This is a genomic window from Polaromonas sp. P1_F1, from assembly GCF_056405795.1.
On record NZ_JBFUBJ010000001.1, the window covers coordinates 277,216 to 730,003 of the forward strand.

A 452,788-nucleotide genomic window follows, 5' to 3' on the forward strand; every position below is an offset into this window, starting at 1 on the left:
CTGACCTGCCTGAAGCCTGGTATCACCTGGGAACCGCATTCGGTGGGATGGGCAGAAAACCTGAGGCGGTAGACGCCCTTGAAAAGGCCCGGGTTCGGACACTCAATTCTGCGGACGCACAAAACAGCATCGGCCTGCAGCTGACCGAATTGGGGGCATACCTTAAGGCGGAGCAATGTCTGAATCAGGCGCTGGCATTGGCGCCGGACTATGCTTTTGCCCACTCCAACCTGGGCAAACTCCGGAGCAAACAGAAACGGCTGGACGATGCCGAAACGGCTTTCAGGAAGGCAATTGCACTGAGTCCGGATCTGGCTCCCGCTTATGTCAATCTTGGTGGCGTATTGAGTGACCAGAAAAATTACGAGGCCGCCGAAGCCGCCTGCCGCAAGGCAACCGAGCTGGCGCCGGATTCAGCCGAGGCCTGGCTCAACCTGGGGATCGCGTTGAACGGACTGAAGCAGCATGAGGCAGCCGAATCCTCTTACGCGAAAGCGATGGCGCTTGCACCGCATTGGCCCGACGTGTGGATCAACCGGGGAGTCGCTCTCGATGAGATGAAACGGCATGACGCGGCTGCCGACTGTTACAAGCGGAGCATGGAGCTGGATGCAAACGTCGAATTCGTGTTTGGTTCGCTGTTGCACGCAAAAATGAAGGTTTGCGACTGGCATTCACTTGCCTCCGATCTGCCAAAGATTTTCCAGGAAATCGAGCGTGGGAGGAATGTGGCAATACCGTTCGAAATCCTGGGACTCACTACGGATTTGGCGTTGCAGGCGCAAGCGGCCGCTATATGGGTCAAAGACAGATGCCCAAACTCAGCCACCGTCAGCCCCATCCCCAAACGCCAGCGACACGAAAAAATTCGGATCGGGTATTTTTCCGCTGACTTTCACAACCATGCAACCATGCATTTGATGGCTGAGTTGTTTGAGAGACATGACCGGTCCAGGTTCGAGCTATACGCCTTCTCGTTTGGGCCCGACAAGAAAGACACGATGAGGGACAGGGTTTCGGCGATTTTTGACAAGTTTTTTGATGTACGCCTTCAATCCGACAAAGCCGTCGTACAACTTTCAAGAGATCTGGAGGTAGACATTGCCATCGATCTGAATGGCTACACGCTAGGAAGCCGGCCAGGAATTTTTAATCTCAGAGCTGCGCCTGTTCAGGTGAACTATCTCGCCTATCCGGGAACGATGAGCGCCGATTTCATGGACTATCTCATTGCAGACAAAACGGTCGTTCCAGAAGCCAGTCAACAGCAGTACACCGAAAAGATCGTCTACCTTCCCAATAGCTACCAACCAAACGACAGCAAGCGCTTAATTTCCGACAAGGTATTGAGCCGCAGAGAAGCTGGCTTGCCTGAGACAGGTTTTGTCTTCTGCTGCTTCAACAACAGTTTCAAAATTACACCCGAAGTTTTTGGTTGCTGGATGCGGATATTGAAGGCTGTGGAAGGAAGCGTCCTCTGGCTTCTTCAGGACAACCCAAAAGCAGCCATCAACTTGTCTGAAGAAGCATTGCGAAGAGGCATTGCCTCGGAGCGGCTGATTTTTGCGCAGCGGGTGCCCCCCGCCGACCACCTTGCAAGGCATCGCCTGGCCGACCTGTTTTTGGATACGCTGCCTTACAACGCGCACACAACGGCCAATGATGCACTGTTGACGGGGCTGCCCATATTGACGTGCATGGGTGAATCTTTCGCCAGCCGGGTGGCCGCAAGCCTGCTGAATACGGTTGACTTGACCGAGCTGGTTACCTCGAACGTGACGGACTATGAGGCCTCTGCGATTGAGTTGGCGACCGTCCCCCGGCGCCTGGCACAGATCAAGGAAAAGCTGGCTCGAAACAGGCTGGCAACACCGCTGTTTGATACGCCCTTGTTCGTCAGTCACATCGAGGCGGCTTACACGGCAATGTATGAGCGCTATCAAAGCGATCTGCCGCCTGCATGCATTTACGTTCAACAATAGTTCTGCAGCGGTCATTGCCGAACTGAAGGTATCCTGAAAATCAACGGCTGGTGCGATCCTGGGCTTTTTTCATTCATAGCCGCCGATGATTGCAACACAATGAGTACCTTGGTCGTACCGGGAAAGTCATCCCCCCGCATTGTTTGCGTGCCTGGGCCTTTTACATAAGAATCAAACCCAGCAACAGGGGGATTCGTATGGGGATAATTCCGCTTCGTCCTTTTCGACAACGGCTGTTTCCGGCCGTCCTGGCTATAGCGGCGATTGCCGTACCGCAGTGGGCTCAAGCGCAGGCCACACTGGAGAAAATCAAGAGCCGTGGGCAGATCAATGTCGGCTACCGCGCAAACTCCGCGCCTTTCTCGTTTCACCAGACTGCAGAAAAGCCGCTGGGTTATAGCATCGAATTCTGCAAACCCATCATCGAACGGCTCCGCCAGGCTGTCGGCAAGCCGAACCTGCCGGTACGGTATATCGAAACGTATGTGGACGCCCGCACACGCTTGCTGTCTGAAGGCAGTGTCGATTTGCTGTGCGAGAACGTGACCGACACACCGGAGCGCCGGACGCGGATGGATTTCTCGACACCGATTTTTATCGAAGCTGTCCAGGTGGCGGTGCGGACCAAAGACAAACTCAGCGCACTCGACCAACTGCAAGGCAAAAGCATTGTGGGCATTGCCGGCACCACCGTGGTTCCCGCGCTGGATCTTTACGCGCAGCAGCATTCATTGAAGTGGCAACACGCCAAAGCAGTCAACGCGGATGCCGCCCTCGGACAGTTGCAACTGGGCTGGGCGGCAGGGTACGCCCGCGACGGTGTTGCGCTCGCCGCGCAATTGGCGAGCCTGCCCAATGCAGGCGATTACCTGATCCTGCCCGAACGCCTGTCCGTAGAACCTATTGCCATCGCCTACCGCAAGGGGGATGCAGTCATGGGTGACCTGGTGAACGCCTCTATCAAGGAATCCATGCGCAGCGGCGCAGCGCAGGGCTGGTATGAACAATGGTTTTTAAAACCCATGAAACCGGGCGGCAAACCGCTGACAACCGTGATGCCGGCGGAAACGAAGGCATTGTTTGACACCGCGAAAGCAAATTGAGTAGAGCCTGAAGGCCGCAACACCGCTACGGCTTTAAACGTTCAGGCGTTGGTGCCGTTCGGCGTATCCGGCTCTTCCGGTGTGATGAAAGAGTCTTCCCACTGCACAGCAAAATTGTGGTCGGCATTGTCATGAACAATGCCTGAACCGGTACTGAGCGGGTCGAAATTGGTGAACCGTATCCTGCGGTTGCGTTCCAGCTTGGCTTGCAGGCTGCTTCGGGCTGCCGCGATGTCCATGCTGGCGACTTTTGGCGCGTCCTCCAGGAGGGTTCCGTTGGCTGCACGCATGGTATCGGGCACGGTGGCCATGGCATCGGCGTCGGCATCCACCTCAACTGGCAAGGCCAAGGGAGGCTCGCCCAGCACGGCGGGTTCGTCGTCCGACAGGTCGATTTCTCCGAGGAACGCCGCGCGAACATCTTCCAGGGAGGGAAGGTTGCTCGCACGCACGACGGCGTAGGCAATCCCGCATTCTTCAAACAGCTTGCGCTTGAGGTCGCGGTTACTGGCCTTGAGCCCACGGGGACCGGGAACATCCAGGCAACCAATGACGGTTCCATCCGCGGCGCATACAGTGAAAGTGYAGTAAACGGTTTTCAGCAATTCAAAGGAACGCTGCCCTTCGGCTTCGGTTCGCGGCGAGACAAAGCGGATGACAGGGACTTTGATCAGGACATGGTGGTCAAAAAAGGCCCGCTGAAGCCAATGCCACACGTCCTGTTCGGCCTCCAGTAGCAGTGGCCTTGGCTGCAGGTGCCAATGCGCGGGAAGGCGCCGTTTTTTGCGCGCGGAACGCGCCAGCCAGCCATGGTGGCAGGCTGCTCCCGTCGCCATTGCAGACACCGCCGTCGCAGTGAGCGCCAACACAAAAACATCAAACATGAGTGCCTTAACTTTTTTTCAGTTTAAACACAGCCCCGTTAAGTTACAACTATTTACGTATGAAGGTGTTGTGAACGCGACTCATATTGAATCCAATCTACCTAAAAGCGGCCTTTTTTCACATATATGTTCCGCCAATACAACCCAAGTGGTCTACTGGTAGAAACAGATATTTACATATTGGGATCGACCGGGATGGGGCTGGCCAGGATCTTGTCGATCCGCTTGCCATCAAGGTCAAGAACTTCGAAGCGCCAGCCCGCGCATTCCACCCGCTCGGCGGTTTTCAGCAACCGCCCCGAAACGCTTTGAAGCAGGCCGGCCACCGTGTTGTAACGCCCCCGGCCTTCCTCTGGCAGTTCCCTGATATCCAGACGGGCCTTGAGTTCGGAGACAGGCATGACACCGTCAATGAGCCAGCTGCCGTCCTCCCTTTCGGTCGCCCACGCGTCCATCTGCGCGCCGGGCTGCAATTCACCGGTGATGGCTTCCAGCATGTCCATGGGCGTCATGAGACCCTGCACAACCCCGTATTCATCGACCACAAACACAATGCGGGTGGAGCGGGCCCGGAACTGCTCCAGCAATTCCATGCCCGTGAGCGTTTCCGGCACGAAGACCGCCGGCACTGCATAAGCGCCGATACGGTCGGTCACTGAAGGCACTGCGCCTGCGCCCTGGGTTGATGGCACAGGCTGGATCTGGCCGCGCAGCGCGAGCAACTTGGCCACATTGACCACGCCCACCACGTCATCGAGGCTGCCGCGGCACACGGGATACCAGGAGTGGCCGGTGGCGCCGGCCTTGTCGATGGCTTGGGCAATGGTGTCGGAAGCATCGAGCCACTCGATGTCGGAACGCGGCAGCATCAGTGAAGTGAGCAGGCGGTCATCCAGCAAAAACACGTTTTGCACCATCTGGTGTTCATGTTCCTCAATCAGGCCGGCGTCCACGCCCTCCTCCAGGCTGGCTGCGATTTCTTCTTCAGTGACGGCCCGGCCGGCGCTGTTGTCGATACGCAGCAGCTTGAGTACCGCCTGCGTGCTGATGGACAGCAGCCTGACGAAGGGCTTGAAGCCCGTCGCCACCCACATCATGGGCCTTGAAACCAGGCGTGCGACGGTTTCCGGGTAGAGCTGCCCGATGCGTTTGGGCACCAGCTCGCCAAAGACGATGGTGATGAAGGTGATGACTGTCACTACCAGCGCGGTGGCAGTAATCTCGGACGCGCGCGGCCGCACGCCGAAGGTCTGGATCCACGCTGCCAGGCCGCTGCTGAAAGCCGCCTCGCCAATAATGCCGTTGAGCATGCCGATGGAGGTGATGCCGACCTGCACCGACGAAAGAAACTGGGTAGGGTTGTCCAGCAGCCCCAGCGCCGCCTGCGCGCCCTTGTCGCCGGATTCGCCCATGGCCGAGAGCCGGGCTTTGCGGCTCGAAGCCAGTGCCATCTCCGACATGGCAAACACACCGTTGAGCAAGGTCAGAAAAGCAATCAGGAAAAAGTCCATGGGGCCTGGCGCAAAATAAACACATGTCACTTTACTGTATCGGCGACCTGCAGGGTTGCCACGCACCTTTTCAGCGATTGCTGGACAGGATCGATTTCTCCCCCAGCCGCGACACTCTCTACATCCTTGGCGACCTGGTCAACCGCGGCCCCGGCTCCCTTCAGGTGCTGCGCAGCCTCTCGGCATTGGGCGACGCTGCGCAATGCCTGCTCGGCAACCATGACCTGCACCTGCTGGCTGTGTGGCAAGGCGTGCGCAAGCCGGGCCGCAGCGACACCGTACAGGACATCCTCGAGGCCAAGGACAGCCACGCGCTGCTCGACTGGCTGCGCCACCGCGCCATGGCCATCCATCGCTACGGGTGGCTGATGGTGCATGCGGGCGTGCTGCCGCAATGGGCTGCGGCGCAAACCGTGGCGCTGGGCTCAGAGGTGGAGCAGGTGCTGCGCGGCAGCCATCTCAAGGACTTTCTGCAGGCCATGTACGGCAACACGCCTGATCACTGGAGCGACAGCCTGCAGGGCGCCGACAGGCTGCGGGTCATCGTGAACGCGCTCACGCGCCTGCGTTTTTGCACACCCGAAGGCGTGATGGACTTCAGCAGTACCGACGGCCCCGGCAGCGCGCCAGAAGGCCACCTGCCCTGGTTTGATGTTCCCGGCCGGGCCACAGCAGATACGCCGGTGGCGTTTGGCCACTGGTCTACGCTGGCCAGCAGCAAGAACAGCACACCCACCCTGCGCAACAACACCTTGCCACTCGACACCGGCTGCGTGTGGGGCGGCTGCCTGACGGCGGCCAGATTGGGGGCGGCGCCCGGCGAGTTTGAACTGGTCAGTGTGCAATGCGAAGAAGCGCAAAAACCTGGCAAGGCCGGCAAGTCGGCTTAAACCGGTTGCCGCGCGGCACTTGCCTCATCCGCCCAGGCCCGGGCCATGCTTGCAGCCAGCAACAGCACAGCCGACGAAAAGTAAATCCACATCAGGATCACCACCAGTGAGCCCGCCGCGCCATAGGCCGACACAATCGCAGCGGTCGAAAGATAAAAAGCCATCAGGTGCTTGCCGACCGCAAACAGGATGGCCCCCGCGGCGGACCCCATCACCAGATAGCGTAAAGCGGGCTTGGGGCCCACGCTCATTTTCATGAGCGCCACAAAGAGCACCACGCAAAAGCAGAAAGACACGACCTCATTGAGGACCCAGGCGATCTTCTCAATCGGCAAATAACTGCCCGCCCAGCCTGAGAGAAGACTCAGAAAAGTCGAGATCGCCAGCGAAACCAGCAAGAGAAAACCGAAGGCCAGGATGTAGGCCACACCCCGCAACCGCAAAGAAGCGCTGTGCCACCATTTCTGCTGCGGGAGCTCGCCACTGCCTTGCCGCCACAAGCGCTCAAACGCATCCTGCAGTTCGGCAAAAACGCCGGTCGCACCCGACAACAGCAGCGCAAAAGCAAACAGCGAAGCCGTGATGCCCTCTGAAGGAGCCTGGGCACTTGAAAGTGCCTGCTGTACCACCTGTGCGCCCTGCGCGCCGATAACGCTGCGGATTTGATCCACCAGACTGGTTTCGATATACCGGCGGTCCAGCCACCAGCCAAGCACTGCCACCATCAGCACCAGCAACGGCGCCAGGCTGAGGATGCCGTAGAACGACATGGCCGCGCTCATGCGCATGCCGCCTGCATCAATCCAGTGGTCGATGGCCTGCCACAGGGGCCGGTAAAGAGGCCTGAAAATCTTCTGAAGGGAAGAAAGCGCGAAGGCCGGCGAGGCCTGAACATGCGGATCGGGTTTCTCCATCATCCCGGAAGCTTAGGAAACCCGCAGCAAAGACCCAACCGGACAGCAGCTCCCCGCACCGTAGGCGTGAACCGACGGGAATATGGAAACTGGTAGAGAAAATCGGGTAGAGGCGCTGCTCAGCGCCCCGCAATGAACCGGTGCTGGACCGGCTCACCCTGGCCGGTTGTCTTAACCGGCTGTCTTGAACAGCGCTGCGACTTTTTTCTTCGGCTTGATATTGGCCGACACACTGCTGCGCGCGGGGGCAGCTTTGGCGGCGGCTTCCCAGGCGGGCGTGGCATCGGGCGCAGCGGTTGGTTCGTAGGGCTGGTCAAAAAACGGGTCACGCGGCGCCGCCGGCTGGCGATGCGGCGTGTATTCGCGCCGCTCCCGCGGCTGGCGCGCTTCACGCGCATGGCCGCCCTCTTCACCTTCACGGTACATGCGGCGGCCGTCATTGATACGGCCCTGCTCGCTGATACGGGGCTGGTCTTCCTCGAACTCGATGGGCTCCAGTTCGATCTTGGTCTTGATCAGTTTTTCAATATCAGCCACCAGGCGCTGGTCGCTGCTGGCAACAAAACTCACTGCCAGGCCCGATGCGCCAGCCCGGCCGGTACGGCCGATGCGGTGCACGTAATCTTCGGCATTGAAGGGAACATCGAAGTTGAACACTGCGGGCACATCCTTGATGTCCAGGCCGCGCGCCGCCACGTCGGTACACACCAGCAGGTCGACTTCGCCCTTCTTGAAGGCTTCCAGCGCTTTCAGGCGCTCGTCCTGGCTCTTGTCGCCGTGCAGCGCCGTGGTCTTGAGGCCTTCACGTTCCAGGGAACGCGCCAGCCGTGCGCAACCGAGTTTGCTGTTGACGAACACAAAAGCCTGCTTCATGCCGCGCTGTTTCAGGATCTGGTGCAGGGCGCGGCGTTTGTCGTCGGCGCCCACGCTGTAGAAATGCTGCTCGACGGTGGAAGCTGTAGCGTTGGAACGGGCGACCTCGATCGTGACCGGATCCTGCAAATAGCTGGAAGCCAGGCGCTTGATTTCAGGCGAAAAAGTCGCCGAGAACAGCAAGGTGATGCGCTGCTTGGGCAGGTAGCTCAGGATGCGCTGCAGATCGGGCAAAAAGCCGATGTCCAGCATACGGTCGGCTTCGTCGAGCACCACGTATTCGACCTGATTGAGTACGGCGTTCTTGGCTTCAATGTGGTCAAGCAGCCGGCCCGGCGTGGCCACCAGCACTTCAACGCCTTTTTTGAGCTCGGCCGTCTGCGGCTTCATGTCCATGCCGCCAAACACCACGGTGCTGCGCAGATTGGTGTATTTGGCGTACAGCTCGACTTGCTGGGCCACCTGCACGGCGAGTTCGCGCGTGGGCAGCAGCACCAGCGCACGCACCGGGTGGCGGGCTGGCGACGTCGAGGCGTTCTCGTGCTTCATCATGCGCTGCAGCAGGGGCAACGCGAAAGCCGCAGTCTTGCCGGTGCCGGTTTGCGCGGCGCCCATGACGTCTTTACCCTGCAGGACGACCGGGATGGCCTGTTCCTGGATGGGGGTCATGGTTTCGTAGCCCATTTCGGCTACGGCGCGGGCCAGCGGTTCTGCCAGCGAAAGATTGGAAAAAGAGGATGTCATAAAAGGCTCGGCGGTACTCTGCGGGTTGTCTTGCGAAGGGCGCGCGGACCGGCGCGCTGGCAGCCAACGGCACCGCTGCACCATTGACAAGAAAGGGAGCGCGGCAGGCCGCCCGGCGTGGCACGGTCACCGACCGTGATGGGGCTGTTGCAGCGCTTCCTCAGCCTTCTATTGTCGCACTTTAGGCCCCGATGCCGGTTTTGCCGGCCCACTGCGCTTTCAGGGCCATTTGGGCCAGGGCAGCCACTGGGGCAACACCCCTTTATTGCTATCTATTTTATAGCTGTTTGCGCGCGTCAGTAAAGGGCTACAGCCCGATTTCACTCTTAATTGTTGGCTGCCGGCTAAATACTGCGGGCGCTAAAGGTGTCGCAGGCCTTCACGCTGCCGGTTTTCAGGCCCGTGTCGAACCAGCGCTGGCGCTGGGCGCTGGTGCCGTGGGTGAAGCTTTCGGGCACCACCGCGCCGCCGCCGGCCCGCTGCAGGGCGTCGTCGCCGATTTTGGCGGCGGCGTTCATGGCCTCCTCCACGTCGCCCTGCTCCAGTATCTGGCGCGCGTTCTGCGCGTTATGCGCCCACACACCGGCAAAACAGTCGGCCTGCAACTCCAGGCGAACGCTCAGGGCGTTGTATTCGGCTTTGCTGACGCGGCCACGCATCTGGTCCATCTTGCCGCTAATGCCCAGCAGATTCTGCACATGGTGGCCCACCTCATGCGCGATCACATACGCCTGGGCGAAGTCGCCGGGTGCTCCCAAACGGTTACGGAGGGTTTCGTAAAAGCCCAGGTCGATGTAGACCTTCTGGTCGCCCGGACAGTAAAACGGCCCCATGGCGGCCTGGCCCTGGCCGCAGGCAGTTTGCGTGGCGCCACGAAAGAGCACCAGCCGCGGCTTCTGGTAAGTGCCGCCGCCCTTGGCAAACACGTCGGTCCAGACATCTTCGGTGTCCGCCAGCACGGTCGAGACGAATTTCGCCATGCGGTCATCGGCCGGCGGCTTGGGGGCCGGGCCCTGCTGCACCTGTGCGGGGGATCCGCCGCCGCTGAGCAGGCTCAGGATGGTCATCGGGTTGATGCCGAAGATCCAGCCGCCCACCAGCGCAACCACGATGGTGCCGATGCCGACGCTGCGGCCCCCAAAGCCGAAGCCGCCTCCCCCGCCACCGCCGTCGCGCCGGTCTTCAACATTGTCGGATTCGCGATTGCCTTCCCACTTCATGGTGTCTCCCTGTCTGTCATCCGTGCATACTGGCCTTTCCGGCCCGCTGCGGCACCTGCCCCAAAGCCCGGTCCGCTGTCAGCGCATGCGCCGACTTTACTTGAGCGGCCCCCCGCCGTGGAACAAAATTGAACCTTGGTGTATCCATTCGTCATGACTACTTTTGCCCACCCAACGCCCGCGGGCCCCGGCACCCAGGGCGGCGCCATTTCCGTGTTTTTCCCGCTGCGCCTGGCGCTTGCGTTGCTGCTGGCCGCGCTGCTGACGGCCTGCGCCAGCCCCATCACCACCCGCGTGACCAGCTTCAACCAGTGGCCGGGCGATACGGCGGGCGCCACTTTCAGCTACATCACGCCGGTGGACACGACACGGCAGCTGGAACAAGCCACCTATGAGGGCTATGTGCAGGCCGAACTGGAGAAACGCGGCCTCAGGCGCGCGCCGGAAGGCCAGGCAGGGCGGCTGCAGGTTGACGTAGCGGCCAGCAGCCGCAGCGAAGAGAAAACCTTTCTGCAGCCGGTTTACCAGGACAACTTTGTCTTCCTGCCGCCTTACCGCGACGCCGCGGGCCGCGTATACGCGGGCGGCTGGGTGCCCGACCCTTTCGGGCCGCGCTATGTCGGCGACAGGCCGCTCAACATGACGATTTACACCAACAGCCTGCGCGTGCGGTTACTTGACACCCAGGGCACGCCACCCGGCAAGCCGCCGCGCACGGTGTTTGAATCGCGCGCTGTGTACGAAGGCGGCAGCGGCGACCTTCCGCTGGTCGTGCCTTACCTGGTTCGCGCGGTGTTTGACAACTTTCCCGGCCAGAACGGCCAGGTGCGTGTCGTGAAGTTCGACAGCGAAACCGGCGCGGTGATCAAAAAATAGGCCCGGCGCGCGGCGCTTATTCGAACCGGACCGTCAAGCCCTTGAGCGAGCCGGCCACCGGGCCGGACGCTTGCAGTTCGGTATGCCAGGTCTGCCTCGCCTGCACCGGCCAGGCGTCAGTCAGCGTGCCGGTGGTGATGACGTCGCCGGCCCGCAAAGCCGGTGTGCCGGGCGTGGCGCGCAATTCCTGTACGAAATGCAGCAGCGCCTCTACAGGACCGTCCAGCACATTGGCGCCCTCACCTTCATCTTTGAGCACCCCATCGCCGTAGAGCTTGAGCCGCAGGCCCGCCAGGGCTTGCATGAGTGCCGCGGGCGCCAACCCGTCGGGCAGCTTCACGGCATGGCCCACCAATAACCGGCCGTGCAACCCGCCGTCGGCCACCGCCTGCGCAGCCGTGAACTTCCATCCCGGGAAATGCGTGTGCACGATCTCATAGCCGTGCGCGACCCAGTCTATGGACGCAATCAGTTCTGCCGCCGAACAATCGGTCGGCGGCGCTTCGCGCAGGCCGAACACCACCTCGGGCTCAATGCGCGGTTCACACAGGCCTTTGAGCGACAACACTCCCTCGTTGGGCCCGGAGGCATCGACACGCGCCAGGCTGCTATGCCACACCGTGCCCCAGATGGGGCCATAGACTTCATAACGCGGCCAGATGGTGCGGTTGGTAAAGCCAACCTTGTAGCCTACCGGGCTGTCGCCCTGCGCGCTTCGCGCGGCGCGCACGGCCAGCGCGGTGGCATAGGCCAGCGGCACGTCAGTTGGCACGGTGGCGGGCCAAGGCAACGGGCTGGCTTCAAGACGGGCGCGGGTGAGGTCGGTGGCCAGCGCGGAAATGTCCGGATGGGTTGGGGTATTCATGGAGCCATGGTAGCCAAAACACCGCCGTCCTTCACAATGGCGGCATGCGCACAGCCCCTTCCGCTTCTTCGCTCCCGCGTGTCCTGCTCACCGGCTTCGACCCCTTTGGCGACACCGGGCACAGCGGCTTGCCCCTCAACCCCAGCTGGCTGGCGGTACAGGCGCTGGGTGGCAAGCGCATAGGCGGCCACCTCCTGGTGGCGGCGCAATTGCCCACCGTGTTTCAGGCCTCCATCGCAGAACTCATCCGGCTGCTCGCGCTGCATAAGCCGGTACTGGTGATCTGCGTCGGCCAGGCGGGCGGGCGCAGCGCGATTTCGCTGGAGCGCATTGCCATCAACGTCAACGATGCCCGTATTCCCGACAATACCGGCGGCCAGCCCGTCGACACGCCGGTCGTGGCGGGCGGGCCGGCAGCCTATTTCAGCAGCCTGCCCATCAAGGCCATGCTGCAGGCGCTGCAGGAGGCGGGCGTGGCTGCCGAGGTTTCGCAAACCGCCGGCACCTTTGTCTGCAACCACGTGTTTTATGCGCTCATGCATGCCCTGACCACAAAGCGCGGCTTCAGGCGCACGCGTGGCGGTTTTATCCATGTGCCCTATGTGCCCGAACAGGGTGCGCCCAGCTTGCCGCTCGATGAGATCGTGCGCGGGTTGCGGCTGGCCATAGCGGCGGCGCTGGCCACACCGCACGACATCGTCAAAGGCGCCGGGGCCGTCAATTAACGTCAGGGTTAGCGTCTTGCGCGCCGGCATTCTGCGCGGGCATGGCAGGCTCATTGCGCAGCAATCGCCACAGCAGGAATGTGCCAATCACGGCGTTACCCAGCGCAAAACAGGTGACCAGCACCGTGGCCCAGGCATTCAAGGGACGGTTATGTACCACCCAGGCCAGCAAAGGAGACAGCCCGTTGAGCACGAGCATCAGCCAGAACAGGGGGTTTCGCGGCTGGTAAAGACGCAACAGGCGTGACATGTCCATCGCGGCCATACTAACCGCACCGGCCGTAAGACCTTCCGATGATTGCTGAATCAGCGGATGGCGAAGGACGCCGGCATAAAGCCCTGTGCAGGCTGCATTGGCAGCATGCTGCTGACAGTGGCGCCTGCTGCGTTGCTGGCCATCACACCGCCGGACTCCCCCGATGAATCGGCCACAGCCTGACCCTTTTGCGCGCTGGTGATGACGGGCGGCAAGGCTGAGGCGGCCGCGACGCGGGCCTGCTGGATACAACCCTGGCGGGCGGCACCGGCGGTGTTTTCGATGCACTGCGCAATCGCCTGCACTTCAGCCTGGCGCTGATAGTCGCGGATCCTGGCTTTGGTGACTTGCCCGTCCGCCACAAACGCGAAGGCTGCCAGCTGGCAAACAAACACCAGCCCAGCCGCTACCCAGAGCAGCGTCTTGTAAGGCATTTTGTCGAATTTTTGCAAGTGGTCAGAAAACATGGCAGGCCTCCCTGTGAACCTGTTTTCATCCTAGGGAAGCGTTTGCGGTTTCCATCCAGCACTTTTCCCGGGAATATGTAGGATAAAAACCTTTCATTTTTTTACGCGACGTAACGCGGGGCACCGACACCCCCTCGTCTCGCCCTCCCACTTCCTTCCCCGCTTTACCATCGCCCCATGACGCCCACCCTGCTAAACCCCGCCCAGACCGCCGCCCGCCTGCCTTACCCGTTGCTGGTCAGCGAGCTGACGCACCTGCTCAAGGACAGTTCCGTCCAGGTGCCGCCGCGCGTGGTGCAGCCCCTGACTGGGGGCGGCAGCCTGTTTGTGATGCCGGCGCTGGACGCCCGCACCGCGATCACCAAACTGATCACCTTCACGCCTGGCAATGCCGGCACCGGCCGACCCACTATCCAGGGCGACGTTGTGGTGTTTGACGTGGCCACCGGCAGTCGCCGGCTGATGCTCGACGGGCCCACCGTCACCGCCCGGCGCACGGCAGCCGTCTCACTGCTGGCCGCGCAGCGGCTGGCGCCCAACACGCACGGCCCCATGCTCATCGTCGGTGCCGGTGTCCAGGGACTTGCGCACCTGGAGGCTTATGCCGAAGGCCTGGGCGTACACGAATTTCGCATCGCTTCGCGCAGCTACGCCAGCGCCCAGGCCCTGGTGCAGCATGCAGAGGCGCTGGGCCTGATCGCCCGCGTGGTGCACGACGCCGATGCCGCGCTGGCCGACTGCCCGCTGGCCGTTACCTGCACGCCGGCTGCCGCCGTAGTCCTCAGCGCGCTGCCCCGGCCTGACGGCTTCATCAGCGCCGTTGGGGCTTTCACCCCGGCCATGATGGAACTGAGCGCCGCGTTATGCCAATACTTCGCGGCGAAGGGTTCGGTGTTTGTCGACGCGGCTGATGCCATCCACGAGGCAGGGGACCTGCTGCAGGCCGGACTGGACGTGGGCCGCTTCGCCACACTGGCCGATGTGATCCGCCAGGACCTCAAAAAACCCGCCGGGCCAGTGCTGTTTAAAAGCTGCGGCTGGGCGGGCTGGGACTTGGCCGCGGCACGGACAGCGCTGGCTTGAACGGCGCCAAGTCGGCACCTGGAGCCAAGCCATTTTCCCCGGACTGCAAGACGAAAACAGGCGCTCACCTACAGCGGCACGAGGGCGCTGGTGTTACGCTGATCCGATCACACCGGAGAAAAACCATGAAGATTCTGTTCGCCGCCGATGGCAGCAAGTACACCAAAAAGGCCCTGGCCTTTCTGGTGAACCACGATGAACTCGCCGGTGCCGAAGGCGAAGTGGTGGTGATCAATGTGCAGGCTCCCGTGCCGGGGCGCGTCAAGACCATGCTGGGTTCGGCCAACGTCACCGCCTACCACACCGAAGAATCGCAGAAGGTGCTGGCGCCGATCGAGCGCTTCCTCCAGCGCCACAAGATGGCGTTTAAAACCCTCGCCGTGGTCGGCTCGCCCACCGCCGAAATACTGCGTGCCGCCAAGCGCGAAAAAGCGCACCTTATCGTGATGGGCACACACGGCCAGGGCCTGCTCAGCCGCGCGCTGATCGGCAGCGTGGCCCAGCGCGTGGTCGCCGAGTGCGAGATTCCGGTGTTGCTGGTCAAGTAACAAGGTTCACCGAGGCCCAGTCCCGCCCCCGGCATCCGTTGAGCCGCTGCGTGAGAGCGCTTTCACGCGTCCGGGATTTACCGGATACTTGCCCTCACACAACAAGGAGCTCAAGATGGAGACAGGCATGGGGTTCAAGTCGATTCGCAAACTGCTGGGCTGGTTTTTACTGGCACTTGTTGCGGCTGGCGCACCGCTGTCGTTTGCCAGCGAGGTCACCGTCAGGTCCTTCAACTCAAAGGCCTTGAACACAGACTACCGCTACACCATTTACCTGCCGGACGGCTATGAGAGCGGCCGGCTGCGCTACCCGGTGCTGTTTCTGCTGCACGGCAACGGCGGCGACCACAATGACTGGCTGGTTAAAGGCCAGGTCCAGGCGACCATGGACACGCTGGTCAGGGAAGGCCGCGTCCAGCCGGCCATCATCGTGATGCCGGGCGGCGGCTCCACCTGGTGGGTGGACGGCAACAAGGACAAGGCCGAAACCGCGCTCATCAAGGAGCTCATCCCGCACATCGACACCAACTTCAGGACCATCACCACGCGTGAAGGCCGCATGATCGCAGGGCTGTCCGCCGGCGGTTTCGGCACGGTGAACGCCGTTTTCAAGTACCCGGAACTGTTTGTTTCCGCCGCGGCGTTGAGCCCGGCGATCTATTCACCGACACCCCCGGGCCACTCTTCGGCCATGCAGGTGGCACCGTTCCAGGCAGGCGGCAAATTTGACCAGGCCTCATGGGACCGCCTGAACTACACCGCCAGCTGGGAAGCCTACAAAAGCAAAAAAATCGTGGTGCCCCTGTACATCAACAGCGGCGACCACGACACCTTTTCCATTGCCTACCACTCGGCCGGCCTGTTCCAGAAATTGTTTGAATACCAGCCCAAGCTGGTGGAGTACCGCGTCGTCGATGGCGATCATGAATGGCCGGTGTGGCGCGACACCATTGGCGACGCCATCAAGTACATGAGCGGCTTTGCCAGCCGCCCCCAGGTCGCCAAGCCCTGAGGCTGTAGAGGGCAGAAACGAAAACGGACGCCCTTTGCAGGCGTCCGTCCAAATCAGTCGTGTAGATGTCCGTTACGCCTTCGGCAAGGTCACCCCAACCTGCCCCTGATACTTGCCGCCGCGGTCCTTATAGCTGACCTCGCAGACGTCGTCCTTGTCGCTCTCGAAGAACAGCACCTGCGCGCAGCCCTCGCCCGCGTAAATCTTGGCGGGCAGCGGCGTGGTGTTGGAGAACTCCAGCGTTACATAGCCTTCCCATTCGGGCTCAAACGGCGTGACGTTGACAATGATGCCGCAGCGCGCATAGGTGCTTTTGCCCAGGCAGATGGTCAGCACATTGCGCGGGATGCGGAAGTACTCCATGGTGCGGGCCAGCGCAAAGCTGTTGGGCGGGATGATGCAGCTGTCGCCGTGGAAGTCGACAAAACTTTTCTCGTCGAAGTTCTTTGGGTCCACCACCGTGCTATGGATGTTGGTGAAGACCTTGAACTCGGGCGCGCAGCGGATGTCGTAGCCGTAACTGCTGGTGCCATAGCTGATGATTTTCTGGCCGTCCCGCTGGCGGATCTGGCCGGGTTCAAAAGGTTCGATCATGCCGTGCTGCTCGGACATGCGGCGTATCCATTTATCGCTCTTGATGCTCATGGGATGGGGCTCCTGTTGTGGCTGTGATTGTAAGTTGGGGTTGGAGCGCCACCCCCACTGACCGCCAGTCCGGAGACAGCCGGCCCTTCCTCACCAAGGGGCCTGTTGGCAAAAGCACGGGCTGAGGGCTATCGCTGCCCCACAATCCGATAAAAACGCCAGGGACGCATGGACGGGGAAAGTGCCGCTGGTCAAGACATCACATTCCGCGTAACGTTGCCCCTACGACGGGCACAGGTGCAAGCTGAAGTGCCGTTGTCCCCTATCTGAAGCCGGTTCATGCGAGGCGCCCCCACTATGAAAACAAGATCTACCCAGAACAAGGACCGTATTCTTGTCGTGGACGGCAGCCCCGGCATTCACGATGCCTTCCACAACATGCTTGTTGAAAATGAGAATGCGGGAGGGATATTCGAACTGGATGGTGCCCGCGACACACGCGAGGCGCTGGCCCTGGTACAACAGTCGCTTCTGGCTTCGCGTCCCTACTTCCTGGCATTTATCGGTGTTTCTGGTACGGCGGGAGGAATTTCGCTCGAAATGGCACCTCAAATATGGGCGCTTGATCCGGGAGTCCAGATAGTGCTGTGCGCGGAGCGGCTGGATCTTTCTTCTGATGCGCTGCGCGCAGCCATGGGAGCCACGAATAGCAGGTGGCTGGTGCTCAAGACGCCGCTTGATCCTGTAGAAGTCATCCAATTGGCGTACTCCCTGGCAGAGAAGTGGCATTTGCAACAACTCGCCGGGTCTCATCCAGGCGGGCACCCTGCGGCGGATGTTACGGAGAAGGGGAGCGCGGCGGCTGACTCCCAGATCAACGAGCAGGATTTGTTGCGCACGCTTCTGGACAACGCTCCCGATCACATTTATTTCAAGGATGCGCAGTCCCGCTTTCTCAAATGCAGCAAGGCACAGGCGCTACAGTTTGGGGCATTACCGGAGGAGCTGGTGGGCAAGACGGATCACGATTTTTTTTCCGAAGAGCATGCGCGCCCCGCATACGAGGATGAACAGGAAATCCTGCGCACAGGTCAGCCGATCATCGGCAAAGTGGAGAAGGAAACCTGGAAAGACGGGCGCGGTGAATCCTGGAAGCTGAGTACAAAGATGCCGCTGCGCAACAACGCCGGAGCCATCATTGGTACCTTCGGTATTTCCAAGGACATTACTGCCCTGAAGCAGACTGAAGCAGCGCTGGCGCACCACCATGATTTGCTGGCTACGCTGATGGAGAGCTCACCAGATTCCATCTTCTTCAAGGATCTGAAATCACGTTTGCTAAAAGTCAGCCGCTCGGAAGTTCACAACCTCCTGCGGCTATCGATCAGCCGCTATCGCGCAGCACATCCGGACATGGGTGAGGAGACACTTCCACCGCATTTGGCCAGTGTGGAGGAGTTTGAAAAGTATGTGATTGGTAAAACCGATGCAGACATTTACGGCCAGGACAGGGCGAGTGAATTTAGTCACGACGAAGAAGAGATTATCCGGACGGGGAAACCGATCCTCGAAAAGAGCGAAAAAACCGTTCATCCTGATGGGCGTGTCGTCTGGTACCTCACTACCAAAGGCCCCTGGAGAGACAGGAACGGCACACTGATCGGAACCTTCGGGACTTCGAAAAACATATCCGAATTGAAGGAAGCGGAACGAAAAATTGAAGAGGTTCAAGCCCAGCTGCTCACCACGGCGCGTCTGGCGGGCATGGCAGAGATCGCAACCAACGTGCTGCACAACGTGGGGAATGTTCTCAACAGCGTCAACGTGTCGGCCGAACTGATTGGCAGCCAGTTGCGGACGTCCAAGCTCAAGGGGCTCGCCCGCTCTGTGGGTTTGATGGACGCTCATACCGGAGATTTGGGGGAGTTTTTGACGCGGGACAGCAAGGGCAAGCTGTTACCCGCCTATCTGCGCGAGTTGGCGCGGACACTGGAGGCAGAGCATGAATCGATCGCGAAAGAACTCGACGCACTTTGCAGCAGTGTGGACCACATCAAACAGGTCATCGCGACCCAGCAATCATACGCAGGCACCCCGCGTGTCGTCGAATCCGCAAAGGTGGATGAGTTGCTGGACGACGCGCTGCGCATGAATGCGGATGCACTGACGCGCCACAAAGTGGATGTTGAAAAAAAATACGCAACGTTGCCCACCCTTTTGCTGGATCGGCAACGCGTTTTGCAGGTGCTGGTGAACCTGATCAGCAACGCCAAGCAGGCTTTTGGCACGATTGCAGACAGGCGCCCGTTCATTACGCTCCATGCTGTTTTGCTGGAAGGGCCCGTGCTGCGCATCACGGTGACAGACAACGGGGAAGGCATTGCACCGGAGAACCTGACACGCGTTTTCTCTCACGGCTTCACCACACGCAAAAACGGGCATGGCTTTGGCCTGCACAGCTGCGTTCTGGCCGCGCAGGAAATGGGGGGTAGCTTGCAGGTCCACAGCGACGGTACTGGAAAAGGCGCATCGTTCATCCTGGAGGTCCCCGTCGCTACCGCGGAGATTCATTGAACGCGGCAAAAAAAGCCGTTTTTTCCGCCCAGGCAGGGCTTGGGCCGGCCTAAAAGACATGCCCAGTCGCCAGTGCCGCGGCTGCCGCCCGTGTTTCCACGCCCAGCTTTTCAAAATGTGCTCCAGGTGCTTGTTCACGGCGGCGGCTTTTTGACCGACCATTTCCCCGAAGCGTAGAAATCGATCTGGGACTTCAAAGTCATGTTTACGAGTTCGCGCCACGTGCCGGGCGTGAACTTCGTCGGCCTGATTCACCCCGGCCTGATAGGCCGGAAGTCTGCCTGCCCACAGTCCCGAAAACCCGAAATCCTGGCCAAAGCGGGCCGTGGACCCACTCTGGCGGTGTGCTTAAATGGCGCATCACTACATGACAGGGGGAGTCGGCAATGAACTGCAAAACCTGGATGGGGATCGCCGCAGGGACCGTGCTGATGCTGCTTGGCGCCGGGGCACAGGCGCAGAAGATGCATCGCTGCGGCAACGTCTACCAGGACCGCCCCTGCGACACGGTGCAGCCGGGCACGGAAGTGCGCAATTTCGACAATGTCCCCCGACCCGTCGCCAGCGCGGGCACGGACACACAATGCCGGCAACGCGGCATCGACTCCCAGAAAATTGTCTGGTCGCGCGAAGCGGGAGCGCTGGCGGAAAAACTCAGGGCCGCCGCCTATTCGGAAGAAGAGAAAACCCTGATCACCGAGGTCTACGGCAAACGCGGCACCGCGCCGGAAGTTCGTGCCAGCATCGAAGCCGACTGCATCGCAGCCAAGAAACATGCCCAGGAGGTTGCGGCGGCGCTGGCCGCCGTGGGAAAACTGCCCGGCAGTCCGGCGCCAGGCGTCGCGCCTGCGCGGCCTCAGGCCCTGGAATCCAGGGCCGTCGAGGCTGCGCAGGGCGGCGATGCCTCCTCGCTGCGATCCGCCGAATCGCAAAAGAAGCGTTGCAGCAGCATCAACACCAAAATTGAGGGCATCCAGAAGAGCCAGCGCAGCGGCGGCAGTGTGGCTGCCATGGAAAGCCTGAACCAACGCCGGCGCGACGCGGAAGCCGAACGCGACCGGGCCGGCTGCTAGGCTGTGCCGCCCGCCTGAGAAATCACGGCCTTTTCAATCACCCGGTCGTCACCCAGCACAATCAGTGCGAACAACAACTCGTCCAGGCTGGCGGCTCGCGCCGTCTTGCGCGCCAGCAGCGGCGTGGCCTGCAGGTTGAGCACGACGAAGTCGGCTTCGCAACCGGGCTGCAGGTTACCGACGACACCCTCCAGGCCCAGTGCCCGCGCCGCGCCCGCCGTATGCTGCCACCACAGGTGCTGCGGCTTGAGCGACAGGCCGGTTTTGGTCTGCCCTTCCCTTCCCACGTAGTAAGCCGCCAGCATGGTGTGGAAAGGGCTGAACGAGGTGCCGCCACCCACATCGCTGGCCAGGCCATAGGGGAAACCGATGCGGTCTGCACCCTCGTAGTCAAAAAAGCCGCTGCCCAGAAACAGGTTGCTGGTCGGGCTCACGGCTGCCGCCGTGCCGGTGCCGCGCATCAGGGCACGGTCTTCGTCGTCGATGTGGATGCAATGCGCATATACGGCGCGCGGGCGCAGCAGTCCGAACTGTTCATAGACGCTGAGGTAGCTGCGCGCCTTCGGATAAAGCCGCCGCACCCAGGCGATCTCGTCCTTGTTCTCGGCCACGTGCGACTGGATCCACACGTCCGGGTATTTCGCGGCCAGCTCGCCGGCACCGCGCAGCTGTGCTTCGCTGCAACTGGGCACAAAACGCGGCGTGATGGCGTAGCCCAGCCGGTCTACGCCATGCCAGCGCTGGATCAGCGCTTCGGTGTCCTGCAAGCTTTGCACCGTTTCGTCGCGCACGCCGTCCGGGGCATTCTGATCCATCAGGCATTTTCCGGTCATGAGGCGCAGCTGGTTTTTCTGTGCCTCGGCAAACAGCGCGTTAACGGATTCCACATGCGAAGTCGCGAAGGCCAGCGCCGTGGTGACCCCGTTTCGAAGCAGCTCTGCTATGAAAACCGTAGCTGCTTGCGCACAGTGGTCCTTGCTTGCGAAGCGTTTTTCTTCTGGAAATGTGTAATTTTCAAGCCAGGGCAGCAACCCGTCGGCCGGCGAACCGATCACGTCCAGCTGCGGATAGTGAACGTGCATGTCGACAAAACCCGGCGCGATGAGACGGCCCGGCAGGTATTCGGTGGGCACCTCGGCGAACTGTGAAACCAGCGCGTGGTAGCTGCCGACGGCTTGCACCACCTGGCGGCCTTCGGCATCGGGCCCGGTTACCAGCAGGCCATCAGCCTCATAAACGGCCTGCGCAGGCGCGGCAAAGTACAGGAGGGCGGCGCGATAGGCTTTCATGGCTGCAAGATTAACCCAGTCACCGGCGGGCTGAATACTCAGAACCCGATAAGGCCTATAGGGCTTATCAGGCTTTTTGAGCTTGCTGCCAGCCGGACGGCCGGGTTCAGCGGCTCACGCGGCAGCCGTCGCCCAGCGAAGCGCGCCAGACACGTACCGAAGTCAAGCCCGGCAGACGTGCGTCCAGCTTGCGGAAGATGAACTGGCACAGATTTTCGAGTGTAGGCGGGCCCAGATCTTTCACGTCGTCGAGCAGGTGGTGGTCCAATTCTTCGCGCAGCACCTCGATCTCGCGCCGCACCAGGCCGAGGTCCATCACCATGCCGGTTACCGGGTCAGGCACGCCGGCCAGGAAAACTTCGGCGTTGTAGGTATGGCCGTGCACGCGCTTGCTACTGTCGGCCTCGATGACGCGCTTCAAGGTGTGCGCCGCGTCAAAGTAGAAAGTCTGGCTGATCTCGCAGCGCATGGGTTCTGGCTTAGGGAGCTGTTTCATCGGATGCCCGTGATTTTGTGGGTCTGCAGGCTCAGGCGCCAGGCCGGGCGTGCCATGCACAGCTGGATGCAGGTTTCGGTGTTCTGCTGCCGCTGCAGGTTGTCCATAGGCTGCAGGTAACGGTGCGTGAAGTCGGCAGCCTCAAGTTCGGCCAGGTCGAAACTTGGCTGTGGCCAGACGACCTTGAGCTCCTGGCCCGCGCGTTGCACCCAAGGTGCGCCGGCCTTGGGACTCACGCAGATCCAGTCAATGCCCTGGGGCGCGGCAATGGTGCCGTTGGTTTCCACCGCAATCTGGAAGCCGCGCGCATGCAACGCGGCGATCAGTTCGGCATCGACCTGCAGCAAGGGCTCGCCGCCTGTCATCACCACAAAGCGGTGGGCGCTATCGCCGACAGGCCACTGTGCTTCAATTTTTTGCGCCAGCGCATCGGCATCGGCAAACTTGCCGCCCAGCGTGCCGTTGGTGCCGACAAAATCGGTGTCGCAAAACTGGCAGACCGCCGTGGCGCGGTCCTGCTCGCGGCCCGTCCACAGGTTGCAGCCCGCAAAACGGCAGAACACCGCAGGCCGTCCGGCATTGGCGCCCTCGCCTTGCAGTGTGTAGAAAATTTCCTTGACCTGGTAGCTCATGGCGCGGCTTTCGCGCGGCCACAGCCGCAGCCCGCCACAGGCAGCAGCAGGGGCGAAACACAGGAGGGAGCGGGAGAAATAAAGCAGGAAAAACAGGCGCCCACACAAGCCGAAAGACCGGGGGTCGCGAGGTTTTTATACATGGTAGTCCTCTACATGGCCCCGGAAACAAAGCAAATGCCGGCGCGCCGAGGCAGCACGCAAGCCCTGATTTTAACGGTTCAGGGCCGATGGCGGGTTTTCAGGGGATTTGCGGGCAGATCAGGGCCGCTCAAGGCACAGGCATCTCATGCGCCTGCTGCTCCAGCCAGCCGCAAAAGGTGTCGAGCTTCGCATCGGCCTCTTCGCGCCGCCGGGCCACGTACTGGTAGGCGCTTTCGCCAAAGCCCAGCGGCGCCACCAGGCGGCCGGCGCGCACGTCGTCCATCACCAGGTGCCAGGGCGCTATCGCCACGCCCAAGCCGGCCACGGCCGCCTCTAGCGTGAAGTAGTAGTGCTCAAACTCCGGACCGTCCTGAATGGGGAGGGCAAGGCCGCGCGACTCGCACCACATCTGCCAGGCATCCCGCCGCGTCTGGGTGTGCAGCAGCGGCAAGCGGGCCAGGTCGATCGCTTCGCGCACGTTCGCCCGATTGGCGAGGCCAGGCGCCATGACAGGGCCCAGGCGCTCCACAAACAGCGGCAGCAGCGTGGCGGACTTTTCGCTGCCCCGCCCGTCTACCGTGATGACGAGGTCGTAGCGGTCACGGTCCACACCAGTCACACGCTCGGCGGCGCTGAGCCGGACGTCGATATCGGGATGGCGCGCATTGAAATCAAAAAGACGCGGAATCAGCCACTTGACGGTAAAGGTGCTGAAGCAGGAGACGTCCAGCGTTCCGGCCTCGCTGCTGCGCACTTCACGCACTGCGGCTTCCATCTGGTCCAGCGCAGCGGCAAGCGCCGGCCACAGCCCAGCGCCGGCAGTGGTCAGTTGTGGCTTGTTTTTGGCACCCTCGAAGAGCGGCACGCCCAGGGACTGCTCCAGCTGGCGCACCTGCCGGCTGATGGCCCCGGGGGTCACCGACAACTCCTCGGCCGCAGCCGTCATGCGGCCCAGCCGGGCAGCGGCTTCAAAGGCACGCAGGGCATTCAAAGGTGGGAGACGGCGCTTCATCATTATGTGAGTTTATGGCACATATGACTTGCGAACAAATCGCTTTTCCTGACGGTCATTGATTGCCAGAATTCGAGACACCTCGGTGAAAACTTCAATTCACCGCCATCTATTTAAATTGAGGAAAAATCACATGCCTTTTGTCCGCACCAGCGTCCACCACAGCACCAGCCCCCAGCAACGGCAAGGCATCGTCGACGGGATTCACCAGGCGCTGGTCGACAGCATTGGCATGCCTGAAGACGAGCTTTTTAATTCGGTCAGCAGCTACGATGCGCAGCAGTTCTTCTTCAACCGAAGCTTCAACGGCATGGCACGTTCAGAGCAGCCGGTGGTCGTCGAGATCACGATGCGGCGCGGCCGCAGCGATGCGATGAAGCGCGCACTCTATGCGGCCATCGCGCGCAATTTAAAGACCAACGCCGGTGTTGCCGCCGATGACGTTTTCATCTTCATGCATGAAAACGACTATTCGGACTGGTCGGTGGGCGGCGGCAAGTTTGCCATGGCGCTGGTGCAACAGCCCGGTCCTAACTGATGAGCGAAGCGCTTACTTCTGCGCCGCTACGCCGCCAGACGGTAAAGCCGGCAGTACCGGATAAGCCTTCGCCATCCACCCATACACCACAGCGCCCACCATCAGCGAGGCCGCCGCAATTTCCAGCGACATCGTGAAACCCGCACCCGCGTTGGGTGTACGCCGGAGCAGCACGGCCACCAGCGGCGGGCCGAGGATCTGGCCGACACCGTATGTGGCTGTCAGAAGGCCCATGAAACTGGCGGCCGTGGCGGGTTTGAGGCGCCGCACTTCCTGCATCGCAAAAAAGGTGATGGCGGTAAACGGGATGCCCAGCATCAGGCTGCCCAGCGCAAAACCGGCGAGGCTGGGGCTCCAGAGGCTGGCCCCAATGCCCAGCGCCTGCAAAAAGTAGCAGCCGGCCAGCAGCAGGCGGAAATCCTTGCCCGGCGGCAGGCGTGTGGCCAGCAGCGCACCTATCATGACGCCCAGGCCGAAAATGGGCCAGAACATGTCCAGCCAGGCTGATCCCGGCAGGGCCGCACGCGCAATCACCGGCAAAAAAGTGGCGGTAATGATGTAGCCAAAACCGGCCAGGCCATAGGCCAGCGTGAGCAGGGTCATCTCGGCATTGCCGTGGTGCTGCGGCGCATCACCCGGCCGGGCAGCAGCGCGCGGCGCCAGTGCAATCAAGCGTTCATCGCCGCCGCGCAAGACACGCCACACCGAGGCTGTCAGCGCAAACGCCAGCACGCCGAAAATCATCCAGCCCTTGGCGGCCGTCCAGTGCCAGGCGACCATGCCAGTGGCAAACAGGCCACTCACCAAAATGCCGGCGCCCGGCCCGACGTAGATGATGCCGCCCATCGCGGGCACGCCACGCTTGGCCAGCTGCGAGAGGCACCAGCCCGAAGTAAACACAAACACCACCGCACTGGTCACGCCCGCGGCAAAGCGAAGCAGCGGCCATGCAGCCGGAAAATGCCAGCCCATGGCCAACGTCAGCACGCCCGTGGCAATCAGTCCGGCGCGCACCAGGGACGAATACGCCAGGTGCGGCAGCCACTTGAAGCGCGCCCACAGCCAGGGCTGCAGCGTGCAAAGAATCGCACCCAGCATGTAGCCGAAGTAGTTGGCGCTGGCCAGCCAGCTGGCCGTCGGCAAATCGACCACGCCATCGTTGAGCATCATCGGCAGCAGCGGCGTGAAGGCAAAGCGCCCGAGACCCATGGCTACGGCCAGTGCCACCAACCCAGCCAGTGCAATGGGCCAGGGGCTGTGCGGCGCGGGAGATGGCTCTTGGTGTTGCTTCGGCGTTACGGCCATGCCGGGATCCTTGCTTGATGGTTCAGTGGGGATCATACGTTTGCGCCTATGCCCAGCCAGGTACCCACCGAATAACCCCCGCGCAAGACTGGGCCGGCACCCTCAGCGGCGAACAGCGGCCACGCGCTTTGCCCGCGGCGCGGACGGCGCCACCGGCTGCTGCTGCACCGCTTGCCGCAGCAGCGCCGCGAGCTGCGCCACCGGCGCTTCGGGCTCGGCCATCGCGCGGTACAGCGACAGCGTGATGCGCGGCAGCCTGGGCAGCCCGTGCGCCGCCGGCGCCAGCGCGTGCAAGGTGGCAGGCAAGCCGAGGGAAGTGCGCAGCGTGAGCCCCAGGCCGGCGGCAGCCGCGGCCCAGAGCGCCGCCAGGCTGGCGCTGGTGAAAGCATGCCGCCACGGAATGCCGGCCTGCTCCAGCGCGCCGGTGGCGATGTCGCGCAGCGGGCATGGCGCATCGAGCAGCACCAGCGGCAAGGCCTCGCCGCGCCAGGCACCGCTCTGGCCGTTGGCTTGAAGCGCGCGGGCCCAGGCGGGAAGGTCCTCACCTTGCGCGGCGGTGCCCAGCCATTGCAAGGGCAGGTTCAGCAGCGTCTCGCCATGCGGCAATGATGAGGGCTCGCCGGCGTCCCATACCAGGGCCAAGTCCAGCTGGCGCAAGGCCAGCCGTTCGCGCAGTTCGGCGCAGCGCGTCATGCAGGCTTCGATGCGGACCTTGGGATGGGCGCGCGCGAAGCGGCCCAGCACGCCGGGCAGCAAGGTCTCGCCGAAATCTTCCTGCAGGCCCAGGCGCACCCAGCCCTGCAGATCCGCGCCGCGCAGGGCCGCCGCGGCTTCCTCGTTGAGGTCCAGGAGGCGATGCGCGTAGGCCAGCAGGGTTTCGCCCGCGTCGGTCAGCGCCAGACCGCGGCCGGCCTTGCGGAACAGCGGCGTGTCGGCCTGCGCTTCAAGCTTCTTGAGCTGTGCGCTCACGGCGGACGTTGAGCGTCCCAGCCGGTCGGCGGCCTTGGCATAGCTGCCCAGTGCCATGCCGGTGGCAAAGGTGCGCAACACGTCGGGGTCAAACAGGGGCTGGGTCATCTAATCATCCTTTTTATTGGAACTATTCATCCAATATTTTCTGATTTTCAGAATGATTCTAACTTTCTACACTGGCTCCGTCTTCTCGTTTTTTCTCGTTTTTTCATCCTCCACGCCTAGGAAACCCCTCCATGCCCAGCTCCCCACATCCCCTTCCCGGCCCGCTGCATCGCTGGAAGGTGTTGGGCGTCGGCGTAGCCGCCAACGCCAGCTTTTCAGTGGCTTTCAGCGGCCTGCCCATGACCGCCATCTTCATGCGTTCGGGCTACCAGCTCGACAACACCTCGCTGGGCCTGGTGCTGGGCCTCATGGGCCTGGGCATCGCGGTCAGCGAACTGCCCTGGGGCCTCTTGGCCGACCGCTGGGGCGACCGGCCCGTACTGCTGCTGGGCCTGAGCGCGACGGCGGCGGCGCTGGCGGCGATGGCACTGTTCGCGGCGCCCACACCCGGCCACATACCAGGCCTGCCACTGCTGGCTGCCGGCCTCTTGCTGGTGGGCCTTTTGGGCGGCAGCGTCAACGGCGCAAGCGGGCGCGCCATCATGTCGTGGTTCCAGAGCGGCGAGCGCGGCCTGGCAATGAGCATCCGCCAAACCGCCGTGCCGCTGGGCGGCGGCATAGGCGCGCTGCTGCTTCCGGGGCTGGCGCTGCATGCGGGCTTCGCGGTGATCTACGGCTTGCTGGCGCTGCTGTGTGCGGCCACGGCCGCCCTCGCCTGGCTATGGCTGCATGAGCCGCCTCCCGCTGCCGCACAGCAGACCATCGCCTCGGTACCCGGAGCGGATGATGCTACCGGCGGCCCGCTGCGCGACCCACGTGTCTGGCGCATCGTGGCGGGCATAGGCATTCTGTGCGCGCCGCAGTTCGCGGTGCTGTCCTTTGGCACGGTGTTCCTGCATGACTTCGCGCACTGGGGCGTGGCCGCGATCACCACCGCCATGGTCAGCGTGCAGGTCGGCGCGATGGGCATGCGCGTCTGGAGCGGCCACTGGACCGACAGGCACCAGAACCGCCGCGCCTATTTACGCACCTGCACCGTGTTGAGCATTGCATTGTTCGGCGCGCTCGCGGCGCTGGTGACCTGGGCGGGGATGCGGCCCGTGGTGCCGGCCGCCATGGGCATCGCGTTGCTGGCGCTACTGGCGGCCTGCGGGATATGCGTATCGGCCTGGCACGGCGTGGCCTTTACCGAACTCGCGACGCTGGCCGGCGCGCGGCGTGCCGGCACCGCCCTGGGCATGGCCAACACCAGCGTGTTCGCGGTGTGTTTTGTCACGCCCTTGAGCCTTCCTTACCTGCTGGCCTGGCAAGGCTGGGCCATGGTTTGGGGTGTGGCCGGCCTGTGCGCGTTGGTGGCGCTGCCGCTGCTTGCGGCCGGTGCGCCGAAACCGGTGCGCGGCACTCAGTTGAAGGCTTCGAAGCTTTCGTTAAGGCGGTCCACATAATGCGCCTTCGCCGAAGCGTCGATGAAGCTCGCCTCAAAGCTGTTGCGTGCCAGCACGTAAGCGTGCTGTGCATTCAGTCCCGTCGCGGCAAAAGTCTGCGTGAAATTGTCATTCATGTAGCCGCCGAAATAGGCCGGGTCGTCTGAATTGACCGTGGCTACCAGCCCGGCATCAAGCAGCTCACGCAGGTTGTGGCTGGCAAGGTCCGGGAACACACAGAGCTTGAGGTTGGAGAGCGGGCAGACCGTGAGCGGAATGCGGTCTTGCGTCAGGCGCTGCATCAGCGATGCATCACGGCTGGAACGCACGCCGTGGTCTACACGCTCCACCTTGAGCACGTCAAGCGCCGTCCAGACGTATTCGGGCGGGCCTTCCTCGCCGGCGTGGGCCACCAGGTGAAAACCCAGCTCACGGCAGCGCGCAAACACGCGGGCAAACTTCTCGGGCGGGTTGCCGACCTCGCCTGAGTCAAGCCCGATGCCAATGAATTTGTCACGGAAGGGCAAGGCCTGCTCCAGCGTTTCAAACGCGTCTTCCTCACTGAGATGGCGCAGAAAGCACAGGATCAGCGAGGCGCTGATGCCCAGCCCGGCCTGCGCGTCCACACAGGCACGGTGCAGGCCGTTGATGACCGTTTCCATGCTGACGCCGCGTGCCGTGTGCGTTTGCGGGTCAAAAAACATTTCGGTGTGCACGACGTTATCAGCAGCGGCCCGGCGCAAGTAGGCCTGGGCCATGTCGTAAAAATCCTGCTCGGTGAGGAGCACACTGGCGCCTGCATAGTAGATGTCGAGAAAACTCTGCAGGTTGGTGAAAGCATAAGCGCTGCGGAGTTCTTCAACACTGGCGTAGGGAATGCTCACGCCGTTGCGGCGGGCCAGTGCAAAGATCAGTTCCGGCTCAAGCGAGCCCTCGATGTGCATGTGCAGCTCGGCCTTGGGCATGCGCTTTAACAGCGCGGGCAGGCGGTCTGCGGACACGGGTTTTACCTTGAATGGTGCGGGCGTCATCTCAACTCCAGAAACAAAAAAAGCTGCCCGAAGGCAGCTTTGAAACTACGTTGCGAGCGCTCCGGCCCAGGAACTGTTGCCCCGGGCACGGCGCTGCGTCCATTATCCTCAGTTGCCGGGAACCTTGCCTTCGACACCCTTGACATACGTCTTCAGGCCGCCGAGAAATTTGTCGTCTGCCACCACATCCTTGGCCAGCAGCTCCTTGCCGGTGTTGTCGGTGATCGGGCCTTTCCAGATCGAGAAGCTGCCGTCCTTCAGGCCTGCCTTGACTTCGTCGATACGCTTTTTGGTGTCGTCCGGCACATCGGCGGCAATCGACACGATGTCGATGGCGCCTTCCTTGACGCCCCACCAGGAAGCCGCGTTGCCGGTCCACTTGCCTTCAAGCGCCTCACCCACGGACTTCACGTAATACGGGCCCCAGTTGATGATGGCAGATGCCAGGTGGGCCTTGGGGCCGTAGGCGGTCATGTCCGAATCCCAGCCGAAAGCGCGTTTGCCCATTTTTTCGGCGGTCTGCAGCACGGCGGACGAATCAGTGTTCTGGAACAGCACGTCGGCGCCGCCGTTGATGAGCGCCGTGGCCGCCTCGGTTTCCTTGGGTGGGTTGAACCATTCATTGACCCACACCACCTTGGTCTTGACCTTGGGGTTGACCGACTGCGCGCCCAGCGTGAAGCTGTTGATGTTGCGCACCACCTCAGGAATCGGCACCGAACCGACCACGCCCAGCGTGCCGGTCTTGCTCATCTTGCCGGCGATCACGCCGGCCATGTAGGCACCTTCGTAGGTGCGGCTGTCATAGGTGCGCATGTTCTCGGCCTGCTTGTAGCCGGTGGCGTGCTCGAACTTCACGTCCTTGGTGTCGCCCGCCACCTTGAGCATGGGCTCCATGTAGCCGAAAGTGGTGCCGAAGATCAGCTTGTTGCCCTGGGCCGCCATGTCGCGGATCACGCGCTCGGCGTCGGCCGACTCGGGCACTTTTTCGACGAAGCTGGTGACGACCTTGTCGCCATAGGCTTTCTCCACGGCCTTGCGGCCGTTGTCGTGCGCGAAGGTCCAGCCGCCGTCGCCCACCGGGCCGACATAGGCAAATGCGATTTTCAGGGGCTCGACCTTGGCAGGTGCGGCGGCCGCCGGCGCGGGCGCGGCAGGCGCCGCTGCCGGCTCTTCCTTCTTGCCGCAGCCCATCAAGGCTGCGGCAGCCACGGCCGACAGGGCCGCCAGCTTGAGCAGGGAACGTTTTTGCAGGTCAGTCATGTGAACTCGCTTTCGTTTTTAGGAAATGACATTGAAATGAAAAGTGAAACGGGAAGGCGAAAAAAAAGCAATTATGCGGCGGATCGACCTTAAAACACCATCAGGCCCCCGGGTAAAACGGCTTGCCGATGGAACTGGGCATGTTGACGCGAATCCACAGCGGGTTGCGCGAGATCAGGACTAGCACCACGATGGTGGACAGGTAGGGCAGCATGCTCAGGAACTGTGTGGGCATATTGACGCCCAGGCTCTGCAGGTGAAACTGCAGCATGGTCACGCCACCGAACAGGTAAGCTCCAAGCAACACCCGTGCCGGGCGCCAGGTAGCAAAGGTGGTGAGCGCCAGCGCGATCCAGCCCTTGCCGGCGATCATGCCCTCCACCCACAGCGGCGTGTAGACCACCGACACATAGGCGCCCGCGAGCCCGCACAGCGCGCCGCCGGCCACCACGGCCGCCAGCCGGATGCGCCGCACCGGGTAGCCCAGCGCATGCGCCGACTCAGGGCTTTCACCCACCGAGCGCAACACCAGGCCGGCGCGCGTGCGGTACAAAAACCAGATCAACCCGGCCGTCAGCGCCATCGCGATGTAAACCATGGGGTGCTGGCGGAACAGCGCCGGACCCACCAGGGGGATGTCGGCCAGGAAAGGAATCGGGTACTGCGACTGTTCGGGCAACTTCTCTTGCACATACTTGATACCAGCAAAGGCCGAAAAACCCGCGCCGAACAGGCTGAGCGCCAGGCCTGTGGCGTACTGGTTGGTGTTGAGCCAGATCACCAGCACACCGAAAACCGCGGCCAGGAACGCGCCTGCCGCCATGCCGGCCGCAAAGCCCAGCCAGCTGTTGCCGGTGTGCACCACGGTGGCAAAGCCGGCAATGGCGGCGCACAGCATCATGCCTTCGGCGCCCAGATTGACGATGCCGGCCTTCTCGTTGATCAGCAGGCCGAGCGCGGCAATGGCCAGCACGGTTCCCGCGCTGAGTGTGGCGGCGATGAGCAATGCGGTGGAGTCCATCAGCCGGCTCCTTTCACAAGGTCGGTGGAAGGAGGCGTGGCCACCGGCACGGGGATGGGCCTGGCCAGCCTGAGTCTGTAGGCGATCAAGGTATCGCAAGCCAGCAGGCTGAAAAGCAGCAAGCCCTGGAACACGCCGGTGATGGACTTGGGCAGCCCCAGGCGCGACTGCGCGAGCTCGCCGCCAATGTAGAACATGCTCATCAGGATGGCCGAGAACACCACGCCCACCGGGTGCAGCCGTCCGACGAAAGCGACGATGATGGCCGCAAAGCCGTAACCGGCCGGCACATAGGGCGTGAGCTGGCCAATGGGGCCGGCCACCTCCAGCGCGCCGGCCAGGCCTGCCGCGGCGCCCGATGTCAGCAGCGCCAGCCACAACGCGCGGCGCGACGAGAAGCCGGCGTAGCGCGCAGCAGCGGGCGCCAGGCCGCTGACTTCATGCCGGAAACCCGCGTGTGTGCGGAACATGAACAGCCACAGCCCCGCCACGCCCAGCAGTGCGAGCACGATGCCGATGTTCACGCGCGAGCCCTGCATCAGCCGCGGAATCTGCGTCACGGCCTCAAAAGTCCTGGTTTGCGGAAAGTTGTAGCCGTTGGGATCTTTCCAGGGACCGAAGACGAGGTAGTTCAGCACCATCTCCGCCACATAGACCAGCATCAGGCTGACCAGGATTTCATTGGCATTGAAGCGGTCTCGCAGCAAGGCGGTGATGCCGGCCCACACCATGCCGCCCGCAAGGCCTGCCAGCAGGATGACCGGAACGATCCAGGGACCGGTGGTTTTTTCAGCCAGCAGCGCCACGCCGCCTGCGGCGATCGCACCCATGACGAACTGGCCTTCGGCGCCAATGTTCCAGACATTGGAGCGAAAACACACCGCGAGACCCAGCGCGATGATGAGCAGCGGCGTGGCCTTGACCAGCAGTTCGCCGATGGCATAAGGCGACTTGATGGGTTCCCAGAAAAACACCTGCAGGCCCTTGACCGGGTCTTTACCCAGCGCCACAAAGAGCGCCACACCGATCAGCACGGTGATCAGCAGGGCCAGCACCGGAGAGGCATAGCTCCAGAAGGAAGACGGCTGGGGACGGATTTCGAGCTTCATGCCGAGGCCTCCGCCGTGGTTTGTGTTGTTTCTGTTGGGTGCGTGCCGGGCGCCCAGAGCCCGCTCATCCACTGCCCCACCAGTTCCACCGTGGCGTCGGCGCGAGGCAGCGAAGGCGAGAGCTGACCCTTGGCCATCACATAGAGCCGATCGCAGATGTCGAACAGTTCCTCGAGTTCTTCGCTCACCACCAGCACCGCGCAGCCGGCATCGCGCAACTTGAGCAGCTCGCCGCGTATCTGGGTGGCCGCACCCACGTCAACCCCCCAGGTCGGCTGCGAGACGATCAGGAGTTCAGGCCGGGCATCAATCTCGCGGCCCATGATGAATTTTTGCAGGTTGCCGCCCGAAAGGGATTTGGCCACTGCCTGCGGCCCGCCGGACTTGACCTTGTACTCGGCAATGATGCGGGCGGCCTGCGCCTGCAACGCGCCGCGGTCGAGCCAGCCGCTTTTGCCGACGGCCTCCTTGCGCGTGAGCAAGAGGTTGCGCGCCAGCGAAAGCGACGGTACGGCGCCGCGGCCCAGGCGTTCTTCAGGCACAAAGTGCAGGCCCAGTGCGCGCCGGCCACCCGGCCCGAGCTTGCCCACCGGCTGGCCTTTCACCGCCACCGCATCGGCCGCGGCGCGGGTGTCTTCGCCCGACAGCGCATAGAGCAGTTCCTTCTGGCCGTTGCCCGACACCCCGGCGATGCCGACCACCTCGCCGGACCGCACTTGCAGCGCGACCTGGTGCAGGTCAACGCCGAACTGCTCTTCTTTGGGCAAGTCGAGCTGTTTCACCTCTAACACCACGGCACCGGTGCGCACCGCCCGGTGTTCCAGCGCGGGCGGCTCGGCGCCAATCATCAAGCGGCTCAGCGAGGCATTGGATTCCTGCCGCGGATCGCAAAAGCCGGAAACCTTGCCGCCGCGCAGCACCGTGCAGGCGGTGCACAGCGCGCGGATTTCATGCAGCTTGTGGCTGATGTACAAAATACTGCAGCCCTGCGCCGCCAGCGTCCGCAGCGTGACAAACAGGTTCTCGACCGCCTGGGGCGTCAGCACCGAGGTGGGCTCGTCCAGGATCAGCAGCCGTGGATGCGTAAGCAACGCCCTGACAATCTCCACCCGCTGGCGCTCGCCCACGCTCAGGGTGTGCACGGGACGTGTCGGGTCCAGCTGCAGGCCATAGGCTTGCGTCGTCTGCATGATGCGCTGCGAGACTTCCGCCAGCGTGAGGTGCTTGTCCAGCCCCAACCAGACGTTTTCGGCCACCGTCAATGTGTCGAACAGGCTGAAGTGTTGAAACACCATGCTGATGCCCAGCGCCCGCGCCTCGTGCGGGTTGCGCACCACGACCGGTTTGCCGTCCATCGCCACGCTGCCGGCGTCGGGCTTGACCGAGCCGTAAATGATCTTCATCAGTGTGGATTTGCCCGCGCCGTTTTCACCCAGCACGGCGTGAATTTCACCGGGCTGCACCACCAGCGAAATGCCGCTGTTGGCCACCACGCCGGGGTAGCTTTTGGTGATGCCGGAAAGCTGCAGCCGCGGCGGCTGGCCGGGCGGGCTGTCAGTCTGGGGCGGGGCTGCGGTCATTGTCTCTGGGTATCCGGTTTTGTCTTCGGTTTATAGGTAATTCTGGCTGCAGCCCATACAGGACGGACGCAAGCAGCTATTCTTTTCGTAGCGTCGAGGCCACAGACTTGACACGCTCGCGCAGCCACCGGGCCGAGTTGGAGGCGTGTGTGCGTTCGTGCCAGAGCTGGTAATACATCATGCGGGGAAAGGCGATCGGGGTAGGCAGTATTTTCACCGGCAACAGGCTGGCAAAGCGTTCGCAGTACTGGCGCCCGGTGGTCATCACCAGCAAGCTTGATGCCACCATGGACGGCATGAGACTGAAGTGCGGGCAGCGCACCGTGATGTTGCGCACCATGCCCAGGGTGTCGAGGTGCTCGTCGATCACGCCCTTGGCGCCCGGGTGCGTGGCGGTGGGGGCGATGTGTTCGGCTTCCAGCCAGGTCGCGGCATCCCAGCCGCGGCGCACGGCCGGGTGGTCTTTGGCGACCAGGCACACCACTTCGTCGCCAAAAAGGCGCGCCATGTGCAGGTCGTCGGGCGGCGCGGCCCAGTTGCCTATGACGATGTCGGCCTGGCCTTGCGCCAGGTGCATGCGGTAGTCGGATTCAGCGGACAGTGGGTGGATTTCAATATGGCAGAGCGGCGCCTGGGATTTGATCTGCGCCACCAGTTGCGGCAGGAAAGACGGGTCCAGGTAGTCGCTGGCTGCCAGGCGAAAGGTAGTTTCTGCCGTGGCCGGATCAAACCCGCGCGCATCGCTGAACAGCATGCCGGCCGCGCGCAAAATGCTGGCCGAGGGCTCGATCATGCGCAGGCCCGCATCCGTAGGCACCATGCCGGCGCCGGACCGCACCAGGATAGGGTCACCCGCCAGCGTGCGCAGGCGCTTGAGCGCCGCGCTGACGGCGGGCTGGTACATGCCCAGGCGGAGGGCGGCGCGTGATACGCTGCGTTCGGTAAGCACGGTATTCAAGACCCTGATGAGATGGAGGTCTATCTTGTCGAAAAGCGCCTGGTCTTTCATACCTTTTCACCCATGCGGTTGATATGCACTTTTGTATGCTGGCCGCGGCATGACTGTTTAACCTGAAGCATGGCTGTCCCATCTTTTTCCAGACCCATCCGCTTCGTCAGGCGGGGTGAAGTTGTTTCCGTCAGCAATGTACCACCCAGCCGCACCCTGCTGGAGCTGCTGCGCGAGGACCTGGCCTGCACCGGCACCAAGGAGGGCTGCGGCGAAGGTGACTGCGGCGCCTGCACCGTGGTACTGGGCGAGGCGGCCGGCGGCAAGCTTGAATACCGTGCCATCAACAGCTGCATTCGTCTTGCGCACTCCATCGACGGCATGGCACTCTGGACGGTAGAGGATATTGCAGAGGATGACGCCTTGCACCCCGCCCAGCAAGCCATGGTGGACAAGCACGGCTCCCAATGCGGCTTCTGCACACCCGGCTTTGTGATGAGCCTGTTCGGCATGTACCAAAACCACGTCTGCAAGGGCGAGCCCGTCACGCGGGAGCTGGCGCAGGAAGAACTCTCCGGCAACCTCTGCCGCTGCACCGGCTACCGGCCCATCCTGGAGGCCGCGCAGACCATGGGCAGCCTGCCTCCCGTGAGGATCGACGAAGCCGGTTTGCTACAAAAACTGGAGCTGCTTGCGCCCGCCCCTATTGGGCTGCAGGCCGATTTGGCTTACAAGTCGCCGCGAACACTGAAAGCCCTGTTGCAGGCCCGCGCCGCCCACCCCGGCGCCCAGCTGGTGGCCGGCTGCACCGACGTGGGCTTGTGGGTGACCAAGCAGCACATGCAGTTCGGGGAAGTGCTGGATGTCACCAAAGTGCGGGAGCTGCGCCGCATCGAAGACTACCCGCATCACATCGCCATCGGCGCTGCCGTGACACTGGCCGACGCCTATGCGGCGCTGGTGAAAGACCGGCCGCAGTTGCACAACTTCGCCGCCCGCTTTGCCGGGCTGCCGGTGCGCAATTCCGGCACGCTGGGCGGCAACATCGCCAACGGCTCGCCGATTGGCGACTCCATGCCCTTGCTGATTGCACTCGGTGCAAACATCGTCCTGATGAGCCTGCGCGGCCACCGCGAAATGCCGGTGGAAGCGCTTTACACCGGCTACCGCAAGAATGTGATGGCGCCCGACGAAGTGCTGGCCTGGGTCAAGGTACCCAAGGCACAGCCCCGGGAGGCGATGAAGGTTTACAAAATCTCCAAGCGCTACGACGACGACATTTCCGCCGTCTGCCTGGCAATCAACCTGCAGATTGAAAACAACACCGTTATCACTGCTTCCATCGGTGCGGGCGGCGTCGCCGCCACGCCGGTGCGTGCCATCCAGACCGAGGCGGCGCTGACAGGGAAGCCCTGGACGCAGACCACTGTGCAGCACGCCATCGCTACGTTTCGCGCCGAATTCTCACCCATCTCGGACATGCGCGCCTCCGCGGCCTACCGCAGCCAGGTGCTGGGTAACCTGCTCCAGCGCTACTGGCTGGAAAGCCAAGGCCTGCAGCAGATCAACCTGGCCAGCTTCCGGCTGGAGGAAGCCACATGAACGCCGCGAAAGATGTTTCCGTCAGCCGGGATGCGGTGGCCGACCCGGACGTGCGCGCAGCCAATGCCCGCGCTGGCGATATGCCCCCCGCAGACCTGGCGGAAAAAACGTCGCTGACCCAAAAACCTGCAGGCACGCAGGCGGCTGGCCGCTCCACACCCCATGAAAGCGCCCGCGCGCAAGTCGCTGGCGCCGCCACCTATGTCGACGACATTCCGGAAGTGCGCGGCACGCTGCATGCCGCGCCCATTTTGTCGACCGTGGCACACGGAAAGCTGCGGGGCATTGACACCGCCGCAGCGCTGGCGATGCCGGGCGTGCGCGATGTGATCCTGGCACGCGACATTCCGGGCGACCCGGTGCTGGGCAATTTCTCGCACGACGAACCGGTGTTTGCGCAGGGCACCGTGCAGCACATCGGCCAGGTGATCGGCGTGGTAGTGGCCCACACCGTCATGCAGGCCCGCCGCGCCGCGCGCAAGGTGGTGTGCAACATCGAACCCCTGCCCGCCCTGCTGACCGTGCACGACGCGCTCAAGGCCGAAAGTTATGTGCTGCCGCCGGTCTTCGTGAAACGCGGCGATGCGGCCAGCGCCTTGAATAAGGCCGCGCACACACTGCACGGCACACTCGAAGTGGGCGGCCAGGAGCATTTCTACCTCGAAGGCCAGGTTGCCTACGTGGTGCCGCAGGAACAGCAGCAATGGCTGGTTTACTCGAGCACCCAGCACCCCGGCGAGATCCAGCATTGGGTGTCGCATGCACTGGGCATCGCCAACCACGCAGTGCGCGTCGAATGCCGGCGCATGGGCGGCGGCTTTGGCGGCAAGGAAACGCAGTCGGGCCAGATGGCCGTCTGGGCCGCCATTGCTGCCCACAAACTGCATTGCCCCGTCAAGCTGCGGCTGGACCGCGACGACGACTTCATGGTCACCGGCAAGCGCCACCCGTTTGCGTATGAATACGACGTGGGCTTTGACGGCACCGGCCGGCTCAGCGGTCTCAAGCTCATGATGGCGGTGAACTGCGGCTTCAGCGCCGACCTGTCGGGCCCGGTGGCCGACCGCGCGGTCTTCCACGCCGACAACGCCTACTTTCTGGAAGACGTGGAGATCGCGTCTTACCGCTGCAAGACCAACACGCAAAGCAACACCGCCTTCCGCGGCTTTGGCGGGCCGCAAGGCATGATCGTGATTGAAGCCATCATGGGCGACATCGCGCGTACGCTGGGCCTGGACCCGTTGGCTGTGCGAAAACGCAACCTCTACGGCATCGGCGAGCGCGATGTGACGCACTACCAGATGAAGGTCGAGGACAACATCCTCGCCCCGCTGCTATCAAAACTGGAGCTGTCCGCGCTTTATTCACAACGCCGCCAGGCCATTTCCGCCTGGAATGCCCAAAGTCCGGTCATCAAGCGCGGCATCGCCATCACGCCCGTCAAGTTCGGCATTTCGTTTACCGCCACCCTCTTCAACCAGGCCGGCGCGCTGGTGCATGTGTACACCGACGGCAGCGTGCAGGTGAACCACGGCGGCACCGAAATGGGCCAGGGGCTGAACACCAAAGTCGCCCAGATCGTGGCCGATGAACTGGGCGTGCCCTTCGACCAGGTGCTGGCCACAGCCAGCGACACCAGCAAGATTCCGAATGCGTCAGCCACCGCCGCCTCAGCCGGCACCGACCTGAACGCGCGCGCCGCGCAATACGCCGCCCGCAATGTGCGCGACAACCTGGCGCAATTTGTTGCCGGCCTGGACCGCTGCGGTGCGGGTGCGGTGCAGTTTGAAGGCGGCGAGGTCATCACACCCGCAGGCGCGCGGCCCTTCACCGAGGTGGTGAAGCTGGCGTATGCCAACCGCATCCAGCTCTGGAGCGACGGTTTTTACCGCACGCCGAAAATCCACTACGACAAGGCCACGTTGACCGGCCGGCCGTTTTATTACTTCGCTTACGGCGCGGCCTGCACCGAAGTCGCCATCGACACCCTGACGGGCGAAAGCCGCGTGCTGAAAGTCGACATCCTGCATGACGTGGGTACCAGCATCAACCCCGCTATCGACATCGGTCAGATCGAAGGCGGTTTTGTGCAAGGTATGGGCTGGCTCACGACCGAGCAGTTGGTGTGGAACGACAAGGGCCTCTTGACCACGCACGCACCCAGCACCTACAAGATTCCGGCCACCGGGGATGTGCCCGAGCACCTCAAAGTTGACCTGTGGCCCGAGCCCAACCGCGAAGACAACGTCTTCGGCAGCAAGGCCGTGGGCGAGCCGCCGCTGATGCTGGCGATCAGTGTGTACGAGGCTTTGCGCGATGCGATTGCTTCAGCGCGTCCTGGACGGGCCGTTGTGCTGGAAGCGCCGGCCACGCCGGAGAACGTACTCGAGGCGCTGGGCAGGCCTTGAATCACACGGCGTTCAAGCCTCGCGGTACATCCCCGAGTCGCCGCGCACGCCCAGCTTCTTCCTGAACGCCTGGATGTCAAAGCCCTCGCTGGCGAGCTGCTTTTGCATGACGGTCTGGGCGGCGGCCACCGCATCGGCATTGGCCCACTCGACCACGGTCACCACATCGAACTCGCTGCTGTCACCCGTCTGGGTCAGCACATGTTTTTGCAGGCAGCCGGGCTGCTCGCCCAGCATGCGCTGGACCTGGTGAATGCGCTCGACAAAAGCGGAGATTGATTGCGAGGGCACGACGAATTTGTCGACGCGGAACACGGAGGCGGAAGCGGGGCTTGATAAATCGCTGGACATGAAAACAACTCCTTTGAAATAAGCGGGCCGGATTGGCCTGCAAAATGAGGAGTCTGAAACCTGAAGTAAAGTTGAGGTCAAGCATTTTTTCAAGGAAATCCATGGGTACGGAACTGGAACAGGCCGGCATCTTCCCCACACTCACGGTCGGCGACATGGCGCGCCGCAGCGGCGTGGCGGTGTCCACCCTGCACTTTTATGAGAAAAAAGGGTTGATCAGCAGCAACCGCACCGGGGGCAACCAGCGCCGCTACGCGCGTGAAATGCTGCGGCGCGTAGCCTTTGTGCGCGTCGCGCAGCGGGTGGGCATCGCGCTGGCGGACATCGAAGCCGCGTTGGCCACCCTGCCCGCGAAAGCAGCGCCCAGCCGCGCGGACTGGGCCCGACTGTCGGCCGCCTGGCGCGCCGACCTCGATGAGCGCATGGCCCAGCTCAAGAAACTGCGCGACACGCTGGACGACTGCATAGGTTGCGGCTGCCTGTCGATTGACAAATGCCGGCTGCGCAACCCTTATGACCAGCTGGCCGGGCAGGGCGCGGGGCCGCAGCGTTTGTGGGTTCGTCGCCGGGGAGACTAGAACAAGGGGCGGATCAAATCCAGCAACATCATCGCCACAGCAAAGCCCATCACCACCACACCGCCCCAGCCAAACCAGGTGGTCTTGAAACCGGAGGTGAAATTGCCCATTACCGATTTCCGGCCGGCCAGCAGCATCAGGCCCGCCATGATGGGCACGGCCACCACGCCGTTGATCACGGCACTCCAGTAGAGCGCCTTCATCGGGTCTATGCTGGTGAAGTCCATGCCGGTGCCCACCACGGTGGCGATGACGATGATGGCGTAAAAGCGCTTGGCTTCGTACCAGTGGCGCTCCAGGCCCTCGGGCCAGCCGAAGGCTTCGGCCACCGCATAGGCGGCCGATGAGGCCAGCACCGGCACGGCCAGCAAACCGGTGGCGATGATGCCGCCGGCAAACAGCGCGAAGGCAAAATCGCCGGCCAGCGGCCGCAGCGCCTGCGCCGCCTGCGCGGCTGATGTCACATCATGGATACCGGCCGCATACAGCACCGCACCGCCCAGCACCATGATGAAGAAGGCGATGGCGTTCGAGAAAAACATGCCGATGTAGGTGTCGCGCTTGACGCGGCGCAGGTCGCGGCGGATCTTCTTTTCGGCGCCCAGTACCCCGCCCTTCAGGCGCAGCTCTTCCACCTCCTGCGAGGCCTGCCAGAAAAACAGGTAAGGCGAAATCGTGGTGCCCAGCAACGCGACGATCATCATCCAGTAGCCCGAGGTCCATTGCAGTTTGGGAACGACCAGGTCATGCAGCACCTGGGCCCACTGCACCTGCACCAGGAACACGGCGATGACATAGGCAAAGAGAAAGAGCGTGAGCCATTTCAAAATGGGTGCGAGCTTGCGGTAAGGCACAAACACCTGTAGCAGCACGGTGATGATGCCGAAGGCCACTGCATGAAAGTGGTCGCCGCCGCCCACCGCCAGCTGCAGCGCCTCGCCCATCGCGGCAATGTCGGCGGCAATGTTGATGGTGTTGGCAATCACCAGCAAAAACACCATGCTCATCAGGAAGGCACGTGGCGTGTGCTCGCGCAGGTTGGCCGCCACACCCTTGCCGGTGACGCGACCTATGCGGGCGCTCACCAGCTGGATGGCGATCATGAAAGGCAGCGACAAAAACACCGTCCAGAGCAGGCCGGTGCCGAACTGCGCCCCCGCCTGCGTGTAGGTAGCGATGCCGGAAGGGTCGTCATCGGCAGCGCCGGTGACAACGCCTGGGCCGACATGGCGCAGGAAAGAGGGGATGCGGTTCAACATGGCCGCGAGGCTAACACGGCTTGATGAGGCCTGGCTTAAGCTATATCAATACATTGATTCAGGCTGCAGGCCAATTCAGACGGGCGCAAACAGCTACAAAATCAATAGCAGACGCCGAACCGCGGGCGGCCGAGCAGACGGACTGCAGACAAAGGCGTAGGATGACTCATCTGCGGCAAGCTCCCGCGGCCCATCGCGACTCAGGACGCCAGAGGACCTTCGCGCAAGCGCAGGTTTCCCTCCATACCGGAGAAATCATGACCACTGCATCACGCATGAGCGTTCAGGCTTCACAGCCCTCACGGCGCGCGGCGCCTCCACCCGGCCTTGCCGGGGGGTGGTGCAAGGGCAATCGATATGGCCCCGCACCTGCCTTGTCCGCTGGAGGAACCGCGTGATGGACAGCGCCGCCCTCAGCCTTCTGGGCGCCTTCCTGTTGTCCATCATCGGACTCTTTGTCTTTATCTGGTCGCTGCGCAAAGGACTACTGGTAGAAAACCCTGTCGCGGCTTCCGTCATCTTCGCGCACGGCGAGATCGGCCAGGTCGACGACCCCGCGCTACAGGACGTGGCACAGGCGTCGATGCAGAAGGCCGTGAAGGAAGGCGGCATCAAGACCCACGCCGCCGATGCCGCCGAGCTGCTGGACCGCATCACGTCCGACCGCTCTACCGCGTTTCCGGTGTTCATGTTCATCACCTTTGCCTGCCTGTGGCTCATCGTGGGCTCGATGGCGGGGCTGGTGTCGTCCATCAAGCTGCATGAGCCCGACTGGCTTACCGACTATGCCTGGTTGACCTTCGGCCGCATACGCACGGTGCACCTGACCGGCGTGCTCTACGGCTGGATCACCAATGCCGCGCTGGGAATGATCGTGTGGCTGCTGCCGCGGCTGCTGCGCACCCGGCTCTACGGCGCCATCTGGGTCATGCTGGGCGGGGCGCTCATCAACATGGGCATCGCAGGGGGCATAGGCGCCATCGCGACCGGCTGGAACGACGGCATGGAATACCTGGAAATTCCATGGCAGATCGCGATCTTCATGTTCGCCGGCTTTGCCCTTGTCATCCTGCCGGTGCTGTTCACGCTGGTCAACCGCAAGGTCTCGCACCTGTACGTCAGCGTCTGGTACATGACGGCGGCGCTGCTGTGGATTGCCCTGCTTTTCCTGGTCGGCAAGATGCCCGGCGTGCACACCGGCGTGCAGCAGGCCACCACCAACTGGTGGTACGGGCACAACGTGCTGGGCCTGTGGTTCACGCCGGTGAGCGTGGGTGCCATCTATTACTTCCTGCCCAAAATCATCGGCCGGCCGATACGCTCCTACAACCTCTCGCTGCTGGGCTTCTGGACGCTGGCATTTTTCTACGGGCAGGTCGGCGGCCACCACCTCATCGGTGGCCCGGTGCCCGGCTGGCTCATCACGCTGTCGATCGTGCAGAGCGTCATGATGGTGATCCCCGTGATCGCCTTCAGCATCAACATGGGCGCCACGCTGCAGGGGCGCATGCACCTGGCGCGTTATTCGCCAACGCTGCGCTTCATGATGTTCGGCGGGCTGATGTACCTCGCCTCATCGCTGCAGGGCTCGCTGGAGGCGCTGCGCAGCGTCAACCAGATCACCCACTTCACCCATTTCACGGTGGCTCATGCGCACCTGGGCGCCTATGCCTTTGTCACCATGGTGCTGTTCGGCGCCATCTACTTCATGATGCCCCGCGTGCTGAACTGGGAGTGGCCCTACCCGAAACTGATCACCCTGCATTTCTGGCTGGCGGCCGTCGGGGTGACGATATATTTTGTCGGGCTCACCATCGGCGGCTGGCTTCAAGGTGTGGCGATGCTGGATGCCGCCCAGCCCTTCATGGCTTCCGTCGAGCTGACCCTGCCCTACCTGAAATGGCGATCCGTGGGTGGCGGCCTGATGGTACTCAGCCACCTGGTGTTCGTCGGCCATTTCCTGACCATGGCGCTTCGTTTCGGGCCGGGCCGCGCGGGCGCCGCCCTCTTCTGGCCCAACGACGCACGCAGCGCTGAAATGGGAGCCGCTCATGGAAAATGAAGTCAAGCTGGCATCGGGCGCCATGGTGGCCCTGGGCATCGCCACGGCAGCGCTGGTGGTGATGCCCTACATGCAGGTGCGCGACATCAAGCCGCCGCCGGAGCTGAAAAACTACACCAGTGCCCAACTCCGCGGGCGCGAGGTCTACATCGCCAATGGCTGCGTGTATTGCCACAGCCAGCAGCCGCGTGACCGGAACTTCGGCCCCGATGCCGAACGCGGCTGGGGCCGGGCCTCGGTGCCGGGCGATTATTTCTATGACAAGCCGCACCTGCTGGGCAGCATGCGCACCGGGCCGGACCTCTTCAACATCGGGGCGCGCCAGCCGAGCAAGGACTGGCACCTGGGCCACCTGTACCAGCCGCGCGCCTATGTGCCCGGCTCCATCATGCCGTCCTACCCATATCTCTTCACGGTAAAGGACGCGAAAGACGCCGAAAGCGAGGGTGAGCAACCGCTGGCGCTGCCACCCGCCTATGGGCCGAACATCGGCCAGGTGGTCGTGCCTTCGCCCCAGGCGCTGGACCTGGTCAAGTACCTGCAGGGCCTGAACCACACCTACCCGGTGCTGCCACCCGCCCCCAAGCCCTGAGCCACACAAGGTCATCCCATGTTGAACGACAAGACATCTGAAAGCCGGGCCCAGGAGCGGGAACAGGCGGAGCCCTCTGAAAAAAGCCAGCCCATCCCGCTGATCTTCCTGGTCGGGGCATTGGCCCTGGTGCTATGGGGCGCGGGCTACATCGTGCTGTCCGGCTCCTTCGGCCGCGCCGACCTGGGGGACAAGCGCACCCTGGCGGATCTCTCGGGGCCCGCGCCAGGCGCTGCGGCCAACGGCAAACAGCTGTTCACCGCCAACTGCGTGGCCTGCCACCAGGCCACCGGCAAAGGGCTGCCCGGCGTGTTTCCACCGCTGGACGGCTCCGAATGGGTCACCGGCGACGAGCGCACCGTGGCCAACATCCTGCTGCATGGCGTCACGGGCGAAATCACCGTCATGGGCAATACCTTCAAGGGCGCCATGCCGGCGTTCGGGCAGCTCAGCGATGCCGAACTGGCCGCGGTGGCGAGCTACATCCGCGCCGAATGGTCCAACAAGGCGGGAGCCATCAAGCCCGAGCTGTTCGAGGCCGAACGCAAGGCCGGCACGCGAACCGCACCGTTCAACGGCGGCGCCGAGCTCAAGGCGCTGACGGCCAAAGCCTCCTGAGCCCTTCGATGTTTCGCACCGCCTTTCTGAGCGCCATGCTGGCCCTGGCAGGCTATAGCGCCGCCACGTGGCTGACGCACGACTTCCAGGTCTGGACCGCCGAGGGCGCCCGCCGACTCGAAGTTGCGCTGCGACCTGTCGCAACTCCCGCAGTCAGCGTCGACGGGCCCGGCATCGCCCCTCAAACGCTATCGCAGCGGCTCGCCGACGGGCAGTCCGTCACGCTGGTGGATTTCGTCTATACACGTTGCCAGACCGTCTGCCTGGCGATGGGCAGCAGCTTCCAGCAAATGCAGCGAATCTTGCAGGAGCGCAGCAGCCACGTGAAACTGCTGTCGATCAGCTTCGACGGCAGTTACGACAGCCCTGGCGTGCTGCAAACTTATGCAGCGCGATTGAGCGCCGACCCGGCGTTATGGCGCTTTGTGCGCGTGCAGAACCCGCGGGACACCCAGCGCCTGCTGGCGGATTTCCAGGTCGTGGTGGTCCCTGACGGCCGCGGCGATTTTGAACACAACGCGGCGCTGCTGGTCATCGACCAGAAAGGCCGGCTGGTTCGCATTTTTGACTACGCGGAACAACAGCTCGCGCTCGACTATGCGCAGCACCTTGCGCAGGCGGCCTCACCATGAAGAGGCTGGCGCATCCCTCGCGCGGCACCCTGGCGGTTATGGCCGTCGCCCTGCTGTGCCTGCTGGCCTTGCCCGGCCTGCGGCATGGGCTGGAAGCCAGCATGACCCTTCACATGCTGGTGCAGTATCCCCTGCTGGCGCTCGCCGGCTATCTGCTCGCCGCAGCACTGCCGGGGCGCTGGCTGGCTCGCCTGGGGCTCTGGAATGCCCACGGCATCAGCGGTTTGTTCGCGGCCGCGATGATGCTCGCGATCATGATGATTCCCCGCGTACTGGACCTGGCGCTGGTGGACAGCCGCATCGAAATACTGAAAAGCCTGGCCCTGCTGGCCTGCGGCGCCGCCGTGCGCTTGTCCTGGCACGCGGCGGGCCTGCTGGTGCAGGGTTTCTTTCTGGGCAATGTGCTGCCGATGATGGCAGTCGTGGGCAACCTGTATGAAACTTCGCCGGTACGCGTCTGCAACGCCTACCTGCTGGACGACCAGGCCCGGCTGGGGCAGATGCTGGTCTGGATTGCAGCGGCGATTGCCGCTGCATGGTTCGCCTGGCTGGTCCGTGCCTTGATGCAAAGAGACGCTGCCATGCTGCCTGACGATGCAGCAACGAAACCCACGGCACGCTGACACCACTCATGCCGCCGGGGTGCCACTCACATGGCAAGGTTCAGATCCACCTCCAGGCCTGCCCGCTTCATCTCACGTGCCAGCAGCAGCCGCCACAGGCCTGCCTCATCGACCGAAATGCTTGTGGCGCCCTTCAGGACATCCGGCAAGGCGTCGTCTTGGGACAGCAGGCAGGCAATGCGGTTGCGGCCGAGCGCGGCCAGCATGAATCCAATGGCCAGCATGGCCGCAGGCGCATCGGATTTGTTGCCCGGCAGGAGCAGCAAAAACGCCACATTGCGCAGCCCCTCCAGTTGATCGATGGAGACGGCGTCGAGTATCGCCGCCTCCAGCCCCAGCTGCTCCATGAACTGGCACGCATCGCCCACGGCATCTCCGCCCAGGCCCAGGATAGCCACGCGAGAACCGGACACGGCTTGCGGTGCCGTGGCGGAAGAGAAAGGGAGATCTGTCTTGGACATGGGCATCCTCGTTGGAATGGAAGGTGAAGGTGTGGAGATCTGCTCCGGTTCCGGTGCTGGTGCTGGTGCTGGTGCTGGTGCTGGTGGGGGCGGTGACACCGGTTTCGCCTCCACAACCGGGTCCACCATCGGCGCTGCAGTGCCATCGAGGTAGTCGCTCAGCAGCTTCTTGGCCGCATTCACGCGCATGATGGCCAGATCGATCCCTTGCCTGACTTTTTGCTGGCGTTCGTCGTCCGTGAAGCGGTCGCCGAAAGTCTTGTCCAGCAGAAAATCCTGTATCGCGACGGCAAACTGCCGGTATTCGGGCGTGCCCACGCCAAAGCTGTCGGCCAGGGTGGTGTTGACTTTCTTTTGCAGGGACTCCACGCTCGAATCCCAGCCGGTTTGCGTCACCGATATTTTGAAGGCCCGCAGAATCTTGATCTGCCGATTGACCTTTTCGATCGCGTTCTCGATCTGGGCTTTATCGGGGGCGCCGGATGGTAGTGTATTTTTGCCGTTGGACATGCAGGTTCCTCATGCGACCAGCCCATACTGTAAGGCTTCTCTGGCCCCGGACTCAACACCAGCAATGCACGGCACCTTTTCACATCGGCATGCATCGGCCAGGAATGACCCGGCCATTCATTACACCTGCAGCGAAATCACCGTTCCGCCACCGCATGGCTCGCACGAGAACTTCACAGGCAGGAAGGCTTCGATGGTCCGCGCATTGGTGCGGGTGTGCTCGGTCAGCTCCGTCGCCCAATAGCGACCCATCCGACCCTGCAGGCCCGCCAGTGCCATGGGAATCATCAGCTGGTCTGCCAGGTGCGGGCCTACCGGCGCCTCGTGGGCCTGGTAGGCCTTCACCTCCTGCAGCACGCGGCGGGCGACCTGCTCGGCACTCACGCTCTTTTCGCCATAGGCCGCAAAGACCTCGGTGATGTGCTCATAGCGCAGGACGGCCAACAGCGCGTTGCCCGGCCCTTCGTTGCTGCGCAGCCCGCGGTCGCGCAGGCAGCCTTCTTCCCAACCCAGCCCCTTGCGCAGCACGTCCAGCTCACGTTCCGCCACGCCTCTGGGCAGGCCAGCGTGCAGGCATTCGGCATAAGCCTCCAGCAACGCGCCGCGCTCCATGAGGTGAATGGCCGAAAAGCCCTGCGTGGGCGGATTCAGGCGCACGCGCGCCTCCCCGCCTCCCGCCGGGTAAAAACCGTGGCGGCGCAACTCAATGTCAAACAGGGCCTCTCCATTGCCGGCGAAACAAGGTGCCAGCAGCGACAGGAAGGAACACGACGGCGCCATCGGGTTGTGCGTCCCACCGCTGAGATGCAGCGTGGAGGCGGCCCTGGCCTGGAGCAGCGGCCACAGCACGGTTTGCAGCACCAGCATGCAGCTGCCGGCCGAGCCGACCGCAAATTCGTAGTCGCCCGCGCGCACCTCACCTGGCGTGAACAGCAACGTGGTTTCGCCAATCTGCACCGCCTGACCGGTGGCATTGACGGCGGAAGTCTGATCGACGCCGCCGCCCACAGACACGGCCGCGTTCACGCAGGCCAGGTGCTGGCGCATCAAGCCGGGCTTGGGCCGCTTCGCACGGATGTTGTCCATGCGAAACGGCTTGCCCGTCACCAGGCTGAGCGCCAGCGCGGTGCGCAAGATCTGCCCGCCACCTTCGCCTTGCGAGCCATCCAGTTCAATTATGTTTTTAACTTCAATTTTCATTGTTCTTCTTTTCTATCTTCAAAGCCAAGCCCGCCTGGCTCACGCGCCGCGCCTCTTCCACTCGCGCACGCTCCAACAGACGGCAAGGACGGCAGCGCACCGCGCAGCTTTCAATACGACCCTTGGCGATTTCATACCACCACTTCTGCTGCTTTGCCGTCCACACCTCGTGCGCACCGCAGTCCTTGCAGACAAAGGGCGTGTCGATGTAGAACGAGGGCAACAAACTCCAGGTGGTGTTATGCGCCAGTTGCGCGTGGTCCGCCGCCACAGCGCCCAAAGGCACTGACCTGGTTGAAATAAAGGGGTTGGGTGCCCGCGCCGCGCTCAGGCGTGCCAGGCGCTTGGCCTTGATCTCCTCCCGCCTTTGCTTTCCGCTCTTCATCACACGTCCTTTTGCGGGGCTCACCCCATTTCAATCTGTTTGACTCGCCACAAGGACGGAAATGGTGTTGCGAGCCGGGTTCCAGATTGTGAGACACCAAATTCCCCACCACTCCTTGCCGGAATCAAAGTAGGTACTCCACCCACTGCGCCCTGGATTCTGATCAGGGTCACCAACCCAATCCAAAACGCATAGGTTATTTGTCCGATCCGCCCCCAGAAGCTTCAGCCACTTCACGAAATTCTCTTGAGCGTCGGAATCTGTCCAACTGGTGCCGTAAGGTGGATCACGAAAGGCGTGAAACAACGGGGGGTGGATCTCAGGCAACCCCCGCGTTGTTACAAGCGCGTCAAACTCACCGGCCAGCAGGGTCTTGCTTTTTGCACTCTGGATGTCAGCCTTTATGTCAATTTCTTGAAAGGCCATCGCCAGTGCTGCTTTGTGCAAATCCTCCGAATACCGATAGGGCTCCACCTGAAAGACGTTGAACTGAAATGCGCAACGCGCTCGGATTAGCTCGGTCCGCAATTCAGCTATCGCGGGGCTCACCAATTCCACCAGATAGCTACTCGATGTTTGACTCATATTCCTTACCCCTTCACACACACCACCTGCTTCAACGTGTACACCACTTCCACCAGATCGCTCTGGGCCAGCATCACGGCGTCGATGTCCTTGTAGGCCATCGGAATCTCGTCGATCACCTCCGCGTCCTTACGGCATTCCACGCCTTGGGTAGCCTTGATCTGGTCTTCGACCGTAAACAGCTTTTTGGCCTGCGTACGGCTCATGGTGCGGCCGGCCCCGTGGCTGCAGCTCATAAAGCTGTCGGGGTTGCCCTTGCCGCGCACGATGAAACTTTTGGCGCCCATGCTGCCGGGAATGATCCCGAGCTCTCCCGCCTTCGCGCTCACGGCGCCCTTGCGGGTCACAAACACCTCTTGCCCAAAGTGCGTTTCCTTCTGCACATAGTTGTGGTGGCAGTTCATCGCCTCCACGTGCGTCTCAAACGGCTTGCTGATCACCTTGCGCAACGCGCCAATGGCGGCCTGCATCATCACCTCGCGGTTCAGGCGCGCAAATTTTTGCGCCCATCCCACACCGCGCACATAGTCGCCAAAGTACTGCGAACCTTCTTCAAGGTAGGCCAGGTCTTTGTCCGGCAGGTTGCGCTGGTGCAGCTCGGCGTCTTTCTTCGCGAGCTCGATGAAGTGCGTGCCGATGGCGTTACCCACCCCGCGCGAACCACTGTGCAGCATGATCCAGACCCCGCCGCTTTCGTCGAGGCACACCTCGACAAAGTGGTTGCCGCCGCCCAGGGTTCCCATGTGGCGGTGGTTGTTGGTGTTCTTCAGGCGCGGGTAGTCCAGGCAGATAGCCTCGAACTCATCGACCAGCTGGCCCCAGGCCGCATCTGCCGCGCTGGGCGGGTTCGTCCAGGCGCCGACCTCGCGCACCGAACCATTCCTGCGGTAGGTCTTGGGCGCCGAGCCGTGCGGTACGGCTTTTTCGATCTCCGTGCGTAGCGGACCCAGGTTGTCAGGCAGGTCTTCGGCGCGCAGCGTGGTTTTGCAGGCCATCATGCCGCAGCCGATATCCACACCGACCGCCGCCGGAATGATCGCCTTGAAAGTCGGGATCACACTGCCGATGGTGGCGCCCAGGCCGTAGTGCACGTCGGGCATCACGGCCACGTGCTTGAACACGATGGGCAGGCGTGCGGAATTCTCCAGCTGCTTGAGTGCCTGCGCTTCCACCGGCACGCCGTTGGTCCACATCTTTACCGGCACACCGCCGGGAACTTCATGTTGTTGGTAGTTCATTGTTGTTCTTCCTTTTTCAATAAAACGGATGACTAGAGCTTGTGAAATGAAATTTCGCCACTTGTTGCCAAGCTGGGGTTTGAACCCAGACCCCGCGCCTTTCAGCACGAGAGCGTTTGCACGCCGCGTCTACCTGTAATTTCACGGGCATTCATCCAAAACCTTTTTGATCACCAGCAGCAACAAAATTGTTGAAATGGATACGTGCTCTACCAGACTGAGCTACGGTGCTGCAATGGGCTCGGGCACAAGCCCATTGCAGCACCGGCGGGATTCGAACCCGCGACCTCGGCATTAACAGTGCTGTAATTCCAACCGCATTTGCCGCTGGCAATCAAAACTTTTTGCTCTCTCTTCAAGAGCTTTCAAAAACACGACAAGATCGGTGAGATTTTCATGTGCATTCAGTTTCCTGTGATGCACATGGCCAGAGTCGAACCGGCTATATCCAATGTAATCCCGCCAGCATTCGTGCTTTTGAAAACCCTCTTGTCCATCTTTAAAAAAGGCCCCCGCCTGAGGACTAACAGTTGGTGTGATAAAAACAGTTTGGATGTAATCACACCGGCATTCCTCAGGCGACGACGCTCAACACATCGAGTCATGGCTTACAAAGCCAGCTCGTCTATCAATCCGACCCAGTGGTCGGCTCCCAACGCTCCCGCGGCAAACAAGGCCAGTACCTTGAACACCTCATCGGTAAAACCGCCGATGTTCAGGATGTCAGGCCGTTCGAGCGCCTGCGTGTGGGCGTAAGGCTGGATGTCGATACACACCAACCTGGCTTGCGGGTTGCGTTGCTTGAACACTTCCCACTCACGCAAGGTTTGCGTCGCACCGGCACGCTTGCTATCCACCCACGACTCGTTGTCCGACACCAGCACCACCAAGTCTGCCTTGGCCTTACCGGCGTTCAACAGGGCCAACGGCGCCGAGCAGTTGGTTCCGCCACCGCCCACGGCAGCCAGTTTCTCCGCATTGGTCATCACCGAGTCACGCGGGTTCAACGACAAGTTGACGACTTTCTGCTCAAACGGCAGCACCATGGTTGCCGGGTTCTTGCGCAGCAGAGCCGCAGCCACCAGGGCCGCCACGTCAATACAACGCACCGCACTGGTTGCAGAACCACGATGTCCGGACACCGCCGAGCTCATGGAGCCCGACACATCAGGACACACCACCACCTTACCCACCAAAGCCGGCACGTTCTTCAACGCGATTTCCATCGCGTCTTGCAATGCTTCACGTACCTGCAGAGGAACGGTTTCATCCGTCGCTTTGTAGGCAGCCATCAACTGGTAGGGCAACACGCGGGCCTTCTCAATACTCTGCGCGTCACGCAGTTTGGCGGCAATGGCCTTTTCAGCCTTGGTTGTACCAAACACGCCGTGGCGCGCAAAGGTGTTGAGATTCTGTCGCACCATCTGCCACGAGCCATTCTTTGCAATCTGCGTCCACTGGTTGGTGGTCAGGTTCAAGGCTGTCAACATTTGAAACGGCACATCGGGCGCCACACCGCTGCGGTCCTTCTTGTAGGCTTCAAAAGCACGCGTCGCCTCGGGCAACTGGCTCACGTCAAAGTCACGGCCAATCAACCAGGCAAACCACGCGGCGCGCCAGGCCTCAGCCGGTTTGGGGTGAACCATCTTCACGACGTCGGCCAACGACGGGCTGTTACCCACGCTGGCGTTCAGCAGCTGCTTCTCGCTTGCATTGCACAACCAGGCCTGCACCAACTTCTTGGGACGCGAACCCATTGACTTACGGCCCACACGGCCGCTACGCAGAATTTGCACCACGTTACGCAGCATCTTGCCGTTGTCTACCACGCGAGGAAACGCCTTGGCAAACAGTGCCACATCGCGGGTCGCCAGCGAGGCCAACAGCAGCGCCGGCATGTCTTTCATATGGCCACGCTCGCGGGCATAGATGGCAGTTTTGGCCACGAAGCCCGCATCAACCTGCGCAGCCAGTTCCAGCACTTTGTCCAATTGCTCGGCAGCGCCTGCGTAGTAAACATTGTTCAGGCAACCGGTGACGGCCAATTGCACCAAAGCATGCCGGGGTGCCAAGGCATAAGCGACACCACCAGCCTCGTTGGCGATGGTGGCAGCTGGCAGGAAACTGCCTTTGCTGCTTTGAAATAGTTGTGTGTTTGCCATGTTCCTAGTCCTTGTTTGCATTCACCGTTGTGGTGACGGGATATACATTGCAGGTGGCGTGCCAACTCTTTAAAAGAGATCACCAATTTCTCTAAGCAATTGATTTCATTTGATAGTTTTTCAATTAATCAAAAATTCACCAGTTTTTTAAACTTATACTTCTTGAGTTCTTAGCTTTAAAGCTAGTACATTAGAAATATGAAGAAGAAAGTGGTGATGGGTTTCCTGGGTACCCAACTGGATTCGGGCCTGAGTGCTTCGCGTTGGGAGAAATGGCGGCCGACAGTTTCAATCGCACAGCATGAAGACCTGATCGTCGACCGGCTGGAGCTGATGCACGACGTGCGCAACAAAGCGCTGGCCGAAAGGGTGCGCGAAGACGTGGTTCAGCTCTCGCCCGGCACCGAGGTTCGCCTGGTCGAGATGAACCTGGCCAACCCCTGGGATTTCGGCGAGGTCTATGGCGCGCTGTATGACTGGATGCGTGCCTACGCCTTCGACACCGAGCGCGAAGAGTACTGGGCGCACATCACCACCGGCACCCATGTAGCGCAGATCTGCCTGTTCCTGCTGGTCGAGGCGCGCTTCATTCCCGGCGTTCTGTTGCAGACGGCGCCGCCCAGGGGCCGGCAAGGCCAGGGCGTGGGCAGTTATGAACTGATTGACCTGGACCTTTCGCGGTATGACGCGATCAACACGCGGCTTGCGGTAGCGCAGCAAGATGCAGTGTCCTTTCTCAAAAGCGGCATCGCCACACGCAACCCCCGCTTCAACAAGTTGATTGAGGAAATCGAACACATCGCCGTCCAGAGCAAGGCGCCCGTCCTGCTGACGGGGCCCACGGGTGCGGGCAAGTCGATGCTGGCGCGGCGAATCTTCGAGCTCAAAAAGTCGCGCCACCAGGTCAGCGGCAGCTTTGTCGACGTGAACTGCGCGACGCTGCACGGCGACGGTGCGGGCTCCACGCTGTTCGGCCACAAGAAGGGGGCGTTCACCGGGGCGGCCAATGACCGTCCCGGCTTGCTGCGCACCGCCGACAAGGGCGTGCTGTTTCTCGACGAGATTGGCGAGCTGGGCCTGGACGAGCAGGCCATGCTGCTCAAGGCCGTGGAAGAAAAACGCTTCCTGCCCGTAGGCGCCGACAAAGAAGTCGAAAGCAGCTTCCAGCTGATCGCCGGTACCAACAAGGACTTGCGTCTGGAAGTCGCCCGCGGGCGCTTCCGCGAGGACCTTTTTGCGCGTATCAATCTGTGGACTTACACCCTGCCCGGCCTCAGCCAGCGCCGGGAGGATATCGAGCCCAACATGGACCACCAGCTCACGCTCGCATCCGAGGATCTGGGCAGGAAAACCCGCATGACCGCTGAAGCCCGCGCAGCCTACCTGCGATTTGCACAATCGGGCGAGGCCATCTGGGCTGGCAATTTTCGCGACTTGAGCGCATCCATCACCCGCCTTGCCACGCTGGGTGACAACGGCCGCATCGGCGCAAGCCTGGTGGAGGCCGAGATCGCGCGACTACGCTGGCAATGGCAGGCCACAGAACAGGAAGCTAGCGGCGGCGCTGCCTCACTCGCCGAATTAATGGGAGGCGCCGCGGACACACTCGATTATTTTGAACAGCTACAGCTTCAGGCCGTGATTGAGGTCTGCCGCAAAAGCGCCTCCCTCAGCGACGCCGGGCGGGCGCTCTTCAATGTATCGCGCACCCAGCGCAGCGTAGTGAATGATGCGGACAGGCTGCGCAAATATCTGCTGAAATTTGACCTGACCTGGGAGAAGCTGTCGACCTGAACCCGGGTACAAACCCGAAACACAAGGCCAGGCAGCCCTATTCGCTCATCACCACCAGCACCTGCGCGTCGCTGCGGCCCAGCGAAAGGTAGATGTGGCCCACGCCGCTGTCGAAATAGGCCGACTCATGGCGCGCCACTTCGATGATTTCGCCGGTCTCGAACTCGATGCGCACCCGGCCCGACAGAACGATCACGAACTCCTGCCCTGCGTGGCGGATAAAGTCGGGGAACTGGCTGCGGCTGCGCGCCACGATGCGGCCGTGCATCGGCGTCATGCGCTTGCCCGGAAAGCCGGCGGCCAGCGCGCCGTAGTCATAGTTGCCCGAGCTGTAGGCCGGCGCACCGCCTGCTTCGGACCAGACCACCACCGGCTTTGCAGCGCCAGGGGCCGGCGCCGCGGCTCGCGCGTCCAGCAGCTGTCCCACGTCCAGCGACAGCGCCCGCGCTACGGCGGCCAGCTTTTCATAGCTGACCGAAATCTGGCCCAGCTCCATCTTGGACAGCGTGGACAGTGCCACGCCGGAACGGCCGGACAGGTCCTTGAGCGTCAGCCGCCGCGCCTTGCGGTGCCCGCGCAGGCTCAGGCCGAGCCGCACCCGGTCCGCCTCGGGGGCGGCGGCAGGGTTGCGGGCGGGGCGTGCAGGCATGGTGTTTTCCCTTTTTTCGAAAAATCCCGGTAAATGGGCTGGACAGGCATGATTCTCGCATGTGAGAATTCTCAAATGAGAGAATTTGACATCCTTATCTTCGGCGCCGGCATTGCGGGCGCATCTTTGGCCTGGCGCCTGGCCGGGCAACGCAGCGTTGCGCTCGTCGAACGTGAATCCCAGCCGGGGTTTCACTCCACCGGCCGGTCGGCGGCCATGTTCATGGAAACCTACGGCCCGCCCATGGTGCGGGCGCTGACGCGTGCGAGCCGCGGGTTTTACGAACGGCCGCCGGAAGGGTTTCACCCGGCACTGATACAGCCCCGGGGCGTGCTTTACCTTGCCACGCACGGCCAGGAAGAAGAACTGGCGCACACCCGCCAGGAACTGTCCGCAAGCTGCCCCGGCCTGGTGACGCTGGACGCCGGCACCACGCTGGCCCATGTACCCTGCCTGCGGCCCGATGTGGTGCACGGCGCGCTGTACGACGCAGGCGCGCAGGACATGGATGTGCATGCACTGCACCAGGGCTTTCTGCGCGGCTTTCGCCAGAAGGCCGGTGCCGACGGAGAGCTGCGAACCGCCGCCACACTGACACAGGCCACGCATGACGGACAGCGCTGGACCCTGCAATTCAGCGACGGCGAGACGCTGCGCGCCAAAACCGTGGTGAATGCCGCAGGCGCCTGGGCTGACGAGCTGGCCGCCATGTTCGGCGCGCAGCCCATCGGTCTGGTGCCGCACCGGCGCAGCGCCTTTACCTTCAAGGCGCCCGAGGGCATGGACACCTCACACTGGCCCGCCGTGGTGGGTGTGGATGAAAGCTACTACTTCAAGCCCGATGCCGGGCAGCTGCTGGGCTCACCCGCCAATGCGGACCCGACGGTTCCGCACGACGTGGTTCCTGAAGAGCTGGACATTGCCATGGGTATTCACCAGATCGAAAGTGTGTCGACACTGACGATTCGCCGCCCTTCCAGCACGTGGGCCGGCCTGCGCTCTTTTGTACCCGACGGGGAAATGGTGATTGGCCATGACAACGCCTGCCCCGGTTTTTTCTGGCTCGCAGCGCAGGGCGGCTACGGCATCCAGAGCGCGGCAGGTGCAAGTGCGCTGGCCGATGCGCTGATCCGCCAGGCGGCGCTGCCTGAAGAGCTGCACCAGCAAGGCGTTGATGCGTCCAGGCTGTCACCTGCCCGGTTGCGTTAAACCTTGAGCCAACCCCCTTCGAATCACTCCTTTCCGATTGATCAAATTTTCAACGAGGCCTACCATGCACCACATGTCTTTCAAAGCAATGCGCCGCACGCTGATCGCCAGCGCCTTCTTTTCCTGCGGGCTTGCCGCCATGGTTGGACCCGCCCATGCCGCCGATTTTCCTGAGCGTCCGGTGACGCTGGTCGCGCCCTTCCCTGCCGGCGGTGCGGCCGACGTGCTGGCGCGTATCCTGGGCAAGACCCTGGGTGACCAATTGGGCCAACCCGTGGTGGTCGAAAACAAGCCGGGCGCCGGCACCGCCATAGGTGCGGCTGCGGTAGCCAACGCCAAGCCCGACGGCTATACCCTGCTCGTGAGCTCCAACTCCACCTTCACGCTGAACCCGGCGCTGCAACCCAAGCTGTCTTATGACCCGGCCAAGGGCTTTGACGCGATAGGCATGGTGGGCTCGGTGGCGCTGGCCATGCTGGTGAATCCGTCGGTCACGGCCACCGACGTGCACCAGTTCGTCGCGGCGGCCAAGGCCAATCCGGACAAATACCTGTACGGCAGCTTCGGCAATGGCACCAGCTCCAACTTCGCCGGCGCGATGTTCAATACGGCCACGGGCCTGAAGATGACGCATGTGCCCTACAAGGGCTCCGGCCCCCTGATGACCGATCTGATCGGCGGCCAGATCCCGGTGTCTTTCGACACCGTGGTCGCTGCATCGCAGCAACTCAAGTCCGGCAAGATCCGCGTGCTGGCCGTGGCCATGAACAAGCGCTCGGCCCTGCTGCCCAATGTGCCGACCATGGCCGAGGCCGGCTACCCGGCCGTCGACATGAACGCCTGGCTGGCCGTGGTGGCGCCCAAGGGCTTGCCGGTGCCCGTCAAGGCACGGCTGGAAAAGGCCCTGGCCACGGTGATGGCCAGCACCGAAACCCTGGACAAACTCAAGGCGGCGGGTTTCGAGCCCGGCTACGCCGCCATCCCCGACTGGTCCGGCATGGTGACGGCGGAAATTGCGCGCATGAAGGCACTGGCCGAACGCTCCCAGATCAAAACAGATTGAACAAGACATCGATATGCCCTCCACCCTGCCAGACATCTCCGCCGTCGAACTCCGTAGCCTGATCGCCAGCCGCGAGGTATCGCCGGTGGAGCTGATGGACGCCTGCATAGACCGCATCGAACGCCTCAACCCCGCCATCAACGCGATCTGCGCGACCGACTTCACGCGTGCGCGCGAGGGTGCACGCGAAGCCGAAGCGCAAGTGATGCGCGGCGCACCGCTGGGCCCTTTGCACGGACTGCCGCTGGGGGTGAAGGATCTGCAGGACACCGCGGGCCTGCTCACCACCTACGGCAACATAGGACTTCGCGGCAACGTGCCGGCCAAAGACAACGCGCTGGTGGCCAAACTGCGCGCGGCGGGCGCCATCGTCACGGCCAAGACCAACGTGCCCGACATGGGTGCCGGCGCCAACTCACGCAACCCGGTGTGGGGCGCGACGGGCAACCCGTTCAACCCCACGCTCAACGCCGGCGGTTCTTCCGGCGGCTCGGCGGCGGCGCTGGCAGCCGGCATGCTGCCGATCTGCACCGGCTCCGACACCGGCGGCTCGCTGCGTATTCCGGCTTCGCTCTGCGGCGTGGTCGGCCTGCGGCCTTCGCCCGGACTGGTGGCCAACGATGCCCGGCCACTGGGCTGGTCCGTCATCTCCGTACTCGGCCCCATGGGGCGCAACGTGGCCGATACGGCGCTGCTGTTTGCAGCCAGCGTAGGCGCGAACCCACGCGACCCGCTTTCCTACCCGGTGGATGCCTCCACATTCTGGCCCTTGAAGCAGGTGGACCTTTCCACCTTGCGTGTGGGCACCACGGAAGACTTTGGCATGTGCATCGTGGACCCGGAAATCCGGCGCGTGTTCCGCCAGCGCGTGGAAGCCATCCGGCCGCTGGTAGCGAGCTGCGAGCCGATAGACCTTGAGCTGGGCGATGCCGACCGCGCCTTTGACACGCTGCGCGCAGAAAGTTTTGTCGCGGCATTCGCTGACACCTACCGCAACGCGCCCGAAACGCTGGGCCCGAATGTACGCGCCAACATGGAAATCGCAGCCGCCATCACCCTGGCGGACCGCGCCTGGGCGCACCTGGAACAAACACGCATTTCGCGCCGCTTTGCCAAAGCTTTCGAGCAGTACGACATCATCCTGGCGCCCGTCACGCCGGTCACGCCCTTCCCCTGGACAGAGCTGTATGCCGGCAACATCGACGGCCAGGCCATGCGCAACTACTACCACTGGCTGGGCCTGACCTATGTGGTGACCCTGGCCACCAACCCGGCGCTGGCGTTGCCCTGCGGCAAGGACGAACACGGCATGCCTTTCGGGCTGCAGGTGATTGGACGGCTGCACGCCGATGCGCAACTGCTGGCCGCATGCCAGGCGCTGGAACAGGTCTTTGAAGCCAGCGATACCTTGCGCAGGCCGCAACCCGATTTGCAAACTTTGCAGACGGCACGGCCGGAACTCAAATCCATCGTCACGCATCCGCCCGAGATCAGCGCGGCGCCCGGCACGGGTGGTTTGACGGCCGTGTGAGGTTTTTTCCCTGTTTTATTTACCAAACAGGCCCGAAACGCAGGCAGAACCTGCGCAAGTAGCTACAAAATCAATAGCGCCCGGAAGTCATTGACGTTGGTATGTGTGGGCCCGGGAATGACCAGGCCACCCAGCGGCTCGAAGTAGCCGTAGGCGTCGTTGCGGTCCAGGTACTGGTCCAGCTTCATGCCTTTGGCCAGTGCGCACTGCAGCGTGTCGGGCGCCACATAGGCACCCGCGTTGTCCTCCACGCCATCAATGCCGTCGGTGTCAGCTGCCAGCGCATACACACCCGGCTGGCCCTGCAGGGCCAAGGCCAGGCCCATGCAGAATTCGCCGGCACGGCCTCCGCGGCCGCGGGGTGTGCCTTCTGCTTGCTTGCGGACGGTCACTGTGGTTTCCCCGCCGCTCAGGATCACGCAGGGCTTGCTGAAGGGCTGCCCCTTCAATGCCACGGCACGGGCAAGCGCCGCATGCACCTTGCCGACCTCGCGGGATTCACCTTCCATCTCGTCGCTCAGGATGTGCGCCTGCAAGCCGGCTGCGCGCGCCACAGCGGCGGCAGCCTCCAGGCTTTGCTGCGGCGTGGCAATCATATGCACCTCATGGCCTTTGAAGACCGCATCGCCCGGCTTGGGCGTTTCGAGTGCGCCCTGCTCCAGCAGGCTCATGATGGCGCCGGGCACTTCAATGCCGTAGCGCTGCAGGATGGCCACCGCCTCGGCGCAACTGGTGGCGTCAGGCACAGTAGGGCCGCTGGCGATGATGGACGGATCGTCTCCCGGCACGTCGCTGATGGTCAGCGTCACCACACGCGCCGGCGCGCAGGCTGCGGCCAGGCGGCCGCCCTTGATGCGCGAGAGATGTTTGCGCACGCAGTTCATCTCGGAAATATTGGCGCCGCTGTTGAGCAGCGCCTTGTTGATACGCTGCTTGTCTTCCAGCGTCAAGCCTTCGGCCGGCAAGGTCAGCAACGCCGAGCCGCCCCCCGAGATCAGGCACAGCACCAGGTCGTTTTTGCCCAGCCCCTGCACCATGGCCAGGATGCGCTGTGCAGCTTCCAGCCCTGCCGCGTCCGGCACCGGGTGCGCGGCTTCGACAACCTCGATGCGCTGTTTCAGCCCTTCGGGGCGCGGCGGAATGTGGTGGTAGCGGGTCACGACCAGGCCTTCAAGCGGTGCGTCGGCGGGCCACAGTGCCTCCACCGCCTGCGCCATGGAACCGCCGGCCTTGCCCGCACCGATCACGATGGTGCGGCCGCCGCTTTCGGGGGTGGGCGGTTTGGGCAGGTAGCGTGCGGTGTTCTCAAGCGGCAGCGCGCGCGCAACGGCGGCGGCGTACAGGTGCTCGAGGAACTGGCGCGGCTGGGTGGCGGCGTCCGGGATGGGCGTGCCGGGGGTAGGTGTCTTGGCTGCAGTCATTGAAATGTCTCCACCCCGGATTGTGCCGTGGTAACCGGGCAGTAACCCGGAAACGCGGGATGGTTTGGGATTTCGCCGGAAAGGCAGTTTCCTAGAATGAGCCATCATCCACCGAAGCAGAAAGAAGAGTCTCATGAACGCCTACCTGGCCCTGGGCATCGCCATCGTTGCCGAAGTCATTGCCACCACGGCACTCAAGTCCAGCGACAGTTTCACGCGCCTGGTGCCCTCGTTGATCAGCATCGCGGGTTATGGCACCGCGCTGTATCTCCTCACGGTGACGATGAAGTCCATCCCCACCGGCGTGACCTACGCCATATGGTCGGGCCTGGGCATTGTGCTGATCAGCATCACCAGTTTCTTCGTTCACCAGCAGAAGATTGACCTCTGGGGCATGGTGGGGATGGCGCTCATCATTGCCGGCGTGGTGGTGTTGAACCTTCTTTCCAACACCACCAGCCTTCACTGAGGCCCCCGTCTTGCGGCCCTGACAGGACTCTCATCTCACGGCAAAGATCCGGCATTGGAGTTGAAGCCATAACCGACCGGCGCCGGGAGCTACTTTTTCCCCAGGCCCAGGCGCTTCGCACCTTCGGTGTAGATACGGATGCGCTCCTTCATGAATCCGTCCATCTGGTCCAGGCCCACGTTGACGAGCTCAAAGCCATTTTTGGCGGCGAGTTCCTTCATCTCGGGGTCGTTGTTCAGCACGGCCCACATGTCCGACAGCCGCTTGCGCGCTTCCAGCGGGGTGGACTTGGGCACGCCAATGCCGCGGTAGGCGCCGTCCACCCAGTCCACACCAAGCTCCCTGAAGGTAGGCACGTCGGGCATCATCGGGTGGCGCTTTTCCATGGCGACTGCCAGCGGGCGCACCCTGCCCTTGTTGCCGATGGCAAACGGCGTGTAGGTCATCGCACCGTCGACCTGCGAGCCGATCACGGCCATCGTCATGTCGCCCGTCCCCTTGTAGGGCACGTAGGTGCTCTTGACGCCGAAAGCCGCGTTGAGCCGCTCATGCGCCGCATGGTTGGCGGAGTTCAGCCCCGAGCCGCCCAGGTTCAGCTTGCCGGGGTCTTTTTTGGCTGCGGCGATGAAGTCCGCAAACGTTTTGATAGGGCTTTTCTCGGGCACCACCAGCACGTCGGGGGTGTAGTGGAACCAGAACACCGGCACGATGTCGGCAGTTTTGTACTGCACCTCGCCCTCGATGGGCTGGAACACGATGTGCGGCAGGTTGATGCCCACTACATTGAGGCCGTCGCCCGGCAGGTTGTTCATCTGGCCCCACATCAGGCCGCCGCCGGCGCCCGCCTTGTACTGGATGATGGTGTCGACGGCCGGGCATTTTTTCTTGAGCACGACCTGCTGGTGGCGCGCCGACAGGTCCGACTCACCACCCGGTGGAAAGGCCTGCCAGTACAGCACGTTCCTGTCGGGGCACACCACACCCGCTGCGGGCGCGGCAGTCTGCGCCATGGCGGCGGGCACTGCGGCCATGCAGAAAATGCCCATCCACTTTTTCACTTCAACTTTCATGGTGTGTCTCCTGAATGTTTCTGAAGCGGAAAACTCGCCGGCATGCGTAGCCTGGTTGCACCGGCTTTCACTGAAAGGCTCAAGCGGCCTGCAGTAGTCGCTGCCTGCCGACCTCTGCACAGACGGCCTCGGTGACCTGCGCCGTTGTGGCGCTGCCGCCCAGGTCGCGCGTGTGCAGCGCAGCGCTGGCGGTCGCCTTTTCGATTGCGGCCATCAACACCGCGGCCGCACCGGTTTCGCCCAGGTGCTCCAGCAGCATGACACAACTCCAGAAAGTGCCAATAGGGTTCGCCAGGCCTTTTCCCATGATGTCAAAGGCCGAGCCGTGAATCGGCTCGAACATGCTCGGGTAGCGGCGCTCGGGGTCGATATTGCCCGTCGGTGCAATGCCCAGGCTGCCGGCCAGCGCGGCCGCCAGGTCGCTCAGGATATCGGCATGCAGGTTGGTGGCGACCACGGTATCGAGCGAAGCGGGGCGGTTGACCATGCGGGCCGTGCAGGCGTCGACCAGTTCCTTGTCCCAGGTCACGTCCGGAAACTCCCGGCTGATCTGCAGCGCGATCTCGTCCCACATCACCATGGCATGGCGCTGGGCGTTGGACTTGGTGACCACGGTCAGCAGCTTGCGCGGGCGGGACTGGGCGAGCCTGAAGGCAAAGCGCATGATGCGCTCGACGCCGGCGCGGGTCATCATCGACACATCGGTGGCCACTTCGATCGGGTGGCCCTGGTGGGCGCGCCCGCCCACACCTGAATACTCGCCTTCGGAGTTCTCGCGCACGATCACCCAGTTGAGCTGCTCCGGTGTGCAGCGCTTGAGCGGCGCGTCGATGCCGGGCAGGATGCGCGTGGGCCGCACATTGGCGTACTGGTCAAAGCCCTGGCAAATTTTGAGGCGCAAGCCCCAAAGCGTGATGTGGTCGGGAATGTGCGGGTCGCCGGCCGAGCCGAACAGGATGGCGTCCTTGTCGCGCAGCGCGTCCAGGCCGTCCTCCGGCATCATCATGCCGTGCCGGCGATAGTAGTCGCCGCCCCAATCAAAAGCACTGAAGCTGAAAGCGAAATTCTTTTGTGCCGCGGCCAGTGCCTGCAGCACCTGCTGGCCGGCCGGTACGACTTCCTTGCCGATGCCGTCGCCGGGGATGCAGGCGATCTTGTAGGTCTTCATGTTGGTTCCTCAGTTTTCTCGGTTGTGATCTGTTCACTGTATCGGTTGGCACAGACAATAAAACCCCCTAAAGTAAGATTACTGTTAACCACAGGTTACGAATGATTCCAGTCAACACAGCCCCCTCGGAGATGGCTTTTTTCAGCCTGCTGGCGCGCTACGGCAGCCTGTCGGCCACGGCGCGCGAGCTCGGCGTCAGCACAGCTGCCATCAGCAAGCGGCTCGCGCAGATGGAGGCCAGGCTGGGGGTGCAGTTGCTGAGCCGCACCACACGGCGCGCCAGCCTCACGCAGGAAGGCGAGATTTACCTTACGCACGCGCGCCGCATCCTTGCCGACATTGACGACATGGAGCAGCAGGTGTCCAGTGCCGTGGCGGCGCCCAAGGGCCTGCTGCGCGTGAACGCCACCATAGGCTTCGGCCGCAACCATGTGGCGCCGCTGATCTCGCGTTTCGTGAAAGCCCATCCCGGGGTAGAAGTGCAGTTGCAGCTCACGGTCAATCCGCCGCCGCTGACTGAAGACGCCTTCGATGTTTGTGTCCGTTTCGGTGAACCGCCGGACGCCCGCGTGATCGCGCGGTTGATCGCACCGAATCGCCGCCTGCTCTGCGCCTCACCGGCCTATCTGGCCCGCCACGGCACGCCCAGGGTGCCGCATGACCTGGCGCAGCACAACTGCATCGGCATACGCCAGGGTGACGAGGCCTACGGCATGTGGCGCCTGGCTTCCGGCAAGCACACGCAGGCCATCAAGGTGCACGGCAACCTCAGCACCAGCGACGGCGAGATTGCGGTGAACTGGGCCCTCGACGGCCACGGAATTTTGATGCGCGCCGAATGGGACATCGCCAAATACCTGCGCAGCGGCCGGCTGGTGCAGGTGCTGGAGAACTACCGCACACCGGCAGCCGACATCCATGCGGTGTACCCGGCCCGGCATCAGCATTCGGTGCGGGTCAGGGCTTTTGTGGATTTCCTGGCCCAGCATTTCAGCAAGCCGTCCACACGCGCCGCAGGGCTGGCCGGCAACTGGTAAGGCTTGCCCGGCTTACTCGGCTTACTCCGTTTTGGCGCCCGCATCGAACCACTGCCTGATCGCCTGCCGCTCAGTCTCCGTGATGCCCGTGGCATTGTTCATGGGCATCAGCCGCGTGACCACCGCCTGCTGGTAGACCTGCGTCGCGTGGCGCGCCAATGCTTCGGGTGAGTCAAGCCGCACGTTTTTCATCTGCACCTGTGCACCGTGGCACAGGTAGCAGCGCTGGGCCATGATGGCCTGCACTTGTTGAAAGCTATTTTGGCCTGCAGCGCCCACTGGTTGTGCGCCACCAGCTACTGAATTGATAGCGCCCACAGCGGCAGGAGGTTTCATCCAGACGATCACGGCGGCGATGACAGCCACGCCCACCAGCGCATACGGCAACGGGTGCCGGTTGCGGCCCAGTTTGTAGCCGTGGCGCAGCACAAAAAACTGGCGGATGGCCGCGCCGACCAGCATCATCAGGATCAGCACCAGCCAGTTCTGCGGGTGGCTCCAGGTAAAGCTGTAGTGGTTGCTGAGCATGGCAAACAACACCGGCAGCGTGAAGTAGGTGTTGTGCACGCTGCGCTGCTTGCCGCGCTGGCCGTGCACCGCATCGACCGGCTCGCCGGCCTTGATGGCGGCGACGACCTTGCGCTGGCCGGGGATGATCCAGAAGAACACGTTGGCGCTCATGGCGGTGGCCATCATGGCGCCTACCAGCAAAAAGGCCGCGCGCCCGGCAAACCAGTGGCAGGCCAGCCAGGAGGCTGCGCACACCAGCACCGCGACCAACGCGCCGACGATGGCATCTCCGCTTTTCTTGCGCCCGAACAGCTGGCAGATGCCGTCGTACAGCATCCAGAAAATTACAAAGAAGGACAGCGCCACCGCACCGGCCGCGCCGGGCGACCAGTTCATCAGCGATTTGTCGACAAGGTAGGTGCCGGCGTTCCACAAATAGGAGATCGTGAACAGCGCAAAGCCCGACAGCCAGGTGCTGTAGCTTTCCCAGTAAAACCAGTGCAGGTGCGCCGGCAGTTGCGGCGGCTTGACAGCGAATTTGACGGGGTGGTAAAAACCGCCGCCGTGCACGGCCCAGAGCTCGCCGCTCACGCCCTGCTTTTTGAGGTCTTCGTCCTCGGGCGGCGTGAGGCTGCTGTCGAGAAAGACAAAATAAAACGAGGAACCCACCCAGGCGATGGCGGTGATGACATGGACCCAGCGCAGCAGCAGGTTGGCCCAGTCGAGAAGGTAGTTTTCCATATCTCTCAACCTATGCAGCACGCGAGGGCGCTGCCTTGTGCAACCTGCTCACCACTGCGGGCGCTGTAAGCAGAAACAAGGCCGCGAACAAAAGAAGCTGGCGCTAACTTGAAGTTAGCTCCGGCTTCCCGGCTCCGCTGCGGCCTGACGCACCAAGTTTATAGAGTTTGGCTTCAGCTCCGAAAAATTTCTGCGCCGCGCTCAACCCGCGTTGATGGTTTGCAACAGCTGGGCCGCTACCGCCACGGCGATGACTTCCGGCTCCTTGCCAGTAATGCCGGGCACGCCGATGGGGCACGTCACTTGCGCCAGCTCGCTCGCGGCGAAGCCCCGGGCTTCCAGGCGGTGGCGGAATGCCGCCCATTTGGTCTTGCTGCCGATCAAGCCGATGTAGGGTAAATCGGATTTCTCGCGCTGGCGCAGCAGGCAGGCAGCCACGATGTCGAGGTCTTCCGCATGGCTGAAGCTCATGATGAGCACGCGGGACTGCGGCGCCAGGCCAGGCACGGCGGCTTGTACGGGATCGGAATGTTCGGCCACCACGCGCGGCGGCACGCTGGCGGGGAACACGCCGTCGCGGCTGTCTATCCAGCTGAGTGAAAACGGCAAGGGGGCGAGCACCCGCACCAGCGCGTGGCCGACGTGGCCGCCGCCGAACAGCGCCACCGGCGTCAACTCGGCCTGGCCCAATCGCACGGCTAGCGCCGGTGTGTCGCCCGCGCTGACGCATTCAAAGCGAAGCTCCACCACGCCGCCACAGCATTGGCCCAGCGACGGGCCCAGTGCCACGCGCAACGTTGTCGCCTGACGCCCCTGGGCGCCATCCGCGAGCAGCGCACGCGCCCTGGCGATGGCGTCGTATTCCAGGTGGCCGCCGCCTATCGTGCCCACCAGCGCATCGGGAAAGACCGCCATCCAGGTTCCCGCCTCGCGCGGCACCGAACCCTGCGCCTTCGCCACCTCCACTAGCACCGCCGGCACCGAAGCCAGGCGGGCCAGGAAGTCTTCAAGTTGCAGACTGGAGACACTGGAAACCATTGGTGACGACTTGGCGGTTGGAGAATTGAAATATTGGGCAAAATGCCTTGACTGCCACCTTAGCACTACCTTGGCGCCGGGCAGTTCCCGGGCATGATGGCAGGTATATCAGGAATCCAATGAGCCGGCCGTTCAAAAAGCCGGCAAAGGCAAGCACGATGAGACAAGACATGTCCGACTCCACACCGCGCCGCTTCTGGCTGGTGGCCCTGCTTTCAGCAGCAGCTGCCGCCGTCGTCAGTGCCTGCAAGACCGCGCCGGAACCTGCGCCCGCCACACCCAAAGCCCCAGACCCCTCTCCAGTGATCGGGCCGATCACCGGCCCGCAAGGTTCGGCCAGAAGCTCAGGGGCGACCACGCCGCGTGCCTATCGGGAAGACGGCGCCACGCATATCTACGGCCTCAATTCCGACCGTATCTACAAAGGCCGCATGCCGCCGCTGCTGTATGCCGTGGGTGTGCTGAATGTGGAAATCGACAGGGTCGGCCGCGTCACCCGTCTGGACTGGATGCGCGCACCGCGCCATGCACCCGAAGTGATGGCGGAGATCGAACGCACCATCCAGCAGGCGTCCCCCTTCCCGGCGCCTACGCGCATGGGCAAGGTGGTCTACACCGATACCTGGCTTTGGCACAAGAGCGGCAAATTCCAGCTCGACACGCTCACAGAAGGACAAGACTAGCCCCCACGGTCGCTCACTTCGTGTAGCTCCCTGCCCCCCGAGGGGGCCGCCCGCCTGCAGTCCGGCAAAGCCGGTCCTACGGCTCGTGCTGGCCTTGGTTGGCTCGCTTCGCATCGCGCTTTGAGCGCTGCCGTCAAGAGCGACTAGCGGTCACTCTATTTTCAGATTTTGGGTTTTAACGACGTTGCGCCAGGCGCGGTAGTCGGCTTCGATGAAGTGGCCGAGCAATGCGGGCGAGCCGGGTGCGGCTTCCACGGCGTCGGCCTTGAACCGCGCCACCACCTCGGGCAAAGCCACGACCTTGTTGATGGCAGCGTTCAGTGCGTTGACGATGGCGGGCGGTGTGCCGGTGGGGGCCATCAACGCAAAGTAGTTGACCACATCAATGCCTGCCAGGCCGGCTTCCGTCATGCTGGGCACGTCGGGCAAGGCACTTGAGCGTTTGGCACTCGTTACGGCCAAAGGCTTGATGCTGCCGTTTTTGATGAAAGGCAGCAGGGCCGGGATGGTGCCCGTGATCAGCTGGATCTGGCCGCCGATCATGTCCATGGTGGCAGGCGCCACACCGCGGTAAGGAATGTGCGTGATGAAAGTACCGGTACGGGCCTTCAGCAACTCAAGCACGAGGTGGTTGACACCGCCCGCCCCGGCCGAGCCGTAGTTCAGCGCACCGGGCTTTTGCCGGGCCAGCGTGACCAGCTCTTTCATGGTGTTGGCCGGCAGCTTGGTGTTGGCGGCCCAGACCAGCGGTCCGCTGGCGATCATGCCCACCGGCGTGAACTGGCGCAGCGGGTCGTAATTGGCGCTGGGCAAAGAGGCCGCCACGGTGGTGAAGGGCGAGGCCACCAGCAGCAGCGTGTAGCCGTCGGCCGGGGACTGCGCCACGTACTGCGTGCCGATGGCGCCCGAGGCGCCCGCACGGTTGTCCACTACAAAGGTGGCGTTCATGGTTTCGCCGAGTTTTTGCGCAATCAGTCGTGCCATGGCGTCGGTGCCGGCGCCGGGGGCAAAAGGCACGACGATCTTGACGGCGCGCTCAGGATAGATGCCGGCGGGAACGGATGCGGCCGAGGCCGGTGAGCCGGCAGAACCCGCTGAAGGGCCTTGTGCCAATACGGCTGGAGCCACGAGGCTGGCGGCGGTGCCTGCGGACAGCAGCAGGGCCTGGCGGCGGCTCAGGGTCATGGGCTTGACGTTCATGGAGGAGGGGGAAGAAAGTTGCACAAACCGCTGATTGTCGCCGCCCCGGATGACGGCGCCATGACACGGTCTGGCCTGGCGCCCGCTCAGCTGCCGCGATAGGTGGAATAACTCCAGGGGCTGACCAGCAGGGGCACGTGATAATGCAAGCCCGGATCAGCCACACCGAAGTCCAGCGTCACCTGGTCCAGGAAAGCCGGCTCGGGCAATTTCACGCCGCGCGCCTTGAAGTAGGCCGCCACCTCGAACACGAGCCGGTAGGTGCCGGCTTTCAGATTAGCGCTGTCGTATAGCAGTCCATCGGGATTGCGCCCATCTTCATTGAGGATGAAGTGCTTCACCAGCGTCGCCTGACCCGCATGCGTGGTGTAGAGCGACGCCTTCATGCCGCCTGCCGGCGTGCCGTGCATGGTGTCCAGTACATGTGTGCTCAAGCCCATGGCAGTCCCTGAAGATTGTTTTTCAATTTCGGTTTACCAAAAGTGTATACACTTTTCGACATTCCGGCTATTATCGACCGATGGAATCGTCAACCACGCACACCATCGTCGAAGCCCTGACCAAGGCCATTGTGGAGCACAGGCTGCACCCGGGCACCAAGCTGGCCGAACAAAAACTGGCCGACCATTTCGGCGTCTCGCGCACGCTGGTGCGGCAGGCATTGTTCCAGCTCTCGCAAAACCGCCTGATCCGCCTGGAGCCGGCGCGCGGTGCTTTCGTGGCTGCACCGTCCGTGATGGAAGCGCGCCAGGTGTTTGCCGTGCGCCGCATGCTCGAAGCCGAGATGACGCGGGCCTTTGTGCGCGAAGTCACCCCTGCCAAAATCAAGGCGCTGAAAGAACACGTCGCGCGGGAAAAGTCGGCGGTCGACCTCGGGGACGTTTCGGGCCGGACGGAGTTGCTGGGCGACTTTCATGTGCGCATAGCCGAGCTCATGGGCAATGAAGTGCTGGCCCAGATGCTTGGCGAGCTGACCTCGCGTTGCGCCCTCATCACCCTGATGTACCAGACCGCCACCGCCGCCGAACACTCCAACGACGAGCACGCCGAAATCGTCAAGGCGCTGGCCGCCAGGAACGAAGCGCTGGCCGTACGCCTCATGAATGACCATCTGCTGCATGTCGAGAAGAGCCTCTCCTTTGACCGCAAGGTACCGACGAACGATATTTCCATGGCACTGTCATGAGTACGGATATGAACACTGGCTACCCTAGAGATTTGATCGGCTACGGCCGCAACCCGCCACAAGCCAACTGGCCGGGGCGGGCACGCATCGCCGTGCAGTTCGTCCTCAACTATGAGGAAGGCGGCGAAAACTCGGTGCTGCACGGCGACGCCGGCTCCGAACAGTTTTTGTCCGAGATGGCCAATCCACCCAGCTTTGCCGACCGGCACCTGAGCATGGAAGGCATTTACGAATACGGCTCACGCGTGGGCGTATGGCGCATCCTGCGCGAGTTTGAAAAGCGCAAATTACCGCTCACGGTGTTCGGCGTGGGCATGGCGCTGCAGCGCCACCCCGAAGTCGCCGCGGCCTTCACTGAACTCGGCCACGAGATCGCCTGCCACGGCTGGCGCTGGATCAACTACCAGCAGATCGACGAAGCCACCGAACGCGAACACATGCGCCTGGGCCTGGACGCGATCGAAAAGCTCACCGGCACACGTCCGCTGGGCTGGTACACCGGCCGCGACAGCCCCAACACGCGCCGGCTGGTGGCCGACGACGGCCGGCTCGAATACGACAGCGACTACTACGGCGACGACCTGCCCTTCTGGACCGAGGTGAAACGCACCGACGGAAAAGTCGTGCCGCGCCTGGTCGTGCCTTACACGCTGGACACCAACGACATGCGCTTTTCCCTGCCGCAGGGCTTCTCGCAGGCCGATGATTTTTTCATCTACCTGCGCGACAGTTTTGATGCGCTGTATGCCGAAGGCAGTGCGTCGCCCAAGATGCTGAGCATCGGCATGCATTGCCGCCTGCTGGGCCGGCCGGGCCGCATCGTGGCGCTGCAGCGTTTTCTTGACCACGTGCAAAAGCATGAGCGCGTCTGGGTCTGCCGCCGCATCGATATAGCGCGCCACTGGCAGGCCAACCATCCTTACATGCCCCGGCAGGAAAGCTGAACATGGCCATCACGCTGGAACAAGTCAATGCCGTACCGCGCGCAGAAGCGCTGCAACTGCTCGACGGCCTCTATGAGCATTCCCCCTGGATTGCCGAAAAGGCGCTGGACGCCCGCCCTTTCCAGTCACTCGCCCACCTGAAGCACACCATGGCGCAAGTACTGCGCGAGGCCGGCAAGGACGCGCAGGTCAAGCTCATCCAGGCCCACCCCGAACTGGCCGGCAAAGCCATGGTCAGTAAAAGCCTGACGGGGGAATCGGCCAACGAGCAAGGCAAGGCCGGCCTCACGGACTGCACGCCCGAAGAGTTCGCCACCCTGCAAAAACTCAATGCCGACTACAACGCAAAGTTCGGCTTTCCTTTCATCCTGGCGGTGCGCGGCCCGCGCGGTGACGGTTTGAGCAAGCAGCAGATCATCGAGACCTTCGCGCGGCGCCTGCAAAACCACCCTGACTTTGAGCTGCAGGAAAACCTGCGCAACATCCACCGCGTGGTGGAACTGCGGCTCAACGACAAGTTCTCCGCCACGCCCGCGCTGGGCAACGACGTGTGGGACTGGCAGGAAACCCTTTCGCAGTACAGCGATCCGGGCTATCTTGAAAAAGGCCAGCTCACGGTGACCTACCTCACTGATGCGCACCGTGCCTGCGCGGCTTTCATCAGCCACACCATGCGGGACTGCGGCTTTGACGAGGTGAAGATCGACGCGGTCGGCAACGTGGTGGGTATCTACAACGCCGCCACCCCCAACGCCAAGACCCTGCTGACCGGCAGCCACTACGACACCGTGCGCAACGGCGGCAAATATGACGGCCGGCTCGGGATTTTTGTGCCCATGGCCTGCGTGCGCGAGCTGCACCGCCAGGGCAAGCGCCTGCCCTTTAATTTTGAGGTGGTCGGCTTTGCCGAAGAAGAAGGCCAGCGCTACAAAGCCACCTTTTTGGGTTCGGGCGCGCTGATTGGCGACTTCAAGCCCGAGTGGCTGGAGCAAAAAGACGCTGACGGCATCACCATGCGCGAGGCCATGCACAACGCGGGCCTCAAGCCCGAAGACATCACGAAGATCAAACGTGACGCGGACAACTACCTCGGCTTTATCGAGGTGCACATCGAGCAGGGCCCGGTCCTCAACGAGCTTGACCTGCCGCTGGGCATCGTCACCTCCATCAACGGCAACGTGCGCTACCTGTGCGAGATAACCGGCATGGCCAGCCACGCCGGCACCACGCCCATGACCCGCCGCCGCGACGCCGCAGCGGCCGCGGCCGAACTGCTGCTGTATGTGGAACGGCGCGCGGCGCAAGACGGAAATTCCGTCGGCACGGTCGGCATGCTGCAGGTACCCAACGGCTCCATCAACGTGGTGCCCGGGCGCTGCCTCTTTTCGCTCGACCTGCGCGCGCCCATCGATGCGCAGCGCGACGCGCTGGTGGCCGACGTGCTGGCCGAACTCAAAAGCATTTGCGAGCGCCGCGGTATGCACTTCACGACCGAATTGACCGAGCGCGCCGCCGCTGCACCCAGCGCACCTGCCTGGCAACAGCGCTGGGAAGCCGCTGTGCAAGGCCTGGGCGTGCCTCTGTACCGCATGCCTAGCGGTGCCGGCCATGACGCGATGAAACTGCACAAGGTGATGCCGCAGGCCATGCTTTTTGTACGGGGCCAGAACTCCGGCATCAGCCACAACCCGCTGGAAAGCACCACCAGCGACGACATCGAACTTGCGATCCAGGCCCTGGCGCATCTGCTCACTAATCTCTCTCCTGAACAACAATGACCCTCACTACAGATTACGCCCGGCTTGACAGCTGGATCGATGCCCATTTCGACGAAGAAACGGCATTCCTGCAGCAGCTCATCCGCGTGCCCACCGACACGCCACCGGGCAACAACGCGCCACATGCCGAGCGCACGGCAGAGCTCATCAAGGCCTTCGGTTTTGACGCTGAGAAACACCCCGTGCCCGAAGCCGACGTGCGCGGCTACGGCATGGAGTCCATCACCAACCTGATCGTGCGCCGCCACTATGGCGGCAAGGGCGAAGAAATGGAAAAAGGAAGGACCATTGCCCTCAACGCCCACGGCGACGTGGTGCCGCCCGGCGAAGGCTGGACCAAAGATCCCTATGGCGGCGAGATTGAAGGCGGCAAAATTTACGGCCGCGCCTCAGCTGTCAGCAAATGCGATTTCGCAAGCTTCACCTTTGCGGTGCGTGCGCTCGAATCACTGGACGCACCACTCAAAGGCAGCGTTGAGTTGCACTTCACCTACGACGAGGAATTCGGCGGCGAAATGGGCCCGGGCTGGCTGCTCAAGAAAGGCCTTACCAAGCCTGACCTGTTGATCGCGGCAGGCTTTTCTTACGAGGTCGTCACCGCGCACAACGGCTGCCTGCAGATGGAAGTCACGGTGCACGGCAAGATGGCGCATGCCGCCATTCCCGACACCGGCATCGACGCCTTGCAGGGCGCGGTGCACATCCTCAATGCACTCTATGCACAGAACGCGCTCTACCAGCAGGTGACGTCAAAGGTCGAAGGCATCCAGCACCCTTACCTGAACGTGGGGCGCATCGAAGGCGGCACCAACACCAACGTCGTGCCCGGCAAGGTGATGTTCAAGCTGGACCGCCGCATGATCCCCGAGGAGAACCCCGCCGAGGTCGAAGCCAACATCCGCAAAGTGATTGGCGACGCGGCGGCTGGCTGCAAGGGCATCACAGTCGACATCAAGCGCCTGCTGCTGGCCAACTCGATGCGGCCGCTGGCGGGCAACAAGCCCCTGGTGGAGGCCATCCAGAAGCATGGCGAGGCGCTCTTTGGCCAGGCCATTCCGGCCATGGGCACGCCGCTGTACACCGATGTGCGGCTGTACGCCGAGGCCGGCATTCCCGGCGTCATTTACGGCGCCGGGCCGCGCACCGTGCTGGAGTCCCATGCCAAGCGGGCCGACGAACGTCTGGACCTCGAAGACCTGCGCCGCGCCACCAAGGTGATTGCGCGGACCCTGCGGGACCTGCTGGCCTGACCACGCCGCCCCCATCCCCTGAAAACTCCCGCCACGGCGGGAGTTTTGCTTTTGCGGCCCTTCGCAGCGCACCTCGCACTTCGGGTGCATCAGCTTTAACCGAATAAGCATGAATCGCCCCGGGATAACCCTGTGACAGCAGGCAAAAATCTTGCCTACATTGCTTGTATGCAAGATTTGCGTGCAAAACACAGCGACGTCCTGCTGCCTATAACTACTCTTTCGGAGACTGACATGCCCAAGTTTTTCCGCTCCCTGTTCGGCCAGGTGCTCCTGGCCCTCCTTGTCGGCGTGATCATCGGCTTTTTGTGGCCCGAAACGGCCGTCAAGCTCAAGCCCCTGGGCGACGGCTTCATCAAGCTGATCAAGATGCTGATTCCCCTGATCGTCTTTTGCGTGGTCGTTCACGGCATTGCAGGCGCGGGCGACTTGAAGCGGGTCGGGCGCGTCGGCGTCAAGGCGCTGATCTACTTCGAAGTGGTCACCACCATCGCCCTGGTGATCGGCCTGGTGCTGGCTTTTGTGTTTCAGCCCGGCGCGGGCATGAACATCGACCCGAAACTGCTGGACGCCAAGGCTATGGCCGCCTATGCCGAAAACGCCGGCAAGCTCACCGGCGGCGGTACGGTGGAGTTCCTGATGAAGCTGATTCCCAATACGGCCATCAGCGCCTTCGTCAACGGCGACGTGCTGCAGGTGTTGCTGTTCTCGGTGCTGTTCGGCTGCGCGCTGGCCATGCTGGGCAGCAAGGGCGAGAAAGTGGTCGGCCTCATCGACGACCTGGCCCACGTACTCTTCAAGACCATGGGCATCATCATCAAACTGGCGCCCCTGGGCGTGCTGGGCGCCATCGCCTTCACCGTCGGCAAATACGGCATCGGCTCGCTCAAGCAGCTGGGCATGCTGGTCGTGCTGTTCTACGCTGCAGTGATCATTTTCGTGACGGTCGTGCTGGGCGGCATCATGCGTTTTTCGGGCTTCAGCCTCTTCAAGCTGCTCAAATACCTGCGCGAAGAACTCATGGTGGTGTTTGCCACCACTTCGTCCGACAGCGTGCTGCCGCAAATCATGGCCAAGCTCAAGCGCATGGGCATCCGCGATTCGACTGTTGGCCTGGTCATCCCGACCGGCTACTCCTTCAACCTCGACGCGTTCTCGATCTACATCACGCTGGCCGCCGTCTTCATCGCCCAGGCCACCAACACGCCGATCTCGATGACCGACCTGCTGACCATCCTGGCGATCTCGCTGGTCACCTCCAAAGGCGCGCACGGCGTGCCCGGCTCGGCCATCGTGGTGCTGGCCGCCACGCTGCAGGCGATCCCTGCGATCCCGGCCATCGGCCTGGTGCTGGTGCTGTCAGTCGACTGGTTCATGGGCATCGCCCGCGCCCTGGGCAACCTGATCGGCAACTGCGTGGCCACCGTGGCGGTGGCGGCCTGGGAGGGCGACATCGACCGCGAGCGGGCTCATGCGGTACTCGACGGCCGCTATGTGCCGCCGGCCGAAGACGACATGGACATCGAAGTGAGCGCCGTTCCGGCCAAAGCCTGAGGTCTCGCTCCAGAAAACGCATCATCTTGCCGTCGATTTTCTTCAAACGCTCCGCCTGCTGAATCACCCCGGGGTCGCTACACTTCCCAGCACATATGAGCATCAGCCAGGTCCAGATCGCCCAGCAAGTCGTCGAATCCATCCTCGCGCAAAAACTTGCGCCCGGTGAACGCCTCGGCGAGCAGGAGCTGGCAGAGCTCTTCGGTGTCAGCCGCACCCTGGTGCGCGAAGCGCTGATGCAGTTGCAGGCACGCGGCTTTGTCGAGGTGCGCACCCGCAAGGGCTGGTATGTGGTGGAGCCTTCCGTCGAAGAAGCGCGGGACGCTTTTTCAGCCCGGCGCATCATCGAAACCGGCATCCTGCGCGAGGCCGGGCGTCCGCTGCAGTCGGTCCTGCGCAAACTGCGCCAGCACATCGCCCAGGAGGAGCAGGCCATCGAAGAAGCCGACGCCGCCACCCGGGCCTTTTTACTGGCCGACTTCCATGTCTGCCTGGCTGAATGCCTCGGCCAGCGGCTGCTGTGCGACGTGCTGCGCGACCTGACCGCGCGCACTACGCTGGCGGCGTCTCTCTACCAGTCCAAGCACGACGCCGGCCAATCCTGCGCGGAGCATGCCGGCATTGTCGCCGCGCTCGAAAAAGGCCAGCTGGACCTGGCCCGCGAACGCATGCTCGCGCACATCGGCAGCGTCGAAGCCGCCTTGGGCTCATCGGCGCCGGGCACCTCACCCGGTAACGAACGGCTGCGTATCGCGCTGTCGCAGCTGGTACAGCCGCCCCTGCGCAAAGCTGTCCGGCACAAAACGCTCCCGATTTGATAGCTGGCTGCGCGCGTCCTTCAATGGCTACAGCCGGATAACCAAAACAAATCAGGCTCCGGACACCAAGCCTGGGCAGCCTCCGCAAGGAGTACCCAGGCCTGCCGTTTCCCTTACTCGTGGGTGTAGTCCAGCAACGCAAGGTATTCCTTGCGCTCGGCCTTGACCCACTGCTTGACGCCGATCTCGGACATGATGCTGGCCGACTGGCTGTTCATGGCCAGCAGGGAGTCCTGCAGGCGGCTGATCATGTCCGCCGGCACGCCGGGGGCGGCCAGCACCGACCAGTTCACCACCGGCTGGGTTTCACCAATGACACGGCCTCCGCCCTCTTGCCATTTCCTGGCGATGGTCGGATTCACCGCACCCACTTCGGCAAGGCCTGCCGCCACCTGTGCCGACACGGAATCCTGATAGCGTGTGTAGGAAATATAGGGTTCGCGCACATTCAGGCGGCGCATCTCGGCACGCGCGACCGCCACCGTGGCGGACGATTCGTCGGGCATCAGGATCTTCTTGCCGCTCAGTTGCCCGATGTTGTTGATGGGCGAGCTGTTCTTCACGATAAAGGCAGCCTGGTAGGGCTCGGGCCTGCGCACCAGGGGTTGATAACCTCCATCGCGAACCAGCTTGGACAGCTGGTTGACGGATTTTCCGAACACCATGAGGGGCTTTTGCTCTGACGATGCCTGGCGCACGAAGTTCTGGATGTCGATGACGGGATCAACCACCACCTGCTTGTTGCGGATCTGCCCTCCCAGGTAGTCGGCCAGCCCCCGGTAGCGCAGGGCCAGCATCGAAATACTGAGGTCTGCCGTAACCGCCTCATTGATCAGCAGCCTCCAGCGATCAACACCCGCCAGCTGGCCCGCCGCCTGCTGGCTCCAGCTGACCATGGGAAAGCCCTGCCAGGCCACGGCAACCGCGGTGCCCACCACACCGCGAAGAACCGCGCGGCGACCGGTAACTTGTGACAGCAACGGAGTATTCATTTGATCACCTTCAAAGGGTTAATTGCAGATTGCACGGTCTTCTTCGCTGCCTCGTCTTCCCATTGCCTGGCAGCTGTCAAGGTTGCCTTGAATGCCAGTGCACTCTCAAGCAGCCATTTCTTGTTGTCTTCCGAGAGCGCGTAGCTCAACCTGAACTCGTCCATCGGCATACGGTCCTCGCGCACGGCCTTGATCAACCGGTCCACCTCTGCCGCGGCATGCGCGGGCGTCGACAGCAGCACCAGGCGGCTCATCTTGTCGGGGTTGTTGGGTACATGGCAGTTCACACATTGCGACTCGCGCATCTGCAGCGCCAGGTCACGGTAGCGCTTGTCGACGTTACCCAGATACGGGTTTTCCGGCCGGTACAACCCGTCGAACAGCGTCACCGCCGGTTGCGTGTGGCCTTTGTCGTCGGTCCAGAGCCATGGGCCCTGGTATTTTTCATGCTGCACCGTCTGCACAGGTTGCAACAGCGGCGTGGGTGCCACGTCGGTGAACTGCGCCACCTTGATGACGCCTGTTTCGGGGCTGATCCATAGCATCATGCTGCGGGCGTTTTCGTACATCGCCCATTTGGCCTCGTCGTGCCAGAACGGATAAGGAAACTGGCCCGGCGGCAGGCGGTTGCGAAAGGCCGCCTCAAGCCGCACCAGGAACATCTTCTCGTCGGCCACCCACTCCACGGTATGCCGGCCGTTGAACATGAAGAGCGGCGCATACATGCCGGTCCAGGCGTCAGGGGCGAACTGGGTCAGGTTGGTCTGGCGCAGCGTGGCGTTGTCTTTTTTGTTTTGCCGGCCCCATAGCACGATGGGCGCCACGTGTGCACGCAGCTGGCTCGGCCCGAACAGTGTTTGCCGGCACTGGGTGTAAGCGTTGACGTCACCGGCCGGCGCCAGCGGGCAACTGCTGGCGAGCTCTGCGGCAATTTCGGCCGCAGCCTGCGCGATGTTGGGCGGTATCGCCCTTTTTTCCTGGGCTTGTACGCCGCAGGAAAATGCCAATATGGCGGCCAGCAGTCCGGCCCGCCATGGCGAAAGTGAAAACAGACGTGCTTGAATCAACGTACCCATTTTTTACTCCCTCGTGTAGTCCAACAAATCCAGGTAGTCCTTCCGTTCAGCTCTGGCCCATGCCTTCACGCCCATCGAAGCCATCACTGCTGCGCTTTCTGAATTGGTGGCCAGCAGCGCGTCGCGCAGCTGCTGCACCATGTCCGCGGCCAGGCTGGGACTGGCAAGCACCGACCAGTTCACCACCGGCTGGGTTTCAGCCACCACGCGCCCGCCCTCTTCCACCCACTTTTTGGCAATGGTGGGATTGACCACGCCGATCTGGCCCATTCCGGACTTCACAAACTGCGCGACTTCTTCCTGGAAGCGAACGTGTGTCACGCGGACCTGCCCAAGTTTTTGCCGCCGCAGTTCCGCCAGGGCCACCGCACTGGTGGCGGCAGACTCGTCGGGCATGATGACTTTTGCATCAGCCGCATCCGCCAGGGTTTTAATGGGCGAATCCTTGGCCACGATGAAGGCCGCCTTGTAGGGGTCGGCGCGCCGCACCACCGGCTGGTAGCCGTTGTCGCGCACCAGCTTGGCCAGCTGGTTGACGGATTTTCCGAAGACAAACTCCGGCTTGCTGGCGCCTTGGGCCACCGCCATGAAGCGCTTGATATCAACCATGGGCTCCACGACGATGGGCCGCCCCTTGAGCTGGGTGCTGATGAAGTCGGCGGCAGGGCGATAACGGTTGGTCAGCAAAAATGAGTTGGTGTCACCCCCCACCGCTTCATTGACCAGCAACCGCCAGTTCGAGCCACCTGCCGGTTTTTTAGCCGCAGAAGCAGCGGCAGCAGCTGAAACCTGGGCCCAGGCGCTACCCGGCCCACCCATACCCCCTGCGAGGGCGCCCAGGCCCAGGACTGACAACATCTGACGGCGAAGCTGCGAGGAAGGTGTTTTCATGAAAGCCTTGTTTTGGAAAGCCCGCTAACCCGGTACATCGTTGCTGGATGACTTCGGCTACTGCCCCAAGGCTTTGTCAAGGCTTCGGAACTGCACGGCCTCGCGGCTTAATCCTTGTCACCTACGCAAATACACTCTATGGACCGGCTGCAAAAATAGTCAAAGGCTGTTCATGGCACCCGCCCTGTCAGGGCTGACAGGTAAACCCCGGCAAAGGCACCTGCGCGGCGAGGCCCGGCTTCAAGCAATGGCAGCGGTCCGGGTCAAACGTAAACAGCTGTAACGCCTTCAACCCAGCCCAAAGACTTGTTGATGACCGGGACTACGGCGTGCAATCCGCCATCTTTTAATAGCTGCCTCTGGGCATCCTCCCGGCCAGGCCGGTCAATATGCGGAAGACGGGCAAGGCCGTCCGCCCAAAAATACGGATGCCGAAACATCACAAAATGCATCCTGTGAGTAATCCCAGTGTGTGAACAATGACAGCGCCTGAACGCGGCAGGTGTTGCTCTTAGGCCAATCCGCATCGCCCAGCGGCAAGACCCACCAGACACCTGAACTGCCGGGGCAATGCCAAAGTTCTACTCCGCAGCGTGGCAGGCATTGTTTTTGCTGTATCGTTTTGAGGTTCGCTTCGATTTCACGGCCACCGCGTTCTTATGCTGATTGCTGGCCTGCCGGTCTCCCCTTTTTGCAACCCCTTCAAGAAAATTCCGCCATGAAAAATCGTGCACCTGCCGCATCTGCCCTTCCCAGCCTTGTCGCCAGGATGACCGGGGCGGTGATCGCCCTGGCGGCCCTGAACGCCCATGCGCAAAACACGCCGATCAAGTTCCAGCTCGACTGGCGCTTCGAAGGCCCGTCCGCCCTCTTCCTCACGCCGGTGGCCAAGGGTTACTTCAAGGCCAACAAGCTCGACGTGACGGTGGACGCCGGCAATGGCTCAGGCGGGGCGGTGACCCGTGTCGCCTCGGGCACCTACGACATGGGTTTTGCCGACATGGCCTCCGTGATGGAGTTTCACGCCAACAACCCGGACGCACCCAACAAGCCGGTAGGCGTGATGATGGTCTACAACAACACCCCGGCCTCCGTCATGGCCCTCAAGAAGTCAGGCATCAAGACGCCTGCCGACCTGAACGGCAAAAAAATGGGCGCGCCGGTGTTTGATGCCGGCCGCCGCGCCTTCCCGATTTTTGCCAAGGCAAACAACATCACCGGCTTCCAGTGGACAGCCATGGACCCGCCGCTGCGCGAAACCATGCTGGCCCGCGGCGACGTGGACGCCATCACCGGCTTTACCTTTACCTCGCTGCTCAACCTGGAAGCGCGCGGCGTGAAGGCAGAAGACGTGGTGGTGCTGCCCTATGCCGACTTCGGCGTGAAGCACTACGGCAACGTGGTGATCGTCTCGCCCAAGCTCATCAAGGAAAACCCGGCCGCCATCAAGGCGTTCCTGCAAGCCTTTACCAAGGGTGTGAAAGACGTGGTGGCCGACCCGGCCGCCGCCATCGAATTCGTGAAAGCGCGCGACGGCATCATCAATGTCCCGCTGGAAGTACGCCGCCTGCGCCTGGCCATCGACACCGTCGTCAACAGCCCCGACGCACGCGCCGAAGGCTTCGGCCAGGTCAAGGCGCCGCGCCTCTCGCTGATGGCCTCCCAGGTGTCGGACGCTTTCGGCACCAAGACCCGTGTCAACCCCGACGCGGTGTGGAACGGCTCCTTCCTGCCCACGGCAGCCGAGCTGAATGTGCTGCCGAAGAAATAAGTCCTGGCTTCAGGCCCCGTGCCTGGCACCATGCCCGCCCGGATTGCTACACTTTTCATAGCTGCTTGCGCACGTCCCTATTGAGCTAACAGCCGTTTTCATACCTAAAACATGCCCCTCGCCACCGCTGACAGCCCTTTTGTTGACTTCCGCGACGTCTGGCTTGCCTACAACGACGAATTGCTTGCGCGCAAGCAATTCTCCGTTGAGGCCATAGACCTGCAGGTGCGGCAGGGCGAGTTCATCGCCATCGTCGGGCCGTCGGGTTGCGGCAAGTCCACTTTCATGAAGCTGGCCACCGGCCTGAAGATGCCGTCGGCCGGGAGCATCCTGATTGACGGACGGCCCGTGACGGGGCCCTTGAAGATTTCCGGTATGGCCTTCCAGGCGCCATCGCTGCTGCCCTGGCGCACCACCGTCGGCAACGTGTTGCTGCCGCTCGAAATCGTCGAGCCTTACCGCAGCCAGTTCAAGGCCAGGCGCAAGGAGTTCGAAGAGCGGGCGCGCAAGCTGCTGCAGAAGGTTGGCCTGGCGGGTTATGAGGACAAATTTCCGTGGCAGCTGTCAGGCGGCATGCAACAGCGTGCCAGCATTTGCCGCGCGCTGATTCATGAGCCAAAAATGCTGCTGCTCGACGAGCCCTTCGGCGCGCTCGACGCCTTCACGCGCGAAGAGCTCTGGTGCATCCTGCGCGACCTCTGGACCGAGCAGCGCTTCAACGTGATCCTGGTCACGCATGATTTGCGCGAGTCGGTCTTTTTGGCCGACTCCGTCTATGTGATGAGTAAAAGCCCGGGACGCTTTGTCGTGCGGCGCGAGATTGAACTGCCGCGTCCGCGCGACCTGGAAGTGACCTACACCCGCGAGTTCAGCGACATCGTGCATGAGCTGCGCGGCCACATCGGCGCGGTGCGCGGCGGAGCCGCCGTATGAACATGAACAACAAACAGCTCGAACGCTGGGCGCCATGGGCGTTACTGGCAGCCGTGGTGGCACTGTGGCAGGCGGTGTGCGCCGGGTTTTCAATAGCGGAGTTCATCTTTCCCGCGCCGCTGGCCATTGCCCAGGCCATGGCTGAATTTGCCGGCCCGATCGCCGAGGCCGCCTGGAAAACCTTCTGGGTCACGATGGTGGGTTTCGGTCTGTCCATCGTGGTCGGCGTATTGCTGGGCTTTCTGGTGGGCTCGTCACGGCTGGCCTATGCCGCGGTCTATCCGCTGTTGGTGGCATTCAACGCAGTGCCCAAGGCCGCGATTGTTCCCATCCTCATCGTCTGGTTCGGCATCGGCGTGGGCCCCGGCATCCTCACGGCTTTTCTGATTTCGTTTTTCCCCATCACCGTGAACATGGCCACGGGCCTGGCCACGCTGGAACCCGAGCTCGAAGACGTGCTGCGCGTGCTGGGCGCCAAACGCTGGGACGTGCTGGTCAAGGTCGGCCTGCCGCGTTCCATGCCCTACTTCTTCGCCTCGCTCAAGGTCGCGATCACGCTGGCTTTTGTCGGCACCGTGCTGGCTGAAATGACGGCGGGTGATTCAGGCATTGGCTACCTCATGCAAAGTGCCGGGTCGCAACAACGGCTGGCGTTGGCTTTTGCCGGGCTGGTGGTGATTGGGGCGATGGCTATGGCGATGTATGAATTGTTTAGCTATGTTGAGAAGCACACTACCGGGTGGGCGCATCGGGGGTCGCAGGGGGACTGAGGTATTCAGCCGGGTCTTGCTCCGGCGTGGCGCTTTTTGCTGAGGCTTGCTGGCCGGGGGTTGCCCGGCGGCAACTCACTTTTCTTTTGGGTCGCCAAAAGAAAAGTAAGCAAAAGAAAAGGCGACCCTGCTGTCTGCGTCCCTTCGCTGCGCTACGGGCAACCTGCGGTGCTCGGTTCAGGCGGGGTCTCGCTCGAACTCGCTACGTTGCACTTCGCTCAGACAATCGCGATCCCTGATCCGCCTGAACCTGCGCTCCTCGGCGCAGACAGAAGGGCCAATCGGGAGCGGGGACCGAATACCGAAATACCAGGAAACCAATACCAACAAGGACACGCCATGGCGTGTCCTTGTTTCTTCTGGTATTCGGGGTTCTGCCTTTGGCTGTTGGGAGTTCGGCTGTTCGGTATTCCGCCCCCCACCCCTTGTGGATGCGCCGAGGAGCGCAGGGCCAGACGGATCAGGGCAAAAAACTTGTTTGAGCGAAGCGAGTTGTTTTTGACCCCGGCTGGACCGAGCACCGCAGGTTGCCCGTAGCGCAGCGAAGGGACGCAGGAACCAGGGTCGCCTTTTCTTTGCTTACTTTCTTTTGGCGAAGCAAAAGAAAGTGAGTTGCATGCCGGGCAACCCCCGGCCAGCAACCATCAGCTAAGAGCACGTAGCTGGGGCAAGACCCGGCCTAAAGAAACCGTTCCAACAACCGCCGCGACCCCCGGTCCAGCGCCGTCATATCCTTCACGCTGTACTGCACCCCCTGGCTGCCGGCAATCAGCAAACCCGTGCGCCCCAGGCGGCGAATGTCTTCCTCACCCTTGAGCACAAAAGACGTTTCTCCCCTGTCGGTCTCTACCGTCCACACGCTGGGGGTGGCAAAGGTCGAAACGCTTTTGAGCCGTGTGATTTCAGGGGCGAAATCGCGCAGGGCCAGTTCTTCCTCCAGCACGGTACGCGCTTGCGCCGGCAAGGCCTGCAGGTCTTCCACCCAGGCCACCTCGTGCCCTTCGGCGTTAATCAGTGAAATGCCTTCATCGGGGGCAGCCAGGGGAAAGGCCCGTACCGGCACCACGCCCACATGCTGCAGGCCACCGGCATCGACGAACACCAGCCGGCCCGACGCCGTGCGTTCCAGGGAAAAGGAAGGAGAAGAGAAATGAGAAGAAGTTGTCATGTGCAATCCTTGGCTCACCGATTGCCGGTGTGCTGCGCGGTGTGGGCCAGCTGCGAGGTGGCCACTGCGATAAGGCTTTGCGCTGCTTCCTCGCCGCCCTCTTCGCTGTCGACCTGGCGCGCCTGGGCCTCGTACAGGCGCCAGTAGGCTCCCTGCTGCGCCATCAGTTCGTCGTGCGGGCCCACTTCAACCACCTGGCCGCGGTCCATCACCACCAGGCGGTCGGCCTTGCGCAGTGTTGAAAGGCGGTGGGCAATGGCAATCGTGGTGCGGCCCTGCACCAGGTTGTCGAGGGCACGCTGGATTTCTTTTTCCGTTTCGGTGTCCACCGATGAGGTCGCTTCGTCGAGGATCAGGATGCGCGGGTTGATCAGCAAGGCCCGCGCAATCGAGATGCGCTGGCGCTCACCACCCGACAGCCCCTGTCCGCGCTCACCCACCAGCGAGTCATAGCCCTGCGCCAGCCGCAAAATGAATTCATGCGCATGGGCGGCACGCGCGGCCGCGACGATTTCAGCGCGCGTGGCGCCCGGCTTGCCGTAGGCGATATTTTCGGCAATCGTGCCGAAGAAAAGAAACGGCTCCTGCAGCACGAGGCCGATGTTGCGGCGGTAGTCGGCCACACCGAAGCGGCGGATGTCGGTGCCGTCCACGCTGATGGAGCCGTCGCTCACGTCGTAAAACCGGCAGATCAGGTTGACCAGCGTGCTTTTGCCTGAACCGCTGTGGCCCACCAGTCCGATCATTTCGCCGGGGCGGATCTGCAGATCGAGCCCGCGAATGACCGAGCGGTTGCCGTAACGGAACCCGAGGTTCTTCATGTCGATGCGGCCTTCGAGCGCACCAATCTTCACCGGGTTGGCCGTTTCGGGCACGTTGGAGACGTGATCGAGGATGTCGAAAATGCGCTTGGCGCCGGCGGCGGCCTTTTGCGTGACGGAAACGATGCGGCTCATCGAATCAAGCCGGCCGTAAAAGCGGCCGATGTAGGCAATGAAGGCCGTCAGTACGCCGACGGTGATCTGCTGGCGCGACACCAGCCAGATGCCGAAAGCCCAGACCACCAGCAGGCCGACTTCTGTGAGCAATGAGACGGTGGGCGTGAACAGTGACCAGGTCTTGTTGAGCTTGTCATTGACTGCCAGGTTGTGCTGGTTGACCTCACGAAAACGCTGGGCTTCGCGCTTTTCCTGGGCAAAGGCCTTGACCACGCGAATGCCAGGAATCGTATCGGCCAGCACATTGGTCACGTCCGACCAGACGCGGTCGATTTTTTCAAATCCGGTGCGCAGCTTGTCGCGCACCACATGGATCATCCAGCCGATAAACGGCAGCGGCAGCAGGGTCACCACAGCCAGCCAGGGGTTGATGGAAATGAGGATCACCGCGGTCATCACGATCATCAGCACATCGGTGGCGAAATCCAGCGCATGCAGCGACAAAAACACGCAGATGCGGTCGGTTTCCGAGCCGATGCGGGACATCAGGTCACCGGTGCGCTTGCCGCCAAAGTAGTCCAGCGAGAGCTCCAGCAGGTGGTCGAAGGTGGCTGTGCGCAGGTCGGCGCCGATGCGCTCGGACACCAGTGCCAGCAAATAGGTGCGCGCCCAGTTCAGCGCCCAGCCCAGCACGGCCGCGCCCAGCAGGCCACCCAGCAGCAATCCCACCTTCCAGGGCTCGATCTTCTGGCCGTTCTGGAACGGGATCAGGATGTCGTCCATCAACGGAATCGTGAGGTAGGGCGGCACCAGCGTGGCGGCGGTGGAAGCCAAAGTCAGCAAAAATCCGGCCAGCAGCTGGTAGCGGTACGGATCGGCAAACCGCCACAGGCGCAGCAGCACCCAGGTGGAAGGCGGCGTGTGCAGCTCGCGCGCGCAGGCCGGGCATTCCTCGCTGTCGGGCGGCAGCGGCAGGTCGCACTCGGGGCACAGGGCCGTGTCCTCGGCCAGCGCCGCGGCATCGTCCGCTGCCGGGGCCTGCTGCTGGGCAAACAGGCGCACCAGGCGCAGGGCCTGCACATTGGCACCCAGGGTAAACCGCCAGCTGGCCAGCCGCCGGCCCGCTTCATGCAGCTCCAGCGTGCCCACGCCGGCATGGTCGAAATGGCGCAGTGAAAGCCCCTGCAATACGGTGCCGTCGGCGTCCGCCGTGGGCCAGCTGGCCCATACGCCTTCAGGGTTGCAGGCCAGCAGCCGGCGGTCCGTCAGGGCCAGCAGGCCCCGGGCGAAATGAAGTTGGTTATCCAGGTCAACCACCAGCGTGCACAAAACGTTCTCTTGGGTTGCAAGTTGTGAGCGAAGCCCTGCCAGAACAGGGTCGGTAGGGCTGGAGTCGTCTGCCGGGTGGTTGTGTTGCATTGTGTTGTGGAAAATCTTGGCGTCCCGCATCTGGCGCGGCAGGGTATTCGCAGGTTCTTCGTAGTTGCGCGAATAGGCCCGAAACAGGGATTTTCGCCGAATGCGGCCTGAAGCGACCGGTTTGACCATATCAACCCCCTGAAAATGACGGAACCATCAAAATCGACCCCTGGCGGCCATCGCCGCGACAAAAACAACAACATAACGAGACACAGGGACCCACCGAGACCTTGACCGGCCTCACACTGAAATCCATCGGCCAGGGCCGAGCCTTGCTCCCCGGGGTGGCAAGGCCCAACCCTGCCGACAATTTTGCGAAAAATGAGCCCACAGGACGACATCAAGCTGCTGCGCATCAATTACCTGCGCGGTCCCAACATCTGGACCTATCGGCCCGTGCTGGAAGTCTGGCTGGACCTCGGCAGCCTCGAAGACTTCCCCTCCAACCTGTTGCCGGGCTTCAATGACCGCCTGGTCGCCCTGTTGCCGGCCCTCGTCGAACACCACTGCGGCGTGGGCGAGCGCGGCGGCTTCATCCAGCGCCTGCTGGAAGGCACCTGGTCCGGCCATGTGCTGGAGCATGTGGTCATCGAGCTGCTGAACCTTTCCGACATGCCGACCGGCTTCGGCCAGACGCGCAGCACCTCCCAGCGCGGCGTTTACCGCATGGTGTTCCGTGCCCGCGACGAGCAGGTCGCCCGCACCGCGCTGGCTGAAGGCCACCGACTGCTGATGGCCGCCATCAACGGCACAGACTACGGCCAGGCCGGCGTGCAGTCCGCCGTCGAGAAAATCCGGACCAAGGTGGACGACTGCTACCTCGGCCCCAGCACGGCCTCCATCGTGGCCGCCGCCACCGACCGCCGCATCCCGCATATCCGGCTGAACGACGGCAACCTGGTGCAACTGGGTTACGGCGCCAGCCAGCGCCGCATCTGGACGGCCGAAACCGACCTCACCAGCGCCATCGCCGAAGGCATCGCCCATGACAAGGACCTGACCAAAAGCCTGCTGGCCACCTGCGGCGTGCCGGTGCCTGAAGGCCAGATCGTCGCCACAGCGGAAGAAGCCTGGGAAGCGGCCGAAGACATCGGCCTGCCGGTGGTCGTCAAGCCGTCCGACGGCAACCACGGCCGTGGCGTGTCGCTGGACCTTAAAACAAAGGCCGAAGTCGAAGGTGCGTTCGAGGTTGCGGCCCGGCATGGCAGCGAAGTCATGGTCGAGCGCTTTGTACGCGGCAATGAACACCGCCTGCTGGTGGTCGGCGGCCGTGTGGTCGCCGCCGCGCGCGGCGAAGCCGCCTGGGTCACCGGCGACGGCACCTCCACCGTCTCACAGTTGGTAGACGCACAGCTCAACACCGACCCGCGCCGCGGCGTCGGTGAAGACTTCCCGCTGGGCCGCATCAACACCGCCAGCGACGGCGCCATCATTCTTGATCTGCAGCGCCAGGGCCTGAGCCCCGAAGCCATACCGGCCGTTGGCCGCGAGGTGCTGATCCAGCGCAACGGCAATGTGGCCATCGACTGCACCGACCAGGTTCATCCTGACGTTGATCACATCGTGTCGCTGGCCGCCCGCGTGGTGGGCCTGGACATCGCCGGGGTCGATGTGGTGGCGCAAGACATCTCGCGCCCGTTGCACGAGCAAGGCGGCGCCATCGTTGAGGTGAACGCCGGCCCAGGCCTCCTCATGCACCTCAAACCGGCCGAAGGCGCGCCGCGCCCGGTGGGCCGTGCCATCTGCGACCACCTTTTCCCCGCCACCGACTCCGACAGCCCTGACGGCCGCATTCCCATCGTCGGCATTGCCGGCTCCAGCGACAACCAGCGCGTGGCGCGTCTGGTGGCCTGGCTGCTGCACCTGTCGGGTCGGCACACCGGCCTGGCCTGCCAGGGTGGGTTGTTCCTGGACCAGCGCTGTGTGGACGCATCCAACTGCGCCAACTGGGAAGCCGGCCAGCGCCTGCTGATCAACCGCGCCGTGCAGGCAGCGGTGTTTGAAAACGGCGCCGACACCATCCTGCGCACCGGCCTGCCCTATGACAAATGCCAGGTGGGTGTCGTCACGGACCTGGGCGGCGCCGAAGGCCTGGCCGAATTCGACATCACCGAAGCCGACCAGATGTACAAGGTGATGCGCTCGCAGGTCGATGTGGTGCTGCCCGGCGGCGCCGCCGTGCTCAATGCCGCAGATCACCGCATCGCCGAAATGCAGGAGCTTTGCGACGGCGAAGTCATTTTCTACAGCACCGACCCCAAGACCCCGGCCATTGCGGCGCATTGCGCCAAAGGCGGCCGCGCGCTCTACCTGCGCCAGGACCAGGTCGTGCTGGCCACCGGCGCCAGCGAGGCTTTTTTGCCGGGCCTCGGCAAGCTTGCCGCCTGGCGCGAACGCCGCGGGCTGTCCGAGGGTGGACTGCTGGCCGCCGTGGGCGCCGCCTGGGCGCTGGGCATCCCCCTCAATTTGATAGGCGCCGGCATGGAAGCCTTTGAAACCACCCCTAAAACCGCCGGGAGTGCCGAGTAATGGAAGTGTCCCGTATCCGGGCCCTGCGCGGGCCCAACCTCTGGAGCCGCCACACAGCGCTCGAAGCCATCGTTGCCTGCACTGCGGTGGAGTGCAATATCACGGGTCTGCCAGGCTTTGAGCCGCGCGTGCGCTCGCTGTTCCCCGAGATGGGCGCCTTCCGGCAGACCGGCCACGCAGGCCCCGTCTCACTGGCCCATGTGCTTGAAGCCGCCGCGCTGGCGCTGCAGACGGCTGCCGGTTGCCCCCTCACCTTCAGCCATACCGCCTCTACTGTTGAAGCCGGCACCTACCAGGTCGTGGTCGAGTACAGCGAAGAAACCGTCGGCCGGCTGGCGTTTGAGCTGGCGCAAGCATTGATTCACGCCGCCCTGCGCGACACCGCGTTTGACCTGGACGCCGCGATTGCCCAACTGCGCGCGCTCGACGAAGACGAACGCCTCGGTCCCAGCACCGGCGCGATTGTCGACGCCGCCGTGGCACGCGGCATTCCCTACCGGCGCCTCACCAAAGGCAGCATGGTGCAATTCGGCTGGGGCTCCAAACAGCGGCGCATCCAGGCCGCGGAAATCGACGCCACCAGCGCCGTGGCCGAATCCATCGCGCAAGACAAGGACCTCACCAAAAAACTGCTGCGCGCGGCCGGCGTGCCCGTGCCGCTGGGCCGCCCGGTCACCGATACGGACGATGCCTGGGCCGCGGCCCTGGAAGTGGGTTTGCCGGTAGTCGTGAAACCGCTGGACGGCAACCAGGGCAAGGGCGTCACCGTCAACATCACCACGCGTGAACACCTCGACACCGCCTGGAAGGCAGCCGCCGAATACGGCGAAGTCATGGTCGAAAAATTCCTTCCCGGCAGCGACTTCCGGCTACTGGTGGTGGGCAACAAATTGGTGGCCGCCTCGCGCCGTGAGCCGCCGCAGGTCGTGGGCGACAGCCTGCACACCGTGCGTGAGCTGGTCGACATCGTCAACCAGGACCCCAAACGCGGCGAAGGCCATTCCACCTCGCTCACCAAGATCCGCTTCGACGACATCGCCGTGGCCCGCCTGGAAGCCCAGGAGCTCACGCCCGAATCCATTCCCGCCAAGGGCCGGCGCGTCATCCTGCGCAACAACGCCAACCTCAGCACCGGCGGCACCGCCACCGATGTGACCGATGACGTACACCCCGCAGTAGCCGCCCGCGCCGTGGCGGCCGCACAAATGGTCGGCCTGCACATCTGCGGCGTCGACGTGGTGTGCGAAAGCATGCTGCGCCCGCTCGAATCGCAAAACGGCGGCGTCGTGGAAGTCAATGCCGCGCCGGGCCTGCGCATGCACCTGTCGCCCTCCTACGGCAAGGGCCGCGCCGTGGGCGTCGCCATGATCGACGAACTTTTTTCCCCCGGTGACAACGGCCGCGTGCCGGTGATTGCCGTCACCGGCACCAACGGCAAGACCACCACCACACGCCTGATTGCCCACCTGCTGGCCGCCGACGGTCTGCGCACCGGCATGACGAATACCGACGGCGTCTACATCAACGGCCGGCAAACCGACAGCGGCGACTGCAGCGGCCCCAAGAGTGCGCGCAACGTGTTGATGCACCCTGACGTCGACGCGGCCGTGTTCGAAATCGCCCGTGGCGGCGTGCTGCGCGAAGGCCTGGGTTTTGACCGCTGCGAAGTCGCCGTTGTCACCAACATCGGCAGCGGCGACCACCTGGGCCTGAACTACATCACCACGGTGGAAGACCTGGCCGTGCTCAAGCGCGTGATCGTGCAGAACGTCTCGACCACCGGCTACGCGGTGCTCAATGCCGCCGACCCCATCGTCGCCGACATGGCGGCCACCTGCCCCGGCAAGGTGATCTTTTTCGCCGCCGACCGGCACCACCCGCTGATGGCCACGCACCGCGCACAAGGCAAGCGCACCGTGTACGTCGACGGCGCCACGCTGGTAGCCGCTGAAGGCGCCTGGGTCGAACGCATCGCGCTGCAAGGCGTTCCCGTCACACGGGGCGGCACCATCAGTTTCCAGGTCGAGAACGTCATGGCCGCCGTCGCGGCCGCCTGGGGCGCCGGCATCAACTGGGACACCATCAAGCGTGGGCTTTCCAGCTTTGTGAACGACGCGCACAACGCGCCCGGCCGTTTCAACGTGATGGACTACAAAGGCGCCACGGTGATCGCCGACTACGGCCACAACCCCGACGCCATGCGCGCCCTGGTGGCCGCGGTCGACGCCATGCCGGCCACGCCAAGGCAGCGTCGCAGTGTCGTGATCAGCGGCGCAGGCGATCGCCGCGACAGCGACATCCGCGACCAGACCATCATCCTGGGCGGCGCGTTTGACGACGTCATCCTCTACCAGGACGCCGCCCAGCGCGGCCGCGCTGACGGTGAAGTCATGGGCCTGCTGCGCCAGGGCCTGGAAGGCGCCCACAAGGCGCAACGTACCAAGAAAATCGACGAGATCCGTGGTGAGTTCCTGGCCATCGACACCGCGCTCGCGCGCCTGTCACCTGGTGACCTCTGCCTGATCCTGGTCGACCAGGTGCAGGAGGCGCTGGACCACCTGGCCGCGCGCGTGAAAGAAGCCAAAGAGACAGTTGCGCACTAGCGTGTCAGGGTTGCCGGGCAAAACGGAGAGCGGCGCGGATGAGCTGCACCGCTTTTCGCAGCCCGGCAAGCCAGCAGTGAATACGCAGGACCCTGAATTTCAATCAAAAAGAGGCTACAACCCAATCAGGACGAGCGCAAGCAGCTCCTGAATTAATAGCAAAGCCAGGCACCCTGCCCGCGTTAAACTTGCCCCATGACCTGGAACGCGACCCTCGCTCTCGACTACACCCACCAGGCCGGCAAGACCCTTGCCCACTTTCGCCATAGCGGACCCCTGCGCATCCTGCAAAGTCTTTACCCCGAAGGCGACGCGATTTGCCATAACGTCATCGTGCACCCACCCGGCGGCCTGGTCGGCGGCGACACGCTGGACCTGGCCTTCAGCGCAGCACCCGGCACACACGGCCTCATCACCACGCCCGGTGCCACCCGCTTTTACCGATCCGCCGGCGAGCCCGCCCTGCAGCGCACCCGCCTCGACCTGCAGGCCGGCGCCCGCATGGAATGGCTGCCGCTAGAAGCCATTTGCTACAACGGCTGCCTTGCCGAAAACCGCCTGACCATGACATTGGCGCCCGGCGCAGAGCTGATCGGCTGGGACGTCACTGCCCTGGGCCTGCCCGCCGCCAGCCTGCCGTTCGAGAGCGGCAGCTTTCGCCAGCACATCGAAGTGCCCGGTGTCTGGCTCGAGCGCGCACGCATGGATGCCGCAGACACCTTGCTGATGAACAGCCCGCTCGGCATGGCCGGCAACCGCTGCCTCGCCTCACTCTTTTTTGTGGCCGGCAGCAAGCTCGAGCGCCATCGCCGCCAGCTGGCGCTGGACTGCGCACGTGACGTGATGCAGGCCCACCCGCTTGCCGCGTACGCCGGCGCGACCAGCCCCGACGGGCAGGTCGTCGTCATCCGTGTGCTGTCACCGGTGGTTGAACCTGCCATGGCCTTGCTCAAGCAGGTCTGGCAGGCCTGGCGCACACAGCTCTGGCAGCTGGCGCCGTCCACGCCGCGCATCTGGTCGATGTAGTGCTGTAACTGCCCCTGCAGGCTGTACAAGAAACCATCTTCAGAAAATTCGTTACGCCTGCCCCTCAGCTCAACGGGTTTTGTAGTCTTTAGTTAGCCGTTACCCGCGCGAACCCCGGCCCATCAAAAGCCGCTGAAAGACCTGTCCTACAGGCGAATGGGCTTAGGGCACGGCTTACCCGGACCTTTTCCTTTCATGGCCGTTTCAGGTAGCGGCCCAGACTCCATTTATCGATATCCATCGAGTTTCGAACAAGGAGTTTGACCATGACCTCATCCCTGAATTTCCGCCTTGCGCGCACTGCGGCCTGTTTCGGCGCAGCCGCCCTGCTCTCCCTGGGCGCTGCTGCCCAGATTGCTTCCGGCACCACCGGGATCGACGCCACGGGTGACGCCAGGAGCGAAATGGCCGCGTGTAACAACGGCAAGACCCAACAAGACCGGGCAACCTGTATCACTGAAGTGAAGAACGCCAATGCCGCCAAACGTGCCGGCAAGGTCGACAACGCCAATGGACAGTTTGCCGCCAATGCATTGAAGCGCTGTGATGTCTTCAAGGGTGAAGACCAGGTCGCCTGCCAGGCCCGTATCGTGGGCTATGGCAAGGCCGAAGGCAGCGTCGCCGGCGGCGGTGTGGTGCGCGAAGTTGAAACCGTTGTGGTGCCCTCAGGCGCCACCAACGTGCGCGTGCAGCCGCAGACCTCGACAGACATTGTGGTGATCCCGGCGCCCGTCGCCTCACCGCCGCAATAACCAGTTGCCACTCGCTCCGCCGGGGTTTGATGAATTCACCGGATGGAGCAGAAGCAAAGGTGGGCCGCTTGCGGCCCACTTCTTTTTGTGTGCGTTGTATGGGCAGGTTTTCCATATCACCGGTTTCTCCAGGCAACTCATATTTCATGCGCCGCCCACGCAGGTAATCCCCCCGTAAAGTCCACCCGGTCAACGGATTTCGCGCGCATGATGAGGGAGACTATCGCGCGTCCACTGCGGGACGCCGTCTCCATGTTCTCCCGGCCATCACCCGCCACATCATCCGCCACGAAAGCATCCATGCAAAAATCCCAGAACACCTCGCCCGAGAAGCCACAACTGGCGCGAGCGCTCGAAAAAAACGATGCCGTGCAGGACACGGTGGAAAGATCGGCACAAGAACTGCTGCTGATCAACAAGGTCCTCGAAAAAGAAATTCCACCCGCGGTCAAAACGGGCGACGTTGCGATGGCGCTGGTAAAAACCGCGGAACTGGAAGACAAAATCCAGAGTTCCGCGGAAGAGCTGGCACACGTCAACGACCTGCTGGAGCGGGAGATTGCGGAGCGTGCCGAACTGGAGAAAAAACTGCTGGCAGCCACAGCCGCTATCGCAGAAAAAGACACACCCAACGCCACCGGCAGTTGAAGAAAACAGTGCCGACACCTTTGTTGCCGGTCTTGAGTCGTGTCAAAGTGGACCGCTTGCAGCCCACTTTTTTTTAGCCTTCCTGCTTATCGGTTTGTGCGGATTTCAGCACCCCTTCCGCCTTGAACATGGCCTTGATGCCGCGCACCGCCTGGCGGATGCGGGCTTCGTTCTCGATCAAGGCAAAGCGCACATGGTCGTCACCGTGGTCGCCAAAGCCGATGCCCGGTGACACACACACCTTGGCCTTCTCCAGCAGCTGTTTGGCAAATTCCAGCGACCCCAGCTTGCGGTAAGCCTCGGGAATGCGCGCCCAGATATACATCGACGCCTTGGGGCAGTCCACCGGCCAGCCCGCTTCGGTCAGGCCCTTGTAGAGCACGTCGCGCCGCGCCTGGTATTGCGCGGCAATGTCCTTCACGCATTGTTGGTCGCCTTCCAGCGCGGCAATCGCGGCCACCTGCAGCGGGGTGAAGGTGCCGTAGTCGTGATAGCTCTTGATGCGCGCCAGCGCGGCCACCAGGTCGGGGTTGCCCACCATGAAGCCGACACGCCAGCCTGCCATGTTGTAGCTTTTGGAGAGCGTAAAAAATTCCACCGCGATGTCTTTGGCGCCCGGCACCTGCATGATGGAAGGCGCCTTCCAGCCGTCGAACACGATGTCAGCATAGGCCAGGTCGTGCACCACAAAAATGTCGTGCTTGCGCGCCAGTGCAATCACCTTCTCGAAAAACTCCAGCTCCACGCATTGCGCGGTGGGGTTGGACGGAAACCCCAGCACCATCATCTTGGGCTTGGGGTAGCTGCCGCGAATGGCTTTTTCCAGCTCGGCAAAAAAATCCGTGTCGGGTGTCAGCGGCACCGAGCGAATGTCGGCCCCCGCGATCACCGCGCCGTAGATATGGATGGGATAGCTCGGGTCCGGGACCAGCACGGTGTCGCCGCGGTCCAGCGTGGCCAGCATCAGGTGGGCGAGGCCTTCCTTGGAGCCGATGGTGACGATGGCCTCGGTGTCGGGGTCAATCGCCACCTGGTAACGGCTCTGGTACCAACGCGCAATCGCGCGCCGCAGCCGCGGAATGCCCTTGCTGGCCGAATAGCCGTGCGTGTCGGGCCGCTGCGCGACCTCGGTGAGCTTGGCCACGATGTGCGCGGGCGTGGCCCCATCGGGGTTGCCCATGCTCATGTCGATGATGTCCTCGCCGCGCCGGCGCGCCGCGATTCTCAGCTCGGCCGTGATGTTGAAGACGTAGGGGGGAAGCCGGTCAATGCGCGCAAAGCGGCGCTTGCCTGAAGAAGAGGCGGACATAAGAAACTTTCACGTAAGCGCCCGGAACCGTCCGAGCGACGTGGCTGGCAATGGGGCCAGCCGACGCCATGGTAACCGACAGGCAGGCCGCTTACAACCGGCGCCACCGCCATGGTCTACCATGCGGGGCTTGGCCGCCGGCACGGAGCCGGAAGGCATAAAAACAAAGGGAACCATGGACTCCGCAATGACCACCACCGAAACCTACTTGATCGCCATGGCGCTCATCTTCGCGGTGCCCTACCTGATCTGGCGGGTTCTCGGAACCGACTACTACGCGCCGCTGGTGGTGGTGCAGATGATCGCCGGCATTTTGCTGGGCCCGGGCATCCTGGGCAAGGTCTACCCTGACTACTACGCCTTTGTCTTCAGCGCGCCGGTGGTGCAGTCGCTCAACGGCATTGCCTGGTGGGCCGTCATGGTGTTTGTCTGGATCGCCGGCATCGAGCTGGACCTCAAAAAGACCTGGGAACACCGGCGCGAAAGCGGCATCACCGCCGGCCTGGCGCTAAGCACACCGCTGGTGTTGGGTTGCGTCGTGGCCGCAGGCATGCTGATGTACCCGGGGTGGCTGGGCGCGCAAGGCATGCCCTGGCAGTTTGTGGTGGGCGTCGGCATGGCCTGCGCCGTCACGGCGCTGCCCGTGCTGATCCTGCTGATGGACAAGCTCGCCATCCTGCGTCAGCCCGTGGGCCAGCGCCTGATCCGTTACGCCAGCCTCGACGACATCGCGATCTGGGGCGTGCTGGCACTGATCCTGATGGACTGGAAACGGGTGGGCACCCAGGTCGGTTTTCTCGTGGCGTTCGGCGTTGTGAGCTATGCCTTTCGCAAGCTCATGGTGTGGCTGCCCGAGCGTGACCGCTGGTACGTCGGGTTGATCTGGTTGATCGTCTGCGCCTTCGGTGCGGAATGGGCCGGGCTGGACTACATGATCGGGGCTTTCCTGGCCGGCGCCGTCATCGACGGTGAGTGGTTCAACCAGGAACACATGGACCTGCTGCGCCATCACGTGCTGCTGGTGATGATGCCGGTGTTCTTCCTCAGTGCGGGGCTGCGCACCAATTGGTCCGTCGGCGGAGAGGCTGTTTTTATCGCCGCGGCGGTGCTGTTGGTGGCTTCAGTCGGCGGCAAGTTGATGGGCACTTACATCGCAGGCAAAGTGCTGAAATGGGCGCCCGGCGAAGGCTCCATCATCGGCTGGCTGCTGCAGACCAAAGGGCTGATCATGATCATCTTTGTCAACATCCTGCTGAGCAAGAAAATCATCTCCAATGAGACCTTCACCGCCCTGCTGCTGATGGCCATTGCCAGCACCATGCTGACGGTGCCGATGACGGCACCCCGGCTTCAGCGCATGAAGGAGATCATCTCTCGCTCGAAGTAACAGGCGCAATCGGAGTAATCGGCCTTCTGGCGGCCTTCCAGCGGGCCAGCAGGAACTCCAGCGCCAAAACCAGCAGGAATCCGCAGGCATAGGCGAGCACGTCCATCCAGTCAGCCACCGAACCCAGCAGAATCTTCAGCACCCGGTTCTGCACGTGCCAGCCATTGACGCTGGCCACATACTGGGCCAGCTCCACGAGGCACCCCACCGCAAACGCCACCAGCGCCAGGCCGCGGGTGTTGGCCTTGACCACGGTCTTGAGCAAAAGGTACACCCACACCACTGCCAGCACGTCGCCGACAAAACCCCGTAGCCAGAGGTGGTGCGACCACACGGTTGCGATCAGCACTTCAATGATGAAAATGAAGACTGCCCAGAGTGCAGCCTCGCGGTCAAAGCGCAGCTTCACGCGGGAAGCATCTGTCTCAGTCGGGGACATGGATGCGCGCCTTCACATGCTTCAGGTTGGCCACGATGGTGAAGGTCATGACCACCAGCAGCGACCAGGAACTCCACTTGCCCACATGGACAAGGGACCAGGCACCCAGCTGGTTGGGGTAATGCCAGAGGCTGAAGAACGTGCTGATGTTTTCAGCCACCCAGATAAAGAAGCCGATCAGCAAAAAGCTCAGCAGCAAGGGCATGCTCCGGTCCCGGTCATAGGGCCGGAAGATCACCGTGGACCTGGCGTACAAGCCGCCCAGGCAGGCGGCGATGTACCAGCGGTAGTCGCCCCAAAAGTGGTGCGTGAAAAAATTGCCGTAAATCAGCAACGCAATCACCACGCCCATCCAGTAAGGCGGGTGATGCCGGATGCGCAGGTCAAACAGTCGCCACGCCTGGATGATGTAGCTGCCCACCGCCGCATACATGAAACCGGAAAACAGCGGCACACCAAACACTTTCGTATAGGCAAAATCCGGGTAGCTCCAGGACTGGATGGACCCGGAGGTCTTGAAGACCTCCAGCGCAAACCCCACCACGTGAAAGAGGCAGATGGCTTTCAGCTCATCCAGGGTTTCCAGCCCGGCCAGCACCATCCAGCCTTGAATCAGCAGCGCAATCAAAAGCAGCAGGTCGTAGCGCGGAACACCGGCCACGCCGGCCCGCGGTACCAAAAACACCGCCGCAAAGAACAAGCCCGCAAAGAGGCAGGCCCTGGCTTCCTTGAGGCCGAAACAGCCAAACTCCACCAGAAAGCGGCGAAAGCCCGACAGGCCCGCATGAGATTTCGCCTGGATCAGCCAGTTGTCCAACGCAAGCAACGCCATCGGCATCTACCTTTTTTTGATTGTTTTTAGCCGGTTTGTTTCGGCGACCGCTGCGATTCTACGTTCGCGGAACTGATACGAATATCGGCATGCCTGCAGGCACAAAAAAGCCCGGACAAACCGGGCTTTGACGCAAAGCGACGGCAGGCGGCCTGCTTAAATCGCCACCAGCTGCCGCACGCCGTTGGTTTCCATGTCCTTGCCCTGGCCGCGCGCAATGAATTGGCCGCGCTCCATCACCAGGTAGTCGTCGGCCAGTTCCTGCGCAAAGTCGTAGTACTGCTCCACCAGCAAGATGGCCATGTCACCGCGGTCGGCCAGCATGCGGATCACGCGGCCGATGTCCTTGATGATGCTGGGCTGTATGCCTTCGGTGGGCTCGTCAAGAATCAACAGCTTGGGCTTGGCCGCCAGCGCGCGTGCAATGGCCAGCTGCTGCTGCTGCCCACCCGACAAGTCACCGCCGCGACGGTTCAGCATCTGCTTGAGCACCGGAAACAGCTCATACAGCTCGGCAGGAATCGGCGTGCTGGCGCTTTTGTAGGCCAGGCCCATGCGCAGGTTTTCTTCCACCGTCAGGCGCGCGAAGATCTCGCGGCCCTGCGGCACAAAGCCGATGCCTGCGCGGGCGCGCTCATACGGCGTGTTGCCCTGGATGGGTTTGCCGTCGAATTCAATCGTGCCGGTCTTGATGGGGATCAGGCCCATCAGTGATTTGAGCAGCGTGGTCTTGCCCACGCCGTTGCGGCCCAGCAGCACCGTAACCCTGCCCAGGTGAGCGTCCAGGCTCACGTCCCGCAGGATGTGGGAGCCGCCGTAGTACTGGTTGATGTTTTTGACGTTCAGCATGGTGTGTCCTCAACGTCCCAAGTAGACTTCGATGACCCGCTCATCCGCCTGAACCTGATCCAGCGTCCCCTGCGCCAACACAGACCCATCACACAGCACGGTCACGATCTCCGAAATCGTCTTGATAAAACTCATGTCGTGCTCCACCACCATCAGCGAATGCTTGCCCTTGAGCGTTAAAAACAGCTCCGCCGTGCGCGCCGTTTCTTCATCGGTCATGCCAGCCACCGGCTCGTCGAGCAGCAGCAGTTTGGGGTCCTGCATCAGCAGCATGCCGATCTCCAGCCACTGCTTTTGCCCATGGCTCAGGTTGCCGGCCATGCGGCCCACGCTGTCGGCCAGGTGAATCGTCACCAAAATCTCGGCCAGCCGGTCGCTTTGCACCGAGTCAAGCTTGAAGAACATCGAATGCTTCACGCCCTTGTTGGTCTTGAGCGCGAGTTCCAGGTTTTCAAACACCGTGAGCTGCTCAAACACCGTGGGCTTCTGGAACTTGCGGCCTATTCCCAACTGGGCGATTTCGGCTTCCTTGTGGCGCAGCAGGTCAATCGTGCTGCCAAAGAACACCGTGCCTTCATCGGGCCGGGTCTTGCCGGTGATGATGTCCATCATGGTGGTCTTGCCGGCGCCATTGGGGCCGATGATGCAGCGCAGCTCGCCGGGCGCAATGTCCAGGCTCAACTTGTTGATGGCCTTGAAGCCGTCGAAGCTGACGCTCACATCTTCCAGGTACAGGATACGGCCGTGGGTAACGTCTACCTCGCCAGCGGCGTGGGCAATACGGCGGCCACTGGCGCTGCGGCCACCGGACTCGGTGTTGCTCTTTCCAGCTTCGAGTGCAGCCAGGCGTTCTTCAATGCGGCGCGCGCCCTGTTCAAGAAGGTCGGGGGTCATTTCGCACCGCCTTTGCGTAGCTTCTTGACCAGGCCCACCACCCCATCGGGCAGGAATAGCGTGACGCTGATGAAAAGCGCCCCCAGAAAGTACAGCCAGAATTCGGGATACGCCACCGTGAGCCAGCTCTTGGCGCCGTTGACAATAAAGGCACCCACTATCGGCCCGATCAGGCTGGCGCGCCCGCCCACTGCGGCCCAGATGGCAATTTCAATCGAGTTGGCCGGGCTCATTTCGCTCGGGTTGATGATGCCGACCTGCGGCACATACAGCGCACCGGCCACACCGCACATGATGGCCGAGATGACCCAGATCGTGAGCTTGTAGCCCAGCGGGCTGTAGCCCGAGAACATCACACGTGTTTCGGCGTCGCGAATGGCCTGCAGCACACGGCCAAACTTGCTGCCCACCAGCCATTTGGCAAACAGAAAGAAGCCCAGCAGCGTGAGGCCGGTCATGATGAACAGCGTCATGCGCATCGACGGCGTGGCAATCGGGATGTTGAGAATGCGCTTGAAGTCGGTAAAGCCGTTGTTGCCGCCAAAGCCTGTTTCATTGCGAAAGAACAGCAGCATGGCCGCAAACGTCATGGCCTGGGTGATGATGGAAAAGTAAACGCCCTTGATGCGCGAGCGGAACGCAAAAAAACCAAACACAAACGCAATGATGCCCGGCACCGCCACAATCAAAAACAGGGTGGCGACAAAGCTGTCGCTGAAGGTCCAGTGCCAGGGCAAGGTCTTCCAGTCAAGGAACACCATGAAGTCGGGCAGGTCGCTTTTGTAGTTGCCGTCGCGGCCGATCTGGCGCATGAGGTACATGCCCATGGCGTAGCCGCCCAGCGCAAAGAACACGCCATGCCCCAGCGAGAGGATGCCGGTGTAGCCCCAGATCAAGTCCATGGCTAGCGCGCAGATGGCGTAGCACATGATCTTGCCAAGCAGCGCCACAGCGTAGGTGCTCATGTGGAACATGCTGCCTTCGGGCACCCACAGGTTGAGCATGGGTGCAATGGCGCAGACGGCGATCAGCGCCATCATGAAGGCGCTCCAGCCGCCGCGTGTGAGCAGCGGGCCCTTGGCGGGAAGGTGCACGATGGTTGGCATCGGGGTCATGGTGGTCGTCATCTCAGGCCTCCGCACTGCGGCCCTTCATCGCGAAGATGCCCTGCGGCCGCTTCTGGATGAAGATGATGATGAACACCAGCACGGCAATCTTGGCCAGCACGGCGCCCGTCCAGCCTTCCAGGAATTTGTTGAGAATGCCCAGGCCCATCGCGGCATACACCGTGCCTGCCAGCTGCCCCACGCCGCCCAGCACCACCACCATGAACGAATCCACGATGTAGCCCTGGCCCAGGTCCGGCCCCACATTGCCCACTTGGCTCAGCGCGCAACCGGCCAGGCCGGCAATGCCCGAACCCAGCGCGAAGGCGTAAGTGTCAACGCGGGCAGTGTTCACACCCATGCAAGAGGCAATGGGCCGGTTCTGCGTGACGCCGCGCACAAACAGGCCCAGCCGCGTGCGGCTGATCAGCCAGGCCACGCCCAGCAGCACCGCCACGGCAAACACAATGATGACCAGCCGGTTGTAAGGCAGCGAAAGATTGCCCAGCACCTGCACGCCGCCGCTCATCCACACCGGATTTTCAACACCCACGTTTTGCGCACCGAAGATCGAACGCACCAGCTGCTGCAGCATCAGGCTGATACCCCAGGTGGCCAGCAGTGTCTCCAGCGGCCGACCATAGAGGAAACGGATCACGCTGCGCTCCAATGCGGCGCCCATCAGCGCCGAAGCCATAAAGGCCACAGGCACCGCGGCCAGCAAATACCAGTCAAATGCGCCGGGGAAGTATTTCTGGAACACGCCCTGCACCACGTAGGTGGCATAGGCGCCAATCATCATCAGCTCGCCGTGCGCCATATTGATGACGCCCATCAGCCCGTAAGTGATGGCTAACCCCAGCGCCACCAGCAGCAAGATGCTGCCCAGGCTGATGCCGCTGAAAATCGCGCCCAGCTTGTTGCCCCACTCCAGTGATGCCTCTACCTTGGCCAGCGCAGCCTGCAGGGCCACCTTCACGTCGGCGTCCGCCTCGGTGCCCAGGCGCTCTATCAGCACCGTCTTGGTATTGGGGTTCTTGCTGCCGGCCAGCTGCGCGGCGGCTTCCAGGCGCTTGGCTTTATCGGTGCTGCCCAGCATGATGGCGGCGCGCATCAGCTCGAGCTGGTTCTTCAGCTCGGGCACGGTTTCAGCCGCGTAGGCTTTTTCAATCAGCGGCAGCCGCGCTTCGTCGGTATCGCCACCCAGCGTCTTGATCGCATCGCGCCGCTGCTTCTCGTCTTTGGAAAACAGCTTCAACGCGGCCAGCGCGTTGTCGATCTCGCTGCGCATCAGGTTGGGATTGATCACGTCTTCGGCATCAGCCGGCAACGGCACCTCAGCGCCAGTGATCGGGTCAAAGGCCTTGTCGTCTTTCACAACAAAGACTTTGTCACCCTTGGTTTTCACCGCATCGTCAGACAGCGCCTGAATGAACGCAGCCGTCTTTTCGTCAGCCTTGGCGGCGGCCTTGCCCAGGGCCTCGACACGTGCCTCCGTCTCGCCAATTGACATGCCTTTTACCTCCTCAGGGCTTAAGGCATGGGCGCGAGCAGCTATCAAAAGCGTAGCAAGAAAGAGTAGGCGGAGAAGTGGGTAACGGAGCATAGGGGAAAGAACCTGTAGGTTGGGCACAGCACGCAACCGCGTTGCGCCCAGACTGCAACTTCCTGAGGGGCACCGGTCTTACTCACCAAGAGCAAGAACCGGACCGTAGACGCCAAAACGGCGTCAAGACTGGAAGAACCAGAACCACTCCATTGAAGAAGTGGTCCAGAGAGCGTAGCGAGCAGCCCGAGGTGGGTTTTGCAGCGCGGAGCCGTACAGAGGTACGGCGAGCACTGCAAGGCCCAGATCGGGTTGCGCAGTAGCTCTATGGCTTACTTCTTGACGGGTTCGTCCGGTTTTTTGTCATTGCCTTCGATGTAAGGAGACCATGGCTTGGCCTTCACGGGGCCAGGCGTCTTCCACACCACATTGAACTGGCCGTCGGCCTTGATTTCGCCGATGAAGACCGACTTGTGCAGGTGATGGTTCTTCTCATCCATCTTGCTCACGATGCCGGAAGGCGCGTTGAAGGTCTGGCCGGCCATGGCGGCGATGACCTTGTCGGTATCGGTGGACTTGGCCTTTTCAACAGCCTGCTTCCACATGTTGATGCCGATGTAGGTGGCTTCCATCGGGTCGTTCGTCAAAGGCTTGTCAGAGCCGGGGAGCTTCTTGGCCTTGGCGTAGGCAGACCATTTTTTGATGAACTCGGTGTTGGCCGGGCTCTTGATCGACTGGAAGTAGTTCCAGGCAGCCAGGTGGCCCACCAGCGGTTTCGTGTCCACGCCGCGCAGTTCTTCTTCACCCACAGAGAAGGCAACCACTGGCACGTCTTTGGCCTTCAGGCCGGCATTGCCCAGCTCTTTGTAGAAAGGCACGTTGGAGTCACCGTTGATGGTGGACACCACAGCCGTCTTGCCGCCTTGCGAGAATTTCTTCACGTCAGCCACGATGGTTTGGTAATCGCTGTGGCCGAAGGGGGTGTATTTCTCGTCGATGTCTTTGTCAGCCACGCCCTTGCTCTTCAGGTAAGCGCGCAGGATCTTGTTGGTGGTGCGTGGGTACACGTAGTCAGTGCCCAGCAGAACCCAGCGCTTGGCGCCGCCGCCGGCCTTGCTCATCAAATAGTCAACCGCAGGAATAGCCTGCTGGTTAGGCGCTGCACCCGTGTAGAACACGTTCTTGGAGAGTTCTTCACCTTCGTACTGCACGGGGTAGAACAGCAGGCCGTTCATTTCTTCAACCACTGGCAGTACCGACTTGCGGGAAACAGACGTCCAGCAACCGAAGATGACGGAAACCTTGTCTTGACCGAGCAGCTGCTTGGTTTTTTCAGCAAACAGGGGCCAGTTGGAAGCCGGGTCAACCACCACGGGCTCGAGCTTCTTGCCCATCACGCCGCCCTTGGCATTGATCTCTTCGATCGCCATCAGCACGGTGTCTTTCAGGGTCGTTTCAGAAATTGCCATGGTGCCCGACAGGCTGTGCAAGATGCCAACCTTGATGGTGCCACCCGATTGGGCAAAAGCCGGCATGGCGCCAAGGCCTGCCAGTGCGACTGCGGCGGTCATCGCCTTGAGGGTAAATCGACGTTGTTGCATGTGAATCCTCGCTCCGGTAGATAGGTAGGTGAGTCGCGTTTCGCTGCGCCAAAACCAGGGGAAACCAGGGCTTTTACACAGCGATGAACCGATTCTGGGGACCGGAGGGAGATTGGGGAATACGCCGGGTGGCGTATGCGGGGTGGCCTTTATGCTGTGGGGTGCCGGTGAGGGCCGGCATTACAGGGAGGTCACTGCGCCCGCTGACCTCTCTTCCATATCAAACTAAAAACGAGGACTCTCTTATATGAACGCGCTGGTTTCCCGCTCTTCACACCTGCTCATCCTTGCCTTGACCGCCGCAAACCTCGCAGGGTGCCAGACCACCCAGCCTGGCCCAGGTGCAAGCAACCCCGAGCCCAGGATTGTTTCCGTCACCCGCGTAGGAGGAAAAGGCATCCCCAACGGCCGATCAGATTCAGCAGCGCCCTATCTGCGCGTCATCAAGTTACAAACCGCCACCGACCCGGGCTACGGCTACTCTGCCGCGAAACCCATCAAGACAGGACCGAGAGACAAGAGCTTTCACCATCTGTACCTCAACTCACTGCGCGGACCAAAAGGCGAACCCGTGACCTATGAACGCCGAGGCGCCTGCTGCGAATACGAGGACAAATCGATCCCGACGGGTAGCGGGCTTCCCTCAGGTGGCGGGCTGCTGGATGTTTACGACATTCAGGTTGACGGAGGCAGCAAGACGATTGCGATTTATGTGGATATGTACCGGACGGGGCCGCCGCTGTTGCCGGTTGGGTTTACGGCTCGGTAGTGATGTTGCTTTGCTTAGCGCGGGGTTCCGCTTCGTTCGCTTCTCACTCCACTACTGATATGGTGAACCGGAAAATACGTACACCTATGTCGCAGCGATGAGCCGATTCTGAGGACCGGACGGGCGTTGGGGAATACGCCGGGTGGCGTGCGCGGTGCAGAAGCCACGGAGCGGGAATCATGGACCTGCTACCCCTTCGCCTCCCCCGCTTCGCTAATCGATGATTTATCTGGCTACCGACAATATGTACTTATCCATAGTCAGTCGACACGACTGCTTTCGACGACAAAGCGGAATTCCGAACGATCAGATTCAGTGCCTGAAAGCAGCCGGCACAGGTGACAACGCCTCTGGATGCTGGATGGCGTAATACAGCGGGTGCCGCCATTCGTCGTTGGAATATCTTTAACGGAAGATGTGATATGGGAGACAATTCTTGGTGTTGGTGCCACTGGGCGCCGACGTCAGGTGTAGGCGTAGGGCATCTGACGCTTAGAACAATTTCCGCGATCGCATCACGAAATCAGAAAAGTGGGTCATCTTGGCTACCTCACGGATTCCAACAAGTTCAAAAGGCGTTGAAGCTGGCGGCTCGGCCGCGGCAGGCGGCTTCGAGTTCCAGGCGAAGCTCGGGGCGATGTTCGGCCTGCAGCTGCTCGCGCAGCGTCCGGTGGATCACTCGCTCGGTTTGGGGGCGGCAGTTCCCGTCTGGATTCGGTTCGAAAGCRAAGCGCCGGTCGATGACATCCTGGTGGCGACTTCCCTGGATGGCTTCATCGCGGTGCAGGCCAAGACCTCGGTGGACCTCTCGCCCAACTCCAAAGGCGGCTTGGCGAAGACCATCCAACAGTTCGTTCGCCACTGGCTGGAATGCCGCGATGGCGATAGAACAGATCTTTGGAACCGGCCGCTGGACCCAGCCCACGACCGGCTAGTGTTGGCGGTCGGGCCATCAGCCCCTTCGTCCATCCGTCTAGACCTCCCCGCAGCCCTGCGATCCCTCTCGCAGCCCACGCCGATCGCGCTCAACAAAGAAGAGGACAGGGCACTTGACGTGTTCAAGTCGTGCGTGGAGGCGGCCTGGGTCGCCACTACATCTGAGGACATGCCGGCCGAGCTTCTGCGCGAGCTCGCCGCGCTGATCAGAGTCATCACGTTCGATCCAGACGGTACCGACAGTCAGGCGCTCGACACGATGGCGGCGGTGGTGGTGGAGCCTTCCCAGGCGCGCCCGTTGATCAACACGCTGACTGTCATCTCCAAGCGATGGATGACTCAGCGCGGCGGTGGCGACTTGGCTCAGCTGCGCCAGGCGCTCGGGGCCGAGAGCATCCCCCTGCGCGCGCCGCCGCAGTTCGACAGGGACGTCAAGAAGCTGAAGGCGCATTCCCTGCAGATCGGCGTCGATCTCCAGAGCTACGAAAAGATCGACCAGGCCGACGGCGTGATCAAGATCACACGGGATTGCCAGCCCGCCGCATTGGCGGCCGCCAGAGATGGATCACTTCTTCTCATCGGCGAGCCCGGGGCGGGCAAGAGCGCGGTCATCAACACGCTCGCCCGTGAGCTGCGAGCGCATGGTGATGTGGTTGAGATGGCGGTCGATCGCTACAGCGTCCAGGATCTCGCGGGACTGCAGCGGGAGCTCGACCTTGATCACGACCTGGTCAGCGTGCTGCAAGCCTGGGACGGACCGACCGACGGCTGGCTGGTCATCGACGCGCTTGACGCTACCCGCGGCGGTAAGGGGGAGGGGGCTTTCCGGACGCTCATTGAGCGCGTCCTGGCTTTGAAAGGGCGCTGGAAGGTCATCGCCTCGATTCGCACGTTTGACCTGCGGATGGGCGTGCGCTTTCGCGAGCTGTTCAAGGGGCGACCTGCCCACGCCGACTACCAGGACAGCACGTTCTCGATGGTCAGGCACCTGGCGGTGCCATCCTGGTCCGCCGATGAATTCCAGCGCGTGCTGGATCAGGCTCCGCATTTGCGTCGGGCTCTAGCCGGCGTGCCGGTGGAGCTGCAGCAACTGGCGATGGTCCCTTTCAACACCCGCTTGATCGGCGAGCTGCTGAATTCAGGGATGACTGTAGCTGCCTTTGTGCATCTGGCCAGTCAGGCTGGCCTGCTGCGGCTGTACTGGGATCACCGCATCACGCCCCTGGGCGTCGGTGCCGACGCCTGCCTCCTGCGCGTTGTTGAAAGCATGGTCGACGGTCGGACCCTGCGAACCCCGACCGCCGCCATCGCGACCTCAAATTCTGAAGCGCTGAATAGCCTGCTTCACCATGGCGTGCTGGCCAGGGTCGAGAACGATCGCTACGTCCAGTTTCGGCATCACCTCATCTTTGACTACGCCGCGTCTCGACTCCTAATGGATGTCGATGGCATCGTCTCCGGTGCCAAGGAGTACCTAAGAGGGGAGACCGTCGGCCTGATGCTCGCGCCAGCTCTGGGGTTCCTGCTGCAGGAGCTCTGGAGCTCGGAGAACAGCCGTGAGCGCTTCTGGACGGCCGTTGAGAGGATTCTTGGCAACGCCAATGGTGACCCGATCTTCCGCAGCGTCGCCGGGCGGCTCAGTGCAGAACTTCCCGAGACGCCGCAGGACGTTCATTCCATCGCGGTCCACACTGCCGCGCGCCGGGAGCATGCAGCGACAGCGCTCCGGCACGTGGTCTCTGCCCTCGCCGTCCGCGTGGAAGATGCGCCCGAGATAAACCTCGCTCCATGGGCCGCTCTTGCGGGTGAACTGGCAGCGTGTGTCCAGGCGGTTCCATACGTGCTGGGATCACTGCTCCATGTCCTGGTCATCACAGCACGTCCACCGCAAACCGGAGAAGCAGTCGGCGTAGGGGCGCGCGCGTTGCTGCGACTTGCGCTCGAGCCGGAATCGAAGATCGCAGCATCGATGGTGATCCCGCGGGTCGTTTCGACCTACACGACGAACCCGGCCGCGTCCCGTGCACTGCTCGCGCAAGTCTTCTTGCCAGCCCGGGCAGCCACCCACAACTGGGATGACGTGCCGGCGCTTTGCCGCGAGATCGCCCCGCTCGTCGAGGCAGATCCGGACTTTGCCGCCGACGTCTATGGATGGACCTTTGAGGGCAGCGTCACCGAAAGCGTGACCACGAGCATCGGCGGAAGCCGGAGCCAAATCTTGTCTTTGAGCTCCAACTCGGTACAGGACTACGGCATGGCGCTGTATTCGCTCGCCGAGTTCTATCCAAAATTTCTGAAAGCTCATCCCGAGTCCGCCACTCGCGCACTGATCACAGCGGTTGAGGGCTTCATAAGGAGAGAGCACAGCTCTGAAAACAAAGAGGCCGTCAGCCGAAACATCGGCGGCGCCGTGTTCAAACTCATTGGAGATAACAGCCATGTGTGGGCGCACGAGCCCGATCGTTCTTATGGCCACGATGGCGAAGCGCTGATGCTGAAGTTCGTCGGCGCGTTCGTCGAACTTCCGGAAGCAGTTGCGCGCGCCGTTGCCGACCAGACTGCCAGGGGCCCTGGGTGGGGATTGCTCTGGTCGCGGCTCTTCCTGGCGGCCGTACGCCGTGGTGACAGCTGCGTCGATCTGCTCTGGCCCATCGCTGCCGACGAAGCGTGGCTGACCCAACCCGAGACCCGCAAAGACGCGATCGACCTAGTCGCGAAGGGTTATGCTCGGCGAAGCGCTGAACAGCGAGAGCGCCTGGAGTCCTCGGCTGCCAGCTTTGCCATGGATGGCTTCACCCACACTGATGAGGCCAGATCCGCCTTGATGCACCGCTTGTTCAGCGTCATCGGTCGGTCTCAACTGGCCACCGATCAGGCCAAGGCCGTGCTTGACGCGATGTCCACCGAGGCGCTCGGGAGAAGCAAGCAGAACGAGAGGCTGTTCAGGATCACCAGCGGATCGGGGCCGACCGAGCCGTACTTCTGGATCCGGGATCTTGACAAGTCCTTGCCGGGCAATGCTGCCGCGATACAGGCGTTTGACGCCGCCAAGAAGGTGCATGAAACACAGCGTGGCAAACAGGGTGACGACATCGGCACCGAGCAGACGCTGTCGCTGTTGGAAGCCGTTGCGAGCAGCCTTCATGCACCGGACCTGCATCCCGCCTTGCGCCTGAACGGGGAGGGCTTGATCGGCGAGGGGTGCAATCACTTAGCCCAGGGTGAGCGGCTGGTGGCCACGGACCAGTTCGATCCCGGGGATCGGTTTCTCGCGTTGCTGCGCATTGCAAGCACCTCGGCCAACCCGGATGTCGACGACACCACGGAGAGCGACTACGAGCGGTCTCAATCGTGGGGTGGGCCTGCCGCGCGAATCGAGGCCGCCGCGGCAGCGCTGGACGCCTGCCTGCAGCGTGAAGACCTGTATCTTCGCCTTGTGGCGGACATCGACCGCCTCATGAGTGATCCCCATCCTGCCACGCGGTCACAGTGCATCGGGCATCTGGTGCGCATCTGGAACATTGACCGGGAAGGGTTTTGGTCTCACCTGACGTCCCGGTTGAGGGACGAGACGAACCTTGCCGTCCTGAAGTCAACAGTGGGCGTTCTGCATTCGGTCATCCACGCGGATCCTGGGCGAACGGAGCCCCTGGTCTACGACTTGATGGCGAGGTACGTCGGCACGCCCAAGGAATCGGACGCGGAGGAAATGCTGGCTGACCTGTTCGCCATCCTGCACGTCACCTACGACCGTGCGACGGCGGACACCAAGTTGACGGAATGGATGACCAGCCCTGCAGACCACAGCAGCGCGCTTGGCACCATTCTCTACACGCTACGCGAAGCGGTCGTGCTCGGACTTCAGGCCGATCAGGCAGGCAACGACGACGTCAGGCGCCGCTCCCAGGCCTTGATGCATCGCATCGTCGTTGCTGCGGACGCGCAGCTGGCCGCAGTTGACTTCTCGCAACCTATGCCGGAAGAGCAGAAGACGCGCCTCCGCGCTTCTGCGGAGCTCGTAGACAAGGCGGCAATGCAGCTCTACTTCGCGACGGAACGCGCTACCGGTGGCTCGGGCCTCGACGATGCAGCGTGTGCCGTCTTCCTGAACGAAGTGTGGCCGACGCTGGAGTTGATCGGCCGCCAGCCCAACGCCCACACCATCTATCAACTACTGCAGCTCATCGAGGTGCTCGCACCACAGGATCCGATCAAGGCATTCGATCTCACGGCTCACGCCATTCGAACCGGCGGATCGAATGGCGGGTATCAGTTCGAGGCATTGGGCGCTGAACTGATGGTGCGACTGATCAGCGGTTTCCTGGCGGACAACAAGGAGATCTTTGAGGACGAACAACGACGCCAGGCGCTGGTTGATTGCCTTGAGATATTCATGGAGGCTGGCTGGACTTCGGCACGCAAGCTGCTCTACCGCTTGCCGGAGCTGCTCCAGTGAGTCGCATGGCGCGCAAGGCGGATTTCCCGGGAAAGTTCGCCGAACTCTTGGAACGTCTAGAAGCAACGGATGGACCAATCGCTGCAGCGCCCTACGCGGGTGGTCCCGTCGGTGACCTGCACGAGCATGCGACGCGCGTGTATTTCCTTGACGCCATGATCGAGCTGCTGGGGTGGACCCTGGGCCTGGGTGGGGATGTCGTAGAAGAGGCGCGGCTGAAGGACAAGACGACGACGCGCATGGACTACCTAGGCAAGGCGTGTGAGACCGACGTCCCCGCGCTGCTGATCGAAGCCAAGGCATGGGAAAAGCCCTTTCTGCAGCCTCGCAAGGATGGGGCCTTCCGAGTTGACGACGTATTGGCGAACGCCATCGACCATTGGCGCGGGGGCGGTAAGACCGCGGAATCGCCGCTTGCCGGCGATTGGCCGGACTACATCGTCCAGGTCGGCAACTACGTCAGTCGCCTGTACAAGCTCCACGGGCATCGGTTGCCGAGGGCCGTCATTTGCAGTGGCGAATGGATTGTCGTCTTCATCGATCCGGTAGCTGCGTTTGTGGAAGGTCCCGCTCAGAGCAACTCCATCAAGCACTTCGAGAAGAAAAACTACAAAAACGACGCCCCGCAGCTCTATGAGTTGCTATCCAAGGATTCGTTGGTCGAGGAGACGCCGGCCAGCGTCCGCCCGACGGAGATCTCGAACTTCTTGACGAGCGACACGCTCGACAAGTGCTTCCACGCGGTGCTGGTGAGCTATGAGACGGCAGGTACATCTCTATTTGGAAAGAAGCCAAGGATTGCAATCCATCCGGCACTCGTGCTTCAAGGTCTCGACGGCATGCGGTTGACGGTGTTGGAGGAGACGGATGCCGAGTACATGGAGTACGGTAGGGATGAACACGGGGTGGACTTGTTCTTGGACGCCCATGTGGCTTCGATTGGCGAGGCCGCCGCGGCCCTCTTGAAAAGGACCTCGGAGCAACTCGGCGTCGAACTCCACCCGTCTTCAACCGTCGATTTCCGCGGTTTTCCAAGGCAGCCATTGCATGGTGTCGAAGTCTTCACATCGTTTGTGAAGGACCTGCCGAAACACAAGGACAACTGGATCGTCGTCACTGGCCAGGACACGCACTTTGTGAGGGCGCGTCCAGACCTGGCCTGTGACTTCCACAGCTGGGGGACCTGCAAGGCCGCACATCGCGCGGCGGGTGATTCAGCCATCTTGAGGTCGACGATTACACCCAGGGTACTGTTCGCTGACGATAAGCCTCATCACTGTGCGCATCGCGACATGCTAGATCGGCGCAGATCGCGTTGCCAGGTCCCGATGATCGATGACCGACTTTGCTGCCGCGGTTGCACGTTCGCGCCGGTGTGCTGGCCAGGCACTGTCAATCCACCGCTGCCTTGTGGGTGGACGGCTTGAGAACAACTTCGCGCGTAAGCGTTATCCGGCTCGCTATGTCGTGATGGAGTCAGACACGGTCAACGAGGAGCGGACGCCTGTCTTTATCCGGGCCACCGCGCTGCTTTCCACTTTGGAGCAGGCGCTCGATTTCCAGCGAGATCGAATCTGTAACACGTCCCATAATATTTGTTTGTTGAATTCACGGAATGCGCATCGCCCTCGTCGCCATTTTCTGCAGTGTCGCGGCCATACGAGGAAGCCGCTCCCCAACGACTGGCAGTCGCTACAGCAGTAGGAGAGCCTGACAAGCCCGAGGGGCTGAGGTCAGCCTGTAACGAATATTCGTTCGCGAAGTAGTGAGCCAGCAGTGACAACAAATCCAGCGTCGAGAGCGGTCGTTCGCATATGTCGGTTCATGGCCCATAGCGGAAATACTGTTTACGGTGCCAACTATCGATAACTACATATTGGCGATAGTCACCCTCACCGCCCACTGCATCCTCATCCTCGCAGCACAGACAGCGTCCATTCCTCAAACAGCCGAATACTCCGCTGCTCCCGCCGCTCAGGCGGATAGGTGAGGAAGTAGGCATTCCCGCTGTCGACCTCGAGGTCAAAGGGCGTCACCACCTTCTGCGAAGCAATCAGGACCGTGAACAGCGCCGCGTCGGTGACGGCAACGCCCAGGCCGCGCTCCGCGCTCTGGACGCACATGTCTACCGTGTCAAACAGCTGCTCACGCGCGCCCTGCAGGTCGGGCACGCCGGCGCCGCGCAGCCAGGTCAGCCATTCGTGCCGGTTGGCGGTGGCATGCAAGAGGGTCACACCGGCGAGGTCGCTCGGCTCGCGCAGGCTGACGGCGAGCTGCGGCGTGCACAGGGGTACCAGGCGCTCGCGCATCAGCGGCACTTCGACCAGGTTAGACCAGCCGCCTTTGCCGTGGGCAATGATGACGTCGGCATCGGTGTTGCTGAAATCGAGTGCGTCTGTCCAGTGGGTCGTAGACAAAAGGCTTTACCAGCATGATGCTGCCGCCGAGACAATCACTTCATCCGTCCCGCGCTAGGCTCACACACCCCAGCCATGAATAAAAAGGTACACGTTCCGCCCGTGTAACCACCGCCCAACGACAACCAAAGACGGCTCGCCCAACGCCGCCAACACTGGCAAGATCAGCACAAGGCTGGCGGGGCAACAAAAACAAGACTTTTATGCCCCGGCTGGCGTGAAGCCAATGGAACACGGCGCACCGCCAAACGGCCGCGCCGCAATCCCCGATACCTGGCAAAGAAGGTCTTCATGAAGATCTCCCCAAGCGAAGGCGGGCAGATTCCATAAGCCAAATAATAGGTAGAAGCCCCCAATCCCACCCTCTTCTTCCCACCCGGTACTCAAGGGAAAATCACTGATATTGTTATTGCCCGCACCCCGCCCCGCTCACAGAAGAATCCGCTCTCAATGACGCCCACCACGCCAGCAGCCCCCGAAGGCGCCGTTCGATGACCCCACGCGAGACCTGGATCAGCGTGCAGCTGGCCCGCACGTTTATGCAAAATGCGCGGCCTACGCTGCATGCGGCCGTGCTGATCATTCTGGTGGTGGTGGCAATGCTGCATGGGCGTGTGGCGCCATGGGATTTGTGGGTATGGACCCTGGCCACCGGCTCCATGACGCTGCTGCGTTATGCCATCCTGCATGCTTACCGCCACCGCCTGGCGGAGGCCGACGGGGTGGCGCTGCGGGAGTTCATGTCGCTCCTTGGATGGGCCTGGCCCTTGAGCGCGGTGGTCTGGGGCTCGCTGATGTTTGTGGTGTACCGCCAGGCCCCCATTGAAGACCAGCTGGTGTGCATCATGATCCTGGGGGGCATCGCGGTGGTCGCGGTGGCTTCGGGCCCGCCGAGCTTGCGTACCGTCTCAGCGTACTGCAACGGCTTGAGTGCCTCGGTGCTGGCGGCCCTGGCCTGGCGAGTAGACCTGACGGGGGGTGTTCCTTCGGTGCTCGACACCGGCGCCGAGATGGGGGTGGTGCTGGTTTTCCTGTGGGTGGCCCATGTGACGGGCCGGCGCATGTACCGGGCCCAGCACATGAGCCTGGAGCGGCAGTTCGACCGCCAGGAACTGATCAAGGCTCTGGAGGAGCGAAAACAGGCCCTGGCGGAGGCGGAGGCCGTGCGGAGCAGCTTTATTGCCAGCGCCGCGCATGAGCTGCGCCACCCCGTGCAGGCGCTGGGCCCGTATGCCGACTGGCTGACCAAAGAGCCGGAGTTCGCGGCGCAGATTGCGCGCAAGATTGGCGATTCGACACGCAAGATTGACGAGCTGTTTGAATCGCTGTTCAGCCTGGCGGGGCTGGAACCGGCTTCGCTGAGCGTGCACCTGCAGCCGGTAGACCTTGGCGCGCTGGTCCACACGCTGGCCGAAGAGCACACGCCGCAGGCGCGCGAAAAAGGCCTGCGACTGCGCACCCGAACCGCCGCGGGACGGGCGGTGTCAGACCCGGTGCTGCTCACGCGGCTGGTGGGTTGCCTGCTGTCCAATGCCTTGCGCAACACGCATGGCGGCGGTGTGTTGCTGGCCGCGCGGCAGCGCCGGGGCAAGTGGCGCATAGAGCTGTGGGACACAGGCACGGGCGTTGCGCGTGAACGCCAGCAGACTTTCTCTGAAGGCATTCCGCAGCAGGGCATGGCCGAGGGCTTTGGGCTGGAGCTGGCGGTCGTCTACCGACTGAGCCAGCTGCTGGGGCACCCGGTGGGCATGACGGAACGCCAGGGACGCGGCAGCGTCTTCTGGGTGGAGCTGCCCCGATACGAGGAGGTTGAGAAAAGCGGAAATGCTCCCCGGGGGCCTCTACCTGGGCCTCTATCTGGGCCAGTAATTGGGCCTACACCTCCACCGCAGGCAACGCCTTCCGCAACCGCCCGGGCGAAACACCATACAGCTGTTGAAAGTGCCGGATGAAGTGCGAGGCATCGGCAAAGCCGCATTCGTAGGCGATGGTGCTCACCGGTGAATCGGTTGAGGTCAGCAGCCACCGGCCGTATTTCAGCCGCGAGTTGCGGTAAAACCCTGAAGGGGAAGCGCCCGTTTCTGCCAGAAAGACCCGTTCAAGTTGCCGGCTGCTGGAATCCACAATTTTGGCGATGACGGAAATTTCAAGCGGCGTGGTGATGTTCTTTTCCATCAGCACAATCGCCTGGCGGAGCTTGTCATTGTCGGCACAGGCATAACCCAGCGCGCGCCGGCGTGCGACGTGCGAGATGGCGGATTTGCGGGTTACCGTCATCTGGTGCACGACCTTGGCGGCGCGGTCCGGGCCGCAGTGCAGGCGAATCAGCTCGGTGGCCAGCTCGATGATCGAGATGCCGCCCGCGCAGGTGATCCGGTCACCATCAAAGATGTAGTCGCAGTTGGTGGTGAAGGGTAGATCGGGAAAGGCTTCCTTCCAGTCATTGACATGGAAGGGATGAACGCAGGCCATGCGGCCTTGCATGAACCCATGCCGCGCGAGCACAAAGCTGCCGGTGCAAATGCCGATCAACGGCACACCGGCTTTTGCGGCGTGGTTCAGAAACTTCACACCTCGAGGGTCGGCCGTTTTCATGAAGGGCAGCAAGCCCCCGATCACAGCCACGTAATCAAAGTTGCAGTCCGACGAAGCCGCGGGCAGCGTGGCCACTTCGACGCCGCAGCTGGAGGCCACGGTCTCGCCGGCGGCGCTGAGCACCGCCCACGTGCAGCGAAGCTGCCGGCTCTGGTCGCCCAGGTCTGCGGCGTGGCGCAGCGCATCGCACAGCCCCGCCAGCGACAACAGGGGAAAACGCGGGCACAGAAAAATACCGACCCGCAGTTCCACACCGGTTTTGGGAGGCGTTTTGGCCTTGGCCGCGTCAAGCCGGTCCACCAGCTGGTTGCCCTCATCCTGTACGCCGGCCGCCCTGTTGACCTTCGCGGGTGCACGCTTTGCGCGCTTTACCGCCGCAGCTTTGGGCGCAGAAGCGCCCTTCGTAGGTAATTTTCCCGAATGTCGCATACGTTCAATTTACACGCCAAAGCTTCCTATGACAAGTTGACGGCGCTTCATACCATCCACCCCGTCAGTGAGAGTTTCGTTAAACCACCATCAGGAGTTTTCATGAAAAAAACATTCGCCGCACGCCTCTTGTGCATGCTTCTCGCCGCGGGGGCGGTACTGCCGGCTGCCAACGCCCAGGCCTTGCAAACCGTTGAAAAAGACGCGTTGACGATCGCCTTCACCGGTGACATGCCGGGCACCGGCTACCAGGACGGCGCCATGATTGGCTACGACGGCGAGATCCTTCAGCGCGTGGCTGAGGCCGTGAAGCTCAAGGTCAAGCCCGCCCTCATGGAATGGTCGGGCACCATTGCTTCGGTGCAGGCCAAACGTGTCGACGTGATGGCCGGCACCATGGGCTGGACCGAGCAGCGCTCGAAGATCATGACCTTGAGCGACCCGATTCATTACTTCAAGAACGGCATCACCCAGTCGAGCAAGACCAACTGGTCGCACCTGAAGGACCTGGAAGGCAAAAAGGTCGGCACGATCACCGGTTTTTCGTTCATTCCGGAGCTTCGCAAAATCACCGGCCTGCAATTGACGATGTATGACACATCCGACGCGGCAGTGCGCGACCTGCTGGCCGGCCGTATTGACGCCGTCATCGGCGACCCGCCCGTGATGCAGTACGCCATTTCGCGTAACCCGCAGTGGAAGCTCAAGTTCAACGCCTTTGTTGACAACAACCCGGACTACCCCCTGCTCACCGGGCTGGGCCAGGTGGTGTTTGGCCTGAACAAGGACAACCCGGAACTCGCCAAGGCCGTGAACGCGGAAATCGCCAAGCTCTGGCAGAGCTGTGAGCTCAAAAAGATCGGCGGCAAATACGGCCTGGTGCAAGACGTCTGGTATGTGCCCGTGGGCCAGAACTTCCGCGCCGGCGTAGACCGCCCTGCCGACTGGAAATTGCCGTCCTGCAAGTAAGCCCTTCGAAGCATGGATACAGGCGAACGCGTGTTTTTCTCATGCGTTCGTCTGCGTCAAAAAACTGAACCCAATGAACAACACACTGTTAAAAGTCGACGGGCTGAAAAAAAGCTACGGCCCGCTCGAAGTGCTCAAGGGAATTTCCTTTGACCTGCGTAAAGGCGAAACCCTTTCGCTGATCGGGCCCAGCGGCTCCGGAAAGTCGACCTGCCTGCGCTGCCTGAATTTTCTGGAACAACCAGGCGAAGGCGCCATCGTGCTTGACGGTGAACGGATAGGCCAGGTGCCAACCCGGCACGGCGGGTTCCGCTTCATGAATGACCGCGAACTCGCGCCGCAGCGCCGCGAGATCGGCATGGTGTTCCAGTTGTTTTATTTGTGGCCGCACCTGAACGTTCGCGACAACGTCGCCCTGGGCTCCATCAAGGCCGGCGGCATGTCGAAGCCCGAAGCCTATGAGCTGGCCGACGCCATGCTGGAGAAGGTTCACCTTTCCAGCAAGGCGAATGAATACCCGGAGCGTTTGTCCGGAGGGCAACAGCAGCGCGTGGCCATTGCCAGGGCCCTGGCCCAGCAACCCAAGCTCATTCTTTTTGACGAACCGACTTCTGCGCTTGACCCTGAGCTGGTCGGCGAGGTGCTGACGGTAATTCGTGAGCTGGCCGAAGAAGGCCGCTCGATGATTCTGGTCACGCACGAAATCCGCTTTGCCAGGGACGTGGCCGACCGCGTGATCTTCATGGACGGCGGCCACATTGTTGAGCAGGGCCCCGCTCTGGACGTCATCAACAACCCGCAGCTGGAACGCACCCGCAGCTTTCTCGGCCAGGTGGCGGACAACCCGGGGCTGGCCAGGTGATGGAACAGCTTGGAATTTTCGGGGGCATCCTCGCTGTGCTGGTGGGTGGCGCGGTCACCGCCGCGGTGGTGGCCCTGGGTGCTTTCGTCATTGCGCTGGCAGGCGGAATGCTGCTGGCGGTGACAGTCACATTCGCGCGCTTTCGTTTGCTGAAGCTGGCCATTGCCGCCTACATCGAATGGATGCGCAACGTTCCGGCATTGGCACACCTCTTTGTGATCTATTTCGGGCTGGCGGCGGTGGGCATACGGCTCTCGCCGCTGGTGGCGGCGATTTTGGGCCTGGGGCTGGTTGGCGCAGCGGTGTTGTGCGATGTATTTGTCGCCGGGCTCAAGTGCCTTCATGCCGGCCAGCGCGAGGCCGCCCTTTCCGTCGGAATGACACCGCGGCAGGCGCTGATTCATATTCTTCTTCCACAAATGCTGCGGGTGACGTGGCTATCCCTCGGCAACTACACCAGCCAGCTGCTCAAAGACACGTCTATTGCCTCTGCGATTGCCGCGCCGGAAATCATGTTTTTTGCCAGGAACCTGGTGACCTCTACCTTTGAAACCACTTTGATCTACCTTGCCGCCATGCTGTTGTACGCGGCCATGGTGCTGCCGGTCAGTTGGGGATTTGCCAAGGCCGAAAGCCGCATGGAGAACAAGCGATGAACAGTTTTTTTGCGGTCTTCCTGCAATACTGGCCCGACTGGGCTCCCCGCCTTGCAGAGGCGGCCAAAGTAACGGCAAAGCTGTCATCTGCGGGCTTTGTGATGGCCCTGCTTCTGGGCGCGGCCCTGGCGGCCATGATCCGCAGCGGCCGGCCGGCCCTGCGCTTTGCCGCCAACTTCTTCATTCAGTTCGTGCGCACCGTGCCCTTGCTCGCGCTGCTGCTGGCACTCTACTTTGCGTTGCCGCCGCTCGGGCTTACGCTGCCGGGCTTCTGGGCCGGGGTGATCGGGTTGGGCCTGCACGGCGCGGCGTATGTTGCCGAGATTTTGCGCGGAGGCCTGCAGTCGATTCACCGCGGGCAGCGCGAAGCAGCCCTGGCCGTTGGCCTGGCGCCGCACCAGGTGTTTATGCATGTGGTGTTTCCCCAGGCGCTGCGCGTCATGCTGCCACCCTTGCTGAACACCTATGTGGCGCTGTTAAAAGACAGCTCGCTGTGCGCATTGATCGCCACGGACGAACTCATGCTGACGGCGCGGGCCATGTCCAGCGAGTTCTTCCTGCCCCTGCACATATTCCTGCTGGTGGGCGCCTTTTACTTTGCCATTGCCTTTCCCTTGTCAATGCTTTCGCGCGCGCTTGAAAAGCGCCTCTCGCGCGGCCGGCGGGTCATGGGTGCTGCATGACCTCCATCGCCAATTCCTCTCTCAACACATCGCTTGCCTACGCCTCCATGGAGCAGACGCTCGAAGCGCTTGCCAGCGGAGAGACCAACAGCGAAACACTGGTCGAAAACCAGCTCTCGCGCATAGACGCCTTTGACGCCAAGCTGCACGCCTATGTAGACCTCTATGCAGATGAAGCCTTGCAGGCCGCCCGCGGCCTGGACAAGCTCAGGCAGGCCGGCTTCACGGTGGGCCCGCTGCATGGTGTGACCATTGCCGTCAAAGACCTTTTTGAAATTAAAGGCCACGCCATCACCGCGGGTTCCAGATCGCTCCCGCCGCGCACCTCCACCGTCACAGCGACGGTGGTCGACCGGTTGAGGGCAGCCGGCGCCATCGTGCTGGGGAAAACACACACGGTGGAATTTGCCTTTGGCGGCTGGGGAACCAATACTTCCATGGGCACACCCTGGAACCCCTGGGACCTTGAAACCCACCGTGTGCCCGGCGGCTCCAGCAGCGGCTCGGCCGTGGCGGTTTCGGCGGGCATGGCCAGCGCAGCGCTGGGCACGGACACCGGCGGCTCCGTTCGCATTCCGGCCGGGCTCTGCGGGCTGGTGGGGCTGAAAACGACACATGGTCTGATCAGCCGCTACGGCCTGATTGACCTGTGCCCCACGCATGACACGGTGGGGCCCATCACGCGGACCGTGAAGGATTGCGCAACGCTGCTGGACGTGCTGGCGGGGCCCGACCCGCAGGACGCGGCATCCCGCTTTTCGCCCTCGCGTTCGGTTTCAAAAGAGATTGAAAAAGATGTCAGGGGAATGCGGGTCTGGACCCTGCCAAAAGCTGAACGCGAAGACGTGGACCCGGAAGTGCTGAAGGCTTATGACAGGTCTCTTTCCGTATTCACCGGGCTCGGCATGACCCTGGTGGACAAGCCGCTTCCGCAAAGCCTGGCGCAATCCATGCGCATTGCAGGCAGCCTGATGAGCGCCGAAGGCTATGCCAATCTCGGCACGCTTTTTGAGCGCAGTGAGCTGGAGTTTGACCCGAACATCAAGCGGCGGATCATGCTGGGCCGGGACATCGGGGCCGCCCAGTACATCAGCCTGCTGCGCGACCGCGAGTCTGCGAAAGCCGCGATGCTGGAGGCCATGGACGGCGTGGATGTTTGTGTATTTCCGACCAACGCCATTACCGCCATTCCCGTCAGCGAGGTCGATGAACTCGCCACGCCACTGTCGCGCTTCGGGCGCTTTGTGAACCTGCTTGATTTGTGTTCGGTGGCCGTTCCGGCAGGGCTTTCGGCCAACGGCCTTCCGGTTTCCATTCAGGTGATCGGGCGCCCGTTTGCCGAACCCACGATATTGCGCGCGGCGTTTGCGTTTGAGAAGGCAACGCCATGGAACCGCCTGCATCCCGCAGGCCTTGAGCTGGAGCGCTGAAGGGGCGGCGCTGCGGCGTGGTGGGCCGCCGTCGGTTTTCGCCTACAAAAATCAGCGCCAGCCTGGCTGGAGTTCGCTTTGCGCCTTGCTGAAAATGCACTGATCATGCCCAGCACTGCGGCTCACCTTCCCGACAGCACGTCCCCGGCAGCCGCAACGTCGCTGTGGCCGCGCATCCGCCGCTGGGTGTTTCCTGCGCTGGGCATCGTCGTCCTGGGTTTGCTGGTTTCCCATGCCCACAAGGTGGACTGGGAAGGCGCCTGGCAGACGCTGCGGCGCTACTCGCCTCTTTTGCTGCTTGCCGTGCTGGGCCTGGCCACGGCCAGCCATGCGCTGTATGGCTGCTTTGACCTGATTGGCCGGCAGCACACGCGCCACAAGCTGCCGCGCCTGCAGACCTGGGCCATTGCGGTCACCAGCTATGCCTTTAACCTGAACCTGGGCTCGCTGGTCGGCGGGGTTGCGCTGCGGGCGCGGCTGTATGCGCGGGCGGGGCTGGACGAAGCCACCATTGCGCAGATCGTGGGCCTGAGCCTTGCGACCAACTGGCTGGGCTATGGGTTGGTGGCGGGGAGCCTCTTTGCCGCCGGCGCCATTGCGCCGCCCAGCCAGGCGCACATTGGCGCCGCGGCGCTGCGCCTGCTGGGCGTGGTGATGGTGCTGATTGCACTGGGCTACGTGGTGGCGTGCGCGTTGGCGCGCGGGCACGCGTGGCGGGTGCGCGGGCGGCGGCTGAATCTGCCTTCGGCGCAGCTGGCCCTGGTGCAGCTCGGAATTTCGGCCAGCAACTGGGCACTGATGGGCGCGGCCATGTATTTGCTGCTGGGCCAGCAAGTGCCCTACACCACGGTGCTGGGCGTGCTGATGGCGGCGTCCATCGTGGGGGTGATCATGCCGATCCCCGGCGGGCTGGGTGTGCTGGAGGCGGTCTACCTGGCGCTGCTGTCGGGCAGCGTGCGCCAGGGGGCACTGATGGGCGCGGTGCTGGCCTACCGCGCGCTTTACTACCTGTTGCCGCTGGCGGGCGGGCTGGTGCTGTATGCGCTGCTGGAGCGGTATGCGTCAACCCACGCTGAAGCCCATTAGCCGAGGTACCGCCTGGTGATCGACATGGCGAGCATGACGGTTGTTGCCTTCCCCTCGATTGCTATCAATAACGTAGCTGCTTGCGCCCGTTCATAAAGGGCTGCAGGCCAAAATGATGCCAAATCGGCCCGGCCAGGCACCACACGCACTACCTGAATATGCGGGAGCCGATCAGCACGCCCAGCTTCCGGTAGCTTTCCCACTGCGCTTCGTCAAAGAACTGGTCAAACGTGGTTTGCTGCGGGAACGACGGCTTTTTGGTCTGGTATTCAAACAGGTCAAGGGGCGCGCCCTTGATCAAACGCGGCTTGAGCACCAGCAAGATACTTTCAGAGGGCTTGCCCGGCTGGCTGCTGGCATAGCGCACGCGGTAGAGCAGCGCGCACTTTTCGTCGAGCGGCGCCAGCGGATCGGTTGCCGGGCGCAGTTCAGATTCGTCGCGGGCGAAATAAGGCGCCAGTGTGGCGGCATTGGGTGCAAGCCGGGGAACCGCGCTCGGCCCGACACATTCAAACTCGGCACCGAAATCAATGCGTGCCAGGCGCATCAGGTTGGCAAGGTCTTCAAAGCTGTAGTTCGGGTCTGCGCCGCAATCGCAGCAGACGATGAAATCCACCCGCCTGCGCAACAGCTCGAAGACACCGGTGTTCTCAAAGTGCCCGCCGTCGCTCAGGTACCAGTGCGAGCCGTCCGTGCCCAGGAAGCGGGCCCGCAATTCGCACTGCAGATAGCTCTGGTTGCGCCATAGAAAAAAAGGTGTTTTGGTGTCCTTTTTGCCGGAGTCCCACCACCAGCCCAGGCGTATGTTGGTGATGGTGAAAAGCATGGCCTGCCCCAGCGAGGTGCCGCGGCCCAGCCCTGTCGAAAATGCCGCGCCCGACACGCCCACCCATTGGCCGATGGACAGCTCGGGCGGCGCCCGCCTGGCGGCTTTGGCCTGCGTGCCTGCAAAATTGCCGGTCTTTGCATTCCAGAGCCGGCCGTCCACGGTGATGCCCGCGGGTGTGACTGCCAGCGGCAGGCCCTGCCTGTCCCGCTGGGTGAGCTGGTCGCCGGTGCCCGTGGTGGCATTGATGGTCACGTTGATGAGGTGGGCCGGGCCCAGGTGGTCGTTGCGGTAGTAGGCCTCGCGCGTGAAGTCGTCGCTTGCATCGGCTTCGGTCACGTCCATCTTGGGCCGTTCCGATTCAAACCGTGCCTTGTTGGACGCCCCCAGGTAGGCACGCGTGAGGCGCGCACCGTACATCACCTGCAGGCTCGACAAATTGATGAACCCCAGAAAGTAGCCCGCTACCGCCACAGCCAGGAGGCAAAAAACAATGGAGATGACGGGGTAGAAGTATTGCCAGACCCATGATGAGTCCGCGCCAAAACGGACCGTGGTGAACATGGATTCGATCATCAGCTGCCCAAGCCCCGGCAGCGGCGGCTGCATGCCAAACAGCAGGGCCGCGGCCGCGCAGTTCCAGGCCACGGCCAGCAGCAGGGCCAGCGCCAACCCGACGGCGCCAAGCAGGGTGTTGAGCGGCAGCCTGCTGAGCAAACCGTCTTTTCCGGGCTGGGCCAGCACCGGCGCAAACTGCTTCACGGCCGCCACCAGGGCTGCGACCACGCCGGCCACGCTGAAAACAGTGAGCGGTGTTGACTGGCTTGTCGCCAGCCAGAGATACAGCGTTTGCCCCGCGGTTTCAATCAGCGCCAGCACGGCAATGATGAATGAGTACGTCAATACCCGCGAAAGCCACCGTGTGATGCGGTTGCGAAACAGCCCGGGTGATTGCTGCGGAAGGTACTTCGCCACAAAGAACACGCCCAAAGAAAAAGCCAGGATGACATCGATCAGCACCAGCAGCAAAACGGGCACCGGAACAGCCTCAAGCAGTGACCCGGCGCCGGCGGCCGGCGGCGCTACCCGGCTCCAGAAGACACAGGCAGCCAGCACACCCGCGGCCAGCAAGCCGGCGGCCGCAAGCGCTGGGGCGGGGATGGCCGGCAGCGGCGCTTTCCTTGCGCCGGCTGTACCGGCGCCGGAAGGCGAGGTGTCCTGGTCGAGCCAGTAGGCCGCGCCGCACGGTATGACCGCAAGCACGAGCCAGATGCCCAGCACCCCAAACCACGGGCTGAACCAGATGTCTCCACCCTTCAGCGGAGGCCTGGGCTGCATCATGGATTCCAGCGTAAGCCCCAGCGCATGAAACCCCTCCCAGGGAATCTGCAGGCTGCCGTAACGCAGGGCAAACATCAAAAGGAAGATGGTCAGCAAGGTCACGCCGATCACGTAATGCACCGCGCACAGGTTGCGGATGGCAATGGCGATGTCGTAGAGAAAGTCACCGGTGTTGTTCGGTGCCAGGTAACGCCCGTTTTCACGCAGCCAGCGCAAGGGGCGGTCGGGCATCTGGGTGAGCGCGGTCTGGACCTTGCTCAGCCTGCCGGGTGGGTCGGTCGCGAGTGCTTCGTAGGCCTCGGTGGCCAGCACTTCGGGCGCGGGCGGCGCAGGAGGTGTATGGGGCGCCGCAGGCGTGAGGGGATCGCGGGGGCGAAACAGGGCCGAGAAAAAACTGCCGGTGTACCCGCCCCCGCTGACGGTGGAGAGAAAGTCAAAACGGGCAAGCAGTGGCCAGGGCTTTTGCCGGTCTTTGGGGCTGCTTTCGGGCCCGCTTTCTCCCGGGAGGTTGAACCCGGCTTTTGCCAATGCCTGCAACACGCCAAGGCAAAAGGTGGCGCTGCGAATGCCGCCGCCCGACAAGGCCAGGCCCCACAACTCCTGGGGCGCCGTGCCGCTGGCATAAATAAAACTCCGCCGGAAATCGATGGCCTTGCGCTCTTCTTCTTGCGCCCCCTCCTGCGCCTGTACCTGCGCCTGTTCCGGTGTGACGGGGTTTCCAGTGCCTGGCTCGGTCATATCTCGCCTCCTTGGGCAAACAACACAGCTACCGCATGGGCTTTGAAGACGGCTGCTGCGTTGCCATGAAACGCGACGCCCTGCAAAGACTCAGGCGAGCTTAGGCAGGCGGTGCGGGAAAGACAAGGCTCTTATTCCCACAAATCGTATCGAAGCAACGCGCAGGCGGCGGCGCCAGCGAAACCTGACAGCTTCATCACCCGAACTGCTATCAATAACATAGCTGATCGCGCCCAAACATAAAGGGCTGCAGGCCAAAATGATGCGTAAATAATTGCTGTGGAGGCCGCTGGAATGCGTGGGCGCCCCTGCCCCGCGCAGCTTCATGTCCAATACAGGCATGGAACCGACGAACGACACACCCCAAACCGACCAGCGCCTGACGGCGCTGGAGATCAAGGCCAGCTTTACCGAAGACCTGCTGGACCAGCTCGACAAGGTCATCGTGCGGCAGCAGCAGCAAATTGATGCGCTGGTGCGCGAGGTGGCAGAACTGAAAGCCGGCCCGGTGCGCGACGGCGACGTGACGGTGGGCCGCAGCCTGCGCGACGAGCTGCCGCCGCACTTCTAGGCCCACGCGCTGCTCAAGCGCCCAGATGGGCGGCGAGCTGGTCGAGGGTGCCGCCGTAGCCTTGCGTGAGCGACGGCTTGAGCTCTTCGAAATACTGGCGTTCAGCCGCAAGCTCACCAAAGGGTCGCGCGCGCAATGACACGACGGTGCTTCCGTTTTTCTCGGCGAAGGTCACGGTGTTCTCAATTTCCAGGGGGCAGGCTTCGCTGAATGGCGCGCGCGCAATGCCGCAGTGTTCGTTGGCAAACGAGTTCAGCCACACGATGCGTTCACCCGCGGCGATTTCACGGTAATTGAACCGGCCCCACATCGTGGGTGCGCCCGGAAACTTCATGGCGTAGTGAAAAAACCCGCCGGGCCTGAACTCGAAACGCAGCAGGTCGATGGAGCAGCCCTTGGGCCCCCACCATTGCTGGATGCTGCCGGCCTCGCTCCACGCTTTCCATACGCGCTCACGCGGGGCCTTGAACACGCGGTCGATCAGGAACGGGGAAGCCATGGCTGCCTTGACGTCATTTGCGGGCATGTTTCTTTCCTTTTTTGGGGGTTGACTGAGTTGACTGGGCTGATGACGTGGATGTGTCCGGCTGCAAAAACGCATCGAGCCTGTCGAAGCTGTCTTCCCAGACATTGCGGTACAGCGCCATCCAGCTGGCGACTTCTTTCAGGGGTGCGGCCTCCAGGCGGCACGGCCTGGTTTGCGCCGCTCGTCCGCGAGAGATCAAGCCTGCCCGCTCCAGCACCTTCAGGTGTTTCGAAATGGAAGGCTGCGTCATGTCGAAGGGTGCCGCAAGTTCATTGACCGTGGCTTCGCCGGAAGCAAGCCGGGCGACGATGGCGCGGCGGGTCGGGTCCGCGAGGGCGGCGAACGCCTTGTTGAGGGTGTCTGGGGTCATTACATGGCCAATCGTTTATATAGCTGTTTGGCTATATTAAGGCGATCAAAAGAGGATGTCAACGGCTTGCGGCTTGGGCTCAACTACCAGAGGTTCTTGCCGTCGATCACCGTCACAGGTGCTTCGGCCGCGTCAAACCCGTCAAAGAGGCGGGCATTGACGCCGATGCGGCGGGTGGTGCCGTCCCAGCTGCCGTCCATCTCGAATGCGGGGCTGTCTGAATAGGTGGACACGCCGCATTCGGCGCAGAAGTGGTGGTCTACCAGCTTGGTCTGCCAGCGGTAGATGGCGTCGCCATCCGTGGGCGTGGTGACATGGAACTGCCCGGGTGTGTAGTACGCCAGCAGCGCACCGCGCCTGGCGCAAAACGAGCAGGTGCAGCGCGTCAGCTGCGCGGGGATTTCGCCGTCAATGCGAAAGGCGTTTTTGCCGCAATGGCAGCTTCCTGTGATCGTCATGCGCCACCTCCTCGGACTGTTGCATCGCCGTCTTCACCTTCCCCGTATTCGTCGTCTTCTTCATCCGTTTCATCTTCTTCATCTTCATCGGCCACGACGCCGGCAATTTCCTCTGCTCCGCCTGCGGCCAAGATGCCTTCGCCCTCTTCATCTTCTGCTTCCGGGTCTTCATCGCCGACGACTTCCCCTTCTTCCAGGAAGTCGGCCTCGTCCATTGTCCGGTCAGGCAGGATGTCGGCATCAGGCCGCTCATCGCCGATGACACCGGCACGCTCGCCGGTGCCGGCAGCGTCGCTGTCGCTGGCCAGCTCTTCGTCGCTGTAGGCACCTAGCGTGTCGCTGCCGGTGTCTGAACTGTCGCCCGGGCCGAGCGACTGTGTGTCTTTTCCGCGCATCCACTGTTCGGGCGGAATGCTGCCACCCGCAATGCTGCTTTTTGCCATGCTGTGCCTTCTTTCATGCTTGTACCGGCGCGAACCACGCGCAATGACGATGGGAAAGGCGCCAACCGCCGCCCCTTGAGATGGCGCTATTTTTTACCCAGGTACTGGCGCACGGCGGAGGCTGAATTGCCGACAGCCTTGACGGCGTCGCGCAGTTGCTGCTCGGTGCAACCCAGGGTTTTGGTCCAGTCGCGAACCTCATAGTCCTGCCCCAAGGCGATGAACCTGCGGTCCGCGCCGGTTTTGGTTGTGTCATCAGCCATGATGCATCTCCTAGGGAAAAAACGAATGCTAGGACAAAATGTCTGGGGTACCCTGTAGGACAAAACCCGTCACGCAGGCAGTCCACTTTCTGACACCGGCTGACATCTCCAGCTCCAGGTGCACGCCATGTCACTTCCACCGGATTTCAAGCCTTCAGACTTTTCCATCGGCTCCATCAGCGACCGCCAGCTCGTGAACCTGGCCAAGCTGGCCGGTGCCATGACGGAAGGCGACGCGCTGACGCCGGAGCTGCAGGAGTTCACCCTGCTGATCATGGAAAAGTGCGCCGACATCGGCGACAAGTACAAAAGCCAGAAACACGGGCGCACCGCCGGCGACGAGATTCGCGCCCTGTTCGGGGTTTACTGACCACTCTGTGGGCGGCAGACCCACGCCGCCGTCCCTGTCAATTCGCTACCAAATTAATAGCTGCTTGCGCTTATTCCTATTGGGCTGAAGGCCAGTTTGATGCATAAACCAGCCGTGGCTAGCCGCCGGCTTCCGTCGCCGGGTGCGCACCCGGCACTGCAGCGCCCGTGCGAAGCAGCACGGCAGCCAGCAAGGCTGCACATGCCGCAAACACCGCACCGATGACAAACGCCAGCTGGTAGCCGCCATTGAGCGCCACCACGGCATCGGCACCCGCACCGGCCAGCGAACCGGTGCGCGCCGCCGCCAGGCTGGCCAGCACCGCCAACCCCAACGCGCCGCCCATCATGAAGGAGGTATTGACCACGCCCGAGGCAATACCGGACTCGGCTGGGTCCACGTCGCTCATGGCGGCCAGCAACACCGGGTTGAAGGCCATGCCGGCCCCCAGCCCCAGCAGCAGCATGCCGGGCAACACGTCGAGCACAAAGCCGCCGCCCACCGGCGCACGCGCGAACAAGGCCAGGCCCAGGGCGGCCAGCAGCAGGCCGGCAGACAGCGGTGCGCGTATGCCGAAACGCATGACGATTTTGGCCGACAGGCCGAGCGAGAACGCGGCCATGATCAGGTTGGCGGGCAAAAAGCCCAGGCCGACCTGCAGGGCGCTGTAGCCCAGCACCAGTTGCATATACAACGCCGAAATAAAGAACCAGGCAAACATGGCCGCGGCCCACAGTACGCCGACCACGTTGGCGGTAGCGACGTTGCGCAGGCGGAAAAGGCCCAGCGGGACCAGCGGTGTCGTGACCTTGGCTTCGATGGCCAGGAAGATCGCCATCAGCACTGCGGCAACACCCAGCAAACCGAGTGTCTGGCCTGACAGCCAACCGGCTTCGTTGCCGTTGACGATGCCGTAGACCGCCAGCATCAGCGCGGTGGTGACGGTGACGGCGCCCCACACGTCAAGCCGCGCGCCGGTGGCCTGCCCCTTGCCGCCGGGCAGCAGGAACAGGCACAGCGCAAACACGGCGCCGCCTATGGGCAGGTTGACCAAAAAGATCCAGTGCCAGTTAAGCGAATCGGTCAGCACGCCGCCCAGCAGCACACCGATGCTGCCGCCGCCGGCACAGACAAAGCCGTAGACACCCATGGCTTTGGCGCGCTCGGCCGGTTCGGTGAAGAGGTTCATGATGAGCGACAGCGAAATCGCCGACACCACCGCGCCGCCCAGGCCCTGCACCGCACGGGCCACCACCAGCAGCACCTGCGAATTGGCCAGGCCGCAGGCCAGCGAGGCCACGGTGAACAGCGTGAGCCCCGCCAGGAACAACCTGCGCTGGCCATACAGATCGCCCAGCCGGCCGCCCAGCAGCAAAAAACCGCCGAAGGTCAGCATATAGGCGTTCACCACCCAGACGAGCGAGGTCTCGGTAAAGCCGAGGTCTGTGCGGATGGATGGCAGCGCCACATTCACGATGGTGGTGTCGAGCACGATCATCAGCACGCCCAGGCAGAGCACCACCAGTGCCCACCAGCGCTTTCGGGTTTCCATGTTGTGTGTCATCTGCAGTTTCTCCCCGGTTCAATGAAGGTCGATCGGCGTCATCAGCGGAATCAATTCATGAGGCTCGTCTGGTTCGCAAACCCGGATGCTATCAAATCAATAGCTGGTTGCGCGCGTTCATATTGCTCTGGAGATCATTTTTATGATGAACACGCCGCAGGAGCGGTGCGGGGTGCCTGTGTCCTACAAGCGCAGCCGGATTTGGCGGATAGAAGCCGGGCATCCGGCTGGCTAATTTAGCGGTCAGGAAACGGGAGCACCGTGGCCCTCCCGGCACCCTGGCATAGCCCCGGCATGGCGGAAAGCAGGCGCCGGCTGGATCAGCGGTTGAGAATATGCAGGATGTTGCCGTCCGGGTCCTTGAACCAGGCGCCTTTGAAGTCGCCCGCGACATGCGCATCGCCTTGCCGCGTCATGCCGGGCATGTCGTAGTGTTCAAACACCACGCCTTTGGCCTTGAGCGCCTTCAGGATGTTGTCGAATTCGTCGCCCACGCCCCACGTGGCGGATGTGGCCTTGTTGGTGCCGGCGAAAGACGAGACATACACCACCACGGTGGCGGTGCCGCTCTGGTAGGTGAGCACGCCCTCTTCGGCGGTGTCCAGCGGCGTGAGGCCGAGCGTGCTTCCATAAAATTTCTTCGCCGCCGCAAGGTCCCTGACGGCGATGGTGGCCATGGCGTTTCGGTTGGCAAGCATGATTGGATGATGGCTCCTTTCAGTTGCCATGTTTGTGGCGGCGCCGGGGCATGTCAACCCTGGCCCAGCGGGAAAAATGTGTCCTTGTGTACGTGCACCGGACTCCGCATGCAAAGAAATGTATCCACGCTCCGCCGGCAGGTAAACCGGCGCAACACCCTGCAAGAACACTGGTATTGGGTACGGGGATAGCATCCAATGGTGACTGACCACACTCCCTTAGGAAGCCCATGCACGCGACAACCAACACCCCCACCAATACGCCTTCCAGCCTGAACCACCACCGCATCTGGATGCCGGTCTCCTTGCTGGCCCTGGCCACCGCGGCAGCCTTGCTGGCCGCGCAGGCACAAGCCCAGACCGCTGAGCCGGCCATGGCAGCGCCCGCTCCCGCCGCCGCGCCCGCTTCCACGCCGGCGCCGACAACAGTCACCTATTACGAGCCCAAAGACCTGGAGCGCGCCTTCAAGTTCATGGACAAAACCGGCGATGGGAAGGTCAGCCGCGACGAGGCATCGAACTTTCGAGGCGTCTCCAGGCATTTTGACGAGGCCGACGTCAACAAGGACGGTTTTCTCTCGCGTGAGGAATTCGACAACGCAATGAACCGCAGCAAGGCGCGTTGAACCAGTTGAACATGCACATCGAAGTGTGATGCAAAGGCAGCGAGCCGTCTTCCTGGAGAAGATCAGGCCGACTCATCGGCATGATGAGTGACGTTCCTGGCCCAAAGCGAGAGCGGCCTGAACTTCGAGAAAAGCCAGAGGCCGAAAACACAGGCGGTACCAAGAGCGGCCGTGAGAAACCCCGTCATCAGAATGCCTACGACGGGCCCAAGCACGAAGCCCATCACTCCGTATACCTGCCGGCCGTTCCACTGCACCGTGTTGAAACCGAATCCAGCGAGAACGCCAAACACCACACAGAGGGGCAACAAGGAGAAAACCAGGCCGATGAAGACCAATTTGTAGACGGAGCCCACATACAGACGGGTTAGCGAAATTCGTGTGAACAAGGGAGCTCCTTTTTTTTAAAAGCGCAGCGTTTGACAAAGATGAAGACCGGCAACCGGCGAGGCCCACCATGGGGTCAGCCGCCTCACAGGGAGCATCGGACGCCCACCACGATATTGACGCGGCCGGGCTCCCAATCCGTCTCGCGCCAGCGGTACACACCGGGCGCCACGACCGTGAGTTCCCACTCGAGTGGCCGGCCGGATTCCTTGAGACGCTTCTCCCCCTCGTATTGAATCACCAGGGTAGTTGGGCCCGCAGACAACACTGTGGCGCGTGAGCCTTCGGTTTCCCCGAGCGCTGTCTTCCATTTGCGATCGTATGTGATGTCCAGAACCGTTCCATCCCGGCTGAGCTGCATGCGCATTTTGAGGTTGCCGGGCGCGCACGCGGGCTCGGTGTTGTAGCTCTCGGCCCAAAGGCCCGCGAGCTGGTTCGAATCAAAGGGAAAAGACGCGGGGTTGGCCGCGGCGTGTGTCACGCTCGACAACAGCAAGGCAAGGACAGAAACAAAAATTTTGAACATGGGTAACACGCAAAGGGTTGGATTTAGTGGATGAGCGACCGTTGCAAATATCGCACATTCTCATAAAAAGCCGCGCCCGCCCGGCGGATTCCACCAACGAGATGACCCATGAACGCTATTTCTTCCGGTAAACATACCAGGCCGCGAAGGCGGTGAAAACGCCAATGATCCCCACGATCACCATGAAGCCGTGAGGATGTTCTGCCAGGGGGATGCCGCCCACATTCATCCCCAGCAGGCCCGCAACAATGTTGATGGGCAGCGCCAGTACGGTGACCATCGTCAGGATGAAGACGCTGCGGTTGGTCTCCTCGCTGACCTGTGCGGCAATTTCTTCTTGCAGGAGCTTGATGCGCTCCTTCAGCTCGGACATGTCCCGGATGGTCAATGAGAATTCTTCCGTCGCCTGGCGGAGCTCCTCCAGGTCGTGCTCGCTGACCCATGGCGGCGGCAACCGCAGCAGGCGGAAAAGCGCACCGGGCTCCGGCGCGAGCAGCCTCTGCAGCCGCACCAGCACCCGACGCAGCTTGCCCAGGTCAGCCCGGCGGTTATGCAGCCGGCCGACCAGGAATTTGTCTTCCACCACATCCACCTGGACAGTGGCGTCACGCACGATGCGCACCAGCACATCGCCCTGCTCGCGCAGCAGCTGATTCAGAAATGACACCGATGACGCCAGCGGCTTGCCGTTCTTGATGGCGTCACGCATGCGGTCGATGGAACGCAGGGGATGGGAGCGCGCGCTCAGCGCCATATGGGGCGCCACGTTCAGCCACAGGCTGGACATCTCAGCCGGGTCAAACGCGAATTCATACGCCACGTCGTTGACGACAGCAATCAGTGTGTCGTGCGCATCTTCTATGCGGGTGGATCTTGAACCCGCATGCAGGGCCTCGAAAAACTCGGGTACGGCGTGCAAATGCTTGCGGATGCTCGCCTCCGCCGCGGCGTCACTCAGGTTGAAGTGCAGCCAGACGAAATCTGATTTTCCCTTGGGTCTTTCGTCCTGCAGCCAGGCGGCCGCCTCCAAAAGATCTACCGGTATGCCGGGCGCGCCGTTTTCAAACCTGTAGCCGCAGAGCAGGCCGGTTCTGTCGGCGCCGTAAGTGATGTCCATTCAGAAGTGGCGTGAAGTAGTCAAAATTGGAGTGAATCGGACACGGCAGGCGCAGGGCAGCCGGCATCGGGCGACCTGCCCCGGACAGTGGCGGTCATACAGTGTGTTGCCTTTGCATGACGGTTCGGTGACAGTGCCGTGACCGCGTTCTTCAGGCGCCTGGCCGGGCGGTGCATGCCCACTGCATACCGGGTTGTCACTGAGCTCCAATGCGCCTCATAATTTCAGGCCAGGCCGGCAGTAGCTCAGGCCTCGCCTGATTCCTTCACATCACCGACGGAGACGATATGGCCACCCACGAATTGTTTGCCTACCTTCATGTCAAAAATGCTGCAAAGGCCATGGCGTTTTACACCTCGGTTTTTGGCGCTACGGAAAAATTCCGGCTCACAGAACCCGATGGCCGCATCGGCCATGCCGAACTGGACTTTGACGGCGCCACGCTGATGGTGTCGGAAGAATTCCCGGAGTACGGCACCCGGGCGCCCGATGCCGGCGCGCCGGCCACCGTCACGTTGCACCTGCATGTGGACAACTGCGATGAGGTGATTGCACGTGCGCTGAAAGCCGGTGCCACGCTGAAAATGGCGGCACAAGACCAGTTTTATGGTGAACGCTCGGGCAGCTTTCGCGACCCGGCAGGCTACCGCTGGAGTGTGGGGCACAGCATTGAAACCGTGTCGCCGGAGGAAATGCAGCGCCGTTATACCGCGCTGATGACCGCGCCTTCTGCGTGAAATTTGCTATGAAAAATATAGCTGCTTGCGCCCGACAGTAATGGCTAAAAGCCCGGATTTATCCACTAGCGCGGCAGAAACCCAGTAGCCTGCCGCGGGCCCGGTACAGGTTCAGGCTTCGTCCGTAGGCGATTCCGCAGAATTGCTTTGCCCGAGCACGCGCCGCAAGGTTTCGAGGAGCTCGGTGTTGGAAGTCTTGGCCTTGACCAGCACGGCGGCTGCCCGCGTGGCCTGAAGCCTGTCCACCTCCAGTGCCGAGAAAATCACCACCGGCGGCGGACCGTCCATCGCCTCGACGTCCTTGAGCAAATCCCAGCCCGAACCGCCTGGCAGGCTGAGGTCCAGCAGGACCAGATCAAAGCGCTGTTCCTTCAGCCGGTCGCGTGCTTCCTGCACCGTGTCGGCGAAGACGAAGGTCGCAAACCCCTGGGCAATGGTCGCTGCGATGCGCTGGATGTCTGGATCGTCTTCAACATGCAGGATGACGGCGCGGGCTTCGACCGAACCGGCAATGGCGCGCCGCACGCCCAGCACGAGCATGTTCTCATCGATGGGTTTTTCCAGCCAGTCTGATACGGTCAGGGACTGCTCGTTGAACTGGATCCGCCCCTCGGCCGCCGAGGCCGACACCACCACGATCGGCACGTCGCGTGTATGCAGCTGGGCGCGCAGCGCCCTGATCAGCGCAATGCCGTCCTGGTCGGGCAGCTTCAGGTCTATCGTGACGGCGGCGTACCGCCTTTTTGCCAGCTCCGCGACGGCCTGCCTGGCTGTGTACACCATTTCGGTGTCAAAACCGCCCTTGTCGAGCATCATGCTGATCAGGCGGGAGATGTCCGGGTCGTCCTCGCAAACCAGGACACGCGGCCGCTGTTCGACCAGTGCCGAGAAACCGGAAGTGCGCTCCGGTGAATCCACCCATTCGGGCAGTTCAAAGAAGAAGGTGGTGCCGACCCCGGGGTTGGTATGAAAACCGATGCTGCCGCCCAAGCGCTCTATGATGGCCCGTGAAATATTGAGGCCCAGGCCCGTGCCGCCCTTTTGCCGTGTATCGGAGGAGTCCGCCTGGGAGAATTTCTGGAAGATGCGGTTGCGGAATTCCTCCGGAATGCCGGGCCCGTGGTCCCGCACCTCGACGCGTATGCCCGTCTCGCTGCGTGCCACGTGAATATCCACCGTGCCGCCTTCGGGCGAGAACTTCATCGCGTTGGACAGCAGGTTGGTCACCACCTGCGTCAGCCGGTCGCTGTCGACCCTGACCTGCAGGTCCTCGTCGGGAAACTCGAGCTGCAGGTGCACATTCTTCGCCGCGCCGTAGCCTTCGTTGGCGGCCAGCGCCTGCTCCAGCAAAGGCCTGAGTTCGATGGCCTGAAAATCCAGGGTCATCTTGCCGGACTCGATCTTCTCGATGTCCAGGATGTCATTGATCAGCCGGATCAGGCGCTCACAGTTGGTTTTCGCGATGCCCACCAGCGTCTTGACGGCGTCGGGCAGCTGGCCGGCAACACCGCCGGAGATCAGGCCCAGCGAGCCCCGGATCGAGGTGAGCGGCGTGCGCAGCTCATGGCTGACCGTCGAGACGAATTCACTCTTCATGCGGTCAATGCGCTTGAGTTCGGTGACGTCATTGGCCAGCGTGTAGAAGCCGATCACCTTGCCTTCGTCGGCGCCGTCGCCGTAGCGCGGGAAATAATTGACCACGTAGTCGCGCATGCCGCCGCGGGCGGTTTTCTGCGATCGCTCGTAGACCACCGGGTAGCCCTGCAGCACCTCTTCCACCCGGGGCTTGATCAGGGCGTACATCTCATCGCCCACAATGTCCCGGATGGTCTTGCCTTCGAGCTGCGCTTGCGTCATGCCGAAGACTTCCTCGTAGGCCCGGTTATGAAAGCACAGACGCTGGTTGGCGTCAGCGTAAGTGATCCAGGCCGGCACGGTATCGGTGATTTCGCGCAGCTGCGCTTCGCTGGTGCGCAGGGCCTCGGTGACACGGCGGATTTCGGTGGTGTCGCGTCCCGTGCCGCGGTAGCCGGTGAATTTTCCGTTGGCGTCGAATTTCGGCACGCCGCTGATGCTGAAGTAGCGCGGCCGCCCCTTGGAGTCGCGCCGTGTACTTTCAAGGTCGCGGAAAACCTCGTGCCGGGCTATTTTGGCCTTGTACTCGGCCAACGCACCGGCTTCGATGTTGATGTAGTCGAGCTCCCAGGCAGTCTTGCCATGGGCCGATTTCGGGATGCCGGAGGCGCTTGGGGCTTCGCCGGGAACCTCGACGAAGCGGAAGTTTTCGTCCTGCTCCCAGAACCAGTCGGAGGCCAGCGCCGTGAGTGCGCGAAAGCGTTCTTCGCTTTCACGCAGAACCTGCTCGGTCTGCTTGCGCTCGGTGATGTCCTGGATCTGCGCGATAAATTGAAGCGGCTTTCTGTCTGCATCGCGCACAAGGGAGCAGCTCATGTAGCCCCATACAGTACGGCCGGACTTGTGGATGTAGCGCTTTTCGACGTGGAACGATTCGATTTCGCCAGCCAATGCCCTGCGGCGCTGCTCCAGGTCCCAGGCAATATCGTCGGGATGGGTCAGGTCATGGATGGTGCGCGACAGCATTTCCGCCTCTGAATACCCCAGCATCTGGCAAAAAGCGGCGTTGACCTTCAGCCGGCGCGAGTCGATGCCGATCAGCGTCATCCCGATGGCCGCATGTTCAAACGCATTGCTGAACTGCTGGTCACTGACCGTGAAGACATCGTTGTCCGTGCTGATGGGGCCAGCCCCCTTGGGACTTACTTCTCCGGCGTCCTCGAACGTACTTGCGCTGTCTGTCAGCGCAACGCCTGAATCGTCAAACACGTCCCCCTCAGCCGGCATGGCACCGGCCTGCTCGCCTCCGAGCGTGAAATAAAAGGTACTGCCCTCACCCACTGCCGACTTGGCCCAGATTTTTCCGCCGTGGCGGGTGATGATGCGTTTGACCGTGGCCAGCCCGATGCCGCTGCCGGCGAACTCTTCCGGTGAATGCAGCCGCTCGAAAGTGCCGAAGAGCTTGTCGGCATACGCCATGTCGAAGCCGGCACCGTTGTCCCGCACAAAATACACCACCTGGTCCTCGGCCCCTGCTTCTTTTCCGACCAGGATTTCGGTGTGCGGTTTTTTCGAGGTGAACTTCCATGCATTGGCGATCAGGTTCTCCAGCACCTGACGCAGCAATGCAACGTCCGCCCGGCCCCACAGGTTGGGCTCGACGGTGATCCGCACCCGGCGGTCAGGATCGTTTTCCGTCCACTGCTTGATGATCTTGGCCGCCTCGGTACTGATGTCGACAGACTCCCAGTTCAGGCTGGTCCGCGACAACTGGGCCAGGGACAGCAAGCCATCGGTCAGCTCACCCATGCGGCGCACACTGCTGCGTATGCGGCCCATGAAATGATGTGCGCGCTCACCCGATTCAGGTGGAACCGCTTTTTCAAGCAGCGCACAAAATCCGTCGATGGTGCTCAACGGTGTCCGCAAGTCATGCGCCACGGAATAAGAGAAGGCCTCGATCTCCCGGGTGGCGACTTCCAGCTGGGCGGTCCTGCGCAGCACGCGCTTTTCCAGGTTGACGTTCAGCCGGACGATTTCCTGCTCCGCCTGCCGGCGCTTGCTGATGTCGGTAATGGTGCTGACATACCCCGACGGGGCGCCGTTCCCGTCCACCAGGGGCTGCACGTTGATCAGTGCCCAGAACTCACTGCCGTCGGGCCTGCGATGGCACACCACACGGTTCAGCTGTGGCTGGCCGGTACGCACGGCGACAACACTGGGCCACTCTTCCCTGGGCATTGGCGTGCCGTCTTCGCGGAATCTTTGCCATTCCGGCTCGACCGAAGTCTGGCCTTTGAGCTGGGCCAGGGCCAGGCCGAGGATGCGCTCTGCACTGGCATTGCAATCAACAATATGCCCCTGGGCGTCCCGCAGGATCACGCCTTCGGCCAGCGCACCCACAACCGCCCGGAAGCGGGCCTCGCCGACCCGCAGCGCGATCTCCACTTCCTTGCGTGACGTGATGTCGGCACCCACACCCCGATAACCCGCAAAGGTTCCATCGTCGCCAAACACCGGTTCCCCGCTGACGCTTCGGTAAATGACGCTCCCATCCTCCTTGGTCAGCCGGTATTCAAAATTGCGGAACGGCAAATGCGCCTGTAACACCGCCTTGTGCTCTTCCCATGTGCCGACAAGCGGTGTGGAGTTGGGGAGGTCCCATCGGCATTGCCCCTCTCCAATGACCTGGGTTCCCAGGGCGAAGCGTTGCGGATCATTGGAGACAAAAACGTTGCGGAAGTTTGTGTCCTGTTCCCAGTACCAGTCGGACGAAAGACCGGTGAGGCTGCGAAAGCGCTCTTCGCTGCGGCGCAGTTTGGCCTCGGCCTCCAGCCGCGCGGTGATGTCGCTGCCCACGCCCCGATAGCCGGTGAAGCGGCCTTTGGCGTCCACCATCGGCTCTCCGCTGATGGACAAGGTCACGCGCTTGCCGTCTTTTTCTACGCGTTCGTATTCAAAGTTGCGGAAGACTTCGTGGCGCTCCAGCAGAGCGCGATGGCGGGCCCACATCTCCTGGTTGGCCTGGCTGTGGTCGATCTCCCAGCGTGTTTTACCGAGATGCTCACTGATGGCGCGCCTGGCTTCTTCCGTCTGGCCGCCGGACAGCTTGGTGAAGCGGAAATTGGCATCGGTTTCCCAGTACCAGTCGGACGAAAGACTGGTCAGGCTGCGGAACTGCTGTTCGCTGCTGCGCAAGCGCTCTTCGTCCGCCAGCTGCTGGGTGATGTCCTCCGCCGTAACAAGGACGTGTGTCACCACACCACTGGAATCTTTCAGCGGAACCTTGCGCATGTGCACACGGATGACGCCCTTGTGCTTGGTCTGGACAAGGCGGTCGGGGAATTCCTGCATCTTTCCGGCAGCGATCAGGGCGAGATCCGAGGCATGCATGTTGTGGGCATGGGCCTTGGGCCACAGATCATGGACGGTATGGCCCAGCGCTTCCGCCCGAGTGAAACCATAAAGCTCTTCCGCCGCGCGATTCCATGCGACATAACGGTGGTCCGTGACGGCTTTCAGGTTCATGGCGATCGGAATGTTTTCAACGATGTCGTCGAGCAGGCGGGCGACTTTGCGTTCTTTTTCCTCCGCGCGCCTGCTGGCCGTGACATCGCGCGTAATACCCCGATAACCCATGAACTCCTGATGCTTGTTGAACACCGGCACGCCGCTGATGGAAAAATAATGCGCGACGCCATCCTCCAGCACGCGTATGTATTCGAAATCGCGAAAGGGCTTGCGTTCCGCCAGCACGGCGCGGTGGTCTTCCCATGACATGGTGACCGGCAGGGCGCCAGGCAGTTCCCAGCGGCATTTGCCGACGGAACTGTCGAGATCCTTATCTTGTGACTTGCTGCTGTACTCGGCCGTGAAGTCAGTAAAACGGTACTCCGCGTCCTGCTCCCAGTACCAGTCTGCCGAGACGGTGGCGAGGCTGCGCAAGCTGCTGATGTCGTCCCTGAGCGATTCGACCAGCCGCTGCTGCTCAACGATCTCAAGCTTCAACGCATCATTGGCGGCCGCCAGCGCAAGCGCTTCGGCCTGCATGCGCTGCTGGGACTGCTCTGCCGTCTCGTCGCGTTTCATCGCGGCACCTGACGGGTAACCGTGCCGGGCCGACGCGGCAGGGGCACGGGCGCCCCCATCAGGCCAGGCTCACGGTGGACTGCGGTGAATGCGCTTGGCAAACTGGGGTTCATCCGCCGGTAGTGACTTTCTTTGCAAAGGTGCGCGGCTCTATCAAGGCCCGCTTTCCGTAGCTGCCGCACTGCAAGTGTGTAATGCTGCATTTAATTGCGCTATAGGACAACACCCTGATTTCTTTTGACCGTGCCTTCCATTAGATTGGCCTGGTTTTTGCATACTTAAGACCTCCTCTTATAGCAATCAATAGGTCCTCGGAATTACACGAATTGCCGTTCGGTATTTGGCAATTATTACCATCACTCCATTCAGGCAGTCTGGGGGTATTCCAGTGCCAGCCCGGCCGCTTGCCAGGCGTCGATGCCGCCATGCAACGGCCTGACATTGCTGAACCCGGCCGCCATCAGGCGCTTGGCCACCAGGGCTGCAGAAGCATCGTTGGGGCAAGCGCAATAAACGACCACGGCGACATCGTGCGGGATATCAAGCGATGCACGGGTACGGTCCAGGTCCGACCAGACCAGCGCTCCCGGAATAATGCCGCCACCGGCACGCGCCAGCTCCGTGCGCACGTCCAGGATGACGGCAGGCTTGTTCTGCTGCGTGAGCTGCAGCAGCTCCTGCGGTGAAATGCGGGCCATGCGCAGCTGCCGATAAAAGCGCTGCCGCTGCCACCATTTGTGCAACAGAAAGAGCGCAAATGCAGCCAGCAGCACCATCAGCCCGATGCGTCCCATCTGCTCGAAAATGGCCAGCACGTCGGCCACCGCGTCATGAAAAATCATGCCGATCCCCACGCCGGCACCGGCGTAAAGCGTTGCGCCCAGCGCATCAAAAACCAGAAAGCGGCCGAAGGGAATGCCGGTGCGTCCGGCCAGCGCTGTGGCGAGCGAAGCAAACCCGGGAATGAACTTCGCCAGGATGAGCGACTTGACACCCCAGCGCGTGAAGATGGATTCGGTTTGCCGCACGCAGGAGTCGGGCGACAGGGAAATGCGGCACAGCGTTTTGAGCACGCGGCTGCCGTAGCGGTGACCGGCCCAGTACCAGACGCTGTCCGCGGCCAGGCAAGCCAGGACGGCGGTGAAGATAAGGCCTGCCGCGGAGTATTGGCCGTTAAAGCTCAATGCGCCGGTGAGGATCAATACCGGATAGGCCGGGATCGGCAAGCCGAGCTGTTCCAGCCCGACATTCAGGAAAACGGCGGCGAGCCCGTAGTGCTCGAGCCACACAATGATCTGTTCCATGGAGTCGCGTTACTTTCTGCGGGGGTCGTTGCGGTCTGCAAAGCCGTTTGGCCCCGCTTTTGTTGCCCGTTCATGCAATGTAGACGGCCGCGGCTCAGCGGTAAATGGTGGCCCGGCCAATGTTCTTTTTCCATGGGGAGAACAATTCGGACAATTTGGTTTATTTGGGCTGATTTTGAGGGCGGCGCCCGGCGCCTGCGCTACCATGAACCCTTCCCCCGTTCACGTGACTCAGAGAGCGACTACCGATTGAAATACCTTGTGGCTGTCCGGGCCCTGTGCGAGTTCACGGCCAAGCATGGCGACCTGGACCTGCGCTTTACGCCGTCACCCTCCGCACTGGAAGGCATGGCCGGGCACGCCATGGTGGCATCGCGCCGTGCAGACTCCTCAGAGTCCTATCAGGCCGAAGTCAGCCTGGAGGGCGAGTACAAGACCCTGAAGGTGCGCGGCCGTGCCGACGGCTACGACCCTGAACGCAACCAGCTTGAAGAGGTCAAAACTTTCCGGGGCGACCTGCACGCCATGGCCGACAACCGCCGGCACCTGCACTGGGCACAGCTGAAGATTTACGGCTGGCTGCTTTGCGAAGCCAAAAAGCTGCAGGACGTCAACCTGACACTGGTGTACTTTGACGTGGCCAGCACACAGGAAACACCGCTGACCGAACATTTCTCCGCCGCGTCGCTCAAGGAGTACTTTGAAACGCAGTGCGAGCGCTTCCTGGCCTGGGCCAACCAGGAGCTGGCGCACCGCCAGGCGCGTGATGCTGCGCTCGCCACGCTGGCATTTCCGCACCCTGCATTCAGGCCGGGTCAGCGTGAACTGGCCGAAGCGGTTTACAAAACAGCCCAGGCCGGCACCTGCCTGATGGCACAGGCGCCCACAGGCATCGGCAAAACCATTGGCACGGTGTTCCCGCTGCTCAAGGCTGTGCCGAAAAAGCAACTCGACAAGCTGTTTTTTCTGGCGGCCAAAACGCCGGGCCGCAGGCTGGCGCTCGACGCGCTGGACCGCATCAAAGACAGCACGGCGGCCCTGCCGCTGCGCGTGCTGGAGCTGGTGGCGCGTGACAAGGCCTGTGAACACCCGGACAAGGCCTGCCACGGCGACGCCTGCCCGTTGGCCAAGGGCTTTTACGACCGGCTGCCCCAGGCGCGCAGCGCTGCAGTGCAGCATGCCGCCGCACAAGGCCCGCTCGATAAAGCAGCGCTGCGTGAACTGGCGCTGGCCCATCATGTGTGCCCTTACTACCTGAGCCAGGAACTGGTCACCTGGTCGGACGTGGTGGTGGGCGACTACAACTATTACTTCGACACCAGCGCGCTGCTGCACGGCCAGGCCGTGGGCAACCAGTGGCGCGTAGGCGTGCTGGTGGACGAAGCGCACAACCTGGTGGAACGTGCGCGCAAGATGTACTCAGCCACGCTGAGCCAGGCGCAGCTCCAACAGGTGCACGCCACCGCGCCCCGCGCCGTTCGCGGCGCACTGGAGCGGCTCAACCGCAGCCTGCTGGAATTGCAGGAGGCGCAGCAGGCGCGGGGCGAGGCCTACCAGGTCCATCCCGAGCTGCCCGTACCTTTTCTGAAAACTCTGGCGCAGGCGCTGACCCAGATCACCGACTTCCTGCTGGCCAACCCGACCCGCATGGACGGCGAACTGCAGGATTTTTATTTCGAGGCACTGCACTTTTCGCGCATGGCTGAAGACTTTGGCGAACACTCGCTGTTTGACGTGACGCTGCAGCAGGAAGCCGGCCGCGACGCGCTGGGCCAGGTACTCGGCCAGCAGCTCGCGGTGCTCAACATCCGCAATGTGGTGCCTGCGCCCTTCCTGGCGCCGCGTTTTGCCGCCGCGCAGTCGACGGCACTCTTCTCTGCCACGCTAAGCCCGCAAAACTACTACGCCGACACGCTCGGCCTGCCGGCCGGCACGGTCTGGACAGAGGTGGAATCGCCCTTCCTGGCTGAGCAGCTGCAGGTCTCGGTGGTGAGCGATGTCTCCACGCGCTTTCAACACCGTGACGATTCGCTTTCGCCCATCGTCGACCTGATGGCCCGGCAGTATGAAAGCCGGCCCGGTAATTACCTGGCGTTCCTGAGCAGCTACGACTACCTGCAAAAACTGGTCACGCTGTTCCGGCGGCGCTACCCGCATATTCCCGTGTGGGAACAGACGCGCGGCATGGAAGAAGCCGCGCGGGACGCCTTCCTGGCGCGCTTCACGCAGGCCTCGCAAGGCATCGGCTTTGCGGTGCTGGGCGGCTCGTTCGCCGAAGGCATAGACCTGCCGGGCGACCGGCTGATAGGCGCGTTCATCGCCACACTGGGTTTGCCGCAGGTCAATGCTGTGAACGAGCAAATCCGCGAGCGCATGGGTGTCAACTTCGGCGCGGCCCAGAGCTACGACTACACCTACCTTTATCCCGGTCTGCAGAAAGTCGTGCAGGCGGCCGGACGGGTCATACGCACCACCTCGGATCGCGGCGTGGTCTATCTCATGGACGACCGCTTCACACGGCCCGAAGTACAAAGCCTGCTGCCGGGATGGTGGAAGGTGGCGCGGCTGCGCGCCAGGCGGCGGGAACCGGCCGCGGCGTTGTCGGAGCCCCACTCACTGAATCACTAAAGCAAAAGCCCGCGTCCGCGGGCTTTTGCCTGCACGGCCGCGAAGGCCGCTCACCATGCGGGGCCTAGAACACGCCCAGCAGCATGAGGATAAGAACCACACTAAGGGGAACACCCAGTAACCAGGCAATGAGAGGCATTTGATTCTCCTGAAAGTTGTCAAATTGAAGACAACTTCAATGTAGATTGCGTCCGGGGGCGGCCATGCCAGCCTGAAGGCTTGCTGCAAGTAAGGAATCGCTGACGCGCGTGTAGTTGTGGACCCTGGCCGCTTGCAGTCCAGCAGGGAAACACCCGGAATTCAAGGAAAATTGGCCTGCAGGTCAATCGGCACAGGCGCCAGCAGCTCCTAAAATGATAGCAACCTTGCCATCTCAGTCAGCAAGGAATACTGTTTGCCGTTCTGACAGTTGCCATAAACCACAGGCCAGGGGGCCGGCAGCGTCAAGGCGCGCAGAGGCCGCAGAGGCGTTAGCGAAGCTGTTATGGGAATTTAGTTAGCGCTGGCTGAATTGCAGCGCGCCCAGCATGCGCTGCACGGGCTGGGTTTCAGGCAGGACGTACACCACGCCATGGCTTTTCCCCAGCACGGGATTCACGACGGCTTCGTAGAAATTGACGGGCACTACGACACACCCCAGCGAGATGCGGTTGTCGTCAGGTGTTTCAGAAGCCAGCCGCTCTGCGCGGCGTTCTGCCGGAGCTGCAGGACGAAGGCGGTGGATTGCCAGCTTGGCCGTGTAGTCGATCCACACAATAGCCTCGCCGTGAAGATTGTGGCCGGGCTCCGAAACGAAACGGCCCGCCGGCGTGGTGCGTTCGTCTGCGCGCAGGCTGGCGACGTTGCGCTGCTCCATGCCCGGTACCGTGTGGTCGCCGGGTGTCAGGCCGGTCAATGCCGGCGATGCGCCGCGCAATTGCCCTGTGGCATCGAACACAAAAATGCGCCCGCCCTTTTTATCAACCACCACAAATGGCAGGCCCTGGTTATCGCGTGCGTTCATGATCCAGCGCAGGGCGTAGCGTGCATCGGCCGATGCCGCCACCAGTGTCATGTCAGCGGAATTGCCGGCACCCGGCACCGGCATCACGGCATCGGGGCTGCGCACCGGTTGCAGGTCTGTGGGAGTGGCGGACACCCATGCGGGAATCGCAGCGAGAAAGGCAATGGCCGCCGTGCAGACGGTTTTTGCGCGCAGTGCCTTTCCTTTGAACAACATCCTGATCCCGTGGGTTGAATTCATTGCCATGTGCGGAGCACATGAAAAAGCCGGCCTCGAACCTTTTGGGTAGGAGCCCGGCTGTGGTTGCACCATGTTAGCGATGCAAGAAAATGTTCACAACGGAAAAACCCTGAAATCCTCCGGATTTTTGCTATGCTTTTAATAGCAACAAATCGTTTACTGCATTGCCATGCATGCTTTTTTTGCAGCCAAATTTAGCTACTCAGGAATTTGGTAACAGCGACCACATGTGGGCATTTTCCGCATTGAAGATGCGAGCGCGCAACAATACGTCAGGGGTTGTTACAACTCGCTCTTCGCGCGAGGTGATCGAAAGAGCGAGCAGGCGGTGTCAGGCGGCGGGGCGAAGCCCCTGTTTTGCGGCAAGCGCATGGGCGGCAGGAAAAACCTCAGCCAGTGGTTTGATTTCCGGCAAAACGTAAATCACGCCATAGCTCGCATTGAACGCGGGCTTGAGTACATCTTCGAAAAATGCCACCGGCATGTTGATGCACCCGTAGGAAATACGGTTGTCCTCGGTACCGGGAGACGCAAGCCTTTCCAGCCGGCGCTCTTTGGGCTCCAGTGTTCGCACGCGGTGCATGGAAACAGCCGCCTCGTAATCCACCCAGACAACATCTTCGCCCAAGGTGTTGCGGCCAGGCTCCCCCATAAACCGGCCCGCCGGTGTGGTGCGTTCGTGGGGCTGCACCTGCGCAATGGGCCGCCCGCCGATACCGGTCACGGAATCATCGCCGACCGCCGCACCGATCAGCACGGGCGTGGCGCTGCGCAACTTGCCGGAGGGTTCGAAAACAAAAACCTTGGTATTTATCTTGTCGAGGATGACAAAGAAAAGCCTGCGGTTGTCCCCGGAAGCAACCACCCAATTGGCGACCTGCCGCGCCTCATCCGACGCGGGCTCTTCACCAAAATCGGCGAAGCGCAAAGACGGCGCCAGCTGCAAGGCGCTGGAAGGGACGGGGTTCAGGGCCGGAGAGGAAACCGGACGGGCATGAAAAAGCGGCAATGTGAGGACAAGCAGTGCGGAGCCCAGCAAGATGCCTTGCTTGATGCCGTCAAGAACGTCTGCGCGGCTGGTGCCGGGCTCATCGCCGGTCGGGGGCCTTCCGCCAGTTGAAGGGGAAGACCCGCGCGCGGGCGACACAAACATGTCCATGAAAATACGACGCATGGCCTGCGCTAAAACAATGACGATCCGGCAGCCATGTGAAAACGCTCCGGAAGCCGCGCCTTAAAAGACACGGCAAGCCGGAGCGGCGTCACACCAAGGCGCATGACGGTCTGGGTTTAGTTGCGGTCAGCTTGTGCTGGGCGCTCGGTCTGGAAGCCAGCCGTGTTGCTTTCAGTCGTGGTGGCAGGTGCCGCACTGCTAGGGGTGGTGGTGTCCTGATTTTGCATGGTCTGGCCGGACGATTCTGCAGGCGCAGCCGGTGCCGTCGGGGTTTCGGTCTGGGCGTATGCCAGGCCAATGGTGCTCACAACAGCGGCGGCGGCTACGGCAGAGGCCAGGGATTTGGAAAACTTCATGTCTTGCTCCTTAAGTCATGCCCATCACAGGCAATCAGGGTTGGTAAATGGCTGGCCGTATTGCCAGCTAATTCCAATTTACGAGGGGAGAGTGGGACGCGGCGTCGGTCCGGTACGGCCTGTCATGTAGGACAAGCGAGGTCACAAAATGCTACGCACCGAACCAATATAAACACCCGGGCCTGATCAGGATCGCCATGTTTCCTGCGCGTTCTGCGCTGAGTGGGGCCGCACTTGCGACACGCTGCGGTGCCGCTGTTCCTGCATATTTATCCGGCGGACTATTCGTTGGGATTATTGCCCTTGAGGCCGTGCTCGGCCTTGATGGCCAGCTGAATTTTCTCAAGCGCATCGATGAGCTGATCAATGCGTCGAAAATCTTTTACCGGCGCCGCCTCCAGGGCCTCAAGCTGTGCGCGGAGCCGCACGTACTCTGCTTGCAGATCGGGTTTCACGCAGGCACCGCACCCGGTTTGATGCCGGTGTCCCTTGCAGGGCGGATTTCCGGGCTACCGACCGCCATATTTTTCTTCGCAGAACTGGCAGCACCAAAAAGATCGACCTGCTGCGGCTCGTCGCTGCGCGGGCCGTATTGCAGGTCGGGGCCGATCAGGCGCTGCAACTCGCCGTAACCGGTGGCCAATGCAGTGTCATATGCGGCAAAACTGATCTCGGAGCAGGACACCGATTCAAACACCAGGGGATCTGCGTGGCTCTCGAGGATGCGCCAGCAAAATTCGCCCGGGGCGGGCTCTTCGACTGTCAGGGCAAGGGAACGCAAGGGGGCATTGAGCTGCGCATTGACCAGCGTGGATTGACTCATAAATATCCTAGAAAAAGGCCGTGATGGCCGGGCATGACGTTGTTGCGCAGTTGATAGCGCAGCCGAAAAATATCAAGGGAATGAAAGGTAACTTTCAGCATCGGCGCTTGCTCAGGTGCAAGCACGATGTGAGCGGGAAGAAGACCTGGGTCGGGGTTCATGTCAGCGCTGGGCTTGAGACTGTGGGGTTGATTGATTTCTTTGGGAAGCAGCAATGGGCAGTGGCATCACTGCGACAGTAGTTTAAGCACGAGACAGTGACATATCGCAGTGATTAGTACCGCAAAAATGTAGGAGAAGACCGACAACCCTTGGCGAGGCGCGTCATGCGAAATGGTTATATTGCAGGCTAGCCAGAAAAATGCACCATGCGCAACGCGCCTTAACGAAAAAGCCCATGAAAAGCCTCTATAAATATTTCTTTCGTGGCCTCATCACCATCCTGCCGGTGGCACTGACGGTATACCTTCTTTATATCTTCCTGGCGTGGATGGAAACTGCCGCCCTGTGGATCCTGCGCCCTCTTATCGGCAGTTTTTACCTGCCCGGCATGGGCTTGGCGTTCGGCATCCTGACCATTCTGGCGATTGGCTTCCTGGTATCCCAGCAAAGTGTGCGCAAAGTGCTGTCTTTCGCGGAATTGCCGTTTACCAATTTGCCGGTGGTCAAAAGCATCTACTCGTCGCTCAAGAGTTTTGCCGACTACTTTTCGCCTTCGGGCAAGCAGGGCGAGCAAAGCGTGGTGATATTGCGCATGCCTGGGCACGCGATGGAAATCGTGGGCCTGATCACACGTCGCAGCTTTGCCGACCTGCCTTCCGGATTCCTTCCGGGTGAGCGTGTTGCGGTTTATTTGCCCATGGGCTACATGATCGGCGGCTACACGGTGTTTGTGCCGACGGAGTGGGTACAGCCCATCGACATGTCGGTGGAGGAAGCCATGCGCTCGTCACTGATTGCGTGGATGGCCCGCCCGCCGGCCTCAGGTACTGGCAGCGGCAGCCCGGCCGGCTGAGCTTGCGCCGGAGCGGCGTAAAGATTTGTTATCTGTGGTTTCCCACATGGACAAATCGCGTGGCGGGGCTATATTGAACCCGTCCCCCACAACCCGCGCATTCGCTGATGCGACCCGGCCATGACAAGCACAACGACAACGAAGACAAGCCGCAAGCCACCCCTTTACAAATCGCTTTACTTCCAGGTGATCTGCGCCGTGATCGCCGGTGTGCTGCTGGGGCATTTTTACCCTGAGGCCGGAAAGCTCATGAAGCCGCTGGGCGACGGCTTCATCAAGCTCATCAAGATGATGATCGCACCCATCATCTTCTGCACCGTCGTGATCGGCATCGCCGGCATGGAGGACATGAAGAAGGTCGGCAAGACCGGCGGCCTGGCGCTGCTGTACTTTGAAGTCGTCAGCACCTTCGCGCTGATCATCGGGCTGGTCCTGGTCAACGTATTCAAGCCGGGCGAAGGCATGAATGTCGACGTGTCCACGCTGGACACCAAAGCCATCGCGGCTTATACCGGCCCCGGGAAGATGGTCGGCACGACCGACTTCATCATGAACATCATTCCGTCCACCGTGGTGGATGCCTTCGCCAAGGGTGAAATTCTGCAGGTGCTGCTGATCGCGGTGATGTTCGGCTTCGCGTTGCACCGTTTCGGCGGGCGCGGCACGCTGGTGTTCGACTTCGTCGAGAAAGCCTCGCATGTACTGTTCACCATTGTCGGCTTCATCATGAAGGTGGCGCCCATAGGCGCTTTCGGCGCAATGGCCTTCACCATAGGCGCTTATGGCGTGGACAGCCTGGTGTCGCTCGGCAAGCTGATGGCCGCTTTCTATGCGACCTGCCTGATCTTCATCTTCGTGGTGTTGGGCACCATTGCGCGCCTGCACGGGTTCAGCATCTGGAAGTTCATCAAGTACATCAAGGAAGAGCTGCTGATCGTGCTGGGCACCTCGTCGTCCGAGTCCGTGCTGCCGCGCATGATGGAAAAGATGGAGAACCTGGGCGCAAAGAAAACCACCGTCGGCCTGGTGATCCCGACCGGTTATTCGTTCAACCTGGACGGCACCTCGATCTATCTCACGATGGCGGCGGTGTTCATCGCGCAGGCCACCAACACGCCCATGACCCTCACGCAGGAACTCACGCTGCTGGCGGTGCTGTTGCTGACTTCGAAAGGCGCGGCAGGCATCACCGGCAGCGGATTCATTGTACTGGCCGCCACGCTGTCGGCGGTGGGTACCGTGCCTGTGGCCGGGCTGGCGCTGATTCTGGGGATTGACCGCTTTATGTCGGAAGCGCGGGCGCTGACCAACCTGATCGGCAATGGCGTGGCCACGATAGTGGTCGCCAAATGGACGAATGATCTGGACACGGATCGGCTAAAGGCCGGACTCAACAACGAGAGCTGGGTCGAGGCCCAGGAGCCCGAAGTGCTGATCAACAAGAAGACCGAGCACATGGCGACCGGCCGGCGCTAGGGCCTGTTCACAGTTCAGGGAAAAACGACAAAGCCCGGCAAACGGAGGATTCTCCGCCTGCCGGGCTTTGTGCTTTTTTGGGGCGCGACGAGCCGCCGGTTTAGCGAGCCTGGCGCGGTGCCGGGCCGGGGCCGCGGCCAGCGATATGGCGGAAGGTGATGCGGCCCTTGCTCAGGTCGTAGGGCGAGAGCTCCAGCGACACCTGGTCGCCGGCAAGGATACGAATATGGTTTTTCCGCATCTTGCCGGAGGTATAGGCCACCAGTTTATGGCCGTTGTCGAGCGTGACGCGAAAGCGCGAATCAGGCAACACTTCGTCTACCAGCCCATGCATTTCAATCAGTTCTTCTTTGGCCATGATGTAACTCCTAGGGAATTGGAAAAATTGTCAGTGATGTCTGTTGTAAGGGCTGGCAAGGCTTATGCGCAGGCCGGCGTCGAACGCTCGTGGATCCAGCCGAGGGCATGTTCCGTCGCGTAATGCACGGCCGCGGCCGCACTGTCGAAAAGGCCGCTGAAGCGCATCACACGGTCATGCGTGGCGCTGCCGCTGCCTGAGCGGATGGAGACCGATGCAGCGTAGCGTTCGCCTTGCTGCTTGGCCAGTGGTGAGACAAGGTACTTGCCCACCGCGATTTTGGTGTGATCTACGTTCATAAAAAGTCCGTGCCGGGTATGTGTCCCGGCTTGATAAATAAGGAGTAATCGGCTTGCGAGCAAGCCGGCGGGTGTTCGGTGTCCACCCACCTGGCCCTTGTCAGGGGCTGGGCTGGTTGAGCCATGCGTGGCACTGTCGGGAATAGTGCTCGCCGGAAAAACGGAACAGTGTTGAGAGGGTTCAGGGCTGTATGGGCACTGAAAACACTGTGGATTCGGGCTCTGGGAAGCGCCGCAATTGAGAAGGAAACCTGTTGGGAAAAGGCCTCGATGAAAAAAGCTGATGCTTTACCGAAGCTCTTATTGTAACCGCCCAGCGGAAATCACGCTTTTTACCTGATACGGCCATCACAAACCGCTCTTTCTTAGCAAGCAGGGCCGCGGAACCGGCTTTGCCGGGCCGCAGGCGCAGCGCCCCCTCGGGGGGGCAGCGCAGTACGCGAAGCGACAAGCGTGGGGGCTCCATCTTTGCCCCTCATACAGCGCCAGGCAGCCCTTCTTCTTGCAAGCAGGGGCCGCGGAACCGGCTTTGCCGGGCCGCAGGCGCAGCGGCCCCCTCGGGGGGCAGGAAGCTACACGCAGTGAGCGACCGTGGGGGCCATATTCACCCCTCAAACTGCGGGTGCAGTTGCCGGATCCGGTTCATGGCCATACCTGCGGCGGCGGTGCGGGTTTCGACGCCCAGCTTGGCATACACCCGTTCCAGGTGCTTTTTGACCGTGGCTGGGCTGGAACCCAGGATGTCTCCAATGTCGCGATTGGTTTTTCCCTTGACCACCCAATACAGCACTTCAGCTTCTCGGGCGGTGAGCTTGAAGCTCAGGCTCATGGCTTCCACCACGGCGTCGTCGGAAATTTCGCGCATGACGATCAGCCAGTCACCGCCGCGGTCGCCGTCGCCGGTCTGCTGGTGCAGCCGGAAGGTCAGGCGCCGCGGACCAAGCTCCACCGCCAGGCGCGGCGGCTCAACCTGGCGCTCTGCCTCCGCCATGTGGCGGCGCAGCCAGTTGAGTACAGGTGCGGGCGTTTGCGGCGCGGACGTGCCGTAGTAGCGCATGAGCAGGTCGCGCGCCAGCGGCGTTTGCCAGATCAATTTCCCGTCGGCCTCGCCGCCCATGCGCACCGTGATGCTGGCGTAGCCGAAAGCGTCCAGCGCGTTGCGTGCTTGCCCTGCCTGCCGCGCTTCCTGCCTGGCACGGCGGGCGCCCTGCAAATGCACGCCCATGCGTGCCATCACTTCCTTGGGCTTGATCGGTTTGGTAACGTAGTCCACCCCTCCGGCTTCCAGGGCCGCCACGAGGTACTCGGTTTCCGTGAGACCGGTCATGAAAATAATGGGGATGTGCGCCGTTTCAGCCATGGCCTTCAGGCGCTTGGCAACCTCAAAGCCATCCATCCCGGGCATCATGGCGTCTAGCAAAACGATGTCGGGCAAAGCCTGCAACGCACGCTGCAGCGCAGCCTCGCCACTGGTGGCCACAAGGACGGTATAGCCCGATTCATCGAGCGCATCGTGCAGGACCGACAGGTTGTCGGGCACGTCGTCCACAATCAGCACGATATCGCTGTTGGCCCGGTCCAGTGTGCGGTCCAGCTTTCGATCCAGCGTTGGTCCGTCGTCAAGCACGCTGCTCATGGCCCGTCTCCTTGTTGGCTAGCTGGCGGCCCATGGCTTCAAACTGAAATTGCCGCGCCAGCACGCGCATTTCGTCCACAAAGGCCGCGGCCTCCGGCCGCTGCCTTTCAATCTCTGCCAGGTTGTTCATGATGCCCCGGTAAAACCCGAGATTGACGACCTCGAGCAGGGCCGCGAGTTGGGACGCATCGGGCAGTACACGCGGTGGCACGGCCTGGACAACAGAGTCGCCGTCATCCGCAGCAAGGTCATAGCGCCACTTGATGGCCAGCCGCCGTTCAAGCCAGTCGATCAGTTCGGTATGGCGCACCGGTTTGAGGATGAAGTCCTCGGGAAGGATGCCGGCATCGTTCTCGGCGCCCTTGTCGAATGCGTTGGCGGAAACAATGGCGAGATGAATGTCCTCGTGCCCTGACGCACGCACACGGCGCAGGGTTTCCCAGCCATCGATCCCCGGCATGGCCAGGTCCATGAAGATCACGTCGGGCCGGTACCCGCTGGCCAGCAGGTCCATGCAATCGTGACCGCTGGCGGCGGTACGCAATTCAAATCCCATGGGCTCAAGCAGTTGTACCAGCAGTTCACGGTCAGGCTCTTCGTTGTCGACCACCAGCAGCTTGCGGCGAACCCCGTCATAGCCGCGCGGCTGGCGCCTGGCTGGTTTGGTGGCGGCATCCTTGACGGCTCCTGCAGCCACGTGCACTTCGGGCAAAAACAGCCGGATACGGAAAATCGAGCCTTCGCCCGGGGTGCTGACCACCGTCATCTCGCCACCCATCAGGTCGGTCAGCATCTTGGCAATCGTCAAACCCAAACCGGCGCCCGGTGTGCCTTCCGCGCTTTGGCCGGCTGTAGCTCCCCGCGCAAAAGGCTCAAAAATCCGGGACAACTCCGCCCCACCCATGCCCGGGCCGGTATCTTCAATGTCGATGTAGGCCATCTCGCGCGCATGGCGCAATCTGAAAATTACCTGGCCCTGCGCAGTGAACTTGATGGCGTTGCCCAGCAAATTGATGAGAATCTGCCGAACGCGTTTCTCATCGGCCCGCACCAGCTCCGGCAGATGACCGCTGGTCTCAAAGCGGAACCCGAGACCCTTGGCGGCGGCCTGCAGCTCGAACATGCCGGCCATCTCGTGCACACAGTCGGCGAAATGCATGGGCTTGACATTCAGCGTGAGCTTGCCCGCCTCGATGCGGGCAATATCGAGCGTTCCCTCGATCAGCGAGAGCAGGTGTTCGCCCCCGCGCTTGATGACGCTGACCGCCTGTTTGCGGTGCGGCGGTATGGCGTTGTCTTCACCCATCAGCTGCGCGTAACCCAGGATGCTGTTGAGCGGCGTGCGCAATTCGTGGCTGATGGCGCTGATATAGCGGCTTTTCGCCTGGTTGGCCTGGTCGGCATGGCGGCGAGCCTCTTCGGCCACCAGCTTGGCCTGTTGCAGCGCTTCGTCTGTTTGCCGGTGCGACTCGATCTCGCGCATCAGCAAATGGGTCTGGCGGTTCGATTCTTCCTGGGCCACCTGGCGGCTTTTGTGCGCCAGCACCAGCCACCAGGCAACAAGGCCGGCAATGACCAGCAAGGCCATGTACGCCTTCATGAAACCTGAACGCAAAGCCGGCTCAGAGGGTTCGATGTCCGCCAGCGCGCTGATTTCCTGGTGGTAAAGCAGGCCGAACACGCTGGCCAGCAGCGGCACGATGATGAGCATGAGCAGCAGGAAATGGCCCAGGCCCGTATCCAGGTAAGGCCAGATGCGGCGCGGCAGCAGCCAGCGCAGCGCACCGGACCACTGCGCCGACAGGCTGGCGTGCGGCTTGCACAGGTCGCCGCAGCGCGCGTCCAGCGTGCAGCACAGCGAGCAGATGGGCCCCTGGTAGGCGGGGCAGTGTGCCATGTCCGGGCCTTCGTAGGCGCGTTCACAAATCACACACTGCTGCGTTGCATAGCGCTTGTAGGAACCGTCGGAAGAAGTCGCTCCGGAGCTGCGCGCAATGTAGTAACGGCCCCGGGTCGCCCAGGCGATCAGGGGCGCGGCCACAAATGCGGTGCCCATGGCGATCACCGCGGAAAAAGCCCGCGCCGTTTCGCCGTAAAGCCCCAGATGCGCTGTAACCGACAACAGCGAAGCCAGCGCCATGGCGCCCACACCGACCGGGTTGATGTCGTACAGGTGGGCCCGTTTGAATTCAATGCCTTTGGGAGAAAGGCCCAATGGTTTGTTGACGACCAGGTCGGCGACGACAGCCATCACCCAGGCGATGGCGATGTTCGAATACAGCCCCAACACGTCGCCCAGCGCCTGGAACACATTCATCTCCATCAGCATGAAGGCAATGAGCGTGTTGAACACCACCCAGACCACCCGCCCGGGGTGGCTGTGCGTGATGCGCGAGAAAAAATTCGACCACGCGAGGGAGCCGGCGTACGCGTTGGTCACATTGATCTTGAGCTGAGACACCACCACGAACAGCGCCGTGGCCGCCACCGCCATGCCGTAATTCGGAAAGACATACTCGTAGGCCGCAAGGTACATCTGGTTGGGATCTACGGCCCGGTCCAGCGGGACCATGTTGGAGATGGCCAGATAGGCTAGCAAAGCGCCGCCCAGCATTTTCACCACGCCGAGTAGCACCCAGCCTGGTCCCCCCACCAGCACGCCCCCCCACCATCGCCAGCGGTTGGCCTCTGTCTGYACCGGCATGAAGCGCAAATAGTCGGCCTGCTCGCCCATCTGGGTGATCAGCGCGATTCCGACCGTTAAAGCCGCACCAAACAGGTGCAAATTGAATTCACCGTTTGTTCCAGTTTCCCCTCCGTAGTGCAGAACACCCGAAAACGCACCGGGATCACGCAGAAAGACATAAACAAAAGGCACCACCAGCATGACCAGCCACAAGGGCTGCGTCCAGACCTGCAGGCGGGAGATCGCGGAGACACCATGGGTTACCAGCGGAATGACCACCAGCGCGCAGATCAGGTAGCCCCAACTGGGCGGGATACCCAGGGCGAGGTCCAGCGCGTAAGCCATGACCGCCGCTTCCAGCGCGAAAAAGATAAAGGTAAATGAGGCGTAGATCAGCGAGGTCAGCGTGGAGCCGATATAGCCAAAACCGGCTCCGCGCGTCAGCAGGTCCATGTCGACGCCATAGCGCGCCGCGTAAATGCTGATGGGCAGGCCCGCCATGAAAATGATGAGCCCGGTGGCCATGATCGCCCAGAAGGCGTTGGTAAACCCGTACTTCACCAGCAGCGTGGCGCCCACGGCTTCAAGGATCAGGAAAGAAGCCGCGCCGAACGCGGTGTTGGCAACCCGCCACTCGGACCACTTGCGAAAGCGCTGCGGCGTGAAACGCAGCGCGTAGTCTTCCATGGTTTCGCTGGCCACCCAGCTGTTGTAGTCGCGCCTGACCTTGATGATGCGCTGCAGCGGCGGCGCTTCTGCCGCCAAAGGCGCGGCCCCGGCCGCTTCGGGCGGCAGTGGCGGCAGCTGGGGCGTGAGCGGGGCGTCCATAGGGTGGGCAGATGCGCCGGGCGCGGAGTGATTGACCGTCTTCAGGTGCATGTTCTGTGCCATGCATCCTGCCCGGGGCGGCCTTGGTGGCTCACGTTTCTTATGGCACCATTCTTGCACCCCGGCAAGCATCCCCAAGCCGGCAGCCTGCCCTGAGAGAGCCCCATGGAATTGACGCCCCGAGAAAAAGACAAGCTCCTTATTTTTACCGCTGCCCTGCTCGCCGAAAGGCGCCGCGCCCGCGGCCTCAAGCTCAACTACCCCGAGTCCGTAGCCCTCATCAGCGCCGCCGTCATGGAAGGTGCGCGCGACGGAAAATCCGTCGCCCAGCTGATGAGCGAGGGCCGCACGGTGCTGACCCGCGCCGATGTGATGGACGGCATCCCCGAGCTGATCCCCGACATCCAGGTCGAAGCGACTTTTCCCGACGGTACCAAGCTGGTCACCGTGCACCAGCCCATTGTTTAAGCATTACCCGAGATCGCCACCATGCAAATCAAAACCAAAAACGCTCTTTTTTTGATAGCTGCTTGCGCAATATCGGCGGGCGCCAGCGCCCATATTGATCATCAATCCGGCGCTGCGGTGCACGACCACGCCAGTGCTTTCTTCAGCGGCTTCATCCACCCGCTGACAGGCATGGACCACCTTGCGGCCATGGTGGCCGTGGGCCTGTGGAGCGCCCTGGTCGCTCGACGCGCCGGCCCCGAATTGCTGTGGGGTCCGCTGGGCTTTGCCGGCATGCTGCTGGCAGGCGCCCTGCTGGGCCTGCAGGGTCTGGAGATTCCCGCCGTCGAGCCCATGATCGCGGCTTCGCTGCTGGTCACCGGCCTGCTGGTCGTGACGCGCTGGCATGTGCCCGGCATTGCGGCGGCGCTCGTCGTTGGTGTGTTCGCCGTCTTCCACGGTCTTGCCCATGGTTATGAACTCGCCGGGGCACCCAGCGCCTGGGCCACGCTGTCGGGCATGCTGGCCGCGACGCTGCTGCTGCACCTGGCGGGCCTGGGTGCGGGCTGGGCGCTGCGCAGTGCCAGCGTCTGGCTGCCGCGCGCGGCTGGCGCCGCCGTCGCCCTCTTCGGCGTGACCCTGCTCGCCCAACTGGCCTGAGGCGCACCATGATTCCCGGCGAACTCATCACCGACGGCCCCGACCACGTACTCAATGCAGGCCGGCGCACGCTGACCGTCGTTGTGCAGAACACGGCCGACCGGCCCATACAGGTCGGCTCGCACTACCACTTTGCCGAAACCAACGGCGCGCTTGGCTTTGACCGCGACGCCGCGCGCGGCATGCGGCTGAACATCGCGTCGGGCACGGCCGTGCGCTTCGAGCCGGGGCAGCAGCGCACGGTGGAACTGGTGGAATTCGCAGGCGACCGCAAGGTTTACGGATTCCGAGGACTCGTGCAGGGAGCACTTTGATGGCAACAATTGGACGCCGCGCCTACGCGGAAATGTTCGGCCCCACCGTCGGTGACCGGCTGCGGCTGGCCGATACGGATTTGGTGGTCGAAGTCGAAGCCGACTACACGCTGCGCGCCGGCAGCTACGGCGAGGAAGTCAAATTCGGCGGCGGCAAGACGATTCGCGACGGCATGGCCCAGTCGCAAAAAACCCGGGCCGAAGGCGCGATGGACTGCGTGATGACAAACGCGCTCATCATCGACCACTGGGGCATCGTGAAGGCCGACATCGGCCTGAAGGGCGGGCGCATCGCCGCCATCGGCAAGGCCGGCAACCCCGACACCCAACCCGGCGTCGACATGATCATCGGCCCCGGCACCGAGATCATCAGCTGCGAGGGCATGATCGTCACGGCTGGCGGCATCGACTCGCACATCCACTTCATCTGCCCGCAGCAGATCGAGGAAGCGCTGACTGCCGGCATCACCACCATGCTGGGCGGCGGCACAGGCCCGGCCACCGGCACCTTTGCCACCACCTGCACGCCCGGCCCCTGGAACATCGAGCGCATGCTGCAGGCAGCCGACGCCTTCCCGATGAACCTGGGCTTCCTGGGCAAGGGCAATGCCAGCCTGCCCGCCGCGCTGCACGAGCAGATCAACGCCGGTGTCATCGGCCTGAAACTGCACGAAGACTGGGGTACCACGCCCGCGGCCATCAGCAACTGCCTGGATGTTGCGGAAGAAACCGACACACAGGTCGCTATCCACAGCGACACGCTTAACGAATCCGGCTTTGTCGAAAACACGATTGCCGCCACCAAAGGCCGCAGCCTCTGCGCCTTTCACACCGAAGGCGCGGGCGGCGGCCATGCCCCCGACATCCTGCGCGTGGTCGGCGAAGAGAACTTCCTGCCCTCCTCCACCAACCCCACCATGCCCTATACCGTCAACACGCTCGACGAACACGTCGACATGCTGATGGTGTGCCACCACCTGGACGCCGGCATCGCCGAAGACCTGGCCTTTGCGGAAAGCCGCATCCGCAAGGAAACCATCGCAGCCGAAGACGTGCTGCACGACCTGGGCGCCATTAGCATGATGAGCAGTGACAGTCAGGCCATGGGCCGCGTCGGCGAGGTCATCATCCGCACCTGGCAGACCGCGCACAAGATGAAGCTGCAGCGCGGCAAGCTGCCCGGTGACAGCGACCGCCACGACAACTTCCGCGCCAAGCGCTACATCAGCAAATACACCATCAACCCAGCGATTGCCCATGGCATCTCGCACGAGGTTGGCTCAGTCGAGTTGGGCAAGTGGGCCGACCTGGTGGTGTGGAAACCGGCTTTCTTCGGCATCAAGCCCTCGGTCATCCTCAAAGGCGGCTTTATCGCCATGGCGGCCATGGGCGACCCGAACGCCTCCATCCCCACGCCGCAGCCGGTGCATTACCGCCCCATGTTCGGCGGCTTCGGCGGCGCGATTGCCAAGGGTTCGCTGACCTTTGTCTCGCAAGCGGGGCTGAACGCTGGCGTCAAGGAACGCTTCGGCCTGGCCAAGACCGTGAGCGCCGTGAAAAACGTGCGCGGCGTGCGCAAGCAGCACATGGTCCACAATGCCTATCTGCCCAGGATGGAAGTCGACGCACAGACCTACCTGGTACGCGCAGACGGTCAGCTGCTGACCTGCGAGCCAGCCACCAGCCTGCCGATGACGCAACGGTATTTTCTTTTCTAACCGGCGACGCAGAGGCGCTGCGACAATCGGGAATCTCGCTCACTCACCTTCCGCTATGAACCCCACCACACCGTTCGAGTCCGCCGCGCGCCTTGCCTTGATCGCTACCGCATTGGCCTGCGCCGCCGCCGCAAGTCACGCCCAGGAACTATGGCCCGGCACGCAAGTGGGCATGTCGCCGGCTGATGTGTCCAAGCGCTTTCCCTCCGCCAAACCCATTGCGGCGGCACCGAGCGGCAAGCCCTGGGGCACCTGCCTACGAGAAGCGAGTCTGGCCCTCGCCGGCGTGAAGTTCAACACCTGCTTCCGCTTCATCGACGACAAGCTCGTCAACGTGCTGGCCCGGCAGGAAGACGAATACGTGCAGAACGCATCGACCAAGATCAACTTCGAGAAGATTGCCGCTGAGCTCCGCAAAAAATACGGCGCGCCCAAGTCCATGACCCTGGAATCGCGCCACGCCGGTCTGTTCGGCGGCGCCATTTGGGAAAGCGAGGGGGTGTCCCTCGAGGTAAGCAGTTCACCCTCCACACAAATCACCTCTCATTTGGTGGTCGTGTTCAAGAAGGCGCAATGAGCTGCGAAAAAAACGGGCTTCACGGGTGCCTTCAAAGCAACATAAATCCCGCAACAACGCTTTGCCGACAATGACCCCCTCCGTGTTGCAGTGCTCCAAAGTCCTCCCGCAAGGCAAGGGCCTCGCGCCCGTGCTTCTTAAACGCGCCGCCATCGTCGAGCTCGACTGGGATGTGCGCCAAAAAAGCCGATTTGACGCGACCGACTCGCTCGGCCGCCACCTTGGTGTGTTCCTGCCGCGCGGCACGCTGGTGCGTGGCGGCGACGTGCTGGTGGCGGAAGACGGCTCCATGGTCAAGGTGATTGCCGCGCCTCAAGCCGTGCTCCGCATCACCGCTTGCCCGTCGCATGGCTCCCCTTTCGACCTGACGCGCGCCGCTTACCACCTGGGCAACCGGCATGTGCCGATTGAACTCAAGCCGGACCACCTGAAAATTGAACCCGACCATGTGCTGGCCGACATGCTGCGTGCCATGCACCTGATCGTGAACGAAGTTGAAGAAGCGTTCGAACCTGAAGGCGGCGCCTACAGCGCTGGCGGACACAGCCATGGGCATGACCATTCCCATGACCACGCGCAGCCCGCCGCCGCGCCACACGTGCATGGCCCCGACTGCAATCATGGTCATGACGACCACACCCACGAAGCCCTGCCGGTCGCCATCCAGATTCACAGGCACAAGCCGCACCAGGCGCGTTGATGGACATGTCCGCCGCGCCTGCAGGGCAGCTACCGGCCGCCAGCCTGCTCCAGCTCATCTGGCTGGCCTCCCCGGCCTTGCCTGTAGGCGGATTTTCATACTCGGAAGGGCTTGAAACCGCCATGGATCGTGCGCAACCAGCTACAGAAATGATAGCAAGCGACTGGCTGACCGACCAGCTCCAGATCAGCCTGGCGCGCGGTGACCTGGCGGTCATTGCCCAGGCTATTCCTGCCTGGCGCTCGGGTGACCTGCTACGCGTGCAGCAACTCAATGCCTGGGTGCTGCAAACCCGGGAAACCAGCGAACTGCGTGCCCAGGCCGAGCAAATGGGCAGATCCCTGCTGGACTGGCTGCGCAACCATGACGACGCCAACACAGCGCATATTGAGGCCTGCGCGCAGATGCAGCCGACCTTCCCCGTCGCCTTTGCGCTGGCCGTTTCACAGACCGAGGCAGGCGTGCGCGACTGCCTGCTGGCTTACGCTTTCGGCTGGGCGGAAAACATGACACAAGCCGCCATCAAATCAGTGCCTTTAGGGCAAAGCGCCGGCCAGCGCATGCTGGCGCGCCTTGCTGGCGGCATACCTGCAGCGGTCGAGGCCGCCATGCAGCTGTCGGATGACGAACGCCAGGCCTTTTCACCCATGCTGGCCATTCTTTCTTCACAGCATGAAACCCAGTATTCGCGGCTGTTCCGCTCCTGAAACCTCATTGCAAATCTGACCGCAATTCCAAAAAAGCCCCCCATGAGCCTGCATCACATCGCCAACCGCACCAAAAAGCTCCCCCCCTTGCGCGTCGGCATAGGGGGCCCCGTCGGTTCCGGCAAAACCACATTGCTTGAAATGCTGTGCAAAGGCATGAAGGCCAAATACGACCTGGTCGCCATCACCAACGACATTTACACCAAGGAAGACCAGCGCATCCTGACCGTCAGCGGCGCGCTGGACGCCGAACGCATCATGGGCGTGGAAACCGGCGGCTGCCCGCACACCGCCATACGCGAAGACGCCTCGATCAACCTCGAAGCCATAGACCGCATGCTGGTGGACTTCCCCAACGCCGACATCGTGTTCGTCGAGTCCGGCGGCGACAACCTGGCCGCCACCTTCAGTCCCGAGCTGAGCGACCTCACCATCTATGTGATCGACGTGGCCGCCGGCGAGAAGATCCCGCGCAAAGGCGGGCCGGGCATCACCAAAAGCGATCTGTTCGTCATCAACAAAACCGACCTGGCGCCCCATGTCGGCGCCGACCTGGGCGTGATGGAGGCGGACACCATCCGCATGCGCACCACGGCCAAGGGCCTGAAGCCTTTTGTCATGACCAATCTCAAGACCAATGCCGGCCTTGCGGAGGTCATTGCGTTTATCGAGACAAAAGGGATGCTGCTGGCCCAGCCCGAAGCCGCGTAGGGCGAGCAGGCAAAAAAAAGCCCGGAGGACCGGGCAGTAAAACTGGCTTCGCCAGTGGAGGGAGGTGCGACCCAGGACGGGCCGCAAGGAAAGTTTAGCCAGCGGCTGGCTGGCGGTGTGTAGGACAAGGTCGTGAATGCCGCCTGCGGACAGCGTTTCGGCGACAGGCCCTGGCCACGACGGGCGGCTGACTCATATATATATAGCAGGCAGATAGCAGGCCACTCTGGCGTCCTTACACCTCAAACTCGCTGGGGTGAACAGTTTCGAACATCCTGCCGTCCCGGAAGAAAACGACCATCCAGTTACCGAACCGTTGCGTAGGGTGCGCCGGAATGACCTGGTTCAGGGCATGCGCAATGGATTTCTTGACGGATAACCCAATTTCCTGGATTTCTGGGGAAAGTGAGTCCACGCTAATCAACATGAAGGTTCCGCGGTCCTGGACTTCGACCCGCGGAAACGACCAGCGGGCGCCGGTGGCATGCACAAATGCCGTAGTAACCTTCTCTGCCGACTCGGGGGTGAATGCTGGAGCAGTCATATTTGTGTCCTCTTAAAGTGCTGTAACTGAATGTTTCAATCATGGCTGTACCAGCGCCTTTAGTCACCGTTCCCAAAAACGTTTGGGAAGCGGAGAGGAAATAGTTCCAGGAAATAAGTCCGTTTTTTTGGCTCTATTTGCTTGACAGTCACAAAGTGACCAATGACGAACCAAAAGAGGTGGACTTCAGCCCTCTATTTTTGGCAGCACCCTGCCCTCGTGAGTAATTCAATGTGTGGAAGGCAGCCGATGCGCCAGGCGCGCCTGTTGTCCAGGCTGCGAAACCGCATTTATCGACAGTGGCTCATCAACGAGCCAGATGAGCGCCGACTAGCGGTTAAACTATGCGGCTCGGAAGCGTGGCAGAGCGGTTGAATGCAGCAGTCTTGAAAACTGCCGAGGATGCAAGTCCTCCGTGAGTTCGAATCTCACCGCTTCCGCCACTTGTTGGCACTGGCTTTTAGCTGGTCTAAAAGTGTGCTCTCCGGTTCAGCCTCAAGCGCTGCAACCGCAATCCAGTGCTCTGGATTTTCTCCTAATTTGATAGCAGGATTTCGAGCAAGCGCGAGGGATGGACGATGAGGGTTAACAATTCCATCGAGAGCGGATCGCCTTCGGCGCTCGCTCACGTCAAACATTAGCCGCCATGCTAGTGAGTGTCAGGCTACAGTACACAGAGGCCGTTATTCGAGATGCGGCGCTTGCAAGCTGGCATCGTGCGTTTGGCCTTCGCTTTGTCGTGGCTCTGCTACTCGTCGCGACAAGCCTTGCTTATCTAGTGTGGCATGGAGACCGTTCCTGGTTCGTTGGAGTCATGGGCACCCTGCTAATCCTCTGCGCAACTTTCGCAGTAGGCTTCTACCTGGTATCCCTGCGAAGCTCTCTCCGCAAGTTCCGGAAAATGCATTCTCCGGAGGCTAGTTTGCAAGGTGACGCCTCGGGTTTCAGCGTTTCATCCGAACTGGGCGCTTTTACCCTTCCTTGGTCCGCCGTCAGACAGGTACGGCGTTATCCCGATTTCTGGCTCTTAGTCCTTTCACGCACCAGTCAAGTCACCATTCCGCTTGCCGGCGTTGCACCCGATGCGCAATCATTCCTATTGCAGAAAATTGAGGGCGCTGGCGGGAGTGTGAATGGTTAACTTCACGGTATGCCGCACAGTAGCACTGTCCCTAGCCGTAAGGAATCATGGTGGTAAGGCCACCATAGTTGGCCTTAGTGTCGCTCCCCAGCCAGCTTCACTTGAACAACAGAATCGGTTCACGTTAGCAAAAAAAACGCCAATTCAATACCTTGTTTTTGCGTTGGCTATAGTCTTTCCGTTGCTTACCCTCTGGGCGCTTGTTGTTTGCGGAAGGTCTAAACTCAAAGGCCGAAAGTGGCCGTGGGTACTGTTCGTTATGCTTGGGTTTGGAAAGTTTGCAGTGAACTGGACAACTGGCGAATGGAGTTTCGCGCCCTTGTCCTTACAGCTATTTAGTGCGGGAGCGTTTGCCCCCTTGTACGGACAATGGACCGTTGCGATTGCTCTTCCGATCGGCGCAATCACTTTTTTGATACTCAGGAAAAAGCTAAGTGTTGCAGCAATTAAAAGCTAACTGGTCGACCCACTCGGACACAGCAGCAGATTCCTGCTGCGCGGCGCTTGCTACGTGCCGGTGGTCTCAAACGATAGACCCCGAGGAAACACAATGCGAGTGCTCCGTGAGAAGTCCGCTTTGTGAATGGGTGGGCGCATCGCCGTTGCCACCTGTAGCCGGTTCAAAAGTAGGCATCGCGTTGTCGACGATCGGAACTGAACCAATCCACGGCCTTCGCCACAAGCCCACGACAAGTACTAACGGTTGGTACTTCTGGTCCGGAGGTGAACCGTCAGAAGCCAGCGACTTCTTTGCCCTCCTGCATGTGGAGAATCTGGCAGAGAACCTACCATGGGTTGTCGAGTATCTTGAGTTGCCGCCAGGGTATCGCTTGCTGATAGATGGCTCCAACCATGAAGATGTGTGGTTCGATAAACGCTGCTTGTGGCCCAACCCCTCAGTCAATGAGACGTCTTGCGCATCGCACAAGCCGCCCCTTACCTCCACCGTTAGACCTCTTTTGACACCATGAACGTCCTCTTGTATCCCTTCATGCTGCTATCGGCAGTTGGTCTGCTTCTCAGCGTAGGAAGTCACCTGGCAGCCCTGATTGGCCTGCCAATTCCAGGTGGACATCTGGTTTGGGGTTTGCACGCCGGCATCTTCGTAGTGTGGCTTCCGACGGTCTTGGTCGCCAATCGTATGTCACGCCACGGAAGACGCTCTGATTTTTGGAAGCTGGCCCTATCGGGCTGCCCAACTTGGGCACGCTATGCGATCTACGGGCTCTTCGGATACGCGATGCTCAATTTCGTTCTAGGTATGAGCAACGTACCCAGCCATAGAGACGGGAGCAATGCTGCCAATTCCGGCGCCGAAGTGCGTCTCTTCTCTGGGCATTGGATGGTTTTCTACGGCGCGGCGTTTGCAACGCTGTACTCCGCAATCAAAAACTCCAGGTTGCTGAAAAACCGAAAATGCATTCGAGGCCATGAGGTCGCACCACTCGATAAGTTCTGTCCCGAATGTGGGGCAGCTATAGAGCATGGGCACATCTAACCCGTCACTCCAGCGGACTAATTCTGAGGGGCTTCGGCCGCCGCCATCCGTTGAGCTCAAACGTTGGGCGTCATGACCAATCCGCGTTTATGGAAGACCTGGGGTATTGCTGAAGCAAACCTGAAAGATGCTCGTCGCTACCTTGTTGAGGCGGCTACAGACGCGGACTCAGAGAAGTATTCATTGGTTCAGTTCGATGAATACCTTGCCCACAATGAACTTGGCCTGGCACTGCAAGAGATTGCCATCATTGCGGAAGATTTCACATGCAAGGCGGCATTCTGGAAGCGGCTCGAAGCGGCTGCAGAGGTCATGGAATTGCCAGAGTCTGCCTCGGCGTATAGGGATAAGTTCTTTGCGGAAACCCGCCGTCACTAAGACGCCCGACCCGTCATTGCAGCCGACCCTGGCGAGCTGCGCTGGTCGGTCGGCTGAATTCAAACGCAGGTTGCTCCATGGCTAACAAAAACCAGGCTTCAGTCGCACCCTTGCTCTAGCGTGTTGAATCCGTCGAAATCTGATCTAGTTATGGAGTGAACCCCTCGGGCTGGACCAAGGAGTTCACTCCAACACCGGGACGGGGTCTTGTTGGGGGGATTCAGCGGCGACCGGGGCAGCGCGTTTTTTTCACCGGTTTATGGGCGAGGATGACCAAACACAACGGAATCGGCTGTTTAGGCTTAGCTCGTCCATATTGAGGAGGCGGTAGCCACACTGCCCGCCTAGAATCGGTTTGCGGGGTTTGGTGTTCTTTTTATCGATCTGAACGAAACTCAAAATGAGCAATAAGTCTTTTAATAACAAGCACTTGGCTGGGTTTTCAGTGGCCTGGTTATACCGCAGGCGCGATGTTATACCGCAGACCTTGCGGTATACATTGCGTTAAGAACTCCAAATGCGTGTTCGCCTAGTACTACTGCTAGTCGCAGCTCTTCCTCTATGCAATGCATTTGGGCAGGAACGAGAAGGCCTACGAATTCATGCCCCACCCGCTTGGGCGGGATGGAAGAAGGCAGCGGAACAAAAGAAGGACGGACTCGAATTTACGGCTTGGGCCCCTCTGGACCAGGAGGGGTCTGCATGGAAAGAATCAATCACTCTAGCCATTCTGGAGCCGTCTCCCCCGGAAGATGCTGTAACGAACGCCATCCGCCTCACTCTTGGTGTGACGGCCAAGGCCTGTCCCAACTCCAATGTTGTGCCACCTAAGCCGCGTAGTGAAGGCATCTTTACTCTTGCTTATGCACAGTTCTACTGCTCTAGATTCCAGGACAAGAACGTGGGGGAACTTACCTTCGTCAAAGCCATTTCTTCTGCTCGGCGCACATATGTCATATCAATGATCAAGAGGGTAAGGCCATTTGACATCCGTGCACCCGGGGCGTTTGTGTTCTCTGCAGAGGAAGAGGACCCGGTTAGCTGGCTTTCAGCGGCAGCAAATTACCTAGGTACCGTGAAAGTCTGTGTCAGTCGGCAAGAAAAGGAAGACGTATGTTCGCCCTAGAGTTCCTAACACGGCAGTCCACACTGACGCCGTGCGGCAAAGCCGCGCAGCGCCGGTGACTTCTACGTTAGATACCATGGAAACACTGCTCGTTATGGTGCTCGCGCTTTTTGGGGTTGGCTTCGCGGTTGGTGCATTCTTGAATCATCCAGACGAACTCCCGCCGCACCGACTTCGTAGGTTTCTGTGGTCCGGGTGGATTGGATGGACCATCCTCTGCGGTGCACTGCTGCACCTTGCGAACGAAAAGCTTTGTCCCCCCGGCAGTTGCATCGGAGTGGCCTTAGGGCTTGCGTGGTTCGGACTGACGCTAGCGTGGTTAGTTGGCGGGCTGTGCGCGACGGCTGGTATCTATACTGCCCGGAACTATCTGAGGAACCACTAGTGGCAATGGCATCAAACAAGCCGTTCGACACTGACGCCCGAGTGCTTCAATGCGCTCCGTGCACACGCCTCCCGCTCGCCGATCAACTCCAACGTTAGGCCGCACCATGCGAGTCATTGCGATTGTTTCGCTTCTCGTTCTGCCTGGTCCGATATTCCTGGCCTACTCACAATTCATTGGCAACACGGGCTTTGAGTGGAAACACCTTCTAGCGAACTACGCTTGGTGTTCCGCAGTCTTGTATTGCTCCGCGTTGATTTTGATGGGAGCCCGCGCGAGCGTTACGCTATGGCTTGCTACTCTCGCCGCGGGGAATGCAGCTCTTATTGCATTCTGTTTTTGGATGGCCAGTCTCTTGGCGAGAAGCTACAGGGACACCGAAATCGCATGGGTGCTGCTTTTTCCAGCTCAGGCACTGGTCATTACCCTCGCGGTGTTGGCCTATTGGATTGCGCACCGGAACAAAGAACGGCCTGGCCATGTTGCCTAACAGGCCGATCGAGACCGGCACACAACGCCGCGGCTCCGCGAGGCGCATGATTTTCGGCGCGACTTATAGCGCCAAGCTTCTGAGTGCGGCTCACTTTCAACGTTGAGTGTCTTGACCATGCGTCTTTTTTATATCTCAATTGTCATTGCACTATTTCAGGTCACATCCAGCCATGCCGCGTGCTCTGACAAAGAAAGTTGGATGGCGGCAAAATCATTGCGCCTAATCTCATCCAATGGACAAAACCCGAAAGAATCTTTTGAGGTAGAGGTACGCCACTTGGGTAACGCACAAATGTTTTCGCGCGTCATCCAGGGTGTTGCGGTCGCCGAGTCTTACCGGCTTTCTGGCGGGCGACACCTGTTTCACGGCCTTGATGAAAAAGCGTTCATTCACCCTGTTGGCTTTGACCCCAGGCAGTCATTTTTTCTGCCAACCATGATTCTGGAAAAATTTGGATTTGCCGGATTGTGTGAGGTTTCAGGCGAGCAACACTTTCATGGTTCCATCGACCTGGGCGATTACTCGCCTCCTGGTATGCGCTGGCTGAAGGTTGAGGGAACGGTGGCCCGTTCCTCTGCTTCAGTTGTGACATTTTCACTTCGCCTGCTTGGTGACGCTGCTACGACCATCGACGGGTCGTTCGATTTTGTTGCTCCACCATTTCCAGCGGAGGCCCCGGTTCTCAATTGGTATTACCTCCTTCCTGGCGATCGTATGCTTTCCGCTAAACGTACGAATACCACTATGCCCACGCTGAGTGCTTTCGTTCAAGGTACGGAACAATAACTGTGCGCACAAAAAGGTGCCTAATTCTGGCGGGCGTAGCCGTGACCGAGAACGACAAGCATGTGCCCACCGCCAGACGCATCGTCGGCACCGTCAGGTTTGAAGGTCGATAGAAATGCTTAACCCGTCAATCAACACAGACTCACAACAGCAAAAGGCCGCTCCACCGCTACTATCGTGGTTCGGTCATCTCTAACATTAGGCGTCTCATGGCACTACTTTTAAAAATCATCACCGTATTGTTTGGCCTCGCATCGATCGCAGCGGGCGTGAAGAGCGTTCTGCGGCGAGAAGCCAAATTCACATGGAATGGAGATAGCGATGAGAAGCGTGTCGTTGAAGGGCTTCCGGCAATCCTCATCGGCTTGGGCGAGATCGCTGTAGGCCTTTACATCATCTTCGCTCTGCGCTTTCCCTTTGCGAGCTGAGATATTTACATCGGAACGATTCATCATCGCCAATGTCGCCTAACCCCTCCTTCAAACTGACGCCTTGCGGCGCCGCTTATTTCAAAGGTTAAATTTCATGGACTGGGCACGCGTCAACCTTCGAGCTTTCATACGCGGCCCACTAGTGGGTACGCCGGAAGGACTGTTGGTCTTGATCGGCACGTCGTTGTCGCTTTTGTTCGCTGGCTTGAGTTGGTATGCCCCTGGGTTGGTCGGGCTTAGGCCACAGCTCGCAACAGGCAACGCCCTTATTTTTGCAATTTGGCCAGTGCCGCTTTTTGTAGGCTACGTTGCGTTCTGCAGCCCCGATTTCAGGCCAACTGTCTTTTCAATTGCCATGGTTTTCTGTATGGCCGCATTTCCCTTTTGGTTGGTGTACAAGTGAAAGGCTTTTTAACTGGTTGTTCCATCGGATCGCCTTCGGCGCCCGCTGAGTGCCAACGTTAAAGCTCAGTAGTGATGCGTATTTACATCGCACTCCTGTTGAACCTGGCACTTGCTGGGGCGGCCACCGCGGCGCCAGCTTGCAAGGCAAAGACCGAAAACTCTTCCGGCTACTTGCGGGCGACAGAAGTGGTTGGAAGCCTTCCGGAATTGAAAGTTTGGTCACGGTCACACGAATTTCCAGTGACCTACGGCATGTCGTGGGACAAGCAGGTGCTCTTGCGCGGTCGGTGTTATTGGTCTGTCTCGGTGTACGCGAATCGCCCAGAACGTTTTGAGATGTGGCACATCTTCTATGTTGATGCGGCGCGCAACTCGGTGATGGTCATGGATCCAGTGAGTGGTGAGCCAATTTCCTTGCGTACCTGGCGTTCGAGGAAGGAGAGTTGATGAAAACCGTGGGCGTGGGCCTTACATGTCGCTCGACACGGAAACATAACTGCAGGTTGCGGCTGCGCCGCGCGGGTTGTGCGCCGGGTCAGCGCGGACGTTAGGCGACGCAAAATCATGGCAGCCTCAGTCGGCCTGAAGCGTTTTACTATCATGTGGTTTTTAGGCAGCCTCGGAACCGTCGCATTTCTTGCCGCATTCACCGCAGCCATGCTCAATAACAATGGCTGGTTAGGATATTTACGCCTGGTTCGAGGTGGCGCGTACGCTACTGGCATCGTCATTCGCACCGACCCTCGAAACCATTGCCTTACTGAGTACACCTTTTCTGCCGGAGGCCAACGCTTCACCGGGGCTGGATCGGCTTGTGGCGCGAGTGCCGGTCAGAGGGTCGCCATTACATATCTCGTCACAGATCCAGCGCGCTCTTGCCTCGGGCCAGCGCTCGCCAAGCTTGAAAATGAACTGGCCACATTCGTGTTGGGAGGCATTATCTTCCCACCGTTCATAATCTTTGCGTTCCGTAGCAGAAGGAAAAGACCATGACCCAATCCCACGGGCATTCATGTTTTTTTTGCCATGTGGCTGCTGCCCTGGTTGTATGTGATCACTGCATTGAGGAAAAGAAGACTGTCCGCCTAGAATTCGTTTGCGGGGTTTGGCCTTTTTTTATCGACCTGAACGAAGCTCAAAATGAACAATAAGTCTTTGAACAACAAGCACCTGGCTGGATTTTCAGTAGCCAGGTTATACCGCAGACCTTGCGGTATACATTACGTTAAACAGTAGAAATGAAGCACGATCCATCACGCCAGGAAGCGCTCGAGAAAGCACGCGAGTTGGAGGAGCTTTCTCGCAATCTCAATGCCAATTTCGAGCATGCAAGCTTGCATCGGGAGATTCCGTGGTGGCAGCGCTTTGCTTCCAGAGACCGAAAAAACTTCTGGCGCATGCCGGTTTGGCTATGGGCTCCCGCTGTTGCTGTTCTAGTCGCACTCTTTGTTTTGGCTCTTCTCAGAGTGGGAGGGCATCTTGCTACCTAACATGTCAATCGACACGGACCCACAACAGCAGGAGGCGGCTCCGCCCCTCATGTTGGTGGTCTGGTCATCTTTTCGTTAGGCCTCACGATGAACACCGAACAAAAGGCGCGGTTTGCCAAACGAATGCAGATCTTCCTAGGTCTTTTCTGGCTAGGCTCTCTTGTACTCATTGCAGCCCTCGTCGGCATATTCACGCTCAGGCCACTGGGCGAACACATCAATGTTCTTACCGCTGTTGCTTGCACCGGTTTCGGTGTAATTGCCATTGGAGGCTTGGGGCGTGCGACCAGCCGTTGTCCTCAGTGCAGCAAGCTTTTCTGTGGGCATTTTGAAAACACTGAGGGAGGTTCTGCAAGTGTTTTCGCCTCGTCCTGTCGTCACTGCGGCTTCCGCACAAATCGAGCTCAATGACATGGCGCCACAATCCATCAAAGTTGAAGGGCGAGCACACGTCGCGCGGTCTAACCCTTCCATCGAGAGGACGTACCCCGGCAAGCCGGGTCACGCCTCTCATCTCAAACGTTAAGGCTCATCAAGGCATCTCACCGGCACTTCGCTCAATCCGACCCAAGCTCCTTGTCGCTTGCTTGCTGGTGGTCGCGACACCCTCCTTCGCCGCGTGGGAACCTGTCGAGGGTGTGATCGAGGGCAGGTTGTTAATGGGAGGTCGCCCTCTCATGGGTGCACAAATTACAGGGTGCGCCGACCGCGGCTATTTCTTCGGTCGCCGACCCTGTTTGAGTCCCTTCGAAACGCGCACTGACGCCGAAGGCCGTTTCACCTTCAAGCAGTTCACAGGTGTCACACCGCCCACGCGTCAGGAGATTAAGGCCAATCCCGGCTATGCGGTTGCTGACCCCGGCTGGGGCTATGGTTTTCGGGTTGACTATGAAGGAATGGCTGCAGAAGCCTTTTCTACCGGCATGGGCTATGGTCGAACTCATGTGCGGGTTGAATGCGACTTTGGCGCCTTTTTGGAGGCGATGAAGAAGACGGGTGTTCGGCCGGTAGCCATCCCAGACAATATGCCGTTCATTGAGTGCGAATACCACGAAAAGCTCATCGAGCTTCCACGCCAATGAGCCTTAACAAGTCAATCGACATGGACCCACAACAGCAGGAGGCAGCTTCGCCGCAAGTGTTGGTGGCCCGGTCATTTTTACGTTAGAGCGCATATGATGACTGATCGCAACTCCACCAAGCTGACCGCTTTATCCGTGCTGCTCCGAGTCGTGATTGCAGCAATCGGAGTTTTTATTGGTCTACTTTTCCTTGTAGTCATTGGGCTTACAGGCAGTAGCATCTACGCGCCGCGCCTTGCCATCGAAATATCCAAAGTGGCCATTCTGGTCGCAACAGCTTCCATCGTTGTTTGCTGCATGACACCCCCCAGGATTCTTCGCGGGAGATCTACCCAAGTGAGAGTCTTTAAGTACTTGCTGGTGTTTTTTGCTGCTCAGCCACTAATAGTCATACCAATTGCATACAAGTTCTTTCGACATGCCCTCTAACAATTTGTGATGTTAAGCAAACCCTCCCCTAATTGGGCGTCCGCCCGCTTCGTGGGCTCCTGGCGCAAGTAGCCGGTTACCTCTACGCTACCCGTCATGAAGGTCATAATCACGCGGAATCCCGGCTGGTATGGCAAGTTTGTACCGATGGATATCCTTTGCAACGGCCGGCGCCTCGCGTACATTCGAGAGAAGGAAACCGTGCACGTTCAACTTGAGCAAGCTGATATACCAGCGAAGTTGGAACTGCGGATGCAGCAAATGGTTGGCAGCCCAACGATCGAGATATCTCGTGTGTCTTCCGATTTACACCTTGAATGCGGCGCGAACAACTGGACTCTATTGGACTTTTTTGATCTCTCCCTCCTGTCAGGCCTCAAGAACGAGGTCTTCTACTTCAGGAAGGTGGTGCCCGAGTGAACGCGTGCCACCGTCAATGAGACTTACCTTGCGGCGAATCGTCATTTCTCAGGCGTCACGTCGGGACATTCACACGATGACAGCCAACCCTTCCTTCAAGCGGACGTGCCTATGGCACGCCGCCAAAGTCAAAACGTTAGGCCTCACAATGCACTCTGGTCAAATTTATCCTTCTCTTGCTAGCGTGCTTGAAGAGTGGGGGGCGCGACCGCTGCATGTGTTGGCTGCGCGTATCGGAGCACCGGCAGAGATCAGCGACCTTGAAGTTGATGGAGAGCTTGTTCGAATCGAGACTTCCGTGACTTGGGCTGAGGCTAAGCACAAGGCCGTCATGATTGAAGCCGTGGCGTACGGTCCGGCCACTTGGCTCACAGAACGTGTCGCTGAAAGGCTGCGCGTTGGGTGGAAGCCGGATGCGGGAGGTGGTGATGCTTAACCCGTCAGCCAACACGGCCCCGCCTGCAGAAGGTGGCTTCGCGTCGAAAGGCGTGGTCCGGTCATTTTTACGTTATGTCTCACAATGACGGTTTGGAAGAGTTGTCGGCCACCTTGCGCTCGGCGGGTGTCGAGCACGCCCTGTACCACGACTGCATCTGGATCACCCTGCCGCAAATCCAAGGCCACGTTGAAATCAAGTCTTGGGGCCAGCAGGGTCGAACGGCCCAGCTTGCCATGAATCGCCAGTGGTTCTCATTGAGTGAGGTTGAAGGCGACTTTGACGGCCCGGCGGAAGCGGTAATTGCCCGGGTTGCTGAAAAGCTTGCAGAGCGCGGACTGTCACTTCTGCAAGGAGCTCCGGAGTGAGACATAACTCGCCGGTCCGGATGGACGTCCGAGTGCGTACGCGCTTCGCGCGCACCTGTTCTTGATCGTCACTCACCTTCACGTTAGACCTCATGCTCACAGCCGCTGCCGGATTGCACCGCACCCCACGGGTACTCCTTGGATGGCTCGCCGTTCCCGTCATTGCTGGCGCCGCTCTCCTCGCCTGGCCATTGCTTGAGTCCTGCGAAAACTCCCGACTTCGGGAGATCCCGTCACCTGATCAGTTGTGGAAGTTGGTGGTGTTCGAGCGCAGTTGTTCTGCAACGGTCGCGTGAACGACTCATGTATCCCTTGTAGGCGCGAGTGAAATGCTGCCGAACGCGCCCGGAAACTTGCTGGTTTCCTTCGAGCGTCACGGCTCATTGGTCGGCGCCTCCGTGCGCGAGCCGGAAGTGGTTGTCCGGTGGCAACGACCGGACGCAATCGAGCTGGCCTACAGTTCGGCTGCGCCCATCCACTCCACCGTGTCCGAGTTTGGGAGCTTCCGGGTGATCCACACGCGCGCGCCATGAGGTCTAACAGGTCGTGAACGCCTCCATCCAAAGCGAGACAGGTTGGTTGCAGTCGCTAAGCCCGGCTGAGCGAGCTCGATTCCTCTCTTCGCTGAGCCACAACCTCACCATCGCCATTCGAGTTCTTTGTCACAGTCAGGGAGCTCCCGAGCAAACCGTTGAATTAGTACGCCGGCTGAACGAGGCGCACCACCGGGTATCCAGCTATCTCGCCCATTACCACATCGGTGATGAAAACGTCGGTTGGATCGGTGCGGTCGTCGAGTATGTTCTCGACGCGAAGGACCCTGTTGTGCTGCAGCAAGCCGAGCAGGCGTGGTCATATGCGAGGAAGGTTGTGTCCGGTGGCACGGCCTAACCCCTCCATCGAGCGGACGTTCCAAAGGCCGCTTCGCGCCCTGTGGGGCCCCGCTCGTTCTAACGGCTCACTCAACTCCGATCCACAACGGGATACGGCGGTCTCGCCGCGGGTGTTGGTGGCCCATTCATTTTCACTATCAAGCTCATGAGTGCACTAGAGTTACAACAACAAATCCTGGCCGCGTTTGCATCGGTACTCCGCCCTGCGCGTGACGAAATTGCGCCTCACATTTACCAGGAATGCGCCGAACTTGCCGATGATCTCGCGCCGTTTTCTGCGACTGAAGTGCCGGAGAAGTTATTTCAAAGCCACGTGTGGGATATGCCGCTTCTTTCAGCGGAAGCCATGCACTACTACTTTCCCGCCTGGCTCATTCGAGGCCTCGACGACGGTGGACCCTGGCTATGCGACGCAGCTAGTGCTGTGTTGGGTGCATTGGAGAATTCAGAGCACCGCTGGGACCCTGCCCAGCCGTACTCATGCGAGCAATGGCTGGCGTTTCAAGCCTGGCTGTCCTACGTGGAGCAGATAGCTGACGATATTGATCGAGAGGGAATCGAAACGGCTCGGAGAAGAATCGAGAAAGAGCTTTAGCATGGCAACGAGCACGGACAAGTAGTCCAGCACTTTCCCGGCGAAGACTCACGTTTGAATACCGACCGGAATATCGCGTGCGATACCATGCCCTAAATGAAGGGGACGAGCGTTATGCGAATTGTCGGAATCGTGTTGGCGATTGGTATTGGACTCGTGAGTTGGCCGGCAGCATTAGCACTGGGTGGATGGGGTTCTCCCCTGCGCGCTCTTGATTCACTTTTACTCTGGACTCCCATTGTTGGCGCGGCAGTACCAATCGCTTTACTCCTATTTATGAAAGGGGCAAAGGTGTCCGGGGCATGGGTGGTGGCGCTGGCTCCGCTCCTCGGTGTGCTGAACGTGCTTTGGAGTGTCGATTTCTATACGGCTTACCTTGGACCCAGTCTTCTTTCGTCTGACCCAATCCCACGGGCATTCATGGTTTATTCTGCAATGTGGCTGCTGCCCTGGTTGTATATGATCAATGCATTGAGGAAAAGAAGTCCTTGCTGATGGTGAAGAGGTCAGATCGGGCCGGTCTTCATTTTTCGTGCACCGGTTTCACATGCGACACGCCTGCACCCACAACAACAGCAACGGCCTCGGCAATAGCGGCACTCATGTGAATCTCCAAAAGGAAGTAATGAACGAGGGAGGTTAAAAACCTCCTCTTGCTCGGGCATCCTCGCTTCTCTGAGCGGGGGCTGAAGAGTGCTGGTCAATCAACAAGGGAAAACCGGGATGACCCGGTTGTCGCTGTATTGAAAACCCTCCCACAAGTGCCTCTCAAACCGGGGCAGACCCGGCACTCGCAGGCGACGTGACACCAAGCGCAGCGAAGCCGCTGCTTCGCCTCTTGGCAAAAGACTCCTGAGGCGCGTCTATAGTTTCAGATCTTTCGGCGTGTGAAGGTCGAGTCCTTCGAGAGTTTCCACCTACGCAAACCTTAACCTAGTGGCTTGACGCCGCACCTATCGCAGCCCACATCAACACCTTGGCTTGTGTGGGAGCCGTCGGTACCAACTGGCGTACGGCCTTTCCCTCGAACACTTTTTCGCGTAAATCTTTGAGAACATCTTGCGCACCGCCGAACGGCGTAAATACATCGATCAACCAGATCTGATCACCTGAGTTCCAGTCCGTCAAGGCGAGTTGATGAGGAGCACCCATGTAACGTTGTGCCACCACTTCGCTAAGCCGTGCCCAGGACGCAAACGCCACGGGCGCTTCATCTTTCATATAGAGCTTGGCCTGATCAAGGATGAGCGCCGGCATAACACGCCACTCCAACTCACTGAGCAGCGTGTGTCGGCTGGCAGACTGCTGCATCATGAGCCATGTCACAGGACCCAATAGCGGAATCTTCGCAAGCACCTTATGAGCCTGGTTCTTAGCAAGCTGGGCGATCTCAGCCAATTCTTCCGGTGCGATAGGGGTCTCAGTCATGGTTCTGTCTCCAGCAAATCATTAATAGCTTGCAAATCCGTTTCACCCAGCGTAGCGTTGGAGGCTTTCAAACGCAGCCCTTGCATCAAGGTTTCCGCACGCGCCTTGTGCCAGTCACGTTGGGCGGCATAAAGCTGCTGCTCGGCGTTTAACACATCGATATTGATACGCGTACCAATACGATATCCAACCTTGTTGGCATCAAGCGAGCTTTTACTGGAAGAAATGGCCGATTCCAATGCGTCGACCTGCGCCGCACCGTTGACGACACCGGTAAACGCCTGCCGTGCTTGGGTAATTGCCTGCCGACGGGCCACCTCCAGGTCTTCGCTTGCTTTCTCTTTCAAGGCAATGGCTTCCCGCACGCGTGCCTGCACTCCGCCACCGGCAAAGAGCGGGATGGTCAAGTTCAAACCAACCTGACCTGAGTGGGTACGGGTTGCAATATCTGCCGGAGAAGAGATGCTCCCCGAAGCGTAGTTGTTGCCATAACCGGCTGTCAGATCGAGTGTGGGTGAATGGGCTGCCCGGCTTTTATCGATCTCACGGTCAGCCACCTCCAAGGTAGTCAAAGCGACTCGGACTTGCAGTGATTGTTCACGGGCACTGTCTACCCAGGACTGAACTGTCACTGGTTGTATACCCGGCAACCGACCACCATCACGCAGGCGCGCCAGACGGACTTCAGAGTCGCCCAGGATACGCGCGAGTTCAGCACGTCTGTTTTCCATATCGCTGGCAGCGGCAACTGCTTGGGCCCTTGACAGATCTAACCGGGACTTGGCCTCATGCACGTCTGTCACCGTTGCCGTACCTACCTCAAAGTTACGGCGCGCCAAACCCAGCTGCAGCTCGACAGCGCTGATTTGCAGACGCGCCACGCGCTCGGCCTCCTGCGCAACCAATACATCCAGGTAAGCTTGAGCCGTTCGCACAATCAGCTCTTGCTCGGTTTGTCGAAACTGCGCCTCGGCCAATATCTCCTGCTGTTCTGCTTGGCTCAAGGCCATCCAGCTGGTTGCGCGCCATAACGGTTGCGTCAGTTGCAGATTCCAGCTCCGGTTGCGCACATTGCGATCTATATAAGGAGCCTCACTGAAAGCAGCCTGTCCCGACTGCTTGCTGGTGGAGCCGATCAAATTCACTGCGGGAAGCAGCCCAGCACGCGCCTGGGGTACGCGCTCACGCGCCGCTTGCAGGGCATGGGCCGCTCCCCGGTAGGTCGGGTCGCGCTCCTGCGCTTTGCGATAAACCGCCAACAAATTGGCGGCCTGAACATTAAACGACGATAGAAGAAAAAATGTGGCGAACACAGGTCTAATAAGAAAAGTAGCAATACTCAACCAATGACGCGTTAGACAGGTTGGCATGCACAGGAGCACATCACCTTTCACGCAAAGACTCCTGCTTATAGCGCAGCATGGGTGAGATGAAATACTCAATCATGCGACGCTCGCCAGTACGAATATCCGATGTCACGCTCATGCCAGCGGTAACGGCTCCGTGCAAACCATTCACAACACTCGGTGTCTCCATCGTGTTCAACTTGATACGCACCGGATATATCGGGCCAAGCTTGGGGTCAGCCATCGCATCGGTGCCAACCCACAGCACGGTGCCTTCTATATATCCAAAGCGGGTGAAGTCAAAGGTCTCTACCTTATGGATCACACGCTGGCCGACTTTGACATGACCGATGTCGCGGTTCATGACCTGAGCTTCGACCTCCAGGAGGGCGTCGTGGGGCACGATGGTCATGAGCGCCTGCGCTTGAGTAACCACGCCACCGACCGTCGTGACTGCCAGCTGCTGTACCACACCGTCAATCGGGCTGCGCAGCGTTTGCAGGTCGCGCCGCTGCGTGGCCTTGATCAACTCCTGGCGAGCCGCATCATGCTTGCGAATGGCGTCCACCAATTCAGCGCTGGCCCGGGCACGAAACTCGGCCTGTGCCTGTTTGCGCTGTTGGACAGATGCATTAAGGCTCGCTGCTGATTCATTCAACCTCTTGCCCATCACGGAGATATCCTTTTCCATGTTGAGGAGTTCAAGCCGGGTTTCAATCAAGCCCGTCTGCGCAATATGACCCGTGCTGGCCAGCTCTTCGCGCATTTCGTGCTTTCTCCGTACCAGCGGCAGGCTATTCTGCAACTGCGCGATATTCGCCGAAATGGCCTCGCGATCCGCCGTACGCCTTGCAACGTCAGCATCCAATGCGGCCACACGTGAATCCTGCTCACTGCGCCGATTAGCCAGTACTGCCTGCTGATTGGCAAGCATCGGAGCCGGCAAATCGCGTGTTTCGGCCCAAGTGTCCTTGCCCGACAGCAAGGCATTGAGTCGCGCCACGTCCGCCTGGGTCTCCCAGAATTCGCGCTGCAACCGATCACGGTCAGCCAGGGTTGCGGTGGCGTCCAGCTCCAGGAGCAAGTCTCCAGCTTTGACGAGCTGTCCATCCTTGACCGCAATCACCTTAACCACACCGGCTTCCAACGGCTGTATGACCTTGCTCTTGCCCGACGCACTGATGCGCCCCTGTGCCGTAACCACAATATCCATCGAGACCAGGCAGGCATAAGCCAGCGTCGCAGCCGCCATGGTGCAAATGGCCAGAGTGATCATACGTGCCACTTTGGCAGGAGGCTGTTGCCGCATCGCAATGGCTGCCGTGCTGAACATGACATGTCCAGCTGTGCTTTTGTTCTTCATGCAGCCTCCAGCACCTGATGCGCTTGATACAGCGAGGCGTAGCGACCATTGACGTTCATGAGCTCGCGATGGTTGCCAGTCTCCATAAGACGGCCTCGGTCCAGCACCAGAATCCGGTGGGCCATCCGCAAGGTGGACAAGCGGTGCGCAACAATAAATACCGTGCGGCCCTCACAAATACGAGCCATGTTGTCGTGAATAACTCGCTCGCTTTCGTAATCCAGAGCCGCAGTGGCTTCATCGAACAACAGGATTTGCGGGTTACCCACCAACGCACGCGCAATAGCGATACGCGAGCGCTGACCACCCGAGATCTTGCTTCCTCGCTCGCCGATCACCGTGTCATAGCCCTCGGGCAGCTGCAGAATGAATTCATGCGCGCCGGCCAGTCGGGCGCTTTCCATCACAGCGTCCATGGCAATAGCCGGATTACCTAGCGCAATGTTTTCGCGCACGGAACGATTGAACAAGGCCGTATCCTGCCCGACTACGCCGATCTGCCGACGTAGCCAGGCGGTGTCCACTACGCTTAGATCCATGCCATCAAGCAAGACCCGGCCCTTCTCGGGGAGATATAGGCGCTGCACTAACCGCATGAAGGTGGTCTTGCCCGCGCCAGAAATGCCCGTAATTCCAACGATCTCACCAGGACGGATATCCACGCTCACGTCGCCCAGCACCTCCGGAGCATTTTGGGTATAGCGAAACGAAACATTTTCGAATGTCACCCTACCCTCCAATGCTGGCGGAGTACTACGGCCTGGCTGAAACACGGGTTCGGGGGTGGCATTCATGATGTCGGCCAGGCGCTTGATACTGACCTTCATTTGGGTAAAGTCCTGCCACAATGAAGCGAGCTTCAGGATGGGCGCATTGACACGGCCCGACAACATATTGAAAGCGATCAGGCCACCCACCGTCATGTCACCGTCAATCACCAGCCTGGCACCAAAGTACAACAGCACTACCGTCAATACTTTGCTGGCCAGGCCGATAAACTGGTTGGTGGCATTGCCCAAATGGCCCGCTTCAAAAGCGGCCGTCACATAGTCACACAGTCGCCGCTCCCAATCCCGCTGCCATGCACCTTCCACGGCATGGCTCTTGAGTGTTTCCATGGAAGTGACGGTTTCCACAAGAAATGTCTGATTTTCGGCACCCAGCGCGAACTTGTCTTCCAGCTTCTTGCGCATAAGCGGCGTGATCAGCCAAGACGCGACAAAAAACACCGGCAAAGAGCAAATCACGATCAGAGTGAGCGCCACACTGTAATAAAACATGACGCCCAAGAACACCATCGCAAAGAACAGGTCCAGCCAACTGGTCAACGCGCTGCCTGTCATGAAATTGCGCGCGTTCTCCAGTTCCCGCACCCTTGCCACTGTATCGCCGCTACGACGTGACTCGAAATAAGACAGCGGCAGATGCAGCAGGTGACGAAATAGCTTGGCTCCCAGTTCCACATCAACTCGGTTCGTTGTATGGGTAAAGAGGTAATGCCGCATGGCACTGAGCACCACCTCGAAGAGCCCCACCCCCAACAGGGCAACCACCATTACATCCAGCGTGGTCATCGAACGATGCGTAAGCACCTTATCAATCACCACCTGGAATATCAAGGGGGTGAGGAGTGCGAATATCTGGATAAAGAAAGATGCAAGCAAAACCTCGCCGAGCACCTGCTTGTACTGACTCAGCGATGTCCAGAACCAGCCGACTCCAAAACCCAAGCCGGCACCATGACTGCCAGGCACCATTCCCGCTGCCTGTGAACGCGCCGTGATCCATTCAATCTGAGCAGCCTTTGCGGCCTGTTGAGTCATCCGCTGGCCAAACTCGATCCATGTCAACTTTTGTGGCTGCGCAGCACCGCTGGCTTGAACCACCACGTTATGCGCATCGGCATGGCCTATCAGCAGCCAACCTCCATCAATATCATGCGTCAGCGCGGGAAGCGGGCCGCGAACCAACTTGCCGATGGAGGTTCGGTGATGGATGACCTCCAGTGACAAGCCTTGCAAGGCTTGAACCAATGCAGCACTATCCGGACCGTCCACGGGCCAAGCATGATGTTGCGCCAGCCGCGCTACATCGGCGTTAACACCTACAAGGTGCAAGAACGATGCAATCAGGTTATGCAACGCCTTCGTCGTATCTTGCGATTTTGTGAAATCTACGGAGTCCACCTGGGCCGACTCTGCCGGGTTGGAGACGATGGTGTAAGTGTTGGGTGTCACGCAGTGTTTCGAGAAAGGAGGAAGACGATCGAGGCAAAGCTATAGAAAGAAAATTTCAAAGACGCTACTTGGGCCTAGCGGATTTAGAGGACTGCAGGCGTCCCCGTTTCGCTGGATTTCGCAGGCAGCCATGCTGAGTAGTTACCGCCGCTGAGCTCTAACCCAAGTTTGGACAAAAAGCGACCAGTTCTCTGCATTGCTACACCGCTGGCTATGCCAACATACATTTCCGCAGCAGTCCGGGCATGTGCCCAGGCGCGGAAGGCCATCACCATCTTGATGGCAGCCAAGCCCCCTCTATGCTGAGGGTGCACCAACAAAAAAATTGACGAAGCGATTCGCTCGTGGGAAAAAAAATACTCGTCGATGCTGCCAATCATCAAGCCGTGCATCCCGCCAGAGCTATGACGCGCACCCACAAAGAACGTGGTGGACAACGGTTTCTCAACCATGTGGGCAAATCTCTGCGCCACACGCTCATCTTCGTAACACAAGCGCGAAAACCGGCTTTCCACATGGCAAAGCCGCCCAAGCTCCACCAATTGCGGAATGTCGCCCAATGTAGGTGGTGCGATTTTCACGCGGCAGATCCATGCAATTGAACAACCGGCGATTGCGCAGCCTGCTCCCACTGCACCTGAGCAGCCAGCAGGGCGTCATGCGAATCTTGACCGTCAATCGCTTCAATGCTGATCAACGGTGTTGTGTCTTGGGCTCCAGTAACAGTGTTTATCATTTGCACCATCAGCAAGGCCATATGCTCTGGCGTGAGCGGCACAGCCACTACAGAGGTCGCAACAGGTTCGACCAGCGCAACCGAAATAGCATCACCATTGGGCTGTGCGATAGCGGCCGCCGTCGAAGCGCGACCAGCCTCAGAAGCATTCATAGCCGCTAACGTACCTGGCAAGCGAGCGGTTTCATCAACCGCAAACGCCACATCACCCACAGCACCCGTGCGACCATCCGACCACGTAAAGCGAGATTGCCCCAGCTCAGTGACACCGTCCAACTGCCGGATTTGATGGTCGCTTGTGAGACCAATTTGAGTGATGCCGATTTCGTCCAAGGTATGAAACTCGCCCAGAGAGCTCACGCCATTGCCATCAGCATCTTGCCAAACCCCGAATTCCCGCCAACGTGCATCCAACCGGCTCAGCAAGGCGTCGCCATTGCTGTCAAAAGTGGCAAGGCCTTCCAGGTCAGTACGCGAACCGGCGAGGTAGCTTGTAAAAGATATTTCATCAAAACGATCAATCACCCGGTCGGCGCCTATGTCACGCACCAACAAACCGTCGTCGGTCGACACCCACGCCAAGTGCTCTCGCCAGCCGTCGCTATTAACATCGAAATAGGCTTTGGAATCGTCCAGGCCCACGTATTGCAAGCCATTACCATTCAGGTCCAGCGTGACAGGCTTTTTACCGCCGCCTCCACCACTTGCGTTAGAACCCATATGCACGGTATTGATGGCAACGGTGGTACCGGCACCGCCGCTGTCAGTCACATTGATGCTGAAGGGATCAGCACCGCTGTAGCCATCGCCTCGCTGGCTGTAATACTGCCACGCGCCCGTCTCACTGACCCAATAGGAGCCAGCCTGGGTGTGATCGATCGAGTCCGGCGCGTTTGCCGCTGTGTACAGGTTGGCCCAGGCATGGCCATGCTGTGCCGATGCACTCAGTCCAAAACTAAGTTGATCTGAATTTCCGTCCGGGTCAAAAGCCACCACACCGCCGTTTTGACGATACGGATCATCGTCCAGATAGCCCGATTCGCCACTCGTAAACGTTGCATCCTGATTATCAAAACCGACTGGGCGCAGGTGACCGTTGAGGTAGGTGCTACCGCCAGATCCAATAAGCAGGCCACTGCCCAACAGTGAGCGTGCCTGACTTTCTGAGTAAACCAGCACCGTCGCCTGACCGATTACCACGGTGGCGCCGCTTTCATCCACGCCGTAAACGTTTTGCACCGTGGCTCCGTAAATTGGTCGGCCATACCATATGTCTTCGATGACGGGTGCATCGTTAACCGATTGCACATTCAGATAAGCAGTTGCCCAAGTCTGACCACCTTCTCCATCATTGCTTCTGTACTCAAAAGTGGCTGTGCCAAAAAAGTTGGAACTGGACTGAAACCGCACACTGCCGTCTGCCTGCAAAGTGACTGTGCCATGGCTGGCGTTACGCACGGCATCCACCGTCAAGTTGGCCAAGCCACTCGCATCCGGATCTGAGTCGTTGGCCACGAGTTGGCCGCGCTGGATAACAAACACAACATCTTCAAATCCGATAAAACTGTCGTCTACCGCCAAAGGATTCACATTGATTGCCGAAAAGTCAATCTCCGTTGTACCCACGCTTTGCCCGCCGTCCGCATCCTGCACTACGTACTGAAACTGCCCCCGCCCCGCATAACCCGGCGTCGGCGCAAAGGTCACCGACCCATTTGCATTGAGAACCGCACTGCCATGGATCATCCCTTGTACTGCCACGATACTCAAGCCGGTCGGAGTCTCCCGATCCGTGTCGTTGGCCAGCAGCGCTGCCTGGCTCAGGGTGTAGGTCGCGTCGCGCTTGCCCATCAGCAATTCGTTGTTGACCACGGGGACATCGTTGACCGATGCCAGATTCACCATCGCTGTGCCTTGTACCTGCCCACCGTTGCCGTCATCGACTACGTACACAAAACTGGCCGGGCCAAAATAGTCCTGTTCTGGCGTGAACTGAATCGTTCCATCGGCCAGCAAGGCCACCGCGCCATGCTGCGCACCACTTACCGCGCTGATGTTCAGCACCTGCCCGTTGGTGGCCATGTCCACGTCAGTGTCATTGGCTAGCAACAAGGCAGGGTTGATATTGAGAACCACGTCTTCGTCACTTGCAATGCTCTCACCCGCGACCACGGGCAGATCATTGACGGGCAACACCGTCAGACACATGGTCGCCTGGGATTCAAGGCCCTGACCTGCAGCGATCAGAGCATCGCTGCGGTCACCCACCCAGTAGCTGAACTGGGCCGGGCCGTTGTAATTGAGATCGGGAACGAAGCGCACCATGCCATCGGCTTGAAGAAAGGCCTGGCCATGCTCAGCCAAACCGACACGCGTGACGTGCAACACATCACCATCCCGAGCTGTGTCCACATCAAAGTCATTAGCCAGCAGGTCTGCAACGTTGAACATCAGTGTGTTGTCTTCGTTACCGACGGCGGTGTCATCCCGCGCAGTAGGGGCATCATTGACACTGACGATCTCCAGCGTAGCGTTGGCCACCGTGCTCAAGCCGTACTGGTCTGTCACCGTGTAGGAAAAGCTAGCCCTTCCGTAGTAGTTGGTCTCCGGAATAAAGACCACTTCGATGCCGCCAGTCTCGTTGATACGCAACGCAACCTGACCATGACTTGGGTTACCCACAGCGCTAATGCTGAGCATGGGCCTGTTCAAGAAACTTGCCGCGTTCAAAGTGCTGTCGTTGGCAAGCAAGGTTTCGGCAGTGAGGCGCAGTCCGATGTCTTCGGTGCCGGCGATTAGCTCACCTTTGACTTCGGGATAGGCCAGTAGCACATCGGCACCCATCACAGTGGCGATCAATCCCGCAGTATGTGCAGCTGAGGATGTCCAGTTCGATTCAGCAGAACTCGCTATTGAATTGATAGCTGCTTGCGCCTGTATTTCTTGGGCTAGAGCCTGATTTAACGCATAAATATCGCCCGTCAACTGCCCTTCCTCGCTATTTTTGAGGTGCACGTCTGAAATGACGCGACCGAGCTGCAATGACGACAAATCGACGTGCGCCGGGTCTGCCGGAACAGTCGGACCTGAGCCCGACGGCGTGTTGCCTGACACAGAGGCGGACGGCACATTCGGGTCCAAGCCAGTCAATGCCGCTTCGATGGCCGCGCCAGCCAAACTGCTGTCTATTGGCAACGACTCCGCAGAAACCACCGTTGGCCATTGCACCGCACTTGCACCCAGTGCCAAGGCGACCAAAGGCGTGATACCGGTCGCCGTACTAAACATGCTGCCGTCTGCACTGCGAATCATCGCTGCCGTGGCTTCCCGCTGGGCTTGCAACGTAGTGACCGCTCCAAAAGGTACGAATCCAAGCGGGTTACCTGTTCGGTTGGCCAGTGTACGAGCCGTCGTGGTAGACAAACGGCTGTCCTGGGCGTCAACCAGCACCGTTTGGCGGTCATTCGTGCCATCAGTATCTATATCCCCGCCATGCGTGTGCGCCGCATCGCCATCAAAGGTTCGGGTGTTGACCGCATGCAATGTGGCAATAGCCGGGGCATTCGCCTGTTCGTCCAGCTGCAATACGCCACCCGTGACGGACTGGTATGCCACGCCCAAAATGTCGCCGGTCAAGGTCTGCGCTGTAAGAGCGACGCGGCTACCATCAACCTTGATGATCCGGGGTGAACTGCCGCTGAAGTCGATAGCAGCGATACCTGCTTGCGTCAAAGTCTGTGTTTCGCCCTCGCTGCTTGCGTCGGCGTTAACGTCTATCCATAAGCGCAATGCAGCGAATGCCGGATCTCTCACATCAAGAAACTTGTCGCTATTCGTATCCAGCCAGTTCAAGCTGCTCAGGGCCGAGCCGCTCAGATTCAGGAGCTCACCCGCACCAATGACACCATCTCCGTTGACATCTATCGCCAACGCGCTTTGGTTGGTGGCCAACCACTGGCTGCGCTCCAGATAGCCGTCGCCATCGATATCTATCAGGGCGTTTTGAAGGGCGGGCTCAACCGGCAGCGCGAGTGTGAGAGCTTGCAGTGTCTGGTGGACGCCGTCGGCCAGCTCTTGTGGCAAGCCTGCCTGCGCAGCAGGCAAGTGGATGCCCTGACTTTGCTGGTAATGTGCCAGCACGGTCTGGACCTGCCACGTCGGAGCAATCGCGCCCTGAGCATGCTGCATGAAGTCCCCGGCCAGGGTTTCGCTCGTACCATCGCCCCGGCTACCTTCGCCATCGTAGTAACGAATCTGAGATTGGCCATTCTCATCGGTCCACTTCAGGTACACAAATCCCTTGGCACCGTTGGCCAGATTGAAGCCATCGGGGTCGTACTGATAGCCTATAGCGGGCAGCAGATTGGGAATTAGAGCGCAGCTGTTGCCTGCCTGGTCACGGGTGTTGGCCAATTGAGCTTGCAGGCCATCGACCAGGTTTTGCATCCAGCTTGTGGCAGTAGCGCCGCCGCCTTCCGTGTCCTGATCAGTGACGACGAGGATATTGCCTGCTCCGTCCCATTCGGCATGGGCCAGGCCTTCGCGCATGGGGATATCGGGTTCGTCGGCAAACAGGCCGCCCAAGAGGGTGAGGACAACAGCAGCCACCGCGCCCCAAGGCCCTATCATGCCCAAGCTGCTCATGAGGCTCAGTCCGCTGGAAGCGATACTGACTCGATCGCCCGAATCCAGCGCAAGCACAAAGCCCAGAGCAGGCAGGAAGTTACCGCCCAAATTTTGGCTAATCAACCCGCTGTTGGCTATGCCTGCGGTGGACGTCAGGCTCTCTACAAGGCTGAGCCCGCTGTACAAGGCACCACCGGCATTGCCTTGGTCCAAGGCACTGAGCAAACCCAGCACGCCAGCAGCCGTTCCCAAGTCGCCGGGCAAGGCACCGCCGCCGCTCATCTTGTCTAGTGCGTTGTAAATGCTGCTTACCGCGGCAAGCCGCTGCAAGTCGCCCATGTCGTCCCAATGCTGCAAGCCGATGATGCTGTTCATCAGGCCGATGGCGCTGGCTGCCTGGCTAACTTCGGCCTGCTCTTGTGCGTCTTGGTATTGCTGGGCGCTTACGATGGCATTTGGGTCACCGGATGCCGCCCGGGGGTTGAGGTAAACGCTCTCCCCTCCAATGTCTTTAACCTGTACCCAACCGTTCGACAATCGGGTGACTTCGCCCACCATGTCACCATCGGCGTTGACGAGGAAGCTGCTAGTGTCGTTGAAGGGCAGCACGTCCAGCCCGGCTAACTGACCCTCGCCGTATGCTCCGCCACTGTGACCGCCGGCAAAGTGGCTGGCTAAGTGGGAGGCCGGAATATCGACGACGTTGAGTGGTTCGTCTACACCGTGACCACCATCAGTAACCACAGCGTTGTCGGTGTGAGTCCCAGCATCAGCGTACACCGAACCGGGCTCTGCTGTAGCGGCCTGATTCAGGCCGGTTTCAATGGCTCTAAGCTCGTCGACGCTCAAAGCACGAAAACTGGTGATTTCCGCTGCGCTGGCACCTGGGTGCAAATTGAATAGACGCTGCGCTTCCTGATCAAAGCTTTGCTGGAGACGCTCCTCTGTATTCAAGCCGTTTGGGTCAGGCCATTGGGTCTGTCCTTCTGGACCGATGCTACGCGTGTAGGTAGTGCCACCCACCGTATAACGGTCACCCACACGATTTCCCGCTAGATCCCACTGCCCTTGGAATTGCAAAGTGTTGCCGACCCAGTGACTAAATGTGGTCGCAACTTCACCATCGGCAGGGTTGAGGACGCTTTCCATCACCGTGGTTTCACCCCGTTCGGTGTGGCTCACACTGAAATAGCCGAGTTTGCCTTTAGGATCAAAAACCTCGCTAACAATGTCACCTTTTTTGATGCTGCCGTTGGCGCTGTCCGCTTTCGCAATGAAGCCAAGTGTGATTGAACCATCTTCGTGATGTATGACGTCACGATTTAGGACCAGGGCTAACGCATTGGCCGCAACTGGCGAAGATGTCGAGGTGGCTGGTGCTGCAATCGTTGAGGCGTTGATTGAATCCGTGATCCAGACATTGCTTTCTGGGCCAACAGGCAAACCAGTCATCAAGTCATAAACCGTACGGTCTTCCCAATCGCCCCCGGCTTGCTGCGCCAACGGATGCACTCCACTCGTGGGGGAACTGTCTCGCCCCGCCGTGTCGCCGGGCAACGACGACTGTGCGAATCGATCCAAGCGAAACATGATATTGATGTCGGCATTCGCGTTAGTGGAATCGCCGCTAAAGAACTTTAGGACGGCACCCGCCCCCTCTTTCCATCCAGCCGCTATCAGTCCGGCCTCCGTGACAATGTGTCCTTCTACAGTTTGCCCAATCATTTCCCACGAACCGTTGGCCTTTAGCTCGCTTTTGAGCTTGCCCATGTATTCGACTCGCGCGGCCTCCTGCGCTGTTGGGTTGTCACGAAAACTCTCTGGGTTGCTCACCCCGTTGGAGCGGGCCTTGTCGGTCCAATTGCCATCAGTGTCCATCCAGCCGATAGCCTTGAGACTAGTGGCGCGAAATCCGTAGCGGCCAATAGCGCCTATGCCTTGGCCGTCCTGCGCCCAACCGCCATAGCCGTTGTTAGGTTGACCGCTGGATTCGAGCGCAGCTAGGGTAGTGGCAAATGCCGTATTCGCATTGGGCAGATCGATAGGGAGTGGTGGCGTAATACCACTGCTGGCCGCTGCGACGTCAACACGGGCACTGAGATCGGCGGCGCCTTTTACTATTGGAAAACCACCGTTCCCGGGTAAAGTGATGAAGCCAGCGTTGCCGGCTTCGGGAATATTGAATACTGGCGCATTGGGATTTGCACCGTTGAGGTGCTGATCGAGGGTTCGGTCGTATAGCTCGGGTTTAACTTCAGCGAAACCTTTAAAGGTAGTGGAACCACCCCAGTGGATGCCTGGGTTGATCTTTTCATCGGTGGTGAACGGCTCAGTTGGCTTCAGCTTTCCTATGTTGTTGCCGCCAGCCATCGACAGAAATTCTCCGGTCTTCGTCACAGGGTCATATGACTGAACAATGCCAACGTGTCCACTAAAGTAGACTAAGGTTCCGGGCTTGACGGTAGCGGTCTCGGGATTGACGACGCTTGCCCAACTACCATCGAAAGTTGCTGGATTAGTCATCACCGCGGAGGTCGCGTAAGGAACGTTGTACCCGGATTCGCGTAAGACGTGATAGACCAGACCGGAGCAATCAAAACCTATTGCCGTGCCGGTGCTGTTGCGCACATTACCACGGGTACTTCCTGTGCTGTCGCTACGAAAGGTATTGCCGGTGTTATAGCGATTCGCGTTGGTAATGATGTCGCTCATCTACTCAAACCTTATTTGATTTTTCGAAGAACTTCTAAGTCCGCGTCAAAGCGACGGGCTATGTCGAGGTCGCGCTGCCCAATTGAACGAATGGCACAGGCGGGATGCTGAAAATCCACTTGCCGAGGTTTCTTCCCAGTGGCACGTTCAATTTCGTTTGTGCAATATCCACGCGCAAGACTTTGATGATTTTCAATTGACTTCACAATTCGCGTAATTGCAGCCCCCAAGTAAACTGCTCGCGGTGGAAACGGATCCTGAATCAACCATCTCGGTTCCACTGCATCCACATACTTACGTTGCTCATGGTCATAGTGGCGATATTGACCGTTGCCGCTTCTGGGAAGAAACAGACTGATGCCATAGCTCCACTGCCGGCGATGTGGATCGATCACCACATATTCGCCCTGTACGGTGCCAAACTGTTTCATCATCTTCAGCAATGCATCACCGTCATCTGCGTTGTCCAGATACGCTTCGCGTTTTCCTGTTTGCGTATTCTTGACCTCGAGACCTAACCATGAACAACGCCTGTCGGCTGGAACTTTGTCAGAATTGAAAAGCCGCAAAGCCAGCACTTCAGCCTCAACAGTTACATACACCTCATAAGGCAAGGCCTTGGGTTGATTAACGGGAGGGGTCGGGTCTTGTGCATATTGCACTTTGGTGACTTTGATGTCTTTGACCAGCATTTCCTGCGTGCACTTGCCGAAGGTCGGCGTCACCTCCCGCGTGGTGGTCTTACCGGCTGGCACTTTTAACTGTTCAATGCCGTAGGGCGGATAGGACTCGAAGAGAGGCCTGTATTCAATGAGATCGCTGCCGCTGGTGTAGCGAAACATGCCCTTGAAATCACGTCCAATTAAGGCCTCAATAATCGCTTTCGGCTCGTTGACTGGGCTATCGTTGGCCTGAGGGGCCGCGCTGACTGCCGCATGAAATGTGATTGCAGCAATAGCGATGCCAAGCCATGCACGATAGCCAGGAGGTGGCGGGTTGGGAACAAGGCTGTTGTCGCGGGCGTCACTTGCGCTAGCGCATTCGGCCTGAGCCAACCGTTCGCGCACGAAAATGCAAGGCCCGTCGGCAAGCAGACGGTCAGAAAAGATCTGAGCGTATCCTTCTGCGCTTTGACATGGCTTTACGCGGCCACTATTTTTGTAGCTCTCCCTCATCTCACCCCCTTGCATTTCTCTTATTTTTTACGCTCACCAGCGTTGGCTCGATTTGATGAGCTCATTTTTTCTTAGGCGTGCAATCCTACGATGCATTTCTTCGCGCACCCCTGTCAGAACTAACAGGTACGTTGTCATCGCACTACATGTACAGCGTCAGAAAGTATGAGATGTCTAACATTAATACAAAAAGGGGTCGAGGCTTGTCAAACAGCGACCGGTCAATGTCAATTGATCCCGCACCTAACTGCGTTTTCTGGTGCGGACTTTCGCTTCACCTCCACATGTAGCAGAGTATCGCGAGGTAAGCTCCAAACACTTCGACGAAAGGACCTTGCCATGCGCACGCATTTTCTCAACGCTCTTGCACTAGCGCTGCCGATAGCCCTCTCCGCGTGCGGAGGCCCCGCGGCATCAACGCCAGCATCTGCGCCGCCAAGCGGTGCTTGCAACGCCGCACCAGCCCAATTCGCCGTGGGCCGCAATGTGAGCGCAGCGCTTCAAGAAGAAGCCCGCACACGCGCCGGCACCAAAACCGTCCGGGTGCTGAAGCCCGGGCAGGTTGTGACGATGGAGTTCAATGCTGATCGGCTAAGCCTGACTGTGGATGATGCCGGGCGCGTGACGCACGTGAGCTGCGGTTAAACAAACCGCTGTGGAGGCCAGTCAGCGCTTGCGGCTTTTGGCTTCTTCTTTTTCCAGCTGCTGAAGCTGGCGCTTGCGCTTGGCCTTGTTGAGGGACTCGGGTTCTGGGGGGCGGTTGCGCAATGCTTCGGCTTCGCGGGCCTGTGATTTTTCTTTGCGCTTTTTGTCGCGGAAGTGCACAAACAGCCGGCCCAGCGCGAAGCTGACGGCGCAACTGATAACCAGAAAAATAACGGCTGGTGTTTCCATAGATTTTGTAGACGGGATGTTGCGTTGACGTTGACGTTGGCGTTGGGCGTTGACGTGGGCGCTAGTCGGCCAGAAACAATGTCTGCAGGTCGTTCAAAAAATCAAAGCCGCGCTCGGTGGGCTTGACGCGTACGAAGTCTCGTTCGATCAGGCCCTTGCGTTCGGCTTCTTCAAGGCCGCGCTGAATGGCGGTGACGGGCAGGCCGGTTTTTTCGGTGAAGTCTTGCAGCTTGAAGCCGTCGCGCAGGCGCAAGGCGTTGAGCATGAATTCGAAAGGCAGGTCGGCGCGGCTGACTTCTGTTTCTTGCGTGACGGCTTCGCCGGTCAGGGCCTTTTCCATATAGAGCTTGGGCTCGCGAAAGCGTACCTGCCGGACGACGCGGTGCGCAAAGCTGAGCTTGCTGTGGGCGCCGGCGCCTATGCCGAGGTAGTCGCCAAACTGCCAGTAGTTGAGGTTGTGAAAGCAGCGGTGGCCGGGCCTGGCGTAGGCCGACACTTCATAGCGCTGCAACCCGGCGGCCTGCGTGATCTCGGTGATTTTGTCGAGCATGGCGTAGGCGGTGTCTTCTTCAGGCACCACGGGCGGGAATTTGGCGAAGTAGGTGTTGGGCTCGATGGTCAGGTGGTAAATCGAGATGTGCGGGGGCTGCAGCGCCAGCGCCTGCCGCATGTCCTGCTCCAGGCTTTCCATGGTCTGGCCTGGCAGCGCGTACATGATGTCGAGGTTGAAGGTGTCGAAGGCTTGTGCGGCTTCTTCTACCGCGGCGATGGCCTGGGCGCGGTCGTGCACGCGGCCGAGGGCTTTGAGGTGTTTGTCGTCAAAGCTCTGCACGCCGACGGACAGGCGTGTGACGCCGGCGCTGCGAAAGGCCTTGAAGCGGTCTTTTTCAAAGGTGCCGGGGTTGGCTTCGAGCGTGATTTCGCAGTCGGCTTCAAGCCTGAGGCGTGCGCGGATGTCGGCAAGCAAGCGGTCTATGGCCTGCGGCGAAAACAGGCTGGGTGTGCCGCCGCCAATAAAAATGCTGTGGACCATGCGGCCCCAGATCAGGGGCAGCGCGGCCTCCAGATCGGCCACTACGGCGTCGATGTAGCGCTGCTCTGGCATTTCGCCCGCGACCTCGTGCGAATTGAAGTCGCAATAAGGGCATTTCTTGAGGCACCAGGGCAGGTGCACGTACAGCGACAGCGGCGGCAACGCGGCCAGCTGCAGCGTGCCGCTGCGCATGTAGTGCTGGATGTCTTGCTGGGCCATAAAAGGAAGAGTGGTTACAGCCAGCGCTCACGCATGAGTTCGATCATTTGCCGTGCGGCCTTGCCGCGGTGGCTGTTGGCGTTTTTTACCTCAACGGGCAACTGTGCAAAGGTTTGGCCGAACTCGGGGATGTACATCACGGGGTCGAAACCGAAGCCGTTGCTGCCGACGGGCGCGGGTGCGATTTCTCCGGCCACGCGGCCTGAGGCAATCAGTGGCTCCGGGTCTTCTGCAGACCGGACCGCCACCAGGGTGCTAACCAGCGCCGCGCGACGCTGGGCGGGCTGCGTCAGGCCGGCCATTTGCTCCAGCAAGGCTTTGACGTTGTTGTCGTCGCCCTTGGCATAGCCAAACTGCGTGGCGTAAAACGCGGTGTCCACGCCGGGCAGGCCGCCAAAGGCATCCACGCACAAACCGGCGTCGTCGGCCAGCGCGGGCAGGCCACTGAGGCGCGACGCCTGGCGGGCTTTGGCAAGTGCGTTTTCCACAAAGGTGCGAAAGGGCTCGTCAGCCTCCGGCAGGCCCAGCTCGGCCTGGCTGACCAGCGTCAGGCCCAGGGGAAGGAGCATGGCCTTGAGCTCGGCGAGTTTGCCCTGGTTGTTCGACGCAAGTACGATTTTCATAAGCAAAAAATGGCTCCAGGCCAATAGGGGTCTGCGCGAGCAGCTATTAATTTGATAGCGACTGTTTCTGCATGCCGACCAGTTCGACGATGCCTTTTTCGGCCAGAACCAGCAGCGCGTCCATTTCCTTGCGCGAGAACGCCGCACCTTCGGCGGTGCCCTGCACTTCCACGTAGTTGCCGGCGCCGGTCATGACGACATTCATGTCGGTGTCGCAGGCGGAGTCTTCGGTGTATTCCAGGTCCAGCAGGGGCGTACCCCGCACGATGCCGACCGAAATTGCCGCGACGTGGTCGATGATGGGGGTTTGCTGGAGCTTGCCGCTGGCCAGCAGGGTATTAACGGCGTCCTGCGCAGCCACAAAAGCGCCGGTGATGCTGGCGGTGCGGGTGCCGCCGTCAGCCTGAATCACGTCGCAATCAAGATGGATGGTGCGCTCGCCGAGTTTCTTCAAGTCAAACACCGCCCGCATCGACCGGCCGATGAGGCGCTGGATTTCCTGGGTGCGGCCGCTTTGCTTGCCGCGGGCGGCTTCGCGGTCTCCGCGGGTGTGCGTGGCGCGGGGCAGCATGCCGTATTCGGCGGTGACCCAGCCTTCGCCGCTGCCCTTTTTGTGGCCGGGCACTTTTTCTTCAACGGAGGCGGTGCAGAGCACCTTGGTGCCGCCGAACTCGATGAGCACCGAGCCTTCGGCGTAGGCCGTGTAGTGGCGGGTGATGCGCACGGGGCGCAGGGCGTCGGCCGCACGCGCGCCGCTTCGTTCAAACTGACTCATGGTGGATGGCTTTCTGGCAAGGCGCCGGATTGAATGGCGGAATTGAGGGGGAACGGAATTGGAATGGAGCGGAAACGGGAGAGGCAAGCGGCGCCGAAGGCGCAGCCACCGAAACGGCTAACCCGGGGTATCAGGCTTTTCTTGCGGCTGAGCGGCGAATGGCTTCGTTGATTTCAGCGATGGAGCGTTCAATGGTCGCTTCGTCAAGGTCGTCCACCACGGTATCCAGCACGCCGGCCTGGATGGTCGAGGCGAAAACGCCGTCCATGATGCTGTCGGTAGACACCCCCCGGGTGGATTCGAAGGCGTCAGGCGTTTCCCACTCCATGGCCAGCACGGTGACGTTGTCGCTGTGTTCGCCGCCGGTACGCAAGGCATTTTCAACCAGGTCGGGGACGGCATCCGAAACCCCTTTGCCGGCCAGCTGGCGGACAATTTCCTCGTCACTCAGGCTGCCCCAGAGACCGTCGGAGCAGAGCAGCAGCTTGTCGCCCTGCTGCAGGGTCACGGGCCCGGCAACGTCAAAAACAGGTTTTGTAGGAGAACCGAGGCAGGTGAACAGGATGTTGCGGTTGATGCGTTCGAGCTTGATGACGCCGGCGCTCTGCTGCTCCAGGTAGGAGTGGTCGCGGGTACGTGTCAGCAGTTCGCCGTCTCGCACCACATACAGGCGTGAATCGCCGCAATGGACCCAAGTGGCTCCGGTGCCCTGCAAAATCGCCGCGACCAGCGTGGTGCGGGGCGTGTCGAGCATGCCTTTTTCGCTGGCGTAGCGAATGATCTGGTGGTGCGCCGCCATCAGCGCGGTGGAAAGAAATTCGGTGGTGTCTTCAATGACAGGGCGCGCTTCTTTCTGGTACAGCGCGGAAATGGTCTGCAGCGCAAGCTGCGCCGCCACTTCGCCTTCAGGATGGCCGCCCATGCCGTCTGCCAGCACAAACAGGCCCGACTCTCGCGTGTAGCAATAGCCCATCCGGTCTTCATTCTTCTCGCGCCCGCCTTTTCGGCTTACCTGAAAGACTGAGAATTTCATTTGAATTTAGTCGCGTAGCCAGTGGCCTTGCGCGCTGTTTTTTTCGTGTCAGACACCATATTGTCAAACTGAAGGCGAACCTTTTCGCTGACGGTGAGTTTGGTGTAACGACGCTCACCTTCCCTGCTCAATTCTTTTTGCAATGCAAATACCGACTGCGGCCGTGACAAGGGGTCAAGGGACATGCACCACTCTACAACTTCAATCAGGTTGTCGGAATACACGCCACGCAAACGGGACAGGGCTAGCGACAAACGGTCTTTTTCAAGGCGCTGCGGCGCGTCATTGGGGGGGTAGCCCTGCATGGTGGCGTAAATGCAGGCACCGATCGCATAGATATCGGTCCAGGGACCCATGGAGGAGTCCCTGCGGTACATCTCGGGGGCAGCAAAGCCCGGGGTGTACATGGGGCGGATGAAGTTGCCTTCCTTGCTCAGCACCTCTCGGGCTGCGCCGAAGTCGATCATGACGGCACGGTTATCGTCGGTAATGAAGATGTTGGCGGGCTTGATGTCCAGGTGGAGCATCTTGTGCTGGTGCACGATGCGCAATCCCCGAAGGATTTCGTCGAAAAGCGAACGGATGGTCGACTCGCGGAAAACCTTCTGCTTTTTCAGCTCACGGGCCGTGATGATGAAATCCTGCAGGGTTCCGCCCTCCAGGTAATTCATGACCATGTAAACGGTCTCGTTTTCACGGAAGAAATTCAGCACACTGACCACGGAGCCGTGTGAAATCTGGGCCAGCGAACGGCCTTCTTCGAAGAAACTTTTGAGTCCCAGACGATACAGCGAGAGCTTTTCAGCCTGGACCTGCGGAAGCAATTCCCCCGGGGCCCGGCCAGCCAGGGACGACGGCAGGTACTCCTTGATGGCGACCTGCTGGCCCTCGTTGTCGACGGCCAAGTAAACTACGCCAAAGCCACCGGCTGAAAGCTTTCGCACAACACGATAGCCACCAATCACGGTGTCGGGCGGCAATGGTGCGGGCTTGACCTTTGACATAATTTGGGATGAGCCAGAATGACTTGGTCAGTCTGGGTCTTGTTCTCTCTCTAGTAAAGCGTATTTTTAAATGTCAGTTTACAGCATGACGGGTTATGCAGCCGTGCAATCGAGCATGGCGCAATCCGCCCCGGAAACTGAATCGGGCGCGGATGCCAGCTCCCGTCTGGGCGTCGAAATACGCTCCGTCAACAGCCGGTTTCTTGATTTGGCGTTTCGCCTGCCCGACGAATTGAGGCAGGCCGAGCCCGCATTGCGCGAATTGCTCACCGGCAAGCTCAAGCGCGGCAAGGTAGAAGTGCGGGTTTCGCTGGAAAGTACCTCGGCCGGCACCCTGCGCGCGCCATCTTCGGCAACCTTGCAACGGCTCGGATCGCTGGAGGACAGCATCAAATCCTGGCTGCCGCAGGCACCCGCACTCAGCGTGGCAGATATTCTGCGGATCGCCACCAATGAGGACAAAAAACCACATGACTACAGCGATGAGCTGCTCAAGCTGGCCAAAAAGGCCTTGAAAGAGCTGATGGCGGCCCGCGAACGCGAAGGCGCCCGGCTGGCCGACATGCTGCTTGACCGCACGGGACAGCTGCGTGCGCTAGCAGCGCTGGCGGTACCCATGGTGCCCAAACTGGTTGAGCAACAGAAAACCCGCTTCCTGGAACGCTGGAAAGAAGCCATGGCGCTGTCGGACGGCGCCACGCTGCCGGAAGTTGCACAGGACCGGGCGCTGACAGAGGCCACAGCCTTTGCCATCCGCATTGACGTCGCGGAAGAAATCACCCGCCTCTCCTCGCACCTGGATGAAATTGACCGCCTTCTGGCAAACGGCGGGGAACTGGGCAAGCGCCTGGATTTCCTGATCCAGGAGCTGCACCGCGAAGCCAATACACTGGGCTCCAAATCGGCGTCCCTCGAGCTGACACGCATTTCTGTCGACATGAAAGTGCTGATAGAGCAGATCCGTGAGCAGGTCCAGAACGTCGAATAGCCCCGCCCCTAGCCTAAAACACCGAAATCACCGCCCAGGACGCATGGACTACCCCGGAAACCTCTTTGTTGTAGCCGCCCCCAGCGGGGCCGGCAAATCCAGCCTGGTCAAAGCCCTTCTTGAACTGGATTCACGCATCCAGCCCGCAGTGTCACACACCACACGCCCTCCGCGCGGCCAGGAAAAGCACGGCAGGGAGTACTTTTTTCTCTCGCCCGAGGACTTTGACGGCATGGTGCTGCGCGACTCCTTCCTGGAATGGGCACATGTACACGGCCACCGCTACGGCACCTCGCGGCAGACCATTGAGGAGCGAATCGCCACCGGCGCCGACGTGATTCTGGAAATAGACTTTCAGGGCGCGATCAACATCAAACGGATTTTTGCCAATGCGGTGCTGATTTTCATACTCCCGCCAAGCTGGGAAGAGTTGCGCTCGCGCCTGCAGCGGCGTGGCGAAGACAGTGCCGAAGTCATCGAATTGCGGCTCAAAAACGCGGCCACCGAGATGGCCCAGGCCCGGGAATTCGACTTCGTTATAATTAACGAGTTATTTGAGCGGGCAGTTTTCGACCTGAAAACCATTGTGCATGCCCAACGGCTCAAGTTTTCGGCCCAGCGGCGAGCCCGCGCCGAAACCTTCCAGGCCCTTCAAATTCCCTGATTTCACCCGCTTTCCCCGTTATCGATCACACCGGAGATCACCATGGCCCGCATTACCGTTGAAGACTGCCTCGAAAAAATCCCGAACCGCTTCCAGCTGGTTCTGGCTGCCACCTACCGTGCACGCATGCTCAGCCAGGGGCACGCCGCCAAGATTGAAAGCAAGAACAAGCCTGGCGTCACCGCCCTGCGCGAGATCGCAGAAGGCAAGATTGGCCTCGAAATGCTGAAAAAAGTGCCCTCCTGAGTCAAATCCGGCACCGAAAAAAAGCACCGCAATGCGGTGCTTTTTGCATTTATGGCCTCATAAAGTCCATTTTTTTCATGATTTATTCATGCCGCGATACATTTAAGGCATGAGCGCCATGCTTTCGCCTGTTGTTTCGAGCAAGTCGACCCCCGCCGCCGCGAACGCAGCAGCGGCAAGCTTTGCTGCGCTCACGGCGAAACTCGACTACATGAGCGCTGCCGACATTGACAATGTCCGCCGCGCCTATCGCTTTGCCGATGAGGCCCATCTGGGCCAGCTGCGCAACAGCGGCGAACCCTATATCACCCACCCTATCGCCGTCGCGCAACAATGCGCCGAGTGGAAGCTGGATGCACAGGCGCTCATGGCCGCCCTGCTGCATGACGCCATTGAAGACTGCGGCGTCACCAAGCCCGAGCTGATCGAGCGTTTCGGCGCGCCGGTGGCTGAACTGGTGGACGGGCTGACCAAACTCGAAAAGCTGGAATTCAACACCCGGGAAGAAAACCAGGCTGAGTCTTTCCGCAAGATGCTGCTGGCCATGGCACGCGACGTGCGGGTCATCCTGATCAAGCTGGCTGACCGGACGCACAACATGCGCACGCTGGGCGATGTCCCGCGCGCCAAATGGACCCGAATCTCGCGCGAAACCCTGGACATTTACGCGCCCATCGCCCACCGCCTGGGCCTGAACACGACCTACCGGGAATTGCAGGACCTTTCCTTCCAGCACCTGCACCCCTGGCGCTACGCCACCTTGACCAAGGCGTTGCAGAAGGCCCGCGGCCGCCGGCGCGACGTGATCAAGCGGGTGCAGGGAGAGGTCGAATCGGCCTTTACCGGCGCCCATGTGCCGGTGATGATCTCGGGACGAGAAAAGACGCTGTATTCCATCTACCGCAAGATGGATGAAAAGCACCTTTCGTTTGCCCAGGTGACCGATCTCTATGGGTTTCGAGTGATCGTGAAAGACCTGACGGCCTGCTACACAGCCATGGGGGTGTTGCACCAGCTCTACAAGCCCCTGCCCGGAAAGTTCAAGGACTACATCGCAATCCCGAAGATCAACGGTTACCAGTCTCTGCACACCACGCTGGTTGGCCCCTTCGGTACCAACATCGAGTTCCAGATGCGCACCGAAGCCATGCATGTGGTGGCGGAATCCGGGGTCGCGGCGCACTGGCTCTACAAGGCCACCGACCCGGATGGCGACGCTTCGCAGCGGCTGGGGACACAGTGGCTGCAATCGCTGCTCGACATCCAGCAGGAAACACGCGATGCGGCCGAGTTCTGGGATCACGTCAAGATTGACCTGTTTCCCGAGGCGGTCTATGTGTTCACGCCGAAAAGCCAGATCATGGCCATGCCGCGCGGCGCGACCATCGTGGACTTTGCTTACGCCATTCACAGTGACGTGGGGCACCGGGCCGTGGCGGCCAAAGTCAACGGCGAGCAGGTGCCACTTCGCTCAGAGCTGCATAACGGCGACGTGATCGAAATCATCACGGCGTCGGTCTCCAGCCCCAACCCCGGCTGGCTGGGATTTGTACGCACGGGGAAAGCCCGCTCCAAAATACGCCACCACCTGAAAACCATGGCGCTGTCCGAGTCGCAAGACCTGGGCGAAAAAATGCTCGCGCAGGCGCTGCGTGCCGAGGGCATCGAACGCGAACGCCTCCCCGACGACGATGAAGCCCACCACGCCACCTGGGAAAAGATCCTGCGTTTTACCGGCAACCGGTCACGTGCCGATCTGCTAACCGACATCGGGCTGGGCAAACGGATCGCCAGCATGGTGGCCAAGCGCATCGTCACCCTGCTTGCCGAAACCGGTGAAAAACCCAATGCCCTGCTCATGAGCCGTGAGCGCTACACCGCCCATGAGTCTGTGTCGCAAGGCGCGCTGGTGATCGATGGGAGTGAAGGCGCCTCCGTGCAGTTTGCCCCCTGTTGCCGCCCGATTCCTGGCGACGGCATCGTGGGCTACCTGGGCCGCGGTGAAGGTCTGGTGATACATACTGATGACTGCGCTGTCGCCAAGCGACTGCAGCACCGTGACAGCGAGCGTTTTATCGCCGTGGACTGGTCCGACGAGCCTGTGCGGACGTTTGAAACAAACCTCTTGGTCACCGTCTCCAATGGGAAAGGGGTCCTGGCGCGAGTGGCGGCTGCATTGGCCAGTGCCGAGGCGGACATTACCCATGTCGACATGGGCCAGGAGCCTTCGCATGACGCCACGGACCTGCGCTTCGGCGTGGCCGTGCGCGACCGCATCCACCTGGCTTCCGCCTTGCGCAGCGTGAAGCGCACACCTTCCGTACTGCGGGTGCAACGCGCCAAATCGTCCGGCTAATCCGCTGTCGATTTGTCCGGTGCGGGATAGTCCACTTTCAGTACCTCGAGCGCCTGTACACCCTGCGGAGTCATGAGACTTACTTCATCGCCAACACGCGATTTGAGCAGCGCTCTGGCGACAGGTGATATCCAGCTGATTTGTCCTTGGGCGCTGTTGGCTTCGTCAATGCCGAGAATGGTCACGACTCGCTCGACTCCTTCGCCATCGGCGTAGGCAACTGTCGCGCCGAAAAAAACCTGGTCGCTACCGTGGTGCACCGACGGGTTGCTGATTTCCGCAATTTCCAGTCTCTGCGTCAAAAACCGGATTCGCCGGTCGATTTCCCGCAGCCGCTTTTTGCCGTAGTGGTAGTCGCCGTTCTCGGAGCGGTCTCCATTGCTGGCAGCCCAATGAACGATTTCCACCATTTTGGGACGTTCGCTGTCGATCAGGTCCAGAAGTTCGCTGCGCAGGTGTTCATAGCCCTGTGGTGTGATGTAGTTTTTGCCGCCTGCAGGCAGGGGTGCGAGCGTCGGCTCGTCGTCCTCCGGCTCGGTTTCTTTGGTAAAGGCTTTGTTCATGCTCCGGCCACCATAGCATTCATGGCTGCCGGCCGTGAATGCACCTAAAAATCTTCCATTTTCAGCACGAGGGGATTTTCAGGCGTGTAGCTCACACCCGCCACGACCAGATCAGCGGCCCGGGCGTGAATCATTTCAGCATCCTGTTCATACGCTTTTTTCAGGGAGTCCGGCCCAGGCACGGCGCCGAAGAACTCCTCCATCGCCTCGCGCGAAATCCTGACGGGAATGGTGCTGCCCGCGTACGACAAGCCAAAACTGAGCCACTCGCCGTGGTCCTCGACATTCAGTGATCCCATGTTTCTCCTCCGGAATTAGGCTTCCAGAATAGCGGAGCTCTTGTTGGACGTACAGCCCGTCCGGCGCCGCCCAGTCCCAGGAAAACCACTATCGCGATGGCAACGGTATGAAAAAGGACCCCAAAAGCGGCCCCCCGGAAAGAAAAATAGCCTAGAGGGATGAGCCTCTAAGCTATTGAAATCACTTAAGAAAGTGGTGCGGCTGGCAGGAATTGAACCCACGACCCCTTGGTTCGTAGCCAAGTACTCTATCCAACTGAGCTACAGCCGCTAAGCCTCAAATTATAGCTTATTTAAATGGTAGGGCGTGAGTGACTTGAACACTCGACCAAAGGATTATGAGTCCTCTGCTCTAACCAACTGAGCTAACGCCCCACTCAAGGGATCGATTGTAAGGGCCTACTTGCTATGGCTAAGCGCGGTGCTCACCAGCTTGGAGGTGATGTCGACAATTTGGATCATTTTTTCGTAAGGCATACGCATGGGCCCTATCACGCCCAGGGTTCCCACGACCTGTCCGTCGACTTCATAAGGGGCTGTCACCACAGACAGTTCCTGATACGGAATCACCTGGCTTTCGCCGCCGATGTAAATCCGGACTCCCTCGGCGCGGCTCGAAACATCGAGGAGCCGCATAAGTTGCGCCTTTTGCTCGAAGAGATCAAAAAGCTTGCGCAGGTTACCCATGTCACCGGAAAAGTCGCTGACGGCCAGCAGATTGCGTTCGCCGGAAATAACCACCTCGTCGCGCGACTCGATGGCCTCCGAGCTGACCTTGACCGCCGCCTGCATCAACGTGGCGATTTCACCGCGAAGGGCTTCCACCTCGTTCTTCAGGCGCTCTCTTACCTCTTCAATCGCCATGCCAGCGTAATGTGAATTGAGGAAATTGGCCGCTTCAACCAATTGGGACTGCGTGTAGTCCGCTTCGGTGAAGATGACCCGGTTTTGCACATCGCCGTCAGGCGAGACGATGATCACAAGAAAGCGTTTTTCGGACAGGCGCAGGAACTCGATATGGCGAAATACCGACGTCCGGCGTGGCGCCATGACGACACCCACGAATTGCGACAGGCTCGACAGCATGTGCGCCGCATTGCTGAGCACTTTTTGGGGTTGATCAGGTGCCAGTCGCGGCGCACCGATATGGCCCGACGACGACAAGGGGTCGCGCTGGGTGGTCAACATCGTGTCCACAAAGAGCCGGTAACCCCGCGCGGTAGGAATGCGCCCTGCCGAGGTGTGCGGGCTGACAATCAGGCCAAGCTCCTCGAGGTCGCTCATCACATTGCGTATGGTGGCCGGAGACAGTTCAAGGCCGGAAGCTTTCGAGAGCGTGCGCGAACCTACCGGCTGTCCATCGGCAATGTAGCGTTCAACGAGTGCTTTCAGCAGCAATCGGGCACGATCATCAAGCATGGTGCCATTCTACGAAGCTTCGGTTGCCATGTTGTGATGTAATTTGCCGATGAAGTCGCAATTTCGCCATGTCGCATTGATCGGCAAGTACCACGCACAAGGTTCCCGGTCAGCACTGGAGGAGATCGCACACTTCCTGGGCACCCAGGGTTGCGAGGTGGCGATCGAGCAGGACACCGCCAGCAACACCGGCCTGACCCGGTTCCCCACCCTTGACGCAGCCGGCATCGGCGCCCAATGCGACCTCGCCCTCGTCGTGGGGGGGGACGGCACCATGCTGGGTATAGGCCGGCTGCTGGCCCAATTCGGCATCCCCCTGGTGGGCATCAATCAGGGCAGGCTGGGGTTCATCACTGACATCGCCTTTGAGGACTACCAGAACACACTCATTCCCATGTTGCGTGGCGAGTATGAAGAAGATCGACGCTGGATGATGCAGGCCGAGGTCGTGCGTGACGGCAGGTGCGTCTTCAGCGCCACCGCCATGAACGACGTTGTCGTGAACCGCGGAGCGACCGCCGGCATGGTGGAACTCCGTGTGGAGGTGGATGGCCGCTTTGTGGCAAACCAGCGCGCAGATGGCCTGATCATCGCCTCGCCGACCGGCTCCACGGCCTATGCTCTTTCAGCGGGCGGGCCCTTGCTGCACCCATCGATTGCCGGCTGGGTGTTGGCGCCGATTGCACCGCATACCTTGTCCAACAGGCCCATTGTGCTGTCGGACTCGGGCGAAATTACCATTGAAATCGTCTCTGGCCGCGACGCCAGCGCCAACTTCGACATGCAGTCGCTGGCAAGTCTGTTGCATGGCGACCGCATCACCGTCAGGCGCTCCGAACACCAAATGCGTTTCCTGCACCCCAAAGGCTGGAGCTATTTCGACACGCTTCGGAGAAAGCTGCACTGGAACGAAGGCGTGGCCTGACCGGCCAGGATTCAAGTTATGAGCCTCAAAACCATATCGCTTCGCGACTTCGTCATCGTCCACAGGCTTGAGCTGGATTTGTCCGGCGGCTTTTCGGTGCTCACCGGTGAAACCGGTGCGGGCAAATCCATCCTGATTGACGCACTGCAGCTTGCTTTGGGCGCCCGAGCCGATGCCGGCGTAGTTCGCGAAGGCGCCGCACGCTGCGAAATCAGCGCAGAGTTTGACAGCCCCGCCGGCCTGGCCCCCTGGCTGGAACAAGCCGGCTTCGACAGCAGCGAAACCCTGCTGCTCAGGCGCACGATAGACGCGCAAGGTAAAAGCCGCGCCTGGATCAATGGCAGCGCGGCAACAGCCACCCAGCTCAAGGACATCGCCGACCAGCTGGTGGACATCCACGGCCAGCATGCGTGGCAAAGCCTGACCCGCCCCGACGCGGTACGCGGCTTGCTCGACTCCTATGCGGAAGTCTCTACCGGCGAGTTGTCACGCCTCTGGCAGCAATGGCGGCTCTCCCAGAAAACATTGAACGACGCGCACGAAGCGCAAGACAGCCTGCAGCGCGAACGCGAGCGGCTGGCGTGGCAAATCGGTGAACTCGACAAGCTGGCGCCCGGGGCCGCCGAATGGGACGAACTGAATGCTCAACATGGGCGGTTATCCAATGCGCAGGCACTGCGCGATGCCGTACAGGCCGCCGTCGACGCATTGCAGGAGTCCGACGAGAACGCCACCGCACTGCTGGGACGAGCCATTGCATCGTTGCAAGGCCAGGAACACATCGAACCCGAGTTCAAGGGCATCCTTGAGGTGTTAAATGGCGCTCTGGCCCAGATGGAAGATGCGGTGCATTCGCTCAACGGCTACGCACGGCACGCCGAGCTGGAACCCCAACGGCTGGCCGAACTCGACGAACGTCTTTCGCTGTGGGTCAGCCTGGCACGGCGTTACAAACGCACCCCGGTCGAACTGCCTGAATTGCTGGCCTCCTGGCGGGCTGAGCTGCACAAACTCGACGAAGCCGCCGATCTGGTTCAATTGGAAAAAAATGAAAACCAGGCACGGTCAGCCTACCTGGATGAAGCCAGCCAGGTGTCGAAGGCGCGCAGCAAAGCTGCCCCAAAACTCGCCAAAGCCATTACCCAGGCCATGCAGGGCCTCGGCATGCAGGGCGGAAAATTCGACGTGGCGCTCAACAAACTGGAGCAACCGGCCCAGCACGGGCTGGAGCAAGCCGAGTTCCTGGTAGCGGGCCATGCCGGCAGCACACCTCGCCCCGTGGGCAAGGTCGCCTCCGGCGGCGAGTTGTCGCGCATCGCGCTGGCCATCGCCGTCACCACCAGCCAGTTGGGGCAGGCGCAAACACTCATATTTGACGAGGTTGATTCGGGCGTGGGGGGGGCCGTGGCCGAAACCGTCGGACGGCTGATGAAACAGCTGGGCAAGGACCGACAGGTCATGGCTGTCACCCATCTGCCGCAGGTGGCAGCCTGTGCCGATCAGCACCTTGTAGTTGCCAAGCGAGCCGAAAACGGCACCACCCTCAGCACCGTAGACCATGTCAACGGGGAACAGCGCGTAGCTGAGATTGCCCGCATGCTGGGCGGCGAGCGGCTTTCCGGCACCACGCTGGCCCACGCCAAGGAAATGCTGGGACAGTGATGGCAGCACTGGAAATGGTTCTTATCACCGGCATGTCGGGTTCCGGAAAATCGGTTGCCCTGCATGCACTGGAAGACGCCGGTTATTACTGCGTGGACAACCTTCCACCGGAATTGCTGACGCCCTTCGTCGCACTGGAGCAGCAGCACGGCGCCCAAAAAGTTGCCATTGCCATGGACGTGCGAAGCGCAGTCTCGCTTCCCCTGGTACCCCAGCAATTGCGGCAGTTGCGCGCTTCCGGCGTGGCGGTGCAATCCCTCTTCCTGGATGCAAACACGGAAACTCTCGTGCGCCGCTTTTCCGAAACGCGCAGGCTTCACCCTCTGTCGCGCATTGACGCCTCCGACCAGCACCGGGCGTTGGTAGACGCCATAGAGCTGGAGCGGGAGTTGCTGGGTGAGATGCGCGAGCAGGCCCACGTGCTCGACACCAGCATGATCCGCTCATCACAGCTGCAAGGCTATGTGAAGTCGCTGATCTCCGCTCCCAGCACCCAGCTCACGCTGGTGTTCGAGTCCTTTGCCTTCAAGCGGGGCGTGCCGCTGGACGCGGATTACGTGTTTGACGTTCGCATGCTGCCCAACCCACACTATGAATCGGGCCTGCGCCACCTGACCGGGCTTGATGAGGCCGTGGCGAGCTATCTCAAGGCCCACACGGAAGTGGGCGACATGTTCCGTCATATCGAGCAGTTTCTCGGTCATTGGCTGCATGCGCTGGTACGTGACCACCGGAGTTATGTGACCGTGGCCATCGGCTGCACCGGCGGCCAACACCGATCCGTCTACCTTGTCGAGGAATTGGCCGCAGCTTTTGGCCAGCAGTGGCGAACGCTGAAGCGGCATCGCGAGCTCGACGCCGTTTGAGTCCAGATAAGGCTGGGCACGGCCTCATCTTCCAGTACAGCGGGCAGGCCTAAGCGTCCCGTTCCAGCAGTTTGCGTATGGGCGCGGGCAGCCCCAGTGCAGGCCATTCGGCGGGGCCGAACCACGCACCGGGCCGTTCATCTGAAACCAAAGACCTGGGCATGGTTTGCCCGGCCCGAAAACCTGCGATCCATGGCGACAGGTGCAAGTCCTTGTGTGTCAGCACGTGGACAAAACCTGGCAGTGGATCGAGCCTTTCCCGCAAGGAAGACGGCAAATCCGCAGTCAGCGCCTCATCACTCTCAAAAACTGGCAGGCAATAAAGCCCACCCCAGATTCCCCGGCCGGGGCGCTTTTCAAGCCAGACCGAGCCATCAGGCTTCTGCGCCCACAGCAAACTCAGCGCCTGCGCACTGCGCTTGAGCTTTCGTGTCTTCACGGGATACCTGCCGGGATCGCCGGCGGCAAAACCGCGGCACAGGTTTTGTACGGGGCATAACAGGCACTGGGGCTGGCGGCCCATGCAAATCGTGGCACCAAGATCCATCAGTCCCTGCGTATAGCGCGGCATGGTTTCGGGCAGGTCCTGCTCAGGCAGCAGCTCTGCAGCCGTGTCCCAAAGCGCCCGTTCATTGGCACTTTGAGCCAGATCAGCAGAAAAACCCAGCACCCGCGTTAGCACCCGTTTGACGTTGCCATCCAGAATCGCAACACGTTCGCCAAAACAAAACGAGGCGATGGCCGCGGCGGTTGAACGGCCTATGCCTGGCAGAGTCTGGAGCTGCTCGGCCGTCTCCGGGAATCGCCCGGCATGCAATGCCATGACGTCCTGAGCGCAGCGGTGCAGATTGCGCGCGCGACTGTAATAACCCAGCCCGCTCCACAAGCCCAGCACCTCGTCTTCGCCAGCCACAGCCAGCTCCTTGACCGTCGGGAAGCGCAGGAGAAATCGCGCGTAATAGTCCAGAACCGTTGCGACCTGGGTTTGCTGCAACATGATTTCAGACAGCCAAACGCGGTAAGGATCACGCGTGTTCTGCCAGGGAAGGCTGTTGCGTCCGTGGGAAGCCTGCCAGCGCACAATTTCCCCGGCAAATCCGGGCAACTGGCATGAGGCCGTTTGCTTCACAGCAACCGCTTTCCGCCCCGCAGGTGTCTTGGTGGATTGCGACCGCGTCAACGCTCAGGCAGCCTCGGGCACCGCGGCATTTTCTGCGGCAGCGGCGCCATCCGGCGTCCTGGACTGCGCTGAAGAGCCCATCAGATGGGAAGTCAGCTCCGTGAGCTTGTTGTCCAGCTCATCGAGCACACGCTCCTGGATGTCGATTTCAGCGATCCGCTCATCCAGACCAGACGCCGCTTGCTGGATGCGCTCGATAGCTTCAAGCCTGCGGCCGAAATTGCGCCGCCGCTCGCGCAACTGCGCATCAAGCTGCGATGCCGCTGACTTGTTCCAGAGCTCAACTTCGCCAAGGGCGGATTCGTAGACCACCCGCAAGCGCGTGGCCAGGGCACGTACCAGCCGCTCGGAAAATTCCGGCTGGGAAAGTTTCAGAACATTGCCCACACCAAGATATTGCAAGTGGCTGCGTTCAATTTGCTCCAGGTCGTGCTCATAGCGGATCAGCTCCGGCTCTTTTGGCGCCTGCAGCGAAAAACTGAACTCGGCATTGAGCTGGCGAAAGGATGCAGTCAACATGGACTGGATTTCACTGCTCATGATCTGTGACTTCTGCAGTCCCTCGCGAAGGCGGGAAAAAGTCTGGCCATAAGCCTTCTTGACGCCCAGCTTGATGCCCGGCTGCTTCAGCGCATGCGTCAGCTCGGTCAGTTCTGCCTTGAGCGTCGGCGTGCTGAGCAGATTGAATACGTCACGGAGCAATTTGAGGTGGACAGAACGTACCGCGTGAATTTTCGAGCCGCTGGTGTCGAACTCAGCCTGCTCCTGCTCGATGCGGCTGCGCATGTGCTTGATGACCGAGACGTTCTTTCCTCTCAGGCCACGCAACTCAATCATCTGTTCGGCCAGATCGCGCCGGCGGATGTGCATGGCCCGCCCCGCTTCGGTCCGGAGTTCGCTGATACCGCCCGACACCGCTGTACGCAGGATTTTTTGGCGCTGTCCCATCACGCCCTGCCCCAGCGCCAGCTCGAGGGCAGGCAGGTGGCTGGCCTCCAGCAAGGCCTTGTCTCGCGTGACCTTGGCCACCAGCCCTTTTTGGGCCGATACGGGAATGACCTGGGATTCAGGCAGGCCCAGGATTTCGGCAGATGTTGCACGCTGCTTGTCGATCTGTGCCTGTACTTGTTCGGGCGTGCTTAACGCGTCCCAAAGGGTGTCGATCTTGTTGAGCACCACCAGGCGTGCATCGGTGCCATCACCGTCGGTGATCAAATGCTCGCGCCATATGGCGAGGTCGGACTTGGTGACACCGGTATCGGCGGCCAGTATGAACACCACGGCATGGGCCTGGGGGATCAGGCTCACCGTCAGTTCGGGTTCTGCGCCAATGGCATTGAGACCCGGCGTATCCAGGATGACCAGGCCCTGTTTGAGAAGCGGGTGCGCAATATTGATCAGCGCGTGGCGCCACTTGGGCACCTCTATCAGGCCGTCTGCGCCTACACGCGGGTTGTCCTCCGGGCTGCTGTCATGCCAGAAACCAAGAGAGCGGGCTTCGTCCTGGGTGACATGGCGGACTTCGGCCACTTTTTCGAGCGCCTGCGCCAATTGCGCCGGGTCATTCACGTCGAGGTCGATCCGTGTCCATTTTTCAGGTACCGCGCGCCACTCCATGAGGGCTTGCTTCTGCAGGCGCGTCTCGATGGGAAGCAGGCGCAGGCAGGGCGGCACATCCGCGTCGTAGCCCAGCTCGGTCGGGCACATGGTGGTGCGGCCAGCGCTTGCCGGCATGATGCGGCGGCCATAACCGGCAAAAAAGATCGCATTGATCAGCTCGGACTTGCCGCGCGAGAATTCGGCCACAAAGGCGACCATGACCTTGTCGGAACGTACCTGTGACTCGAGCCGCTGCAGGCGCTCCTCAACCGCTGCATCCAGCAGGTCATGGTCCTTCATCCACTCTGCAAGCAGTTTCAGGCGCAACGCGAATTCGCGCCGCCACGTGCCGTGCTGGTCAAATTGTTCGTTAAAAGACATCGGTCTACCGTAAAGTGTGTCGGTCAATATAGCATCGCAAACCCGAAAGAACCATTGGCGCGTCTACGGACTCAAGGTTTCTGGCAATTCGCACAGTAAAAAGTGGACCTTTGCCCCTGCCGGAGGGTCTTCACGGGTGCTGCGCACACCCGGCAGGGCAAGCCGGCGCGGTCATAAACCATGGCTTCCAGCTGGAAATAGCCCGATTCACCCTGTGCATTCGAAAAGTCCCTCAGGGTGCTCCCCCCCTTTGTAACAGCTTGGGCCAGTACCTGGCGGATCGCCCCGTGAAGCAAGGCCGCGCGGGGCTTGCTGATCCGGTTTGCCCGGGTGGTCGGCCGGATTCCGGCCAGGAACAGGGCTTCCGACGCATAAATATTGCCGACACCAACCACGGCCTCCCCGCCCAGCAATACCTGCTTGATCGCCGTTTGCCGCAGTTTTAGCGCCCGGTGAAAGCTTTCCGAGTCAAAAGCGTCCGTCAGCGGCTCGACGCCGAGCCGGCCAAGCAGCTTTTGGGCGGCAGGCGCGCCTTCATCGCTGGCATACACCACAGCCCCAAACCGGCGCGGGTCGTTCAGACGCAAAGTGCCCCGGCTGGTGGCCATTTCAAAGTGGTCGTGCTTGCCCAAGGCGGGGAAACCGTCGCCGAAAGCCACGCTACCGGACATTCCGAGGTGGATCAGCAGCAGCCCGTTGCTCAGATCCACCAAAAGGTACTTGCCGCGGCGGCGAACCGCCAGCACCTTCTGGCCGGCAAGCTTGTGGGGCGCGCAGCCCAGCGGCCAGCGCAGGGGCTTGCCCATCTGGACGCGCTCAATGACGGCGCCGGCGATACGGTCCGCAAAGCTCAACCGGGTGACTTCAACTTCTGGCAGCTCAGGCATGGTTTTGTAAATAAGGGCGCTACTGCATGGCGCAAGAAGACAGCGGTGGGCCAGCCGAAGATCAGGGCCGCGGCGTAAAGCGGCAGCGCAGCCGGGAAGCTTCAATTATCATGGTTCGATGAAGAAAAAAATTGGCCTTGCCATCAGCGGCCTGTGGCTGGCTGTTCCCCTGGTCCTGGCGCAGACCGAAGAACCGCTCCTGGCTGCGCCCTCAACGCTTGTCGAGGCCAAGGCCGCACAGGAAGCGACTCCATCATCGCAGCTGGATGGTGCCCTTTTTTACCAGCTGCTGGTGGGTGAAATGACCCTGCAGGAAGGCGAGCCCGCCGCAGGATTTGCGCTCATGCTGGACGCCGCCCGCAAAACCGGCGATGCGCAGCTCTACCAGCGCGCTACGGACATCGCACTGCAGTCGCGCTCTGGCGATGCCGCACTGCAGGCAGCCCAGGCCTGGAAGGCAGAGCAGCCCGCCTCGCGCGAGGCAAACCGTTATGTCCTGCAGATCCTGGTGGCATTGAACCGAATTGCCGACACGACCGAACCGCTGCAAACCGAAATCCGGCTTGCTCCGGAAATGGAACGCGCTGCGGCATTGACTGCGGTACCCCGGATTTACGCGCGTGTCCCCGACAAAAAACTGGCCAGCACAGTGGCCGAAGAAGCGTTGACCACCTACCTGAACAACCCCGCCACCGCCAGTGCCGCCTGGACCACGGTGGGGCGCATGCGGCTGGCCGCCGGCGACAGCAACGGCGCGCTTGCGGCAGCCAGGCGCGCACAGGCTGCAGGCCCGCTCTTCGAAGGCCCGGCCCTGGTCGGGCTGGAACTGATGGACCCGAAACAGCCCGAAGCAGAAAATCTGGTCCGCAAATATTTTGAAGGCAACGCCAAAGCCCTGCCCGAAGTACGGATGGCCTATGCGCGCGCGCTGCTGGATGCCCAGCGCTACGCCGAAGCCGCCGCCCAGCTGCAAGTGGTGACCCGCGAAAAACCCGAGCTTCCCGAAGGCTGGCTGGTGCTGGGCTCCCTGCAATTGCAGGACAACCAGCTGGCACAGGCACAAACCTCGCTGGAGCGCTACGTCACCCTCGCCCAGCAGCAGACCGCCGAAGGCGAGCGCAACCGCGGCCTGGCCCAGGCCTATCTCTCGCTGTCCCAACTGGCCGAAAAACGCAAGGACTATGCGGCGGCAGAAAGCTGGCTGGCCAGGATTGAAAATTCCGCTGACCTGACCCAGGCCCAAACCCGGCGCGCCTCTATCCTGGCCAGTCAGGGCAAACTGGAAGAAGGACGCCAGCTGATCCGCAAGCTCCCCGAACGCAACGCTGCTGACGCAAGGCTGAAATTGAACGCGGAAGTAGGCCTGCTCCGCGAATTCAAGCAGTACCAGCTGGCCCATGATGTGCTGGCACAGGCCCTGGCCAGGAACCCCGACGAAACCGAACTCCTGTACGACCAGGCCATGATGGCTGAAAAGCTGGGTTCGATGGATGAAATGGAACGTCTGCTGCGGCGTGTCATCCAGCTCAAGCCCGACTACCACCACGCCTACAACGCCCTGGGCTATTCATTTGCGGATCGCAGCGTGCGCCTGCCGGAAGCGCGTGATCTGATTCGCAAAGCGCTTGAATATGCGCCCTCCGATCCATTCATCAAGGACAGTCTGGGCTGGGTCGAATTCCGCATGGGTAACACTTCGGAGGCCATCAAGATCTTTGAAGCCGCTTACAAAGCCAAACCCGACGCCGAAATCGCGGCCCACTTCGGCGAAGTACTCTGGACCACAGGCCAGCGTGACCGCGCCGTGGCCATCTGGAAAGAAGGCCGGCTGCTGAGTCCCGAAAACGAGACCCTGCTCGAGACGCTCAAGCGCCTGCGCGTAAAGCTGTGACGGGAATTCGCGTCCTGCCGCCTGCACTGCGTATGCGCCTGACCCGTCTGGGCCTGGTGTGCGCCTGCGCTATTGCTCCTTTTTTGATAGCTGGTTGCGCTCAACCACAAAGGCTTGCGGGCACAAATGACTCAAAAAATGAGCTTCGGACAGGCCGTATCAGCCTGCAGATCCAAAGCGAACCTGTGCAGTCTTTTTCGGCGAGCTTCGAGCTCAAGGGCCAACCCGAGCGCGGCGAACTCTCGCTGATCAGTCCTTTGGGCAGTGTGCTGGGTGTGCTCCGCTGGTCGCCCGGTGAAGCCGTACTCGACTCAGGCAATGGCAAGATTCAGCGATTTTCTTCGGTGGATGAGCTGATGGCACAGGCGACAGGTGCGGCCGTCCCGGTGACCGCGCTCTTTGCCTGGCTGCAGGGCGACAATGCCAGCGTCAGCGGCTGGTCGGCAGACCTTTCCCGTTACGCCGAAGGCCGCATCACGGCCAGGCGGGTGCAGCCAGCGCCTCCGGCTGACCTGCGTGTGGTCCTTGACCAATAATTCCGGGGTGAATGCCCCGGCTTCGCCGCAAGGCCTCCAGTACTTTCACGCTCCCGGTTCCTGTTATTGCTTTGGCGACACCAGTTCATGACGACCCATACCGCCCCCGTCCCACACGCCGCGCAGCCGCTCAAAACCCTGTATGACGTGTCGGCGCCCGCCAAGCTGAACCTTTTCCTGCACATCACCGCACGCAGGCCCGACGGCTACCACCTGCTGCAATCCGCATTCATGCTGATCGACTGGTGCGACACCCTGCACTTTGAACTGCGCCTCGATGGCCGGATCACCCGGGAAGACCTTCGCCAACTCAACGAGGGCAATCCCGGCGAACTCCAGGCCTTGCCCGCTGAGGACTTGTGTGTACAGGCAGCCAGGGCGCTGCAGGCGGCTTGCGGCACGCCTTTGGGCGTTCACATCGGCCTGCAAAAAAGCGTCCCTTCAGAAGCCGGCATGGGTGGGGGTTCATCCGACGCAGCCAGCTGCCTGCTGGCGCTGCAGCGGCTCTGGGGTGTACGCCTGCCGACCCCAAAACTGCACGCCATCGCCCTGTCGCTGGGCGCCGATGTCCCCTTTTTCCTGTCCGGCGGCCACGCCTGGGTGGAAGGCATTGGTGAAAAAATCACGCCGCTCGCCTTGCCGCCAGCCCGTTTTGTGGTGGTCAAGCCTCCTGCCGGCGTCTCCACGCCACGAATTTTCAGCGCGCCGGGGCTCAAACGCGACACAGAAACTGCTACAATCCAAGGCTTTGCTGCAAATGCTGAAGGCCCTTTGAGATCGGTTGATTTCGGATTCGGCCGCAACGACTTGCAGCCGGTAGCGCAGGAGATGTGCCCGCAGATTGGCCAGTCGATCGACTGGCTGAAAACGAAACATCTTCAAGGACGCATGACCGGCTCCGGAAGTGCTGTATTTGCGCAACTGCCGCATGGCACGGATTTGACGGATCTTTCAGGTTTGCCTGATGACTGGATAGTCCGGACATGCAGCAATTTGGAGGCGCATCCTCTGGCTGGTTGGTAAAATAACCGCTCTTTGAAATGCGCTTTCAAGCGACCTAAATGGAAAAGTTTATAGGTCTGTTGTTGGCAACAACAACTGTCCTGTGTAGGGGTGTCGCCAAGCTGGTTAAGGCACCGGATTTTGATTCCGGCATTCGCAGGTTCGAATCCTTCCACCCCTGCCAAATTATTCGCCGTGGGCCGTAGCCCCGGTGTTGCGGTCCCGCCCGGAGCGGGCCCGTGTGACTCCTGACAGACCCGCGTGATGTGTATCAGCGGGTCTGTGTGTTTTTGGAAACAGGCAAGCGGCGCTCACTGCCAAGCCCCGTTGCAGCGTGTTGTCCCCGTGCGTATTTTGCTCCGATAAAAATTTCAGCCACGTTCAAGTCCTTGTAGCAGCTGGGCCCCACATGCAACCGCACCATCCCGACTTCATGGTTTTCACCGGCAATGCCAATCCGAGCATGGCCTCCGATATCGCCCAGCACCTGGGCATTTCACTGGGTGCAGCCCATGTCGGCCGCTTTTCGGATGGCGAAGTCACCGTCGAGATCCAGCAGAACGTTCGGGCCCGTGATGTGTTTGTGGTGCAGTCGACCTGCGCACCGACCAACGACAACCTGATGGAACTGCTGATCATGGTTGATGCGTTGAAACGGGCTTCGGCCGAGCGCATCGCCGCGGTGATTCCGTATTTCGGCTATGCCCGGCAAGACCGCCGCCCACGTTCGGCGCGGGTGCCGATCACAGCCAAGGTGGTGGCCAACATGCTGCAGGCAGTGGGCGTGTCGCGTGTTTTGACGATGGATCTGCATGCCGACCAGATCCAGGGCTTTTTTGATATTCCGGTCGACAACATTTATGCGTCGCCGGTGTTGCTGGGCGACCTGCGCCAGAAGAATTACACCGACCTGATGGTCGTGTCGCCCGATGTGGGCGGCGTGGTGCGCGCCCGGGCGCTGGCCAAGCAGCTGGGCTGCGACATGGCCATCATCGACAAGCGCCGCCCCAAGGCGAACGTGTCCGAAGTGATGCACGTGATCGGCGACATTGAAGGCCGCAACTGCGTGATCATGGACGACATGATCGACACGGCCGGCACGCTGGTGAAGGCGGCTGAAGTGCTGAAAGAGCGCGGCGCCAAGAAGGTTTACGCATATTGCACGCACCCGATTTTTTCGGGCCCGGCCATTGACCGCATCGCCAAGGGCGACGCACTTGATGAGGTGGTGATTACCAACACCATTCCGTTGAGCCCCAATGCCGTGGGTTGCACAAAGATTCGCCAGCTCTCCGTGGCGCCGCTGATCGCTGAAACCATTCAGCGCATCGCCAAGGGAGAGTCGGTCATGAGTTTGTTTTCGGACCAGGACAACCTGTTCTGATCTGAAGCAAAAAGTAGCTGCCCTCGCTCCATGATGTTTGTCATGAGGCAAAAGCAGCTTTTTAAACCAGAACGAGACTGGTCGCGGTCCGTTCTTTATTGGAGTTGATTATGAAATTCGTCGCTTTTGAGCGCGCAAAGCAGGGCACGGGTGCGAGCCGCCGTCTCCGCATCACCGGCCGTACGCCCGGTATTGTTTACGGTGGCACCGGTGAACCCACGCTGATCGAGCTCGATCACAACGCGTTGTTCCACGCCATCAAGAAAGAAGCGTTCCATGCTTCCATCCTCCAGATGGAACTGGCAGGCAAAGAACACAAGGTTCTGCTGCGTGACCTGCAAATGCACCCGTACAAACAGCAGATCCTGCACATCGACTTCCAGCGCGTGGAAGCCAAGACCAAGATGACCGTGAAAGTGCCCGTGCACTACAGCGGTGAAGAAGAGTCTCCAGCCGTCAAGACCGAAAACTGCCTGGTCAACCACGTGATCACCGAGTTGACCGTGTCCTGCTTCCCTGCAGACATCCCCGAATTCATCGCCGTCGACCTGAAGGGCCTGAAGAAGGGCTCGCCGCTGCACATCAAGGACATCACCCTGCCAAAGGGCGTGAAGTTCGTGGCCAAGGGCCAGGACAACCCGGTTCTGGTGTCGGTGTCTGCCGTTTCCGAAGAAGCCGAGGCCGATGCCGCAGCAGCCGCTGCAGCAGCCGCACCGGTGGATCCGAAAGCCGCTAAAGCTGCTGCCGCCAAGGAAGCCAAAGCCGGCGCCAAGGCCGACGCTGCCAAGCCTGCCGCCAAGAAGTAATTCGCTTCCCGCACAGGCCTGAAAAGGCTCACGGCCCTTGTCCTCTTGCAGGACAAGGGCCGTTTTTCTTGGTTAGCGCTTCAATCAGAACCGCCCGCTTGCAAAGACACAAGGCCACGCACCCTAAAATTGGACAGATGGAAATCTCCAAATGATCAAATTGTTTGTCGGCCTGGGAAACCCCGGCCCCGAATACGAAGCCACCCGCCACAACGCCGGTTTCTGGTTTATTGATGCTCTCTCGCAAGAGCTGAAAGCCCCGCTAAGCCTGGACAAGAGCTACCACGGCCAGGTGGCGCGCATCACCCTCAACGGCCAGAACGTCTGGCTGCTCAAGCCGCTGACCTTCATGAATGTCTCGGGCAAATCCGTGGCGGCCCTGGCGCGCTTCTTCAAGGTCGCGCCTGAAGAGGTGTTGGTGGCGCACGACGAGATGGACATCGTGCCCGGCCAGGTCAAGCTCAAGTTCAGCGGCAGCCACGCCGGCCACAACGGCCTGCGCGATATCCATGCGCAACTGGGCACGGCCGACTATTGGCGCTTGCGCATCGGTGTGGGCCATCCGGGCGTGAAGGCCGAGGTGGTCAACTGGGTGCTGAAAAAACCTTCACAGGAGCACCGCGTGGCGATTGAAGACTGCATTGCCCGCTGCATCAAGGCCGTGCCTGAACTGCTCAAGGGCGAGATGGAAAAAGCCACGATGATGATCCACACCAGCACGCCACCGCGGCCGAAACCGCCGCGCAAAGTGGATATTGAAGATTAAGAGTCTACCGTTCCGGGTCTGCCGCGCGCAAGTTTGACGCTATGATTTTTATAGCTGCTCGCGCAGGATCCTGTTGGACTGCACCGCTATTTGTGCGCTAAATCGGCGCTTCCAAGGCCATGTCAGGCCACAAACCCTCCAACCAGGTCAATTAGCGAGCCGTGACCACCGGAATAATGGTTTGCAGCCGCTGGTATTTTTCAAACAGGGTTTCCCGCGTTTCAATGTGCTGCGGGTTGATGGGAATGCAGGCGACGGGGCAGACCTGCACGCACTGGGGCTCGTCGAAATGGCCCACGCATTCGGTGCATTTGTGCGGATCGATCTCGTAGATCTCCTTGCCCAGGTAAATCGCCTGGTTGGGGCATTCGGGTTCGCACACGTCGCAGTTGATGCACTCATCAGTGATCATCAGGGCCATGTCAGTTCCCCTTACCTGCTTTGGCCGCCTGGTGCGCCGCCGCCAGGGCAGTTGCCACGGCCGGGCTCACCATCTGGCCGACATCGCCGCCCAGCTTGCTGATCTCGCGCACCAGCGTGCTGCTGATGCATTGCAGCGGTGCGTCGGGCAGCAGAAACACGGTTTCCACCTCGGGGCGCAGTTTGCGGTTCATGGCCGCCATTTGCGCTTCGTAGTCAAAGTCGGTGATATTGCGGATTCCGCGCACCACGGCTGAAGCCTTTTGCGCTGCGCAAAAATCCATGATCAGGCCGTCAAACGGCAGCACCTTGACGCCGGCGATACCTTGAGTGGCGGCCTGCACCTGCGCCACGCGCTCGTTCAGCGTGAACAGGGTTTTCTTGTGATGGGCCGTCGCCACCGCGATGACGACCTGGTCAAAGAGCCCGGCAGCGCGGCGCACCACGTCGTCATGGCCCAGCGTGAACGGGTCAAACGTGCCGGAATAAACAGCGGTGCGGGAGGTGGCCATAGGAGGAATTATGCCCGCCCCACCCTTTTACCCGCCAATTGCCGCCCTGTAACCACGAGACAGGCAAGGCCTGGCCGGCGATTCAGCCCGCTGGCGTACCCAGAGCAGCCAGCAGGTGGAAATGCACGGCGCCGGCCTTGCCACTGCGGTGCACCTGCAAACCCAGCGGCAGCAGTTCCTCATCCGTCCAGGGTTTGGGCGCCTCCAGATAAACCACGCCGGTCGGGCCGATGGCCTGCGCTGCGGCCTTGAGCGTGGATTCGTACAGGGTGGACTCAAAAGGCGGATCAAGCAGCACCAGTTGCAGGCTGCCCGGCGCAACGCGTTTCAAGGCGCTCAGCCCGTCGCCACGCTCGATGCGGCACATGTCGGCCTTGAGCCTGGCCTGCACCGTCTTGAGCTGTTGCGCCAGCGCCGGATCCTGCTCGCACAGCAGCACGTCGGCCGCGCCGCGCGACGCGGCCTCAAAGCCCAGCGCGCCGGTGCCGGCAAACACGTCGATACAGCGCCAGCCCGTCAGGTCCTGGCCCAGCCAGTTGAAAAGGGTTTCACGCACGCGATCGGGCGTGGGACGCAGGCCCGGCTTGCTGGGCACCGGCAATTTGGTGCGTTTGTACAAGCCGCCGATGATGCGGATCTCACCCGGCGGCACGGTTTTGCGGCCCACAACCTTGCCGCTTTTGGCGCGCGGGTTCTTGGGGGTGGCGGGAGTTTGGGTAGGAACGGGCGTGTACTTCATGGTGCGGCGCCAAGGATAACAGTGACCATTTTTTCGGGCTGCAGCTTGCGTGCAAAAGCCGCCTTGACATCGGCCACCGTGACCTTGTCGACCTGCTGCGTCCAGGTATCGAGGTAGTTCAGGGGCAGGTCGTTCCAGGCAATGCTCGACACGTTGTCAAGGAGCTTGCGGTTGCTGTCGATGCGCAAGGCAAAGCCGCCGACCAGGTTGTCCTTCGCCGCCTTGAGTTCGGCCTCCAGCGGGCCGTTGGCAACAAAGTCAGCCACCACTTTGCGCACCAGGTCCACGGCCTGCGCAGCCTGGTCAGGCCGGGTCTGCATGCTGATGGTGAAGGCGCCCGCATGCAGGGCGGGGGAGAAATAACTCGACACGCCATATGTCAGGCCGCGCTTTTCACGCACTTCACTGGCCAGGCGCGAGACAAAACCACCGCCGCCCAGGATGTAATTGCCCACCGTCAGGGCAAAGTAGTCCGGGTCCGAGCGTTTGTAACCCGGCTGGCCGATCAGCACCTGCGCCTGCGCCGAGGCGAAAGGGATGCGTTTTTCAACCGGTGCGGCCAGCGGCGCGACCTCGGCCACTGCCGGCAATGGCGGCAGGCTGGCGCAAGCCGTTTGCGGCAGGCGCGAGAGCAATTTTGCGGCGATGGCATCAGCCTGCGCGCGCGTCACGGCGCCCACCATGCTGATGCGCGCGCGGCAAGCCGTCACGCCAGTGGTATGCGCGGCGCGCATGTCGCCCACGCTGATGCGCGCCAGGCTTTCTTCCGTGACTTCATAACCATAGGGATGCGTGCCGTATATCGCCGGTGTGTAGGCGCGGCCGGCAACACTGGCCGGGCGGGTATAGGACTCGCGGATCGAGGCCTGCAGGCGTGCGCGCTCGCGTTGCCACACACCTTCGGGAAAAGCCGGCTCGGCGATCTCGCGTGCAGCCAGCGCCGCGGCCTTGTCCAGCAGCGCCGGGTCGGTCAGGGTGCGCAGTGAAAAGCTCAGGCGGTCGGACGTGGTGCCGGCATTGAACTGCGCACCCAGATCCGCCCAGGCTTCGCTGAGGGCGTTTTCGTCGAGCGCCGGCTCGGGAACGCACAGCCCTCCACAAATAACTTCAGGCCCCAAGCCATTGCTGGCACGCACCCCTTTTTCCAGCAGGCCGGCCATCATGCTGGCCAGGCCTGCCTTATCGGCAGGGTCACGCCGGTTGCCGGCGTCCAGATCGATCTGCACGTCCAGCATCGCAATCGCCGGGCTTTCGACCAGGTAAACCTTGGCGCCATTGGGTTGCGTCCAGTGCTGGATCGGCAGTGCGGCCAGCGCCAGCGAGTGAAAAAACAAGCTAAAAAGGCCTGCAACCCATACACACCTTGCGCGAGCCGCTATTGTTTTTATAGCAATCATGATGTTGTCAGCAATTCTGGATGAGTAGGGCAGTTCAACGCTGCAGGTCACCGGCGGGCGCAGTGCCCTGGCGCGGCTTGCGGTTCGGGTCCAGCGGCTGCGGCAACAGCGTTGCCATCGTCATCTGGTCGTCACCAAAATATTTCGCGGCCACGGCCTGCACCTCGGCGCCCGTGATGCTACGCAGGGCGGCAATGATGCGTTCGCTGGCATCCAGCGGCAGGCCTTGCACCCAGTGCGAGCCGAGCTCGCGCGCCTGGTTGAAGACCGAGTCGAGCTTGTAGGTCTCGCTGGCCACCCACTGCGTCTTGACGCGGTTCAGCTCGGCCTCGCTCACGCCCTCGCGTGCCACCTTGGCCACCTGCTCGCGCAGCGCGTCAGCCACCTGCTGGGCGGTTTTACCGGCAGCGGGCACGCCGTCGAGCGAAAAAACCTGCGGCCCCCGGCCCATCAGGCCATTGGACGCACCGGCGCTGTCGGCCACACGGGACTGCTGCACCAGCGCGCGGTCGAGCCGGGCGCCGGTGTAGCCGTCCAGCACGGCGGCCAGCACCGTCAGCGCCAGCGCGTCGCGGCTGGCGCCGGCGGCCGGCGCGGCCAGGTCTGCCGGCTCCAGCTTGGGCACCTTGAAAACCATGCTGACATAGGCCTGGCTGGCCGGCGCCTTGAAGTCCATACGGCGCACGCCGGCCTGCAGGGGTTCAGCGCGTGGCTTGCGCACCGGGACGGCGCGCGCGGGGATGCCGCCGTAGTATTTTTCGGTCAGCTTTTTGACCTGCGCGACATCCACATCACCGGCAATGACCACGGCGGCATTGGCAGGCACATACCAGCGGCGGTAAAAATCGCGCGCATCGTCGGGCGTCATGGCCGCAATGTCGCTCATCCAGCCGACCACCGGGCGCCGGTAAGGCGAGGCGGTAAATGTCATGGCAGTCATCTGCTCATACAGCATGGCGCGCGGCGAATCTTCGGTGCGCAGGCGCCGCTCTTCCTTGACGACCTCGATCTCGCGCTTGAACTCGTCGTCTGCCCACTGGTTACCCGTGAAGCGGTCGGCCTCCAGGCGCATGACGTCCTCCAGCTTGCCGGCCGGAATTTGCTGGTGGTAGGCCGTGTTGTCGCGGGCGGTAAACGCGTTGTCGCGTCCGCCCAGGGCGGCTATGCGTTTTGAAAACTCACCCGGCTTGACCTTCGCCGTTCCCTTGAACATCATGTGCTCCAGCACATGGGCCACGCCCGACGTGCCGTCAACCTCGTCCATGGAGCCCACGCGCACCCACAGCATGTGGGCCACGGTGGGCGCGCGGTGGTCGGGCTTGACGATGACCGTGAGGCCATTGGCCAGCGTGAACTGCTCCACCGGGGCCGGCACGGGCGTCTGCGCAAGGGCGGCCGTGCCCAGGCACAGTGCCAGCACCAGCGCGGGCAGGTGCCGCACGGCCGACGGGCGAAGTATGGAAGATAGGGGTACTGGGGGTGTCAAAAGGGCTGGCCTGGGGTGTTTCATAGAATAGCTGTGTGGCGCTGTACGTTGCCCCGCAACGGTGCAACAGCCCACTAGGACTCCGCAAGCATACCCAATGTTCAGTTTTTTCAAGAAAAAATCCCCCCCTCCTGCCGCACCGGCGTCTTCTGCGCCCGATGCAGCCGTCCCGGCCGGACCGGCCCCTGAACCGGCGACACCCGTACCCTCGCCGGCCTCTGCGGGCAGTGGCCTGATCGGCAGTGCGCTGGTCACCCCGATCACCATCCCGGTTCCCGGCGCCGTGGCCCCGGAGCGGGAGCGCTGGCTCGGCAAGCTGCAGGCCGGGCTGCGCAAGACCGGCTCCAGCATATCGACCGTGTTCACCGGCAGCCGCATCGACGATGCGCTTTATGAAGACCTGGAGACCGCGTTATTGATGGCGGACGCCGGCAGCAAGGCAACCGAACACCTGCTGGCCGATGTCAAACGCCGCGTCAAGGAAGGCGGCATGACACACCCCGTCGCCGTCAAGAATGCCTTGGTGGACTCGATCGCGCAGCTGCTCAAGCCGCTGGAGCAGCCGCTGGTGATCGGCCAGTACCAGCCCACCGTGATCATGGTGACCGGCGTCAACGGTGCCGGAAAGACCACGTCCATCGGCAAACTCACGCGGCACCTGGCCACCGAAGGCGCCTCGGTGCTGCTGGCAGCGGCCGACACCTTTCGCGCCGCGGCGCGCGAACAGCTCAGCGTCTGGGCTGACCGCAATACGGTCGAGATCGTGAGCCAGGAAGGCGGCGACCCGGCTGCCGTGAGTTTTGACGCCGTGAGCGCGGGCAAGGCGCGCGGCAAAGATGTGGTGCTGGTCGACACGGCCGGCCGCCTGCCGACGCAGTTGCACCTGATGGAAGAGCTGCGCAAGATCAAGCGCGTAGTGCAGAAGGCGGATGCCGCCGCACCCCACGAGGTGTTGCTGGTCATTGACGGCAACACCGGGCAAAACGCCCTCGCCCAGGTCAAGGCCTTCGATGACACGCTGCAGCTGACCGGTCTCATCGTGACCAAGCTGGACGGCACAGCCAAGGGCGGCGTTCTGGCTGCGATTGCGCTGTGGGCCCGTGAACGTGCCCTGGCCTCACCCGCGCTGCGCCCGGTGTCGGTGTATTTCATCGGCGTGGGCGAGCAGCTGGAAGACCTGGAAACCTTTAATGCGCGTGAGTTCGCGCAGGCATTGCTGGGCTGAACCAGCAGATTCGCCGCTTGCCGCTCAGGGCACCCCGAGCTTTAGCAGCAGCACCGAGATCACCACAAAGGTCACGATAAAAACGGTCTCCGCCAGCAGCAGCGCCACGGGCTTCCAGCCCAGCTTGAGCAAGTCTTCAAAACTGGTCTTCACACCCGCAGCGGCAATGGCCGTTACCAGCATCCAGCGCGATGTATCACTGGCCAGCTGAACCACGGGTGCTGCGATCAGCCCTGCACTGGCCAGCATGACCAGCACGACAAAAGCAATCAGGAAGCCCGGCACCAGCGGCACCTCTGTTTCCGGCACCTTGACGGCCGGATGGTTGCGGTACAGCACCGCAATGAACAGCACGATGGGCATCAGCATCATGACGCGAAACAGCTTGACCACGGTGGCCGTGTCACCCGCCTGCGGGCCGAGCATCATGCCGGCCGCCACCACCTGCGCGACATCGTGAATCGAGCCTCCCAGCACAATACCGGCCTGCCCCGGCAAGAGCCCGATGGCCTGCAGGCTGAAAGGGTAGACCACCATCGCCAGCGTTGACAGCACCGTGACACCGACAACAGCCAGAAGTGTGAAGCGTTCGTTTTCTTTCGTCTGGGGCAGCACGGAAGACACGGCCAGCGCCGCCGACGCACCGCAGATGGCCACCGCGCTGCCCGACAGCAGGCCTTCATCACGCGAACACTTCAGCCAGCGCGCCAGCAGCACGCCCAGCAAAATCGTCAATACAACCGCCAGCACGATGACCACGGCGGTTCCGGCGCCCAGTTGGGCCACTTGCGCAAACGTGATGCGGGCGCCCAGCAGCGCGACCCCCACGCGCAGCACCACGCGGCCGCAAAAACCAATGCCCTTGGCCGCCTTGGGGTGGCTGTTGAGAAAGTGGAACGCCAGGCCGATCAGCAAGGCATAGAGCAGTTGGGGGCCGCCATAGTGCTCGGAGATGAAAGTCGCGGCCAGTGCAATCACCATGCACACCAGCACGCCTGGAAAGTGGGACGCCAGCGCCATGCGCCATTTAAAAATCATGGGATATCAGACAGACTTGTTGGATGAATGGGACGGAGGATTTGGACCACCGGGGTAATGCGTGAGAACTTTTTCCAGTAGCGCCGCACCGGTAGGGCTTCCCGCCACCAGCATCCGGCTTTGCAGCAAGGGCAAGCCGTCCAGGGATCGCATCGTGGCGCCGGCCTCGCGCAGCAGCACCAACCCGGCCGCAGCGTCCCACGCGCCCATGCCGCGTTCCCAGAAGGCATCGGCCCGCCCGGCCGCCACATAAGCCAGTTCCAGCGCCATGGAGCCGCTTCGCCGAACCTGCCCAAACGTTCTCAGTACATCACCAAATTCACGCAGGTAGTCGTCCATGAAAGGCGCACCCGGTTTGGGAAACACCGTCGAAACCAGGCATTGCGCAGCAGGGCGCGCGGCAGCACAGGCCAGGCGCTCCCCATTCAGGTATGCACCCAGACCCGATGCCGCAGTAAAAATTTCGTGGCGGGACGGATCCACGATCACGCCCAGCACCGGCTGCCGGTCCAAACACAGTGCAATCGATACCGCGTACTGGGGGTAGCCGCGGGCAAAGTTTGCCGTGCCATCAATCGGGTCAACCAGCCAGGTGGGCTGCTCCGTCAATTCGCCGCCGCTTTCTTCACCGACAAAGCCGCTCTGCGGCAAGACCTTCAGCAGCGCGCTGCGCAAGCCCTCTTCCACTTCGCGGTCAAAGCGCGTGACCCAGTCACCGGGGGCCTTCTGGCGGACATCCACCGGTTGCAGTTCTACATGCGCCTTCCGGATGCGGACGGCAGCCTCCATGCCCGCGAGCCGGGCTTTCTCCAGCACCACAACAAGGTCCATGTTCATGCTTTCTTGGACAGCACACTGACATAGTCATGCGCCTGGGTATTGATGGTGGAGACCCGGTATTCCACGGGCTTGTCGCCGAACGTCAGGGCCAGCCGGTGCACCTCCATCACCGGAGAGCCCACCGCCAGCCCCAGCAGGCGCGCCTGGGTCCGGTCGGCCGCCGCGGCGCGTGCACGTTCCTGTGCCCGCAGCACGGTGATGCCGAAGTCTGTCTGGTACAGGGCATAGATCGTGCCGGGCCTTTCGACAAAACGTTTTTCGGTGAGGTTGCGGAACAGCGCCGCCGCAATGGTCAGCCGGTCATGCATGACCACCCTGCCCTGCAGGGCGAGGCGGTTTTCCGCCCTGAACACGGGCTCACCCATCTTGATGCGCAATGCAGCGGCCTCCTGCTCCGTGGCCCGCTCGCGCCCAAAAGCGATGCAGTCAATTTCCGGGTAGTCGCGGTCCCGCGCCGCATCGTCGTCACCGAAGTTCCAGTGCGGCTCCACGTGAAAAAACTGGAACATGAAGCGGGCATTGTTGTGCGGCGCCACAAAAGTTCCCTTGCCCTGCCGGCGCACCAGCACATGCTCGTGTACCAGTTCGTCAACGGCATGACGCAGGGTGCCAATGCTCACCTGCAGGCTCGCGGCAATATTCGCCTCGCTGGGCAAGGGTTTACCCGGGCCGTAATGCCCGGCCTCGATGAGTTTTTGCAGCTCGCGCTTCACCTGGCGGTAGAGCGGCATGGCCTCTTCGCTCATCAACGGACGCAATGGAGCCGATGTGTTTTTGACATTCACGGCCGCCATTGAAACACCAACGGGCGAGTCGTACAAGTCATATATATGAGTGAATTGACAAGCGGTTGCCGGCCCATAAAACTGGCAACTCGATTCAACTCAGGCCATTCGGAGACCCCATGATTCATTTTGTATTGCATGACGCCAAAGACACCGTGGCCGTTGTGGTGGTGGAAGGTGTGAAGGCAGGAACTGCCATGACCGGCTGGATCATGGACGAAGACCGCATGATCAATGTGCAGGCCCAGCAGGACATTCCCATCGGGCACAAAGTGGCCCTCAAGGACATGGCTGTCGGCGACACCGTGCTGAAGTACGGCATCGACATGGGCAAGGTTGTTGCCAACATCAAGGCCGGCCAGCACGCCCATGTCCATAACATCAAAACAAAGAGGTGGTAACCCCCCGAAGCAGCCTGCGGCCGCCTCCCCCCGAGGGGGCATCGCCTGTGGCCTGGCGAAGCCAGATCCACGTCGATTGCTGGAACAAACAACTCATCTAGGAACATAGCAATGTCAGTCATCGATAAAAACACCACATTTCTGGGCTACCGCCGCGAAAACGGCCGCGTTGGCGTGCGCAACCACGTCATCATCCTGCCGCTGGACGATCTTTCCAATGCAGCCGCCGAGGCGGTGGCCCACAACATCAAGGGCTGCATGGCGATTCCGCACCCCTATGGGCGGCTGCAATTCGGTGCCGACCTGGAGCTGCACTTTCGCACCCTGATCGGTGCCGGCTGCAACCCCAATGTCGCCGCCGTCGTGGTGATCGGCATTGAAGACAGCTGGACCAAAAAAGTGGTGGACGGCATCGCCAAAACCGGCAAACCGGTGGTGGGCTTCGGCATTGAAGGCCACGGCGACCATGAGACCATCATGAAGGCCTCCAAAGCGGCGCGTGAGTATGTGCAATGGGCCAGTGAAAAACAGCGCGAGATCTGCGGCATCTCCGAACTCTGGGTCTCCACCAAGTGCGGCGAGTCCGACACCACGTCCGGCTGCGGCGCCAATCCCACCGTCGGCAACGCCTTCGACAAGCTGCACCCGCTCGGCAACTACCTGTGCTTCGGTGAAACCTCCGAGATCACCGGCGGTGAAAAAATCGTCGCCGACCGTTGTGCCACCGATGCCGTGCGCGACCAGTTCATGTTCATGTTCAACCGCTACCAGGACATGATCAACCGCCACAAGACCAGCGACCTGTCGGACTCGCAGCCCACCAAAGGCAACATCGCCGGCGGCCTCACGACCATCGAGGAAAAAGCGCTGGGCAATATCCAGAAGATCGGCAAGGTCTGCACGGTCGACGGCGTCATCGACAAGGCCGAGATGCCCACGCACCCGGGCCTGTGGTTCATGGACTCGTCCAGTGCTGCGGCCGAAATGGTGACCCTGTGCGCCGCCTCGGGTTACGCCGTGCACTTCTTCCCCACCGGCCAGGGCAACGTGATCGGCAATGCGATTGTCCCCGTGATCAAGATCTGCTCGAACCCGCGCACCGTGCGCCTGATGAGCGAACACATCGACGTGGACACCTCCGGGCTGCTGCAGCGCGAGATCACGCTCGACCAGGCCGGCGACAAGCTGCTGGAGAACATGCTGCGCACCGCCAACGGCCGCCTGACCGCCGCAGAAGCGCTGGGCCACCGCGAGTTCGTCTTGACGCGCCTGTTCGAATCCGCTTGAGGTAAGGCAAGCATGGCGCGCATTGTCATCTGTGAATTCATGGACGAGCGCGCTGTGGCGCAGCTTGAAGCGGCACACGACGTGCTCTATGACCCGCAGCTGGTGGGCGACGCCACCCGCCTGCGGGCCGAGGCGGGCGAAGCCGATGTGTTGATCGTGCGCAACCTGACGCAGGTGCGTGGCGAGCTGCTCGCCGCGATGGCCCGCTGCAAGGTGGTGGGCCGGCTCGGCGTGGGGCTGGACAACATTGACGTGCCGGCCTGCGAAGCCCGGGGCATCAAGGTCATTCCCGCTTCGGGCGCCAATGCACTCAGCGTGGCGGAATACGTCGTGGCCAGTACCATGCTGCTGCTGCGCGGTGCGTTTGCATCCACCGAAGCCGTGGCAGCCGGCCAGTGGCCGCGCGCTGCGCTGAGCAACGGCCGTGAAGCTGCCGGACAAACGTTGGGCATCATCGGTTTTGGCTCCATAGGCCAGACCACCGCGCGCCTGGCACGTGGCCTGGGCATGCACGTGATTGCCTATGACCCCGCGCTTGCACCCGATGCCCCGGTTTTCGCGCAGACCGGTGTGCAGTACGCCGGCCTTGACGACCTCATCAGCAGCGCAGATGCCGTCACATTGCATGTGCCCCTGGTGGATGCGACGCGCGGGCTGTTCAGCGCGGCACGCATTGGCCAGATGAAAAAAGGCGCAGTTCTGATCAATACCTCGCGGGGCCACATCGTGGACATCGCGGCAGTCAGTGCGGCACTGCGGTCGGGGCAACTGGGCGGTGCGGCCATCGATGTATTCGACGTCGAGCCTCTGCCCGTGAGTGCGGCGTTGCAAGGCTGCCCCAATCTGTTGCTTACACCACACATTTCAGGTCTCAGCATGCAGTCAAATGAACGCGTATCGTTCATGATCGCTGACAAGGTGCTGGAGAGCCTGAAGTAATGATCCAACTGTCTATTGAGGAAGCAACACGTCTTGCCACGCTGGCGCTGCGCAAGGCGGGCGCGGCAGAGGCCATGGCGGTCACCACCGCGAGAGCACTGGTTCGCGCCGAAGCGCAAGGGCTCGCTTCGCATGGCTTGAGCCGCGTGCCGCAATATGCCACCCATCTTCGCAACGGCCGGGCCGATGGCCATGCCGTCGCCATCGTGGCGCACAAAAAAGGTGCGGCAGTGCTGGTGGATGCAAAACAGGGCCTGGCCTTCCCCGCCTGCGATCTGGCGATCTCCACAGCGATTGCAACCGCCCGGGAACTGGGCGTGTGTTTTGTCGGCGTGATCAACAGCCACCATTGCGGGGTATTGGTGGATCATCTGCGCCCCGCAACCGATGCGGGCCTGGTAGGCCTTGGTTTTGCGAACGCACCGGCGGCCATGCCCGCGGCAGGCGGCAAGCACCCGATCTTTGGAACCAACCCGATTGCTGCCGCGTTTCCCCGCAGAAACGCCGATCCACTGTTGATTGACCTGTCTCTGAGCGAAGTTGCGCGCGGCAAAGTGATGGTTGCAGCCAAGGAAGGCAAATCCATTCCGCTGGGCTGGGCGCTGGACACGCAAGGCCGGCCCACAACGGACGCACACGCGGCTCTGGAGGGCTCCATGCTGCCGCTGGGTGCCGTGAGCAGCCCCAAAGGTTCCATGCTGGCATTGATGGTTGAGCTGCTGGTGACAGCCGTGATTGGCGCGCAGTTTGCTTTTGAGGCATCATCGTTTTTTGTGGATGAAGGAAATCAGCCGCGAATCGGCCAGGCTTTCATCCTGATCGACCCGGGCGCGCTTGCAGGCACAGACACTTACTTTGAACGCATGGAAACTGTGATCGCCGAAATGCTGCTGGACGAAGGTGTACGTCTGGCAGGTGCGCGGCGCATCGCACTCGAAACGAAAGCACTACAAGCGGGACTCAGTATTCCCGACGCACTCAAATCGCAGTTGGATCAGTTAGTGGGTTAACAGTTATTCAATCAAGAGGAGTAGGCATGAAACGTCGTGACATCGTATTGGCATCAACAGGTGCAGCCCTGACGGGCATTCCGGGTCTGGGGCTGGCCCAGCAGACCTTTCCCAAACCAGGCAGCACCATCAAATATGTGGTCCCGTTCACGCCCGGCGGCCTGACCGACATGATGGCCCGCACGGTCGCCCAAAAGCTGTCCGAGGCGTGGAAGACTCCCGTGATTGTCGAAAACAAGGCTGGCGGGAACGCGCAGATCGGCGCCGAGCAGGTCGCCAAATCGGCGCCCGACGGCAATACGCTGCTGGCCATCACGTTGACACATGCCGCAAACGTATCCCTGTATCCGAATGCGGCTTACAGCTTCACCAAAGACCTGCGCCCGGTCGCCCTGATGGCCAATTCGCCGATGCTGGTCGTGGTTCCCGCCGCCAGTCCCATCAAGGACTTCAAGGACCTGATGGCCGTGTCCAAAACCAAGCAGCTGAGCGCGGGCTCGAGCGGCAACGGTACTCCGGCACACCTGACCATGGCTTTGTTCTGCGAGTTGAACAAAACGAAGATGATCCATGTGCCCTACCGCGGCGGCGCGCCCTCGATGGTCGACCTGATCGGTGGCCAGCTGGACGTGATTTTTTCCAACTATCCGGAATCGATCGCTCACGTCAAAGGTGGAAAACTGCGCGCGATCGCGATCTGCAGCCTGGGCCGGCACCCGGGGGTGCCTGATGTCCCGACTGCTTTCGAGGCCGGTATGACTGGCCTCTTTGTCGAGAACTGGACAGGGGCCATGCTCCCGGCCAAGACGCCGGATGACATTGTCGACAGATACTCGCGCGAGATCATCAAGATCATGTACAGCGCTGACGTGGAAGAGCGCGCCAAGCAGCAAGGTTTTCGTGTCTCACAAAAGGGTTCAGAAGAGTTCGGCCGCTTCCTGAAAAGCGAAATAGACCGCTGGAGCCGGATTATCAAGACCGCGAAAATCACACCGACCTGATCGGCAAGCACACCCGGTTAAGCACAAAGTCCGCAGGCCGCTCGCGGTCTGCGTTACGCTTTGTAAAACACCACTCCGGTTCTGGTGGCCTGGCGGAAAATCCGCCCAGAGGCGATCCCCGCCACTGGAGACATACATGAACGACATAGCGGATATTCCCGTTACCGTTACCGGGCCACGCAAGGTTGACCAGCTGCTGGTGCACTACGGCGAAAGCCACCAGAACCCGCGCAACGAACTGATCCATTTCATTGCCATCCCGCTCATCATGCTGAGCCTGGTCGGCATGCTGTTTGCGCTTCACCCCTATGTCGCGTATGTGTTTGTCGCGGCCAGCATGGTCTACTACGCGCGCTTGTCGGCGATGTTCTTTATGACCATGGCGGTCTGGTCGGTGCTGTTTCTGGGCCTGGTGTTCGCCATGGGACCATTGGTATTGCCGATCTGTGTCGGCATTTTTGTGGGCGCCTGGATCCTGCAATTCATCGGCCACAAGATCGAGGGGAAAAAGCCTTCTTTCTTTGAAGACATCCAGTACCTCTGGGTCGGGCCGCTGTTTGTGCTGAGCAAGCTGTTTGGCAAGCTGGGTATACGCTGGTGATTCATCCAGCTTGAAAACACCCGGGCGGCCTCCATCTTGGAGGTTTAATTCTTTTCACGGGTACCTCGCTTGATCAGCAAAATTCTGCGTTTCTTCCTCAAGCTCCTGTTTGGCATCTTCGCGGCGGTGTTTGCCGTCAGCCTGCTGGTCGCGGCCCTGATTGTCGTGGCGCTGAGCCTCCTGAAGTCGCTCGTCACCGGCCGCAAGCCGGCGCCGGCGATGGTGTTTGGCCGCTTCCAGCGCTATTCGCCCCAAGGCATGTGGCCGGGTGGGGCCGCCCAAGGCAACCCGGCCAGCCCCCGTGCCGGCGACGTGGTGGACGTCGAAGTCCGCGAAGTGCGTGACGACAAGCGCCTGCCGTAATACCTGCGAGTTCGGATTTGGGCTGGCTGGCGGCTGAAAACCATGGATTTGCTACTAAATTCATAGCTGCTTGCGCCCGTCCAGCTTGGATAAAAGGCCAAATTTACTCTCCGGAATTGGCAAAAAAACTGGCGCACAGCCCGTTTGAATTCGTTGTCAAATATGGCTTCAGCCCAATACACACGGGCGCAAGGAGCTATCAAATAGATAGCGGCCGTACCCACTTTGGGATAACGGCGGCATCCATACAAATCGATACCGCGCATTTACAAGGCAGAAACCAATCCCCCTGAACCAATGGCCCACAATGCGGCTCATACCAAGGGTTTTCACTTATTAGCCTTGCGCTATCCGAGTCATTGAACCTATTGCTTAGCACTCTCTCCAACAGAGTGCTAATATTTAGCACCAGACGAAAGGAGTCTTGCTGTGTCTTATGCTCTTTCCCCCGCTTCCCTGACCGCTGTCGTGCCGAAATCGGGCGCGTCCACAGCCGTCAACCCCTGGTCGCTGGTGCCCCCGCTGGGCAACCTGGACGCTTATATTTCCGCCGTAAACCGTCTCCCCATGCTCACCCTGGAGCAGGAGCAGGAATTTGCCAAAAATCTCAAGGAAAACAACGATCTCGACGCTGCCGGTAAGTTAGTGCTCTCTCACTTGCGCCTGGTGGTCTCGATTTCGCGCAAATACCTGGGTTATGGGCTGCCGCACGGCGACCTGATCCAGGAAGGCAACATCGGCCTGATGAAGGCAGTCAAACGCTTCGACCCGGACCAGAACGTGCGCCTGGTGAGCTATGCCATGCACTGGATCAAGGCCGAGATCCATGAGTACATCCTGAAAAACTGGCGCATGGTCAAGGTCGCGACGACCAAGGCCCAGCGCAAGCTGTTTTTCAACCTGCGCTCGATGAAGCAGGGTTTCAAGGACGACGCCGACGTGGCGACACACCGCGACACGCTGACCGAAGGCCAGATCGATTCGATGGCCAAGACGCTGAACGTCAAGCGTGAGGAAGTCATCGAGATGGAGCAGCGTATGTCGGGCGGCGACGTGCTGCTGGACCCAAGCCCGAGCGACGACGGCGAAGACGCCTTTGGCCCGATCGCCTACCTGGCCGACGCGACCCAGGAACCGACGGCACTGATGGAGTCGCGCCAGCGTGACAACCTGGCTTCAGACGGCATCACCGCAGCGCTGGAAGATCTCGACCCACGGTCGCGCCGCATTGTAGAAGAGCGCTGGCTCAAGGTGAACGACGACGGGTCAGGCGGCATGACGCTGCACGACCTGGCCGACGAGTACAAGGTAAGCGCCGAACGGATTCGCCAGATCGAAGTGGCAGCCATGAAGAAAATGAAGAAGGTGCTGGCCGCCTACGCTTAATACCTGCAGGTACGCGTTTTAAAAGAAAGCCCGCACAGCAATGTGCGGGCTTCTTTCTTTTCCGGTCGCAACGCTGCGGGACGGATCGACTCAGGATTTGAGCAGCAGGCGAATGTCGGACGCCAGCGCCTCAGCGCCGCTACCGTAGCGGTTGTACAGGCGGATGCGCCCCTGGCCGTCGAAGATATAGCTGCCGGCGGAATGGTCCATGGTGTAGCTGCCGGGTGTCTTGCCATCGACCTTTTTGTAATACACCTTGAAGTCCTTGGCGACCTGGGGCAGCTGGTCCAGTGTGGGCCGCAGCGCCACAAAGGTCGGGTCGAAATTGCCCATGTAGGCCTTGAGCAGTTCGGGCGTATCGCGCTCCGGGTCGACCGTGATGAAGATTGCCTGCAGCTTGTCGCCATCAGCGCCCAGCAGCTTCTTGACCTGCGCCAACTCGGCCATGGAGGTCGGGCAAACGTCGGGGCATTGCGTGAAGCCGAAGAACACCACGACCACCTTGCCGGCAAAGTCTTTCAGCGTGCGCGCTTGGCCATTGTGGTCGGCCAGCGTGAAGCCCTGCGCGTAGTCGGCGCCGGTGAGGTCAATGCTCTTGAACTGCGGTTTGTCCGGTGCGCATGCAGTAAAAATGCCTGCAGCGCCCACTGCAAGTGCGCAAGCAGCTATTGTTTTAATAGCAGATCGTCGAACGGGTGAGGCAGCCTGCGGCGTGCGGTGGGACTTCATGGTGGGAGCCTAAAGATAGTGGTCAAGCAGCAGCGCTGCGAACAGCACCGAGAGATGAATCAGTGAAAACCGGAATGTCTTGCGTGCCAGCGCGTCGGAGTAGTTGCGCCACAGGCGAAAGCCATACCAGCTGAAGCCGATGCTGAGCGCGACAGCGACAACGAGGTAGGGCCAGCCGCTCATCTTGAAAATGAAGGGCATCAGGCAGGCGGGGAACAACACCAGCGTGTAGAGAAACACCTGCAGCCGAGTGAACTCATTGCCGTGGGTAACGGGCAGCATGGGCAGGCCGGACTTGCGGTAGTCTTCCACGCGGTAGAGTGCCAGCGCCCAAAAGTGCGGCGGTGTCCAGAGAAAAATAATGAGAAAAAGAATCAGCGCCTCCGGGCCGACCGACCCCGTCATGGCAGCCCAGCCCAGCACCGGCGGCATGGCGCCTGAAGCACCGCCAATCACGATGTTCTGCGGCGTCATCGGTTTGAGGATGACGGTGTAGACCACCGCGTAGCCGATGAAGGTGGCAAAAGTCAGCCACATGGTGAGCGGGTTCACCCATGCATAAAGAATCCACGAACCAAGCGCGCACAATGCGGCCGAAAAAGACAGCGTGAGCGAATTGCTGAGCTCGCCCTTGGCGGTGGGCCGCCAGGCGGTGCGCCGCATGCGCGAGTCGATTTGCTGCTCGACCAGGCAGTTGAAGGCGGCGGCAGCCCCTGCAACCAGCCAGATGCCGGCGCAGGCGATCAGCGCGAGCCGGACATCCGGCCACGACGGAATACCGGGAACGGCCAGCACCATGCCGATCAATGCGCAAAACACAATGAGCTGCACAACGCGCGGCTTGGTCAGCGCATAGAACTGCGCGAACCTGGAAGAGGCGCGGGGCGAGGCAGAAGCCGGAGCGGCGGAGGGAGTACTGGGGTTCATGGGAAGTCGCTAGGCATTCAATTTTGACGCATGTGCTGCGAAGGTCCCGCTGCGGCTGGAAAAGACCACGCCGCTGAGCACAATGACGAGGGCTGCCGCACCGCCGGTATGCATGACCGCAGCGAACAGGGGCCAGCCCAGTACGGCGTTGCTGATGCCCGTGACAGCCTGCAGCAGGATGAGCCCGGCCAACCATCGCGCGGACAAGCGATACGCGGACATGCGGTGCAGGCAAAAGGCGAGGACGAGGAATACGGCAAACACGAGATAGGCCACCAGGCGGTGCACATAGTGAATGGCGGTGAGCGCCTCAAAGCTGATATTGGCGCCGTCATGGCCCGCACCGAGTTCGCGCCACAGCGTGAAGCCCTGGCGAAAGTCCATGGCCGGCCAGAGTGAACCTTGGCAACCCGGAAAATCTGTGCAGGCCAGCACGGCATAGTTGGTGCTGACCCAGCCACCCAGGGCAATTTGCACCCAGAACAAGGCGAAGGCAGCGATCACGGCAAGGCGCAAGCCGGCAGAAAGCGTCGTAGCGTTGGCGCCGTGCACCTGCGCATACCGCACAGCCTGCGCACGCAACAAGGCCAACAACACCAAGCCCCCCAGCAAGTGCAGCGTGACGATGGCCGGAAACAACTTCATGGTCACGGTGAGCGCGCCGAACGCGCCCTGCAGGCACACCCAGATCAGTGTGACAGCAGGCCACCAAAATGAGACAGGTGTGCGCTTGCGCTCCAGCCAGCTTGTCACCGCGAGCGTAAGAATAAGCACGCCAACGCCGGTCGCCAGATAGCGGTGGATCATCTCGATCCAGGCCTTGGAATGCGTGACTGGGCCGGTCGGCATCGCAGTCCGCGCAGCTTCGATGTGCATCTGCGCGCCAACCGGACTCGCGCTGCCGTAACAACCAGGCCAGTCGGGGCATCCCAGACCGGAGTCAGTGAGCCGCGTGAACGCGCCGAAGATCACCAGATCAAACGTGAGGAACAGTGTCACCAGCGTCAGCACCCGCAAACGCTGCGCCACCGGCGCATTCTTGTTGTGCACCCAAACCCAGGCCAGAGGCCCCAGCGCCACCACCAGCCCCATGATCATCAGGCGCAGGGCGGGGCTCAGGTCGTAGAGGTTTTGTGGAGTCATGTTTAAAGCCAACCACTCACTGCTATGCGCACCGGGATTTCAGGCCAGCATGAGCCGTGGAACCGGCTTTGCCGGGCCACAGGCGGGCGACCCCCTCGGGGGGCAGCGCATTACACGAAGTGAAAAGCGTGGGGGCCATATTCACCGGCCTTCTTTGTCCCAGCTGCTCGAGGCACGCAGCAGGCGCTCCAGATCGCGCTTGGCCTTGGCGGCGGCGGCGACGTCCATGTCGGCCGGGAAACGCATCATCCAGTTGCCGATGGGGTCGACCAGATAGAGATGATCCTCCAGCCGCTGGCCCGCAGCGGGCTCCAGCCACTTCGCGAGTTCAGCTGGCGCCACACGCAGCACCGCCGACGAAGCCAGCGCGGGGAGCAAGGCATCACGCACCGGCGCTTCGTCCACCACCAGCCAGACGCGGTCCAGGCGCTCTTTTTCCTTGCCGAGGGACTCGCGCAGCTGGCGCTGGAAATACAGGTTCTGCTCGCACCGCGCACCGCAGGCGCCGCCGGCCACACTGATGAGCAGCCACTGGTCCTTCAGTGCCGTCAGCGTGCCGGCGCGGCCGTCCAGCGAGCGAGTGGCCAGCGGCGGCAAGGGTCGCTGCGGGTCAATCAACTCACCAAAGTTGCGGCGGCCTTCGGGCCGGATCAGGTAGTAGGTGACGTAAGACGCGATGACCGGCGCCGCGCACACCAACAGCACGGCCAGCATTTTCCAGCGGCCTGCCACGGTGCTGGGCGCGCGCGTACTGGACTGATCCAGCACAGGCATGGCATGCACGGTCAGACCCAGGGGCTGGTCTTGCAGTCCGGCTGCAGCAGCGTGGACGGGAGGAGTATCAGGGGTATGAGGGGTAGCAGGCGTATCGTTTGTCACGGCAATTGATCGCGGCGTTTGCCGCGCATGTGGGTACGAAAAGGAAGGACCAGCTGAAACCAGCCATACAAAAGAACCACCAGACCGCAAAGGCCGAACCACTGGAAGGCATAACCGTAGTGCTTGTCCACGCCCAGGTTGGGCGCGGCCCACTCACGCAGCAGGCCTTCGCTGGGCGCACCGGTCTGCAGCAGTGAGACATCCAGCAGCGGCAGGCCGGTTTGCGCCCGGAAAGCAGGCAAGTCGAGATTTTGCCGTATGCGCCCACCCTCGGCACCCTGGAACTCATAGAGCCTGGAAGGCGGCGGGGCCATACGGCCCTCAACTGTCACGATGCCTGGCGGGGTGGTGACCTCCGGAAGGCGTGTACGGTCGGCAAAGTTGCGCGGTACCCAGCCACGCTGCACCAGGATGGCCTGCGGGCTGCCCTCCAGCACCAGCGGCGTCACCACCAAAAAACCCGTCTTGCCGCTCATGGGCCTGTTGTCGAGATACACCGTGTGCTCGGCGCGCCAGCTTCCCTTGAGGATGGCTGGCCGGTGAATGTCATCAGCGAGGCGCTGGCTGGCAAGCAGCGAACGCACATCCAGCGCGGGAAGCCCACCTTTGGAATCGACAGCTGCCTGCAATGCTTCCTTTTGCGCGGCGCGGCGCAGCTGCCATTGGCCCAGCGAAAAGGTTGTGCCGGCCACCACCAGTGCGGCCACCGTGAGAATCCAGAAGCGAGGGGAGTGCAAAGCACTTGTCATGAGCCGATAATCCTGTTCATGACTTACCTGATCGCACTGGCGTTTATCGCCATTTTTGCCAGCCTGGCCTCCGCACTGTTTTTCATGCTCAGGGGCGGCAAGGGCAGTGAAGGCGCCGAAAGCAGCAAACGCAAAAACAGCAACATGGCGCGCGCACTGGCGTTCCGTATCGGGTTTTCTGTGTTGCTGTTTGTTTGCATTCTGATTGCGTGGAAGCTTGGTTATATCCAGCCCACCGGCATCCCTGCTGGTAAATAACAGCCACTCTGAGTGGCGGAATAAAGAACAAAGGCCGCATCAAGCGGCCTTTGGTTGAGCGGCCTGAGCCGCTGTTGGTTCCCTTACAACCAGTACACCAGGATGTAGAGGCCCAGCCACACCACATCCACAAAGTGCCAGTACCAGGCAGCGCCTTCAAAGCCGAAATGCTTTTCAGGGGTGAAATGGCCTTTGTGCAGGCGCAGCGTGATGAACAGCAGCATCAGCATGCCGACAAACACGTGAAAGCCATGAAAGCCCGTGAGCAGGAAGAAGGTCGAGCCGTAGACGCCCGAAGACAGCTTCAGGTTCATCTCGTGGTACGCATGAAAGTACTCATAGCCCTGCACGAACAGGAAGACCACGCCGAGCGCAACCGTCGCCCACATGAAGGCGATGGTGCGGGCACGCTTGCCTTCAATCAGCGCGTGGTGGGCGATGGTGATGGTGACACCGGAGCTCAGCAGCAGTGCCGTATTGACCGTTGGCAGGGAGCCCATGATGCTAGCCCAGATGCCGCCGCCAATTGCCAGCGGCTTCATGGCCGTGAATGCTTCGACGATGTCGGCGGGCGATGTCGTGGCGCCGGGCACGATAGACGGCCATGCCGCCTTGAAATCAGGCCAGAGCAACGCGTTTTCCAGGCTACCCAGTGCGGGCAAGGAGTGCGAGCGGGCCCACCACAGCGCGGTGAAGAAGGCACCGAAGAACATCACTTCCGAGAAAATAAACCAGCTCATGCTCCAGCGGAAGGACATGTCGATCTTGCGGCCGTACATGCCGCCTTCGCTTTCGGCGATGGACTGGCTGAACCAGCGGAACAACGTGACCAACCACCACACCATACCGAAGGCCAACGACCATTTGCCCCAGTCGGCGCCATTGATCCACTGGCCGGCGCCCAAGATGACAAAAAACAGGCCGATAGATGCCATCACCGGATGGCTCGATGGGCTGGGGACGAAGTAGTGGGGGGTTGACCCGTGGGTTGCTGATGACATCGCTCGACTCCTGTTTTTCTCTCGAATTTCCAAATAATCTTTTAACTTGTACCGTGGGGCATTGTGAGGATGCCGCGCTTTAGCGCGCGACCATCCACTTCGCCAGCAGCACCAGGACTGCGACAAACACGACCACGGCAATCAGCCCGACCACAATGATGTGGAGAGGGCTCAAATTCCTCACGTCTTCTTCGTAGTCGCCGCGTGCACGCAGGCCTACAAAGGACCAGGCCACAGCCTTGACCGTGCGCCAAAAAGAGGGTTTGCGGGGGGTTGCGGCCATGCTCATGCGCCTGCCTGTTTTTCAGGTGGTACGGCGGCAGTCGTTGCCTTGGGCGTGACGGGCGCAGCCGGCGTCTTGCCGCCCACTTCAAAGAAGGTGTAGGACAGCGTGATCGTGCTCACGTCTTTCGACAGTTTCGGGTCGATCACGAAGGCCACGGGCCACTGCTTTTTCTCACCGGGCGCCAGGGTGTACTGGCTGAAGCAGAAGCACTCAAGCTTGTTGAAATGCGCACCGGCCTGCGCGGGAGCGTAGCTGGGGATGGCCTGGGCGGACATGGTTCGGTCCTGCACATTCTGGAATTCGTACATCACAGTGGTCAGCTCGCCCGGGTGAACCTGCAGCGTGTTCTGCGCGGGCTTGAAATGCCAGGGGCCGCGCGTGTTCGCATCAAACTCAACCGTGATGGTGCGCGTGCGGTCTACCTGCGTATTGGCCGGCAAATTGGGCGTCGCACCAGGGATCTGGCGGTCGGACAGGGCCAGCACGTTGATGCCGGTCATCTCGCAAATCGCCTTGTAGATGGGCACCAGCGCATAACCGAAGCCGAACATGCCGAGCACGATCACGGCCAGCTTGCCCATCATGTTGAAGTTTTCGCGCTTGAGCCGCATCACATCGGTACTGGTTTGAGACTGAGGTCGACCTGGCTGCTCAATGGCTCAGGAAAATCATCTTGGCCATGAAGCCGGCAAAAAAGACCAGCGCGACCGAAGCCAGGATCAGCGCCAGCTTCAGGTTGCTCTTCTTTTGTTCGGGTGTCGTCATGGCGATTACCGTTGAGTTCAATCAGCCGATCACGCGGGTTGCCGAGGCATCCAGCTTGGGCGGTGTTTCATAGGTGTGGAAAGGTGCAGGCGATGGGACTTCCCACTCGAGACCTTCGGCGCCCTTGCCGCCTTCGTCCACCCAGGGATTCTGCCTGGCAGGTGCGCCCTTGCCGCGCATCGTGGGAACCACAATGAACAGGAAGAAGTACAGCTGGGCAAATCCGAAGAAGAACGCGCCCACGCTGGCCACGGCATTGAAATCCGCGAACTGCATGGGGTAGTCGGCATAGCGGCGCGGCATGCCGGCCAGGCCCAGGAAGTGCATCGGGAAGAAGGTCACGTTGAAGGAAATCAGCGACCACCAGAAGTGGATCTTGCCGCGGGTTTCGTTGTACATGACGCCGGTCCATTTGGGCGACCAGTAGTAGTAGCCGGCAAACAGGGCGTAGAGCGAACCAGCCACCAGCACGTAGTGGAAGTGAGCCACCACGTAGTAAGTGTCCTGCAATTGCGTGTCGATCGGTGCGACCGAAAGGATCACACCCGTCAGACCGCCGATGGTGAACACGAAGATGAAGCCCACTGCAAATAGCATGGGGGTTTCAAAGGTCATGGAGCCGCGCCACATCGTGGCGATCCAGTTGAACACCTTCACGCCCGTGGGCACGGCGATCAGCATGGTGGAGTACATGAAGAACAGCTGGCCCGTGACTGGCATGCCGGTGGTGAACATGTGGTGCGCCCACACAACGAAGCTCAGGATGGCGATGGAGCCAGTGGCGTACACCATGGAGGCGTAGCCAAACAGGCGCTTGCGCGAGAAAGCCGGGATGATCTGGCTGATGATGCCGAAGGCCGGCAAGATCATGATGTAAACCTCGGGGTGGCCGAAGAACCAGAAGATGTGCTGGTACATCACCGGGTCGCCACCGCCGGCGGGGTTGAAGAAGCTGGTGCCGAAGTGGCGGTCAGTCAGCGTCATGGTGATGGCGCCTGCGAGCACCGGCATCACGGCGATCAGCAGGTAGGCGGTGATCAGCCAGGTCCAGCAGAACATCGGCATCTTCATCAGCGTCATGCCGGGAGCGCGCATGTTGAGGATGGTGACGATGATATTGATCGAACCCATGATGGACGAAGCACCCAGGATGTGCATCGCAAAAATACCGGCGTCCATGGACGGGCCCATTTGCAACGTGAGCGGCGCGTAGAGCGTCCAGCCCGCGGCGGGTGCGCCACCAGGCATGAAGAACGACCCCACCAGCATGATGCCCGCCGGGATCAACAGCCAGAAGCTGAAGTTGTTCATACGGGCAAAAGCCATGTCAGCCGCGCCGATCTGCAGCGGGATCATCCAGTTGGCGAAACCCACGAAGGCCGGCATGATGGCGCCGAACACCATGATCAGGCCGTGCATGGTGGTGAGCTGGTTGAACAGTTCGGGGTTGACCAGTTGCAGGCCGGGCTGGAACAGCTCCGCGCGGATCAGCAGGGCCAGCACGCCACCGAACATCAGCATGAAGAAGCTGAACAACAGGTACAGCGTGCCAATATCCTTGTGGTTGGTCGCAAACACCCAGCGACGCCAGCCCGTCGGGGCATGGTGATCGTGGTCATCATGTGCGTGATCGTGATGGTCTAGAACTGCACTCATCTTGGCTTCCTTTGGTGGCTTGTGCCTGTAGCTTGTCTTTTGCGGCCGGCAAGGTCACGCCGGCGAAATGATGGAATCTGCGGGTAACGCCTGAGGCTTACTTGCGAGCCGCCTGGATTTCAGCAGGCTGGACGATCTGGCCGGTCTGGTTGGACCAGTTGTTCTTGGAGTAGCTGATCACGGCGGCGAGGTCGGTGTCGCTCAGCGCCTTCCAGGAAGGCATGGCGCCACCGGCGGCCCCATTGAGCACGGTCTGGATCTGCTTCTTGTGGTCTGCGTCGAGAACAATCGGCGAGCCGTCCAGCGGCTTGATCGGGCCAGCGCCCTTGCCGTTGGCCTGGTGGCAGGCGGCGCAATTGGCAGCGTACACTTTTTCACCGCGCGCCTTCAGGTCAACCAGCGTCCAGACTTTGGAAGGATCATCCGCCTTGGCTGCGGCTTCCTTGGCCTTGATCGCGACCCATGCACTGTAATCGGCTGCAGACACAACCCTCACATGGATGGGCATGTAGGCGTGTTCCTTGCCGCAGAGTTCCTGGCATTGGCCGTAGAAGTCGCCGACTTGCTCGGCACGGAACCAGGTGTCACGCACAAAACCGGGGATCGCATCCTGCTTGATGCCGAAGGCCGGCACCGCGAAGGCGTGGATCACGTCGCTGGCGGTGGTGATGATGCGGATTTTCTTGTTGACGGGAACAACCAGCGGGTTGTCGACCTTGAGCAGGTAGTTGTCGGGAGCTTCGCCGGCCTTGGGGCCGCCGTTGTCGGACATTTCGCGGTGCGTGTTGTCGAGTGTGGAGACAAAGCCGATGCCTTCGCCTTCGCCCTTGATGTAGTCGTAGCCCCATTTCCACTGGATGCCGGTGGCCTTGATGGTGAGGTCGGCGGCGGTGGTGTCCTTCTGGGCGACCAGCACCTTGGTGGCCGGAAGGGCCATGGCGATCACGATGATGAAGGGGACGATGGTCCAGGCAATTTCAACAGCAGTAGATTCGTGGAAATTGGCCGATTTGTGGCCGACCGACTTGCGGTGCTTGAGGATGGAATAAAACATCACCCCGAAAACAGCCACAAAAATCACGAGGCAGATGGCCATCATGAACCAGTGCAGCCATTGCTGCTCGGCGGCGATTTTGGTGGCAGCCGGATGCAGGTTCAGCTGATTGACGGCCGGGCCGCCCTTCAGGTCGTTGACGGCGTAAGCGGCGGTGCTGACCCAGGCGACCGCAGATGCCAGAATTGCGCCTGCATGCTGCATGCCAAGCCGTGTCATTTTGCTCATGGTGTTGCTTACGTTCATCGTGATCACTTTTTCTGCTTCAATTACCGACCAAATTAACCGGCTGATTATAAAGTTAGCGGCAAGCCCTCCTGCCGCACCTGAACTGACACAAGTCTTTCAGGAACTGTCAAACACTCCGCAACGCCATGCGAATCTCGCGGGCCAGCGCGGGCCGCAGCTCTGGCCGTACATGCCGCCCGACCTGGACAGACCGCCCCTGCCCGGACACCTCAATCAGCGACCCATCCCCATCCTTGGGCTCGATCCGGACCCATTCGCGGTTGAATTCAGCCCGCTCCGTGCGCCCTGCCGTTTCCAGCTCCACCACCAGCCGCTCGCCCTGAAGGACGATTTTTTCACCGTCGCCCGCATGCCTGGCATACGCCACAAAAGCAGCCCCCACCGCTATCAGCTCGATCCAGGCAAAAGGCATCACCATGGTGGCGCCCTTCAGCCAGAAAAATCCGGCAATACCCAGTGAAACACCGCACAAAGACACATACAGCCAGCCCAATTGGGCCGGTGTGAGTGAACAGTGACGCTTGAGAAGCCACAGCACAGCATCGTGGCTGTGGGCGCCCTGTGCGGGCAAGGTGGCAAAACGAAACGCTGGTGTTGGCTGCAGCATGTGGCAACCCTCAAAAAAACTGCGGTTAACGCTGGGCATTGACCGCATGAGGCTTGGGAACATACCCAAAAATTCAGCTTTGAATTGTAGCCGGGTTTACCTTGCCGCCCCTTCTGAAAACCCATCCACACCGGGGATTGGGCGCGGCTGCGCAACACCTGCCGGGCACCTAGCCGCCGGAGCGCTGGCCCTGCAGCATGCTGCGCATATCGGCGACCGACACCGCGCTGAGCGGACTGACCTTGATCCGCGGCGGCGCCTTGAGCGCGTGGCCATAAATGATTTCAAAGGTGAGGGACAACCGCCCGTCTTCGCCCCTGACGAGATGGCGGGACAGCGCGCTTTCAAGCTGCGCCTTCCAGGCCCGGCTCCGCAGGGCAGGAAACCGCGCCGGGTGAAAATTGCGGCCCAGCTCCCTGATGTCTTCCAGCAGCCTCGCGGGGGTCGCATAGGTGAGCGTGATGCGCTCCATGTCCATCACCGGCTCCGCAAACCCCGTCTGCACCAGCATGTCGCCCCAGTCATGCATGTCGGTCAGTTCATGCCCGGCCGGCGGCCAGCCCAGCTGCGCATATACCTCGCGCAACTCCTTCGCGGTATCCGGGCCCAGGCAGGAAAACATCAGAAAACCGTCCACCTTCAGCGCCTGGTGCCAGCGCGCCAGCAGGGCCTGCGGATCGGCCGATTCGTGCAGCGCCATGTTGGCCCAGAGCATGTCGGCAGTTCCTGCCGGTGGCGCCTCAAAGCGTATGGGGGCCGCCAGCCAACGGCGCGGATTCCACCACGGTTTTGCTATATTTTTGATAGCTTCTTGCGCACGTCCAGAGCTGCTTTCAACCACAAAACACCTTGATTTTGGGTATGCCCCGGCCAGTTTTTCCTGCGCCTGGATCCCTCCACGCAATGCTCCCCAGTGCACCCACGCACGCGGCTGCAGCTTGATCCATTGCAACCGGTCCATCATGCGCCGCGCCACTTCTTCATGAAGCCACGGCGAGGCCAGTGGAGCGGTGCGGTCCCAGCGGCTGACGGCGATCGGGTCGAGCGTGGGTGGGCGCTGTGTAGGGGTCATGAAAGGGAGCAAAAAGGGCAAAGGAAGCGCGGGGCCCGCCGAGGCAAGCGGGGAAGGTACGCGAGTATATTGACACGGTGTTCACACGCCTGCTTGCTCCCGCCACATTCCTGTCCCGGCCGACCGGCCGCTTTGGCGCCTTCCCCGGCTTGGCCAGCCAGTGCGCTGTGTGCCGCAGCTGGCCGGCGCGCCAGGTGTGCGGCGCCTGCGTGGCCCGGTTTGCCTTGGCCGTCCCGCGCTGCCCACGCTGCGCTCTCGCCTTGCCCGGTGACCTTTCCATGGGCCTTCGGGTTGGGCCGCAGCCCTGCGGCGCCTGTGTCAGCCACCCGCCACCGCTGGACGGCGCCTTTGCCGCGGTGCACTATGCCTACCCTTGGTCAGCCCTGATTGCGGGCTACAAATTCGGCGAGCAGCACGGCTGGGCCGCTTTTTTTGCCAAGCTGCTGGCCCGGTCGCCGGGCGTAGCCGGGCTCATGGCAGAACTGACCCCCGGCGACTGGATCGTTCCGGTGCCGCTGTCGGCGGAGCGCCTGCAGGTGCGCGGTTTCAACCAGGCCTGGGAGTTGTGTGTGGCACTGGCCCGGCAAACACGCACAGAGGGCCAAACCGATGCCAGCCTGCTGCTGCGGGTGAAGCACACGCGCCCGCAAAGCCAGCTCAAACGCAAGGACCGGCTGGCCAACGTCAAAGGGGCTTTCCAGGTGGATCCGCTGCGCACGGGGGAACTGCAGGGACGGCGCGTGGTGCTGGTTGACGACGTGATGACCAGCGGCGCCTCGCTGTATACGGCCGCACAGTCCTTGCGGGATGCGGGCGCCGCACATGTTGGCGCCGTTGTCCTTGCGCGGACTCAATAGCCCCCACGGTCGCTCACTGCGTGTAGCTGCCTGCCCCCCGAGGGGGCCGCTGCGCCTGCGGTCTGGCAAAGCCAGTCCCGCGGCCCCTGCTGGCAAAACCCCCCGATCAAACTCTCGATCACTGGAAGATAACTACGAGCGGGGGCAACATGGCGGGAACAGCCCCTTACCAACGCACCTGTGCCCGCCGCACGACAATCCAGCCATGTTCAATATTGTTCTGGTCGAGCCTGAGATCCCCCCCAACACCGGCAATGTCATCCGCCTGGCGGCCAATACGGGCTGCCGCCTGCACCTGGTGGAACCGCTGGGGTTTTCGATGGACGACAAACACATGCGCCGGGCGGGGCTCGATTACCACGAGTACGCCCAGGTGCTGCGGCATGCCAGCTGGCATGCCTTCCTTGAAAGTGAGCAACCACCCTCAGCCCGACTCTTTGCCATGACCACACACGGCTCCGCCAGCGTCTACGACGCGCGCTTCCTGCCCGGCGACTGGCTGGTTTTCGGCGCCGAAACCCGCGGCCTGGCGCCAGAGTTACGCGAATCCTTTGCGCCACCGCAGCGCCTCAAAGTGCCCATGCTACCGGGCCAGCGCAGCCTGAACCTCTCCAATACCGTGGCCGTTACCGTGTTTGAGGCCTGGCGGCAAAACGGGTTTTCAGGGTCGCCCGGCATGCGCGGATGAGACATAAGTCCGCTTTTGCCAACCTTTGAACTGGCGCCCCCTTGCCAGGATCTAGGTAAAAACCCTAAACTTCAATCCTTCAAGCCTAAAGTTCTCGCTGCAGGCCCGAACGTGCGGATTGCCACTACCCGGCCCTTCCTGCGTTATCCCTTCCCACCGCCCAGTCCACAAGACTGGAAGGAAAAACACAGTGAATATGGTCATCCAGCGTATTTTCGGCAACAGCACGTCCCGTCTTTCCAGCACCGCCAAAACAGCCAACCGGCTCTCGGTCGAGCAGATCCAGGAAAGCCTGCGCACCCTTTTGCAGGATTGCGAAGATCCGCGCACCTCACGGGTGATCTACAAGATCAGCCTGGCCAAAACCCCTTCCGACCTGTGGCTGCTGCGCAGCGACCTGCACCAATGCATCGCACATGCGCATTCCCAGACGGAAGCGGCCGAACGCATCAACGGCCTGATCGGTGTTTTTGAGGGCTGGCTGCCGGCCAGTCAGCTGACGCGCATCTAGCGCCAGCGGCACATTCAGGGGTATCGCCGCACCAGCGATTCCGCCACGCATACCGGCTTGGGCGAACCTTCGCGCTCCACAGTCACTTCCCAGGTCATTTGCATGCCGGCGTTGTCAATCGCCTCGGCCGCCAGCAGTTTCATGCGTGCCCGCAGACGGCTGCCGACGGGCACCGGCGCGGTAAATCGCACCTTGTTGAGCCCGTAATTCACGCCCATGCGCGAGCCGGCAATCTCAAACGACGACTCGAAAAACCGCGGCAGCAGTGACAAGGTCAGGAACCCATGGGCAATCGGCCCGCCGAACGGGCCGGCCGCCGCCTTTTCAGGGTCCACATGAATCCACTGGTGGTCGCCCGTCGCTTCGGCAAACAGGTTGACCTGTTGCTGCGTGATGGTGATCCAGTCGCTGACGGCGACTTCCTGGCCGGTGCAGGCGGCCAGGTCGGCCAGGGTTTCAAAGGTTTTCATGCCGCCACTGTAGCGACACATAGGGGCACGGCATGTCGGCTCAGCGACAAACCGGCGCGATGCTCAGAGGTTCAACGGTCAAGCCACCGGCAGATGCCCTGCCACTGTTCCATGTCTTTTTCAACACGGCTGGGTGCCACGTCAAACACCGTCAGCCCCCGAGCGGCCAGGTGAATGTAGTTCTGCGTGTCGCGCAGGTAACCCAGCACCGGCAAACCCAGCCCTTCGACGAAGCTGCGCAGCTTGTCGGCGGCAATCGTGCGTGAATCCACGCGCATGCCGACAATGCCCACCTGCATCTTGCCGGCGTGCTTGTGTTCCGCCAGTTGGTCCAGGAAGGTGCGCGTGGCAAAGATGTCGAAGACGCTGGGCTGCAGCGGCACGATGACCTTGTCGGCCAGCTTCAAGACATCGTTAAAGCGCGAGCCATGCAACCCGCCGGGCGTGTCGAGCACCACATGCGTCGTGCCCTTGGGGGGTTTGACGATCAGGTCTGCATTCACATCCCAGGTGGCAATCGGCCGGGCGGCGGGCGGCCGCAGCCCCAGCCACAACCGTGAAGACTGCTGCCGGTCGGCGTCTCCCAGCATGACCGCATGGCCCTGGCTGGCAAAGTATCCGGCAACGTTGGTGGCCAGCGTCGTTTTGCCGACGCCCCCCTTCGGATTGGCGATCACAACCACGGGCATGCGAATCTCCTCGGTTTGGAACTTGTCGTTCCTGGGAACTCTTGGTCTTGCTTTTCCGCTATGGTAACGGCATGGACACAGTTCTCACAACCACTGATAAATCGGCGGGCAACACGGCAAATCCTGATATTTATGTCATTGCAGCCCATCCCGCCTGGCGCGAATCACGGGTCAACCGCCCGCTGATGGAGGCCGCGAAGGCCCTGCCCCGTGTCCAGGTGCAAGACCTGTACTCGAGCTATCCCGACTACGCCATCGACGTGCCCAAAGAGCAGGCCGCCCTGGAAAGCGCGCAACTGGTGGTGCTGCTCCACCCCATGCATTGGTACTCGATGCCCGCGCTGCAAAAGCTCTGGCTGGACGACGTGCTCACCTACGGCTGGGCCTACGGCGAAGGTGAGGAGGAAGGCGCAAAAGGCCGGGCACTGCAGGGTAAAGACCTGTGGCTGGTTGCCACCACAGGCGGCCCCGAAACGTCCTATCACCCACAAGGCTACAACCGCTACTTTTTTGATGCCTTCCTGCCGCCGTACGAGCAAAGCGCCGTGCTGTGCGGCATGCGGTTTTTGCCGCCTCTGGTGTTGCACGGCGCCCACAGCGTTGACAGGCAAACCGTTACCGATCACATCGCAACCTTCCGCCAGCGCCTGCAAAGCTACCCCGACTGGCCTGAACTGGAAGACCTGGAGCAATGTGCCGCCTGCGTGGTTCCGATGAAGGATCGGCCTGCGCCAGAAGCTGCGGCCGACTTGCCGAACGGACACGCTGCGCGGCTGGCCGTCGGGCCGCCCCAAGGCCAGGCAGCCCCTATTGAAAGTGAAAGGGGCAGCGTAACGCCGAAGGCACACGAAGTGAAAAGCGTGGGGGCTCGATAACTATGGAGCATGCACCCGCCTGGCTGACCAACAGCTTTATTTACCTGGCCGCCGCCGTCATTGCCGTGCCGCTGGCCAAAAAACTCGGCCTCGGTTCCATCATCGGCTACCTGGCCGCCGGCATCGCCATAGGCCCCTGGGGCCTGGGCCTGGTTACCAATGTGCAGGACATCCTCCACTTCGCCGAGTTTGGCGTGGTGTTGATGCTGTTCCTGGTGGGGCTGGAGCTGGAGCCCAAACGCCTGTGGAATCTGCGCCGGCCCATCTTCGGCTGGGGCAGTGCCCAGGTGCTGGGGTGCGCCGCCCTGCTCACAGGCGTCGCGATGGCATTTGGCGTGAGCTGGCAAATAGCGCTGGTGGCCGGCCTCGGGCTGGCGCTGTCGTCCACCGCCATCGCGCTGCAGGCCATCGGCGAGCGCCACCTGATGCCGACATCGAGCGGCCAGGCCGGGTTTTCCATCCTGCTGTTCCAGGACGTGGCGGCCATCCCGATTCTCGCGCTGTTGCCCCTGCTGGGCGCAATCGGTGGAGAAAATGAGGCTGTAGCGCATACCAGTCGTGCGCTGGAAGCTATCAAAATCGTAGCGGCCATCGTCGGCATCATCCTGGGCGGCCGCCTGCTGCTGCGGCCCCTGCTGCGCTGGATCGCCAACAGCGGTACACCTGAAATTTTTACCGCAGCCTCGCTGCTGCTGGTGGTGGGCATTGCGGCGCTGATGCAGTTCGTCGGCCTGTCGATGGCCCTGGGCGCTTTTCTGGCGGGTGTGCTGCTGGCGGAAAGTGAATACCGCCGCGAACTCGAAACCGATATCGAGCCTTTCAAGGGCCTGCTGCTGGGCCTCTTCTTCATTGCCGTCGGCATGAGCATCGACTTTGGCGTGCTCTGGAAATCGCCCGGGCTGATGGCCGCCATCCTGGTGGGCTTCCTCGGTTTGAAACTGGTGGTGATTTACGGCCTGGCGCGCCTCATGAAGCTGCCTTTCCAGGAACGCCCGGTGTTCGCGGTACTGCTGGCGCAGGGCGGCGAGTTCGCCTTCGTCGTGTTCCAGGCAGCAGCCGGGGCGCATGTGTTTTCCGCTGAGATCGCCTCACTGCTGATAGGCGCGGTGGCACTGTCCATGCTGCTGAGCCCGCTGCTGCTGGTGGCCGTCGACAAGTTGTTGCTGCCGCGCTGGGCCGGCTGCGACACGCCGCAACTCGAAGAAATCTCCGAGCAGCAGGAGGCGCCGATCATCATTGCCGGTTTCGGCCGCTACGGCCAGATCATCGGCCGCATGCTGCTGGCCCAGGGCATTCCGGCCACCGTGCTGGACCACGACGCGGAAATGGTCGAAACCGTGCGGGCTTTCGGCTACCGGGTGTTTTACGGCGATGCGACGCGGCTGGACCTGTTGCGCACGGCCGGCGCGGCCACAGCCAAAATCCTGGTGCTGTCGGTCGACGACATGGAGCAATCGCTCAAGATCGTCGACCTGGCGCGCGAGCATTTTCCGCAGATGCAGATCGTCGCCCGCGCGCGTGACGTGACGCACTGGAACGCGCTGCGTGACCGCGGCGTGATGCAGGTGGAACGTGAGGTGTTCGAGTCCAGCCTGCGCAGCGCGCGCACGGTGCTGGAACTGCTGGGCCAGCCGCCGCACGAAGCGCGCCAGGCGGCGATGCGCTTTCGCCGGCACAACCTCGAGCTGTTTGAACGCATGTACCCGCACCGCAAGGACCGTACCAAGGTCATCGCCGTGGCCACCCAGGGGCGTTTACAACTGGAAGAGCAGCTGGCCCAGGAACGCCAGCAACAGGCGCAGCGCCGGCCTGCTGCCTGGCATGCCCAGGAATCCGAATAAAAACAGCTCCAGGCCTTTAGTAGCGGGCGCGAGCAGCTATTGATTTTATAGCACCCGCCTGTCCAGGGATATTGAACGGCAATTACCGGTTCGACTGCTGCTCGGCGTCACGCCGCCGCTGCTCCATGGCCCGCCGTTCCACACAGGCCGGATGCTGGGCGAAGCCCGGCTTGGCACACTGCTCAGACATGCAGATCTGGAAACCGAGGAGGATGCGCCCTTCACAGGCCTGCCGCGGATTGCCGGCCGCGGCCTGCGGCGCCGGCGTGGCAGCGTGGTCGGTCGCCGAAGGGGAAGGGGTAGCGGCGGATTTGGGCTGAGCCTGCTTGGCCTGCCGCTCTTTTTCCAGTGCAGCTTTTCGGGTGGCGACCGCAGCCGCAAGCGCCGCCCTGGAGGCCGCAGACAGGGGTGCCCGCGCCACAGAAGAAGAGGCAGCCGAAGCCGCAGGCTGGGCCTGCGCAGCTTGCACTGCGGGTGCAGCTGCAGCAGGCGCCGCGGACACTACGGGCGAAGTGGACGCTGCCGGCGTGGCCACCGCCGCGCCGGGCGCTGCCTTGGCCGCTATATTGGCCGCTTTATTGGCCGGTATGGCAGACGGGGCGGCAGGGGCAGCGCGACCGGAAAGGGATTTCCATCCAAGGCCAATCACGGCCAGCGCCACCAGGCCCGCCAGACCCCACACCAGGTAGCGGTAGGGTGCAGGTGAAGCTGCCTTTGCGGGTGTCGTTGCGACCCCGGGCGACGCCAGGGGACTGCGCCGCCGTGCCGATTTTGACTTTATCGGCGGCCGTGCGGCGTCGTTGGTATTCGCGGCTGGGCCCATGGCGGGAATTGCGGCTGCACCTTGCGTTGGCCGCCCGCTGGCAGGCTCAGGTGCTGCCGGGCTCACGGGTGCCTCGCTGAACACGGTCTCCGGCCAGTCGGTGGATGCATCATGCTCTTCCTGGTCCGGCTGAGCCGCCGCAGCGACCACCGGTGTCCCCAGGCGCGTGGCATCCGGGTCATCGGCGGCGGGCTTCACCGGCACATGAGGCGGCAAAGGCGCCTTGGCTGCCGCCTCTTCAAGGGCCTTCCAGGCCATATCGGTGTCGGTCCCGGAGGCGGATACGCTGGCCGGCGCTGGAGGGGCTGGTTGTGTATCGGGACGCGGAACAATCAGCGTTCCGGTACCCAGGCGCCGGCCGATGTCCGAGTCGTCTGCGCCAGGCACGCCGAGTTTTTTGAGGCGGCGGCGCGCCAGGTCGGCATAGATACCCGACGGGAACTTGGCCAGAAAGCCCTGGATGTCTTCCACATCCATGGACTCCTTGATGTCTTTCCAGTAGACGAGCTCGAGCTCCTGCGTCACGACCGAGATGTTGGCGCTGGTGCCTGACGGCTGGTCAACCAGCGCTTCGCCGGACAGCATGGTGGAAGTCCAGGTTGAACTGCTGCCGGGCCCGGGCGGCACGGCGGTCGGAACCACCGAGATATCGGGCGCCTCGCGTGCCGCGGCCTGCAGCGCAGCAAGGAACTCCTGCGCGCTGGCATAACGCTGGTCGCGCGATTTGGCCAGGGCCTTGGCCACCACGGCATCCAGCGCAGCGGGCAATCGGGCATTGAACGCACCCGGCATGACCGGGGTATGCCCGACGATCTGCTGGATGGTGGCGAAGTCGGTGTCACCGTCAAACGGCCGCTTCCCGGTGAGCAGTTGATACAGCACGATGCCAGCGGCAAACAGGTCTGCGCGGGCGTCAATCGGCCGGCCCTGCACCTGCTCGGGCGACATGTATTTCAGCGTTCCGACCATGGAACCCTGCGTACGGGTGGCTTCGCCGGAATCCTGGATGCGTGCCACACCAAAGTCGGTGAGCTTGACACGCCCGCTCGTCTCGATCAGCAGGTTGGCCGGTTTGATGTCGCGGTGGACGATGCTTTGCCTGTGCGCGTAATCCAGCGCCGAAAGCAGGTCACCCATGATGCCCAGGGTCTGCTCCAGGGTGTAGAGGTTGCCCTTGTCCAGGTGGTGCTTGAGGTCGTCGCCGTCGACGAATTCCATGACCAGGAAGGCAATGTCGCCGTCACGGTCGGAGTCATAGACGCTGACAATATGCGGATGCTGCAGGCGCGCCGCAGACCGGGCCTCGGTGCGAAAACGCACTTCGTACTCTGCGGCGGCTTCTTCCGACAGATTTTCGACCTTGATGGTCTTGATCGCCACCCGGCGGTCAAGGTTGGGATCCCGCCCCTCATACACCAGCCCCATCGCCCCCTTGCCGAGGACGCGGATGAGATCGTAACGGCCAAGTTTCTTGAGACTCATGAGGGAATGGAAATGGACGTAACTGGCGGAAACCGTGCTGCGGGCCTGTGGGGGACGCCTACGTCTTGAAACAAAAAACGATTCTAGCCTGCATCATGCAGCGAAAAATGTCCGGAATCCGCCCTCTTCCGCGGATCAGGTCCTGATGGAAAACGTGACAAGCGGGGCATTTTCGTCGGTACGCTCGCAGCCCGGCACGATCTGGCCGCTGCCAACCAGGTAGCACTCGGTGCGCCGCAGCACCACCGCCTCACTCTGGTTGCCCAGGTACACCCAGGTGCCGTAGCTGGAAGCGTCTGTCAATACAAAATGCCCGCCGCGCCATTCGAGGGTGGCATGCATGCGCGAAACACGGGGGTCGTTCAAGGTCAGCGCCGCATCGGCGGCCCGGCCCAGCGCCAGCTTGCTGCTTTTCGAATCCAGCCTGACGGTTTGCTCCGCAAAGCTGAGTTCGAGGAAGGCCTGGCTGGGTGAAGAGAACATCGAACGCCCGGCCATCGTGGCATCCTCGTCGCGGCCAGCCTGCCATTCGACCCGGTAGACATGGCTGGCTTCAGCCCTGCCGCGCAGGTACATGGGGCCCATGCTGCGCAGGGATGCCCTCTGGGCGGGCAACAGGGCAGTCCAGACGTTTTCGGTCGTGAGGATCTGGGCGGCACCCGCAAGGTCTGCGAGCCGGGCGGCGGAATTGACGGTGTCACCGAAACAGTCGCCGTCGATTTCAACCACTTCACCCGACTCGATACCCATCTGCATCTGTACCGGGGTGCCGCTGCCGCCCGGCTTGATCGGTTTTTCCTGAAGCCGTTTCTGGATGCTGATGCAGGCCGACAGCGCGTCACCTTCGTTGGGAAACACCACAAAGAGGCCGTCACCCAGCAACTTGACCACCCGCCCCTGGTGTTGCTGGAAGACCTGGCTCAGCACGCCGATGAGCTGGGTCACGAAGTGCGATGCCGTTTCATCGCCCAGCCGTTCGAACATGCTGGTGCTGCCCACAAGATCCGCAAAAACGACTGTGGTCATGAGGGGCGTTAGCCGCGGTGCGCGCTTCTTGTTCTCATGCCAGCGATTCTCACAGAAATTTGCAGTGAAGAGGCCGGTGAAATTCCCGGGCTCTCCGCAACAACCCAGCGGATGCGCCGGGTTTCACAGGCCGCAGTAGACGGGAAAGGGAAATACCGGTAAAGCAATTGCAGGGCGGTATCAAAACCTGCGCTACCTGCTTCATGCGTTTTTAACGGAAAGCATCCCAAAGCAGCTTGCACCCGGTCAGCAGCATGCCGACATACAGCAGACGGTAGAAAAGCACCGGGCTGATGCTCCGGGCCATGCGCACGCCTATCCACACGCCCAGTGGCGCCAGCGGCAGCAAAACCAGCGAAGTCGCCATGTTGCGCAGGTCCAGCAGACCCAGCCAGGCATACGGAATCCACTTGGAAAGGTTGATGACAAAAAAGAAGGCGGCCATGGTGGCCGTGAACTTCACGGGGCTCAGGCGCATGGGAATCACATAGGCGCTCAGGGGCGGCCCGCCTGCGTGAGACACAAAGCTCGTGAAGCCCGAGGTCACCGTCAGAATGGCGCCCAGCCACTTGGGTGGTGGCGGGCTGTCGGGCCGGGGCGGGAACAACAGTCGCTGCGCCAAAAACAACAAGGTGAATATTCCCACCACCCCAGCCACGACCCTGGCGTCCAGCACCTTGAACAACAGCGCCCCCACCACGGTTCCCACCAAACCAAAAGGGATCAGGAATTTCAGAAACTTCACATCGAAGTCCCGGCGAAAAGCCGCCAGCCCCAGCAAGTCCATCAGCAGCAGGACAGGCATCAGGATGGCGGCGGCCTGGGGCACCGTGACGGCCAGCGCCATGACGGGAACCGCAAGAGAACCGAAGCCGGCCCCAAAACCACTTTTGCTGATGCCCAGCATCAGCACGGCAGGAATCGCCACCGCATAGAAAAAGGGGTCGGTGATCAGCGGGAAATCCATGGATTCAAGCGAAAAACATCAGTTACCCAGAAGGGACGGGCGCAAGCAGCTATTAAAACAATAGCAGACCGGAACCGAGGATGTATTTCACCACAGGCCGTCCATGCAATGGCGATCGCCTCAGACGCCCCCGTGCGCGAGGGGATGCCCAGTCACGGTCTGGGCTAGACACGCTCCAGAATCACCGCGATGCCCTGCCCTACTCCGATGCACATGGTGGCCAGCGCATAACGGCCGCCGCCCTTGTGCAACTGGTTGACGGCCGTGGTGGCCAGGCGCGCGCCCGAGGCGCCCAGCGGGTGACCCAGCGCGATGGCGCCGCCGTTGGGGTTGACGCGCGGATCGTCGTCCCGCACACCCAACATGCGCAGCACAGCCAGACCTTGAGCTGCAAAGGCTTCGTTGAGTTCGATCACGTCCATCTGCGCCATCGTGAGACCGGTGAGCGCCAGCACTTTTTGTGTGGCCGGGGCAGGGCCGATGCCCATGATGCGCGGCGCCACACCGGCAGTGGCCATGCCGACCACGCGCGCCTTGGGTGTAAGGCCGTTCTTTGCGGCAGTGGCTTCGTCGGCCAGCAGCAACGCGCAAGCGCCGTCATTCACGCCGCTGGCGTTGCCGGCGGTCACTGTGCCGTCGGGCCGCACCACGCCCTTGAGCCTGGCCAGCGCTTCGAGCGAGGTTTCACGCGGGTGTTCGTCTTTGCTCACCACGATGGGGTCGCCCTTTTTCTGGGCAATCGTCACCGGCGTGATCTCAGCGTCGAAGTAGCCGGCCTTTTGTGCGGCCACGGCTTTGAGCTGGCTGGCCAGCGCCATTTTGTCCTGGTCTTCGCGGCTGATCTTGTAGTCGGTAGCGACGTTCTCGGCCGTCTCGGGCATGGCATCAACGCCGTATTTTTCTTTCATCAGCTTGTTGATGAAACGCCAGCCGATGGTGGTGTCATACACCGCGTTTGCGCGGCTGAAGGCGCTCTCGGCCTTGGGCATCACAAAGGGCGCGCGGCTCATGCTCTCGACACCGCCGGCGATCATCAGGGTGGCCTCGCCCGACTTGATGGCACGTGCGGCGCTGCCCAAGGCATCCAGGCCCGAGCCGCACAGGCGGTTGATGGTGGAGCCCGGCACGTCCATGGGCAGGCCCGCCAGCAAGGCGGCCATGCGCGCCACATTGCGATTGTCTTCCCCGGCCTGGTTGGCGCAGCCGTAAATCACATCTGTGACGGCCTGCCAATCCACGTTCGGGTTGCGCGCCATCAGCGCCTTGATCGGGATCGCACCCAGGTCGTCGGTGCGCACGCTGCTGAGGGCGCCGCCGTAGCGGCCGAAGGGGGTGCGGATGGCGTCGCAAATGAAAGCTTGGGTCATGGTGTGTGTGCGTTGAGAGAAGTGAGATCAGGCGGCCGCAATCGGCAGGCCCACCAGTTTTTCAAGTTCGGTGTGTGTGAGGCCTTCGACGGTGTCGATCAGCTTCAGACCCTGCGGTGTGCATTCCAGCGTGGCGATGTCGGAGTACACACGCTTGACGCAGGCGATGCCGGTCAGCGGATAAGTGCATTGCTGCACCAGCTTGCTGGCGCCCTGCTTGGTCAGCAAATCCATCATCACCCAGGTTTGCCGCGCGCCTATGGCGAGGTCCATGGCGCCACCCACTGCGGGAATCGCGCCTGGCTCGCCGGTGCTCCAGTTGGCCAGGTCGCCCGTGGCCGAGACCTGAAACGCGCCCAGTACGCAGATGTCGAGGTGGCCCCCGCGCATCATCGCGAAACTGTCGGCATGGTGGAAGAAGGAGCCACCCTTGAGCAGCGTTACCGGCTGCTTGCCGGCGTTGATCAGGTCATAGTCTTCCTCGCCTTCGGCAGGCGCAGGTCCCATGCCGAGAATGCCGTTTTCGCTTTGGAGAATAACCTCGCGCCCGGCCGGCAAATGGTTGGCTACCAGCGTGGGCTGTCCGATGCCGAGGTTGACGACGGCCCCGTCAAAAATGTCTTGCGCGACGCGGGCTGCGAGCTGGTCTTTGGTACGGCGTTGGTAGGTCATGGTCATGCCGCCTTTTTAAAACCGCCTGCTTGCGTGGCGGTGCGTTGAATCTTCACGATGTGATGGACAAAGATGCCCGGGGTCACAACGGCTTCGGGGTCCAGCGCGCCGAGCTCGACGATCTCGTGCACGGTGGCAATCGTCTTTTCCGACGCGGTCGCCATTACCGGGCCAAAGTTGCGTGCGGCCATGCGGTAGGTGAGGTTGCCCCAACGGTCGCCGCGCTCAGCCTTGATAAGGGCCACGTCACCGCGGATAGGCATCTCAAGCACGTATTGCTTGCCGTTGATTTCGCGGGTTTCCTTGGCGCTGCCGTCGGCGTTGCGCGCCAGCTCGGTGCCATAACCCGTGGGGCAGAAGAAGGCGCCTATGCCGGCGCCCGCGGCGCGTATGCGCTCGGCCAGGTTGCCTTGCGGCACGAGTTCGAGCTCGAGCTTGCCGCTGCGGTACAGGCCGTCAAACACCTGGCTGTCAGCCTGGCGCGGAAAGCTGCAGATGATCTTGCGCACGCGCCCGGCCTTGAGCAGCGCCGCCAGGCCCGTTTCGGCATTGCCGGCGTTGTTGTTGACGACCGTCAGGTCTTTGGCGCCCTGCTCTATCAGGCCGTCGATCAGCTCATTGGGGATGCCGGCAGTGCCGAAGCCGCCAATCAGCACGGTTGAGCCGTCTTTCACATCCGCCAGCGCGTCGGCGACGGAGGCGGCAATTTTGTTGATCATTCCAAAGTCTCCAGCTGCGGGCGGCTTGCAGAAATCATTGAGCCACCACTTAAATATTGTTCGACATAAGAACAAGAGTTCGTATAATGAATTCTAGGAGATTTTGATCACCATGGCAAACGCTGCATCCACGTCCATTACCGGCCCGAAGCCCGGAGACGCCTACGTCCAGTCGTTTGCGCGCGGGCTGGAGGTTATACGCTCGTTCAGCACTGAAGCACCGCGGCAAACACTGACTGAAGTGGCCGGTCGCAGTGGCTTGAGCCGTGCGGGCGCGCGCCGCATTTTGCTGACGCTGGAGACGCTAGGCTACGTGCACAACGACGGCAAGCTGTTCAGCCTCACGCCGCGCATCCTGGATCTGGGCTTTGCCTATCTGTCCTCCATGCCGATCTGGAACCTGGCTGAGCCGGTGATGGAAGCGCTGGTCGCGGAGGTCAAGGAGTCGTGTTCGGCCGCGGCTCTGGACGGCACGGACATCGTCTACGTGCTGCGTGTGCCGACGCACAAGATCATGAGCATCAGCCTGGGCGTGGGCTCGCGCCTGCCGGCTTACTGCACGTCGATGGGGCGGATGCTGCTGTCGGCCCTGCCTGAGGCCGAAATCATGAAATGCCTGCAGGCCTCAGAGCTGACGGCACGCACCAAGTACACCGTGACCGATGTGAAGGAGCTCATGGCCAGGATCGCGCAGGCCCGCAAGCAGGGGTGGTCGCTGGTGAATCAGGAGCTGGAGGAAGGACTGGTGTCGATGGCCRCACCGATCACCAACCGCGCCGGCCAGACAGTGGCAGCGCTCAACATCAGTGGCCAGGCCAACCGCACCAGCGCCAAAGCCATGCAGGAAACGATGCTGCCGCAACTGCTGGCGGCGGCGCGGGCAATCTCGCGCATGTTGATTTAGGTACACCCCTGTCCAGGCTCACTGCGTGTAGCCTGTTCTCCCCTCTAGGGGACGGCGCCTGCGGTCTGGCAAAGCCAGTCCCGCGGCCCCCGCTGGGGTGGGACAGAGCGTGGGACTATGACTTTTTAAAGCCAACGACCAGGACTACTGCGCCCAGCACGATGGCGCCCAGGCTGAGCCACTGGGGAATGTTGACGGACTCTTTTTCTTTCACGGTCAGCTGGATGGGGCCGAGCTTGGCGGCGGTCGTGTCTTTGGTGAAGCTGAAGCCGCCGGTGAAGAAACCGGCCAGGCCCAAAACGATCAGGATAATGCCTGTGATGCGTGCTGCGTTCATGTGAAATCTCCTCGCCGGGCTTGTGGGTCGTTATGAAGTAGCCTTGCCCCGGAACTGCGCCACTGTGATTCGTAATGTAGGCAGAGGTGCAAAAACTGTCTGTAGGACAGGGCCGGTGAGCCCCGTGGCCCGAACACTGATAAGCAAACCACCACGCCGGCGTTGGAAAACCTCTGCGTGATAACCTTTCACCATGTTCACTCCCTCGCAAGCCGACGTACGCCGGTTTTTCTGCTCTGTTTATGCCAAAGCCCTCGCCGGACAACCGATGGAGGCTATCGAAACCATAGCAAGTCAATGGATTGAAGAGCATCCCGAATACCATGCGGACTTTGCCGACGCCGACAGTGCGCTCGAAAAAATGTACGACGTGGAAGCGGGCAAGACCAACCCCTTTTTGCATCTGTCCATGCATTTGTCGATCAGCGAGCAATGCTCCATCGACCAGCCGCGCGGAATTCGCCAGGCCGTCGAGCTGCTGACGGCCAAACGCAACTCGCTGCACGATGCGCACCACGAAACCATGGACTGCCTGGGGCAGATGGTCTGGGAGAGCCAGCGCGCCGGACGCCCGCCCGATGGCGCGGCCTACATCGACTGCGTGCAGCGCAGGGCAACCAGAGATTGAGCCCCCACGCTTTTCACTTCGTGTAATGCGCAGCGGCCCCTGCTGGTGAAAACGCATACAGACCGGGCCCATAAAAAAAGCCGCTGATACAGCGGCTTTTTTGTTGAGCGAAAGATTCCGGTTCAGCGGAATTTTTTCTGCGGAATGGTCTTCAGGTCGCCGTCTACCGACGACAGGTAGTTGGCCAATTGCTTCAGCTCAACATTGGTGTACTGCTTGGCCATGCCGGACATGATGGCATTGCCGCGGCCAACCTTGGGGTTGTTTTCTGTCTTGTAGGCCTTGAGCGCCACGAACAGGTAGTCAGCATGCTGACCACCAATCTTGGGATAGGCCGGATCAATCGGTTTGCTGAAGTTGGCGCCGTGGCAAGACGCGCAGTTGGCCTTGTTCAACAGGGCCTGGACTTCCGCGCTTGGCTCTTTGGCCGGCTTGGCCGGCAGCTCTGCGGCGCCGGCCACCACACCGTCAGCACTGTAGTGCGCGGCGAGGTCGGCGATGTCCTGGTCGGTCAGCGAATCGGCAATGGCGCGCATGGTGGGATGTTTGCGGTCGCCTTTTTTGTATTCATTGAGCGCGGCGACGATGTATTTGGCGCCCTGGCCTGAAATCATCGGGACCTTGTAAACCTCGGGGAAAGAGGCTTGGTAGCCCTTGATGCCGTGGCAGCCGATGCACATGGCATTCTTGGTTTCGCCGGCTTTGGCATCGCCCTTGATCTCCTGGGCAAGGCTTGCAACCGTCACGCAAGAGACAGTTACGGCGAATATCGTGGTGAACAGCTTATTCATTTTGCGCGCACAATCAGGTGGGAATTCATCGTATAAAACAACCTTGGATTATATCTGGGCCTGCCGAGACCGGGCACCCCTTGCCGGCAACCCGCGCAAACGCCCTTTCAATTTTCACTTCCTCCCCCCAAGAACATGAAATTTCTAGGTTCCAAGAACTACGTCGCCACCCAGGATCTGATGCTGGCCGTGAATGCCGCCGCCGCCCTGAAAAAACCGCTGCTCGTCAAGGGCGAGCCGGGTACCGGCAAGACCATGCTGGCCGAGGAAGTGGCCGAAGCGCTCAACTTGCCGCTGTTGCAATGGCACATCAAGTCCACCACCAAGGCGCAGCAGGGCCTGTATGAATACGACGCGGTGTCGCGTCTGCGCGACTCGCAATTGTCGACCGTGGACGGTGGCGAAAAGGTCAAGGACATCCACAACTACATCGTCAAGGGTGTGCTGTGGCAGGCCTTTACCTCGGAAACGCCGGTCGCGCTGCTGATCGACGAGATCGACAAGGCCGACATCGAGTTCCCGAACGACCTGCTGCGTGAAATTGACCGCATGGAGTTCTATGTGTATGAAACGCGTGAGCTCATCAAGGCCAAGCACCGGCCGCTGGTGTTCATCACCTCCAACAACGAAAAAGAGCTACCCGACGCGTTTTTGCGCCGCTGCTTCTTCCACTACATCAAATTCCCCGACGCCGACACCATGAAGCAGATCGTGGACGTGCACTTCCCCGACCTGAAGAAAGAGTTGCTGACCGCAGCCATGAAGACCTTCTACGACGTGCGCAACCTGCCTGGCCTGAAGAAGAAACCGTCGACCTCAGAGTTGCTGGACTGGCTCAAACTGCTGGTCGCCGAAGACATCCCGCTGGACGCCCTGCAAAGCAAGGACGACAAGGTCGCCGTGCCGCCGCTGGTGGGCGCATTGCTCAAGAACGAGCAGGACGTGACCCTGTTCGAGAAGCTGGTTTTCATGCAGCGCAACAATCGCTGAACAACATGTACATCACAGAACCTATTGCGGAATTGCAGCTGATCAAGGTGCAGTACGGTGACATATAGGTAACTGTGAAAAATCAACAATCTTTTCGGCTAGCCCTCACAGTCCTTGATGAACTAGATCCGCAGACCCTGCAGCCAATCCGCAAAATTATTGTCGCCAGTTAGAGCTAACTCATATGAACCAAAAATCACTGCTGATCGAAGGCCTGTCGGACGCGGTCGGCTTTGTCGGCGGCGCGCTTCTCGGCTTTTGGGCCGGCCATCTGCTCGGCTTCGACATTTTTGAAGCCGGCTACGGCAACGGCGCCATCGCGGGCATCGTGCTGGTGGGCCTGGGCGGCGGCCTGGGGCTGCAAGTGGCCCGACGCTGGAGGAACCGGCAAAAACCCGAAGGAGAGAAGTAAGCATGGCGTTTGTCGAACCCGTGACCCTGGAAGCGCGAGGCGTACGCCTCGTACCGCTGGCGCTGGCGCACGAAGCAGGCCTTAAGGCCGCAGCCGCCGACGGCGAACTCTGGAAGCTGCGCGTCACCTCGGTGCCCGAACCCCATGAGACGCGCGGCTATATTGAAACCGCGCTGGCGACAGACAATCGCTTCGCCTTCGCCGTGACGGACGCCGCCTCTGGCGAAGTATTGGGTTCCACCAGCTACCACGACATCGTGCCCAACCTCAAGCGCATCGAGATTGGCTACACCTGGTACGCCGCACGCTGCCAGCGCACCCATGTCAACACCACCTGCAAGCTGCTGATGCTCACGCATGCGTTTGAAACCCTGGGCTGCAACATCGTGGGCTGGCGCACCGACAACTTCAACCACGCCTCCCAGCGCGCCATCGAGCGACTGGGCGCCCGCAAGGACGGCGTACTGCGCGGCCATGCCCTGCGCCGCGACGGCACGATACGCGACACCGTGATGTACAGCCTTGCAGCTGGCGAATGGCCTGAAGTCAAGGCGCAATTGCTTTATCTTCTGGATAAGCCAAGAGCCTGAAGCGCCGCCAAGGAGTTTTCCATGCTGATCGATTTCTTCTACACCCTGCGCTCGGCCAAGCTGCCGGTCTCCGTCAAGGAATACCTGATGCTGCTCGAAGCACTGCAGGCAGGCGTCGTCGGCCCAAACAGCGACAAGCTCGAAGCGCACGAGGGCGAAGGCGCCTGGAAGATCGATGACTTCTATTACCTCAGCCGCACGGTGCTGGTGAAAGACGAAAAAAACTACGACAAATTCGACCGCGCCTTTGCCGCCTACTTCAAAGGCGTGGAAATGCTGGCCGACTTCACCAAAGACATCCCGCTCGAATGGCTGCGCAAAAACCTCGAGCTGGAACTCAGCCCCGAAGAAAAAGCCAAGATTGAGAAGATGGGCTGGGACGAACTCATGGAAACGCTCAAAAAGCGTTTTGAAGAGCAGAAAGAGCGCCACGAAGGCGGCAGCAAATGGATAGGCACGGGCGGCACATCGCCCTTTGGCGCGAACGGCTTCAACCCGCAAGGCATACGCATTGGCCAGGAGAAAAGCCGCAACAAAAGCGCCGTGAAAGTCTGGGACCAGCGCGCCTACAAGGACTACGACGACACTCAGGAGCTGGGCACACGCAACATCAAGGTCGCGCTGCGCCGCTTGCGCAAGTTCGCACGCCAAGGCAATGTCGAAGAACTGGACCTGGACGACACCATACGTTCCACGGCGGCCAATGCCGGCTGGCTGGACATCAAGATGGTGCCCGAGCGTCACAACAATGTGAAGGTGCTGCTGCTGATGGACGTGGGCGGCACCATGGACGAGCACATCCATCGCGTCGAGGAAATGTTCTCTGCCGTGAAGGCCGAGTTCAAGCACCTCGAGTTTTATTACTTCCACAACTGCGTCTACGACTTCATGTGGAAGAACAACCGCCGCCGCTTCAGCGAGAAATTCCCGACCTGGGACATCATCCGCAAGTACAACAAGGATTACAAACTCATCTTCGTCGGCGATGCGACCATGAGCCCCTACGAAATCCTGCAGCCGGGTGGCAGCGTGGAATACAACAACGAAGAAGCCGGCGCCGAATGGATGCAGCGCCTGACCAACGCCTTCCCCAAATTCGCCTGGATCAACCCCGAACCGCAGGGTGTCTGGCAATACCGCCAGAGCATCAGCGTGATCCAGCAACTGGTGAACCAGCGCATGTACCCGCTGACCATCAAGGGGCTGGAAGAGGCCATGCGAATGCTCTCGAAGTAGCGTTCGCCTCCTACGCCTGAGCGCTGGGGCGTTCAAGTAAACTGCCTTCGTGACCCATCCAAGTACCCACAGTACCCACTGCGCACGGACGGCCACCCCGGCAGGATTGCCGACCAGCGCCGGCTTCATCCCTGCTTTCGCCCTCTTTGCGATATTTCTGGCGCCTTTGGCCGCCGCGCAAACAGCTGCGCCTGCGCAGTCCGGCAACACAGCGACACCGCCTTCCGGCGTCACACAAACCGCGCCAGCCCCACCTCCGCCTCCTCAGAAAGTCACGCCGGAGCCCACACCGCAAGGCTCCACCGGCCCAACCGGCGCTCAGCCTGAAGTTACGGCCTTCGACATCGCGGTGCGCGCGCCGCAGCCCATCAAGGAGCTGCTCGAAAGACACCTTGAGCTGCAACGCTACCGCGCTGTGACCGACCTGGACGAGGCCGAACTGGCCCGCCTGATCGTGCTGGCCGAGCGCAATGTGCGCAACCTGGTGGGCACGCTGGGTTATTTCAGCCCGACCATCGCCATTACGCGAGAAGGCGGCACTGCCGCGGGGTCAGGCCAGCGGCCGACCATTGTGGTCGCGGTGGAGCCGGGTCAGGCTACAACGGTCGGGCCGGTAACCATCGACTTTGCAGGCGATATTGCCGAATCCCCCGACCCGGATGCGCAGACCCAGCGCGCGGAAATCCAGCGCGACTGGCGTCTGCCCACAGGCCAACGCTTTACGCAGGACGCCTGGGACAGCGCCAAGACACAGGCCTTGCGCGACCTGGTTGCCCGCCGCTACCCGGCCGGCAAGCTGGCAGGCAGCCTGGCCGATGTGGACGCACCGGAGCACAGCGCAGCCTTGAGCCTCAAGCTCGACTCCGGCCCCCTCTACCGCCTGGGCCCCATGCAGGTAACAGGTGTCGAGCGCTACGACCCGGTGCTGGTGCCGCGCCTGGCACGCCTCAATGCCGGCGCCGTGTACGACCAGAAGCAGTTGACCGAAGCGCAGCAGCGACTGGCTTCCAGCGGTTATTTCGATTCGGCTTACATCTTTGTCGATCCCGAAAGCGATCCGCAGGCAGCGCCCGTCCAGGTACAGGTGCGCGAAGCCAAACTGCAAAAAATCATCCTGGGTGTGGGCGTTACCACCGACAGCGGGCCGCGCGCCTCGATTGAGCACACACACCTGCGAGTGCCGGGCACCAATTGGCGCGCCGTCACCAAACTGCAACTCGAAAAGAAATCACCTTTCGCCCAGACCGAATGGACCTCGATTCCCGATGAGGCCAGCTGGCGCTGGGTGGCCCTGGCGCGCACCGAACGTGTCGACGACAACGAGCTCGTCACCCGCTCCGGGCGCCTGCGCTTTGGCCGCACGCAGGCCGGCGAACGCATAGACCGCAACATCTATTTGCAATACGACAGGGCGAGCGTAAGCGGCAGCGGCCAGATCAACAGCTCCGCCGCCGATATCGGCGACGGCTCGGCCCTGACCGCCAACTATGTCTGGACGGGTCGCTACTTCGACAGCCTGCCATTCCCGAGCAAGGGCTACGGCCTGGGCTTTGAACTCGGCGCCGGCAGCACCATGGGGTCGCAGCACCTGCCTCTCACCCGCGCCGTGGGCCGCTGGCTCGGCATTGTGCCGCTGGAGCGGGGCCGCATCGCCATGCGCGCCGAGGGCGGCGCCGTGCTAGCCAAAGACTCGGCGCGCATTCCCGGCACCTTGCTGTTCCGAACGGGCGGCGACACCACCGTCCGCGGCTACGGCTATCGTGACATCGGCATCAAACTGGACAACGGTGTGACTGGGCCGGGCCGCTACATGGCGGTGGGCAGCGTGGAATACCAGCGCCCGATGCTGCGCGACGGCCGGCCCAGCGAATGGGAGAACACTTTCTTCATCGATGCAGGCGCCGTGGCAGACAACCCCAAAGACATGAAACCTTCCGTCGGCATCGGCACCGGCGTGCGCTGGAAAAGCCCTATCGGGCCGCTGCAGATTGACCTGGCCTATGGTGTGAAAGTCAAACAGCTGCGCCTGCACGTCAGCGTGGGATTTGTTTTCTGATGGACACGCCGAAGACCTCGATTCCTCCAGCCGCACCGGGGCCTGCACGCCCACCACGGCGCTGGCTGCGCGTCACAGCCTGGACCGCAGGCAGCGTGGTGGTGCTGGCTATCGGCGTCACTGCAGGCGCCTGGTGGTGGGCCGGCACCGACGGCTCACTGGCCACCGCATTGAACTGGATCGCTCGAACCCAGCCGCTGAGCGCCGAACGCGTGACAGGCTCGTTACGCGCGGGCGGGCATGTTGACCAACTGGTGTGGCAGCAAGATGGCTTGCGTGTGGATGTGAGAGATGTCACCCTCGCCTGGCAACCGTGGTCGCTGCTGCACGGCACGCTGGAGGTCAACCGGCTGGCTGCAGCCAGCGTGCAGGTCAACGATCAACGCTCGCCCTCGACCACGCCGTCGGTGCCGCCTTCAGCGCTGGGCTTGCCGCTGCCGGTGGTGCTTGACGGGTTTTCCATCGGGCAGTTTCAATGGACGGGCGGCGCGGCGTTTTCAGCCTCCGCCATCACTGGAAACTATGCGTTCAAGGGCATAGACCACCAGCTGGAATTGCTCAGCGCGCAGGTAGCGCACGGCCGCTACAACGGGCGCGCGACCTTATCGTCACACAGCCCGTTGAAGCTTGATGCCAGTCTGGCAGGCGCACTGGACACGCAGATTCCCGGCACAAAAGCGCCCGTGCCGCTGGCTTTCAAAGCCACGGCCCACGGCCCCCTCACCGAACTGCTGGTGAAGGCCGAGCTGCAAGTGAGCGCTCAGCCTTCCGCCACATCACCCCGCAAAAACCAGCGGCAACCACAGGCAACTGCAACAGCACGCGTGATGCCCTGGGCTCCACAACCCCTGCCGCAAGCTGATGCGGATTTTCGTGATCTGGATGTAGCAGCCTTCTGGCCCGAAGGCCCACAAACCTTGCTGACGGGCAGCGCCAACGTGCGGCCTGCAGCCTCTGCAAGTTCACCGGCAAGCGCTTCATCGACATCCGCCTGGCAGTTGCAACTGCAACTGGCCAATTCCCTGCCTGGCCCCTGGGACCAGCACAAGCTGCCCCTGGATCGGCTGGAAATCCAAGGCGAGTGGCGTAGCGGCATGGCCATGGTGCGCACGCTCAAGGCTCAGTTGGGCGGCGGCGAGCTGCTGGCCAGCGGCGAGTGGGCTGATGCGCCCACCACATCCCTTGCAGCACCCGCGTGGAAGCTGCGGGCAACGCTCCAACACGTCAACCCGGCCCTCTTGCACAGCCAACTGGCGCCGCTGCCGCTGGACGGCAAAGCCGACATCCGCAGCCAGGGCCCGGTCATAAGCTTTGACGCAAACGTGCAGGCAGCACGCAATGACGCCAGCGCCAGGAACAATCCGCTGGGCCAGCTGCGCCTGCGCGATGCCAGTGCCACCGGCAGCTGGAATGCCGAACAGGCCGGCGGCACGCTGGTGCTGTCGGCTCTGCGCGTACGCACCGACGACGCCGAGCTGGCAGGTCAGCTTGAGGCCCAACCCAGCGCAAAAGGCGGCAAGGGAAAACTCACACTGACAGCCCCCGGACTGGACGCTCAACTGCAAGGGGAACTGCGGCAAACCAGCGGCAAAGGCGACGTGAGCCTGCGCGGCCGCGACATGGCGCAAGCCCTGCGCTGGCTGCAAAAACTCCCGGGCCTGCCCGCATCATTGAAGAGCGCATCGGCGAGCGGCAGCGCCGAACTGCAAGCCAGCTGGCAAGGTGGCTGGCAAGATCCGGCCTTGCAGGCACGGCTGGACCTGCCTTCACTTGACTGGCGCATGGCAACGCCTGCGCCCGCCGCTGCGACAACTTCCAGCACAGCAGGAACAGCACCAGTCGCTACCGCAGAGGCCCTGAAAATCCGCGCCTTCCAGGCCACGCTTTCCGGCCGCCTGAGCCAGGCACAGCTGGCCACGCAAGGCCGCATGGAAGCAGGCCAGCGCCGCTACACCCTGCAGCTGGCGGCAGAAGGCGGGCGACTCAACAACGGCGCCGCACGCAACGCCCCGCTCGCTGAATCCGCGTGGCAAGGCCTGGTCAAGCAGCTCAGTGTGAGTGTGGAAGACCCCACGCTGGGCAAGGGGGCCTGGCAGCTCAAGACCCGCAGCACCGTGCCGCTCAAGTGGACGCCCGCGCGCAATGGTGACCTGTTTGAAAGCGGCGCGGGAGAAGCCCTTCTGGTCGCGCCGCCTTCGGGCGCATCCACCAGTGCCCCTTCGCAGGCCACGCTGGCGTGGCAACCGGTTCGCTGGCGGCCGGGCCGTGAACTCGTCACCGCCGGCAAGCTCAGCGGCCTGCCGCTGGCCTGGATAGAACTGCTGGCCGGCCCGCAAATGGCCGGCGCAGGCCTGGGCGGCACCCTGCTGCTGGATGGCGACTGGGACGCCACGCTGGGTGACACGCTGCGCCTGAAAGTCAGCCTCGCACGCAGCAGCGGCGACATCACCGTGCAAGCCGAAACCGTGCAAGGCATGGCGGCGCGCGTGGCGGCCGGCGTGAAGGAAGCGCGCCTCTCGCTGCAAAGCGAAGGCGAGGCCGTCACGCTGGCGCTGCGCTGGGACAGCGAACGCGCGGGCACGGCAGACGGCCAGCTCAGGACCCGTTTGGCCCGCGCGCCAGCCACCGCCGGCGGCGGCTGGCTCTGGCCGGCCGATGCACCGCTGGCCGGCCAGCTGCGCGCCCAGCTGCCGCGCATCGGCGTGTGGTCAGTGCTGGCGCCGCCGGGCTGGCGGCTGCGCGGCTCGCTGGGCGCTGACGTCGCGATCAGCGGCACCCGCGCCGCGCCGCAACTGGCCGGCGACCTGCAGGCCAACGACCTCGCCCTGCGCTCGGTGGTAGACGGCATCGAATTCGGCAACGGCCGCCTGCGCGCCAAACTCGACGGCACGCGCATGCGCATCAACGAGTTCACGCTGCAGGGCGCGGGCGACAAGGGCACGGGCGGCGTTCTCACGGCCCAGGGCGAAGCCGGCTGGGTGGAGGGCAAGCCGCAGGTGCAGCTCACGGCCAGGCTCGAAAGCTTGCGGGCCAGCATCCGTACCGACCGGCAACTGACGGTATCGGGCGAGGTGCAGGCCGGCCTCAAGGGACAACAAACTGAACTCACCGGCAAGCTGGTGATCGACCAGGCCCGCATCATCCTGCCCGACGAAGGTACGCCGCAACTCGGCGACGACGTGGTGGTGCGCACCACCCGCGGCGCGGCGGCGGGCCAAAAGGCACCCGCGCAGACCAGCGACGAAATCGCCGACCGCGACGCGCGCCCCGTCAAACTGGCGGTGGAGCTTGACCTGGGCCGCGACTTCCGCATCCAGGGCAAGGGCATAGACACGCGTGTGCGCGGCACGCTGGCCCTGAGCGGTGAAACGCTGCGCGAGCCCCGGCTCAACGGCACCATCAACACGGCAGGCGGCCAGTACCGCGCCTACGGCCAGCGCCTGGATGTGGAGCAAGGCATGCTGCGCTTTACCGGCGCCATCGACAACCCTTCGCTCGATATCCTGGCGATTCGCCCCAACCTCACGCAGCGCGTGGGCGTGCAAATTACCGGCACCGCCCTGCTGCCGCGCGTGCGCCTGTACGCGCAACCCGAGCTGCCCGACGCCGAAAAACTCTCGTGGCTGGTGGTGGGCCGCTCGTCGGCTTCAGGCGGAGCCGAAGCCGCGCTACTGCAGCAGGCCGCCCTGGCCCTGCTGGGTAGCAAAGGCGGCGGCATGTCGGGCGGCCTGGCTGCCTCGCTGGGACTGGACGAGCTGTCCTACCGCGGCGCATCCAGCAACACGGACGGCACCACGACAGAAGGCGCCGTCACGCTGGGCAAGCGCTTTTCGCGCAATTTCTACGCCGCCTATGAGCGCACCGTGACCGGCGCACTGGGCACGCTCTACGTGTTTTACGACCTCTCGCAACGCTTCACCGTGCGCGCCCAGGCCGGCCAGCAAAGCGCGGTGGACCTGATCTTCACCGTGCCTTACGACTGAGGTGATTCCTGAGGGCGAGGCCGGCTTTCGCCACCGAATACAATTGCAGCTTCTCCAAGAGAAGTGCCGCCATAGTTCAATGGATAGAACGAGTGCCTCCTAAGCGCTAGATACAGGTTCGATTCCTGTTGGTGGTACCACATACTCCTGTTTTAATAGCTGCTTGCGCCCGTCACTATTGGCCCGGAACGCTATTTCGCACATAAAAGTGCAACTGGCGACCTTTGACCTTTCAACGCCATAGTTCGCGCATGGCCTGGCTGAAGTTTTCTGCGAGCTGCCGCCTTTTCTCTGCACCTGGCCCGCTGGCCAGTACACGCTCCCCGGCTACAAATACCTCGCCAACCACTCCGCCTGGGCTCGAAAACACCAGCGCATCCAGCAGATGGTGAACCGGCACACCCAGCAACGCGGGCGAACCGGGATCCAGCGTCATGAAGTCCGCCCGATGCCCGGGCGCGAAACCACCCTGCATCCGGCCAGTTGCGGGGAAACCGCCCACCAGTGCGGATTCGAACAAGCCAGCCGCGCTGCTCTCGTGGCCCAGGATGCGGGCGGCGATGTTGCGCTGACGCAGCGTGAGGCGTTGCGAATATTCCAGCAGGCGCAGCTCTTCAGGCCAGCTGCGGGTGACGTGGCTGTCGGAGCCTATGGACCACTTGCCGCCTGCGGCTGCGTAGGCCGGCAAATCAAACACGCCGTCGCCCAGATTTGCTTCAGTTGCGGGGCAAATCACAATGGAGGCGCCTTTGCCCTGCACGCCTTGCAACTCGGCCGGTGTCGAGTGAGTGGCGTGCACCAGGTTCCAGCGGGCATCGACATCGGCGTTGTTGAGTAGCCATTCAATCGGGCGCTGGCCGGTGTGCGCCAGGCAGTCATCGACTTCCTGCGTCTGCTCAGCGATGTGGATGTGTACCGGCAGGCCGGCTGCTTTGGCTGCGCCTGTGAGCTCATGCAGCGCAGCCGGGCTGGCCGCGCGTAATGAATGCACGGCCACACCAGTATTGATGCGCGCGTCGCCCTTTGTCTGGCGCTGGATGTCTTCGACCATGCGCATGACGCTCTCGGGCGTCGATGAAAAACGGCGCTGGTCTTCCCGCAAACCCGTTGCCTTGAAGCCCGAGCGCATGTAGAGCGTGGGCAGCAAGGTGAGGCCAATACCCGTGCGCTGCGCGGCGCGCACAAGCGCCAGCGACATTTCTATCGGGTTGGCATAGGGCGCGCCGCTGATGTCGTTATGCAGGTAGTGGAAGTCACAGACCTGGGTATAGCCGCCGGCCAGCAGCTCGGCATAGAGCTGGCTTGCAATCGCTTCGAGCTGTTCGGGCGTGATGCGGTTGGCCGCGGTGTACATGCGGTCGCGCCAGCTCCAGAAATCGTCGGATGCATGGGCGCCCTCGCTGCGCCGCTCCGTCAGGCCCGCCATCGCGCGCTGAAAGGCATGGCTGTGCGCATTGACCAAACCAGGCAGGATCGGGCCAGGCAGACGCGTGGCGCCTTCTTGCTGCTGCGCCGTGGCGCCGGGCTCCACACTTTGCCAGGTGCCGTTGCCGGCGACCGTCAGCAGTACGTCTTTGGCCCATGCACCCTGCACCCAGGCCGCTTCGGTGAAAAACCGGCTTGCTTCACTTTTCATAGCAGCACACGCAAGCCAGCAGGGCGCTGAAGACCATTTTCTCTAACAAAGGCTGAACTTTCGATGCCAGCATTTCGTCGTACGCGTAGGGAGGCGCTTCCTGCATATAGAGGCTCTGGCACATCTCAAGCTGCACGGCATGCACATCGCTGTCCGGCTGGCCGTAGTGGCGCGTGATGTAGCCCCCCTTGAAGCGGCCGTTAACGGCGGTGGTGATATGGGGCGCGGCGGCGCAGGCCTGTACCACTGCAGCGGTGATGGTTTCATTCGCACTCGCACCGCTGGCCGTGCCGATGTTGAGATCGGGCAGCTTGCCTTCAAAGAGCCAGGGAATTTGCGAACGGATGCTGTGCGCATCCCACAACAAGGCAAAGCCGTGCTGGGCTTTCAGCCGCGCCAGCTCACCGGCCAGTGCCGAATGGTAGGGCTGCCAGTAGGCCTCGCGACGGCGCGCGCGTTCTTCGGGTGCGGGCTCGTGGCCTGCTTTGTAAAGCGGCGCGCCACTGAAAAAGTGCGTGGGGCACAGCTCGGTGTTGGATGCACCGGGGTACATGGGCACATCGTCGGGCGGGCGGTTCAGGTCAATCACATAACGCGAATAGTGCGGCCGCAACACGCTGGCGCCCAGCGCCGGCAAAAAGTTGTAGAGCAGATGCAAATGCCAGTCGGTGTCCTCGACCCGGAGGGCTTCATCGGTGTAGCCGCCCTTGAGTTCGGCCGGTATCTCGGTGCCGATGTGCGGCATGCTGACCAGCAGCGGAACCGTACCCTGGTGCAATGTAAAAACTTCGCTCGAGCGTTCGTTCATAAGACCTGGCCCTTGAAAACTGTTTGAAAGCGCGGGTTCGCGCCAAAGGCGTAGCTCAGCTCCGCCGGCCGCTCAACACCCCACAGCACAAAATCAGCCCGCATGCCGGCGGCCAGCACGCCCCGGTCGCGCAGACCTAGCGCAGCGGCGGCATGGCGCGTGACGCCGGCCAGCGCTTCTTCAGGCGTCAGGCGGAACAGCGTGCACGCCATGTTGAGCATCAGCAGCAAAGAGGTGCAGGGCGAGCTGCCCGGGTTGCAGTCGGTAGAAATCGCCATCGCCACGCCGTGCTCGCGCAGCAAGGCCATAGGCGGCAACTTCGTTTCACGCAAGAAATAAAACGCACCGGGCAACAGCACCGCCACGGAACCGGCGGCCGCCATCGCCTGCGCGCCCTCAGCCGACAACCACTCCAGGTGGTCGCAGCTGAGCGCGCCATAGCGCGCCGCGAGCTGCGCGCCACCACTGTCGCTGAGCTGCTCGGCATGCAGCTTGACAGGAACGCCCAGGGCCTTGGCCGCGGCAAAAACCCGCTCGGTCTGCGCGGGGCTGAAAGCAATGCGCTCGCAAAACGCGTCGACCGCATCAACCAGTCCTTCGGCGTGCAGCGCCGGCAGCATTTCCAGTACGGCATCAACATAGGCGTCAGTGCGCCCGGCGAATTCAGCCGGCACCGCATGGGCACCCAAAAAAGTGGTGCGAATATCCACCGCATGGGTTTTCCCCAGCGCGCGCGCCACCGACAGCGTCTTGCGTTCATGCTCCAGCGCCAGGCCATAGCCGGACTTGATCTCGAGTGTGGTCACGCCTTCGGCAATCAATCGTTGAAGCCTGGCCGCACTCTGCGCTTGAAGTTGCTGCGTGCTGGCGGAGCGAGTCGCCTTCACGGTCGAGGCGACGCCGCCACCGGCAAGGGCAATCTCTTCATAGGTCGCGCCGTTCAAGCGCAACTCGAATTCGTGGGCGCGGTCGCCACCGTAGACAAGATGGGTGTGGCAATCGATGAGACCGGGAGTGACCAATGCACCGCCGGCGTCATGCTGCGTTGTGCAGCGAGCGAAAAGGTCTGCAGGCACATCAGCACGTGGGCCCACCCACACGATGGATTCGCCCTCCACCACCAGCGCAGCATCTTCAATCAACCCATAAGGCTGTGCGGCGCCGGCTTGCAGCGTGGCCGCGCGGCAGTTGGTCCAGAGTTGCAGGCTCATGCGGGTATCTCCATCCAGAGGGCTTGCTCTGCAGCGATGCGAACCGCAGCGCTACCCGTTACCGTGCGCCAGGCCAGCGCCGCTGGTTCCAGCTGCAAAACTTCTTCATCAAATAACACTGTAGCGCTTGATCCGTATGCGTACACAGCTATCGTTTTCATAGCATGCAGGGTTTCTGAAAAACGTCCTGCCACGCGAACCATGCGGGAAGGCGCGTTGCCCCGGCGCACCATCAGGTTGAAATCGCGCGTCTTGCCGTCAATCAAGCCGCAACCGGTTTCCGCAGCGCCATCAAAAAAGAGCGGCGCGTCGCTGGCTGTTACGCGGTGCGGCACACCCGCTACGTCCAGGTGAACCCCCGCGCCTTCAAGCACCGCGAACCAGCGCTCGATGCCTTCGAACTTCGAAAACGGTCCGCTCTTGTCCACATCCGCCACCGACATGCGCCACGCCCAGTCACCCGCATCTGGCCACATGGCCAGCTCACGCGTGACGCCACCGCCATTGCGCCACGGCGTCGCGGGGATGTCGACCAGCCGCACGATGTTCCAGCTCATTGAGGAAACCTCCGCGCCACAGCGCTGGGGTATGAGCCCATGGGACAGCCCGGCGGGCTCATGCCTGAAACTTCCCGGCAAAACTGTAACGAGAGCCTGGGTACACCAGGCGCGCCACACTGGCGATGTTGCTGCCGCTCACGGTGCGCCGCATCATGGCGAGGCACGCCTCTGCGGGCTTGATGTCCAGGTGTTTGGCCTCCAACGCCGAGGGCAGGCAGGCCTCAATGGAATAGCTGGCCTCGGTGAGCGGCGCCTGCTCGAGCAAATGGTGGGTGGGTGTGGTCTGGGTGAAGTCGGTCTTTAAATAATCAGGTGCCGCCGCCGGGTTCACATAGCGGTCTTCATACTGAATCGGCACGCCGTTCTCCAGGTGAATCAATATCGTGTGAAACACCCGCCCGCCCGGCCGCAAGCCCAGGGTGCGCGCCAGGTCGGCGCTGGCTTTTTCAGATTCAGCGAGCAGCACGCGCGAAGTGTGTACGTGCCCCCGTTCCACCACTTCCTCATGAATGTCACGAATGGTCAGTGTGGAGGAAATGCGGTGCAGCTCCGCCACAAAAGTGCCGGAGCCCTGGATGCGCGTAACCATGCCCTCGCCCATCAACTCGCGCAGCGCCCGGTTGACCGTCATGCGGCTCACGCCGAACTGCTCCATGAGCACGGCTTCGCTGGGCACCGGGTCGCCGGGCTTCCAGGTGCCGGCACTGATGCGTTTTTTGATGAATGCCTTGACCTGACCGTAGGCAGGCAGTGGTGTGGTGGCCATGGTTCAGCGGAGTGCTCGCGTGTGTAAAAAATCATTGTCACCGCAAAAGTCCCGACCTTTCATCGGCCGGTCAGGGTTGCCGGCCCGGCTTTTGCGCACAAACCATAGATTACCGCAGTTGACACAAGTTGTATAGACAACTACGATTTATCCTGTCGCCGGTTGATTCCTTTTTTCTGGTGCTGTGAAATTCCCCTGTTATCCCGTCTTCTCCGGAGCAGTCTCATGTCCGATCTTTCCCAAACCCCTTTTCTGGATAGCAAGGCCCGCCCCGTGCGCGCGCCCCGCGGCAGCACCCTTACCTGCGCCAACTGGCAAATCGAGGCGGCCTACCGCATGATCCAGAACAACCTGGACCCGGAAGTCGCCGAAAACCCTGACGAGCTCGTGGTGTACGGCGGCATTGGCAAGGCAGCCCGCAACTGGCCGGCCTTTGACGCCATCCTTGATTCCCTGCGCAAACTCAAAGCCGACGAAACCCTGCTGGTGCAGTCGGGCAAGCCGGTCGGCGTGTTCCGCACCCACACGGGCGCGCCGCGCGTGCTGATCGCCAATTCCAACCTGGTACCCAAGTGGGCGACCTGGGAGCATTTCAACGAACTGGACCGCGCGGGCCTGATGATGTACGGCCAGATGACGGCCGGCAGCTGGATCTACATCGGCACCCAGGGCATCGTTCAGGGCACGTATGAAACTTTTGTGGAAGCCGGCCGCCAGCATTTCAACGGCGATCTCGCAGGCCGCTGGGTGCTGACCGCCGGCCTGGGCGGCATGGGCGGCGCGCAGCCGCTGGCCGCTACCTTTGCCGGCGCCTGCTCGCTCAACATCGAGTGCCAGCAGTCCAGCATCGACTTCCGGCTGCGCACGCGCTATGTCGACAAGCAGGCCAAAGACCTTGACGAAGCGCTGGAGATGATCAAGCACCACACCTCGCGCAAAGAAGCCGTCTCCATCGCCCTGTGCGGCAACGCGGCGGAGATCGTTCCGGAGCTGGTCAAGCGCGCCAAAGCCGGCGGCATACGCCCCGACATCGTCACTGACCAGACCTCTGCCCACGACATCATCAATGGCTACCTGCCCGCAGGCTGGTCGGTCGCGCAATGGCGCGCCGCGCAAAAAGACCCTGCCCAGCACGCCGCACTGACAAAAGCCGCTGGCGAATCCTGCGTGGCGCACGTCAAAGCCATGCTGGCCTTCCACGAAATGGGCATTCCCACGGTGGACTATGGCAACAACCTGCGTCAGGTCGCCAAGGATTTCGGCGTCGAAAACGCCTTTGACTACCCCGGCTTTGTGCCCGCCTACATTCGCCCGCTCTTTTGCCGCGGCGTCGGCCCCTTCCGCTGGGTGGCACTCTCAGGCGACCCGGAAGACATCCAAAAAACCGACGCGAAGATGAAAGAACTCTTTCCCAACAACAAGCACCTGCACCGCTGGCTGGACATGGCCGAAGAGCGCATCGCCTTCCAGGGCCTGCCGGCGCGCATCTGCTGGATAGGACTGGGCGAGCGTCACCTGGCAGGCCTGGCCTTTAACGAGATGGTGAAAAACGGTGAGCTCAAAGGCCCCATCGTGATCGGCCGCGACCACTTGGACAGCGGCTCCGTCGCCTCGCCCAACCGCGAGACCGAGGCCATGAAAGACGGCAGCGATGCCGTGAGCGACTGGCCGTTGCTGAACGCGCTGCTCAACACCGCCAGCGGCGCAACCTGGGTCAGCCTGCACCATGGCGGCGGCGTCGGCATGGGCTATTCGCAGCACTCGGGCGTGGTCATCGTGTGCGACGGCACTGCCGAGGCGTCGGAAAAGCTCGCGCGTGTGCTATTCAACGACCCGGCGACCGGCGTGATGCGCCATGCCGACGCGGGTTATGACATCGCGAAACAAAGCGCCACAGACAACGGGCTGAACCTGCCCATGATGGGACGCTGAAGCGTGGCGTTCCGCTCGAACCACGCGCCAGTATGGCCGGCGGCGCATAGCCGCCCCCTTTGACGAAACCCGGACATCTCCCTCATGAACATCCAACCTGGCTATCTCACGCTGTCCCAGCTTCGGCAAATCCACACCAGGCGTGAAACACTCGCCATTGACCTGTCTGCTGTAGCGGGCATTCGCGCCAGTGCAGCCCTGGTACAGCAGGCGGCACAGGGTGGTGCCGCCGTCTACGGCGTCAACACCGGCTTTGGCAAGCTGGCCAATCAGCGCATAGCGCAGGCCGACCTCGAAATCCTGCAACTTAACCTGCTACGGTCTCACGCCGTGGGTGTGGGCGAGCCCATGCCCGAGCGCGTGGTGCGACTGGTGCTGCTGCTCAAGGCCGCGAGCCTGGCACGCGGTTATTCCGGTGTGCGAGAAGTCGTGATCGATACACTGATAGCGCTCTACAACAAAGGCCTGACGCCGGTGATCCCCTGCCAGGGCTCGGTAGGCGCTTCGGGCGACCTGGCCCCCTTGGCCCACCTGTGCCTGCCACTCATTGGCGAAGGCGAAGTCTTCTACCAAGGTGAGCGCATGGCCGCGGGTGATGCGCTCAAACAGGTATCCATCACGCCGGTGAAGTTGTCGGCCAAGGAAGGCCTGGCGCTGATCAACGGCACTCAGGTCTCGACCGCGCTGGCGCTGGATGCACTGCTCGCCACCGACCGCCTGTTTGAAGCCGCTGTGATCTCGGGCGCCGTCACGCTGGACGCTGCGCGCGGCAGCGACGGCCCGTTTGACCCACGCATCCACGCCGTGCGCGGCCAACCGGGCCAGATCGACTGCGCTGCGGCCTACCGCGCCATCATGGTGGGCAGCGAGATTCGCCGCTCGCACCTCGAAGGCGACGACCGCGTGCAAGACCCTTACTGCCTGCGCTGCCAGCCACAGGTGATGGGTGCCTGCCTGGACCAGATGCGTTACGCCACGCAGGTGCTAATGCGCGAAGCCAATGCCGTGACCGACAACCCGCTGGTGTTTGCTGACGATGCAACGCTGCTCTCCGGGGGGAATTTCCATGCGGAGCCGGTCGCATTGGCTTGCGACGCGCTGGCAGTCGCCATCGCCGAAATCGGAGCCATCACAGAGCGCCGCATCGCCATGCTGGTCGACACCGTAGCCTCGCGCCTGCCGGCCTTTCTGACACCCGAGCCGGGCCTCAATTCCGGCTTCATGATCGTGCATGTCACTGCCGCAGCACTGGCGTCAGAGAACAAATCACTCGCCCACCCGGCCAGCGTGGACAGCCTGCCAACATCGGCCAATCAGGAAGACCATGTGAGTATGGCCACATTCGCGGCGCGCCGGTTGCAACCCATGCTGCGCAACACCGAATACATCGTGGCGATCGAACTGCTGGCTGCCGCACAAGGTATTGAATTTCTGCGACCGCTCAAGAGTTCCACCGTGCTGGAGGGTGTGCTGCAACTGGTGCGCCAGGTCTCGCCGGCCATGATGCATGACCGCAGCCTTGCGCCCGACATGGAGAAGGTGCACCAATTGGTGGCGGGCGGGCTGATTGGTCTGGCCGGTGAAGCGCAAATCACCGAGCTAACGGCCTTGCGGCTGGCATGAAGCCTGCATACAGTAGCGATATCCCAACCCGTTCCCTACAGGAGAAATCTTTCATGAAGAAGCACCTTGCCTTTTCACTGCTGGCCGCTTCGGCCGCACTGGCCACGATGAATGCCCAGGCGCAGGAAACCAAAGTCGCCGTCGGCATCTCGGGGTGGACGGGCTTCGCCCCGTTGACACTGGCCAAGGAAGCCAACATCTTCAAGAAAAACGGGCTCGACGTCTCCATCAAAAAGATTCCGCAAAAAGACCGCCACCTGGCCATTGCCTCGGGTGATGTGCAGTGCGCCGCCACCACGGTAGAAACCTGGGTGGTGTGGAATGCCAACGGCGTGGCTACCACGCAGATCTTCCAGCTCGACAAGAGCTATGGCGCCGACGGCATGGTGGTCAAACCCGCCATCACCAAGATCACCGACCTCAAAGGCAAGACCGTGGCCGCCAGCGCGCCCGGCACCTCGCCTTACTTCGCCCTGGCCTGGATGCTGAAGAAAAACGGCATGAGCACCAAGGATGTGAAGATCGTCAACCTCGAGCCGCAGGCCGCGGCCAACGCCATGATTGCCGGCACCGACGGTGTGGATGCCGCCATGACCTACGAGCCTTACCTGGGTGCGGTGCGCGCCAAGCCAGAGGCTGGCAAGATCCTCGCCACCACGCTGGACTACCCCATGGTGATGGACACATTTGGCTGCACGCCCAAATTCCTGGCAGAAAACCCCAAAGCCGCCAAGGCTCTGGCCGACAGCTACTTTGAGGCTGTCGAGATGATCCAGAAGGAACCCAAGAAGAGCTTCGAGATCATGGGCGCTGACGTGAAGCAGACCGGCGATGCCTTTGAAGCCTCCTCCAAATACCTGCGCTGGCAAGACCGCGCGGCGAATCAGAAATTCTTTGCCGGTGAGCATGCTGCCTTCAGCAAGGAAGCGGCTGACCTGCTGCTCGAAGCCGGCATCATCAAGTCGCTGCCAGACATGACCAAGCTGGCTGACACCCGGTTCATCAAATGAGCTCCCCCCCGAAGCGGCCTTCGGCCGCTCCGCACCGCCGCCAGAGGCGGCGGCTCTTCCGAGCCGTCCAAGCCTGCGCGGGCAGGCTTGGAGCCGCGGCTCTCAGCCCCTCAAGGGGGCGCCACCAGCGGCCCGGCAAAGCCGGTTCCGCGCTGGCCCTGGCGAAGGCAAGCGCCGCTACCAGGTTACGCGCATGAGACCACTCCAACCTGTCACTCCCGGCGCGCGCATCGCGCTGGGTGTGAGCTTCTTCATCCTGTTCTTTGTCGTGTGGGCCATCTTCACGCTGGGGGGCTATGTCTCCAAGACATTCCTGGCGGACCCCATCACCATGGTGAAATCAGGTTACGACCTGCTGGCCAACCAGGGTTTCGCCAAGGACATCGGCATGACGGTCTGGCGGGTGTTGGGCGGCTTTGCGATTGCGGCCTTGCTGGCAGTGCCGCTCGGCGTGATGATGGGCGCCTACAAACCGGTCGAAGCGTTCTTTGAACCCTTTGTGAGCTTCGCACGCTATCTGCCGGCCTCGGCTTTTATTCCGCTACTGATTTTGTGGGCCGGGATTGGTGAGGCACAGAAGCTCGCCGTGATTTTTATCGGCTCCTTCTTTCAACTGGTGTTGATGATTGCCGTGAGTGTCGGCAACACGCGGCGCGACCTGGTCGAGGCGGCCTACACGTTGGGCGCGGCCGACCGCGGCATCGTGGTGCGCGTGCTGCTGCCCAGTGCAGCGCCCGAGATTGCCGAGACCTTGCGCATGGTACTGGGCTGGGCCTGGACCTATGTGATCGTCGCGGAGCTGATAGGCGCGTCCAGCGGCATCGGCCACATGATCACCGACAGCCAGGCACTGCTGGCGACAGACCAGATCATCTTCGGCATCATCGTCATTGGTGTATTCGGCCTGGTCACCGACCTGGCGTTTAAAGCGCTCAATAGAAAACTTTTCCCGTGGGCTCAGTTAGGCCGATGACTTCTTCTTCCTCCACACCGATCCTGACCGTCACCCAGTTGTCGAAAACCTTTGCCGCCAACAAGGGCCCCGGCACCGTCGCGCTGCAAGCCACCGACCTCGCGGTTGCCGAGAACGACTTCATCACCATCCTCGGTCCTTCAGGCTGCGGCAAGTCCACCCTGCTGCGCATGGTCGCCGGGCTGGACATTCCCACAAGCGGCACCATCGTGCTGGACGGCAAACCCATAGCGGGCCCAGGCGCGGACCGCGGCATGGTGTTCCAGAGCTACACGCTCTTTCCGTGGCTCACGATTTTGCAAAACGTCTGCTTTGGCCTGCGGGAAAAAGGCATGCCACTGGAAAAGCAGCACGATATCGCGCACCAATTCATCAAGAAGGTCGGACTGCAGGGATTTGAGAACCATTTCCCCAAACAGCTTTCAGGCGGCATGCAACAACGCACAGCACTCGCTCGTGCCCTTGCCAACAACCCGCGCATCCTGCTGATGGACGAGCCCTTCGGCGCACTGGACCATCAGACGCGTGAGCTGATGCAGGAGCTGCTGCAAGGTATCTGGGAGGCCGAGCAGAAAACCGTGCTGTTCGTGACGCATGACATCGATGAGGCCATCTTTATGGGCAGCCGCGTGGTCGTCATGAGCGCAAGACCAGGCCGCATCAAGTGCGACATTGCGGTGCCCCTGGAGCATCCACGGCATTACTTGGTAAAGACGACACCGGTTTTCACGGATCTCAAGGCAAAACTTACCGAAGAAATCCGCGTCGAAGTGCACCGGGCGGCGGGCCTGCAGGCGCCCGCCGTTTAATCCGTCTGAGTTTTGGGTCGTGCTGCCTGCGTCATGCGCAGGGCGCTGCAAACACCGGCCGTGGCGGCAAAGGCAGCGGCCAGCCAAAGGGCGATCAAGGGACCCTGACCGCCTTCACCGGGACTGGACACGGCAAAAATCATCGCCAGTAAAACCGCGCCCAATGTCTGTCCCGTCAAACGTGCCGTGCCCAGCATGCCGCTGGCGCCGCCGCTGCGGTGTGCGGGCGCCGAGGTGATGATGGTGTGGTTGTTGGGTGACTGAAAGAGGCCGTAGCCGATGCCGCACAGCGCCATTCGCCAGACGATGTCGGCCTGCGCCGGATGCGCGGGCAACACGGCCAGCAACACCAGCCCCAGGCAGAGCATGGCCATGCCAACGCCGCCCAGCAGGCCGCCTGGATAGCGCCCTATAAGCCGGCCCACCAGCGGCGAAGTCACCACAATCGCCAGCGGCCAGGCGGTGAGCAGCAAGCCCGCCTCGAGGTGACTGAAGCCGTAGCTGCCCAGCAGCAAAAAGGGCAGGCAGATATAGGCCAGCGTCTGCGCGCAGAAGGCGCCTATCGACGTGCCCATGGACAGCGCGAACACGGGAATGCGCAGCAAATCAAGCGGAAATAGCGGCACGGGCATGGCCAGCTGGCGGCGCACGTAGATCACGCCGATGACGATTCCGGCGGCCAGCTCGGCCAGCGGCAGCCACAAGGATGATGCCGCACCCGGCACAGCTTCCACGCGTACACCCAGGCCGTCTACGCCCAGGAACACCAGGCCGAACATCAGGGCGTTGAGCACCACATCGACCGGCGAGAGCTTGAGGCTCTCTGCCTTGGCGGTGTTCTCGGGCAGCGCCTTTCGACCCCACCACAACGACATCAGGCCGAACGGCACATTGAGCGCAAACAGCCACGGCCACGAACCGACGGAAAGAATGCCGGCCGCAATCGACGGGCCGGCCACCGAGGCGGTGGCCACCACCAGCGAGTTGATGGCGATGCCGCGGCCGAGCAGGTGTTTTGGGTAGATGAGCCGAACCAGCGCGGTGTTGACGCTCATGAGGCCAGCCGCGCCCAAGCCCTGCAGCACGCGGGCCAGCGCCAGTGTGGTCAATGAATCAGCCAGCGCACAGAGCAGCGAGGCCAGCGTGAACACGGCCATGCCTGCCAGGTAAACGCGACGGTAACCGATGATGTCGCCTAATGTGGCCAGCGGCAGCAAGAGCGCCAGCGTGGCGACCTGGTAGGCGTTGATGACCCAGATGGACTGGGCGGGCGCGGCGTTCAGTTCACGGGCGATGTCCGGCAGCGCCAGGTTAACGATGGTCCCGTCAAGCACCGCCATGACAATACCGAGAACGATGACCAGCAACGCACGCAAGCGTTCGCGAGCGGGCAAACCATCCTGAACAAGCATTGAGACCTTTGGTTGTGGCGGGCGGCAAACAGCTGAATCTCTGGCCGCCGCGAAGCTCTCATTTTAAGAGCGCGACCCCGATGCACGCCGGAGCCGGCGCCCTGTCCCAGTGTGCTCCTTGGATTCTGGGGAACCGACGACGCCAGCCGCATCCCCGTGGCGCAGCCGGCTGCGGCTCTACAAGCGCCGTCACGCCCGCACCACCAGCAGGCTGATTTCTTATGAAAAAAGTAGCCGAAGCCCTTATGTATATTGCGCAAGCAGCTCCTGAATTAATAGCAAATGAGGAACCGGGCGAACAAGCGGGGTGAAGCAAGAGAGGCGCAACAGGAGGGCAAAACGAAAAAACCCGGTGATGCCTCGGCATCCCGGGTGATTCCGGCGGTTTCACGCGCCGTTCTGGAGGAAGGCCTGCCACCCTCGGGTAGCAGGCTCCGCCGCTTACTTCATGCCGAACTTGGCCTTGGCGTCGTTCTGGCAGGTGTCCTTCGGGGCGCCGGTAAGCGCATCGCAACGCTCCTTGGCGGCTTTGTAGTCGGCTTCACGCTTTTCGGCGCTGGCGTCCTTCTTGGCTTCGGTCACTTTTTCAGTCTTGTTCTTGCTGGTGTCGGCTGAGGTCTTGGCGACCTTGGCGTCTTCCTTGGCTTTGACGTGGGCCGCTTTGGCATCTTTCACGCAAACGTCCTTCTCATTGCCTTTCAGGTCGTCGCACTTTTCCTTGGCGGCGTCGTAGGCGGCATCGCCTTTGGCCAGGGCCACCTTTTCGGTGTTGCGCGGGCTGGGCTTGTACTGGGCTTCCAGTTCGGCCTTGGCGACTTTTTCAGCGCCTTTGGCTTCGGCCACGCAGATGTCTTTGGCATTGTCTTTCAAGGTGGCGCACTTGTCGCGGCCGGCTTTGTAGTCGGCCGAGATGCGGTTGCTCTCGGCTTTATGTTCCTCTTTGGTCATAGCCAGGGCCTGGCCGGCAAAAGCACAGGACATCACAGCGGTCAGCATCAGTAATTTGGTTTTCATGGATTTTCCTTTGGATGAGTTGGAGTTATGGATTGGTTATGGATGGACGCTGGAACGCTCAACGGCGGATCAATAGCGCTCAAAAAAATCGGTCGGGTTGCGGTCTTTCCAGGCGGCGACCTGCTTCTCAGCCTCATCCTTGCTGAGGCCGTGGCGCTCCTGGATGCGGCCCAGCAACTGGTCGCGTTTGCCGGCGATTACATCGAGGTCGTCGTCAGTGAGCTTGCCCCACTGTTCTTTGACTTTGCCTTTGAATTGAAGCCAGTTGCCTTCCACGCGGTCCTTGTTCATGGTGTTCTCCTGAACGTCAGTTGATAAATTCGCCCGTCGCACTTATGTCCCATGTCGTCCGGGCGGCATGTTCACACCGTACGCTCGTTCTTTTTCTCCCACCGTAGGCCCCCGTATTTGATGAGCGTAGGCTCATGCTTACAGGCTCGGCGCCGCGCTGCGAGAACGTGCCATTGCGCGAAGAAAAGCAACAAAATTCGCAACGGCTTCCTGGCCGGAACGTAACTGCATGGCACGCCGGCCAGGGCAAGAACTGTTTTTATTTCGACATCAAGGTGGTGGACGGCAGCGACACCAAAGATGAAAAATCGCAGCCCGTGGCGAAGCCTGCGGCTCTGGCGGCCTGATGCAGGAATACCGCTACATCAAGGCCAAGGCCTGAGTGCGGCTGACGGGAAGTGCCTGGTTGCGTTTACTTTGACCGCAGCGTGCGGCTGAGCAGCGCGACGGGCAGCAAACCCACCAGCACCAGCGCCAGCGCGGGCAAGGCGGCCTCACCAAGCCGCTCGTCGCGCGCGAGCTGGTAGGTGATCACGGCCAGGGTGTCGCTGTTGAAGGGCCGCAGCACCAGCGTGGCGGGCAGCTCTTTCATCACATCGACAAACACCAGCAGGCCCGCTGCCGCCACCGAGCGCTTGAGCAGCGGCCAATGAACGCGGCTGAGGATGCCCAGGCCGCTGGTGCCCAGCATGCGCGCGCTGTCGTCAAAGCTGGCCGGGATGCGCGAGTAGCCGCTTTGCAGGCTTTGCAGTGCCACGGCGCTGAAGCGCACCAGGTAAGCCCAGACCACACCGAGGATGGTGGCGGTGACCCAATAGCCCGCGCTGGTCTGCGGCGCAGCGGCCTGCAACCAGCCCACGGGCAGCAGGAGGCCCACCACAATCACCGCGCCGGGCACGGCATAACCCAGACCCGCCAGGTGCACGGCAGCGCGGGTAAGCAGGCCCGGCTGCCGGCGCACCGCAAAGGCCAGGCCCAAGGCAAGCGCGGTGGCCAACAGTGCGCTCAAGCCTGCAAGGCCAATGCTGCTGAGCGTCCAGCCAATGAATTTGTCCCAAAGCAGGTTGTCCCACCCCAGCACCAGCGGGCGCAGCATAAAGAGCACCGGCAACACAAAGCCCAGCGCGATGGGCACGGCGCACACGAGCCAGGCCGAAACGGCGCGCAGGCCGCGCAACTGCACGGGGGCCGCGTCTTGCGCGCCGGCGCGCGCGCCGCGGCCGGTGGCAAAGCGCATGCGCTTTTGCGCGCTGTGCTCTATCCACAGCAGCAGCGCGACAAAGAAAAGCAGCACGGTCGCCAGCTGCGCCGCAGCGATGCGGTTGTCCATCGAGAGCCACGCCTTGTAGATGCCGGCGGTGAAGGTCTGGATGCCGAAATAGCTGGAGACGCCGAAGTCGGCCAGCGTTTCCATGAGCGCCAGCGCCACACCAGCGGCCACGGCAGGCCGCGCCAGCGGCAGCGCCACACCGCGGATGCGGCGCGACAGCGGTGCGCCCAGCAGGCGCGCCGCTTCCATCAGGTGCACGGCGCGCTCAGACAGGGCCGTGCGCGCAAGCAGGTACACATAGGGGTAGAGCGCGACGGTGAAGACCAGTACGGCACCCCCCAGGCTGCGCACCTCGGGCAGCAGCCGGCCCTGCAGGCCGAAGCTGGCACGCAGCCAGGTCTGCAGCGGGCCGGCGTATTGGAGAAAGTCGGTATACGCATAGGCCAGCACATAGGCCGGCATGGCCAGCGGCAGCAGCAAGGCCCACTCAAACACCCGGCGCCCGGGGAAATCAAACAGCGTGACCATGCTGGCGGTGGCCATTCCCACCACCGCCACGCCAAAGGCCACGCACAGGCACAGCAGCAGTGATGTGCGCGTGTAATCGGGCAACACGGTCTGCAGCATCTGCAGCAGGATGGATTGCGCATCGCTGTTGAACTGCAGCCAGGACAAGGCGACGGCCAGCACCGGCAGCGTCAGCAGCCCAACCAGCAAAAACAGCACAACAGAAGGGAAATATCGGCGAAACATGGAGCCCCGGAAGCCTCAGCAAAAAGGCCTCTCGCGGGAAGGAGCCCTGCCCCCGCCTGCGTTCGCCACGCTTTTGCAGTCAGTCACTGCAAATGAGAATTGTAAGCATCTACAATTGTTTGCATGTTTCTGGATATCTCCCAGTTGGGCGTGCACTACGCCGGCCGCTCAAAACCCGCCGTGGACGGCGTGTCGTTCAGCCTCCAGGCAGGGGAAATCGGCGTTCTGATCGGGCCTTCAGGTTGCGGCAAAACCACCTTGCTGCGCGCAGTGGCTGGCCTTGAACGGGCCAATGCCGGCAGCATTACGCTGGCAAAGGATGTGGTGAGCACCGCCGCCTTGCATGTGCCGGCCGAATCCCGCCGCATCGGCATGGTGTTTCAGGACTACGCGCTGTTTCCGCATCTGGATGCCGCGCACAACGTGGCCTTCGGGCTCACTCATCTAACACCCGCTCAGCGCAAGCAGCGCGTCGCAGACGTGCTGGAGCTGGTCGGCCTGGGCAATGTGCACAAGCGCTTTCCGCATGAGCTTTCAGGCGGCCAGCAGCAACGCGTGGCACTGGCGCGCGCGCTTGCACCGCAGCCGCGCCTGCTGTTGCTGGACGAGCCGTTTTCCAACCTGGACGTGGACCTGCGTGAGCGCCTGGCGCACGAGGTGCGCGGCATCCTGAAGGCGGCCGGCGCCACCGCACTGTTCGTCACACATGACCAGCTGGAGGCTTTTGCCATCGGCGACCGCATCGGCGTAATGCACCAGGGCAAACTGCACCAGTGGGATGAGGCTTATGCGCTGTACCACCGCCCTGCCACCCGATTTGTGGCTGACTTCATCGGCCATGGTGTGTTTGCGCAAGCGCATATCGAGCAGCGCGGCGACGACGTGGTGGTGCACACTGCGCTGGGCGACCTGACGGACATGCTCGAATGCCCCTTGCCCGGCGCGTATGCCGGCGGCCTGTGCGACGTGCTGCTGCGCGCCGACGACATCGTGCATGACGACAACGCACCAGTGAAAGCGCAGATCGTGCGCAAGGCATTTCGCGGGTCAGAGTTTTTGTACACGCTCAAATTGCAGACGGGCGAGACGGTGATGGCGCATGTGCCGTCGCACCACAACCATGCGCTGGGCGAGTGGATAGGCATACGTGCCGAGGTCGACCATGTGGTGACCTTTCCCCGTGAAACCGTTGCTGCGCCCTAGCCGCGCTTAGCTCCGCCGGCCACTTTACCCTTGCGTCTGCCTCAGACGCTCAATATCTTCCCGCAGCGCCTGCGCCCACACCCGGCGGGTCTGGCCTTGCGGGGCCTGCACCTCGCCAAAGGTAACGACCGCCTTGAGCGGCGGCGCAGTCAGGGTGCGCCAAATCGATCCGACCAGGGTTTCGTCATCCACATAACTGGGGGCGAAGCTGGTCGCGCCGCTGGCGGCGTCGATGAACTTCAGTGCCACCGGCTGCACCGGCACAGACGCTTCAATGGCCGCCTGGATAAGGTTGGCGTGAAAGTGCTTGAGGGTGATGCCGTCGCCCGTCGTGCCTTCAGGGAACACCGCCAGGATGTCGCCTGCGCGGAGGCGGTCCGCCATTTGCGTGACGACGCGGTGAGCATCGCGCCGCGACTCGCGCTCGATGTAGAGGGAACCCGCGCCGTCTGACAGCGTGCGCACAAAGGGCCAGTCCCGCACATCCGCCTTGGAGACAAAGCGGCAATGGCGCGAGGCATGCATCACCAGGATGTCCAGCCACGAAATATGGTTGGCCACCAGCAACACCGGGCCGGTGGCCGGCGGCGTGCCATTGACCACCAGTTCAATGCCCACGATGCACAGCATGGCCCCGGCCCATGCCTGTACGCGGGCCTCCTGCTCAGCCTGGGGAAGTTTGGGGAAAGCAGTCTTGATCGTCCAGAAACCCTGGACGGCATGCACGATGGCGCGCAACAAGGTCCCACAAAAGTGAAGCCATTTCATACGGAAGCAGCGCCTCAGTGTGAAGCGTCAGGAGCTTCATAAGCGAGCTGTCCGCCCACGATCGTCCAGCGCACGCGCGCAGGCATCTGGTGGCCCGAGAACGGTGTGTGCTTGCCCTGGCTGCGCAAGGCGGCGGGCTCGACTGTCCATTCACCGGCGGGGTCAAATATGCAGATATCGGCCACGCCGCCTTTAACGAGCTGCCCCGCGCTGGCCTGCAGCGTGCCAAGCGCATTGCCCAGCACCCGCGCGGGTTCACTCGTAAGCACCGCCAGTGCGCGCTGCAGACCAGCATCGCTGTCAGTACCCCATTTGCAGGCCAGGCCCAGCAGCAACTCAAGCCCTGTGGCGCCCGGCTCGGCTTCGGCAAAGGGCAAAGTCTTGGCGTCTTCGTCAACAGGCGTGTGGTCAGACACCAGCGCGTCGATGGTGCCGTCGGCCAAACCCTGGCGGATGGCGTCGCGGTCGCGCTGCTGACGCAGCGGCGGGTCCAGCCGCATGCGGCTGTCGAAGTAGCCGATGTCCACGTCGGTCAAGTGCAGGCTGTTGATGCTGACGTCACAGGTCACGGCCAGGCCTTCTGTCTTGGCCTTGGCCACCAGGGCCACACCCGCGGCGCTGCTGATGCGGCACAGGTGCACGCGCGCGCCGGTGGCACGCACCAGCTCGAAGATGGTGTGCAGTGCGATGGTTTCGGCGGCGACTGATACACCGCTCAGGCCCAGGCGCGTGGCCAAAGCGCCGCTGGCAGCGACGCCGCTTCCCAGGTACATCTCTTGCGGGCGCAGCCAGACGGTGTAGCCGAAGGTCGAGGCGTATTGCAGGGCGCGCATCATGACTTGCGTGTTGGCCAGCGGCACCTCGGCCTGGCTGAAGCCTACGCAGCCCGATTCCGTCAATTCGACCATCTCGGTCAGCGTCTCACCCTTGAGCGCACGCGTGAGCGCACCTAGCGGGAACACGCGCGACTGGTGCAGCTTCTCGGCGCGGAACTTGAGCATTTCAACGAGGCCGGGCTCGTCGAGTACCGGATCGGTATCAGGCGGGCAGACCAGGCTTGTGACGCCGCCGGCCACAGCCGCGGCGAGTTCGCTTTCGAGCATGCCTTCGTGCTCGTGCCCAGGTTCTCGCAAGCGGGCGGACAAGTCGATCAGGCCGGGGGCGACGATGCAGCCCGTGGCATCAATCGTCTTGTTGGCCGCGAAATCAGCGGGCGGGCCTTTGAGCGAGACGATGCGGCCCGCGGCAATTGCCACGTCGCAAACTTCGTCGAATTTCGAGGCTGGGTCGATGACGCGGCCGTTTTTTATGAGTATCTTCATGCTTCGTTCCCTGCGACTATGCTCATGACGGCCATGCGGACTGCAATACCAAATGTGACTTGCGGCAGGATCACACTCTGCGTGCCGTCGACAACGGCGGAGTCAATTTCAACGCCGCGGTTGATAGGCCCGGGGTGCATGACGATGGCGTCTGGCTTGGCCAGTTTCAATTTTTCGGTGGTGAGGCCGAAGCTCTTGAAGAACTCCTGGCTGCTGGGCAATAGCGCGCCGGACATGCGTTCGTTCTGCAGCCTGAGCATGATGATTACGTCGGCGTCCTTGATACCTTCTTCGAGCGTATTGCAGACGCGAACGCCCATCTGCGCCATGTCGGCGGGCACCAGGGTCTTGGGGCCGACCACGCGCACTTCGGGGCAGCCCAGCGTGGTGAGTGCATGGATGTCGGAACGCGCCACGCGCGAGTGCAGCACGTCACCGACGATGGCGACCGTGAGCTTGCTGAAATCTTTCTTGTAGTGCCGGATGGTGTACATGTCGAGCAGGCCCTGCGTGGGGTGCGCATGGCGGCCGTCGCCGGCGTTGATGACGTGCACATGCGGCGCGACGTGCTGGGCGATCAGATAAGGTGCGCCCGATTCGCTGTGGCGCACGACGAAGAGATCGGCGGCCATGGCACTCAGGTTGGCGATGGTGTCGAGCAGCGACTCGCCCTTGGAGGCCGATGAGCGCGCGATGTCCAGGTTGATGACATCGGCCGACAGCCGCGTGGCGGCGATTTCGAAGGTGGTGCGGGTGCGGGTGGAGTTTTCAAAGAAGAGATTGAAGACACTCTTGCCGCGCAGCAGCGGGACTTTTTTGACTTCGCGGTTGTTGACGCTGACGAAGTTGGCGGCGGTGTCGAGGATCTGCGTCAGGGTGGCCTTGGGCAGGCCTTCAATCGACAGCAGGTGAATCAGCTCGCCGTTTTTGTTGAGTTGCGGATTTCGTCGATACAGCATGTGATGGACTCCTTGGGGTCTCTTGGTTTTTTGGGGGTGGCCTGGCAGTAATAGTGATGGTGACGATCAGCCCTGAACCTGGAAGCTGAACTTGCCGTCCTCTGCGCGGGCCAGTTCAAGCGACTGCGAAGCGGGCAAGGCCACGCGCGCCACCGCCAGGTCGGGCTGCACCGGCAGCTCGCGCCCGCCGCGGTCTACCAGTACGACCAGCTTGACACTGGCGGGCCGGCCGTAGTCAAACAATTCGTTGAGCACCGCCCGGATGGTGCGGCCGGTGTAGAGCACATCGTCCACCACGACCAGGTGGGCGCCGTTCACGTCAAAAGGCAGCAGCGTTTGACCGCTGGAAGCCAGGCCGCGCTGTGAAAAATCGTCGCGGTGCATGGAGGACGACAGCACGCCGGCTTCGCCTTCCAGGCCCAGGTCTTTTTGCAGGCGCTGTGCCAGCCACGCACCACCCGAGGCCACGCCGACCAGCTTGGGTGGTTGGGGATAAGACGCCAGTTGCTGGCGCATGCCGCGCAGCAGGTCGCTATACAGCGCCTCAGCGTCCAGGGTCAGGCTGCTCATGGAAAACTCCTTAAAAACTGCTCGAGGATGATGCAGGCCGAGGCTGCGTCGGCATCGGCTGCGCCGCCGGCCAGTGCTTCGGTGGTGCTGTAGCGTTCATCCACCTCAAAGACCTGCAGGCCGAAGCGCCCGCGAAGCTGGCGGGCGAACTTTTGTGCGCGCACGGTATTGTCGTGGCTTGCGCCGTCGGGGTGAAAGGGCACGCCGATGACGAGGGCGTCGGGCTGCCACTCCTTGATGCGCGCCTCGACCGCCTTGAGGCGGGCGTCGCTGCCTTCAGCGTTGATGGTGGGCTGGGGGGTGGCGGTACGGGTCAGCACGTTGCCGGTGGCAACGCCGGTGCGCTTGAGACCGAAGTCGAAAGCCAGAAAGGTTTGGAGGCCAGAGGCCCGAAGGGAAGGCATGGCCGCAAGGCTCATGCGTGACCGGCCTCGGGAGAGAGCATCCAGCTTTGCAGGCCCAGCAGCATGAGCGCCTTGTCGTAGCGTTGCTCTACCGGTGTGTCGAAAATCACACCGACGTCGGCTGCGACCGTGAGCCAGCTGTTGTCCGAGATTTCCGATTCCAGCTGGCCTTCACCCCAGGCCGAATATCCAAGGGAGACAAACACCCTGCGCGGGCCGGCGCCCGTGGAGAGCGCTTCCAGCACGTCTTTGGAGGTGGTCATTTCGAGGCCGCCGGGGATCGTCATCGTCGAGGCATAGACCGATTCGTTGCCCGGCATCATGGATTCGTGGAGAACAAAGCCCCGTTCGGTCTGGACCGGGCCGCCCTGGAATACCGGGGACTGGGTCAGGTCGTCGCGCCGCAGAGGCAACTCGACCTTGTCGAACAGGTTCTTGAGATTGATATCGCTGGGCTTGTTGATGACCAGCCCCAGCGCACCCCGGTCGCTGTGTTCGCACATGTACACCACGCTCTTGGCAAAAGCTTCATCATCCATCCCCGGCATGGCAATGAGGAAGTGGTGCGTGAGGTTGATCGATGCAGAATCCGTGGCCATGGCGGGATTTTACGCCGGACGGGACGGCGCGGGGAGCCCACCCTGCCGGCCACCCGCCAATTCGCGGGGGATCTACGGCCGGATAGCCGCTTTTCGCTACGATGGCCGGATGCACAAGAAGTATGAAACGGGGTTGATGTGGTTCAGGCGCGACCTGCGGGTTCAGGACAACGCCGCTCTGTACCACGCGCTGAAGTCATGTAAGCAGGTGTATTGCGCATTTGTTTTTGACAAAACCATTCTGGAGGTTTTGCCCCAAACTGACCGCCGCGTGGAATTCATACAGGAATCGGTACTGAGGCTGGATGGCCAACTGCAGAGGCTGGGCGCAGCGGCTGGCAGCCTCGGCGCCGGCCTGTTGACGGCCCATCACGGTGCCGTGGACGCGGTGGTGCGGCTGGCGGCAGAGCTGGGCGCCGATGCCGTCTTTGCCAATCACGATGATGAGCCGCAGTCGCTGGCGCGCGACGCTGCAGTACAGGCGGCGCTCGAGGCCGGGGGCAAGGCCTTTTACAGCTTCAAGGACCACGTTATTTTTGAGCGCCAGGAGGTGCTGACCTTGGCGGGCAAGCCTTACACCGTGTTCACGCCTTACAAAAATGCCTGGCTGAAGAAGGTGGACGATTTTTACCTCAAAGCTTATCCCGTCGAAAAGTACGGTACGGCCTTGGCACCGGTATCGGCAAGCAGGCGCCCTGTCCCATCGCTGGGCGAGTTGGGGTTTCAGGCCAGCAACCTGTCGGCACTGAAAATCCCCACGGGCAGTGAAGGCGGTGCCCGGCTTTTGGGGGATTTCGTTGGCCGCATGGCGCAGTACAAGGAGGTGCGGGACTTCCCTGCCGTCAAGGGCCCGAGTTACCTGGGTGTGCACCTTCGGTTCGGCACGGTGTCGATACGGCACATGGCTGCGTTGGCTTTGAACGCTGCAAATCGAGGGAATGAAGGTGCCGCCACCTGGCTCAGCGAATTGATCTGGCGTGATTTTTATGCGCAGATCCTTGCCAATTTTCCGCACGCCGTCGGGAGCGCGTTCAAGCCGGCCTATGACGCGATACAGTGGGAGAGCGGGGACAAAGCCCAAGTGTTTTTCCAGGCCTGGTGCGAAGGCCGGACGGGCTACCCGCTGGTGGACGCGGCAATGGCCCAGATTAATCAGACGGGCTATATGCACAACCGCCTGCGCATGGTGACTGCCAGTTTTCTGGTGAAAGACCTCGGCATCGACTGGCGTTGGGGCGAACGCTACTTTGCCGAAAAGCTCAACGACTTTGACCTGTCAGCCAACAACGGGGGCTGGCAGTGGGCGGCAAGCACGGGTTGTGACGCGCAGCCTTATTTCCGCATCTTCAACCCGGTCAGCCAGAGCGAGAGGTTCGACTCTGACGGGAAATTTATCCGCAAATACCTCCCAGTGCTGGCACAGCTGCCAGACAAGGCGCTACACAGCCCCTGGCTTGCGAAACCGCTGGAGCTGGCCGCCGCGGGCGTGGTGTTGGGCCAAAACTACCCGATGCCCATCGTGCAGCACGACGAAGCGCGGGCGCTGACCCTGCAGCGCTATGCGGTCGTAAAAAAGGCCTGAGAGAAACTCTCAGGCCTTGCTATTATTTTAGGAGCTGCTTGCGCACGTCCTACCTAGGCTACAGGCTTTTTTCTGCTTTTTTACCTCAGGCGGTCGCGGTGGTCTCGGCAGCGCAATAGTGGCGCACCAGGCTCATCAACTCTTCTTCAGAGAACGGTTTGCCCAGATAGTGGTCGACGCCCAGCTCCTTGGCATGTTCACGGTGCTTCTCGGCGATGCGGGACGTGATCATGATGATGGGCAGGTTACTGAGGCGCACGTCAGCCCTGATGTTGCGCGCCAGGTCAAAGCCATCCATGCGCGGCATTTCGATATCTGACAGCACCACGGCCGGCCGCTCTTCCTGCAGGCGTTCAAGCGCTTGCAGACCGTCGGCCGCCATGGAGACACGGTAGCCTTCACGCTGAAGCAGACGTTGCGTAACCCGGCGAACCGTAATGGAGTCATCGACCACAAGAATCAACGGAATCTGCGGGGCGACAGGTGCCGCCATCGTCGTTTTCGCGACGCTGCCGCTGCCGCCGTCGGTGGTTGCCGCGGTAGCGCCGGAGCCTTCAAGCATGTGCGGCTCGGCCCGGTCTGAACTCCATGCGCGCGCCTGCTGGCCATACACGGAAGCCAGCGCAACCGGGTTGTAAATCAGCACGACCGCACCGGAAGCCAGCACTGACATACCGGCCAGGCCGGGCAGACGGGACAACTGCGGGCCCAGGTTCTTGACCACAACCTCCTGGTTGCCCAACACTTCATCGACATGCAGGGCAATGCGCTGTGCGGCGCTTCGGAAAATCACGACCGGTGTGGTCTTGCCCTGGGCTTCGGCGCTGTGGTGCGAGGCCTGCAGCAATGCACCGGACCAGAAGAAGGGCATCGACTCGCCGGCAATCTCCAGTGTGCCGGTGTTATAGGCCTGCTGCAGCTCTTTGGCCGAAGCGCGCCTGACGGTTTCCACAACGTTGGCAGGTACGCCGATTGAGAGATTGCCCGAGCGGATCATCACCACCTGCGTCACAGCAGTAGTCAGCGGGAGTACCAGCTTGAAGTGCGTTCCCTGACCGGCGACGGTGGAAGTTTCGATCCGGCCACCGAGCGCGTTGACTTCAGAGCGGACTACATCCATACCGATGCCGCGTCCTGCCAGCTCGGTCACCTGCGCGGCCGTAGAGAAGCCGGGCATGAAAATCAGGTTAGCGGCGTCGCCGTCTTCCAGCGGTTGATCAGCCGTGATCATCCCGAGGCTGATGGCCTTTTCGCGGATACGTGCCAGGTTCAGGCCAGCGCCGTCATCGCTGAAGTCAACCGAAACGTCGTTACCTTCCTGGCGCAAGTGAACGGTGATCAGGCCGACCGGGTCCTTGCCCGCATCGGTGCGAACCTGCGTACTTTCAATACCGTGGGCCACGCAGTTGCGCAGCAAGTGCTCAAAGGCCGGTGTCATACGGTCCAGCATGCCGCGGTCCATTTCCATGGTGCCGCCCAGCAAGTCCAGGCGGACCTGCTTGCCGGTTTCCTTGGACGCTTGGCGCACCACGCGGTACAGGCGCTCGGAGATGCCTTCGAACTCCACCATGCGGGTACGGAGCAGGTCGCGTTGCAGCTCTCGGGTCTGGCGAGCCTGGGCGATCAAGTCGTCTTCGGTGGCTTCCACCGTGCGCTGCAAGGTGCGCTGCACGGTTGCCACGTCATTCACCGACTCGGCCATCATTCGCGTCAGTTCCTGTACGCGGGTAAAGCGGTCGAACTCCAGCGGGTCGAACCCTGCCTGGGCTTCCTTGGCCTGAGCCAATCGCGACTGCATCTGGGTTTCAGCCTGCAACTCAATGTCCCGCAGCTGCTGGCGCAAGCGGTTCAAGTTACCGCTCATGTCGTTCAGCGAGCCTCGGAGCTGGCTGAGTTCGGCTTCCAGCCGGGAGCGCGTGATCATGACCTCACCAGCCTGGTTCACCATGCGGTCAAGCAACTGGGAGCGCACGCGGATCGAGGCGTTGGCCGCCTGTCGCAATGGCTGCATGGCCATGGTCTGCGGCGCCGGCACCGTGAGCTTGCGGCCCGCACCGGCGGCAACCGGAGCGGCGCTCTCGGCTGGAGTTTCCTGTGCATCCACAATTGGAGCGGGCTTGTCCTGCGTGGTCGACTTCAGTACGGGCTCAACGGTCGCGATAGGCGCAATAGGTGCAATAGGCGCAAGCGTGACGGGTGCAGCCGCAGCAGCCGCATCAGCACGGCGCAAGGCCTCAAATGTAGCTTCCATGGCGTCAAAACGCGTCATCAGGGGTTCGAATTCCTGGGTTGAAGCCGCATCAGAGCCGAGATGTTCGATTTCGGACTCAATCCGGTGAGCCATTTCGCCTAACCGCAATGCACCTGCCAGCCGGGCGCTGCCTTTGAGCGTGTGAAGTGCACGGAGGACTTCCATGCGTGCGCCCTGGTTATCAGGACGTGAAGACCACTGCCGCAGTGCGCCCCCCAGCTGGGGCATGAGTTCTGCAGCTTCTTCTTCAAAAATCGGAAACAGGTCGGGATCAATCGCATCGACCGCATCGATTTCGTCGTCCTCGTCTTCCTCGAAGTTCGAGTTCACTGGTGCAGCCACGGTCGCTACCAGCCGGGCAGGCGGAGAGACGACAGCAGCAGGTGGAGGCACCGGCGTGACCTGAGCGGGGACAGGCATTTCAATTACCTGAGCCGGCGTCACTTCTGGCTCTGGTTCCAGTGAGCGCACCGGCTCTACAGAGACCGTTTCCACCTCCACCGATTCGGGGGAGAAGTCGAAGTCGGAAAAATCGTTACCCGGTGGCAAAACCGAATCAGAGAAATCGAGTTGCTTCAGCCTGTCAAGGATGGTTGCATCCGCCTCCTTGAGAAACCCCGCGGCAAACTGGTGCAGAAGCCGGCGGATGTCTTCCGCTGCATCAACAAATACCTGCCCATACCTGGCGGCGCCATTGCTGTGGTGAACACTGGATTGCTGCAAAGCCTGTTCAAGCGCCCGAGCCATTCCGGACAGGGCATGGAACCCGACAGTCGCGGAACTTCCCGCGAGGGAATGGGCCAGGGCGACGGTAGAGTCACTGACCGGTTGGTTCAGCTCGAGCGCCCATTCGGCCACCTCAGTCACAAGCCGGCGTGACCATTCATCTGCTTCATTCAGGTAGACGTTGTAAAGCGGAATTCCAATGCGCAAGGCACCGATGACCTTGACCTGTTCGTCACCATTGCCATCCAATGGCAGCACACTGTCAGCTGCATCGACCGCATCATCCGTCTTCAGAACTTCGGCAGCCTGCAAGTGTTGCGGTTGCCCGGCCAGATCGGCGCCTTCGGCCGCTGCCGGCAATTGTTTGTGCCCCTCAGGGGTGAAATCAAAGACCACAGGCGTTGGCTGTTCAGCCGCCACGGCCTCGGCTTGAAAGTGCTTGTCGAAATCCGCGTCCGACAGTTCGATCGGTTCTGTTGCATCTATTTCCAGGGATGCGAACGGCTCCGCCGAAGCGGGCGGCGTTGACGCTGGTGTTGTATCAGCCGTCGCAGAAACTGCGGACAAACTGCCGAAATCAATGCCTTCAATTTCTGCCACAGACGGACCTGCAGGCTCCGCAGGGCTCGCGGTCGCAGCTGCACCTTCCGACTCAAACATGAGGTCAAAATCCAGATCCGTCACGACGGCCGGGTCGGCAACAGGTTCAGCACCCACGGTTTCGGGAACACCTGAATCCAGCTCCAGCTCAGGTGCCAGCACTGTTGGCATTGCTGCCGCCACGGCGGCCACAGGAACCTCGGCAGCATCGACTACGGCAGTCACCAGGGGGCTGTAACGGCCCTCAGTGCGCATCGCATCGGCACTGGCTCGGAAGGTAGACGCCGACCACGATCCATCGCGATTTCCCGCAATGTCTTCAATCCACTTTGCAAAACCGCCCATGGCTTCCAGCGATAAAGCCCGGAACTCATCCGTGGCAACCTTCTGGTCGGCCAGCCAGCTATTGAGCATCTGCTCAAGCGACCACGCCGCCTCGCCGAACTCGTTGAGTCCCACCATGCGGGAGCTGCCCTTGAGCGTATGAAAAGCACGCCGCAAAACCGTGAGTTGAGATACATCGGCCGGATCATTGACCAGCGCAGCCAAAGCTTGCTGGCCGTTGCCGACAACTTCGCGTGCCTCCTCAAGAAAGATGTCACGGAGGTCGTCTTCTTCAAAATCATCCGACGCGGCCGGGCTCTCAGGCGCCGCCTGCACCGGCGTTACGGCAAATGCCAAGGTCGTCAGCGCCTCCGCAGCAACACTCGCGTTGCTTCCGGAAACTGCGACGGCGGCTTCGCGCGCACTTTGCGCAAGCGCAGGTTGTTCGGCCAGCGCCGCATGCGTGGCCAGCGTGTCAAGTTTGAGCGTGAGGTTGTGGTCCGTTTCGCCAAGACCCGCATCCTGCACAACAGAAATCACTTCCTGTGACAGCACATCATTGTTGACCGTGACAGAGGTCGCCGCACTACCGGCGTTCTGGGTCCGGCCCATCAAAGGCTTGAGCTCGCCTTTTTCCGCGTCAAACACAAACAGTTTTTTCGCCAGCGCCGGCTGGTAATTCAACATATCGATGAGGAAACTCAAGGCGCCAAGGTTGTTCCCGAGGTGCTCGAATGTTCCCGCTGCACGCGCGCGCTGTTCATCAATTTCAGTGACCAGCATCTGCTCAACGCTGTCCCGCATGCGCAGCACGGCGTGCGAGGCCTGATCAAGCCCGAGTACCGACAGCACGCCACGCATTTGTGAAAGCTGGCCGGGCACGGATTGAAGCGCGACTTTGTCCTGCGGGTTGCGGAAAAACACATCAAGTGATTTTTCAAGCTCACCCAGCGACACACGCAACTCACCGACTACGCTGCCCATGGTCTGCTTGTCGCTGACCCGGCGGTACAGCTCTTCCATCCAGCCTTCCAGAGGCTGTGGCTCGCCGCCTGCACGGACGCCTTCCAGCCGTTCAGCAAGATTGGCGGTTCTCACAGCCAGCTGGGGATCGTTGGGATCCAGGTCATCAAAAGCGGCTTCAAGGTAAAGCACCGAGGTGGCCACTTCCATGGCCAGTTCTATTCCAGGGGCCTGACCAGACCGGACCGTCGTATCCACGGCGCGAGTCAGCGCCTGCGCGAGTGGTTCGCTGGGCGGATGAAGCTTGAGCAGAGAATCCGTGACGAGGCTGAACTGGTCCGTCACGGACTTGAATTTATTGGCGTCCCCGGCGGAAAGCGACGACCAGGTTTCTTTCGCAGACGTGATGCGCTTGCGGGCCTGGGCGAGCAGAGCCGGATCAAAACGCCCGAATTGAACGAGCTCATAGTCCACCGGTTTGAATCGGTTGAGACCATAGGCTGACCGGATTGCCGAAAGTGCAGGCGTGTCGCTGGCGCGAGGAGAAACAGCCTGTGAACAGAAGAAGAGCAAATCCTGCGCCAGCCGATCCGATACCCCCGTATCACCCTTGGCAAGCGAGGCATACTGCATCAGGATTCGCGATGCAGCTCGCCGTACATAGATGTCCGACCCGAGCAACTCATGCGCGACCGCTTCGAAATAGGCCGCCGCGATCTTCCAGAATATCCTGGGTTGGCGGTCCGCCTGTCTGGCCGCAAATCCGAGGCTGAGCTCCTTCATTTTTTTGGCTGCCTGCGGTGCCTTACCCTTCATGATTTGAAGCACCGATTGATCCATGACAGCGCGAGCACCATCATCGTAATTGCGGGGCTCCGCTGTCGTCGCCAGTTCCGGCTCCAGCCAGCGCCACTCAAGCGGCCACAAGTCAGCCGGATGAATGCGGTCGGCCCGCACCAATTCCTGCACATCACGGTATTGGGGGAAAAGCGAAACGGGTGACACGGGCTTGTCGGCCAGCACACCTTCAAGATACTCGGTCAGCGCAAAACTGGCGCGTTCGATTTTTCCGGCAGCGTCCTGGCTGCATTGCTCAGGTTGCTGCACAAATTTCTGTACCGCAGCTTCCATCGCCCGCAACACCAAGGCTGGCCCCGCAAGGCCCACCATTTCAAGCGCGCCCACGGCCTGATGCAGTTGCTGCCGTGCGATGCGCAACTGGCTGGCGTCAAGCGCCGCAAGATCGGACCCACGCGCGGCTTCTGCGTCCCGCACAAAACGCTTCAGCGCTTTGGCAGCACCGTCCAGCGACTTGCGAAGTTCGTCAAGTACCCAGGCCAGGGGGCCCAGGTCATTGACAGCGAGGTCGAGCTCGGCAGCTGTTGAGTTCGGGACGTTGGATTGCATAGATAACGGGCCGGTTCAGGAATCGGTGTCAGGGGCGAAAGCTGCGTTCAGCGCACGACAAGCTGGCATCAGGCGATCTTGAATCGGGACACCGACTGGCGCAGCTCTTCGGCCATGCGGGAAAGGTCTCGCACCTGCTGTGCCGTGGAACGGGTACCTTCTCCCGTTTGCTCCGTCACCGCGAAAATGTGCTGAATGTTGCCGGCCACCACGTTCGCCGATGCGGCTTCGCGGGAGGCGGAGTTTGAAATCTGCTCAATCAGGTCAGCAAGCCGGCGTGACACCTGGTCAATCTCGGTCAGCGCGGTACCCGCGTTATCGGACAGCTTGGCCCCTTCAACCACACCCTGCGTGGAGCGTTCCATAGCGGCCACGGCATCCTGCGTGTCGGTCTGAATTGCTTTCACCAGGGCCGAAATCTGGCGCGTAGCATCTGCGGAACGTTCAGCCAGTCGCTGCACCTCTTCCGCAACCACCGAGAAGCCTCGTCCGGCTTCGCCGGCTGACGCGGCCTGAATGGCGGCGTTCAGCGCCAGCACGTTGGTCTGTTCGGTAATGTCTGAAATCAGTTCGGTAATTTCACCAATCTCCTGCGAGGACTCACCCAGTCGCTTGATCCGCTTGGAGGTTTCCTGGATCTGGTCGCGGATGGAGTTCATACCGCCGATGGCGTTCTGCACAGCCTGCAGGCCGGATTCGGCGGCTGTCAGCGATTGGCGCGCCACCTGGGAAGATTCCTGCGCCTGTGTGGACACCTCGTTAATTCGGGATGCCATATCAAGCACCGACTGGCCGGTTTCACGAATCTCGCGCAGCTGCTCAGTGGACGCTGCCAGCAGTTCGGTAGAGGTACTTTCCACCTGGGCCGTCGTTTGCGCAACGCGGGTCGCCGTGTTCTGTACGTTACCCACCAGCTGCCGCAACTCTTCCACCGTGTAGTTCACCGAGTCGGCGATAGCGCCGGTAATGTCCTCGGTCACAGTCGCTTCCTGCGTCAAGTCACCTTCAGCCACTGTCTGCAACTCGTTCATCAACCGCAAAATGGCGGCCTGGTTGGCGTCGTTGACGCGCTTGGCGTCCTGCTCTTGCCCTTTCGCTTCCTGTCGCTGGGTTTCAGCAACAGCCTGACGCTGCTTACTGTCTTCCACCTGCAGCTTGGCCAGGCCAGCTGCGCACAATAGGGCAAAGGTAGCAGCACCCGCGAGGATGGCCAGCGACAAAACGCTCAGACCGGTTTGCAGCGACAACTTGCCCTGCAAATCCTCAAGGCCACGGCGAAGGGGCTCACTGTCCGCAATAATCGAAGATTGCGCTTCACGGGCAGACACCAGGCCCTGCAAGTTACCCAAAATGGCACCAGCTTGCACACGGGTTTGCTCATAGAGCGCCATCAGGGCTTCCAGCCGCTCGCGCGTTTGCGGATCTTTGGAGCCGGCCAGGCGCAACTCGGGGCTGCCTTCCTGCAAACCCTGCGCAATTTCCTTGAACGAGTTCAAATCCTTGCCCAGCAGGAACACGGCTTCAGGGCTCACGCCCTCCATGGTCAGGAACTCATTGGCAGACTTACCAATCCGCTGGGTCAACATCACCAGCTGACCGGATGCCGAAATTTCAGCCGGCGCCGCATTCTGCTGGAGTTTGAGTGACGAAACAGTTTCTGCAATTTCCAGCAAATCCGAAGACTGGCGGTTAATGGTGCGCAGGGCGTTGCCCACCTGGGTCAGAATATTTTGCTGACCCATCACGGTTTTCGCGTTCTTTTCAGCGCGCTCCATGAAAGGCGTGACCTTTTCCACGTCAGATTGCAGGTCATCACTCACTGGCGCCAGACGCAGACTTTCTTCACCGGATTTCAGTCCGCGCACGGTTTTTGCCAGTACGTCAGAACTCTCACGCACGTCAGGGAAGGCCTGGGCACTGCCCACCAGCGCCTGAGACACCGATTTCGCCAGACGCTGCGACTGCATCAAAGACTGCCCGGTGGCCGCCACCTGTTGAGCCACTTTATCCGCCTGGCTCAGCGCCAGGAAAGTCACCGTACCCAGGACAGCCACCGCGACGGCGAGGAAAAACACCAGCACCCGCTGATGCTGACCGATGGTCCTGCGGCCCAATAAAGGCAGACGCAGCAGCTCTTGATTTACCGCAGGTGCGCCGTCCTCGGCGGTCGCCATGCGGCTGGGCGCGAAAGCATCGTCATTTCCACCCGGCTGCCGAATCGCTGCGGTCTGAAGCGCAGCCTGATCCATGGCTCCGGTCGCAAGAGGATCTGGCGTACCGACGGAAGCCATGTCCATGCTGTCCTCGGGCTGATCGGGCTTGGTTTTAAATAGCTTCTGGATATTTTCAATAACAGACATGGTGAGCCTTCCGGGAGAGAAACAGTGTGCGCTATGCGCCTATCGTCAAAAAATGCGCTTGCTGGGCAAGCAACTGAAGGTTGATTTCCTGCCAGGTCGCACCATTAAGGTCAACGTACTGGTTGCCAAAGAAATCGGGCGCGTCGGGCGCTTTTTCGGAAAAATCACTGAACGCCTCCTGATTGCGCAGCCCGGACAGCTTGTCGATCAGCAATGCGCAGTTAACTTCCAGGGCACTGTTGAGTGCAACAAGCCTGGAATCCGTGCGTGCAAGCTCGTTTTTGGGAGGGGGTGCTTTGCCGCTGACGTAACTCGCCAGATCCACGACACCAAACAGGCCGCCGCGCAAATTGGCAACACCGGCGAACCAGGCTTGCGTATACGGAACAGGCTGCGTACTGACCCACGGGAAAATTTCACCGGATTGGCTCAGGGGAAACAGGTATTTCTTCCCGCCAGCCTCCACGGCCAGCCAGGACGCGGCAACGCCTTGCGTCCGCGCAATCTGCAACCTGTCGGCCAGCCGGGTTTGTAGCTCTCTAAGTGCTTGTCTGTTCGCCATGCTTTGGTTTTACGCCGTAAATCAGCCAAGGGCCTTGATTTTGGCCATCAGCTCATCAGCATCCACAGGCTTGGTGATGTAGTCGCGGGCGCCCTGCCGCATGCCCCAGACACGGTCAGTTTCCTGGTTCTTGCTGGTGCACATCATGATGGGGATATCCGAGTACAACGGGTCGCGCGTGATGGCGCGCGTCAGCTGGAACCCGTTTTGCCCCGGCATCACCACATCCATCAGGATCAGTTCGGGCTTGTCTTCCGCCAGGCGGCGAAATGCATCCTCTGCATTTTCAGCAGTTTTGACGGTGAAACCATTTTTGACCAGCAGATCGGTCAAGAACATCAATTCGGTTTTGGAGTCGTCAACTACCAGTATTTTCTTGATTGCCATCACACTACTCCTTGTTTAGCGCTGCCGAGATCCTGTACGGTCTGCAGCAGCTGATCTTTTGTAAAAGGTTTGGTCAGGTAGTCTTGCGAACCCACCATACGACCCCGCGCCTTGTCGAAAACGCCGTCTTTTGAGGACAGCATGACGATCGGGACGCCAGCAAACTTTGCGTTGCGCTTGATAATCGCACAGGTTTGATAGCCATCCAGGCGGGGCATCAAAATGTCGCAGAAAATCAGGTTGGGTTCGTAGTCGTTGACCTTGGACAGGGCATCAAACCCGTCTTCGGCCAACAATACCTCATGCCCCCCCTGCTTCAGGAATATCTCGGCGCTGCGCCGAATGGTATTGCTGTCATCGATGACCAAAACCTTCAGTCCGGAACTGGGAATACTCACTGCCTATGCTCCTCATGTTGCAGGCCCTCGGCAAATGCCGGCCTGCGATTGTCCAGGCAAGTGCCTAAGACGCTTATATCTGAACCATTTCAAAGTCTTCCTTGCGGGCTCCGCATTCGGGACAGGTCCAGTTCATGGGCACTTGCGCCCATGGCGTCCCGGCGGCAATCCCGTGTTCGGGCGCACCGGCAGCTTCGTCGTAAATCCACCCACAAATTAAACACATCCACGTCATTGATTGAGTCACAGCTTAAGTTGCCTTCGAATAGAATGCAACAATTGTATCGAGGCGGCGTTGCTTATTCGCGTACAAGGCAAAATCGCAGCCTATGGCAAACCCCAAAAATCCTCAACTGGACAGCCGACAACTCCAAATCGAGGATACCGACGCATCGCCGGCTTGCGTCATGACATTCAACGCCAACGACCCCAGCGGAGCGGGCGGATTGACTGCTGATATTGCATCGATCACTTCTGCCGGAGCCCACGCGCTGGCAGTTGTAACAGGCGCTTATGTGCGCGACACGGCCGAAATTTTCGACCATTTTTCATTCGACGAAGAGGCTGTAACCGACCAGGCCCGCTCGGCGCTGGAAGACATGGCGGTATCCGCCATCAAGGTCGGGTTTGTCGGCAGCCCCGAGAACATCAGCACCATTGCCGAGATCGCCTCGGACTATGCCGATGTGCCGCTGATCGCCTATATGCCCAACCTGTCGTGGTGGGAAGAAAGCGAAATCGACAGCTATCTGGACGCCTTTCGCGAGCTGATGCTGCCGCAAACCACAGTGTTGGTCGGCAACCACAGCAGCCTATGGCGCTGGCTGCTGCCGGACTGGTCCGGGGAGCGCAATCCCTCGGCTCGGGATATTGCCAAGGCCGCTGCCGACCTGGGTGTTCCCTACACGCTGGTCACCGGAATCCCCATGCCCGACCAATTCATCGACAACGTGCTGGCCACGCCGCAAGCCGTGCTTTACAGCGAGAAATTCGAACGTTTCGAGGCGGTCTTTGCCGGTGCAGGTGATACGCTGTCTGCGGCCCTTTGCGCACTGCTGGCCAACGGCCATGACCTGCAGGCGGCCACCTCCGAGGCACTGACTTACCTGGACCACAGCCTGGATGCCGGCTTTCATCCCGGCATGGGCAATATCGTGCCGGACCGCCTGTTCTGGGCACAGGCTGATGTCGATGAATCCGAAGACGAAGCGGCTGATGCCGAGCCTGGCGATGATGCCGCCCTGGTTTTGAAGACTGAAATTGACCTGCCCCCCAATGGAACAACCAAACACTAAGCCCCCTGCCAAGCCCCTTTCCGCCGAACTCTCCCGCAACAACGCGCTGTTTGAGCGTGCCAAAAAGCTGATCCCCGGTGGCGTCAACTCCCCGGTTCGGGCCTTCAAGGCGGTAGGCGGCACACCCCGTTTTATCCAGCGCGCACAGGGCGCCTACTTCTGGGATGCGGACGGTCGGCGTTACATCGACTACATCGGTTCCTGGGGTCCCATGATCCTGGGCCATGGCCATCCGGCGGTCGTTGAAGCCGTGCAAAAAGCCGTACTGGAAGGCTTTTCCTACGGCGCACCGACCGAGCGTGAAGTGGAGCTCGCCGAGGAAATCGTGCGCCTTGTGCCTTCGCTCGAGATGGTGCGCCTGGTCAGCTCAGGCACCGAGGCAGCCATGAGCGCGATCCGCCTGGCGCGCGGCGCCACGGGCCGCAGCAAGATCATCAAATTCGAAGGCTGCTACCACGGTCATGCCGACGCCCTGCTGGTCAAGGCCGGTTCAGGCCTGGCCACTTTCGGCAACCCGACCAGCGCCGGCGTGCCGCCCGAAGTGGTGCAGCACACCCTGGTGCTCGAATACAACCACCTCACCCAGCTCGAAGAAGCCTTCGCGCTGCACGGCAAGGACATCGCCTGCCTGATGATCGAGCCGATCGCCGGCAACATGAACTTTGTGCGTGCCAGCGTGCCCTTCATGAAGCGCTGCCGCGAACTGTGTACGCAGCACGGTGCCCTGCTCGTGTTCGACGAGGTCATGACCGGCTTTCGCGTGGCGCTGGGTGGCGCCCAGAGCGTTTACGCCCGCAGCATTCCCGGCTTCAAGCCCGACATGACGGTCATGGGCAAGGTGATAGGCGGCGGCATGCCACTGGCCGCCTTTGGCGGCACGCGCGCCGTGATGGAGCAACTGGCACCGCTGGGCCCGGTCTACCAGGCCGGCACGCTATCAGGCAACCCCGTGGCCACCGCCTGCGGCCTGGCAACCTTGCGCGAGATCGCCAAACCCGGCTTTTACGAAGCACTGGGCGCCCGAACCCGCAGCCTGGTCACCGGCCTCACGCAGGCTGCCGGCAAGGCCGGTGTGCCATTTTGCGGTGACAGCGAAGGCGGCATGTTCGGCTTTTTCCTGCTCGGCCAATTACCGCAGAACTACGCCACGGTCATGACGACCGACAGCCCTGCGTTCAATCGCTTCTTTCATGCGATGCTGGACAGCGGGGTGTATTACGCGCCGGCGCTATATGAAGCAGGCTTTGTGAGTTCGGCGCATACGGACGCGGACATCGAAGCGACGGTGGCGGCTGCGGCCAGGTTCTTCGCCGCCGGCTAAGGCAGCGCCCTGACATATATTGCAGTATTCGGGCTTCAGCCCAATCAGGGCGGGCGCGAGCGGCTATTAAATCAATAGCGGCCGTACATTGATGCAGGGTTCAAGGTGCGGAAGTGTTCTTGCGCCGCCTCTGGCCTGTTCACCCAAAAGGGAAAAGGGACGCGTTATGCTATCAATTTGATAGCTGTTCGCGCCCATTCCCATTGGGCTATCGATCAAAAACCCTTAAAACGTGACTTAATGCCGGAAGTGCCGGACCCCGGTCAGCACCATCACCACTTCGCGCTCGTCGGCTGCCGCGATAACCTCGTCGTCCCGCATGCTGCCACCGGGCTGGATCACGCAGGTCGCGCCGGCGTCCACCACCACGTCGAGGCCGTCGCGGAAAGGGAAAAAAGCGTCGCTCGCCACTGCTGAGCCCTGCAGCGTCAGCCCGCCGTTGGCGGCCTTGATGGAGGCGATGCGAGCCGAATCGATGCGGCTCATCTGGCCGGCGCCGACGCCCAGTGTCATGCCGTCCTTGCAAAAGATGATGGCGTTGGACTTGACGTACTTCGCAACCTTCCAGGCAAACAGCATGTCATGCAGCTGCTCCTGCGTCGGCTGCAGCTTGCTGACGACTTTCAGGTCGCCGATGGCCAGTTCGTGGTTGTCTGCGGTCTGCATCAACAGGCCCGAGCCAACGCGCTTGACGTCCATCAGGTTGCGGCCCTGCTTCCAGGCCGTGTCGCCGCCGGGCGGCAGGTCAATCTGCAAAATCCGCACGTTGACCTTGGTCTTGAACACTTCCAGCGCTTCGGGTGTGAAGGCAGGCGCCATCAGCACTTCGACAAACTGCTTGGAAATCTGCTGTGCGGCGCGCTCGTCGAGCGGGCAATTGAGGGCGATGATGCCGCCGAAGGCCGAAGTCGGGTCGGTCTTGAAGGCCTTGCTGTAGGCTTCAAGGCCGTCCTTGCCCACCGCCACGCCGCAAGGGTTGGCGTGCTTGACGATCACGCAGGCGGCGCCGTCCTTGATGAGGTCAAAACTCTTGACGCATTCCCAGGCGGCGTCGGCGTCGGCGATGTTGTTGTATGAGAGCTCTTTGCCCTGCAATTGTTTGGCCGTTACCAGCGAGCCGGGTGCGGGATACAGATCGCGGTACAGCGCAGCTTGCTGGTGCGAGTTTTCGCCGTAACGCAGGTCCTGCACTTTCACGAAACGCCCGTTGGCCTGGCCGGGGAACATACCGTGACTGCCGTCGGCCTGGATGCCTGAGAGATAGTCGCTGATCGCGCCGTCGTACTGGCTGATGCGGTTGAATGCCGCTACCGACAAGGCGAACTTGGTCTTGTCGGTCAGTTTGCCGCCGGTTTTCAATTCGGCCAGCACACCTTCATACTGCGAGGCATCGGTCAGCACGCCGACATCCTTCCAGTTCTTGGCCGCCGACCGCACCATCGCGGGGCCGCCGATGTCGATGTTTTCAATCGCGTCTTCCAGCGTGCAGCCGGGCTTGGCGACCGTCGACTCAAACGGATAAAGATTGACCACGAGCAAGTCGATGGTGTCAATGCCGTGGGTTGTCAGCGCCGCCATGTGCTCCGGCACATCGCGGCGGGCCAAAAGGCCGCCGTGAATCTTCGGGTGCAAGGTCTTGACGCGACCGTCGAGCATTTCCGGAAACCCGGTGTGATCGGCGACTTCGGTCACCGGGAGCCCGGCGTCAGCCAGCAGCTTGGCCGTGCCGCCCGTGGACAGCAGCTTGATGCCCAGGGCATGCAGCGCCTGCGCGAATTCGAGGATGCCGGTTTTGTCCGAAACGGAAATCAGTGCGTTCATTTTTGTCTTCTCTAAAGAGGATGGCCGGCGAAAGGGCCGGACCATGGGAGCGTGTTTTTTTATTTGATGAGCTTGTGCTCAACCAGCTTCTTGCGCAGGGTGTTGCGGTTCAGGCCCAGCCATTCGGCGGCGCGCGACTGGTTTTGCTCGGCATGCTGCATGACAACTTCCAGCAGCGGTTTTTCCACCACCTTGACCATCATTTCGTACATGCCGTCGGGCTCGGTGCCACGCAGGTCCTTGAAATAGCCTTCCAGGCTGGTGCGTACGCACTCTTCGATATGTTTTTTGCTCATGCAGCAGCTTCTTCCTGATTTTCCTGATTTTTATCTTTGTTCGCCCGTGCCTGCACAGGCACGCCCTCGTCATCAACCTCGACGGCAGCAGCCGGAATCCGGTCCATCTGCGCCCCCAGCCCTTCAAAAAAAGCACTCACCGCCTTCAGTTGCGCTTCGCAGTCTTCCAGCAGGTTCATCTGCGCGCGAAACGCCTCACCACCGGGCAAGGTCTTCACATACCAGCCGATGTGTTTGCGCGCCGTCCGCACGCCGGTGTATTCACCGTACAAATCGTAGTGGTCACGCAAATGGTCCAGCAGCAGGCGTTCAACTTCCGCCACCAGCGGTGGCGCAAGATGCGTGCCGCTTGAAAGGAAATGTGAAATCTCGCGAAAAATCCACGGACGCCCCTGCGCAGCGCGGCCAATCATCACGGCATCGACACCGGTATACGCCAGCACATCACGCGCTTTTTCAGGGCTGGTGATATCGCCGTTGGCTACCACCGGAATGCGCAGCGCGGCTTTCACGGCGGCAATTGTGTCGTACTCGGCATGGCCTTTGTAGCCCTGCTCGCGCGTGCGGCCGTGCACGGTGATCATCTGCACGCCGGCACTTTCGGCGGCACGGGCAATCGCCAGGGCGTTCTTTTCAGCCTGGCACCAGCCCGTGCGCATCTTGAGCGTGACCGGCACATTGCGCGGTGCGCAGGCGGCCACCACAGCATCCACGATCTGCAGCGCCAGGGGTTCGTCCTGCATCAGCGCCGAGCCCGCCCACTTGTTGCAGACCTTCTTGGCCGGGCAGCCCATGTTGATGTCGATGATCTGCGCGCCGCGGTCGATGTTGTAGGCGGCGGCCTCGGCCATCATCTGCGCGTCGGTACCGGCAATCTGCACGGCGATCGGTGCGGCCTCACCTTCGTGGTTCGCACGGCGCGAAGTCTTCAGCGTATCCCACAGGTCGCGGCGAGAGGTCACCATTTCGCTGACCGCATAGCCCGCACCGAGCTTCTTGCTGAGCTGGCGGAACGGCCTGTCCGTGACACCAGCCATGGGCGCGACAAACAGGTTGTTCGCCAAAGCGTAAGGGCCGATGTTCATGGGAAGTGAGCGCTGCGAGGTTGCTGAAAAAGGAGGCACGATTGTACCTGCCCAAAAATTCAGCAATTGAAATTTGCACACGGAGTTGTAAGCGTCTTCCTGACAGGGTGGCTGGCCCGTCATGCCTATACTCAAATAGATATATGGAAGCTTGGATTCACCGCCTGATAGAACTTTTGGCCCTGCCCGAATACGGCTTGAGCACGGTGTTTGTGGTTTCCTTCATCTCGGCCACGCTGTTGCCGCTGGGCTCGGAGCCGGTGGTCTTCGGCCTGGTCAAGCTCAACCCCGCCATGTTCTGGCCCGCTGTGCTGGTAGCAACTGCGGGCAACACGCTGGGCGGTGCGCTCGACTGGTGGATGGGTTACGGCGCCCACAAGGTGGTGGACAAATACCAGCATTCATCGCATCACGGCCGTGCGGTCCGATGGCTGGAGAAACTCGGCCCCAAGGCCTGCCTGCTGGCCTGGTTGCCGGTGGTCGGAGACCCGCTGTGCGCGGTCGCGGGTTGGCTCAAGTTTCCGTTCTGGCCCTGCCTGGCTTACATGGCGGTCGGTAAATTTTTGCGCTACTTTTTGATGACCGGCAGCCTGATCTGGGCCTTTCCCGGCGTGGTGACCGGATAGGCACCAGAAGAAGAATCAGAAGAAGGATCAGAAGCGTTCGTGTGGCAGCAGGTAGCGCCACTGACCGGGTTGCAGCTGGCTCATCGCCACACGGCCGATACGCAGCCGTTTCATGCCTAGCACCTGCAGGCCGACGCTCTCGCACATGTAGGCAATCTGCCCCGGGACTTCACCCTTGAGGGCAAAGCGCAAGCGCTTTTCACTTTGCCAGCTCACCTTGGCCGGCGGCAACAAAACACCCTTGAAGGTAAACCCGTGGTCCACCCGGTTCAGCCGGTCCAGCCCGCCGGGTTTGATGTCACCGCTGACATCGACGATCACTTCGTGTTCCATCACGCGGGCATCTTCACGCAGCTTGCGCACCACGCGCCAGTCCTGCGTCAGCACGACCAATCCGCTGGCAGGTGTTGCCAGCGGCGTCACCAGTTCCACCGTGGAGAAATGCTTCTTGAGCGGCCGGATGCCAGAGCGGTCGTCAGGCGATTGTGTGGAGGCCGACAGCAACCGGGCCACCTGCGCCGCGCCGCCATCGGAACTCGCGTCCTGGCCAGCCGGCTTGTGCAGCAGCAAAGTCACCGGTGTCATCGCCAGCAGGCTCGCATCCTTGTCAAGCACGATGGCCTGGCCCGACACCCGGAACTGGGGCTCTTCGACAGTCACCCCGTCAACAGTGACCCAGCCGCCTTCGATGTACTGCTCGGCTTCGCGGCGTGAACAGGACAGCATTTCAGCCAGGCGTTTGGCAAGGCGAACGGGTTCTGTCATCGCGGCGTGGCCTTTATGGCGGGTCAAGCGTGGATGAGAAATCAGCCTTGGGCCGCCACCACACCGATTTCCACGTGGTACTGCGGCGCCGCCAGGCGCGGGCTCATGACCGTGGCACGTGCGGGCGTGGCGCCGGGCACCACCCAGGTTTCCCAGGCACGGTTCATTTCACCGAAGCTGTCCATATCGGTCAACCAGATGGTGGCGCTGAGCAGAAGCGACTTGTCGCTGCCGGCTGCTGCCAACAGGCGGTCAATATTGGCCAGGATGCTGAGGGTCTGTTCGTATACGCCGGAGCCGGCGTCGTTGCCGGCCACCTGGCCTGCCAGGTAAACGGTTTTGTTATGGATAACGGCCTGGGACATGCGTGGGCCGGTTTCGATGCGCTGGATGGACATGGTGTTCTCTTTCTTTCTCAAAGCGAGGGTTTCGGGGGGGATGGCCTGCTCTGGCAAGCCGGTAACGGGGCCGCCACCCGATGGTGCGGATCGTTCGTGAGGTATTGTGGCGCGACTTCTTCCATGATGCCGCCACCGTGATGTCCAGGCCTCGCAGTAAATCGGCCCCAGGTTACCCGGGGGCCCTGGCAACTCAGCTGCTGAACAGGAAGTTCATCACGTCGCCATCCTTGACGACGTATTCCTTGCCTTCACTGCGCATCTTGCCGGCATCTTTGGCGCCCTGCTCGCCTTTGTAGGCGATGAAATCGGCAAACGCAATCGTCTGGGCGCGGATGTAGCCCTTTTCAAAATCGGTGTGAATGACGCCCGCGGCTTGCGGACCGGTGTCGCCCACGTGGATGGTCCAGGCGCGCACTTCCTTCACGCCCGCGGTGAAATAGGTCTGCAGGCCCAGCAGCTTGTATGCCGCCAGGATGAGGCGGTTGAGCCCCGGCTCATCCTGGCCGATCTCCGCGAGGAACATCTTTTTGTCCTCTTCCTCCATGTCGGCCATCTCGGCTTCCATCTTGGCGCAGATCGCCACGACCGGCGCCTTTTGCTCTGCCGCGTAAGCCTTGAGGCGGTCCAGGAAGGGGTTGTTCTCAAAACCGTCCTCGGCCACGTTGGCCACAAACATGGCCGGCTTGGCGGTGATCAGGAAAAACTGGCCGAGCAGCGGCAGTTCCTCCTTGCTGAAGTCCACAGTGCGCACCGGTTTGCCTTCATTGAGCGCGGCCTGGCATTTCTCCAGGATGGCAACCAGCTTGACAGACTCCTTGTCGCCCGAGCGGGCCGTCTTGGTCACGCGGTGCAGGGCTTTTTCAACTGCTGCCAGGTCGGCCAGACAAAGCTCCGTCTGGATGACTTCGATGTCGGAAATCGGGTCCACCTTGCCGGCAACGTGGATCACGTTGTCATCTTCAAAGCAACGCACCACATTGACTGTGGCGTCGGTTTCGCGGATATGGGCCAGGAACTTGTTGCCCAGTCCCTCGCCCGTACTGGCGCCCGCCACCAGGCCTGCAATGTCCACAAACTCGACGATCGCCGGAACAATGCGTTCAGGCTTGACGATTTCAGCCAATTGCGCCAACCTCGGGTCGGGCACTTCCACGATGCCAACATTGGGCTCAATGGTGCAAAAGGGGTAGTTTTCAGCCGCGATCCCCGCTTTGGTCAACGCATTGAAAAGGGTGGATTTACCGACGTTAGGCAAGCCTACAATGCCGCACTTCAAACTCATGAGAAACCTTCAAAAACAGGCTGAGAAGTGTATTCGATGCGCGCCCGGCCGGGGTTGGAGCGCTTTGTGGCAGGCATTCGCCATCTTTGTGGTGGCCGGTTTTTTGGGTGCTCTGGCGCATCCTGCGCAGGCCCAGCCCATCGTGGCTTTAAACGACGCCAAGCCGACCCTGGACGTGGCAGCGGCGAGTTTGACATGGATTGACAGCGACGGCCAGGCCGGCATCGACCAATTGGCCGGCGGCCATCCAGGGGCCTTGTTCGTCTCCTCGGTTGCCGATACGGTGCATTCGCTTGGCCCGCACGCGGCGCTCTGGCTGCATTACCGTTTTGCCAGGTCATCCGGCTCGCGCCAGGACTGGTTGCTTGAGTTTCCCCTGCCCCTGCTGGACCTGGCGACGGTGTACCAGCGTGCACCGTCGGGAGGGTGGATTGCCGAAACTGCCGGGGACACCGTGCCTGTCTCCAGCTGGCCGGAACCCGGCCGTTACGGGCATTTCCGCCTGAACCTGCCGGACAACGGCGTGCATGACGTGTATGTGCGCATACAGCACCAGACGGAGGTCAGCATTCCGGTTCGGGTCAGCACGCGAGGCAACCTGACGCAGCGACTTCAGCTGGAATACCTCGCGATTGGCGTGGTATTCGGCGCACTGGTGCTGTTGATCATTGCCTGCGTTGTCCAGAGCTGGGTTTACAGCGACCGGGCCTATGGGTGGTATTCCGTGTACGCCGTCATCATGGCCCTCGTCGTAGCGGCGTGGACGGGAGTGGCAGGCCATTTTCTCTGGGGCAACTTCAGCACCTGGAACAACATGGCGCAGGGCTTCCTCGCCATCCTGGGCGGCGGCTCGGCGCTGCTGGTCGTGCATCACCTGTGCGGCACCGGTTCACGCCACAAGTGGTTTGAGCGGCTGGCCTACTGGACAGGCATGGCCGGAGCGCCGCTGGCGCTGGCCTATCTCGTGCTGGAGCGCGGCTTGGGCATAGGCCTCCTCGGGACTTACCTGGTTGCCGTTGTTGCACTGGGAACAAGCCGGGCCTACATGACGTGGCGACGCCACGATGTCGTGGGTTTCTGGGTACTGGCGGCTTTTTCCCCGCTGGGGCTGGTCACGCTCCTCACCGTCACCAGCATCCTGGGCCTGTTTTCCCTGTCGTGGCTGTCTCATTACGGCCTGATGGCAGCGCTGACCATTGAGGTGCCCCTGCTGCTGGTGGCGCTGAACACGCGCTCACATGAGCGCCACGCAGTGGAAGCGCGCGAGCAGGCCATGTCCAGCCAGGACGCCCTCACCGGCCTGCTCGCCGCACATCTTTTCCACGACCGCTTCAAGCAGGTGGTCAGCCGGGCGCAGCGCCACAAAGAGCCGGCGGCTGTGGTGTACATCGAGCTGGTCAACTACCGGTATATCAAGAAAACCTGGGGCACAGCGGTGGCCGAGCAAAGCCTGCTGCGAAGCGTGATCAAGTTGCGCCGGCTTCTGCGCGATGTCAACACCGTGGGGCGCATCGACGAGGCGCGCTTCGGCCTCATTCTTGAAGGCGTTGAATCACGCCCGCCAGTCACCGACCTGGCGGCACGCCTGATCGCGGCCGGCCTCATGCCGCTCAAGGGCCTGAAACCGGAGGTCGTTCTGCAATTTCATGTCGCGGGCGTGCTGCTGAGCGAGCGCCTTGGCAGCCACGAGGAAATTTCCACGGCCCTGGCCGACCTGCTGCACAGCATGGCGGCTCGCACCCGCCGCCCCATCCGCTTTCTCGAGCCGGAGTTGACACACCCCATGCCGCTGGACGCCGAATCAACGCTGGACAGCCTCTCAAGCGGTCCGCAGGCGCCAGAGGCGCTCCCTGCGTCCACGGCCGCCCACGCCCCGCCGCCCCTGCGGGCGGTCAAGAGTCATTCAAACTGATAACTCGCACCCACCGGCTGGCCCACCTTGAGCTGGTGGTCAATGCCCGCCAGCACAATGGCATTCATGCCGAACGTCAGCGCGCCGTTCACCCGCGCATCCTGGCGATAGGTTTGCAGCATGTCGCCCACTTCCGGGCTGCTGACAGCCGTCGCGGGATCGATATTCGGAATCGGGCAACGCGGACAGGGCTTGACCGGCTTGAGCTGGACCACGCCTTGCGCCGTGGCAACCTGCAGCACCTCAATGCGGTCCTCATCGTGCGGCGCCAGACTGTCGGCACCAGCGGCATCGCCCAGCACGATGTTTGGACGAAAGCGCTCCATGCCCACCGCAGGGGTGCCGGCAGCCACCAGCTTTTCGTTGAAATGCACCAATGAGGCTTCGCTGAGTACCAGCAACGGGTAACCGTCGCTGAACTGGTTAAGCGCTTCCACATCGCCGGTCCACTGCGGACTGCAAACCCGCTTGTGTTCGGGGTCAAACCGCACCAGGCGTGCAGCCTGGCCCAGGAAGTCGGTGAACCATTGCGCCGCGATGGCACCCATGTCATACGCCTGGACTTCGTCTTTCCAGACCTGCACGCGAACGGGCTCTTCCACTTGGTCCAGCGCAATGTGAAGGGCCAGCATGCCGGGCGCACGCAGCACCATGTCGTGGTGCCTCAGCTGGGGCCTGATCAATGCCATGCGCGGCAATTCACGCTGGGTCAGGAATTCGCCCTTGCTGTCCACCACCATCCAGGCACGGTCAAATTCCAGCCCGGTTTCAGTCAGCAGGGCTTCCTGCACCTGCACGCCGGCACAGGATTTCACCGGATACACATAAAGGCGCGAAATCACGGCCCTGAGGTCAGTAGGTGCGTCGGCCGGTAATGTTTCGTTCAATGGATCGCTCACTTTTCAAGCCTTTAGGTTCAGATGCACGGCCAGAAACCGCGCAGTAATTGTTTGCCCAAAGCACCAATTTTGCCCTGCCTCCTAAAATGGGCCATGTCCAAGACCTTTGATGTCTGTATTCGCGGCGATGGTGTGGTAGGCCGCACACTGGCCCTGCTGCTGGCGCGCGAGCGCCTGCGCGTAGCTTTGGTCACCAGGCCTGAAAGGCCGCCGGGGATGCACACCATGCCCGACGTGCGTGCTTACGCCCTCAACAGCGCGTCTCGCAGCGTGCTGGAAACCCTGCGCGCCTGGCCCGACACGACCTTTGCCACGCCGGTGGTCGAAATGCAGGTTTGGGGAGACAACGGCGGCAAGCTGGATTTCACGGCGCGCAGTGTCGGCCAGGAAGCGCTGGCCTGGATTGTGGATGTCCCGGCGCTGGAGCAGCAATTGAGCCAGGCAGTTCGCTACCAGCCGCAAATCGAGACGGTGGACGCGCCTGCCAAGGCCGCGCTCAACGTGATCTGCGAAGGCCAGAAAAGCGCCAGCCGTGATGAGTTCGCCCAGATCCGGCCGGTCAACTGGACCATCAAGCCCTATCCGCAAAAGGCCGTCGCAGCACGGCTTGAGCTGGACAAGCCCCATGGCGGCATTGCCCGCCAGTGGTTTACCCACGGCGACATACTGGCTCTTTTGCCTTTATCGGGTGCCAACGGGAACTTGGCGGCGCTGGTGTGGTCTGTCCCTGTACAGCGGGCCGCCCTGCTCGAAAAAATGCCCGCGGAAGAATTTTGCAACACCCTCAAGGCCGTGTGCGGCGAAGAGACCGGTAACCTGCGCCTGACAAGCGAGCGGGCAAGCTGGCAGCTTTCCCTGTCCAGCGCCGGGCACTGGGTCGGCCCCGGCTGGGCTTTGGCGGGCGATGCGGCGCACACGGTGCACCCGCTGGCCGGTCAAGGCTTGAACCTGGGCCTGGCCGATGCGGCTTGCCTGGCCGGGGTGATTTCACAGCGTGAGTATTGGCGCGGATTGGGTGATGAAAAACTGCTGCGGCGCTACGAAAGGGCCCGCAAGGCCGACGTAGCGGCAATGGGCGCGGTCACCGACGGTTTGCATGGCATTTTTGCGCAAACCGATGGGCGCTGGCAGGCCCTGCGCAATTGGGGCATGAAGGGGTTTGAGCGAAGCGGTTTGCTCAAGGCCTGGCTGACGCGGCAAGCCGCGGGTTTATGAATGACTGAGAAACAGACTGGAACTTAAATGAAAATAGTGAAATTGATCGGTCTGCTCAGTCTGGCGGCGTTCAGCCTGGTTCCTGTTTTTGCGCAGGAAGCCGTCATCCGCAAAAACCTGTCAGAGAAATTTCCGGCTTTTGCAAAAATCGATGAAGTCACCAAAACACCGATGGGCGGCCTCTATGAGGTACGTATTGGCTTCGAAATTTTCTATACCGACGAGCAAGGTAACTACCTGTTGCAGGGTCAACTTCTCGATGTAAAAAACAAAAAAAACCTGACCGAGGAACGCATCGGGAAACTCAGTGCAGTCGATTTCGACAAACTCCCTTTGAAGGACGCTTTCAAGATTGTTCGCGGTGAGGGGAAACGCAGGCTGGCGGTGTTTGAAGACCCAAATTGCGGCTACTGCAAACACTTCGAACGGGACCTGACCACCGTCGACAACGTCACCGTTTATCTCTTCCTGTACCCCGTGCTCGGACCGGACTCCGTCGCCAAGTCGCGCCACATCTGGTGTGCCAAGGACAAGGCGAAGTCATGGAACGACTGGATGCTGCGCAACACCGTGCCTGCGGCTGCCGAATGCGACATCTCGGCCATCAAGCGAAACCGCGAGTTTGGCCAAAAATACAATATCACCGGCACGCCCACCCTGATTTTTGCTGACGGATCCCGCGCGCCAGGCGCGGTCAGCGCCCAGGAAGTCGAAAAAATGCTGCTCAGTGCAAAAACTCCCTGAAAATGGGCCAGAAGGCCCTGTTTAGATACAAAATCGACCTCCAGCCCGCACACCACCTGCGCGAGCAGCTCCTTTTTTGATAGCATTTACAGCCCGATCGACTTGATCCGTCGGGCGCCCCCATGCAGCTGGCGGCAGACGTGGGGTATTCTTTGCGCAAGATGCCAGGCACCCCTAAAAACACTTCCTCCCCCCTTCACTACCGCGTCGAAACAGACGTTCTGCACGCCCACCTCTTTCGCGTGACCCTCACGATCGCACAGCCTGACGCTTTGCAAAGGGTCTCGCTGCCTGTGTGGATCCCCGGCAGTTACCTGGTGCGGGAATTCTCCAAAAACCTGCAGAACCTGGAGGCTCGCCAAACGGTACGAACACCGCTTCGTGCCGAACAGCTCGATAAATGCACCTGGCAGATTCAGTGCTCGCCTGCCAAACCGCTGGTGCTGCGCTATGAGGTGTATGCCTGCGACAACTCCGTGCGCAGCGCCTGGCTGGATTCCCATCGCGGCTTTTTCAACGGCACCAGCCTGTGCCTGAAAGTGCAGGGCCAGGAAAAAGCCGCGCATGTGCTGGAGATCCTCACACCGAAAGCCGCCAAGGGCTGGTCACTGGCCACAGGGCTCAGGCCGCAGGCAGTCAACAAGCATGGGTTTGGTACCTACCTGGCGGCCGATTACGACGAACTGGTGGACTGCCCCGTGGAAATGGGCGCTTTCTGGAGCGGTACTTTTACGGCGCGCGGCGTGCCGCACCGCATGGTGGTCGCGGGCGCGGCCCCGAGCTTCGACGGCGCAAGGCTGCTGGCGGACACCCAGAAGATTTGCGAAACGGAGATCCGTTTCTGGCATGGTGCGAAAAAGCCTCCCTTCAAGAGTTACCTCTTCATGCTGAACGCGGTGGACGAAGGCTACGGCGGACTCGAGCACCGCAACTCGACTGCACTGATCTGCAACCGGAAGGACTTGCCGCGCCTGGGTGAATCCCGCACGGCAGAAGGCTACACCACGCTGCGCGGCCTCATCAGCCACGAATATTTCCATACATGGAATGTCAAGCGGCTGCGTCCCGCGGAGTTTGAACACTACGACTACGGCGCCGAGAATTACACCGGGCTGTTGTGGTTTTTCGAGGGCTTCACCAGTTACTACGACGACCTGTTGCTGCGCCGCGCCGGCCTGCTGGACAACGCCGGCTACCTCAAGCTGCTCAACAAGACCATCAACCAGGTCATGCAGACCCCGGGCCGGCTGGTTCAATCCGTCGCCCAGGCGAGCTTCGATGCCTGGGTGAAGTATTACCGGCAGGATGAAAATACGCCCAACGCCACCGTGAGCTACTACACCAAGGGAGCGCTGGTGGCGCTGTGTTTTGATCTGACGCTTCGGGCAGAAGGCGGAGCTGCCGGGGGCGCGACACTGGACAACGTGATGCGCGCACTCTGGCAACGCTGCAAAGCCGGCCCCCTGCGCGAGACAGATTTTGCAGAGGAGCTTGCAGCCGCAGGACACCGCCCGTTTGCCACCGAGCTGGCCCAATGGGTGCACGGACGCGAAGAACTTCCGCTCAAGGCCTTGCTGGAACAGCATGGCGTGACAGTCGCCGAAGAACCTGCGCAACTGGCTCAGCGGCTGGGATTACGCGCCAGCGAAAACCAGGGCGTGGTGCAGGTCAAGACCGTGCTGCGCGGCGGCGTTGCCGAGCATGCCGGGTTTGCGGCGGGAGATGAATGGCTGGCGGTAGAGCACATTGCCACAGGCGCACGGGAGCCGGAGGGCGGTTGGCGCATGAACCGGCTCGATGACCTGCTGCACTACGCAGGCACGGCCAAAAAAGTCATTGCCCTGGTCGCACGCGACAAACGCCTGCTGCGGCTGGAGCTGCCCATGCCGCCCGCGCTGACCACCTGGCGCCTGGCGGTGCGGGATGCCGCGCTGATGGACCAGTGGCTCGGCCAGAAAACCTGACCCGGCCTGGCGCGACTCACCTCTTCGGAAGGTCATTCGCCCTTGAATACCGCGGGACGCTTTTCAAGAAAAGCCGTCACGCCTTCCATGTAATCGTGGCTGCGTCCCAGGGCCGCCTGCATGTCGCGTTCCGCATCGAGTTGCTGATGCAGCGTGCGCGTGGCGCCTTCACGCATCTGCCGGGTAAAGCTGTTCAGGGCCTGGGGGCGGTTCAGCGTGAGGATGCCCACAGCACCATCGATGGCATACAGAACGGTGGGATCGGCAGCGGAGCCGGTGTGGGAAGCAGTCATGGCAGCAGTCTCCTGTTCCCGAATCTAGCATTGCGGCAAGCCATTGGCAGCCATGAGCCCGTGGCATCATTGCCGGACGCATTTTCAGCCAAAGGACCTATTTCATGTCTTCCACGACCTACGAAACCATTGAAACCCGCACCGAAGGCCCGGACAGCCGCAAGGTGGGTATCGTCACGCTGAACCGGCCCAAGCAACTCAATGCCCTGAACGACCAGCTCATGGACGAACTGGGCCGGGCGCTCAAGGCGTTTGATGCTGATGACACCGTCGGCTGCATCATCCTGACCGGCAGCGAAAAGGCCTTTGCCGCAGGCGCCGACATCGGCGCCATGGCCACCTACAGTTTTGCCGACGTTTACAACAACGATTACATCACCCGCAACTGGGAGCAAATCCGCAGCATCCGCAAGCCGGTGATTGCTGCCGTCAGCGGCTTTGCGCTGGGCGGCGGCTGCGAGCTCGCAATGATGTGCGACTTCATCATTGCTGCCGACAACGCAAAGTTCGGCCAGCCTGAAATCAAGCTGGGCATCATTCCCGGTGCTGGCGGCACGCAGCGCCTGCCCCGTGCCGTGGGCAAGGCCAAAGCCATGGACATGACCCTGACGGGCCGCATGATGGATGCCCAGGAGGCAGAGCGTTCAGGCCTGGTCAGCCGTGTGGTGCCGCTGGAAAAGCTCATGGACGAAGCCCTGGGCGCCGCGCTGATGATCTGCAGCTACGGCCAGACCAGCGTCATGGCCGCCAAGGAAGCCCTCAACCGGGCATTTGAAAGCGGCCTCAGCGACGGCGTGATGTTCGAAAGGCGCCTGTTCCATTCGCTGTTTTCCACCGAAGACCAAAAAGAAGGCATGGACGCCTTCGTCAACAAACGAAAACCGGTTTTTAAACACAGGTGAGCCCCACCAGTAGGGGCCGCGGGTCCGGCTTCGCCGGCCCCAGGCGCCGCCCCCTTGAGGGGGGGAGCAGGCTACACGCAGTGAGCCTGGACGGGGGTGTTTTTATAGTTATAATCTTGGGTTCGGTCGTATAGCTCAGTTGGTTAGAGCGCAGCATTCATAATGCTGATGTCGGTGGTTCAAGTCCACCTACGACCACCAGGAATGCGTCAAAGCCTCAGAGGGTCCTTCCCCCTGAGGCTTTGTTCTTTGTTATTCTCCTATTTATTAACAGCCTCTGGACACATACCATGAACCGCTGCACTTCCCGCCTGGCCGCACTCCTGATGATGCTGGCTGCTTCTGCCGGCCTGATGAGCCTGCCAGCCCTGGCCCAGACCGATCCCGCCGAGGCTGTCAAACCCAACATCCGGAAATTCCCTCCCAAGGCCGTCCGCGGCGAAATGGTGGTGGTGACGCCGCCGGTGATCTCCATGGACGGCAAGCAGGACAGGCTGTCTGTGGGCGCACGCATACGCGACATCAACAACAATTTCGTGTTGTCCGGCGCACTCCTGAACCAGAAGCTGGTGGTGAACTACCTGCGCAGCAACACCGGCGAGGTCCATGAGGTCTGGATCCTCAACGCGGAAGAGGCCAAGGAAAAGCGGGCGGGCGGCACCGACACGGTGTTCAATTTCAACAGCGGCACCCCTGCCAAGACAGTGGACAACGGCAAAACGCCGTACGACCAGTTACCTGCCTACAAGCAGTAACGCCCACAGCCTCAAGCGAAATCAGCCTGACGCCCTTTAAACATGGGCGCAAGCAGCTATTAATTTAATAGCAATCGCCATCAGCCCGCGGACAAACCGCAAATCAGCCAGCATCATGAGCAAAAAAGTCTTCATTAAAACCTTCGGCTGCCAAATGAACGAGTACGACTCGGACAAGATGTCCGACGTGCTCCATGCTGCCGAAGGCTACGAGCCTACCCAGGACATGGAACAGGCCGACCTGATCCTGTTCAATACCTGCTCCGTGCGCGAAAAAGCCCAGGAGAAAGTCTTCAGCGACCTGGGCCGCGTCAAGCACCTGAAAGAAAAAGGCGTGCTGATCGGCGTCGGCGGCTGTGTAGCCAGCCAGGAAGGCGCGGCCATCATCCAGCGCGCACCTTATGTCGACGTGGTCTTCGGCCCGCAAACCCTGCACCGCCTGCCGCAGCTGCTGGCCGACCGGACCCGGCTGGGCAAGCCGCAGGTCGACATCAGCTTTCCCGAGATCGAAAAATTCGACCACCTGCCGCCGGCGCGCGTCGAGGGCGCCAGCGCCTTCGTGAGCATCATGGAAGGCTGCTCCAAGTACTGCAGCTACTGCGTGGTGCCCTACACCCGTGGCGAAGAGGTCTCTCGGCCCTTCGAAGACGTGCTGGTCGAAGTCGCCGGCCTGGCCGACCAGGGCGTCAAGGAAGTCACGCTGCTCGGGCAAAACGTCAACGCTTACCGTGGCCCCATGGGTGGCACGGCCGAGATCGCCGACTTCGCAACCTTGCTCGAATACGTGTCCGACATCCCGGGCATTGAGCGCATCCGCTACGTCACCAGCCACCCCAATGAGTTCACGCAGCGCCTGATCGACGCCTACGCCAAGCTGCCCAAACTGGTCAACCACCTGCATTTGCCGGTTCAGCACGGCTCCGACCGCATCCTCATGGCGATGAAGCGCGGCTACACCGCCATGGAATACAAGAGCACCATCCGCAAGCTGCGCGCCATCCGCCCGGATCTGGCCATGAGCAGCGATTTCATCGTGGGCTTCCCCGGCGAGACCGAAGACGACTTCGGCAAGATGATGAAGCTGATCGACGAGATCGGCTACGACACCTCGTTCAGCTTCATTTACAGCCCACGCCCCGGCACCCCCGCCGCCGCGCTGCAGGACGACACACCGCACGAGGTCAAGCTCAAGCGTCTGCAACATTTGCAGGCCGCGATTGACGACAGCGTGCGCGCCATCAGCGCCAGCCGCCAGGGCACGGTGCAGCGCATTCTGGTGGAAGGCGCCTCGCGCAAGGATCCGACCGAACTCATGGGCCGCACGGAGTGCAACCGCGTGGTCAACTTCAAGGGCCAGCCGCGCCTCATCGGCCAGATGCTGGACATCACCATCACCCAGGCCACGCAGCGTTCGCTGCGCGGCGAAGTCCTGACGCGGGACGTCGCCGTGGCGGCCTGAGACCGCCCGCGCGTTGCTCAAGCACTCGACACGCATGCTGCAACGATTTTCGTTCCGGCAACTTCTGGTGATCGCCTTCCTGCTGATTGCTGCCCTGCTGGGCGCCGCCTCGCTGCGGGCGCTGTTTACCCTGGAAGACCTTTCGCTGCAAAGCCGCAGCAATGCCGCACGTGCCCTCGAACTCAGCAGCGCGGCGCAGTCCCTGGCCGAGCGCAGCGTATCGATGGAGCGTACATCCCGCCAGTCGGTCGTCCTCGACGACCGGGTATTGCGTGAGCGCTTCGGTGACGAGGCCCGTGAAGCTGCGAGTATCCTGACCAGTCTGGCGCGAGAAGACGTACCGGTGGCCAAAGCCCGGCAATGGCGCGCGCACATGCAGAGCATCGGCGATCTGCTGACCGGCCCGACCGGTACCGCGCTGGACCGGGAACGCCAGCTGGCGCAAGAATTCCGCGAACTGGAAAGTGTCAACGCCGCCATCGCCGTGCAGGTGCAACAGGCGATTCAGCAACGCAACAAGTCGCTGGAGGGCAAGCTCGAGGCCAGCCGCCAGCGGCTGACCCAGCAGGTAACCTGGGCCATCGTGCTGGCCATCGCCATGGCGCTGGCATTCGGCGTGTGGTTCACGTTGCCGCTCAGGCGCCTGGAGAACGCCATCGTGGGCCTGGGGGAAAACCGGCTCGACCAGGTCATCACCATCCAGGGGCCGGCCGACCTGGCCCTGGTGGGGCAGCGCCTGAATTGGCTGCGCCTGCGGCTGGTGGAGCTGGACGCCGATAAATCGCGTTTCCTGCGCCATATTTCGCACGAACTCAAAACACCGCTGGCATCGCTGCGCGAAGGGGTGTCGCTGCTGGAAGACGGTGTAGCCGGCACGCTGAGCAATGACCAGCGCGAAATAGCGCAAATCCTCAGGCACAACACCGGCGTGCTGCAAAGCCAGATTGAAGACCTGCTGCGCTTTAATACGGCCGCGTTCGAGGCGCGCCAGTTGAACCGCCAGAATGTCGACCTGTTGCAACTCCTCGAGGAGCAGGTGTACGCGCAGCGCCTGCAGTGGCGCGCACGGGACCTGACGGTCAGCGTCGTCGGCGAGCCCGTTGTGATGGAAATCGACCCCGAAAAAATCGGCACTGCGCTGGCCAACCTGCTGTCCAACGCCATCCGCTATTCACCACCCAAAGGGCAGATCCGGCTGGAACTGAGTCCGCTGCGGGGTTTCGTCCGCATCGACATCCACGATCAGGGCGTCGGCGTGGCGCAGGCCGACCGCGAGCGGATTTTCGAGCCCTTTTACCGCGGTGAACGCCAGCCGGTCGACGTGGTTCGGGGCAGCGGTATCGGTCTGTCCATCGTTCACGAATACATTGCCGCACATGGTGGAAGCATCGTCCTGATGCCCGATCAACCTGGTGCACACTTCAGAATAGAGCTTCCTCATGTTTCCAAGTACTGATTTTCCCCCTCCTCCGCCTGCGGCCCGCTTCTCCGTGCGCGGCCTGTTGCCGGCCCTGGTGACGTCGGCCTTGCTGGCAGCCTGCAGCAGCGGCCCCGCCAACGAGCGCGGCCCTGACACCGCAGCCGTCCTGGCAGCCCGGGCCGCAGCCTCTGCCGCCGAAGCGGCGCGGGCCAGCACCAGCCAGCCCGCGCCGCTCCCGGAATCCGTCGTTTTTGCGAGCGGTATGACCTTGCGCATGCTGGCTTACGCCGAGCGCGTGCGCCTCATGCAGCCGCCGGAGCTCACCCAGGAAACCGGGCGGCTCGGAGACGCCGCCAGCCCCGAGGCCCAACTCCAGCTCTCGCTGGTGCTGGCCCAACTGCGGCAGCTGCCCGAACTGATACGCGCGCAGGAGCTGCTGGCCCGCGTATTGGGCAATGCCGATGCCCAGCCGCTGCATCCGCTGGCAAGGCTGCTGGCGTCACGCTACGCCGAACAGCGCCGCCTGGAAGAGCAGCTTGACAAACAAGGCCAGCAACTGCGCGATGCGCAGCGCAGGCTGGACCAGACCAACGAGCGGCTGGAGGCGCTGAAGGCCATTGAGCGCAGCCTCACCAGCCGGCAGCCGGCGGCAACAGCCTCGGCGCCCATCCCCCCTGCCAGCCGGGCCCGCCCCACCGCGCCATGAGCGACTCCGCCCTGACAGCGCCCCACCTGCTCGTCGTTGATGATGACGCCGACATGCTGCGCCTGCTCACCATGCGGCTCACTGCAGCGGGCTATCGCGTCACGGCGGTCACGTCGGCCGAAGCGGCGCTGACGCAGCTTCATATTGAACGGCCGCAGCTGGTACTCAGCGATGTGCGGCTTCCCGGCCGGGACGGCCTGGCGCTGTTCGACGACATACGCCAGCAGCATCCTTCGCTGCCGGTGATTTTGCTGACCGCGCATGGCACCATTCCTGATGCCGTGGAAGCCACCGAACGCGGCGTGTTCACCTATCTCACCAAGCCCTTTGACGGCAAAAGCCTGCTCGACAAGATTGCCCAGGCGCTGGCGCTGAGTGCCCCCGCCAACCCGGCCAAACAGGGCAGCCCCGAAGCCTGGCAGAACCAGATCATCAGCCGCTCAAGCCGCATGGCCGAAGCCCTGGCTGAAGCGCGCATGGTGGCGCAGTCGGACGCCAGCGTGCTGCTGCGCGGTGAAAGCGGCACCGGCAAGGAACTACTCGCACAAGCCATCCACCAGGCAGGCGCACGGGCCAGCAAGCCCTTTATTGCCGTGAACTGTGGCGCCATCCCCGAGGCCTTGCTGGAATCCGAGCTGTTTGGCCACGTCAAGGGCGCCTTCACCGATGCGGTGGCCAATCACAAAGGCCTTTTCCAGGCTGCAGACGGCGGCACTTTGCTGCTCGATGAAATCGGTGACATGCCGCCCGCGCTCCAGGTCAAGCTGCTGCGCGTGTTGCAGGAGCGGGTGGTGCGGCCGCTGGGCTCCAGCCAGTCGATTCCGGTGGATGTGCGCATCATCTCGGCCACGCATCGCGACCTTGACGCTGCCATGGCTGAGGGCCAGTTCCGCGCCGACCTTTATTACCGGCTCAATGTCGTCACGCTGACCTTGCCCCCGCTGTCGGAGCGCCGCGAAGACATCCCGTTGCTGGCCAACCACTTTCTCCTCAAACTGGCGGCCAAGTACGACAAGCGCCTGAGCGGTTTCGCACCCGAGGCCCTCAAGGCCCTGACCACGGCCGCCTGGCCAGGCAACGTGCGCCAGCTTTACAACGTGGTGGAGCAGGTTTGTGCCCTGTCCACCACCCCGCTGGTGCCGCTGGCGTTGGTGCAGCGGGCTTTGCGCTCACCCAGCGTGCAAGTGCTCACCTATGCGGAAGCCAGGCAACACTTCGAGCGGGATTACCTGGTCGGGCTGCTCAAATTGACAGACGGCAACGTGGCCGATGCGGCCCGACTGGCCGACCGGAACCGCACGGAGTTTTACCGCCTGATGCAAAAGCACGGGCTCACGCCGGGACACTTCAAGGTTTAGACCGTAAACAGGTTCCAGGGGCTCCGGTTCGACCTGGGTTTGTCGCTGTGCCGCCGTGGGCCGTCGCTGGTTGGCGACAGGTTTAAGCCTTTGATTTAAAACGATTTAATCGAGACATCTGCGGAAGTTGTCGCTCACCGGCGACAAAACCCGCGATTCTGGGCGCTTTTGAGCCGGATTACATTTGGTTAAATCAAGTATCACGCCCAACTTGTTGATTTAAAACAATTTTTCGAAGCTGGCACAGGGTTTGCCCTAGTCATGGCATGCCAGCTTTTTTCCTGCCTTTTTTGGCATCCTCCGGCGACCCCAAGCGCCGCTTCAATTTTCCCCTGCAGGCCCGTATCGCGGCCTGCGCGAGCCTTGCGGCACTGACGCTCGCGGCCGGCCAGGCGCGTGCCTTCGATCTGGACGATGTGGCCGCTATCGCACGCCAGCGCTCGCAAGCGCCCTGGCGCGAAGCGTCCCACGCGGTGCCCACCGAGCTCGCCAGGATGGCGTACGACGACTACCGCGACATCCGGTTCAACGCCGCCAGCACGCTGTGGCGCGCCGACAAACTTCCCTTTGAAGCGAATTTTTTCCACGTCGGCCGGCACGGTGATTCGGTTCGCATTCACGAAATCACGACAGCGGGCGTGAAGCGCCTGTCCTACGACCCCGCCACATTCAATTTCGGAAAAAACAAACTGTCACCCGAGACCTGGGGTGACCTGGGCCACGGCGGCGCGCGCTTTTTCAGCAACCTCAACTCGCCCACCTACAAGGATGAGCTGGTGGTGTTCACCGGCGCCACCTACTTCCGGGCGCTGGGATCGGGCCAGCGTTATGGCCTTTCGGCACGCGGCCTGGCGGTGGACACCGCAGGCGGTGCGGGCGGAGCCAAGGAAGAGTTTCCCCGTTTCACGGATTTCTGGCTTCAAAAACCTGCAGTCGACAGCAAGCAGCTGACCGTCTTCGCTGTGATGGATTCGGAGCGCATGACAGGCGCCTACCGGTTCGACATCCAGGCCGGCGAGCAAACCACCACGAATGTACAGGCGCGCATCTTCATGCGCCCGGCCACAACCTCCGGCAACAGCGCGCCCGTGACCTCGCTGGGCATCGCGCCCCTGACCAGCATGTTTTTCTTTGGCGAAAACCAGCCCCGCCCCGGCGATTTCCGGCCCGAAGTGCACGACTCCGATGGCCTGATGATGGCTACGGGTGACGGTGAATGGCTCTGGCGGCCCCTGCAAAATCCGTCCTCCCCGCTGGTGACGTCTTTCGCCATGAAGTCGCTCAAGGGCTTTGGCCTGATGCAACGCGACCGCGCCTTTGCCAACTACGAAGACACCGAAGCCCGCTATGAGACGCGGCCCAGCGCCTGGGTCACGCCCGTGGGCGACTGGGGCGCCGGCCGGGTCGAGCTGTTTCAATTTGCCACGCCGGACGAGACCCATGACAACGTGGTGGCCTATTGGGTACCCGAAAAAATGCCAGCACCTGGCCAGTCGCTGGACATCGCCTGGCAAATCAGCTGGCAGGGCAAGAACCAGCAACTACCGCCCAACAGCTGGGTCACGCAATCACGCCGCGGCACCGGGTACTCGAAGGCCGGAACCGATCTCACGGGCCAGGTCCAGTACGTCATCGACTTTGCCGGCCCGGCGCTGGACGCGCTGCCCGAGGACGCCAGGGTCGAAGCCATCTCTAGCGCCAACGCCAATGGCCGTGTGCTCGAAAGCATGGCCTACAAGAATCCCGCCACCGGCGCATGGCGCATGACGCTGCGCGTGCTGCGGCTGAACCCGGCCCAGCCTGTTGAGCTGCGCGCCTTCCTCAAACATGACAACCACACTGTGAGCGAAACATGGACCAACCTGATCACACTCTGATTCCATCCGCTGCACGCAGCGCCCTGCGCGAGGAACGCCACCCCAATTCGGTGACGGCGCCACCGCTGAACCGCGGCTCCATGGTGCCCCGGCCCTGGCGTGGCTTCTGGAACAGCATGGCCACCGCGCTGCTGCTGCCCATGCTGTCGATATTCCGGGCCGCCGCGCCGGCACCATCCCATCGCCTGCCTGCCTCCCGGCTTGAGCGCTGGCAGCAGGCTGCCCGGCGCCGGCGCACGGTATTCCTGCTGCTGACTGTCATCAGCACCGTGCTGGCAACCAGCATCTTTGCGGACATGCAGCCCGACTATGACAATGCCTGGCTGCAGTACGGCCAGATCAGCCTGTTTGCCCTTCTGTCAGCCTGGGTAGTGACCGGCTTCATGACGGCGATGATGGGCTTTTATGTCACGATCTTTGGTGACAAACACGCGCTGTCCGCGAAAAAGGTTCAGCACTACCCGCTGGATGCGTCCACACGCACCGCGATCATCATGCCGATCTGCAATGAAGACGTACGCACCGTGTTCGCCGGCCTGCGCGCCACCTGCGAGTCGGTCGCGATGACCGGCCATGTACAGAGCTTTGATGTCTTCGTACTGTCGGACAGCAGCAACCCGGCCATCATCCAGGCCGAGCGCGCCGCCTGGGAAGACCTGCGCACCCAGCTGGCCGGATACCCCGACCAGCCGCAAATCGAGGTCTATTACCGCCTGCGCAAACGCCGCACCGACCGCAAGGCCGGCAATGTGGCCGACTTCTGCCGCCGCTGGGGCAAGGATTACCGCTACATGGTGGTGCTGGACGCCGACAGTGTGATGAGCGGCGACTGCCTGGTTTCCATGGTCAAGCTGATGGAAGCCAATCCCAGGGCCGGCATCATCCAGACCGCAACCCAGGCCATCGGCCACGTCACGCTGCACGCACGGGCGCAGCAGTTCGCCTCACGCGTGACCGGGCGTCTGTTCACGCTGGGGATGCAGTTCTGGCAGATGGGCGAGTCCCACTACTGGGGCCACAACGCCATCATCCGTATTGAGCCCTTCATGAAGCATTGCGCGCTGGCGCACATCAAGGGCACGGGCGGCATGGCCGGCAGCATCATGTCGCACGATTTTGTCGAGGCCGCGCTGATGCGCCGCGCCGGCTACCACGTCTGGCTGGTGGGTGACCTGGTGGGCAGCTACGAGCAGCAGCCGCCGGATTTGCTGGCCGAGCTGCAGCGCGATCGCCGCTGGTGCCAGGGCAACCTGCAAAACTCGCGCCTGATCGCCGAGCCGGGCATTCACCCGGTACACCGCTCCATGTTCGGCACGGGCGCGATGGCGTATCTGTCGGCGCCGCTATGGCTGTGCTTTCTCACGCTGGGTACGGCGCTGTGGCTGTCCGGCTCGCCCATGATTGCCGACTGGACGCTGCTTCCCGGCGAGCTGATGTCGCTTTGGGCCTGGACGCTGTGCATGCTGTTTTTGCCGCGCATCCTGGGCATCGTGGCCGTGCTGGTCAACCGCCAGCAGCAATCCTATGGCGGCACCGTCGCCCTGCTGCGCAGCGCTTTGCTTGAAACCCTGATCGCGCTGTTGCAGGCCCCCATCCGCATGCTCGCGCATTCGCTGTTTGTGGTGGTGGCCCTCACCGGCCTGAAGCTTGAATGGAAATCGCCCCCGCGCGAAGCGGCCGCTGTGCCCTGGCGCCATGCGCTGGCGCAGCTGGCGCCTATGTCCGGCGTGATTGCGCTGCTGGCTGTCGGCATTGCAGTGATCGATGCACGGGCTTTGATCTGGCTGATCCCGGTCGGCCTGCCGCTGCTGCTGGCGATCCCGATGACGGTGCTCACCAGCAAGGTCGGCGTGGGCACGGCCCTGCGTGCGCAGAACTACCTGCTGATCCCGGAAGAAACCCGTTCGCCGGCGGTACTGCGACGCGCCTGGCTGCATGCAAGCCGGCTGGCCAAGCCACGGCTGAAGGCGGCCTGAAAATAGCCTGACTTCAGGGCAACCCATGAAAAAAGCCGCTTGAAGCGGCTTTTTTCATGACAGGTAAACGCTATTAATTCAGGAGCTGGTTGCGCCCGTCTTTATTGGGCTGCAGCCATTTTTCCCTTAAACAGCGAATTGATCAAAACTTGGGCATGCCTTTCATGCCACCCATGCGTTTCATCATTTTCATCATCCCGCTGCCCTTCATCTTTTTCATCATGCCCTGCATCTGCTCGAACTCATTGAGCAGGCGGTTGACTTCCTGAACATGCACGCCGGAGCCGGCGGCAATGCGGCGCTTGCGGGTGGCCTTGATGAGTTCGGGCTTGCGGCGCTCCAGCGGCGTCATGCTCTGGATGATGCCTTCCTTGCGCTTGATGTCTTTCTCGGCTTTGTCCATATCGACCTGGCCGGCCTTGGCAGCCATTTGCGCGGGCAGCTTTTCCAGAAGGCTTGAAAGCCCCCCCATGTTCTTCATTTGCTGCAACTGGCTGAGGAAGTCGTTGAGGTCAAAGCCGTCGCCGGACTTGATCTTGGCGGCGAGCTTCTGGGCAGAGGCCATGTCCACCCCGGCGGCCACCTGCTCGACCAGCGCAAGAATGTCACCCATGCCAAGGATGCGGCCGGCGTGTCGCTCGGCGTCGAACACCTCCAGGCCGTCGATTTTCTCGCTGGTACCGGAGAATTTGATGGGGGCGCCGGTGATCTGGCGCACGCTGAGCGCCGCACCGCCGCGTGAATCGCCGTCGGTCTTGGTCAGGATGATGCCGGTGAGCGGCAAGGCTTCCTTGAAGGCCTTGGCAGTGTTGACCGCATCCTGGCCCTGCATCGCATCGACCACGAAAAGCGTTTCAACCGGGTTCAGGATCGCATGCAGCTCCTTGATTTCGGCCATCAGGGCCTCATCGATGGCCAGGCGGCCAGCCGTGTCGACCAGCAACACGTCAAAGAAATGCTTGCGGGCGTAGTCAATGGCGGCTCGCGCGATGTCGGCCGGCTTCTGGTCAGGCGTGCTGGGAAACCATTCGGCGCCGGCCTGTTTGGTGACCGTCTTGAGCTGTTCAATGGCGGCAGGGCGATAGACGTCGCCTGAAACGGTCAGCACCTTTTTCTTGCGCTTTTCGATCAGGTGCTTGGCCAGCTTGGCGGTAGTGGTGGTTTTACCCGCGCCCTGCAGGCCGGCCATCAGGATGACCGCCGGCGGCTGGGCTGCCAGGTTGATATCGCTCACCCCCTCGCCCATGGTAGCGGCGAGTTCCTTGTTGACAATACCCACCAGCGCCTGGCCCGGCGAGAGAGAACCCATCACTTCCTGGCCCAGCGCTTTTTCCTTGACCCGGGCAATGAAGTCGCGCACCACCGGCAGCGCAACGTCGGCCTCGAGCAAGGCCATGCGTACCTCGCGCAACATGTCCTGCACGTTGGATTCGGTGATGCGGGCCTGGCCTCGCATTTCCTTGACGAGACGGGATAACTTGTCGGTAAGAGCTGAGGCCATGGGAAGGCACCACGAACGCGGCGCAGTTAGGTGGAAAAGAAAGGCTGCAGCGGAAGGCTGCCAGAAAGGGGGGAAAGAGGCAGTAAAGGCTAAACTCTAGCCATGATTTTAGCTTTGAGCGACTGGTGGGGTCTTGCAGCGGCAGCCGGTGCTGCCGTCGCCTACGCTGCATTGGCTCTAGCCTCCCCGCGCCTCGGCCCCGCCGCCATCCGCGGCCTGCTGCTGGCGGCCTGGCTGCTGCACGCGCTGGCGCTGGCCGATGGCCTGCTGGGCGAGCCCCCGCGTTTCGGCTTTGCACCGGCGCTGTCCATGACGGTCTGGCTGGTGCTGACCGTTTACGCCATCGAAAGCCGCCTGTTTCCACAACTCCAGGCCCACTGGGCGTTGGCAGGGCTGGGCAGCGCAGCTGTCATCCTGACGGTCATTTTCCCCGGTACCACCTATCACGCCATCGCGTCCCCCTGGCTGCCGTTGCACTGGGCCCTGGGCATCGCGTCTTATGGGCTGTTTGCCGCCGCAGTGGTGCACGGCTGGCTGATGACGCGCTCCGAGCGCTCCATCCGGCTGGCCGCACAAACCGATGCGGGCGTGCCGCTGTTGACGCTGGAGCGGCTCACCTTCCGCTTCGTGGAGGCCGGCTTTGTATTGCTATCGGCCACGCTATTTGTAGGCTGGCTGTTCGCCGAAACACTCTACGGGCCCGGCCTGGCCTGGAAATGGAACCATAAAACCGTGTTTTCGGTCCTGGCCTGGCTGACGTTTGCCGGCCTGCTGATCGGCCGGGCGCGCCTCGGATGGCGTGGCCGCAAGGCCGTCCGTGTGCTGTACCTGGGCTCCGGCCTGCTGCTGCTGGGCTACGCCGGTTCGCGCTTTGTACTTGAAGTCATTCTGAGGCGGGCATGAAATACCTTCTGGTCATGGGATTCGTGCTGGTGGTTTTCTGGCTCTGGCGCCACAACCGCGATGCGGAAAGAAACGATGCGGCGGCTGCCCGCCCCCGCCAGGCATCGGGCCGCGAAACGGCCGTTGCGGAGATGATCGCATGCGATGTCTGCCACGTGCATTTGCCGAAGTCCGACGCCCTGACAGGCGGCAAGGGGATTTATTGCAGTGACGCGCATCGCCGCCAGGCAGGAGACTAGGGCCTGCTAACACTATGTTTACAAATGCGAATGGGGTGAAAACGGTGCCAATCAAGGCGCGCGACGAATCCCAGACCGGGAGTCTGGGTGAGGAGCGCAACGCCGAGTGGCGCCGTTTTCGCCCCATTCCCTCCGGGTTGCGCTCAAAAAGGCCTTGCGCGGCGTTGCAAAGCCTTGACGGGGTCTACCCCGCCTGCGTTTTGCGCCTTGCTCAAGGCCTTTTTGAGCGCAACGCATCTTGCAAACATAGTGTTAGCAGGCCCCTATGAGCACGCCATCCCACTGGTTTGAAACGGGAGGCAAGGCATCAGGCGCGTGGGAGACCGTGCCCGAACTGGGCTCCTTCGGCCGTTTGTGGCGTGTCTTCATGACGGCACGCGTTGCCATCGCCACGGTGCTCGTCATCCTTCAGGCGGTTATCTACGCGCTGGGCAACATCACCAACCGCTGGTCGATTGCGGTATGCATCGCCTATCTGTGCGCCACACTGGCCGTGCGCCTGTGGGCCAAACCGCGGCCACCACGAAGCACCTTTGACGCACAGTGGTTACTGACCATCGGCGTGGACGTCATCACGTTCTCCACACTCAATTTCCTGCAATCGAGCGGCATCAACTACACGCCGCTGTTTGCCCTGCCGGTGCTCCTTGCCTCCATCCTTGGACCGATTTTGCTGGCCTTCGGAACCGCAGCCAGCGTGACCTTGCTGCTTCTGGCCGACGCCTGGTGGAGCTCACTTCAGGTATTGGGCGACTTCAATGCCCGATTCCTCCAGTCGGGCTTGAGCGGTTCCGGTTTTTTCCTGGTCGCACTGCTTGCGAACCACCTCGCCTTGCGGCTGGCCCGTGAAGAACAGCTGGCAAAACGCAGCCAGTCCGCCGCGCGCATGCAGACGCAGGTGAACGAACTGGTCATTGAAACCTTGGCCGACGGCGTGCTGGTGGTCGACATCAACGGCATCGTCCGGTCGGCCAATCCGGCATCCAGGCGCCTGCTGGGAGCCCGGGATTCAGTTCGCAGCGCGCCTTTCATCCTCGTCATGGAGGCGGCCTGGTTGCCCCTGGCGGAACTGATGCACAGCACGTTCAGCACGCAGACCCCCCAGGAAGCGGACATCAGCCTTGAATACCCGGGCAGCAATACCCGGCGGCTTCATGTACGCACTCGTCTTGCCGCCTCGAAAAATGGCACCCACGAAAGCCTTTGTGTAATGTTCCTGGAAGACCTGCGTGAAATGGAAGCCCGCGTGAGGACCGAGAAGATGGCAGCCATGGGACGCATGTCGGCCGCAGTGGCACACGAAATCAGGAATCCGCTGGCGGCGATCTCTCAAGCCAATGCCTTGCTGGAAGAAGACCTGCAAGACGAGCCGCACCGCCAGCTCACAGGCATGATCCGGCAAAATGCGCAACGTCTCGCCAGAATCGTCGATGAGGTATTGAACATTTCACGTGCCCAGGCGCACCTGCCCTCGCCACAAACCACCACCCTGGCGCTGGACGAAACCGCTCACAAGATTACCGCGGACTGGGCGGGGCAGACTGAAGCGTCCCGACGCATGAAGATCACGGCAGATTCGGGTAATGCCGTTGTGTGCTTTGAGCCCGAGCATTTGCGCCGCCTCATGGTCAATCTGCTGGACAACGCCCTGCGCTATGCCAGCACATCTTCTCAGGCCATTGAAGTCTCCACCCAGCTCGTTACGCCCGGGCAGGCCCGTCTGTCCGTATGGAGCGATGGCCAACCCATGGAGCAAACCGTGCAGACACACCTGTTCGAACCATTTTTCTCCTCTGAAAGCCGCTCCAGCGGGCTGGGCCTGTACATTTGCCGTGAATTATGCGAACGCTATGGTGCCCTGATCGGCTACCAGCGCGTGCAGCGCAGCGGCATTGAAGGAAACGAATTTTTTGTCATATTCGCGCCCTCCAGTCCGTCTATGACCTTGCCCGCGGCTTCTTTTGCCACAATGCCAACCTGAAAACCATGAGCACCCCCATTCCCGTTCCCCAGCAGGCACGTATCCTCGTCATTGACGATGAACCGGATTTGCGCACCCTGTATGAACTGACGCTGCTCAGGGAAGGGTATCGGGTGGAGGCAGCCGGTGACCTGCTGCAGGCCCGGGAGCAGCTCAAGGCGCATCACTTCGATGCTGTGATCACCGATATGCGCCTGCCAGATGGCCTTGGCCTCGAATTACTGCGAGACATGATAGACCAGCAAAGGCCCGAACGATGCGTGGTGATTACAGCCCACGGCTCGGCCGAAAATGCGGTGGAAGCACTCAAGGCCGGCGCGTTTGACTACCTCACGAAACCGGTCGACCTCAAACAATTCCGCAGTGTCGTGGCATCCGCCGTGCAGGGTGCCAAGCATCCTGCACTACAGGCCAAAAGCGATCGAAGCGCACCGGAACACGGCCCCGCCCCCTCCGCCCAGAAAAAAAGCGGGGACGGCACCCAGATTCTGCAAAAACTGGTGGGTGAGTCTGCCGTCATGCGCGCCGTCAAGTCGCGCATCGTCAAAGTGGCGGGAAGCATGGCGCCGGTCCTCATTCAGGGGGAATCGGGCACCGGCAAGGAACTGGTTGCACGCGCCGTACACGGCTGCAGCCACCGCGCGACAGGGCCTTTTGTAGCCGTCAATTGCAGCGCCATACCCGAAAACCTCCTCGAAGCGGAGTTCTTCGGTGCACGAAAGGGCGCTTACACCGGATCAGCGCAGGACCGGCAAGGCTACTTCCAGGCAGCCAAGGGCGGCACCTTGTTTCTCGATGAAATTGGCGACCTGCCGCTGGCCATGCAATCCAAACTTCTGCGCGCCATCCAGGAGCGCACCGTCAGGCCGCTGGGTTCGCCGCAGGAGGACACCGTTGACGTGCGCATCGTCAGCGCAACGCACAAAAACCTGGCGGCGGAAGCCCAGGAAGGGACATTCCGCCAGGATCTTTATTACCGGCTCAATGTGATTGAAATTGCCGTGCCGGCCTTGCGCGAACGCAGGGAGGATTTGCCGGCACTCTGCACTGCCCTGCTGTCAAGAATCTGCCAGGAGTCCGGCTTCAAGATGCCCGAGTTGACAGATGCCGTGATGGAGCAGCTGCAGTCCAGGCCCTTTAACGGCAATGTCAGGGAGCTGGAAAACATCCTGCACCGGGCCGTGGCGCTCGGCGAAGGAAGCATGCTGCATTTTGATGCGCCGGTCGAAGAGCACGTCGCCGTCCCGGAAAACCTGCAGGATTATCTGGACGGGCAGGAGCGAAACATCCTGACCAAGGTTTTGCTGGAGACCGGCTTCAATCGTACCGCCGCCGCCGCGAGGCTGGGTTTGAGCCTGCGGCAGATCCGCTACCGCATTGCACGCCTGAATATCGCCACGCCGGGCAATGACGACCTGGCCGATGGACTTGACCCTGCTGATGACCCCGCCTGAAAGCCCCAATGCCCTTCCCCGGCCTTTGTGGCAAAACGGCTGGTACCGCTACGCACGCGCACTGGCTTCGCCCAACTTTGGTCCACGCCCTCCCGGCGCGCAAATCGACCTGATCGTCATCCACTCCATCAGCCTGCCGCCAGGTGAGTTCGGCAATGACAACGTCCAGCGCCTTTTCACCAACCAGCTCGACTGGGAGGCACACGCTTACTTTCAGGGCATTCGCGGCCTGCAGGTTTCATCGCACTTTTTCATCGCCCGAACCGGCGCTCTGTGGCAGTTTGTGAGCTGTGACGACCGCGCCTGGCATGCCGGGGAATCCAGCTACCGCGGACGCACCAACTGCAACGACGATTCCATCGGCATCGAACTGGAAGGCCTTGAGGGAGATACCTTTGAAGCATCCCAGTATGAAACCCTGACCGGGCTGTGCGCCTCGCTTCTGCAGCGCTATCCCATTGAGCACATCGCCGGGCACGAGCACATTGCACCCGGCCGCAAGCAGGACCCGGGCCTTGGCTTCAACTGGCCTCTGCTGCAAAACTCGCTGTCGTCACCGGCTAGGTGTTTTCCCGAAATCATGTGACTGGTGCACCTGCACGCACTCACCATTGCGGTGCGTCTTGCTGTGGAAATTTCCGGTTATTTTTACCGCGCCAGCAGTGACCGGCGCTCTCAATCCAAGCCCGCGAAAAGCCGCGCCACAACGCTGCATCAGCTTCGCAAGCCTGATGGCATCAGGCTTTCAGCGAAGTTGAACGAGCCACCATCAAGCCCTGATCGAGGCGTCTGGAATGGGGCCTAAAAAGCCACAAAACGTAACGGTGCATTTAGTCAGCGATACACTACCTGTAGTGGCTTGTATTCCCTCCATACCCTAGGTATAGTGTCTAAGCCCTAATTCAGTTTGATGTAATTCGGGTCAGGAAATGAAGGAGCAGGTTGATAGGCCTGTGCAATACCTCAATATATCCAGAGACCCCGAACAGCACATCAAACCACCCATAAAACAAAGCAAAGAGGAAGTCATGCAAACTGCACAACACGCGGTGCCCGTCACGTCGAGCGTTCTGGCAAGCAACCCAGCAACCGGCGATACCAACGCGCAAAGCAACCCGCTCGCCCATTACCAGATCATCCGCCGCAATGGCGGCGTGGTGCCGTTCGAACCCAACAAGATCGCCGTGGCCATGATGAAGGCTTTCCTGGCCGTGCATGGCACGCAGGGTGCGGCTTCGGCCAGCGTCCGCGAAACCGTTGACGGCCTGACCCAGGCGGTCATCCGCGCCCTGATGCGTTCGCGCCCAGGCGGCGGAACCTTTCATATAGAAGACGTTCAGGATCAGGTCGAGCTGGGCCTGATGCGCGGCGGCCACCATGAAATCGCCCGCGCTTACGTGCTGTACCGCGAGAAGCGCACGCAAGAGCGTGCACGCCAGCCGCAAACCCAGGCACCTGCGGCGCCCCTGATCCATGTGACCGACCGCGGCAACCGCGTCGCGCTGGACATCCGCAACCTGCAGGCTCTGATTGAAGCGTCTTGCGCCAACCTGGGCGCAGATATCAAGCCCGACCCCATCGTTGCCGAGACCATGCGCAACCTCTATGACGGTGTGCCCATTGATGAAGTCTACAAGGCGTCCATCCTGGCAGCGCGCACCCTGATCGAGAAAGACCCTGACTACACCTACGCCACCGCACGCCTGCTGATGCACACCATCCGCCGCGAGGTGCTGGGTGAAGAAGTCAGTCAGGAAGACATGGCGATTCGCTACGCCGAGTATTTCCCGCAGTTCATCGCCAAGGGCGTACAAAACGAGCTGCTCGACGAAAAGCTCCAGCAGTTCGACCTGGCCCGCCTGGGCGCCGCGCTCAAGCCCGAACGCGACCTGAAATTTGACTACCTCGGCCTGCAAACCCTGTTTGACCGCTACTTCCTGCACGTGCGCAAACAGCGCATCGAGCTACCACAGGCTTTCTTCATGCGCGTGGCCATGGGCCTGTCGCTCAACGAGATCAACCGCGAAGAACGCGCGATCGAGTTCTACGAAATCCTGTCGTCCTTCGACTTCATGTCGAGCACGCCCACCCTGTTCAATGCCGGCACGCTGCGCTCGCAGCTGTCGTCGTGCTATCTGACGACCGTCGCCGACGACTTGGGCGGCATCTACGACGCCATCAAGGAAAACGCGCTGCTGTCCAAATTTGCCGGCGGCTTGGGCAATGACTGGACGCCTGTGCGCGCCCTGGGCGCCCATATCAAGGGCACCAACGGCGAATCGCAAGGCGTCGTGCCTTTCCTCAAAGTCGTCAACGACACCGCCGTGGCGGTCAACCAGGGCGGCAAGCGCAAAGGCGCCGTCTGCGCCTACCTGGAAACCTGGCACCTGGATATTGAAGAGTTCCTGGAACTGCGCAAGAACACCGGTGACGATCGCCGCCGTACGCACGACATGAACACCGCCAACTGGATTCCCGACCTCTTCATGCGCCGCGTGATGGAAAAAGGCACCTGGACGCTGTTCTCACCGTCGGACACACCCGACCTGCACGACAAGTTCGGCAAGGACTTCGAGAAAATCTACACCGCCTACGAAGCCAAGGCCGAGCGCGGCGAAATCAAGCCATCCCGCAAGCTGCAGGCCACCGACATGTGGCGCAAGATGCTGTCGATGCTGTTTGAAACCGGCCACCCCTGGATCACGTTCAAGGATGCCTGCAATGTGCGCTCGCCGCAGCAACACACCGGCGTCGTGCACTCGTCCAACCTGTGCACCGAGATCACGCTCAACACCAGCGACACCGAAACCGCCGTCTGCAACCTGGGCTCGGTCAACCTCGTCCAGCATCTGAAGGACGGCGCAGTCGACCACGAGAAGCTTAAAAAGACCATCACCACGGCCATGCGCATGCTGGACAACGTGATCGACATCAACTATTACGCCGTCAAGAAGGCCCGCGATTCCAACATGCGCCACCGCCCTGTGGGCCTGGGCATCATGGGTTTCCAGGACTGCCTGTACGAGCTGCGCGTGCCTTACGCTTCCCAGGAAGCTGTCGAGTTCGCCGACAAATCCATGGAGGCTGTCTGCTACCACGCTTACTGGGCATCGACCGAACTGGCCAAAGAGCGCGGTAAATATGCCACGTACAAAGGCTCGCTATGGGACAAGGGCATCCTGCCGCTGGATACGCTGGACATGCTGGCCGAGCAGCGCGGCGGCTATGTGGAAGTCGACCGCTCCGCCAGCCTTGACTGGGACGCTTTGCGCAAGAAGATTGCCAAAGACGGCATGCGCAATTCCAACTGCGTGGCCATTGCGCCCACAGCCACCATCTCCAACATCATTGGGGTGGATGCTTGTATCGAACCCTGCTTTGGCAACCTGTCGGTCAAGTCCAACCTGTCGGGTGAATTCACCGTCATCAACCATTACCTGGTCCGAGACCTGAAGCGCTTGGGCCTGTGGGATGACGTGATGGTGGTGGATCTGAAGCACTTCGACGGCTCCCTGCGCCCCATCGACCGCGTCCCGCAAGACGTCAAAGCCCTCTACGCCACGGCGTTTGAGATCGAGACCTCCTGGATTGTGGAAGCCGCAGCGCGCCGCCAGAAATGGATTGACCAGGCGCAGTCGCTCAATATCTACATGGCAGGCGCCTCGGGCAAAAAACTCGACGACACCTACAAGCTGGCCTGGCTGCGCGGCCTCAAGACGACTTACTACCTGCGCACGCAAAGCGCGACGCACGCCGAGAAGTCGACCGTGACCGCAGGCAAGATGAACTCGGTGTCATCGGGTACCGCGACGGCAGGCGGCGGCATGAGCGCGCTCGAAGCGGCAGCCGCCGCAGCGCAGGCGCAGATGAGTGCATCGCCCGCGACCGACATCAAATTCTGTGCAATCGATGACCCAGGTTGCGAGGCCTGCCAATAAAAAACCGAATCGTGCGCTGAGCTTCATCGCACGATTCGATGTAATTGAGCAACACAATTTTGTAGCGATGTGAATGAACACTTTTCATTTTGTATCGCTGCTTTCATAATCCCAAAGTATTGGAAACCTCTATGTTGACCTGGGACGAAGAAGTCAAACCATCTTTGCAAACATCTCACAACAGCGGCTTGCCTGAAGGCCGCTCGATGGAACTTCCGCCTCTTTCTTTGAACACTGCCGAGCAGCCCCAGGCGCAAGTGCGCATGCTCAACGACGGCGCGTTCGCACCTGTGCAAGCTGCAGCACCTTCTACGTCTGCCGCCGCACCCGCCAAGGCACAACGCGTCAAGGCCTCCGACAAACGCATCATCAATGGCCAGACCGACGTCAACCAGCTGGTGCCGTTCAAATACAAGTGGGCCTGGGAAAAATATCTCGCCACCTGCGCCAACCACTGGATGCCGCAGGAAGTAAATATGACGCGCGACATCGCGCTCTGGAAAGACCCGAACGGCCTGACCGAAGACGAACGCCGTCTGGTCAAGCGCAACCTGGGTTTCTTCGTGACCGCCGACTCGCTGGCTGCCAACAACATCGTGCTGGGCACTTACCGCCATATCACGGCACCCGAATGCCGCCAGTTCCTGCTGCGCCAGGCTTTTGAAGAGGCCATCCACACCCATGCCTACCAGTACATCACTGAATCGCTGGGCCTGGACGAAGCCGAAATCTTCAACGCCTATAACGAAGTGCAATCGATCAAGGACAAGGACCAGTTCCTGATTCCTTTCATTGAAGTGATTTCCGACCCTCACTTCAAGACCGGCACTACCGAAGCTGACCAGACCCTGCTCAAGTCGCTGATCGTGTTTGCCTGCCTGATGGAAGGCCTGTTCTTCTACGTGGGCTTCACGCAGATTCTTGCCCTGGGTCGCCAGAACAAGATGACCGGCGCCGCCGAGCAGTACCAGTACATCCTGCGCGACGAGTCCATGCACTGCAACTTCGGCATCGACCTGATCAACCAGCTCAAGCTGGAAAACCCCCATCTCTGGACCGCAGAGTTCAAGGCCGAGATCAAGGCATTGTTCATGAAAGCCGTCGAACTGGAGTACCGCTACGCCGAAGACACCATGCCGCGCGGCGTGCTCGGCCTCAATGCGTCCATGTTCAAAGGCTACCTCCGCTACATTGCCAATCGCCGTGCCACGCAGATCGGACTTGAAACTCTCTTCCCCAACGAGGAGAATCCGTTCCCATGGATGAGCGAAATGATCGACCTGAAAAAAGAGCGTAACTTCTTTGAAACCCGTGTGATCGAGTACCAGTCCGGTGGTGCCCTTTCCTGGGATTGATTGACCAGAAAAATACGCGAGACAAGCGAACAATGATTTCAAGAATTGCAATGACCAGTGACAGCACCGAAGAGTGCGCGTTGGGCTTTGCTCCTGTGTTCGCGGCGCTGGGACCGGTTTATCCGGGGCCCAACGCCGTGAATCGCTTTACGTACTCCAACCGTGAAGTGCTCTTTGCAACGTGATCAAGGAGAAAACTATGGCAACTGCGAAAAAAACTGCGGCTAAAAAAGCTGCTCCAAAGAAAGCCCCTGCGAAAAAAGTAGCGGCTAAGAAGGCTCCTGCGAAAAAAGCAGCAGCGAAAAAAGCTCCGGCTAAAAAAGCTCCAGCGAAAAAAGTAGCGGCCAAAAAGCCAGCTGCGAAAAAATCGCCAGCGAAAAAGCCAGCAGCCAAGAAGGTAGCGGCCAAGAAGCCAGCAGCCAAGAAAGCTGCAGCGAAAAAGCCAGCAGCCAAGAAGGCCGCGAAAAAGGTAGCGAAGAAACCAGCGGCGAAGAAAGCCGCTGCGAAAAAGCCTGCCGCCAAGAAAGCAGCGAAAAAGCCCGCTGCGAAGAAAGCCGCGAAAAAACCTGCTGCCAAAGCTGCGAAAGCACCCGCTGCAGCGGCTGCCCCTGCGGCTCAGACTACTCTGAACCCGCAAGCTGCCTGGCCGTTTCCGACAGCCAGCAAGCCGTAAGCAGTAAGGTAATTCTGCTTAGAGCCCGATATCGAAAGATGTCGGGCTTTTTTCATGGCTGGACCGTTCCTGAGGCCATCCACAATTGACACCCCTGTTTACCGCCGCCGGACCACTCCAGCCATGAAACCGTTCCCCGCGCTGCCCGAACTTCCTTTTCTGCGACGGGAAAAGAATGGGGACGTTCTGATCGGCATCCATGTGGTGCCCAACGCCGCCAAAACCGAGATGATGGGCCTGCATGGAGAGGCCGGGCAGCAGGCGCTGCGCCTGCGATTGCAGGCACCGCCCGTGGACGGCAAAGCCAATCAGGCGCTGGTGAAATGGCTGGCCGGTTGCCTTGGCGTTCCGCAGCAGGCGGTCACGCTGGCCCGCGGAGAAGCCTCAAGGCGCAAGCAGTTGCGCGTCAGCGCTGAAGCGGCAAGCCAGGCTGCATGGAATGAATGGCTAAAAGCATTGGACCACCGCGAGCCATAGCCGCGCCGCCTACGACAAGGGAACGATCGCATGCTATTAATTTAATAGCTGGCGGCGCCCATTCTGTCTTGCTCAAGCACTGATTTGTTCGGAATTCAACGTGTAGTTCTGGCCACCGCGCGTGGCGATCTTGAGCGCACCCACCCGGTTCCCCAAGGCGGCGCAGCGGTCCAGCGTCCAGCCTTTTTCGAGGCCAAACAGCAAAGCCCCGCGAAAAGCGTCGCCGCACCCTGTCGGGTCGACCACTGATCCGGCCTTTACCGGTGGCACCAGGGTTTTCTCGCCGCCAATCCAGACCTCGCAACCTTCCGCGCCCAGCGTCACCACCAGGCCCTGCACCCGGCGGGACAATTCGGCGCATGACAGGCCCGTGCGGTCGCACAGCATTTTGGCCTCGTAATCGTTGACGGTCACCCAGGTGGAGAGTTCCACAAAGTGGGAAAGCTCCTTGCCGTCAAACATGGGAAGGCCCTGGCCTGGATCAAAAACGAAGGGGATACCGGCCAGCTTGAACTGCTCGGCATGCTGCAGCATGGCATCGCGCCCGTCAGGCGAAATAATGCCCAGCTTGATGTCATCGCGTGCGTCAATGCGGGTGATATGGGCCTGCATCATGGCACCCGGATGAAAAGCCGTGATCTGGTTGTTGTCCCGGTCGGTCATGATCATCGCCTGGGCGGTATAGGTGTCGCCCACCTGCCGCACAAATTCCGTGCTGATGCCCAGCGTCTTCATGCGCTCCACGTACTCGGCGCCGTCACTGCCGACCGTGGCCATGGGCAGCGGCTTGCCGCCAAGCTGCTGCAGGCTGTAGGCGATGTTGCCGGCGCAGCCACCGAACTCGCGGCGCAGCGCCGGCACCAGAAACGACACATTCAGGATATGCAACTGGTCGGGTAGTATCTGCTCCGAAAAGCGCCCCTCAAAGGTCATGATGGTGTCAAACGCCAGGGAGCCACAAATAACAGCAGACATTCAGTTCTCTCGTTTCAATCAGGGGTAAAAAACCAGGACACGATAGCCAGCCACTCGCAAGGGAGCCGCCGGCGCAGAAGACGGCGGCGACGCTGCAGCTGCAGTGTCCGCATCACCGGATATTTTCATGATGACCAGGCCGGGCATTTCGGAGCGGGGGGCCAGGGTCGGCGATTTGGCGCCAAACTGTGCCGGCGTCAGGATGCGGCGCACCACGGCCTGGTCCTGCGAATCGGTCAGGGTCACTTCCAGGGACGGCATTTCCAGCAGCGTCACACCCGTGTTTTTGAGCGTAAAACTGAGGCGATAGGCATCAGGGCCGATGCGGTTGAAGGTGGAGCTGTCTATGACCAGCGACTCGATATGCCGCGGCGCACGAATGTCACAGTGCAACTGGCCGCAAATACCCTGAAGCGCCGGCACGAGCCGGGGCTCCAGGGCGGCCAGCGTGTCCCTTTGCTGGACAGCCCACTGCAAGACCAGCACGGCCAGCAGCAGCAGGGATAACAAGGCCATGGTCCACCGGGTCAGCGGCCGTTTCCAGAACGCCTTGCGCCTGGCCTCCCGCACAAAAGACACATCGTGCTCCACGCGCGAATCCGGCATGCCGGAGTCCACGTCCGAAAAGGCAAAACTGGAATCATCGTCGACCGCCGGGCGCACCATCACCGGCCGGCGGGCTGGCGGCTCATCCGGCAACACGCTATCAGGCAGTTCCAGCGGATCCTGCTGGCGTTCCTGTTGGGCCCGCTTCCAGCGTACAGGGTCAAAATCAGCCGCACTGTCCTGCGCATCGGCAGGGCCAGTGCCGGAAGGCCTTAGCGGCACCCGGTCGGCAAATGACCTGGCCGGCGCCCATTCCTGTGATTCCGCAGCAGCGGCAACAGCCACGACTGGCGGCGCCGGCGCAGAAGGGACAAATTCCGGCAGCGGCATGGGTTCGGTGTCCGCGACCGCAAACGGTACGGCGGGCACGGGCGATGCCATGTCACGCGGCAGCAGATGCGCGGACGCATCAAAGACTTCAGCGCAATGCCCGCATCGCACCCAGCCCTGTGAGACTTTGAGTTGGTCGGTCACGACTTTGAACATCGTGCCGCATGCGGGGCAGCGCGTAATCAGGCTCATTTAGCGCTGTATTGTAGGGGGCTCACCCCCGCTGACGGCCTGAAAACCGCCATGCGCGGGATTGGGCCGGCTCAGAAGCCGGCGGTCATCAAGATCCAGCCTTCTTGCGCATCGTGCACAGTGAGCTGGCAATAGGGAGCGTAGGCTTCCTTGAGTTCCTCCGCCTGGCGATCCAGAATGCCGGCCAACACGAGATGGCCGCCCTTTTCGACATGCGCGCACAGCAGCGGCGCCAGCACCTTGAGCGGCGTGGCGAGGATGTTGGCCAGCACGATCTGGTATTTGCCAGACGCCTTCTCCGGAAGCCCAGCATTGAGCACCACATGGTTGGCTTCGGCATTGGCGCGCGTCGACTCCACGGCAGCCGGGTCGATGTCGACGGCATCGATTTCGGTCGCGCCGAACTTCGCCGCACCAATGGCCAGGATGCCGGAACCGCAGCCGTAATCCAGGACACGGCCGAGGTTGTTGCCTGCAGCGCCCTGACCAGCCACCCATCGAAGGCACATGCGCGTGGTCGGATGGGTGCCGGTGCCGAAGGCCAAGCCTGGATCCAGGCGAATCACCTGTTTGGCCTCGGCAGGCGGCTCATGCCAGGTCGGCACGATCCAGAATTCGGGGGTGATATCGACCGGCGCGAACTGCGACTGCGTGAGCCGCACCCAGTCTTGTTCCGGCACAGGCTGAACAGCCACCACGCTGCAGGCTGCAAAGAAGTCCTGGGCAGCCAGCACGCCCGCCGCATCGCGCGCCAGAGTTTCAGTGGCAAACAGCGAGACGATTCGCGAACGCTCCCAGCCAGCCCTGGGCGGTGGCATATCGGGTTCACCGAACAAAGCCTGCTCAGCCGGCGTCTGCGCATCGGCGTCTTCCACCGACACACTGAGCGCGTCGAGCGCGTCGAGCGCCTCGCTAAGGGTTTCGACTTCGTCGACAGGAGCCAGCAGGATCAGTTCAAACATCGTTCATCACCAGTTGTACGCCGAGGCGACAGGTATTCAATTCAAGCCGGGGCCGCGGGACTGGCTTTGCCAGACCGCAGGCGCGGCGGCCCCCTCGGGGGGCAGGAAGCTACACGAAGTGAGCGATCGTGGGGGCCACATCCACCGTGGGGGCTTTATCTCTCTCGTTTGGAGAGCCACTCTTCAAGGTAGTGGATATTGGTACCGCCGTCCATGAACTTGGCGTCCACCATCAGTTCGCGGTGCAACGGGATGTTGGTGTTGATGCCTTCCACCACGGTTTCGGCCAGCGCCGTGCTCATGCGGGCCAGCGCCTGCTCACGCGTATCACCGTGAACAATGATCTTGCCGATCATCGAGTCATAGTTGGGCGGCACAAAGTAGTTGGCATAAATATGCGAGTCCACCCGCACGCCCGGTCCGCCCGGCGTGTGCCAGGTCGTGATACGGCCCGGCGAAGGGACAAACTTGTAGGGATCTTCCGCGTTGATGCGGCATTCAATCGAATGGCCTTTGAGCTGGATGTCGCGCTGGGCAAAAGGCAGCTTTTCACCGGCCGCCACCATGATCTGGGTGCGCACGATGTCCACGCCGGTGATCCATTCGGTGACCGGATGCTCGACCTGGACACGCGTGTTCATCTCGATGAAGTAGAACTCGCCGTTTTCGTAGAGAAACTCAAAGGTGCCCGCGCCACGGTAGCCGATCTTTTTGACGGCGGCGACGCAGCGCTCACCAATGCGCTCGATCAGCTTGCGCGGAATCCCGGGCGCCGGCGCTTCTTCGATGACTTTCTGGTGGCGGCGCTGCATGGAACAGTCGCGTTCACCCAGCCAGACCGCATTCTTGTGCTGGTCCGCCAGAATCTGGATTTCGATGTGCCGCGGGTTCTGCAGGAATTTCTCCATGTAGACCTCGGGGTTGCCGAAAGCCGCGCCGGCTTCGGCCTTGGTGGTCTGCACCGCGTGCAGCAGGGCTGCCTCGGTATGCACCACGCGCATGCCGCGCCCGCCGCCACCGCCGGCCGCCTTGATGATGACGGGATAGCCGACCTGCTTGGCAGTGCGCTTGATGACGACCGGGTCATCGGGCAAGGCGCCTTCGGAGCCAGGTACACAGGGCACACCGGCCTTGATCATGGTCTGCTTGGCCGAGACCTTGTCGCCCATGATGCGGATTGATTCCGGCGTGGGGCCAATGAACTTGAAGCCGCTTTTTTCCACGCGCTCGGCGAAGTCGGCGTTTTCGCTCAGGAAACCATATCCGGGGTGGATGGCTTCAGCATCCGTCACCTCGGCTGCCGAGATGATGGCGGGCATGTTGAGGTAGCTGTCTTTGGAAGGCGCCGGGCCGATGCAGACCGACTCGTCGGCCAGCTTGATGTATTTGGCCTCGCGGTCGGCTTCGGAATAGACCATCACGGCCTTCACGCCGAGTTCGCGGCAGGCGCGCTGGATGCGCAGGGCAATCTCACCCCTGTTGGCGATCAGTATTTTCTTGAACATGCGTCGGTAAGCCTGGTTTGGAAAGGAGGCAAGGCGCCCGCTTACTCAATGATGAAGAGGGGTTGGCCGTATTCGACAGCCTGGCCGTTTTCCGAAAGAATCTTGGTGACAGTGCCCGATTTGTCGGCTTCGATCTCGTTGAGGATCTTCATGGCCTCAATGATGCAGATGGTTTCGCCTTCCTTGATGACGCTGCCCACTTCGACAAAAGGCTTGGCGCCGGGGCTGGCAGAGCGGTAGAAAGTGCCCACCATGGGCGACTTGACGGCATGCCCGGCGGGGGCTGCGGGCGCCGCCTCGGCGATCGGTGCGGCAGGCGCGCCGGCCGCAGGCGCCGCTGCGGGAGCTGCTACCATGGCAACCGGCTGCTGCATCACCAGGGGGGCGCCGCTGGATTTGACAATACGCACCTTGCCTTCGGCTTCAGTGATCTCCAGCTCGGAGACGTTGGACTCTGAGACGAGGTCGATCAGGGTCTTGAGTTTTCTTAAATCCATAGGTTCTCTCCAACGACGGTAGATGCTGGCGCGGGATCTCGGCGCAGCTTTTTTGACTGAAAGGCTGGAAACGGCAGGCACTTGACGCGGCCACCGATCTTCCTTCTTTTTTCACTTACTTTCTGCTTTTACGCTTTAAAGCGCTTATCAGTTAATTACTGCGGGGGACGAGCCAGGCGGCTTACCCCGGGAAAGCGCAGAGTGTACATCAAGCCGGAGGCCATTCCCAACCGTCTGGCGGCTGGCCGCTCCGCCTCAAAAACCCCGCGGAAGATACCGTTAGAGGCTGTTCCCGGCTGTTACCGAAGGTTTCGATGCAGCACGGCCCATCAGCAATGCCTTGCGCCTAATTGAGCTTGGCCCAGAGCGCCAGGTCTTCCGGCAGGACCTTGCCGATCTTGCGGTGAAGCAGTTCACCCGAGGCGCTGAACACCGCGGTAAAAGGCAAACTGCCGGCGATATTGCCCAGTGACTTGCTGAGCTCCGTTCCACCCAGGCCGGCCATGCCGACCGGGAAATGCAGCGGTCTGGTTTGCAGCCAGGTTCGCACCGCGCTGGGCTGATCGACAGCCAAACCCAGCACTTGCAGGTTTTTATCGCGATTTTCCTGATAGAAGTAATCCAATAAAGGCAATTCCTCTACGCAGGGCGGGCACCAGGTGGCCCAGAAATTCACCAACAGCAGCTTCCCGCGAAAGCTGCTCAAGGACAGGTTCTTGCCGTCGGGCGTGTCGAAGTTCAGGCTCCAGAATGCGTCGGTCGCACTGCCAGATGGGCTGCCGGGAGTAGGCACCACCACCTTTTCATCCACTGCATGGGGCTGGAATTTCCACCAGGCGACGCCTGCACCCGCCAGGCCGGCCAAGGCGGCGGCGGCGCCATAAAGCATGTTTCTGCGATTCACGTGTTTGAAGTTCCGGTTTGGGGGGAGAGCAATTTTTGCACGGCAGCCAGGTCGCCCCGCGGGGTCCGGCCTTTGGCATCGGGCCGCAGGGCACCGCGCAGGTCGTCGTGGTCATAGACCATCAGGTGCACGCCCACCGTCTCATTCAAAGGTTTGCACACACTTCGCAGGCTGAGCGCTTCCACGCTGTCGCCGGTAAAGCCGGTCACGGTACGCGGCTCGTAGTCCACATTGTGCTCAATCAGGGCAATCTCGGCTGATTTGGGGTCATCGCAGAACAGCTGGATGTAAATGTCGGACAGCCGGGTGGCCGTGCCGTGCCAGACGGCGCCGCCCAGGTAGGGCCGAAATTGCACCAGCCGCTCCATCCAGACCAGCGCCAGTTCACGCAGGGCCGCCAGCTCGGCGGGCTGGGTGTCGGCACAGAAAAGTGCGATGTATTCGCGGACGGCGTCTTCCAGCTCGTCATTGCCCGGCAGCTCGGTACGGGCCGGCAAGGCCATCTGTTTGACGGCGCGGCGTTTGGCCGGACCATATTCCAGCCCTTCTTCCACCACCAGCGCTGCGGCCGTGGCGGCGATTTCGGATTTAAGGGTATGAGGTGTCAAGATCGGCTGGCTTCGGCCAGGAAAGGCCAAAATCGAAGGTCAATGGGTGATGCGGATCAATGATGCGGGTGTGGGCGAAGCGATTGTGCCTTGGGTTGGGTTCCCGCCAGACGCTAAAGTTCACCCCAGCCCACGGCACACCCGACCGCTATGAAATCAATAGCTGGTTGCGCTTATCCATATTGGCCGGGAGGCACTTTTTCCTTGAATTTTCGCCTGGCCACCGGATCCAGGCGTGTGAGGCCCGCGGATAGCCCTGCCTAGAATACAGGCCATGCACATACATATTCTGGGAATCTGCGGCACCTTCATGGGAGGCCTGGCCGCCCTGGCGCGGGAAGCAGGGCACAAAGTGACCGGCTGCGACACCGGCGTCTACCCGCCCATGAGCGACCAGCTGCGCGGTTTGGGGATTGAGCTGATCGAGGGCTACGGCGCCGACCAGATGGCCTTTGAGCCCGACGTGTTCGTGGTCGGCAACGTGGTGTCCCGTGCCCGGCTTGCCGATGGCAGCGCCAAATACCCGCTCATGGAAGCCATCCTGAACAGCGGCAAGCCTTATACCAGCGGCCCGCAATGGCTCTCGGGCCATGTGCTCCACCACCCGACCCACCACCCGACCGGGCCACGCCATGTGCTGGCAGTGGCTGGCACGCATGGCAAAACCACCACCACGGCCATGCTGGCCTGGATTCTCGAAGCTGCCGGGCTGAAGCCGGGTTTCCTGGTCGGCGGCGTGCCGCTGAACTTCGGCGTGTCGGCCCGGCTGGGCGAAGGCAATACCTTTGTCATCGAGGCCGACGAATACGACACCGCCTTTTTCGACAAGCGCAGCAAGTTCGTGCACTACCGCCCGCGCACGGCCATCCTGAACAACCTCGAGTTCGACCACGCCGACATTTTTGACGATCTGGCGGCCATCGAACGGCAGTTTCACCATCTGGTGCGCACCATCCCTTCGCAAGGCCGCGTGGTCGTCAATGCCGCCGAAGCCAGCCTGCAGCGCGTGCTGGCCCAGGGCTGCTGGAGTGAGCAACTGCTCTTCGGCAGCGGCCTGCTGAACAAGAGCGGCTTCATGGCCCACGGCGAACCGCACGACTTTCATGTGCTCAAGGCCGGCGAGGCCGTGGCCCATGTGCAGTGGGGCATCAGCGGCGTGCACAACCAGCTCAATGCGCTGGCCGCCATCGCGGCGGCTGAGCACGTCGGTGTGGCGCCCGAAGCCGCGGCCCGGGCGCTGGCGGAGTTCCAGAACGTCAAGCGCCGCATGGAAGTACGCGGCGTGATCCCGCGCAAAGACGGCGACATCACCGTGTATGACGACTTCGCCCACCACCCCACCGCCATCCATACCACGGTGGACGGCCTGCGCCGCCAGCTGCAAAGCGCAGGCCGGGGCAGCGAACGCATCCTTGCCATCTTCGAGCCGCGCAGCAACACCATGAAGCTGGGCGCCATGACGGCCCAGTTGCCCTGGAGCCTGGAGCAGGCCGATCTGGCGTTTTGCCACGCCGGCGGACTGGACTGGGATGCGCGCGCCGCGCTCGCGCCCATGGGGGATCGCGCGCAGGTGGCCGGCACCATTGACCAGCTGATCGAGCAGGTGCTGGCCGCAGCGCGGCCGGGCGACCACTTGCTGTGCATGAGCAACGGCGGGTTTGGCGGGATTCACGCGAAACTGCTGCAGGCGCTGAAAGCGTGACGGCGAGAATGCCGTGAGCTGAAACCTGTCTTGCTATCAATTTAGCAGCAATCAGCGCATGATTGGCACTGGCTAGAGGCCTGAATTGCTTAAGAAAATCGAGGCGTGGGGACCTAGAAGCTGATGCTTAATGTTGTGACATCTACATGCACAACCGGCTTGCCCAGCGCCGCGCTCGACGCCCGGGCAAATTCCTGAGCCCACTTGGCTTCGGCAAACTTCACCGGCCCAGCCGCCTGGGCCACCACCACCACCTTGTCGGCGGTCAGCAATTTGCCCGTGGGCCGCAGCGGCTCACAGCCCATTTGCGTGAACTGGTCGTCCAGCCACCAACGCGCCACATCGTGCGGCATGGGCTGCACTTCGTTGAGGTCCAGCCGCACCGGCGGGCTGTCCTTGAAGGTCACACTGACTTCGCTGCGCATGATGGGCTCCTGATCGGGGGTTCATGGTCGGCGACTTGCGGGCCTGGTGGCTATTCGCACAAACCCGCGTGGCAGACCTTACTTCTTGGCCCGGCGTGCCTGCACAGCGGTCGAAAGGATTTCCAGCACGTCCAGCGAGTCGTTCCAGCCCAGGCAGGCGTCGGTGATGCTTTTGCCGTATTCCAGCGCTTTGGAGTCGTCCTTGCCAGGGGTGAATTTTTGCGCGCCGGCAGTGAGGTGGCTTTCCACCATCAGGCCGAACACATGGCGCGAGCCGCCTGCCACCTGGCCTGCAATGTCGCGCGCCACTTCGACCTGCTTTTCATGCTGCTTGGAGCTGTTGGCGTGGCTGCAATCCACCATCAGCGTGGCCGGCAGCTTGGAGGCTTCGAGCTCCTTGCAGGCCGCCGCGACGCTGGCCGCGTCGTAGTTGGGCGCCTTGCCGCCGCGCAAAATCACGTGGCAGTCTTTGTTGCCGTTGGTCTGCACAATGGCGACCTGGCCGTTTTTGTGCACCGACAGGAAATGGTGGCCGCGCGCCGCCGCCTGGATGGCGTCGGTCGCGATGCGGATGTTGCCGTCAGTGCCGTTCTTGAAGCCGATGGGCGCCGAGAGGCCCGAAGCCAGTTCACGGTGCACCTGGCTTTCGGTGGTGCGCGCACCGATGGCGCCCCAGGAGATCAGGTCGCCGATGTACTGCGGTGAGATCACGTCGAGGAACTCGCTGCCGGCAGGAAGGCCCAGGCGGTTGATGTCGATCAGCAGCTGGCGCGCGATGCGCAGGCCTTCGTCGATGCGGAAGGTTTCGTCCAGGTACGGGTCGTTGATCAGGCCCTTCCAGCCGACGGTAGTACGCGGTTTTTCGAAGTAGACGCGCATCACGATTTCCAGCGTGCCTTCGTACTTCTTGCGCTGTTCGACGAGTTTGCGGGCATAGTCCAGCGCAGCCATCGGGTCGTGGATGGAGCACGGCCCGACGACGACAAGCAGGCGGTCATCCTTGCCCTGGATGATGTTGTGGATGCTTTTGCGGGTTTTGCTGATCAGCGTCTCGACGGCGGTGCCGCGGATCGGGAAAAAGCGGATGAGATGCTCGGGAGGGGGTAACACGGTGATGTCCTTGATGCGTTCGTCGTCGGTCTGGCTGGTCTTTTCGACGCTCGCATACCAGCTGTCGCTGGCGGAGGTGGCTTTGGCATTCATCGCAGGTTTCCTTTTCTAGATGTCGGTCAATTCGGGGCAGTACACACAATTAAAACGGGCAAAAAAAAACCGCCGGAGGTCCGGCGGTTTTTGGAGAATCGGTGCGTTTTATCGGGTCACGCGTTGATCTCTCTACCGCCGGAAGCGCTTGAGAACCAAAAGTAACCAAAATAAAACTTGGCGGAATTCATAAGCTGAAATGTAGCACAGCTCAAGTTGAGCTATCAACTCACGACAATTTTTGAAGGATTTGCCAGGGAATATCCACGTTGGGGTTAATTGGTTTTCTCTTGGGGTCGGAGGCCAACACATCCCTGAATACTTTATAGCCGGTGGCATAGGGCACAAAAATCCAGAAGTCTTTCTGTCCTCCTACGCTCAATGGCGTGCCATAGCCGGGCATCTCTGAGCCATCCATCACAAGCTGTGCTACATATTTGCGCTCGCCTATCGCAAGAGTGCCGCGATCAAAACACCAACGCGCTCCTTTCGCGTCCTGAAAACATTGCTTCCCAAATATCCGTCCCAGCAATGCATCACTTAAAACAGTCTCACCTATATCGCCAATCCGAATGTATTGAAGCCTCTGGCGCTTGGGATCGTCTTTGGAATAAGCCCAGAGTTTGTCCCCCGAAGCGTTCAAGCAAGCGTTTGAAGCCGCTTCGTGCCATGAAGAAAGCGTCGGCTCACCGGTTTTATCAATCCATAGCGTGGGATAACCATTCATGGGACTGTTTTTACTGGTCACCTCGCTCCAATTTTTTTTGAGGACAAGCTCGTCCCAAAGCTGCTTGGCAACATAGGAGCCGCTGATTTTTTTCAACCTGCCACCGCTATCGCAAGCAGGCTCAGCCCGCACCAACGGCATGCCGCAATAAGTTGCTACGACCCAAACCCCCAAAAAAAAAGCGCACCTGCCCACGATTTCCACCTACAGACTCAGGCCGTCCCGCCCACGGTCAGGCCGTCGATGCGCAGCGTCGGCTGGCCCACGCCCACTGGCACGCTCTGGCCTTCCTTGCCGCAGGTGCCCACGCCGCTGTCGAGCTGCATGTCGTTGCCCATCATGGTGACGCGGGTCAAGGCGTCGGGGCCGTTGCCGACAATCGTCGCCCCCTTGACGGGGTAAAGAATCTTGCCGTTTTCGACCCAGAAGGCTTCGCTGGCCGAAAACACGAACTTGCCCGAAGTGATGTCGACCTGGCCGCCGCCGAAGTTGGTGGCGTACAGGCCTTTTTTGATGCTGGCCACGATTTCTTCGGGCTGCTTGTCGCCGCCCAGCATGTAGGTGTTGGTCATGCGCGGCATGGGCACATGGGCATAGCTCTCACGCCGGCCGTTGCCGGTGGGCTTGACCTTCATCAGGCGCGCGTTGAGCGAATCCTGGATGTAGCCCTTCAAGATGCCGTCTTCAATCAGCACGTTGCGCTGGCTGGCGTTGCCTTCGTCGTCCACGTTGAGCGAGCCGCGGCGGTCGGCAATCGTGCCGTCGTCCAGCACCGTTACGCCCTTGGCTGCCACGCGCTGGCCGATCTTGCCGGAAAACGCGCTGGAGCCCTTGCGGTTGAAGTCCCCTTCAAGGCCGTGGCCGATGGCCTCATGCAGCAAAATGCCGGGCCAACCCGAGCCCAGCACCACTGTCATTTCGCCGGCCGGCGCGGGGCGCGCATCGAGATTGGTCAGTGCGGCTTTCACCGCGTCGTTCACGTATTCGGCGATCTGCGCATCGTCAAAATAAGCCAGGCCAAAACGCCCGCCACCGCCGCCCGAGCCGACTTCACGACGGCCTTTCTGCTCGGCAATGACCGTCACGCTCAGACGCACCAGCGGTCGCACGTCGGCGGCGAGCGTGCCGTCGGCGCGCGCGACCATCACCACGTCGTATTCACTGGCCAGGCCCGCCATCACCTGCACGATGCGCGGATCCTTGGCTTTGGCGAGCTTTTCGACTTTCTCGAGCAACTGGACCTTGGCGGTGCTGTCCAGCGTGGCGATCGGGTCCAGGCCCTGGTAGAGCGAACGGCTGCCGGCCACCTTCCGGGCGGGCGTCTTGACGCGGGCAGCCTTGCCGCCCGCAGAAATGCTGCGCACCGTGCGCGCCGCATCCAGCAGCGACGCCTCGGAAATGTCATCGGAGTAGGCAAAGGCGGTCTTTTCGCCACTGACAGCGCGCACGCCCACGCCCTGATCGATGCTGAAAGAGCCGGTCTTCACGATGCCCTCTTCCAGGCTCCAGCCTTCGCTGCGGGTGTACTGGAAGTAGAGATCGGCATCATCGGCGCCGTGGGAGGTAATTTCGCCCAGCGCGCGGCTCAGATGCGCCTGCGTGAGGCCGAAAGGCGCCAGCAGCAGCTTTTCGGCAATCGCCAGCCGTCCGGATGTGGACTCCGTGGTCGGCCGCGCAGCGGACGAGACAGTGGATTTGTTGGCGGTGGAAGCGGGCGTGGAGCGAAGGAAGGTCATGCGGCCATTGTAGGCAGTCTGCCCTGCCCCGTCAGGGCCTGTGCACAGGCCGGTACGAGGCCCAGGGCTTTGCCCGCCGAGTTCCGGCCGTCGCAAGGCAAGTCGCGGTCATGATGCCTTGCGCGGGCCCTCGGTGAACTCAGGCGATTAGCGGCTGGTAACGCATTGACAGCGCTTCGCGCACCTGCTCCAGGGGTTGACGCCAGTCCCCAGCCGCGGCCTGGCGAAATATCCTTGCGCTCGGATACCAGGGGCTATCGCTCCTCTCCAGCAGCCAACGCCAGTCGGGGATGTAGGGAACCAGAATCCAAACCGGTTTACCCATGGCACCCGCAAGGTGTGCCACGCTGGTATCCGACGTAACAACCAGGTCCAGTGAGTCGATCACAGCTGCCGTATCGGCGAAAGTCTTCAGCGCCTCGCCCGGACAGAGGATGTGAGGTTGCGTCTTCATGACAGGAATGTCCACTTCACGAAGCATGGGTTGAAGGCATATTGCCGGCATTCCGTCGGGCAGGGCTTGCAGAAATTCCGCAAGTCGCAGAGAGCGTAGCCGGTCGCGCTTCTGTTTGGCGTTGCCGGACCAAACAATGCCCACCCGGGGGGTAGCAGATCCAGCCAAGGCAGCGAGCCGCTGTTGCCAGGCCGCCTTTTTATCGGGATCGGCTTTCAAATAAGACAAGCTCGCCGGCACAAACCCGGTCCGATGATGCCCCAGGGCCAATGGAAGGCTCATCAAGGGACAATAGCAATCAAACGGCGGCAAGGGCTCATGCTCCTCCAGAACGCGGGTCACCCCTGGAAGAGTCCCCATCAGCTCTTTAAGTCCCGCCTGCACCTGAAGCACAACGCGCGCGCCCTGCGCGGCCACTTCCGTGGCGTATCTGGAAAACTGGATGGTGTCCCCAAATCCCTGTTCACACGAGAGCAGGATCGTTTGACCGGCGATAGCCTCCCCACCGAGCCAGAGAGGCTTTGCAAAGACCTTGCGCTCTTTCACGTCTTTTTCTTTCGCGCTTCTGAGCCGCCACTCGTATTCCGTCCAGCCCGTTGCATAGTCGCCATTCAGCAGGGCGCTAAACCCGAGATTGAAATGAGCGGCGAAATTCCCGGAGTCCAGCTCAAGGGCCGTCCGGTAACTTTTGATGGCGTCATCATGGAAGCCCTGTTCACCCAAGGAAATACCGAGGTGAACCAGCGTATTTGCGTCCCCTGGATTGAGATCCAGTGCCCGCCGCATCAACGGAATCGCCCGTGCGAAATCTCCCGCGGCCTCGCACGCGGCCCCCAGGTTGCTCATGAATTGGGCGTTCTCCGGCTCCAGCGCAAGGGCTTTTTCGTAGGGCGCTATCGCCTTGAGCGGCAAATTCTGGGCGCTGTACAGGTTTCCCAGATTGCAGAGAAGCCCGACTGATTCGGGAAATCGGCGAATGCCTTCCTGCATGATCTCTTCCGCCTCCGTCATCTGCTCATGTTGAAAGAGTTCATAGCCCAATTCACGATAGGCCGGTTCAAACTCTGGCGCAAGCAGCACAACCTTCTTGAATCGGTGAATGGCCTGAGATACGTTTGCCTCCCGCTGTGCGAGCGTTCCCAACATGAAATGCGCGTCATGCTGTGTGGGATCCAGACTTGCGGCCTGTTCAAGTGCCGCCTTGGCTTCCAGAAGGTGGCCCTGCTCACTTAATACATATCCGAGATTGATCAGTGCGAAGACATCTTCTGGATCGGCCTTCGTTGCCTCGCCGTAGCACAAAGCCGCCTCATAAAGCTTGCCTTCTGCCAACAAGGCATTGCCATTCTTTTTGAGTTCAGCGCAACGATCCTTGTCAGGCGCACCGACGCTGGCTGCAGCGCTCGACGAAGCCGGCAGGATTTTTCTTAGAAGTCCGAACATGCTGCTCCAGAAAAACAGTAAGAACTACAGCTGTAAAGAAAGCCACTGCGTCAATTCATCGGCATAGGCATCATTAACGCCGCGGTCTTTCAATGTCCACAAAAAGGCATTACCCAGCTTGGCTTTTTTGTAGGTATTGAGTTTGTTGGCCCGTTTAAAGGCAGCGAGTTCATGCGACATCTTTATCAGCGTTTTTTCTGCTTTTTCCGCAAATTTCTTTTCTTTCACCGACTCTTTGGCCGGCAGCTCGCGGATCACGAGTTCCGCCAGCGAAATGCCGCACTGACTTGCGGCCCGCGTATCAAACCAGTCAAAAAACTCCATATGAACCTCCTTGTTTAGCTCTGCACCAAGCGCTTGGCCTTGGCGATCGACATCAGCATGCCGATGGCCAGTCCCAGCGTCACCATGGCCGTGCCGCCATAGCTGATGAAAGGCAGCGGCACGCCCACCACGGGCAGGATGCCGCTGACCATGCCCATGTTGACGAAAGCATAGGTGAAAAAAATCATGGTCAGCGCACCGGCCAGCAGGCGCGAAAACAGGGTCGATGCCTCCAGCGCAATGGCCAGTCCGCGCAAAATCAGGAAGATGAACGCCGCAATCAACAACAGATTGCCCAACAGACCGAACTCTTCGGAGTACGCCGCGAAGATGAAGTCGGTGGTGCGCTCGGGAATGAACTCCAGGTGCGTCTGGGTGCCGGCCATAAAGCCCTTGCCCGTGATGCCGCCCGAGCCAATGGCGATCATGCCCTGGATGATGTGAAAGCCCTTGCCCAGCGGGTCGCGCGAGGGGTCGAGCAGCGTGCAGATGCGCTGCTGCTGGTAGTCGTGCAGGATGGGCCAGCGCACGCCGTCGGCACAGATTTGCGGCTCGAACCACACCACGAGGAACACGCCGATGAGGCCCAGCAGCACTGGCGGCAGGATCAGCTTCCAGCTCAGCCCGGCAAAAAAAATCACCGCGAGCCCCGCGGCCAGCACCAGCAGGGAGGTTCCCAGATCAGGCTGCTTCATGATGAGCCCGACCGGAACGAGCAGCAACAACCCGGCGGCCAGGAAGTCCAGCGGGCGTAGCTGGCCTTCGCGTTTCTGAAACCACCAGGCCAGCATCAGCGGCATGGCAATTTTCAGGATTTCGCTGGGCTGGATCACCACGCCCACATTGAGCCAGCGCCGAGCGCCTTTTTTGGTGATGCCGAAAACGGCCACGGCGACCAGCAACGCCACCCCGGCAATGTAAAGCGGCACGGCAAAAGCCATCAAGCGCTGGGGCGGCACCTGGGCCACCACAAACATGATGGCGCCGGCAATCAGCATGTTGCGGCCATGGTCGATAAACCGGGTGCCGTGGTCATACCCTGACGAATACATGATCAGGAGGCCTGCACAGGCCAGCAAAAACACCGCAAACGCCAGCAGGCCGTCAAAGCCCTGGAGCAATGGCAAGGTTCGCTGATAAAGGGAGGGTTTGTCGAAAACGGCGGCCATGCGCGGATTATCCGTCAGCCTTGAAGCCGGGAACGCGTGGCCGGGCATCCCGCGAAAGCGGGCATCGCTATCAATTACATAGCTGCTCGCGCTGGCCCTGATTGGCTTGAAACCCTGTTTCACTTAAAACCGGCATCAAACACCGCGAAACCCGGGAAATCGGCTCCGGCAAAACCTGTGGTGGCCAGCCCGTCTAACATGCGGCATGCGCACCACCCACCTGCTCTATCTCCACGGATTTCGCTCCTCCCCCCAATCCGTGAAAGCAAAAAAAATGGCCGCTGCCGTGCAGCAGCGCCATCCCACCGTTCACTGGTGGTGCCCGCAGCTGCCACCTTCGCCGCACGCCGCGCTGCAGATGGTGAAGGACGAAATTGCCGGCTGGCCCGGCAAGCCGGGCTACCAAAGCATGGGCGTGATCGGCTCTTCGCTGGGCGGCTTTTACGCCACTGCGGTGGCCGAACAGGCCGCTTGCAAGGCCGTGCTACTCAACCCGGCCGTGGAGCCGGCGCGCGACCTCACCCGCTACATCGGCGAGCAAACGGCCTGGCACAACCCGGAAGAACACTTTTTCTTCGAACCCCGCTTTGTGGATGAGCTGAAAGCACAGCACGCCGGGCCGCTGAAATCGCCGCAAAACTACCTCGCCATCGTTGCCAAGGGTGACGAAGTGCTGGACTGGCGTGAAATGACGGCCCGTTATGCGGGCGCTCACATCCGGCTGCTGGAAGGCGGCGACCATGCACTGAGCGACTTTGACCGGCATTTGCCGACCATCCTCGACTTCCTGGCATTGGCCTGAAATCTCTCTGAAGCAGCCCTGATTACACTAGTCTCAAGTCATCAAAGACACCAAAGGGATCCCGTTTTGTTTGTATTGTTTGAAGAAGCCGGCAAGTTCCTGGCCGGCCGCATTTTGTCCGAGAGCGATGCCTCGCTGCAGGTCGAGCTCGACTCGGGCAAGCGTGTGAAGGTCAAGGGCGTTAATGCCCTGCTGAAGTTTGAAAAGCCATCCCCTGCCGAGATGGTGGCCGCCGGCCAAAAGCTGAGCCACGATATTGAGCTGGACCTGGCTTGGGAATTCGCCAGCGAAGACGAATTCGGCTTTGCCGACCTGGCGCGCGATTACTTTAGCGCCGACGGCAAGGCCGCCTCGCTGGAGCAGCAGGCCGCCGCGCTGTTTCGCCTGTACGACGCGCCGCATTACTTTCGCCGTGCCGGCAAAGGCCGCTTCAAGAAGGCACCGGCGGAAATCCTGCAGCAGGCGTTGGCCGCCATCGAAAAGAAGAAGCAGGTCGCGGCGCAAATCACCGCCTGGGCCGAAGAGCTGGGCCGCGGCGAATGCCCGGCGCCGGTGCGCGAGCAGCTCTACAAAATTCTTTTCAAACCCGACAAGAACAGCGCTGAATACAAGGCCGTCGTCGAAGCCTCACGCGCCACGCACACCGCGCCGCTCGATTTGCTGCAAAAGGCAGGCGCCATCGCCTCGCCCTACCAGTTCCACTGGAAGCGCTTTTTGTTCGAGAACTTTCCCAAGGGCACGGGTTTCCCGGCGCTGCAGGCGCCCGAGGTCAAGGACGAATTGCCGCTGGCCGACGTGAAGGCGTTTTCCATCGACGACTCGGCCACCACAGAGATCGACGATGCGTTGTCCGTGCAAGGCCTGGGCAGCGGCACTGTCACGCTTGGCATCCACATCGCCGCGCCGGGCCTGGCCGTATTGCCCGGCAGCCCGATCGACACCGTGGGCCGCGCACGGCTTTCTACCGTGTACATGCCCGGCTACAAGCTGACCATGTTGCCGGATGACATCGTCAAAAGCTACACGCTGCAGGAGGGCCGCAACTGCCCGGCCCTCTCGCTGTACCTCACACTGGATGAGGCCACGCTGCAGATCAAGGAAAGCGTGACCCGGCTGGAGCAGGTGCCCATCGTCAGCAACCTGCGCCACGACGTGCTGGACAGCACCTTCACCGAGGCTTTTTTTGAAGCTGCGCAAAGCAGCCCGCCTACCGGCGTTCAGTGGGGCGTGGAGCTGACCTTTTTGCACCGGCTGGCCAAACACCTGAAGGCCCAGCGCGAAATCGTGCGCGGCAAACCCGAGAACTTCAACCGGCCAGACTACAACTTCAGGCTGGACAACCCCACAGGCGGCGAGCCCCAGGGCAACGAGACGGTCAGCATCAGTACGCGCCAGCGCGGCGCACCGCTGGACTTGATCGTGGCCGAGGCCATGATCCTGGCGAACAGCACCTGGGGCGAGTGGCTGGCCGAGCACGGCGTGCCCGGCATTTACCGCAGCCAGGCCAGCCTCTTGCCCGGCGTGAAAGTGCGCATGGGCACCAAGGCCCTGCCGCATGCGGGCATCGGCGTCAAAAGCTATGCCTGGAGCACCTCGCCGCTGCGCCGCTACACCGACCTGGTCAACCAGTGGCAAATCATTGCCTGCGCACGCCATGGCCGCACGGCGGCACTGGCTGCGCCGTTCAAGCCCAAGGACGCCGAGCTGTTTTCCATCATCTCGGGCTTTGATGCCGCCTACAGCGCCTACAACGGGTTCCAGGCCGGCATCGAGCGCTACTGGACACTCAAATACCTGCAGCAGAACAACCTCACCGAGCTGACCGCCACCGCCTTCAAGGACAACCTGGTGCGCGCCGACGAGTTGCCGCTGGTGCTGCCGGCCGCCGGTGCGCAGGGCCTGCCGCGTGGCGCGAAAGTGCGTATAAAGCTGGGCGAGATCGACGAGATTACGCTGGATATTTCCGGCACAGTGGTCGAGCGGCTGGACGTGGAGATGGATGAGTCTCCTGATCCGCTGGGCGAGGAGGATGGCGAGTCCGAGATGGCCGCCGGCCCGATCTCGATTGCAGTCGATGTCAATGAGCCACAAACCGATGCCGCTGTGGCGGCTCCGGTCGCCGGTTAACACCGCAATACGCTCATAAACACCGATAATCTCTTCCTGTGAAGTCACCAAGCACACTGCAAATCGCCCTGGGCGCCTCCATCGCCTTTCATGCGGTGTTGCTGACGGCGCGTTTTGTTGATCCGGACCGCTTCAACCGTGTCTTTCAGGACACGCCGCTGGAAGTGATCCTGGTCAACGCCAAGTCCAACGAAAAGCCTGACTTTGCCAAAGCCATCGCGCAGGCCTCGCTGGCCGGTGGTGGCGAGATGGAAAAAGGCCGCGCCACTTCTCCCCTGCCGCCTTCGGCCCTGATGGAGCTGGGCGACGCCACCGAAGACGCCCAGCGCAAGGTCGATTCCCTGCAGGAGCAGCAAACCCAGTTGCTCGCCCAAATCAAAAAACAGCTGGCCTCGATGCCGCCGCCCGACCCCACACAGCCCGCCAACAACCCGGCGCAGGCCGAGCGCGAGGAAAAACGCAAGCAGCTCGTCAAGATCCTGGCGGAAATCGAGCGGCGCATCAACGAAGAAAACGCACGGCCGAAAAAGCGCTACATCAGCCCGGCCACACGTGAAGAGGTCTACGCCGTTTATTACGACGAACTGCGCCGCAAGATTGAAGACAAGGGGACGGTGAACTTCCCCGAGCTGGCCGGCAAAAAACTGTACGGTGAACTCACGATGATTGTGACGGTGAATTTTGACGGCAGTGTGATCGACACGGAAGTCGTGCAGACCTCGGGCAACCTGACGCTGGACCGGCGGGCGCAAAGCATCGTGCGCGGCACGGGGCCTTTCGGCAAGTTCAGCGATGCGATGCGCAGCAAGGCGGACCAGATCGTGGTGGTGTCGCGCTTCAAGTTCACGCGCGATGACACGCTTGAAACCAAACTCACCAGCCGCTAGCCCCGACTGCTGCTTTCAGCCCCACGCACATGAACACCCGGCCCCGCCATGGATAAATATTACGTCCTGGGCAACCCGATCGCACACAGCAAATCCCCGCTGATTCACGCGCGATTTGCCGAGCTCACGGGGCAATCCCTGCAATACGAACGCCTGCTGGTGCCGCTGGAGGCGTTCGGCGCCACACTGGCTGAACTGGTACAGGGCGGCGTAAAAGGCTGCAACGTCACCGTGCCTTTCAAGCTGCAAGCTTTTGAAGCCGCAAGCACACGGACCGACAGGGCGCAATTGGCCCAGGCCGCCAACACGTTGGTGCTGCAAGGCGGCGCCATCCACGCCGACAACACCGACGGCGTGGGCCTGGTGAACGACATCCAGAACAACGCCGGTGTTTCGCTGGCCGGGCGCGATGTGCTGCTGATCGGCGCAGGCGGTGCCGGCGCCGGCGCGCTGGCCACCCTGCTGGCGGCCGGGCCACGCCGTCTGGTGCTGGTCAACCGCACGCGGGCGAAAGCCGACGCGCTGGTGGCACGGCACCGGGCACACTCGTCCATGCAGGGCTTGCTACAAAAAACGGAGCTACTCGCGCACGACCTGCAAGGGCTGCAGGGCTATTTCGATGTAATTGTCAATGCCAGCGCAAGCAGCCTGACTGGCGCGGGGGTGCCGGTTCCGGCGCGGGTGCTCAAGCCCGGCGCGCTGGCCTGCGACATGATGTACGGCCCCGCCGCGGCGGGCTTCATGGCCTGGGCCCGGGAAAACGGCGCAACGCCGCGCGACGGGCTGGGCATGCTGGTGGAGCAAGCCGCCGAGGCCTTCGCCCTGTGGCGCGGGGTTCGTCCGCCCTCTGCCCAGGTATTGCGGGAAATGCGGGCGCAGCTGGCATGAAGGCATGCACGCCATGAAAGCACTCCTCAGGCTCATCGGCCTCGGGCTGCTGGCAGGCCTGGCGCTGCAACTGTTTTTTGTGGCGCGCATTGCCATGATGGCCGTGGTGGACCCGGAATCCACCGCTTTTCAGCGCTCGGAAGCCTACCTGGTAGTGCGCAACACCGGATCCCTCAAATGGCGGCAGCAATGGGTGCCTTACGACGACCTGCCGGACAACCTCAAGCGCGCGGTAATCGCATCGGAAGACGCCAGCTTCGCCGAGCATGACGGCGTGGACATGGAGGCACTTGAGAAGGCCTGGGACAAAAACGCCAAGGCCGAGCAGCGCGCCGCACAATCCGCCAGCCGCCTGGCTCCCGCCAAGGCAGCGGCAACACCCGCCAGACCGGTAAAAATCATTGGCGGCTCCACCATCACCCAGCAGCTCGCCAAAAATCTTTTCCTGTCGGGTGAGCGTACGCTTTTGCGCAAAGGCCAGGAGCTGGTGCTGACGCTGCTGCTCGAAGCCCTGCTCGGCAAGGAGCGCATTCTGGAGATTTACCTCAACAGCGTGGAGTGGGGCGAAGGCATTTTTGGCGCCGAGGCCGCAGCGCAGCATTACTACCGCAAGCCTGCGTCAAAACTGAGCGCCTATGAATCCGCGCGGCTGGCCGTCATGCTGCCGCGCCCCAAATACTTTGAAACGCGGCCCGGCTCGGGCTACCTGGCTTCGCGCGCCAGCACCATCACGGCCCGTATGGGCGGTGTGGAACTGCCCTGAATGCTGAGCAGCAAAAAGGGCCGAATCCCATGAACGACAAATTTTCTCCCATCCTGGCCAAGCTGATGGGGCTTTTCCTGCTGGGACTGATCCGCACGCTGACCGGTGCACAGGCCCGCTGGCAAGGCTGCCCGCCCAAGGCGGAACAGCGTATTTATTTTGCCAACCACCAGAGCCATGCCGACCTCGTGCTGATGTGGGCGGCGCTGCCGGAAGAGCTTCGCAGCATCACGCGACCGATTGCCGCGAAAGACTACTGGACCAAAACGCCTTTCAAGAAATGGATCACCACGGCGGTCTTCAACGCGATTTACGTGGACCGTGCCAAGACCGGCGACCAGGACCCGCTGGAGCCGCTGATCGAGGCCCTGACCAGCGGTGACTCGATCATCCTCTTTCCGGAAGGCACACGCGGCAACCACGAAGAGCCGCAAAAATTCAAGGCGGGCCTGTACAACCTGGCGCTCAAATTCCCCCAGGTGGTGCTGGTGCCGGCCTGGATCAACAATGTGCAGCGCGTCATGCCCAAGGGGGAAGTCGTACCGGTGCCTATCCTCTGTTCCGTCACCTTCGGCGCACCGATTGCACTGGGCGAGGGCGAAGACCGGGGCGAATTTCTGGCGCGTGCACGCCAGGCCGTCATGGATCTCAGGGAAACCTGACACAAGTCCCGGAATCCCGATGAACACTTTTTTGCGCAACCTTTCTCCCTCACACCAGGTCGGCCTGCTGTTCGTGCTGGTGTTCGGCATCCTGACCGTGATCAGCGTAGCCGCCTTCGTGATGGCCCTCAAGGACACGCACGAAGACGACCTGCACACCCAGAAACTCAAGGAATTCAGCGGCCTGCTGCGCACCTCGTGGTTCATGTCCACGGTGTTCTGGATCGGCTGGACGCTGGGCGAAACCGTGGCAACCGTGCTGTTCGGCATGGTGGCTTTTTTTGCGCTGCGCGAATTCATCACGCTCTCACCCACCCGGCAGGGCGACCACCGCAGCCTGGTGCTGGCCTTTTTTGTGGTGCTGCCGGTGCAGTTTGCCCTGGTCATCACGCGGCACTTTGACCTAGTGACCGTGTTCATTCCGGTCTACGTGTTCCTGGCGATTCCGGTGGTCAGCGCGCTGGCCGACGATCCTCACCGTTTCCTCGAACGCAACGCCAAGCTGCAATGGGGCATCATGGTCTGCGTCTATGGCATCAGCCATGTGCCCGCCCTGCTGCTGCTGAAGTTTCCCAACTACCAGGGAAAAAACGCCTTTCTGGTGTTCTTCCTGGTGTTTGTGGTGCAAAGCTGCATGATCGTCCAGCACCTGGTGGGTCGCAAACTGCAACGACCGGGCAGCGCGCCCAATGTCAGCAAGAGCTTTAACTGGACCAGCTGGTTGATCGCCGTCGTTGGGGCCAGCCTGCTGGGCGGACTGTTGGCGGGCCTCACACCCTTCAAGCCGGCGCAGGCGGTGGCCATGGCCTTTATTGCCTGCGTATCGGGCTCGCTCGGGCACCTGGTGATGAAAGCCCTCAAGCGTGATCGCGGCATTCCCAACTGGGGAAATCGCGGCGTGGGCGTCACCGGTGCCAGCGGCCTGTTGGACCGCGTGGATGCGCTGTGCTTTGGCGCACCCATATTTTTTCATTCAGTTAGATGGTATTTTGGCCTCTAACTCAATGAACACGCGCGCGATCAGCTATCAAATACATAGCATATGAGAATCCTCGGCATCGACCCCGGCCTGCAGGTCGCAGGTTTTGGCGTGATCGACATGGACGGCCAGCACCTGCGTTATGTGGCCAGCGGCACCATCAAGACCACACATATGGAACGCAGCGATTTGCCGGGCCGGCTGAAAGTGCTGTTTGAGGGCGTGTGCGAAGTGGTGGAGCGCTACCAGCCCGATGCGGCCTCTGTCGAAATCATCTTTGTCAACGTCAACCCGCAGGCGACGCTGCTGCTGGGCCAGGCGCGCGGGGCCTGCATCACGGCCCTGGTCTCGCGCCAGCTGACAGTGGCCGAATACACGGCGCTACAGCTCAAAAAGGCGGTTGCGGGCTATGGCAAGGCGGGCAAGGCCGAGGTGCAGGAGATGGTGATGCGCCTGCTGAAGCTGCCCTCCCTGCCTGGCAAAGACGCGGCCGATGCGCTGGGGCTGGCGATTACCCACGCCCACGTGGGCAGCGCCATGGCGCGGCTGGCTCAGGCCAGTGGCATAGACACAGCAATGGCGGGGAACTATCGAGGTGGGCGCAGCCGCTAACGCGGCAGGAGCGTCAAGGCAGCCCGGTTGACTCGCTACGCGACGCGCTCGAGTATCAGTACCGCAAAAAATCCGAACGCGGCGATCAGCGTCCACTTGAGAATGGTGAGCCCGAACTGCTTGAACCGTGGCTGCCCAGTACCGGCGTAAAACATGAACGACACCACCGCGGCCAGCAAAAACAGCAGGATGAGCCAGCGAAACAGCAGCATGGCGTGTTCCGCCGGCCCTACCAGGCACGTGCCAGCGTGGCGAAGCCTTGCGGTGCTTTTTTCTCGTCCTCGAAGGTGACGACTTCGTAGGCATCCTTATGCGACAGCAGCTCGCGCAGCAGCTTGTTGTTCATCGCGTGGCCGGAGCGGAACGCGCTGTAGGCGGCCAGCAGCGGTTTGCCCAGCAAATAGAGGTCGCCCATGGCATCGAGGATCTTGTGCTTCACGAACTCGTCGTTGTAACGCAGCCCGTCGCTGTTGAGCACCTTGTAGTCGTCCATGACGATGGCGTTGTCCAGCCCGCCGCCCAAGGCCAGGCCATTGGCGCGCATCATTTCCACATCCTTGGTGAAACCGAAGGTGCGGGCCCGCGCGATGTCGCGTGTGTAGGCGCCCGAACCCATGTCGAACTCAACGCGCTGGCCGGTGGAGTCCACCGCAGGGTGGTCGAAATCAATTTCAAAACTGAGCTTGTAGCCTTCATAGGGGCTCAGGCGCGCCCACTTGGTGTTGGCGCCCTCGCCTTCGCGCACTTCCACAGGCTTGATCACCCGGATAAAGCGCTTGGGTGCGGCCTGCAGCGCAATGCCGGCCGATTGCAGCAAAAATACAAACGAAGAAGCCGAGCCGTCAAGAATGGGGACCTCTTCCGCCGTGATATCGACATACAGGTTGTCAATACCCAGGCCGGCGCACGCCGACATCAGGTGCTCTACCGTATGCACTTTGGCGTTGCCGCTGGAAATGGTGGAAGCCAGCCGTGTGTCCGTCACGGCCTGCGCAGAGATGGCGATGTCCACCGGCTGCGGCAAATCCACACGGCGAAACACGATCCCGGTATCGGGCGCCGCCGGCCGCAAGGTCAGTTCCACCCGCTGGCCGCTGTGCAGGCCCACGCCCACGGCTCTGGTCAGGGATTTAAGGGTACGTTGCTGAAGCATATGGGTGATTTTAAGTGTTGCAGCCGATTGCCGCAGTTGGAGTGTTTGATGGCCACCATAGCCAAAGTGCTACAGGTTTTGCCTTGTTACAGGTGCTGCCTGAAGAATGCCGTCCAGTGCGGCACCGCGACGAAGCGATTCTTCCAGTAGCCCGTGTGGAAAACCTTGCTGACACATCGGGCCATCATGGCGTTGACGTCGTCGCCGGGCATGGTGATGCCGCTGTTAAGTTCGGTCACGCCCGATTCGTCAACCAGAACATCGCATTTGGCATAGTGCGGCCCAAAGACATTGCGTTGCCGTTTGTAAGGCGCGTCGAAACTGTGGCCCTCGCCTTCCAGTACCACGATCTTCGCGTTGCCGCCGCGCCCGTTCATCCAGCCCACGTGGCGTTCACAGTACCGGCTCGGGGTTTCGTCGTCCACTTCACCCGTGATGAAAAGAAATGGGGAATTCACGTAGGCGTCACGCCGGGCATTGCGGTAACCGCAGTAGCCATACAAACCCACCACCGCATCGACGGGTTTGAGGTTGAAGTCGTCGGCGTACAAGCGCCGCATGTTGCGCTCAATCAGTGCGTGGGCGAATTTCTGCTGCATCATGACTGCGGCACCGCCACCCTGCGACTCACCGATGCTGCCGACCTTCTCGAAACCGCGGCCGCGCAGCCAGCCGGCAGCTGCGAGGCTGTCAATGGCCATATTGAATTCGTTACCGCCTTTGCGCGATGCCGCCGGATAGTCGTTGTGCGTCACGTCGATGCCTCGAGGCTTCCAGTGATCGATCACCAGCGCTGCGAAACCCTCCTTCTGAAGGCTGTCCACATAGTCAAACATCCGGCTGTCGATGCCCTGAGATCCGTGCGAGATCAGCACAATCTTCGTCTGCCCGGGCTGGCTGAACAGGTAGCCCTGCGCATCGAGCTTGTTGCAGACAAAGGGAGTACCCGCACACACCATGCTGGGCCAACTCACTTTTTCGGCCGCCTCGGGCCTGGCGGTCTGGGCGGGCGCAGACTGCGCGGACAAAACAACCAGCGCGGCGCAAAACCCTCGTATATCCATGGCGACCTCTTTGTTCTGGAGACGCTCTGCGTTGCAAGGCCAAAAAAAAGGGCGGACTACCAGCCCGCCCCTTTCGCCCTGCTTTGCGGGAACCTTAGTCAGCCTGCTTGCGCAGGAAGGCCGGAATCTCGAAGTCGTCCATCCCGCCGGAGGCCAGGGCATCGACTTTTGCGGCCGCCTGGGTCCGGTTGGTACGCCACACGCTGGGCACCGACATGTTGCCGTAGTCGGGCTGGGCCGATCCCATGGCCGTCTGCGCCGCACCGGCGCCATTGGCCGTTGTGTTCAGCGTCGGGACGTTGAACGGCACGTTGTCAGTACCCGTGCGCAGCACCTGCAGCGGCGGCGCATGGCGGCGCACGCCCTGGCGGGACAAGCCCGTTGCGACCACGGTCACACGGATATCGTCGCCCAGTTCATCGTCGTAGGCCGTGCCGTAGATCACATGCGCATCGGGGGAGGCGTATGCGCGGATGGTGTTCATCGCCAGCTTGGATTCGCTCAGCTTGAGCGAGCCCTTTGCCGCGGTGATCAGCACCAGCACGCCTTTGGCGCCCGACAGGTCAATGCCTTCCAGAAGCGGGCAAGCTACAGCCTGTTCGGCGGCGATGCGCGCACGATCAGGACCGTTGGCCTTGGCCGTTCCCATCATGGCCTTGCCGGGTTCACCCATCACGGTGCGCACGTCTTCAAAGTCGACGTTGACGTGGCCGGGCACGTTGATGATTTCGGCAATGCCGCCCACGGCGTTTTTCAGCACGTCGTTGGCATGCGCAAAAGCCTCATCCTGCGTGACGTCGTCGCCCAGCACTTCGAGCAGCTTTTCATTGAGCACCACGATCAGTGAGTCAACGTTGGCTTCAAGTTCTGCCAGGCCGAGGTCGGCGTTGGTCATGCGGCGACCGCCTTCAAAATCAAACGGCTTGGTCACCACGCCGACGGTCAGGATGCCCATCTCCTTGGCCACGCGTGCGATCACGGGGGCGGCACCGGTACCGGTGCCGCCGCCCATGCCCGCGGTGATGAACAACATGTGCGCGCCGGCAATGGCGCTGCGGATGTCGTCCACAGCCAGCTCTGCCGCATCGCGCCCCTTGTCGGGCTTGCTGCCCGCACCCAGGCCGCTGGCACCCAGCTGGATGGTCTTGTGCGCACTGCCGCGGCTGAGTGCCTGCGCGTCGGTATTGGCGCAGATGAATTCGACGCCTTGCACGCCGCATTCGATCATGTGCCCAACGGCGTTGCCACCACCGCCGCCCACACCGATCACCTTGATCTGTGTGCCCTGGTTGAATTCTTCGATTTCAATCATTTCGATGCTCATTGGGAGCCTCCTAATCAATAAACTGCAGTTGCCAAAATTTTCAGAACGTTGTATTTATGTTTGACATGACCGGCTTACGCAGGGGGATCCGCCCCGCCTGAATGCATACAACGTGAGGGCCTGCCGATAAAAGTGGAATAGGTATTCATCAGAAATTCCCCACAAACCAGTCTTTGACCCGGCCGAATGCGTTGTGCACACTGCCTGCCTTTTGCGACACCTTGTAGCCCCGCATGCGCGCCAGCCGGGCTTCTTCGAGCAAGCCCATGACCGTGGCGGCCCGGGCCTGGGCCACCATGTCTGACAGCGCACTGTTGTAGCGCGGTATGCCCCGGCGAACCGGTTTGAGGAAGATGTCCTCCCCGAGTTCCACCATGCCGGGCATGACGGCACTGCCACCGGTAATGACGATGCCCGAAGACAACACCTCTTCGTAGCCCGACTCGCGGATCACCTGCTGGACCAGCGAAAAAATTTCCTCGATGCGCGGCTCGATCACGCCCGCCAGGGCCTGCTTGCTCAGCATGCGCGGTCCCCGGTCTCCCAGCCCCGGCACTTCCACCTGCGTGTCGGGGTCGGCCAGCAGCTGCTTGGCGTAACCGCTTTCCACCTTGATGTCTTCAGCGTCCTTGGTGGGCGTGCGCAGCGCCATCGCGATGTCGCTGGTGATCAGGTCACCGGCGATCGGGATCACCGCGGTGTGCCGGATGGCGCCACCGGTGAAGATGGCGACGTCGGTGGTGCCGGCACCGATATCGACCATGGCCACACCCAGCTCCTGCTCGTCCTGTGTCAATACCGCCAGACTCGAAGCCAGCGGGTTGAGCATGAGCTGATCGACTTCAAGCCCACAGCGCCGCACACATTTGATGATGTTTTCAGCCGCGCTCTGGGCGCCCGTCACGATGTGCACCTTGGCTTCCAGGCGTATGCCGCTCATGCCGATGGGTTCGCGCACGTCCTGGCCGTCAATCACGAACTCCTGCGGCTCCACCAGCAGCAGGCGCTGGTCGGTCGAGATGTTGATGGCCTTGGCCGTCTCGATCACGCGCGCTACGTCGGCCTGCGTGACTTCCTTGTCCTTGACCGCCACCATGCCGCTGGAGTTGATGCCGCGGATGTGGCTGCCGGTAATGCCGGTGTAGACGCGGGCGATCTTGCAGTCGGCCATCAGTTCAGCCTCTTTCAGGGCCTGCTGGATGCTTTGCACCGTGGCGTCAATATTGACGACCACCCCGCGTTTGAGCCCGTTGCTCGCCGCGATGCCCAGGCCGGCAAGCTTGAGCTCCCCGCCCGGCATGACCTCGGCCACCACCGCCATGACCTTGCTGGTTCCGATGTCCAGCCCGACCACCAGATCTTTGTATTCCTTGGCCATATATTTACCTTTTTTTCTTTCCGTCGTCTTTGTCAGCGGGGCTTCCCGTGGTGACACCCCTGAGCCTGATCGCATAACCATTGCCGTAACGCAGGTCGGCGGATTCCAGGTCCCGCCCGTACCGGGATGACACCTGCGTCACCGTGGCAATAAAGCGGCGGGTACGTGCCTGTATTTCGTCCAGCGACCCGTGCCCCAGTTCGATCACGGCGCCGCTGTCCAATTGGGCACGCCAGCCACCCTGGCCGGTCATCTGCAATTGCTCCAGCGTGGCATCTGTTTCGTCGAACATCGGCGCCAACGCCTGGTAGGCCTGCAGTACCTGCGCCGCCTGACCCGGCGGCCCATTGAGCACCGGCAGGTCTTCCGCCTCGACGTCGCCCTGGTTGGCCTCAAACACCTCACCGAAGCTGTTGACGAGCCGGGCGTCGCCCTCGGCCCCCCAGAACGCCACCGGTTTGTGTTCCTGCAGCACCACCTTCAACCGGTTCGGAAATTCGCGCTGCACCAGCGCCCTGCGCACCCAGGGAACGGACTCGAACACCGCGCGCGTGGCACCCAGGTTCACCGTGAAAAAATTGCCGGACAACCTGGGCGCCACATTGGCCCGCAGCGTGACGGCGTTGTTGTGCGCAAGGTCGCCCTCCACACGGATTGCGTTCAGGCTGAACAGGGACTGGCGCATGAGCCACGCCACAGCCAGTGACGCAACCATGGCGGCAAACGCCAGGCCCAGAACCACCGAGAAGGTATTCATGAGCTTGACGTCCAGCGGCAAGGAAGGCGGCAGTGGCAGGGTTCTGCTCAAGTGGCGGATCCTCCGTGTTTTTGGTGGTCGAGCGAAGCAGTCTTCAGCACTTCGATGCAAAGGTCTTCATACGAGATTCCGGCTGCTCGGGCGGACATGGGCACCAGCGAATGCCCGGTCATGCCCGGCGACGTGTTGATCTCCAGCAGGTAGGGCTTGCGCGTGGCCCTGTCTATCATCACGTCGGCGCGGGCCCAGCCACGGCAATTGAGAATGCGAAAGGTGTCCAGCACAAGCTGCTGGATGACAGCCTCTTCGCCCTCGGGCAGCCCGCAGGGAACCAGGTACTGGGTGCTGTCGGTGAAGTATTTGTTCTGGTAGTCGTAGTTGCCGTCGGGCGCCACGATGCGGATGACCGGCAGTGCGCGTGCCCCCGCACCGGTACCCAGCACCGGGCAGGTCACCTCGTCACCGCTGATGAATTGCTCGCACAGGACATCGGCATCGAGTTTTTCGGCCTGTGCCACAGCGCTGGCCATGGCGGAGCGTTCCGTCACCTTGGTCAGCCCGATCGACGAACCTTCGCGTGCCGGCTTGACGATCAACGGCAGGCCGAGCGCATCCGGCAAGGCAGCGATGTCTGCAGCGCCGTAAGTGCCACGGCGCAGCAGACGGTATTGAGGGGTTGGCAATCCTTCGGAGATCATCACGCGCTTGGTCATGACCTTGTCGATGGCCATGCTGGAAGCCATGACGCCGGAGCCGGTGTAGGGAATGCCCAGCAATTCGAGCGCACCTTGCACCGTGCCATCTTCCCCAAAGCGTCCATGCAATGCGATGAAGCAACGCTCGAACCCGTCCTTCTTCAGCTCGCTCAGGTCACGCTCGGCAGGATCAAAGGCGAGGGCATCCACGCCGCGCGAGCGAAGCGCTTTCAGTACCCCGTTACCTGACATCAGCGAAACCTCGCGCTCGGCCGACAGCCCGCCCATCAGGACGGCGACTTTTCCAAAATTCAACGCGCCTGCTTTCATGCCCGGACCTCCCTGGTACCGCCATGCCCTGCCGGCTCCAGCATTTCTGCAACCCTTGCGGGCACCATGCCGATGGATCCGGCCCCCATGCACATCACGACGTCGCCATCCAGCGTGTTGTCGAGAATGGCCTGCGGCATGGCATCGATCTCGTCCACAAAGACAGGTTCTACCTTGCCGGCCACGCGCAAAGCCCGCGCCAGCGAGCGTCCGTCTGCGGCCACGATGGGCGCTTCACCGGCGGCATACACCTCGGACAGCAGCACCGCATCGGCGTTGCCGATGACCTTGACGAAATCTTCAAAACAGTCACGCGTGCGGGTGTAGCGGTGCGGCTGGAAAGCCAGCACCAGCCGCCGGCCGGGGAAGGCGCCGCGCGCGGCAGCCAGCGTCGCGGCCATTTCCACCGGGTGATGGCCATAGTCTTCGATCACGGTGAAATGTCCGCCGCCCTTGGCCGGCATGTCCCCGTAACTCTGGAAGCGCCGCCCGACGCCCCGGAATTCAGCCAGCGCTTTCTGTACTGCCGCGTCGGGCACGTTGAGCTCAACGGCAATGGCAATAGCCGACAGGGCATTGAGCACGTTGTGCTCGCCGGCCAGGTTGAGCACCACGTCCATGTCGGGCAAGGTCACGCCATTGCGGCGCTGTGCCGTGAAATGCATTTGTGCGCCCACCGGCCGCACATTGACGGCGCGCACCTGCGCATCTTCGCCGAAACCATAGCTGGTAATGGGGCAGGAAACCTGCGGCAGGATGTCGCGCACAGCCGGGTCGTCGGTGCACAAGATCGCCGTCCCGTAAAAAGGCATGCGGTGCAGGAAGTCGACAAAAGCTTTCTTGAGGTTGCCGAAATCGTGACCGTAAGTCTCCATGTGGTCAGCGTCGATGTTGGTGACGACAGCCATTACGGGCAGCAGGTTCAGGAACGAAGCATCCGATTCGTCAGCTTCGACCACGATGTAGTCGCCCGAGCCGAGCTTGGCGTTGGCACCGGCGCTGTTGAGGCGCCCGCCGATCACAAAGGTCGGGTCCAGGCCGCCCTCGGCCAGCACGCTGGCGACCAGGCTGGTGGTGGTGGTTTTGCCGTGCGTCCCGGCAATCGCGATGCCCTGCTTCAGGCGCATCAGTTCAGCCAGCATCAGCGCGCGCGGCACCACGGGAATACGTTTTTCACGCGCCGCCAGCACCTCGGGGTTGTCGGCCTGTACGGCGGTGGATGTCACCACGGCGTCAACCATCTCAAGGTTGCCGGCGGTGTGGCCGACGAAGGTCTTGATGCCGAGCTTGCCCAGGCGTCGCAGCGTTGGGCTGTCTGACAGGTCAGACCCCGAAATGACGTATCCCAGGTTGTGCAGCACCTCTGCAATGCCAGACATGCCGGCGCCGCCCAGACCGATGAAGTGAATGTTTTTGATGGCGTGTTTCATGTCGCCAGCTCCTCACAAGCGGCCACCACACGGGCCGTGGCTTCAGTTTTTTGCATGGTTTTGGCCTGTAAGGCTTTCTGGACAAGCGCAAGCCGCTCTGTTTTTTGTAGCATTTCTGCCAGCATTCCGGCGCTGAGGTCGCGCTGCTGGATCAGCCATCCGCCTCCCTGGTCGACCAGGAACTTCGCGTTGACTGTCTGGTGGTCGTCGACCGCAGCGGGAAAAGGCACGAACACTGCCGCAGCGCCCACCGCAGCGATTTCCGTGACCGTACTGGCGCCAGCGCGGCAAATGATCAGGTCGGCATCGGCGAAGGCCTTCGCGGTGTCTTCAATGAAAGGCGTGAGCTCGGCCGATACGCCAGCCGCCGCATAGTTGGCGCGCAATTCTTCAATCTGCAGCGCGCCGCTTTGGTGGAGGACCTGTGGTCGTTCTGCTTCAGGGATCAGTGCGAGGGCTTTGGGTACCAGCTCGTTCAACCCCCGGGCGCCCAGGCTCCCGCCGATCACCAGCAGTTTCAGGGGACCGCTGCGTCCGGCAAAACGCTCTTGCGGGTCGGGCTGCCGGGTAAATGCTGGCCGCAGTGGGTTGCCCACCCATTCGGCTTTGGGCAACACACCCGGAAATGCGGTGAAGACGCGGTCAGCCACACTCGCCAGCACCTTGTTGACCATACCCGCCACCGAATTCTGCTCGTGCAGAACCAGGGGCTTACCCAACAGCACACTCATCATCCCGGCCGGAAAACTGATGTAGCCGCCCAGGCCGACCACCACATCGGGCTTGACGCGGCGTACCACCTGGATGCTTTGCCAAAACGCCTTGAGCAGGCGCAGGGGCAGGAATGCCAGCGTGACCGGCCCTTTGCCCCGCACACCGGAAAAATCAATCGATTCGAAAGGGAAGCCGCGGGGCGGCACCAGCTGGCTTTCCATGCTGGGGCGAACTGCGCTGCCACGCCCGCCCAGCCAGTGCACCCGCCAGCCGCGCTCCCGCAGGGCCTCAGCCACGGCCAGGCCCGGGAAAATGTGCCCGCCCGTTCCTCCGGCCATCACCAAAGCACAGTGTTGCTTGCTCATGCGCGGCCTCCTCTCATGAGCAGGCGATTCTCATAGTCAATCCTCAGCACCACGGCCAAAGAAATCAGGTTCATCAGAATCGCCGAACCACCGTAACTCATCAACGGCAGCGTGAGGCCCTTGGTCGGCAGCGCACCGAGGTTCACGCCAATGTTGATGAAGGTCTGGAAACCTATCCAGATGCCAACGCCTTGCGCCACCAGACCGGCAAACAGGCGGTCCAGGGCAATCGACTGGCGACCGATGTGCATGATGCGGCGGGTCATCCACATGAACATGCCGATCACAGCCAGCACACCCAACAGGCCAAACTCTTCGCCAATCACGGCCATCAGGAAGTCGGTGTGCGCTTCGGGCAGCCAATGCAGCTTCTCAATGCTGCCGCCCAGACCCACACCGAAAATCTCGCCGCGGCCGAAGGCAATCAGGGAGTGGGAGAGCTGGTAGCCCTTGCCCATGGAGTATTTATCGCTCCACGGATCGAGGTAGGCAAAGATGCGCTCACGCCGCCATTCGCTGAGCATCACCATCAGGCTGAAGGCAACCACCACCACAGCCGCGATGACAAAGAACATGCGGGCATTGACACCGCCCAGGAAGAGAATACCCATCGCAATGACCGAGATCACCATGAACGCGCCCATGTCGGGTTCGGCCAGCAATAACAATCCGACAATTGCTATGGCTACAGCCATGGGCATCACCGCGCGGAAGAAGCGCTCTTTCACTTCCATCTTGCGGACCATGTAATCGGCCGCATAGAGAAGCACCGCGAATTTCGCGAGCTCTGAAGGCTGAAAGTTCATGATGCCCAGCGAAATCCAGCGGCGGGCGCCGTTCACGCCTTTTCCGATAAACGGCACCAGGACCAGTATCAGCAGCAACAGGGAGAGGACAAACAGCCAGGGCGCCAGTTTTTCCCATGTGGCCAGCGGCACCTGGAATGCCAGGACGGCGACGATGAGAGCGACCACCAGCGACAACACATGGCGCAGCAGGAAATGGGTATGCGCATAGCGCGCGAATTTGGGGTTGTCGGGCATGGCCACGGAAGCTGAATACACCATCACAAGGCCCCACATCAGCAAGGCCACGGTGACCCACAGCAGCGCCTGGTCAAAACCGGCCATGCGAACAGGAGGTGCGGCCAGCGTCTGTGGCCGGCTGTGTCCGCCAAGCCGCACGGGAAGGACTTCCGACGCGGCCTTGCCGACACCGGAGAACCAGCCGAAAAAGCGCACGACAGCCGTCACAGCACATGCCCCTGTTCTTGCGCCAGCGCCTGCACGGCGTCGCAAAAGACCTTGGCCCGGTGCTCGTAGTTGTCGAACATGTCGAAGCTTGCACAGGCCGGCGACATCAGGACGGCGTCACCGGTCTGTGCCTGCTGCGCGGCCAGGGTGACCGCTTCCTCCATGGATGCGGCGTCGAACACTGGAATATTGCGGGGCAAGACCTCCTTGATGAGAGGCGCATCGCGCCCTATCAGCACCACGGCCCGGACGTGGCGTTGCACCGGGTCGGCCAACGGTGAGAAGTCCTGCCCCTTGCCTTCGCCGCCCAGAATGAGCACCAGCTTGCGCTCCAGTCCCAACCCTGTCAGAGCCGCCACGGTGGCGCCCACGTTGGTGCCCTTGCTGTCGTCGAAGTATTCAACGTCATTAACGACAGCCACCGACTCCACGCGATGGGGCTCACCGCGGTATTCGCGCAGGCCGTGCAGCATGGGGGCGAGGTTGCAGCCCGCAGCCACAGCCAGGCCCAGCGCGGCCAGGGCGTTGGTGGCGTTATGCCGCCCGCGTATGCGAAGGGCTTCGATAGGCATCAGGCGCTGCACGTGCAGCTCTACCTCTTCGTCCTTGCGGCGCTTGATGGTTTCGTCGGCCTCGGCCGCGCGCACCAGCCAGGTCATGCCATTGACGGTTTCGATGCCGTAGTCGCCGGGGCGCTGCGGCTCGCCGGCGCCGAAGGTCGCATGGGGGCGCACCTGGGGCGGCTTCAGGCGCACCTTGACGGGCGGCGGCAGCATGGCCATCACGCGAGCGTCATCGCGATTGAGCAGCATGAAGGTGCTGGCACCGAAGACCCTGGCTTTCGCCGCGACGTAGGCGTCCATGTCGCCGTGCCAGTCCAGATGGTCCTGCGTGATGTTGAGCACCACGGCGGCCGTTGGCTCAAAGCCCTGTACATCGGCGAGCTGGAAACTGGACAGCTCCAGCACCCAGACTTGCGGCAGGGTTTGCGCATCCATATGGGCCGACAGCGTGTCGAGCAGCGTCGGGCCGATGTTGCCTGCCACGGCCACCGTTTTCCCGGCGCGCTGCACCAGTTGGCCCAACAGCGAGGTCACCGTGGTTTTGCCGTTGGTTCCCGTGATGGCCAACACTTCGGGCCGGTAGCCGGTGGGCTTTTCCGGCGGCACAAGACCCAGTAATTCAGGGGTTGCAACCCTTTCGCTCGCTTCTTCAAGGGCGACTGACCCGCCCTCTGGTGTGCTGTCTGCCGCATCTGGCAGAACCTCTGTGTCGTCGGAGGCACCGGCCGGCACAGAGGTTTCACCCGCGAGCGAATCAGCTGCAGCCATCGCATCGGGCACGTCCGTTCCATCTGAGGATTCGGATGACAGCGACTCAGGCACCGGCTCCGGGAGTGCGGGAGGTGCCTCAGTTTCAGGCTCGTCTTCCACCGCCTCTGCGGCAGGGACATCGCGGAGATCGGCAAGAGCCAGGGAGAACAGATCAAGCTCACCCCCAACCGGCAAACCGATCTCGCGCACAGCCTCCACCACAGGGGCGATCACTGCAGGCGCCAGCCCCGGCGAACGGTAGACAGCACGCACGGCAGTACCTTGCACCAGCGCCGGCGTAAAAGCACCGCCGATGAACGTGACGCCCGGCAATTCCTGTCGCAACGTTGCAAGCAAGGAAGGCGCCTCGCGCGTATCGGCGACCGTGACCGAAGCGCCATGGCGCACGCACCAGCGCGCCATGGCCAGGCCGGACGCACCCAAGCCCAGGATCAACACGGTTTGGTCTTGTAAATGCCGCATGCCCGTTTACCTAAGCTTCAAGGTGGAAAGGCCGATGAGGCACAGCAGCATGGTGATGATCCAGAAACGCACAACCACCTGCGTTTCTTTCCAGCCGCTCTTTTCAAAGTGATGGTGGAGCGGCGCCATCTTGAGGATGCGGCGGCCTTCGCCGTAGCGTTTCTTGGTGTACTTGAACCAGGTCACCTGCATCATCACGGAGAGGGCTTCGACGACAAAGATGCCGCCCATGATGGCCAGCACGATTTCCTGGCGCACGATGACCGCGATGGTGCCCAGCGCGGCACCCAGCGCCAGCGCGCCCACGTCGCCCATGAAGACCTGGGCCGGGTGCGTGTTGAACCAGAGAAACGCCAGGCCGGCGCCTGCCATGGCAGAACAGAAAATGAGCAGTTCGCCGGAACCCGGAATGTGCGGAAAGAAAAGGTATTTGGAATAGACCGAGCTGCCGGTCACGTAGGCGAATACACCCAGCGCGGAGCCCACCATGACCACGGGCATGATGGCGAGGCCGTCCAGCCCGTCGGTGAAATTGACGGCATTGCTGGAACCCACGATCACGAGGTAGGTCAGGATCACAAACCCGAACACACCCAGCGGGTAGCTGATTTCCTTGACAAAAGGCACGAGCAACCCGGCCTTGGGCGGCAGGTTCACGTCAAAGCCCGACTGCACCCAGCTGAAGAACAACTCCAGCACCCTCATGTTGGAGCTTTCAGAAATGCTGAACACCAGGTAGAGCGCTGCCACCAGGCCGATAATGGACTGCCAGAGGAATTTCTCGCGCGAGCGCATGCCTTCCGGGTCCTTGAGTACGACCTTGCGCCAGTCGTCTGCCCAGCCTATGGCGCCAAAGCCCAACGTGACGATGAGGACGATCCAGACGAAACGGTTGGACAAATCGAACCACAGCAACGTGGAAATTCCGATGGACAGCAGAATCAGCACACCGCCCATGGTGGGCGTGCCGCTCTTGCTCAAATGGGTCTGCATTGCGTATTCCCGGATCGGCTGCCCGATCTTCAGCGAGATCAGCCGCCGGATCACAAAGGGGCCAGCCAGCAGACCGATCAGCAGTGCTGTGAGCGCGGCCATGACTGCACGGAACGTCAGGTACTGGAACACCCTGAAAGACCCGAATTCGGGGGAGATTGACTGGAGCCACTGGGCCAGACTAAGCAGCATGGGGCTCTTCCTTCTGATGTTGTTGATGTTGTGTTTGATCTTGCGCATTGGCCGTGATGGCCTGGACCACACGTTCCATCTTCATGAAGCGCGAACCCTTGACCAGCATGCTGCCGGTGTGGGGCAGCTCGGCCAGCACGGCGGCGGCGAGTTCGTCCATGCCGCCAAAAATCTGCGCGCCGCCAAAACCGGCCGCGGCCTGCTTTGACTGCTCGCCCAATGTGAACAATTTTTCAATGCCCAGCGCGCGCGCATGGCGCCCGGCTTCATCGTGGAACTGCGGCCCCTGGTTGCCGACCTCGCCCATGTCACCCATCACCATCAGGCGCGGGCCGGGCAGTTCGGCGAGGACCTCCAGCGCGGCGCGCATGGAGTCGGGATTGGCGTTGTAGCTGTCGTCGACCAGCGTCAACACCCGGCCTGGCAGGGCGACGGCGATGGCACGGGAACGGCCCTTGACCGGCACAAAAGCCGTGAGGCCCACGGAGATGGATGCCAGGGGAACGCCCGCCGCCAGCGCGCAGGCCGCGGCAGCCAAGGCGTTCTTGACGTTGTGCCGGCCGGCGATGTGCAGAGAGAAATCGGTGTTGCCCGCCGGGGTCGTAGCCACCACCTTCCAGCAGCCGCCCTCCCATTGCGCGGTGCCTGTGATGTCGGCGGCGCCCGAGAGCGCGAAGGTCAGTGCCTTGCGCGTGCCGACCAGTTCACGCCACAGCGAGGTGTAGTCGTCGTCGGCCGGAAAGACCGCCGTGCCGCCCGCATCCAGCGACGCGAACACCGAGCCGTTTTCGCGCGCCACCGCTTCCACCGTGGCCATGAATTCGAGATGCTCACGCTGTGCGTTATTGACCAACGCGACGGTGGGCTTGGTGAGTTCGGCCAGGTAGGCGATCTCGCCGGGGTGGTTCATGCCGAGTTCGACCACACCCACTTCATGCGCGGCCGACAGTCGCAGCAGCGTGAGCGGCACGCCGATGTCATTATTGAGATTGCCTTCGGTCGCGAAGGCCTTATCGGCCTTCCAGGCGCGCAAGATGGTCGCGATCATTTGCGTGACGGTGGTTTTCCCGTTGCTGCCCGTCACCGCCACCAGCGGGAGGCGGAACTGCGAGCGCCAACCGGCGGCCAATTGACCCAGCGCCAGGCGCGTGTCGGACACCTCCAGTCCCGGCAGGCCGGCTTGTGCCAGGCCATGATGGGCAATGGCCGCGACTGCGCCCTGCGCTTTGGCTTGTGCGAGGAAATCGTGGGCGTCGAACCGCTCGCCCTTGAGCGCCACAAAGAGGTCGCCTTCCTGCAGGCTGCGCGTGTCGGTGTTGACCCGCAAAGCCTGCACGCCGCCGTCACCCACGAGGCGAGCGGCGGGTAACCAGCCCAGGGCTTGCTGCAGGCGCATCATGGCCGGCCCTCCTGCTTGGGCGAAGCCAAGGCATCGAGCGCCGCCTGCGCATGCTCGCGGTCGGAGAAAGGGAGCTTTACACCGCCCACTTCCTGAAAACTTTCGTGGCCCTTGCCGGCCAGCAGCACCACGTCGTCGGAGCCGGCGAGGCTAAGGGCGTGCGTGATGGCAGCTGCGCGGTCGGCCTGCACATGCACGGCATCGCGATGGCTCAGGCCCAGCAGCACCTGGCAGATGATGGCCAGCGGATTTTCGCTGCGCGGATTGTCGCTGGTCACCACCACCTGGTCGGCATTTTTTTCGGCTACGGCTGCCATTAGCGGTCGCTTGGTGGTGTCGCGGTCCCCACCGCAACCGAACACGCACCAGAGCTGACCATTGCGGTGTGCCGCTGCCGGTCGCAGCGCGAGCAATACCTTTTCAAGTGCGTCGGGCGTGTGGGCGTAATCGATCACCACCAGCGGCCGACCGGGCATGGCCAACGTCTCGGTGCGGCCGGGCACGGGTAGCAGGCCGGCACAGGCCTTGACCGCATCGGCCAGCGGCACACCCATGGCGCGCAGGGCCGCGAGTACACCGAGCAGGTTGGACACGTTGTACTGGCCCACCAGTCGGGCAGCCAGCGTATGGCTTTCGGCACCCTCCGTCACCTCAAAGCTCAAGGCATCAGTGCCGTGCTCGAGCTTGCGCGCCTGCAAACGCGCCGGCTCCGCACAGGACACCGTCCAGAGGTCCAGGCCGCTCCCCGCGAGCGACTCCTTCAGTTCTGCACCCTTGGCATCGTCGATATTGATGACCGCCGCCTTCAGGCCCGGCCAGCCGAACAGCGCGGCCTTGGCCTCCCAGTAGGCTTGCATGGAAGTGTGGTAGTCGAGGTGGTCCTGCGTGAAATTGGTAAAAATTGCGACCTCAATGACGGTCGCGTCCAGGCGGTGTTCGACCACGCCGATGGAGGAGGCCTCCAGCGCACAGGCGACAAAGCCCTGGTCGGCGAAGCGCCGAAGTTCCTGTTGCAGCAGCACCGGGTCGGGCGTCGTCAGGCCGTTGGAAACCATGGCACCAGGCTCACCTATGCCCAGCGTGCCAATGACGCCGCATTTGTGACCCAGCCGGCCCAGAGCCTGCGCCAGCCACCAGGCGGTGGAGGTCTTGCCGTTGGTGCCGGTCACAGCGGAAACCCGCAACTGCCGGCTCGGTTGGTCGAAGTAGACGGCGGCGATAGGCCCGGTCGCAGCCTTGAGACCGGCGTATTCGGCGATCTTTTCGTCCTGGAAACCGAAGGCGGCCGCGCCTTCCTGTTCGACCAGACAGGCAGTGGCGCCCGCATTCAACGCGCTGCCCACGAACTTGCGCCCATCGGTCGCGGTGCCGGGCCATGCGATAAAGCCGTCGCCCGGGGTCAGTCTGCGGCTGTCCGTGCACAGGCTGCCGCTCACGCGTTCGCGCAACCAGCCGGCGGCTTGTTCAGGGGTGTGGAGTTGCATGCTCAAAACGACTCCTCCACGGCCTGCGTGGTGATTTGCGGCTTGACGCTCATGTCGGGCTGCACGCCCATCATGCGCAGGGTCTGCTGCACCACCTCACTGAACACAGGCGCGGCGGCCACGCCGCCGAAGTAGTTGCCATCGCTGGGCTCGTCGATCATCACACCGACGACGATGCGGGGCGCTTCAATGGGGGCCATGCCGGTGAACCAGGCCCGGTACTTGTTGGTGGCATAACCTTTTCCAACCTGCTTGTGCGCCGTTCCCGATTTGCCGCCTACCGAATAACCCACCGTTTGCGCCAACGGACCAGTACCCCCGGGTGCGGCGGCCATTTGCAGCATCCGGCGGACGGCGTGCGCGTTCGCTGCGGAAAAGACCTGTACGCCTACCGCGGGCTCACTGCTCCTGAGCATGGTGACGGGAATGATCTGGCCGTCATGTGCGAACGCAGTGTAGGAGTGCGCCATCTGGAACAGCGAAGCCGACAGCCCGTAACCATAGGCCATGGTCGCCTGCTCGACAGGGCGCCAGGTCTTCCAGGGTCGCACACGTCCGGTGACCGCGCCTGGGAACTGGATCTGCGGCTTTTGCCCATAACCCAGAGCCATGTAGGTCTCCCACATTTCCTGCGGACTCATCTTTTGTGCGATCTTCAGCGCGCCGACGTTGCTGGATTTCTGGATGACGCCTTCCACTGTCAGCGTGCCGTAGTTGTGGGTGTCACTGATGGTGAAGCCGCCGATGCTGTAACGGCCGGGTCCGGTTTCGATGACGGTTTGCGGCTTGATGCGACCGGCCTCCAGCGCCATGGCCACCGTGATCGGCTTCATCGTGGAACCCGGCTCGAAGGTATCCGTGAGGGCCCGATTGCGCAACTGCTCGCCGGTCAGATTTTTCCGCCTGTCGGGCACGTAGCTGGGATAGTTCGCCAGTGCCAGTACCTCGCCGGTGGTGGAGTCCAGCACCACGACGCTGCCGGCCCGGGCTTTGCGCGCAATGACCGCGTCGCGCAGCTTCTGGTAGGCGAAGAACTGCACCTTGCTGTCTATGCTCAGCTGGATGTCCTTGCCTTCGACGGGCGGCATCTGTTCGCCGACATCCTCGACGACACGGCCCAGGCGGTCCTTGATCACGCGGCGCGAACCGGCCTTGCCGGCCAGGTCCTTGTTGAAGGCCAGCTCAATGCCCTCCTGGCCGCGATCCTCAACGTTGGTGAAGCCCACCACGTGGGCCACGGTTTCGCCCTCGGGATATTGACGCTTGTATTCCTTGCGCTGGTAGATGCCCTTGATGCCCATGGCATGGATTTTTTTTGCCACCGGCTCGTCGACCTGACGCTTGAGCCAGACAAAGGTCTTGTCCTCTTCGCCCAGCTTCCTGTTGAGCTCGACCAACGGCATTTCCAGCAGCACGGCCAGCTCGGCCAGTTGCGACTTGCTGGCTTCGACGTCTTCGGGAATGGCCCAGATGCTGGATGCCGGTACGCTGGATGCGAGGATCAGCCCATTGCGGTCCAGGATGCGGCCGCGGTTGGCGGGCAACTCCAGTGTGCGGGCAAAGCGCACCTCACCCTGGCGCTGGAAAAATTCATTGCCAAAAATCTGGATATAGGCCGCACGGCCCGCTAGCCCGGCAAAAGCCAACGCGATACCAGCCACGATGAATTTGCTGCGCCAGACGGGAGTCTTGCTGGCCAGCAGGGGGCTGGACGAATAAAGCACGCTGCGACTCATGGCCTGGGCCCTTCCGGTGCCGAAGCCGCCGTTACCGGAGCGTCCTTGTAGCTCACATATTGCGTGATGGCAGGTGTCACCGTGCGCATCTGCAGCTTGTCCTTCGCAAGCTTCTCGACCTTCAGCGGCGTCGCCTGGGCGCGCTTTTCCACCTGCAAACGCTCGTTGTCCATTTCGATTTTGCGGGCTTCGGCCGTCGCTTTTTCCAGCTCGACATAGAGACGTCGCGACTCGTACTGGGTGCGCACGAGGTAAAGCGCGCTGGTCAACACGGCGAGAAGCAACACGAGGTTCAGCCTGGCCATGAGATAGCCCCCACGCTTGTCGCTTCGCGTACTGCGCTGCCCCTCGAAGGGGCCGCTGCGCCTGCGGCCCGGCAAAGCCGGTTCCGCGGCCCCGGCTGGCATGAAATGCCTGTCGCCCTTTGTAGGCCCCTCACGTTTGTCGCTTCGCGTACTACGGGGTTCATGCCGCCACCCCCGTGCGTTCGGCGACGCGCATCACGGCGCTGCGCGAGCGCGGATTGCCTTCGACCTCTTCTGCGCTGGGCTTGGTGCGGCCAAGCGCCTTGAGCTGCATGGCCTTGGGTTCGGCGAAAGGCGCGCGACGGTCGAAAACCTCGCGCGAATGTGCGGCGATGAACTGCTTGACGATGCGGTCTTCGAGCGAATGAAAACTGATCACCACCAGACGGCCTCCCGGTTGGAGAACTTTCAGCGACGCAGCTAGCGCCTGTTGCAGCTCTTCAAGCTCGGCGTTGATGAAAATCCGAAGAGCCTGAAATGTGCGCGTTGCAGGGTCCTTGCCCGGCTCGCGGGTTTTGACCGCGCCAGCCACGACTTCGGCCAGCTCAGCGGTGGTTCGAAGAGGGCCCCGTTCCTGTCGGCGACGATCAATCGCCTTTGCAATCTGTTGAGCAAACCGTTCTTCGCCATATTCACGAATCACCTCCGCCATGGTTTCTATGGATGCATCCACCAGCCACTCGGCCACGCTCTGGCCACGCGTGGTGTCCATGCGCATGTCCAAAGGCCCCTCTTGCCGAAAAGAAAAACCGCGCACCGGGTTGTCGATCTGGGGTGAACTCACACCCAGATCCATCAGCACGCCGGCCGCACTGGCGACGGGCAACTGACCCAAATGCATGAAGCCCTCGTGACGGATGGAAAATCGCGAGTCGGTGATGGTGTGCGCGTCGGCAATGGCGTCGAGATCCTTGTCGAAGGCGGTAAGCCGTCCTTGGGGTGAGAGCTGCGACAGCAACAACCGCGAATGCCCGCCGCGCCCGAAGGTCGCGTCGACGTAGTGGCCGTCCGGGTTGACAAGAAGCGCCGCTATGGCTTCGTTCAACAAGACGGTGCGGTGTGTCCATGTGCCGTTCACCGTCTTCTTTCAGAACGAGAAGTCTTTGAAGACATCGGGCATCTCGCCCTTCATTTGCTCGGCCTCCTGGGCTGCGTAGGTGGCGGCGTCCCAAAGCTCAAAATAACCACCCATGCCCAGCAGCACCGTGTCTTTGCTGATGCCGGCAGCCGCGCGCAATTCGGGCGACACCAGCACACGGCCGGTGGCGTCCATGTCGACGTCCATTGCGTTGCCAAGGAAGATGCGCTTCCACCACTGCGCCTGCATCGGCAACGAAGCAATGCGGTCACGGAATTTTTCCCATTCGTTGCGGGGAAAAATCATGAGACAACCGTGCGGATGTTTGGTGATGGTGAGTTGGCCGGAAGCGGTGGCACTCAGCACGTCACGATGCCTGGTAGGCACGGAGAGCCTACCCTTGGTATCGAGAACTAACGATGAAGCGCCTTGAAACACTGCTACAAACCCTTGAAAAACACTTTTCACCACTAAATTGCACTTTTCCCCACTTTAGCAGGAAACCATTTGCAAACAAGGGATTTGAAACAAATTTTTTCAATGAAATCAAGGACTTAGGAGTATCTTCGGATCCAGGGCTTATATTAAAAAGTGTTCTAAATTAAGCACTTAGCCGATGCAATGAAAGTATTGCTTTAAGCGCCAGCAACTGGGCGCCCGCCAAAATGGAAAAAAGAGGGACTATTTCCATCCATTCAAACGCTCAGCGACCTGTTTTTGGACAGTGCAAGCATGGCATAGCTATGAAAAATATAGCAGATAACGGCCGCCGCACAACAAGATGAGCGCAGTCGCAGGAATGGCGTGCTTTTTTGAGGGGGAAGGTGCAGAAAGCACAGGGCGCCGGAAGACCTGGCGGGCCAATCCCGACTAGACGGCGAATGGCATGACAACACTACCCAAATCGGCCAGTAGAAAGGCCGCAAAGGTTAGTCGATGCGGACTGTGACCCTTGCGTGCTCAGTGATGCCGATCACATTGAAGAACGCTGCAACGAGGCGGTTGACTTCCGTGAATTGCACTGAGCGGTTTTCCTCTTCGCGGGCTGAGACCCAGTTCAGCAGCGTTCCCGCAGCCGAAAAATCCACGCGAATGAGCTTGGCACAGGAGATCAGCATCATGTCCGCACCCATCAGCTTGACTTCCAGCTTGTCCAGCACTGCTATCGCATCACCCTGGATCTGGCCCGACAGTTCGACCGACAGCACATTGCTCATCTGCGAACTCGGTGCATCCATCTGGGTGTCTCCATCAATAGCGCTGAGACTGGAGGACACGGAATCACGGTACACGTCGCCAATGATGGCCTGCCCACTCGTGACATCGCCCTGCGCATCGATCGGCTTGTATTCGCAACGTGCACTGTCCCAGGCTGGCGGGGAGACCTCGTAGGTAACGCAGAAGTCGAGTGCGGCCAATTCGAAGTCGTCGGGCCGATGCGTTACACGCAGCGCCTCCATACGCAAAAGCCACCATTGCTGGGCGGTGTCGCGGCTGCCCGAAGGGGTGGCGTTCTGCAGTACCTTCTGCAACTGGGTATCACCCATGAAACGCAGCTGAACGGGCTGAGTCGCCCACCCGCTGAAGACCTTGTACAAAGGCTCGACAGCATCAGGATCGATGGTTTTGAGATTGTTCCAGTTCAGGCGCCATGGCATGGGCGCCTTGGCGGTGGCAGCCTTGAGGGCTGCCACGGTCTGTATACCCAGCACAGAGGGACAGACCCAATCAACAGCGGGACCATTGGCATTGGTGGCAGCCTTGCCCGCCGCCGGCACGCTGAGCATTTTCACCATGTCAGGCATGGAGAACCACTGCGGTGCCGAACGGTCAAACCGCTCGACAAACTGGATGGCTGCCGTTTCAAACTTGTCCTGTTGGGCCGTGGCCCGGTACAGGTCAAACAAGGTCAGCCAGGTATCCGGGTGGCCCGCGCGTACGGCACCGGGGGCAAGAATCTCCAGCAGGCCGGCTTCGGCACCTGCATCGTCGCCATTGGCAAACCGGATAGCGGCCTCCTCCAGCTCTGCGTCATGGGCAACCACTTCCTCCACGTCCACCGCAGTGAGCTTGGAAGGAGAAAAACCGGATGAACCGCCGCCGCTGTCGTAACTGCCGCCGATACCCGCCAGGCCGCCAATGGCGGGAGGTTTGGCAGGAGGCTGGGGAGGCGGCGTAGACCGGGCTGCAGCCAGCGCAACAGACAGGGAATCGGGCTGGGTCTGGGAGGGCTCGTGAGCGGCTTCCCGGGCCGCCTGCTGCTCGGCGGCCAACCTGGCTGCGTTCAGCTGCTGCAAACCTGCCGGCGCCGTGGCCCTGTATGCAGTGGGCAAGGCATTGTCCAGCATGGGGGGCGCCTGCGTCGATGGGCTATGCAAGGGCGCGTGCACCGAGTTGTCCGGCATGCCGCCATTCTTGGTTTTCCACCACTGCATGGACATCTGCGCTTCGATCTCGTCGATCTTCTTGAGCGTGGTGGCCCTGTCGTCGGGCTTGGACGGCATGCTGCTCTGGAAGAACGAAGGCCGGCCGCCTGGGTCCTGGCCCACACCTACCATGGCTTCACGCTTGCGCATCTTGCGCAGCATGTCGAATTCGCGCTTGCGCACGAAGTCGTTTTGCCGCTTGCGCTCAATCATTTCCTTGAGCAATTGCTTGCTCATGGCTTCGTCGCGGTCTGTTTGCGCGCCGTCCAGATCGGACCAGTTCGTGGCCGGATTCCGGACGAACTTCACCATCTTGGAGAGCAAGCCTGAAGCGGTATCTTCTTTGGACATGGCAGGACGATTAAATAAACTTCAACCGGTAATCTGGGGTCAATCGCCGAACATCTTCTGTTTGAGTTCCCGGCGTTGCTGCGCTTCCAGGGACAAATTGGCCGTGGGGCGGGCGATCAGCCGGCCTACGCCGATGGGTTCGCCGGTTTCATCGCAATAACCGTAGTCGCCGGAGTCGATGCGGGCAATCGACTGTTCGATCTTCTTGAGCAGCTTGCGTTCCCGGTCACGGGTGCGCAATTCAAGGGCATGTTCTTCTTCAATCGTAGCGCGGTCCGCCGGGTCGGGCACCACAACGGTGTCTTCCCGCAGATGCTCGGTGGTTTCGCCGGCGCTGTTGTGGATGTCCTGCTTGAGCACCGACAGCTTGTGGCGAAAGAAAGCCAGCTGCTTTTCGTTCATGTACTCGGAGTCCGGCATCGCCTTGACTTCGTCGTCGGTCAGCTGCTCGGCGGATTTGGTCTTCCAGTTGTTGGCGAGCTTGGGGTCTTTTTTGGCCGCCGCCTGGGGTGGCGGCGCGATCACGCGTTCGGTCATTGTGGAGTAACTGGCTTTGGCTGCGTCAGGCGCATGGGTTGGCACCATGGGTGCGGGAGGGGGTGACTGGGTGGCTACACGGGCGGAGCTGCGCCTGCCGGGTTTCAGTGGAGGCGGGGCCATCAGCCCGGCCCTGACCGGTGCCGGGGCGGGTACCACCACGGCGGCGGGGACCGGCTTGGTGCTGCTTGCAGGTTTTACGGCCGGTTTTGCAACGGGCTTGGCAGCTGATTTTGCAACAGGCTTTGCCGCAGGTTTTGGGGGAGATTTGAGCACGGGCTTGACGGGTTTGGCGACGGCCTTTGCTTTGGGCAAGGGCTTGGCAGCGGTTTTCTTGACAGCTGCGGTGGCAGGCTTTTTCGTGGAAGCAGCCTTGACAGCCGGCTTGGCGGCTTTTTTGGCAACGGGTTTGGGTGCCGGCTTGGCTTTGGCAACAGGTTTGACCGCTTTCTTTACAGCTTTGGCGGCGGGCTTTGGCGCCGGCTTGGCTTTCGATGCAGGCTTGACGGCCGGTTTGGCAGGTGTCTTGGTCTTTTTTGCTTGGGCTTTCACAATGTGTCTCCTCTGGGAAGCAGCCCCGGAATGGCCCATGGCCCCCCGCGGCGGCTTCCTGGCCAAACCGCTGCAACGCAGTTCAACCCTACCTGTTGCCAGATTTCCTGGTTTGTCTGCCGCCTGCCAGCCTCGAAAACCTCACCTGGGTGGGTTTCAATCCGCTTTGTAGCCGATTTTGTGCCTGGCTGGCCTCCCGAATTGATTTTCCGGGTATTTTGGTCGGCGCGCGATTGTAGCGGCTGCGCAGCCTGCCGTAGCACCCTTGGAACAAATCGTTGGAGAATCGAGACAAACATGAAGCCCTCCGCCTTTTACAGGCCACAGGCGGACAGCCTACCTCAAACCAGGCATTGCTCCAGGCCCTGCAGAAAAATATCTTTGGGCAAATCGATGCCGATAAAGACCATCTTGCTGTTTTTCTTCTCACCCTCGGCCCAGGCGGGTCCAAGGTCGCTGCCCATGAGCTGGTGCACCCCCTGGAAAATCACCTTGCGGTCGGTGCCTTCCATATTCAACACGCCCTTGTAGCGCAGCATGCGCGGGCCGTAAATGTTGACGACCGCGCCCAGGAAATCCTCCAGCTTGGCGGGGCTGAAAGCCTTGTCCGACCGGAACACAAAGCTCTTGACGTCATCGTCGTGGTGGTGATGGTGGCCATGGCCCTCATGCCCGTCCTTGGCGTCGTGCGCATGTGAAGGGTGATCGCAGTGCTCCCCATGGTCATGATCGTGGTCATGCCCAGCATGGTCGTCTTCCTTGAGGAAATCGGGGTCGATGTCCAGCTTGGCATTGAGGTTGAATCCGCGCAGGTCGAACACATCCTTGATGGCGACTTCACCGAAATGCACCGCCTTCTGGGGCGCACGCGGGTTCATGTGCTTCAGGCGGTGCATCAGCGCGTCAACTTCGTCCTTGGCCACCAGGTCCGTTTTGCTGATGAATATCTGGTCGGCAAACCCGACCTGGCGGCGCGCCTCCTGGCGGTCGTTGAGCTGGGTCGCGGCATGTTTGGCGTCGACCAGGGTCAGGATCGAATCGAGCAGGTACTGCTCGGCAATTTCTTCGTCCATGAAAAACGTCTGCGCCACCGGCCCCGGGTCGGCCAGCCCGGTGGTTTCAATGACCACGCGCTCAAAGTCGAGCAGGCCCTTGCGCTTTTTGGCGGCCAGCAACTGCAGTGTTTCGCGCAGGTCTTCGCGGATCGAGCAGCAGATGCAGCCGTTGTTCATCTGGATGATGTTTTCTTCGGTGTCATTGACCAGGATTTCGTTGTCGATGTTTTCTTCACCAAACTCGTTCTCGATAACAGCGATTTTCTGGCCGTGCGCCTCGGTCAGCACGCGCTTGAGCAACGTGGTTTTGCCGGAGCCCAGGAAGCCGGTGAGGATGGTGACGGGAATCAAGCTCATGGTGTTACCTAAAAACAGGAATTGCAGGGGTAGCGCGAAGGGCGAAGCAGGTCGCAGCCACACAGGTGGGGGAGTTTAGCGGCGGGTTCAAGCCCGTCGCGCAGCCCCGGTGAATACCACCTTGGCCAGCAGTTACTTTACAGGTCGTGTCAAGCGCAGGGTCCCCAAAAACAGCGCAGGCCGGTAATTTCCTTCCTGTATTCGCTATATTTTTAATAGCTGCTTGCGCCCGTCTTTATTAACCTGCAACCACTATTTATATAAAAATCAGCCGCCCACCCGCTTCACCAGCACCAGGCCCTTCAGGTATTCGCCTTCCGGGAAGGCTACTGTCATAGGATGGTCGGGTGCGCCGCCCATGCGCTCGGAGATGAAAGCGTCCACCCCCGCATCGATACCGGCCGAGGCCACGATTTTGTGGAACAGGTCGGCGCTGACCCCGCCCGAGCAGGAATAGGTAAACAGCACGCCGCCGGGCGCCAGAATCGACAACGCCAGCCGGTTAATGTCCTTGTAGGCACGGGCGGCACGCTCGGCATGCGTCACCGTGGGCGCGAATTTGGGCGGGTCCAGCACGATGGCGTCGAACATCCGGCCTTCCTTCTGGTACTGGCGCAGCGAGGCGTTGACGTCGGCATCCAGCAAAGTGGTGCGGCTGGCGTCAAAGCCGTTCAGCGCCACATTGGCCCGGGCCCGCTCGATCGCCGGGCCGGACGAATCAATCGACGTGACGTGCCCGGCGCCGCCGGCCAGCGCGGCCACAGTGAAGCCGCCGGTATAGCAATAGCAGTTGAGCACCTGGCCGAACTGTAAACGACGCGTGTAGGCGGCAAACTTCTGCCGGCTGTCGCGCTGGTCCAGGTAAAAGCCGGTCTTATGGCCTTCGGCCACGTCCAGGCTGAGCTTCCAGTCGTGTTCGGTGATGGTGATGCCGGTTTCGCCCGAGCCGGCCAGCCAGCCGGTCACTTCGGGCAGGCCTTCCAGGGCACGTGAACTGGCGTCGGAGCGTTCGTACAGGCGCGTCAGGCCGGTCTGGGCAAGCAGGGCTTCGACAATCACACTTTTCCATTTTTCTGCGCCGCAGCTGGAAAACTGCGCCACCAGCGTGTCCGCATAGCGGTCCACCACCAGGCCCGGCAGGCCGTCGGATTCGCCGTGAATGAGCCGCCGCCCGTCGCTCTGGATGTCAAACAGCTCCCGTGCTTTCAGGGCCTGGGCGATGCGCGCTGAAAAGAAGGCCGCGTCGATGCGTTGGGCTTCGTCAAAGCTCCAGACCCGGGCCCGGATCCTGGAGGCCGGGCTGAAAGCGGCCCAGCCCAAAAATTCGCCGGCGTGGCTTTCAACCCGCACGGTCTCGCCCGCGTCACCGCCCCCCTTGGCAATGGCGCCGTCAAAAATCCAGGGATGGCGCCGCAGCAATGAGCGCTCCTTGCCGTCCCGCAGTCGAATTATTTTCATGCCGCTATTGTCGCGGCTGATAGCGTCACCCCCTCTTGGGCACGGAGTGTCCACCCTGACAAATGAGCCGGCCGACAGCGGTTTGACAGCTCGGTGTAATTTTCGTGAAAGTTTTGCGACAATCGCAGGTTAATGTTTTTGACCTCATTTTCGCGGCAATGGAAGAAACACGGGCCGCTGGCAAGCCCGGCCATGCGCACGCCCGCACCCGTCCGCACCCTATTGCTGGGGCTGGTTATCAGCCTGTTCATGGGCTCGCTGCTGGCGCTGACCAGCCTGGATGCACGATCGCGCACCATACTGGACCTGGACACCCAGACAGAACCTGTCGCACTGCAGGACTGGGGCGACTACTGGATAGACACAACCGGCCAGTTCACCCCCGAGCAGGTTGCCGCGACCCCCGACATCCCCTGGAAGCCGACACACGGCAATGCGATCTACCCGGTGACCAGCGGCCAGGCCATGTGGGTGCGCTTTAACGTGCCACCGGCGCCCGACGCAGAGCGCTGGTACCTTGAGGTTCCCTACCCGTCCATCGACCGGGCTTCGCTGTATACCCTGGACGGTATCGGCCGCTGGAACGAGCAGCGTGCCGGCGACCTGGTGGCGGTAGACAAATGGCCGGTGCCGCACCGCCATCCCCTGCTGCCCATCGCGCTGTCGGCCGAGGTACCCACCCATTACCTTTTACGCCTGGAGAACGGCCATGCGTTCAGCGCGCCGCTGCAGTTCATCAGCGAGGGGCACCTGAGCCACTCAGAGCAGCGTGTTTCCCTGATCCTGGGCATCTTCTTCGGGCTGACGGGGCTGGCGGCGCTGATCTCGGCGCTGGGCGCTATTTCACTGCGCGACACCGCGTACGGTTACTACGCCCTCTGCGTGACCCTGATGGGCCTGACGCAGGCGACCGTCACCGGCATCGCGGGGCTGCACCTGTGGCCGGCGTGGCCGGGGTGGAACGACATTTCGACATCCGTGCTGCCCATGCTGGCGGTGTCGGCCACCCTGCTGTTCATTTCCGCGGTGGTGGCCCTGCCCGAACGCTCATTGCGCCTGCACTGGCTGATGGCGGGCCAGGCCGCGCTGGGCGTGCTGGCGGCTGTGGTGCTGGCGCTGGTTCCATCTGCATCGCGCATGGGCCTGTTCATCCCCATCGTGCTGCTGCTGGAATTCAGCAGCGTGCTGGTCATGGGTTGGGCCTGGCGCCGCGGCGACCGGTTTGCGCCCTGGCTGATGCTGGCGTATGTGCCGGTGCTGGCCGCCGCTGGATGGACCATGGCCCGCAATGCCGAGCTGGTGCCCATCGGCTTTCTGACGCAGCACGGCATGCAACTGGGTGTGGCGCTGCATCTGCCCATCGCCATGCTGGTATTGATGCTGCGCAGCCAGCACCGGCGCGAAAACATCCGCCGCATCCAGGGCCTGGACCGGGTGGATCCGGCCACGGGTCTCATCAACGGCCACGTGTTTGCCGAGCGCCTGATCCGCATGATTGCGCGTTCCGAACGGCTGCGCCACCAAAGCGCGGTGATGATCATCGACCTGGTCAACTCCGAGCAGATCCAGCGCGATTTCGGGCGCAAGGCCGCCGAAGAATTGCCGCTGCATGTGGCCGAACGCCTTTTGTCCACCGCACGCGAGATCGACAGCGCAGCGCGGCTGTCGGAGCGGCGCTTCGGCATGCTGGTCGAAGGCCCCTTCAATGCCGAGGACGCCGGCACGCTCGGGCCGCGCATCGTGGCGCGCTGCCTCATGCCCTACAAAGGCCTGCACGTGGACTGCGTCGCACAGGTGCATGTCGCGTACGCCCTGGTGCCCTACCAGGGCTCGAATGCCCAGGCCCTGCTGACCCAGCTTGAAGAGCGCCTGGCAGCCGCCCCGGCCGACAGCAAGCGGGCGGTGTTCATGCTCGGGGACGTGCCGCCGGCACGGCCGGCAAGGCGCGACCGTCCCAGTCCAGCCTGAGCACCGCCTGGCACCAGTGCTGGTGCCAGGCTCAGGCTTTGTCTTTAGCGTCTTTGTCCGCCTTCGCCAGGCTTCCTGGTGATGCCGGCGCGCCCGCGCCGGCCTTTCCGGCTTTCGACAGGGCCCGCGGGTGCGCCGCGTCATACACCTTGGCCAGGTGCTGGAAATCCAGCCGGGTGTAGACCTGCGTGGTCGTGATGTTTGCATGGCCCAGTAACTCCTGGACCGCACGCAAATCACCGCTCGACTGCAGCACATGGCTGGCAAAAGAGTGACGCAGCATGTGCGGGTGCACCGGCGTTGCCAGCCCCGCCTTCAGCGAGCGCTGCTTCAGCCGCACCCGGATGTGCTGTGGCGTCAGTCGGGTGCCGCGCTGGTTGATAAAAAGCGCATGGTCTTCACGCGCCCAGCTGGCCCGGGCGGCAAGCCACTGCTGCAGTGATTGCAGCGCAGCCCGACCGACCGGCACGCTGCGCCTTTTGGACCCCTTGCCCAGCACATAAGCTTCGGCTGCATCCGTGTCGATCCAGCCGCGCGCCTGCGCACTGGCCTTCACATCCAGCCCCACCAGCTCGCCGATACGCAGCCCGCAGCCATACAGCAGTTCGGTGATGCATTGGTCGCGCAGCTCCAGCTGCGGGTCGCCATCCGAAGCGTCGGCCTGGTAGCCCGCGAGCTGCACGGCTTCGTCCACACTCAGGGCTTTGGGCAAGGGCTTGGCGGCTTTGGGCGCCCGCACGTCCTGCACGGGGTTGCCGCTGATCAGGCCTTCGCGGCCCAGCCAGGTGTAAAAGCCGCGCCAGCCTGAAAGGATGAGCGCAATGCCTCGGCCGCTGCGCCCCGCACCATGCATTTGCGCCACCCAGCGCCGCATGTGCACGTTTTGCACCGCCACCAGCGCCACCCTGGCCTGGTGTGCATTGGCTTCGAGCTTTTGCAGGTCGAGCGCGTAGAGCTCCACGGTGCGCTGGGCCAGGCGCTTTTCCACACGCACATGTTCCAGGTAACGCTCGACCAGCGGATCGGACGGCGGCAACACTGGCTGCCCGCCGCCGAATTCAGAGGTCGAAGGCGGCGTTTGCATCATGGCCGTGGTGCATGGCCCCGGTGCCTATTCGGCAGTGACCGGCTGGGGCCGCAGCCGCGTCAGCGCCGCGCCGGCCAGTTCGCCCAGGCGCTCCAGGAAATCCGTGCCCATACCGCTGTGAAAACGTTCCGGGTCGGGTGAAGCCAGCACAAGCAGGCCCGAGACCTCCGCGCCCGCTGCGGCGCGCAGCGGTATCAGCGCGATCGACAAGGCCACCGCGGGCTCGGGCAGCCAGTTGACCGCTTCGAAGCCCGAATTGACGCCGCAGTAAGGTGCGCTCAATGAAGAGGCAAAGGTTTTGGCGTCCTCGCTCACATCGGTCGCAAAACTCTCATCCGAAAAAATCCCGTTCACATCCCAGACCTTGATGGCGGCCTGTGGGATCAGGAATTCGCCGGTGATGCCTTCGACAATGGCGCCCGGCAGGTCGCGCGCCTGCGTCGCCTGCAGCAGCTTGCGTGTCCAGCGCTGCATCTTGTCGGCAATGGCCACGTTGTCCTGCCCGTGGCGGATCATGTCGACCATCCGCGTTTCCAGACCCTTGATCTTTTCTCGCAGCATGAGCGCCTGGCGTTCCTGCAGGCTGACGGCACGGTTGCCGTGTCCGCTGGACAGTTGCACCGAAGCCAGCAGTTCGGCGTGGCGCTCGAAGAAGTCGGGCGTGTTGGCCAGGAAGTTGGCGATGTCGTCTTCGGTGATGGGGTGTTCGGTTGGATTCATCCGGGCATTGTAGGGAAATGAGCCGGAAATGGGCCCCCACGGTCGTTCACTTCGTGTAACTTCCTGCCCCCCGAGGGGGCCGCCCGCCTGCGGCCCGGCAAAGCCGAAAAATAGCACACCCCTATCGGGCTCACTGCGTGTAGCCCTTTTCCCCTTGCAGGGGACGGTGCCTGCGGCCCGGCAAAGCCGGTTCCACGGCACCCCTGGCTTGAAGAGGCCGACGGGCGTAACTAACGAGGCATTCCACCAGCGGGGGCCGAGGGTCCGGCTTTGCCGGCCCCAGGCGCCGCCCCTGGAAGGGGGTGAACTTAGATCCCGTCCGGGATTTCGATTTCGGACTTAAACACCGTCGTAGCCGGCCCGGTCATCATGACGGGTGCATCCAGCTGGCCCGGCCATTCGATGGTGAGCTGGCCGCCCCGCGTCATCACGTCCACCCGCGCATCCAGCAGGCCCCAGCGTATGCCCGCCACCACCGCCGCGCAGGCGCCCGTGCCGCAGGCCAGCGTCTCGCCCGCGCCGCGCTCAAAGACCCGCAGGCGGATCTGGCTGCGCGAAACCACCTGCATGAAGCCAGCGTTCACACGACGCGGAAAGCGCACGTGGTTTTCAATCAGCGGGCCGGTTTGCAACACCGGCGCAGCGTCCACGTCGTCCACCAGTTGCACCGCATGCGGGTTGCCCATCGACAACGCCGCTATCAAAAGAGGAGCTGCTTGCGCTGACCCATCAAGGGCCAGCGGCCATTTTTGCCATGAACCTTGGGTCACAGGCGTGAGGCCCGACGTGTCAAAAGGAATTCGCACCGGATCAAACACCGGCGCGCCCATGTCGACCGTGACACGCCCGTCAGCCTGCATGCGCGGCTCGATGATGCCGCTCAGGGTCTTGACCCTCACGACGTCCTTTGTCGTCAGCCCCTGCTCGCGCACAAAGCGCACAAAGCAGCGCGCGCCGTTGCCGCACTGCTCAACTTCGCCGCCGTCGGCGTTGTGGATCACGTACTCGAAGTCGATGCCTTCGCCAGCATCCTTGGGCGGCGGCCGCACCGAGAGAATCTGGTCGGCGCCCACGCCGAAGTGGCGATCGGCCAGGAAGCGGTATTGCGCGGTGGAGAGGCCCAGCGGGGCGCGGGTTTCGTCGAGCATGACAAAGTCATTGCCCGCGCCCTGCATTTTGGTGAATCGGATTCGCATGGGGGAATTATCTGCGGTGCGAAGGCGGCACTTAAAGAGGTGAATCGGCCATTTCGCATCCACCGGCCGTTGTTTTGAAGGAATTCGGGGCGATACGCATGGTTTGCCACGGTTTTGCAGGGCAGAAAAATACGCCAAAACCCGCCGTCAACGCCCGCGCAGCCCCGAAGCCATAATTTGCAGATGCCACGTCCTTCCCAACTGCTCCATCCTTCGCGCGAACCCGCGCCTGTACGCCCGGCGGCCACCGTGCTGTTGCTGCGCGACACCCCGCACGGCGTCGAAGTCCTGATGACGCGGCGATCCACGAGCGCCAGTTTCGCCCCGGGGGCCTATGTCTTTCCCGGCGGCGGCATCGACGCGGCGGATGCCGCGGCGCATGCACAGTCCACCCGGCGGGCCACGCAAAGCGATCTGCATCTGACCCAGGCCATCGCGGCCATCCGCGAAAGCTTTGAAGAACTCGGCGTGCTGCTGGCGCGCCACGCGGATGGCAGCCATGCGACGACGGCCGACATCGCTTCGCTGGACCGCAAGGCGCCCTTTGCCGCGCAATGCTGCGAGCGCGGCCTCACGCTGGCGGGCGACGAGGTGTTTGTGCTGGCGCACTGGGTCACAGACCGCGACCTGCCGCGGCGTTTTGACGTGCCCTTCCTGGTCGCGCGCATGCCCGAGGGCCAGAGCCCGGTGGCCGACGAGGCAGAGCAGTTTGAGCCGGTCTGGGTGCTGCCGGCCGAGGCGCTGGCGCGGCACGCGGCGGGAGGATTTTTCATCATCTTCCCCACCATACGCACACTGGAAAGGCTGCAGCACTACCCCGACGTCGCTTCGGTGCTGGCGGCCTGCGCGTCCGAAGTCCCGCTCTGGACCTCCTGCCCGCGTGCCGGGCTGCTGGCCGGCAGGGAGGCGCGCTACATGGAACACGAAGCGCCCTATGGTGAGCTGGCGCTGACCTGCCCGGACGGGCAGATCGTGCACGCACTCGACTGGCAGACATCACAGCCTGTGGCGCTGCTCCACAACGTGATGCGCCTGACGGCGCCCAACCCCGGCGTGATGACCGGACCGGGCACCAACAGCTACCTGGTCGGCGACCCTGGCAGCGGCTACATCGCCATCGACCCTGGCCCGGCTGATCACGAGCACCTGCAGCGCCTCTGGCGGGCGGCCGGCGGCGACATCCGCATGATTGTGTGCACCCACTCGCACCCCGACCATTCACCCGGCGCCAAACCGCTGCAGGCCATGTGCAGCGTTGCACCGCCGATTCTGGGCCTGCCTTCGGCACCCACCGCGCGCGCCGCCAGCGCCTTCTCGCCGGATCGGCCGCTATCAAATCAGGAGCTGCTTGCGCTCACCAGCAAAGGGCCGGAAGGCGAAATCACCCATACCCTGAAGGTGCTGCACACGCCCGGCCATGCCGCCAACCATGTGTGCCTGGTGCTGGTGGAAGACGGCCTGCTGTTCAGCGGCGACCACATCCTCAACGGCAGCACCACGGTCATTGACCCGCCCGACGGCGACATGAGTGCCTACCTGGATTCCCTGGATGCGCTGAGCGCGGCCTGCGACGAACACCAGATCGGGTTCATTGCCCCGGCGCATGGCTACGTACTGGCGGACGCAAAGAATGCGATTGCCCGGCTCAAGGCGCATCGCCTGCAACGCGAAGCCAAGATCATGCGCGTGATGCAGGCCCACCCGGAAGGCACGATCGACGACTGGGTCGCAGGCGCCTACGACGATGTGGACCCGCGTATCTGGCCAGTGGCCAAACGCTCGCTGCTGGCGCACGTGGACCGCGTGCGTGAGCTGGGCCTTGTCCTTTAGCACTTTCTGAACAGGCGTTGGACATCGCTATTGATTTGCAAGCCACCACCGAGTACCCGCACTACTGTGGCGTGAAAGTTGCTAAACCTTGGACCGTACGTAAGGGTATATACCGGCGTTAAGGCCATGAACAGTCACCAAGGCTACTGAAAGGGGCTGTTTGACCCCAGGGCTGCGGTTTATACTTTTTGTTCGTATGCCGGAGGCCGTGCCTGACCGCATGGCTTGACGGGCATCACCATCATTTCAACCTTTTTTGAGGGACTTCATGTCTTCCTACTCCATTTCAACGCGACGTTTCCTGCAAACCGCCAGCACCCTGGTCGCCGGTATCGTTCTGGCCGCCTGCAGCAAGACCGAGCCGCCGGCACCCGCAGCCAGTGCACCCGCTCCTGCCGCCTCGGCACCCGCACCTGCGGCCAAGGTGTACGTCGTCGGCACGGACGCCGCGTATGTACCTTTTGAGTCCCAGAACGACAAAGGCGAGATCGTCGGTTTCGACATCGAAGTCGTCAAGGCCGTGGCGCAGAAAGCCGGCATCGAAGTCAAGTTCCTGAATACGCCATGGGAAGGCATCTTCAACTCCCTGAACCAGGGCGACCGCGACCTGCTGGTCTCGGCCATCACGATCACGGCCGAGCGCAAGCAGACCATGGATTTTTCGTCGCCTTACTTTGACGCGCAGCAACTGATCGCCGTGAAGAAGGATTCGAAGATCGCCAAGTTCAACGACCTCAAGAAACTCAAAGTCGGCGTGCAGAACGGCACCACGGGTGACGAAGTCATCACCAAGCTGCAGGGCAAGGAAAGCGCCAACATCAAGCGCTTTGAAGCGACGCCACTGGCGCTGAAGGAACTGGAAGCCGGCGGCGTGGACGCCGTGGTCGCCGACAACGGCGTGGTGGAGCACTACGTCAACAACAACACCGGCTCGAAGTTCAAGACCATCGCCGATGCCAGCTTTGCACCCGAGCAATACGGCCTGGCCGTGAAAAAGGGCAACGCCGAGCTGCTCGCAAAACTGAACAAGGGCCTGGCCGACATCAAGGCCGACGGCACCTACGACAAGATTTTCGCTCAGTACTTCGGTAAAGCGCCAGCCGCCACCGCCGCTGCAGGCACCGCATCGGCACCAGCTGCCGCTGCCTCTCCCGCCAAATAAGACGCCGCAGGCAGGGCCGGCAAGGCCCAAAGACAAAGCCCCGTTCATTGCTGAACGGGGCTTTTTTATTAGTGTGAAGCCCGCCGATAAGCCGGATTCTGTGCGCCGGGCCCCCTTGGAGAAAGCCCGGCGTGACCGCCATTAATCTGGGCCGGGGGTCGCCCCCACGGCTCAATGCTACCTACCCGCCAACTCTGCGGAACCACATCAACGTTGGCCTACTTGGTATTGCTGCGCGTAGAGATTGCCCGTTTCACCCGGCCCCAGGTTGCCCCAAGGCCGACTCGTCTCTGTTGCTCTGATCCTCACCTCACGGTGGAGAGGTGTTACCTCCTACGCTGTCCTGTGCAGTCCGGACGTTCCTCCAGTGCCTGGTTTCCCAGATTGCACCAGCGGCGGTCTGGCGTGCTTCACGAGGCCCATTATCCGCCAGGCCTTTAAAATGCGGGTTGCTTGATCAACACGAGCCCCTTTTCATGATTCGCCTGACCGAACTCAAACTTCCGCTGGACCACGCGGAAAGCGCCCTGCCCGCCATGGTGGCCCAGACACTGGGCGTTGCCGCAGCCGCCCTGCAGAACGTCCACATCCACAAACGCAGCTTTGATGCCCGCAAGGCAGACCTGCTCAAGGTCTATATCGTCGATGTCACGCTCGCCGATGCCGCCCAGGAAGGCGCGCTGCTGGCGAAATTTTCCGGCAACCCGCACATCTTTACCACGCCCGACATGGCCTACCGCACCGTGGGCCAGGCGCCAGCCGGCTTGCCGTTGCGACCGGTCGTCGTCGGCTTCGGCCCCTGCGGCATGTTCGCAGCCCTGCTGCTGGCGCAAATGGGCTTCAAGCCCATCGTGCTGGAGCGCGGCAAGACGGTGCGCCAGCGCACCCGCGACACCTGGGGCCTGTGGCGCAAGAACGTGCTCAACCCGGAATCGAACGTGCAGTTCGGCGAAGGCGGCGCCGGCACCTTTTCCGACGGCAAGCTCTACAGCCAGATCAAGGACCCGCGCCACCTGGGCCGCAAGGTGATGAACGAATTCGTGAAAGCCGGCGCGCCCGCCGACATCCTGTTCGAGGCGCATCCGCACATCGGCACCTTCAAGCTGGTGAAGGTGGTCGAGAACATGCGCGCACAGATCGTCGCGCTGGGCGGCGAGATCCGTTTTGAGCAGCGCGTGACCGACGTGCTGATCGAGGACGGCCCGCAAGGCAAACAGCTGCGCGGCCTCACGGTACTGGACCAGGCCACAGGCCAAAGCCACGAGATGCGCGCCGACCAGGTGGTGATGGCGCTGGGCCACAGCTCGCGCGACACCTTCGCCATGCTGTACGAGCGCGGCGTATACATCGAGGCCAAGCCTTTTTCCATCGGCTTTCGGGTCGAGCACCCACAGGGCATCATCGACCGCGCGCGCTGGGGCCGCCATGCCGGTCACCCCTCACTGGGCGCGGCGGAATACAAGCTGGTGCACCACGCCAGCAACGGCCGCTCGGTCTACAGTTTTTGCATGTGCCCAGGCGGCACGGTGGTGGCCGCCACCTCGGAGCCCGGCCGCGTGGTGACCAACGGCATGAGCCAGTACTCGCGCAACGAGCGCAACGCCAATGCCGGCATCGTGGTGGGCATAGACCCGCGCGACTACCCCGGCTTCGAGGCGGGCGACGCGCTGGCCGGCATCGCACTACAGCGCCAGCTCGAATCACACGCGTTTGTATTGGGCGGCAGCAACTACCAGGCGCCGGCGCAGCTGGTGGGTGACTTCGTGGCGGGCCGCCCCTCGACCGCGCTGGGCAGCATCACTCCGTCCTACAAGCCGGGCGTGACCATCGGCGACCTGTCGTCTGCCCTGCCTGCGTATGCGATCGAGGCCATGCGCGAAGCCTTTCCCGTGTTCGGCAAAAAAATCAAGGGCTTTGACACCCACGACGCGGTGCTGACCGGCGTGGAAACGCGCACTTCCTCGCCGATCCGCATCAGCCGCGGCGAAGACCTGCAAAGCGTCAACGTGCGCGGCCTCTACCCGGCCGGCGAAGGCGCCAGCTACGCCGGCGGCATTTTGTCGGCCGGCGTGGATGGCATCAAGGTTGCGGAGGCCCTGGCGCGCAGCGTGCTGCAGGACGCCGAACAACAGCGGATGGCCGCGTGATGAGCCAGGACTTTCACTACTACGAGCCCTCTAAAGGCCACGGCCTGCCGCATGATCCCTTCAACGCCATGGTGGGGCCACGCCCCATTGGCTGGATTTCGTCGCAGGACGCCAGGGGCCAGCTCAACCTGGCACCCTACAGCTTTTTCAATGCCTTCAACTACACGCCGCCCATCATCGGTTTCGCCAGCATTGGCGCCAAAGACAGCCTGCACAACATCCGCGAAACCGGCGAGTTCGGCTGGAACCTGGCAACGCGGGCGCTGGCCGAGGCCATGAACCGCTCCTGCGCGATGGTGCCGCCCGAGGTCAACGAGTTCGAGCTCGCCGGCCTCACGCCCGTGGCCTCGCAACGCATTGCCGTGCCGCGCGTACAGGAAAGCCCGGTTTCTTTTGAGTGCAAGTTAACCCAAATCCTGCAGTTGCAGGGCGCCAACGGCGTGCCGGTTCCCACCTGGCTGGTCCTGGGTGAAGTCGTCGGCGTGTACATTGCAAGGCATCTGCTCAAAGACGGCATTTACGACACGGCGGCTGCCGAGCCGATTCTTCGCGGCGGTGGCCCGGCCGATTATTTCGCCGTCACCCCCGACAACCTCTTTCGCATGTTCAGGCCCCGCTGAGCTTTCTGAACACCCCGCCACACCATCTTTTCACCCCATACACATGACTGAAACCACCACACCCTCCCCACGTGCCAAACGCCCCCGCCCCCCGCAGCGCCCCCGGCCGGCCAACCCGCAGCAGCAACAGCAGCGCCCACGCGAAGTCCACCCCGTGCTGGAAAAGCTGTTCGAGCTCTACCCAAAAATGTTCGGCGCACAGTTCCTGCCGCTCAAGCTGGGCGCTTTCCAGGACCTGCTGGCGGAAAACCCCGAAGCGTTCAAGCGCGACGAACTGAAAGTGGCGCTGGGCCTGCATGCCCGTTCCACGCGTTACCTCGAATGCGTGGCGGCCGGCCACCCGCGCCATAACCTGCAGGGCGAGCCCGTCGAGCCGGTGGCGCCCGAGCATGTGCACCACGCGATCATGGAGGTGTTCCGGCGGCGCCAGGCGCGTTCAAAGGAAGACCTGCGTCCCAAAGTGCGTATGCGCCTCATCGAGGCCATTGAAGCATCCGGCTTGAGCCGCGAAGAGTACGCAGAACGCACCCGCACGCAGGATGAGGTGTCGAACACCTTGCTGGAGGAGGCTTTTGCGGAGATGGCCGAGCAAACCGCCAAACGCGAAGCACTGATGCGCGCCTTTGAGGCCAGTGGGAAAACGGCGGCGGAATTTGCCGAGATGTACGGTCTGGACCTGGCGGAAGTGGCACAAGCCATAGAGCGGGTACAGCGAAGCCGCCAGGCCTGAGGCTCCCACTGCAGCCTCAGTCAATCAGCAAATCAATAGAGCGAGCGGCCGAAACGCTCAAAGCGGGGTTGCCACTTCTCCAGGATGTCCGCCGACACCAGGATCCGCTCAGCACGCCCGATCAGCAGGTTACGCGGCACCAGGCCTATGTAGCGCGAATCTGCGCTGTTGTCGCGGTTATCACCCAGCATCAGGTACTGATCAGCGGGAATCGTGATCGGTCCCCAGCTGTCCTTGGCCTTCACACCGGCCAGCCACTGGATTTCATGTTGCTCCTGGGCTGTGGCTTCCTTCACGTGCGTGGCCACCAGCACGCCAACCGGCCCGGCCGGCTCCAGCACCGTGTCCAGCGCCTCATAGCGGGCTGACAGTCCGTTGATGATGAGCACCTTGTCGCGCATTTCCACGACGTCGCCCGGCACAGCCACCAGCCGCTTGATCAGACGGACACTGTCCACCGGCGAGGAAAAAGTGACGACGTCGCCGCGCTGCGGATCGGTGGTGCGCGCCAGCACGGTATCGGTCAGCGGAATCTTGACGTTGTAGGCCAGGCGGTTGACGAAGACGACGTCGCCTTCAAGCAGGTTGGGCCGCATGGAGCCCGAGGGAATGGGGTTCCAGTCCGCGATTGCGGTACGGAACAGCCCGAACAACAACAGCAACACCAGAAAACTGCGGTTCTGCCTGATCCAGCTTTTCATGTTCGCGCTCCTTGAAATTTCATGAAAAAAAAGGCGCCCTGTGCGGGGCGCCCTTTGGTGCTTAGGCCTGGCCGTTCTGCAAGGCCGCGATGCGCTCTTCAATCGGCGGGTGCGTGGCAAACAGCTTGCCGATGCTGCCGGTAATGCCCATGGCTTCCACGGCCTTGGGCAGTTCGCCGGGCTGCATGCCGCCCAGACGTGCCAGCGCGTTCATCATGGGCTGGCGGCGGCCCATCAGCTGCGCGGCGCCGGCGTCGGCACGGAACTCGCGCTGGCGCGAGAACCAGGCCACGACGATAGCGGCGGCAAAACCGAGCACGATGTCCAGCACGATGGTGCTGACGTAGTAGCCGATACCGGGGCCGGAATTGCTGTCGCTGCCGCGGCGCAAAAAGCTGTCGACGGCGTAGCCGATCACACGCGAGAGGAAAACCACAAAGGTGTTCATCACGCCCTGGATCAGCGTCATGGTGACCATGTCGCCGTTGGCCACGTGGGCGATCTCATGGCCCAGCACGGCTTCGATTTCTTCCTTGGTCATGCCTTGCAGCAGGCCGGTGGACACGGCCACCAGAGACGAGTTCTTGAATGCGCCGGTGGCAAAGGCATTGGGCGCGCCTTCAAAAATGCCGACTTCGGGCATGCCGATCTGGGCCTTGTCGGCCAGCTTGCGCACGGTCTCAACAATCCAGGCCTCGTCGGCATTTTGGGGCGACTCGATCACCCGCACCCCGGCGCTCCATTTGGCGACGGGTTTGCTGATCAGCAGCGAGATAAAGGCACCGCCGAAGCCCATGATCAGCGCAAAGCCGAGCAGCGCGGTCAGGTTCAGCCCGTTGGCCGTGAGGAAGCGGTTGACGCCAAGCAGGCTGGCGACAATGCCCAGCACCACCACGACAGCAAGGTTGGTCAGGACAAACAGAAAAATACGTTTCATGGGTTCTCCGTGGGGTCGGTAAAAAAAGCCCGCCTTGCGCAGGATATGAGGGCTTGCCAGCGCAGTTCAAGCTGTGCCGCAAGCCCGTGGCTGATTTCTATCTGTTGTTTTGCAGCCGTGGCGGTCGGAATACAAGGGAGTCATCATAAAAGGAAAAGTTCTCGTTCCCGGGCCACCAGCCGGGCACGCCCAGCACCGGCAAAGGGGAAAAAGGCTTGCCGGCCAGCTTGTCAGCGCTCAGATCCGCGGCAATCCAGCGGTCCAGATCTGCTATTGAATTGATAGCTGCTTGCGCCCGGTACACATGGGCCGTGATCGGTTTTCGTGGATAAATCAGTTTTTCCAGCAGCGCATGGCCAAACAGCACCAGCCGGGCTTGCTGCCAGAGTGGGCGCAAACCCACAAAGAGCAGCTGCCAGTCCCGCGCCGCCAGCGCGTCCCACAAGGGTTGCGGCGCCGACAGGAAAGCAGCGTTCTCGTCAAAGAGCGTCAGCGCGTCGCGGACTGGGCCGCGCACCTGTTGCACGCCGGCCTGCGCGATTTCCGCAGCCTGCAACTGGTTGAGCTTCTTTTTGGTTTCGGGGAACTGCATCCAGCACAGGCCATTGAAAAAATCATGCGGCCCTTCGCGGGTCGGGCATTCACCTGTCCTGAAAATAAAGCTCTCGTAGGCCTCGCCGGCGGGCAATGCGCTTTGGGGAACAAAGCGCATCGGGGCACGCTTCTCGGCATTCAGGGCCTCGTGCAGCGCAGTGCCCGCCGCTACGGCCTGGGCCACACGTTCGCCGGGCTCCTGCCAGGGTTGCAGCCAAGGCTGGTTCCATGCCGGCATCGGCAGGGCCGGCGCTGGCTGCAGGGCTGCAGCGACTCGCACCTGCAGGCCCCCTAGGCCCGGGCCGACTTGTTCAGTCGCTTGTCGCGCACTGCGACGGTGGACTTGCCTTCGTCGGCGATGTCAAACAGCTGGGTGGCCACCAGCAGCTTGGTCAGCGTGGCATAGCCGTAGTTGCGATGGTCAAACGAGGCCTGGTTGGCGATTTGCGTCCCTACAGCACCCACGCGCGCCCAACCCTCGTCGTCGGCTGCGGCCTGGACGGCGTTGCGCAGCAGCATGACCAGCTTGGCGTCCTGCTTGAGCTGGGCGGGTGTTGCCCTGAGGGGCGCGGCGGCAACCGCCTCGCCATCGTCACGGCTGTCTCCGTGAGCACTGCCCGCCGCATCACTGACGGCGATGGGGCGCAGCTTGTCAAGGAACAGGAATCTCGAACACGCATTGACAAATGGCTCCGGCGTTTTCTGCGCGCCAAAGCCGTAGACCGCCGCGCCCTTGGCGCGCAGGTGCATGACCAGCGGCGTGAAGTCTGCGTCCGACGAAACGATGCCAAAGGCATCGGGCCGGTCGGTATAGAGCAGCTCCAGCGCGTCGATCACCATGGCCATGTCGCTGGCGTTCTTGCCTTTGGTGTAGTCGAACTGCTGCATGGGGCGGATGGCATGCTCGTGCAACACCTCTTCCCAGCCCTTGAGTTCATTCTTTTTCCAGTTGCCGTAAGCGCGGCGGATGTTCGTTTCGCCGAAGGTCGACAACTCGTTGAGGATCAGGTCGATCTTGGACGCCGGCGAGTTGTCGGCGTCAATGAGCAGGGCAACGCGCGGCTTGTGGTCCATCAGGGGCTTTCTGAAGTGTGCAGTTTCCAGGGCAGGTTTTCACCTGAGCGCAAAGGCTTGAGCTCAGCCTCGCCGAAAGCAAAGCTCTCGGGCGGGTGCCAGCTTTCCTTTTTCAGCGTGATGCGGCCGGTATTGCGCGGCAGGCCGTAAAAATCGGCACCGTTGAAGCTGGCAAATGCCTCAAGCTTGTCCAGTGCGCCGGCCGCATCAAAGGCTTCGGCGTAGAGCTCCATGGCGGCGTGGGCGGTGTAGCAGCCTGCGCAGCCCGTTGCGTGCTCCTTGAGGTGCGCGGGGTGCGGTGCGCTGTCAGTACCCAGGAAAAAGCGGTTGTTGCCGCTGGTGACGGCTTCTACCAATGCCAGGCGATGCGTCTCGCGCTTGAGCACCGGCAGGCAGTAGTAGTGCGGCCGAATGCCGCCCGTGAAAATGGCATTGCGGTTGTAGAGCAGGTGGTGCGCGGTGACGGTCGCCCCCGTGAACTGGCCGGCATCACGCACGTAATGGGCGGCTTCGCGGGTGGTGATGTGCTCAAACACGATCTTCAGCTCAGGGAAATCGCGGCGCAGCGGAATGAGTTGCGTATCGATAAACACGGCTTCACGGTCGAACAAGTCAATGTCGGATGACGTGACCTCGCCGTGCACCAGCAGCAGCACGCCTTCTTTTTGCATGGCCTCCAGCGTTTTGTAGGTCTTGCGCAGGTCGGTCACCCCGGCATCGCTGTTGGTGGTGGCGCCGGCCGGGTATAGCTTGAGCGCCACAACACCGGCGTCTTTCGCGCGCTTGATCTCATCGGGTGGCAGGTTGTCGGTGAGGTAGAGCGTCATCAATGGCTCGAACTGCACGCCGGCCGGCACAGCGGCCTGGATGCGCTCCCGATACGCCGCCGCCTGGGCGGCCGTGGTCACCGGCGGGCGCAGGTTGGGCATGATGATGGCGCGGCCAAACTGTGCGGCCGTGTGCGGCACCACGGTGTGCAGGGCCTCGCCGTCGCGCACATGCAGGTGCCAATCGTCGGGCCGGGTAATGGTCAGAGCGGAGGTCAGGATGGAGGCGGGTGTGCGGGTGGCTGAAGTCATGGCCTGAATTGTCGCATTGGTCGCACCACCCGCCCATCATGAGCCGCCATGAAAAAAGCCCCGGAATTCGGGGCTTTTTTTGGAGCGCAGGGCTTTCAGTGCGCCAGGATCTTGTTGAGGAAATCCTTGGTGCGCGCCTGGCGGTTTTCCGGGTGGCTGAAAAACTCGTCCTTCGAGCAGTCTTCCAGAATCTTGCCGCCGACATCCATGAAAATCACGCGGCTGCCCACTTTTTTGGCAAAGCCCATTTCGTGGGTCACCACCATCATGGTCATGCCCTCGACGGCCAGGCCCATCATGCAGTCCAGCACCTCGCCGACCATTTCCGGGTCCAGCGCGGAAGTGGGTTCGTCAAACAGCATGGCGATCGGGTCCATGCTGAGCGCCCGGGCGATCGCCACACGCTGCTGCTGGCCACCGGAGAGCTGGCCGGGAAACTTGTCCTTGTGCGCCATCAGGCCCACGCGGTCCAGGTATTTCAAGCCGTGCTTCTTGGCTTCATCGGGCTTGCGGCCCAGTACCTTGACCTGCGCCAGCGTCAGGTTTTCGGTCACGCTCAGGTGTGGAAATAGCTCGAAATTCTGGAACACCATGCCAACGCGGCTGCGCAGCTTGGGCAAGTCCGTCTTGGGGTCATGCACGGCTTTGCCGTCGACAAAGATCTGGCCCTTCTGGAAAGGCTCCAGCGCGTTGATGGTCTTGATGAGTGTTGACTTGCCCGAACCCGACGGGCCGCAGACCACAACAACTTCACCCTTCTTGATGCTGGTGGTGCAGTTGTTCAGAACCTGCACTTCACCGTACCATTTGGAAACTTCTTTCAACTCAATCATCTTCTTCTCCAGTGTTCTATGAGGTTCGCTTGCCTTGAGAGCGGCTGCTTCAGCGAATGATGGCGATTCTGCTGTTCAGGCGTTTGACCATGAAGGACAGCCCGAAGCAGATCACGAAATAAACCACGGCGGCCAGCAGGTAGGCCTCTTCGGGGCGGCCGAAGATCTTGCCGGCGGTGCTGAAGCCCTTGAGCAGGTCGTAGGCGCCGATGGCGTAAACCAGCGAAGTATCCTGGAACAGGATGATGGTCTGGGTCAGCAGGATGGGCACCATGTTGCGGAAAGCCTGCGGCAGGATGATCAGCTTCATGTTTTGCGCGTAGGTCATGCCCAGGGCACGGCCCGCATTGACCTGCCCGCGCGAGATCGACTGGATGCCCGCACGCATGATTTCGCTGAAGTACGCGGCCTCGAAGGCCACGAAGGTGATGATGGCCGAAATCTCGGCACGGTAGTTGGCCCCCCAGGCGCCGAAGGTCGTGTAGAACGACGCAGGCACCAGCAGGAAGAACCAGAGGATCACCATGACCAGCGGAACGGAACGCATGCCGTTGACGTAGATGGTCGCAGGAACCGTCAGGAATTTTTTGCCCGACAGGCGCATCAGCGCGAGCACGGTGCCAAAAATAATGCCGCCTATGGTGGCGATGACGGTCAGCTCGATGCTGAAAATAAAGCCCTTGACGACGAACTGGGAAATCATCTCCCAGTTCAGGAAGCTCATGTCGAGTCCAAGCATGTCAGTGCCCTCCGCCCGTTGAGCCGGCTACAACGAAGCCGGGGATCTGGACCTTCTTCTCAACAAAGGCCATGACCCGGTTGACCGCGAAGGCAGAGATTGCATAAAGGGCCGTCACCGCCAGGTAGATCTCAATGCCGCGCGAAGTTTCTTCCTGCGCCTGCATGGCGAACATGGTGAGCTCGGCGATCGACACCGCGAAAGCCACGGAGGAATTTTTCAAGAGGTTCATCGATTCGCTGGTGAGCGGCGGAATGATGATGCGAAAAGCCATGGGCAGGATCACGTAGCGGTACGTCTGCACGGTGGTAAAGCCCATGGCCATGCCGGCATAGCGCTGGCCGCGCGGCAAGGCCTGCACGCCGGCCCTGACCTGCTCGGCAATACGCGCCGAGGTGAAAAATCCGAGAGCGAACACCACCAGGATGAAGCTGGGCAGCTCCTTCATGGCGGGGAAAATTTTGGGAACCACAAAGTACCAGATGAAAATCTGGACCAGCAAGGGAACGTTGCGAAACAGCTCGACCCAGGCATTGGCAAAGCGGACAAGCCACGGGCTGTTGGGCAAGGTGCGCAGCGTGCCGACCAGTGCGCCAAACAGCATGGCGATCACCCAGGATGCACCGGCGACGGACAGCGTCCAGCCCCATGCGTCAAACATCCATTGCAAGTAGGTTCGGCCACTACCGTCGTCATTTAGAAATACCTGCCAATCCCAAGTCATCACGGCTCCAGCAAAGGGTTGTTGTGTTGTTTTTCCATGCCACGGTAAACGAGAAACCCCGCCAGAGCATGATGTCAGGCGGGGTTCTTCAATTTACCTGACCCGAATTACTTCTGGGCGTACTCTTCCATGGGCTTGTCGTTCGGATTGTCCCAGGCTGCCTTGGTGCTGGCGCTCAGTGCCAGGCCGACCTTGGTGTTCTTCGGAGGAATCGGCGACAGGAACCATTTGGTCCACAGCTTGTTCATCTCGCCCGACTTGATCATGCTCTTGACCGTGTCGTCGGCCAGGCGCTTGAGCAGCGGGTCATCCTTGCGGATCATGATGGCGATGGGCTCGACGCTCAACACTTCACCGACGATCTTGAAGTCCGAAGGCTTCTTGGCGGTGGCGATGTTGCCGGCCAGGATGGAACCGTCCATGACGAACGCATCGGCGCGGCCCGATTCGAGCAGCAGGAAGCTGTCGGAGTGGTCCTTGCCGAAGATTTCCTTGAACTCGACGCCGGTGGCGCGCTTGTTCTTGCGCAGCGTCTGCACGGAAGTGGTACCCGTGGTGGTGGCCACGGTCTTGCCGCTGAGCTGGGCAACGGAGGTGATGCCGGAGCTGGCTTTCACCGCGATGCGGACTTCTTCGACGAAGGTGGTCACGACGAAGGCCACGTCTTTTTGACGGGTCGCGTTGTTGGTGGTGGAGCCGCACTCGATGTCGACTGTGCCGTTTTGCACGAGGGGAATGCGGTTTTGCGAGGTCACGGGCTGGTATTTGACTTCCAGCTTGCGCTCGGCGGCTTTTTCGAGGCCGGCCAGGATGCGCTGGCAGATTTCGACGTGGTAGCCGGTGTATTTGCCGTCACCGAGGGTATAGGACAGTGCACCGGAGGAGTCACGCACGCCCATGGTCACAACGCCTGAAGCCTTGACTTTGGAAAGGGTGTCGGCAAACGCACCGCCGGTGGCGAGCAATGCAACAGACAGAGCGACTAGCTTGAGTTTCATGGAATCTCCTGTAATGAATGAAACGATTAGCGAACTATTCTAGAGAGTTGGTTCCCGGGACATGCCTAGGTTTACCCGGCCTCTAAAAATGGGGGAAAGCGGACGGCGTGAAAGGGTTGATGGTTTTGCAAACCCGCAGCATTGACAGCAATTTCTGGGGTTTTCCAAAATGGTGCACGCATTAAAAGTCCGGAACTATACGGCAGATGTAAGCAGTCTTTGTGCCAGCGGACCGTCAGGCCGCCTGCACTCGTGGCCGCACAGGCTGGGCGATCACCCGAATGGCGCGGTGCCTGGCGCAGACCGATGCCGCACAAAGGGCCGTAAGGAAGGCAACGCAGACAGCAAATGAATCAACAAGCACGGGCAAGCACCAAAATTTGAACGTCACGAACTGTAAATTTGGAGGTGTCAAAACACCAATGCTGTTTCGACGATCTTCCATGCATTTTTCTTATAACCCCCTAGGGTTACTACTAGTCGTCAGTCTGATGCCAGCATTTGCCCACAAGGCCACCAGCCCGCTTCGGCAAAGGCCGGTCGGCTAGCGCGATGCCTGTGTCCCCGCGCTACGGCCACCCACCTTTTCCTTGCCGCCGGTTTGTGCCTGCAGGTAAGTCCACAATGCCTGGGCGTGGGTTTTGGCAGACTCCTTGGAGGTGGGCCGCTCACGGTACACGCGCACGTCCATGGTCATTTCCAGGTTGCCACCAGCGCTGACCAGTTTTTTGGCCCGTAATTCCTTCTTGACGGCGCTGAGCGGCAAAAACGCGATGCCGTGGCCTTCCAGGGCCATGGCCTTGAGGCCCTCGGCCATGTCGGTTTCGTACACCCGGTCCAGGTGGATGGCCGTGCTGGACTGCTTGAGGATCATGTCGACCATGCGGCCCAGGTAGGCGCCCGGCGCATAGCCCAGATAAGGCAAGGGCTGGCCGGCGCGGCCCGGCAGGCTGAACTCGGGCTCGCCCGCGGAATTGGCCCTGACAAAAGGTGCCAGCACTTCCTGGCCCAGCGACACCATTTCATAGCGGTCCGGATCCAGCTGGAAGGGCTGGGAGTCGTGGTGATAGGCGATCAGCAGGTCGCAACTGCCCTCGACAAGGCGCAGTACCGCATCGTGCACGTTCAGGGCAATCAGCCGGCTCTTGATGGGGCCGAACTTCTCGCGCAGGCTGCTGACCCAGGCGGGAAAGAAGGTGAAAGCCAATGTGTGCGGCACCGCAAACTCGATGACATCCTGCCCGGCCGAGGTGTGGCCGCGCAGCATGGCGCGGGTCGACTGCAAGCCCTGCAGCATCTCCAGCGACTGGCTGTACAGGGTTTCTCCGGCCGGCGTCAGCCGCGTGGGATAGGAGCTGCGGTCCACCAGGTCGGTACCGGCCCAGGCTTCCAGCGCCTGGATACGCCGTGAAAACGCGGGCTGGGTGACATGACGCAATTGGGCGGAGCGGCTGAAACTGCGGGTTTCAGCCAGGCTCACAAAATCTTCCAGCCATTTGGTTTCCATGGGCCAATTATGCGAGCCTGTGTAGAAGTTTGACCTACGGGGATTCCATAGCCGGGGAGTCGCAAGACGCGCGGGATGATGCTGCTGATCCGTTCCCGCCGGCAGCCGTTCGCCCGTTGCTATCTATTTAGTAGCTGCTTGCGCTCACCAATAAAGGGCTGGAGCGCGATTTGGCACGCAATCCCTACGCCTCTGCCGAACTCTGCTGCAACGCCCACATCCGCGCATACGCGCCTTCCAGCGCCAACAGCTGCGCGTGCGTGCCGCGCTCCACAATGCGCCCAGCGTCCATCACCAGGATCTCATGCGCGTCCACCACGGTAGACAGCCGGTGCGCAATCACCAGCGTGGTCTTGTTTTGCGCGGCGGTGCGCAGCTCGGCCTGGATGGCGCGCTCGTTGGCCGAATCCAGCGCCGAAGTGGCTTCGTCAAAAATCACCACCGGCGGGTTTTTCAGCAGCGTGCGGGCAATGGCCACGCGCTGCTTTTCACCGCCCGACAGCTTCAGGCCGCGCTCACCCACCATGGTCTGGTAGCCCAGCGGCGTCGAGGCAATAAAACCATGGATGCGGGCCGCGCGCGCGGCTTCTTCGACCTCGGCATGGCTGGCGCCCGGCTTGCCGTAGGCGATGTTGTATTCCACCGTGTCGTTGAACAGCACGGTGTCCTGCGGCACAATGCCGATGGACTGGCGCACGCTGGACTGCGTGACCTGCTTGATGTCCTGCCCGGCAATGGTGATGCGGCCCTGCTGGACATCGTAAAAGCGGTAGAGCAGGCGCGCCAGCGTGGACTTGCCGGCGCCCGAAGAGCCCACCACCGCGACGGTCTTGCCCGGCGGAATTTCAAAGCTCACGTTGTGCAGGATGGGCCGCGCCGGGTCGTAGGCGAAGTTCACATTCTCAAAACGCACGGCCGGGGTGCCGTCTATGACGATGGGCTGGGCGCCCGGCACGTCGGCGATTTCACGCTCGCGCTCCATCAGCACAAACATCTTGTCCAGGTCGGTCAGGCTTTGCTTGATCTCGCGGTAAATCACACCCAGGAAACCCAGCGGAATGTAGAGCTGGATCATGAAGGCATTGACCATCACCAGGTCGCCCAGGGTCATGCGACCGTCCACCACCCCCTGGGTCGCGCGCCAGAGCATGGCCACCAGCCCGATGGCGATGATGAGCTGCTGCCCGGTGTTGAGCAGGCTCAGCGTGTTCTGGCTCTTGATGGCGGCACGCCGGTAGCGCTGCAGGTTTTCGTCGTAGCGTGCGGCTTCAAACTCTTCGTTGTTGAAGTACTTGACGGTTTCGTAGTTCAGCAGCGAATCGATGGCGCGGCTGTGGGCCGACGAATCGAGCTCATTCATGGCCTTGCGAAACTGTGTGCGCCACTCTGTCACCGTGACAGTGAAGAAAATGTAGAACACGAGCGCGATGCCCGTGATGCCGGCAAACCAGACGTCGAACTTGACGGCCAGCAGCGTCAGCACCAGCGTCACTTCAATCAGCGTCGGGATGATGCTGTAGAGCGAGTACGAGATCAGCGAATGCACGCCGCGCGTGCCGCGCTCGATGTCGCGCGTCATGCCGCCGGTTTGCCGCTCCAGGTGAAAGCGCAGGCTGAGCGCATGCAGGTGCCTGAACACTTCCAGCGAAATCCGCCGCGCCGCGCCTTCAGTGGCTTTGGCAAACACCAGTTCGCGCAGTTCGGTAAAAAGCGTCGTCGACAGGCGCAGCAAGCCGTAGGCCAGCAGCAGCGCCACCGGCACCACCAGCACCGCCTGTGCGTCGCCCGGCTTGAAGTTCATGGCGTCGACCAGGTTCTTCAGCAAGAGCGGCACGCCCACGTTGGCCATCTTGGCGCCCACCATGAAGCTCAGGGCCGCCAGCACGCGCCATTTGTAATCCCACAGGTAAGGGAAAAGGCGTTTGAGGGTGCCAAGGTCCGAGCGCTGGAACGCGAGCGCCTTGCCGGCGCCCGGCGCTGACGCGGCGGCAGGCACAGCCAGGGAAGAATCAACAGCGGAAGCTCGGGAGCGCATGAGGGACAATCGTGTAGGTTGTTGTAATAACTTTTTCAGATTGTGCCTATGTCTACCGAATCAAGCACCCATACGGACATTCACGCCGAGGACGCCCTGAACGTCCAGTTGCCCACCGACAAGGAACTGGTGCTCAAGGTCATTCCCATGCCGGCCGACTGCAATGCCAACGGCGACATCTTCGGCGGCTGGGTCATGGCGCAGGTCGACCTGGCCGGCTCGGTGGTGCCAGCCCGCCACGTGGACGGGCGCATGGCGACCGTGGCCGTCAACCAGTTCATTTTCAAGCAGCCCGTGCGGGTCGGCGACATCCTGTCGTTTTTCTCCTGCGTGACCCGTATCGGCACCACGTCCATCACGGTCCAGGTTGAGGTCTATGCCGAGCGCTTTCGCGCCCAGGGCCGCTACATCAAGGTCACCGAAGCCAGCCTGACTTACGTGGCCATTGACGATTTCGGCAAGCCCCGCAAGATTCCCAAAGCCTGACGCCCGGGTTCCAGGTGCCTTCACCTGCCACCCGGATGCTATTTATTTGATAGCTGCTTGCGCCAGATACAAAAGGCCTACAGGCCTTTTTTGCTTAAATTTTCCCGCAATCCCCGTCAGGCACCCCACCAGCCCACGCGAGGGGCAGCCTGGGCTTCTTCAAGCTCCGCCTCGCTGACTTCGATCTCCATGCGCAGCAGCGCTGCCGCCATGGCCTTGCCCAGGTTGTCCAGGCGCAGGTTGCGCGCGCCGCCGCCTTGCAGCGCGCCTTGCAATACCAGCTTGAGGGCCAGGATATTGGGCAAGCGCCAGCATTGCACCGCGCCCGGCAGCCAGGGCGCAAAGTGCGCCTGCACGCGTTCGGCCGTCACCTCGCGCTCGATGAGCCGGTAACCCGTTTCGTTCCAGGCAAAGAGGCCAAAGTCCACCCAGTCGGCCTTGTCGCCGCTGCGCGCATGCGCGAGCTTCACCAATTGCACCCTCATGACTGCAACACCTCCACACGCACCGCCGCCTCAACCGCTTGCCGGTCAATCAGCGCAGGCCAGATGCCCAACAACTCGCTACTGTTGTTCAGGCCGTGAAAGCCGCAGGTATAGGCCGGCCCGCTCAAAGCCATCCACGGAAAGAGCCGGCCAAAACCTTCAGCAACCGCTTTGTCCTGCGTCCTGATCGCCATACGAACCCAGACCTCGTTGAGCTCCGCCAGCACTGCAGGCGCAGGCAGTGGCGCCAGTGGGCCATGTGCCGAGTTGAGCCCCGGGAATTCGACAAAGAGTTCGTCATGTGCCAGGCGCTTGTCCCTCAGCTGGACTTTCACCATCTCCACGGCTGCCACTGCCTTGTCGTAGGCATCAGGCCAGCTAAAGCCCCAGGTGACCTCGGCCTTGTAGCCGTCGCGAAACCCGCCCACCACCTTGAGCTGCGCGGGCCGCGTGTGGCCGCGCACGCCCGTCATGCGGACGGCATCGTTGCCCAGGTCTTCCAGACGCACCGCCGATAAATCCATCACCACATCGGGCGAGGCATAGTGTCCCGGGTCATGCACCTCATACAGCAGCTGCTGGCGCACCGTATCGAAATTGATGCGGCCGCCCGTGTCCGGTGCCTTGGTGATCAGCGCCGTGCCGTCTTCACTGACCTCGGCGATGGGATAGCCGATATGGGCGAGATCGGGAATGGCCTTCCACGCCTGCTGGCTGCCAAAGTTGCCGCCGCTGCCCTGGCCCGAGCATTCGAGCAAGTGCCCCACCGCGAGACCCTGCGCCAGCCGGTCGAGATCCACTTGCGCCTCTGCGTCCTCCAGCTTCCAGTTGAATTCATGCACAAGCGGCGCCAGGAACAGCGCCGCATCGGCGACGCGCCCTGTCACCACAATATCGGCGCTTTGCTGCAACGCCGACACGATGGGCCGCGCGCCCAGATAGGCATTGGCAAACACCATGCGCTCGCGCACGGACTCAAAGCCCTGGCCGTTGAACATGTGCGGCGGTGCGATCGCCCCCAGCTGCGGCAGGACTTCATCACCCGTGACCACCGCGATGCGCGCCTTCCAGCCTTTGGCCGCAAACGCTGCACGCAATGCAGCAGCCGCGCCCGCAGGATTGAGTCCACCCGCGTTGCAGATGAACTTTACGCTGCGCGCCTGCATCAGCGGCCACAGCTTCATCAGCATGGGGACCACATCCCGTGCATAGCCCAGTGCAGGGTCGCGCTGCCGGTCTTTTTGCAGGATGGCCAGCGTCAGCTCGGCGAGGTGGTCACTCGCGATGTAGTGCACACCACCGCGCTCGATGCTCGCGGCCACAGGCTCCCATGCGTCACCGTAGAAACCCAAGCCTGCGCCTATACGAACATTTCCTCTCATGTAAGGGATTACGCTTGATCGCGTATGCGACACGTATTCGGAACAACCCCTAGCGACAGACCTTTAAGCGACAGCTATAACCAAAGTTCATCAAAGGGGAGACTGCTTCGTGCAATTCCTGCAGTTGCTCATCAGCGGCGTCGCCCAGGGCTGTATCTACGGCCTTATCGCGCTGGGCTTTGTACTGATTTACAAGGCCACCGAGACGGTCAGCTTCGCGCAGGGCGAACTGATGATGCTGGGCGCTTTCGGAGGCCTGGCCTGCATGACCTTGCTGGGGTTTCCCTTCTGGTTGGCGGTGATCAGCGCGATTGCGGGCATGGCGCTCTTCGGCATGGTGCTGGAGCGCCTCGTGATACGCCCCATCCTCGGCCAGCCCGCGTTTTCCATCGTGATGCTGACCATAGGTGTCGGCTACACGGCGCGCGGCCTCATCACCATGATCCCCGGCATAGGCACCGAAACCTATGTGCTGCCCGTGCCCTACAAAGACCAGATATGGAGCCTGGGCGCGCTGGTCATCAATGTCGAGCAGGTTGCCATCATCGTCACTACCGCAGCGCTGTGCCTCGTCTTGTTTGCGATGTTCAAGTACAGCAAGCTGGGCATCGCCATGCAGGCGTCGTCGCAAAACCAGCTGGCCGCGTACTACATGGGCATCCCCGTGAAACGCCTTAACGGCCTCGTGTGGGCGCTGGCCTCGGCCGTCGCCGCGATTGCCGGCCTCTTGCTCGCACCCATCACCTTTGTGCACGCCAACATGGGTTTTATCGGGCTCAAGGCTTTCCCGGCCGCGGTGGTAGGCGGTTTCGGCAGCCTGCCAGGCGCAATTGTGGGCGGCCTTGTCATCGGCCTGGTCGAATCGTTCTCGGGCTTTTATCTGCCCGACGGCTTCAAGGACATTGCTGCCTATGTGGTGGTGCTCATCATGCTGATGGTCAAGCCCAGCGGCCTGTTCGGCGAAAAGCTGAGAAAAAAGGTCTGACCCGTCATGCGTTTTATTTTCAAAACCGATTACGGGCAAGACATCAAGCTTGCGAAGCACACCGGCCATGTGTTCTGGTATGGCGCGCTGATGCTGTTGTTGCTCGCCGCGCCCTGGCTGTTTCCCGAGTACTGGCTCGCACAACTCACCTTCGTGATGATCTACGCCATCGCCGGGCTGGGCCTGATGTTGCTGGCGGGTTTCACCGGCCTCTTCTCTTTGGGGCACGCGGCCTTTCTGGGCGTCGGCGCTTACACGCAGGCGGTGATGACCAATGCAGGCCTGCCCTTTCCCATCGCACTGGTTTGCGCCGCCGGCTTGTCGGCCGCGGTAGGCCTGGTCGTGGGCCTGCCCGCGCTGCGCGTGAAGGGCATTTACCTCGGTATGGCCACGCTGTCTTTTGGTTTCATTGTTGAAGAAGTGTTTGCACGCTGGGAAAGCGTCACCGGCGGCAATGCCGGCATCCACATCAAGGTGCCCGACATGTTCGGCTGGAAGCTGGCCAGCGGCGAGTCGTTTTATTTCCTCTGCCTCATCATCACCGTCGCCGCCACGCTGGGCATCCTCAACCTCCTGCGCTCGCCCACGGGCCGGGCTTTTGTGGCGATTCGCGACTCAGAGATTTCCGCGCAGAGCATGGGCATCCATCTGGCGCGCTACAAGACGCTGTCGTTTGCGCTGTCGGCCGCGCTGGCCGGCGTGGCCGGCGCGCTCTATGCGCACAAGCTGCAGTTCATCTCGCCCGACCAGTTCAACATCCTGCAGTCCATCGACCTGTTGCTGATGATCGTGATCGGCGGCGTGGGGTCGGTACACGGTGCTTTTCTGGGCGCCATCTTTTTGATCTCCATGCCGCAGGTGATCGGCCTCACCAAAGACTATTTGCCCGCCACCATAGGCCAGGCGCCCGGCCTGCAGGCGGCGGTCTACGGCATTGTGCTGATTGCCTTTGTGCTGTTTGAGCCGATGGGGCTGTATGGCCGCTGGCTGAAGGTTCGCACCTATTTGCAGCTCTTTCCGTTCTACCGCAAGGGCCTGTTCAAACGGCAAAAAACTTTCCAGAAGTCGGACCGTCTGAAATGAGCAAAACACTCCTTTCCGCCAAAAATCTTAGCGTGCGCTTCGGCGGCGTGCTGGCCGTCAACAACGTGAGCTTTGACGTCAAGCAGGGCGAAGTCTTCACGCTCATCGGCCCCAACGGCGCCGGCAAGACCACGGTGTTCAACCTGATCAGCCGCATCTACACGCCCACCACCGGCGAGATTGAATACCGCGGCGAAAAGCTCACGCATCAGCCACCACACAAGATCGCCTCGCTGGGCATTGCGCGCACCTTCCAGAACATCGAACTGTTTGAACACGCCACCGTGCTGCACAACCTGTTGATTGGCCGGCACACGCACCGGCAAACCGGCTTGCTGCACGACCTGTTTTTTACCGCCAGGGCGCGAGATGCCGAACTGCTGGCACGCGAAAAAGCCGAGCAGGTCATTGACTTCCTCGACCTGCAACATCACCGCGATTCGATGGTCGCAGGTCTTCCCTACGGCGTGCGCAAGGTGGTCGAGCTGGCGCGGGCGCTGTGCACCGAGCCGCAGTTGCTGCTGCTTGACGAGCCCTCTTCCGGCCTCAATGTGGAGGAAACCGGCGACATGGCCTTCTGGATCCAGGACATCCAGCACGAGCTGGGCATCACGGTACTGATGGTCGAGCACGATATGTCGCTGGTCTCACGCGTGTCTGACCGGGTTCTCGCCATGAACCAGGGCGAAGTCCTGGCCATGGGCACGCCGCGCGAAGTACAGCACGATCCCGGTGTGATTGAGGCTTATCTTGGTTCGGTGGATGAGGTCACGTCTTTAAGGAGAACGGCATGAGCGCGGTTCCCCCACCGGTGAGTGACCAACCCGTCCTGAAACTCCTCAACGTCGAGAGTTCGTATGGCCCCATCAAGGCCATACGCGGCATCAGCCTGCAGGTGCGCCGCAGCGAAATTGCCACGGTGCTGGGCTCCAACGGTGCAGGCAAATCCACCATCCTCAAGACCATCTCGGGCATCCTCGATCCGCGCAAAGGCTCCATCGACTTCAAGGGCGAGGACATCACGGCACAGGATCCGGCCCATATCGTGCAGCAAGGCTTGTCGCATGTGCCAGAGGGACGCGAGGTATTCCCTTTGCTGAGCGTGCGCGACAACCTGCTGATGGGCGCCTACACCCGCAAAGACAGCGACGGTGTGGCGCTCGACATGGAGGCGGTGTACGGCTACTTCCCGATCCTGAAAGAGCGCGCCCTGCAAGACGCCGGGCTGCTGTCGGGCGGGCAGCAGCAAATGCTGGCGATCTCGCGCGCGCTCATGGCCTCGCCCGACCTCATCTTGCTCGACGAACCCAGCCTGGGCCTGTCGCCCAAACTCACCAAGGAAATTTTTGAGATTGTGGTGCGCATCAACCGCGAGCGCGGCACCACCATCCTGTTGGTCGAGCAAAACGCCAACATGGCGCTCAACGCGTCGGACTATGGCTATGTGCTGGAGAACGGTCGCATCGTGATGGAAGACACCTGCGCCCGCCTGCGCGAGAAGGACGACATCAAGGAGTTCTACCTCGGCATGAAGGAAGACGGTGTGCGGGGCGAGCGGCGCTGGAAGAAAAAGAAGACGTGGCGGTGACTGAATGAGCAACCTTTGGGACCTTAGCCATATCCAGCCCGAGCATGCCATCGTCATGCCGGGCGAAACCATTCCCGCCGTATTCTGGAACGCGGTGGAGCAGCGCAGCCACAAGACCTGGATGCGGCAGAAAAAGCTGGGCATCTGGCGCAGCTGGACGTGGACACAAACCGGTGACGCGGTACGCGAAGTCGCCGCCGGCCTGCTCAGCCTGGGCTTTGCGCGCGACGAATGCGCCTCCATCCTTTCCAACACCGTGATCGAATGGGTGCTGGCCGACCTGGCGGTACTGAGCTGCGGCGGCGTGTGCAGCGGCATCTACCCTACCGATGCCGCATCGCAGGTGCACTACCTCTGCGATGACTCGCGCACCACCGTGCTGTTTGTCGAAGACGACGAGCAGCTCGACAAGGCACTGGAAGTGCGGCCGCAATTACCGCTGCTGCGCAAGATCATCGTGTTTGACACCGAAGGCCTGCGTGACCTGGATGACCCGGGCGTCATGGGCCTGGCCGAACTTCGCGCGCTGGGCCGCAGTTACCTGGCGGATCACCCCAACGCGGTGAAAGACAGCGCTGCTGCCTGCAGACCCGAGGACCTGGCCATCCTGGTCTACACCTCGGGCACCACCGGCAAACCCAAGGGCGCCATGCACAGCCAGCGCGGGCTGGTGTTTACCGCGCGCGGCTACAACACGCTGGTGGCACAGAACGAAGACGACGAGCGCATGTGCTTTTTGCCGCTGTGCCATATCGCCGAGCGCATGGGCGGCGAATATTTCGCGATGTATGCGGGCGCCAAGCTCAATTTTGTCGAGAACCCCGAAACCATTCCCGAGAACGTGCGCGAGATCGCGCCCACAGTGTTCACCGCCGTGCCGCGTGTGTGGGAAAAGTTTTATTCAGGCGTGATGATCGCGTTGAAGGAAGCCAGCTGGCTGCAACAGGCCGCCTATGCCTGGAGCATCGGCGTGGGCATGCGCATCGCCGACACCGTGCTGGCCGGCCAGCCGGTCAGCGCATCGCTCAAGGCCCGCTTCACGCTGGCGCGCTGGTTGGCGCTCAACAACACGCGCAAGCTCATTGGCATTCACAAGGCACGGTTTTGCGTCACGGGTGCGGCGCCCATTTCGCCCGACCTGGTGAAGTGGTACATGGCGCTGGGCGTTCCCATGCTGGAGGTCTGGGGCATGACGGAGACCTGCGGCGCCGCCAGCGGCGTGCCGGCCAGCTGCATGAGGCCCGGCTCCATCGGCCCGGCCGCCGGCTACAACGAAATGCGGCTGGATGCAGCCACCGGCGAGATTCTGGTGCGGGGCACCAATGTCTTCATGGGCTACCTGAACCAGCCACAAAAAACCGCCGAGACGCTGGATGCCCAGGGCTGGCTGCACACCGGCGACGTGGGCGTGATGGACGAGCAAGGGTTTTTCCGTATCACCGACCGGATGAAGGACATCATCATCACCGCCGGCGGCAAGAACGTGACGCCCAGCGAGCTGGAAAACGAACTCAAGTTCTCCCCCTACATCACCGACGCCGTGGTCATCGGCGACAAGCGCGCCTACCTCACGGTCATCATCATGATCGACCAGGAAAACGTCGAGAAATTCGCCCAGGATGCGGACATACCCTTCAGTAATTACGCCAGCTTGACGCGGGCAACTGAAGTGCAAGAATTGATTCAGTCGGAAATCGACCGGGTCAACAAGAAGTTTGCGCGGGTCGAGCAGATCAAGAAATTCTTTTTGCTCGACACGCAGCTCACGGCGGAGGACGAAGAACTCACGCCGACCATGAAGCTCAAGCGCAAACTCGTAGAACAAAAATACGCCCCGCAAATAGAGGCCATGTACTGATTCCGTGCACCGGGTGAACAAGAGCCAAGAACCTTTACAGGAGACAAAACCATGAAACTGAAATCAACCGCCGTCCTTTCCGCGCTGGCCTGCGTAGCCGCCTTGTCGGCCGCTACTGCACAGGCGCAAAGCCAGGGCGTCAGCAAAACCGAAATCACGCTGGGCTCCATCCAGGATTTGTCGGGCCCGCTCGCGGGCTTCGGCAAGCAGATCCGCAACGGCATGACGCTGCGCGTCAACGAGCTGAATGAACAAGGCGGCATCAACGGCCGCAAGGTCAAGCTGATCGTCGAGGACTCGGGCTACGACCCCAAGAAGGCGGTGCTGGCGGCGCAAAAGCTGGTGAACCAGGACAAGATCTTCGCCATGGTGGGCCACCTGGGTACTGCGCAAAACCTGGCCGCCATGCCGGTGCAGTTCGAAAAAAATGTCATCAACTTCTTCCCGGTGACGGCCGCGCGCGAGATGTACGAGCCCTTTCACAAGCTCAAGTACTCGTTTGCCGCCACCTATTACGACCAGATGAAGGCGGCCGTACCCAAGCTGGTGAAAGAAAAGAACGCCAAAAAGGTCTGCTCGATGTACCAGGACGACGAGTTTGGCCTCGAAGTGCAGCGCGGCGCCGATGACGGCCTCAAAGCCATCGGCATGACCATGGTCGAGAAGACCTCCTTCAAGCGCGGCGCGACCGATTTCTCGTCGCAGATCGCCAAGCTCAAGGCCTCTGAATGCGACCTGGTGGTGCTGGGCACCATCATCCGCGAAACCATTGGCGGCATCGGCACCGCGCGCAAGCTGGGCTACAACCCGGTCTTCCTGGGCTCCAGCGCCGCCTACACCGATCTGATCCACAAGCTGGGCGGCAAAGCCATGGACGGCCTCTACGCCACCATGACGGTGCAAAACCCCTACCTGGACGAAGCCTCGCAGCCCATCCGCTTCTGGGCCAACAAGTACAAGACCGCCTTCAATGAAGACCCGACGGTGTTCTCGGTCTACGGCTATACGGTGGTCGACAGCTTTATCCGTGCATCGCAGAAAGCCGGCGCCAGCCTGACGACCGAGAGCTTCATCAAGGCCATGGACACCATGGTGATCCCGGCCGACATCTTCGGCAGCTCCGAAGGCAAGTTCGGCCCGCAAAAGCGCTTGGGCAACAACCAGTCGCGCCTGTCGATGTTGCAGGACGCGCGCTGGAAAGTGGTGTCGGACTACATCACGCAGTAAATCCTGCCGCGACTGCCAGCCGCGACTCCGAAAAACCACCTCCGGGTGGTTTTTTTATGCAGAAAGTGACTGAAGCCTTTTAAATATCTGCGCAGAATGCTCCTGAATTAATAGCACTCGCCCTCCACCGATCGCCCCCATGGCTTGCCGTGAACCCCGCGTGTCACGCAAAATGCGTCATGCCCACCTCCGCCAAACCCGCTTCCAAAACGCCTGCCAAGACTCCCGCCGCCCCGCTTGCCACCGTGCGCTGCAAAGACACCCAGGCCTTTACCCAATGGCTGGCCAAACACCACGCAAGCAGCGCCGGTGTCTGGCTGCAAATCGCCAGGAAGGATTCAGGCATAGCCTCCATCACCCACGCCGAAGCGCTGGAAGCGGCGCTCTGCCACGGCTGGATAGACGGCCAGAGGAATTCCATGGACGCGCAGTATTTTTTGCAAAAATTCACTCCGCGCCGCGCACGCAGCACCTGGTCCAAGGTCAACTGCGCCAAGGCCCTGGCACTGATTGAATCCGGCGCCATGCAGCCGGCGGGCCTGGCCGAGGTCGAACGCGCCAAGGCCGACGGCCGCTGGGACGCGGCTTATGACGCGCAGAGCAAGATGGCGGTTCCTGACGACCTGGCGGCGTTGCTCGCGAAGAGCGCCAAAGCCAAGGCCTTCTTCGAAACACTGGACTCACGCAACCGCTTCGCCATTTTGTTCAGGCTGCAAACCGCCAAGAAAGCCGAGACACGCGAGCGCCGGCTGGTGAAGTTCGCCGACATGCTCAAGCGGGGCGAAAAAATCCATCCCTGACGGTGGACAGGGCTTTTCGGTGACGCCGTACGGCAGACGCGCTACAGTCAATCGGGCGAGCCCATCCCTCAACCGAACACGTAAGAACCTGTTTACGATCTAAAGGAGTCCGCATGGCGTCCACCTGGTGGCAGCAAGTCGGTGAAACCATCGGCTCGGAGTTTTCAGATTTGTCCGATGCCGAGCAGGCCACGCGCGTCATGGTTCGCCTCACGCTGGCGGCGTTGCTGGGCGGCTTGCTGGGCATAGAGCGCGAGCAAAAAGGCAAGGCCGCCGGTGTGCGCACGCACATGCTGGTGGCCATGGGTTCCGCGATGTTCGTGCTGGTGTCGCAGCAGTCCGGCATGATCACCGCCGACTTGAGCCGGGTGATTCAGGGCGTGATTGCCGGCATCGGCTTTCTGGGCGCGGGCACCATCCTCAAGGGGCACATCAAGGGCAACCCCGACGAAGAGCAGGTCAAGGGCCTGACCACCGCCGCCGGCATCTGGCTGACGGCGGCCATTGGCGTGGCGGCCGGCATGGGACGTGAAAGCACTGCGGTCCTCAGCACCCTGCTGGCGCTCGGCATCCTGGCGCTGGTGCCGCGCCTGGTGCGTTTTCTGGAAAAGCCCGAACCGCTGCTCAAGCCTGACGGCGACAAGCGCGGGGACGGTTCATAAGCTCGTCCAGGGGCGCCGTGGTGGTTTAATTTTTCGTGCGCTGCGAGACGAACTCGCCTTCATAGCCCTTGGCCAGCGACAACTTTTCGGCTTCGCTCAGCACCTTTCCCGCCAGCTGGAACACACCCTGCTCCTCGTCTTCAAGGTGGTGATAAATCTTGTGGTGCAGCTCTTTGGCCGTGGCCAGCCAGGCGGGCGAGCTGAAATCGGTTTCTTCCAGCGTTTCCACCAGCTTGTCCATCTGGTGGTGCTCGGCAATGCCGTGGCGTGAGGGTTCCTGTGTCATGTCGTGCGCGATCAGCGGCACATAAAAAAAGCGCTCTTCCGCCGCGGCATGCGCCGCGAGTTCGAGCTTGAGCTCCTTGAACAGCGTGGCTCTTTCCTTGCTGTCGCCCTGCGTTTTGATGAGGTTGTCCGCCAGGGCGCGCTGGGTGACATGGCTTGTTCGCAGTGCTTCAAAAATGTTCATTCAACCATTATGGGGACGGCGCAGGCCCTGGCGTGTAGGCCAAGGGCGGATCCTGCAAGGCCAAAAATCGCTATTAATTTGATAGCCGCTTGCGACCATCCAGCATGGCCTGGAGGCCTGAATGGCCAAAGAATGGGCCAACAGGGCGCAAGGCACGGTAAAAGCGCTAAATTAGGGGTTATGAAAAAAATCCTTCTTCTTGGCGGCACCGGCTTTGTCGGCGCGCACGTCTGCGAAAAACTGGCGCGGCTGCAATGCCGCGTCACCGTGGTCACTCGCCGGCAGGCCAATGCCCGCCACCTGCAAATGCTGCCGCTGGTGGATGTGATTGAGGCCGACGCCCACGATGCTTCCTCGCTGGCACCGCTGCTGGCCGGCCACGACGCCGTGGTCAACCTGATTGCCATCCTTCACGGCACAGAGGCCGCATTCGACAAGGCGCATGTGCAACTGCCGCTGGAGCTGGCCCGGGCCTGTGAAGCCAGCGGCCTCAGGCGCATCGTTCACATCAGCGCCCTGGGTGCTTCGCCCGGTTCGGCATCGATGTACCAGCGCAGCAAGGCGCGCGGTGAAGCCGTGCTGCTCAGCACCGGGCTGGATGTGACCGTGCTGCGGCCCAGCGTGATTTTTGGCGCTGAAGACAAATTCCTCAACACCTTTGCCCGGCTCCAGCAGATCTTTCCGGTGGTTCCGCTTGCAGCCGCTGATGCGCGCTTTCAGCCCGTCTGGGTGGAAGACGTCGCCGACGCCATCGTGCACTGCCTGCAAGACCCCGACACCGCCGGCCAGATCTATGAAGTTTGCGGGCCCGACGTGTTCACGCTGCGCCAGCTGGTCAGGCTGGCCGGTCGCTACGCCGGTATCAACGGCGGCAAGGGCCGCCCGGTGATCAGCCTGCCGGATTTCCTGGGGCGCCTGCAGGCGCGCCTCATGGAGCTCGCGCCCGGAGAGCCGCTGCTGAGCCGCGACAACCTCGACGCCATGGCCACCGACAACGTGGCCACCGGCAAGCTGCCCGGCCTGCAGGCACTGGGTGTTCATCCTGCCGCGCTGGATGCGGTGGGGCCTTCTTATCTGGGAGCGCAGGGCTTGCGCAGCGGACTGACGGCCAAGCGTAAAACCGCCGGCCGTTTTTAGGCCCCCACGCTTCCCCACTTCGTGTGGGTCGCTGCCCCCCGAGGGGGCGCTGCGCCTGCGGCCCGGCAAAGCCGGTTCCGCGGCCCCGGTTGGCCTGAAGAGGAAATCCGCCCTTCTTACTCGCCGTGGATGTAGCATTAATTTCAAAGATTTTTTGCATCAATCGTGATTTCGCACGGCGGTAGCATCGCAAGTCGTTTTTCCATTTGACTTCTTTCCTTCATCATCAGCAGAACAGGGACACCATGCTCAAGCTCTACATCGGCAATAAAAACTACTCGTCCTGGTCCATGCGCCCCTGGGTGCTGCTCAAGCAGGCCGGCATTCCTTTTGAAGAAATCAAACTGCGCTTTGACTCGTTCGATGCCAACTCGACCTTCAAGGAAAAAATCGGCGGCGTGAACCCGACCGGCCGGGTGCCGGCGCTGGATGACGGCGGTTTTGTCGTGTGGGACACGCTGGCGATTGCCGAATACCTCGCGGAACGCTTTCCCGAGAAAAAGCTCTGGCCGCAGGATGTGAAAGCGCGCGCCCGGGCGCGCAGCGTATGCGCTGAAATGCACAGCGGCTTTGGCGCGCTGCGTTCGGCCTGCCCCATGAACATCGAAGCCGACCTGTCGGACATGGGCCAGCTGATCTGGCGCGACAAATCGGCCGTGCGTGCCGACGTGCAGCGCATTGTCGAGATGTGGACCGAGTTGCTGCAGCAATACAAGGACCCTCGTACCGCCGGGCCGCCCCAAGGTCCGAGCGCCCCCTCGGGGGGCAGGGAGACGCAGTCGACCGTGGGGGCCAATTTCTTGTTTGGAGAGTTCGGCATTGCCGATGCCTTCTTTGCGCCTGTGTGCATGCGCCTGAGCCGGTACGCCCTGCCGGTACCGGCGGAAATCGGCGCCTACATTCAGCGCGTCAGCGCGCTGCCCGGTGTCAAAGCCTGGATCGACGACGCGCTGGCCGAAAACGATTTCCGCGAATTCGAAGAGCCCTACCGCGTCAGGCGCTGAACGGGAGACATCATGGTCACGATCTATCTGCGTTACGTGCTGAACACCGCCAAACTCAAGGAGTTCGAGCACTACGGCAAGCTGTGGATTCCGCTGGTCGAGAAATTCGGCGGCACGCACCATGGCTACTTCATGCCCAGCGAGGGCGCCAGCAACATTGCATTGGCCTTGTTCACCTTTGAGAGCCTGGCGGCCTACGAGATTTACCGCCAGAACTCCTTTTCCGACCAGGAATGCCTGGCGGCTTTCAAATACGCCGAAACGACCGGCTGCATCATCAGCTACGAGCGCAGTTTCTTCCGGCCTGTTTTTTCCTGAAAATCCGGCGCCGGCCGGGCTTTTGGGGCTGGCGCGAACCGCTAAACTGGCCTGATGGAAATATTCATGGTTGGTGGCGCGGTGCGCGATGCCTTGCTGGGCCTGCCCGTGCAGGACCACGATTGGGTCGTCGTGGGCGCCACCCCTGAAGCGCTGGTGGCACAAGGCTACCTGCCGGTCGGCAAGGATTTCCCGGTGTTCCTGCACCCGGACACCCGTGAGGAATACGCCCTGGCCCGCACCGAACGCAAAACCGCGCCGGGCTACCGCGGGTTTGTGGTGCACGCCGAGCCCGACGTCACGCTGGAGCAGGACCTGGCGCGGCGCGACCTCACTATCAATTCAATAGCTGCTCCCGCCCGTCCAGAAACAGCTTCAGCCGGTTTTGACCCCGACTTTTCAGCGTTGGTCGACCCGTTCGGCGGACAGCAGGACATCCGGAACAAGGTATTGCGCCACGTGACGGATGCCTTCCGCGAGGACCCCGTGCGCATCCTTCGGCTGGCGCGCTTTGCCGCGCGCTTTCCGGATTTCTCCGTGGCGCCCGAAACCATGGCGCTGATGCGGGACATGGTGGCCGAAGGCGAAGCCGATGCGCTGGTACCTGAACGCGTGTGGCAGGAGTTCGCACGCGGGCTGATGGAGGGCAGGCCTTCACGCATGTTCGAGGTGCTGCGCGAATGCGGCGCGCTGCAAAAGTTGCTGCCCGAGGTAGCGCGCCTCTGGGGTGTACCCCAGCCCGCCAGCCACCACCCCGAGGTCGACACCGGCGTTCACCTGATGATGGTGCTGGACATGTCGGCGCAGCTTGAAGGCTCTCTGGCCGTGCGCTTTGCCTGCCTGTGCCACGACCTCGGCAAGGGCACGACACCGGCCGATGTTTTACCGCGGCACATCGGTCACGAAGAACGCAGCGCCCAACTGCTGAAAGACGTGTGCGAGCGCCTGCGCGTGCCGGTCGACTGCCGCGAGATTGCCGACGTGGTGGCCCGCGAGCACGGCAACGTGCACCGCAGCGAAAGCCTGGGCGCCGCGGCCCTGGTGCGGCTGCTGGAGCGCTGCGATGCGTTTCGCAAGCCCCAGCGTTTCGGCGATATTTTGCTGGCCTGCGAATGCGACGCCCGCGGGCGCCTGGGCCTGCAGGATTCGCCCTACCCGCAACGCCCGCGCCTGCTGGATGCCCTGGCCGCGGCCCAGGCGGTGCAAACGCAGCCGCTGGCGCTGCAGGCCCAGGCGGCGGGACGCGGCGGCAAACAGATTGGCGAGTCCATCCACAGGGCACGCGTCAAAGCGGTGCAGGACAGCCTCCCCGGCACCGCTACAGGGTAGCCGCCATTGGCTGAAATGTGAAAAAAGGCGAAACCGGCCTACAGTGATTCAGCAGGGGCTCTGCTAAGGTGAATGGCGATGCATTTATCACCTTCTTCATCGCCGCCCCGACCCTCTTCACACGCACTTCCTCCCGGGCCTTTCGGGTCATTGCCGGTCATCAACGCGCAGACCGCCCTTTTTCTGGACTTTGACGGAACATTGGCCGACCTGGCGCCAGAACCCGACGCAGTCCAGCTGGTTTCAGGCGTGATTCCAGCCCTGGCGAGGCTTTCAGCGCAGTTGGGCGGCGCGCTGGCGATTGTGTCGGGCCGCAGGCTGGCCGACCTCGATGGCTTTCTCGCGCCTTTGCGGCTACCCCTGGCCACCGAACATGGCGCGCAGCGCCGCGATACGCAGGGCCGCGTCGTCAGCCTGGCAGAGCCGGACCTGCGGGAGCTCACCCGACGCGCCACCGACCTGGCCGCGCATCATGACGGGTTGCGCGTGGAAATCAAGCTGGCGGCCGTTGCCCTGCACTATCGCCACGCACCCGAGCTGGAAGCACTGTGCCTGCAGGTCATGCAGGAGGCGGCCGACCGCACGCCCGGTGTCGAGCTGCTGCATGGCAAGTGTGTTTTTGAAGTCAAACCGGCCAACGTCAGCAAAGGCTCGGCCATCAAGGCTTTTATGGCCGAACCGCCATTTGCGGGCCGCCTGCCCCTGTTTGCCGGCGACGACACCACCGACGAAGCCGGCTTTGCGGCCGTGCAATCCCTGGGCGGTGAAGGCATCAAGGTCGGCGAAGGCGCCACCCAGGCGCGCCATCGCTGCGCGTCACCCGAGGCGCTGCACCAATGGCTGCATGCGGCCTTCGGCGGCATGGCGCGGGAGACCGACGAAACACCGGCCGCCGCGCCAGAAAGCCGCCCATGAACGTCGCCGCCGACTCCCTGAACTTCGCGCCGCCCGCCCAACCCTCGCTGGCCATGGGCGTCATCGGCAACTGCGCCTTCAGTGCGCTGATTGATGTGCGCGGCCGCATCGTCTGGTGCTGCCTGCCGCGGTTTGACGGCGACCCTGTATTCAATGCGCTTCTCGAGCCGCAGCCCGCGCAGGACGACGCGACCGCCCCGGGCATCCAGGACTCGCAGTCCAGCGCCTTCGCCATCGAGATCGAGGATTTCGCCGAAGCCAAGCAGTGGTATGAGCCCAATACGGCGGTGCTGCGCACCCAGTTGTTCGACACACGCGGCCAGGGCATCGAGATCACCGATTTCGCGCCGCGCTTTTTCAGCCGATCACGCTTTTTCAGGCCCATGACGCTGGTGCGCCGCGTCAAACCCATCCACGGCGCGCCGCGCATCCGCGTATCGCTGGACATCCGCTTCGACTGGGGCCGGCGCAAGCCGCTGATCACCCAGGGCAGCAACCACCTGCGCTATGTGGGCGACGAGCTGACGCTGCGCCTGAACACCGACGTGTCGATTTCACACCTGCTGTCAAAGCAGCCTTTTGTGCTGACACGCGAGCATAATTTTCTGCTCGGCGCCGACGAGTCGCTGCCCGACGGCATTGCCGACACGGCGCGCCTGTTTGAGCAGGAAACCATTTCCTACTGGAAAAAATGGAGCCAGCGCCTGCATATTCCGCTGGAATGGCAGGAGGCCGTGATACGCGCAGCCATCACGCTCAAGCTTTCGCTCTTTGAAGACACCGGCGCCATCGTCGCCGCCATGACTACCAGCATTCCCGAGGCACCCGGCAGCCAGCGCAACTGGGACTACCGTTATTGCTGGCTGCGCGACGCCTTTTTTGTGGTGCGCGCACTCAACAGCCTCTCGGAAGTCGGCACCATGGAAGACTACCTGCGCTGGCTCGCCAACGTGGTGGTGCAGTCCAAGGGCGGGCACATCCAGCCGCTCTACGGCATAGGCCTGGAGCGCGAGCTGCCCGAATCCACCATGTTGCATCTGGGCGGCTACCGCGGCATGGGACCGGTGCGCGTGGGCAACCAGGCGCAGGAGCATTTCCAGCACGACGTCTACGGCAATGTGGTGCTGGGCGCGGCCCAGGCTTTTCACGACCATCGCCTGCTGCACCGTGCCGGCATTGCCGAGTTCAAGCGGCTCGAGGAAGTTGGCGAGCAGGCCGTGCACAGTTACGACAAGCCAGATGCCGGCATGTGGGAGCTGCGCACGCGCGCGCGCATCCACACGTCGTCGGCCCTGATGTGCTGGGCCGCCTGCGACCGGCTGGCCAAGATCGCGCTGGTGCTCAAGCTGCAGGATCGGGCCGACTACTGGCGCGGCCATGCGGCAGTGATGCAGGAACGCATCCTGCGCGAATCCTGGAGCGAAGAACGCCAGGCCTTTGCCGAAAGCTTTGGCGGGCGCGACCTCGACGCCAGCGTGCTGCTGATGATTGAAGTGGGCTTTATCGATCCCAAAGACCCGCGCTTTGTCGCCACGGTAGACGCACTGGAAACCCATTTGTGCGACGGCCCCTACATGCGCCGCTATGAGGCGCCGGACGATTTCGGCAAGCCCGAAACCGCCTTCAACATCTGCACCTTCTGGCGCATCGACGCGCTGGCACGCATAGGCCGCAAGGAGCAGGCGCGCGAGATTTTCAACACCATGCTGGCCGCGCGCAACCATGTGGGCCTGCTCTCGGAAGACACGCATCCCGTGACCGGCGAGATGTGGGGGAATTTTCCGCAGACGTATTCGATGGTGGGGATCATCAATGCTGCCGTCCGCTTGTCCACCCCGTGGGAATCTCAAGTATGAACTTGAACACCCCCGCCGGATGCTCACTTCGTGTAGCACCTCCCCCCCTCGCAGGGGGCCGGCGCCTGCGGCCCGACAAAGCCAGTTCCGCGGCCCCCGCTGGTAAAGAGGGGCGTTTGCCATGAGCCGGCTAGTTGTTGTATCCAACCGCGTAGCGGATCCACGCAAGGCTGCGGCTGGCGGACTGGCCGTAGCGCTGGGCGATGCACTCAATGCTACCGGTGGGCTGTGGTTCGGCTGGAGCGGCACGGTCGTTGAGGGCGGCGCCGCCGGAGAAGGCGAGCTGCATGTGCAGCAGGCGGGCAACATCAAGCTGGCCACGGTGGACCTGTCGGCCGAAGACCATGCGGGCTACTACCTGGGTTACAGCAACGGCGTGCTCTGGCCGGTGTTTCATTACCGGCTGGACCTGGCGCGTTTTGACACAGGCTTTATCGAGGCCTACCGCCGCGTGAACCGGCTGTTTGCGCACAAGCTCATGAGCCTGCTGCAGCCCGACGACATCATCTGGATCCACGACTACCACCTGATCCCCATGGCGGCCGAATTGCGCGCCATGGGCTGCAACAACCGCATCGGATTTTTCCTGCACATTCCGCTGCCGCCGCAGCAGGTGCTGGCGGCCATTCCCCAGCACGAATGGCTGATGCGTGCGCTGTTCGCCTACGACCTGGTCGGCTTCCAGAGCGAGAACGACCTGCTGCACTTCTCGCGCTATGTGCAGGCCGAAGCCGGCGCGGTGGCGCTGGGCGACAACCGCTTCAGGGCCTTTCACCGCACTGTGCGGGCGGGCGCTTTTCCCATCGGCATAGACGTGGACGAGTTCGCGGCGCTCACGCACGCGCAGGATGCGCGCGACATGTACGAACGCATGAAGGAAGAGTATTCACGCCGCAAGCTGCTGCTGGGTGTCGAGCGGCTCGACTATTCCAAAGGCTTGCCGCAGCGGCTGCGGACGTTTGAAACCTTGCTCAAAAAGTACCCGGAAAATCTCCGCAGCGCCACGCTGATCCAGATCGCCTCGCCCAGCCGTGAGGACATGGGCACCTACACCGATCTGCTGCAGGAACTGGAAAGCCTGTGCGGCGCCATCAACGGCAATTTCGGCGAGCTCGACTGGATGCCCGTTCGCTACATCCACCGCAACGTGGCGCGCAAGCGCCTGCCGGGTTTGTACCGCGTGGCGCGGGTGGCGCTGGTCACGCCGCTGCGCGACGGCATGAACCTTGTGGCCAAGGAATTCATCGCCGCACAAGACCCGGCCGACCCCGGGGTGCTGGTGCTGTCCCGCTTTGCGGGGGCTGCGGAGCAACTGGAAGACGCGTTGCTGGTCAATCCCTACGATACCGACGGCACCGCGGACACCGTACAGCGTGCGCTTCAAATGCCGCTGGAGGAGCGGCAGGCGCGGCATCAGAAGCTGCTCAAGACCATCCGGGAACGCGATGTGCATTGGTGGCGGAGGGAGTTTCTTAACGCCCTCGGCTACGAGGGACCGGCTTAGTTGCCGGTTCTTGCTCCGGCTTTCGCGCTCTCTGCTGAGGGTTGCTGGCCGGGGGTTGCCCGGCATGCAACTCACTTTTCTTTGCTTCGCCAAAGAAAAGTAAGCAAAAGAAAGGCGACCCTGGTTCCTGCGTCCCTTCGCTGCGCTACGGGCAACCTGCGGTGCTCGGTCCAGCCGGGGTCAAAAACAACTCGCTTCGCTCAAACAAGTTTTTGCCCTGATCCGTCTGGACCTCCGCTCCTCGGCGCATCCACAAGGGCCAATCGGGAACGGGGAAAAATACCAACAAGGACTCGCCATGGCGAGTCCTTGTTTCTTCAGGTATTCGGGGTCTTGTCTTCGGCTATTGGGAGTTCGGCTGTTTGGTATTCCTGTCTCCACCCCCTTCTGTCTGCGCCGAGGAGCGCAGGGCCAGGCGGATCAGGGATCGCGATTGTCTGAGCGAAGCGAGTTCGAGCGAGACCCCGCCTGGACCGAGCACCACAGGTTGCCCGAAGCGAAGCGCAGGGACGCAGACAGCAGGGTCGCCTTTTCTTTTGCTTACTTTTCTTTTGGCGAAGCAAAAGAAAAGTGAGTAGCCGCCGGGCTACCCCCGGCCAGCAACACTCAGCAAAAAGCAGATCCTTAAGAAACGATATAAGCCCCAGCCCCAGTAGAAAACAACTTACCGTCAGCCCCCAGAAACTCCATCCTCGTACTCGCCACCCGAGACCCCAGCCGCATCACCTCAGCCCGCAACTCAAAAAATTCACTGATGCCAGGCCGCAAATAATCCACCCGCAGATCGATGGTGCCCAGCTTGGCAAAGCGGTGCAGCCGCTGCATCGGCGATTCGTCCATGTGGCGCGCGCCTATGGCCGCCATCACGGCGAGCCCGCCCATGGCGTCCAGACCGGCGCTGATCACGCCGCCGTGGATGCGGTTGTGGGCGTAGTGGCCTATCAGCTCGTTGCGCATGTCAATGCGGGCGGTGACCCGTTCCGCCGTCACCGAGGTGATCTTGAGCCCCAGCAACTTGTTGAAAACGATTTTTTCCTCGAACAGCTCTTTGAGGCTGGCGACAAATTCCGGCTCGAACTCAATCGCGCCGGCGGGGGTGGGCTGTGCTTTGGTCATGGCGTCAATTGTCGTGCAGCGAAATCTTTCCTGATTTTCCGGGTTCTCATGCTTTGGCCTCATCGAACCTCAGCAACACCTGCCCGGTACTTGTTTGCTGACCCACCTCTGCCATCACAGCCGCCAGCACGGCATCGTGCGGGGCATTGACCGCGTGCTCCAGCTTCATGGATTCAATCACCAGCAGCGTGTCGCCGCGCTTCACGGCCTGGCCTGGCGCCGCATGGACAGCAATCACCTTGCCGTTGAAGGGCGCCCGCAACTCCCGCGCGGTTGCAACACCGCCGGATGCCGGCGGCGCAAAGGTGGAATCTTCCAGGAACAGGTCCACAGAGCCCGTCTGCACATGCCAGCGTGCACCGGGTTGCCCGGAAGATTCCTTCAGGCGAACCGCCGATATGCGCTGCCCGGTCTGGCCTGTGCCTACCGTCAGAGCACCATCGGGTCCCTGCGTGATCACCGCCTGCAACACCTCGCCGCCCGTTTCGATTTCCAGCGCACTTCCGCCCAACTCACGTACGCGCAGGTCCAGCAGCTGCGCGTGGTGGCGCAGCCGGACCGGCCTGGGAAAGGGGCACGGCAGGCTGTTTGCGGCCCTGTTTGAGTCAATATCCTGAGAGAAAATGCCCACCAGACCATACGGGACAAGCGCAAGCAGCTCCTCTTTTTGTAGCGCTCTGCGTATCGCATCGCCCTGCTCCGCCAGAAAAGGAATCAGCGCATGCCCGGCGCGGAACACCGGATGAGCCAGGCAAGCCAACAAAAACTGCCGGTTGGTGGGCAGGCCCAGCACTTCGGTGCGGCCCAGCGCCGCCACCAGCTGGTCTATGGTTTGATCACGTGTCGCGGCATGCGCCACCAGCTTTCCCAGCATCGAGTCGTAGTGCGGCGACACCACCTGGCCTTCAAACAGTGCGTGGTCAAAGCGCACATCGCCGGGTTCACGAAAGCGCCCGACCGTGCCTGTGTGCGGCGTGAAATTCTCGTCTTCGGCACACAGGCGCACCTCAATCGCATGACCGCTGAACACCACCTGCTCCTGCGCAAGAGGCAGCGGCTCACCTTGCGCTACGCGCAGCTGCCATTCGACGAGATCAAGGCCCGTGACTGCTTCAGTGACGGGGTGCTCCACTTGCAGGCGCGTATTCATTTCCATCAAAAAGAAATCAGAGCCCTCGACAAGAAACTCTACCGTCCCCGCCCCGACATACCCTGCCGCTTGCGCCAGCGCGACCGCCGCCCCACACATGCGCGCACGCAGCGCAGCATCCACCGCCGGGCTGGGCGTTTCTTCAATGATCTTCTGGTGGCGGCGTTGCACCGAGCAGTCGCGCTCGCCCAGATGAATGCAATGGCCGTGGGCGTCGGCAAACACCTGCACCTCGACATGGCGTGGATTTAACAAAGCCCGCTCCATCAGCAGCTCCCCGCTGCCAAAGGCCGAGAGCGCTTCAGAGCGGGCGCTTTGGAGCGCCGCCGAAAGGTGCGCGGCCTCCCGCACCAGCCGCATGCCGCGCCCACCGCCGCCCGCCACGGCCTTGACCATCAGCGGGTAACCGATGCGCGCGGCTTCGGCTTCAAAGCGCGCGTCGGACTGGTCATGACCCTGGTAGCCCGGCAGGCAGGGTACGCCTTGCGCCGCGGCGAGTTGCTTGGCAGCCGACTTGCTGCCGAGCTGCCGGATCGCGGCCGGCGGTGGCCCCACCCAGGTCAGCCCCGCAGCAATCACCGCGTCGGCAAAGGCGGCGTTCTCGCTGAGGAAACCGTAGCCCGGATGCACCGCATCGGCGCCGCTGGCCTTGGCCGCAGCAACCAGTTTGTCGATGCGCAGATAGGAATCGGCAGAAGTGGCACCTCCCAGCACACAGGCGATGTCCGCCTCCTGCACATGCAGCGCACCGGCGTCGGCGTCTGAATACACCGCCACCGTCTGCATGCCCATGGTTCGCGCGGTGCGCATGATGCGGCGCGCAATCTCCCCACGATTGGCCACCAGCAAGCAGCGGATATTTTTCATGCAGACGCCCCGCTCCGTATGCCAGGCACGGTCATGAACTCAGCCACCCTTCTTGCCGGACTTGGCCACGCCCATCATTTTGGCGATGATCCCCATCATGACTTCGTCGGCCCCACCGCCTATGGAAGCGAGCCGGCCGTCGCGGAACATGCGCGCCACCTTGTTCTCCCAGGTGTAGCCCATGCCGCCCCAGAACTGCAGGCAGGTGTCGGGCACCAGGCGGTTGAGCCGCCCGGCCTTGAGCTTGGCCATGGACGCGAGCTCGGTCACGTCCTGGCCCTGCACATAGAGCTCGCAGGCACGGTAGGTCATGGCGCGCAGGCTCTCGACTTCGGTCTTCATCTCGGCAAGCTTGAACTGCACCCATTGCTGGTCAGCCAGAGTGGCGCCGAAAAGCTTGCGCTCATGCGCCCACTCGACCGTCCATTCAATGCAGTTGGACAGCGACTGGATGCAGCTGGCTGCGCACCACAGGCGCTCTTCCTGGAACTGCATCATCTGGTAGACAAAGCCCGAGCCTTCGCTGCCGATCAGGTAACGCTGCGGCACACGCACTTCGTCAAAGTAGATCAGGCCGGTGTCGGACGAGTTCATGCCGATTTTTTTGATTTTTTTGGCCGCTTCAATGCCTTTGCGCAGCTTGCCCTTGTCGCGCATGGGCACCATGACCAGGCTCTTGTTTTTGTGCACAGGGCCCTCACCGGTGTTGACCAGCATGCACATCCAGTCGGCCTGCAGGCTGTTGGTGATCCACATCTTCTGGCCGCTGACGATGTAGTCGCCGCCGTCCTTGCGGGCATGGCTCTTGATGGAGGCGACATCGCTGCCCGCACCCGGCTCGCTCACACCGACGCAGCCGACGGCATCGCCGGCAATCGCTGGAGCGAGGAATTCGCGCTTGAGTTCGTCGCTGCCGAAGCGCGCGAGTGCCGGCGTGCACATGTCGGTCTGCACGCCAATGGCCATGGGCACGCCGCCGCAATCAATGTGGCCCAGCGCTTCGGCCATGGCCATGGCGTAGGAGTAGTCCAGGCCCGCGCCGCCGTATTCCTCAGACTTGGTCAGGCCCAGCATGCCCAGGTTGCCGAGCTTCTTGAACACTTCATGCGCGGGAAAGATTTCAGCGGCTTCCCATTCATCGACGTGCGGATTGATCTCGGCGTCAATGAACCGCTTCAGGGTTTTCTGGATTTCAAGGTGTTCGTGCGTGTATTGCATTTCGTTGTCTCCGGTTCTTTTTTGCAGGCGGTCTACATGCGCGCCACGCCAAACTGCATGGGCCTCAGCTGCCGCGCATCGGCCTCGGCGCACATTGCCAGGCACTGTGCCAGCACCGCGCGCGTGTCGCGCGGGTCGATGACGCCGTCGTCCAGCACCAGGCCCGAGGTGTAGAACACATCGGCCTGCGCCTCGAACATGGCGACGATCTTGTCGTACTGGGTTTGCGACTGAGCCGGGTCCGGCGTGATGCCTTTTCGCGCCAGGGCCGCCTCGCCTACGATCTGCATGGTGCGCGCGGCCTGTTCGCCCCCCATCACCGCCGTTTTGGCGCCGGGCCAGGTGAAAAGAAAGCGCGGCGCGTAGCCGCGGCCGCACATGCCGTAGTTGCCCGCGCCAAATGAAGCGCCGCACTGGATGGTGATTTGCGGGACGGCGGCATTGGTCACCGCCTGGATCATCTTGGAGCCGTGCTTGATCATGCCGGCCTGCTCGCTCTCCTTGCCCACCATATAGCCGGTGGTGTTCTGCAGGTAGATGAGGGGGTGGCCCAGCTGGCACATCAGCTGGATGAAGTGCGTGGCCTTGTTGGCGCCGGCCACGTCAATCGGGCCATTGTTGCTGATGATGCCGACCGCATGGCCGTCAATCGATGCCTGCACGCACACCGTGGCCGCACCATAAAGCGCCTTGAACGGCAAAAAGTCTGAGCCATCCACCAGCCGAGCGATGACCTCGTACATGTCCAGCGGCTGGCGCAGGTCGTCGGGAACCAGGCCCAGCAGCTCGTCAGGCGGGTAAATCGGCTCACAGGGGAGATCGGTGTTTGCTATTGAATTAGTAGCTGCTTGCGCCCGCCCTGCTTTGCTTGCTGCCCGATTTGACCATGAAGTACGGGCCACCACCTGGCGCGCCAGCCCCAGCGCATGGCGATCGTCATCAGCCAGATGCTCACCCAGGCCCGACACGCCGGTGTGCATTTCAGCGCCACCCAGTTCTTCTTCGGTCGCCACCTCGCCGGTAGCGGCCATCAGCAGTGGCGGGCCGGCAAGGAAAGCGCGGGAACGCTTGCGCACCATGATGACGACGTCGCTCAGGCCCGGCATGTAGGCGCCGCCAGCCGTGCCCGAACCGTGCTGCACGGTGATGACGGGAATGCCCGCCGCCGACAGCCGCGCCAGATTGCGGAAAAGGCTTCCACCGTGCACAAAGCCTTCGACCCGGTAGCGCATGAGGTTGGCGCCCGCACTTTCCACCAGGTGGATAAAGGGCAGCTTGTTTTGCAGCGCAATCTCCTGCACGCGCAGGATCTTTTCCAGTCCCATGGCCTGGACGGCGCCGGCCTCTATGCCTGAATCACTGGCCACCACCATGCAGCGCACGCCACTCACAAAGCCGATACCCGCCACCACGCCGCCGCCCGGCACCGACTGGGCCGCGTCCTTGTTGTCCTGCAGGTAACCCGCGAGGGAACACAGGCCCAGCCAGGGCGCACCCGCATCCAGCAGCAGCGCCACCCGCTCGCGCGGCAGCAGCTGGCCGCGCTTGTCGAAGGCGGGCCGTGATTTGGCGGAGGCGGCGGCGCTGCGCTCTTCCAGCGCGCGCAATGCGGCGATGCGCGACAGCATGGCCTCACGCCGCTGCATGGCTTGTGGCGATTGCGCATTCCACGCAGACTGGAACAGCGTCATGACTGGAAGACCTTGGGGGTCTCAGCCAGGTGAAAACCATCGAAAGGTTTGATCGCATCACGCTGCAGCGCGTCAGTATCGGGCCGCTGCATGGGCCAGCCCATGCGCATCTGGGGCCTGGCGCCGTCGACGCGCAAGGTGCTGCCGCTGATGAAGTTGGCGGCCTTGCTGAGCAGGAAGACGACGGCCGCCGAGGTTTCGCTTTCGGTGCCGAAGCGGCCCAGTGGCACCGTGTGGCGCATCTCGCGCAGCATGGGGCCGGCCTCGGGCGGGTAGTGGTCCATGCCGCTGGAGGCGATGTAGCCGGGCGCGACCGCGTTCACCCGCACGCCGCTATGGGCCCATTCGGCCGCCGCGGTTTCGGTGAAGCTCACCATGCCGGCGCGCGCCGCGCCGCTGTGGCCCATGCTGGGCATGGAACCCCACATGTCGGCCACTATGTTGACGATGCTGCCGCCCTTTTCCTGCATGGCTTGCAGGTAGCATTCGCGCGCCATCAGGAAGCCGCCGGTCAGGTTGGTGTTGATGACGGCCTCCCAGCCCTTGGCGCTGATGGATTCCAGCGGCGTGATGTACTGGCCGCCCGCGTTGTTGACAAGCCCATCGATACGGCCCTGCGCCACCACGATGGCGGCGATGGTGGTCTTGACGGCCTCTTCCAGGCGGATGTCACAGGGGTGAAAACTCACGCGCCCGCCCTGCGCCACGATTTCGCCGGCCACGCTGTGAAGTTTCTCGATATTCCTGCCTATCAGCACCATATGCGCGCCCAGCGCAGCGAGTTCATGCGCGATGCAGCGGCCAATGCCGGAGCCGCCGCCGGTGACAACAATGACCTGACCGGCAAAAAGACTGGGTTGGAACACGGATTGGTAACTCATGCGCGGATCTTTCTTGCCGGAGATTTCGGAGTCTTTTCTCCAATGAACAGCGCCATGGCCGCATCCGCCAGATCGTCCAGTGACGCATCTTTTTTTGCATCAAACCACTGCACCGACCAGTTGAGTGCCCCAAAGATCAGAAGGCGCGAAAGCTTCACCGGTCCCTTGAGTTGCCCTGCCGCGGCCAACGCCTTCAGCACAGGCTCCCAGACAGCTTCGTAATTGCTTTGCAGTCTGGCCAGCAGGTTGCGCTGCCGGGCTGTGATCGAACGCGACTCGTAAAGCATCACAGGGATGAAGTCGCTGCCGGGGCCCAGCAGCACGTCAAAGTGATTGCGGATCAGCACGTGCAGCAGCGCTGGCGCCTCAGCGGTAGAGAGCCCCGCCGCCTGCAGGGCCGCGGCCTGGCGTTGAATCGCCGAGCGCATGCCCTCTTCCATCACGGCATTGAGGAGTGCCGCCTTGCTTTTGAAGTGGTAGAAGGGCGAACCGCTGTGCATGCCGACGGCCGCTGCGATGTCGCGCGTGCTGGTGGCGTCAAAGCCTTTTTTTCGGAACAACCGGGCGGCCGCATTGACGAGTTCGACCCGCCGGTTGCCGTCGTCGCGTTCGTCCAGGGTTTTGCGCGGCCGGCCGCGCGGACGCTTTTCAGCGCTGCCGGTTGCGGTTTTCGAAGGGGTATGAGCGCGTGCGGCAGGTCGCGAACGCGCGGCAGGTTTGTCCATAAGGACGGACCTTAGCAAAACCCGATATTTTTAGCAAGCAAGTGCTTTGTAAAAATACCGGGCCGCGTTTTGTCACTTGCGCTCGGCAGCCGCCTTGCCGGTAGCGGTCTTTTGGCGGCCCTCTTCTTTGGCGGGCACACCGACCTGCGGGTGCGCGCCGTGGATATGCGCATGGCCGCGCCCGGCGGGGGTACGGTTCTGGCTTTGCCGCAGTGCAGCTTTTTCCAGGCCGCTGAGGATGCCGCAGTCGCCCCCGGCCTGGCCTCTGGCACACTGCTCACGCAGAGCCTTGAGGTCTTTTTCCAGCGCCTTGAGTTCGCGGATGCGGGTGGCGACGTGGCTGATGTGCTCGTCCAGCAGGCTGTTGACGTCGTCACAGCTGCCGGCCGGCGCATCCTTGAAGTTCAGCAGTGCGCGAATTTCCGCCAGCGTCATGTCCAGCGACCGGCAGTGGCGTATGAAGGCCAGGCGCTGCACATGGCTTTCGTCATAGATGCGGTAATTGGCGTCGGTGCGCGCCGCTTCGGGCAACAGACCCTCACGTTCGTAGTAACGGATGGTTTCCGTCTGGGTCTGTGCGGTTTTGGCCAGTTCTCCGATTTTCATGGCGACTCCTTGAACATCGTCCCCACATTGCTGTAGGGTCACTTCAGCAGCCAGCTTGACTCTAAGGCCGCTACAGGGTTTCCAATTAGGCCATGAAATCTGAAAAAACCCTTGTTTCCGGCGTGGATGCCCCTACCGGCGACTGCTGTGGCGGCGCCCACGCCGCACACGCACCTGTATCCAATGCCGCGGGTGCCGCGGGGCGGATTTTCCGCATCGCCACCATGGACTGCAGCGCCGAAGAGTCTGACATCCGGCGCGCGCTGGAGCCGATCGCCGGTATCCGGTCGCTGGGCTTCCAGCTGGGCGCACGCACGCTGCGAATAGACGCCAGCGAAGAAGCCTGTGCGACTGCCCTGGACGCGATCCGCAAGGCCGGGTTTGACCCTCAGCCTGCCCAGGGTGCCAGCACGCATACAGGCGGCCACGACCATGAGGGGCATGGGCACGACCACAGCCATGATGGCGGTTTTGACGGTTTTGGCAGCGGTGTCACCCGCCTGGCCGCGGCGCTGGTGCTGGCCGTGGGCGCCGAGGCTGTGTCGTTTTTTGCGCCCGAGCTGCTGGCCTGGAAAATCGCCGGCATGGCGGTGGCGGCGCTGGCCATTGGCCTGGCCGGCCTGGACACCTATAAAAAGGGCATGGCCGCCCTGCTGCGCGGCAAGCTCAACATCAACGCGCTGATGTCGGTCGCCGTCACCGGCGCTTTCCTGATCGGCCAGTGGCCGGAAGCCGCGATGGTGATGGCGCTCTATGCCATTGCCGAGCTGATCGAAGCCAAAGCCGTGGACCGCGCGCGCAACGCCATCAAGGGCCTGCTGGACATGGCACCAGAGCAGGCCTTGATGCAGGGCGAAGACGGCGCGTGGGCCAACACGCCGGTGGCCGCCGTGCCGCTGCAGGCCCTGGTGCGCATACGCCCCGGCGAGCGCGTACCGCTGGACGGCCTGGTGACCCTGGGCAGCAGCGCGGTCAACCAGGCGCCCATCACCGGCGAAAGCATTCCGGTCGACAAGGAGCCGGGCGACACCGTCTTTGCAGGCACCATCAACGAAACAGGTGAGATGGAAATCCGCGTCACGGCGGCGGCCGGCAACACCACGCTGGCACGCATCATCCATGCCGTCGAGCAGGCCCAGGGCAGCCGCGCGCCCACGCAACGTTTTGTCGACCGCTTTGCCGCCGTCTACACGCCGGCAGTGTTCGCCATCGCCGTTGCCGTCGCCGTGCTGATGCCGCTGCTGGCGGGCCTGAGCTGGCAAGAGTCGGCATACAAGGCGCTGGTGCTGCTGGTCATCGCCTGTCCCTGCGCGCTGGTGATTTCCACGCCCGTCACGGTGGTAAGCGGGCTTTCGGCCGCCGCGCGCCAGGGCATCCTCATCAAGGGCGGCACCTACCTCGAGCAGGCGCGCCTGCTCAAAGCCATCGCACTCGACAAGACCGGTACCATCACGGAGGGCAAGCCCCAGTTGGTGGATTGGCGTACCTGGGGCAATGCCGACGCAGCGATGGCCGCGCAGCTGGCCGCCGGCATGGCCTCACGATCTGATCATCCGGTGTCCAAAGCGATTGCGGCGGGACTGAACACCGATGCCGCCGAGGTACAAGCCTTCAAGGCCCTGCCGGGCCGTGGCGTTGAGGGAACGGCCCAGGGCCAACGCCTCGTGTTGGGCAATCACCGCCTCATCCATGAGTTGGGCCTGTGCAGTGTGGAACTGGAAACCGAACTCGCCCGGCATGAACAGCAAGGCCGCACTGTGACGCTGCTGGCCGACGGGACGCGCGTGCTGGCCCTGTTCGCGGTGGCCGACACCATCAAGCCAACGTCCCGGCAGGCGATTGCCGACCTGAAGGCGCTGGGCGTCACGCCCGTGATGCTGACCGGTGACAACGCCGCTACGGCGCGCGCCATCGCCAGCCAGGCCGGCATCGACGACGCCCGCGGCGACCTGCTTCCCGAAGCCAAGCTTGATGCCATTCGCGAAATGCAGCGGCACTACGGCGCCACCGGCATGACAGGCGACGGCATCAACGACGCGCCCGCGCTGGCGCAGGCCGACATCGGCTTCGCCATGGGCGGCGCCGGCGCCGACACAGCCATGGAAGCGGCCGACGTGGTGATCATGAACGACAACCTGGAGAGGGTGGCAGAAACGGTGCAGATGTCAAAACGCACGCATGCCATCCTGTGGCAGAACATCAGCCTGGCCCTGGGCATCAAGGGCATCTTCCTGCTCCTGGCCATCTTCGGCACGGCAACGATGTGGATGGCGGTGTTTGCCGACATGGGCGCCAGCCTGCTGGTGGTGGGCAATGGCTTGCGCTTGCTGCGCGGTCGGCACAATTAGGGCGCTATAAATTTAATAGCTGCTTGCGCTCACCTTTACTGCGCTGGAGGTCCAAAAAGCATAAAACCCGAAGTGGCCCGGAAAGGYCCGCTTCGGGTTTTTGCATGCGGCGCCTGCGAAAGGTGCAGGCAATAGATGATCAGCGCTCGACCGTCTTGTTCCAGCGCGCATTCCAGGCTGGGCGGTTCTCGTTGATGGCATCCCAGTCCACCGTGGTCGCCGTCTTCATGTAGGTGTTCATCTGGGTCACAAGCGCGGCGGCCTTGCCGCTGGCCTTGGTTTTGGGGTTGGACGGTATCTGGTCGCCAAACTCCAGCGCCGCGGCCTGCGCCTCAGGCGACAGCAGGTACTGGGCCAGCTTGTGAGCCAGCGCAGGTTCACTGTTCTTCGCGATCACGCATTCACCCACCGTCAGCACGGCCGAACCTTCCTTGGGCTGCACGTATTCCACGGGCAGGCCTTTTTCCTTGAGCACGCCGACGGCGGTGGGCGTGAGCGGGAACATCGCGGCCTCGCCGGTCTGCACCATTTCAGCGATCTTGGCCGAGCTCGGGATGTACTCGAGCACATTGGGGCCTATGGTGGTGGGCCAGGCCTTGAAGCCGGGCTCCACATTTTTGTCATTGCCGCCCTGGATGCGGTTGAACAGCAGGAAGCCGTGCAGGCCGAAGGTCGACGACGACAGCGACTGGAACACCACCTTGCCCTTGTACTTCGGGTTGGCCATGTCCATCCAGGAAGTCGGCGGTGTCCAGCCTTTTTCGGCGAACATCTTCTTGTTGTAGGCAATGCCGGTCATGCCGATGTTGACGCCGGCGGCCATGTCGCCCTTGAAGCGCGCCGTGGGAAACAGGTCATTCAACGCAGGGGTGGCCTGCATCTTCTCGCACAGGCCCATACCGATGGCGCGGTACATGATGCCGTCGTCCAGGAACATCACGTGCATCTGCGGGTTGTCCTTGTTGGCCTGCGCCTTGGCCAGGATGTCTGACGAGGTGCCGGGCACGACCACGACCTTGACGTTGTTGGCCTTCTCAAACGCGCCGAAGACGTTCTCGGTGTAGGTTTTTTCCATGGTGCCGCCGTTCATGCCGATGTACAGCGTCTTGGTCTGGGCCATGGCGTTTCCGCCGGCCAGGCCGGCGGCTGCAACGGCAAGCGACACCGCTGTAGCGCGGGCGGTCAGGAATCGTAGGGAGATGTTCATGGAAAGCTCCTGGTGGCGTTGGTGAAGTGAAGGCAGTGAAATTGAGGAGGACTGTGAAGAGGACTAGACAACGGAGAAAGAAACGGGCCCGGCGGTTGTCGCACGCGGGTTTGCGGAAAAGCGTTCAATCGAAAAAGCGTCAATTGGCGTGGCGCTGCGGCCCTCACACACCAGGTCGGCCAGCACCGCACCCACGCCCGGCCCCAGCTGGAAGCCGCCCCCGGCGAATCCGAATGCATGAATCAGGCCCGGTGTGGTGGCGCTCGGCCCTATCACCGGCTGGCGGTCGGGCAGGTAGCCTTCGGTGCCGCTCCAGGTGCGGATGATGTGCGCGTGTTTCAGCGCCGGCAGCAGCTCGACGGTTTGCTGCATCAGGCCGGCCAGGCCGCTGCGCTGTGCGCGGGCACGCTGGTCGTCCAGCGCGTAACCCCGGCCGCCACCGATGACGCAGTTGCCGCGGGCCACCTGGCGGGCATAGATGCCACCGCCTTCCACGCCAAGGCTGAGGTTCATGAACGCCGGCAACGGCTCGGTCACCGACATCTCAGGGTGCCCGGCCTCCATCGGCACAGGTTCGCCAAATTGCGCCGCGAGGGCGCCGGCCCATGCGCCCGCGCAATTGAGCAGGTGCTTGGCGCGAACCTCCAGCGCATCGCCCGAACACAGCACAAACACCGCTCCGTCGCGCGCCACCTCGTCCACACGGGTCTGTTCGCGTACGTCGGCGCCGAGCTTGCGCGCGGCCAGTGCAAAGGCCGGCGACACGAGGCGCGGGTTGGCCTGTCCGTCACCGGGGCACAGCGATGCGCCTATGGCAGCTTTTCCCAGCCACGGGCAGCGTTCGCGCAGGGCCCGCATGGAAAGCATTTGCAAATCCATGCCGAAGCCCAACGTGCGCTCGCGGTAGCTTTCGAGCGAGACCAGGTCGGCTTCGCTGCGCGCGATCTTGAGGTGCCCCGAAGGGAGGTATTCGCCGTCGATGCCGATCAGTTCGGGCAATTGCGCCCACAAGCCCTGCGCGCGCTGCGACAGCGGCAGCTGGCTGATCGGCCGGCCCTGGCGACGCACGCCGCCGTAGTTGACGCCGCTGGAGCGCGAACCGCACAGATCACGCTCGAGCAGCACGACCGACAAACCCATACGACGCAGGAACAGAGCCGCCGACGAGCCCATGATGCCGCCGCCCACAATCGCAACGTCGGCCGTGACGCGTTCCACTACACGCCCTCCTGCTTCATTGCCTGGGCGGCCACGGCCGAAAATGGCAGGGGCTTGATGGGTGACTGCCCGCGCAGCCGGCCTACGGCATCAGGCGATACAGCGCAGGCCTGTGCGAGGATTTCCGCCGCCGCCACGCCGCAGGTACGCCCCTGGCAGCGCCCCATGCCCACCCGCGTCAGCGCCTTGAGGCGGTTCATCTCGCGCGCGCCGGTGTCGGCCACGCACTGGCGCAACTCGCCCGCGGTGATTTCTTCACAGCGGCAGACCACCAGTTCATCAGGGGCGGCTGCAGCCCAGTCAACGGGAAACGGAAAGGCGCGCTCCAACCCTTCCCGAAAGGCCGCCGTACGCGAAAGCTGGTTTTCGAGCGAGGCCGCGCGTGCCACATCGATCCTGTGCCCGGTGTCCGCCAGCAGCGCCAGCGCGGCACGCTCGCCAGCCCATTCCGCGGCATCAGCGCCCATGATGCCGGCACCATCGCCAGCCAGGTAAACACCTGCCACGCTGGAGCGGCCCATGGCGTCGCGCTCGGGCAATGCGCCGCGCTGCAGGCTGTCATAGCGAAAACGGCAGCCCAGCAAATCGGCCAGCTGCGTTTCGGGCCGCAGCGCGTAGCCAAAACCCACGCCGTCGCAGGCGATCTCGTGCGCGCGGCCGCCCTTGCGCCAGTGCATCGCCTGCACGCGTTCATCGCCTGTGGCGCCTGCCAGTTCCACGCCCTGGTGCACCGCGACGCCATGCATGCGCAACCAGCCCAGGTAATAAAGGCCCTTGGCCAATAGCGCCGGCTGGCGCAGCATGGCGGGCACGGCGGCGGCCTTGCCTGCAAAACTGGCCGTATCGAGCACCGCCACAACTTTGGCGCCGGCCCTGGCGTACTGGTAAGCAATCAAATACAGCAGCGGCCCGGTGCCGGCAAACACCACGCGCGAGCCAATTGCGCAGCCCTGGAATTTCAGGGCCACCTGCGCGGCGCCCAGCGTATAGACGCCGGGCAAAGTCCAGCCGGGAAAAGGCAGGACACGGTCTGTCGCGCCGGTGGCAACAATGAGATGGCTGTAGGGCAGCGTGCTCATCAGCCCGTGATGAAGCAAGTCGAGCTTGCCGCCTTCAGCGCTCCAGACCAGGGTGTCGGGGCGGTAATCAACCTTGTCCAGGATGCCGGCCATGGCCTCATGCACCGCATCGGCGCGCCCGGCCTCAAAACCATAGAGAGCCTCTTTAGGCCGCGAGAAACCCGCGGGCGGCTGGCGGTAGATCTGCCCGCCCCAGCGCGGCGCTTCGTCCACCACCACGGGACGCAGGCCGTGCGCCACCAGCGCCTCGGCCGCGCGCACGCCGGCCGGGCCGGCGCCCACAATCACCGCCTGCGTGCTCATACCGGTCCCTCCGCGCCAGTCACCAGCCGCATGCCTTCTTCAATGAAGGTGCTGCAGGCACGCAGTCGCCGGCCCGATTCGGTGGCGACCCAGCAGTCCTGGCAGGCACCCATCAGGCAAAAGCCGGCGCGCGGCTCGCCGCTGAATTCGCTGAAGCGCAGCTGCGCGCTGTGCGTCAGCACCGCCGTCAGCACGGTGTCGCCGGCCAGTGCCGTCAGTGCCAGCCCATTGAGCACAAAGCCCACGGGTTTGCGGCCGCCTTCGGCCACGCGGTGAAGCAGGGCTGCAGGCTTGAGGCTTACCCCGGCGATTTCAATGGTTGATTTCATTTGTGTCCGACCAGAATCTTGTCGAGGCCGTAGATGCGGTCCAGCACCAGCATGGCCACAGCCGTGAGCGCCACCATGAGGGCCGAGACGGCCGCCATCAAGGGGTCTATCGACTCGGTCGCATACATGTACATCCGCACCGGCAAGGTCACGGTGGAAGGCGCGGTGACAAAGATCGACATGGTGACCTCATCAAAGCTGTTGATGAAAGCGAGCAGCCAGCCGCCGGTGACGCCGGGCAGGATCATCGGCAGCGTCACGCGCACAAACACCGTCGCCTGGCTTGCGCCCAGCGAGAGGGCCGCCTGCTCGGCGCTGCGGTCACTGCCCTCAACCGAGGCCAGCACCAGCCGCAGCACATAGGGCGTGATGATGACCACGTGCGCCAGCGCCAGCCAGAAGAAGCTGCCGGTCGCGCCGATCAGCGAGAAGGTGCGCAGCAAGGCCACACCCAACACCAGGTGTGGAATGATGAGCGGCGAGAGGAACAGGCCATTGAGAAAATCACGGCCTGGGAAGGTATGGCGGGCAATCGCCAGCCCGGCCGGTACAGCCAGCAGCGTGGCCAGCGTCGCAGATATCGACGCCAGCCAGAGGCTGTTCTTGAAGGACTGCACAAAGTCCGAATGCGCAAACACCGCGCGGAACCAGCGCAATGAAAACTCCGTGGTCGGAATGGCCAGCGTGTTGCCGGGCGTGAAGGCCACCACGCACACAATGACCAGCGGCGCCAGCATGAAGGTGATGACGAGTGCGTTGAAGAGCAGCGCGAGGGGACCGTTTTTGGACATGGTGCGCTCCTTATCCCAAAGACTTTTTATAAGAGCGCTCAAGGACGCGGTTGTAGCTCAGCATGATGGCCAGGTTGGCCAGCAGCAGCGTGAGCGCAATGGCCGCGCCCAGCGGCCAGTTGAGTTCGTGCAGGTATTCGTCATACACCACCGTCGCCACCATCTTCAAACGCCGCCCGCCTAGCAGGCCCGGGATGGCGAAGGCGCTGGCGGAGAGGCCAAACACAATCAGGCTGCCAGACAGGATGCCCGGCAGCACCTGCGGAAAGATGATGCGGCGCAATGTGGTGAAGTGAGAGGCCTGCAGCGACAGCGCCGCGTCTTCAACGCCCGGGTCCAGCTTTTGCAGCGAGGTCCACACCGGGATCACCATGAATGGCAGCATCACATGCACCAGCGCGATGACCACGGCGGCTTCGGTATAGAGGATGCGCATGGACGGCAGGCCCACGGCGCGCATGGCCTGGTTGACCACGCCTTCGGGGCCGAGCAGCATGCTCCACCCAAACGCCCGCACCACCACCGACACCAGCAGCGGCGCCAGCACCACCAGCAACAAAATCGAACGCCAGGGGCTGCGCATGCGGCTGAGCACATAGGCTTCGGGCGCGCCGACAACGATGCAGATCAGCGTGGTGAGTGCCGAAATCCATAGCGTGCGCCAGAAGATGCCGTGGTAGTAGTCGTCCGTCAGCACGGCGGCGTAATGCGCCAGGGTGAAACTGTTCTTCACGCCGGTGGCGTGGTCAAACACCTGAAAGGACAGCACTGCGGTGAGCGCCAGCGGCACCAGCAGCAGGCAGGCAAACAGCGTGAAGGCCGGCGCCGACAGCAGCCACGGCGTGCGCGATGCACTGGCCCGGGCCGATGTCATCGGTGCAGCCACGGTCGTACTGTTCACGCCGGCACCCCTTGTGCGCCGGGCAGCAGGCGCACTTGCTGGGCGGTCCAGTCCAGGCCTACGTTGGCGCCTTCTTCGGCGGGCGCCGTGCCGTCATTGGGGCAGACCACCGCGAGCTGCCCGGCGGCGGTCGACACCTGGTAGAGCCACTGGCTGCCGAGGAAGAAGCGCTCGTGTACCGTGCCGCCTATGCGACCCTGGGCTTCAGGCACCAGGCGGATTTTTTCGGGACGCAGGCTCAGCACTACGGCATCGCCCTCTGACACACCGGGCGCCTGCACCTCCAGCGGTACATTGCCGCCCACATGCACGGTGGCCCACGGGCCGGCGGCCATCACGCGGCCTTCGAGCAAATTGGCCTTGCCGACAAAGCTGGAGATGAAACGGGTCTGCGGATGTTCGTACAACCGGTGCGGTTCGTCGATCTGCGTGACGCGGCCGGCTTCCATCACCACCACGCGGTCGCTGATAGACATCGCTTCGGTCTGGTCGTGCGTGACCATCACGGTGGTGGTGCCAACCTTGCGCTGGATTTGCCGCAGCTCGAACTGCATTTCCTCGCGCAGTTTGGCGTCCAGGTTGGAGAGTGGCTCATCCAGCAGCAGCACGGGCGGCGAGATGACCAGGGCACGGGCCAGGGCCACACGCTGGCGCTGGCCGCCCGACAATTCACGCGGGTAGCGGGTTGCGTGCGCTTCCAGGTGCACCAAGGCCAGCGCGGCTTTCACTCGCTCGGCGCGTTCTTCCCTGGGCACACGGCGCATCTCCAGGCCGAAGCTCACGTTGTCGTACACGCTCATGTGTGGGAAGAGCGCATAACTCTGGAACACGATGCCCAGGCCGCGCGAATTGGGTTTGGCGTGGGTGATGTCGCGGCCGTCCAGCGTGACCTGACCCGACGTCACCTCACAAAAGCCCGCAATCATTTGCAAGGTGGTGGTCTTGCCGCAACCCGAAGGGCCGAGCAGCGAGACGAATTCGCCCTTTTCCACCGACAGGTTCATGTCGGCCACGGCGCGGGTGGCGCCATAAGACTTGTTCACATTCGCCAGGGTCAAAAAAGACATGGGGGGCACCTCTGCAACAAGGGGGTGGCCAGCGCCGCAACATCCGGACGACGTGCAAGACGATGACACCTTGATGACTTCATGCTATGGCATCCCATGAAAAATCGTCAATAGGTTATTCCGTATAGAGATATCTTTATTTGATTTATTCCGTTGAATGGAATTTATATACACTTGATGCCATACTGATTCCGCCAACGGAGACACCATGAAAGACGAAGACAATAGCTCCAGCAGCGTGCAACGCGCCTTTTCCATCATCCGGGCGCTGGCCGCCACGCAGGCCAGGGGCGGGCGCATCACACACATCGCCAAGGCCACAGGCCTCACGCAGGCGACCACCCACCGCATCCTGCAAAGCCTGGTGGCCGAGCGCGTGGTCGAGCAGGAAACCGGCTCCAAGCTGTATCGGCTGAGCATTGATTTTTTTGCACTGGCCGCGCAGGCCGGCAACACGATGGACCTGCGCAGCCTGTGCCGGCCTTCAATGCTGCGGCTGTGCGCCAGCCTGGGTGACACCATCTTTTTGCTGGTGCGCAGCGGCTTTGACGCTGTCTGCCTGGACCGCAGCGAAGGGCCGTTTCCCATCCGCTCCTTCACCGGCGACATCGGCGGGCGCGTGGCGCTGGGAATGGGCCAGGGCGGTCTGGCCATCCTGGCCTTTTTGCCCGAGACAGAGCGCGAAGAAGTGATCCGCTACAACCTGCCACGCGTGCGAGAGTTTGGTGTGTACGACGAGGTTTACCTGCGCACCGAGATCGAGCGTGTGCGCGAGCTCGGCTACGCCGGGCGCAACACCAACCTGCTCGACGGCATGGCCGGTGTCGGCGTGCCGGTGCTGGACCGCGAAGGCCGCGCCGTCGCCGCGCTCAGCGTGGGCACCATCTCTTCACGCCTGAGCCCTGACCGCTTGCCTACGGTGGTGGAGTTGCTCAAGCGTGAAGCGACGGCCATCAGTGCGCAGATCAATCCGTTTGACAGTACGCTGAGGCGGCCAGCGCAGAGTCTGGCGCCAGCCGACAAAGCCTGAGACACTCTCCAGGTTGCAATCCTCCTCCACGCCCCCAAGAACGGAAAGACCTCATGGATAACGAACTCGCCAAAAAGCATCTTGTGAGTTTTTCGGCCAAAGAGCGCGCGATTGCAAAATTAGGACTCGCATTCGCCGCTTTTTGCCTGGCCTGGACAGAATGGCTCACGCCTTCCGTTCCGCCCTTTACCGGCAAGTGGGCCTGGACACAAGTTTGGGCCTTCGAGGCGATGGGGCCGCGTGGACTCATCGGCATATGGCTGGCCCTGGGAACGCTGCTCCTGGCGTTCGGCCTTGTGCAGTTGTGGGATTCGGGAAAACGCGTCGACTGACAGCAGAGCCAAGTCATGCGGCGACTTCATCGCCCCCATTTACGCCAAAGAACTCGCCTGCTCGCGTAGCCAGCCGCGCAGCTGCACCAGCGGCCGCCAGCTGGTTTTCTGCGAAGGCCAGACCAGGTAGTAAGCGAAGTCCGAGCTCAGCGAAAGATCAAAGGGCACGGCCAGTGTGCCGTCAGCGATATCGTCGGCCACCAGAAAGCCCGGCAATACTGCAAGACCCAGCCCGGCCTTGACGGCCTGCGCGATCATGGAAAAGAGTTCGTACTTGGGGCCCGTGCCGGCGCCCTGCGCATCATCAATGCCGGCCAGCTGAAACCAGTCGCGCCAGGCGTGCGGGCGTGTGCTCTGATGGATCAGCGTGAACTTCAAGACATCGGCCGGCCGGCGCAGCTGGCGCTTTTTCATGAGCACCGGGCTGCACACCACCACGCTGTCTTCACCCATCAAATATTCCGACTCGGTGCCCGGCCAGTCGGGCCGGCCGTAGTGGATGGCGGCGTCCAGCCCCGTCAATGAAAAGTCAAAGGGCTGCAGGCGTGTGGCCAGGTTCAGCGTCACATGGGGGTGCGCTTTCAAAAACGATGGCATGCGCGGGATCAGCCACTTGGTGGCAAAGGTGGGCACCACGCCCAGCTCCAGCGTGCCGCCCTCGCCTTTGGACGACACCAGGTCCAGCATGGCGGCCTCCAGCGAATCCAGCGCCGGGCTGACCCGCGCCAGCAGCGAGCGGCCGGCGTCGGTCAGTTCCAGCTGGCGCGGCAGGCGCAGGAAAAGACTCACATCCAGGTCCTGCTCCAGCCCGAGGATCTGGTGGCTGACCGCGCTCTGGCTCACCGACAGGTCTTGCGCCGCCAGTGTGAAACTGCCGCGGTGGGCCGCCGCTTCAAAGGCGAGCAGGGCCTGGGTGGAGGGGATCTTTCGGCGCATCGCATGAATATATCTCATGCGTCCATCGAAATACATCCTTTGTGCATGACGCTGAAACTGCCGAAAATCCGGCTTTCACCTGCCGACAATACGCCTGAAAATGACCCACCTCCAGAAGCTCCTCGCCTGCTGCCTGCCCGCCGAAGCCGTCAAAGACATCCATGAACAGATGTACGTTCATCCGTCGCTGCAGCAGCCGGCCTCGGGCACCGTCACCCGGGCCGAACTGGCCCAGGCGCTGAACATGGCGCTGTTCCACGGCCTGGTGCAGCGCGTGCCGGCGGGGCAGGACTACATCGCCAGCGACGTGGTCGCACAAAAACGGCAAGTGGTGTTTGACCACGGCGCGCTGCGCACGGTGCGCTGGCCCAGCGGCGCCTTGCCAGCGGGCGAAGCCGCCTTCACTCGCGTGCTGCGCCCATTGGGTTTTGAACTGCAGGGCACCTACCCGCTGCCGCGCCTGAAGATGACAGGCCGCGCCTACAGCCACCGCGATTTTCCCGAAGACATTGCGCAGTTCTTTGTCTCCGAGCTGCACCCCGAGCAGTTCTCCGCGCCCTTCCAGTCGGCCGTCACGCGCGTGCTGTCGACCTCACGCGACCCGCTGGGCCCGCAGGATGTGGCGGACCTCGAGCAACTCACGCGTGACGGCGTGCTGCCCCTGGTGCAGGCGCTGCGTTTACTGCCGCAACTGCTGCAGTGCTTTGACCGCCAGCACGGCGTGTTTGGCATGGACGACTACGAATTGCTGCTGGCCGAATCCGCCGAGATGGCCTGGATCGCCACCGAAGGCAATGCCTTTAACCATGCGACCGACCGCGTGACCGATGTGGATGCGGTGGCCGAACGCCAGCGCACCCTGGGCCGGCCCATCAAGGACAAGGTCGAGGTGTCGGCCAGCGGCCGTGTGCGGCAGACGGCTTTCCGCGCGGCCACGGTGCAGCGCGAGTTCATCACCGCGCAGGGCCGCGTCACGCGCGAGGTGCCGGGCTCGTTCTACGAATTCATCACACGCGATGCACTAACACCCATCGCGGCGAACGACCCCGTAAAGGCGCCGCGGCTTGACCTGGCCTTTGACGCTGGCAATGCGACCGGCATTTTCGGCATGACGGCCGCACGCGCATGAGTGCTGTGCGTGCGCTGTATGCACAGGCCAGTGGCTCGCCCATACGCGCCATGCTGGCGCTGGCCGGCCAGGAGGACATGATCTCGCTAGCCGGTGGCCATCCCGACCCGGCGCTGCTGCCGGCTGAATGGTTGCGCGAATCGCTGCTGGAAGTAACCGGAAAACTGCAAGGTCGGAGCCTGCAATACGGCGCCACTGAAGGCCTGCCGGAGCTGCGTGAAGCCAGTGCTGCCCTGCTCACACAGCGCGGCCTGGTGGCCAAGGCGAGCGATCTGCTCATCACCACCGGTTCACAGCAGGCCATCGATTTGCTGGCGCGTGTGCTGATCGAGCCCGGTGAAGGCATCGCAGTGGAGTCGCTCAACTACCCCGCCGCGCTGCAGGCTTTTCGTTTTGCGGGTGCGCGGCTGATTGAAATTCCGACCGACGCACAAGGCATGGATATCGACAAGCTCGAGCCCATTTTGCTGGCCGAGCGCCCGCGCGTGCTGTATGTGGTGCCCAATTTTGCCAACCCGACCGGCGCCGTGATGCCGCTGGCGCGGCGGCTGCGCCTGCTGGAGCTGGCCGCGCAGTACGGCGTCACGTTGATCGAAGACGATCCGTATGATCAACTCTGGTTTGGTGAAGCACCGCCGCCTCCGCTTGCGCAACTCAACCAGCAGGCCGGCTCGCCCGCGCAGGTCGCCTACATGACCAGCTACTCCAAAGTGGTGGCGCCTGCCCTTCGCCTGGGCGTGTTGCACGCGCCGGCCGACATCTTGCGCGCCGTGGTGCTGGCCAAGCAGGCGGCCGACGTGCACAGCGGCTCGCTGGAACAGCTCACGCTCGCGGCCATGCTGGGTTCCAACCGCCTCACGCCCCACCTGGGTGTGCTGCGCACAGCCTACGCCGCCAAAGGCGCCACGCTGGCCGATGCCTTGCGCACGCATGCCGGCGGTCTGCTTGAATTCGAGGCACCGCAAGGCGGCATGTTTGTCTGGGTCAGGCTGCGCAGCGACTTGCCCCTGCTGCCGACACAAGATTGGGTGGACTTCGGACTTCGGCATAAAGTGCTCGTAGTACCGGGCGCCGCCTTCAGCATCAGCAATGCTGCTCAGCCCTGGCTGCGTTTGAGTTTTGCCAACCCTTCACCGGCCGCGCTGCAACAAGGCGCCGAGCGGCTGGGCCGCGGGCTGCACAGCCTCGCCACGAACACAGCCTCCGATTTCAGGACAACCCAAGAAAGGACTTCAGCATGAGTCACTCCAGCGACGTTTCATCTCTCTTCAAGACCCTGGGCGTCAGCGCCGACCTGGGCAGCAAGGCGTCTGCGGCCATTGAAGTGGTGACCCCCATCGACGGCAGCCTTCTGGCACGCGTGGCGATTCACAGCGCAGCCGACGTCGACAGCGCATTGAACAACGCCCATCAGCGCTTTATCGACTGGCGCAATGTGCCCGCCCCCAAACGCGGCGAACTGGTGCGTGCTTTTGGTGAAACCGTGCGCCGCCACAAGGCCGAGCTGGGCCAGCTGATCTCGCTGGAGACCGGCAAGATCTTGCAGGAAGGCCTGGGCGAGGTGCAGGAAGTCATCGACATCTGCGAGTTCGCGGTCGGCCTGTCACGCCAGCTCTACGGCCTGACGATTGCCAGCGAACGCCCCGACCACAAGCTGCTGGAAACCTGGCACCCTGTGGGCGTGGTCGGCATCATCTCGGCCTTTAACTTCCCGATGGCGGTGTTTGCCTGGAACGCGGCGCTGGCGCTGGTGTGCGGCAACACGCTGGCCTGGAAGCCTTCCGAGAAAACGCCGCTGTCGGCCATCGCACTCAACGGCCTGCTGCTGCAAACAGCGAAGGACATGGGCCTGGCCACCGAAGGCCTGAGCGAACTGCTGATCGGCGAGCGCGCCACCGGCGAGGCACTGGTCAAGCACCTGCATGTGAAACTGGTGAGCGCCACCGGCTCTACCGCCATGGGCAAGAACGTGGCGATTGCCTGCGCCGGCCTCTTCAAGCGCTCACTACTGGAGCTGGGCGGCAACAACGCCGCCATCGTCTGCCCTTCGGCCAATCTCGAGCTTGTAGTGCGCGGCGCGGCTTTTGCGGCGGCGGGCACCGCAGGCCAGCGCTGCACCAGCCTGCGCCGCCTGATCGTGCACCGCTCGATTTACCCGGAGCTGATCAAACGCCTGGTCGCTGTGTTTGAACGCCTGCCCATTGGCAACCCGCTGAAAGACGGCACGCTGGTCGGCCCGTTGATCGACGGCCGCGCGTTTGACGCCATGCAGTCGGCCCTGGGCGAAGCGAAGAAGCTGGGCGCCACGGTGCATTTCGGTGAACGCCAGCCGGGCGATGGCTCAGCCCACTATGTGCGCCCCGCCATCGTGGAGTTGAAGGAGCAGGCCGGCCCCATGCTGCACGAAACCTTCGCGCCGATTCTGTACGTGGTGCCTTACGACAATTTTGACGAAGCCATTGCATTGAACAATGCCGTGGTGCACGGCTTGTCGTCGGCTGTCTTCACGCAGGACCTGCGCGAGGCCGAACAGTTCACTTCGGCGCGTGGCTCCGACTGCGGCATTGCGAACGTCAACATCGGCACCAGCGGTGCGGAGATAGGCGGCGCCTTTGGTGGCGAGAAAGAAACCGGCGGCGGGCGCGAGTCGGGATCGGATTCGTGGAAGGCCTATATGCGCCGCGCGACCAACACCGTCAACTACGGCAGCAGCTTGCCGCTGGCGCAGGGCATCCGCTTTGACATTTAGAACATCT

General features: G+C 61.8%; 414 protein-coding genes, 6 tRNA genes, 1 other RNA gene and 2 pseudogenes (1 of these 423 cut by a window edge). 196 read left to right on the forward strand and 227 right to left on the reverse strand.

Annotation, left to right across the window (positions count from 1 at the left end):
- Together AC1DZE_RS01425 and AC1DZE_RS01430 are read left to right on the forward strand one after the other, a co-directional pair.
- On the forward strand, window positions 1-1,982 hold the 3' portion of the coding sequence (locus AC1DZE_RS01425) for an O-linked N-acetylglucosamine transferase, SPINDLY family protein (RefSeq protein WP_477668093.1). 109 nt of this gene lie to the left of the window's left edge; the window shows 1,982 of its 2,091 coding nt (coding positions 110-2,091); the start codon falls outside the window, past its left edge; the stop codon is at window positions 1,980-1,982.
- 197 nt (window positions 1,983-2,179) lie between these two features.
- A complete protein-coding gene (locus AC1DZE_RS01430) occupies window positions 2,180-3,085 on the forward strand; it encodes an amino acid ABC transporter substrate-binding protein (RefSeq protein ID WP_477699705.1) in 906 nt (301 codons plus the stop codon).
- A gap of 41 nt (window positions 3,086-3,126) precedes the next feature.
- Here the strand turns inward: AC1DZE_RS01430 and AC1DZE_RS01435 are convergent, their stop codons facing one another.
- Window positions 3,127-3,969: a DUF2726 domain-containing protein gene (locus AC1DZE_RS01435; protein ID WP_477699706.1), complete on the reverse strand. Its 843-nt coding sequence runs from the start codon at window positions 3,967-3,969 to the stop codon at window positions 3,127-3,129.
- Window positions 3,970-4,142: 173 nt separating this feature from the next.
- Window positions 4,143-5,480, reverse strand: a complete 1,338-nt coding sequence (locus tag AC1DZE_RS01440; protein WP_477699707.1) for a hemolysin family protein — start codon at window positions 5,478-5,480, stop codon at window positions 4,143-4,145.
- A 23-nt stretch (window positions 5,481-5,503) separates the two neighbouring features.
- Here AC1DZE_RS01440 and AC1DZE_RS01445 point away from each other — a divergent pair, with 23 nt between their 5' ends.
- Window positions 5,504-6,370: a symmetrical bis(5'-nucleosyl)-tetraphosphatase gene (locus AC1DZE_RS01445; RefSeq protein ID WP_477673586.1), complete on the forward strand. Its 867-nt coding sequence runs from the start codon at window positions 5,504-5,506 to the stop codon at window positions 6,368-6,370.
- Here the strand turns inward: AC1DZE_RS01445 and AC1DZE_RS01450 are convergent.
- The 3 genes from AC1DZE_RS01450 to ypfJ form a co-directional block, all read right to left on the reverse strand.
- Window positions 6,367-7,287: a YihY/virulence factor BrkB family protein gene (locus AC1DZE_RS01450; protein ID WP_477699708.1), complete on the reverse strand. Its 921-nt coding sequence runs from the start codon at window positions 7,285-7,287 to the stop codon at window positions 6,367-6,369. The genes AC1DZE_RS01445 and AC1DZE_RS01450 overlap by 4 nt on opposite strands.
- 168 nt (window positions 7,288-7,455) lie before the next feature.
- The gene (locus AC1DZE_RS01455) at window positions 7,456-8,901 is read right to left on the reverse strand and encodes a DEAD/DEAH box helicase (protein ID WP_477668099.1); all 1,446 of its coding nucleotides are present in this window, start codon (window positions 8,899-8,901) and stop codon (window positions 7,456-7,458) included.
- 344 nt (window positions 8,902-9,245) lie between these two features.
- Window positions 9,246-10,121 carry a KPN_02809 family neutral zinc metallopeptidase gene (ypfJ, locus tag AC1DZE_RS01460; RefSeq protein WP_477668100.1) on the reverse strand — a complete coding sequence of 292 codons (876 nt, stop codon included), beginning with the start codon at window positions 10,119-10,121 and terminating at the stop codon, window positions 9,246-9,248.
- A 153-nt stretch (window positions 10,122-10,274) separates the two neighbouring features.
- Between ypfJ and AC1DZE_RS01465 the strand changes: the two genes are divergently transcribed.
- Window positions 10,275-10,997 (forward strand): DUF4136 domain-containing protein, encoded by a 723-nt coding sequence (locus AC1DZE_RS01465; protein ID WP_477668101.1) that lies wholly within the window; start codon window positions 10,275-10,277, stop codon window positions 10,995-10,997.
- A 16-nt stretch (window positions 10,998-11,013) separates the two neighbouring features.
- On the opposite strand, the gene AC1DZE_RS01470 is transcribed toward AC1DZE_RS01465, so the two are convergent.
- The gene (locus AC1DZE_RS01470) at window positions 11,014-11,862 is read right to left on the reverse strand and encodes a 2-keto-4-pentenoate hydratase (protein ID WP_477674438.1); all 849 of its coding nucleotides are present in this window, start codon (window positions 11,860-11,862) and stop codon (window positions 11,014-11,016) included.
- Between the two features lie 44 nt (window positions 11,863-11,906).
- On the opposite strand from AC1DZE_RS01470, the gene pcp reads away from it, so the two are divergent.
- Window positions 11,907-12,587: a pyroglutamyl-peptidase I gene (pcp, locus tag AC1DZE_RS01475; protein ID WP_477699709.1), complete on the forward strand. Its 681-nt coding sequence runs from the start codon at window positions 11,907-11,909 to the stop codon at window positions 12,585-12,587.
- On the opposite strand, the gene AC1DZE_RS01480 is transcribed toward pcp, so the two are convergent.
- Together AC1DZE_RS01480 and AC1DZE_RS01485 are read right to left on the reverse strand one after the other, a co-directional pair.
- Window positions 12,580-12,852, reverse strand: coding sequence for a hypothetical protein (locus tag AC1DZE_RS01480; protein WP_477668104.1), 273 nt, complete (start codon window positions 12,850-12,852; stop codon window positions 12,580-12,582). The two genes, pcp and AC1DZE_RS01480, sit on opposite strands and share 8 nt — an antisense overlap.
- A 41-nt stretch (window positions 12,853-12,893) precedes the next feature.
- On the reverse strand, window positions 12,894-13,310 hold the full coding sequence (locus tag AC1DZE_RS01485; protein WP_477674758.1) for a hypothetical protein: 417 nt from the start codon (window positions 13,308-13,310) through the stop codon (window positions 12,894-12,896).
- Window positions 13,311-13,487: 177 nt separating this feature from the next.
- Between AC1DZE_RS01485 and AC1DZE_RS01490 the strand changes: the two genes are divergently transcribed.
- The 3 genes from AC1DZE_RS01490 (at window position 13,488) to AC1DZE_RS01500 (ending at window position 15,953) form a co-directional block, all read left to right on the forward strand.
- A complete protein-coding gene (locus tag AC1DZE_RS01490) occupies window positions 13,488-14,393 on the forward strand; it encodes a delta(1)-pyrroline-2-carboxylate reductase family protein (protein ID WP_477668106.1) in 906 nt (301 codons plus the stop codon).
- Between the two features lie 125 nt (window positions 14,394-14,518).
- Window positions 14,519-14,941: a universal stress protein gene (locus tag AC1DZE_RS01495; protein WP_477668107.1), complete on the forward strand. Its 423-nt coding sequence runs from the start codon at window positions 14,519-14,521 to the stop codon at window positions 14,939-14,941.
- A 115-nt stretch (window positions 14,942-15,056) separates the two neighbouring features.
- Window positions 15,057-15,953 carry an alpha/beta hydrolase gene (locus tag AC1DZE_RS01500; RefSeq protein WP_477698331.1) on the forward strand — a complete coding sequence of 299 codons (897 nt, stop codon included), beginning with the start codon at window positions 15,057-15,059 and terminating at the stop codon, window positions 15,951-15,953.
- 72 nt (window positions 15,954-16,025) lie between these two features.
- On the opposite strand, the gene dcd is transcribed toward AC1DZE_RS01500, so the two are convergent.
- Window positions 16,026-16,598, reverse strand: coding sequence for a dCTP deaminase (gene dcd / locus AC1DZE_RS01505; RefSeq protein ID WP_457279872.1), 573 nt, complete (start codon window positions 16,596-16,598; stop codon window positions 16,026-16,028).
- A 297-nt stretch (window positions 16,599-16,895) separates the two neighbouring features.
- Here dcd and AC1DZE_RS01510 point away from each other — a divergent pair, with 297 nt between their 5' ends.
- From AC1DZE_RS01510 to AC1DZE_RS01520, 3 genes and pseudogenes are all read left to right on the forward strand, one after another.
- Window positions 16,896-19,112 (forward strand): PAS domain-containing protein, encoded by a 2,217-nt coding sequence (locus tag AC1DZE_RS01510; protein ID WP_477673255.1) that lies wholly within the window; start codon window positions 16,896-16,898, stop codon window positions 19,110-19,112.
- 135 nt (window positions 19,113-19,247) lie between these two features.
- Window positions 19,248-19,382, forward strand: a pseudogene (locus AC1DZE_RS01515) (acetamidase/formamidase family protein); the annotation flags it as partial.
- A gap of 116 nt (window positions 19,383-19,498) precedes the next feature.
- Window positions 19,499-20,185 carry a hypothetical protein gene (locus tag AC1DZE_RS01520; protein ID WP_477668110.1) on the forward strand — a complete coding sequence of 229 codons (687 nt, stop codon included), beginning with the start codon at window positions 19,499-19,501 and terminating at the stop codon, window positions 20,183-20,185.
- Here the strand turns inward: AC1DZE_RS01520 and guaD are convergent.
- The 4 genes from guaD to AC1DZE_RS01540 form a co-directional block, all read right to left on the reverse strand.
- Window positions 20,182-21,474, reverse strand: a complete 1,293-nt coding sequence (guaD, locus tag AC1DZE_RS01525) for a guanine deaminase (RefSeq protein WP_477699710.1) — start codon at window positions 21,472-21,474, stop codon at window positions 20,182-20,184. The genes AC1DZE_RS01520 and guaD overlap by 4 nt on opposite strands.
- 106 nt (window positions 21,475-21,580) lie before the next feature.
- Entirely contained in the window at window positions 21,581-21,943 is a 363-nt protein-coding gene (locus tag AC1DZE_RS01530; RefSeq protein WP_477672763.1) for a 6-pyruvoyl trahydropterin synthase family protein, read from the reverse strand.
- Between the two features lie 23 nt (window positions 21,944-21,966).
- Window positions 21,967-22,602, reverse strand: coding sequence for a 7-carboxy-7-deazaguanine synthase (gene queE, locus AC1DZE_RS01535; RefSeq protein ID WP_477668112.1), 636 nt, complete (start codon window positions 22,600-22,602; stop codon window positions 21,967-21,969).
- A gap of 271 nt (window positions 22,603-22,873) precedes the next feature.
- The gene (locus AC1DZE_RS01540) at window positions 22,874-23,758 is read right to left on the reverse strand and encodes a LysR substrate-binding domain-containing protein (protein ID WP_477672761.1); all 885 of its coding nucleotides are present in this window, start codon (window positions 23,756-23,758) and stop codon (window positions 22,874-22,876) included.
- 133 nt (window positions 23,759-23,891) lie between these two features.
- Here AC1DZE_RS01540 and AC1DZE_RS01545 point away from each other — a divergent pair, with 133 nt between their 5' ends.
- Window positions 23,892-24,296, forward strand: coding sequence for a tautomerase family protein (locus tag AC1DZE_RS01545; RefSeq protein WP_477672760.1), 405 nt, complete (start codon window positions 23,892-23,894; stop codon window positions 24,294-24,296).
- Window positions 24,297-24,308: 12 nt separating this feature from the next.
- Here the strand turns inward: AC1DZE_RS01545 and AC1DZE_RS01550 are convergent, their stop codons facing one another.
- Both AC1DZE_RS01550 and AC1DZE_RS01555 read right to left on the reverse strand, forming a co-directional pair.
- Window positions 24,309-25,601, reverse strand: a complete 1,293-nt coding sequence (locus AC1DZE_RS01550) for a YbfB/YjiJ family MFS transporter (RefSeq protein WP_477672762.1) — start codon at window positions 25,599-25,601, stop codon at window positions 24,309-24,311.
- A 102-nt stretch (window positions 25,602-25,703) separates the two neighbouring features.
- Complete coding sequence (locus AC1DZE_RS01555) at window positions 25,704-26,678, reverse strand: LysR substrate-binding domain-containing protein (RefSeq protein ID WP_477699711.1); 975 nt, start codon at window positions 26,676-26,678, stop codon at window positions 25,704-25,706.
- A 131-nt stretch (window positions 26,679-26,809) separates the two neighbouring features.
- On the opposite strand from AC1DZE_RS01555, the gene AC1DZE_RS01560 reads away from it, so the two are divergent.
- Window positions 26,810-28,123, forward strand: a complete 1,314-nt coding sequence (locus AC1DZE_RS01560) for an MFS transporter (protein ID WP_477699712.1) — start codon at window positions 26,810-26,812, stop codon at window positions 28,121-28,123.
- On the opposite strand, the gene AC1DZE_RS01565 is transcribed toward AC1DZE_RS01560, so the two are convergent.
- The 6 genes from AC1DZE_RS01565 to AC1DZE_RS01590 form a co-directional block, all read right to left on the reverse strand.
- Window positions 28,081-29,133: an adenosine deaminase gene (locus tag AC1DZE_RS01565; RefSeq protein ID WP_477672757.1), complete on the reverse strand. Its 1,053-nt coding sequence runs from the start codon at window positions 29,131-29,133 to the stop codon at window positions 28,081-28,083. The genes AC1DZE_RS01560 and AC1DZE_RS01565 overlap by 43 nt on opposite strands.
- A 108-nt stretch (window positions 29,134-29,241) precedes the next feature.
- Complete coding sequence (locus tag AC1DZE_RS01570; protein ID WP_477699713.1) at window positions 29,242-30,396, reverse strand: BMP family ABC transporter substrate-binding protein; 1,155 nt, start codon at window positions 30,394-30,396, stop codon at window positions 29,242-29,244.
- A 100-nt stretch (window positions 30,397-30,496) separates the two neighbouring features.
- Window positions 30,497-31,417 (reverse strand): ABC transporter permease, encoded by a 921-nt coding sequence (locus AC1DZE_RS01575; RefSeq protein WP_477673529.1) that lies wholly within the window; start codon window positions 31,415-31,417, stop codon window positions 30,497-30,499.
- The gene (locus tag AC1DZE_RS01580) at window positions 31,417-32,526 is read right to left on the reverse strand and encodes an ABC transporter permease (protein WP_477673530.1); all 1,110 of its coding nucleotides are present in this window, start codon (window positions 32,524-32,526) and stop codon (window positions 31,417-31,419) included. Before AC1DZE_RS01580 ends, AC1DZE_RS01575 begins: the two co-directional genes overlap by 1 nt.
- A complete protein-coding gene (locus tag AC1DZE_RS01585) occupies window positions 32,523-34,106 on the reverse strand; it encodes an ABC transporter ATP-binding protein (protein ID WP_477699714.1) in 1,584 nt (527 codons plus the stop codon). Before AC1DZE_RS01585 ends, AC1DZE_RS01580 begins: the two co-directional genes overlap by 4 nt.
- 76 nt (window positions 34,107-34,182) lie before the next feature.
- Window positions 34,183-35,115 carry a LysR family transcriptional regulator gene (locus tag AC1DZE_RS01590; RefSeq protein WP_477672108.1) on the reverse strand — a complete coding sequence of 311 codons (933 nt, stop codon included), beginning with the start codon at window positions 35,113-35,115 and terminating at the stop codon, window positions 34,183-34,185.
- 69 nt (window positions 35,116-35,184) lie between these two features.
- Between AC1DZE_RS01590 and xdhA the strand changes: the two genes are divergently transcribed.
- Together xdhA and xdhB are read left to right on the forward strand one after the other, a co-directional pair.
- Window positions 35,185-36,657: a xanthine dehydrogenase small subunit gene (gene xdhA, locus AC1DZE_RS01595; protein ID WP_477672109.1), complete on the forward strand. Its 1,473-nt coding sequence runs from the start codon at window positions 35,185-35,187 to the stop codon at window positions 36,655-36,657.
- A complete protein-coding gene (xdhB, locus tag AC1DZE_RS01600) occupies window positions 36,654-39,065 on the forward strand; it encodes a xanthine dehydrogenase molybdopterin binding subunit (protein ID WP_477672110.1) in 2,412 nt (803 codons plus the stop codon). Before xdhA ends, xdhB begins: the two co-directional genes overlap by 4 nt.
- Before the next feature lie 12 nt (window positions 39,066-39,077).
- Here xdhB and AC1DZE_RS01605 read toward each other — a convergent pair whose 3' ends face one another.
- Window positions 39,078-39,416: an antibiotic biosynthesis monooxygenase gene (locus AC1DZE_RS01605; RefSeq protein ID WP_477665506.1), complete on the reverse strand. Its 339-nt coding sequence runs from the start codon at window positions 39,414-39,416 to the stop codon at window positions 39,078-39,080.
- A 101-nt stretch (window positions 39,417-39,517) separates the two neighbouring features.
- Between AC1DZE_RS01605 and soxR the strand changes: the two genes are divergently transcribed.
- Window positions 39,518-39,994 carry a redox-sensitive transcriptional activator SoxR gene (gene soxR / locus AC1DZE_RS01610; protein WP_477699715.1) on the forward strand — a complete coding sequence of 159 codons (477 nt, stop codon included), beginning with the start codon at window positions 39,518-39,520 and terminating at the stop codon, window positions 39,992-39,994.
- On the opposite strand, the gene AC1DZE_RS01615 is transcribed toward soxR, so the two are convergent.
- Complete coding sequence (locus AC1DZE_RS01615; protein WP_477647846.1) at window positions 39,991-41,253, reverse strand: Nramp family divalent metal transporter; 1,263 nt, start codon at window positions 41,251-41,253, stop codon at window positions 39,991-39,993. The two genes, soxR and AC1DZE_RS01615, sit on opposite strands and share 4 nt — an antisense overlap.
- Window positions 41,254-41,650: 397 nt before the next feature.
- Here AC1DZE_RS01615 and AC1DZE_RS01620 point away from each other — a divergent pair, with 397 nt between their 5' ends.
- The 5 genes from AC1DZE_RS01620 to AC1DZE_RS01640 are packed head-to-tail and all read left to right on the forward strand — an operon-like array spanning window position 41,651 to window position 45,780.
- A complete protein-coding gene (locus tag AC1DZE_RS01620) occupies window positions 41,651-43,315 on the forward strand; it encodes a cbb3-type cytochrome c oxidase subunit I (RefSeq protein ID WP_477672112.1) in 1,665 nt (554 codons plus the stop codon).
- The gene (locus AC1DZE_RS01625; protein ID WP_477668129.1) at window positions 43,305-43,907 is read left to right on the forward strand and encodes a cbb3-type cytochrome c oxidase subunit II; all 603 of its coding nucleotides are present in this window, start codon (window positions 43,305-43,307) and stop codon (window positions 43,905-43,907) included. Before AC1DZE_RS01620 ends, AC1DZE_RS01625 begins: the two co-directional genes overlap by 11 nt.
- Window positions 43,908-43,925: 18 nt before the next feature.
- Entirely contained in the window at window positions 43,926-44,525 is a 600-nt protein-coding gene (locus AC1DZE_RS01630) for a c-type cytochrome (protein ID WP_477672113.1), read from the forward strand.
- An 8-nt stretch (window positions 44,526-44,533) separates the two neighbouring features.
- A complete protein-coding gene (locus tag AC1DZE_RS01635; protein WP_477672114.1) occupies window positions 44,534-45,157 on the forward strand; it encodes an SCO family protein in 624 nt (207 codons plus the stop codon).
- Complete coding sequence (locus AC1DZE_RS01640; protein ID WP_477672115.1) at window positions 45,154-45,780, forward strand: hypothetical protein; 627 nt, start codon at window positions 45,154-45,156, stop codon at window positions 45,778-45,780. The genes AC1DZE_RS01635 and AC1DZE_RS01640 overlap by 4 nt, the downstream gene beginning before the upstream one ends.
- A 26-nt stretch (window positions 45,781-45,806) precedes the next feature.
- On the opposite strand, the gene AC1DZE_RS01645 is transcribed toward AC1DZE_RS01640, so the two are convergent.
- The 6 genes from AC1DZE_RS01645 to AC1DZE_RS01670 all read right to left on the reverse strand — a co-directional run bounded on the left by AC1DZE_RS01645 (window position 45,807) and on the right by AC1DZE_RS01670 (window position 52,321).
- Window positions 45,807-46,751: a hypothetical protein gene (locus tag AC1DZE_RS01645; protein ID WP_477672116.1), complete on the reverse strand. Its 945-nt coding sequence runs from the start codon at window positions 46,749-46,751 to the stop codon at window positions 45,807-45,809.
- Window positions 46,752-46,871: 120 nt separating this feature from the next.
- Entirely contained in the window at window positions 46,872-47,930 is a 1,059-nt protein-coding gene (rtcA, locus tag AC1DZE_RS01650) for an RNA 3'-terminal phosphate cyclase (RefSeq protein WP_477672118.1), read from the reverse strand.
- Window positions 47,931-47,940: 10 nt separating this feature from the next.
- Window positions 47,941-48,336, reverse strand: a complete 396-nt coding sequence (locus AC1DZE_RS01655; RefSeq protein WP_477668134.1) for a zinc-ribbon domain containing protein — start codon at window positions 48,334-48,336, stop codon at window positions 47,941-47,943.
- 30 nt (window positions 48,337-48,366) lie between these two features.
- Window positions 48,367-48,921, reverse strand: a complete 555-nt coding sequence (locus AC1DZE_RS01660) for a hypothetical protein (RefSeq protein WP_477699716.1) — start codon at window positions 48,919-48,921, stop codon at window positions 48,367-48,369.
- A 5-nt stretch (window positions 48,922-48,926) separates the two neighbouring features.
- The gene (locus AC1DZE_RS01665; RefSeq protein WP_477699717.1) at window positions 48,927-50,159 is read right to left on the reverse strand and encodes an RtcB family protein; all 1,233 of its coding nucleotides are present in this window, start codon (window positions 50,157-50,159) and stop codon (window positions 48,927-48,929) included.
- Window positions 50,160-50,767: 608 nt separating this feature from the next.
- Window positions 50,768-52,321, reverse strand: coding sequence for a vWA domain-containing protein (locus tag AC1DZE_RS01670; protein WP_477699718.1), 1,554 nt, complete (start codon window positions 52,319-52,321; stop codon window positions 50,768-50,770).
- Window positions 52,322-52,537: 216 nt separating this feature from the next.
- On the opposite strand from AC1DZE_RS01670, the pseudogene rtcR reads away from it, so the two are divergent.
- Window positions 52,538-54,049: pseudogene (gene rtcR / locus AC1DZE_RS01675) on the forward strand (RNA repair transcriptional activator RtcR); the annotation flags it as partial.
- Window positions 54,050-54,152: 103 nt separating this feature from the next.
- On the opposite strand, the gene AC1DZE_RS01680 reads toward rtcR, so the two are convergent.
- Complete coding sequence (locus AC1DZE_RS01680) at window positions 54,153-54,764, reverse strand: helix-turn-helix domain-containing protein (RefSeq protein ID WP_477668138.1); 612 nt, start codon at window positions 54,762-54,764, stop codon at window positions 54,153-54,155.
- 75 nt (window positions 54,765-54,839) lie between these two features.
- On the opposite strand from AC1DZE_RS01680, the gene AC1DZE_RS01685 reads away from it, so the two are divergent.
- From AC1DZE_RS01685 to AC1DZE_RS01695, 3 genes are all read left to right on the forward strand, one after another.
- Window positions 54,840-55,973 (forward strand): NAD(P)/FAD-dependent oxidoreductase, encoded by a 1,134-nt coding sequence (locus AC1DZE_RS01685; protein ID WP_477672235.1) that lies wholly within the window; start codon window positions 54,840-54,842, stop codon window positions 55,971-55,973.
- A 64-nt stretch (window positions 55,974-56,037) separates the two neighbouring features.
- Complete coding sequence (locus AC1DZE_RS01690; RefSeq protein WP_477672236.1) at window positions 56,038-57,036, forward strand: Bug family tripartite tricarboxylate transporter substrate binding protein; 999 nt, start codon at window positions 56,038-56,040, stop codon at window positions 57,034-57,036.
- A gap of 13 nt (window positions 57,037-57,049) precedes the next feature.
- Entirely contained in the window at window positions 57,050-58,567 is a 1,518-nt protein-coding gene (locus AC1DZE_RS01695) for an amidase (protein ID WP_477699719.1), read from the forward strand.
- 62 nt (window positions 58,568-58,629) lie between these two features.
- On the opposite strand, the gene AC1DZE_RS01700 is transcribed toward AC1DZE_RS01695, so the two are convergent.
- Complete coding sequence (locus AC1DZE_RS01700; RefSeq protein ID WP_477668142.1) at window positions 58,630-59,988, reverse strand: glycerate kinase type-2 family protein; 1,359 nt, start codon at window positions 59,986-59,988, stop codon at window positions 58,630-58,632.
- A gap of 133 nt (window positions 59,989-60,121) precedes the next feature.
- On the opposite strand from AC1DZE_RS01700, the gene AC1DZE_RS01705 reads away from it, so the two are divergent.
- Window positions 60,122-60,457: a DMT family transporter gene (locus tag AC1DZE_RS01705; protein ID WP_457279830.1), complete on the forward strand. Its 336-nt coding sequence runs from the start codon at window positions 60,122-60,124 to the stop codon at window positions 60,455-60,457.
- Between the two features lie 89 nt (window positions 60,458-60,546).
- Here the strand turns inward: AC1DZE_RS01705 and AC1DZE_RS01710 are convergent, their stop codons facing one another.
- Window positions 60,547-61,527 (reverse strand): tripartite tricarboxylate transporter substrate binding protein, encoded by a 981-nt coding sequence (locus AC1DZE_RS01710; protein WP_477672239.1) that lies wholly within the window; start codon window positions 61,525-61,527, stop codon window positions 60,547-60,549.
- Window positions 61,528-61,606: 79 nt separating this feature from the next.
- On the reverse strand, window positions 61,607-62,695 hold the full coding sequence (locus AC1DZE_RS01715; RefSeq protein ID WP_477672240.1) for a tartrate dehydrogenase: 1,089 nt from the start codon (window positions 62,693-62,695) through the stop codon (window positions 61,607-61,609).
- A 101-nt stretch (window positions 62,696-62,796) separates the two neighbouring features.
- Here AC1DZE_RS01715 and AC1DZE_RS01720 point away from each other — a divergent pair, with 101 nt between their 5' ends.
- Complete coding sequence (locus tag AC1DZE_RS01720) at window positions 62,797-63,732, forward strand: LysR family transcriptional regulator (protein ID WP_477672241.1); 936 nt, start codon at window positions 62,797-62,799, stop codon at window positions 63,730-63,732.
- A 21-nt stretch (window positions 63,733-63,753) separates the two neighbouring features.
- On the opposite strand, the gene AC1DZE_RS01725 is transcribed toward AC1DZE_RS01720, so the two are convergent.
- Window positions 63,754-64,983, reverse strand: a complete 1,230-nt coding sequence (locus tag AC1DZE_RS01725) for a urate hydroxylase PuuD (protein WP_477699720.1) — start codon at window positions 64,981-64,983, stop codon at window positions 63,754-63,756.
- 201 nt (window positions 64,984-65,184) lie between these two features.
- Window positions 65,185-66,021: a xanthine dehydrogenase accessory protein XdhC gene (gene xdhC / locus AC1DZE_RS01730; RefSeq protein ID WP_477699721.1), complete on the reverse strand. Its 837-nt coding sequence runs from the start codon at window positions 66,019-66,021 to the stop codon at window positions 65,185-65,187.
- Between the two features lie 170 nt (window positions 66,022-66,191).
- On the opposite strand from xdhC, the gene AC1DZE_RS01735 reads away from it, so the two are divergent.
- Window positions 66,192-66,704, forward strand: a complete 513-nt coding sequence (locus AC1DZE_RS01735) for a hypothetical protein (protein ID WP_477672925.1) — start codon at window positions 66,192-66,194, stop codon at window positions 66,702-66,704.
- Window positions 66,705-66,854: 150 nt separating this feature from the next.
- Here the strand turns inward: AC1DZE_RS01735 and AC1DZE_RS01740 are convergent, their stop codons facing one another.
- Window positions 66,855-67,928, reverse strand: coding sequence for a tripartite tricarboxylate transporter substrate binding protein (locus tag AC1DZE_RS01740; protein WP_477672926.1), 1,074 nt, complete (start codon window positions 67,926-67,928; stop codon window positions 66,855-66,857).
- 62 nt (window positions 67,929-67,990) lie between these two features.
- The gene (uraH, locus tag AC1DZE_RS01745; protein ID WP_477668150.1) at window positions 67,991-68,344 is read right to left on the reverse strand and encodes a hydroxyisourate hydrolase; all 354 of its coding nucleotides are present in this window, start codon (window positions 68,342-68,344) and stop codon (window positions 67,991-67,993) included.
- Window positions 68,345-68,424: 80 nt separating this feature from the next.
- Between uraH and AC1DZE_RS01750 the strand changes: the two genes are divergently transcribed.
- The 6 genes from AC1DZE_RS01750 (at window position 68,425) to AC1DZE_RS01775 (ending at window position 75,434) form a co-directional block, all read left to right on the forward strand.
- Window positions 68,425-69,090: a GntR family transcriptional regulator gene (locus AC1DZE_RS01750; protein ID WP_477672927.1), complete on the forward strand. Its 666-nt coding sequence runs from the start codon at window positions 68,425-68,427 to the stop codon at window positions 69,088-69,090.
- An 8-nt stretch (window positions 69,091-69,098) separates the two neighbouring features.
- Window positions 69,099-70,034 carry an allantoinase PuuE gene (gene puuE, locus AC1DZE_RS01755; protein WP_477668152.1) on the forward strand — a complete coding sequence of 312 codons (936 nt, stop codon included), beginning with the start codon at window positions 69,099-69,101 and terminating at the stop codon, window positions 70,032-70,034.
- A gap of 2 nt (window positions 70,035-70,036) precedes the next feature.
- Window positions 70,037-71,812, forward strand: a complete 1,776-nt coding sequence (uraD, locus tag AC1DZE_RS01760; protein WP_477672928.1) for a 2-oxo-4-hydroxy-4-carboxy-5-ureidoimidazoline decarboxylase — start codon at window positions 70,037-70,039, stop codon at window positions 71,810-71,812.
- Entirely contained in the window at window positions 71,809-73,062 is a 1,254-nt protein-coding gene (locus AC1DZE_RS01765; RefSeq protein WP_477668154.1) for a M20 family metallopeptidase, read from the forward strand. The genes uraD and AC1DZE_RS01765 overlap by 4 nt, the downstream gene beginning before the upstream one ends.
- 234 nt (window positions 73,063-73,296) lie before the next feature.
- Window positions 73,297-74,616 (forward strand): C4-dicarboxylate transporter DctA, encoded by a 1,320-nt coding sequence (locus tag AC1DZE_RS01770; RefSeq protein ID WP_477674189.1) that lies wholly within the window; start codon window positions 73,297-73,299, stop codon window positions 74,614-74,616.
- A gap of 95 nt (window positions 74,617-74,711) precedes the next feature.
- Window positions 74,712-75,434: a GntR family transcriptional regulator gene (locus AC1DZE_RS01775; RefSeq protein WP_477668156.1), complete on the forward strand. Its 723-nt coding sequence runs from the start codon at window positions 74,712-74,714 to the stop codon at window positions 75,432-75,434.
- A gap of 113 nt (window positions 75,435-75,547) precedes the next feature.
- On the opposite strand, the gene AC1DZE_RS01780 is transcribed toward AC1DZE_RS01775, so the two are convergent.
- The 3 genes from AC1DZE_RS01780 to AC1DZE_RS01790 are packed head-to-tail and all read right to left on the reverse strand — an operon-like array spanning window position 75,548 to window position 78,393.
- Entirely contained in the window at window positions 75,548-76,426 is an 879-nt protein-coding gene (locus AC1DZE_RS01780) for a phosphate/phosphite/phosphonate ABC transporter substrate-binding protein (protein WP_477668157.1), read from the reverse strand.
- Entirely contained in the window at window positions 76,423-77,502 is a 1,080-nt protein-coding gene (locus AC1DZE_RS01785) for a hypothetical protein (protein WP_477699722.1), read from the reverse strand. The genes AC1DZE_RS01780 and AC1DZE_RS01785 overlap by 4 nt, the downstream gene beginning before the upstream one ends.
- A gap of 3 nt (window positions 77,503-77,505) precedes the next feature.
- The gene (locus tag AC1DZE_RS01790) at window positions 77,506-78,393 is read right to left on the reverse strand and encodes a phosphate/phosphite/phosphonate ABC transporter substrate-binding protein (RefSeq protein WP_477672889.1); all 888 of its coding nucleotides are present in this window, start codon (window positions 78,391-78,393) and stop codon (window positions 77,506-77,508) included.
- Between the two features lie 769 nt (window positions 78,394-79,162).
- Between AC1DZE_RS01790 and AC1DZE_RS01795 the strand changes: the two genes are divergently transcribed.
- From AC1DZE_RS01795 to AC1DZE_RS01805, 3 genes are all read left to right on the forward strand, one after another.
- Complete coding sequence (locus tag AC1DZE_RS01795; protein ID WP_477668908.1) at window positions 79,163-80,164, forward strand: ABC transporter substrate-binding protein; 1,002 nt, start codon at window positions 79,163-79,165, stop codon at window positions 80,162-80,164.
- A 111-nt stretch (window positions 80,165-80,275) separates the two neighbouring features.
- On the forward strand, window positions 80,276-81,097 hold the full coding sequence (locus tag AC1DZE_RS01800) for an ABC transporter ATP-binding protein (protein ID WP_477672890.1): 822 nt from the start codon (window positions 80,276-80,278) through the stop codon (window positions 81,095-81,097).
- 2 nt (window positions 81,098-81,099) lie between these two features.
- Entirely contained in the window at window positions 81,100-81,867 is a 768-nt protein-coding gene (locus AC1DZE_RS01805; RefSeq protein WP_477668909.1) for an ABC transporter permease, read from the forward strand.
- A gap of 679 nt (window positions 81,868-82,546) precedes the next feature.
- Here the strand turns inward: AC1DZE_RS01805 and AC1DZE_RS01810 are convergent.
- Both AC1DZE_RS01810 and AC1DZE_RS01815 read right to left on the reverse strand, forming a co-directional pair.
- The gene (locus AC1DZE_RS01810; RefSeq protein ID WP_477672891.1) at window positions 82,547-83,035 is read right to left on the reverse strand and encodes a cyanophycin metabolism-associated DUF1854 family protein; all 489 of its coding nucleotides are present in this window, start codon (window positions 83,033-83,035) and stop codon (window positions 82,547-82,549) included.
- A 14-nt stretch (window positions 83,036-83,049) separates the two neighbouring features.
- Window positions 83,050-85,392, reverse strand: coding sequence for a cyanophycin metabolism-associated ABC transporter (locus AC1DZE_RS01815; protein WP_477699869.1), 2,343 nt, complete (start codon window positions 85,390-85,392; stop codon window positions 83,050-83,052).
- 321 nt (window positions 85,393-85,713) lie between these two features.
- Here AC1DZE_RS01815 and AC1DZE_RS01820 point away from each other — a divergent pair, with 321 nt between their 5' ends.
- From AC1DZE_RS01820 to AC1DZE_RS01840, 5 genes are all read left to right on the forward strand, one after another.
- Complete coding sequence (locus tag AC1DZE_RS01820; RefSeq protein ID WP_477699723.1) at window positions 85,714-87,921, forward strand: cyanophycin synthetase; 2,208 nt, start codon at window positions 85,714-85,716, stop codon at window positions 87,919-87,921.
- Complete coding sequence (cphA, locus tag AC1DZE_RS01825) at window positions 87,921-90,524, forward strand: cyanophycin synthetase (RefSeq protein ID WP_477671963.1); 2,604 nt, start codon at window positions 87,921-87,923, stop codon at window positions 90,522-90,524. Before AC1DZE_RS01820 ends, cphA begins: the two co-directional genes overlap by 1 nt.
- Before the next feature lie 195 nt (window positions 90,525-90,719).
- Window positions 90,720-91,550, forward strand: a complete 831-nt coding sequence (locus tag AC1DZE_RS01830) for an urease accessory protein UreD (protein ID WP_477668164.1) — start codon at window positions 90,720-90,722, stop codon at window positions 91,548-91,550.
- Between the two features lie 266 nt (window positions 91,551-91,816).
- Complete coding sequence (locus AC1DZE_RS01835; protein WP_477671964.1) at window positions 91,817-92,302, forward strand: hypothetical protein; 486 nt, start codon at window positions 91,817-91,819, stop codon at window positions 92,300-92,302.
- A gap of 300 nt (window positions 92,303-92,602) precedes the next feature.
- A complete protein-coding gene (locus AC1DZE_RS01840; protein ID WP_477671965.1) occupies window positions 92,603-92,950 on the forward strand; it encodes a hypothetical protein in 348 nt (115 codons plus the stop codon).
- Window positions 92,951-93,023: 73 nt separating this feature from the next.
- Here AC1DZE_RS01840 and alaC read toward each other — a convergent pair whose 3' ends face one another.
- The gene (gene alaC, locus AC1DZE_RS01845) at window positions 93,024-94,259 is read right to left on the reverse strand and encodes an alanine transaminase (protein ID WP_477699724.1); all 1,236 of its coding nucleotides are present in this window, start codon (window positions 94,257-94,259) and stop codon (window positions 93,024-93,026) included.
- A 175-nt stretch (window positions 94,260-94,434) separates the two neighbouring features.
- Here alaC and AC1DZE_RS01850 point away from each other — a divergent pair, with 175 nt between their 5' ends.
- On the forward strand, window positions 94,435-95,646 hold the full coding sequence (locus tag AC1DZE_RS01850) for a cation:proton antiporter (RefSeq protein WP_477699725.1): 1,212 nt from the start codon (window positions 94,435-94,437) through the stop codon (window positions 95,644-95,646).
- Here the strand turns inward: AC1DZE_RS01850 and AC1DZE_RS01855 are convergent.
- The 7 genes from AC1DZE_RS01855 to urtA form a co-directional block, all read right to left on the reverse strand.
- Window positions 95,627-96,085 (reverse strand): ribosomal maturation YjgA family protein, encoded by a 459-nt coding sequence (locus tag AC1DZE_RS01855; protein WP_477671968.1) that lies wholly within the window; start codon window positions 96,083-96,085, stop codon window positions 95,627-95,629. The two genes, AC1DZE_RS01850 and AC1DZE_RS01855, sit on opposite strands and share 20 nt — an antisense overlap.
- Window positions 96,072-96,917, reverse strand: a complete 846-nt coding sequence (locus AC1DZE_RS01860; protein WP_477671976.1) for a DUF817 domain-containing protein — start codon at window positions 96,915-96,917, stop codon at window positions 96,072-96,074. Before AC1DZE_RS01860 ends, AC1DZE_RS01855 begins: the two co-directional genes overlap by 14 nt.
- 156 nt (window positions 96,918-97,073) lie before the next feature.
- The gene (gene urtE / locus AC1DZE_RS01865) at window positions 97,074-97,766 is read right to left on the reverse strand and encodes an urea ABC transporter ATP-binding subunit UrtE (protein WP_477699726.1); all 693 of its coding nucleotides are present in this window, start codon (window positions 97,764-97,766) and stop codon (window positions 97,074-97,076) included.
- Window positions 97,767-97,775: 9 nt separating this feature from the next.
- Window positions 97,776-98,660: an urea ABC transporter ATP-binding protein UrtD gene (gene urtD, locus AC1DZE_RS01870; protein ID WP_477699727.1), complete on the reverse strand. Its 885-nt coding sequence runs from the start codon at window positions 98,658-98,660 to the stop codon at window positions 97,776-97,778.
- Window positions 98,657-99,787, reverse strand: coding sequence for an urea ABC transporter permease subunit UrtC (gene urtC, locus AC1DZE_RS01875; protein ID WP_477699728.1), 1,131 nt, complete (start codon window positions 99,785-99,787; stop codon window positions 98,657-98,659). Before urtC ends, urtD begins: the two co-directional genes overlap by 4 nt.
- A gap of 1 nt (window position 99,788) precedes the next feature.
- Window positions 99,789-101,372 (reverse strand): urea ABC transporter permease subunit UrtB, encoded by a 1,584-nt coding sequence (urtB, locus tag AC1DZE_RS01880; RefSeq protein ID WP_477671972.1) that lies wholly within the window; start codon window positions 101,370-101,372, stop codon window positions 99,789-99,791.
- A gap of 272 nt (window positions 101,373-101,644) precedes the next feature.
- Window positions 101,645-102,913, reverse strand: a complete 1,269-nt coding sequence (gene urtA, locus AC1DZE_RS01885; RefSeq protein WP_477671973.1) for an urea ABC transporter substrate-binding protein — start codon at window positions 102,911-102,913, stop codon at window positions 101,645-101,647.
- A gap of 247 nt (window positions 102,914-103,160) precedes the next feature.
- Between urtA and AC1DZE_RS01890 the strand changes: the two genes are divergently transcribed.
- From AC1DZE_RS01890 to AC1DZE_RS01900, 3 genes are all read left to right on the forward strand, one after another.
- A complete protein-coding gene (locus tag AC1DZE_RS01890) occupies window positions 103,161-103,682 on the forward strand; it encodes a hypothetical protein (RefSeq protein ID WP_477671974.1) in 522 nt (173 codons plus the stop codon).
- Between the two features lie 541 nt (window positions 103,683-104,223).
- A complete protein-coding gene (locus AC1DZE_RS01895) occupies window positions 104,224-109,074 on the forward strand; it encodes a hypothetical protein (RefSeq protein ID WP_477699729.1) in 4,851 nt (1,616 codons plus the stop codon).
- The gene (locus tag AC1DZE_RS01900) at window positions 109,071-110,501 is read left to right on the forward strand and encodes a hypothetical protein (protein ID WP_477672277.1); all 1,431 of its coding nucleotides are present in this window, start codon (window positions 109,071-109,073) and stop codon (window positions 110,499-110,501) included. The genes AC1DZE_RS01895 and AC1DZE_RS01900 overlap by 4 nt, the downstream gene beginning before the upstream one ends.
- 483 nt (window positions 110,502-110,984) lie before the next feature.
- Here AC1DZE_RS01900 and AC1DZE_RS01905 read toward each other — a convergent pair whose 3' ends face one another.
- Complete coding sequence (locus AC1DZE_RS01905) at window positions 110,985-111,491, reverse strand: LysR substrate-binding domain-containing protein (protein ID WP_477672276.1); 507 nt, start codon at window positions 111,489-111,491, stop codon at window positions 110,985-110,987.
- Between the two features lie 491 nt (window positions 111,492-111,982).
- Between AC1DZE_RS01905 and AC1DZE_RS01910 the strand changes: the two genes are divergently transcribed.
- The gene (locus tag AC1DZE_RS01910) at window positions 111,983-113,443 is read left to right on the forward strand and encodes a sensor histidine kinase (RefSeq protein ID WP_477672275.1); all 1,461 of its coding nucleotides are present in this window, start codon (window positions 111,983-111,985) and stop codon (window positions 113,441-113,443) included.
- On the opposite strand, the gene AC1DZE_RS01915 is transcribed toward AC1DZE_RS01910, so the two are convergent.
- Entirely contained in the window at window positions 113,367-114,515 is a 1,149-nt protein-coding gene (locus tag AC1DZE_RS01915) for a GlxA family transcriptional regulator (protein WP_477672274.1), read from the reverse strand. The two genes, AC1DZE_RS01910 and AC1DZE_RS01915, sit on opposite strands and share 77 nt — an antisense overlap.
- Before the next feature lie 102 nt (window positions 114,516-114,617).
- On the opposite strand from AC1DZE_RS01915, the gene AC1DZE_RS01920 reads away from it, so the two are divergent.
- From AC1DZE_RS01920 to AC1DZE_RS01945, 6 genes are all read left to right on the forward strand, one after another.
- Entirely contained in the window at window positions 114,618-115,484 is an 867-nt protein-coding gene (locus AC1DZE_RS01920) for a substrate-binding periplasmic protein (RefSeq protein ID WP_457282112.1), read from the forward strand.
- A gap of 73 nt (window positions 115,485-115,557) precedes the next feature.
- Window positions 115,558-116,346, forward strand: a complete 789-nt coding sequence (locus AC1DZE_RS01925) for an amino acid ABC transporter ATP-binding protein (RefSeq protein WP_477699730.1) — start codon at window positions 115,558-115,560, stop codon at window positions 116,344-116,346.
- Complete coding sequence (locus tag AC1DZE_RS01930; RefSeq protein ID WP_477699731.1) at window positions 116,346-117,002, forward strand: amino acid ABC transporter permease; 657 nt, start codon at window positions 116,346-116,348, stop codon at window positions 117,000-117,002. Before AC1DZE_RS01925 ends, AC1DZE_RS01930 begins: the two co-directional genes overlap by 1 nt.
- The gene (locus AC1DZE_RS01935) at window positions 116,999-117,685 is read left to right on the forward strand and encodes an amino acid ABC transporter permease (protein ID WP_477668183.1); all 687 of its coding nucleotides are present in this window, start codon (window positions 116,999-117,001) and stop codon (window positions 117,683-117,685) included. Before AC1DZE_RS01930 ends, AC1DZE_RS01935 begins: the two co-directional genes overlap by 4 nt.
- The gene (locus AC1DZE_RS01940; protein WP_477672270.1) at window positions 117,682-119,115 is read left to right on the forward strand and encodes an amidase; all 1,434 of its coding nucleotides are present in this window, start codon (window positions 117,682-117,684) and stop codon (window positions 119,113-119,115) included. Before AC1DZE_RS01935 ends, AC1DZE_RS01940 begins: the two co-directional genes overlap by 4 nt.
- Before the next feature lie 105 nt (window positions 119,116-119,220).
- The gene (locus AC1DZE_RS01945) at window positions 119,221-120,201 is read left to right on the forward strand and encodes a lysylphosphatidylglycerol synthase domain-containing protein (RefSeq protein WP_477699732.1); all 981 of its coding nucleotides are present in this window, start codon (window positions 119,221-119,223) and stop codon (window positions 120,199-120,201) included.
- Window positions 120,202-120,349: 148 nt separating this feature from the next.
- Here the strand turns inward: AC1DZE_RS01945 and AC1DZE_RS01950 are convergent, their stop codons facing one another.
- On the reverse strand, window positions 120,350-123,106 hold the full coding sequence (locus tag AC1DZE_RS01950; RefSeq protein ID WP_477672365.1) for a hypothetical protein: 2,757 nt from the start codon (window positions 123,104-123,106) through the stop codon (window positions 120,350-120,352).
- A gap of 340 nt (window positions 123,107-123,446) precedes the next feature.
- Here AC1DZE_RS01950 and AC1DZE_RS01955 point away from each other — a divergent pair, with 340 nt between their 5' ends.
- Window positions 123,447-123,677, forward strand: coding sequence for a SlyX family protein (locus AC1DZE_RS01955; RefSeq protein ID WP_457282270.1), 231 nt, complete (start codon window positions 123,447-123,449; stop codon window positions 123,675-123,677).
- A 13-nt stretch (window positions 123,678-123,690) separates the two neighbouring features.
- Here AC1DZE_RS01955 and AC1DZE_RS01960 read toward each other — a convergent pair whose 3' ends face one another.
- From AC1DZE_RS01960 to AC1DZE_RS01980, 5 genes are all read right to left on the reverse strand, one after another.
- Window positions 123,691-124,203, reverse strand: coding sequence for an SRPBCC family protein (locus tag AC1DZE_RS01960; protein WP_477672366.1), 513 nt, complete (start codon window positions 124,201-124,203; stop codon window positions 123,691-123,693).
- Window positions 124,190-124,573: an ArsR/SmtB family transcription factor gene (locus tag AC1DZE_RS01965; protein WP_477668188.1), complete on the reverse strand. Its 384-nt coding sequence runs from the start codon at window positions 124,571-124,573 to the stop codon at window positions 124,190-124,192. The genes AC1DZE_RS01960 and AC1DZE_RS01965 overlap by 14 nt, the downstream gene beginning before the upstream one ends.
- Window positions 124,574-124,656: 83 nt before the next feature.
- Entirely contained in the window at window positions 124,657-125,031 is a 375-nt protein-coding gene (locus tag AC1DZE_RS01970; protein ID WP_477668189.1) for a GFA family protein, read from the reverse strand.
- Complete coding sequence (locus AC1DZE_RS01975; protein WP_477668190.1) at window positions 125,028-125,474, reverse strand: hypothetical protein; 447 nt, start codon at window positions 125,472-125,474, stop codon at window positions 125,028-125,030. The genes AC1DZE_RS01970 and AC1DZE_RS01975 overlap by 4 nt, the downstream gene beginning before the upstream one ends.
- An 86-nt stretch (window positions 125,475-125,560) precedes the next feature.
- Complete coding sequence (locus tag AC1DZE_RS01980; protein WP_477699733.1) at window positions 125,561-125,737, reverse strand: DUF3606 domain-containing protein; 177 nt, start codon at window positions 125,735-125,737, stop codon at window positions 125,561-125,563.
- Window positions 125,738-125,864: 127 nt separating this feature from the next.
- Between AC1DZE_RS01980 and AC1DZE_RS01985 the strand changes: the two genes are divergently transcribed.
- The gene (locus tag AC1DZE_RS01985; RefSeq protein WP_477648985.1) at window positions 125,865-126,107 is read left to right on the forward strand and encodes a hypothetical protein; all 243 of its coding nucleotides are present in this window, start codon (window positions 125,865-125,867) and stop codon (window positions 126,105-126,107) included.
- Between the two features lie 118 nt (window positions 126,108-126,225).
- Here the strand turns inward: AC1DZE_RS01985 and AC1DZE_RS01990 are convergent, their stop codons facing one another.
- Both AC1DZE_RS01990 and AC1DZE_RS01995 read right to left on the reverse strand, forming a co-directional pair.
- The gene (locus tag AC1DZE_RS01990; protein WP_477668192.1) at window positions 126,226-127,671 is read right to left on the reverse strand and encodes a DHA2 family efflux MFS transporter permease subunit; all 1,446 of its coding nucleotides are present in this window, start codon (window positions 127,669-127,671) and stop codon (window positions 126,226-126,228) included.
- Window positions 127,672-127,991: 320 nt separating this feature from the next.
- Window positions 127,992-128,369, reverse strand: coding sequence for a VOC family protein (locus AC1DZE_RS01995; RefSeq protein WP_477672368.1), 378 nt, complete (start codon window positions 128,367-128,369; stop codon window positions 127,992-127,994).
- A 230-nt stretch (window positions 128,370-128,599) separates the two neighbouring features.
- Here AC1DZE_RS01995 and AC1DZE_RS02000 point away from each other — a divergent pair, with 230 nt between their 5' ends.
- Window positions 128,600-128,995, forward strand: coding sequence for an EF-hand domain-containing protein (locus tag AC1DZE_RS02000; protein WP_477668194.1), 396 nt, complete (start codon window positions 128,600-128,602; stop codon window positions 128,993-128,995).
- Window positions 128,996-129,057: 62 nt separating this feature from the next.
- Here AC1DZE_RS02000 and AC1DZE_RS02005 read toward each other — a convergent pair whose 3' ends face one another.
- From AC1DZE_RS02005 to AC1DZE_RS02015, 3 genes are all read right to left on the reverse strand, one after another.
- Complete coding sequence (locus AC1DZE_RS02005; RefSeq protein ID WP_477672369.1) at window positions 129,058-129,384, reverse strand: hypothetical protein; 327 nt, start codon at window positions 129,382-129,384, stop codon at window positions 129,058-129,060.
- A gap of 83 nt (window positions 129,385-129,467) precedes the next feature.
- Window positions 129,468-129,908 (reverse strand): hypothetical protein, encoded by a 441-nt coding sequence (locus tag AC1DZE_RS02010; protein WP_477668196.1) that lies wholly within the window; start codon window positions 129,906-129,908, stop codon window positions 129,468-129,470.
- 115 nt (window positions 129,909-130,023) lie between these two features.
- A complete protein-coding gene (locus tag AC1DZE_RS02015) occupies window positions 130,024-131,025 on the reverse strand; it encodes a transporter (protein ID WP_477668197.1) in 1,002 nt (333 codons plus the stop codon).
- Window positions 131,026-131,312: 287 nt separating this feature from the next.
- On the opposite strand from AC1DZE_RS02015, the gene AC1DZE_RS02020 reads away from it, so the two are divergent.
- Window positions 131,313-131,762 (forward strand): VOC family protein, encoded by a 450-nt coding sequence (locus tag AC1DZE_RS02020; protein ID WP_477699734.1) that lies wholly within the window; start codon window positions 131,313-131,315, stop codon window positions 131,760-131,762.
- Between the two features lie 111 nt (window positions 131,763-131,873).
- Here AC1DZE_RS02020 and AC1DZE_RS02025 read toward each other — a convergent pair whose 3' ends face one another.
- Window positions 131,874-137,426: a PAS domain S-box protein gene (locus AC1DZE_RS02025; protein ID WP_477699735.1), complete on the reverse strand. Its 5,553-nt coding sequence runs from the start codon at window positions 137,424-137,426 to the stop codon at window positions 131,874-131,876.
- Between the two features lie 365 nt (window positions 137,427-137,791).
- The gene (locus tag AC1DZE_RS02030) at window positions 137,792-138,730 is read right to left on the reverse strand and encodes a DedA family protein/thiosulfate sulfurtransferase GlpE (RefSeq protein WP_477668200.1); all 939 of its coding nucleotides are present in this window, start codon (window positions 138,728-138,730) and stop codon (window positions 137,792-137,794) included.
- A 249-nt stretch (window positions 138,731-138,979) separates the two neighbouring features.
- Between AC1DZE_RS02030 and AC1DZE_RS02035 the strand changes: the two genes are divergently transcribed.
- Window positions 138,980-141,358, forward strand: coding sequence for an ATP-dependent DNA helicase (locus AC1DZE_RS02035; protein WP_477699736.1), 2,379 nt, complete (start codon window positions 138,980-138,982; stop codon window positions 141,356-141,358).
- 496 nt (window positions 141,359-141,854) lie between these two features.
- Here the strand turns inward: AC1DZE_RS02035 and AC1DZE_RS02040 are convergent, their stop codons facing one another.
- The 6 genes from AC1DZE_RS02040 to AC1DZE_RS02065 all read right to left on the reverse strand — a co-directional run bounded on the left by AC1DZE_RS02040 (window position 141,855) and on the right by AC1DZE_RS02065 (window position 145,115).
- A complete protein-coding gene (locus AC1DZE_RS02040; protein ID WP_477699737.1) occupies window positions 141,855-142,577 on the reverse strand; it encodes a hypothetical protein in 723 nt (240 codons plus the stop codon).
- A 355-nt stretch (window positions 142,578-142,932) separates the two neighbouring features.
- Entirely contained in the window at window positions 142,933-143,775 is an 843-nt protein-coding gene (locus AC1DZE_RS02045; protein ID WP_477673294.1) for a hypothetical protein, read from the reverse strand.
- A gap of 116 nt (window positions 143,776-143,891) precedes the next feature.
- Entirely contained in the window at window positions 143,892-144,131 is a 240-nt protein-coding gene (locus AC1DZE_RS02050) for a hypothetical protein (protein WP_457282139.1), read from the reverse strand.
- A gap of 281 nt (window positions 144,132-144,412) precedes the next feature.
- The gene (locus tag AC1DZE_RS02055) at window positions 144,413-144,586 is read right to left on the reverse strand and encodes a hypothetical protein (RefSeq protein ID WP_477668204.1); all 174 of its coding nucleotides are present in this window, start codon (window positions 144,584-144,586) and stop codon (window positions 144,413-144,415) included.
- Window positions 144,583-144,954, reverse strand: a complete 372-nt coding sequence (locus AC1DZE_RS02060; protein WP_477668205.1) for a hypothetical protein — start codon at window positions 144,952-144,954, stop codon at window positions 144,583-144,585. Before AC1DZE_RS02060 ends, AC1DZE_RS02055 begins: the two co-directional genes overlap by 4 nt.
- Complete coding sequence (locus AC1DZE_RS02065; protein WP_457282142.1) at window positions 144,951-145,115, reverse strand: hypothetical protein; 165 nt, start codon at window positions 145,113-145,115, stop codon at window positions 144,951-144,953. The genes AC1DZE_RS02060 and AC1DZE_RS02065 overlap by 4 nt, the downstream gene beginning before the upstream one ends.
- Window positions 145,116-145,351: 236 nt before the next feature.
- Between AC1DZE_RS02065 and AC1DZE_RS02070 the strand changes: the two genes are divergently transcribed.
- Entirely contained in the window at window positions 145,352-145,969 is a 618-nt protein-coding gene (locus AC1DZE_RS02070; protein WP_477668206.1) for a DUF502 domain-containing protein, read from the forward strand.
- A gap of 120 nt (window positions 145,970-146,089) precedes the next feature.
- The gene (locus AC1DZE_RS02075; protein ID WP_477668207.1) at window positions 146,090-147,445 is read left to right on the forward strand and encodes a dicarboxylate/amino acid:cation symporter; all 1,356 of its coding nucleotides are present in this window, start codon (window positions 146,090-146,092) and stop codon (window positions 147,443-147,445) included.
- Between the two features lie 100 nt (window positions 147,446-147,545).
- Here the strand turns inward: AC1DZE_RS02075 and infA are convergent, their stop codons facing one another.
- The 4 genes from infA to AC1DZE_RS02095 form a co-directional block, all read right to left on the reverse strand.
- A complete protein-coding gene (gene infA / locus AC1DZE_RS02080) occupies window positions 147,546-147,803 on the reverse strand; it encodes a translation initiation factor IF-1 (RefSeq protein WP_092132708.1) in 258 nt (85 codons plus the stop codon).
- Between the two features lie 62 nt (window positions 147,804-147,865).
- Entirely contained in the window at window positions 147,866-148,102 is a 237-nt protein-coding gene (locus AC1DZE_RS02085) for a hypothetical protein (protein ID WP_477668208.1), read from the reverse strand.
- Between the two features lie 604 nt (window positions 148,103-148,706).
- Window positions 148,707-149,738: a response regulator gene (locus AC1DZE_RS02090; RefSeq protein ID WP_477673753.1), complete on the reverse strand. Its 1,032-nt coding sequence runs from the start codon at window positions 149,736-149,738 to the stop codon at window positions 148,707-148,709.
- Entirely contained in the window at window positions 149,722-153,252 is a 3,531-nt protein-coding gene (locus AC1DZE_RS02095; protein ID WP_477699870.1) for a hybrid sensor histidine kinase/response regulator, read from the reverse strand. Before AC1DZE_RS02095 ends, AC1DZE_RS02090 begins: the two co-directional genes overlap by 17 nt.
- A 165-nt stretch (window positions 153,253-153,417) precedes the next feature.
- Here AC1DZE_RS02095 and AC1DZE_RS02100 point away from each other — a divergent pair, with 165 nt between their 5' ends.
- The 8 genes from AC1DZE_RS02100 to ureG all read left to right on the forward strand — a co-directional run bounded on the left by AC1DZE_RS02100 (window position 153,418) and on the right by ureG (window position 159,086).
- Entirely contained in the window at window positions 153,418-153,720 is a 303-nt protein-coding gene (locus AC1DZE_RS02100) for an urease subunit gamma (RefSeq protein ID WP_007874763.1), read from the forward strand.
- Window positions 153,721-153,741: 21 nt separating this feature from the next.
- Entirely contained in the window at window positions 153,742-154,359 is a 618-nt protein-coding gene (locus AC1DZE_RS02105; protein WP_477668210.1) for a HupE/UreJ family protein, read from the forward strand.
- Window positions 154,360-154,367: 8 nt separating this feature from the next.
- Window positions 154,368-154,673: an urease subunit beta gene (locus AC1DZE_RS02110; RefSeq protein ID WP_477668211.1), complete on the forward strand. Its 306-nt coding sequence runs from the start codon at window positions 154,368-154,370 to the stop codon at window positions 154,671-154,673.
- On the forward strand, window positions 154,673-156,391 hold the full coding sequence (gene ureC, locus AC1DZE_RS02115) for an urease subunit alpha (protein WP_477668212.1): 1,719 nt from the start codon (window positions 154,673-154,675) through the stop codon (window positions 156,389-156,391). The genes AC1DZE_RS02110 and ureC overlap by 1 nt, the downstream gene beginning before the upstream one ends.
- A gap of 55 nt (window positions 156,392-156,446) precedes the next feature.
- Window positions 156,447-156,968: a hypothetical protein gene (locus AC1DZE_RS02120; RefSeq protein WP_477668213.1), complete on the forward strand. Its 522-nt coding sequence runs from the start codon at window positions 156,447-156,449 to the stop codon at window positions 156,966-156,968.
- 82 nt (window positions 156,969-157,050) lie between these two features.
- Window positions 157,051-157,668, forward strand: coding sequence for an urease accessory protein UreE (gene ureE / locus AC1DZE_RS02125; protein ID WP_477668912.1), 618 nt, complete (start codon window positions 157,051-157,053; stop codon window positions 157,666-157,668).
- 5 nt (window positions 157,669-157,673) lie between these two features.
- A complete protein-coding gene (locus AC1DZE_RS02130) occupies window positions 157,674-158,375 on the forward strand; it encodes an urease accessory protein UreF (protein ID WP_477668913.1) in 702 nt (233 codons plus the stop codon).
- A gap of 42 nt (window positions 158,376-158,417) precedes the next feature.
- Window positions 158,418-159,086, forward strand: a complete 669-nt coding sequence (ureG, locus tag AC1DZE_RS02135) for an urease accessory protein UreG (protein WP_477668214.1) — start codon at window positions 158,418-158,420, stop codon at window positions 159,084-159,086.
- 235 nt (window positions 159,087-159,321) lie between these two features.
- Here ureG and AC1DZE_RS02140 read toward each other — a convergent pair whose 3' ends face one another.
- Window positions 159,322-159,630 (reverse strand): hypothetical protein, encoded by a 309-nt coding sequence (locus AC1DZE_RS02140; protein WP_477668215.1) that lies wholly within the window; start codon window positions 159,628-159,630, stop codon window positions 159,322-159,324.
- Window positions 159,631-159,983: 353 nt separating this feature from the next.
- On the opposite strand from AC1DZE_RS02140, the gene AC1DZE_RS02145 reads away from it, so the two are divergent.
- The 18 genes from AC1DZE_RS02145 (at window position 159,984) to AC1DZE_RS02230 (ending at window position 171,986) form a co-directional block, all read left to right on the forward strand.
- Window positions 159,984-160,073: transfer RNA gene (locus AC1DZE_RS02145), tRNA-Ser, on the forward strand.
- 458 nt (window positions 160,074-160,531) lie between these two features.
- On the forward strand, window positions 160,532-160,771 hold the full coding sequence (locus AC1DZE_RS02150; RefSeq protein WP_477668914.1) for a YcxB family protein: 240 nt from the start codon (window positions 160,532-160,534) through the stop codon (window positions 160,769-160,771).
- Window positions 160,764-161,228: a hypothetical protein gene (locus AC1DZE_RS02155; protein WP_477673489.1), complete on the forward strand. Its 465-nt coding sequence runs from the start codon at window positions 160,764-160,766 to the stop codon at window positions 161,226-161,228. The genes AC1DZE_RS02150 and AC1DZE_RS02155 overlap by 8 nt, the downstream gene beginning before the upstream one ends.
- A 130-nt stretch (window positions 161,229-161,358) precedes the next feature.
- Window positions 161,359-161,742, forward strand: a complete 384-nt coding sequence (locus tag AC1DZE_RS02160) for an immunity protein Imm33 domain-containing protein (protein ID WP_477699871.1) — start codon at window positions 161,359-161,361, stop codon at window positions 161,740-161,742.
- The gene (locus tag AC1DZE_RS02165) at window positions 161,739-162,269 is read left to right on the forward strand and encodes a hypothetical protein (RefSeq protein WP_477668246.1); all 531 of its coding nucleotides are present in this window, start codon (window positions 161,739-161,741) and stop codon (window positions 162,267-162,269) included. Before AC1DZE_RS02160 ends, AC1DZE_RS02165 begins: the two co-directional genes overlap by 4 nt.
- Window positions 162,270-162,341: 72 nt before the next feature.
- A complete protein-coding gene (locus tag AC1DZE_RS02170) occupies window positions 162,342-162,647 on the forward strand; it encodes a hypothetical protein (RefSeq protein ID WP_477673486.1) in 306 nt (101 codons plus the stop codon).
- A 2,112-nt stretch (window positions 162,648-164,759) separates the two neighbouring features.
- A complete protein-coding gene (locus AC1DZE_RS02175) occupies window positions 164,760-165,437 on the forward strand; it encodes a hypothetical protein (RefSeq protein ID WP_477699738.1) in 678 nt (225 codons plus the stop codon).
- 209 nt (window positions 165,438-165,646) lie between these two features.
- Complete coding sequence (locus tag AC1DZE_RS02180; protein ID WP_477668248.1) at window positions 165,647-165,865, forward strand: hypothetical protein; 219 nt, start codon at window positions 165,647-165,649, stop codon at window positions 165,863-165,865.
- Between the two features lie 480 nt (window positions 165,866-166,345).
- Window positions 166,346-166,720, forward strand: coding sequence for a hypothetical protein (locus AC1DZE_RS02185; RefSeq protein WP_477699739.1), 375 nt, complete (start codon window positions 166,346-166,348; stop codon window positions 166,718-166,720).
- A 117-nt stretch (window positions 166,721-166,837) separates the two neighbouring features.
- Window positions 166,838-167,266: a hypothetical protein gene (locus tag AC1DZE_RS02190; protein WP_477668250.1), complete on the forward strand. Its 429-nt coding sequence runs from the start codon at window positions 166,838-166,840 to the stop codon at window positions 167,264-167,266.
- Window positions 167,263-167,424 (forward strand): hypothetical protein, encoded by a 162-nt coding sequence (locus AC1DZE_RS02195; RefSeq protein WP_477668251.1) that lies wholly within the window; start codon window positions 167,263-167,265, stop codon window positions 167,422-167,424. Before AC1DZE_RS02190 ends, AC1DZE_RS02195 begins: the two co-directional genes overlap by 4 nt.
- Window positions 167,425-167,511: 87 nt before the next feature.
- Window positions 167,512-167,763: a hypothetical protein gene (locus tag AC1DZE_RS02200; protein ID WP_477668252.1), complete on the forward strand. Its 252-nt coding sequence runs from the start codon at window positions 167,512-167,514 to the stop codon at window positions 167,761-167,763.
- Between the two features lie 87 nt (window positions 167,764-167,850).
- Window positions 167,851-168,174 (forward strand): hypothetical protein, encoded by a 324-nt coding sequence (locus AC1DZE_RS02205; protein WP_477668253.1) that lies wholly within the window; start codon window positions 167,851-167,853, stop codon window positions 168,172-168,174.
- Between the two features lie 266 nt (window positions 168,175-168,440).
- A complete protein-coding gene (locus AC1DZE_RS02210; RefSeq protein WP_477668254.1) occupies window positions 168,441-168,845 on the forward strand; it encodes a hypothetical protein in 405 nt (134 codons plus the stop codon).
- Window positions 168,846-169,370: 525 nt separating this feature from the next.
- Complete coding sequence (locus AC1DZE_RS02215; RefSeq protein ID WP_477668255.1) at window positions 169,371-169,694, forward strand: hypothetical protein; 324 nt, start codon at window positions 169,371-169,373, stop codon at window positions 169,692-169,694.
- 528 nt (window positions 169,695-170,222) lie between these two features.
- A complete protein-coding gene (locus AC1DZE_RS02220) occupies window positions 170,223-170,498 on the forward strand; it encodes a hypothetical protein (RefSeq protein ID WP_477699740.1) in 276 nt (91 codons plus the stop codon).
- Window positions 170,499-171,044: 546 nt separating this feature from the next.
- Window positions 171,045-171,389, forward strand: a complete 345-nt coding sequence (locus AC1DZE_RS02225) for a hypothetical protein (RefSeq protein WP_477668257.1) — start codon at window positions 171,045-171,047, stop codon at window positions 171,387-171,389.
- 147 nt (window positions 171,390-171,536) lie between these two features.
- Window positions 171,537-171,986: a hypothetical protein gene (locus AC1DZE_RS02230; protein WP_477668258.1), complete on the forward strand. Its 450-nt coding sequence runs from the start codon at window positions 171,537-171,539 to the stop codon at window positions 171,984-171,986.
- Between the two features lie 933 nt (window positions 171,987-172,919).
- Here the strand turns inward: AC1DZE_RS02230 and AC1DZE_RS02235 are convergent.
- The 7 genes from AC1DZE_RS02235 to AC1DZE_RS02265 form a co-directional block, all read right to left on the reverse strand.
- Window positions 172,920-173,414: a toxin-activating lysine-acyltransferase gene (locus tag AC1DZE_RS02235; protein WP_477668259.1), complete on the reverse strand. Its 495-nt coding sequence runs from the start codon at window positions 173,412-173,414 to the stop codon at window positions 172,920-172,922.
- Window positions 173,411-174,808: a TolC family outer membrane protein gene (locus AC1DZE_RS02240; protein ID WP_477668260.1), complete on the reverse strand. Its 1,398-nt coding sequence runs from the start codon at window positions 174,806-174,808 to the stop codon at window positions 173,411-173,413. Before AC1DZE_RS02240 ends, AC1DZE_RS02235 begins: the two co-directional genes overlap by 4 nt.
- Window positions 174,798-176,123 carry an HlyD family type I secretion periplasmic adaptor subunit gene (locus AC1DZE_RS02245; protein ID WP_477668261.1) on the reverse strand — a complete coding sequence of 442 codons (1,326 nt, stop codon included), beginning with the start codon at window positions 176,121-176,123 and terminating at the stop codon, window positions 174,798-174,800. The genes AC1DZE_RS02240 and AC1DZE_RS02245 overlap by 11 nt, the downstream gene beginning before the upstream one ends.
- The gene (locus AC1DZE_RS02250; RefSeq protein ID WP_477668262.1) at window positions 176,120-178,360 is read right to left on the reverse strand and encodes a type I secretion system permease/ATPase; all 2,241 of its coding nucleotides are present in this window, start codon (window positions 178,358-178,360) and stop codon (window positions 176,120-176,122) included. The genes AC1DZE_RS02245 and AC1DZE_RS02250 overlap by 4 nt, the downstream gene beginning before the upstream one ends.
- A gap of 83 nt (window positions 178,361-178,443) precedes the next feature.
- Window positions 178,444-178,941, reverse strand: coding sequence for a hypothetical protein (locus AC1DZE_RS02255; RefSeq protein WP_477668263.1), 498 nt, complete (start codon window positions 178,939-178,941; stop codon window positions 178,444-178,446).
- A complete protein-coding gene (locus AC1DZE_RS02260; protein ID WP_477699741.1) occupies window positions 178,938-186,434 on the reverse strand; it encodes a tandem-95 repeat protein in 7,497 nt (2,498 codons plus the stop codon). Before AC1DZE_RS02260 ends, AC1DZE_RS02255 begins: the two co-directional genes overlap by 4 nt.
- Before the next feature lie 11 nt (window positions 186,435-186,445).
- Window positions 186,446-187,609: a hypothetical protein gene (locus tag AC1DZE_RS02265; RefSeq protein ID WP_477668265.1), complete on the reverse strand. Its 1,164-nt coding sequence runs from the start codon at window positions 187,607-187,609 to the stop codon at window positions 186,446-186,448.
- A gap of 339 nt (window positions 187,610-187,948) precedes the next feature.
- On the opposite strand from AC1DZE_RS02265, the gene AC1DZE_RS02270 reads away from it, so the two are divergent.
- On the forward strand, window positions 187,949-188,254 hold the full coding sequence (locus tag AC1DZE_RS02270; RefSeq protein WP_477668266.1) for an I78 family peptidase inhibitor: 306 nt from the start codon (window positions 187,949-187,951) through the stop codon (window positions 188,252-188,254).
- 21 nt (window positions 188,255-188,275) lie between these two features.
- On the opposite strand, the gene AC1DZE_RS02275 is transcribed toward AC1DZE_RS02270, so the two are convergent.
- From AC1DZE_RS02275 to AC1DZE_RS02300, 6 genes are all read right to left on the reverse strand, one after another.
- Window positions 188,276-188,503 (reverse strand): hypothetical protein, encoded by a 228-nt coding sequence (locus tag AC1DZE_RS02275; protein WP_477668267.1) that lies wholly within the window; start codon window positions 188,501-188,503, stop codon window positions 188,276-188,278.
- A gap of 61 nt (window positions 188,504-188,564) precedes the next feature.
- Window positions 188,565-189,755: a radical SAM family heme chaperone HemW gene (hemW, locus tag AC1DZE_RS02280; protein ID WP_477668268.1), complete on the reverse strand. Its 1,191-nt coding sequence runs from the start codon at window positions 189,753-189,755 to the stop codon at window positions 188,565-188,567.
- 14 nt (window positions 189,756-189,769) lie between these two features.
- A complete protein-coding gene (rdgB, locus tag AC1DZE_RS02285) occupies window positions 189,770-190,378 on the reverse strand; it encodes an RdgB/HAM1 family non-canonical purine NTP pyrophosphatase (protein WP_477668269.1) in 609 nt (202 codons plus the stop codon).
- 46 nt (window positions 190,379-190,424) lie between these two features.
- Window positions 190,425-191,153, reverse strand: a complete 729-nt coding sequence (gene rph, locus AC1DZE_RS02290; protein ID WP_477668270.1) for a ribonuclease PH — start codon at window positions 191,151-191,153, stop codon at window positions 190,425-190,427.
- A 130-nt stretch (window positions 191,154-191,283) separates the two neighbouring features.
- Window positions 191,284-192,186: a PP2C family protein-serine/threonine phosphatase gene (locus AC1DZE_RS02295; protein ID WP_457282179.1), complete on the reverse strand. Its 903-nt coding sequence runs from the start codon at window positions 192,184-192,186 to the stop codon at window positions 191,284-191,286.
- Window positions 192,183-193,190: a serine/threonine protein kinase gene (locus AC1DZE_RS02300; RefSeq protein ID WP_457282180.1), complete on the reverse strand. Its 1,008-nt coding sequence runs from the start codon at window positions 193,188-193,190 to the stop codon at window positions 192,183-192,185. Before AC1DZE_RS02300 ends, AC1DZE_RS02295 begins: the two co-directional genes overlap by 4 nt.
- A 70-nt stretch (window positions 193,191-193,260) precedes the next feature.
- Between AC1DZE_RS02300 and AC1DZE_RS02305 the strand changes: the two genes are divergently transcribed.
- From AC1DZE_RS02305 to AC1DZE_RS02320, 4 genes are all read left to right on the forward strand, one after another.
- Window positions 193,261-194,178, forward strand: a complete 918-nt coding sequence (locus AC1DZE_RS02305) for a YicC/YloC family endoribonuclease (protein WP_477668271.1) — start codon at window positions 193,261-193,263, stop codon at window positions 194,176-194,178.
- A gap of 43 nt (window positions 194,179-194,221) precedes the next feature.
- A complete protein-coding gene (gene gmk, locus AC1DZE_RS02310; protein WP_477651217.1) occupies window positions 194,222-194,842 on the forward strand; it encodes a guanylate kinase in 621 nt (206 codons plus the stop codon).
- A gap of 42 nt (window positions 194,843-194,884) precedes the next feature.
- Complete coding sequence (rpoZ, locus tag AC1DZE_RS02315) at window positions 194,885-195,088, forward strand: DNA-directed RNA polymerase subunit omega (RefSeq protein WP_011482283.1); 204 nt, start codon at window positions 194,885-194,887, stop codon at window positions 195,086-195,088.
- Window positions 195,089-195,197: 109 nt separating this feature from the next.
- Window positions 195,198-197,444 carry a RelA/SpoT family protein gene (locus AC1DZE_RS02320; protein ID WP_477667766.1) on the forward strand — a complete coding sequence of 749 codons (2,247 nt, stop codon included), beginning with the start codon at window positions 195,198-195,200 and terminating at the stop codon, window positions 197,442-197,444.
- Here the strand turns inward: AC1DZE_RS02320 and greB are convergent.
- From greB to hrcA, 5 genes are all read right to left on the reverse strand, one after another.
- Window positions 197,441-198,007: a transcription elongation factor GreB gene (greB, locus tag AC1DZE_RS02325; protein ID WP_477668272.1), complete on the reverse strand. Its 567-nt coding sequence runs from the start codon at window positions 198,005-198,007 to the stop codon at window positions 197,441-197,443. The genes AC1DZE_RS02320 and greB overlap by 4 nt on opposite strands.
- Before the next feature lie 44 nt (window positions 198,008-198,051).
- On the reverse strand, window positions 198,052-198,306 hold the full coding sequence (locus AC1DZE_RS02330) for a hypothetical protein (RefSeq protein ID WP_457282185.1): 255 nt from the start codon (window positions 198,304-198,306) through the stop codon (window positions 198,052-198,054).
- A 194-nt stretch (window positions 198,307-198,500) separates the two neighbouring features.
- A tRNA-Arg gene (locus AC1DZE_RS02335) sits at window positions 198,501-198,577 on the reverse strand.
- Between the two features lie 27 nt (window positions 198,578-198,604).
- Window positions 198,605-198,681: transfer RNA gene (locus tag AC1DZE_RS02340), tRNA-Ile, on the reverse strand.
- Between the two features lie 24 nt (window positions 198,682-198,705).
- A complete protein-coding gene (gene hrcA, locus AC1DZE_RS02345; RefSeq protein WP_477668273.1) occupies window positions 198,706-199,725 on the reverse strand; it encodes a heat-inducible transcriptional repressor HrcA in 1,020 nt (339 codons plus the stop codon).
- 49 nt (window positions 199,726-199,774) lie between these two features.
- Between hrcA and AC1DZE_RS02350 the strand changes: the two genes are divergently transcribed.
- From AC1DZE_RS02350 to rapZ, 3 genes are read left to right on the forward strand one after another with little or no spacing between them, the layout of a single operon-like run.
- Window positions 199,775-200,650: an NAD kinase gene (locus AC1DZE_RS02350; protein WP_477666678.1), complete on the forward strand. Its 876-nt coding sequence runs from the start codon at window positions 199,775-199,777 to the stop codon at window positions 200,648-200,650.
- An 18-nt stretch (window positions 200,651-200,668) separates the two neighbouring features.
- Entirely contained in the window at window positions 200,669-202,312 is a 1,644-nt protein-coding gene (gene recN, locus AC1DZE_RS02355; protein ID WP_477668274.1) for a DNA repair protein RecN, read from the forward strand.
- The gene (gene rapZ, locus AC1DZE_RS02360; protein WP_477668275.1) at window positions 202,312-203,178 is read left to right on the forward strand and encodes an RNase adapter RapZ; all 867 of its coding nucleotides are present in this window, start codon (window positions 202,312-202,314) and stop codon (window positions 203,176-203,178) included. The genes recN and rapZ overlap by 1 nt, the downstream gene beginning before the upstream one ends.
- A gap of 49 nt (window positions 203,179-203,227) precedes the next feature.
- Here the strand turns inward: rapZ and mutY are convergent, their stop codons facing one another.
- The 3 genes from mutY to mutM all read right to left on the reverse strand — a co-directional run bounded on the left by mutY (window position 203,228) and on the right by mutM (window position 207,225).
- Window positions 203,228-204,307, reverse strand: coding sequence for an A/G-specific adenine glycosylase (gene mutY / locus AC1DZE_RS02365; RefSeq protein WP_477699742.1), 1,080 nt, complete (start codon window positions 204,305-204,307; stop codon window positions 203,228-203,230).
- Window positions 204,308-204,361: 54 nt separating this feature from the next.
- Entirely contained in the window at window positions 204,362-206,338 is a 1,977-nt protein-coding gene (locus AC1DZE_RS02370; protein ID WP_477672331.1) for a dynamin family protein, read from the reverse strand.
- A gap of 71 nt (window positions 206,339-206,409) precedes the next feature.
- Window positions 206,410-207,225, reverse strand: coding sequence for a bifunctional DNA-formamidopyrimidine glycosylase/DNA-(apurinic or apyrimidinic site) lyase (gene mutM, locus AC1DZE_RS02375; RefSeq protein WP_477668278.1), 816 nt, complete (start codon window positions 207,223-207,225; stop codon window positions 206,410-206,412).
- Between the two features lie 118 nt (window positions 207,226-207,343).
- On the opposite strand from mutM, the gene AC1DZE_RS02380 reads away from it, so the two are divergent.
- The 7 genes from AC1DZE_RS02380 (at window position 207,344) to pth (ending at window position 213,610) form a co-directional block, all read left to right on the forward strand.
- Window positions 207,344-209,116 (forward strand): tetratricopeptide repeat protein, encoded by a 1,773-nt coding sequence (locus tag AC1DZE_RS02380; RefSeq protein WP_477699743.1) that lies wholly within the window; start codon window positions 207,344-207,346, stop codon window positions 209,114-209,116.
- 32 nt (window positions 209,117-209,148) lie between these two features.
- Entirely contained in the window at window positions 209,149-209,652 is a 504-nt protein-coding gene (locus tag AC1DZE_RS02385; RefSeq protein WP_477699744.1) for an outer membrane lipoprotein LolB, read from the forward strand.
- Between the two features lie 87 nt (window positions 209,653-209,739).
- Entirely contained in the window at window positions 209,740-210,675 is a 936-nt protein-coding gene (ispE, locus tag AC1DZE_RS02390) for a 4-(cytidine 5'-diphospho)-2-C-methyl-D-erythritol kinase (protein ID WP_477672334.1), read from the forward strand.
- Window positions 210,676-210,761: 86 nt separating this feature from the next.
- Window positions 210,762-210,838, forward strand: a tRNA-Gln gene (locus tag AC1DZE_RS02395).
- A 225-nt stretch (window positions 210,839-211,063) separates the two neighbouring features.
- On the forward strand, window positions 211,064-212,038 hold the full coding sequence (locus AC1DZE_RS02400) for a ribose-phosphate pyrophosphokinase (RefSeq protein WP_477668282.1): 975 nt from the start codon (window positions 211,064-211,066) through the stop codon (window positions 212,036-212,038).
- 110 nt (window positions 212,039-212,148) lie between these two features.
- The gene (locus AC1DZE_RS02405) at window positions 212,149-212,844 is read left to right on the forward strand and encodes a 50S ribosomal protein L25/general stress protein Ctc (RefSeq protein ID WP_477668283.1); all 696 of its coding nucleotides are present in this window, start codon (window positions 212,149-212,151) and stop codon (window positions 212,842-212,844) included.
- Window positions 212,845-212,995: 151 nt separating this feature from the next.
- Window positions 212,996-213,610, forward strand: a complete 615-nt coding sequence (gene pth / locus AC1DZE_RS02410; protein WP_477668284.1) for an aminoacyl-tRNA hydrolase — start codon at window positions 212,996-212,998, stop codon at window positions 213,608-213,610.
- Window positions 213,611-213,761: 151 nt separating this feature from the next.
- On the opposite strand, the gene AC1DZE_RS02415 is transcribed toward pth, so the two are convergent.
- From AC1DZE_RS02415 to AC1DZE_RS02435, 5 genes are all read right to left on the reverse strand, one after another.
- Complete coding sequence (locus tag AC1DZE_RS02415) at window positions 213,762-214,031, reverse strand: YfhL family 4Fe-4S dicluster ferredoxin (RefSeq protein WP_457282197.1); 270 nt, start codon at window positions 214,029-214,031, stop codon at window positions 213,762-213,764.
- 1 nt (window position 214,032) lies between these two features.
- The gene (gene coaD, locus AC1DZE_RS02420; protein WP_477668285.1) at window positions 214,033-214,542 is read right to left on the reverse strand and encodes a pantetheine-phosphate adenylyltransferase; all 510 of its coding nucleotides are present in this window, start codon (window positions 214,540-214,542) and stop codon (window positions 214,033-214,035) included.
- An 82-nt stretch (window positions 214,543-214,624) separates the two neighbouring features.
- Complete coding sequence (rsmD, locus tag AC1DZE_RS02425) at window positions 214,625-215,281, reverse strand: 16S rRNA (guanine(966)-N(2))-methyltransferase RsmD (RefSeq protein ID WP_477668286.1); 657 nt, start codon at window positions 215,279-215,281, stop codon at window positions 214,625-214,627.
- On the reverse strand, window positions 215,278-216,678 hold the full coding sequence (locus AC1DZE_RS02430; protein WP_477699745.1) for a M16 family metallopeptidase: 1,401 nt from the start codon (window positions 216,676-216,678) through the stop codon (window positions 215,278-215,280). Before AC1DZE_RS02430 ends, rsmD begins: the two co-directional genes overlap by 4 nt.
- 34 nt (window positions 216,679-216,712) lie before the next feature.
- Window positions 216,713-218,188 carry a M16 family metallopeptidase gene (locus AC1DZE_RS02435; protein WP_477668288.1) on the reverse strand — a complete coding sequence of 492 codons (1,476 nt, stop codon included), beginning with the start codon at window positions 218,186-218,188 and terminating at the stop codon, window positions 216,713-216,715.
- A gap of 73 nt (window positions 218,189-218,261) precedes the next feature.
- On the opposite strand from AC1DZE_RS02435, the gene ftsY reads away from it, so the two are divergent.
- Window positions 218,262-219,389, forward strand: a complete 1,128-nt coding sequence (ftsY, locus tag AC1DZE_RS02440) for a signal recognition particle-docking protein FtsY (RefSeq protein WP_477671948.1) — start codon at window positions 218,262-218,264, stop codon at window positions 219,387-219,389.
- 24 nt (window positions 219,390-219,413) lie between these two features.
- Here the strand turns inward: ftsY and AC1DZE_RS02445 are convergent, their stop codons facing one another.
- Genes AC1DZE_RS02445 through AC1DZE_RS02455 form a run of 3 tightly spaced genes read right to left on the reverse strand, consistent with a single transcriptional unit; the run spans window position 219,414 to window position 222,013 of the window.
- Window positions 219,414-220,427 (reverse strand): YeiH family protein, encoded by a 1,014-nt coding sequence (locus tag AC1DZE_RS02445; protein ID WP_477671947.1) that lies wholly within the window; start codon window positions 220,425-220,427, stop codon window positions 219,414-219,416.
- Between the two features lie 6 nt (window positions 220,428-220,433).
- Window positions 220,434-221,264, reverse strand: a complete 831-nt coding sequence (locus AC1DZE_RS02450) for an inositol monophosphatase family protein (RefSeq protein WP_477699746.1) — start codon at window positions 221,262-221,264, stop codon at window positions 220,434-220,436.
- Entirely contained in the window at window positions 221,261-222,013 is a 753-nt protein-coding gene (locus AC1DZE_RS02455; protein WP_477668292.1) for a GntR family transcriptional regulator, read from the reverse strand. The genes AC1DZE_RS02450 and AC1DZE_RS02455 overlap by 4 nt, the downstream gene beginning before the upstream one ends.
- Window positions 222,014-222,171: 158 nt before the next feature.
- Between AC1DZE_RS02455 and AC1DZE_RS02460 the strand changes: the two genes are divergently transcribed.
- From AC1DZE_RS02460 to rpoH, 8 genes are all read left to right on the forward strand, one after another.
- On the forward strand, window positions 222,172-222,453 hold the full coding sequence (locus tag AC1DZE_RS02460; protein WP_007862870.1) for a UxaA family hydrolase: 282 nt from the start codon (window positions 222,172-222,174) through the stop codon (window positions 222,451-222,453).
- Window positions 222,454-222,564: 111 nt separating this feature from the next.
- Window positions 222,565-223,740: a UxaA family hydrolase gene (locus AC1DZE_RS02465; protein ID WP_477668293.1), complete on the forward strand. Its 1,176-nt coding sequence runs from the start codon at window positions 222,565-222,567 to the stop codon at window positions 223,738-223,740.
- A gap of 12 nt (window positions 223,741-223,752) precedes the next feature.
- Window positions 223,753-224,679, forward strand: coding sequence for a hydroxyacid dehydrogenase (locus tag AC1DZE_RS02470; RefSeq protein WP_477671944.1), 927 nt, complete (start codon window positions 223,753-223,755; stop codon window positions 224,677-224,679).
- Complete coding sequence (locus AC1DZE_RS02475; RefSeq protein WP_477699747.1) at window positions 224,679-225,689, forward strand: Ldh family oxidoreductase; 1,011 nt, start codon at window positions 224,679-224,681, stop codon at window positions 225,687-225,689. Before AC1DZE_RS02470 ends, AC1DZE_RS02475 begins: the two co-directional genes overlap by 1 nt.
- Window positions 225,690-225,715: 26 nt before the next feature.
- Window positions 225,716-226,690 carry a Bug family tripartite tricarboxylate transporter substrate binding protein gene (locus AC1DZE_RS02480; RefSeq protein WP_477668296.1) on the forward strand — a complete coding sequence of 325 codons (975 nt, stop codon included), beginning with the start codon at window positions 225,716-225,718 and terminating at the stop codon, window positions 226,688-226,690.
- Window positions 226,691-226,826: 136 nt separating this feature from the next.
- Window positions 226,827-227,291: an Mpo1 family 2-hydroxy fatty acid dioxygenase gene (locus AC1DZE_RS02485; protein ID WP_477668297.1), complete on the forward strand. Its 465-nt coding sequence runs from the start codon at window positions 226,827-226,829 to the stop codon at window positions 227,289-227,291.
- A 69-nt stretch (window positions 227,292-227,360) separates the two neighbouring features.
- Window positions 227,361-227,654, forward strand: a complete 294-nt coding sequence (locus tag AC1DZE_RS02490; RefSeq protein ID WP_457282211.1) for a hypothetical protein — start codon at window positions 227,361-227,363, stop codon at window positions 227,652-227,654.
- 456 nt (window positions 227,655-228,110) lie between these two features.
- Window positions 228,111-229,040, forward strand: a complete 930-nt coding sequence (gene rpoH, locus AC1DZE_RS02495) for an RNA polymerase sigma factor RpoH (RefSeq protein ID WP_477668916.1) — start codon at window positions 228,111-228,113, stop codon at window positions 229,038-229,040.
- Between the two features lie 90 nt (window positions 229,041-229,130).
- On the opposite strand, the gene AC1DZE_RS02500 is transcribed toward rpoH, so the two are convergent.
- The 5 genes from AC1DZE_RS02500 to AC1DZE_RS02520 form a co-directional block, all read right to left on the reverse strand.
- Window positions 229,131-229,769 carry an SCO family protein gene (locus AC1DZE_RS02500; RefSeq protein ID WP_477668298.1) on the reverse strand — a complete coding sequence of 213 codons (639 nt, stop codon included), beginning with the start codon at window positions 229,767-229,769 and terminating at the stop codon, window positions 229,131-229,133.
- Window positions 229,770-229,778: 9 nt separating this feature from the next.
- A complete protein-coding gene (gene cyoE / locus AC1DZE_RS02505; protein WP_477668299.1) occupies window positions 229,779-230,696 on the reverse strand; it encodes a heme o synthase in 918 nt (305 codons plus the stop codon).
- 9 nt (window positions 230,697-230,705) lie between these two features.
- A complete protein-coding gene (locus AC1DZE_RS02510; protein WP_477671941.1) occupies window positions 230,706-231,839 on the reverse strand; it encodes a COX15/CtaA family protein in 1,134 nt (377 codons plus the stop codon).
- A gap of 141 nt (window positions 231,840-231,980) precedes the next feature.
- Window positions 231,981-232,613 (reverse strand): hypothetical protein, encoded by a 633-nt coding sequence (locus tag AC1DZE_RS02515; protein ID WP_477668917.1) that lies wholly within the window; start codon window positions 232,611-232,613, stop codon window positions 231,981-231,983.
- A gap of 101 nt (window positions 232,614-232,714) precedes the next feature.
- Complete coding sequence (locus AC1DZE_RS02520) at window positions 232,715-233,467, reverse strand: SURF1 family protein (RefSeq protein ID WP_477668301.1); 753 nt, start codon at window positions 233,465-233,467, stop codon at window positions 232,715-232,717.
- A gap of 18 nt (window positions 233,468-233,485) precedes the next feature.
- On the opposite strand from AC1DZE_RS02520, the gene AC1DZE_RS02525 reads away from it, so the two are divergent.
- Complete coding sequence (locus AC1DZE_RS02525) at window positions 233,486-233,725, forward strand: twin transmembrane helix small protein (RefSeq protein WP_457282216.1); 240 nt, start codon at window positions 233,486-233,488, stop codon at window positions 233,723-233,725.
- Window positions 233,726-233,808: 83 nt separating this feature from the next.
- Here the strand turns inward: AC1DZE_RS02525 and AC1DZE_RS02530 are convergent, their stop codons facing one another.
- The 8 genes from AC1DZE_RS02530 to AC1DZE_RS02565 form a co-directional block, all read right to left on the reverse strand.
- A complete protein-coding gene (locus AC1DZE_RS02530; protein WP_457282217.1) occupies window positions 233,809-234,726 on the reverse strand; it encodes a cytochrome c oxidase subunit 3 in 918 nt (305 codons plus the stop codon).
- A gap of 79 nt (window positions 234,727-234,805) precedes the next feature.
- Window positions 234,806-235,015 carry a DUF2970 domain-containing protein gene (locus AC1DZE_RS02535; RefSeq protein ID WP_477668302.1) on the reverse strand — a complete coding sequence of 70 codons (210 nt, stop codon included), beginning with the start codon at window positions 235,013-235,015 and terminating at the stop codon, window positions 234,806-234,808.
- The gene (locus AC1DZE_RS02540; RefSeq protein WP_477666770.1) at window positions 235,012-235,623 is read right to left on the reverse strand and encodes a cytochrome c oxidase assembly protein; all 612 of its coding nucleotides are present in this window, start codon (window positions 235,621-235,623) and stop codon (window positions 235,012-235,014) included. The genes AC1DZE_RS02535 and AC1DZE_RS02540 overlap by 4 nt, the downstream gene beginning before the upstream one ends.
- A 40-nt stretch (window positions 235,624-235,663) precedes the next feature.
- Window positions 235,664-235,777, reverse strand: a complete 114-nt coding sequence (locus tag AC1DZE_RS02545; protein ID WP_411883660.1) for a cytochrome oxidase small assembly protein — start codon at window positions 235,775-235,777, stop codon at window positions 235,664-235,666.
- 21 nt (window positions 235,778-235,798) lie between these two features.
- On the reverse strand, window positions 235,799-237,433 hold the full coding sequence (gene ctaD / locus AC1DZE_RS02550; protein WP_477666660.1) for a cytochrome c oxidase subunit I: 1,635 nt from the start codon (window positions 237,431-237,433) through the stop codon (window positions 235,799-235,801).
- A 97-nt stretch (window positions 237,434-237,530) separates the two neighbouring features.
- The gene (gene coxB, locus AC1DZE_RS02555; RefSeq protein ID WP_477668918.1) at window positions 237,531-238,706 is read right to left on the reverse strand and encodes a cytochrome c oxidase subunit II; all 1,176 of its coding nucleotides are present in this window, start codon (window positions 238,704-238,706) and stop codon (window positions 237,531-237,533) included.
- Window positions 238,707-238,842: 136 nt separating this feature from the next.
- The gene (locus AC1DZE_RS02560; protein ID WP_477668303.1) at window positions 238,843-239,343 is read right to left on the reverse strand and encodes a DUF2244 domain-containing protein; all 501 of its coding nucleotides are present in this window, start codon (window positions 239,341-239,343) and stop codon (window positions 238,843-238,845) included.
- 169 nt (window positions 239,344-239,512) lie between these two features.
- A complete protein-coding gene (locus tag AC1DZE_RS02565; RefSeq protein WP_477668304.1) occupies window positions 239,513-240,415 on the reverse strand; it encodes a biotin synthase in 903 nt (300 codons plus the stop codon).
- Window positions 240,416-240,492: 77 nt separating this feature from the next.
- Between AC1DZE_RS02565 and AC1DZE_RS02570 the strand changes: the two genes are divergently transcribed.
- The 3 genes from AC1DZE_RS02570 (at window position 240,493) to AC1DZE_RS02580 (ending at window position 242,471) form a co-directional block, all read left to right on the forward strand.
- Entirely contained in the window at window positions 240,493-241,272 is a 780-nt protein-coding gene (locus AC1DZE_RS02570; RefSeq protein WP_477673230.1) for a ComF family protein, read from the forward strand.
- A gap of 205 nt (window positions 241,273-241,477) precedes the next feature.
- Complete coding sequence (gene trmL, locus AC1DZE_RS02575; RefSeq protein ID WP_477668306.1) at window positions 241,478-241,960, forward strand: tRNA (uridine(34)/cytosine(34)/5-carboxymethylaminomethyluridine(34)-2'-O)-methyltransferase TrmL; 483 nt, start codon at window positions 241,478-241,480, stop codon at window positions 241,958-241,960.
- 190 nt (window positions 241,961-242,150) lie between these two features.
- Entirely contained in the window at window positions 242,151-242,471 is a 321-nt protein-coding gene (locus AC1DZE_RS02580; protein WP_477668307.1) for a hypothetical protein, read from the forward strand.
- A 14-nt stretch (window positions 242,472-242,485) separates the two neighbouring features.
- On the opposite strand, the gene AC1DZE_RS02585 is transcribed toward AC1DZE_RS02580, so the two are convergent.
- Both AC1DZE_RS02585 and AC1DZE_RS02590 read right to left on the reverse strand, forming a co-directional pair.
- A complete protein-coding gene (locus AC1DZE_RS02585; protein ID WP_477668308.1) occupies window positions 242,486-242,941 on the reverse strand; it encodes a MaoC family dehydratase in 456 nt (151 codons plus the stop codon).
- Window positions 242,942-243,012: 71 nt separating this feature from the next.
- Entirely contained in the window at window positions 243,013-243,630 is a 618-nt protein-coding gene (locus AC1DZE_RS02590; RefSeq protein WP_457282227.1) for a nucleotide-binding protein, read from the reverse strand.
- A 71-nt stretch (window positions 243,631-243,701) separates the two neighbouring features.
- On the opposite strand from AC1DZE_RS02590, the gene kefF reads away from it, so the two are divergent.
- Both kefF and kefC read left to right on the forward strand, forming a co-directional pair.
- A complete protein-coding gene (gene kefF, locus AC1DZE_RS02595; protein ID WP_477674549.1) occupies window positions 243,702-244,505 on the forward strand; it encodes a glutathione-regulated potassium-efflux system oxidoreductase KefF in 804 nt (267 codons plus the stop codon).
- A 2-nt stretch (window positions 244,506-244,507) separates the two neighbouring features.
- Window positions 244,508-246,346: a glutathione-regulated potassium-efflux system protein KefC gene (gene kefC / locus AC1DZE_RS02600; RefSeq protein WP_477699748.1), complete on the forward strand. Its 1,839-nt coding sequence runs from the start codon at window positions 244,508-244,510 to the stop codon at window positions 246,344-246,346.
- Between the two features lie 82 nt (window positions 246,347-246,428).
- Here the strand turns inward: kefC and AC1DZE_RS02605 are convergent, their stop codons facing one another.
- From AC1DZE_RS02605 to AC1DZE_RS02630, 6 genes are all read right to left on the reverse strand, one after another.
- Window positions 246,429-248,651: a serine/threonine-protein kinase gene (locus AC1DZE_RS02605; RefSeq protein ID WP_477672268.1), complete on the reverse strand. Its 2,223-nt coding sequence runs from the start codon at window positions 248,649-248,651 to the stop codon at window positions 246,429-246,431.
- A gap of 135 nt (window positions 248,652-248,786) precedes the next feature.
- On the reverse strand, window positions 248,787-249,677 hold the full coding sequence (locus AC1DZE_RS02610) for an adenylate/guanylate cyclase domain-containing protein (RefSeq protein ID WP_457282231.1): 891 nt from the start codon (window positions 249,675-249,677) through the stop codon (window positions 248,787-248,789).
- A 211-nt stretch (window positions 249,678-249,888) separates the two neighbouring features.
- The gene (locus AC1DZE_RS02615; RefSeq protein WP_477657778.1) at window positions 249,889-250,644 is read right to left on the reverse strand and encodes a sulfite exporter TauE/SafE family protein; all 756 of its coding nucleotides are present in this window, start codon (window positions 250,642-250,644) and stop codon (window positions 249,889-249,891) included.
- 164 nt (window positions 250,645-250,808) lie between these two features.
- The gene (pcaF, locus tag AC1DZE_RS02620) at window positions 250,809-252,011 is read right to left on the reverse strand and encodes a 3-oxoadipyl-CoA thiolase (protein WP_477672266.1); all 1,203 of its coding nucleotides are present in this window, start codon (window positions 252,009-252,011) and stop codon (window positions 250,809-250,811) included.
- Window positions 252,012-252,038: 27 nt separating this feature from the next.
- Window positions 252,039-252,689 (reverse strand): 3-oxoacid CoA-transferase subunit B, encoded by a 651-nt coding sequence (locus tag AC1DZE_RS02625; RefSeq protein ID WP_477668313.1) that lies wholly within the window; start codon window positions 252,687-252,689, stop codon window positions 252,039-252,041.
- Entirely contained in the window at window positions 252,686-253,402 is a 717-nt protein-coding gene (locus AC1DZE_RS02630) for a 3-oxoacid CoA-transferase subunit A (protein ID WP_477668314.1), read from the reverse strand. The genes AC1DZE_RS02625 and AC1DZE_RS02630 overlap by 4 nt, the downstream gene beginning before the upstream one ends.
- Window positions 253,403-253,514: 112 nt before the next feature.
- Here AC1DZE_RS02630 and AC1DZE_RS02635 point away from each other — a divergent pair, with 112 nt between their 5' ends.
- A complete protein-coding gene (locus AC1DZE_RS02635; protein WP_477699749.1) occupies window positions 253,515-254,306 on the forward strand; it encodes an IclR family transcriptional regulator in 792 nt (263 codons plus the stop codon).
- Window positions 254,307-254,421: 115 nt separating this feature from the next.
- Here the strand turns inward: AC1DZE_RS02635 and AC1DZE_RS02640 are convergent, their stop codons facing one another.
- Window positions 254,422-254,643 carry a hypothetical protein gene (locus AC1DZE_RS02640; RefSeq protein WP_457282237.1) on the reverse strand — a complete coding sequence of 74 codons (222 nt, stop codon included), beginning with the start codon at window positions 254,641-254,643 and terminating at the stop codon, window positions 254,422-254,424.
- Window positions 254,644-254,836: 193 nt separating this feature from the next.
- Between AC1DZE_RS02640 and AC1DZE_RS02645 the strand changes: the two genes are divergently transcribed.
- Complete coding sequence (locus AC1DZE_RS02645) at window positions 254,837-255,271, forward strand: DUF1841 family protein (protein WP_477668316.1); 435 nt, start codon at window positions 254,837-254,839, stop codon at window positions 255,269-255,271.
- Window positions 255,272-255,393: 122 nt separating this feature from the next.
- Here AC1DZE_RS02645 and AC1DZE_RS02650 read toward each other — a convergent pair whose 3' ends face one another.
- Window positions 255,394-256,062 carry a c-type cytochrome gene (locus AC1DZE_RS02650; protein WP_477648343.1) on the reverse strand — a complete coding sequence of 223 codons (669 nt, stop codon included), beginning with the start codon at window positions 256,060-256,062 and terminating at the stop codon, window positions 255,394-255,396.
- A gap of 135 nt (window positions 256,063-256,197) precedes the next feature.
- Between AC1DZE_RS02650 and AC1DZE_RS02655 the strand changes: the two genes are divergently transcribed.
- The 7 genes from AC1DZE_RS02655 (at window position 256,198) to AC1DZE_RS02685 (ending at window position 265,469) form a co-directional block, all read left to right on the forward strand.
- Window positions 256,198-257,052, forward strand: coding sequence for an AAA family ATPase (locus AC1DZE_RS02655; protein WP_457282248.1), 855 nt, complete (start codon window positions 256,198-256,200; stop codon window positions 257,050-257,052).
- Window positions 257,053-257,236: 184 nt separating this feature from the next.
- Window positions 257,237-257,464 carry a hypothetical protein gene (locus AC1DZE_RS02660; RefSeq protein ID WP_477668318.1) on the forward strand — a complete coding sequence of 76 codons (228 nt, stop codon included), beginning with the start codon at window positions 257,237-257,239 and terminating at the stop codon, window positions 257,462-257,464.
- 2 nt (window positions 257,465-257,466) lie between these two features.
- Window positions 257,467-258,054 (forward strand): GNAT family N-acetyltransferase, encoded by a 588-nt coding sequence (locus AC1DZE_RS02665; protein WP_477699750.1) that lies wholly within the window; start codon window positions 257,467-257,469, stop codon window positions 258,052-258,054.
- A 21-nt stretch (window positions 258,055-258,075) separates the two neighbouring features.
- Window positions 258,076-259,290 (forward strand): vWA domain-containing protein, encoded by a 1,215-nt coding sequence (locus AC1DZE_RS02670; protein ID WP_477668320.1) that lies wholly within the window; start codon window positions 258,076-258,078, stop codon window positions 259,288-259,290.
- A 49-nt stretch (window positions 259,291-259,339) separates the two neighbouring features.
- Window positions 259,340-261,346 carry an autotransporter assembly complex protein TamA gene (locus tag AC1DZE_RS02675; protein WP_477699751.1) on the forward strand — a complete coding sequence of 669 codons (2,007 nt, stop codon included), beginning with the start codon at window positions 259,340-259,342 and terminating at the stop codon, window positions 261,344-261,346.
- Window positions 261,346-265,329, forward strand: coding sequence for a translocation/assembly module TamB domain-containing protein (locus AC1DZE_RS02680; protein ID WP_477668322.1), 3,984 nt, complete (start codon window positions 261,346-261,348; stop codon window positions 265,327-265,329). Before AC1DZE_RS02675 ends, AC1DZE_RS02680 begins: the two co-directional genes overlap by 1 nt.
- A 65-nt stretch (window positions 265,330-265,394) precedes the next feature.
- A tRNA-Arg gene (locus AC1DZE_RS02685) sits at window positions 265,395-265,469 on the forward strand.
- Between the two features lie 92 nt (window positions 265,470-265,561).
- Here AC1DZE_RS02685 and AC1DZE_RS02690 read toward each other — a convergent pair.
- From AC1DZE_RS02690 to hutC, 5 genes are read right to left on the reverse strand one after another with little or no spacing between them, the layout of a single operon-like run.
- The gene (locus AC1DZE_RS02690) at window positions 265,562-266,965 is read right to left on the reverse strand and encodes a formimidoylglutamate deiminase (protein WP_477668323.1); all 1,404 of its coding nucleotides are present in this window, start codon (window positions 266,963-266,965) and stop codon (window positions 265,562-265,564) included.
- Window positions 266,955-267,773: an N-formylglutamate deformylase gene (gene hutG / locus AC1DZE_RS02695; RefSeq protein ID WP_477668324.1), complete on the reverse strand. Its 819-nt coding sequence runs from the start codon at window positions 267,771-267,773 to the stop codon at window positions 266,955-266,957. The genes AC1DZE_RS02690 and hutG overlap by 11 nt, the downstream gene beginning before the upstream one ends.
- On the reverse strand, window positions 267,770-268,984 hold the full coding sequence (hutI, locus tag AC1DZE_RS02700) for an imidazolonepropionase (RefSeq protein WP_477668325.1): 1,215 nt from the start codon (window positions 268,982-268,984) through the stop codon (window positions 267,770-267,772). Before hutI ends, hutG begins: the two co-directional genes overlap by 4 nt.
- Complete coding sequence (locus AC1DZE_RS02705; RefSeq protein ID WP_477668326.1) at window positions 268,981-269,541, reverse strand: HutD/Ves family protein; 561 nt, start codon at window positions 269,539-269,541, stop codon at window positions 268,981-268,983. The genes hutI and AC1DZE_RS02705 overlap by 4 nt, the downstream gene beginning before the upstream one ends.
- Before the next feature lie 58 nt (window positions 269,542-269,599).
- A complete protein-coding gene (hutC, locus tag AC1DZE_RS02710; RefSeq protein ID WP_477648331.1) occupies window positions 269,600-270,310 on the reverse strand; it encodes a histidine utilization repressor in 711 nt (236 codons plus the stop codon).
- 225 nt (window positions 270,311-270,535) lie between these two features.
- On the opposite strand from hutC, the gene hutU reads away from it, so the two are divergent.
- From hutU to AC1DZE_RS02735, 5 genes are all read left to right on the forward strand, one after another.
- Window positions 270,536-272,242, forward strand: coding sequence for a urocanate hydratase (hutU, locus tag AC1DZE_RS02715; protein ID WP_477668327.1), 1,707 nt, complete (start codon window positions 270,536-270,538; stop codon window positions 272,240-272,242).
- Between the two features lie 84 nt (window positions 272,243-272,326).
- Window positions 272,327-273,865, forward strand: coding sequence for a histidine ammonia-lyase (gene hutH / locus AC1DZE_RS02720; protein ID WP_477668328.1), 1,539 nt, complete (start codon window positions 272,327-272,329; stop codon window positions 273,863-273,865).
- Between the two features lie 53 nt (window positions 273,866-273,918).
- Window positions 273,919-274,875: an ABC transporter substrate-binding protein gene (locus tag AC1DZE_RS02725; protein ID WP_477668329.1), complete on the forward strand. Its 957-nt coding sequence runs from the start codon at window positions 273,919-273,921 to the stop codon at window positions 274,873-274,875.
- A gap of 193 nt (window positions 274,876-275,068) precedes the next feature.
- Entirely contained in the window at window positions 275,069-275,848 is a 780-nt protein-coding gene (locus AC1DZE_RS02730) for an ABC transporter permease (protein WP_477668330.1), read from the forward strand.
- On the forward strand, window positions 275,845-276,657 hold the full coding sequence (locus AC1DZE_RS02735; protein WP_477668331.1) for an ABC transporter ATP-binding protein: 813 nt from the start codon (window positions 275,845-275,847) through the stop codon (window positions 276,655-276,657). Before AC1DZE_RS02730 ends, AC1DZE_RS02735 begins: the two co-directional genes overlap by 4 nt.
- On the opposite strand, the gene AC1DZE_RS02740 is transcribed toward AC1DZE_RS02735, so the two are convergent.
- From AC1DZE_RS02740 to AC1DZE_RS02750, 3 genes are all read right to left on the reverse strand, one after another.
- Complete coding sequence (locus tag AC1DZE_RS02740) at window positions 276,654-278,069, reverse strand: MFS transporter (protein ID WP_477668332.1); 1,416 nt, start codon at window positions 278,067-278,069, stop codon at window positions 276,654-276,656. The two genes, AC1DZE_RS02735 and AC1DZE_RS02740, sit on opposite strands and share 4 nt — an antisense overlap.
- Before the next feature lie 441 nt (window positions 278,070-278,510).
- Window positions 278,511-279,083 carry a hypothetical protein gene (locus tag AC1DZE_RS02745; RefSeq protein WP_477668333.1) on the reverse strand — a complete coding sequence of 191 codons (573 nt, stop codon included), beginning with the start codon at window positions 279,081-279,083 and terminating at the stop codon, window positions 278,511-278,513.
- Between the two features lie 69 nt (window positions 279,084-279,152).
- The gene (locus AC1DZE_RS02750) at window positions 279,153-279,374 is read right to left on the reverse strand and encodes a CsbD family protein (protein ID WP_457281027.1); all 222 of its coding nucleotides are present in this window, start codon (window positions 279,372-279,374) and stop codon (window positions 279,153-279,155) included.
- A gap of 134 nt (window positions 279,375-279,508) precedes the next feature.
- Between AC1DZE_RS02750 and AC1DZE_RS02755 the strand changes: the two genes are divergently transcribed.
- Window positions 279,509-279,721, forward strand: a complete 213-nt coding sequence (locus tag AC1DZE_RS02755; protein WP_477668335.1) for a hypothetical protein — start codon at window positions 279,509-279,511, stop codon at window positions 279,719-279,721.
- A 65-nt stretch (window positions 279,722-279,786) separates the two neighbouring features.
- Here the strand turns inward: AC1DZE_RS02755 and AC1DZE_RS02760 are convergent, their stop codons facing one another.
- Window positions 279,787-281,397: an ABC transporter permease gene (locus tag AC1DZE_RS02760; RefSeq protein ID WP_477671802.1), complete on the reverse strand. Its 1,611-nt coding sequence runs from the start codon at window positions 281,395-281,397 to the stop codon at window positions 279,787-279,789.
- Window positions 281,398-281,520: 123 nt separating this feature from the next.
- Here AC1DZE_RS02760 and AC1DZE_RS02765 point away from each other — a divergent pair, with 123 nt between their 5' ends.
- Entirely contained in the window at window positions 281,521-282,600 is a 1,080-nt protein-coding gene (locus AC1DZE_RS02765; protein WP_477671803.1) for an ABC transporter ATP-binding protein, read from the forward strand.
- A gap of 24 nt (window positions 282,601-282,624) precedes the next feature.
- Here AC1DZE_RS02765 and AC1DZE_RS02770 read toward each other — a convergent pair whose 3' ends face one another.
- The 6 genes from AC1DZE_RS02770 to AC1DZE_RS02795 all read right to left on the reverse strand — a co-directional run bounded on the left by AC1DZE_RS02770 (window position 282,625) and on the right by AC1DZE_RS02795 (window position 287,222).
- Window positions 282,625-283,368 carry a lysophospholipid acyltransferase family protein gene (locus AC1DZE_RS02770; protein WP_477668338.1) on the reverse strand — a complete coding sequence of 248 codons (744 nt, stop codon included), beginning with the start codon at window positions 283,366-283,368 and terminating at the stop codon, window positions 282,625-282,627.
- A gap of 14 nt (window positions 283,369-283,382) precedes the next feature.
- The gene (locus AC1DZE_RS02775) at window positions 283,383-284,690 is read right to left on the reverse strand and encodes a dihydroorotase (protein ID WP_477671804.1); all 1,308 of its coding nucleotides are present in this window, start codon (window positions 284,688-284,690) and stop codon (window positions 283,383-283,385) included.
- Complete coding sequence (locus tag AC1DZE_RS02780; RefSeq protein ID WP_477668340.1) at window positions 284,687-285,649, reverse strand: aspartate carbamoyltransferase catalytic subunit; 963 nt, start codon at window positions 285,647-285,649, stop codon at window positions 284,687-284,689. Before AC1DZE_RS02780 ends, AC1DZE_RS02775 begins: the two co-directional genes overlap by 4 nt.
- Before the next feature lie 66 nt (window positions 285,650-285,715).
- The gene (gene pyrR / locus AC1DZE_RS02785) at window positions 285,716-286,219 is read right to left on the reverse strand and encodes a bifunctional pyr operon transcriptional regulator/uracil phosphoribosyltransferase PyrR (RefSeq protein WP_477671806.1); all 504 of its coding nucleotides are present in this window, start codon (window positions 286,217-286,219) and stop codon (window positions 285,716-285,718) included.
- Window positions 286,216-286,638 (reverse strand): Holliday junction resolvase RuvX, encoded by a 423-nt coding sequence (gene ruvX / locus AC1DZE_RS02790; RefSeq protein WP_477671807.1) that lies wholly within the window; start codon window positions 286,636-286,638, stop codon window positions 286,216-286,218. Before ruvX ends, pyrR begins: the two co-directional genes overlap by 4 nt.
- Complete coding sequence (locus AC1DZE_RS02795; protein ID WP_457281035.1) at window positions 286,635-287,222, reverse strand: YqgE/AlgH family protein; 588 nt, start codon at window positions 287,220-287,222, stop codon at window positions 286,635-286,637. Before AC1DZE_RS02795 ends, ruvX begins: the two co-directional genes overlap by 4 nt.
- Window positions 287,223-287,331: 109 nt before the next feature.
- Between AC1DZE_RS02795 and AC1DZE_RS02800 the strand changes: the two genes are divergently transcribed.
- A complete protein-coding gene (locus tag AC1DZE_RS02800; protein WP_477699752.1) occupies window positions 287,332-288,804 on the forward strand; it encodes a cryptochrome/photolyase family protein in 1,473 nt (490 codons plus the stop codon).
- A gap of 85 nt (window positions 288,805-288,889) precedes the next feature.
- Here the strand turns inward: AC1DZE_RS02800 and AC1DZE_RS02805 are convergent, their stop codons facing one another.
- The 6 genes from AC1DZE_RS02805 to AC1DZE_RS02830 all read right to left on the reverse strand — a co-directional run bounded on the left by AC1DZE_RS02805 (window position 288,890) and on the right by AC1DZE_RS02830 (window position 299,029).
- The gene (locus AC1DZE_RS02805; RefSeq protein WP_477699753.1) at window positions 288,890-295,075 is read right to left on the reverse strand and encodes a hybrid sensor histidine kinase/response regulator; all 6,186 of its coding nucleotides are present in this window, start codon (window positions 295,073-295,075) and stop codon (window positions 288,890-288,892) included.
- A 68-nt stretch (window positions 295,076-295,143) separates the two neighbouring features.
- The gene (locus AC1DZE_RS02810) at window positions 295,144-297,435 is read right to left on the reverse strand and encodes a methyl-accepting chemotaxis protein (RefSeq protein WP_477668345.1); all 2,292 of its coding nucleotides are present in this window, start codon (window positions 297,433-297,435) and stop codon (window positions 295,144-295,146) included.
- Between the two features lie 31 nt (window positions 297,436-297,466).
- Window positions 297,467-297,997: a chemotaxis protein CheW gene (locus AC1DZE_RS02815; RefSeq protein WP_092131850.1), complete on the reverse strand. Its 531-nt coding sequence runs from the start codon at window positions 297,995-297,997 to the stop codon at window positions 297,467-297,469.
- A 21-nt stretch (window positions 297,998-298,018) separates the two neighbouring features.
- Entirely contained in the window at window positions 298,019-298,384 is a 366-nt protein-coding gene (locus tag AC1DZE_RS02820; protein ID WP_007864987.1) for a response regulator transcription factor, read from the reverse strand.
- Window positions 298,384-298,782 carry a response regulator gene (locus AC1DZE_RS02825; protein WP_457281039.1) on the reverse strand — a complete coding sequence of 133 codons (399 nt, stop codon included), beginning with the start codon at window positions 298,780-298,782 and terminating at the stop codon, window positions 298,384-298,386. Before AC1DZE_RS02825 ends, AC1DZE_RS02820 begins: the two co-directional genes overlap by 1 nt.
- A gap of 73 nt (window positions 298,783-298,855) precedes the next feature.
- Window positions 298,856-299,029 (reverse strand): rubredoxin, encoded by a 174-nt coding sequence (locus AC1DZE_RS02830; protein ID WP_092131853.1) that lies wholly within the window; start codon window positions 299,027-299,029, stop codon window positions 298,856-298,858.
- A gap of 82 nt (window positions 299,030-299,111) precedes the next feature.
- Between AC1DZE_RS02830 and thiD the strand changes: the two genes are divergently transcribed.
- Both thiD and hemL read left to right on the forward strand, forming a co-directional pair.
- A complete protein-coding gene (thiD, locus tag AC1DZE_RS02835) occupies window positions 299,112-300,077 on the forward strand; it encodes a bifunctional hydroxymethylpyrimidine kinase/phosphomethylpyrimidine kinase (protein ID WP_477699754.1) in 966 nt (321 codons plus the stop codon).
- On the forward strand, window positions 300,058-301,398 hold the full coding sequence (gene hemL, locus AC1DZE_RS02840; protein WP_477672387.1) for a glutamate-1-semialdehyde 2,1-aminomutase: 1,341 nt from the start codon (window positions 300,058-300,060) through the stop codon (window positions 301,396-301,398). Before thiD ends, hemL begins: the two co-directional genes overlap by 20 nt.
- Before the next feature lie 237 nt (window positions 301,399-301,635).
- Here the strand turns inward: hemL and purH are convergent, their stop codons facing one another.
- Genes purH through dusB form a run of 3 tightly spaced genes read right to left on the reverse strand, consistent with a single transcriptional unit; the run spans window position 301,636 to window position 304,600 of the window.
- The gene (purH, locus tag AC1DZE_RS02845; protein WP_477668348.1) at window positions 301,636-303,219 is read right to left on the reverse strand and encodes a bifunctional phosphoribosylaminoimidazolecarboxamide formyltransferase/IMP cyclohydrolase; all 1,584 of its coding nucleotides are present in this window, start codon (window positions 303,217-303,219) and stop codon (window positions 301,636-301,638) included.
- Between the two features lie 59 nt (window positions 303,220-303,278).
- Entirely contained in the window at window positions 303,279-303,515 is a 237-nt protein-coding gene (locus AC1DZE_RS02850) for a Fis family transcriptional regulator (protein WP_348047983.1), read from the reverse strand.
- Window positions 303,512-304,600 carry a tRNA dihydrouridine synthase DusB gene (gene dusB, locus AC1DZE_RS02855; protein ID WP_477668349.1) on the reverse strand — a complete coding sequence of 363 codons (1,089 nt, stop codon included), beginning with the start codon at window positions 304,598-304,600 and terminating at the stop codon, window positions 303,512-303,514. Before dusB ends, AC1DZE_RS02850 begins: the two co-directional genes overlap by 4 nt.
- Window positions 304,601-304,743: 143 nt before the next feature.
- On the opposite strand from dusB, the gene AC1DZE_RS02860 reads away from it, so the two are divergent.
- Window positions 304,744-305,226, forward strand: coding sequence for a YqaA family protein (locus AC1DZE_RS02860; RefSeq protein WP_457281043.1), 483 nt, complete (start codon window positions 304,744-304,746; stop codon window positions 305,224-305,226).
- 27 nt (window positions 305,227-305,253) lie between these two features.
- On the opposite strand, the gene AC1DZE_RS02865 is transcribed toward AC1DZE_RS02860, so the two are convergent.
- The 3 genes from AC1DZE_RS02865 to ychF form a co-directional block, all read right to left on the reverse strand.
- Window positions 305,254-305,991: an rRNA pseudouridine synthase gene (locus AC1DZE_RS02865; RefSeq protein ID WP_477699755.1), complete on the reverse strand. Its 738-nt coding sequence runs from the start codon at window positions 305,989-305,991 to the stop codon at window positions 305,254-305,256.
- 41 nt (window positions 305,992-306,032) lie between these two features.
- Window positions 306,033-306,389, reverse strand: a complete 357-nt coding sequence (locus AC1DZE_RS02870) for a RidA family protein (protein WP_457281045.1) — start codon at window positions 306,387-306,389, stop codon at window positions 306,033-306,035.
- 193 nt (window positions 306,390-306,582) lie between these two features.
- The gene (ychF, locus tag AC1DZE_RS02875) at window positions 306,583-307,674 is read right to left on the reverse strand and encodes a redox-regulated ATPase YchF (protein WP_457281046.1); all 1,092 of its coding nucleotides are present in this window, start codon (window positions 307,672-307,674) and stop codon (window positions 306,583-306,585) included.
- 64 nt (window positions 307,675-307,738) lie between these two features.
- On the opposite strand from ychF, the gene AC1DZE_RS02880 reads away from it, so the two are divergent.
- Complete coding sequence (locus AC1DZE_RS02880) at window positions 307,739-309,586, forward strand: sensor domain-containing diguanylate cyclase (RefSeq protein WP_477668351.1); 1,848 nt, start codon at window positions 307,739-307,741, stop codon at window positions 309,584-309,586.
- Here the strand turns inward: AC1DZE_RS02880 and AC1DZE_RS02885 are convergent.
- Window positions 309,574-310,473 (reverse strand): MOSC domain-containing protein, encoded by a 900-nt coding sequence (locus tag AC1DZE_RS02885; protein ID WP_477699756.1) that lies wholly within the window; start codon window positions 310,471-310,473, stop codon window positions 309,574-309,576. The genes AC1DZE_RS02880 and AC1DZE_RS02885 overlap by 13 nt on opposite strands.
- A 105-nt stretch (window positions 310,474-310,578) precedes the next feature.
- On the opposite strand from AC1DZE_RS02885, the gene AC1DZE_RS02890 reads away from it, so the two are divergent.
- The 3 genes from AC1DZE_RS02890 to AC1DZE_RS02900 all read left to right on the forward strand — a co-directional run bounded on the left by AC1DZE_RS02890 (window position 310,579) and on the right by AC1DZE_RS02900 (window position 314,408).
- Window positions 310,579-311,700 (forward strand): FAD-dependent monooxygenase, encoded by a 1,122-nt coding sequence (locus AC1DZE_RS02890; RefSeq protein WP_477673236.1) that lies wholly within the window; start codon window positions 310,579-310,581, stop codon window positions 311,698-311,700.
- 27 nt (window positions 311,701-311,727) lie between these two features.
- Window positions 311,728-312,444, forward strand: coding sequence for a DsbC family protein (locus tag AC1DZE_RS02895; RefSeq protein WP_477668354.1), 717 nt, complete (start codon window positions 311,728-311,730; stop codon window positions 312,442-312,444).
- Between the two features lie 161 nt (window positions 312,445-312,605).
- A complete protein-coding gene (locus AC1DZE_RS02900; protein ID WP_477699872.1) occupies window positions 312,606-314,408 on the forward strand; it encodes a M61 family metallopeptidase in 1,803 nt (600 codons plus the stop codon).
- Window positions 314,409-314,440: 32 nt separating this feature from the next.
- Here the strand turns inward: AC1DZE_RS02900 and AC1DZE_RS02905 are convergent, their stop codons facing one another.
- Window positions 314,441-314,701 carry an enoyl-CoA hydratase-related protein gene (locus tag AC1DZE_RS02905; RefSeq protein ID WP_477674523.1) on the reverse strand — a complete coding sequence of 87 codons (261 nt, stop codon included), beginning with the start codon at window positions 314,699-314,701 and terminating at the stop codon, window positions 314,441-314,443.
- A 104-nt stretch (window positions 314,702-314,805) separates the two neighbouring features.
- Here AC1DZE_RS02905 and AC1DZE_RS02910 point away from each other — a divergent pair, with 104 nt between their 5' ends.
- The 9 genes from AC1DZE_RS02910 to mdoH all read left to right on the forward strand — a co-directional run bounded on the left by AC1DZE_RS02910 (window position 314,806) and on the right by mdoH (window position 325,154).
- Window positions 314,806-315,603 carry an enoyl-CoA hydratase gene (locus AC1DZE_RS02910; RefSeq protein ID WP_477674522.1) on the forward strand — a complete coding sequence of 266 codons (798 nt, stop codon included), beginning with the start codon at window positions 314,806-314,808 and terminating at the stop codon, window positions 315,601-315,603.
- Between the two features lie 124 nt (window positions 315,604-315,727).
- Window positions 315,728-315,804, forward strand: a tRNA-Met gene (locus tag AC1DZE_RS02915).
- 89 nt (window positions 315,805-315,893) lie between these two features.
- A complete protein-coding gene (locus tag AC1DZE_RS02920) occupies window positions 315,894-316,358 on the forward strand; it encodes a hypothetical protein (protein WP_477668357.1) in 465 nt (154 codons plus the stop codon).
- 115 nt (window positions 316,359-316,473) lie between these two features.
- Complete coding sequence (gene miaB / locus AC1DZE_RS02925) at window positions 316,474-317,817, forward strand: tRNA (N6-isopentenyl adenosine(37)-C2)-methylthiotransferase MiaB (RefSeq protein ID WP_477699757.1); 1,344 nt, start codon at window positions 316,474-316,476, stop codon at window positions 317,815-317,817.
- 34 nt (window positions 317,818-317,851) lie between these two features.
- Window positions 317,852-319,273, forward strand: coding sequence for a sensor histidine kinase (locus AC1DZE_RS02930; protein ID WP_477668359.1), 1,422 nt, complete (start codon window positions 317,852-317,854; stop codon window positions 319,271-319,273).
- Complete coding sequence (locus AC1DZE_RS02935) at window positions 319,257-319,943, forward strand: hypothetical protein (protein ID WP_477699758.1); 687 nt, start codon at window positions 319,257-319,259, stop codon at window positions 319,941-319,943. The genes AC1DZE_RS02930 and AC1DZE_RS02935 overlap by 17 nt, the downstream gene beginning before the upstream one ends.
- Window positions 319,940-321,301, forward strand: a complete 1,362-nt coding sequence (locus tag AC1DZE_RS02940) for a sigma 54-interacting transcriptional regulator (RefSeq protein WP_457281057.1) — start codon at window positions 319,940-319,942, stop codon at window positions 321,299-321,301. Before AC1DZE_RS02935 ends, AC1DZE_RS02940 begins: the two co-directional genes overlap by 4 nt.
- Window positions 321,302-321,567: 266 nt before the next feature.
- On the forward strand, window positions 321,568-323,178 hold the full coding sequence (locus tag AC1DZE_RS02945; RefSeq protein ID WP_477672737.1) for a glucan biosynthesis protein G: 1,611 nt from the start codon (window positions 321,568-321,570) through the stop codon (window positions 323,176-323,178).
- On the forward strand, window positions 323,154-325,154 hold the full coding sequence (gene mdoH, locus AC1DZE_RS02950; RefSeq protein WP_477699759.1) for a glucans biosynthesis glucosyltransferase MdoH: 2,001 nt from the start codon (window positions 323,154-323,156) through the stop codon (window positions 325,152-325,154). The genes AC1DZE_RS02945 and mdoH overlap by 25 nt, the downstream gene beginning before the upstream one ends.
- 142 nt (window positions 325,155-325,296) lie before the next feature.
- Here the strand turns inward: mdoH and ffh are convergent, their stop codons facing one another.
- Window positions 325,297-326,655, reverse strand: a complete 1,359-nt coding sequence (gene ffh / locus AC1DZE_RS02955; protein ID WP_457281060.1) for a signal recognition particle protein — start codon at window positions 326,653-326,655, stop codon at window positions 325,297-325,299.
- 102 nt (window positions 326,656-326,757) lie between these two features.
- Here ffh and AC1DZE_RS02960 point away from each other — a divergent pair, with 102 nt between their 5' ends.
- From AC1DZE_RS02960 to AC1DZE_RS03000, 9 genes are all read left to right on the forward strand, one after another.
- Entirely contained in the window at window positions 326,758-327,558 is an 801-nt protein-coding gene (locus tag AC1DZE_RS02960; protein WP_477668364.1) for a cytochrome C assembly family protein, read from the forward strand.
- Entirely contained in the window at window positions 327,555-327,797 is a 243-nt protein-coding gene (locus AC1DZE_RS02965) for a PP0621 family protein (RefSeq protein WP_477672740.1), read from the forward strand. The genes AC1DZE_RS02960 and AC1DZE_RS02965 overlap by 4 nt, the downstream gene beginning before the upstream one ends.
- 265 nt (window positions 327,798-328,062) lie before the next feature.
- Window positions 328,063-329,778 (forward strand): two-component system sensor histidine kinase NtrB, encoded by a 1,716-nt coding sequence (locus AC1DZE_RS02970; RefSeq protein WP_477668366.1) that lies wholly within the window; start codon window positions 328,063-328,065, stop codon window positions 329,776-329,778.
- 5 nt (window positions 329,779-329,783) lie between these two features.
- A complete protein-coding gene (locus tag AC1DZE_RS02975; protein WP_477668367.1) occupies window positions 329,784-331,232 on the forward strand; it encodes a sigma-54-dependent transcriptional regulator in 1,449 nt (482 codons plus the stop codon).
- On the forward strand, window positions 331,219-331,818 hold the full coding sequence (gene ampD / locus AC1DZE_RS02980) for a 1,6-anhydro-N-acetylmuramyl-L-alanine amidase AmpD (RefSeq protein ID WP_477699760.1): 600 nt from the start codon (window positions 331,219-331,221) through the stop codon (window positions 331,816-331,818). Before AC1DZE_RS02975 ends, ampD begins: the two co-directional genes overlap by 14 nt.
- A gap of 442 nt (window positions 331,819-332,260) precedes the next feature.
- Complete coding sequence (locus tag AC1DZE_RS02985) at window positions 332,261-335,170, forward strand: ribonucleoside-diphosphate reductase subunit alpha (RefSeq protein WP_477668369.1); 2,910 nt, start codon at window positions 332,261-332,263, stop codon at window positions 335,168-335,170.
- Between the two features lie 131 nt (window positions 335,171-335,301).
- A complete protein-coding gene (locus AC1DZE_RS02990) occupies window positions 335,302-336,525 on the forward strand; it encodes a ribonucleotide-diphosphate reductase subunit beta (RefSeq protein WP_477668370.1) in 1,224 nt (407 codons plus the stop codon).
- A gap of 199 nt (window positions 336,526-336,724) precedes the next feature.
- Window positions 336,725-337,198, forward strand: a complete 474-nt coding sequence (locus AC1DZE_RS02995; protein ID WP_431098248.1) for a histone H1-like DNA-binding protein — start codon at window positions 336,725-336,727, stop codon at window positions 337,196-337,198.
- Between the two features lie 123 nt (window positions 337,199-337,321).
- Window positions 337,322-337,675 (forward strand): DUF167 domain-containing protein, encoded by a 354-nt coding sequence (locus AC1DZE_RS03000; RefSeq protein WP_477668371.1) that lies wholly within the window; start codon window positions 337,322-337,324, stop codon window positions 337,673-337,675.
- A 72-nt stretch (window positions 337,676-337,747) separates the two neighbouring features.
- Here the strand turns inward: AC1DZE_RS03000 and AC1DZE_RS03005 are convergent, their stop codons facing one another.
- From AC1DZE_RS03005 to AC1DZE_RS03035, 7 genes are all read right to left on the reverse strand, one after another.
- A complete protein-coding gene (locus AC1DZE_RS03005) occupies window positions 337,748-338,650 on the reverse strand; it encodes a carbohydrate kinase family protein (protein ID WP_477668372.1) in 903 nt (300 codons plus the stop codon).
- Window positions 338,651-338,668: 18 nt separating this feature from the next.
- Window positions 338,669-339,778 carry a DUF3426 domain-containing protein gene (locus AC1DZE_RS03010; protein ID WP_477699761.1) on the reverse strand — a complete coding sequence of 370 codons (1,110 nt, stop codon included), beginning with the start codon at window positions 339,776-339,778 and terminating at the stop codon, window positions 338,669-338,671.
- Between the two features lie 71 nt (window positions 339,779-339,849).
- Window positions 339,850-340,740 carry a 50S ribosomal protein L11 methyltransferase gene (prmA, locus tag AC1DZE_RS03015; protein ID WP_477668374.1) on the reverse strand — a complete coding sequence of 297 codons (891 nt, stop codon included), beginning with the start codon at window positions 340,738-340,740 and terminating at the stop codon, window positions 339,850-339,852.
- A 155-nt stretch (window positions 340,741-340,895) separates the two neighbouring features.
- Window positions 340,896-342,245 carry an acetyl-CoA carboxylase biotin carboxylase subunit gene (gene accC, locus AC1DZE_RS03020; protein WP_457281072.1) on the reverse strand — a complete coding sequence of 450 codons (1,350 nt, stop codon included), beginning with the start codon at window positions 342,243-342,245 and terminating at the stop codon, window positions 340,896-340,898.
- Window positions 342,246-342,286: 41 nt separating this feature from the next.
- Entirely contained in the window at window positions 342,287-342,742 is a 456-nt protein-coding gene (gene accB, locus AC1DZE_RS03025) for an acetyl-CoA carboxylase biotin carboxyl carrier protein (protein ID WP_477668375.1), read from the reverse strand.
- 346 nt (window positions 342,743-343,088) lie between these two features.
- Window positions 343,089-343,646, reverse strand: coding sequence for a TlpA disulfide reductase family protein (locus AC1DZE_RS03030; protein WP_477699762.1), 558 nt, complete (start codon window positions 343,644-343,646; stop codon window positions 343,089-343,091).
- A complete protein-coding gene (locus AC1DZE_RS03035) occupies window positions 343,643-344,254 on the reverse strand; it encodes a hypothetical protein (RefSeq protein ID WP_477699763.1) in 612 nt (203 codons plus the stop codon). Before AC1DZE_RS03035 ends, AC1DZE_RS03030 begins: the two co-directional genes overlap by 4 nt.
- A gap of 274 nt (window positions 344,255-344,528) precedes the next feature.
- On the opposite strand from AC1DZE_RS03035, the gene mpl reads away from it, so the two are divergent.
- Complete coding sequence (mpl, locus tag AC1DZE_RS03040; RefSeq protein WP_477668378.1) at window positions 344,529-345,956, forward strand: UDP-N-acetylmuramate:L-alanyl-gamma-D-glutamyl-meso-diaminopimelate ligase; 1,428 nt, start codon at window positions 344,529-344,531, stop codon at window positions 345,954-345,956.
- A 113-nt stretch (window positions 345,957-346,069) separates the two neighbouring features.
- On the opposite strand, the gene AC1DZE_RS03045 is transcribed toward mpl, so the two are convergent.
- The 7 genes from AC1DZE_RS03045 to rodA all read right to left on the reverse strand — a co-directional run bounded on the left by AC1DZE_RS03045 (window position 346,070) and on the right by rodA (window position 353,437).
- The gene (locus AC1DZE_RS03045; protein WP_477668379.1) at window positions 346,070-346,381 is read right to left on the reverse strand and encodes a hypothetical protein; all 312 of its coding nucleotides are present in this window, start codon (window positions 346,379-346,381) and stop codon (window positions 346,070-346,072) included.
- A 78-nt stretch (window positions 346,382-346,459) separates the two neighbouring features.
- Window positions 346,460-347,584 carry a 3-deoxy-7-phosphoheptulonate synthase gene (locus tag AC1DZE_RS03050; protein WP_477668380.1) on the reverse strand — a complete coding sequence of 375 codons (1,125 nt, stop codon included), beginning with the start codon at window positions 347,582-347,584 and terminating at the stop codon, window positions 346,460-346,462.
- Window positions 347,585-347,813: 229 nt separating this feature from the next.
- Entirely contained in the window at window positions 347,814-348,407 is a 594-nt protein-coding gene (locus AC1DZE_RS03055) for a hypothetical protein (RefSeq protein ID WP_477672325.1), read from the reverse strand.
- Between the two features lie 116 nt (window positions 348,408-348,523).
- Window positions 348,524-350,047 carry a metalloprotease TldD gene (tldD, locus tag AC1DZE_RS03060; RefSeq protein WP_477668382.1) on the reverse strand — a complete coding sequence of 508 codons (1,524 nt, stop codon included), beginning with the start codon at window positions 350,045-350,047 and terminating at the stop codon, window positions 348,524-348,526.
- 139 nt (window positions 350,048-350,186) lie between these two features.
- A complete protein-coding gene (locus tag AC1DZE_RS03065) occupies window positions 350,187-351,944 on the reverse strand; it encodes a tetratricopeptide repeat protein (protein WP_477699764.1) in 1,758 nt (585 codons plus the stop codon).
- Between the two features lie 24 nt (window positions 351,945-351,968).
- Window positions 351,969-352,268: a hypothetical protein gene (locus AC1DZE_RS03070; protein ID WP_477672328.1), complete on the reverse strand. Its 300-nt coding sequence runs from the start codon at window positions 352,266-352,268 to the stop codon at window positions 351,969-351,971.
- Between the two features lie 14 nt (window positions 352,269-352,282).
- The gene (gene rodA, locus AC1DZE_RS03075) at window positions 352,283-353,437 is read right to left on the reverse strand and encodes a rod shape-determining protein RodA (protein WP_477672329.1); all 1,155 of its coding nucleotides are present in this window, start codon (window positions 353,435-353,437) and stop codon (window positions 352,283-352,285) included.
- A gap of 205 nt (window positions 353,438-353,642) precedes the next feature.
- Here rodA and AC1DZE_RS03080 point away from each other — a divergent pair, with 205 nt between their 5' ends.
- From AC1DZE_RS03080 to ruvC, 8 genes are all read left to right on the forward strand, one after another.
- Entirely contained in the window at window positions 353,643-354,239 is a 597-nt protein-coding gene (locus AC1DZE_RS03080) for a YqiA/YcfP family alpha/beta fold hydrolase (RefSeq protein ID WP_477668386.1), read from the forward strand.
- 66 nt (window positions 354,240-354,305) lie between these two features.
- The gene (locus AC1DZE_RS03085) at window positions 354,306-356,366 is read left to right on the forward strand and encodes a ribonuclease catalytic domain-containing protein (RefSeq protein ID WP_477699765.1); all 2,061 of its coding nucleotides are present in this window, start codon (window positions 354,306-354,308) and stop codon (window positions 356,364-356,366) included.
- Between the two features lie 38 nt (window positions 356,367-356,404).
- The gene (locus AC1DZE_RS03090) at window positions 356,405-357,253 is read left to right on the forward strand and encodes an energy transducer TonB (protein WP_457281085.1); all 849 of its coding nucleotides are present in this window, start codon (window positions 356,405-356,407) and stop codon (window positions 357,251-357,253) included.
- Between the two features lie 48 nt (window positions 357,254-357,301).
- A complete protein-coding gene (gene aroE / locus AC1DZE_RS03095; protein WP_477668389.1) occupies window positions 357,302-358,141 on the forward strand; it encodes a shikimate dehydrogenase in 840 nt (279 codons plus the stop codon).
- Between the two features lie 13 nt (window positions 358,142-358,154).
- The gene (locus tag AC1DZE_RS03100) at window positions 358,155-358,904 is read left to right on the forward strand and encodes a transglycosylase domain-containing protein (protein ID WP_477699766.1); all 750 of its coding nucleotides are present in this window, start codon (window positions 358,155-358,157) and stop codon (window positions 358,902-358,904) included.
- A 29-nt stretch (window positions 358,905-358,933) separates the two neighbouring features.
- Entirely contained in the window at window positions 358,934-359,566 is a 633-nt protein-coding gene (locus AC1DZE_RS03105) for a lysophospholipid acyltransferase family protein (RefSeq protein WP_477673843.1), read from the forward strand.
- A 19-nt stretch (window positions 359,567-359,585) separates the two neighbouring features.
- The gene (locus AC1DZE_RS03110; RefSeq protein WP_477668392.1) at window positions 359,586-360,566 is read left to right on the forward strand and encodes a phosphatidate cytidylyltransferase; all 981 of its coding nucleotides are present in this window, start codon (window positions 359,586-359,588) and stop codon (window positions 360,564-360,566) included.
- Window positions 360,567-360,608: 42 nt separating this feature from the next.
- Entirely contained in the window at window positions 360,609-361,157 is a 549-nt protein-coding gene (gene ruvC, locus AC1DZE_RS03115) for a crossover junction endodeoxyribonuclease RuvC (RefSeq protein ID WP_477668393.1), read from the forward strand.
- Window positions 361,158-361,192: 35 nt separating this feature from the next.
- Here ruvC and AC1DZE_RS03120 read toward each other — a convergent pair whose 3' ends face one another.
- The 20 genes from AC1DZE_RS03120 to dksA all read right to left on the reverse strand — a co-directional run bounded on the left by AC1DZE_RS03120 (window position 361,193) and on the right by dksA (window position 384,193).
- On the reverse strand, window positions 361,193-361,369 hold the full coding sequence (locus AC1DZE_RS03120; protein WP_477668394.1) for a hypothetical protein: 177 nt from the start codon (window positions 361,367-361,369) through the stop codon (window positions 361,193-361,195).
- A 17-nt stretch (window positions 361,370-361,386) separates the two neighbouring features.
- On the reverse strand, window positions 361,387-362,310 hold the full coding sequence (lpxC, locus tag AC1DZE_RS03125; protein WP_477668395.1) for a UDP-3-O-acyl-N-acetylglucosamine deacetylase: 924 nt from the start codon (window positions 362,308-362,310) through the stop codon (window positions 361,387-361,389).
- Between the two features lie 86 nt (window positions 362,311-362,396).
- Window positions 362,397-363,374: a dienelactone hydrolase family protein gene (locus tag AC1DZE_RS03130; protein ID WP_477668396.1), complete on the reverse strand. Its 978-nt coding sequence runs from the start codon at window positions 363,372-363,374 to the stop codon at window positions 362,397-362,399.
- A 94-nt stretch (window positions 363,375-363,468) separates the two neighbouring features.
- The gene (gene ftsZ / locus AC1DZE_RS03135) at window positions 363,469-364,698 is read right to left on the reverse strand and encodes a cell division protein FtsZ (protein ID WP_477668397.1); all 1,230 of its coding nucleotides are present in this window, start codon (window positions 364,696-364,698) and stop codon (window positions 363,469-363,471) included.
- A 148-nt stretch (window positions 364,699-364,846) separates the two neighbouring features.
- On the reverse strand, window positions 364,847-366,076 hold the full coding sequence (ftsA, locus tag AC1DZE_RS03140; protein ID WP_431098281.1) for a cell division protein FtsA: 1,230 nt from the start codon (window positions 366,074-366,076) through the stop codon (window positions 364,847-364,849).
- A 4-nt stretch (window positions 366,077-366,080) separates the two neighbouring features.
- Entirely contained in the window at window positions 366,081-366,884 is an 804-nt protein-coding gene (locus AC1DZE_RS03145) for a cell division protein FtsQ/DivIB (protein WP_477668398.1), read from the reverse strand.
- A complete protein-coding gene (locus tag AC1DZE_RS03150) occupies window positions 366,881-367,858 on the reverse strand; it encodes a D-alanine--D-alanine ligase (protein WP_477668399.1) in 978 nt (325 codons plus the stop codon). The genes AC1DZE_RS03145 and AC1DZE_RS03150 overlap by 4 nt, the downstream gene beginning before the upstream one ends.
- Window positions 367,855-369,288: a UDP-N-acetylmuramate--L-alanine ligase gene (gene murC, locus AC1DZE_RS03155; protein WP_477668400.1), complete on the reverse strand. Its 1,434-nt coding sequence runs from the start codon at window positions 369,286-369,288 to the stop codon at window positions 367,855-367,857. The genes AC1DZE_RS03150 and murC overlap by 4 nt, the downstream gene beginning before the upstream one ends.
- Window positions 369,285-370,367, reverse strand: coding sequence for an undecaprenyldiphospho-muramoylpentapeptide beta-N-acetylglucosaminyltransferase (murG, locus tag AC1DZE_RS03160; protein WP_477668401.1), 1,083 nt, complete (start codon window positions 370,365-370,367; stop codon window positions 369,285-369,287). Before murG ends, murC begins: the two co-directional genes overlap by 4 nt.
- Window positions 370,364-371,620, reverse strand: a complete 1,257-nt coding sequence (gene ftsW, locus AC1DZE_RS03165; protein ID WP_477668402.1) for a putative lipid II flippase FtsW — start codon at window positions 371,618-371,620, stop codon at window positions 370,364-370,366. The genes murG and ftsW overlap by 4 nt, the downstream gene beginning before the upstream one ends.
- Window positions 371,617-373,416 (reverse strand): UDP-N-acetylmuramoyl-L-alanine--D-glutamate ligase, encoded by a 1,800-nt coding sequence (gene murD, locus AC1DZE_RS03170; protein ID WP_477699767.1) that lies wholly within the window; start codon window positions 373,414-373,416, stop codon window positions 371,617-371,619. The genes ftsW and murD overlap by 4 nt, the downstream gene beginning before the upstream one ends.
- Window positions 373,417-373,422: 6 nt before the next feature.
- On the reverse strand, window positions 373,423-374,601 hold the full coding sequence (mraY, locus tag AC1DZE_RS03175; RefSeq protein ID WP_477673511.1) for a phospho-N-acetylmuramoyl-pentapeptide-transferase: 1,179 nt from the start codon (window positions 374,599-374,601) through the stop codon (window positions 373,423-373,425).
- Window positions 374,591-376,000: a UDP-N-acetylmuramoyl-tripeptide--D-alanyl-D-alanine ligase gene (locus AC1DZE_RS03180; RefSeq protein ID WP_477668404.1), complete on the reverse strand. Its 1,410-nt coding sequence runs from the start codon at window positions 375,998-376,000 to the stop codon at window positions 374,591-374,593. Before AC1DZE_RS03180 ends, mraY begins: the two co-directional genes overlap by 11 nt.
- On the reverse strand, window positions 375,997-377,484 hold the full coding sequence (locus AC1DZE_RS03185) for a UDP-N-acetylmuramoyl-L-alanyl-D-glutamate--2,6-diaminopimelate ligase (RefSeq protein ID WP_477668405.1): 1,488 nt from the start codon (window positions 377,482-377,484) through the stop codon (window positions 375,997-375,999). Before AC1DZE_RS03185 ends, AC1DZE_RS03180 begins: the two co-directional genes overlap by 4 nt.
- A 2-nt stretch (window positions 377,485-377,486) precedes the next feature.
- Window positions 377,487-379,220 carry a peptidoglycan D,D-transpeptidase FtsI family protein gene (locus AC1DZE_RS03190; protein WP_477668406.1) on the reverse strand — a complete coding sequence of 578 codons (1,734 nt, stop codon included), beginning with the start codon at window positions 379,218-379,220 and terminating at the stop codon, window positions 377,487-377,489.
- Window positions 379,217-379,525 carry a cell division protein FtsL gene (gene ftsL, locus AC1DZE_RS03195; protein WP_477668920.1) on the reverse strand — a complete coding sequence of 103 codons (309 nt, stop codon included), beginning with the start codon at window positions 379,523-379,525 and terminating at the stop codon, window positions 379,217-379,219. The genes AC1DZE_RS03190 and ftsL overlap by 4 nt, the downstream gene beginning before the upstream one ends.
- A gap of 160 nt (window positions 379,526-379,685) precedes the next feature.
- A complete protein-coding gene (gene rsmH / locus AC1DZE_RS03200) occupies window positions 379,686-380,603 on the reverse strand; it encodes a 16S rRNA (cytosine(1402)-N(4))-methyltransferase RsmH (RefSeq protein WP_477668407.1) in 918 nt (305 codons plus the stop codon).
- A gap of 9 nt (window positions 380,604-380,612) precedes the next feature.
- The gene (mraZ, locus tag AC1DZE_RS03205; protein WP_477668921.1) at window positions 380,613-381,041 is read right to left on the reverse strand and encodes a division/cell wall cluster transcriptional repressor MraZ; all 429 of its coding nucleotides are present in this window, start codon (window positions 381,039-381,041) and stop codon (window positions 380,613-380,615) included.
- Window positions 381,042-381,532: 491 nt separating this feature from the next.
- On the reverse strand, window positions 381,533-383,380 hold the full coding sequence (locus AC1DZE_RS03210) for an STAS domain-containing protein (protein ID WP_477672961.1): 1,848 nt from the start codon (window positions 383,378-383,380) through the stop codon (window positions 381,533-381,535).
- 39 nt (window positions 383,381-383,419) lie between these two features.
- Complete coding sequence (gene dksA, locus AC1DZE_RS03215) at window positions 383,420-384,193, reverse strand: RNA polymerase-binding protein DksA (RefSeq protein WP_477698438.1); 774 nt, start codon at window positions 384,191-384,193, stop codon at window positions 383,420-383,422.
- Here dksA and AC1DZE_RS03220 point away from each other — a divergent pair.
- The gene (locus tag AC1DZE_RS03220) at window positions 384,096-384,641 is read left to right on the forward strand and encodes a hypothetical protein (protein ID WP_477698439.1); all 546 of its coding nucleotides are present in this window, start codon (window positions 384,096-384,098) and stop codon (window positions 384,639-384,641) included. The genes dksA and AC1DZE_RS03220 overlap by 98 nt on opposite strands.
- A 169-nt stretch (window positions 384,642-384,810) precedes the next feature.
- On the opposite strand, the gene AC1DZE_RS03225 is transcribed toward AC1DZE_RS03220, so the two are convergent.
- Together AC1DZE_RS03225 and AC1DZE_RS03230 are read right to left on the reverse strand one after the other, a co-directional pair.
- Window positions 384,811-385,881, reverse strand: a complete 1,071-nt coding sequence (locus tag AC1DZE_RS03225) for a CobW family GTP-binding protein (RefSeq protein WP_477672960.1) — start codon at window positions 385,879-385,881, stop codon at window positions 384,811-384,813.
- Between the two features lie 267 nt (window positions 385,882-386,148).
- Window positions 386,149-387,339: a class I SAM-dependent rRNA methyltransferase gene (locus AC1DZE_RS03230; RefSeq protein WP_477672959.1), complete on the reverse strand. Its 1,191-nt coding sequence runs from the start codon at window positions 387,337-387,339 to the stop codon at window positions 386,149-386,151.
- A gap of 132 nt (window positions 387,340-387,471) precedes the next feature.
- On the opposite strand from AC1DZE_RS03230, the gene AC1DZE_RS03235 reads away from it, so the two are divergent.
- Window positions 387,472-389,307: a sensor domain-containing diguanylate cyclase gene (locus tag AC1DZE_RS03235; RefSeq protein ID WP_477699768.1), complete on the forward strand. Its 1,836-nt coding sequence runs from the start codon at window positions 387,472-387,474 to the stop codon at window positions 389,305-389,307.
- A gap of 31 nt (window positions 389,308-389,338) precedes the next feature.
- Here the strand turns inward: AC1DZE_RS03235 and AC1DZE_RS03240 are convergent, their stop codons facing one another.
- From AC1DZE_RS03240 to dapF, 3 genes are all read right to left on the reverse strand, one after another.
- The gene (locus tag AC1DZE_RS03240; protein ID WP_477668413.1) at window positions 389,339-390,394 is read right to left on the reverse strand and encodes a tyrosine recombinase XerC; all 1,056 of its coding nucleotides are present in this window, start codon (window positions 390,392-390,394) and stop codon (window positions 389,339-389,341) included.
- A gap of 24 nt (window positions 390,395-390,418) precedes the next feature.
- Window positions 390,419-391,114, reverse strand: a complete 696-nt coding sequence (locus AC1DZE_RS03245; RefSeq protein ID WP_457281114.1) for a DUF484 family protein — start codon at window positions 391,112-391,114, stop codon at window positions 390,419-390,421.
- 308 nt (window positions 391,115-391,422) lie between these two features.
- Entirely contained in the window at window positions 391,423-392,310 is an 888-nt protein-coding gene (gene dapF, locus AC1DZE_RS03250) for a diaminopimelate epimerase (RefSeq protein ID WP_477668414.1), read from the reverse strand.
- A gap of 183 nt (window positions 392,311-392,493) precedes the next feature.
- Here dapF and AC1DZE_RS03255 point away from each other — a divergent pair, with 183 nt between their 5' ends.
- Complete coding sequence (locus tag AC1DZE_RS03255; RefSeq protein ID WP_477672916.1) at window positions 392,494-394,140, forward strand: MBL fold metallo-hydrolase; 1,647 nt, start codon at window positions 392,494-392,496, stop codon at window positions 394,138-394,140.
- A gap of 268 nt (window positions 394,141-394,408) precedes the next feature.
- Entirely contained in the window at window positions 394,409-395,302 is an 894-nt protein-coding gene (locus AC1DZE_RS03260; RefSeq protein WP_477699769.1) for a basic amino acid ABC transporter substrate-binding protein, read from the forward strand.
- Between the two features lie 71 nt (window positions 395,303-395,373).
- On the opposite strand, the gene rnpB is transcribed toward AC1DZE_RS03260, so the two are convergent.
- An RNA gene (gene rnpB, locus AC1DZE_RS03265) (RNase P RNA component class A) lies at window positions 395,374-395,714 on the reverse strand.
- A 64-nt stretch (window positions 395,715-395,778) separates the two neighbouring features.
- Here rnpB and AC1DZE_RS03270 point away from each other — a divergent pair.
- From AC1DZE_RS03270 to AC1DZE_RS03280, 3 genes are read left to right on the forward strand one after another with little or no spacing between them, the layout of a single operon-like run.
- The gene (locus AC1DZE_RS03270) at window positions 395,779-397,449 is read left to right on the forward strand and encodes an NAD(P)/FAD-dependent oxidoreductase (protein WP_477668417.1); all 1,671 of its coding nucleotides are present in this window, start codon (window positions 395,779-395,781) and stop codon (window positions 397,447-397,449) included.
- Window positions 397,449-398,069, forward strand: a complete 621-nt coding sequence (locus tag AC1DZE_RS03275; RefSeq protein ID WP_477672709.1) for a flavin reductase family protein — start codon at window positions 397,449-397,451, stop codon at window positions 398,067-398,069. Before AC1DZE_RS03270 ends, AC1DZE_RS03275 begins: the two co-directional genes overlap by 1 nt.
- Window positions 398,070-398,112: 43 nt before the next feature.
- On the forward strand, window positions 398,113-398,799 hold the full coding sequence (locus tag AC1DZE_RS03280) for a ProQ/FINO family protein (protein WP_477672708.1): 687 nt from the start codon (window positions 398,113-398,115) through the stop codon (window positions 398,797-398,799).
- 32 nt (window positions 398,800-398,831) lie between these two features.
- On the opposite strand, the gene lepB is transcribed toward AC1DZE_RS03280, so the two are convergent.
- From lepB to AC1DZE_RS03335, 11 genes are all read right to left on the reverse strand, one after another.
- Window positions 398,832-399,500, reverse strand: coding sequence for a signal peptidase I (lepB, locus tag AC1DZE_RS03285; RefSeq protein WP_477699770.1), 669 nt, complete (start codon window positions 399,498-399,500; stop codon window positions 398,832-398,834).
- Between the two features lie 61 nt (window positions 399,501-399,561).
- On the reverse strand, window positions 399,562-400,437 hold the full coding sequence (gene htpX, locus AC1DZE_RS03290; RefSeq protein WP_477668420.1) for a protease HtpX: 876 nt from the start codon (window positions 400,435-400,437) through the stop codon (window positions 399,562-399,564).
- Between the two features lie 97 nt (window positions 400,438-400,534).
- The gene (locus tag AC1DZE_RS03295; RefSeq protein ID WP_477672711.1) at window positions 400,535-401,269 is read right to left on the reverse strand and encodes a DUF3025 domain-containing protein; all 735 of its coding nucleotides are present in this window, start codon (window positions 401,267-401,269) and stop codon (window positions 400,535-400,537) included.
- Between the two features lie 53 nt (window positions 401,270-401,322).
- The gene (locus AC1DZE_RS03300; RefSeq protein WP_477668421.1) at window positions 401,323-402,105 is read right to left on the reverse strand and encodes an NYN domain-containing protein; all 783 of its coding nucleotides are present in this window, start codon (window positions 402,103-402,105) and stop codon (window positions 401,323-401,325) included.
- Entirely contained in the window at window positions 402,105-403,184 is a 1,080-nt protein-coding gene (gene pyrC / locus AC1DZE_RS03305) for a dihydroorotase (protein WP_477668422.1), read from the reverse strand. The genes AC1DZE_RS03300 and pyrC overlap by 1 nt, the downstream gene beginning before the upstream one ends.
- A 95-nt stretch (window positions 403,185-403,279) precedes the next feature.
- Entirely contained in the window at window positions 403,280-404,017 is a 738-nt protein-coding gene (locus tag AC1DZE_RS03310) for an amino acid ABC transporter ATP-binding protein (RefSeq protein WP_457281125.1), read from the reverse strand.
- A 49-nt stretch (window positions 404,018-404,066) separates the two neighbouring features.
- The gene (locus tag AC1DZE_RS03315; RefSeq protein WP_477672441.1) at window positions 404,067-404,756 is read right to left on the reverse strand and encodes an amino acid ABC transporter permease; all 690 of its coding nucleotides are present in this window, start codon (window positions 404,754-404,756) and stop codon (window positions 404,067-404,069) included.
- Between the two features lies 1 nt (window position 404,757).
- Window positions 404,758-405,480, reverse strand: coding sequence for an amino acid ABC transporter permease (locus AC1DZE_RS03320; protein WP_457281127.1), 723 nt, complete (start codon window positions 405,478-405,480; stop codon window positions 404,758-404,760).
- Window positions 405,481-405,587: 107 nt separating this feature from the next.
- Entirely contained in the window at window positions 405,588-406,478 is an 891-nt protein-coding gene (locus AC1DZE_RS03325) for a transporter substrate-binding domain-containing protein (RefSeq protein ID WP_477672440.1), read from the reverse strand.
- A gap of 544 nt (window positions 406,479-407,022) precedes the next feature.
- Window positions 407,023-407,985: a LysR substrate-binding domain-containing protein gene (locus AC1DZE_RS03330; RefSeq protein WP_477668423.1), complete on the reverse strand. Its 963-nt coding sequence runs from the start codon at window positions 407,983-407,985 to the stop codon at window positions 407,023-407,025.
- 184 nt (window positions 407,986-408,169) lie between these two features.
- Window positions 408,170-410,020: an ABCB family ABC transporter ATP-binding protein/permease gene (locus AC1DZE_RS03335; RefSeq protein ID WP_477668424.1), complete on the reverse strand. Its 1,851-nt coding sequence runs from the start codon at window positions 410,018-410,020 to the stop codon at window positions 408,170-408,172.
- 48 nt (window positions 410,021-410,068) lie between these two features.
- Here AC1DZE_RS03335 and AC1DZE_RS03340 point away from each other — a divergent pair, with 48 nt between their 5' ends.
- A complete protein-coding gene (locus AC1DZE_RS03340; protein ID WP_457281131.1) occupies window positions 410,069-410,506 on the forward strand; it encodes an acyl-CoA thioesterase in 438 nt (145 codons plus the stop codon).
- Between the two features lie 116 nt (window positions 410,507-410,622).
- Here the strand turns inward: AC1DZE_RS03340 and AC1DZE_RS03345 are convergent, their stop codons facing one another.
- Window positions 410,623-410,991 (reverse strand): AtuA-related protein, encoded by a 369-nt coding sequence (locus AC1DZE_RS03345; protein ID WP_477672439.1) that lies wholly within the window; start codon window positions 410,989-410,991, stop codon window positions 410,623-410,625.
- Entirely contained in the window at window positions 410,988-412,373 is a 1,386-nt protein-coding gene (locus tag AC1DZE_RS03350; RefSeq protein WP_477699771.1) for an acyclic terpene utilization AtuA family protein, read from the reverse strand. Before AC1DZE_RS03350 ends, AC1DZE_RS03345 begins: the two co-directional genes overlap by 4 nt.
- A gap of 109 nt (window positions 412,374-412,482) precedes the next feature.
- Here AC1DZE_RS03350 and AC1DZE_RS03355 point away from each other — a divergent pair, with 109 nt between their 5' ends.
- From AC1DZE_RS03355 to AC1DZE_RS03390, 8 genes are all read left to right on the forward strand, one after another.
- Window positions 412,483-413,358 (forward strand): branched-chain amino acid ABC transporter permease, encoded by an 876-nt coding sequence (locus tag AC1DZE_RS03355; RefSeq protein WP_477668427.1) that lies wholly within the window; start codon window positions 412,483-412,485, stop codon window positions 413,356-413,358.
- 6 nt (window positions 413,359-413,364) lie between these two features.
- Window positions 413,365-414,441 carry a branched-chain amino acid ABC transporter permease gene (locus tag AC1DZE_RS03360; RefSeq protein WP_477699772.1) on the forward strand — a complete coding sequence of 359 codons (1,077 nt, stop codon included), beginning with the start codon at window positions 413,365-413,367 and terminating at the stop codon, window positions 414,439-414,441.
- Window positions 414,438-415,235, forward strand: coding sequence for an ABC transporter ATP-binding protein (locus tag AC1DZE_RS03365; protein ID WP_477674696.1), 798 nt, complete (start codon window positions 414,438-414,440; stop codon window positions 415,233-415,235). Before AC1DZE_RS03360 ends, AC1DZE_RS03365 begins: the two co-directional genes overlap by 4 nt.
- The gene (locus AC1DZE_RS03370) at window positions 415,232-416,029 is read left to right on the forward strand and encodes an ABC transporter ATP-binding protein (protein WP_477668430.1); all 798 of its coding nucleotides are present in this window, start codon (window positions 415,232-415,234) and stop codon (window positions 416,027-416,029) included. The genes AC1DZE_RS03365 and AC1DZE_RS03370 overlap by 4 nt, the downstream gene beginning before the upstream one ends.
- Before the next feature lie 4 nt (window positions 416,030-416,033).
- Window positions 416,034-417,887, forward strand: a complete 1,854-nt coding sequence (locus AC1DZE_RS03375; protein ID WP_477668431.1) for an AMP-dependent synthetase/ligase — start codon at window positions 416,034-416,036, stop codon at window positions 417,885-417,887.
- 51 nt (window positions 417,888-417,938) lie between these two features.
- Window positions 417,939-419,114 carry an ABC transporter substrate-binding protein gene (locus tag AC1DZE_RS03380; protein WP_477668432.1) on the forward strand — a complete coding sequence of 392 codons (1,176 nt, stop codon included), beginning with the start codon at window positions 417,939-417,941 and terminating at the stop codon, window positions 419,112-419,114.
- 179 nt (window positions 419,115-419,293) lie between these two features.
- Window positions 419,294-419,914, forward strand: a complete 621-nt coding sequence (locus tag AC1DZE_RS03385; protein ID WP_477668433.1) for a YdeI/OmpD-associated family protein — start codon at window positions 419,294-419,296, stop codon at window positions 419,912-419,914.
- A gap of 113 nt (window positions 419,915-420,027) precedes the next feature.
- Window positions 420,028-420,576, forward strand: coding sequence for an MgtC/SapB family protein (locus tag AC1DZE_RS03390; protein ID WP_477673040.1), 549 nt, complete (start codon window positions 420,028-420,030; stop codon window positions 420,574-420,576).
- 25 nt (window positions 420,577-420,601) lie between these two features.
- Here AC1DZE_RS03390 and AC1DZE_RS03395 read toward each other — a convergent pair whose 3' ends face one another.
- Window positions 420,602-421,045 (reverse strand): hemerythrin domain-containing protein, encoded by a 444-nt coding sequence (locus tag AC1DZE_RS03395; RefSeq protein WP_477668435.1) that lies wholly within the window; start codon window positions 421,043-421,045, stop codon window positions 420,602-420,604.
- A gap of 180 nt (window positions 421,046-421,225) precedes the next feature.
- Here AC1DZE_RS03395 and AC1DZE_RS03400 point away from each other — a divergent pair, with 180 nt between their 5' ends.
- The 7 genes from AC1DZE_RS03400 (at window position 421,226) to otsA (ending at window position 429,108) form a co-directional block, all read left to right on the forward strand.
- Window positions 421,226-422,182 carry a complex I NDUFA9 subunit family protein gene (locus tag AC1DZE_RS03400; protein ID WP_477699773.1) on the forward strand — a complete coding sequence of 319 codons (957 nt, stop codon included), beginning with the start codon at window positions 421,226-421,228 and terminating at the stop codon, window positions 422,180-422,182.
- 245 nt (window positions 422,183-422,427) lie between these two features.
- Window positions 422,428-423,186 (forward strand): glutathione S-transferase family protein, encoded by a 759-nt coding sequence (locus AC1DZE_RS03405; RefSeq protein WP_477673440.1) that lies wholly within the window; start codon window positions 422,428-422,430, stop codon window positions 423,184-423,186.
- Window positions 423,187-423,198: 12 nt separating this feature from the next.
- A complete protein-coding gene (locus tag AC1DZE_RS03410) occupies window positions 423,199-423,504 on the forward strand; it encodes an NIPSNAP family protein (protein ID WP_477699774.1) in 306 nt (101 codons plus the stop codon).
- A 54-nt stretch (window positions 423,505-423,558) separates the two neighbouring features.
- Window positions 423,559-424,833 (forward strand): multifunctional CCA addition/repair protein, encoded by a 1,275-nt coding sequence (locus AC1DZE_RS03415; RefSeq protein WP_477673438.1) that lies wholly within the window; start codon window positions 423,559-423,561, stop codon window positions 424,831-424,833.
- Window positions 424,834-424,911: 78 nt separating this feature from the next.
- Window positions 424,912-425,748: a trehalose-phosphatase gene (gene otsB / locus AC1DZE_RS03420; RefSeq protein ID WP_477668439.1), complete on the forward strand. Its 837-nt coding sequence runs from the start codon at window positions 424,912-424,914 to the stop codon at window positions 425,746-425,748.
- Window positions 425,745-427,604 (forward strand): glycoside hydrolase family 15 protein, encoded by a 1,860-nt coding sequence (locus AC1DZE_RS03425; protein ID WP_477668440.1) that lies wholly within the window; start codon window positions 425,745-425,747, stop codon window positions 427,602-427,604. The genes otsB and AC1DZE_RS03425 overlap by 4 nt, the downstream gene beginning before the upstream one ends.
- A gap of 121 nt (window positions 427,605-427,725) precedes the next feature.
- Window positions 427,726-429,108, forward strand: a complete 1,383-nt coding sequence (otsA, locus tag AC1DZE_RS03430) for an alpha,alpha-trehalose-phosphate synthase (UDP-forming) (protein WP_477668441.1) — start codon at window positions 427,726-427,728, stop codon at window positions 429,106-429,108.
- Between the two features lie 624 nt (window positions 429,109-429,732).
- Here otsA and AC1DZE_RS03435 read toward each other — a convergent pair.
- The 7 genes from AC1DZE_RS03435 to cadR form a co-directional block, all read right to left on the reverse strand.
- Window positions 429,733-430,224, reverse strand: a complete 492-nt coding sequence (locus tag AC1DZE_RS03435; protein ID WP_477651237.1) for a thioesterase family protein — start codon at window positions 430,222-430,224, stop codon at window positions 429,733-429,735.
- A gap of 46 nt (window positions 430,225-430,270) precedes the next feature.
- A complete protein-coding gene (locus AC1DZE_RS03440; protein ID WP_477699775.1) occupies window positions 430,271-432,241 on the reverse strand; it encodes an acetyl/propionyl/methylcrotonyl-CoA carboxylase subunit alpha in 1,971 nt (656 codons plus the stop codon).
- A 39-nt stretch (window positions 432,242-432,280) separates the two neighbouring features.
- Complete coding sequence (locus AC1DZE_RS03445) at window positions 432,281-433,459, reverse strand: acyl-CoA dehydrogenase family protein (RefSeq protein WP_477668443.1); 1,179 nt, start codon at window positions 433,457-433,459, stop codon at window positions 432,281-432,283.
- A 32-nt stretch (window positions 433,460-433,491) separates the two neighbouring features.
- Window positions 433,492-435,150, reverse strand: a complete 1,659-nt coding sequence (locus tag AC1DZE_RS03450; protein ID WP_477668444.1) for an acyl-CoA carboxylase subunit beta — start codon at window positions 435,148-435,150, stop codon at window positions 433,492-433,494.
- Window positions 435,147-436,031: an SDR family oxidoreductase gene (locus AC1DZE_RS03455; protein ID WP_477668445.1), complete on the reverse strand. Its 885-nt coding sequence runs from the start codon at window positions 436,029-436,031 to the stop codon at window positions 435,147-435,149. Before AC1DZE_RS03455 ends, AC1DZE_RS03450 begins: the two co-directional genes overlap by 4 nt.
- Window positions 436,028-436,756: a TetR/AcrR family transcriptional regulator gene (locus tag AC1DZE_RS03460; protein ID WP_477668446.1), complete on the reverse strand. Its 729-nt coding sequence runs from the start codon at window positions 436,754-436,756 to the stop codon at window positions 436,028-436,030. Before AC1DZE_RS03460 ends, AC1DZE_RS03455 begins: the two co-directional genes overlap by 4 nt.
- A gap of 72 nt (window positions 436,757-436,828) precedes the next feature.
- Window positions 436,829-437,362 (reverse strand): Cd(II)/Pb(II)-responsive transcriptional regulator, encoded by a 534-nt coding sequence (gene cadR, locus AC1DZE_RS03465; protein WP_477668447.1) that lies wholly within the window; start codon window positions 437,360-437,362, stop codon window positions 436,829-436,831.
- A gap of 92 nt (window positions 437,363-437,454) precedes the next feature.
- Here cadR and AC1DZE_RS03470 point away from each other — a divergent pair, with 92 nt between their 5' ends.
- Complete coding sequence (locus tag AC1DZE_RS03470) at window positions 437,455-439,710, forward strand: heavy metal translocating P-type ATPase (RefSeq protein WP_477699776.1); 2,256 nt, start codon at window positions 437,455-437,457, stop codon at window positions 439,708-439,710.
- 139 nt (window positions 439,711-439,849) lie between these two features.
- Here the strand turns inward: AC1DZE_RS03470 and AC1DZE_RS03475 are convergent, their stop codons facing one another.
- From AC1DZE_RS03475 to AC1DZE_RS03505, 7 genes are all read right to left on the reverse strand, one after another.
- Complete coding sequence (locus tag AC1DZE_RS03475) at window positions 439,850-440,917, reverse strand: ABC transporter substrate-binding protein (protein WP_477668449.1); 1,068 nt, start codon at window positions 440,915-440,917, stop codon at window positions 439,850-439,852.
- Window positions 440,918-440,980: 63 nt separating this feature from the next.
- Window positions 440,981-442,135 carry an NAD(P)/FAD-dependent oxidoreductase gene (locus AC1DZE_RS03480; protein WP_477672691.1) on the reverse strand — a complete coding sequence of 385 codons (1,155 nt, stop codon included), beginning with the start codon at window positions 442,133-442,135 and terminating at the stop codon, window positions 440,981-440,983.
- Window positions 442,135-443,517, reverse strand: coding sequence for an FAD/NAD(P)-dependent oxidoreductase (locus AC1DZE_RS03485; protein ID WP_477672690.1), 1,383 nt, complete (start codon window positions 443,515-443,517; stop codon window positions 442,135-442,137). Before AC1DZE_RS03485 ends, AC1DZE_RS03480 begins: the two co-directional genes overlap by 1 nt.
- On the reverse strand, window positions 443,514-443,846 hold the full coding sequence (locus AC1DZE_RS03490) for a (2Fe-2S)-binding protein (RefSeq protein WP_477668452.1): 333 nt from the start codon (window positions 443,844-443,846) through the stop codon (window positions 443,514-443,516). Before AC1DZE_RS03490 ends, AC1DZE_RS03485 begins: the two co-directional genes overlap by 4 nt.
- Window positions 443,843-444,637 (reverse strand): ABC transporter permease, encoded by a 795-nt coding sequence (locus AC1DZE_RS03495; RefSeq protein ID WP_477695862.1) that lies wholly within the window; start codon window positions 444,635-444,637, stop codon window positions 443,843-443,845. Before AC1DZE_RS03495 ends, AC1DZE_RS03490 begins: the two co-directional genes overlap by 4 nt.
- 10 nt (window positions 444,638-444,647) lie before the next feature.
- Window positions 444,648-445,511 (reverse strand): ABC transporter permease, encoded by an 864-nt coding sequence (locus tag AC1DZE_RS03500; protein WP_457281644.1) that lies wholly within the window; start codon window positions 445,509-445,511, stop codon window positions 444,648-444,650.
- Window positions 445,512-445,534: 23 nt separating this feature from the next.
- Window positions 445,535-446,605: an ABC transporter ATP-binding protein gene (locus tag AC1DZE_RS03505; protein WP_477668454.1), complete on the reverse strand. Its 1,071-nt coding sequence runs from the start codon at window positions 446,603-446,605 to the stop codon at window positions 445,535-445,537.
- A 208-nt stretch (window positions 446,606-446,813) separates the two neighbouring features.
- Between AC1DZE_RS03505 and AC1DZE_RS03510 the strand changes: the two genes are divergently transcribed.
- Window positions 446,814-447,635 (forward strand): IclR family transcriptional regulator, encoded by an 822-nt coding sequence (locus AC1DZE_RS03510; protein ID WP_477668455.1) that lies wholly within the window; start codon window positions 446,814-446,816, stop codon window positions 447,633-447,635.
- Between the two features lie 53 nt (window positions 447,636-447,688).
- Window positions 447,689-447,967: a hypothetical protein gene (locus AC1DZE_RS03515; RefSeq protein WP_477699777.1), complete on the forward strand. Its 279-nt coding sequence runs from the start codon at window positions 447,689-447,691 to the stop codon at window positions 447,965-447,967.
- Window positions 447,968-448,006: 39 nt separating this feature from the next.
- Here AC1DZE_RS03515 and AC1DZE_RS03520 read toward each other — a convergent pair whose 3' ends face one another.
- Complete coding sequence (locus AC1DZE_RS03520) at window positions 448,007-448,921, reverse strand: LysR family transcriptional regulator (protein ID WP_477699778.1); 915 nt, start codon at window positions 448,919-448,921, stop codon at window positions 448,007-448,009.
- Window positions 448,922-449,003: 82 nt separating this feature from the next.
- Here AC1DZE_RS03520 and AC1DZE_RS03525 point away from each other — a divergent pair, with 82 nt between their 5' ends.
- Genes AC1DZE_RS03525 through amaB form a run of 3 tightly spaced genes read left to right on the forward strand, consistent with a single transcriptional unit; the run spans window position 449,004 to window position 452,781 of the window.
- Window positions 449,004-450,032 carry a 2-oxoadipate dioxygenase/decarboxylase family protein gene (locus AC1DZE_RS03525; protein WP_477673051.1) on the forward strand — a complete coding sequence of 343 codons (1,029 nt, stop codon included), beginning with the start codon at window positions 449,004-449,006 and terminating at the stop codon, window positions 450,030-450,032.
- Window positions 450,029-451,273, forward strand: coding sequence for an aminotransferase-like domain-containing protein (locus tag AC1DZE_RS03530; protein ID WP_477699779.1), 1,245 nt, complete (start codon window positions 450,029-450,031; stop codon window positions 451,271-451,273). The genes AC1DZE_RS03525 and AC1DZE_RS03530 overlap by 4 nt, the downstream gene beginning before the upstream one ends.
- Window positions 451,270-452,781 (forward strand): L-piperidine-6-carboxylate dehydrogenase, encoded by a 1,512-nt coding sequence (amaB, locus tag AC1DZE_RS03535; protein ID WP_477699780.1) that lies wholly within the window; start codon window positions 451,270-451,272, stop codon window positions 452,779-452,781. The genes AC1DZE_RS03530 and amaB overlap by 4 nt, the downstream gene beginning before the upstream one ends.
- Window positions 452,782-452,788: the final 7 nt, after the last annotated feature.

Bases quoted from the DNA above. Each gene is read 5' to 3' on its own strand.
- AC1DZE_RS03045 (WP_477668379.1), bottom strand. From the start codon at position 346,381: ATGCGCAGCGAAGTCAGTGTGACCTTCAAGGACAGCCCGCCGGTGCGG.
- AC1DZE_RS03325 (WP_477672440.1), bottom strand. From the start codon at position 406,478: ATGAAACTCAAGCTAGTCGCTCTGTCTGTTGCATTGCTCGCCACCGGC.
- AC1DZE_RS02445 (WP_477671947.1), bottom strand. From the start codon at position 220,427: ATGATTTTTAAATGGCGCATGGCGCTGGCGTCCCACTTTCCAGGCGTG.
- AC1DZE_RS03235 (WP_477699768.1), top strand. From the start codon at position 387,472: ATGTTTTTGACCTCATTTTCGCGGCAATGGAAGAAACACGGGCCGCTG.
- AC1DZE_RS02300 (WP_457282180.1), bottom strand. From the start codon at position 193,190: ATGTCAAAGGTCAAGCCCGCACCATTGCCGCCCGACACCGTGATTGGT.
- AC1DZE_RS02525 (WP_457282216.1), top strand. From the start codon at position 233,486: ATGACTTACCTGATCGCACTGGCGTTTATCGCCATTTTTGCCAGCCTG.
- AC1DZE_RS02040 (WP_477699737.1), bottom strand. From the start codon at position 142,577: ATGTTGTTCAAAGGAAAGGCACTGCGCGCAAAAACCGTCTGCACGGCG.
- AC1DZE_RS02690 (WP_477668323.1), bottom strand. From the start codon at position 266,965: ATGAAAAGTGAAGCAAGCCGGTTTTTCACCGAAGCGGCCTGGGTGCAG.
- AC1DZE_RS03330 (WP_477668423.1), bottom strand. From the start codon at position 407,985: ATGGAAACCAAATGGCTGGAAGATTTTGTGAGCCTGGCTGAAACCCGC.
- AC1DZE_RS02510 (WP_477671941.1), bottom strand. From the start codon at position 231,839: ATGACTCCACAAAACCTCTACGACCTGAGCCCCGCCCTGCGCCTGATG.
- AC1DZE_RS02010 (WP_477668196.1), bottom strand. From the start codon at position 129,908: ATGTTCAAAATTTTTGTTTCTGTCCTTGCCTTGCTGTTGTCGAGCGTG.
- AC1DZE_RS01540 (WP_477672761.1), bottom strand. From the start codon at position 23,758: ATGAAGCGCCGTCTCCCACCTTTGAATGCCCTGCGTGCCTTTGAAGCC.
- murD (WP_477699767.1), bottom strand. From the start codon at position 373,416: ATGCGGCATTTACAAGACCAAACCGTGTTGATCCTGGGCTTGGGTGCG.
- AC1DZE_RS01750 (WP_477672927.1), top strand. From the start codon at position 68,425: ATGGAATCGTCAACCACGCACACCATCGTCGAAGCCCTGACCAAGGCC.
- AC1DZE_RS03120 (WP_477668394.1), bottom strand. From the start codon at position 361,369: ATGCTGCTGTTTCGCTGGCTCATCCTGCTGTTTTTGCTGGCCGCGGTG.
- AC1DZE_RS02180 (WP_477668248.1), top strand. From the start codon at position 165,647: ATGGCACTACTTTTAAAAATCATCACCGTATTGTTTGGCCTCGCATCG.
- AC1DZE_RS02680 (WP_477668322.1), top strand. From the start codon at position 261,346: ATGGACACGCCGAAGACCTCGATTCCTCCAGCCGCACCGGGGCCTGCA.
- AC1DZE_RS02985 (WP_477668369.1), top strand. From the start codon at position 332,261: ATGCAAACTGCACAACACGCGGTGCCCGTCACGTCGAGCGTTCTGGCA.
- puuE (WP_477668152.1), top strand. From the start codon at position 69,099: ATGAACACTGGCTACCCTAGAGATTTGATCGGCTACGGCCGCAACCCG.
- AC1DZE_RS02810 (WP_477668345.1), bottom strand. From the start codon at position 297,435: ATGTCTGTTATTGAAAATATCCAGAAGCTATTTAAAACCAAGCCCGAT.
- AC1DZE_RS03495 (WP_477695862.1), bottom strand. From the start codon at position 444,637: ATGTCCAAAAACGGTCCCCTCGCGCTGCTCTTCAACGCACTCGTCATC.
- accC (WP_457281072.1), bottom strand. From the start codon at position 342,245: ATGTTCAAGAAAATACTGATCGCCAACAGGGGTGAGATTGCCCTGCGC.
- ispE (WP_477672334.1), top strand. From the start codon at position 209,740: ATGACGACCCATACCGCCCCCGTCCCACACGCCGCGCAGCCGCTCAAA.
- AC1DZE_RS01495 (WP_477668107.1), top strand. From the start codon at position 14,519: ATGAAGATTCTGTTCGCCGCCGATGGCAGCAAGTACACCAAAAAGGCC.
- AC1DZE_RS02205 (WP_477668253.1), top strand. From the start codon at position 167,851: ATGAACACCGAACAAAAGGCGCGGTTTGCCAAACGAATGCAGATCTTC.
- AC1DZE_RS02295 (WP_457282179.1), bottom strand. From the start codon at position 192,186: ATGAAATTCTCAGTCTTTCAGGTAAGCCGAAAAGGCGGGCGCGAGAAG.
- amaB (WP_477699780.1), top strand. From the start codon at position 451,270: ATGAGTCACTCCAGCGACGTTTCATCTCTCTTCAAGACCCTGGGCGTC.
- AC1DZE_RS03240 (WP_477668413.1), bottom strand. From the start codon at position 390,394: ATGATGCAAACGCCGCCTTCGACCTCTGAATTCGGCGGCGGGCAGCCA.
- AC1DZE_RS01560 (WP_477699712.1), top strand. From the start codon at position 26,810: ATGCCCAGCTCCCCACATCCCCTTCCCGGCCCGCTGCATCGCTGGAAG.
- AC1DZE_RS02260 (WP_477699741.1), bottom strand. From the start codon at position 186,434: ATGAGCGACATCATTACCAACGCGAATCGCTATAACACCGGCAATACC.
- AC1DZE_RS03475 (WP_477668449.1), bottom strand. From the start codon at position 440,917: ATGAACATCTCCCTACGATTCCTGACCGCCCGCGCTACAGCGGTGTCG.
- AC1DZE_RS02920 (WP_477668357.1), top strand. From the start codon at position 315,894: ATGAACCGCTGCACTTCCCGCCTGGCCGCACTCCTGATGATGCTGGCT.
- miaB (WP_477699757.1), top strand. From the start codon at position 316,474: ATGAGCAAAAAAGTCTTCATTAAAACCTTCGGCTGCCAAATGAACGAG.
- AC1DZE_RS03450 (WP_477668444.1), bottom strand. From the start codon at position 435,150: ATGACGCTGTTCCAGTCTGCGTGGAATGCGCAATCGCCACAAGCCATG.
- aroE (WP_477668389.1), top strand. From the start codon at position 357,302: ATGGATAAATATTACGTCCTGGGCAACCCGATCGCACACAGCAAATCC.
- AC1DZE_RS02585 (WP_477668308.1), bottom strand. From the start codon at position 242,941: ATGAAAACCTTTGAAACCCTGGCCGACCTGGCCGCCTGCACCGGCCAG.
- purH (WP_477668348.1), bottom strand. From the start codon at position 303,219: ATGAACGCACTGATTTCCGTTTCGGACAAAACCGGCATCCTCGAATTC.
- mraY (WP_477673511.1), bottom strand. From the start codon at position 374,601: ATGCTGCTTAGTCTGGCCCAGTGGCTCCAGTCAATCTCCCCCGAATTC.
- AC1DZE_RS02615 (WP_477657778.1), bottom strand. From the start codon at position 250,644: ATGGATTTCCCGCTGATCACCGACCCCTTTTTCTATGCGGTGGCGATT.
- AC1DZE_RS01780 (WP_477668157.1), bottom strand. From the start codon at position 76,426: ATGAATACTCCGTTGCTGTCACAAGTTACCGGTCGCCGCGCGGTTCTT.
- AC1DZE_RS01935 (WP_477668183.1), top strand. From the start codon at position 116,999: ATGAACAGTTTTTTTGCGGTCTTCCTGCAATACTGGCCCGACTGGGCT.
- AC1DZE_RS02210 (WP_477668254.1), top strand. From the start codon at position 168,441: ATGGGTGCACAAATTACAGGGTGCGCCGACCGCGGCTATTTCTTCGGT.
- AC1DZE_RS02275 (WP_477668267.1), bottom strand. From the start codon at position 188,503: ATGGAAACACCAGCCGTTATTTTTCTGGTTATCAGTTGCGCCGTCAGC.
- AC1DZE_RS01465 (WP_477668101.1), top strand. From the start codon at position 10,275: ATGACTACTTTTGCCCACCCAACGCCCGCGGGCCCCGGCACCCAGGGC.
- rph (WP_477668270.1), bottom strand. From the start codon at position 191,153: ATGAGTCAGTTTGAACGAAGCGGCGCGCGTGCGGCCGACGCCCTGCGC.
- AC1DZE_RS02820 (WP_007864987.1), bottom strand. From the start codon at position 298,384: ATGGCAATCAAGAAAATACTGGTAGTTGACGACTCCAAAACCGAATTG.
- AC1DZE_RS03515 (WP_477699777.1), top strand. From the start codon at position 447,689: ATGGATAACGAACTCGCCAAAAAGCATCTTGTGAGTTTTTCGGCCAAA.
- AC1DZE_RS02965 (WP_477672740.1), top strand. From the start codon at position 327,555: ATGAAATACCTTCTGGTCATGGGATTCGTGCTGGTGGTTTTCTGGCTC.
- AC1DZE_RS01990 (WP_477668192.1), bottom strand. From the start codon at position 127,671: ATGACACACAACATGGAAACCCGAAAGCGCTGGTGGGCACTGGTGGTG.
- AC1DZE_RS01930 (WP_477699731.1), top strand. From the start codon at position 116,346: ATGGAACAGCTTGGAATTTTCGGGGGCATCCTCGCTGTGCTGGTGGGT.
- AC1DZE_RS02140 (WP_477668215.1), bottom strand. From the start codon at position 159,630: ATGACTGCTCCAGCATTCACCCCCGAGTCGGCAGAGAAGGTTACTACG.
- AC1DZE_RS03185 (WP_477668405.1), bottom strand. From the start codon at position 377,484: ATGCAACTCCACACCCCTGAACAAGCCGCCGGCTGGTTGCGCGAACGC.
- murG (WP_477668401.1), bottom strand. From the start codon at position 370,367: ATGAGCAAGCAACACTGTGCTTTGGTGATGGCCGGAGGAACGGGCGGG.
- accB (WP_477668375.1), bottom strand. From the start codon at position 342,742: ATGGATTTAAGAAAACTCAAGACCCTGATCGACCTCGTCTCAGAGTCC.
- AC1DZE_RS02735 (WP_477668331.1), top strand. From the start codon at position 275,845: ATGACTTCTTCTTCCTCCACACCGATCCTGACCGTCACCCAGTTGTCG.
- AC1DZE_RS02500 (WP_477668298.1), bottom strand. From the start codon at position 229,769: ATGAAGTCCCACCGCACGCCGCAGGCTGCCTCACCCGTTCGACGATCT.
- AC1DZE_RS03435 (WP_477651237.1), bottom strand. From the start codon at position 430,224: ATGACCAAAGCACAGCCCACCCCCGCCGGCGCGATTGAGTTCGAGCCG.
- AC1DZE_RS01555 (WP_477699711.1), bottom strand. From the start codon at position 26,678: ATGACCCAGCCCCTGTTTGACCCCGACGTGTTGCGCACCTTTGCCACC.
- ruvC (WP_477668393.1), top strand. From the start codon at position 360,609: ATGAGAATCCTCGGCATCGACCCCGGCCTGCAGGTCGCAGGTTTTGGC.
- AC1DZE_RS02050 (WP_457282139.1), bottom strand. From the start codon at position 144,131: ATGAAGTTTTCCAAATCCCTGGCCTCTGCCGTAGCCGCCGCCGCTGTT.
- AC1DZE_RS02060 (WP_477668205.1), bottom strand. From the start codon at position 144,954: ATGAGTCAATCCACGCTGGTCAATGCGCAGCTCAATGCCCCCTTGCGT.
- AC1DZE_RS02330 (WP_457282185.1), bottom strand. From the start codon at position 198,306: ATGGGATCACTGAATGTCGAGGACCACGGCGAGTGGCTCAGTTTTGGC.
- AC1DZE_RS02945 (WP_477672737.1), top strand. From the start codon at position 321,568: ATGCCAGCTTTTTTCCTGCCTTTTTTGGCATCCTCCGGCGACCCCAAG.
- kefF (WP_477674549.1), top strand. From the start codon at position 243,702: ATGGACACAGTTCTCACAACCACTGATAAATCGGCGGGCAACACGGCA.
- AC1DZE_RS03320 (WP_457281127.1), bottom strand. From the start codon at position 405,480: ATGACTTGGGATTGGCAGGTATTTCTAAATGACGACGGTAGTGGCCGA.
- AC1DZE_RS03010 (WP_477699761.1), bottom strand. From the start codon at position 339,778: ATGAGCCTGATTACGCGCTGCCCCGCATGCGGCACGATGTTCAAAGTC.
- AC1DZE_RS02415 (WP_457282197.1), bottom strand. From the start codon at position 214,031: ATGGCCCTGATGATCACTGATGAGTGCATCAACTGCGACGTGTGCGAA.
- AC1DZE_RS02045 (WP_477673294.1), bottom strand. From the start codon at position 143,775: ATGCGTCGTATTTTCATGGACATGTTTGTGTCGCCCGCGCGCGGGTCT.
- AC1DZE_RS02195 (WP_477668251.1), top strand. From the start codon at position 167,263: ATGACCCAATCCCACGGGCATTCATGTTTTTTTTGCCATGTGGCTGCT.
- hutI (WP_477668325.1), bottom strand. From the start codon at position 268,984: ATGAGCCTGCAACTCTGGACCAACTGCCGCGCGGCCACGCTGCAAGCC.
- AC1DZE_RS02520 (WP_477668301.1), bottom strand. From the start codon at position 233,467: ATGACAAGTGCTTTGCACTCCCCTCGCTTCTGGATTCTCACGGTGGCC.
- AC1DZE_RS02800 (WP_477699752.1), top strand. From the start codon at position 287,332: ATGCACAAGAAGTATGAAACGGGGTTGATGTGGTTCAGGCGCGACCTG.
- guaD (WP_477699710.1), bottom strand. From the start codon at position 21,474: ATGAAAGCCTATCGCGCCGCCCTCCTGTACTTTGCCGCGCCTGCGCAG.
- AC1DZE_RS01570 (WP_477699713.1), bottom strand. From the start codon at position 30,396: ATGACTGACCTGCAAAAACGTTCCCTGCTCAAGCTGGCGGCCCTGTCG.
- AC1DZE_RS02530 (WP_457282217.1), bottom strand. From the start codon at position 234,726: ATGTCATCAGCAACCCACGGGTCAACCCCCCACTACTTCGTCCCCAGC.
- AC1DZE_RS03525 (WP_477673051.1), top strand. From the start codon at position 449,004: ATGACCCACCTCCAGAAGCTCCTCGCCTGCTGCCTGCCCGCCGAAGCC.
- AC1DZE_RS02780 (WP_477668340.1), bottom strand. From the start codon at position 285,649: ATGCTGTATCGACGAAATCCGCAACTCAACAAAAACGGCGAGCTGATT.
- AC1DZE_RS01995 (WP_477672368.1), bottom strand. From the start codon at position 128,369: ATGCTTGCCAACCGAAACGCCATGGCCACCATCGCCGTCAGGGACCTT.
- dapF (WP_477668414.1), bottom strand. From the start codon at position 392,310: ATGCGAATCCGATTCACCAAAATGCAGGGCGCGGGCAATGACTTTGTC.
- rpoZ (WP_011482283.1), top strand. From the start codon at position 194,885: ATGGCCCGCATTACCGTTGAAGACTGCCTCGAAAAAATCCCGAACCGC.
- AC1DZE_RS03065 (WP_477699764.1), bottom strand. From the start codon at position 351,944: ATGTTCGGACTTCTAAGAAAAATCCTGCCGGCTTCGTCGAGCGCTGCA.
- AC1DZE_RS01565 (WP_477672757.1), bottom strand. From the start codon at position 29,133: ATGACGCCCGCACCATTCAAGGTAAAACCCGTGTCCGCAGACCGCCTG.
- uraH (WP_477668150.1), bottom strand. From the start codon at position 68,344: ATGGGCTTGAGCACACATGTACTGGACACCATGCACGGCACGCCGGCA.
- AC1DZE_RS02970 (WP_477668366.1), top strand. From the start codon at position 328,063: ATGAGCACGCCATCCCACTGGTTTGAAACGGGAGGCAAGGCATCAGGC.
- AC1DZE_RS01710 (WP_477672239.1), bottom strand. From the start codon at position 61,527: ATGAAAGTTGAAGTGAAAAAGTGGATGGGCATTTTCTGCATGGCCGCA.
- AC1DZE_RS03425 (WP_477668440.1), top strand. From the start codon at position 425,745: ATGAACGTCGCCGCCGACTCCCTGAACTTCGCGCCGCCCGCCCAACCC.
- AC1DZE_RS02865 (WP_477699755.1), bottom strand. From the start codon at position 305,991: ATGACAGAACCCGTTCGCCTTGCCAAACGCCTGGCTGAAATGCTGTCC.
- AC1DZE_RS01860 (WP_477671976.1), bottom strand. From the start codon at position 96,917: ATGGCGTTGCTTGCGTTGGACAACTGGCTGATCCAGGCGAAATCTCAT.
- ftsL (WP_477668920.1), bottom strand. From the start codon at position 379,525: ATGGCCAGGCTGAACCTCGTGTTGCTTCTCGCCGTGTTGACCAGCGCG.
- AC1DZE_RS01775 (WP_477668156.1), top strand. From the start codon at position 74,712: ATGAGCATCAGCCAGGTCCAGATCGCCCAGCAAGTCGTCGAATCCATC.
- AC1DZE_RS03225 (WP_477672960.1), bottom strand. From the start codon at position 385,881: ATGAGCTTGATTCCCGTCACCATCCTCACCGGCTTCCTGGGCTCCGGC.
- AC1DZE_RS02405 (WP_477668283.1), top strand. From the start codon at position 212,149: ATGAAATTCGTCGCTTTTGAGCGCGCAAAGCAGGGCACGGGTGCGAGC.
- ypfJ (WP_477668100.1), bottom strand. From the start codon at position 10,121: ATGAAGTGGGAAGGCAATCGCGAATCCGACAATGTTGAAGACCGGCGC.
- AC1DZE_RS03455 (WP_477668445.1), bottom strand. From the start codon at position 436,031: ATGAGTTACCAATCCGTGTTCCAACCCAGTCTTTTTGCCGGTCAGGTC.
- AC1DZE_RS03295 (WP_477672711.1), bottom strand. From the start codon at position 401,269: ATGCCGGCATGGAACCAGCCTTGGCTGCAACCCTGGCAGGAGCCCGGC.
- AC1DZE_RS02750 (WP_457281027.1), bottom strand. From the start codon at position 279,374: ATGAACAAGGACCGCGTGGAAGGCAACTGGCTTCAATTCAAAGGCAAA.
- xdhB (WP_477672110.1), top strand. From the start codon at position 36,654: ATGAACGCCGCGAAAGATGTTTCCGTCAGCCGGGATGCGGTGGCCGAC.
- AC1DZE_RS02940 (WP_457281057.1), top strand. From the start codon at position 319,940: ATGAGCGACTCCGCCCTGACAGCGCCCCACCTGCTCGTCGTTGATGAT.
- AC1DZE_RS01790 (WP_477672889.1), bottom strand. From the start codon at position 78,393: ATGAAAACACCTTCCTCGCAGCTTCGCCGTCAGATGTTGTCAGTCCTG.
- AC1DZE_RS02560 (WP_477668303.1), bottom strand. From the start codon at position 239,343: ATGCTGCAGCCAACACCAGCGTTTCGTTTTGCCACCTTGCCCGCACAG.
- AC1DZE_RS01660 (WP_477699716.1), bottom strand. From the start codon at position 48,921: ATGAGTCAAACATCGAGTAGCTATCTGGTGGAATTGGTGAGCCCCGCG.
- AC1DZE_RS03130 (WP_477668396.1), bottom strand. From the start codon at position 363,374: ATGGATATACGAGGGTTTTGCGCCGCGCTGGTTGTTTTGTCCGCGCAG.
- recN (WP_477668274.1), top strand. From the start codon at position 200,669: ATGAGCCTCAAAACCATATCGCTTCGCGACTTCGTCATCGTCCACAGG.
- AC1DZE_RS02870 (WP_457281045.1), bottom strand. From the start codon at position 306,389: ATGTCCATCCAGCGCATCGAAACCGGCCCACGCATGTCCCAGGCCGTT.
- AC1DZE_RS02995 (WP_431098248.1), top strand. From the start codon at position 336,725: ATGGCAACTGCGAAAAAAACTGCGGCTAAAAAAGCTGCTCCAAAGAAA.
- ftsY (WP_477671948.1), top strand. From the start codon at position 218,262: ATGTTCAGTTTTTTCAAGAAAAAATCCCCCCCTCCTGCCGCACCGGCG.
- AC1DZE_RS02075 (WP_477668207.1), top strand. From the start codon at position 146,090: ATGACAAGCACAACGACAACGAAGACAAGCCGCAAGCCACCCCTTTAC.
- AC1DZE_RS01715 (WP_477672240.1), bottom strand. From the start codon at position 62,695: ATGAAGACCTACAAGATCGCCTGCATCCCCGGCGACGGCATCGGCAAG.
- AC1DZE_RS03460 (WP_477668446.1), bottom strand. From the start codon at position 436,756: ATGGACAAACCTGCCGCGCGTTCGCGACCTGCCGCACGCGCTCATACC.
- AC1DZE_RS02745 (WP_477668333.1), bottom strand. From the start codon at position 279,083: ATGAAAACCAAATTACTGATGCTGACCGCTGTGATGTCCTGTGCTTTT.
- AC1DZE_RS01840 (WP_477671965.1), top strand. From the start codon at position 92,603: ATGCAAAAATCCCAGAACACCTCGCCCGAGAAGCCACAACTGGCGCGA.
- AC1DZE_RS02480 (WP_477668296.1), top strand. From the start codon at position 225,716: ATGAAACGTCGTGACATCGTATTGGCATCAACAGGTGCAGCCCTGACG.
- ureC (WP_477668212.1), top strand. From the start codon at position 154,673: ATGGCAACAATTGGACGCCGCGCCTACGCGGAAATGTTCGGCCCCACC.
- AC1DZE_RS02380 (WP_477699743.1), top strand. From the start codon at position 207,344: ATGAAGAAAAAAATTGGCCTTGCCATCAGCGGCCTGTGGCTGGCTGTT.
- AC1DZE_RS02320 (WP_477667766.1), top strand. From the start codon at position 195,198: ATGAGCGCCATGCTTTCGCCTGTTGTTTCGAGCAAGTCGACCCCCGCC.
- AC1DZE_RS02670 (WP_477668320.1), top strand. From the start codon at position 258,076: ATGCTGATCGATTTCTTCTACACCCTGCGCTCGGCCAAGCTGCCGGTC.
- AC1DZE_RS02760 (WP_477671802.1), bottom strand. From the start codon at position 281,397: ATGTTTCGCCGATATTTCCCTTCTGTTGTGCTGTTTTTGCTGGTTGGG.
- uraD (WP_477672928.1), top strand. From the start codon at position 70,037: ATGGCCATCACGCTGGAACAAGTCAATGCCGTACCGCGCGCAGAAGCG.
- mpl (WP_477668378.1), top strand. From the start codon at position 344,529: ATGCACATACATATTCTGGGAATCTGCGGCACCTTCATGGGAGGCCTG.
- AC1DZE_RS02535 (WP_477668302.1), bottom strand. From the start codon at position 235,015: ATGAGCATGGCCGCAACCCCCCGCAAACCCTCTTTTTGGCGCACGGTC.
- AC1DZE_RS02120 (WP_477668213.1), top strand. From the start codon at position 156,447: ATGAACCCCACCACACCGTTCGAGTCCGCCGCGCGCCTTGCCTTGATC.
- ampD (WP_477699760.1), top strand. From the start codon at position 331,219: ATGACCCCGCCTGAAAGCCCCAATGCCCTTCCCCGGCCTTTGTGGCAA.
- cadR (WP_477668447.1), bottom strand. From the start codon at position 437,362: ATGAAAATCGGAGAACTGGCCAAAACCGCACAGACCCAGACGGAAACC.
- AC1DZE_RS01430 (WP_477699705.1), top strand. From the start codon at position 2,180: ATGGGGATAATTCCGCTTCGTCCTTTTCGACAACGGCTGTTTCCGGCC.
- AC1DZE_RS03210 (WP_477672961.1), bottom strand. From the start codon at position 383,380: ATGTCCAAAGAAGATACCGCTTCAGGCTTGCTCTCCAAGATGGTGAAG.
- AC1DZE_RS02935 (WP_477699758.1), top strand. From the start codon at position 319,257: ATGTTTCCAAGTACTGATTTTCCCCCTCCTCCGCCTGCGGCCCGCTTC.
- mutM (WP_477668278.1), bottom strand. From the start codon at position 207,225: ATGCCTGAGCTGCCAGAAGTTGAAGTCACCCGGTTGAGCTTTGCGGAC.
- rodA (WP_477672329.1), bottom strand. From the start codon at position 353,437: ATGGCCGCCGTTTTCGACAAACCCTCCCTTTATCAGCGAACCTTGCCA.
- AC1DZE_RS02660 (WP_477668318.1), top strand. From the start codon at position 257,237: ATGAACCAAAAATCACTGCTGATCGAAGGCCTGTCGGACGCGGTCGGC.
- AC1DZE_RS01655 (WP_477668134.1), bottom strand. From the start codon at position 48,336: ATGAAGAGCGGAAAGCAAAGGCGGGAGGAGATCAAGGCCAAGCGCCTG.
- AC1DZE_RS02450 (WP_477699746.1), bottom strand. From the start codon at position 221,264: ATGAACATGGACCTTGTTGTGGTGCTGGAGAAAGCCCGGCTCGCGGGC.
- AC1DZE_RS01975 (WP_477668190.1), bottom strand. From the start codon at position 125,474: ATGGCAAAAAGCAGCATTGCGGGTGGCAGCATTCCGCCCGAACAGTGG.
- AC1DZE_RS03070 (WP_477672328.1), bottom strand. From the start codon at position 352,268: ATGGAGTTTTTTGACTGGTTTGATACGCGGGCCGCAAGTCAGTGCGGC.
- AC1DZE_RS02235 (WP_477668259.1), bottom strand. From the start codon at position 173,414: ATGACTGAGACCCCTATCGCACCGGAAGAATTGGCTGAGATCGCCCAG.
- AC1DZE_RS01635 (WP_477672114.1), top strand. From the start codon at position 44,534: ATGTTTCGCACCGCCTTTCTGAGCGCCATGCTGGCCCTGGCAGGCTAT.
- AC1DZE_RS02100 (WP_007874763.1), top strand. From the start codon at position 153,418: ATGGAATTGACGCCCCGAGAAAAAGACAAGCTCCTTATTTTTACCGCT.
- htpX (WP_477668420.1), bottom strand. From the start codon at position 400,437: ATGAAACGTATTTTTCTGTTTGTCCTGACCAACCTTGCTGTCGTGGTG.
- trmL (WP_477668306.1), top strand. From the start codon at position 241,478: ATGTTCAATATTGTTCTGGTCGAGCCTGAGATCCCCCCCAACACCGGC.
- AC1DZE_RS02990 (WP_477668370.1), top strand. From the start codon at position 335,302: ATGTTGACCTGGGACGAAGAAGTCAAACCATCTTTGCAAACATCTCAC.
- mdoH (WP_477699759.1), top strand. From the start codon at position 323,154: ATGGACCAACCTGATCACACTCTGATTCCATCCGCTGCACGCAGCGCC.
- AC1DZE_RS01820 (WP_477699723.1), top strand. From the start codon at position 85,714: ATGAGCCCACAGGACGACATCAAGCTGCTGCGCATCAATTACCTGCGC.
- AC1DZE_RS03255 (WP_477672916.1), top strand. From the start codon at position 392,494: ATGCCACGTCCTTCCCAACTGCTCCATCCTTCGCGCGAACCCGCGCCT.
- AC1DZE_RS03385 (WP_477668433.1), top strand. From the start codon at position 419,294: ATGCCCACCTCCGCCAAACCCGCTTCCAAAACGCCTGCCAAGACTCCC.
- rapZ (WP_477668275.1), top strand. From the start codon at position 202,312: ATGGCAGCACTGGAAATGGTTCTTATCACCGGCATGTCGGGTTCCGGA.
- AC1DZE_RS02655 (WP_457282248.1), top strand. From the start codon at position 256,198: ATGAAATTTCTAGGTTCCAAGAACTACGTCGCCACCCAGGATCTGATG.
- AC1DZE_RS03365 (WP_477674696.1), top strand. From the start codon at position 414,438: ATGAGCAAAACACTCCTTTCCGCCAAAAATCTTAGCGTGCGCTTCGGC.
- AC1DZE_RS02385 (WP_477699744.1), top strand. From the start codon at position 209,149: ATGCGCCTGACCCGTCTGGGCCTGGTGTGCGCCTGCGCTATTGCTCCT.
- AC1DZE_RS03270 (WP_477668417.1), top strand. From the start codon at position 395,779: ATGATTCGCCTGACCGAACTCAAACTTCCGCTGGACCACGCGGAAAGC.
- AC1DZE_RS01945 (WP_477699732.1), top strand. From the start codon at position 119,221: ATGCCCAGCACTGCGGCTCACCTTCCCGACAGCACGTCCCCGGCAGCC.
- AC1DZE_RS03245 (WP_457281114.1), bottom strand. From the start codon at position 391,114: ATGAATCCAACCGAACACCCCATCACCGAAGACGACATCGCCAACTTC.
- AC1DZE_RS02465 (WP_477668293.1), top strand. From the start codon at position 222,565: ATGTCAGTCATCGATAAAAACACCACATTTCTGGGCTACCGCCGCGAA.
- hutC (WP_477648331.1), bottom strand. From the start codon at position 270,310: ATGGCCACCACACCACTGCCTGCCTACGGTCAGGTCAAGGCATTCATC.
- AC1DZE_RS01850 (WP_477699725.1), top strand. From the start codon at position 94,435: ATGGACTCCGCAATGACCACCACCGAAACCTACTTGATCGCCATGGCG.
- AC1DZE_RS01625 (WP_477668129.1), top strand. From the start codon at position 43,305: ATGGAAAATGAAGTCAAGCTGGCATCGGGCGCCATGGTGGCCCTGGGC.
- alaC (WP_477699724.1), bottom strand. From the start codon at position 94,259: ATGTCCGCCTCTTCTTCAGGCAAGCGCCGCTTTGCGCGCATTGACCGG.
- AC1DZE_RS02030 (WP_477668200.1), bottom strand. From the start codon at position 138,730: ATGGAACAGATCATTGTGTGGCTCGAGCACTACGGGCTCGCCGCCGTT.
- AC1DZE_RS02460 (WP_007862870.1), top strand. From the start codon at position 222,172: ATGATTCATTTTGTATTGCATGACGCCAAAGACACCGTGGCCGTTGTG.
- AC1DZE_RS01480 (WP_477668104.1), bottom strand. From the start codon at position 12,852: ATGGCCGCGATGGACATGTCACGCCTGTTGCGTCTTTACCAGCCGCGA.
- AC1DZE_RS01510 (WP_477673255.1), top strand. From the start codon at position 16,896: ATGAAAACAAGATCTACCCAGAACAAGGACCGTATTCTTGTCGTGGAC.
- AC1DZE_RS02905 (WP_477674523.1), bottom strand. From the start codon at position 314,701: ATGACTGCTTCCCACACCGGCTCCGCTGCCGATCCCACCGTTCTGTAT.
- AC1DZE_RS02765 (WP_477671803.1), top strand. From the start codon at position 281,521: ATGTTTCTGGATATCTCCCAGTTGGGCGTGCACTACGCCGGCCGCTCA.
- AC1DZE_RS02640 (WP_457282237.1), bottom strand. From the start codon at position 254,643: ATGAACGCAGCACGCATCACAGGCATTATCCTGATCGTTTTGGGCCTG.
- AC1DZE_RS03310 (WP_457281125.1), bottom strand. From the start codon at position 404,017: ATGATTGAGTTGAAAGAAGTTTCCAAATGGTACGGTGAAGTGCAGGTT.
- AC1DZE_RS01700 (WP_477668142.1), bottom strand. From the start codon at position 59,988: ATGACTGCAGCCAAGACACCTACCCCCGGCACGCCCATCCCGGACGCC.
- hemL (WP_477672387.1), top strand. From the start codon at position 300,058: ATGGAACAACCAAACACTAAGCCCCCTGCCAAGCCCCTTTCCGCCGAA.
- AC1DZE_RS01925 (WP_477699730.1), top strand. From the start codon at position 115,558: ATGAACAACACACTGTTAAAAGTCGACGGGCTGAAAAAAAGCTACGGC.
- AC1DZE_RS03230 (WP_477672959.1), bottom strand. From the start codon at position 387,339: ATGAAAATAATTCGACTGCGGGACGGCAAGGAGCGCTCATTGCTGCGG.
- coxB (WP_477668918.1), bottom strand. From the start codon at position 238,706: ATGACACGGCTTGGCATGCAGCATGCAGGCGCAATTCTGGCATCTGCG.
- AC1DZE_RS02960 (WP_477668364.1), top strand. From the start codon at position 326,758: ATGATTTTAGCTTTGAGCGACTGGTGGGGTCTTGCAGCGGCAGCCGGT.
- AC1DZE_RS01545 (WP_477672760.1), top strand. From the start codon at position 23,892: ATGCCTTTTGTCCGCACCAGCGTCCACCACAGCACCAGCCCCCAGCAA.
- dusB (WP_477668349.1), bottom strand. From the start codon at position 304,600: ATGAACATCGGCCCTTACGCTTTGGCGAACAACCTGTTTGTCGCGCCC.
- AC1DZE_RS03345 (WP_477672439.1), bottom strand. From the start codon at position 410,991: ATGAGGGTGCAATTGGTGAAGCTCGCGCATGCGCGCAGCGGCGACAAG.
- AC1DZE_RS01915 (WP_477672274.1), bottom strand. From the start codon at position 114,515: ATGCGACATTCGGGAAAATTACCTACGAAGGGCGCTTCTGCGCCCAAA.
- AC1DZE_RS03260 (WP_477699769.1), top strand. From the start codon at position 394,409: ATGTCTTCCTACTCCATTTCAACGCGACGTTTCCTGCAAACCGCCAGC.
- AC1DZE_RS01530 (WP_477672763.1), bottom strand. From the start codon at position 21,943: ATGCGCTGCGAGATCAGCCAGACTTTCTACTTTGACGCGGCGCACACC.
- AC1DZE_RS02200 (WP_477668252.1), top strand. From the start codon at position 167,512: ATGAAGCACGATCCATCACGCCAGGAAGCGCTCGAGAAAGCACGCGAG.
- urtE (WP_477699726.1), bottom strand. From the start codon at position 97,766: ATGCTGAACGTCAAAAACATCAACCAGTACTACGGCGGCTCCCACATC.
- AC1DZE_RS02470 (WP_477671944.1), top strand. From the start codon at position 223,753: ATGGCGCGCATTGTCATCTGTGAATTCATGGACGAGCGCGCTGTGGCG.
- AC1DZE_RS01490 (WP_477668106.1), top strand. From the start codon at position 13,488: ATGACGCCCACCCTGCTAAACCCCGCCCAGACCGCCGCCCGCCTGCCT.
- AC1DZE_RS03500 (WP_457281644.1), bottom strand. From the start codon at position 445,511: ATGACATCGGCCCGGGCCAGTGCATCGCGCACGCCGTGGCTGCTGTCG.
- ruvX (WP_477671807.1), bottom strand. From the start codon at position 286,638: ATGAGCCTTGCGGCCATGCCTTCCCTTCGGGCCTCTGGCCTCCAAACC.
- xdhA (WP_477672109.1), top strand. From the start codon at position 35,185: ATGGCTGTCCCATCTTTTTCCAGACCCATCCGCTTCGTCAGGCGGGGT.
- urtA (WP_477671973.1), bottom strand. From the start codon at position 102,913: ATGCAACAACGTCGATTTACCCTCAAGGCGATGACCGCCGCAGTCGCA.
- AC1DZE_RS01520 (WP_477668110.1), top strand. From the start codon at position 19,499: ATGAACTGCAAAACCTGGATGGGGATCGCCGCAGGGACCGTGCTGATG.
- AC1DZE_RS03395 (WP_477668435.1), bottom strand. From the start codon at position 421,045: ATGAACATTTTTGAAGCACTGCGAACAAGCCATGTCACCCAGCGCGCC.
- AC1DZE_RS02265 (WP_477668265.1), bottom strand. From the start codon at position 187,609: ATGAGGGAGAGCTACAAAAATAGTGGCCGCGTAAAGCCATGTCAAAGC.
- cyoE (WP_477668299.1), bottom strand. From the start codon at position 230,696: ATGAACCCCAGTACTCCCTCCGCCGCTCCGGCTTCTGCCTCGCCCCGC.
- AC1DZE_RS03315 (WP_477672441.1), bottom strand. From the start codon at position 404,756: ATGCTTGGACTCGACATGAGCTTCCTGAACTGGGAGATGATTTCCCAG.
- AC1DZE_RS03405 (WP_477673440.1), top strand. From the start codon at position 422,428: ATGCTCAAGCTCTACATCGGCAATAAAAACTACTCGTCCTGGTCCATG.
- pth (WP_477668284.1), top strand. From the start codon at position 212,996: ATGATCAAATTGTTTGTCGGCCTGGGAAACCCCGGCCCCGAATACGAA.
- AC1DZE_RS01645 (WP_477672116.1), bottom strand. From the start codon at position 46,751: ATGTCCAACGGCAAAAATACACTACCATCCGGCGCCCCCGATAAAGCC.
- AC1DZE_RS01450 (WP_477699708.1), bottom strand. From the start codon at position 7,287: ATGATGGAGAAACCCGATCCGCATGTTCAGGCCTCGCCGGCCTTCGCG.
- AC1DZE_RS02860 (WP_457281043.1), top strand. From the start codon at position 304,744: ATGGAAGCTTGGATTCACCGCCTGATAGAACTTTTGGCCCTGCCCGAA.
- AC1DZE_RS03335 (WP_477668424.1), bottom strand. From the start codon at position 410,020: ATGCGCTCCCGAGCTTCCGCTGTTGATTCTTCCCTGGCTGTGCCTGCC.
- AC1DZE_RS02625 (WP_477668313.1), bottom strand. From the start codon at position 252,689: ATGACCATGACCTACCAACGCCGTACCAAAGACCAGCTCGCAGCCCGC.
- AC1DZE_RS02185 (WP_477699739.1), top strand. From the start codon at position 166,346: ATGCGTATTTACATCGCACTCCTGTTGAACCTGGCACTTGCTGGGGCG.
- AC1DZE_RS02515 (WP_477668917.1), bottom strand. From the start codon at position 232,613: ATGCCTGTGCTGGATCAGTCCAGTACGCGCGCGCCCAGCACCGTGGCA.
- lpxC (WP_477668395.1), bottom strand. From the start codon at position 362,310: ATGCTTCAGCAACGTACCCTTAAATCCCTGACCAGAGCCGTGGGCGTG.
- AC1DZE_RS01960 (WP_477672366.1), bottom strand. From the start codon at position 124,203: ATGCCCGCAAATGACGTCAAGGCAGCCATGGCTTCCCCGTTCCTGATC.
- AC1DZE_RS03485 (WP_477672690.1), bottom strand. From the start codon at position 443,517: ATGAGCACGCAGGCGGTGATTGTGGGCGCCGGCCCGGCCGGCGTGCGC.
- rdgB (WP_477668269.1), bottom strand. From the start codon at position 190,378: ATGAAAATCGTACTTGCGTCGAACAACCAGGGCAAACTCGCCGAGCTC.
- AC1DZE_RS02245 (WP_477668261.1), bottom strand. From the start codon at position 176,123: ATGAAGAACAAAAGCACAGCTGGACATGTCATGTTCAGCACGGCAGCC.
- AC1DZE_RS02455 (WP_477668292.1), bottom strand. From the start codon at position 222,013: ATGAGCGAAGAGGCCATGCCGCTCTACCGCCAGGTGAAGCGCGAGCTG.
- soxR (WP_477699715.1), top strand. From the start codon at position 39,518: ATGGGTACGGAACTGGAACAGGCCGGCATCTTCCCCACACTCACGGTC.
- AC1DZE_RS02815 (WP_092131850.1), bottom strand. From the start codon at position 297,997: ATGGCGAACAGACAAGCACTTAGAGAGCTACAAACCCGGCTGGCCGAC.
- AC1DZE_RS02435 (WP_477668288.1), bottom strand. From the start codon at position 218,188: ATGAAACACCCCAGGCCAGCCCTTTTGACACCCCCAGTACCCCTATCT.
- cphA (WP_477671963.1), top strand. From the start codon at position 87,921: ATGGAAGTGTCCCGTATCCGGGCCCTGCGCGGGCCCAACCTCTGGAGC.
- AC1DZE_RS03275 (WP_477672709.1), top strand. From the start codon at position 397,449: ATGAGCCAGGACTTTCACTACTACGAGCCCTCTAAAGGCCACGGCCTG.
- coaD (WP_477668285.1), bottom strand. From the start codon at position 214,542: ATGGCCACCTCCCGCACCGCTGTTTATTCCGGCACGTTTGACCCGTTC.
- AC1DZE_RS03440 (WP_477699775.1), bottom strand. From the start codon at position 432,241: ATGAAAAATATCCGCTGCTTGCTGGTGGCCAATCGTGGGGAGATTGCG.
- AC1DZE_RS01805 (WP_477668909.1), top strand. From the start codon at position 81,100: ATGAACAACAAACAGCTCGAACGCTGGGCGCCATGGGCGTTACTGGCA.
- AC1DZE_RS02565 (WP_477668304.1), bottom strand. From the start codon at position 240,415: ATGACCCCTACACAGCGCCCACCCACGCTCGACCCGATCGCCGTCAGC.
- AC1DZE_RS03470 (WP_477699776.1), top strand. From the start codon at position 437,455: ATGAAATCTGAAAAAACCCTTGTTTCCGGCGTGGATGCCCCTACCGGC.
- urtC (WP_477699728.1), bottom strand. From the start codon at position 99,787: ATGACGACCACCATGACCCCGATGCCAACCATCGTGCACCTTCCCGCC.
- AC1DZE_RS02645 (WP_477668316.1), top strand. From the start codon at position 254,837: ATGTTCACTCCCTCGCAAGCCGACGTACGCCGGTTTTTCTGCTCTGTT.
- AC1DZE_RS02910 (WP_477674522.1), top strand. From the start codon at position 314,806: ATGTCTTCCACGACCTACGAAACCATTGAAACCCGCACCGAAGGCCCG.
- otsA (WP_477668441.1), top strand. From the start codon at position 427,726: ATGAGCCGGCTAGTTGTTGTATCCAACCGCGTAGCGGATCCACGCAAG.
- AC1DZE_RS02025 (WP_477699735.1), bottom strand. From the start codon at position 137,426: ATGAAACGCGACGAGACGGCAGAGCAGTCCCAGCAGCGCATGCAGGCC.
- AC1DZE_RS02070 (WP_477668206.1), top strand. From the start codon at position 145,352: ATGAAAAGCCTCTATAAATATTTCTTTCGTGGCCTCATCACCATCCTG.
- AC1DZE_RS02630 (WP_477668314.1), bottom strand. From the start codon at position 253,402: ATGATCAACAAAATTGCCGCCTCCGTCGCCGACGCGCTGGCGGATGTG.
- AC1DZE_RS03340 (WP_457281131.1), top strand. From the start codon at position 410,069: ATGTCTACCGAATCAAGCACCCATACGGACATTCACGCCGAGGACGCC.
- AC1DZE_RS03350 (WP_477699771.1), bottom strand. From the start codon at position 412,373: ATGAGAGGAAATGTTCGTATAGGCGCAGGCTTGGGTTTCTACGGTGAC.
- AC1DZE_RS01500 (WP_477698331.1), top strand. From the start codon at position 15,057: ATGGAGACAGGCATGGGGTTCAAGTCGATTCGCAAACTGCTGGGCTGG.
- AC1DZE_RS02805 (WP_477699753.1), bottom strand. From the start codon at position 295,075: ATGCAATCCAACGTCCCGAACTCAACAGCTGCCGAGCTCGACCTCGCT.
- AC1DZE_RS02165 (WP_477668246.1), top strand. From the start codon at position 161,739: ATGAACGTCCTCTTGTATCCCTTCATGCTGCTATCGGCAGTTGGTCTG.
- AC1DZE_RS01680 (WP_477668138.1), bottom strand. From the start codon at position 54,764: ATGCCTGCACGCCCCGCCCGCAACCCTGCCGCCGCCCCCGAGGCGGAC.
- AC1DZE_RS02085 (WP_477668208.1), bottom strand. From the start codon at position 148,102: ATGAACGTAGATCACACCAAAATCGCGGTGGGCAAGTACCTTGTCTCA.
- AC1DZE_RS01620 (WP_477672112.1), top strand. From the start codon at position 41,651: ATGGACAGCGCCGCCCTCAGCCTTCTGGGCGCCTTCCTGTTGTCCATC.
- AC1DZE_RS03100 (WP_477699766.1), top strand. From the start codon at position 358,155: ATGAAAGCACTCCTCAGGCTCATCGGCCTCGGGCTGCTGGCAGGCCTG.
- ffh (WP_457281060.1), bottom strand. From the start codon at position 326,655: ATGGCCTCAGCTCTTACCGACAAGTTATCCCGTCTCGTCAAGGAAATG.
- AC1DZE_RS01440 (WP_477699707.1), bottom strand. From the start codon at position 5,480: ATGGACTTTTTCCTGATTGCTTTTCTGACCTTGCTCAACGGTGTGTTT.
- AC1DZE_RS03280 (WP_477672708.1), top strand. From the start codon at position 398,113: ATGACTGAAACCACCACACCCTCCCCACGTGCCAAACGCCCCCGCCCC.
- AC1DZE_RS02020 (WP_477699734.1), top strand. From the start codon at position 131,313: ATGGCCACCCACGAATTGTTTGCCTACCTTCATGTCAAAAATGCTGCA.
- hutG (WP_477668324.1), bottom strand. From the start codon at position 267,773: ATGAACGAACGCTCGAGCGAAGTTTTTACATTGCACCAGGGTACGGTT.
- AC1DZE_RS02485 (WP_477668297.1), top strand. From the start codon at position 226,827: ATGAACGACATAGCGGATATTCCCGTTACCGTTACCGGGCCACGCAAG.
- thiD (WP_477699754.1), top strand. From the start codon at position 299,112: ATGGCAAACCCCAAAAATCCTCAACTGGACAGCCGACAACTCCAAATC.
- AC1DZE_RS02900 (WP_477699872.1), top strand. From the start codon at position 312,606: ATGCCAGGCACCCCTAAAAACACTTCCTCCCCCCTTCACTACCGCGTC.
- AC1DZE_RS01630 (WP_477672113.1), top strand. From the start codon at position 43,926: ATGTTGAACGACAAGACATCTGAAAGCCGGGCCCAGGAGCGGGAACAG.
- hrcA (WP_477668273.1), bottom strand. From the start codon at position 199,725: ATGCTTGATGATCGTGCCCGATTGCTGCTGAAAGCACTCGTTGAACGC.
- hemW (WP_477668268.1), bottom strand. From the start codon at position 189,755: ATGGCCCAGCAAGACATCCAGCACTACATGCGCAGCGGCACGCTGCAG.
- AC1DZE_RS01835 (WP_477671964.1), top strand. From the start codon at position 91,817: ATGACCTCATCCCTGAATTTCCGCCTTGCGCGCACTGCGGCCTGTTTC.
- AC1DZE_RS02170 (WP_477673486.1), top strand. From the start codon at position 162,342: ATGACCAATCCGCGTTTATGGAAGACCTGGGGTATTGCTGAAGCAAAC.
- ychF (WP_457281046.1), bottom strand. From the start codon at position 307,674: ATGAGTTTGAAGTGCGGCATTGTAGGCTTGCCTAACGTCGGTAAATCC.
- hutU (WP_477668327.1), top strand. From the start codon at position 270,536: ATGTCCGATCTTTCCCAAACCCCTTTTCTGGATAGCAAGGCCCGCCCC.
- ftsA (WP_431098281.1), bottom strand. From the start codon at position 366,076: ATGGCCAAGGAATACAAAGATCTGGTGGTCGGGCTGGACATCGGAACC.
- AC1DZE_RS01590 (WP_477672108.1), bottom strand. From the start codon at position 35,115: ATGAAAGACCAGGCGCTTTTCGACAAGATAGACCTCCATCTCATCAGG.
- AC1DZE_RS01665 (WP_477699717.1), bottom strand. From the start codon at position 50,159: ATGAACTACCAACAACATGAAGTTCCCGGCGGTGTGCCGGTAAAGATG.
- AC1DZE_RS01855 (WP_477671968.1), bottom strand. From the start codon at position 96,085: ATGTCCCCGACTGAGACAGATGCTTCCCGCGTGAAGCTGCGCTTTGAC.
- AC1DZE_RS03490 (WP_477668452.1), bottom strand. From the start codon at position 443,846: ATGAAATCAACCATTGAAATCGCCGGGGTAAGCCTCAAGCCTGCAGCC.
- AC1DZE_RS01955 (WP_457282270.1), top strand. From the start codon at position 123,447: ATGGAACCGACGAACGACACACCCCAAACCGACCAGCGCCTGACGGCG.
- AC1DZE_RS01615 (WP_477647846.1), bottom strand. From the start codon at position 41,253: ATGTTGAACCGCATCCCCTCTTTCCTGCGCCATGTCGGCCCAGGCGTT.
- AC1DZE_RS01770 (WP_477674189.1), top strand. From the start codon at position 73,297: ATGCCCAAGTTTTTCCGCTCCCTGTTCGGCCAGGTGCTCCTGGCCCTC.
- AC1DZE_RS03520 (WP_477699778.1), bottom strand. From the start codon at position 448,921: ATGAGATATATTCATGCGATGCGCCGAAAGATCCCCTCCACCCAGGCC.
- otsB (WP_477668439.1), top strand. From the start codon at position 424,912: ATGCATTTATCACCTTCTTCATCGCCGCCCCGACCCTCTTCACACGCA.
- AC1DZE_RS01445 (WP_477673586.1), top strand. From the start codon at position 5,504: ATGTCACTTTACTGTATCGGCGACCTGCAGGGTTGCCACGCACCTTTT.
- AC1DZE_RS01550 (WP_477672762.1), bottom strand. From the start codon at position 25,601: ATGGCCGTAACGCCGAAGCAACACCAAGAGCCATCTCCCGCGCCGCAC.
- AC1DZE_RS01815 (WP_477699869.1), bottom strand. From the start codon at position 85,392: ATGCAACACAACCACCCGGCAGACGACTCCAGCCCTACCGACCCTGTT.
- AC1DZE_RS01800 (WP_477672890.1), top strand. From the start codon at position 80,276: ATGCCCCTCGCCACCGCTGACAGCCCTTTTGTTGACTTCCGCGACGTC.
- AC1DZE_RS02665 (WP_477699750.1), top strand. From the start codon at position 257,467: ATGGCGTTTGTCGAACCCGTGACCCTGGAAGCGCGAGGCGTACGCCTC.
- AC1DZE_RS02705 (WP_477668326.1), bottom strand. From the start codon at position 269,541: ATGAGCTGGAACATCGTGCGGCTGGTCGACATCCCCGCGACGCCGTGG.
- pyrC (WP_477668422.1), bottom strand. From the start codon at position 403,184: ATGACTTCAGCCACCCGCACACCCGCCTCCATCCTGACCTCCGCTCTG.
- AC1DZE_RS02305 (WP_477668271.1), top strand. From the start codon at position 193,261: ATGTCAGTTTACAGCATGACGGGTTATGCAGCCGTGCAATCGAGCATG.
- AC1DZE_RS02015 (WP_477668197.1), bottom strand. From the start codon at position 131,025: ATGGACATCACTTACGGCGCCGACAGAACCGGCCTGCTCTGCGGCTAC.
- AC1DZE_RS01735 (WP_477672925.1), top strand. From the start codon at position 66,192: ATGTCCGACTCCACACCGCGCCGCTTCTGGCTGGTGGCCCTGCTTTCA.
- AC1DZE_RS02890 (WP_477673236.1), top strand. From the start codon at position 310,579: ATGTCCAAGACCTTTGATGTCTGTATTCGCGGCGATGGTGTGGTAGGC.
- AC1DZE_RS02975 (WP_477668367.1), top strand. From the start codon at position 329,784: ATGAGCACCCCCATTCCCGTTCCCCAGCAGGCACGTATCCTCGTCATT.
- AC1DZE_RS01470 (WP_477674438.1), bottom strand. From the start codon at position 11,862: ATGAATACCCCAACCCATCCGGACATTTCCGCGCTGGCCACCGACCTC.
- AC1DZE_RS01890 (WP_477671974.1), top strand. From the start codon at position 103,161: ATGAACGCGCTGGTTTCCCGCTCTTCACACCTGCTCATCCTTGCCTTG.
- AC1DZE_RS01810 (WP_477672891.1), bottom strand. From the start codon at position 83,035: ATGACAACTTCTTCTCATTTCTCTTCTCCTTCCTTTTCCCTGGAACGC.
- AC1DZE_RS02190 (WP_477668250.1), top strand. From the start codon at position 166,838: ATGGCAGCCTCAGTCGGCCTGAAGCGTTTTACTATCATGTGGTTTTTA.
- AC1DZE_RS02730 (WP_477668330.1), top strand. From the start codon at position 275,069: ATGAGACCACTCCAACCTGTCACTCCCGGCGCGCGCATCGCGCTGGGT.
- AC1DZE_RS02895 (WP_477668354.1), top strand. From the start codon at position 311,728: ATGAAAATAGTGAAATTGATCGGTCTGCTCAGTCTGGCGGCGTTCAGC.
- AC1DZE_RS01725 (WP_477699720.1), bottom strand. From the start codon at position 64,983: ATGGAAAACTACCTTCTCGACTGGGCCAACCTGCTGCTGCGCTGGGTC.
- AC1DZE_RS01605 (WP_477665506.1), bottom strand. From the start codon at position 39,416: ATGTCCAGCGATTTATCAAGCCCCGCTTCCGCCTCCGTGTTCCGCGTC.
- AC1DZE_RS03190 (WP_477668406.1), bottom strand. From the start codon at position 379,220: ATGAGTCGCAGCGTGCTTTATTCGTCCAGCCCCCTGCTGGCCAGCAAG.
- AC1DZE_RS02110 (WP_477668211.1), top strand. From the start codon at position 154,368: ATGATTCCCGGCGAACTCATCACCGACGGCCCCGACCACGTACTCAAT.
- AC1DZE_RS02650 (WP_477648343.1), bottom strand. From the start codon at position 256,062: ATGAATAAGCTGTTCACCACGATATTCGCCGTAACTGTCTCTTGCGTG.
- AC1DZE_RS02850 (WP_348047983.1), bottom strand. From the start codon at position 303,515: ATGAGCAAAAAACATATCGAAGAGTGCGTACGCACCAGCCTGGAAGGC.
- AC1DZE_RS01785 (WP_477699722.1), bottom strand. From the start codon at position 77,502: ATGGGTACGTTGATTCAAGCACGTCTGTTTTCACTTTCGCCATGGCGG.
- AC1DZE_RS01705 (WP_457279830.1), top strand. From the start codon at position 60,122: ATGAACGCCTACCTGGCCCTGGGCATCGCCATCGTTGCCGAAGTCATT.
- dcd (WP_457279872.1), bottom strand. From the start codon at position 16,598: ATGAGCATCAAGAGCGATAAATGGATACGCCGCATGTCCGAGCAGCAC.
- AC1DZE_RS03150 (WP_477668399.1), bottom strand. From the start codon at position 367,858: ATGAAAGCAGGCGCGTTGAATTTTGGAAAAGTCGCCGTCCTGATGGGC.
- queE (WP_477668112.1), bottom strand. From the start codon at position 22,602: ATGAGCTACCAGGTCAAGGAAATTTTCTACACACTGCAAGGCGAGGGC.
- AC1DZE_RS01830 (WP_477668164.1), top strand. From the start codon at position 90,720: ATGACCTGGAACGCGACCCTCGCTCTCGACTACACCCACCAGGCCGGC.
- AC1DZE_RS03415 (WP_477673438.1), top strand. From the start codon at position 423,559: ATGGAAATATTCATGGTTGGTGGCGCGGTGCGCGATGCCTTGCTGGGC.
- urtD (WP_477699727.1), bottom strand. From the start codon at position 98,660: ATGACCCCCGACCTTCTTGAACAGGGCGCGCGCCGCATTGAAGAACGC.
- AC1DZE_RS01575 (WP_477673529.1), bottom strand. From the start codon at position 31,417: ATGGACTCCACCGCATTGCTCATCGCCGCCACACTCAGCGCGGGAACC.
- AC1DZE_RS01720 (WP_477672241.1), top strand. From the start codon at position 62,797: ATGATTCCAGTCAACACAGCCCCCTCGGAGATGGCTTTTTTCAGCCTG.
- AC1DZE_RS03080 (WP_477668386.1), top strand. From the start codon at position 353,643: ATGCGCACCACCCACCTGCTCTATCTCCACGGATTTCGCTCCTCCCCC.
- AC1DZE_RS03050 (WP_477668380.1), bottom strand. From the start codon at position 347,584: ATGAATGCCAAAGCCACCTCCGCCAGCGACAGCTGGTATGCGAGCGTC.
- AC1DZE_RS02795 (WP_457281035.1), bottom strand. From the start codon at position 287,222: ATGGCCACGGATTCTGCATCGATCAACCTCACGCACCACTTCCTCATT.
- AC1DZE_RS02150 (WP_477668914.1), top strand. From the start codon at position 160,532: ATGCATTCTCCGGAGGCTAGTTTGCAAGGTGACGCCTCGGGTTTCAGC.
- AC1DZE_RS02270 (WP_477668266.1), top strand. From the start codon at position 187,949: ATGCGCACGCATTTTCTCAACGCTCTTGCACTAGCGCTGCCGATAGCC.
- AC1DZE_RS03390 (WP_477673040.1), top strand. From the start codon at position 420,028: ATGGCGTCCACCTGGTGGCAGCAAGTCGGTGAAACCATCGGCTCGGAG.
- pcaF (WP_477672266.1), bottom strand. From the start codon at position 252,011: ATGACCCAAGCTTTCATTTGCGACGCCATCCGCACCCCCTTCGGCCGC.
- AC1DZE_RS02065 (WP_457282142.1), bottom strand. From the start codon at position 145,115: ATGAACCCCGACCCAGGTCTTCTTCCCGCTCACATCGTGCTTGCACCT.
- AC1DZE_RS01640 (WP_477672115.1), top strand. From the start codon at position 45,154: ATGAAGAGGCTGGCGCATCCCTCGCGCGGCACCCTGGCGGTTATGGCC.
- AC1DZE_RS02725 (WP_477668329.1), top strand. From the start codon at position 273,919: ATGAAGAAGCACCTTGCCTTTTCACTGCTGGCCGCTTCGGCCGCACTG.
- AC1DZE_RS02230 (WP_477668258.1), top strand. From the start codon at position 171,537: ATGAGTGCACTAGAGTTACAACAACAAATCCTGGCCGCGTTTGCATCG.
- AC1DZE_RS02090 (WP_477673753.1), bottom strand. From the start codon at position 149,738: ATGAGCAGCGTGCTTGACGACGGACCAACGCTGGATCGAAAGCTGGAC.
- AC1DZE_RS03110 (WP_477668392.1), top strand. From the start codon at position 359,586: ATGAACACTTTTTTGCGCAACCTTTCTCCCTCACACCAGGTCGGCCTG.
- AC1DZE_RS01970 (WP_477668189.1), bottom strand. From the start codon at position 125,031: ATGACGATCACAGGAAGCTGCCATTGCGGCAAAAACGCCTTTCGCATT.
- AC1DZE_RS01910 (WP_477672275.1), top strand. From the start codon at position 111,983: ATGACCCCACGCGAGACCTGGATCAGCGTGCAGCTGGCCCGCACGTTT.
- kefC (WP_477699748.1), top strand. From the start codon at position 244,508: ATGGAGCATGCACCCGCCTGGCTGACCAACAGCTTTATTTACCTGGCC.
- tldD (WP_477668382.1), bottom strand. From the start codon at position 350,047: ATGACCTTCCTTCGCTCCACGCCCGCTTCCACCGCCAACAAATCCACT.
- urtB (WP_477671972.1), bottom strand. From the start codon at position 101,372: ATGCTCCGTTACCCACTTCTCCGCCTACTCTTTCTTGCTACGCTTTTG.
- AC1DZE_RS02755 (WP_477668335.1), top strand. From the start codon at position 279,509: ATGCTTACAGGCTCGGCGCCGCGCTGCGAGAACGTGCCATTGCGCGAA.
- AC1DZE_RS03380 (WP_477668432.1), top strand. From the start codon at position 417,939: ATGAAACTGAAATCAACCGCCGTCCTTTCCGCGCTGGCCTGCGTAGCC.
- AC1DZE_RS02430 (WP_477699745.1), bottom strand. From the start codon at position 216,678: ATGATTGCTATAAAAACAATAGCGGCTCGCGCAAGGTGTGTATGGGTT.
- AC1DZE_RS01585 (WP_477699714.1), bottom strand. From the start codon at position 34,106: ATGACCGCAGCCCCGCCCCAGACTGACAGCCCGCCCGGCCAGCCGCCG.
- AC1DZE_RS03530 (WP_477699779.1), top strand. From the start codon at position 450,029: ATGAGTGCTGTGCGTGCGCTGTATGCACAGGCCAGTGGCTCGCCCATA.
- greB (WP_477668272.1), bottom strand. From the start codon at position 198,007: ATGAACAAAGCCTTTACCAAAGAAACCGAGCCGGAGGACGACGAGCCG.
- AC1DZE_RS01795 (WP_477668908.1), top strand. From the start codon at position 79,163: ATGACCGGGGCGGTGATCGCCCTGGCGGCCCTGAACGCCCATGCGCAA.
- gmk (WP_477651217.1), top strand. From the start codon at position 194,222: ATGGACTACCCCGGAAACCTCTTTGTTGTAGCCGCCCCCAGCGGGGCC.
- ftsZ (WP_477668397.1), bottom strand. From the start codon at position 364,698: ATGAGCATCGAAATGATTGAAATCGAAGAATTCAACCAGGGCACACAG.
- AC1DZE_RS02610 (WP_457282231.1), bottom strand. From the start codon at position 249,677: ATGACCACAGTCGTTTTTGCGGATCTTGTGGGCAGCACCAGCATGTTC.
- AC1DZE_RS02350 (WP_477666678.1), top strand. From the start codon at position 199,775: ATGAAGTCGCAATTTCGCCATGTCGCATTGATCGGCAAGTACCACGCA.
- AC1DZE_RS03375 (WP_477668431.1), top strand. From the start codon at position 416,034: ATGAGCAACCTTTGGGACCTTAGCCATATCCAGCCCGAGCATGCCATC.
- AC1DZE_RS01670 (WP_477699718.1), bottom strand. From the start codon at position 52,321: ATGGCAAACACACAACTATTTCAAAGCAGCAAAGGCAGTTTCCTGCCA.
- AC1DZE_RS01940 (WP_477672270.1), top strand. From the start codon at position 117,682: ATGACCTCCATCGCCAATTCCTCTCTCAACACATCGCTTGCCTACGCC.
- AC1DZE_RS02105 (WP_477668210.1), top strand. From the start codon at position 153,742: ATGCAAATCAAAACCAAAAACGCTCTTTTTTTGATAGCTGCTTGCGCA.
- AC1DZE_RS02400 (WP_477668282.1), top strand. From the start codon at position 211,064: ATGCAACCGCACCATCCCGACTTCATGGTTTTCACCGGCAATGCCAAT.
- AC1DZE_RS02930 (WP_477668359.1), top strand. From the start codon at position 317,852: ATGCTGCAACGATTTTCGTTCCGGCAACTTCTGGTGATCGCCTTCCTG.
- AC1DZE_RS03445 (WP_477668443.1), bottom strand. From the start codon at position 433,459: ATGCAATACACGCACGAACACCTTGAAATCCAGAAAACCCTGAAGCGG.
- AC1DZE_RS01920 (WP_457282112.1), top strand. From the start codon at position 114,618: ATGAAAAAAACATTCGCCGCACGCCTCTTGTGCATGCTTCTCGCCGCG.
- infA (WP_092132708.1), bottom strand. From the start codon at position 147,803: ATGGCCAAAGAAGAACTGATTGAAATGCATGGGCTGGTAGACGAAGTG.
- AC1DZE_RS03505 (WP_477668454.1), bottom strand. From the start codon at position 446,605: ATGTCTTTTTTGACCCTGGCGAATGTGAACAAGTCTTATGGCGCCACC.
- ctaD (WP_477666660.1), bottom strand. From the start codon at position 237,433: ATGAGTGCAGTTCTAGACCATCACGATCACGCACATGATGACCACGAT.
- AC1DZE_RS01695 (WP_477699719.1), top strand. From the start codon at position 57,050: ATGCCCTCCACCCTGCCAGACATCTCCGCCGTCGAACTCCGTAGCCTG.
- AC1DZE_RS02740 (WP_477668332.1), bottom strand. From the start codon at position 278,069: ATGCTTGTTCAGGATGGTTTGCCCGCTCGCGAACGCTTGCGTGCGTTG.
- AC1DZE_RS02215 (WP_477668255.1), top strand. From the start codon at position 169,371: ATGAAGGTCATAATCACGCGGAATCCCGGCTGGTATGGCAAGTTTGTA.
- AC1DZE_RS02155 (WP_477673489.1), top strand. From the start codon at position 160,764: ATGGTTAACTTCACGGTATGCCGCACAGTAGCACTGTCCCTAGCCGTA.
- AC1DZE_RS01965 (WP_477668188.1), bottom strand. From the start codon at position 124,573: ATGACCCCAGACACCCTCAACAAGGCGTTCGCCGCCCTCGCGGACCCG.
- pcp (WP_477699709.1), top strand. From the start codon at position 11,907: ATGCGCACAGCCCCTTCCGCTTCTTCGCTCCCGCGTGTCCTGCTCACC.
- rsmD (WP_477668286.1), bottom strand. From the start codon at position 215,281: ATGAAGTACACGCCCGTTCCTACCCAAACTCCCGCCACCCCCAAGAAC.
- AC1DZE_RS01455 (WP_477668099.1), bottom strand. From the start codon at position 8,901: ATGACATCCTCTTTTTCCAATCTTTCGCTGGCAGAACCGCTGGCCCGC.
- AC1DZE_RS01685 (WP_477672235.1), top strand. From the start codon at position 54,840: ATGAGAGAATTTGACATCCTTATCTTCGGCGCCGGCATTGCGGGCGCA.
- prmA (WP_477668374.1), bottom strand. From the start codon at position 340,740: ATGTTTGAACTGATCCTGCTGGCTCCTGTCGACGAAGTCGAAACCCTT.
- hutH (WP_477668328.1), top strand. From the start codon at position 272,327: ATGAACATCCAACCTGGCTATCTCACGCTGTCCCAGCTTCGGCAAATC.
- AC1DZE_RS03005 (WP_477668372.1), bottom strand. From the start codon at position 338,650: ATGTCTGCTGTTATTTGTGGCTCCCTGGCGTTTGACACCATCATGACC.
- AC1DZE_RS02130 (WP_477668913.1), top strand. From the start codon at position 157,674: ATGTCCGCCGCGCCTGCAGGGCAGCTACCGGCCGCCAGCCTGCTCCAG.
- AC1DZE_RS02775 (WP_477671804.1), bottom strand. From the start codon at position 284,690: ATGAAGATACTCATAAAAAACGGCCGCGTCATCGACCCAGCCTCGAAA.
- AC1DZE_RS01485 (WP_477674758.1), bottom strand. From the start codon at position 13,310: ATGTTTTCTGACCACTTGCAAAAATTCGACAAAATGCCTTACAAGACG.
- AC1DZE_RS03180 (WP_477668404.1), bottom strand. From the start codon at position 376,000: ATGATGCGCCTGCAGCAAGCCCTGGGCTGGTTACCCGCCGCTCGCCTC.
- ureG (WP_477668214.1), top strand. From the start codon at position 158,418: ATGAGCCTGCATCACATCGCCAACCGCACCAAAAAGCTCCCCCCCTTG.
- AC1DZE_RS02370 (WP_477672331.1), bottom strand. From the start codon at position 206,338: ATGTCTTTTAACGAACAATTTGACCAGCACGGCACGTGGCGGCGCGAA.
- lepB (WP_477699770.1), bottom strand. From the start codon at position 399,500: ATGAAAAGCTGGATCAGGCAGAACCGCAGTTTTCTGGTGTTGCTGTTG.
- AC1DZE_RS03360 (WP_477699772.1), top strand. From the start codon at position 413,365: ATGCGTTTTATTTTCAAAACCGATTACGGGCAAGACATCAAGCTTGCG.
- AC1DZE_RS03300 (WP_477668421.1), bottom strand. From the start codon at position 402,105: ATGGACCACAAGCCGCGCGTTGCCCTGCTCATTGACGCCGACAACTCG.
- AC1DZE_RS02590 (WP_457282227.1), bottom strand. From the start codon at position 243,630: ATGCCCGTGGTTGTGATCGCCAATCCGAAGGGGGGCGTCGGCAAAACG.
- AC1DZE_RS01985 (WP_477648985.1), top strand. From the start codon at position 125,865: ATGTCACTTCCACCGGATTTCAAGCCTTCAGACTTTTCCATCGGCTCC.
- AC1DZE_RS01950 (WP_477672365.1), bottom strand. From the start codon at position 123,106: ATGACCGAGCCAGGCACTGGAAACCCCGTCACACCGGAACAGGCGCAG.
- AC1DZE_RS02605 (WP_477672268.1), bottom strand. From the start codon at position 248,651: ATGAGTCTCAAGAAACTTGGCCGTTACGATCTCATCCGCGTCCTCGGC.
- AC1DZE_RS03000 (WP_477668371.1), top strand. From the start codon at position 337,322: ATGAAACCGTTCCCCGCGCTGCCCGAACTTCCTTTTCTGCGACGGGAA.
- AC1DZE_RS02770 (WP_477668338.1), bottom strand. From the start codon at position 283,368: ATGAAATGGCTTCACTTTTGTGGGACCTTGTTGCGCGCCATCGTGCAT.
- AC1DZE_RS03410 (WP_477699774.1), top strand. From the start codon at position 423,199: ATGGTCACGATCTATCTGCGTTACGTGCTGAACACCGCCAAACTCAAG.
- AC1DZE_RS01980 (WP_477699733.1), bottom strand. From the start codon at position 125,737: ATGGCTGATGACACAACCAAAACCGGCGCGGACCGCAGGTTCATCGCC.
- AC1DZE_RS03370 (WP_477668430.1), top strand. From the start codon at position 415,232: ATGAGCGCGGTTCCCCCACCGGTGAGTGACCAACCCGTCCTGAAACTC.
- AC1DZE_RS02545 (WP_411883660.1), bottom strand. From the start codon at position 235,777: ATGACGACACCCGAACAAAAGAAGAGCAACCTGAAGCTGGCGCTGATC.
- AC1DZE_RS02000 (WP_477668194.1), top strand. From the start codon at position 128,600: ATGCACGCGACAACCAACACCCCCACCAATACGCCTTCCAGCCTGAAC.
- xdhC (WP_477699721.1), bottom strand. From the start codon at position 66,021: ATGGTTTCCAGTGTCTCCAGTCTGCAACTTGAAGACTTCCTGGCCCGC.
- AC1DZE_RS02540 (WP_477666770.1), bottom strand. From the start codon at position 235,623: ATGCGGCTCAAGCGCGAAAACTTCAACATGATGGGCAAGCTGGCCGTG.
- AC1DZE_RS03400 (WP_477699773.1), top strand. From the start codon at position 421,226: ATGAAAAAAATCCTTCTTCTTGGCGGCACCGGCTTTGTCGGCGCGCAC.
- AC1DZE_RS01690 (WP_477672236.1), top strand. From the start codon at position 56,038: ATGCACCACATGTCTTTCAAAGCAATGCGCCGCACGCTGATCGCCAGC.
- murC (WP_477668400.1), bottom strand. From the start codon at position 369,288: ATGAAACACGCCATCAAAAACATTCACTTCATCGGTCTGGGCGGCGCC.
- AC1DZE_RS01580 (WP_477673530.1), bottom strand. From the start codon at position 32,526: ATGAAGCTCGAAATCCGTCCCCAGCCGTCTTCCTTCTGGAGCTATGCC.
- AC1DZE_RS02475 (WP_477699747.1), top strand. From the start codon at position 224,679: ATGATCCAACTGTCTATTGAGGAAGCAACACGTCTTGCCACGCTGGCG.
- AC1DZE_RS03105 (WP_477673843.1), top strand. From the start codon at position 358,934: ATGAACGACAAATTTTCTCCCATCCTGGCCAAGCTGATGGGGCTTTTC.
- AC1DZE_RS01765 (WP_477668154.1), top strand. From the start codon at position 71,809: ATGACCCTCACTACAGATTACGCCCGGCTTGACAGCTGGATCGATGCC.
- pyrR (WP_477671806.1), bottom strand. From the start codon at position 286,219: ATGAGCAGCCTGACCCTGGACGCTGAGGCGCTGTATAGCGACCTGCTG.
- AC1DZE_RS03510 (WP_477668455.1), top strand. From the start codon at position 446,814: ATGAAAGACGAAGACAATAGCTCCAGCAGCGTGCAACGCGCCTTTTCC.